This window comes from Paenibacillus aurantius, from assembly GCF_032268605.1.
GTDB lineage: Bacteria > Bacillota > Bacilli > Paenibacillales > NBRC-103111 > Paenibacillus_AO > Paenibacillus_AO aurantius.
The window spans coordinates 5895892-6303770 of the sequence record NZ_CP130318.1 but is presented as its reverse complement, the minus strand read 5'-3'; the positions used below and the strand labels follow the sequence as shown (position 1 = coordinate 6303770).

Annotated in this window: 375 protein-coding genes, 1 tRNA gene, 2 pseudogenes and 1 riboswitch; of the genes and pseudogenes, 246 read left to right on the top strand and 132 right to left on the bottom strand. The window is 56.9% G+C overall.

The features are described 5' to 3' along the window. Window positions 1-474: 474 nt before the first annotated feature. The 12 genes from rpmH (at window position 475) to MJA45_RS28535 (ending at window position 11937) form a co-directional block, all read left to right on the top strand. Entirely contained in the window at window positions 475-609 is a 135-nt protein-coding gene (rpmH, locus tag MJA45_RS28590) for a 50S ribosomal protein L34 (protein ID WP_315605281.1), read from the top strand. Window positions 610-725: 116 nt separating this feature from the next. Then, window positions 726-1088, top strand: a complete 363-nt coding sequence (rnpA, locus tag MJA45_RS28585; RefSeq protein ID WP_315605280.1) for a ribonuclease P protein component — start codon at window positions 726-728, stop codon at window positions 1086-1088. A 93-nt stretch (window positions 1089-1181) separates the two neighbouring features. Continuing rightward, window positions 1182-1916, top strand: coding sequence for a membrane protein insertase YidC (gene yidC, locus MJA45_RS28580; protein ID WP_315605279.1), 735 nt, complete (start codon window positions 1182-1184; stop codon window positions 1914-1916). A 16-nt stretch (window positions 1917-1932) separates the two neighbouring features. Continuing rightward, entirely contained in the window at window positions 1933-2550 is a 618-nt protein-coding gene (gene jag / locus MJA45_RS28575) for an RNA-binding cell elongation regulator Jag/EloR (RefSeq protein WP_315605278.1), read from the top strand. 135 nt (window positions 2551-2685) lie between these two features. Beyond that, on the top strand, window positions 2686-4062 hold the full coding sequence (gene mnmE, locus MJA45_RS28570; protein WP_315605277.1) for a tRNA uridine-5-carboxymethylaminomethyl(34) synthesis GTPase MnmE: 1377 nt from the start codon (window positions 2686-2688) through the stop codon (window positions 4060-4062). Window positions 4063-4083: 21 nt separating this feature from the next. Next, window positions 4084-5973: a tRNA uridine-5-carboxymethylaminomethyl(34) synthesis enzyme MnmG gene (gene mnmG, locus MJA45_RS28565; RefSeq protein WP_315605276.1), complete on the top strand. Its 1890-nt coding sequence runs from the start codon at window positions 4084-4086 to the stop codon at window positions 5971-5973. Between the two features lie 3 nt (window positions 5974-5976). Next, window positions 5977-6699 carry a 16S rRNA (guanine(527)-N(7))-methyltransferase RsmG gene (rsmG, locus tag MJA45_RS28560; protein ID WP_315605275.1) on the top strand — a complete coding sequence of 241 codons (723 nt, stop codon included), beginning with the start codon at window positions 5977-5979 and terminating at the stop codon, window positions 6697-6699. 593 nt (window positions 6700-7292) lie between these two features. Then, window positions 7293-8111, top strand: coding sequence for a nucleoid occlusion protein (gene noc, locus MJA45_RS28555; protein WP_315605274.1), 819 nt, complete (start codon window positions 7293-7295; stop codon window positions 8109-8111). Window positions 8112-8495: 384 nt separating this feature from the next. Further along, the gene (locus MJA45_RS28550; RefSeq protein ID WP_315605273.1) at window positions 8496-9257 is read left to right on the top strand and encodes a ParA family protein; all 762 of its coding nucleotides are present in this window, start codon (window positions 8496-8498) and stop codon (window positions 9255-9257) included. Beyond that, on the top strand, window positions 9250-10107 hold the full coding sequence (locus MJA45_RS28545; protein ID WP_315605272.1) for a ParB/RepB/Spo0J family partition protein: 858 nt from the start codon (window positions 9250-9252) through the stop codon (window positions 10105-10107). Before MJA45_RS28550 ends, MJA45_RS28545 begins: the two co-directional genes overlap by 8 nt. A 103-nt stretch (window positions 10108-10210) precedes the next feature. Further along, on the top strand, window positions 10211-11368 hold the full coding sequence (locus MJA45_RS28540) for an aminotransferase class V-fold PLP-dependent enzyme (protein ID WP_315605271.1): 1158 nt from the start codon (window positions 10211-10213) through the stop codon (window positions 11366-11368). 65 nt (window positions 11369-11433) lie between these two features. Next, entirely contained in the window at window positions 11434-11937 is a 504-nt protein-coding gene (locus tag MJA45_RS28535; protein ID WP_315605270.1) for a DUF4446 family protein, read from the top strand. Here the strand turns inward: MJA45_RS28535 and yyaC are convergent. After that, window positions 11906-12514 (bottom strand): spore protease YyaC, encoded by a 609-nt coding sequence (gene yyaC, locus MJA45_RS28530; RefSeq protein ID WP_315605269.1) that lies wholly within the window; start codon window positions 12512-12514, stop codon window positions 11906-11908. The two genes, MJA45_RS28535 and yyaC, sit on opposite strands and share 32 nt — an antisense overlap. Window positions 12515-12611: 97 nt before the next feature. Between yyaC and MJA45_RS28525 the strand changes: the two genes are divergently transcribed. From MJA45_RS28525 to MJA45_RS28510, 4 genes are all read left to right on the top strand, one after another. Next, window positions 12612-12866, top strand: coding sequence for a putative Se/S carrier protein (locus MJA45_RS28525; RefSeq protein ID WP_315605268.1), 255 nt, complete (start codon window positions 12612-12614; stop codon window positions 12864-12866). A gap of 61 nt (window positions 12867-12927) precedes the next feature. Further along, window positions 12928-13833 carry a mechanosensitive ion channel family protein gene (locus MJA45_RS28520; RefSeq protein WP_315605267.1) on the top strand — a complete coding sequence of 302 codons (906 nt, stop codon included), beginning with the start codon at window positions 12928-12930 and terminating at the stop codon, window positions 13831-13833. A gap of 4 nt (window positions 13834-13837) precedes the next feature. Next, entirely contained in the window at window positions 13838-14056 is a 219-nt protein-coding gene (locus MJA45_RS28515) for a DUF951 domain-containing protein (RefSeq protein WP_315605266.1), read from the top strand. An 80-nt stretch (window positions 14057-14136) separates the two neighbouring features. Next, a tRNA-Ser gene (locus MJA45_RS28510) sits at window positions 14137-14227 on the top strand. A 209-nt stretch (window positions 14228-14436) separates the two neighbouring features. On the opposite strand, the gene MJA45_RS28505 is transcribed toward MJA45_RS28510, so the two are convergent. Then, a complete protein-coding gene (locus tag MJA45_RS28505; protein ID WP_315605265.1) occupies window positions 14437-14691 on the bottom strand; it encodes a hypothetical protein in 255 nt (84 codons plus the stop codon). Between the two features lie 25 nt (window positions 14692-14716). Next, window positions 14717-14899 carry a YjzC family protein gene (locus MJA45_RS28500; protein ID WP_315605264.1) on the bottom strand — a complete coding sequence of 61 codons (183 nt, stop codon included), beginning with the start codon at window positions 14897-14899 and terminating at the stop codon, window positions 14717-14719. A gap of 348 nt (window positions 14900-15247) precedes the next feature. Between MJA45_RS28500 and rpsF the strand changes: the two genes are divergently transcribed. The 15 genes from rpsF to MJA45_RS28425 all read left to right on the top strand — a co-directional run bounded on the left by rpsF (window position 15248) and on the right by MJA45_RS28425 (window position 31472). Next, complete coding sequence (gene rpsF / locus MJA45_RS28495; protein ID WP_315608128.1) at window positions 15248-15538, top strand: 30S ribosomal protein S6; 291 nt, start codon at window positions 15248-15250, stop codon at window positions 15536-15538. A gap of 44 nt (window positions 15539-15582) precedes the next feature. Continuing rightward, the gene (gene ssb / locus MJA45_RS28490) at window positions 15583-16062 is read left to right on the top strand and encodes a single-stranded DNA-binding protein (protein ID WP_315605263.1); all 480 of its coding nucleotides are present in this window, start codon (window positions 15583-15585) and stop codon (window positions 16060-16062) included. A 19-nt stretch (window positions 16063-16081) separates the two neighbouring features. Next, window positions 16082-16363 carry a 30S ribosomal protein S18 gene (gene rpsR / locus MJA45_RS28485; protein ID WP_315605262.1) on the top strand — a complete coding sequence of 94 codons (282 nt, stop codon included), beginning with the start codon at window positions 16082-16084 and terminating at the stop codon, window positions 16361-16363. Between the two features lie 143 nt (window positions 16364-16506). Further along, on the top strand, window positions 16507-17436 hold the full coding sequence (locus MJA45_RS28480; RefSeq protein ID WP_315605261.1) for a DUF2232 domain-containing protein: 930 nt from the start codon (window positions 16507-16509) through the stop codon (window positions 17434-17436). A gap of 24 nt (window positions 17437-17460) precedes the next feature. Further along, window positions 17461-19422 carry a DHH family phosphoesterase gene (locus MJA45_RS28475; RefSeq protein ID WP_315605260.1) on the top strand — a complete coding sequence of 654 codons (1962 nt, stop codon included), beginning with the start codon at window positions 17461-17463 and terminating at the stop codon, window positions 19420-19422. After that, complete coding sequence (gene rplI, locus MJA45_RS28470; protein WP_315605259.1) at window positions 19419-19865, top strand: 50S ribosomal protein L9; 447 nt, start codon at window positions 19419-19421, stop codon at window positions 19863-19865. The genes MJA45_RS28475 and rplI overlap by 4 nt, the downstream gene beginning before the upstream one ends. A gap of 4 nt (window positions 19866-19869) precedes the next feature. Further along, window positions 19870-21231 carry a replicative DNA helicase gene (gene dnaB / locus MJA45_RS28465; RefSeq protein ID WP_315605258.1) on the top strand — a complete coding sequence of 454 codons (1362 nt, stop codon included), beginning with the start codon at window positions 19870-19872 and terminating at the stop codon, window positions 21229-21231. Between the two features lie 160 nt (window positions 21232-21391). Further along, the gene (locus MJA45_RS28460) at window positions 21392-22678 is read left to right on the top strand and encodes an adenylosuccinate synthase (protein ID WP_315605257.1); all 1287 of its coding nucleotides are present in this window, start codon (window positions 21392-21394) and stop codon (window positions 22676-22678) included. Window positions 22679-22951: 273 nt separating this feature from the next. Continuing rightward, on the top strand, window positions 22952-23569 hold the full coding sequence (locus tag MJA45_RS28455; protein WP_315605256.1) for a hypothetical protein: 618 nt from the start codon (window positions 22952-22954) through the stop codon (window positions 23567-23569). A 277-nt stretch (window positions 23570-23846) separates the two neighbouring features. Continuing rightward, entirely contained in the window at window positions 23847-25697 is a 1851-nt protein-coding gene (locus MJA45_RS28450; RefSeq protein WP_315605255.1) for a M23 family metallopeptidase, read from the top strand. A 156-nt stretch (window positions 25698-25853) separates the two neighbouring features. Next, window positions 25854-26567 (top strand): response regulator YycF, encoded by a 714-nt coding sequence (yycF, locus tag MJA45_RS28445; RefSeq protein ID WP_315605254.1) that lies wholly within the window; start codon window positions 25854-25856, stop codon window positions 26565-26567. After that, window positions 26568-28427 (top strand): cell wall metabolism sensor histidine kinase WalK, encoded by a 1860-nt coding sequence (gene walK / locus MJA45_RS28440; RefSeq protein ID WP_315605253.1) that lies wholly within the window; start codon window positions 26568-26570, stop codon window positions 28425-28427. It begins immediately after the preceding gene. Continuing rightward, the gene (locus MJA45_RS28435) at window positions 28424-29707 is read left to right on the top strand and encodes a YycH family regulatory protein (RefSeq protein ID WP_315605252.1); all 1284 of its coding nucleotides are present in this window, start codon (window positions 28424-28426) and stop codon (window positions 29705-29707) included. The genes walK and MJA45_RS28435 overlap by 4 nt, the downstream gene beginning before the upstream one ends. Before the next feature lie 27 nt (window positions 29708-29734). Further along, on the top strand, window positions 29735-30496 hold the full coding sequence (gene yycI / locus MJA45_RS28430) for a two-component system regulatory protein YycI (RefSeq protein ID WP_315605251.1): 762 nt from the start codon (window positions 29735-29737) through the stop codon (window positions 30494-30496). A 169-nt stretch (window positions 30497-30665) separates the two neighbouring features. Continuing rightward, window positions 30666-31472, top strand: coding sequence for an MBL fold metallo-hydrolase (locus tag MJA45_RS28425; protein ID WP_315605250.1), 807 nt, complete (start codon window positions 30666-30668; stop codon window positions 31470-31472). Between the two features lie 24 nt (window positions 31473-31496). Here MJA45_RS28425 and MJA45_RS28420 read toward each other — a convergent pair whose 3' ends face one another. Beyond that, window positions 31497-31688, bottom strand: a complete 192-nt coding sequence (locus tag MJA45_RS28420; RefSeq protein WP_315605249.1) for a hypothetical protein — start codon at window positions 31686-31688, stop codon at window positions 31497-31499. A 133-nt stretch (window positions 31689-31821) separates the two neighbouring features. Here MJA45_RS28420 and MJA45_RS28415 point away from each other — a divergent pair, with 133 nt between their 5' ends. The 6 genes from MJA45_RS28415 (at window position 31822) to MJA45_RS28395 (ending at window position 37622) form a co-directional block, all read left to right on the top strand. Beyond that, window positions 31822-33003, top strand: a complete 1182-nt coding sequence (locus MJA45_RS28415) for a S1C family serine protease (RefSeq protein WP_315605248.1) — start codon at window positions 31822-31824, stop codon at window positions 33001-33003. A gap of 16 nt (window positions 33004-33019) precedes the next feature. After that, window positions 33020-33187, top strand: coding sequence for a CxxH/CxxC protein (locus MJA45_RS28410; RefSeq protein ID WP_315605247.1), 168 nt, complete (start codon window positions 33020-33022; stop codon window positions 33185-33187). A gap of 88 nt (window positions 33188-33275) precedes the next feature. Continuing rightward, window positions 33276-33755: a 23S rRNA (pseudouridine(1915)-N(3))-methyltransferase RlmH gene (gene rlmH, locus MJA45_RS28405; RefSeq protein WP_315605246.1), complete on the top strand. Its 480-nt coding sequence runs from the start codon at window positions 33276-33278 to the stop codon at window positions 33753-33755. 69 nt (window positions 33756-33824) lie between these two features. Continuing rightward, window positions 33825-33977, top strand: a complete 153-nt coding sequence (locus MJA45_RS28700) for a helix-turn-helix domain-containing protein (protein ID WP_407083092.1) — start codon at window positions 33825-33827, stop codon at window positions 33975-33977. A 55-nt stretch (window positions 33978-34032) separates the two neighbouring features. Further along, on the top strand, window positions 34033-35025 hold the full coding sequence (locus tag MJA45_RS28400) for an AAA family ATPase (RefSeq protein WP_315605245.1): 993 nt from the start codon (window positions 34033-34035) through the stop codon (window positions 35023-35025). A 14-nt stretch (window positions 35026-35039) separates the two neighbouring features. Next, window positions 35040-37622, top strand: a complete 2583-nt coding sequence (locus MJA45_RS28395; protein WP_315605244.1) for a S8 family peptidase — start codon at window positions 35040-35042, stop codon at window positions 37620-37622. 149 nt (window positions 37623-37771) lie between these two features. Here the strand turns inward: MJA45_RS28395 and MJA45_RS28390 are convergent, their stop codons facing one another. Further along, on the bottom strand, window positions 37772-38878 hold the full coding sequence (locus MJA45_RS28390; protein WP_407083091.1) for a PRK06851 family protein: 1107 nt from the start codon (window positions 38876-38878) through the stop codon (window positions 37772-37774). A 247-nt stretch (window positions 38879-39125) separates the two neighbouring features. Between MJA45_RS28390 and MJA45_RS28385 the strand changes: the two genes are divergently transcribed. The 4 genes from MJA45_RS28385 to MJA45_RS28370 all read left to right on the top strand — a co-directional run bounded on the left by MJA45_RS28385 (window position 39126) and on the right by MJA45_RS28370 (window position 41310). Next, window positions 39126-39479 carry a nucleotide excision repair endonuclease gene (locus MJA45_RS28385; protein WP_315605243.1) on the top strand — a complete coding sequence of 118 codons (354 nt, stop codon included), beginning with the start codon at window positions 39126-39128 and terminating at the stop codon, window positions 39477-39479. Window positions 39480-39619: 140 nt separating this feature from the next. After that, window positions 39620-40132 carry a TetR/AcrR family transcriptional regulator gene (locus MJA45_RS28380; protein ID WP_315605242.1) on the top strand — a complete coding sequence of 171 codons (513 nt, stop codon included), beginning with the start codon at window positions 39620-39622 and terminating at the stop codon, window positions 40130-40132. Between the two features lie 72 nt (window positions 40133-40204). After that, window positions 40205-40726 carry a DUF4188 domain-containing protein gene (locus tag MJA45_RS28375; protein ID WP_315605241.1) on the top strand — a complete coding sequence of 174 codons (522 nt, stop codon included), beginning with the start codon at window positions 40205-40207 and terminating at the stop codon, window positions 40724-40726. Then, complete coding sequence (locus MJA45_RS28370; RefSeq protein ID WP_315605240.1) at window positions 40723-41310, top strand: NAD(P)H-dependent oxidoreductase; 588 nt, start codon at window positions 40723-40725, stop codon at window positions 41308-41310. Before MJA45_RS28375 ends, MJA45_RS28370 begins: the two co-directional genes overlap by 4 nt. A 124-nt stretch (window positions 41311-41434) precedes the next feature. Here the strand turns inward: MJA45_RS28370 and MJA45_RS28365 are convergent, their stop codons facing one another. Further along, entirely contained in the window at window positions 41435-42208 is a 774-nt protein-coding gene (locus MJA45_RS28365) for an SDR family NAD(P)-dependent oxidoreductase (RefSeq protein ID WP_315605239.1), read from the bottom strand. 29 nt (window positions 42209-42237) lie between these two features. Next, the gene (locus MJA45_RS28360) at window positions 42238-42975 is read right to left on the bottom strand and encodes an SDR family NAD(P)-dependent oxidoreductase (protein ID WP_315605238.1); all 738 of its coding nucleotides are present in this window, start codon (window positions 42973-42975) and stop codon (window positions 42238-42240) included. Between the two features lie 135 nt (window positions 42976-43110). On the opposite strand from MJA45_RS28360, the gene MJA45_RS28355 reads away from it, so the two are divergent. Then, complete coding sequence (locus MJA45_RS28355) at window positions 43111-43728, top strand: TetR/AcrR family transcriptional regulator (RefSeq protein WP_315605237.1); 618 nt, start codon at window positions 43111-43113, stop codon at window positions 43726-43728. A gap of 27 nt (window positions 43729-43755) precedes the next feature. Here the strand turns inward: MJA45_RS28355 and MJA45_RS28350 are convergent, their stop codons facing one another. After that, complete coding sequence (locus tag MJA45_RS28350; protein ID WP_407083090.1) at window positions 43756-44466, bottom strand: DUF421 domain-containing protein; 711 nt, start codon at window positions 44464-44466, stop codon at window positions 43756-43758. A gap of 135 nt (window positions 44467-44601) precedes the next feature. Further along, window positions 44602-45897: a hydroxylamine reductase gene (gene hcp / locus MJA45_RS28345; protein WP_315605235.1), complete on the bottom strand. Its 1296-nt coding sequence runs from the start codon at window positions 45895-45897 to the stop codon at window positions 44602-44604. Between the two features lie 216 nt (window positions 45898-46113). Between hcp and MJA45_RS28340 the strand changes: the two genes are divergently transcribed. Continuing rightward, window positions 46114-47412 carry an MFS transporter gene (locus tag MJA45_RS28340; protein WP_315605234.1) on the top strand — a complete coding sequence of 433 codons (1299 nt, stop codon included), beginning with the start codon at window positions 46114-46116 and terminating at the stop codon, window positions 47410-47412. Between the two features lie 46 nt (window positions 47413-47458). On the opposite strand, the gene MJA45_RS28335 is transcribed toward MJA45_RS28340, so the two are convergent. Further along, window positions 47459-49024: a catalase gene (locus tag MJA45_RS28335; RefSeq protein WP_315608126.1), complete on the bottom strand. Its 1566-nt coding sequence runs from the start codon at window positions 49022-49024 to the stop codon at window positions 47459-47461. 165 nt (window positions 49025-49189) lie between these two features. On the opposite strand from MJA45_RS28335, the gene MJA45_RS28330 reads away from it, so the two are divergent. The 3 genes from MJA45_RS28330 (at window position 49190) to MJA45_RS28320 (ending at window position 56075) form a co-directional block, all read left to right on the top strand. Beyond that, window positions 49190-50137: a helix-turn-helix transcriptional regulator gene (locus MJA45_RS28330; protein WP_315605233.1), complete on the top strand. Its 948-nt coding sequence runs from the start codon at window positions 49190-49192 to the stop codon at window positions 50135-50137. A 66-nt stretch (window positions 50138-50203) separates the two neighbouring features. After that, window positions 50204-50806, top strand: a complete 603-nt coding sequence (locus MJA45_RS28325) for a DinB family protein (protein ID WP_315605232.1) — start codon at window positions 50204-50206, stop codon at window positions 50804-50806. Between the two features lie 511 nt (window positions 50807-51317). Then, window positions 51318-56075 (top strand): metallophosphoesterase, encoded by a 4758-nt coding sequence (locus MJA45_RS28320; RefSeq protein WP_315605231.1) that lies wholly within the window; start codon window positions 51318-51320, stop codon window positions 56073-56075. 147 nt (window positions 56076-56222) lie between these two features. On the opposite strand, the gene MJA45_RS28315 is transcribed toward MJA45_RS28320, so the two are convergent. Continuing rightward, entirely contained in the window at window positions 56223-56729 is a 507-nt protein-coding gene (locus MJA45_RS28315; RefSeq protein ID WP_315605230.1) for an SRPBCC family protein, read from the bottom strand. Between the two features lie 182 nt (window positions 56730-56911). Here MJA45_RS28315 and mraY point away from each other — a divergent pair, with 182 nt between their 5' ends. Further along, window positions 56912-57862 (top strand): phospho-N-acetylmuramoyl-pentapeptide-transferase, encoded by a 951-nt coding sequence (gene mraY, locus MJA45_RS28310; RefSeq protein WP_315605229.1) that lies wholly within the window; start codon window positions 56912-56914, stop codon window positions 57860-57862. 47 nt (window positions 57863-57909) lie between these two features. Here the strand turns inward: mraY and bioB are convergent, their stop codons facing one another. The 3 genes from bioB to MJA45_RS28295 all read right to left on the bottom strand — a co-directional run bounded on the left by bioB (window position 57910) and on the right by MJA45_RS28295 (window position 60972). Then, window positions 57910-58917 carry a biotin synthase BioB gene (bioB, locus tag MJA45_RS28305; protein ID WP_315605228.1) on the bottom strand — a complete coding sequence of 336 codons (1008 nt, stop codon included), beginning with the start codon at window positions 58915-58917 and terminating at the stop codon, window positions 57910-57912. A 298-nt stretch (window positions 58918-59215) separates the two neighbouring features. Next, entirely contained in the window at window positions 59216-59953 is a 738-nt protein-coding gene (gene pyrH, locus MJA45_RS28300) for a UMP kinase (RefSeq protein WP_315605227.1), read from the bottom strand. A gap of 224 nt (window positions 59954-60177) precedes the next feature. Further along, the gene (locus tag MJA45_RS28295; RefSeq protein ID WP_315605226.1) at window positions 60178-60972 is read right to left on the bottom strand and encodes a hypothetical protein; all 795 of its coding nucleotides are present in this window, start codon (window positions 60970-60972) and stop codon (window positions 60178-60180) included. 596 nt (window positions 60973-61568) lie between these two features. On the opposite strand from MJA45_RS28295, the gene MJA45_RS28290 reads away from it, so the two are divergent. Next, on the top strand, window positions 61569-61934 hold the full coding sequence (locus MJA45_RS28290; RefSeq protein WP_315605225.1) for a hypothetical protein: 366 nt from the start codon (window positions 61569-61571) through the stop codon (window positions 61932-61934). A 157-nt stretch (window positions 61935-62091) separates the two neighbouring features. Here the strand turns inward: MJA45_RS28290 and MJA45_RS28285 are convergent, their stop codons facing one another. Beyond that, window positions 62092-63423: an MATE family efflux transporter gene (locus MJA45_RS28285; RefSeq protein ID WP_315605224.1), complete on the bottom strand. Its 1332-nt coding sequence runs from the start codon at window positions 63421-63423 to the stop codon at window positions 62092-62094. 161 nt (window positions 63424-63584) lie between these two features. Between MJA45_RS28285 and MJA45_RS28280 the strand changes: the two genes are divergently transcribed. After that, entirely contained in the window at window positions 63585-64223 is a 639-nt protein-coding gene (locus MJA45_RS28280) for a GNAT family N-acetyltransferase (protein WP_315605223.1), read from the top strand. 100 nt (window positions 64224-64323) lie between these two features. Here MJA45_RS28280 and MJA45_RS28275 read toward each other — a convergent pair whose 3' ends face one another. Continuing rightward, a complete protein-coding gene (locus MJA45_RS28275; protein WP_315605222.1) occupies window positions 64324-66759 on the bottom strand; it encodes a pectate lyase family protein in 2436 nt (811 codons plus the stop codon). A gap of 406 nt (window positions 66760-67165) precedes the next feature. Between MJA45_RS28275 and MJA45_RS28270 the strand changes: the two genes are divergently transcribed. Continuing rightward, on the top strand, window positions 67166-68104 hold the full coding sequence (locus tag MJA45_RS28270) for a cysteine peptidase family C39 domain-containing protein (RefSeq protein WP_315605221.1): 939 nt from the start codon (window positions 67166-67168) through the stop codon (window positions 68102-68104). A gap of 40 nt (window positions 68105-68144) precedes the next feature. On the opposite strand, the gene MJA45_RS28265 is transcribed toward MJA45_RS28270, so the two are convergent. From MJA45_RS28265 to MJA45_RS28255, 3 genes are all read right to left on the bottom strand, one after another. After that, the gene (locus tag MJA45_RS28265; protein WP_315608125.1) at window positions 68145-68462 is read right to left on the bottom strand and encodes a cupin domain-containing protein; all 318 of its coding nucleotides are present in this window, start codon (window positions 68460-68462) and stop codon (window positions 68145-68147) included. Window positions 68463-68817: 355 nt separating this feature from the next. Next, window positions 68818-69348: a hypothetical protein gene (locus MJA45_RS28260; protein ID WP_315605220.1), complete on the bottom strand. Its 531-nt coding sequence runs from the start codon at window positions 69346-69348 to the stop codon at window positions 68818-68820. Continuing rightward, window positions 69349-69885 (bottom strand): PadR family transcriptional regulator, encoded by a 537-nt coding sequence (locus MJA45_RS28255; protein WP_315605219.1) that lies wholly within the window; start codon window positions 69883-69885, stop codon window positions 69349-69351. 304 nt (window positions 69886-70189) lie between these two features. Here MJA45_RS28255 and MJA45_RS28250 point away from each other — a divergent pair, with 304 nt between their 5' ends. Further along, window positions 70190-70675, top strand: a complete 486-nt coding sequence (locus MJA45_RS28250) for a nucleoside deaminase (protein ID WP_315605218.1) — start codon at window positions 70190-70192, stop codon at window positions 70673-70675. Window positions 70676-70742: 67 nt separating this feature from the next. On the opposite strand, the gene MJA45_RS28245 is transcribed toward MJA45_RS28250, so the two are convergent. Continuing rightward, complete coding sequence (locus MJA45_RS28245) at window positions 70743-71933, bottom strand: MFS transporter (protein ID WP_315605217.1); 1191 nt, start codon at window positions 71931-71933, stop codon at window positions 70743-70745. A gap of 98 nt (window positions 71934-72031) precedes the next feature. Here MJA45_RS28245 and MJA45_RS28240 point away from each other — a divergent pair, with 98 nt between their 5' ends. Then, window positions 72032-72976: a helix-turn-helix transcriptional regulator gene (locus MJA45_RS28240; protein ID WP_315605216.1), complete on the top strand. Its 945-nt coding sequence runs from the start codon at window positions 72032-72034 to the stop codon at window positions 72974-72976. Here the strand turns inward: MJA45_RS28240 and MJA45_RS28235 are convergent. After that, on the bottom strand, window positions 72964-73494 hold the full coding sequence (locus MJA45_RS28235; protein ID WP_315605215.1) for a hypothetical protein: 531 nt from the start codon (window positions 73492-73494) through the stop codon (window positions 72964-72966). The two genes, MJA45_RS28240 and MJA45_RS28235, sit on opposite strands and share 13 nt — an antisense overlap. A 207-nt stretch (window positions 73495-73701) precedes the next feature. Here MJA45_RS28235 and MJA45_RS28230 point away from each other — a divergent pair, with 207 nt between their 5' ends. Then, a complete protein-coding gene (locus MJA45_RS28230; RefSeq protein WP_315605214.1) occupies window positions 73702-73947 on the top strand; it encodes a spore gernimation protein GerQ in 246 nt (81 codons plus the stop codon). 4 nt (window positions 73948-73951) lie between these two features. Further along, window positions 73952-74145: pseudogene (locus MJA45_RS28225) on the top strand (spore coat protein); the annotation flags it as partial. A gap of 732 nt (window positions 74146-74877) precedes the next feature. Here MJA45_RS28225 and MJA45_RS28220 read toward each other — a convergent pair. From MJA45_RS28220 to MJA45_RS28200, 5 genes are read right to left on the bottom strand one after another with little or no spacing between them, the layout of a single operon-like run. Beyond that, window positions 74878-75174: a spore coat protein gene (locus MJA45_RS28220; protein ID WP_315605213.1), complete on the bottom strand. Its 297-nt coding sequence runs from the start codon at window positions 75172-75174 to the stop codon at window positions 74878-74880. Between the two features lie 13 nt (window positions 75175-75187). Next, window positions 75188-75391, bottom strand: coding sequence for a hypothetical protein (locus MJA45_RS28215; RefSeq protein ID WP_315605212.1), 204 nt, complete (start codon window positions 75389-75391; stop codon window positions 75188-75190). Between the two features lie 31 nt (window positions 75392-75422). After that, complete coding sequence (locus MJA45_RS28210) at window positions 75423-76559, bottom strand: zinc-dependent alcohol dehydrogenase (RefSeq protein ID WP_315605211.1); 1137 nt, start codon at window positions 76557-76559, stop codon at window positions 75423-75425. Then, on the bottom strand, window positions 76556-76942 hold the full coding sequence (locus tag MJA45_RS28205; RefSeq protein ID WP_315605210.1) for a spore coat protein: 387 nt from the start codon (window positions 76940-76942) through the stop codon (window positions 76556-76558). Before MJA45_RS28205 ends, MJA45_RS28210 begins: the two co-directional genes overlap by 4 nt. Before the next feature lie 12 nt (window positions 76943-76954). Further along, complete coding sequence (locus MJA45_RS28200; protein WP_315605209.1) at window positions 76955-77197, bottom strand: spore gernimation protein GerQ; 243 nt, start codon at window positions 77195-77197, stop codon at window positions 76955-76957. Window positions 77198-77386: 189 nt separating this feature from the next. Here MJA45_RS28200 and MJA45_RS28195 point away from each other — a divergent pair, with 189 nt between their 5' ends. Continuing rightward, window positions 77387-77668 carry a hypothetical protein gene (locus tag MJA45_RS28195; protein ID WP_315605208.1) on the top strand — a complete coding sequence of 94 codons (282 nt, stop codon included), beginning with the start codon at window positions 77387-77389 and terminating at the stop codon, window positions 77666-77668. A 457-nt stretch (window positions 77669-78125) separates the two neighbouring features. Here MJA45_RS28195 and MJA45_RS28190 read toward each other — a convergent pair whose 3' ends face one another. Both MJA45_RS28190 and MJA45_RS28185 read right to left on the bottom strand, forming a co-directional pair. Then, window positions 78126-78644: a CBO0543 family protein gene (locus MJA45_RS28190; RefSeq protein ID WP_315605207.1), complete on the bottom strand. Its 519-nt coding sequence runs from the start codon at window positions 78642-78644 to the stop codon at window positions 78126-78128. Further along, on the bottom strand, window positions 78641-79132 hold the full coding sequence (locus MJA45_RS28185; protein ID WP_315605206.1) for a CBO0543 family protein: 492 nt from the start codon (window positions 79130-79132) through the stop codon (window positions 78641-78643). Before MJA45_RS28185 ends, MJA45_RS28190 begins: the two co-directional genes overlap by 4 nt. 237 nt (window positions 79133-79369) lie before the next feature. Between MJA45_RS28185 and MJA45_RS28180 the strand changes: the two genes are divergently transcribed. The 3 genes and pseudogenes from MJA45_RS28180 (at window position 79370) to MJA45_RS28170 (ending at window position 81386) form a co-directional block, all read left to right on the top strand. Next, window positions 79370-80455 carry an L-dopachrome tautomerase-related protein gene (locus tag MJA45_RS28180; protein ID WP_315608124.1) on the top strand — a complete coding sequence of 362 codons (1086 nt, stop codon included), beginning with the start codon at window positions 79370-79372 and terminating at the stop codon, window positions 80453-80455. 167 nt (window positions 80456-80622) lie between these two features. After that, window positions 80623-80793 (top strand): annotated as a pseudogene (locus MJA45_RS28175) (glutathione-dependent formaldehyde dehydrogenase); the annotation flags it as partial. A gap of 134 nt (window positions 80794-80927) precedes the next feature. Then, complete coding sequence (locus tag MJA45_RS28170; RefSeq protein WP_315605205.1) at window positions 80928-81386, top strand: hypothetical protein; 459 nt, start codon at window positions 80928-80930, stop codon at window positions 81384-81386. A gap of 86 nt (window positions 81387-81472) precedes the next feature. Here MJA45_RS28170 and MJA45_RS28165 read toward each other — a convergent pair whose 3' ends face one another. The 4 genes from MJA45_RS28165 to MJA45_RS28150 all read right to left on the bottom strand — a co-directional run bounded on the left by MJA45_RS28165 (window position 81473) and on the right by MJA45_RS28150 (window position 84927). Continuing rightward, a complete protein-coding gene (locus tag MJA45_RS28165) occupies window positions 81473-82594 on the bottom strand; it encodes a low temperature requirement protein A (protein ID WP_407083178.1) in 1122 nt (373 codons plus the stop codon). Window positions 82595-82781: 187 nt separating this feature from the next. After that, on the bottom strand, window positions 82782-82970 hold the full coding sequence (locus tag MJA45_RS28160) for a hypothetical protein (protein WP_315605203.1): 189 nt from the start codon (window positions 82968-82970) through the stop codon (window positions 82782-82784). Window positions 82971-83048: 78 nt separating this feature from the next. Further along, a complete protein-coding gene (locus MJA45_RS28155) occupies window positions 83049-84260 on the bottom strand; it encodes a rhamnogalacturonan acetylesterase (RefSeq protein WP_315605202.1) in 1212 nt (403 codons plus the stop codon). A gap of 238 nt (window positions 84261-84498) precedes the next feature. Continuing rightward, on the bottom strand, window positions 84499-84927 hold the full coding sequence (locus tag MJA45_RS28150; RefSeq protein ID WP_315605201.1) for an SgcJ/EcaC family oxidoreductase: 429 nt from the start codon (window positions 84925-84927) through the stop codon (window positions 84499-84501). A 150-nt stretch (window positions 84928-85077) separates the two neighbouring features. On the opposite strand from MJA45_RS28150, the gene MJA45_RS28145 reads away from it, so the two are divergent. The 3 genes from MJA45_RS28145 to MJA45_RS28135 are packed head-to-tail and all read left to right on the top strand — an operon-like array spanning window position 85078 to window position 87537. Then, window positions 85078-85581: a MarR family winged helix-turn-helix transcriptional regulator gene (locus tag MJA45_RS28145; RefSeq protein ID WP_315605200.1), complete on the top strand. Its 504-nt coding sequence runs from the start codon at window positions 85078-85080 to the stop codon at window positions 85579-85581. Then, window positions 85578-86690, top strand: a complete 1113-nt coding sequence (locus tag MJA45_RS28140; RefSeq protein WP_315605199.1) for a threonine aldolase family protein — start codon at window positions 85578-85580, stop codon at window positions 86688-86690. The genes MJA45_RS28145 and MJA45_RS28140 overlap by 4 nt, the downstream gene beginning before the upstream one ends. Before the next feature lie 16 nt (window positions 86691-86706). Then, window positions 86707-87537: a nucleotidyltransferase domain-containing protein gene (locus MJA45_RS28135; protein WP_315605198.1), complete on the top strand. Its 831-nt coding sequence runs from the start codon at window positions 86707-86709 to the stop codon at window positions 87535-87537. 231 nt (window positions 87538-87768) lie between these two features. Here the strand turns inward: MJA45_RS28135 and MJA45_RS28130 are convergent, their stop codons facing one another. Together MJA45_RS28130 and MJA45_RS28125 are read right to left on the bottom strand one after the other, a co-directional pair. Next, the gene (locus tag MJA45_RS28130; RefSeq protein ID WP_315608123.1) at window positions 87769-88608 is read right to left on the bottom strand and encodes an EamA family transporter; all 840 of its coding nucleotides are present in this window, start codon (window positions 88606-88608) and stop codon (window positions 87769-87771) included. 36 nt (window positions 88609-88644) lie between these two features. After that, on the bottom strand, window positions 88645-89586 hold the full coding sequence (locus MJA45_RS28125) for a metallophosphoesterase family protein (protein ID WP_315605197.1): 942 nt from the start codon (window positions 89584-89586) through the stop codon (window positions 88645-88647). Between the two features lie 179 nt (window positions 89587-89765). Here MJA45_RS28125 and MJA45_RS28120 point away from each other — a divergent pair, with 179 nt between their 5' ends. Beyond that, on the top strand, window positions 89766-90509 hold the full coding sequence (locus tag MJA45_RS28120) for a DeoR/GlpR family DNA-binding transcription regulator (protein WP_315605196.1): 744 nt from the start codon (window positions 89766-89768) through the stop codon (window positions 90507-90509). Window positions 90510-90556: 47 nt separating this feature from the next. Here the strand turns inward: MJA45_RS28120 and MJA45_RS28115 are convergent, their stop codons facing one another. After that, window positions 90557-91606: an AraC family transcriptional regulator gene (locus tag MJA45_RS28115; protein WP_315605195.1), complete on the bottom strand. Its 1050-nt coding sequence runs from the start codon at window positions 91604-91606 to the stop codon at window positions 90557-90559. 166 nt (window positions 91607-91772) lie between these two features. Here MJA45_RS28115 and MJA45_RS28110 point away from each other — a divergent pair, with 166 nt between their 5' ends. Further along, window positions 91773-93533 carry a glycoside hydrolase family 35 protein gene (locus MJA45_RS28110; RefSeq protein WP_315605194.1) on the top strand — a complete coding sequence of 587 codons (1761 nt, stop codon included), beginning with the start codon at window positions 91773-91775 and terminating at the stop codon, window positions 93531-93533. Between the two features lie 110 nt (window positions 93534-93643). Here MJA45_RS28110 and MJA45_RS28105 read toward each other — a convergent pair whose 3' ends face one another. Next, on the bottom strand, window positions 93644-94306 hold the full coding sequence (locus MJA45_RS28105) for a TetR/AcrR family transcriptional regulator (RefSeq protein WP_315605193.1): 663 nt from the start codon (window positions 94304-94306) through the stop codon (window positions 93644-93646). Between the two features lie 252 nt (window positions 94307-94558). On the opposite strand from MJA45_RS28105, the gene MJA45_RS28100 reads away from it, so the two are divergent. Beyond that, entirely contained in the window at window positions 94559-95197 is a 639-nt protein-coding gene (locus MJA45_RS28100) for a nitroreductase family protein (RefSeq protein WP_315605192.1), read from the top strand. A gap of 16 nt (window positions 95198-95213) precedes the next feature. Further along, entirely contained in the window at window positions 95214-95510 is a 297-nt protein-coding gene (locus tag MJA45_RS28095; RefSeq protein ID WP_315605191.1) for a putative quinol monooxygenase, read from the top strand. 91 nt (window positions 95511-95601) lie between these two features. On the opposite strand, the gene MJA45_RS28090 is transcribed toward MJA45_RS28095, so the two are convergent. The 6 genes from MJA45_RS28090 to MJA45_RS28065 form a co-directional block, all read right to left on the bottom strand. After that, window positions 95602-97185 carry an MFS transporter gene (locus tag MJA45_RS28090; RefSeq protein WP_315605190.1) on the bottom strand — a complete coding sequence of 528 codons (1584 nt, stop codon included), beginning with the start codon at window positions 97183-97185 and terminating at the stop codon, window positions 95602-95604. Continuing rightward, window positions 97182-97628: an SRPBCC family protein gene (locus MJA45_RS28085; protein ID WP_315605189.1), complete on the bottom strand. Its 447-nt coding sequence runs from the start codon at window positions 97626-97628 to the stop codon at window positions 97182-97184. The genes MJA45_RS28090 and MJA45_RS28085 overlap by 4 nt, the downstream gene beginning before the upstream one ends. Next, the gene (locus tag MJA45_RS28080) at window positions 97621-98130 is read right to left on the bottom strand and encodes a MerR family transcriptional regulator (RefSeq protein ID WP_315605188.1); all 510 of its coding nucleotides are present in this window, start codon (window positions 98128-98130) and stop codon (window positions 97621-97623) included. Before MJA45_RS28080 ends, MJA45_RS28085 begins: the two co-directional genes overlap by 8 nt. Window positions 98131-98295: 165 nt before the next feature. After that, the gene (locus MJA45_RS28075; RefSeq protein ID WP_315605187.1) at window positions 98296-99354 is read right to left on the bottom strand and encodes an ATP synthase beta subunit C-terminal domain-containing protein; all 1059 of its coding nucleotides are present in this window, start codon (window positions 99352-99354) and stop codon (window positions 98296-98298) included. 188 nt (window positions 99355-99542) lie between these two features. Beyond that, complete coding sequence (locus tag MJA45_RS28070) at window positions 99543-101237, bottom strand: M3 family oligoendopeptidase (protein ID WP_315605186.1); 1695 nt, start codon at window positions 101235-101237, stop codon at window positions 99543-99545. A 153-nt stretch (window positions 101238-101390) separates the two neighbouring features. Further along, window positions 101391-101987 (bottom strand): TetR/AcrR family transcriptional regulator, encoded by a 597-nt coding sequence (locus tag MJA45_RS28065; RefSeq protein WP_315605185.1) that lies wholly within the window; start codon window positions 101985-101987, stop codon window positions 101391-101393. Window positions 101988-102149: 162 nt separating this feature from the next. Here MJA45_RS28065 and MJA45_RS28060 point away from each other — a divergent pair, with 162 nt between their 5' ends. Together MJA45_RS28060 and MJA45_RS28055 are read left to right on the top strand one after the other, a co-directional pair. Next, window positions 102150-103037: an ABC transporter ATP-binding protein gene (locus tag MJA45_RS28060; RefSeq protein ID WP_315605184.1), complete on the top strand. Its 888-nt coding sequence runs from the start codon at window positions 102150-102152 to the stop codon at window positions 103035-103037. Next, a complete protein-coding gene (locus tag MJA45_RS28055) occupies window positions 103034-103840 on the top strand; it encodes an ABC transporter permease subunit (RefSeq protein WP_315605183.1) in 807 nt (268 codons plus the stop codon). Before MJA45_RS28060 ends, MJA45_RS28055 begins: the two co-directional genes overlap by 4 nt. A gap of 286 nt (window positions 103841-104126) precedes the next feature. Here the strand turns inward: MJA45_RS28055 and MJA45_RS28050 are convergent, their stop codons facing one another. Then, window positions 104127-105410: an MFS transporter gene (locus MJA45_RS28050; RefSeq protein WP_407083089.1), complete on the bottom strand. Its 1284-nt coding sequence runs from the start codon at window positions 105408-105410 to the stop codon at window positions 104127-104129. 178 nt (window positions 105411-105588) lie between these two features. Here MJA45_RS28050 and MJA45_RS28045 point away from each other — a divergent pair, with 178 nt between their 5' ends. From MJA45_RS28045 to MJA45_RS28015, 7 genes are all read left to right on the top strand, one after another. Next, a complete protein-coding gene (locus tag MJA45_RS28045; RefSeq protein WP_315605182.1) occupies window positions 105589-106074 on the top strand; it encodes a DinB family protein in 486 nt (161 codons plus the stop codon). 34 nt (window positions 106075-106108) lie between these two features. After that, window positions 106109-106789 (top strand): hypothetical protein, encoded by a 681-nt coding sequence (locus MJA45_RS28040; protein ID WP_315605181.1) that lies wholly within the window; start codon window positions 106109-106111, stop codon window positions 106787-106789. A 261-nt stretch (window positions 106790-107050) separates the two neighbouring features. Further along, on the top strand, window positions 107051-108160 hold the full coding sequence (locus MJA45_RS28035) for an alcohol dehydrogenase catalytic domain-containing protein (RefSeq protein WP_315605180.1): 1110 nt from the start codon (window positions 107051-107053) through the stop codon (window positions 108158-108160). Window positions 108161-108332: 172 nt separating this feature from the next. After that, window positions 108333-109211: a carbohydrate ABC transporter permease gene (locus MJA45_RS28030; RefSeq protein ID WP_315605179.1), complete on the top strand. Its 879-nt coding sequence runs from the start codon at window positions 108333-108335 to the stop codon at window positions 109209-109211. A gap of 105 nt (window positions 109212-109316) precedes the next feature. Next, window positions 109317-110057, top strand: a complete 741-nt coding sequence (locus MJA45_RS28025; RefSeq protein WP_315608121.1) for a carbohydrate ABC transporter permease — start codon at window positions 109317-109319, stop codon at window positions 110055-110057. A 57-nt stretch (window positions 110058-110114) separates the two neighbouring features. Continuing rightward, complete coding sequence (locus MJA45_RS28020) at window positions 110115-111446, top strand: ABC transporter substrate-binding protein (RefSeq protein WP_315605178.1); 1332 nt, start codon at window positions 110115-110117, stop codon at window positions 111444-111446. A 108-nt stretch (window positions 111447-111554) separates the two neighbouring features. Further along, a complete protein-coding gene (locus MJA45_RS28015) occupies window positions 111555-112316 on the top strand; it encodes a DeoR/GlpR family DNA-binding transcription regulator (RefSeq protein ID WP_315605177.1) in 762 nt (253 codons plus the stop codon). 55 nt (window positions 112317-112371) lie between these two features. On the opposite strand, the gene MJA45_RS28010 is transcribed toward MJA45_RS28015, so the two are convergent. From MJA45_RS28010 to MJA45_RS28000, 3 genes are read right to left on the bottom strand one after another with little or no spacing between them, the layout of a single operon-like run. Continuing rightward, the gene (locus tag MJA45_RS28010) at window positions 112372-113352 is read right to left on the bottom strand and encodes a 2,3-diaminopropionate biosynthesis protein SbnB (protein WP_315605176.1); all 981 of its coding nucleotides are present in this window, start codon (window positions 113350-113352) and stop codon (window positions 112372-112374) included. Window positions 113353-113364: 12 nt separating this feature from the next. Continuing rightward, entirely contained in the window at window positions 113365-114354 is a 990-nt protein-coding gene (gene sbnA, locus MJA45_RS28005; RefSeq protein ID WP_407083088.1) for a 2,3-diaminopropionate biosynthesis protein SbnA, read from the bottom strand. After that, a complete protein-coding gene (locus tag MJA45_RS28000) occupies window positions 114323-115576 on the bottom strand; it encodes a phenylacetate--CoA ligase family protein (protein ID WP_315605174.1) in 1254 nt (417 codons plus the stop codon). Before MJA45_RS28000 ends, sbnA begins: the two co-directional genes overlap by 32 nt. Before the next feature lie 177 nt (window positions 115577-115753). Here MJA45_RS28000 and MJA45_RS27995 point away from each other — a divergent pair, with 177 nt between their 5' ends. Continuing rightward, window positions 115754-116536, top strand: coding sequence for a YheC/YheD family protein (locus tag MJA45_RS27995; protein WP_315605173.1), 783 nt, complete (start codon window positions 115754-115756; stop codon window positions 116534-116536). 391 nt (window positions 116537-116927) lie between these two features. On the opposite strand, the gene MJA45_RS27990 is transcribed toward MJA45_RS27995, so the two are convergent. Further along, the gene (locus tag MJA45_RS27990) at window positions 116928-119168 is read right to left on the bottom strand and encodes a dockerin type I domain-containing protein (RefSeq protein ID WP_315605172.1); all 2241 of its coding nucleotides are present in this window, start codon (window positions 119166-119168) and stop codon (window positions 116928-116930) included. 569 nt (window positions 119169-119737) lie between these two features. Here MJA45_RS27990 and rlmN point away from each other — a divergent pair. Then, complete coding sequence (gene rlmN, locus MJA45_RS27985; RefSeq protein ID WP_315605171.1) at window positions 119738-120811, top strand: dual-specificity RNA methyltransferase RlmN; 1074 nt, start codon at window positions 119738-119740, stop codon at window positions 120809-120811. 183 nt (window positions 120812-120994) lie between these two features. On the opposite strand, the gene MJA45_RS27980 is transcribed toward rlmN, so the two are convergent. After that, window positions 120995-121918: a metallophosphoesterase family protein gene (locus MJA45_RS27980; protein ID WP_315605170.1), complete on the bottom strand. Its 924-nt coding sequence runs from the start codon at window positions 121916-121918 to the stop codon at window positions 120995-120997. A 135-nt stretch (window positions 121919-122053) separates the two neighbouring features. Between MJA45_RS27980 and MJA45_RS27975 the strand changes: the two genes are divergently transcribed. Further along, the gene (locus MJA45_RS27975; protein ID WP_315605169.1) at window positions 122054-122617 is read left to right on the top strand and encodes a hypothetical protein; all 564 of its coding nucleotides are present in this window, start codon (window positions 122054-122056) and stop codon (window positions 122615-122617) included. Between the two features lie 109 nt (window positions 122618-122726). Here the strand turns inward: MJA45_RS27975 and MJA45_RS27970 are convergent, their stop codons facing one another. The 6 genes from MJA45_RS27970 to MJA45_RS27945 all read right to left on the bottom strand — a co-directional run bounded on the left by MJA45_RS27970 (window position 122727) and on the right by MJA45_RS27945 (window position 127249). After that, a complete protein-coding gene (locus MJA45_RS27970; protein ID WP_315605168.1) occupies window positions 122727-123344 on the bottom strand; it encodes a DedA family protein in 618 nt (205 codons plus the stop codon). Between the two features lie 28 nt (window positions 123345-123372). Beyond that, a complete protein-coding gene (locus MJA45_RS27965; RefSeq protein ID WP_315605167.1) occupies window positions 123373-124020 on the bottom strand; it encodes a hypothetical protein in 648 nt (215 codons plus the stop codon). 13 nt (window positions 124021-124033) lie between these two features. Then, a complete protein-coding gene (locus MJA45_RS27960) occupies window positions 124034-124348 on the bottom strand; it encodes a PadR family transcriptional regulator (protein ID WP_315605166.1) in 315 nt (104 codons plus the stop codon). An 89-nt stretch (window positions 124349-124437) separates the two neighbouring features. Continuing rightward, a complete protein-coding gene (locus MJA45_RS27955) occupies window positions 124438-124983 on the bottom strand; it encodes an RDD family protein (protein ID WP_315605165.1) in 546 nt (181 codons plus the stop codon). A 69-nt stretch (window positions 124984-125052) separates the two neighbouring features. Continuing rightward, complete coding sequence (locus MJA45_RS27950) at window positions 125053-125877, bottom strand: hypothetical protein (protein WP_315605164.1); 825 nt, start codon at window positions 125875-125877, stop codon at window positions 125053-125055. 343 nt (window positions 125878-126220) lie between these two features. Next, a complete protein-coding gene (locus MJA45_RS27945; RefSeq protein ID WP_315605163.1) occupies window positions 126221-127249 on the bottom strand; it encodes an LLM class flavin-dependent oxidoreductase in 1029 nt (342 codons plus the stop codon). Window positions 127250-127491: 242 nt separating this feature from the next. On the opposite strand from MJA45_RS27945, the gene MJA45_RS27940 reads away from it, so the two are divergent. From MJA45_RS27940 to MJA45_RS27840, 21 genes are all read left to right on the top strand, one after another. After that, window positions 127492-127824 carry a winged helix-turn-helix transcriptional regulator gene (locus MJA45_RS27940; protein WP_315605162.1) on the top strand — a complete coding sequence of 111 codons (333 nt, stop codon included), beginning with the start codon at window positions 127492-127494 and terminating at the stop codon, window positions 127822-127824. Window positions 127825-127944: 120 nt separating this feature from the next. After that, window positions 127945-128577, top strand: a complete 633-nt coding sequence (gene hxlA, locus MJA45_RS27935; RefSeq protein WP_315605161.1) for a 3-hexulose-6-phosphate synthase — start codon at window positions 127945-127947, stop codon at window positions 128575-128577. 4 nt (window positions 128578-128581) lie between these two features. Then, on the top strand, window positions 128582-129139 hold the full coding sequence (gene hxlB / locus MJA45_RS27930; protein ID WP_315605160.1) for a 6-phospho-3-hexuloisomerase: 558 nt from the start codon (window positions 128582-128584) through the stop codon (window positions 129137-129139). A gap of 669 nt (window positions 129140-129808) precedes the next feature. Next, a complete protein-coding gene (locus MJA45_RS27925; RefSeq protein ID WP_315605159.1) occupies window positions 129809-130918 on the top strand; it encodes a BMP family lipoprotein in 1110 nt (369 codons plus the stop codon). Between the two features lie 131 nt (window positions 130919-131049). Beyond that, complete coding sequence (locus MJA45_RS27920; RefSeq protein ID WP_315605158.1) at window positions 131050-132576, top strand: ABC transporter ATP-binding protein; 1527 nt, start codon at window positions 131050-131052, stop codon at window positions 132574-132576. Beyond that, entirely contained in the window at window positions 132573-133652 is a 1080-nt protein-coding gene (locus MJA45_RS27915) for an ABC transporter permease (protein WP_315605157.1), read from the top strand. The genes MJA45_RS27920 and MJA45_RS27915 overlap by 4 nt, the downstream gene beginning before the upstream one ends. Then, window positions 133636-134589, top strand: a complete 954-nt coding sequence (locus tag MJA45_RS27910) for an ABC transporter permease (protein ID WP_315605156.1) — start codon at window positions 133636-133638, stop codon at window positions 134587-134589. Before MJA45_RS27915 ends, MJA45_RS27910 begins: the two co-directional genes overlap by 17 nt. Before the next feature lie 370 nt (window positions 134590-134959). Then, complete coding sequence (locus tag MJA45_RS27905; RefSeq protein WP_315605155.1) at window positions 134960-135790, top strand: ABC transporter permease; 831 nt, start codon at window positions 134960-134962, stop codon at window positions 135788-135790. A 15-nt stretch (window positions 135791-135805) separates the two neighbouring features. Further along, window positions 135806-136702 carry a carbohydrate ABC transporter permease gene (locus MJA45_RS27900; RefSeq protein WP_315605154.1) on the top strand — a complete coding sequence of 299 codons (897 nt, stop codon included), beginning with the start codon at window positions 135806-135808 and terminating at the stop codon, window positions 136700-136702. 59 nt (window positions 136703-136761) lie between these two features. After that, window positions 136762-138264, top strand: coding sequence for an ABC transporter substrate-binding protein (locus tag MJA45_RS27895; protein WP_315605153.1), 1503 nt, complete (start codon window positions 136762-136764; stop codon window positions 138262-138264). Window positions 138265-138361: 97 nt separating this feature from the next. Beyond that, window positions 138362-139348, top strand: a complete 987-nt coding sequence (locus MJA45_RS27890; RefSeq protein WP_315605152.1) for a hydroxyacid dehydrogenase — start codon at window positions 138362-138364, stop codon at window positions 139346-139348. Between the two features lie 37 nt (window positions 139349-139385). Further along, a complete protein-coding gene (locus MJA45_RS27885) occupies window positions 139386-140336 on the top strand; it encodes a carbon-nitrogen hydrolase family protein (protein ID WP_315605151.1) in 951 nt (316 codons plus the stop codon). A 27-nt stretch (window positions 140337-140363) separates the two neighbouring features. Further along, window positions 140364-141635 carry an enolase C-terminal domain-like protein gene (locus tag MJA45_RS27880; RefSeq protein WP_315605150.1) on the top strand — a complete coding sequence of 424 codons (1272 nt, stop codon included), beginning with the start codon at window positions 140364-140366 and terminating at the stop codon, window positions 141633-141635. Between the two features lie 54 nt (window positions 141636-141689). Beyond that, window positions 141690-145034, top strand: coding sequence for a discoidin domain-containing protein (locus MJA45_RS27875; protein ID WP_315605149.1), 3345 nt, complete (start codon window positions 141690-141692; stop codon window positions 145032-145034). A gap of 204 nt (window positions 145035-145238) precedes the next feature. Beyond that, window positions 145239-147599 (top strand): helix-turn-helix domain-containing protein, encoded by a 2361-nt coding sequence (locus MJA45_RS27870; protein ID WP_315605148.1) that lies wholly within the window; start codon window positions 145239-145241, stop codon window positions 147597-147599. A gap of 132 nt (window positions 147600-147731) precedes the next feature. Further along, a complete protein-coding gene (locus tag MJA45_RS27865; RefSeq protein ID WP_315605147.1) occupies window positions 147732-151871 on the top strand; it encodes an OmpL47-type beta-barrel domain-containing protein in 4140 nt (1379 codons plus the stop codon). 158 nt (window positions 151872-152029) lie between these two features. Then, a complete protein-coding gene (locus MJA45_RS27860) occupies window positions 152030-153694 on the top strand; it encodes a DUF4091 domain-containing protein (RefSeq protein ID WP_315605146.1) in 1665 nt (554 codons plus the stop codon). Window positions 153695-153704: 10 nt separating this feature from the next. Beyond that, window positions 153705-155024, top strand: a complete 1320-nt coding sequence (locus tag MJA45_RS27855; protein WP_315605145.1) for a Gfo/Idh/MocA family protein — start codon at window positions 153705-153707, stop codon at window positions 155022-155024. Between the two features lie 241 nt (window positions 155025-155265). Then, a complete protein-coding gene (locus MJA45_RS27850; RefSeq protein ID WP_315605144.1) occupies window positions 155266-155991 on the top strand; it encodes a Na-translocating system protein MpsC family protein in 726 nt (241 codons plus the stop codon). A 154-nt stretch (window positions 155992-156145) separates the two neighbouring features. Further along, window positions 156146-157342 (top strand): ParM/StbA family protein, encoded by a 1197-nt coding sequence (locus MJA45_RS27845; RefSeq protein ID WP_315605143.1) that lies wholly within the window; start codon window positions 156146-156148, stop codon window positions 157340-157342. Window positions 157343-157387: 45 nt separating this feature from the next. Beyond that, window positions 157388-157735: a hypothetical protein gene (locus tag MJA45_RS27840; protein ID WP_315605142.1), complete on the top strand. Its 348-nt coding sequence runs from the start codon at window positions 157388-157390 to the stop codon at window positions 157733-157735. An 87-nt stretch (window positions 157736-157822) separates the two neighbouring features. On the opposite strand, the gene MJA45_RS27835 is transcribed toward MJA45_RS27840, so the two are convergent. Then, a complete protein-coding gene (locus MJA45_RS27835) occupies window positions 157823-158080 on the bottom strand; it encodes a GlsB/YeaQ/YmgE family stress response membrane protein (protein ID WP_315605141.1) in 258 nt (85 codons plus the stop codon). A 132-nt stretch (window positions 158081-158212) separates the two neighbouring features. Between MJA45_RS27835 and MJA45_RS27830 the strand changes: the two genes are divergently transcribed. The 19 genes from MJA45_RS27830 to MJA45_RS27740 all read left to right on the top strand — a co-directional run bounded on the left by MJA45_RS27830 (window position 158213) and on the right by MJA45_RS27740 (window position 181136). Next, complete coding sequence (locus MJA45_RS27830; protein WP_315605140.1) at window positions 158213-159736, top strand: HD-GYP domain-containing protein; 1524 nt, start codon at window positions 158213-158215, stop codon at window positions 159734-159736. A 190-nt stretch (window positions 159737-159926) separates the two neighbouring features. After that, window positions 159927-160370, top strand: a complete 444-nt coding sequence (locus tag MJA45_RS27825) for a MarR family winged helix-turn-helix transcriptional regulator (RefSeq protein WP_315605139.1) — start codon at window positions 159927-159929, stop codon at window positions 160368-160370. Between the two features lie 53 nt (window positions 160371-160423). Beyond that, a complete protein-coding gene (locus MJA45_RS27820; RefSeq protein ID WP_315605138.1) occupies window positions 160424-163606 on the top strand; it encodes an MMPL family transporter in 3183 nt (1060 codons plus the stop codon). Window positions 163607-164022: 416 nt separating this feature from the next. Then, window positions 164023-165048: an ion channel gene (locus MJA45_RS27815; RefSeq protein WP_315605137.1), complete on the top strand. Its 1026-nt coding sequence runs from the start codon at window positions 164023-164025 to the stop codon at window positions 165046-165048. Window positions 165049-165264: 216 nt separating this feature from the next. Further along, window positions 165265-165669: a Fur family transcriptional regulator gene (locus MJA45_RS27810; RefSeq protein ID WP_315605136.1), complete on the top strand. Its 405-nt coding sequence runs from the start codon at window positions 165265-165267 to the stop codon at window positions 165667-165669. After that, a complete protein-coding gene (locus MJA45_RS27805) occupies window positions 165639-166376 on the top strand; it encodes a winged helix-turn-helix domain-containing protein (RefSeq protein WP_315605135.1) in 738 nt (245 codons plus the stop codon). Before MJA45_RS27810 ends, MJA45_RS27805 begins: the two co-directional genes overlap by 31 nt. A gap of 94 nt (window positions 166377-166470) precedes the next feature. After that, window positions 166471-166836, top strand: coding sequence for a phasin family protein (locus MJA45_RS27800; RefSeq protein ID WP_315605134.1), 366 nt, complete (start codon window positions 166471-166473; stop codon window positions 166834-166836). Between the two features lies 1 nt (window position 166837). Continuing rightward, window positions 166838-168511 (top strand): ABC1 kinase family protein, encoded by a 1674-nt coding sequence (locus tag MJA45_RS27795; protein ID WP_315605133.1) that lies wholly within the window; start codon window positions 166838-166840, stop codon window positions 168509-168511. A 203-nt stretch (window positions 168512-168714) separates the two neighbouring features. Beyond that, window positions 168715-169179 (top strand): hypothetical protein, encoded by a 465-nt coding sequence (locus tag MJA45_RS27790; RefSeq protein WP_315605132.1) that lies wholly within the window; start codon window positions 168715-168717, stop codon window positions 169177-169179. Between the two features lie 160 nt (window positions 169180-169339). Next, window positions 169340-170104, top strand: coding sequence for a delta-lactam-biosynthetic de-N-acetylase (pdaA, locus tag MJA45_RS27785; RefSeq protein WP_407083177.1), 765 nt, complete (start codon window positions 169340-169342; stop codon window positions 170102-170104). Between the two features lie 108 nt (window positions 170105-170212). Continuing rightward, window positions 170213-172240, top strand: coding sequence for a putative bifunctional diguanylate cyclase/phosphodiesterase (locus tag MJA45_RS27780; protein ID WP_315605130.1), 2028 nt, complete (start codon window positions 170213-170215; stop codon window positions 172238-172240). 182 nt (window positions 172241-172422) lie between these two features. Beyond that, window positions 172423-172683 carry a hypothetical protein gene (locus tag MJA45_RS27775; RefSeq protein WP_315605129.1) on the top strand — a complete coding sequence of 87 codons (261 nt, stop codon included), beginning with the start codon at window positions 172423-172425 and terminating at the stop codon, window positions 172681-172683. Between the two features lie 354 nt (window positions 172684-173037). Further along, window positions 173038-173208: a hypothetical protein gene (locus MJA45_RS27770; RefSeq protein WP_315605128.1), complete on the top strand. Its 171-nt coding sequence runs from the start codon at window positions 173038-173040 to the stop codon at window positions 173206-173208. Between the two features lie 311 nt (window positions 173209-173519). After that, the gene (gene qoxA / locus MJA45_RS27765; RefSeq protein WP_315605127.1) at window positions 173520-174494 is read left to right on the top strand and encodes a cytochrome aa3 quinol oxidase subunit II; all 975 of its coding nucleotides are present in this window, start codon (window positions 173520-173522) and stop codon (window positions 174492-174494) included. A 19-nt stretch (window positions 174495-174513) separates the two neighbouring features. Further along, complete coding sequence (locus MJA45_RS27760; protein ID WP_315605126.1) at window positions 174514-176475, top strand: cbb3-type cytochrome c oxidase subunit I; 1962 nt, start codon at window positions 174514-174516, stop codon at window positions 176473-176475. Further along, window positions 176476-177087: a cytochrome o ubiquinol oxidase subunit III gene (gene cyoC, locus MJA45_RS27755; RefSeq protein ID WP_315605125.1), complete on the top strand. Its 612-nt coding sequence runs from the start codon at window positions 176476-176478 to the stop codon at window positions 177085-177087. Window position 177088: 1 nt separating this feature from the next. Continuing rightward, window positions 177089-177421 carry a cytochrome o ubiquinol oxidase subunit IV gene (cyoD, locus tag MJA45_RS27750; RefSeq protein ID WP_315605124.1) on the top strand — a complete coding sequence of 111 codons (333 nt, stop codon included), beginning with the start codon at window positions 177089-177091 and terminating at the stop codon, window positions 177419-177421. Window positions 177422-177784: 363 nt separating this feature from the next. After that, window positions 177785-179332 carry an MDR family MFS transporter gene (locus MJA45_RS27745; RefSeq protein WP_315605123.1) on the top strand — a complete coding sequence of 516 codons (1548 nt, stop codon included), beginning with the start codon at window positions 177785-177787 and terminating at the stop codon, window positions 179330-179332. A gap of 445 nt (window positions 179333-179777) precedes the next feature. Beyond that, window positions 179778-181136: a dicarboxylate/amino acid:cation symporter gene (locus MJA45_RS27740; protein ID WP_315605122.1), complete on the top strand. Its 1359-nt coding sequence runs from the start codon at window positions 179778-179780 to the stop codon at window positions 181134-181136. A 124-nt stretch (window positions 181137-181260) separates the two neighbouring features. Here the strand turns inward: MJA45_RS27740 and MJA45_RS27735 are convergent, their stop codons facing one another. Further along, complete coding sequence (locus MJA45_RS27735) at window positions 181261-181986, bottom strand: DUF421 domain-containing protein (RefSeq protein WP_315605121.1); 726 nt, start codon at window positions 181984-181986, stop codon at window positions 181261-181263. Window positions 181987-182149: 163 nt separating this feature from the next. Here MJA45_RS27735 and MJA45_RS27730 point away from each other — a divergent pair, with 163 nt between their 5' ends. Both MJA45_RS27730 and MJA45_RS27725 read left to right on the top strand, forming a co-directional pair. Beyond that, on the top strand, window positions 182150-182326 hold the full coding sequence (locus MJA45_RS27730) for a hypothetical protein (RefSeq protein ID WP_315605120.1): 177 nt from the start codon (window positions 182150-182152) through the stop codon (window positions 182324-182326). Next, window positions 182319-182486, top strand: coding sequence for a hypothetical protein (locus MJA45_RS27725; RefSeq protein WP_315605119.1), 168 nt, complete (start codon window positions 182319-182321; stop codon window positions 182484-182486). The genes MJA45_RS27730 and MJA45_RS27725 overlap by 8 nt, the downstream gene beginning before the upstream one ends. 358 nt (window positions 182487-182844) lie before the next feature. Here MJA45_RS27725 and MJA45_RS27720 read toward each other — a convergent pair whose 3' ends face one another. The 4 genes from MJA45_RS27720 to MJA45_RS27705 form a co-directional block, all read right to left on the bottom strand. After that, window positions 182845-184293 carry a PstS family phosphate ABC transporter substrate-binding protein gene (locus tag MJA45_RS27720; RefSeq protein ID WP_315605118.1) on the bottom strand — a complete coding sequence of 483 codons (1449 nt, stop codon included), beginning with the start codon at window positions 184291-184293 and terminating at the stop codon, window positions 182845-182847. Between the two features lie 131 nt (window positions 184294-184424). Next, on the bottom strand, window positions 184425-186728 hold the full coding sequence (locus tag MJA45_RS27715) for a YcdB/YcdC domain-containing protein (protein ID WP_315605117.1): 2304 nt from the start codon (window positions 186726-186728) through the stop codon (window positions 184425-184427). Between the two features lie 353 nt (window positions 186729-187081). Continuing rightward, entirely contained in the window at window positions 187082-187252 is a 171-nt protein-coding gene (locus MJA45_RS27710; RefSeq protein ID WP_315605116.1) for a hypothetical protein, read from the bottom strand. 77 nt (window positions 187253-187329) lie between these two features. Then, window positions 187330-187482 carry a hypothetical protein gene (locus MJA45_RS27705; RefSeq protein WP_315605115.1) on the bottom strand — a complete coding sequence of 51 codons (153 nt, stop codon included), beginning with the start codon at window positions 187480-187482 and terminating at the stop codon, window positions 187330-187332. A 115-nt stretch (window positions 187483-187597) separates the two neighbouring features. On the opposite strand from MJA45_RS27705, the gene MJA45_RS27700 reads away from it, so the two are divergent. The 6 genes from MJA45_RS27700 to MJA45_RS27675 all read left to right on the top strand — a co-directional run bounded on the left by MJA45_RS27700 (window position 187598) and on the right by MJA45_RS27675 (window position 194713). Then, a complete protein-coding gene (locus MJA45_RS27700) occupies window positions 187598-188914 on the top strand; it encodes a deoxyguanosinetriphosphate triphosphohydrolase family protein (RefSeq protein ID WP_315605114.1) in 1317 nt (438 codons plus the stop codon). Window positions 188915-189139: 225 nt separating this feature from the next. Then, window positions 189140-189640: a TRAP transporter small permease gene (locus MJA45_RS27695; RefSeq protein ID WP_315605113.1), complete on the top strand. Its 501-nt coding sequence runs from the start codon at window positions 189140-189142 to the stop codon at window positions 189638-189640. After that, on the top strand, window positions 189637-190932 hold the full coding sequence (locus tag MJA45_RS27690; RefSeq protein WP_315605112.1) for a TRAP transporter large permease: 1296 nt from the start codon (window positions 189637-189639) through the stop codon (window positions 190930-190932). Before MJA45_RS27695 ends, MJA45_RS27690 begins: the two co-directional genes overlap by 4 nt. 49 nt (window positions 190933-190981) lie before the next feature. Beyond that, window positions 190982-192034, top strand: coding sequence for a TRAP transporter substrate-binding protein (locus tag MJA45_RS27685; RefSeq protein WP_315605111.1), 1053 nt, complete (start codon window positions 190982-190984; stop codon window positions 192032-192034). 96 nt (window positions 192035-192130) lie between these two features. Then, entirely contained in the window at window positions 192131-193954 is a 1824-nt protein-coding gene (locus MJA45_RS27680) for a sensor histidine kinase (RefSeq protein WP_315605110.1), read from the top strand. 18 nt (window positions 193955-193972) lie between these two features. After that, complete coding sequence (locus tag MJA45_RS27675; RefSeq protein ID WP_315605109.1) at window positions 193973-194713, top strand: response regulator transcription factor; 741 nt, start codon at window positions 193973-193975, stop codon at window positions 194711-194713. A gap of 34 nt (window positions 194714-194747) precedes the next feature. Here MJA45_RS27675 and MJA45_RS27670 read toward each other — a convergent pair whose 3' ends face one another. Further along, a complete protein-coding gene (locus MJA45_RS27670) occupies window positions 194748-195113 on the bottom strand; it encodes a winged helix-turn-helix transcriptional regulator (RefSeq protein ID WP_315605108.1) in 366 nt (121 codons plus the stop codon). Window positions 195114-195244: 131 nt separating this feature from the next. On the opposite strand from MJA45_RS27670, the gene MJA45_RS27665 reads away from it, so the two are divergent. Beyond that, the gene (locus MJA45_RS27665; RefSeq protein ID WP_315605107.1) at window positions 195245-195994 is read left to right on the top strand and encodes an NAD(P)-dependent oxidoreductase; all 750 of its coding nucleotides are present in this window, start codon (window positions 195245-195247) and stop codon (window positions 195992-195994) included. Next, window positions 195991-196446 carry a DUF2269 family protein gene (locus MJA45_RS27660; protein ID WP_315605106.1) on the top strand — a complete coding sequence of 152 codons (456 nt, stop codon included), beginning with the start codon at window positions 195991-195993 and terminating at the stop codon, window positions 196444-196446. Before MJA45_RS27665 ends, MJA45_RS27660 begins: the two co-directional genes overlap by 4 nt. Before the next feature lie 66 nt (window positions 196447-196512). On the opposite strand, the gene MJA45_RS27655 is transcribed toward MJA45_RS27660, so the two are convergent. The 3 genes from MJA45_RS27655 to MJA45_RS27645 all read right to left on the bottom strand — a co-directional run bounded on the left by MJA45_RS27655 (window position 196513) and on the right by MJA45_RS27645 (window position 198671). Beyond that, window positions 196513-197316, bottom strand: a complete 804-nt coding sequence (locus MJA45_RS27655) for a helix-turn-helix domain-containing protein (RefSeq protein ID WP_315605105.1) — start codon at window positions 197314-197316, stop codon at window positions 196513-196515. Window positions 197317-197518: 202 nt separating this feature from the next. Next, window positions 197519-197980 carry a staygreen family protein gene (locus tag MJA45_RS27650; protein WP_315605104.1) on the bottom strand — a complete coding sequence of 154 codons (462 nt, stop codon included), beginning with the start codon at window positions 197978-197980 and terminating at the stop codon, window positions 197519-197521. A gap of 64 nt (window positions 197981-198044) precedes the next feature. Beyond that, a complete protein-coding gene (locus MJA45_RS27645; protein ID WP_315605103.1) occupies window positions 198045-198671 on the bottom strand; it encodes a TetR/AcrR family transcriptional regulator in 627 nt (208 codons plus the stop codon). Window positions 198672-198854: 183 nt separating this feature from the next. Between MJA45_RS27645 and MJA45_RS27640 the strand changes: the two genes are divergently transcribed. After that, the gene (locus MJA45_RS27640) at window positions 198855-201095 is read left to right on the top strand and encodes an MMPL family transporter (protein WP_315605102.1); all 2241 of its coding nucleotides are present in this window, start codon (window positions 198855-198857) and stop codon (window positions 201093-201095) included. A 252-nt stretch (window positions 201096-201347) separates the two neighbouring features. Here MJA45_RS27640 and MJA45_RS27635 read toward each other — a convergent pair whose 3' ends face one another. Beyond that, window positions 201348-202235 (bottom strand): helix-turn-helix domain-containing protein, encoded by an 888-nt coding sequence (locus tag MJA45_RS27635; RefSeq protein ID WP_315605101.1) that lies wholly within the window; start codon window positions 202233-202235, stop codon window positions 201348-201350. A gap of 153 nt (window positions 202236-202388) precedes the next feature. Between MJA45_RS27635 and MJA45_RS27630 the strand changes: the two genes are divergently transcribed. From MJA45_RS27630 to MJA45_RS27600, 7 genes are all read left to right on the top strand, one after another. Next, on the top strand, window positions 202389-203339 hold the full coding sequence (locus tag MJA45_RS27630; RefSeq protein WP_315605100.1) for a dihydrodipicolinate synthase family protein: 951 nt from the start codon (window positions 202389-202391) through the stop codon (window positions 203337-203339). A 277-nt stretch (window positions 203340-203616) separates the two neighbouring features. After that, complete coding sequence (locus MJA45_RS27625; RefSeq protein WP_315605099.1) at window positions 203617-205932, top strand: helix-turn-helix domain-containing protein; 2316 nt, start codon at window positions 203617-203619, stop codon at window positions 205930-205932. Between the two features lie 199 nt (window positions 205933-206131). Further along, on the top strand, window positions 206132-207670 hold the full coding sequence (locus MJA45_RS27620; RefSeq protein ID WP_315605098.1) for an extracellular solute-binding protein: 1539 nt from the start codon (window positions 206132-206134) through the stop codon (window positions 207668-207670). Window positions 207671-207764: 94 nt separating this feature from the next. Beyond that, window positions 207765-208724, top strand: coding sequence for an ABC transporter permease (locus tag MJA45_RS27615; RefSeq protein WP_315608120.1), 960 nt, complete (start codon window positions 207765-207767; stop codon window positions 208722-208724). A 12-nt stretch (window positions 208725-208736) separates the two neighbouring features. After that, a complete protein-coding gene (locus MJA45_RS27610) occupies window positions 208737-209621 on the top strand; it encodes a carbohydrate ABC transporter permease (RefSeq protein ID WP_315605097.1) in 885 nt (294 codons plus the stop codon). Window positions 209622-209640: 19 nt separating this feature from the next. After that, window positions 209641-210657 carry a sialidase family protein gene (locus MJA45_RS27605; RefSeq protein ID WP_315605096.1) on the top strand — a complete coding sequence of 339 codons (1017 nt, stop codon included), beginning with the start codon at window positions 209641-209643 and terminating at the stop codon, window positions 210655-210657. Between the two features lie 42 nt (window positions 210658-210699). Continuing rightward, the gene (locus MJA45_RS27600) at window positions 210700-213426 is read left to right on the top strand and encodes an exo-alpha-sialidase (protein ID WP_315605095.1); all 2727 of its coding nucleotides are present in this window, start codon (window positions 210700-210702) and stop codon (window positions 213424-213426) included. Window positions 213427-213431: 5 nt separating this feature from the next. On the opposite strand, the gene MJA45_RS27595 is transcribed toward MJA45_RS27600, so the two are convergent. From MJA45_RS27595 to MJA45_RS27585, 3 genes are all read right to left on the bottom strand, one after another. Beyond that, on the bottom strand, window positions 213432-213932 hold the full coding sequence (locus MJA45_RS27595) for a TVP38/TMEM64 family protein (RefSeq protein ID WP_315605094.1): 501 nt from the start codon (window positions 213930-213932) through the stop codon (window positions 213432-213434). A 70-nt stretch (window positions 213933-214002) separates the two neighbouring features. Then, window positions 214003-214707, bottom strand: coding sequence for a phosphatase PAP2 family protein (locus MJA45_RS27590; protein WP_315605093.1), 705 nt, complete (start codon window positions 214705-214707; stop codon window positions 214003-214005). 1050 nt (window positions 214708-215757) lie between these two features. After that, window positions 215758-217233, bottom strand: coding sequence for a phospholipase D family protein (locus MJA45_RS27585; RefSeq protein WP_315605092.1), 1476 nt, complete (start codon window positions 217231-217233; stop codon window positions 215758-215760). 171 nt (window positions 217234-217404) lie between these two features. On the opposite strand from MJA45_RS27585, the gene MJA45_RS27580 reads away from it, so the two are divergent. Then, window positions 217405-218532, top strand: a complete 1128-nt coding sequence (locus tag MJA45_RS27580) for a glycerate kinase (RefSeq protein ID WP_315605091.1) — start codon at window positions 217405-217407, stop codon at window positions 218530-218532. Window positions 218533-218760: 228 nt separating this feature from the next. On the opposite strand, the gene MJA45_RS27575 is transcribed toward MJA45_RS27580, so the two are convergent. After that, a complete protein-coding gene (locus MJA45_RS27575; RefSeq protein WP_315605090.1) occupies window positions 218761-219657 on the bottom strand; it encodes an RCC1 domain-containing protein in 897 nt (298 codons plus the stop codon). A 158-nt stretch (window positions 219658-219815) separates the two neighbouring features. Beyond that, on the bottom strand, window positions 219816-220070 hold the full coding sequence (locus MJA45_RS27570) for a hypothetical protein (RefSeq protein WP_315605089.1): 255 nt from the start codon (window positions 220068-220070) through the stop codon (window positions 219816-219818). Between the two features lie 188 nt (window positions 220071-220258). Here MJA45_RS27570 and MJA45_RS27565 point away from each other — a divergent pair, with 188 nt between their 5' ends. Both MJA45_RS27565 and MJA45_RS27560 read left to right on the top strand, forming a co-directional pair. Further along, window positions 220259-220903: a GNAT family N-acetyltransferase gene (locus tag MJA45_RS27565; protein ID WP_315605088.1), complete on the top strand. Its 645-nt coding sequence runs from the start codon at window positions 220259-220261 to the stop codon at window positions 220901-220903. Window positions 220904-220905: 2 nt separating this feature from the next. Next, window positions 220906-221922, top strand: a complete 1017-nt coding sequence (locus tag MJA45_RS27560) for a phosphotransferase (protein WP_315605087.1) — start codon at window positions 220906-220908, stop codon at window positions 221920-221922. 508 nt (window positions 221923-222430) lie between these two features. Here the strand turns inward: MJA45_RS27560 and MJA45_RS27555 are convergent. The 3 genes from MJA45_RS27555 to MJA45_RS27545 are packed head-to-tail and all read right to left on the bottom strand — an operon-like array spanning window position 222431 to window position 225143. Then, entirely contained in the window at window positions 222431-223384 is a 954-nt protein-coding gene (locus tag MJA45_RS27555; RefSeq protein ID WP_315605086.1) for a DMT family transporter, read from the bottom strand. Continuing rightward, window positions 223381-223920 (bottom strand): DICT sensory domain-containing protein, encoded by a 540-nt coding sequence (locus tag MJA45_RS27550; protein WP_315605085.1) that lies wholly within the window; start codon window positions 223918-223920, stop codon window positions 223381-223383. The genes MJA45_RS27555 and MJA45_RS27550 overlap by 4 nt, the downstream gene beginning before the upstream one ends. A gap of 14 nt (window positions 223921-223934) precedes the next feature. Next, window positions 223935-225143 carry a methyl-accepting chemotaxis protein gene (locus MJA45_RS27545; protein ID WP_315605084.1) on the bottom strand — a complete coding sequence of 403 codons (1209 nt, stop codon included), beginning with the start codon at window positions 225141-225143 and terminating at the stop codon, window positions 223935-223937. 280 nt (window positions 225144-225423) lie between these two features. Here MJA45_RS27545 and MJA45_RS27540 point away from each other — a divergent pair, with 280 nt between their 5' ends. The 6 genes from MJA45_RS27540 to MJA45_RS27515 all read left to right on the top strand — a co-directional run bounded on the left by MJA45_RS27540 (window position 225424) and on the right by MJA45_RS27515 (window position 230563). Then, window positions 225424-226095 (top strand): response regulator transcription factor, encoded by a 672-nt coding sequence (locus MJA45_RS27540; protein ID WP_315605083.1) that lies wholly within the window; start codon window positions 225424-225426, stop codon window positions 226093-226095. Then, window positions 226092-227528, top strand: a complete 1437-nt coding sequence (locus tag MJA45_RS27535; protein WP_315605082.1) for a HAMP domain-containing sensor histidine kinase — start codon at window positions 226092-226094, stop codon at window positions 227526-227528. The genes MJA45_RS27540 and MJA45_RS27535 overlap by 4 nt, the downstream gene beginning before the upstream one ends. 80 nt (window positions 227529-227608) lie before the next feature. After that, window positions 227609-228523: an ABC transporter ATP-binding protein gene (locus MJA45_RS27530; RefSeq protein WP_315605081.1), complete on the top strand. Its 915-nt coding sequence runs from the start codon at window positions 227609-227611 to the stop codon at window positions 228521-228523. Further along, window positions 228520-229236, top strand: a complete 717-nt coding sequence (locus tag MJA45_RS27525) for an ABC transporter permease (RefSeq protein WP_315605080.1) — start codon at window positions 228520-228522, stop codon at window positions 229234-229236. Before MJA45_RS27530 ends, MJA45_RS27525 begins: the two co-directional genes overlap by 4 nt. A 1-nt stretch (window position 229237) precedes the next feature. Further along, window positions 229238-229972 (top strand): ABC transporter permease, encoded by a 735-nt coding sequence (locus MJA45_RS27520; RefSeq protein WP_315605079.1) that lies wholly within the window; start codon window positions 229238-229240, stop codon window positions 229970-229972. Between the two features lie 159 nt (window positions 229973-230131). Then, entirely contained in the window at window positions 230132-230563 is a 432-nt protein-coding gene (locus MJA45_RS27515) for a universal stress protein (protein WP_315605078.1), read from the top strand. 79 nt (window positions 230564-230642) lie between these two features. On the opposite strand, the gene MJA45_RS27510 is transcribed toward MJA45_RS27515, so the two are convergent. The 3 genes from MJA45_RS27510 to MJA45_RS27500 all read right to left on the bottom strand — a co-directional run bounded on the left by MJA45_RS27510 (window position 230643) and on the right by MJA45_RS27500 (window position 234256). After that, window positions 230643-232364 (bottom strand): SulP family inorganic anion transporter, encoded by a 1722-nt coding sequence (locus tag MJA45_RS27510; protein WP_315605077.1) that lies wholly within the window; start codon window positions 232362-232364, stop codon window positions 230643-230645. A 124-nt stretch (window positions 232365-232488) separates the two neighbouring features. Further along, the gene (locus MJA45_RS27505; protein ID WP_315605076.1) at window positions 232489-232821 is read right to left on the bottom strand and encodes an ArsR/SmtB family transcription factor; all 333 of its coding nucleotides are present in this window, start codon (window positions 232819-232821) and stop codon (window positions 232489-232491) included. A gap of 202 nt (window positions 232822-233023) precedes the next feature. After that, the gene (locus MJA45_RS27500; RefSeq protein WP_315608119.1) at window positions 233024-234256 is read right to left on the bottom strand and encodes an aminopeptidase; all 1233 of its coding nucleotides are present in this window, start codon (window positions 234254-234256) and stop codon (window positions 233024-233026) included. A gap of 400 nt (window positions 234257-234656) precedes the next feature. Between MJA45_RS27500 and MJA45_RS27495 the strand changes: the two genes are divergently transcribed. Continuing rightward, the gene (locus MJA45_RS27495) at window positions 234657-236015 is read left to right on the top strand and encodes a sensor histidine kinase (RefSeq protein WP_315605075.1); all 1359 of its coding nucleotides are present in this window, start codon (window positions 234657-234659) and stop codon (window positions 236013-236015) included. Beyond that, entirely contained in the window at window positions 236008-236682 is a 675-nt protein-coding gene (locus tag MJA45_RS27490; protein WP_315605074.1) for a response regulator transcription factor, read from the top strand. Before MJA45_RS27495 ends, MJA45_RS27490 begins: the two co-directional genes overlap by 8 nt. Before the next feature lie 139 nt (window positions 236683-236821). Here MJA45_RS27490 and MJA45_RS27485 read toward each other — a convergent pair whose 3' ends face one another. Then, entirely contained in the window at window positions 236822-238273 is a 1452-nt protein-coding gene (locus tag MJA45_RS27485) for a SulP family inorganic anion transporter (protein WP_315608118.1), read from the bottom strand. 357 nt (window positions 238274-238630) lie between these two features. On the opposite strand from MJA45_RS27485, the gene MJA45_RS27480 reads away from it, so the two are divergent. From MJA45_RS27480 to MJA45_RS27450, 7 genes are all read left to right on the top strand, one after another. After that, window positions 238631-239161, top strand: coding sequence for a GNAT family N-acetyltransferase (locus MJA45_RS27480; protein WP_315605073.1), 531 nt, complete (start codon window positions 238631-238633; stop codon window positions 239159-239161). Then, complete coding sequence (locus MJA45_RS27475; protein WP_315605072.1) at window positions 239158-239751, top strand: YdeI/OmpD-associated family protein; 594 nt, start codon at window positions 239158-239160, stop codon at window positions 239749-239751. Before MJA45_RS27480 ends, MJA45_RS27475 begins: the two co-directional genes overlap by 4 nt. Before the next feature lie 85 nt (window positions 239752-239836). Continuing rightward, on the top strand, window positions 239837-241021 hold the full coding sequence (locus tag MJA45_RS27470) for a cytochrome P450 (protein ID WP_315605071.1): 1185 nt from the start codon (window positions 239837-239839) through the stop codon (window positions 241019-241021). A 136-nt stretch (window positions 241022-241157) separates the two neighbouring features. Further along, complete coding sequence (locus MJA45_RS27465) at window positions 241158-241775, top strand: TetR/AcrR family transcriptional regulator (RefSeq protein WP_315605070.1); 618 nt, start codon at window positions 241158-241160, stop codon at window positions 241773-241775. Beyond that, window positions 241772-242233 (top strand): DUF2269 family protein, encoded by a 462-nt coding sequence (locus MJA45_RS27460; protein ID WP_315605069.1) that lies wholly within the window; start codon window positions 241772-241774, stop codon window positions 242231-242233. Before MJA45_RS27465 ends, MJA45_RS27460 begins: the two co-directional genes overlap by 4 nt. Before the next feature lie 92 nt (window positions 242234-242325). After that, a complete protein-coding gene (locus tag MJA45_RS27455; RefSeq protein WP_315605068.1) occupies window positions 242326-242862 on the top strand; it encodes an RNA polymerase sigma factor in 537 nt (178 codons plus the stop codon). Continuing rightward, on the top strand, window positions 242859-244628 hold the full coding sequence (locus MJA45_RS27450; protein ID WP_315605067.1) for a hypothetical protein: 1770 nt from the start codon (window positions 242859-242861) through the stop codon (window positions 244626-244628). Before MJA45_RS27455 ends, MJA45_RS27450 begins: the two co-directional genes overlap by 4 nt. Window positions 244629-244743: 115 nt before the next feature. On the opposite strand, the gene MJA45_RS27445 is transcribed toward MJA45_RS27450, so the two are convergent. Beyond that, window positions 244744-247470 carry a DUF6528 family protein gene (locus tag MJA45_RS27445; RefSeq protein ID WP_315605066.1) on the bottom strand — a complete coding sequence of 909 codons (2727 nt, stop codon included), beginning with the start codon at window positions 247468-247470 and terminating at the stop codon, window positions 244744-244746. 43 nt (window positions 247471-247513) lie between these two features. Further along, on the bottom strand, window positions 247514-248965 hold the full coding sequence (locus MJA45_RS27440) for a DUF6528 family protein (RefSeq protein WP_315605065.1): 1452 nt from the start codon (window positions 248963-248965) through the stop codon (window positions 247514-247516). 284 nt (window positions 248966-249249) lie between these two features. Between MJA45_RS27440 and MJA45_RS27435 the strand changes: the two genes are divergently transcribed. The 8 genes from MJA45_RS27435 to MJA45_RS27400 all read left to right on the top strand — a co-directional run bounded on the left by MJA45_RS27435 (window position 249250) and on the right by MJA45_RS27400 (window position 260920). Then, a complete protein-coding gene (locus MJA45_RS27435; protein ID WP_315605064.1) occupies window positions 249250-251016 on the top strand; it encodes a sensor histidine kinase in 1767 nt (588 codons plus the stop codon). Continuing rightward, window positions 250994-252673 carry a response regulator gene (locus tag MJA45_RS27430; RefSeq protein WP_315605063.1) on the top strand — a complete coding sequence of 560 codons (1680 nt, stop codon included), beginning with the start codon at window positions 250994-250996 and terminating at the stop codon, window positions 252671-252673. Before MJA45_RS27435 ends, MJA45_RS27430 begins: the two co-directional genes overlap by 23 nt. Window positions 252674-252888: 215 nt before the next feature. Next, window positions 252889-254556, top strand: coding sequence for an extracellular solute-binding protein (locus tag MJA45_RS27425; RefSeq protein WP_315605062.1), 1668 nt, complete (start codon window positions 252889-252891; stop codon window positions 254554-254556). A gap of 86 nt (window positions 254557-254642) precedes the next feature. Next, the gene (locus MJA45_RS27420; protein ID WP_315605061.1) at window positions 254643-255539 is read left to right on the top strand and encodes an ABC transporter permease; all 897 of its coding nucleotides are present in this window, start codon (window positions 254643-254645) and stop codon (window positions 255537-255539) included. Between the two features lie 12 nt (window positions 255540-255551). Next, on the top strand, window positions 255552-256436 hold the full coding sequence (locus MJA45_RS27415) for a carbohydrate ABC transporter permease (RefSeq protein WP_315605060.1): 885 nt from the start codon (window positions 255552-255554) through the stop codon (window positions 256434-256436). Between the two features lie 38 nt (window positions 256437-256474). Beyond that, window positions 256475-257287, top strand: coding sequence for a sugar phosphate isomerase/epimerase family protein (locus tag MJA45_RS27410; protein WP_315605059.1), 813 nt, complete (start codon window positions 256475-256477; stop codon window positions 257285-257287). A 33-nt stretch (window positions 257288-257320) separates the two neighbouring features. Then, entirely contained in the window at window positions 257321-258178 is an 858-nt protein-coding gene (locus tag MJA45_RS27405; protein ID WP_315605058.1) for a DUF6528 family protein, read from the top strand. A gap of 69 nt (window positions 258179-258247) precedes the next feature. After that, a complete protein-coding gene (locus MJA45_RS27400; protein ID WP_315605057.1) occupies window positions 258248-260920 on the top strand; it encodes a family 78 glycoside hydrolase catalytic domain in 2673 nt (890 codons plus the stop codon). 201 nt (window positions 260921-261121) lie between these two features. On the opposite strand, the gene MJA45_RS27395 is transcribed toward MJA45_RS27400, so the two are convergent. The 4 genes from MJA45_RS27395 to MJA45_RS27380 form a co-directional block, all read right to left on the bottom strand. Continuing rightward, a complete protein-coding gene (locus MJA45_RS27395) occupies window positions 261122-261985 on the bottom strand; it encodes an alpha/beta hydrolase (protein ID WP_315605056.1) in 864 nt (287 codons plus the stop codon). A 228-nt stretch (window positions 261986-262213) separates the two neighbouring features. After that, window positions 262214-263437, bottom strand: a complete 1224-nt coding sequence (locus MJA45_RS27390; RefSeq protein WP_315605055.1) for a YCF48-related protein — start codon at window positions 263435-263437, stop codon at window positions 262214-262216. 402 nt (window positions 263438-263839) lie between these two features. Continuing rightward, on the bottom strand, window positions 263840-264280 hold the full coding sequence (locus tag MJA45_RS27385; protein WP_315605054.1) for an SRPBCC family protein: 441 nt from the start codon (window positions 264278-264280) through the stop codon (window positions 263840-263842). 156 nt (window positions 264281-264436) lie between these two features. Then, entirely contained in the window at window positions 264437-265132 is a 696-nt protein-coding gene (locus tag MJA45_RS27380) for a hypothetical protein (RefSeq protein WP_315605053.1), read from the bottom strand. A 134-nt stretch (window positions 265133-265266) separates the two neighbouring features. Between MJA45_RS27380 and MJA45_RS27375 the strand changes: the two genes are divergently transcribed. From MJA45_RS27375 to MJA45_RS27355, 5 genes are all read left to right on the top strand, one after another. Beyond that, entirely contained in the window at window positions 265267-265479 is a 213-nt protein-coding gene (locus MJA45_RS27375) for a hypothetical protein (RefSeq protein ID WP_315605052.1), read from the top strand. Between the two features lie 19 nt (window positions 265480-265498). After that, the gene (locus MJA45_RS27370; protein WP_315605051.1) at window positions 265499-265819 is read left to right on the top strand and encodes a hypothetical protein; all 321 of its coding nucleotides are present in this window, start codon (window positions 265499-265501) and stop codon (window positions 265817-265819) included. Window positions 265820-265964: 145 nt separating this feature from the next. Further along, window positions 265965-267017, top strand: coding sequence for a DUF4362 domain-containing protein (locus MJA45_RS27365; protein WP_315605050.1), 1053 nt, complete (start codon window positions 265965-265967; stop codon window positions 267015-267017). 101 nt (window positions 267018-267118) lie between these two features. After that, window positions 267119-267676, top strand: a complete 558-nt coding sequence (locus MJA45_RS27360; protein ID WP_315605049.1) for a dihydrofolate reductase family protein — start codon at window positions 267119-267121, stop codon at window positions 267674-267676. A gap of 79 nt (window positions 267677-267755) precedes the next feature. After that, on the top strand, window positions 267756-268061 hold the full coding sequence (locus MJA45_RS27355; RefSeq protein WP_315605048.1) for a hypothetical protein: 306 nt from the start codon (window positions 267756-267758) through the stop codon (window positions 268059-268061). Window positions 268062-268145: 84 nt separating this feature from the next. Here the strand turns inward: MJA45_RS27355 and udk are convergent, their stop codons facing one another. Next, window positions 268146-268781: a uridine kinase gene (udk, locus tag MJA45_RS27350; protein WP_315605047.1), complete on the bottom strand. Its 636-nt coding sequence runs from the start codon at window positions 268779-268781 to the stop codon at window positions 268146-268148. 391 nt (window positions 268782-269172) lie between these two features. Here udk and MJA45_RS27345 point away from each other — a divergent pair, with 391 nt between their 5' ends. The 3 genes from MJA45_RS27345 (at window position 269173) to MJA45_RS27335 (ending at window position 270848) form a co-directional block, all read left to right on the top strand. Then, the gene (locus MJA45_RS27345; protein WP_315605046.1) at window positions 269173-270021 is read left to right on the top strand and encodes a hypothetical protein; all 849 of its coding nucleotides are present in this window, start codon (window positions 269173-269175) and stop codon (window positions 270019-270021) included. A gap of 185 nt (window positions 270022-270206) precedes the next feature. Continuing rightward, the gene (locus MJA45_RS27340) at window positions 270207-270458 is read left to right on the top strand and encodes a hypothetical protein (protein ID WP_315605045.1); all 252 of its coding nucleotides are present in this window, start codon (window positions 270207-270209) and stop codon (window positions 270456-270458) included. Window positions 270459-270671: 213 nt separating this feature from the next. Next, on the top strand, window positions 270672-270848 hold the full coding sequence (locus MJA45_RS27335) for a hypothetical protein (protein ID WP_315605044.1): 177 nt from the start codon (window positions 270672-270674) through the stop codon (window positions 270846-270848). Window positions 270849-271144: 296 nt separating this feature from the next. Here MJA45_RS27335 and MJA45_RS27330 read toward each other — a convergent pair whose 3' ends face one another. The 3 genes from MJA45_RS27330 to MJA45_RS27320 form a co-directional block, all read right to left on the bottom strand. Next, window positions 271145-272065: a cation diffusion facilitator family transporter gene (locus MJA45_RS27330; protein ID WP_315605043.1), complete on the bottom strand. Its 921-nt coding sequence runs from the start codon at window positions 272063-272065 to the stop codon at window positions 271145-271147. A 251-nt stretch (window positions 272066-272316) separates the two neighbouring features. Then, window positions 272317-272673 (bottom strand): outer membrane protein assembly factor BamD, encoded by a 357-nt coding sequence (locus MJA45_RS27325; protein ID WP_315605042.1) that lies wholly within the window; start codon window positions 272671-272673, stop codon window positions 272317-272319. A 3-nt stretch (window positions 272674-272676) separates the two neighbouring features. Next, on the bottom strand, window positions 272677-274176 hold the full coding sequence (locus MJA45_RS27320) for an FTR1 family iron permease (protein ID WP_315605041.1): 1500 nt from the start codon (window positions 274174-274176) through the stop codon (window positions 272677-272679). A 213-nt stretch (window positions 274177-274389) separates the two neighbouring features. On the opposite strand from MJA45_RS27320, the gene MJA45_RS27315 reads away from it, so the two are divergent. From MJA45_RS27315 to MJA45_RS27270, 10 genes are all read left to right on the top strand, one after another. After that, window positions 274390-274584 (top strand): hypothetical protein, encoded by a 195-nt coding sequence (locus tag MJA45_RS27315; protein WP_315605040.1) that lies wholly within the window; start codon window positions 274390-274392, stop codon window positions 274582-274584. A gap of 999 nt (window positions 274585-275583) precedes the next feature. Continuing rightward, window positions 275584-277197 (top strand): DUF2339 domain-containing protein, encoded by a 1614-nt coding sequence (locus tag MJA45_RS27310; RefSeq protein WP_315605039.1) that lies wholly within the window; start codon window positions 275584-275586, stop codon window positions 277195-277197. 1 nt (window position 277198) lies between these two features. Beyond that, window positions 277199-277624, top strand: coding sequence for a hypothetical protein (locus tag MJA45_RS27305; RefSeq protein ID WP_315605038.1), 426 nt, complete (start codon window positions 277199-277201; stop codon window positions 277622-277624). 487 nt (window positions 277625-278111) lie between these two features. Beyond that, a complete protein-coding gene (gene gnd / locus MJA45_RS27300) occupies window positions 278112-279014 on the top strand; it encodes a phosphogluconate dehydrogenase (NAD(+)-dependent, decarboxylating) (protein ID WP_315605037.1) in 903 nt (300 codons plus the stop codon). Between the two features lie 64 nt (window positions 279015-279078). Beyond that, a complete protein-coding gene (locus MJA45_RS27295) occupies window positions 279079-279750 on the top strand; it encodes a GntR family transcriptional regulator (RefSeq protein WP_315608117.1) in 672 nt (223 codons plus the stop codon). A gap of 160 nt (window positions 279751-279910) precedes the next feature. Further along, complete coding sequence (locus MJA45_RS27290; RefSeq protein ID WP_315605036.1) at window positions 279911-281272, top strand: GntT/GntP/DsdX family permease; 1362 nt, start codon at window positions 279911-279913, stop codon at window positions 281270-281272. Window positions 281273-281318: 46 nt separating this feature from the next. Further along, on the top strand, window positions 281319-282842 hold the full coding sequence (gene gntK, locus MJA45_RS27285) for a gluconokinase (RefSeq protein WP_315608116.1): 1524 nt from the start codon (window positions 281319-281321) through the stop codon (window positions 282840-282842). Window positions 282843-283456: 614 nt separating this feature from the next. Beyond that, a complete protein-coding gene (locus tag MJA45_RS27280; protein ID WP_315605035.1) occupies window positions 283457-284194 on the top strand; it encodes a 2OG-Fe(II) oxygenase in 738 nt (245 codons plus the stop codon). A 23-nt stretch (window positions 284195-284217) separates the two neighbouring features. Continuing rightward, on the top strand, window positions 284218-285078 hold the full coding sequence (locus tag MJA45_RS27275) for a hypothetical protein (RefSeq protein WP_315605034.1): 861 nt from the start codon (window positions 284218-284220) through the stop codon (window positions 285076-285078). 74 nt (window positions 285079-285152) lie between these two features. Further along, complete coding sequence (locus MJA45_RS27270) at window positions 285153-286538, top strand: hypothetical protein (protein ID WP_315605033.1); 1386 nt, start codon at window positions 285153-285155, stop codon at window positions 286536-286538. 188 nt (window positions 286539-286726) lie between these two features. Here the strand turns inward: MJA45_RS27270 and MJA45_RS27265 are convergent, their stop codons facing one another. Beyond that, window positions 286727-286915: a hypothetical protein gene (locus MJA45_RS27265; protein WP_315605032.1), complete on the bottom strand. Its 189-nt coding sequence runs from the start codon at window positions 286913-286915 to the stop codon at window positions 286727-286729. A 239-nt stretch (window positions 286916-287154) separates the two neighbouring features. On the opposite strand from MJA45_RS27265, the gene MJA45_RS27260 reads away from it, so the two are divergent. Continuing rightward, entirely contained in the window at window positions 287155-288018 is an 864-nt protein-coding gene (locus MJA45_RS27260) for a DUF72 domain-containing protein (RefSeq protein ID WP_315605031.1), read from the top strand. Between the two features lie 36 nt (window positions 288019-288054). Then, the gene (locus MJA45_RS27255; protein WP_315605030.1) at window positions 288055-288837 is read left to right on the top strand and encodes a DUF3891 family protein; all 783 of its coding nucleotides are present in this window, start codon (window positions 288055-288057) and stop codon (window positions 288835-288837) included. Window positions 288838-288930: 93 nt separating this feature from the next. Here MJA45_RS27255 and MJA45_RS27250 read toward each other — a convergent pair whose 3' ends face one another. Continuing rightward, window positions 288931-289623, bottom strand: a complete 693-nt coding sequence (locus tag MJA45_RS27250; RefSeq protein WP_315605029.1) for a hypothetical protein — start codon at window positions 289621-289623, stop codon at window positions 288931-288933. A gap of 850 nt (window positions 289624-290473) precedes the next feature. Between MJA45_RS27250 and MJA45_RS27245 the strand changes: the two genes are divergently transcribed. Together MJA45_RS27245 and MJA45_RS27240 are read left to right on the top strand one after the other, a co-directional pair. Then, window positions 290474-291397: an alpha/beta hydrolase gene (locus MJA45_RS27245; RefSeq protein WP_315605028.1), complete on the top strand. Its 924-nt coding sequence runs from the start codon at window positions 290474-290476 to the stop codon at window positions 291395-291397. A 243-nt stretch (window positions 291398-291640) separates the two neighbouring features. Next, complete coding sequence (locus tag MJA45_RS27240) at window positions 291641-292996, top strand: TrkH family potassium uptake protein (RefSeq protein WP_315605027.1); 1356 nt, start codon at window positions 291641-291643, stop codon at window positions 292994-292996. A 175-nt stretch (window positions 292997-293171) separates the two neighbouring features. Here the strand turns inward: MJA45_RS27240 and MJA45_RS27235 are convergent, their stop codons facing one another. Together MJA45_RS27235 and MJA45_RS27230 are read right to left on the bottom strand one after the other, a co-directional pair. Continuing rightward, a complete protein-coding gene (locus MJA45_RS27235; RefSeq protein WP_315608115.1) occupies window positions 293172-293978 on the bottom strand; it encodes a sugar phosphate isomerase/epimerase family protein in 807 nt (268 codons plus the stop codon). A gap of 185 nt (window positions 293979-294163) precedes the next feature. Further along, complete coding sequence (locus MJA45_RS27230; RefSeq protein ID WP_315605026.1) at window positions 294164-296203, bottom strand: choice-of-anchor J domain-containing protein; 2040 nt, start codon at window positions 296201-296203, stop codon at window positions 294164-294166. Between the two features lie 498 nt (window positions 296204-296701). Here MJA45_RS27230 and MJA45_RS27225 point away from each other — a divergent pair, with 498 nt between their 5' ends. From MJA45_RS27225 to MJA45_RS27210, 4 genes are all read left to right on the top strand, one after another. Further along, window positions 296702-297760 (top strand): family 43 glycosylhydrolase, encoded by a 1059-nt coding sequence (locus MJA45_RS27225; RefSeq protein WP_315605025.1) that lies wholly within the window; start codon window positions 296702-296704, stop codon window positions 297758-297760. Window positions 297761-298055: 295 nt separating this feature from the next. After that, entirely contained in the window at window positions 298056-298805 is a 750-nt protein-coding gene (locus MJA45_RS27220; RefSeq protein ID WP_315605024.1) for a glucosamine-6-phosphate deaminase, read from the top strand. A 113-nt stretch (window positions 298806-298918) separates the two neighbouring features. Then, a complete protein-coding gene (locus MJA45_RS27215; RefSeq protein ID WP_315605023.1) occupies window positions 298919-299422 on the top strand; it encodes a low temperature-induced protein in 504 nt (167 codons plus the stop codon). Window positions 299423-299667: 245 nt separating this feature from the next. Continuing rightward, entirely contained in the window at window positions 299668-299904 is a 237-nt protein-coding gene (locus MJA45_RS27210; protein WP_315605022.1) for a hypothetical protein, read from the top strand. Here the strand turns inward: MJA45_RS27210 and MJA45_RS27205 are convergent. From MJA45_RS27205 to MJA45_RS27190, 4 genes are all read right to left on the bottom strand, one after another. Continuing rightward, the gene (locus MJA45_RS27205; protein WP_315605021.1) at window positions 299901-300971 is read right to left on the bottom strand and encodes an acyltransferase family protein; all 1071 of its coding nucleotides are present in this window, start codon (window positions 300969-300971) and stop codon (window positions 299901-299903) included. The genes MJA45_RS27210 and MJA45_RS27205 overlap by 4 nt on opposite strands. A gap of 200 nt (window positions 300972-301171) precedes the next feature. After that, entirely contained in the window at window positions 301172-301354 is a 183-nt protein-coding gene (locus MJA45_RS27200; RefSeq protein WP_315605020.1) for a hypothetical protein, read from the bottom strand. A gap of 88 nt (window positions 301355-301442) precedes the next feature. After that, entirely contained in the window at window positions 301443-301955 is a 513-nt protein-coding gene (locus MJA45_RS27195; RefSeq protein ID WP_315605019.1) for a CcdC protein domain-containing protein, read from the bottom strand. 214 nt (window positions 301956-302169) lie between these two features. Continuing rightward, window positions 302170-302982: an AAC(3) family N-acetyltransferase gene (locus tag MJA45_RS27190; protein WP_315605018.1), complete on the bottom strand. Its 813-nt coding sequence runs from the start codon at window positions 302980-302982 to the stop codon at window positions 302170-302172. Window positions 302983-303171: 189 nt separating this feature from the next. On the opposite strand from MJA45_RS27190, the gene MJA45_RS27185 reads away from it, so the two are divergent. Beyond that, window positions 303172-303618, top strand: coding sequence for a hypothetical protein (locus tag MJA45_RS27185; protein WP_315605017.1), 447 nt, complete (start codon window positions 303172-303174; stop codon window positions 303616-303618). A 255-nt stretch (window positions 303619-303873) separates the two neighbouring features. Here the strand turns inward: MJA45_RS27185 and MJA45_RS27180 are convergent, their stop codons facing one another. The 3 genes from MJA45_RS27180 to MJA45_RS27170 form a co-directional block, all read right to left on the bottom strand. After that, the gene (locus tag MJA45_RS27180; RefSeq protein WP_315605016.1) at window positions 303874-305304 is read right to left on the bottom strand and encodes an NAD-dependent malic enzyme; all 1431 of its coding nucleotides are present in this window, start codon (window positions 305302-305304) and stop codon (window positions 303874-303876) included. A 15-nt stretch (window positions 305305-305319) separates the two neighbouring features. Continuing rightward, window positions 305320-306759, bottom strand: a complete 1440-nt coding sequence (aspA, locus tag MJA45_RS27175; RefSeq protein WP_315605015.1) for an aspartate ammonia-lyase — start codon at window positions 306757-306759, stop codon at window positions 305320-305322. 93 nt (window positions 306760-306852) lie between these two features. After that, window positions 306853-308139, bottom strand: a complete 1287-nt coding sequence (locus tag MJA45_RS27170) for a cation:dicarboxylate symporter family transporter (protein WP_315605014.1) — start codon at window positions 308137-308139, stop codon at window positions 306853-306855. A gap of 219 nt (window positions 308140-308358) precedes the next feature. On the opposite strand from MJA45_RS27170, the gene MJA45_RS27165 reads away from it, so the two are divergent. Continuing rightward, window positions 308359-309492, top strand: a complete 1134-nt coding sequence (locus MJA45_RS27165) for a DUF2167 domain-containing protein (protein WP_315605013.1) — start codon at window positions 308359-308361, stop codon at window positions 309490-309492. 144 nt (window positions 309493-309636) lie between these two features. Here the strand turns inward: MJA45_RS27165 and MJA45_RS27160 are convergent, their stop codons facing one another. Together MJA45_RS27160 and MJA45_RS27155 are read right to left on the bottom strand one after the other, a co-directional pair. Beyond that, window positions 309637-310593, bottom strand: a complete 957-nt coding sequence (locus MJA45_RS27160; RefSeq protein WP_315605012.1) for a DNA-binding domain-containing protein — start codon at window positions 310591-310593, stop codon at window positions 309637-309639. Then, complete coding sequence (locus MJA45_RS27155) at window positions 310571-311947, bottom strand: sensor histidine kinase (protein ID WP_315605011.1); 1377 nt, start codon at window positions 311945-311947, stop codon at window positions 310571-310573. The genes MJA45_RS27160 and MJA45_RS27155 overlap by 23 nt, the downstream gene beginning before the upstream one ends. Before the next feature lie 123 nt (window positions 311948-312070). Here MJA45_RS27155 and MJA45_RS27150 point away from each other — a divergent pair, with 123 nt between their 5' ends. The 11 genes from MJA45_RS27150 to nagA all read left to right on the top strand — a co-directional run bounded on the left by MJA45_RS27150 (window position 312071) and on the right by nagA (window position 324910). Then, complete coding sequence (locus MJA45_RS27150) at window positions 312071-312529, top strand: hypothetical protein (RefSeq protein WP_315605010.1); 459 nt, start codon at window positions 312071-312073, stop codon at window positions 312527-312529. A gap of 96 nt (window positions 312530-312625) precedes the next feature. Further along, window positions 312626-313060, top strand: coding sequence for an EamA family transporter (locus MJA45_RS27145; protein ID WP_315605009.1), 435 nt, complete (start codon window positions 312626-312628; stop codon window positions 313058-313060). A 149-nt stretch (window positions 313061-313209) separates the two neighbouring features. After that, window positions 313210-313662, top strand: coding sequence for a hypothetical protein (locus MJA45_RS27140; protein ID WP_315605008.1), 453 nt, complete (start codon window positions 313210-313212; stop codon window positions 313660-313662). Window positions 313663-313851: 189 nt separating this feature from the next. Continuing rightward, entirely contained in the window at window positions 313852-314388 is a 537-nt protein-coding gene (locus tag MJA45_RS27135; protein WP_315605007.1) for an RNA polymerase sigma factor, read from the top strand. After that, window positions 314375-315712 (top strand): DUF4179 domain-containing protein, encoded by a 1338-nt coding sequence (locus MJA45_RS27130; protein ID WP_315605006.1) that lies wholly within the window; start codon window positions 314375-314377, stop codon window positions 315710-315712. Before MJA45_RS27135 ends, MJA45_RS27130 begins: the two co-directional genes overlap by 14 nt. Window positions 315713-316573: 861 nt before the next feature. Beyond that, window positions 316574-318181, top strand: a complete 1608-nt coding sequence (locus MJA45_RS27125) for an extracellular solute-binding protein (RefSeq protein ID WP_315605005.1) — start codon at window positions 316574-316576, stop codon at window positions 318179-318181. 130 nt (window positions 318182-318311) lie between these two features. After that, a complete protein-coding gene (locus MJA45_RS27120; protein ID WP_315605004.1) occupies window positions 318312-319265 on the top strand; it encodes an ABC transporter permease in 954 nt (317 codons plus the stop codon). After that, window positions 319259-320134 carry a carbohydrate ABC transporter permease gene (locus tag MJA45_RS27115; protein ID WP_315605003.1) on the top strand — a complete coding sequence of 292 codons (876 nt, stop codon included), beginning with the start codon at window positions 319259-319261 and terminating at the stop codon, window positions 320132-320134. The genes MJA45_RS27120 and MJA45_RS27115 overlap by 7 nt, the downstream gene beginning before the upstream one ends. Before the next feature lie 75 nt (window positions 320135-320209). Then, on the top strand, window positions 320210-322474 hold the full coding sequence (locus MJA45_RS27110; protein ID WP_315605002.1) for a helix-turn-helix transcriptional regulator: 2265 nt from the start codon (window positions 320210-320212) through the stop codon (window positions 322472-322474). Continuing rightward, complete coding sequence (locus MJA45_RS27105) at window positions 322471-323466, top strand: zinc-dependent alcohol dehydrogenase (protein WP_315605001.1); 996 nt, start codon at window positions 322471-322473, stop codon at window positions 323464-323466. Before MJA45_RS27110 ends, MJA45_RS27105 begins: the two co-directional genes overlap by 4 nt. A 283-nt stretch (window positions 323467-323749) precedes the next feature. After that, window positions 323750-324910 carry an N-acetylglucosamine-6-phosphate deacetylase gene (gene nagA / locus MJA45_RS27100; RefSeq protein ID WP_315605000.1) on the top strand — a complete coding sequence of 387 codons (1161 nt, stop codon included), beginning with the start codon at window positions 323750-323752 and terminating at the stop codon, window positions 324908-324910. A 227-nt stretch (window positions 324911-325137) separates the two neighbouring features. On the opposite strand, the gene MJA45_RS27095 is transcribed toward nagA, so the two are convergent. From MJA45_RS27095 to MJA45_RS27075, 5 genes are all read right to left on the bottom strand, one after another. Beyond that, entirely contained in the window at window positions 325138-325944 is an 807-nt protein-coding gene (locus MJA45_RS27095) for an alpha/beta fold hydrolase (protein ID WP_315604999.1), read from the bottom strand. A 75-nt stretch (window positions 325945-326019) separates the two neighbouring features. Beyond that, window positions 326020-326814, bottom strand: a complete 795-nt coding sequence (locus MJA45_RS27090; RefSeq protein ID WP_315608114.1) for a lipid II flippase Amj family protein — start codon at window positions 326812-326814, stop codon at window positions 326020-326022. Window positions 326815-326850: 36 nt separating this feature from the next. Continuing rightward, on the bottom strand, window positions 326851-327120 hold the full coding sequence (locus tag MJA45_RS27085; protein WP_315604998.1) for a hypothetical protein: 270 nt from the start codon (window positions 327118-327120) through the stop codon (window positions 326851-326853). Then, window positions 327117-328538: a radical SAM protein gene (locus tag MJA45_RS27080; protein ID WP_315604997.1), complete on the bottom strand. Its 1422-nt coding sequence runs from the start codon at window positions 328536-328538 to the stop codon at window positions 327117-327119. Before MJA45_RS27080 ends, MJA45_RS27085 begins: the two co-directional genes overlap by 4 nt. Beyond that, window positions 328539-329312, bottom strand: a complete 774-nt coding sequence (locus MJA45_RS27075; protein ID WP_315604996.1) for a prolipoprotein diacylglyceryl transferase — start codon at window positions 329310-329312, stop codon at window positions 328539-328541. Window positions 329313-329529: 217 nt separating this feature from the next. Between MJA45_RS27075 and MJA45_RS27070 the strand changes: the two genes are divergently transcribed. The 3 genes from MJA45_RS27070 to MJA45_RS27060 all read left to right on the top strand — a co-directional run bounded on the left by MJA45_RS27070 (window position 329530) and on the right by MJA45_RS27060 (window position 331984). Then, on the top strand, window positions 329530-330117 hold the full coding sequence (locus tag MJA45_RS27070) for a TetR/AcrR family transcriptional regulator (RefSeq protein ID WP_315604995.1): 588 nt from the start codon (window positions 329530-329532) through the stop codon (window positions 330115-330117). A 61-nt stretch (window positions 330118-330178) separates the two neighbouring features. Continuing rightward, window positions 330179-331567, top strand: a complete 1389-nt coding sequence (locus tag MJA45_RS27065) for an MFS transporter (RefSeq protein WP_315604994.1) — start codon at window positions 330179-330181, stop codon at window positions 331565-331567. Window positions 331568-331648: 81 nt separating this feature from the next. Beyond that, a complete protein-coding gene (locus MJA45_RS27060; RefSeq protein ID WP_315604993.1) occupies window positions 331649-331984 on the top strand; it encodes a luciferase domain-containing protein in 336 nt (111 codons plus the stop codon). A 216-nt stretch (window positions 331985-332200) separates the two neighbouring features. Here MJA45_RS27060 and MJA45_RS27055 read toward each other — a convergent pair whose 3' ends face one another. Continuing rightward, a complete protein-coding gene (locus MJA45_RS27055; RefSeq protein ID WP_315604992.1) occupies window positions 332201-332758 on the bottom strand; it encodes a sterol desaturase family protein in 558 nt (185 codons plus the stop codon). 683 nt (window positions 332759-333441) lie between these two features. Here MJA45_RS27055 and MJA45_RS27050 point away from each other — a divergent pair. From MJA45_RS27050 to MJA45_RS27020, 7 genes are all read left to right on the top strand, one after another. Beyond that, window positions 333442-333612, top strand: a complete 171-nt coding sequence (locus MJA45_RS27050) for a hypothetical protein (protein WP_315604991.1) — start codon at window positions 333442-333444, stop codon at window positions 333610-333612. Window positions 333613-333893: 281 nt separating this feature from the next. After that, entirely contained in the window at window positions 333894-334838 is a 945-nt protein-coding gene (locus tag MJA45_RS27045; protein ID WP_407083087.1) for a carbohydrate ABC transporter permease, read from the top strand. A 6-nt stretch (window positions 334839-334844) separates the two neighbouring features. After that, window positions 334845-335684, top strand: a complete 840-nt coding sequence (locus MJA45_RS27040) for a carbohydrate ABC transporter permease (RefSeq protein ID WP_315604990.1) — start codon at window positions 334845-334847, stop codon at window positions 335682-335684. Window positions 335685-335843: 159 nt separating this feature from the next. Next, entirely contained in the window at window positions 335844-337643 is a 1800-nt protein-coding gene (locus MJA45_RS27035) for a cache domain-containing sensor histidine kinase (protein ID WP_315604989.1), read from the top strand. After that, a complete protein-coding gene (locus MJA45_RS27030; RefSeq protein ID WP_315604988.1) occupies window positions 337618-339237 on the top strand; it encodes a response regulator in 1620 nt (539 codons plus the stop codon). Before MJA45_RS27035 ends, MJA45_RS27030 begins: the two co-directional genes overlap by 26 nt. A 123-nt stretch (window positions 339238-339360) precedes the next feature. Next, a complete protein-coding gene (locus tag MJA45_RS27025; protein ID WP_315604987.1) occupies window positions 339361-340674 on the top strand; it encodes an ABC transporter substrate-binding protein in 1314 nt (437 codons plus the stop codon). A gap of 311 nt (window positions 340675-340985) precedes the next feature. Then, window positions 340986-342527 (top strand): stalk domain-containing protein, encoded by a 1542-nt coding sequence (locus MJA45_RS27020; RefSeq protein WP_315604986.1) that lies wholly within the window; start codon window positions 340986-340988, stop codon window positions 342525-342527. 130 nt (window positions 342528-342657) lie between these two features. Here MJA45_RS27020 and MJA45_RS27015 read toward each other — a convergent pair whose 3' ends face one another. Beyond that, on the bottom strand, window positions 342658-343086 hold the full coding sequence (locus MJA45_RS27015; protein WP_315604985.1) for a response regulator: 429 nt from the start codon (window positions 343084-343086) through the stop codon (window positions 342658-342660). Between the two features lie 219 nt (window positions 343087-343305). Here MJA45_RS27015 and MJA45_RS27010 point away from each other — a divergent pair, with 219 nt between their 5' ends. The 4 genes from MJA45_RS27010 (at window position 343306) to MJA45_RS26995 (ending at window position 346799) form a co-directional block, all read left to right on the top strand. Beyond that, a complete protein-coding gene (locus MJA45_RS27010) occupies window positions 343306-344085 on the top strand; it encodes an MBL fold metallo-hydrolase (protein WP_315604984.1) in 780 nt (259 codons plus the stop codon). 2 nt (window positions 344086-344087) lie between these two features. Then, window positions 344088-344945 carry a protein phosphatase 2C domain-containing protein gene (locus MJA45_RS27005; RefSeq protein ID WP_315604983.1) on the top strand — a complete coding sequence of 286 codons (858 nt, stop codon included), beginning with the start codon at window positions 344088-344090 and terminating at the stop codon, window positions 344943-344945. After that, entirely contained in the window at window positions 344939-346120 is a 1182-nt protein-coding gene (gene chrA, locus MJA45_RS27000) for a chromate efflux transporter (protein ID WP_315604982.1), read from the top strand. The genes MJA45_RS27005 and chrA overlap by 7 nt, the downstream gene beginning before the upstream one ends. A 193-nt stretch (window positions 346121-346313) precedes the next feature. Then, entirely contained in the window at window positions 346314-346799 is a 486-nt protein-coding gene (locus MJA45_RS26995) for a DUF3995 domain-containing protein (protein WP_315604981.1), read from the top strand. 82 nt (window positions 346800-346881) lie between these two features. Here MJA45_RS26995 and MJA45_RS26990 read toward each other — a convergent pair whose 3' ends face one another. Next, window positions 346882-347922: a YeiH family protein gene (locus tag MJA45_RS26990; protein ID WP_315604980.1), complete on the bottom strand. Its 1041-nt coding sequence runs from the start codon at window positions 347920-347922 to the stop codon at window positions 346882-346884. 129 nt (window positions 347923-348051) lie between these two features. On the opposite strand from MJA45_RS26990, the gene MJA45_RS26985 reads away from it, so the two are divergent. Continuing rightward, the gene (locus MJA45_RS26985) at window positions 348052-348939 is read left to right on the top strand and encodes a LysR family transcriptional regulator (RefSeq protein ID WP_315604979.1); all 888 of its coding nucleotides are present in this window, start codon (window positions 348052-348054) and stop codon (window positions 348937-348939) included. 74 nt (window positions 348940-349013) lie between these two features. On the opposite strand, the gene MJA45_RS26980 is transcribed toward MJA45_RS26985, so the two are convergent. Together MJA45_RS26980 and MJA45_RS26975 are read right to left on the bottom strand one after the other, a co-directional pair. Continuing rightward, window positions 349014-349796 carry a hypothetical protein gene (locus MJA45_RS26980; protein ID WP_315604978.1) on the bottom strand — a complete coding sequence of 261 codons (783 nt, stop codon included), beginning with the start codon at window positions 349794-349796 and terminating at the stop codon, window positions 349014-349016. A gap of 210 nt (window positions 349797-350006) precedes the next feature. Continuing rightward, window positions 350007-350615 carry a rhomboid family intramembrane serine protease gene (locus MJA45_RS26975; protein WP_315604977.1) on the bottom strand — a complete coding sequence of 203 codons (609 nt, stop codon included), beginning with the start codon at window positions 350613-350615 and terminating at the stop codon, window positions 350007-350009. Window positions 350616-350851: 236 nt separating this feature from the next. On the opposite strand from MJA45_RS26975, the gene MJA45_RS26970 reads away from it, so the two are divergent. The 12 genes from MJA45_RS26970 to MJA45_RS26915 all read left to right on the top strand — a co-directional run bounded on the left by MJA45_RS26970 (window position 350852) and on the right by MJA45_RS26915 (window position 361856). After that, the gene (locus MJA45_RS26970) at window positions 350852-351709 is read left to right on the top strand and encodes a carbon-nitrogen hydrolase family protein (RefSeq protein ID WP_315604976.1); all 858 of its coding nucleotides are present in this window, start codon (window positions 350852-350854) and stop codon (window positions 351707-351709) included. A 13-nt stretch (window positions 351710-351722) separates the two neighbouring features. Continuing rightward, the gene (locus MJA45_RS26965; protein WP_315604975.1) at window positions 351723-352391 is read left to right on the top strand and encodes a GNAT family N-acetyltransferase; all 669 of its coding nucleotides are present in this window, start codon (window positions 351723-351725) and stop codon (window positions 352389-352391) included. Window positions 352392-352416: 25 nt separating this feature from the next. After that, window positions 352417-353088: a GNAT family N-acetyltransferase gene (locus tag MJA45_RS26960; RefSeq protein WP_315604974.1), complete on the top strand. Its 672-nt coding sequence runs from the start codon at window positions 352417-352419 to the stop codon at window positions 353086-353088. A 310-nt stretch (window positions 353089-353398) separates the two neighbouring features. Beyond that, on the top strand, window positions 353399-354733 hold the full coding sequence (locus MJA45_RS26955) for a cytochrome ubiquinol oxidase subunit I (protein WP_315604973.1): 1335 nt from the start codon (window positions 353399-353401) through the stop codon (window positions 354731-354733). Further along, the gene (locus MJA45_RS26950; RefSeq protein WP_315604972.1) at window positions 354730-355755 is read left to right on the top strand and encodes a cytochrome d ubiquinol oxidase subunit II; all 1026 of its coding nucleotides are present in this window, start codon (window positions 354730-354732) and stop codon (window positions 355753-355755) included. Before MJA45_RS26955 ends, MJA45_RS26950 begins: the two co-directional genes overlap by 4 nt. A 335-nt stretch (window positions 355756-356090) precedes the next feature. Then, window positions 356091-356864, top strand: a complete 774-nt coding sequence (locus MJA45_RS26945) for a pirin family protein (protein WP_315604971.1) — start codon at window positions 356091-356093, stop codon at window positions 356862-356864. An 85-nt stretch (window positions 356865-356949) separates the two neighbouring features. Continuing rightward, on the top strand, window positions 356950-357351 hold the full coding sequence (locus MJA45_RS26940; RefSeq protein ID WP_315604970.1) for a DoxX family protein: 402 nt from the start codon (window positions 356950-356952) through the stop codon (window positions 357349-357351). 160 nt (window positions 357352-357511) lie between these two features. Further along, window positions 357512-357883, top strand: a complete 372-nt coding sequence (locus MJA45_RS26935) for a VOC family protein (protein ID WP_315604969.1) — start codon at window positions 357512-357514, stop codon at window positions 357881-357883. A gap of 134 nt (window positions 357884-358017) precedes the next feature. Further along, the gene (locus tag MJA45_RS26930; RefSeq protein WP_315604968.1) at window positions 358018-359337 is read left to right on the top strand and encodes a purine/pyrimidine permease; all 1320 of its coding nucleotides are present in this window, start codon (window positions 358018-358020) and stop codon (window positions 359335-359337) included. Between the two features lie 237 nt (window positions 359338-359574). Next, window positions 359575-360729: a GNAT family N-acetyltransferase gene (locus MJA45_RS26925; protein WP_315604967.1), complete on the top strand. Its 1155-nt coding sequence runs from the start codon at window positions 359575-359577 to the stop codon at window positions 360727-360729. Between the two features lie 26 nt (window positions 360730-360755). Next, on the top strand, window positions 360756-361073 hold the full coding sequence (locus MJA45_RS26920; RefSeq protein WP_315604966.1) for a cupin domain-containing protein: 318 nt from the start codon (window positions 360756-360758) through the stop codon (window positions 361071-361073). 24 nt (window positions 361074-361097) lie between these two features. Continuing rightward, window positions 361098-361856 (top strand): MOSC domain-containing protein, encoded by a 759-nt coding sequence (locus MJA45_RS26915; protein ID WP_315604965.1) that lies wholly within the window; start codon window positions 361098-361100, stop codon window positions 361854-361856. A gap of 90 nt (window positions 361857-361946) precedes the next feature. Here the strand turns inward: MJA45_RS26915 and MJA45_RS26910 are convergent, their stop codons facing one another. After that, entirely contained in the window at window positions 361947-363002 is a 1056-nt protein-coding gene (locus MJA45_RS26910) for a metallophosphoesterase family protein (protein ID WP_315604964.1), read from the bottom strand. Window positions 363003-363370: 368 nt separating this feature from the next. On the opposite strand from MJA45_RS26910, the gene MJA45_RS26905 reads away from it, so the two are divergent. Both MJA45_RS26905 and MJA45_RS26900 read left to right on the top strand, forming a co-directional pair. After that, entirely contained in the window at window positions 363371-365341 is a 1971-nt protein-coding gene (locus MJA45_RS26905; protein ID WP_315604963.1) for a methyl-accepting chemotaxis protein, read from the top strand. Between the two features lie 213 nt (window positions 365342-365554). Continuing rightward, a complete protein-coding gene (locus tag MJA45_RS26900; RefSeq protein ID WP_315604962.1) occupies window positions 365555-368323 on the top strand; it encodes a CHASE3 domain-containing protein in 2769 nt (922 codons plus the stop codon). 91 nt (window positions 368324-368414) lie between these two features. Here the strand turns inward: MJA45_RS26900 and MJA45_RS26895 are convergent, their stop codons facing one another. After that, window positions 368415-369020, bottom strand: coding sequence for a pentapeptide repeat-containing protein (locus MJA45_RS26895; RefSeq protein ID WP_315608112.1), 606 nt, complete (start codon window positions 369018-369020; stop codon window positions 368415-368417). 274 nt (window positions 369021-369294) lie between these two features. On the opposite strand from MJA45_RS26895, the gene MJA45_RS26890 reads away from it, so the two are divergent. The 5 genes from MJA45_RS26890 (at window position 369295) to MJA45_RS26870 (ending at window position 375048) form a co-directional block, all read left to right on the top strand. After that, entirely contained in the window at window positions 369295-370386 is a 1092-nt protein-coding gene (locus tag MJA45_RS26890) for a DUF4349 domain-containing protein (RefSeq protein ID WP_315604961.1), read from the top strand. Between the two features lie 511 nt (window positions 370387-370897). Further along, window positions 370898-371848 carry a carbohydrate ABC transporter permease gene (locus MJA45_RS26885; protein ID WP_315604960.1) on the top strand — a complete coding sequence of 317 codons (951 nt, stop codon included), beginning with the start codon at window positions 370898-370900 and terminating at the stop codon, window positions 371846-371848. Then, entirely contained in the window at window positions 371845-372666 is an 822-nt protein-coding gene (locus MJA45_RS26880) for a carbohydrate ABC transporter permease (protein WP_315604959.1), read from the top strand. Before MJA45_RS26885 ends, MJA45_RS26880 begins: the two co-directional genes overlap by 4 nt. Before the next feature lie 243 nt (window positions 372667-372909). Further along, window positions 372910-374274, top strand: a complete 1365-nt coding sequence (locus tag MJA45_RS26875) for an ABC transporter substrate-binding protein (RefSeq protein WP_315604958.1) — start codon at window positions 372910-372912, stop codon at window positions 374272-374274. A 441-nt stretch (window positions 374275-374715) separates the two neighbouring features. Next, window positions 374716-375048: a YmaF family protein gene (locus tag MJA45_RS26870; protein ID WP_315604957.1), complete on the top strand. Its 333-nt coding sequence runs from the start codon at window positions 374716-374718 to the stop codon at window positions 375046-375048. A 179-nt stretch (window positions 375049-375227) separates the two neighbouring features. Here the strand turns inward: MJA45_RS26870 and MJA45_RS26865 are convergent, their stop codons facing one another. Both MJA45_RS26865 and MJA45_RS26860 read right to left on the bottom strand, forming a co-directional pair. Then, on the bottom strand, window positions 375228-375992 hold the full coding sequence (locus tag MJA45_RS26865) for an SDR family oxidoreductase (RefSeq protein ID WP_315604956.1): 765 nt from the start codon (window positions 375990-375992) through the stop codon (window positions 375228-375230). 607 nt (window positions 375993-376599) lie between these two features. Next, a complete protein-coding gene (locus tag MJA45_RS26860) occupies window positions 376600-377265 on the bottom strand; it encodes a DNA-binding response regulator (RefSeq protein WP_315604955.1) in 666 nt (221 codons plus the stop codon). Between the two features lie 289 nt (window positions 377266-377554). On the opposite strand from MJA45_RS26860, the gene MJA45_RS26855 reads away from it, so the two are divergent. The 4 genes from MJA45_RS26855 to MJA45_RS26840 all read left to right on the top strand — a co-directional run bounded on the left by MJA45_RS26855 (window position 377555) and on the right by MJA45_RS26840 (window position 380546). Next, window positions 377555-378157 carry a TetR/AcrR family transcriptional regulator gene (locus MJA45_RS26855; protein WP_315604954.1) on the top strand — a complete coding sequence of 201 codons (603 nt, stop codon included), beginning with the start codon at window positions 377555-377557 and terminating at the stop codon, window positions 378155-378157. Window positions 378158-378830: 673 nt separating this feature from the next. Further along, window positions 378831-378995, top strand: a complete 165-nt coding sequence (locus MJA45_RS26850) for a hypothetical protein (protein WP_315604953.1) — start codon at window positions 378831-378833, stop codon at window positions 378993-378995. Then, window positions 378992-379870, top strand: coding sequence for an ATP-binding cassette domain-containing protein (locus MJA45_RS26845; protein ID WP_315604952.1), 879 nt, complete (start codon window positions 378992-378994; stop codon window positions 379868-379870). The genes MJA45_RS26850 and MJA45_RS26845 overlap by 4 nt, the downstream gene beginning before the upstream one ends. Beyond that, window positions 379863-380546, top strand: a complete 684-nt coding sequence (locus tag MJA45_RS26840) for a hypothetical protein (protein WP_315604951.1) — start codon at window positions 379863-379865, stop codon at window positions 380544-380546. The genes MJA45_RS26845 and MJA45_RS26840 overlap by 8 nt, the downstream gene beginning before the upstream one ends. A gap of 262 nt (window positions 380547-380808) precedes the next feature. On the opposite strand, the gene MJA45_RS26835 is transcribed toward MJA45_RS26840, so the two are convergent. Together MJA45_RS26835 and MJA45_RS26830 are read right to left on the bottom strand one after the other, a co-directional pair. Next, window positions 380809-381792 (bottom strand): aldo/keto reductase, encoded by a 984-nt coding sequence (locus tag MJA45_RS26835; protein WP_315604950.1) that lies wholly within the window; start codon window positions 381790-381792, stop codon window positions 380809-380811. Window positions 381793-381900: 108 nt separating this feature from the next. Continuing rightward, the gene (locus MJA45_RS26830) at window positions 381901-383592 is read right to left on the bottom strand and encodes a M3 family oligoendopeptidase (protein ID WP_315604949.1); all 1692 of its coding nucleotides are present in this window, start codon (window positions 383590-383592) and stop codon (window positions 381901-381903) included. Window positions 383593-383927: 335 nt separating this feature from the next. Continuing rightward, window positions 383928-384088: riboswitch (cyclic di-AMP (ydaO/yuaA leader) on the top strand. A gap of 133 nt (window positions 384089-384221) precedes the next feature. Here MJA45_RS26830 and MJA45_RS26825 point away from each other — a divergent pair. Beyond that, on the top strand, window positions 384222-386048 hold the full coding sequence (locus MJA45_RS26825) for an APC family permease (protein ID WP_315604948.1): 1827 nt from the start codon (window positions 384222-384224) through the stop codon (window positions 386046-386048). 132 nt (window positions 386049-386180) lie between these two features. On the opposite strand, the gene MJA45_RS26820 is transcribed toward MJA45_RS26825, so the two are convergent. The 9 genes from MJA45_RS26820 to MJA45_RS26780 form a co-directional block, all read right to left on the bottom strand. Further along, the gene (locus MJA45_RS26820; protein ID WP_315604947.1) at window positions 386181-387047 is read right to left on the bottom strand and encodes an ATP-binding cassette domain-containing protein; all 867 of its coding nucleotides are present in this window, start codon (window positions 387045-387047) and stop codon (window positions 386181-386183) included. After that, window positions 387044-387853 carry a hypothetical protein gene (locus MJA45_RS26815; RefSeq protein WP_315604946.1) on the bottom strand — a complete coding sequence of 270 codons (810 nt, stop codon included), beginning with the start codon at window positions 387851-387853 and terminating at the stop codon, window positions 387044-387046. Before MJA45_RS26815 ends, MJA45_RS26820 begins: the two co-directional genes overlap by 4 nt. Further along, a complete protein-coding gene (locus MJA45_RS26810; RefSeq protein WP_315604945.1) occupies window positions 387834-388427 on the bottom strand; it encodes an RNA polymerase sigma factor in 594 nt (197 codons plus the stop codon). Before MJA45_RS26810 ends, MJA45_RS26815 begins: the two co-directional genes overlap by 20 nt. Before the next feature lie 46 nt (window positions 388428-388473). Continuing rightward, a complete protein-coding gene (locus tag MJA45_RS26805; protein WP_315604944.1) occupies window positions 388474-389175 on the bottom strand; it encodes a hypothetical protein in 702 nt (233 codons plus the stop codon). Further along, a complete protein-coding gene (locus tag MJA45_RS26800) occupies window positions 389172-391367 on the bottom strand; it encodes a hypothetical protein (RefSeq protein ID WP_315604943.1) in 2196 nt (731 codons plus the stop codon). The genes MJA45_RS26805 and MJA45_RS26800 overlap by 4 nt, the downstream gene beginning before the upstream one ends. Further along, complete coding sequence (locus MJA45_RS26795) at window positions 391360-392229, bottom strand: ABC transporter ATP-binding protein (RefSeq protein ID WP_315604942.1); 870 nt, start codon at window positions 392227-392229, stop codon at window positions 391360-391362. The genes MJA45_RS26800 and MJA45_RS26795 overlap by 8 nt, the downstream gene beginning before the upstream one ends. Before the next feature lie 261 nt (window positions 392230-392490). Continuing rightward, complete coding sequence (locus tag MJA45_RS26790) at window positions 392491-393102, bottom strand: TetR/AcrR family transcriptional regulator (RefSeq protein WP_315604941.1); 612 nt, start codon at window positions 393100-393102, stop codon at window positions 392491-392493. Window positions 393103-393294: 192 nt separating this feature from the next. Then, the gene (locus MJA45_RS26785; protein WP_315604940.1) at window positions 393295-394122 is read right to left on the bottom strand and encodes a cupin domain-containing protein; all 828 of its coding nucleotides are present in this window, start codon (window positions 394120-394122) and stop codon (window positions 393295-393297) included. Between the two features lie 75 nt (window positions 394123-394197). Next, window positions 394198-395715 carry a DHA2 family efflux MFS transporter permease subunit gene (locus MJA45_RS26780; protein ID WP_315604939.1) on the bottom strand — a complete coding sequence of 506 codons (1518 nt, stop codon included), beginning with the start codon at window positions 395713-395715 and terminating at the stop codon, window positions 394198-394200. 181 nt (window positions 395716-395896) lie between these two features. Between MJA45_RS26780 and MJA45_RS26775 the strand changes: the two genes are divergently transcribed. The 4 genes from MJA45_RS26775 to MJA45_RS26760 all read left to right on the top strand — a co-directional run bounded on the left by MJA45_RS26775 (window position 395897) and on the right by MJA45_RS26760 (window position 400027). Beyond that, window positions 395897-396343: a hypothetical protein gene (locus tag MJA45_RS26775; protein WP_315604938.1), complete on the top strand. Its 447-nt coding sequence runs from the start codon at window positions 395897-395899 to the stop codon at window positions 396341-396343. A 62-nt stretch (window positions 396344-396405) separates the two neighbouring features. Continuing rightward, window positions 396406-398304 (top strand): DCC1-like thiol-disulfide oxidoreductase family protein, encoded by a 1899-nt coding sequence (locus MJA45_RS26770; RefSeq protein WP_315604937.1) that lies wholly within the window; start codon window positions 396406-396408, stop codon window positions 398302-398304. A 23-nt stretch (window positions 398305-398327) separates the two neighbouring features. Then, window positions 398328-399326 carry an aromatic ring-hydroxylating dioxygenase subunit alpha gene (locus tag MJA45_RS26765; RefSeq protein ID WP_315604936.1) on the top strand — a complete coding sequence of 333 codons (999 nt, stop codon included), beginning with the start codon at window positions 398328-398330 and terminating at the stop codon, window positions 399324-399326. A 200-nt stretch (window positions 399327-399526) separates the two neighbouring features. After that, the gene (locus MJA45_RS26760) at window positions 399527-400027 is read left to right on the top strand and encodes a hypothetical protein (RefSeq protein ID WP_315604935.1); all 501 of its coding nucleotides are present in this window, start codon (window positions 399527-399529) and stop codon (window positions 400025-400027) included. Window positions 400028-400147: 120 nt separating this feature from the next. Here the strand turns inward: MJA45_RS26760 and MJA45_RS26755 are convergent, their stop codons facing one another. The 6 genes from MJA45_RS26755 to MJA45_RS26730 form a co-directional block, all read right to left on the bottom strand. Then, a complete protein-coding gene (locus tag MJA45_RS26755) occupies window positions 400148-400348 on the bottom strand; it encodes a hypothetical protein (RefSeq protein ID WP_315604934.1) in 201 nt (66 codons plus the stop codon). Between the two features lie 188 nt (window positions 400349-400536). Next, a complete protein-coding gene (locus MJA45_RS26750) occupies window positions 400537-401535 on the bottom strand; it encodes a cation diffusion facilitator family transporter (RefSeq protein ID WP_315604933.1) in 999 nt (332 codons plus the stop codon). Between the two features lie 117 nt (window positions 401536-401652). Then, window positions 401653-401850, bottom strand: a complete 198-nt coding sequence (locus tag MJA45_RS26745) for a hypothetical protein (protein WP_315604932.1) — start codon at window positions 401848-401850, stop codon at window positions 401653-401655. Between the two features lie 178 nt (window positions 401851-402028). Beyond that, on the bottom strand, window positions 402029-402901 hold the full coding sequence (locus MJA45_RS26740) for an SDR family oxidoreductase (RefSeq protein WP_315604931.1): 873 nt from the start codon (window positions 402899-402901) through the stop codon (window positions 402029-402031). A 70-nt stretch (window positions 402902-402971) separates the two neighbouring features. Continuing rightward, entirely contained in the window at window positions 402972-403172 is a 201-nt protein-coding gene (locus tag MJA45_RS26735) for a DUF2188 domain-containing protein (RefSeq protein ID WP_315604930.1), read from the bottom strand. A gap of 204 nt (window positions 403173-403376) precedes the next feature. Continuing rightward, a complete protein-coding gene (locus MJA45_RS26730) occupies window positions 403377-403547 on the bottom strand; it encodes a DUF1328 domain-containing protein (RefSeq protein WP_315604929.1) in 171 nt (56 codons plus the stop codon). Window positions 403548-403754: 207 nt separating this feature from the next. Here MJA45_RS26730 and rluF point away from each other — a divergent pair, with 207 nt between their 5' ends. Beyond that, window positions 403755-404453, top strand: coding sequence for a 23S rRNA pseudouridine(2604) synthase RluF (gene rluF, locus MJA45_RS26725; RefSeq protein ID WP_315604928.1), 699 nt, complete (start codon window positions 403755-403757; stop codon window positions 404451-404453). 286 nt (window positions 404454-404739) lie between these two features. Here rluF and MJA45_RS26720 read toward each other — a convergent pair whose 3' ends face one another. Then, window positions 404740-405378: an FMN-dependent NADH-azoreductase gene (locus MJA45_RS26720; protein WP_315604927.1), complete on the bottom strand. Its 639-nt coding sequence runs from the start codon at window positions 405376-405378 to the stop codon at window positions 404740-404742. Window positions 405379-405588: 210 nt separating this feature from the next. Between MJA45_RS26720 and MJA45_RS26715 the strand changes: the two genes are divergently transcribed. After that, window positions 405589-406443, top strand: a complete 855-nt coding sequence (locus MJA45_RS26715; RefSeq protein ID WP_315604926.1) for a PPK2 family polyphosphate kinase — start codon at window positions 405589-405591, stop codon at window positions 406441-406443. Between the two features lie 54 nt (window positions 406444-406497). Continuing rightward, window positions 406498-407658, top strand: coding sequence for a hypothetical protein (locus MJA45_RS26710; RefSeq protein WP_315604925.1), 1161 nt, complete (start codon window positions 406498-406500; stop codon window positions 407656-407658). Window positions 407659-407879: the final 221 nt, after the last annotated feature.

Genomic DNA, 407879 nt, shown 5'->3' with positions numbered 1-407879 from the left:
TATAGATTTTCACTCCTTCAACAAATAAACAACGATAGGGCGCCGAATAAACAGACACGTCGAATTATAAAGGTTTTTGCCGATAAGCCTTGTTATCCACAATAATAAAAGAATTAGTGCGGCGTTTTGCACACTAATTTGGATTTGTTAACAATGTTATCCACAGACTGTTAATAAGTTAGTGGGTATTTTCATCTATCCACAACCGAAAACAATATTAATATATCAAAACGAAGGTAGGTTTTCAACGAGTTTATCGGTTTTATCCACACATTTCATTAAGCTGTTGGCTATTTTTATTCACAGGGGTCAGTATTGTTTATAATTTGTTCATATTTCGACAGATTTTTCACAGCCTGTGGAAAGCTATGCACAGGGCTTCGCGGGACCGGATCGGCGGTTGACTTTTGCCTGGGAAAATGATTTAATGGATGGAGGTATTTTTAGGTGGAATTCCTCGGGAGGTGCAAATAGATGAGACCAACATTTAAACCGAATGTTAGGAAGCGCAAGAAGGTTCACGGCTTCCGCAAGCGGATGAGCACGAAGAACGGACGCAAAGTCCTCCAAGCCCGCCGTTTGAAAGGCAGAAAAGTTCTATCCGCATAAAAAGAGACCACTGCAAAGTGGTCTTTTTTAACGTATGGACCCGGTTATTTTCTATTAGAAATGTCAACGCTGGTGATAGCCCTATTTAGGTTCATCTCGTTGAACGGAGAGGTACCGTGCATAAAGAAAATCGATTGGCCAAAAAAGAAGACTTCCAAAAAGTATACCGGTACGGCAAATCGATGGCCAACCGGCAGTTTGTACTTTATTATATGGCGCGTCCTCAGATCGAGGCCTTCCGGCTCGGCGTGTCGGTCAGCAAGAAGCTCGGCAACGCCGTCGTCCGCAACCGGCTTCGCCGGATGATGAAGGAAATCATCCGCTTGAACAAGGACCGGATCCCCTCCGGGTTCGATTTTATCCTCATTGCCCGGAAGCCCGCAGCGGATATCGATTACAGCGAAATGGAGAAGAACGTGCTCCACGTGCTCAAAAAAGCGACGATGCTGACGGCCAAAAGCTCCTCCCCAAAAGGGTGACCGACTTTCGGTTTCTTTGTGGGGGCGATTATGGTATATTTGGACATGTATACGATTTCCTAAATTTGTTTAGAACACGGGAGGAAACTGATTTTGATTCGGCGCTTACATAAATTGTGGCCTTTGGCCGTTCTCATGCTTGTGCTCGCAGGCTGCAGCAGCAATCCGGCATCTCATCCCATTAACCGGGAAAGCGGAATTTGGGACCGGTATTTTGTAGGACCTCTTTCGGATGTGTTGGACTGGTTCGCTAAAGTGTTCTGGGGGCAGTACGGCTTGTCGATTCTTGCCGTTACCCTGATTGTCCGCTTCCTCATTCTTCCGCTCACCTTGAAGCAGTACAAGAGCTCGAAGGCGATGCAGGCCCTGCAGCCGGAAATGAAGAAGCTTAAGGAGAAGTACAAGGACGACCCGAAGAAGCAGCAGGAAGAAACCATGAAGCTGTTCCAAACTCATGGGGTGAACCCGCTTGCCGGCTGTTTCCCGCTTATCGTCCAGATGCCCGTACTGATTGCTCTCTATAACTCCATTATGCGGAACCCGAACATTTCGGGTCACGATTTTCTGTGGCTGAAGCTTGGGGAGCCGGATCATTTCTATATCCTGCCGGCGCTGGCCGCCTTCACGACGTTCCTTCAGCAGAAGGTAATGATGGCGACGAATACCAACAATCAGATGCCGCAGATGAATTTCCTTCTGTTCGTGCTGCCTGTTCTGATTTTCGTCATGTCGATGAACTTTGCTTCCGCCCTTCCGCTCTACTGGGTATACACCAACTTGTTTACGGTCGTTCAAACCTACTTGATTTATCGTCCATCTAAAAAATAGGGGTGGTCAACGGGGTATGAAGAAGATTGTAGTCACGGCGAAGACGATTGAAGAAGCGGTCAAGAAGGGCTTGGCCCAGTGGAACACCACGGAGGACCGGGTGAAGGTTGAGGTGCTCGAGCAGCCGTCCAAAGGCTTGTTCGGTCTCATCGGAACCCGGGAAGCGAAGGTCGAGCTGGAGAAAATCCCGGATGCCGAAGAGACAGCGCTCGAGTTTCTGCAGGAGGTCATCGGAGCCATTCCGCTTGACGTCCAGGTGGACAAGCAGGTGACGAAGGATGAAATCCTGTATAACCTGACGGGTCCCGAGCTCGGCATTCTGATCGGACGCCGCGGGCAGACGCTCGACTCTTTGCAGTATCTCGTCAATATCGTGGCGAACCGTTACTCTTCCCGACCTGTCAAAATCGTGCTGGACGCGGAAAATTTCCGTGACCGCCGCCGTAAGACGTTAGAGGACCTGTCGTTGAGGCTTGCCTCCCGGGTGATCAAAACCAAGAAGGAAGTCATTCTGGAACCGATGCCCCCGCAGGAACGTAAAATCATTCATGCCCAGCTGCAAAACCATTCGACGGTGAAGACTTACAGCAAAGGGGACGAACCGAATCGAAGGGTAGTAATTGCATTACGTTGATCATATCACGCGCAATGACTTTCGGGTCATTGCGTTTTTTGAATGTAGCGAAAGAGTATCCTTGGGGCGGTACGGGGATATCCCGAATCCGAAACAGCTATACTGACTATAAAGGAAGAGAGTGGAGGGACAACCATGATAACGGACACGATAGCGGCGATTTCCACTCCGATGGGGGAAGGAGGCATCTCGATCATCCGGGTGAGCGGACCCGACGCGATCGAGGGGACGGACCGCATTTTTTCACCGAAGGGAAAGCTGACCCAAGCGGCCAGCCATACGGTCACCTACGGCTACATCCGCGACCCCGAAAATGGGGAAAGGCTGGAGGAGGTTCTCGTCACCGTGATGCGGGCGCCGCGGTCTTTTACCATGGAGGATGTGGTGGAGATCGGCTGCCATGGCGGCCTCGTCTCGGTCAAAAAAGTGCTCGATCTGCTGCTCACCACCGGGATCCGCCTCGCCGAACCCGGGGAATTCACGAAGAGGGCGTTCCTGAACGGACGGATCGATTTGTCGCAGGCGGAAGCGGTCATCGATTTGATTCGGGCGAAGTCGGACCGGGCCTTCAAGATTGCGTTGAAGCAGGTGGAAGGAGTTCTCTCGAAGCGGATCCAAGCCCTCCGGCATAAGCTTGTTGAGCTGATGGCCCATATTGAAGTGAACATTGATTACCCGGAGCATGACGTGGAGGAAATGACGAATTCCTTCATTAAAGAGAAATGCGACCTCGCGATCCGGGAGGTACAGGATTTGCTGAAATCGGCTAACCAGGGGAAGATAATCCGCGAAGGCATCGTGACGGCGATCGTCGGACGGCCGAACGTGGGGAAATCCTCTCTCCTTAATGCGCTGGCTCAGGACAACCGGGCGATCGTGACCGATATTCCGGGAACCACTAGAGATGTGATAGAGGAGTATGTTACGATTAACGGGATCCCCCTGAAACTGCTGGATACGGCAGGAATTAGGGAAACTGCCGATTTGGTGGAGCGGATAGGGGTCGAACGCTCCCGAAGCGCCGTAGGAGAGGCGGATTTGATTCTTCTCGTTCTCAACTATAACGAAGAGCTGCATCAAGATGAGTCCGAGCTTCTTGAGCAAATCAAAGACCGCCAGGTCATCGTCATTCTGAACAAAACAGATCTGCCGCAAAAGCTGGATCTGCAGCCAATATATGATGCCATGCCGATGGAACGGGTCGTGCCGATGTCGGTGCTGGAGAACGAAGGAATGGAATCCCTGGAAAAGGCCATTTCCCATATTTTCTTCAGCGGGAATTTGGAAACGAACGATTTTACTTATGTGAGCAACGCCCGGCATATTCACCTGCTGAAACGATCGCTGGCCTCGCTGGAAGAGGCGAGACAGGCTACGGAAGCCTATGTTCCGATCGACATGATTCAGATCGATATCCGCAACGCATGGGAAGACCTGGGCGAGATTATCGGGGATTCCGTGGGCGACTCGTTGATCGATCAAATTTTCAGCCAGTTCTGCTTGGGCAAGTAAGGCTTAATGGAGGGATTAATAATGGGATATGCTGCCGGTGACTACGACGTTATCGTCATTGGAGCGGGACATGCCGGATGCGAGTCGGCTCTGGCTTCGGCCCGGATGGGCTGCTCGACGCTGCTGCTTACGATTAACTTGGATATGGTGGCGTTTATGCCGTGCAACCCGTCGGTAGGGGGCCCGGCCAAAGGGCATGTCGTGAGGGAAATCGACGCGCTCGGCGGTGAAATGGGACGCAACATCGACAAAACCTATATCCAGATGCGCATGCTGAATACAGGAAAAGGGCCGGCGGTTCACGCGCTGCGAGCCCAAGCCGACAAGTTTCTGTACCAGCATACGATGAAGGAAACGATTGAGAGGACCGAGAACTTGACCCTTCGTCAAGGGATGGTCGAGGAGCTTATTGTCGAGGACGGCGTCTGCAAAGGAGTCGTCACGAAGACCGGCGCGCGCTATATGGCGAAAGCCGTCGTCCTGACAACGGGAACGTATTTGCGCGGGAAGGTCATCATGGGCGAGCTCATGTATGAGAGCGGCCCGAACAACCAGCAGCCTTCCGTCAAGCTGTCCGAGAACCTGCGCAGCTTGGGGCTTGAGCTCGTCCGTTTCAAAACGGGAACACCTCCCCGGGTGCATGGCGACACGATCGATTTCAGCAAAACGGAGATCCAGCCGGGCGACGAGGAGCCAAAGTTCTTCTCCTATGAAACCACCGAAGAAGTGCCGAACCAAATTCCTTGCTGGCTGACTTATACGTCCGAGAAGACGCATGAGATCATCAACAGCAATCTTCACCGGGCGCCCATGTTCTCAGGAGTGATTGAAGGAACGGGACCGCGCTATTGTCCGTCCATTGAGGACAAAATCGTGCGCTTCGCGGACAAGCCGAAGCATCAAATCTTTCTTGAGCCGGAAGGGCGCCACACGTCCGAGTACTACGTGCAGGGCCTTTCGACAAGCATGCCGGAGGACGTGCAGCTGAACATTCTCCGTTCCATTCCCGGCTTGGAGAAGGTGGAGATGATGCGGACGGGCTATGCCATTGAATACGACGCCGTCATTCCGACGCAGCTCAAGCCAACGCTAGAAACGAAGCTCATCGATTCCCTCTTCACGGCGGGCCAGATCAACGGAACATCCGGCTACGAGGAAGCCGCCGGTCAAGGCATCATGGCTGGAATCAATGCGGCCCGCAAGGTTCAGGAGAAGGAACCGGTCATTCTGGACCGGTCGGAGGGCTACATCGGCGTGCTGATCGACGACCTCGTGACCAAAGGAACGAATGAGCCTTACCGGCTTCTCACCTCCCGTGCGGAATACCGTCTGCTGCTCCGCCATGACAATGCCGACCTGAGGTTGACCCCAACGGGATATGAAATTGGCTTGATCAGCGAGGAGCGCTACCAGAAATTCCTCCACAAGAAAGCCATGGTCGAGCAGGAAATCGAACGGATGAAGACGACCAAGGTCCGTCCGGAGGCTAACGTCCAGCAAATGCTGACCGATGCGGGCAGTGTCGTGCTGAACAATGCCGTCGATCTGCTTTCTCTTCTTAGGAGACCGGAAATCACGTACGCTCATCTGGAATCCATCTTACCGTCCCCTAACGAGCTGTCGCCCGAGATGAAGGAGCAGGTTGAAATCCAGGTGAAGTATGCCGGTTATATCGAGAAGCAGCTTGCCCAAGTGGAGCGGCTGAAGAAGATGGAGCAGAAAAAAATTCCGGACGATATCGTCTACGAAGAGATTCATGGCATCGCCACCGAGGCCAAGCAGAAGCTCGCGAAGATTCGTCCGATCTCGATCGGGCAGGCTTCCCGGATTTCGGGGGTTTCCCCCGCGGATATTTCCATTCTCCTCGTGTACCTGGAGCATTATAACAAAGTAACGGCGTCGAGGGCATAAGCGATGAACAGCGCGGAACAATTGCTCGTTTCCCTGCTCGCCGATCATCAGATAACGGTTAACGACCGTCAATTGGAGCAGTTCGCGATCTATTATCGCGAGCTGGTCTCCTGGAATGAAAAAATGAATTTAACCGGGATAACGGAGCTCGAGCAGGTGTACCTCAAGCACTTCTTCGACTCGTTATCTCTATCTTTTTATGTGCCTCTTGGTGAGGTTTCACGTCTCGCGGATATCGGATCGGGGGCAGGATTTCCGAGCATCCCGCTCAAAATCATGTTCCCGCATCTGCAGGTGACCATCGTCGATTCCCTCAACAAGCGGATCGGATTCCTTACGCATCTGGTCAAGGAATTGGGACTGGAGAACGTCCAGTGCATTCACGGGAGAGCGGAGGAGGTAGCCCGCCAGCCCGAGCACCGGGACCGCTACGACCTGGTCACGGCAAGGGCGGTGGCCCGGCTGAATGTCCTCAATGAATTTTGCCTTCCTTTTGTCCGAAAAGGCGGCTTGTTTGCAGCCATGAAAGGATCGGATCCTACCGATGAAATTCAAGAAGCCCGGTTCAGTATGAAGGAGCTCAAGGGAGAATGGATGGGGGACCACCGGCTGACCCTTCCGGTAGAGCAAGCCGAACGGCATATTCTCTTAATCCGCAAAATAGCGGACACCCCCCGGAAATATCCAAGAAAACCGGGTACTCCATTGAAAACACCGCTCCTCTAGTCCCTTAACCGTGAATGTTGTTATGCTTTCCTATTAAGTCTCGTGTGCATATAGAGATTTTCTCGCCAAAAAAGTTACCGGATAAGCACTAGATGCCTAGTGGTCTGTTTCACGTGGAACAACTGTCACATTTTTCTTGAAATTTTGGGAGGGAAACGCGGAAGCGTTGTCGAAATTTAAAGAAGAGCGAATGGGGCTAGGTTGTGTTAAACTGATAGTACAGGCTAGCAGTGAGGACTTTGTCCGCAGCCTAGGTTCGCTGGATTTTATCTGCGTCAAAGGTGCGGCTGTATGTTGGGGGACCAACAGAATTCCGTGCATGCTGGGAACAGCGCGCCGTGCGAAATGGCTGTTGCTGCTTTGCCTATGCGAGAAGAGATCAACTAGCAAGCAGGGAATGGCCCGCTGCTTATCCAATGGTTCGCTGTTGGATTAGCGGCCGGGCGGAATTCCATCTGCTTCGGTTGAGTTTTCGCGTTTCTTGAGTATGGGGTCAACAAACCTATCGGGCAAACGCTAGATTAGTAGATGGTGTGAGGCAAAGTCTGTTCTATGCCATTCCTATGTAAACAGGTTAGGTGGTTATAGCTCATATGAAAGAACAATTTTCAAAACTGTTTGGGTTGTCGGAAAAGCCGGCGGCGGATGAGGTTAGAAATTTGCCAGTCCAGGAGATCACCCCTAGTCCTTACCAGCCCCGGACCATTTTCGATGAAGAGCGGATCGATGAGCTTCTGCAAACGATTAAAACCCATGGCGTGATCCAGCCGATTGTGGTTCGTATGCGCAACGGCCGTTATGAAATCATTGCAGGAGAACGGCGTTTTCGCGCTGTTAAAAAATTGGGAAATGAAACCATTCCCGCCATTATCCGCGACTTCAATGACGCCCAAGCGGCATCCATAGCCCTCATTGAAAATTTGCAGAGGGAGGGTCTTACCGCCGTCGAAGAAGCCATCGCTTACCAGAAGCTGATGGAACTTCATCAACTGACCCAGGAAAGCCTGGCCCAGAGGCTCGGCAAAAGCCAGTCGACAATCGCTAACAAAATCAGGCTGCTTCAGCTGAGCGAGCCCGTCAAAAACGCCTTGATGGAACGGCAGATCACGGAGCGTCATGCCCGCGCCTTACTTTCCCTGGATAATGAGGAGCTTCAAGTAAAGGTCTTGAACGATATCCTCACCAAAGAACTGAACGTGAAACAGACCGAAGCACGGGTGCAGTTCTACAAGGAGTCGGACAAGCTCAAGAAGCAGAAGAGGGTTTCCTTCTCCAAGGATGTGCGCCTTGCCTTGAATACCATACGTCAATCGGTTGATATGATCTCGAATTCCGGCATGTCCATTAAGACGAAGGAACAGGATTACGAGGATCATTACGAGATTGTCATTTCGATACCCAAAAGAAAATAACCATTGTGCCTTATCCGTAAGTGTTGTTCTGCTTTCCTTTTGTTTCCCGTGCGCAGAGGGAGGTTATCCCGCCAAGAAGGTTACCGGATAAGGCAATAGACGGTTGCGGCGACAGCCGCTTTTTTTGAAAACGTCATTCCGGTTTCGGATGAGGGCTTGACCTTCGGCTTGCCGTGGGGTAGAACCGAAAAAGCATTCCACCAGGATAGGTCGGTGGGGTAGTAGGGATTTTATTGCCTTTTCTGCAAATAAAGTTCTGCTTCCGTATGATTTTCGTGCCCATACAGCGGTTATCCCGCAGACAAAGTTACCGGATAAGGCATTATGTATATCCTTGGGCCGCTTACGAACCAGCGGAAGCTAAGGTGATTGAGGTGATTAGGCTTGGCTAAAACGATCGCGGTTACCAATCAGAAGGGTGGAGTAGGCAAAACCACCACCTCCGTAAACCTCGGGGCCTCTCTGAGCGCACTAGGCAAGAAGGTTCTTCTGGTGGATATTGATCCGCAGGGGAATACAACGAGCGGTGTCGGCATTAACAAAGCCGATGTGGCTTACTGCATTTATGATATTATCATCAATGATGTTCATCCCAAAGATGCCATTATGGACACGAACTTGCCCAACTTGAAAATCATCCCGGCTACCATCCAGCTGGCGGGGGCCGAAATCGAGCTGGTGCCGACCATTTCCCGGGAGGTACGACTCAAAAAGTCGCTTCAGCTGGTCAAAGACCGGTTCGACTACATACTGATTGATTGTCCGCCTTCTCTCGGGATGCTGACCGTCAATTCTTTGACAGCCGCCGATTCGGTGATCATTCCGATTCAATGCGAATATTACGCTTTGGAAGGGCTGAGCCAGCTGTTGAATACGGTTCGTCTCGTCCAGAAGCATTTAAACACCGGCCTTCAAATTGAAGGGGTTCTGCTGACGATGTTCGATGCGAGAACGAACCTGGGCATCCAGGTCATCGAGGAAGTCAAAAAGTATTTTCAGCAGAAGGTATACCAGACCATCATTCCCCGGAATGTACGGTTAAGCGAAGCACCGAGCCATGGTCAATCCATCATCACTTACGATCCCCGTTCCAAAGGGGCGGAAGTCTATATGGAGTTAGCTAAGGAAGTGGTGAGCTATGAATAAACGATTAGGCAGAGGATTGGATGCCTTAATTCCATCCTTAAGCATTAGCGAGGACGACAAAGTGATCGACATACCTTTAACTCAGCTGCGTCCTAACCCTTACCAGCCGAGAAAAACCTTCCATGAAGAAAGCATTCAGGAACTGGCTGCTTCCATTAAAGAACACGGGGTCATCCAGCCCATTATTGTCCGAAGCGTTCTAAAAGGCTACGAGATCATCGCCGGCGAGAGACGGTTTCGGGCATCCCAGCTGAGCGGTCTTGCTTCCATCCCGGCCGTGGTGAAGAAGTTCTCCGACCAGCAGGTGATGGAAATCGCCCTGATCGAGAATATTCAACGGGAAGACCTCAATGCCATTGAGCTGGCGATTGCCTACCAGTCCCTTGCGGATGAGCTTAAGCTGACCCAGGAGGAATTGTCTGTAAAAGTTGGAAAAAGCCGGTCCCATGTGGCTAACTTCCTTCGGCTGCTTCAGCTGCCGGAAGAAATCAAACAGCATGTTTCACGTGGAACATTATCGATGGGGCATGCGAGAGCCATTGTGGGCGTCAAGAACGATAAAGTCAAAAAGCAGCTGGCTGAAGCGGTGATCAGCGAGCAGTGGAGCGTTAGAGAACTCGAAGAGGCCATCAAGAAGCAGGACGGCCGGGAACTGAAAGCTCAGGACAAGAAGAAGGTCGACAAGAAGAAAAATCCGTTCATCAATCAGGCGGAGGAGAATCTGCGCGATCACTTCCAGACAACCGTGAAAATCAAGCACGGAAATAACAAAGGCAAAATCGAGCTGATGTATTTCTCCGAGGATGACCTGCAAAGGCTTCTGGAAATGCTGCAGGGCCGGATCTCATAAAACAGGATAGCGGGTAACTCAAGCATACGTCCGGTTCATGAAAGCGAGCCGGAAGTATGCTTTATTACATGATGGGTGCAAGAGCTGGATAGGAGAGATGAAGATGAAAACCTACTATTTGGATCATGCGGCCACTTCTTGGCCCAAGCCTCCGGAAGTGATGAAGGCCATGAACGAATGCATGGAGCTCTATGCCGCCAACCCGGGGAGAGGGGCCCATGGCATGGGCGTGAAGGCGAGCCGGGTGCTGTTCGAAACCCGCAAGGTGCTCGCCAAGCTGTTCCATGTCCGCAACCCGAATGATATATGCTTCGCGCTCAACACCACGATGGCCTTGAACCTGGCCATTAAGGGGTTTGTGAAAGAAGGCGACCATGTTATCGCGACCGGGGTGGAGCACAATTCCGTGCGCCGTCCGTTGGAGTTTCTGAAGAAGACCAAGGGCATAGCGGTGACCTACCTGGAGACCGACGAGGAGGGGCATCTGGATCTGCGGCAGGTGGAGAAGGCGTTTACTTCCAAAACGAGGTTGTTCGTCTGCAGCCACAGCTCCAATCTGCTCGGCTCCATTTTGCCGGTCGGAGAAATCGGTGCCCTGTGCCGGGCCAGAGGGGTTAAATTTCTGGTCGACGCCGCTCAATCGGCCGGTATTCTTCCCGTTGACGTGGAGGCCATGGGAATCGACATGCTGGCCTTTCCGGGCCATAAAGGTCTGTTGGGGCCGCTCGGTACCGGTGGCTTATACATCCATCCGGAGCTTGAGCTCGTTCCGCTGCTGCACGGAGGGACCGGAAGCCAGTCCGAGGCCGTGGACCAGCCGGATGTCCGTCCGGACCGGTACGAATCGGGAACCCAGAATGCGGTTGGGCTCGCCGGGTTGAAGGAAGGGGTAAGCCTTATTCTGAAGGAAGGCGTGGAATCCATTCACCGCCGGGAATGGGAACTGACCCAGGAAATGATGGAGGGACTGGCCGGCGTTCCGGGCGTGAGATGCCTGGGGCCGGCCAAGGGAGCCGATAAGACGGGAATCGTTTCGTTCGTCATGGAAGGGGCGGACCCGTCGGAGGTGGCCTTCATCCTGGACCAGTCGTTTCAAATTGCGGTCCGTGCCGGCTTTCATTGCACGCCGCTTGCCCATCAAAGCGCCGGAACGGCAGAGACGGGGGCGGTAAGAGCAAGCGTTGGCTATTACACGACACGCGAGGAAGTGCAGCATCTAATCGAAGCGGTTAAACAAATTGGCGGCCATTATGCCAAATAACCCCTATCCTTCATACCGGTAGGGGAAGCTCATAAGGATAGATAGAAGAACAGAAGACGGAAAGGATGACCACCTTGGGGAACGGAACGATACTGGACCCGGAAGTGTATTTCGCGGCCTCGCTGCTGCTGTTTGCGCTGACCCTCCTGCTGATCCTGATCGTATGGATCAAGCTGAGGAGAATGAAGAAGAGGTATAAGCAGCTTCTGAACGGAACGAGCTCGACGAACGTGGAGGAGCTGCTGATCGGAATGCAAGCGAGGCTGGACGGGTTTCAAGAGGGTGTATCGCATTACAGCAAGGCGATCGACGAGCTGCAGGAGCAGATGAAGACAAGCAAAACGAAGGTGGAGGTGCATCGGTACAATGCCTTTCACCATACGGGAAGCGACCTCAGCTTCTCCATTGCTATCGTCAATGAATACCAGGACGGTCTGGTGCTGACGGGGATCCACAGCCGGGAAGAGACCTATCTGTATGTTAAGCCGCTCGAAAAAGGACAGTCGAAATATGCCCTGTCCCCGGAGGAGAAACATGTTATTGGTTTAACCGCCTCAAAGAAGGAGTAGCGAAAACCGCCAGCCGGTTGGCATTAAGAAGGGAAATATAGATGGATTTGGAAATCTCTTCCGCCATGTTCATCACGAGGCTTAAACGGGTGTTCTGCAGGACAAAATACTCCATAAAGCCGCCGACATTCACGATTCCGGTAATGTGGATATCCCCGACCGGCGGGAGTTCCTTGTTAACCCCGGCGCCGGGCTTAAGCGGGCCGTCATGCACCTTGATGCTTCCCACACTCGACAGCTGCCCCAGGCAGGCATCGATCGCTACCACATAAGCATCGGCATAATCGCGGGAGACCGTATCCAGCGTTTCCCCGAGATTCATGGCGTGAACCGGATGATCGAGGGTGCCGTATAGATGAATGTCCGTAAAATTGTAGCGCTTGAGGCGGGTGCCGACCAAGGGCCCCAGGGCATCGCCTGTCGAGCGGTCTGTCCCCACACAGACGAACACGATCGGCTGCTCGGGAGGAATCCGGTTGAAACGCTCGGTCAGCTGGTCCGTAATGCGGGAAGAGGATGGAAAAGGGGTCGGGAAGGAAGGGACGGCTTGACTCTCGGTAGAAGATGATGGTTTCATAGATTCCTCCGGAGATCGTATTTTTACTAGTATACGAACGCCAAGCTAGTTTTATACGTAACCGGAGGAGGCCGACGAAAAAAAGAGGGAGACAGTCATGAACGAGCCGATGCTCATCGCTTTTGATTCGACCCAGCAGGCCCTGCGGGCCGAGATGCTGCTTGAATACGCGGATATCGAAATCGATCTTTTTCCTACTCCGAAGGAGATTACGGCAGGCTGTGCCATCTCGATCGAATTCGACGGAAGCCGTCTTCCGGAGGTGCAGGAGATTCTGCGGTCCGAGAAGGTGGAGATAAGGGGAATCTATTTCAAATCCGAAGGGGAATATGTTACGATCGATAGATCATAGAGACCAGGGAGCGGGGCTATTAATCCCGCATAAGCCGATAACATCACAGGAGGGAACAGCTTTGCTGCCTATTCTATCCGCCGCCGGATTGGCTTCCATGAACCAGCTGACAAATGCCAAGAACCAATTGAACTCCATATCCGACTATTTCACCGATCCGGTAAATTGGACGAATTGGGCGGGCGGGATCATCAAAGTGCTGGTCATCTGGATTGTCGGCCGGATTATTATCAAGATCGCCCAAAAAGCCATCACGCATATGATGGTGGAAAGGGAACGCAGCCCGCTGCGGTTTGACCCCCGCAGGACCCGGACAATCGGACGGCTCATAGAGAATACCGTCTCGTATGTGGTGAATTTTATTACCATTCTGCTCGTCGTCAGCCAGCTGGGCTTCAACCTCGGTCCGCTTCTGGCGGGGGCCGGGGTGCTGGGACTGGCAATCGGCTTCGGGGCCCAAAGCATGGTGAAGGACGTCATTACCGGCTTCTTCATTATCTTTGAAGACCAATTTGCGGTAGGGGATACGATTCAGACAGGGGCTTTCAAAGGAACAGTGGAAGCGATCGGCCTACGGGTTACCACGCTGAGAACGTGGACAGGAGAGGTTCATATCATCCCGAACGGAACGATTGCGGCGGTTACGAACTTTTCTGTCCATAACTCGCTTGCCGTGATCGACATTTCGTTCTCCTACGAAGATGATATGGAGAAGACGCAGCAGGTGCTGAAGGGAATTCTGCATAACCTTCACGAAGCTCATGAGAACATCGTAAAAGAGCCCGAGATACTTGGCATCCAAACGCTTGGGGACAGCAACTTTACGCTGCGGATTGCCGCGGAGTGTAAACCGAACACTCAAGGCACGGTTACGCGTGTTCTTAATGAAGGAATCAAGAAAGCCCTGCTTGAGAAGCAAATGGAAGTACCGAAGATCAACTATTCGCCAACGGAAAAAGGGGGATAATGCCATGGAGCGCAAAGCCTTCCAGCTGGGAGACATCGTCCAAATGAAAAAGCCGCACCCGTGCGGCACCAATGAAATGGAAGTGATCCGGATGGGGATGGATATCCGCATCCGCTGTGTAGGCTGCAAGCACAGTGTGCTCGTTCCGCGGGCCAAGTTCGAAAGCAAGCTCAAAAAAGTGCTGCGCTCCAATCCGTCCTTCCCAAAAGAGGGCCAGGAATAGGGCGGCGCAGCTTCTATTTTTTGGCGTTGCATAGATGCCTTGGGTTGTGGTACAATACATTTTGTTCGTGTTTCTCATACGGAGAGGTACCCAAGAGGCCCAAGGGGGCTGACTCGAAATCAGCTAGGCGTGTCAAAGCGTGCGTGGGTTCGAATCCCACTCTCTCCGCCATTCGATATTTTTGCATACATACGTTTACCCAATACCTTCTGCGTTAGCCGTCTCTAACGTGGGGGGTATTATTTATTTTGCCGGCTTAACGAGTCAAGTAGTAGCAGAGAAAGACCATGACGAGGAAAAGAAGCCATATGAATAGGCTGAGATAGAGAAAATGGTTCGTTCCTTCGTCGTATTTCGATTTGTTGAACATGTCCCTCACCTCAATACGTAGAGCTTCCGCGCCGGTAAACGAAGCGGTCGACGATATAGCCTATCACGGCCCAGGAAGCGACGGTAAGAAGATAGGCCGCTGCCGGGTTGATGTTACGGGAGCTGGTAAATAAGGGAATAAACCACAAGGGCACGCTGAAGGAGAACAGGATGATATTTTTAGGATCCCAGCCCTGGTAGTGAACGAAACACAGGAGCAGGCCGATCACGGCGAAGATAACGGTGAATGTAAAAGGTTTAAGCATGACGGTTCATCCTTCTTTCTTCAGGTTAACGGTGCTTGCGGATCCATTTGCGGTTGTGGTTGGTCGTTTCCGGAAAACGCTCGCCTGCCTCGAGGGTAATCACTTGAGGATCGTTAATGCCGGTATGAAAATCGTTCTCCCCGGTTTCGATATAATGCCCGCTGTTCGGGGCTTTGTCGCCCGGGTTAAATTGTGTTCTTTCTCCCATGGTTCCACCTCCCCGCCTGGGATGAATTCCCGAAATTCTGTCTGCCTTCCGCCGACAATATGACCGGATAAGGCACTAGGGGTAGTATCCGCCGCGTTCCCTCGGGCCATCCAGCCAATTTAAGGGTAAGCGAAGACGGTGAGAGGTGAGAGGGGAGACCAGCCGCTTAGGTCGCTTTCTGAAGACGGAAGCTCTGTGAAACTACATACGCTGGCTATATCTGTAAGCTTGTAATCCGTACCGCAATTTGTTATATTGATATGGTGCGAGTTTTGAGATACAGCTAATCCTCGCTCCTTGCTCCCCTTTGGAGGGAGCCGTACAGTCCATAAGGAGGTGAATAAATCCATGCGCAACTATGAAGTAATGTACATCATTCGTACGGACATTGAAGAAGAGAATGTTCAGTCCGCTATCGAGAAATTTCAGAACGTCATTACCAACGGCGGCGGCGAAATTACGAAGAGCAATGTAATGGGTAAGCGTCGCTTGGCGTATGAGATCGAGAAATTCCGTGACGGCCACTATGTGCTCGTCAACTTCCAGGCCGAACCGGCCGTAGTAGCGGAACTCGAGCGCGTAATGAAGATTTCCGATGAAGTCATTCGTTACCTGATCACTAACGACGTAGTCGCTTAATAGCCCCATTAGTTGCCCATTCGTACGCGGGGGAGGGAACCTTAATGTTAAATCGTATCATTCTAATCGGAAGATTGACTCGTGATCCGGAACTCCGGTATACGCCGGCGGGAGTGGCGGTAACCCAGTTCACCCTGGCGGTGGACCGGCCGTTCTCCAACCAGCAGAATGAGCGGGAAGCGGATTTCATCAATATCGTCACCTGGCGTCAGCTGGCGGAAACCTGTGCAAACTACTTGCGCAAGGGCCGTCTGGCCGCAGTGGAAGGACGGCTTCAAATCCGCAGCTACGACAATAACGAAGGCCGCAAGGTCTATGTTACTGAAGTGGTTGCCGATAACGTCCGTTTCCTCGAATCGGCTAACAGCCGGGAAGGCGGCGGTGGTGGAAACCGGGAAGAATACTCGGGCGGGGGCAGCGGAAGCGGCAACCGGTACGAGAAACCGCGGGATAACGGCAATAAGGATCCTTTCAGCGACGATGGCAAGCCGATCGACATATCGGATGATGATTTGCCATTTTAAGAGAAAGGGATGAATTCGAATGGCCTTCAAGCAAAGAGACAATGGCGGGGAAGAGCGCAGCGAGCGTAAGTTCAGCCGTAAAGGCGGACGCAACAAGCGCCGTAAAGTGTGCTACTTCACGGTTAACAAAATCACTCACATTGACTATAAAGATATCGATACGCTTAAGAAGTTCATCAGCGAGCGCGGGAAGATCCTTCCTCGCCGTGTAACGGGAACTTCGGCTAAGTATCAGCGTGCTTTGACGATCGCGATCAAGCGTTCCCGTCAAATCGCCCTGCTGCCTTACACAACCGAGTAAGAAGCATCTAAAAACAGAATGGACCTTCCATTCTGTTTTTTTATTTAGGGGGGGACCAGGGCCGGGGCGGGGCTGCACTTTTTGAGGCGGTTATGTGCTATAATTAAGGGTAAAGTCTAAGTAGGAGAGTAGCGTGAATCCGGGTGAACCGAATCCTTCCAAGCCTTCGGCTGCCGCTGTTGTGGGTGGCCGGGTACCTGATAATGCTCGTGTTGTTCCTTGTACCGGTCCTTAACCTGGTGACGATCAACTTCATTATGGTACCGGTTTTCTTTCTTTATATGGCCGTCAGCCGGACCAAATTCGCCTTGACGGCCGCAGCGGCACTGTTAGCCGCCTACCTGCTCGGGGGAACCCTCGGGCTCGTCTTGGGCGCTCTTCCGCTGTTCTTCCTGCCTTCCGTCATCGCCATGCAACGGATGTACCGCAAAAGGAACCTCGCCCGGCTCGCGATTCTGTCCGGGACGCTGACGCTGCTCGCGGAGCTTCTGGTTCTGCTTGTGGTCTCCAAGCTGTTCGGCTACAACCTGGTCGAATCGCTGCGCACCATGCTGACCGACAGCCTGGTGTCGTTACCCGAAGCGTGGAAGAGCATGGTGACCCCTGAGACGATCGACAACAGCGTGTATTACGTCATCCAATCGCTTCCGGTATTTATGATTGCCTTCTGTGTGTGGTATGTTTTTGTCTGCCATGCCGCAGGACGCTGGCTGCTCCGGAAAACGGGAGTGACCGTACCCGCTTTGTCGCCCGTCCGCAAATGGAAGCTTCCGAAGTCGCTGGTGTGGTACTACCTCGCGGTTATGATTCTGGACTTCATGGTCAAGCCCGACTCGGATCCGTTTCTGTTTACGGTCGTGTGGAACCTGCTTCCCCTGCTGACCTTTGCTTTTGCGGTGCAGGCCTTATCCTTTCTCAGCTATGTCACCTATCACAAACGCAAAGGAAGGTTCCTGCCGGCAGCCGCCGTATGCCTCACGATTCTCTTTCCCCCCTTTATCTATTTGTTCAGCATGGTGGGATTGTTCGATACGATGTTTGCCATTCGGGAGCGGTTTGCCGACAAATCCTAAGTACCGGAGGAGCGAATAGAGAAAATGCCCAAGTTTCTGCTAAAGCGGTGGCACGGCCTGCACATAGTCTGGACCTTCGTCCTCATCATCGGATTGATTGCCGCGCTCGCCGCTTATCACTGGGTACCGGCTTTCGTGGGGCTGGTTCTGACCGGAGCGCTCGCCTACTACATGCTGCAGGCCGAGAAGGCCTTCCGCAAGGATCTTAACGAATACATCGGCACGCTCTCCCACCGGGTCAAGAAGGCCGGAAGCAAAGTGATGCAGGAGATGCCCATCGGCATTCTCGTCTACAGCGAAAACAAGGTTATCGAGTGGCACAATCCCTACCTGGCCGACATTCTCGGCCGGGAATCGGCGATCGGGGAGCCCCTGCAGGACGTCCTGCCGGAGCTGAAACGTCGTAAGGACAAAGAGCCGACCGTGGATATTCCGCTCGGCGACAAGATGTTCCGGGTGCAGGTTAACGAGGAGGAGCGGCTGCTCTTCTTCCATGACATCACCTGGCCGGCTGACCTCGAGAAAAGATACCAGGAAGAGAAGCTCTCCCTGGGGGTGCTGATGATGGATAACCTCGAGGAAGCGACCCAGGGGATGGACGACCAGACGAGAAGCATCGTGATGGCCAAGATTACCGGAGAGATCAGCGAATGGGCGCAGAAGTACAATCTCTATCTGCGCCGGACGAATTCCGACCGGTATTTCATCGTCATGAACCAGAAGGCACTGCAGCGGCTGGAGCAGGACCGTTTCGAGATTCTCGACGAAGTGCGCGACCTGACGGGCGAGAACAAGGTTCCGTTCACGCTCAGCATCGGGATAGCCGCCGGCCCGGGAACCATTCCCGAGCTCGGCCAGGTGGCCCAATCCAGCCTCGATATGGCGCTCGGCCGCGGGGGAGACCAGGTCGCCGTCAAGGTCGGCTCCAAGACGACCTTCTACGGAGGCAAGACCAATGCCGTTGAGAAGCGGACCCGGGTGCGCGCAAGGGTCATCTCCCATGCACTTAGGGAACTGATCAAGGACAGCGACAAGGTCGTGATCATGGGACACCGTCTGCCCGACCTGGACTCCGTGGGGGCGGCCATCGGCGTCCTGAAGGCCGTTCAGGTGAGCGGCAAGGACGGGTATATCGTCTTGGAGGGGCCGAATCCGTCGATCCAGAAGCTGATGCTCGAGGTTGAGGATCACGAGAGGCTGGGCCGGTGGTTCATTACGCCGGACCAGGCGATGCAGATGATGACGCCGCGGACGCTGGCGGTGGTCGTGGACACCCACAAAGCATCCATGGTGGCGGAGCCGCGGCTCCTGCAGCAGACGGGCCGGATCGTCGTAATCGACCATCACCGGCGCGGCGAGGAGTTCATCCAGGAGGCGGTGCTCGTCTATCTCGAGCCCTATGCCTCGTCCACCTGCGAGCTCGTGACCGAGCTGCTGCAATATTTTCACGACAAGCTCAAGATGGATATGCTTGAGGCTACCTCGCTGCTTGCGGGGATTGCGATGGACACGAAGAACTTCAGCCTCCGCACCGGGGCTCGAACGTTCGATGCCGCATCCTTCCTTAGGCGTCACGGGGCCGACATGGCCCTGATCCAACGCATTCAGAAGGAAGATCTGCAGACGTATGTCGACAAGGCGGAAGTGATCAAGCACGCCGAAATCGTGTACGATCATATTGCCATAGCCGTTACGGAGCCGGGTCAGAAGTATTCCCAGCTGCTTATCGCGCAGGTGGCGGATACGCTGCTGAACATGACGGATGTGTACGCATCCTTCGTCGTCAGCGAACGGCCGGACGGCCTGATCGGGATCAGCGCCCGATCGCTCGGGGATATCAACGTACAGCTCATTATGGAGCGTCTCGGCGGAGGCGGCCATCTGACCAATGCGGCCACCCAGCTCGAAACCACGCTGGAGCAGGCCGAAAGCCTGCTGAAGCAGACGCTCGAAGAAATTGAAGCGGAAGAGGGGTTATTCGAATGAAGGTTATTTTGCTGAAGGATGTTAAAGGGCAAGGGAAAAAAGGCGAAATCAAAGAGGTATCCGAAGGCTACGCTCAGAACTTCCTGTTCAAGCAGGCGCTGGCCAAGCCGGCTACCGATTCCAATATCAAGGTCGTCGACAACCAGAAGGCGGCCGAGCTGAAGAAGAAGGAGCAGGAGAAGGCCAATGCCCAGAAGCTGGCGGAAACGCTGGGCGAGCTGACCCTGCAAATCAAGGGCAAGTCCGGGGAAGGCGGCCGCTTGTTCGGTTCCATCACGACGAAGCAAATCGCCGAGGAGCTGGAGAAAAAGCACAAAATCTCCCTCGACAAGCGCAAAATGGTGCTCGACGAGCCCATCCGCGTCCTGGGCGTAACGAACGTGCCGGTCAAGCTGTATCCGGAAGTAACGGCAGTCTTGAAGGTGCAAGTAACGGAGGAGTAAGCAAATGGAAGGGGAACTGCTGCTAGAACGGGTTCCGCCGCAGAATACGGAAGCCGAGCTTGCTGTGCTCGGGGCAATTCTATTGGACAGCGAAGCGCTGGTTACCGCTATGGAGCGGGTGTCCAGCGATGATTTTTACCGGGAGGCTCACCGGCATATTTACGAGAGCATGATTGAGCTGGCCGAAGCGAACGAACCGGTTGACCTCATCACCTTGACCGCCAAGCTGCAGGACAAGCAGCTATTGGAGTCGGTAGGAGGCGTCTCGTTCCTGTCGGAGCTTGCCAACGCAGTGCCGACAGCCGCCAACATCGATTACTACGCGCAGATCGTCGAAGAGAAATCGATGCTCCGGCGTCTGATCCGGGCGGCCACGACGATCGTGAGCAACGGCTACGCGAGCGCCGAGGACGTCGGCGGCTTGCTCAGCGAAGCCGAGCAGCGCATCCTCGAGATCTCGAACCGCCGCTCGGGAAGCGGCTTCGTGGCCATCCGCGATGTTCTGATGGAGGTATTCGAACGCGTCGAATTCCTCTTCCAGAACAAGGGCGGCGCCACGGGGGTCGCTTCCGGCTTCCGCGATCTCGACAAGATGACGTCCGGCTTCCAACGCTCGGACCTCATCATCGTCGCCGCCCGTCCTTCCGTCGGGAAGACGGCGTTCGCGCTGAACATCGCGCAGAACGTCGGCGTCCGCGAGCGCGAGACCGTCGCGATCTTCTCGCTCGAGATGGGCGCTTCGCAGCTCGTCCAGCGGATGATCTGCGCCGAGGCGAACGTCGACGCCGGACGGCTGCGGACGGGCTTCCTCGAAGGTGACGACTGGGAGAAGCTGACGATGGCGATCGGATCGCTCTCCGAGGCGAACATCTACATCGACGATTCGCCGTCGGTCACGGTGGCCGATATCCGGGCTAAGTGCCGGCGGCTGAAGAAGGAGAAGGGCCTCGGCATGATCCTGATCGACTACTTGCAGCTGATCCACGGCCGCGGCAAGGGCGACAACCGGCAGCAGGAGGTCTCCGAAATCTCGCGGACGCTGAAGCAGATCGCGAGGGAGCTCGAGGTGCCGGTTATCGCGCTGTCCCAGCTAAGCCGGGGCGTCGAGCAGCGGCAGGACAAGCGCCCGATGATGTCTGACCTGCGGGAATCGGGCTCGATCGAGCAGGACGCCGACATCGTCGCGTTCCTGTACCGGGACGATTACTACGACAAGGAATCCGAGAAGAAGAACATCATCGAGATTATCATTGCGAAGCAGCGTAACGGTCCCGTCGGAACGGTGGAGCTGGCCTTTTTGAAAAACTACAACAAGTTCGTCAACTTGGACCGGTCGCATCAGGAAGTGGCGGCGGCCCGCGCTTAACCCGATAGCATTGTCGAATATCCGAACAATTATACCTCTAGGGGTGTGATTGTTCGTTTTTGCATTTGACTTTGCCGGGGGGGACTGCTAAACTAGTTATGCTGTGCGTTCAGCACGCAAATACTGGTGCCGAAAATCGCACCGTACGGGGGTTATGTTCATGTCTACCGTAGTAGTAGTAGGAACCCAATGGGGAGACGAAGGGAAAGGGAAAATTACCGACTTTCTGGCCGAATCGGCCGAAGTGGTGGCCCGTTACCAAGGCGGCAACAACGCCGGTCATACCATCCTCATCAACGACAAGAAATACAAATTGACCATGATTCCTTCCGGAATTTTCTATAGCGATAAAGTGTGCGTCATTGGAAACGGAACGGTTCTCAACCCGGGCGCTTTGATAGAAGAGATCAACTATGTGAAAGAGAACGGCTTTACGACCGAGAACCTGCGCATCAGCGACCGGGCCCATGTGATCATGCCTTATCACCTCCTTCTCGATAAGCTTGAAGAAGAGCGCAAGGGCGACAACAAGATCGGAACGACCGGCAAGGGGATCGGGCCGTGCTACATGGACAAAGCCGCACGTAACGGCATCCGGGTGGCGGATCTGATGGACGGCGCCGAGTTCGAGCGCAAGCTGCGCCACATCGTGAAGGAGAAGAACTCCCTCATCGAGCAGGTGTATGGCGTGAAGGGGCTCGACGTGGAATCCATCCTGAAGGAGTACCAGGGCTACGCGGACATCCTGCGCCATTATGTTACGGATACTTCGGTCGTCCTGAACGACATGATCGATCAGGGCAAGCGGGTGCTCTTCGAAGGAGCGCAAGGCGTTATGCTCGATATCGACCAAGGAACCTATCCGTTCGTTACGTCGTCGAACCCTTCGGCGGGCGGCGTCTGCATCGGCTCGGGCGTGGGCCCGACCAAGATCCACCAGGTGATCGGGGTCGCCAAGGCGTACACGACCCGCGTGGGCGACGGTCCGTTCCCGACGGAGCTGAACAACGAGATCGGCGACCGTATCCGCGAAACGGGCCATGAGTACGGCACCGTAACCGGCCGCCCGCGCCGCGTGGGCTGGTTCGACAGCGTCGTGGTCCGGCATGCCCGCCGGGTGAGCGGCATCACCGGCCTGTCCCTGAACTCGCTGGACGTGCTGACGGGCCTGGACACGGTCAAGATCTGCACGGGCTACGAGTACCGCGGCAAACTGATCGACACCTACCCGGCCAACCTTAACATGCTGGCCGAGTGCGAGGCGGTGTACGAGGAGCTGCCGGGCTGGAGCGAGGACATCACCGGCGTTCGCTCGCTGGATGACCTGCCCGTCAACACGCGCCAATACTTGAACCGGGTGTCGGAGCTGACCGGCATTCCGATCTCCATCTTCTCCGTCGGCCGCAACCGCGAGCAGACGAACCAGGTTCGGCCTATCTATATCTAACACGAAAGCCCCGGAGAAACCCGGGGCTTTTTTTCTATGAACCAGGGAACGTACCGGATAGCCAATCGGAAAGAAGGGACACCGGAATAAGCCAGCACATGGTATTTCCCTTGACTTTACCTGGGTTTTTAGGGAAATAACCCTTTATATTATTTAGTATTACTTAGTAATATTCCTTAGATTTTTTTGGGTAAATTTTACACGTCGGCCCGATTGAGTCTCTCTTCTTTCGTCCATACTAGACGGTAGATGAAAGTGGAGGAGGCAACGGCTTTGACAAGATTCGTAACCTGGCTGGCCAAAAAAATCGCCGCGACTGTTCTGATTTCCGTTATGACCATCTACGTGACGTGGCTAACGGTGCACACGTATGTGGACCAGCTGCTGGCCAAGTATCATTTGGAGACGCCCGGTCAAAACATGCAATTTTCAGACTTTTTGGCAAATGTGTCGAGCGGGTTGAATATATTTAGACAGTCATCGGGAAAAGCGAAGGAGCAGGCGGTCGAAACGATGACGAACGGAAGGGACGGCGGCGGGACGGGAGCGGCCGACCAAAGCACGACAGCCAACCCGTCGGAGCCTCCTGTGCCAAGAGGCGAGGGAGCCGTTGAGGTGTGGGGACAGACGACAACCGGAAGCGGGCAGAATCTGGTGATGTCGGCGGAGGATTTTATCAAGAAGAAGGAGAAGCTGTCCGACGAGGACAAAATGAAGATCTTCACGACCTTGGCGGGGAGCCTGCCGGCGAGCGAGCTTCAGACGCTGTCGGCCATGGCGGAGGACGGCATTACAGGCGAGGAAATGGGCAAAATCCAGTCGATGATCGATAAGTATATCAAGCCGGAACAAGTGAAGGAGCTGACCGCGATTCTCAACAAATACAACTGATGCCGTACGATGGAAAGTCCTTGAAATAGGCGTGCAGCCTCTTGTTAAGTCTGGTTAAGTCTTGAACGGGAACAGCCTCATGTCTCCGATTCCAACCGGTAAATTCCGGGTAAAGAAGTGGGATTGGTTGATCGATTCGGGAGAAATGTGGTAACCTAGTAAAGGCTACGTTGGTGCGGGATGTCGAAATTTGACGTATTGAGGCCGGATGTGTAAATGAGCGGATCCCCCGGAGTCCTGTCCAACCACCAGGAAAAAAGACTAAGAGGAGACAATCATGACAGGAATCAAGAGTATAGATTGGGTCTTGAAGAAGCTGGCTTCGGCCAAGCAAACCTCCAAGGGCCAATGGCAAAGCTTGACTGGCAGGATGAATGCCGTCTTGGGCAAATCGGTTGGCAGTCCGATCGAGAAGATAGAAGAGAAGAACGAAACGCCCAATAGAGAAGGTCAAGCGCACGTAGAATCGCAGACAGAAGCCGTTCTTCAAGCGGTAACGGAGCAGCCGGTAATGACCTCCTCCGAAACGAAGGAAGCGGCGGCGGCCGTGCTGGCGGAACGGAACGAGGAGCAGCCCCTGGCAGCTGCAGAGAATCCGAACGAATCCCAACCACTGGTGATGGATTCGACGGAAACGAACGCGGCGGAACAACCGTCCCTGATTACAGCCGACGGCTCCAAAGAATCGGAGCAGCAGGCGGTCCGGATGGACTGGTTCTCCGTGCTGCGCGGTTACCGTATGCAGCTGGTGAAGGGCGCAGGAGCACTGGGGCTTATCGGGTGCATTACGTTCGGCGGCAATCATTATGTACAGGCGAATACGCACGAAGTGTATCATGTGCTCTTTAACGGCCAGGATATCGGAACGGTCAGTTCCCCGCAGCTCGTGGATGATTTCAAGATCGAGAAATACAAAGAGCTGGGGAAGAAATACCCCGACGTCCAAATGGTCCTGAACACGGATGAGGTTCTAATCCGAAGCGAAAAGGCTTTCAACCTCGAGTATGATAACGAGGCGGCCCTTAAAGCGTTGTCGGCCAAGCTGTCGGCTCACGCGGTGGGCGTCCAGCTGTCCATTGACGGGAAGGCCGTCGGTGTCTTGAAGGACCAGAAAACAGCCGACACTGTATTAGACACCATCAAAGGCAAATATGTTCCGCAAAAAGATAAAAATGTTGGAGAAGTCGCCGCCCTCTCCACCAAGAACCTGGCGCCGGGCGAAAGCGAGCTTCAGGAAGCGGGCTTCGTGCAGAAGGTGGAACTCACCCCGGTGAACGTTCAGCCGGAGGAGCTGGCCGATCCGCAGAAGGTTATCGAGAAGCTGCAGACAGGCGATGTGAAGCCTAACGTCTACACCGTGCAAGAAGGCGACTGCCTGGGCTGCATCGCGAAGAAATTCAATATTACGAAGCAGGCGATTTACCAGAACAATCCGGGCGTGACGGACGATTTTATCAAGGTTGGCCAGCAGCTGAACTTGACGATCCTGAAGCCGGCTCTGTCCGTTAAGACGGTAGAGAAGATGGTCGAGACCCAGGAAGTCCAGTATGATACGGAAGTTATCCAGGACCCCGCCATGAAAGCCGGAGAAGTCCAGCCGGTTCAAGACGGCAAGAACGGCGTGAAGAAGGTGGCCTTCAAGGTCACGAAGGTGGACGGTCTTATGGCCGATGAGGAGCTCGAGAGCGAAGAGGTCGTCACGCCTCCCGTGAAGGCGGTCGTCCGCAAGGGGACCAAGGTCGTGCTGGGCGAAGGATCCGGGAAGTTCGCTTACCCGGTCGTTTCCTTCACAATGACGAGCGGATTCGGCCAAAGATGGGGCAAGCTCCACAAGGGAGTGGACCTCGTCTCCGGCAATAAAAATATTCTCGCTGCCGATAACGGCAAAGTGGTCTTCGCCGGTTACCGCAACGATTACGGTAACTGCGTGATCATCGATCATGCCAACGGGTACCGCACGCTTTACGGCCACATGAGCCAGCTGTACACCACGGTGGGCAAAATCGTCGAGAAAGGCGAGAAGATCGGTTATATGGGAAGCACCGGCGACTCGACCGGCGTTCATCTGCATTTTGAAATTCAGCGCAATGGGAACGTAGAGAACCCTCTTAAGTACTTAAGCCGATAACAGCAAGTTGAATCACCGATTCCGAAATTAAAAGGAAACGGGATCAGGCAGCATCATACAGGGGAGACGGAAGCGACCGGATGGTTCGCGGCTGTCTCTCTTTTTTGTTAGAATAGAGGTATGGTGATAAGCAGTCCATAAGACAGGCGGTGCGGGATGTACGGAAAAATTCTTGTAGTGGACGATGAGCGTCCGATTGCCGATATATTGAAATTTAACCTGGAGAAGGAAGGGTACCAGGTCGTCTGCGCGTATGACGGCGGGGAAGCGGTGGAGCTGGCGTTCTCCGAGGACCCGGACCTGATTCTGCTCGACCTCATGCTTCCCGTCAAGGACGGGATGGACGTGTGCCGCGAAATCCGGGCGAAGCTGAATACGCCGATTATCATGCTGACGGCGAAGGATACCGAGCTCGACAAGGTGCTGGGGCTCGAGATGGGCGCCGACGATTACGTGACGAAGCCGTTCGGGACTCGAGAGCTTCTGGCAAGGGTGAAAGCCCATCTGAGAAGGCAGACGAAGGCGCAGGCGGCTCCAGAGCCGGAGGAGAACCAGGGACTACGGCTTCACAACCTGCTGATCGACAGCGACATGTACGTGGTCTACAAGGACGGCGAGCCGCTCGACCTGACCCACCGCGAATTCGAGCTCGTCCATTACATGGCGAAGAACTCGGGCAAGGTGATGACCCGGGAGCATCTGCTACAGGCGGTGTGGGGGTACGATTACTACGGCGACGTGCGGACCGTCGATGTGACCATCCGCCGGCTGCGGGAGAAGATCGAGGACGACCCGAGCCGTCCGGAATACATCACGACGCGGAGAGGCCTCGGCTACATGATGCGCAGCCCCAAAAACGGAGGGCTGTAAATGAAAGCCACCCGCTTCTTTCGCACCATTCAGATGAAGCTGATCATCATCTATGTTCTGCTGATTCTTTTTGCGATGCAGCTGATCGGGATCTACTTTATGAAGACGATGGAGAACTCGTTCATGACGACGTTCTCCGACTCCCTTAACATGCAGGCGGGCTTGCTTGCCGAGCGCGTGGCGGCCCAATACGCCGATTCGGAGCAAGAGCCTAAGACGGGAGACACCAAGGTCCCCGACAGCAAAAGGCTGAACGACAGCATCAGCGAGCTTGTCGTGGCGTGGAGCAAGTTCGGCAATGCCGACCTCGGCATTCAGGTGGTCGATGCGAACGGGACCGTCATCAGCACGAACCAGCCGGATTCAGCCAAAATCCTCAATACGAAGAACAACACCAGCATCGTCATGCGGGCTCTCCAGAACATCCGGGAGGAGCAGATCTTCATCGACACGGACGGCCAGCGCAAGAAAGCGGTGGCCATGCCGGTGACCAGCGGGGACAAGGTGGTCTATGCCGTCTACATCACGAAGCCGCTGAAGGATGTCTATTCCACGATCAACCGGGTCAACGGCATTTTCATCTCCGGTACCGTCATTGCACTCGCGCTGACCGCTCTTCTCGGCATCTTCCTCTCCCATACGATCACAAGCCCCATCAAGGAAATCACGAAGCAGGTCACCTCGGTAGCGGAGGGGAACTATGACCAGCGGGTGCGCTTGTACAGCCAGGACGAGATCGGGCAGCTCAGCAACGCGTTCAACTACATGACGGACCGGCTGAAGGAGGCGCTGTCCTCGAACGAGGAGGAGAAGGAGAAGCTCGAATCCGTTCTCGCCAACATGAGCGACGGTGTGATCGCAACCGACGACGTCGGCCGCATCATCCTGATCAACTACCGGGCCCGCAAGATTCTGGACGTCGAGGAGAAAAAGGCGTTCGGCCGCGACCTGGCCGATCTCCTGAACCTGCCGCCGGAGCTGAAGAACGCGCACGTGCACGACAAGGAGCAGGTCACGCTGCTCGAATTCGACCGGCCGGAGGAGGAGCCCCGCAAGGTGAGGGTGACCTTCACGCCGATCCACCGGCGGGACATCGGGACGACGGGCACGATCGTCGTGCTCCAGGACGTCACCGAGCAGGAGGAGCTGGAGCAGGCCCGCCGGGAGTTCGTGGCGAACGTGTCCCACGAGCTCCGGACGCCGCTCACGACGATCAAGAGCTACCTCGAGGCACTCGAGGACGGTGCCCTGGAGGAGCCGCAGCTAGCACAGCGGTTCATCGGCGTGACGCGCAACGAGACCGAGCGGATGATCCGCCTCGTGACCGACCTGCTGCATCTGTCGCGCTTCGATTCGAAGCAGGCGATGATGTCGCGGGAATGGACCGATCCGGCGGAGATGCTAGAAGAGGTGGCCGACCGGTTCGCCTTCCAGCTTCAGCAGCGGCATATCCGCATCCGCCAGAAGGTGGAGACCCGGCTGAAGCCGGTGCTCGTCGACCGCGACAAGATCGACCAGGTGCTCGACAACCTCGTTTCGAACTCCGTGAAGTATACCGGAGACGGGGGCTGGATCGAGCTGACGGCCCGGGTGAAGGACGAGAAGTGGCTGCAGGTCACGGTCGAGGACAACGGAGTGGGCATTCCGAAGAAGGACCTGGAGCGTATTTTTGAGCGGTTTTACCGGGTGGACAAGGCCCGTTCACGTAACATGGGCGGGACGGGCCTCGGTTTGTCCATTGCCCGGGAAATTATTAAAGCCCACGGGGGAACGATCTCCCTCGACTCCGAATACAACAAAGGCACCAAGGTCACCTTCACCCTCCCGTATTCCCCGCAGGAAGGAAGTGAGCCGGCATGAGGGAACGTCTGAAATCGGCCATTCTGTTCGTGCTCGTCGGCGCGAGTCTTATCCAGAGCTACGTGCTCGCCTATGGAACGCCGAAGTTCGAGCTGGTCAACCAGACCGACTATATTCCGACCGAGCTGACCGGAACTCAGGCGAATGTGGAGGATGTCGTGTACCCGGAGCAGATCGTGGTTCATTCGGGCAATAAGAAGCATACGGTGCTTCCGATTCAGATGCCGTTCTATCATATGATTTACAACGAATTTCTGCAGCAGCGGCGCTTCGAGGGCTTCCACCGGACAAACACGTTCGGGTCGTCGCTCAACATGGAGGCGATCCGCAACAATTCGCCGGGACTGGAGATCAAGTTCCGGGAAGCCGTGCCCCTCTCCGTGCTGCAGCGGGTGATGGAGATCAAGGAAGAAGCCCCGATCGAGAACGATTATATCGCCAAGATCTGGATCTACATTGACGAGAGCAAGGGCGAGGTCAAGGCCCTGTTCTTCAGTGAATCCAACCTGGTCGTTTACGAAGCGGTGAAGGCGGACCTGGACGCGGCCAAAATTCAGAACTTCGTCAATCTGGGCGAATACCAGCCTTCCTACCATACCGAAACGGGTGACTACTACCTGCCGGATGTGCCGGTGGAGGCCGTGCAATACAAGATGTCTTATACCGAGTTGACGGCGGATAAGCTGAAGCGGAGTCTTTTTGCCGATCCGGCCATGGTCAGCCTTCTACAGGAGAAGAACGGAACCCAGTTCTACACCGATGCGAAACGCGGCCTGCAGATGAAGAGCGCTCAGCATTGGCTCGCCTTCACGGATCCGGTATCGGCTCCCGTCAATTCGAAGAACGATGTGAAGGAGAATATGCTGTCGGCGATCTCTTTTATCAACCAGCATGAGGGGTGGAACGGCAACTACCTGTACAGCGAGCTGTCGCCAAAGCAGGGGACGGGGCCGCAGACGATCGTATTCCGCCAATATATCGACAACTACCCGATCATCAACACGAAGCAGGACCTGTTCGGCTACATCAAGGTGGTCCTGAACAAAGGCATCGTCTCCAACTACGAGCGGTCGACCATCCTGATGGACAAGCCGTCCTCCAAAACCCAGGTTACGCTGCCGGGAGGCAAGGAACTCGATGACCTGGTCAAAGCCTATCCCCGCCGGGCGCAGGTGGTGAATGTTTTCCCGGCTTACAAGGCGGGGATCACGGATAAGACGGTGGAGCTGACCCCCCGATGGGCGGTGGAGCTGAGGGATGGGACGTATGAGTTTCTGTAAAGGGCCGGAAGGGACAGGAGGGAAGCCATGGACTGGGGACGGGCCAAAACGGTATTGATCATCTCGTTTCTGATGCTGAATGTATTGCTCGGCTTCCAGCTGTGGAACAGCCGTTCGGATAAGGTCCATTCCCTGACGGATACGGCCATCGCCATGGAGGAGACGAACAAGCTGCTCGCGAGCAAGAACATTACGGTGCAGATGAAGGAAATTCCGAAGGAAACGCCGAAGCTGAAGGCGGTCAATTACAAGGAAACGTACAGCGACAAAACGACTATATCCCTGCCGGAGCCGGTAAGTACGGTGAACTTTTTCGGCCGGAGCCGGATGAAGTCCGTATTGGACAAAGCAGGCGTCAACCATGCCGAGCAGTACGAGTTAGATCCGGCGGCGAGCAAGGAAGGGCTGCAGGTGATGAACCAGATGTACGACAAGCTTCCCCTCTTCGACATCACGCTTCAGCTTTTGGAGCAGAAGGGGAAACTAACAGGTTACAAACAGACCTATGTTGAAGTACAATCAGGGGGAGACGCCAAGGAGCAGAAGGTCATTTCGGCCTATACCGCCCTCAAAAGTCTCGCGGACATTCACCTGAAGGACAACTCGGTCATTACCGACGTCCGGCTCGGCTATCATGGGCAGCGCTTCGATGCGGACACGCAGTACATGCTGCCGGTATGGCGCGTGGTGCTGAACAGCGGAGAGCTGTTCTACGTGGAAGCGTTCAGCGGCGCCGTAGAAGGCACGCAGGACGGCAAGGAGACGGCCGACGCCCGAATGGCAAGGTAGAGGTTAGGAAGGACGAGAGCAGGCTTGGGGAAGGCCGGAATGGCCTGGAAGAGCTAGAATGGATTTTAGGGAAGCTACCATGCTTTTCCTACACATAGAGGGGCAATCCTTAAGCCGGGAGGCGCAGGAAAGCTTCAGCGGAAGTCACAAGATAAGGAGCAAGAAAAACATGGGATTGAGGTTTACCGTATTGTCCAGCGGCTCGACGGGAAACGCGACGCTGGTGGCGAACGGGGAGAAGAAGGTGCTCATCGACGCGGGCTTCAGCGCGAAGAAGCTGGAGCAGCTGATGGAGGAACGCGACATTTCGGGGCACGACCTGGATGCGATTCTCGTCACTCACGAGCATTCCGACCACATCAAAGGCCTTGGGCCTATCGCGCGGAAATATAACCTGCCCGTCTACGCGAACGAGAAGACGTGGGAGGCGCTGGAGAAGCAGATCGGGGCCATCGCCGAGGAGAACAAGCGGGTGATGGAGACGGGCTCCTCGATGGACCTCGGAACGATGAAGATTGAGTCGTTCGGCATCTCGCACGATGCAGCGGAGCCGGTGGCGTACAACTTCTATGAAGGGGAACAGAAGCTGAGCGTGGCGACCGACCTTGGGTACTTGAGCCCAAAGGTGAAGGAGTCCGTCGCGGATGCCGACGTGCTCGTGCTGGAGTCGAATCACGACGTGGAGATGCTGAGGATGGGCCGGTACCCGTGGAACATCAAACGGCGGATTCTGAGCGACCTCGGGCACTTGTCCAACGATGCCGCAGGGGAAGGCTTATGCGAGCTTCTCGGGGGACGCACGAAGCGGGTCTATTTGGCCCACCTGAGCCGTAATCATAATATGACCGATTTGGCCCGTTTAACGGTGGGTAATATTCTGGAGGACAACCGGATCACCTGCCAGGACCATTCCTATAAGCTGATGGACACCTACTATGACCGTCCGACCGAATGGGATTCGCTGGACGAAGACTAGCGGAATCGGGCTTGGGGCCGGACGTCAGCCGTGGAAACGCTCGGGCAGAGCGTCGGCATCGAGCGAGGCGATGCGGGCTTGCAGCTCCGCCTGCGTGAGAAGGCCTTTCTCAATCAGCAGGTCGGTTAGGGCGCTCAACAGGAGCAGCGAGTCATACTGCTGGCTTTTCAGGTCGGCTAGCTTGCCGATCAGGTTCACTTGGTCCATCGGATTCATGAGCAGGTCTCCTTTTGGGCTCTTGGATACTATTAGTCTAGTCACGAATCAGCCGAAAGATTCCTATAAGCGATATAAAAGATAGAGCCGTCCCGGCAGGACCCCCCGCCGCGCCGGCGGAAAGGGGGTTCGGATGAGTTTCTGGAAGGATGATTTCTACAATACGCGGGTATCGCGGAGGGCAAGACGGGAGTGGGAGCCGCGCCGCCGCAATCCGAACCGCCTGGTGATCGTCTCGGCCGTGTCCGTGCTGGCCGGCATGCTGCTGATGCTGACGCTTGTCCAATGGTTCGGCGGAGGCGAGGAGCCGTTAGCGGCTGACGTTCATCCGAATGCGGCCAGCGTGCCGGTCTATGATATCAACGACCGGGTCGTGGCCGCCGGGGATAAGGTCCGGCCGGCCGTCGTCAGCATCATCAGCACGATGAAGGACGGGGACAAGGTCAAGGGCATCGGAATGGGCTCGGGCGTGATTTTCCAGAAGAGCGGCGACCGCGTGCGGATCGTGACGAACAATCACGTGGTCGATGGCGGCACCTCGGTCGAGGTGGTGCTGTCGGACAGCGAGCGGAAGAAGGCCGAGGTGATCGGCCGTGACATGTATACCGACCTGGCCGTGCTGGAGACGGACGCGGCGGGCGTGAAGGCGGTCGCGGAATTTGGCAATTCCGACGAGCTGAAGCCGGGGCAGGCGGCCATCGCCATCGGTAACCCGCTCGGGCTGAGCTTCTCCCAGACGACGACCGTCGGGGTCATCTCTTCGCCGCTCCGGACGATCCCCGTGTACCTGGGGGCGGACGGAGAAGTGGAATGGGAGATGGACGTTATCCAGACGGACGCGGCCATTAACCAGGGCAACAGCGGCGGGGCGCTCGTCAGCCTCGACGGCAAGGTGATCGGGATCAACAGCATGAAGATCTCGGACGCGGGCGTCGAGGGCCTCGGGTTCGCGATTCCGATCAACAGCGCCAAGCCGGTGCTTGACGCCCTCATCAAGGACCACAAAATCAAGCGTCCGAAGATGGGCATCACCTCGGAGGACGTGCAGTCGTTCAAAAGCGGGCTCGAAGTATTAAAACTGCCCGAGGATGTGAAAACTGGTATTATCGTAAACGATGTGACAGGACCGGCCAAGGATGCGGGACTCAAGACCCACGATGTGATCGTGGAGCTGGACGGCAAGCCCGTCGCGAGCACCATGCAGCTGCGCAAGTATCTGTTCACCCATAAAAAAATCGGAGACGAACTCATCGTCACCTACTACCGGGCCGGCAAGAAGGCCTCCGCCACCGTGAAGCTGGCGGAACTGGACTAAGTAACGGAGGACTTACATGTACGTCGTATGCAAGGATCATGTGGAATTGGCCATCGACCGGTTCGTCGATGAATACGAGGATGCCCCGGATGTGGTGGACCTGGACAAAACGCAGTTCGCCGCCTGGGACCCGCCTCCTCACTGCGAGGAATGCGAGAAGCACGCGCAATTTTTGGTGGTATAGGCGGGAAGGAGGGAGCTCGGGCTCCCTCTTTTTTGCATTTCCTGTCGGATTGTAGGTTAAGGCAAGGGCTATTAGGAGGGGACGAACGATGAATATACAAATTGTAGCGGTGGGCCGGCTGAAGGAGAAGTACCTGACGGACGGCATCGCCGAGTACTTGAAGCGGCTCGGGCCGTACGCGAAGGTGCAGATCACGGAGCTGCCGGACGAGAAGGCGCCCGACACGATGAGCGCGGCGGAGGAGGAGCAGGTGCGCACCCGCGAGGGCGAGCGGATCCTCGCCCAGCTCAAGGAAGACGCCCACGTGATCGCGCTCGCCATCGGCGGGCAGACGTGGTCGTCCGAGGAGCTGGCGGGCCAGCTCGAGCGGCTCGGCACGCACGGCCGCAGCCGCGTCGCGTTCGTGATCGGCGGCTCGCACGGGCTCTCCGCCGCCGTCCTGCGCCGCGCCGACCAGCAGCTGAGCTTCGGGCGGGTGACCTACCCGCACCAGCTCATGCGGCTGATCCTGGTGGAGCAGGTGTACCGGGCGTTTAAGATTAATCGGGGGGAGCCTTATCATAAGTGACGGCGAAATATTTTTACCCAGTAACGCCATAGCAAGTGCTATAATTTTATTAATTTTGGGGGTGATCTAATGGTTTTTTCAAAGGTCATCAAAGATTTAAGGAAAGAATTAAAATTAATTCAAGAACAATTAGCACGCGAACTCGATTTAAGTTTTTCAACAATAGATAGGTGGGAGAATGAAGACACCAACCAAGTAAACTTGCACAACGTTCAATATTAGCATTCTGTCGGAATAAAGGGGTTTTAGAAAACCTCTGGAAAGGAGTTCATTAACTATGGCTAGGGCAGATTTGCTTTTAGATATAATTAAATATGGGCTGCATGGCGATATGCCAAACTTACGAAGAGCTACAGAAGCAGTTTGTGCGGAGGAACGTGCAAAGCAACACAATGTCTTGGTTAATCGGATTGAGGAACTTTTAAACAGTTCCAGGTCAAATCCCAACAATTCGCAAATGGGACCTTCGGTTGGTAAGAATGGTTCAATCGAACAATCACTATTTACTGAAATAACGCCAAGAAAGAGATTAGAGCATCTAATCCTTCCTCAAAATGTCTATTCATTGTGTAGGGAACTCATTGAGGAACAAAATAGAGCTGATCTATTAAGATCTTACGGGTTGGAACCTCGAAACCGAATTTTACTTAACGGGCCTCCTGGCAATGGGAAAACTTCGGTAGCCGAAGCAATTGCAGAAGCGCTAATGATTCCGCTGTTAACCGTCAAATACGAGACAATAGTAGGTGCCTATCTAGGTGAAACAGCTAATCGGTTAGCGAAATTAATTGATCAAGCAAAAAGACGTCAATGTGTACTTTTTTTCGATGAATTTGAAACATTAGGTAAAGAGCGCGGAGACGTCCATGAAACCGGGGAAATAAAACGAGTTGTTAGTTCCTTGTTATTGCACATTGATTCCTTACCAAGTTATGTGATTGTGGTTGGGGCAACAAATCACGAGAACCTCTTAGATAAAGCCGCTTGGAGAAGATTTCAACTTCATTTAGAACTACCTACACCCTCAAGAGATAGTTTAGAAAAATGGTTCGTTGATTTTGAAAAAAGAACAGGATTTAAACTCGGATTAGCACCTAGTACTCTTGCGAAAAAATGCTTAGGCTACAGCTTTGCGGAAGCTGAGGAACTTGCAAGATCTATCCAAAGACAATACATTTTACAGTTACCTAATGAAAATATAGTCGAGGTTTCTACAAAAGTGGTAAAATTGTGGGAATCACAAAAGAGAGTTAACAATGGAGATATGTAGGGGGTACCTTTTGCATGGCCGAACGTCCACTAATTCTTTTTCCACGATTTGAAGAATCCGAAAGGGCCAATGGTAGTGGGAGAGGTCCTACATTTACTAGACCAACAATAGGCAGACAGATGGAGAAATTTGCTCCGAAGTTTGAACAATTACAACGTGCAATTGAGACAAAGCATGTTACTGTCCAAAGCACCGCCTCAGGAATGAATCCAGAGACCGCTCTTGTACTTGAAGTAGTTGGGGGTGTGGATAGTTTTTATTCAGCAGTGAGAAGAATTGACGGTTTGGAATGGATGTTCGATATATCAGTTGATGGAATTAGTGATGAGGATTTTTCACCAACCGATGCGGAGGGGAATATAGAGGACGGAGAATTATCTGGTAAAGTTTATTGCGTAATGACTAATAAACAAGCACTTGATCAACTTTTATCTTTATGGCGTCAGTATGTACAAGATCCAGACATGGTTTTCCAGCGTGGATATGCTGGATTTAGAGACGTTTTTAGGCAACTTAAAGATATTAGATACTGGAGTCCATTGGATAGGTTAGAAGAAACACATGTGCTGGACTACTGGAGAGAAAATCTTGAATTTGACGGAAGTGAAGTTGTAAATTTTGAAGTCGAACTATTCTTCCGAAATAATTTAATTCATAGAAGCAATTCGTCTTCTTTAATAAGAAGAGTAATTCAAGATATGGGTGGGGATGTACTGTCAGAATGTCAGATTTCGGAAATAACATTCCATTCCTTATTGGTTTCTTTACCAAGAAATCAAATTGAAAATCTGGTAAACAATTATGAGGAAGTCCAACTGACTAGGGTTGATGATATTATGTTTTTCAGACCCGTGGGTCAGATTGCTTTTCCAGTAAATTTAGGTGATGGGCCCTTAGAGGAGGTCGACGTCACTTTAGTAGATACCGAAATTAATTCTGAGCCTGTGGTTGCTCTTTTTGATGGATTACCAATGCAAAATCATTCTTTATTAAACGGACGATTGGTAGTGGATGATCCCAACGACTGGGCAAGACTCTATGTAGTAAAAAATAGGGTGCATGGGACAGCAATGTCATCATTGATATTGCACAATGATTTAAATAGCGAGGAATCTTCGTTAAACCGAAAGATATATGTAAGGCCGATTTTTTTACCAACAAGGGATTTCAATGACAACTTAACTGAAAAAGTCCCAAATGACGTTATTATAGTCGACTTAATTCATATGGCTGTCAGGCGTTTATTCGAAGGTGATTCTACAACAGATCCTGTTGCTCCTAAAGTGAAGATTATTAATCTATCGATGGGTGATCCCTCAAGACAGTTTGTGAATTCTATGAGTCCACTCGCAAGATTGCTTGATTGGTTAAGTTATAAATATAAGGTGCTGTTTATTGTAAGTGCAGGTAATCACAGTACGAATAATATTAGTTTGGGGATGCCTTTCTCGGATTTTGCGAGGCTATCGCCGGATGAGAGGGGGAAACTGGTACTCCGAGCAATAGAGCAGAATAGCAGAAATATGAGGTTGCTTTCACCAGCAGAGAGTATTAATAGTCTTTCTGTGGGTGCAATATTTTCGGATGCGAGTACTGTAGTTGAAAACGATAGGTTCATTTTTCCGTATACTAAAATGCTTCCTAGTCCAATTTCAGCTATAGGTTCTGGATATAATCGTTCAATAAAACCCGATATATTTTACCCCGGGGGCAGGAAGTTCCTAAAGGAATCACTGTTCAATGACAATATGAATTGGGTTACATCGCTTACACGTCCACCTGGCTGTTGTGTGGCATTTCCTGGAGACGACGAAACATCGTCCAGAGCATATACTTTCGGTACAAGCGATGCAACAGCCCTTATGACGCATTACGGGGGTAAATGTTTCGATGTATTGGAAGAGATCTTCTTATCCCAAACGGGGGATAGTGTACCGGATGAGTTTGCTGCAGTTATCATCAAATCGATGTTGGTCCACGGAGCAGAGTGGGATACTGATTCTGCTTCATTGATAGCGCAAGCACTAGAGGTTTCAGAGAAGAGGGTCTCTAAATGGTTAGGAAATGGTATTCCTGATGTCTCCAAGGTAATGGACTGCGCCAAAAATCGAGCGACATTAATCGGTTACGGGAGTTTGACTAAAAACAAAGCTCACGTCTATAAGCTGCCTATCCCTTTTGATTTTGTTACCGGAAGATATTATCGGAAACTTACTGTGACCTTAGCATATCTATCACCAACTGTCCCTTCAAAACAAAAATATCGATCTGCGCAGTTATGGTTTACTCTTAATAACAATCGTCTACTCGGCTTTCGGAAAAATACGGATGATAAGAGTGTCAAGAGAAGTACAGTCCAACATGAGATCTTCTTTGACGATAGAGCAGTATCGTGGGATCCTGACGACAGTATAGAGATAAAAGTTAATTGTAAAGATGATGCAGATACAAGGTTCGACCCAATCTCTTATGGTTTGCTTGCAACCTTTGAGTTAGCACAAGAAATATCCGATAGTTTAGACATTGATGTTTATTCAACTGTAGTGAATAGGATAAGAGAAGCCGTTACGATACAAACTAATAGAATCGTAGAATAACACTTATAAGGAACCGATAATTCGGTTCCTTATTTCGCGTTTCGCCTGGTACGGAGAACCTTATCATAAGTAGGACGGCAAGATGAAAGGGCACAGCCCTCATAAGAAGGCTATGCCCAGTCTGGGTAGAACACTTTTCGATTGTACCCTTATTTTAAAAGCTGCTTGGAGATCAGCTCATTAAATTCAGACTGCAATTGCCGTTGGAGTTCCTCCACGATCGAAAAATCGACAGCCGCAACATAATAGGCCTTAATTTGGGAATCGATGGCCTCGGCTTCCGCCAAAGAGGAGGTGGCCTCTTTCATTTTTGCCGAATAACGTTCTTTAATAGCGGCTAATTCGGCAGCATAGGCTTCATCGGTGCCAGGAGTCATCGTAAGGGTATACATATCTAGGATTTCATCCCCGTCCCGATCAGGATAGTATTCGTGCGGGGCGGTACTGTCGAAGATAGCTGTTCCCAGCTTCGGAAATATCAACATATCCAGGCTGTTTGGATCAAAGCCGCAATGAAAAACTTGGACTTCGACTCCTTTTTCTTCGGCAGCGGCGGCAAGCTTTTTGAGCAGGGTCGATTTTCCGGATCCCGGCCTTCCTTTGATGAAAATCCGTCTTTCCAATTGAGCGGTCAAGCTTCGAATAAAATCGAAGGCCCCCTTCGGAGTCGCAGCTCCGAAAAACAAGTGACGCCCAACGGTTGGTGTATCATTTTCATGACCAGCAAATAATTCTTGAATCAAACCCTGCGCAATCTGGTCAGCCTTCATGAAATCCATGCTTTCGATATAATATTTTTCCCATTCGTCATGAATCCGCAATGCGGTTAGGAACGTTTCGTATGCTTTGGAATAAGCACTTACCAGCTTATCTTTAAGGCCATCTATTGCCTCGGAATCTTCCGGGGAAATATGGCTGTACTCAAGAGCTCTCCCGAAATCCATATAGACGATTTCACCGGCTTCGTTCTGCGTAATCCCCTCGCAGACTCGCCCATCGACAATCCCAATCTTCCCTTCCGTTAGAATGAGGCCGTCCAGTTCGTCGGGGCGGAGGGGGGAATGGAAGCATTGCACATGCTGGCCTTTAGCCAGCAAACTATCCGCCAAGCTTCTAATAACCGTAGATTTCCCCGTACCCTGGGGACCCTTAAGGACGTATATCTTGTTCAGCCCATCAAAGGCGGATTTATACAAGAAATGGGCTCCGCGAGCCGTATTGCCGCGGGCAAAGTAGTGAGATGATTTGTCCACCAACTGGAACACTCCTTTTTGCCTATTCCGATTCCTATGATTTAGAGGTTCAAAGGGATCCATCAGAATAAGCATGCGTGGGATAAATGCCTATGCTTCTGTATATTCCGCAAGGTAACAAGAGGTGTTTGTCCTCCCCCTATTTGATGTTTTGTGGCGTCCGTTCTGGCGTATACTTTACTTTAAAGAGACGAATGACAAGCATCTATGGTAAGATGTAATTCTATATGTTAAGAGGACGTGGATAAACTTGATAACGATTACGATTCCAACGCCAGAAGTCACCATCCATAAGCAAGAGGCTCCAGAATTGAGCCATATTTATGGGTTTACGGATTTCCACCTAATCACCAGGGAAAAAGGCGGCATCTTCCTATTCTACAACGACAAGGACGAACTGCTCTTTGTGGGAAAGGCTCGAAAGCTGCGGCAGCGAATCAAGAAGCATTTTGAAGATACCGTCTCGCCGATCAAAAATCACAGAGATGAAGTCGTGAAAATAGAGGTGTCTATCGTAGAGGACCCCGTTGAGCGGGAAATTTATGAAACCTATATAGCGAACAAGCTCGGGGCAAAATACAACGTAGATAAATTGACTTCATAAATGCCGATAGCAAGAAGCAATGTGCTGAATCCCCAAGGGGAACAGGCCCATTGCTTTTTCGTTTTATGGGTGGCTATTGACAGTTACCAATATTTCGTGTATTTATTGATTAATAAATAAATACATAAGGGGTCTAAGAAGTGGCCAAAGATGACCGCAAACAGCAAATTGTCGAAGCCGCCATAGCCGTCTTTGCCAAACAAGGATATTACAAGACTACAACGACCCATATAGCTCAAGCCGTGGGGGTTACCCAGCCTTACGTGTTTCATTTTTTTAAGACGAAGGAAGAGCTGTTCCTTGCCGTTCTGGAGCAATCCGTTCAGCGTATTGCAGGCCTATTCACGGAGGTGGAAGCGTCGGCGGAGCACTTGGAGGACCGGATGGGCCAGGCGTTCTACGACCTGTTGGCAACACACCGGGACGAAACTTTGTTGTCCATGCAGGCTTTCACGACGGTTGAACCTGGGATCCGCGGGAAGGTGAGGGAAGGATTTTCCCATATTTATGAGGTAGTAAAGGAAAAATTCGAGCGGGCTCAAATTCCGCAGCCGGGCCTCCGGGCGTCTGCCTTTATTGGCATGGGTATGGCTACGGTATTGTCCGAGGTGCTGGAGATGCCAGAACTTTTACCATACTGTGAGAAGGACTAACCGCCTTCTCTTCCTTTTCGGCTTTTCATTTATTGATTAATAAATAAAATAGAAGAAGCGGGAGGAAACCAAATGGCAAAAGTAAAACCAGGTAGATACACTGCCCGTATAGAGGGCGACTTCGTCGTTTTCTTAATTGGCATGCGCGTCAATCGGCTGTGGGCTGTACACAAATGGCTGCCTGTGTTGCAGGCGATGGGGCCGATGCTGAAAGAACTTTATACCAATCGAAAGTTAGGCTTTCGGGGTACTGAGTTCATGGTGGGGTGGCGCAGCGTGCATCTGCTCCAATATTGGGATTCGTATGAGCAGCTTGAGGAGTATGCCCGCGGCGGACAGCATCTACATGCCTGGCGGAATTTTAATCGCAAGGTCGGAACCGATGGAACCGTCGGGATCTACCATGAAACCTACAAAGTCCGGGCCGGCGATTATGAGTGTGTTTATGGAAATATGCCGGTGTTTGGCCTTGCCAAGGTGACCGAGCATATTCCGGCGACTGGCCGAATGGAGACATCGCGCCGTCGTATGGGTGGGGAGAATGAGCCAGCCGTGCCGACGCCGGCAAATCCCCATAAAGGAGCGCACGGATGAACACGCTGGTTATTTACACGCATCCTAATCATCAGAGCTTAAGTTTTGCACTTTTTCAAGAGGTCCTTCGAGGATGCAAGGAGAATGCGAAGATCGATGAGGTAAGAGTGCTGGATTTATATGAGGAAGGGTTTAACCCGATTCTGATTTTTAACGAGAATAAACGCAGGAGAGATATGCATGCCGACCCGAATCTCGCTGTATACCGAGAGCAACTGATGTGGGCCGATAAAATCGTTTTTATATACCCGATCTGGTGGGGGCGTCCTCCGGCTATGCTACTGGGATATATAGACCAAATGTTTGCTTCAGGTTTTGCGTACAGAGAGAAGGGCGGGCTTTTGCCGGAAGGACTTTTAAAGGGGAAGTCGGTTGTCTGCATCTCCAGTATGAAGGGACCGGCTCTTTATCCTTTGCTGTGGCTGAATAACGCACACAAAATATTAATGCGTAAAGCGCTTTTTAGCTTCGTTGGCATCAAAAAAGTGAAGTTTTTTGAGTTTGGCAGCATGGAGAGTCCACGGGGCAGACAAAAGGAAAAACTAAATAAGATCTATCGCTATTTCAAAACGCTGAGAACATAACTTGCCGTTACAGACAATGCTTAGAACCGTATCCCAAGTGACGCGACCGAGATCTGCGCACAAAAATGCCCTCCCCGCTTCCTACTAGGAAGCGGAAAGGGCGGCAATGTTTGCTTTCACCGTGTTATTGGTTGATTTGGCCGCCATCCACCGTGTAAATGGATTGGGACACATAGGAAGCGTCATCGGATAGCAAGAAGACAGCTACATTAGCCACCTCTTCCGCTTCTCCGTATCTTCCCATGGGGACAGCAGCGCCAAATGCTTTTCTTGCTCCTTCGGCGTCCTCCGGAACCGTATTCTTCTCAATCTGACGCATCATGCGGGTATTGATAACCCCGGGCGCCACGGCATTCACTCTAACGCCAAACGGGGCGGCTTCCAATGCAACGACTTTGGTCATTCCGATGACAGCATGCTTCGAGCTATTGTAGCCCACAAAACCAGGTGATCCGATCAATCCAGCACCGGAGGAAGTATTTACGATGCTGCCGTACCCTTGTTTCTTCATCACAGGTACCACGTATTTCAAGCCCAGAAATGCACCCTTAACATTGACGTTCAGCACCAGTTCGAACGTCTCAGTGGGATAATCCTCAACGTTCGCCGTAATGCCTTCGATCCCTGCATTGTTGAAGAAACCATCGATTTTGCCGAATTTCTCAACGGTTGCCTTAACATAGGCTTTGACATCTTCTTCCTTTGCCACATTGGCTTGAATGGCAATCGAATTTGCCTCACTCAGTCCCAATTCGGATACAGCCTGTTGAACGGCTTCCAGGTTCAAATCCACCAAAGCCAGCTTGGCTCCTTGCTCTGCCAGCTTCTTGGCCGTCGCTTTCCCGATTCCGCCCGCCGCGCCTGTAATGATAATCACTTTACCCTCGAATTTTGCCATGATGAATACCTCCCCAGATGATGAAAGAATTATTGAGCCGTATACCCGCCATCGACCGTTAAGCTATTTCCGGTCATGAAGGAAGAGTCGTCAGAAGCCAGGAACAATACAGCTTTCGCCATTTCTTCTGCCTGGCCAAGACGTTTCATGGGAGTCATCTGGGCCAAGGCTTGTTTACTTTCTTCGGGAATAATCGGTGTATCAATAAAACCTGGGCATAATGAATTTATGCGAATGCTGCGTTCCGCGTATTCCAGCGCAAGGGAGCGGGTCAGGTTAATAACGCCGCCTTTGGCCGCGTTGTAGGCAGCCGAACCAGGGGATCCGACCCAACCGTACATCGAGGCCGTATTGACAATCGTGCCTCCGCCTTGCTTCAACATTTCACGGATAGCTTCGCGCGCTACCAAGAATACCCCATCCAAGTCGACATTTATCGTATTGCGCCACTCGGAATAGTCAAGATCATGCGAAGAATGAACACGCCCGATCCCGGCATTATTAAAGACGATATCCACTTTACCGAAAGCTTCAATAGCTCGTTTGAAAATATCAGCAACTTCTTCTTCGACTGTGATGTTGGCCTTTATAAATAAAGCATCGCCATGGAGCGCTTTTAGCTCCTTTTCGAATGCCAGCCCTTTTTCTTCATTTAAATCAACAAGAACCACTTTGGCTCCTTCTGATACAAACAGACGTGCTGTCGCGGCACCGATACCCGATGCCCCACCCGTAATCACGGCTACTTTGTTATGCAGTTTACCCATGGCTGATCCTCCTTGTATAATGAGTACAATTTAATTGTACTCCTCTGTTCCCCTATAACAATCATCAAGGTTCTGGCTGATGTTCATGCAGTAGACACCTTAGTATAAAATGTCTTTTTGGAAGGAGGTTTATTCATGAAGGATCAACAAAGAAATCGGACAAAGGAGCATTTGAAATCCGCTTTTATCAAACTCATTAAAGAGAAGGGCTATCATAACGTTTCCGTAAAAGACATCGTGGATGGCGCCGCCTATAATCGGAGCACTTTCTACGTCCACTATCAAGATAAAATCCAATTGGCTGAAGACTTGCTTGCTTCTAGGATCCAGGGTCTGGAGGATTCCGTTGGCAAACCTTATTACCCCGGACAGCAGGTAAAGGCGAATAAGTTAAACCCGCCTTCGTTTGCTATTATTGGTTACATTTATGAACACCGCGATTTCTTCGAGCTTATTAAATATGACGATACCTTACCGGGGCTGCATACCGAATTTCCCCAATCCATCTTGAAGATCTATAAGGAACAATTTATTTTTGAAACCTTAAACCACACTCCGGTCAATATGGACTATTTTAAACGCTATACGGCATTTGGTTTTTATGGACTGATTCTAATGTGGATCAGCAATGGCTTTAAGGAATCGTTGGACGAATTTATTAAAGAAGTCATCGACCTTACGAGGACGCATATCCATTCCATTAAGTATGTAGGAAAAAACGGTGACCGGCTTCCATTAGGAAGCGATCACTAGTCATTGTTTGATCATGAAATCATATCCCTATTCCGGGTCAGTAGGATTCTTGATCTTATCCTGATATAGATCGAAATATAAACCCCCGTTGGTTCCTTTCACGGCGTAACAAACTTCGTTTACGGCCAATCCTCTCTCGTTCAACTGTTGGAAAAGCCACTCCCGGCTAAGCCCGCCTTGATTAATATTTTCATCAATCACTTCTCCATCCATAATCAACTCAAGGGGAAAATGGGCTTTGTCCGGGCTCATGATGGATAAATCTTTTAGTGTAATTTGCCGGAATTCCGGCTTCTTTAATACGGACAGCTTTCCGTTCAGTTCAAGAACGGCATACTCCACTTCCTCGATATCAAAAATTTCTTTTTCCCTCAGTTCTTGATTTAAAGTATCGAGCGAAAACTTTAACTTTCGTAAATTCTGCTCCAGAATTTTGCCGTTTTCAATGACCATCGTCGGTTTCCCCGAAAAGAATTTCCTTAATTTCCGGCTTTTTATGGAAATGTAGGCGACGAGGAAGGCGATTCCGCTGAAAGTAATAAGGGCCGCTATAAGATTCCATGACTTTAACGATGTGTTGAAAGCTATATTGCCCGTAATGGCCCCTAACGTAATAGAAGAAACAAAGTCATGATACGTCATCTGCGTGATGGTATGTTTACCGATTACTTTCGTTATGATCATGATTAAGAGAAAAGCGGCGATGGTTCTCAAAATGATTTCCAGAAAAGTGCTCATGATAGTTGGATTCGCCTCATTTTCGTAGTGGAAAGTCTATCCATAGAATGGACAAGTCATCTAATCCTTATTCCAACGAAAAAGCGGCTGCTCCCGGCTCGTAAGCCGAGGACAACCGCTTTCTCTATTTTCCTATTAGTGCGGCAAGGCCAGCATGGTCTTCATATCCTCTTGGGCGTTGCCGATCAGTTTCAATCCGAATTTTTCGACCAATACGTTTAATACGCCTTGGCTTACGAATTCCGGCGGCTTGGGTCCGATGCGGATGTCTTGAATCCCCAAGCTGAACAAGCCGAGGAGGATCGCCACCGCTTTTTGCTCGAACCAGGACAGGACAATGCTCACCGGCAGTTCATTGACGCTGCAGCCGAAGGCATCCGCCAACGCCAGGGCGATTTTGACGGTTGATCCGGAATTGTTGCATTGGCCCAAGTCGATATAGCGAGGGATACCGGTTCCCGGAACGGTTCCGTAATCGACGTCGTTGAAACGGAATTTCCCGCAAGAGGTCGTCAGGATGACCGTTTCAGGGGGCAAGGAAGTAGCCAATTCCCTGTAGTATTCGCCTCCCGTGCCCGGCGCGTCGCAGCCCGCGATGACGAAGAAACGTTTGATTTTGCCGTCTTTGACCGCTTGAATGATTTCAGGTGCCAGCCCGATGACGGTTTCGTGGTGGAATCCGGTGGTCAGGACCTGGTCGGACTCCTCATTCGCTTCCGGCAAAGATAAAGCTTTCTCGATCAATGGGGAAAAATCTTCGCCCATGATCTTCGTGACGCCCTCGAGCCCAGCCACCTCGTAGGAGAAGAACCGGTCGGCATAGGTTCCTTTAATCGGCATGACGCAGTTCGTTGTCGCCAGAATAGCGCCGGGGAATTGCTCGAAAAGACGACGTTGGTCAAACCAGGCCTTGCCGATATTCCCCTTGAGATGGCTAAACTTCTTCAACTCCGGATAGCCGTGGGCAGGAAGCATTTCCGAGTGGGTGTATATATTAATGCCTTTGCCTTCCGTTTGCTTCAGCAATTCCTCAAGGGCGTATAGGTTATGACCGGTTACCACGATACATTTGCCTTCGATCCTATTCTGGGAAACGACGACAGGCTGGGGAATTCCGAAGTGAGTCGTATGGGCACGATCGAGAACATCCATAATTTTGACTGCAGCGGAGCCAACTTTCATGGCCATATCGAGATGTTCCTGCAGGTTGAAATTGGAGTTGGTCAAGGTCAGATAGAGGGCTTCGTGCGTAATTTTGTCTACTTCGGGATCGGTATAACCCAGCTGTCGTGCATGCGTGGCATAGGCGGCAATCCCTTTTAGCGCAAAGATAATCGTATCCTGAAGGCTGGCAATGGTCTCATCTTTTCCGCAAACCCCCACCACTTTACATCCGCCTGCAGGCGTTTGTTCACATTGATAACAGAACATATCCGTCTCATCTCCCGTATCGTGATGAACCTCATTATATAGGGCAGAAATCGGATAATATGTGAGTCTTATCACACCCGGGAAGGGTTTCTTATAACCTTTGGACAATTTGTTCTGATAATCGCCACACGCTTGGCATGGGAAGGATTTGGCATTCCACCTGCGCACTCCATTGTGACATAATAAAGGGATTGACCAACAAGGGAGCGGCATCAAGTGGAGAGACAGAATAGCAGCTACAGGTGGGTCGTACTGGCGTGCATCTTGCTGGACTACTTCCTGATCGTGATTCAGCGGACGGCGCCGGGACTCATCTCGGATAAATTAATGACGGACTTTCATGTGACGGCGGCGACAATCGGGGTCTTGGCCAGCATTCAATTTCTGGCTTATGCCGGGCTCCAGATTCCCGTCGGGATACTATCCGATCGCTATGGCCCGAATGGATTCCTTATCCTAGGGACCTTGTTGAACGGATTCGGCACGTTGTTGTACAGCTTAGCCGCACATGAATCGATCCTGCTGATCGCGCGGCTCCTGGTGGGGATTGGGGATGCGACGATCTGGATCAATGTGGTGCTGATTCTAGGCAACTGGTTCCGGGCTAAGGAATTTGTGAAGCTGATCGGGCTGGCCGGGGTGAGCGGCAGTCTCGGTTTCCTCGTCGCGACGGCTCCTTTCTCGGAGTGGATTGCGATGGCGGGCTGGCGGGTCCCCTTCCTCACATCGGGCATCGTCTTGATCCTGACCAGCGGATTGCTCTTCTATGTATTGGTATGGAACCTCAAGCGGCGGTTCCCGGAGATGTCGGGCAGCCATTCGGCAGCCGCGGCGGATGCCATGGTCAAGAAGAAGCGGGACAAGGTAATGACGGTGCTAAGGCGGATTCTGGGGAATCGGCAAAGCTGGGCGACGTTCCTGTGCCATTTCGGATTAGTCGGCACGTATGTCGGCTTCATCGGCTCATGGGCTGTCCCGTACGGGATGAACGTATACGGGATGTCCCGCTCGGGCGCGAGCGGGCTGGCCATGGCGGGCCTCATCGGCGCCCTCGTCGGCGGGCCGCTGGCCACCTTGCTGGCATCGCGCCTTCCTTCGATGAAGCGTCCTTACGCCATCGTCCATGCGGTCGTCTTCCTTAGCTGGATGGCGATCTATCTGTGGGGCGGGAAGCCGCCACTCGTCATGGCGACGCTGCTGTTTGTGCTTATCGGATTTGGCAACGGATCCAGTGCCTTGACGTTTGCGGTCGTGCGTGACTCGTTCGATATCCGGGAGGTGGGCGTCGCCTCGGGCTTCGCGAATACCGGCGGGTTCCTCAGTGCGATTCTGCTGCCGAGCCTGTTCGGGCGTGTGCTGGATCACTTAGCGGGCTCTGGGACGATTACAGGGTATCACCAAGGATTTCTCATTCCGGCTCTATTCGCCCTGGTAGGTTTGGCCGGCGCCTTGCTGCTGCGGGAGAAGGTGGACGAGAACGAGCGTGGGGAGGAAGGAACCGTTCCTTCCAAATAAACAAGGCCTTAAGAGCGGAATCTGCTCTTAAGGCCTCTTTTTTCATTCAGTAGCCATCCGTGCTTTTGCCGGAATGTTCGGCTTTTTCAGCACCATCCCTTGCCGCATCGGAACCCAGGTGGGTGGAATCCACCTGAGCCTGCTTCAGACCTTCCGCTACTCTTCGCCCGTACTCAGAATGGGCCTCGGTAAAATACCCGATCATTTTCTCCTGGATGACCGGTTGGCATATTTTCAGCGCGTCGACCAGGTTCGAGATCAGCTCCTCCCGCTCCCAATCTTCAAACTGGAGATAGGTTTCTCCGGCCTGTTTAAAGTCGTTGGGCCGGCTGATTTTTTCCCGTACGAGCTTGGCGGAATAGGCGGGTTGGTGTTCTTTGCCCGCCGGCTTGGCTTCTGTAAGGCCGCCTAGAGAGGAAGGCTCGTAGGTGACATGCGGATTCTGATCGGGGGCCCGGTCGACCATATAGGCCATTTGGCCGTCCCTTTGATTCGTAGCCACCCGCGTTTTCGGAGCATTGATCGGAAGCTGCAAGTAATTCGTTCCTACCCGGTATCGCTGGGTATCCGAATAGGAGAAGGTTCTTCCCTGCAGCAGCTTGTCATCGGAGAAATCCAGGCCGTCGACCAATACCCCCGTCCCAAAGGCAGCCTGCTCGACCTCGGCAAAGTAGTTTTCCGGGTTTTGGTCCAGCACCATTTTGCCTACCGGAAGGAAAGGAAACCGCTCGTGGTCCCAGAGCTTGGTCGGGTCCAGAGGGTCAAAATCCAATTCCGGATGCTCGTCGTCGCTCATGATCTGCACACAAAGCTCCCACTCGGGGTAATCGCCCCGCTCAATGGCTTCGTATAAGTCCTGGGTCGCATGGCTTATCGTTTTGGCTTGGATGGCGCTTGCCTCTTTCTGGGTGAGGTTCTTAATGCCCTGCTTCAGAGGCTCCCAATGATACTTGACCAAGACAGCCTCGCCTTCCTGGTTGACCCATTTGTAAGTATTGACCCCCGACCCCTGCATCTGCCGGTAATTGGCGGGAATCCCCCAGGGGGAGAAGACAAAGGTAATCATATGCGTAGCTTCGGGACTGTTGGAGACGAAGTCGAACATTCTTTCCGGATTCGGAAGGTTGGTGACCGGGTCCACCTTAAAGGCATGGACCATATCCGGAAATTTGAGCGGATCCCGTATGAAGAAGATTTTCAGGTTGTTCCCCACCAGGTCCCAGTTGCCGTCCTCCGTATAAAATTTAACGGCAAAGCCGCGCGGATCCCGGTCCGTTTCGGAGGAGTGGGTGCCTCCCACGACCGTAGAGAAGCGAACGAAAACAGGGGTGCGTTTCCCCGCCTCCTGAAAAAGCTTGGCACGGGTGTATTTCGAGATCGATTCCTGGCCTACCTTTCCGTAAGCCTCAAAATATCCATGCGCCCCGGCACCGCGGGCATGGACCACCCTTTCCGGAATGCGTTCGCGGTCGAAATGGGATATTTTCTCGATGAAGTGGTAGTTCTCCAGTGTGGACGGCCCGCGGTTTCCTATCGTTCGAATGTTTTGATTATCCGAAATCGGATGGCCTTGCCGATTCGTTAAAATCCTATTGGTATCGTTCTTCTCCATGGTTACCAGCACCCTTTTCAAGATATTTACCAGCTGTTAGGTTTTACCAGAAGGGATGGGCTTATTCTTGAAGCGGGTAAAGATTGGAGTTTGTATTGGACATCTAAGAGTATTAAAGGGAAAATAAATTTACAGTTAACGCACGTCGAGGAAAGGAAGAGAGCAGTGAACAAAACCGATCGGATGCTGGCTATCGTTATGGAGCTGCAGCGTAAGGGCGTGCTGCGCGCCGAGGATTTGGCTGCTCGATTCGAGACGAGTGTCCGCACCATTTACCGTGACATGCAAGCGCTTAGCGAGGCTGGGGTTCCGGTGGCGGGGGCAACCGGCGTAGGCTACTCCCTTATGGAGGGGTACTTCCTCCCCCCAATCAGCTTTACGGCGGAGGAAGCAGTGACGCTGCTCATCGGGGCTGACTTCGTGGAACGGAGGCTGGATGAGGAGTATGGCGCGAGGGCGCGAAGCTCCCAGGAGAAGATTGAGGCCATTTTGCCGGAGAACGTGCGCGAGGAGACGGCTCGGGTGCGGTCGGCCATCCGCTTGCTGAAAGAAAGGGAGGCGGGAACGCGCGGGCAGGAGAAAGAAACGTTCAAGCAGTTACGCCAGGCTATTCTGAAGAAGAGCAAGGTTCGTTTCCACTATTCCAAAAGCCTATCTGCACCAGACGGAATGCGGCACGGCGAACGTACGGCGGATCCTTACGGTCTGGTTTTTTCTCAGGGGGCGTGGGTGCTTGTCGCCTTCTGCCAACTAAGGGGCGACATTCGGCACTTTCGGCTCTCCCGTATGAAGGAGCTTCTCGTATTGAAAGAATCGTTCGAGGTCCTTCCCGGTTTTCGCCTTCAGGACCACCGGCCTTCGGACGATCGAGAAGTGGTCGTGCGGATGTGGGTCGACTCCTCCATTGTGGATTTGGTTCAGGAAGTGAACAGCTTTTATATGGAGTCCTTGGAATGGGGTATGGAAGGCTGGCTGGCGACGTTTCGCGTCCGGCGGATAGAGGAATTGCTTCAATGGACGCTTGGATGGGGGGCAGCGGTTCAGGTGCTGGAGCCGGAATCGCTGCGGGACCGAATGCGGGATGAAATTCTAAAAATGCAAAAGCGCTACTGACAGACAGATGTCAGTAGCGTTGCTGCATACTGGAACCAACTTAATCATAAGGAGTTGGGTTCAGCCATGAATACTAAGGAAATGCTGCTTCAGTTTGAGGAAACGGTCGACCAATATATTCGAGATTTGAAAGACTACAGCCTGGAGCAGCTGCTGTGGAAGCCCGCAGAAGACGAATGGTCGCTCGGTCAGATGTTTGGGCATTTGATCGGCTCCGCCCAGTTCCTGCATCTGCGGAATGTGGCCCTGTGCCTCGAGCCGGACGGAAGCCCCGCGGTCTCTACAATAGGGAAGACGCAGCCGGGCGAAGAAGTGTACAGCGCGGGAAGCTTTCCGCCGGTTCGCGTACAGGTTCCCCCCTCCCCTCAGTACACACCGCCACAACCGGAAAGCAAGGACCAGCTTGTGGATGGGCTTCGGAACGTGGTTCGTCGGATGGTGGAGATGGAACCCGCGGTAGCGGCGGCCTTCGATCCGGGCTCCCGAGAGCTATGGGAACCGGGTAAGGAGCCGGCAGTTGAGCTTGTCCCCCCTACCGTTGCCCACCCGAGATTTGGCGGATTGAACGCCCTCGAATGGTTTCAACTGATCGAGATGCACTATCGTCACCATTTCCTGCAGAAGAAGCGTCTGGAGGACGCTTGGAGGGAAATGCAAGTGAAAGCGTAAGACCGGAACGTCGGGATGATAGGGAAGGTGAAAAGCCGAGCTGTGCGTTCGCAACGCCATACCCCAGGTTACCCATAGGGCTGCCTCATAAGAGGCGGCCTTTTTCTGTGCGATAAATGACGGCGTATTTAGATAACAACTCTGCATGATCATGCATGCACTCTATTTCAACGAATTTATAGATTCTCTTTCAAACGACAGGAAACCTCGAGCTTATATAGAATACCAGAATAAACTTGATTATGACGGAGGGGATGTTTATACAGCATGCATTTTATTACAAAGAAAGACCCTGCTACACCAGCTGCACAGCAGTTGCGGCTTGGAAACCAAAGCCGGATCGTACCCTTAGGGCATAAAGTCAGATAGCAGCGGCAGGACCGCAGAAACCATACAAGAAACAGACAGCTGCTAATAAGGAAGCTTTAATTGCAAGGCCTGCACAAATCAAGCTGGAAGAAGGAGCTAGAGACAAATGGGCAAACGCTTTCATAAGTATCTTTCCTGTTTTTTGGCACTGGCAACTGTTTTTTCGCTGCTGCAGCCTATGGCGGCACTGGCTGCAGGAACGGATAGCGGTACGATAGCCCCGAAGATATGGCTTACCGAAATCTACCCTAACGACATAGCACGAAATGCCTCTTACACAGGGCTAAGCGGTGCCACCATCGACAGCATGGATTATATCGAAGTCTATAATGCTTCGGACTCAGAGATGGATTTCGGAGCGGACTACAACCTGGTCTATACCGATTCGGGTGACAAGATACTTACTTATAACGAAGCCGAGTTGAAAATCCCGGCCAAAACGCCTGCCGTGTTCTGGATCCGGCGTGTCGATTTGGAGGGGAAAGGGAAGACCATGCCGGACGAGGCGGCTTTCCGTGCAAGCCTGGGGATCCCGGACGGCGTGCCGGTCTTTTCGGTCAACAACCAGACGGCCCTGAAGAATTCAACGGCCAAGGTAACCATTGTGTCCAAGAGCAGCCATGCCATCGTCTCCACCTATACCTATACGACGGACGATGTGGGCTCGGCGGAGGGGACGAGCGTCCATCTTCAAGCAGTGGAAGGACAATCGGCCTGTCTGCCCCTGGGTACGCAGGCTCCCGCTTCCGCGGGCAAGGTGAGCGAGGAACAAAAGACGGTCAAGCCCCAGACGGTCAAGCCCAAGCCGGCCGTCACGCCGGGAACCGTCAGCCGCACGGGTAACAGCACGGCATCCGTAACGTTCACTACGTACGCCGCCGATGCCTACTACTATGAGGTTGTCGCTGATGGCGCCCCTGCTCCGGCCATCGATACCGTCAACGGAGTTGGCCATGCGGTCGGCGCGAATGGGGAGGTAACGCTCGCTTTGACGACGCTGTCCGAGGAGGCCCAGGATCTCTATCTGGTCGGGAAGAATTCGTCGAACCTGGTCAGCGATCCGCTGAAGATCGATATCCCGGCTTACACCGCCTCTGCCAGCCAGGGGCTCTATCTGACCGAGATCATGCCGAACGATCTTCCGCGCCATGACCAATACACCGGAATCAGCAGCGCCGGCGTTGACAGCATGGATTATATCGAAATCTACAATGCTTCGGACTCAGCGGTGAATTTTGGGGCTGCTTACAACCTCGTGTATACCGATTTGTCGGTTTCGCCCGCTAAGGACGTTACCTTTGCCTATAACGAAGCGGAGTTGAAAATCCCGGCCAAAACGCCTGCCGTGTTTTGGGTACGGCGCGTCGACCTGGAAGGGAAAGGGGGGACCATGCCGGACGAGGCGGACTTCCGTAGAAGCTTCGGGGTTCCGGACAACGTGCCGGTCTTTTCCGTCAACAACCAGGTGGCTCTCAAAAATACAACGGCCAAGGTAGCCATTGTGCCGAAAGGCAGCAGCGAACCGGTTTCCTACTACTCCTACGCGTCGGGCGATGCCGGCACCGTGGAGGGCGCAAGCGTTCAGCTTCAGGCGGCGGAGGGGCAGAGCAGGGCCTTGGCCATCGCCAAGAAAGCACCGCCTTCCGCAGGCCAGGTGAGCGAGGAGCAGAAGACGATTTTGGCCGATCCGGGGATTACGCCCGTGCTGACGCCTCTTTTTGAAACGGGCCAGTATGACACCATCCGGGAAGGAACGGATCTCAGCATCCCCTACTCTTATGTGGACCCAACGGGCGTTAAGAGCTTTGTCGTCTATTACCGGACGAATCAATCCGGGGAGTGGACGGCTCAAGAGGGGAACTCGTTTAATAAGCGGGTGCCCGGTAAATTTTATGTGGAAATTGGCGCCGACCGTTTTCTGAACAGCGGCTACATTGAATATTACCTGGAAGCCAAAAACATGTTCCGCACGGCGGTTACGCCCGTCCATCGGGTCACCGTCCTGCACGGCGATGATTTCTCCGGTCTGCGCTCGAACTTGGCGGATGGCCAAACGGTTTCCGGCCGCGTCTACGTTATCGGGAGATCCAGCGACAACGCGGCGGTAGACATCCGCCTGGACGGTGCTTTGGTGGACACTACCCGCCGGCTGGAGCAGGGAGCTTATTTTACCCTGGACATCGAGGGACTGGACGGGGCCAAGAACGCCATTACGGCCAACGGAAACCTGGTGCAGGTCTTCTCGCGCTGGTATGATGTGCTGCCTTCCCGTGCCGTGATGATCGACAACCGCCTGTTTGCGTATAAAGCGAACGGCGACGCCGAGGTGAGCGTCCGTATCGTGGCTGGTACCGAGATCGACGCCCTGGACACCACACCCGGTACGGACAGCGACAGCTTCTCGGTGACGAATTTCTCCCTGGTGCTGGCGGACGGCACGGTTATTCAACCGGACGGCGCCGTTAAGGCATCGAATACCGTGACGTTGGGCAGCAGCAAACGGGAGGTCGAGCTGCATTTTACCGTTCCGTATGCCTCCCTGAACGCCAACGGCACTGTCTGGGATACCCGGCAGGTGGAAGACGGCAGCCACCACGTCACCATTTCCACCGGAACCGGCAGCCAAACCATCTCCGTGAACGTGGACAATACCGGCCCGGTGATCAGCGCCGAGATTCCGGAGCAGATCGACGGCGAGTATACGTTTCAGCCACGCTATACGGATGCGTCGAATGTGGCGGAGGACACGCTTATGCTTAAGCTGGATGGAAAGCTCCTGAGCGGAACCAGCTTCAACGGCTCGGAGCTCAACCAGGGTCCCCATACGCTTACCGCTTCGGTGCAGGACACTTGGGGGAATACGGGAACCATGACATGGACCTTCTCGTCCAGCCGCAATTACCCGGTTATCTCCCATGTCTCCTCGTCGGACGTGGGGACGGATTCGGCCACCCTGTCGGCCGTTCTGAGCAAAGGGAAAGACGCCGAGGTCTCGTTCCATGAGGCGCAGGCGTTGACCGTGGGCGAAGGCATTACCGTGTACCAAGGCTCCGGCGACGGCACGGCCAACGCGCAAGCCGGTTCCCTTGGTGCGGTAACCAGCGGCAACGGCAGCCTGCCTTACCAGATGTATGCCTTTGATGTGAACGCCGCGGATACCTCCCTTCGGGTCTCGCTTGAGGCGGCAACGGATTATGGCAAAGACGTCCGTCTCTATGCGCGCAGCAGCGCCGGCGACCGGTGGATTCCGCTTCAAGCCGACTATGCGGACGGCAAAATCTCTGCGGTATTCGAGACCGGCGACTATCTCGCCGACGGAAAGGTTTATGTGCTGGTCCAAGGAAGAGGCATCGAGATGCTGCCTTCCACCAAAGCCGGTCATGCCAGCACGGTGGCCAATGATTATGTTTGGGATGGCAGCGGGGAACCGGCCCAGTATGATTTTTCAATCGCCTGGGAGACCGACACGCAGTATTACGCCCAAAGCTACCCGGAGAACTTCCGATTGCTCAACGACCATATTGCGGCCAATAAGGACCGCATGGACATCCGCTATGTCGTGCACACGGGCGATCTTATCGATGACATCGACGAAACCTATCAATGGGAGCGCGCCGACCAGTACATGAAAATCCTGGAGGATGCCCAATTACCATACGGCGTAGTGGCCGGGAACCATGACATTGCCAACCATAACGGCAAATATGTAAATTACCAGAAATACTTCGGGGAGGACCGTTTTAAGGACAACGGCGTCTTCGGCGGTTCCTTCCAGAACAACCTCGGCCACTACGATCTCGTCACCGCAGGCGGCCAGGACCTGATCTTTGTTTACATGAGCTACAATTTTGACCGGGAGGCGGTGGCCTGGGTTAACAAGGTTCTGGCGGAATATCCGGACCGTATGGCCGTTCTGGCTTTTCATAATTACGTAAAAGCGAATGCCGACCTGGACGAAGCCGGTCTCTACTACCAGAACGAAGTGGTCGCCAAGAACCCTAACGTCAAGCTGGTGCTAAGCGGCCATTATACCGGGGCCGCCTTCAACGTAGAAGGCTTTGATGATGACGGGGACGGAGTGAAAGAACGCAAGGTCTACCAGATCCTCCAGGATTACCAGGGAGGGGAGCAGGGCGGAAATGCCTATTACAAGACGCTGTATTTTGATCTGGCGAACGGCAAGCTCTACATGAATTCCTATTCGCCTAAGCTGAACGATTATAATTATTTCGATAAGCCCAAAGCGTCATCTTATGAAATCGGCACAAAAGAGGGCGACCAGGACATTTACGAGCTCAGCCTGGACTTCAATACGGCGCCCAAAACGCTGACCGTCACCGCGGTAGAAGCCGTGCTGTACCACAACACGGCCCTCGGGAGGGCAGCGGCCGAGCATTCGACGGCATCGGTTACCGTGGATAACCTTGCGCCTGGAGAACACACCTGGATGGCCATCGCGGCAAACTCCGCGGGAAGAGGGTACAGCCGGCTTTCTTCCTTCACCACCAAAAAAGCGGATGCCTCGGATGCCTCCGCTCCGGCTCTGACCGTCAGAACCGTTAGCCGTAACGGTGACAGCACCGCAACGGTAAGGTTCGCCGCCGATGAAGCTGGAACCTACTACTACGAGTTCGTAAATGATGGAGCCGGCGAGCCGGTGATCGACACGAACGGCAGAGGTACCGCCTACGAGGCTCACAGGGCCGTCGCGGTTTCGCTCGCCAACCTTACGCCAGGTGCGAAGGCTATGTACCTCGTCGTGAAGGACACGGCGGGCAACGTGAGCCCGGCTCTTAGGATTGACATCCCGGCTTATTCCAACCCGTCCGGAGGCCATAGGAGCGGGAACAACGGAGGAACCAATCGAGGAAAGCCGGAGGGATCGCTGGGCAGGACTTGAATGACGCCAAGCCGGTAATGCTTTCGCTCTCAACGAGCATCGGTTAGCAGCCGGGAGAAGAGGATTCCTGTTTCGAGCAGGAGTCCTCTTTTTTATCTCCTCGAAGCTTCACGCGAACGAAAAAGGCGTCCATGCGGACGCCTTCCCTTACTTTTTAAGCTCGGCCAAAAATTGCTCCAGCTGATCGAAGGTTCCTCCGAAGCCCTGCTGCATCGATTCGAACATTCCCTCGAAGAAGCTTTCCTCTTCCGCCGTGGCGTTAATCGGCCGGCTGCGCAACGTCAGGATGGTCCCGCCGTTATCTTCGCGGAAGGTGACCTCGTTGCGGATTTCCAGCGGGATCAGATCGCTAAAGGGAGCCCGGACAATATGGCCCGCCTCATCGGAGAAGCTGTTGACCCAGACGATCTTATCGAAGGCTTCGATTTCCTGATAGACGAATTTCCCCCACATTTGATTCCCATCCGGAGACTGCATGCTGTAGTGGAACACCCCTCCCGGACGGAAATCCAATTGCGATACCTTTATTTCGAAGCCTTTCGGCCCCCACCACTGCTTCAGATGGTCGACCTGCGACCAGGCCTGAAAGACAAGCTCGCGCGGTGCCTGGAATTCCCGGGTGATGACCAGTTCCTTACATTCCGAGTTGGACATTAGAATCCATTCCTCCCTATCGTAAATAACCTCTTGATTAAAGTATACGTCATTGGGAATATTCTTGTAAAGGAATATTTAGAAAGGATTATCGGAACCTATTCTTCCATCACGAAAAGGAATATTTGCCCACTAGATTGAAATATAATAATAAAAAAGAGATTTCGGAAAGCGGTGCTAGCATGTTAGGGATCTTAAGCGTGTCCGGTCTTTCGTTCTTATTGGTAGCATTCTGTACCCCACTGCTCATTAGGGCGCTGCGCGTTCTAAAGCTAACGCAGCCGATTCGATCAGAACTGCCGCTTGACCACCAAGCCAAACGGGGAACACCGCTGATGGCTGGACTGGTCTTGTTTATCGGGGTGGGGATGGCCCTCCAGTCTCATTCTACTCCCTTGATGAGCCTGCTAGGCGTTACGTTTCTTTTATTCAGCTCGATCGGCTTTATGGATGATTTCAAAAAGGCATTCTGGCAGGACCCATCGGGAATCTCCGGACGGACCAAGCTGGTGCTTCAATTCGCTTTTACGGGCTTGCTGCTCTTCACATTGTTTCGTTTCTTCTCTCTGACCAGTGACATCGCGTTGTTCCACGGCTTTCAGTTACATCTGCCGGTGTACGTCTACATCCTCATCATGCTTTTGTTTGTGGTAGGTTCCGCGAACGCCATTAATTTTACGGACGGATTGGACGGGCTGTTGATCAATGTAGCGATCCCCACCTACTTTTTCTTTTTTCTGATTTCGGACAAGCCGGAGGTGCAAGTCTTTTCGCTTGTCATGATTGGCTGTCTGCTCGGTTTGTTTCTCTACAATATTTATCCGGCCCGAGCCTTTATGGGGGATACCGGGTCGCTCGCCATCGGAGGTTCACTATCGTTTCTGGCCATCATCGAGAAGGTTGAAATTCTGATTCCTCTCCTGTTTTCCGTCTATCTGGCGGAACAATTTTCCGTCATTCTGCAAGTCTGGTATTACAAGCGAACGAAATTGCGGATCTTCCGGATGACTCCGATTCATTTTCATTTCAGCCTGAAGTACGGCTGGAGCGAGAATAAGATTGTTATGGTGTTTGGCTTCATTTCCTGGCTTTCCGTGCTCCTTTGCTGGCTGATTTGGAAATTCGTTCTCTGACAACTTCCAGCGGCACTCCTTTTTCACCCAATTCCTTATCAAACACCTTACAATGCGTTCAGCTCAATTTCGAAGCCTAAATCTTCAATGATTTGATGATCGGTGGAAACCGCTTGTCCTGCTGTAGTTAAATAATCGCCCACAAAGAGGGAGTTAGCTGCGTACAAAGACAGAGGCTGCAAGGTACGAAGGCTAACTTCGCGCCCGCCCGCTACGCGAATTTCTTTGGAAGGGCAAATAAATCGAAAAAGTGACAATACCTTTAAAGCCTTCATAGACGACGTGCGTCCCGCCTTCTCTAACGGAGTTCCTGGAATCGCATTAAGGAAATTAACGGGAATCGAATCTGCATCTAGTTCCCGTAGGGCAAAAGCCATTTCTACAATTTCTCGATTCGTCTCGCCCATTCCGATAATCACACCGGAGCAAGGCGACATGCCGCTCGTCTTTACATGTTCCACTGTTTCTACGCGCTGGTCGTAGGTGTGTGTTGTCGTAATAGACGCATAATTAGCTTTACTTGTGTTCAAGTTGTGATTGTATCGGTGAACGCCTGCTTCGACGAGACGTTTGGCTTGAGCATCTTTTAAAATCCCCAAACATGCACAAATTTTCAGCGGCAACGTTTCCCGAATTTCTTTGACGGCGGATATCACCTGATCCAACTCTTTCTCGGTCGGACCTTTCCCCGAAGCAACGATGCAATAGGTCCCTGCCTTTCGGGCCATGGCTTCACGTGCACCCGCAAGTAGCGAGTCTTTGTCCAGCAGGGTGTACTTCTCCACCGGAGCTGTCGAAACGATCGATTGTGAGCAGTAACCGCAGTCCTCGGGGCAATGTCCGCTCTTGGCGTTAATGATCATGTTCAGCTTCACTTTTTTTCCGTAAAAATGCTTTCTAACCTGAAACGCAGCTTGCATCAACGGAAGTACTTGATCATTATCGGCTTCAAGAACACTTAGTCCTTCTTCTAGTGTTAAAGAGTCCCCATTAAGCGCTTTATACGCGAGTGACTGCCACGTAAAATCGGTTTGTATCGTTTTAATTGTGATCATCCCTTATTTAAGTAAAATTTGAGATTGCCTGTTTAATAGACGATAGGTGAATTGTTAACCAATTTTATTTGTTTTGGGTTAACAATTAATCGGGAACAGTTTACCAGACTGCGATAGCCTAGTAAAGGTTTAATAAAGCAGCCTCCGCCCCTTTTGGGACGGAGGCTGCTATCCTTAATAGGCGCAGGCTGATTTCAATCCTTATCGAACAATTCGCGAAGATAATCACGGCGGCCATGCAAAATCCGATGAATCCCGAAAGCATGATCCACCATGCGATAAAAAACCCAATACGGTGTCATTCCCATTCAAAAACGGATTCCGCACTAATCGTGGTTCCATGATGGTTCCCTTCACAAATCTCCTTCATGGAGCCTGGCTTATCAAAATTAAACACATGAAGGGGAAGATTGTGGTCACGGGCTAGGATAAAAGCGGACTGATCCATTACCTTCAGGTTACGGGTTAAGACATCGTTGTAGTGAAGAGACCGGTATTTCCTTGCTTCTTTGTCGTACTTAGGGTCGGCATGGAACACCCCATCCACCCCTTGTTTGGCGACCAACAGAGCATCGCAGTTCACTTCGATGGCCCTTTGGACGGAAGGATAATCGGTCGTCACGTAGGGCTGCCCGTTTCCTCCTGCAAAAATAACAATGTGACCCTTTTCCAGATGGTGGATGGCCCTTAATCGGATGTAGGGTTCGGCAACGGAGGTGATCGGGATGGCCGTCATGACCCGAACTTCTTTGGGGGTTTTGGCTTTAAGGACCCCTCGGAGCATCAAGCTGTTAATCACCGTGGCGAGGGTGCCGATGTTGTCCGCTTCCGCTCTTTCGATGCCCCAGCTTTCCCCCATGTGGCCGCGGAAAATATTCCCACCGCCTATCACCAAGGATACCTCCACCCCTCGATTCACAACCGACATGATCTCGTTTGCGATATGGTCCAATTTCTCGGGCTCAAAGCCAAACTCCGTGCTTCCGGCTACCGCTCCACCGCTTAGTTTAATAAGAACCCTTTTGTACCTGGTCAATGATTTCACCTCCGCGCAAATAAAAAACACTAAAGCAACAAATGCTTTAGTGTTTCACTGGAATGGGGATAGGAAAGGGTAACCGTCGACGGATGATCAAGCCTCCGTTTCCCCCTCATATTCCCCACCCCTTTCCAGTAATTTTCCATCGATTTATTTTATACGGTGTGGAAGGAAAAGGCAACTGCCATAAGCGGTTTGATTACAAGTAATTTGCCTTAGCTTTATCTAGTACGCATGCGCTCGGCATATGTAGCATCTTCTAGGGAGGTAATCGTGATGGTGGCGGTGGAGTTGGGCCGCAGCGGCTTCGGGGTGATATCGGCATGCAGCACCGCCTGCTCCCGACCGCTTCTCCAGCTGACCGCCCGGGGCTGCTGCGGCCGGGTAGGGTTCCACGGGTTTCCGGTCCGTTCCAACCCCCCGCCCAGCAGTGTAACCACCGCGGCCTCCGGCACGGGGACGTGGAGGCCCGCCTGGATGGCCTCCGCCGCGGTCCGGGCCAGCGCGGCATACTCCCGATTGTCCACCCGCCGGGTGAGAAGGTCACCCACCACCAGCCAGGCGCATAAGGCGAGGAAGAGCGGCATGGCAACATTGCCCACGGCGTTGTCTGTCGTCATTCCGATGATGCCGACTGCCAGCACCGCGGCAATACCGCCCCACAGGATCAGCTTGTAGCGCCGCTCCCGCCACGGGTTTAGCCGTGACAGTGCGGGGATGGGGATGTCGACCGTGCCGAGCAGGCGGCCCTCCGGCTCCAGCGAAAATCCCGGGGAGGGGGAGAGGTCCAGGACCACAACGATGCCGGTATCCAGCTGCTCCCCCTCAATCCGCAGCTTGGCACCCGCGGAGAGATCAACCTCATCGACTAGCTCGGCGCGGCTGACAGGCAGGAACACCTGGACCTCCTCCGCCCGGGAAGTACGGACCCGGAAGATGATGCCTCTATCGCCTTCCAGATGGTACGGCTCGGTGAGGCTGGAGACGATGGCGTCGAACGTCGTTCTACCGGTCATGGGATGCTTCCTCCTAGTGTATATTCGAATCTATCGATGAGGTGCTTAACCGTGCAGTAAAGGGCCGGGGATGCTTTCCCTCGGCCCTTACCGTTCGGCACTTCTACAACGCCATTATACTAAACTCTTGGGGGAACATCTATCGATGGATAAAGAGGGTCTGAGGATCAGGCCTTTTTCAAGGATGAGTTAGTAACATTTTTTCATATTTTTTGTATGTATTTGGTGATTATTTGCTTCAAGTTTCATTTCTGACACCTAACCCATAAGATTGCCCCCGCGGCAAATAAAAGCCCTCAATCCCGCGAACTGCACTGGCTGCTGGACTTTATTATCGTACTTTTCCATACTTATCGAGCTGTTTAAGGAAAGAACTCGATCAGATAGGGTCATATTCCCACGTTAGTACCCAGATCGTTCTCATATTACCCTCCTTTCCAGTCTATTTTATGGTATGTCGGGACAAGAAAATGGTGTAGGGTTTGACCGTTCCTGCTGATCAAACACACATAATAAGGTAGTATTCCTAATGGTCCAATCGGGTTTGGCATTTTCACATATATTGGAATTATGCTGCAAAAAAGGGGGTGAACCAAATGCCAAGACTCGCTTTGTGGCAAGGTTTAAATTTTACTGTCCGCCGTATTCTCTTTAGCGGTGAAGATGGGGTTGCCGTACGTGACCTGCGGGCTTTTCGTTTTGATAACGTACTTTCGAGTTTCACTCTCAGCAACGCAGAGGATCCTAGAGAAGTCACTTTGGTATTGTTTTCCGGAATTAACTATAAAGGCAACTTCCGAGTATTCCGCGGAGCCCAGGCGGTACGTGATTTGCGCACCCGTGGGTTTAACGATGTTACATCCTCCTTTGTTCTCGTTGACGAAATATTAACGAATGCACAAATCCGCCGAATTCAACGTACAGGTGTTCTTCCGGAAGATGTTATCACCATTAGCCAGTAACGAACATTTCAAAAAGGGGCCGCCTCGATTTTCCTCTTATAAAGCAAAAGTTCGGGCTATTTGACGCTTACGGATAAAATGGAAATGAAAAGGAGCCTCCATTCGTGGGGGCTCCTTTGTTAATTCAAAACTCACGTGATCCTATTTGGTATCAAAACTAACTCGCAGGATTGTTCAATCCCAATGTAGACTTAGTGCGGTATCTCATAAATAAATAGGCTCTAAGTGCATTGTCAGCAGCAATACTTGCCCAAACGGCAGGGAGTCCCATTCCCAATTTCCATGCAAAGACGTAAACCCCAAGCGTACGAATGCCCCAGATCCCTATAGTTGTCACTATCATAGGATATTTACTATTACCACCAGCCTGAATGGCAGATGTGTCGACTAGGGAAGATGCCAAGAAGGGCTGTGAAAATATATCTATTGCAAGGACTATGAACAGCAAGTGAAGAACCGTGCTGTTATTGGTAAACAATTGTCCAATCCAAGGGGAAAAAATAAAAATCAGCGCTGTCACAATCGTCATCGAAATGGCTGATTGAATATAACTCCATCGTCTGTAAGAGTGTACTGCCTCCACATTTTTATTTCCGATTGCCTGTCCAATCGTTACACTGGCGGCTATAGCAAAACCTGTTCCAATGGTCGAAGCGAAAACGGTTAACGTGCCGGCTATATTATGCGCGGCATAGGATTCCGTGCCCATTCTAACAATCAAACCGAAATAAACGACTTGCCCGAGTCTCATGGATAGTCGTTCCACAGCTACAGGAACAGTGAATTTGAGCATACTTAAAAAAAATGACATTTGGAACTTTAACTCTTCTCCCACTAGCGAAATAGCTTTAACCTTCCGCGATTTCCTCCATAAACGTGCAGAAGCATACAGCCGCGCAAGTACCATAGCCCAAGCTGCTCCCACTAAACCTAAGCCTGGAATAAACCAAATTCCAAAAATCAGAATGTAGTCCAAAACAACGTGAACTATATTCATTTCTACCCCAACCTTAAGAGGCGTTTTGGTATCTCCCGTTGCTCGAAATGCGGCAGATTGGGCCGTAAATAAAGCGAGTAAGAGAGAAACACCCAATACAATCTGAAAGTAAGGTAAAGCCGTTTCTTGGAGTTCTCCATAGGCACCCATGATATGTAAGAGGGGAACGCCAAAAACAATGGACCCAAATGAGAATAACAAACCAATGGCAAAAGCGGCCAGAAATCCATGGAAGACGGTCGTACGTCCTTGCTTAAGGTCATTCGCACCGACTGCACGAGAAAGATAAACGGATAGTGCCGTTGAAACAGCTGCAAAGACACCAAGGTATGTCATACTATAAACATTTGTCACGCCAACCGCGTTTATAGCCACCAACCCTAGTCTTGCGATAAAAAAAGAATCTACCACGCCTAAAAGACTTTGCAGATAGGCTTCGCCGATCGCTGGTAAAGCAATAGCGAACACTCGTTTTGCCGGGGCTGGAATCAACTATTATCACCTCATTGGGTGTCTTGATGATTCAAGATTATCACTCCAGAAAATTGAAATGCAACATCAGTTTCCTTTTCGTCTTTGAATAGAAACGATAGTTCTATATTATAAGTTAGGAGAGTCACCAAGCTGGAAAGCAGAACAGGAGGCAGCAGCAGATGAACCAAGAAGAATCCGAATGGCCCATCCCGAAAATAGAAGGACTCCGCGTGGTGCCCGCCCATAAGGCGTCCTGGGAGGACCTCGAGGTTGTCCTGGGCCAGGCCAAGTGCCACGCGGTCCGGTGCTACTGCCAGCGGTTCAAAATTCCGAGCTCCCGCTGGAAACAGGTCGACGATGACGAACGCGCCTTCCTGCTGCGTGTCCAGACTGGGTGCGGGAACCCGGAGGCGGACACGACCAGCGGGCTCGTCGCCTACCTCGACCACGAGCCCGTCGGGTGGTGCGCGGTCGAGCCCCGGACGGCCTACCCCAAGCTGAAGAGCAGCCGGGTGCCGTGGCCAGGGCGGAACGAGGACAAGGACGACGACAGCGTCTGGGCCGTCACCTGCTTCTCGGTTCGCACCGGCTACCGCCGGCGCGGGATCACCTATGAGCTCGCGCGCGCTGCCGCCGCTTTCGCCCGGGAGCGGGGAGCCCGCGCGGTGGAGGGGTACCCGATGATCACCGTGCCGGGACAGGAGATTCCGTGGGGGGAGCTTCACGTCGGCAGCCGCAGCGCCTTCGCCGCGGCCGGCTTTCGCGAAGTGACCCGCCCCACCGAGCGGCGGGTTGTGGTGCGCCTAGAGTTCCATTAAACCGCCGTACTCGTGGGTGAGCCCGCCGGGTGACGCCTAAGCTAATAGCAAAAGCCCCGCCCCCAAATGGGGGTGGGGCTTTGCTTTGCCGTCCTAGCGATTATTGAACACCGGCATACTGTGAAACAAGGGAAGGAACATCTTGGGCCTGATCCGGCTCGTAAGCGTAAGGAGGATTTGTGAACGGTTCCACTGGGGTGTAGCCAGCAGGGGTAACGCCGCCCGTATCCGTGCTTCCCGTGGTGTTGTCATAGACATTGCCTACAGCCGTAATGTACGCCGGACGCCGGTCGGGGTACATGAATTGGTGCGGGTTTTTGACATTCTTGAAATAGTTATTCTCGATCAGCATTGAGGCGTAGACGCCCACTCCGATGGCATAGCTGTTGCCGCTTGCCGTGTAGTAATTGTTATAGGCATGCGCCTGGCCGAAGAGGACGCGAGGCATCCGCTGGTCGACATTGTTGGCATACCAATTGTGGTGGTAGGTCACTTTGTTCCGGCCGGTGTCGGTATCCTCGTGCTCCGCGCCGCCGCCGTTCAAGCTGGCCAGCCGGTGGGGATGACTTCTTTCGGTATAGAAGAACTTATTCCAGGAAACGGTTACGTAGTTGGTGCCTTGGGTGAGGTCCAGCAGACCGTCACTGGCATCCCAGATGGTCAAATGATCGAACCAGAGATGGTGCGAATACCGCACGGCAATCGTGTCGGCAGGACCATAAATCGGCCATACGCCTTCCATATTCAAGTTGCGGACGATGATGTTGCTTTCGTTGTCTATGGTGATGCCTCCGCGGATGGTCGCGTGCTTGTCCGCACCCTGGATCGTTTTGTTGCTTCCTACGTGGATGAAATCGGCTCCGGAGGTAATGGTTCCGGACACGATGATGACTCTCGGGACGTCGTCGCCGGCCAGGGCTTCCAGCTCAGCCAGGGTGGTCACCGTCTGAGGGGTGGCTTGGCCGCCGCCAGTCGTTCCGTTAACTCCTTCCGCATTGACGGAAGCCCATCCGTACAGGTCAGTAGAAGGGGCGGCAAGGGCCTGCCTACTCAAGGACATCGATAGAGTGGAAGCATCCCAGGCAACGGTCCATCCCAGGGCTTCGGCGATCTCCCGAAGGGGAAGCATGGTGGTTTCTTCCCAATAAAAAGGAGAGACTTCCGGGTTAAGCCCCAAGCCCTTTACAATCAGCTGGATCTCGGGCTGCTTGAGCCTTGCCTGGCCGGGCAGGGAATCGATCAGAACGGCCTGCTTCTCCTCATCCCAAGCCACTTCCACGCCCAGGTTTTCCTCGATGAAACTTTGGGAAACGACGACTTGGCCGTCCGCTCTAATGACCGGATCTTTCGATTTTACTTTCTCGCCCTGGATATGGACCGTGACGGGAGTGGTATCGATCGCAGGCATTGACAGCACCGGGCCAAGCTCTACGGGATCCACAGTGATGGGCGTGGTAAGCGCTTTGATGTCGATGTAGTTGATCTTGATGTTTTTGCCCGCGGAATCCTTCGGATCGAGCGTCAGCTTGCCGTCGGTCACCTCTACTTCTACCGTACTGGTAGCGTAGACTTGTCCATCGGGCTTGACATGCTTCCACACGCCGTCTACCTGCTGGTTCTCGAAGAGAACTTTCTCTTCGGCTGTGAGCAGCAATTTCCCTTTGATCTGGTTGGGATACAGAATATCCCCAATGCTGACCGTCACTTCATACTTGCCGTTCGGCACGGCGATCTCCCATAGATACCCTGCGCCGAACTGGTTCAAGGTGGCCAGTTTAAGATCGGGCTCCAGCAGGCTGTAATCCCGGGTTTCGCCGGTGTTAAGCCGGGACCAGCCATAGGTGAACCCGTTGCCGCGGCTTCCGTACAGTTCTCCAATATCGGCTACAAAGCCATCCGGGGTTTGGGAATACAGGGTTTGGTGGTTAATCTTGACCTCCTTCGTTTGAGAAGGCAGCGGTTTAACCACGATGTAATTGATTTGGATGTTTTTGGTAGCGGAGTCCTTCGAATCCAGCGTCAGTTTGCCGTCGGTTACGTCCACCTTGACGGTATTGGCAGCGTACGTTTGTCCATCCGGCTTGACGTGCTGCCAGTTGCCGCCTGCCTGTTCATTGGCGAACACTACGGTATCTTCCGCCGTCAGCAGCAATTTCCCCCGGATCTGATCGGGGTGCAGAATATCGCCGATGCTGACGGTCACTTCGTATGTACCGTTCGGGACCGCCATCTCCCACACATCGCCAGCACCCATTTGGTTCAAGGTGGCGAGCTTAAGATCAGGCTCAAACTTGCTGTGATCTCTGGCGTCCGTCACATGATTAGTGGACCAGCCATAGGTGAACCCGTTGCCGCGGTTCCCGTACTCCTTTCCGGTATCGGGCAAAAAGCCGTCAGGGGTTTGGGATTCTGCGGTCTGAAAGTTAACTTGGGCCGGGGAAACTTCTGCAGCGGCACGGCCGCCCTTGGTGAACAGCATACTCACGACAAGACAGAAGGCCAATACGACAGCTGAAATGGATTTCGCTTTTTTCATAGTCCCTCCTAATTTTGAATAAAAGGATTAGAAAACCAAATGCAGGTTACTCGCCGGCACCTTTCTCTGATCGCAAACTGCGAAAGGTAAACGGAATAAAGCGTTTTCAGAACTAGAGTTACCGATAAACCAAATGGGTATAGTCTATCCTTTCATAGTTTTCCTTCCTCCTTTGCCTCGATTGTTCGCAACAGGATAAATATACCATTTACACATTTCGCAATTCAATGAAACTATGGAATCATTTGCCAGTCTTTTTATAGTCTAAAAGTCTTTGTCGGAAAACGACGACAGCATCGCCAGTAGGAGCAAGTTTGTCGCAAGAACGGTCAAGAAATTCGGAAGGCCAAAGGTTATTCTGATTACGCAGCAAGGAAGGTCAACCGTTAAGAAAGGAGAAGGTTTCGTGTTTGCTTATGTCGGAAACGGTGCGTATTGTTACGCCAATTCCACCTCTATGCTGCTTGCTCCTATGGGGGAACCGATTTCCCCCAGCCTCATAGAAGTGTTGACGGGAGTAGGGTTAGGGGCGGTTTGGTTTGAAGAAGACAACATGATTTTCTTCTCCAACGGCATTCCTCATCAAGGGGTCAGCAAAGCACTGGACTTGTTAGGATTTACGTACAAGGAATGCTCAGGGAAGGAGGAAAGGGGATGGATAGAGCAGCTATCGGCGGAGCTTAGGGAACATCCGATCCTGATGGGGCCGCTGGATATGGGCTTTCTGAGCTATTTACCGAATCATCCGTATCTGCACGGCTGTGACCATTATGTGTTGGCTTTTGGGCTGGAGGATGGGTGGGTTCGGCTGCATGATCCGGCGGGTTATCCTTTTGCCGCGCTGCCTGTTCACGACTTGATCCGCGCAAGCAGGACAAGCCGATTGCAGTACCGGTTGTATCCAAACGATCTTACTTATCATTATTGGACAGCGCCTGTAAGGTTGCGGCAACGAACCTCTATAGAAATGTACCGGGAAGCCATCCCTTACTTCCAAGAAGTGTATACGAATGCGGATCGCCTCGCTTTGGAACACGGCTGGATAACGGGGACCGGTGCTTTTGCAGCCTTATCGCGGCATGTTCAAGGAGGAAAGATGGACCCGGGACTCCAAGGTCACTTAACCCATTTTGCCTTTCAAGTCGGTGCCAGGCGGGCATTGGACTTTAGTGAGTTTTTTCAATCGTATAACCGCCAGCTGTCCGAGTTAAAAGGGAGGCAGGCCGAATGGTTCGGCAGCTGCCATTCCCTTGCCGTTCGGGGGGATTGGCACGCAGTAGGGGAGGCGGTACGTTCTTTGGGAGAGCTGGAACAGGAATTCCGGGAGCTTCTATTTAGGGAGTAGACAAGAAAGGCTTACAAAGAGCATCCGCCAAGGATGGCCCTTAAGCTCCGTTTATATCATTAGAGGATTTCTCCATACAGAGATTAACCGTTCTTTCCTTAGACCAAGTGCGGTGCATTACACCGCGCGGAACCGTGAAGATCTCCCCAGGCTTTAGCGAGACCGTTTCGTCCTCCAAGTCTATATAAAGTTCCCCTTCCAGGACCAAGAACAGCTCATCGCAATCCTCATGTTTATGCCAATGAAAGGCGCCGTTCATAACCGCTATGCGTAAGGCATGGTCATTTACCTCGCTTACAATCCAGTTCTTATAGTCGGATATCCCCTTGGTTATCTCGAATAGATTGATTTTTTCCAGCTGCCCGCTCTTCATTATAGGGTCCTCCCGTATCCGTGATGTTCATCCCAATGATCTCACAACTATACCATGACGTTATACAGTCAGTGTATATCACGTCGTGATGCATGTAAAAGGATCGCGTCGCTTTGTGGGCGATAAAGAGGCTTAGGCTATCCAGTCCGCAGCAGCGGGCGTGTCATCGGGCCGGAACGGCAGGAGGAGTGGCTTCTCATCGTCCGGGAGTCCAAAGCATTTGTTAGGAGCCTGGGTGACAAATAGGAACGCTTCGGCTAACGGCAACGGAAATGCTGCATAGAGAAGAGGCCATCGACAGGGATGGCCTCTTCCTTTTGCCGTTAATGATCGCACGGGGTTAAGCTTTGGCGGCTGCCGGTTTCTCCTTTCTCTTTACCTTTCCCCAGGGCTTGAGCTTGGAAATAAAAATCATGCCGAGCAGCAAGGGGATGATGATACCGGAGGTCAGCAGAATCTTTTTGTGGATGAGCAGATACTCCGGATCGGTTAAGGCAGAGACTCCTTGATTGGAGGAAAGCTCCACCGCCCGCAGAACAAGGGGAGCCAACCACACTCCGCCAAGAGCGGCCAGGAAAAGGGTGGAGATTTCTTTTACAATGACCCAATAATATTTCTTGATCCCCCAGTGGGTCAGCAGGGACAGCACGACACCGGTCACGATGATGCCTATGGTTCCGGGGATGATCACAAGCAGATCGATGGCGTGCATAATCGAAGGAACGGCGAGCAGGACCGTTTGGCTGCCGGAATACAGGGAGAGGAGGGACAGCATAAGCAGGACAAAGGAAGACCCTACCCAAGCGGCTACAAAAATAAGATGAAGTCCGATCAACCAGGCTTTTTGGGTTGGATTTATTTTTTTGGCCATTTACTCGCCTTCAGCTTTCTTTAATTCATCCGTCAGCCACTCCAGCCATTCCCGCTCCATCTCATAATGCTTCCTAAGCAGGCGTATATTCGCTCTTCTTCCGAGGTAAGCCCGCGGATCCCCGTCCGCTTCCTCTGGCGGCAAATTCTTGAGGGTCTTCTCTACCATTTGTTTGCGTTTGGTGATTTGCTGAATGGACTCCTCCGGCGAGAGAACAAACAATCCTCCCAAGGGAACACTGTAATCAAACTTCACCAATTCCGGAGAGGCCAGCCCTTCCTTAATCATCTCCCGGTAGGCGTCTCTTCCCTCGTCCGTCAGGCTGTACACGGTTCTTTCCGGCATATTGCCTTCTTTCTCCACGGCGGTGTGGACCCAGCCTTTCTGCTCCATTCGTTTCAAGGCCTTGTAGATCGACACCCTCGTAATGTTGGCCCAGAAACGGAACTGCCTCTGCTCAATAATCTGATCGATCTCGTGGCCGTACCGAAACCCTTCCTGCAAAAGACCCAGAACGATACATTCTACATTGGACATTCCCGAATACCCCCTGACTCTGATTCTTTAGTATCCATTATATTAGTAAACAGTATACTAGTCAATGGTGACCTATCGGACAAAAAAACAAGGCCCCTGCCGCCCGGCGCACAAAAAAGACGTTATCCCTCGAAGGCCGGCCTACTTCTCATTGGGCCTAGTCGGGATAACCACTTGGAGAAGCTCGATAAATCCTATATGAAAAATAAACGGATCCCTTGAGTTTTATATAGTTCTCGTTCGGTTTTCTACATGGTACCATACGGGAAGAGGATGAACCCATAACGAACGAGGAGGATCGGTTATGATCAATGATAGAGATCAATTGCATCTGCAGCGGTGCATCGAACTGGCGAGGACGGCTCTGGAGGCGGGCGATGAGCCCTTCGGCTCCGTTCTCGTCTCCGCCAGCGGAGAGGTGCTGGCCGAGGATCACAACCGGGTGGCCGGCGGCGATCATACCCGGCACCCGGAGTTTGCGCTGGCCCGTTGGGCCGCCGCCAACCTGTCCGAGGAAGAGCGAAGCCGGGCGACGGTCTACACGTCAGGCGAGCACTGCCCGATGTGTGCAGCGGCCCATGGTTGGGTAGGGCTCGGGCGGATCGTCTACGCCAGCTCGTCCGGGCAGCTCGTCCAGTGGCTGGAGGAGTTGGGCGTGCCCGCGCCGCGCGTTCGCCCGCTTCCCATCCAGGACGTCATCCGCGATTCGGTCGTAGACGGTCCCGTGCCGGAGCTCGCGGAAGCCGTTCACGTGCTCCATCGGCTTTTTCATGCGAAGAAACGGCCCTGAAGGCACTAGAACAAAAGGACAGCCCCTCCCAGCGGTTGGGAGGGGCTATTCGTGAGGAAACGACGCTTCAGGAAGCCGCGGCCGCTTCTCTCTCGGCCCCGGTCTCCCTCTCGCGAAAGAGGCCGCCGAGCAGGAAGGTTCCGAGCGAAAGCGCCAGGCAGACGGCGGCGAAGAGGCCGATGGAGGCATAGCCGCCGAACCGGACGTAAAGCAGGCCCGCGGCCCAGGCGCCGACGGTGTTGGCGCCGTTCATGGTCGAGTTGGCCAGGCTGGAGATCGTCCCCCGGACCGAGGCGTTCAGCGACGTGAGAGCCTCCATCACGATCGGGAAGAGCACCCCGAGCACGGCGAAGATGAGAAGGTATCCGGCGGTCACGAGAGGCAGGCCCGGTCCATAAGGCAGAAGGGGATAGAGGACGATCAGGAGCCCCATCCCGGCGGCCATCGTGGGGATCCGGCCTAGTCTCCGGACCGCATAGGCCGGAAGCAGGCTGCCGAGCAGCGTGCCGATGCCGAGGACCATCAGGACGGTCCCGATCTGCCCGATGGGCAGGGCGAAGCGGTCGGCAAGCCATTTGCCGGCAAAGGCGAAGGCCGTTCCGCTCCCGAGATGAAGGAGCAGATAGCCGAGGAAGCCGCTGCGGGCCCGGCCGCTCGCGAGCAGCGTGCGGTACCGGCCGAGGATGGAGCCGGCTCCTCCTTTGCCTGCGGCCGGCTTCATATCCGGCAGCAGCGCGTAGGCGGCCGCGGCCAGGAGAAGCGAAGCCGCTCCTACGGCCCGGAACGGTACGGACCAACCCGCCGCCGCGAGCCAGCTCCCGATGGGCACGCCGAGCGCCTGGGAGGCGGCAAGTCCGGCGAAGGCGATCCCCATCGTCTTCGAGATGCGGGCCGGCGGCATGACCGAGGGGATGGAGGCCCATACCTGGGGAGCGGTGAAGGCCGCGCTGATGCCGGCCAGGAAGCGGAACAGGCACATCGTCCAGAAGCCTTCCGCCGAGCCGCACAGGAACGTCGACAGGGAGAAGCCGAGCAAGCCGCCGAGCAGAACGGTCCGGCGGTTCCACCCGTCGGACAGAGGGCCGGCGATCAGGGCGAATACGGCAGAGCCGAGCGTGTAGGCCCCAAGCATCCACCCGGCAGCCTCCGTGGAGACACCGAACTCGGCCTGCAGGGTAGGAAGCATCGGGGAAATGAGGAACGTGTCCGTTCCAATCATAAACATAATCAGGAAAAAGAGCGCGGTATAGCGGCGCATGGTCCATCCCTCCAACGGATTAGGTTTGCTTTCTGCCCCCAGTGTAAGCCATAATGGTGACATAAATTGTCATGGACTATTTTTTGGAGGAGAAAAAGATGCCCAAATCCAAAAGGCTGATGGAGCTCATGATGACCGTCAACCGGAAGCGGCGGTTCAAGGTGCAGGAGTTGGCCGACGAATTCGGCGTTTCGAAGCGGACGATTCTGAGGGACCTGCAGGAGCTTAGCGAGCTCGGGGTGCCCCTGTATTCGGAGCCAGGTCCCCACGGGGGCTACCAGGTGGTGAGGGAACGGGTGCTGCCACCCATCGCCTTCACGGAGGAGGAGGCGGTGGCCATGTTCTTCGCCGTGCACGCCCTGCGTCATTATTCCTCTCTTCCGTTCGAAACGGAATCCGCTTCGGCGCTTCAGAAGTTCTATCTCCATATGCCGGGCGATGTCCGGGACCGGATCGACAGCATGAAGAACCGGGTCGACTTCATCACCCCGACCCGGCGGAGCGAGGCGCCCTGCCTGGGCCTGATTCTCGAGGCGGCCGTGCGCCAGAAGGTGCTGGCGGTCGTCTACCAATCGAAGGAGGGGGAGGAGTGCCGCCGGATCCAGCCGGTCTGCCTCTACGCGCATAACGGCTTCTGGTACTGCAACGCCTACTGCTTCCTCCGCCAGGGCTACCGGGTGTTCCGCTGCGACCGGATCCGGGAGGCGGCCTACGACACGTCCGGCACGGAGCCGCTCGAGCTGGGCGACATCCGTCTCAGCCGGCGGGAGACGGCGGAGCCCCGGGAGCCGGTCCGCCTGCGCGCGGAGCTTACCCGCTTCGGCGTCCAGCGCTGCGAGGCCGAGCTGTGGCTCGCCCCGATGCTCGAAGTGCGCGGGGATGGAAGCGGAAGGATCGACCGGGACGTGCCGCGCGGGGAGATTCCTTTTTTGGCCGACTTCTTTATCGGACTCGGGAATGATGGGATGGTAGAGGAGCCGTCAGCGCTGAAGGAAACGATCCGCGCCCGGCTCTCCGAACTGCTGAACCGCTATTGTTCGTGAGGGGCCCGCCTGCGCGTTTTCTTGATTTTGCCGAAAGGTTTTAAATAGGTAATCACCACCATGAAAAGCAGACAGCCCAGGTTGAAGGAGGACGTGCGGATTACCGCGGACCAGGTCTGCTGGAATTCACGGCTTGCGAGGGCGGCATTCCCCCTGCTTTCCGTCAGGGAGGCCAGGGACGCCGTCCAATCGTTCAGAAAGAAAATGCCGATTAAGATCGTTGCCAGGGTCAGCACCAGCTTAAGGACGACCCAATAATGCTTAAGGAGCCCCCACTGCGTCCAGACGGACAGGAGAATACCGGTCAGCAGCGTTGCCAAAGCCGGGTATTTCAGCTGGTTCTCGTCGATGATTTCCATGCTGCCCAGCATGGAAGCGAGCTGTTCCCCGTTAGCCGCTGTCTGCAGGTAGACCCCCAGCAGCAGCATCCCCATGGTCCCGCCGATCCAGGAAGCGACCGCCATAACATGCAGAGCCACCACTATATTTTTTTTCTTTAATGAGAGCCGGTAAGCCATTGAATGTTCCTCCTCTTGATTGAACTTTCCCCAGCGTACCAAAAGCATGTGGTGATCCTGTGGTGAAGCGGTACGAATGTTGTGACCTCCCTCACCCGCGCCACCGAATGAAACGCTATCCAAATTTACCAGCCCGGTCTTCTGCATAGAGCTTCCCTCCCCTACAGGTAAAAATAGCCCCTTAGCCGCAATGGGAGGTGAAAAGAAGTGGTACCCTTGGCACCGCACGAAGCTCTGGAAATCCACGAATCGATTAATTTCAAGGCGTTGTGCCTGGCCAAATCCAAGCTGATGCAGGGCCTTGTCTTCGATCAGGAACTCAAGGATCTTATGCAGAAGGATGTCGAGCAAACCCAACAAGCGTTGGCTGATTTGCAGGCCCTCTATATCCGGGCGCCGTTCAGCGCCCCTGTACCGGACCGACCCACTCCTATTCTCAATGGAGGTGACTGATGGCATGAAGATGGATGAATTGGATCCGGCCAATGCGCTGAACATGCCGGAGATGGCGGACATGACATCCGCTATGGACTTTCTCGTCCGGGTCAAGGACGGTGTCCGCAATACGGCGTTCGCCCTTACCGAAGCAGCCTCGCCCGATGCCAGAGCCCTGCTGCGTACGCAGCTTTTCAAGACATTGCCCTGCATCAGTGTGACTTAACCTATAATCTTGCCGCCTCTTGAATCATAAGATTGCCGGGAAATGCCGGTAATCAGCCCGAAATATCATTAAAAATAGCTTTGAATTACCTATAGGTTTGCTGCCATAAGTTATATTTGGAATCAAAAGCTTGCCCTCAATCGGGTAAGCTTTTTTATATGTATTTTGTGGATCCGAAGGTTGTTTACCGAATCTCGCTAATTTAAGTAACGGGCAGGATAATTCTCAATTAATTCACGAATCAATAAAGGTATTTACACAAGAAAGAAACGATGGTGATTACTATTAAAATCCCTGAACTATAAGAGCTGGAATACTTATTTGAATGTGATACAAAGTTTTCTGAAGAAGGAATCCCTTGGCAATATACTACTGTTTCCTTCGAAATAACTCGTGGTATTCTAAGGGCTGAATTTGATTTTGAAGGTGCGTCTAAATGTGGACAATTGCGGATGTATTATAAGAATACCAATAGAGAAGGGTAGACGTGAGAAAAGAGATTCACAGAGTGCGTGCGATGACAATCAGAAGCAAACAAGCGAAGGAACGCTTGTTCAAGCGTGTTTGTGACGAATCCCAAATAAGTGCGGAGCGTGTCTGCCATTATTGTATTGTTGGATTCTTAACACGGGGAACATTTTATTCTCTAAAGTCTTCGGCTAAAATCAAAAAACGCGCCTGAACCATGGTGGTTTGCGCGTTTTGTCGTGACGAATACGGAGTCAGGACGGAATGTTCATAGCGGTCTGAATATTTTTCAGATCGAGCTGAATTTGCTCCGGAATATGGTAGGGATGGTAGAGCCCCCGCTGCATCATGTAGTTTGTTATCTTTTCATGGGAAACTATAGCTTCGTCGAGCTGTTTCATCAAAATTTGCTTGATTTCGGGGGTGGCACATTCGGTTACGGCCATGGCGTAGTTTCTGACTCCGCTCTTGGCGTTCATCAAAAAATCCATTGCGATCACGTCGTCGGTCAGCGTATGAAGCCCTGTCATGTGTTCTAATAGGGTGTTCATGTTTCTATCTCCTTTAGGTTAGGGTAACTTTAGACAGCACTCCACCGAGCTCCTGAAGCTGCTGCTGTGATAATTGCACGTCTTGCTGCAAAATTTGCCTGAGCTCCGGGTCGGTTACAAGAGCTTGCATGGTTTTGGATTTGGTTATGCAAACGGTCTTGAACGCAGCCATTTCATGAACCTCCAGCATCTCATGCAAAGCGTAACTGGTATTCATTCGGATTGTCCTCCCCTGTATTTACCCATATTCAGGGCTTTAAGATGACTTTGATGCAATCGTCCGTTTTCGTATCGAACACTTCATAGCCGCGCTTGGCCTCGCTGAGCGGAATGACGTGCGTAACAATGTCTCCAGGGTCCACTTTCCCCGACGTAACCAACTCGTACATATACGGCATATAATGAATGACCGGAGCTTGTCCGGAACGGATATTCACGTTGCGCTGCATGATGTCGCCAAGCGGGAATCCGTTATAGCGTCCGCCGTATACCCCCGTGACTTGGATGGTCCCGCCTTTGCGGACAGCCTGAGACGCAATGATAAGTGCGCTCATGGTGCCGCCTTGCAGTTTCAAACCGCTGGCTAGAAATTCGAGATCGCTCATCTTGCCGTCCATTCCTACCGCATCAATCACGACATCGGCGCCGCCTTTGGTCATTTCCTTGAGATTGTTGCCGATATTCTTATCCTGTTCGAAGTTTACGATTTCCACATTGTTCGTTCGCTTCGCATGCTGTAAGCGGTAATCGACATAGTCAACGGCTATGACCCGCTTTGCTCCCTTCAGCCAGCAGAATTTCTGGGCCAGAAGTCCGACCGGACCGCAGCCGAGCACGATGACCGTATCTCCATTCTTTACGCCGGCGTTATCTACACTCCAGAATGCCGTCGTCATGGCATCGGCGATCAAGCTTAGCTTTTCGTCCGGTTGTTCGCAGTTTTCGGGAATCTTGAAGTGGGTGAAATTAGCAAACGGAACTCGTAAATACTCGGCTTGCCCGCCAGGGTATCCGCCGGTCGTTCCGGAGTAGCCGAAATAGGCGCCCATATCCCCGTGTTCATTTGACTTGTCACATTGGCTTTCCAGCTGATTTTTGCAAAAAAAGCATTCTCCGCATGCGATGTTGAACGGGATGATCACACGGTCGCCTTTCTTTACCTTGGTTACTCCAGGGCCTACTTCTTCTACGATCCCCATCGGTTCATGCCCGATAACATAGTTTTCCTGAAGGTTAGGGATCATCCCGTGAATAAGGTGAAGGTCCGAACCGCAAATGGCGGAACTGGTGATTCTTACGATCATATCGTCCGGTTTCTCAATCTTCGGATCCGGCACCTCTTTGACCACGACATTTTTAATCCCTTGATACGTTACCGCCTTCATGCATTATGTCCTCCCATATGTTCATCTGGGGTCCGATCAAACATTCCTTTACGCGACGTATCATCCGGGAACAAATTCATCTGCCCGATCATCACCGTATTTTTCGCCGAAAGCTGGTCGAGTTGGTACTGTTCGTTAAGCTCGTAAGGATGGAACCATTTTTTGCGAATCATAAGCTCCGTGATTTCTTGGTGCAGGGCAATCCCCTGCATAAGATGATGGCGCAGCAGCGCTCTTACATCGGGAGAAGCCGTTTCCGTCAGGGCGATGGACAAATTTCGCACACCCTCCTTGGCACGAATAAGGAAGTCCATGGCAAATGTCATATCTGCCATCTCCGGCATATTTAACGAATTAATCGGGTCTAAATAATCGGTGTTCATAGGCGCTCCCCTTTACTGTGTGATAGGTGTCGGGCTATTCGGAACAGGCGCTTGGAATGGAGCTCTTGCGTAGAAGGCCTGGAGCTCGGCGATCTGTTGCGTGGATAGAATGACGTCCTTCTGCATTAACGCTTTCAGTTCCTGGTCAAAGACCAAGCCTTGCATAAGTTTTGACTTAGCGAGGCAGAGCGTTTTGAAGTTTAACGCTTCATGCAGTTCCATCGATTCGTGCGGCGCTAGCGTTGGCGTATTCATTGAGTAATTATCCCTCCTTCCTTTCATCAAAGTTAGACTTCCCTACCCATTGGATCCTATAATAAAATGGATTTCCAAAATCTGGGGTCCGAATATTCCCATGCAGTCGTAAGAATATAAACAAAATCTCAACCGCATACTTATTTCTGTTTAAGTTATTGATCTTTGCTCAAGGAAGGAGGACTCACCTTGCCCAATGAAAACAAAATTGATCTAGCCACCGAAAAGGCAAGAAAACCGGCAGAAGGTACACTTCACTCGAGCGGCAATACGCTGGAGCAGCATGCATCTAACGCGGTTTCTGAGGCGAAAACAGCTTTAAATCAGGCGATAAGCTCGATAAGTGAATCTAATGCGGCAACAAATTCACAAGCTTTGGAGACGGCCCGGCAGCAATTGACCCAAGCAGAGGAATTTATAGATCAAGCGCAAACTTCAGCAAACGCATTACGTCTGCCGGACCAACAATAAAACGGGTAGTTTTGATAGTGGCAGAGATTCTCCTTCTTTTTCGGATACAAGTGGAATCAAGCTTACTAATGTCGAGGTATGGTCGTCTGTCTATGTAGACGCTGCGATATGATGGGTCCCGAATTTACGCCGATACTCTCCGTATGGGCAAATGAGCTGCGTTGACGTTCGGAGGAACGTATTTGCCATAGACCCGGAGAGTCACCGACGAACGCGCTTGATTTGTTGGACCAGCGCAGCGAATCATGACCAGCGAGAGGGGCTGTCCCAAAAGTCATTTTTGGTTTTTATGCCCCCCACACTTTAAATGGTGAATCCTAACAGAAAGGAGCCTTCCATTCCACTATAATAGTGGTTTTGAAGGCTTCTTCAATATAATACTGGGACTGGCCCACTGCACAATACCCTTTTGGGACAGCCCACTTTTTTCTGCTTCCTAGGGGGCATAGCCCCACATTTAGGAACGTGTCGTACTGGCTGCGTTCTTTTGTTTTGCCGTTTCCACTCGTGTCATGGTTCCGAAGTAGATCACGCAGAACGCTCGAGTCATCAGGAATGTGAGGAAAATCGTAGCCCACGACCAAAACCAGTTCCAACGAACATACCGAATCAGATCGGTATAATGTACGAGCAGCTCCTCAACTATCGTCAGTACAGTGGTGAATAAAACGTAATAGCCGAATTGAATCCAGCCACTCCGATGGCTCGGATAATACGCGTTAAACACCGCGCATGTCATCGGATAGGCCATATATTCGTAGGTGAAGCTCGTCCGGCTAACGTCGGCAAGCTCCCTTACGGGATAGGCGAGAAGCTGGAGTTCGACCACGGCATGACCGAAAATACACGTAATATACTGTTTGAACAAAAAAGCAACCATCGCCAATCGACGTTTCTGCCGCGGGATGATGAGAATCAATAACAATGAAAGGATCCACACGGAAACGATAATGCCGTATTGCAGCAGCAAACTCATCGCTCGCTCGCTTCCTTCCTGAAAACTTTGCGGTCTCTAAAGAACCAGCTCGCTAGGCCGTGGACGGATAGGAATATAATCGATAACACGATCGCCATCAAACTCCAGTGAAAATGTACATAATCCACCAAGTCGGTATTTGCTGCTAGCAACCCGTCAATTAAGGTGAGCAGTGAAGTCCAGGCGGCAAAGTAAAAACAATTCGTCAACTTATTCGCATGAGGTCTGTAGATGTAATAAAGACCGCTCGCAACAGGCGTCCACACCACTTTGAACGTAATATTCAAATCCGAAGCTTTGGGAAATTCACGCAACGGGTAGGCCACCAAATCAAAGTGAACGAGCAGCATTTCTACCGTCCATACCACAGCCTGACACGCAAGAAAGCACAACACAAATTCATGAGCTTTTGCTCTTGGAACAAGAAAATAGATGGTGGTTATACACACAAACCAAACTAGCAGCAATAAATTTCGTTCGATGTCCATGGCCATATCTTGTACAAGGAAGGGGGCTCCTATGTATAGTGTACTTCTTTTTATTCATACTTTCGTGGGCGGTGATACTTAGGCAAAAACACAACACCGTTTACTCGTTGTCCGTCATAGATACGAACTTGCGGGGTTCCCGTAAAATTATTTTATTATCCAGGCACTTGACCCACATTCAGCCATATAAATAGGTGATAGCAGTTCGAACCTGTTGAGGAGGATTTTATACAAGTGATGTTACCGAGTGAAAAGTATTTTGGTAAGTTTGAGGCGGTTTTTTTATTTTACGGAGCCATGCCTACAGGCGTTACGGTTTCTGAAACCGGGCGTATTTTCATTTGCTTTCCGAAATGGGGAGACGATGTTAAATTTACGGTGGCTGAAATCGTTCGCGGTACCTTACAGCCTTATCCTAGTTTAGACACTAATGTAGTAAGCCCATCGAATATCACATCATCCTTCATTAGTGTCCAAAGTGTCGTTGCTGATGGAAATGGTACGCTTTGGGTACTGGATACGGGAGCTCCTAATTTCTCAGTACCCATCAAAGGGGGGGCGAAGTTAGCCGCTGTAGATTTAAATTCAAACACCATAAGAAGGGTATATACCTTTCCGGAAGATGTTGTCCTGCCGACCACTTATCTGAATGATGTCCGATTCGATTTTCGTGTTGGTAAAGCAGGTTATGCTTATATAACGGATTCGTCTTCCCGAGGACCAGGAGCCATTATTGTCGTTGATTTAGAAACCGGTTATGCCTGGAGACGGTTAAACGGGGCAAATTCAACTTCGCCCGATCGCTTTCTCTTACCGAAAGTTGAAGGTAAAATCCTGATGAATCGAAACAAAGACGGGTCTACTTCACCCTTTAGATTGGCATCTGATGGCATAGCGATTTCCCCGGACGGCAAGATGTTGTATTTTTGCCCTCTCTCCAGCCGTCATCTGTACTCGATTTCAACGGAAGCCCTAAGAAATCGAACGATACCGGATATGAATTTACAGGATCACGTGAAGTATTGGGGAGAAAAAGGTGCTTCAGATGGAATGATCACCGATGCAAAAGGAAACGTTTACGCTGGAGACTATGAAAACAATAGTATTCGAAAGATATTGCCGAATGGAATAATGGAAACCATCGCACATGATCCTAGGATTTTATGGCCGGATACTTTTTCTATTGGTCCAGATCAATACTTATATTTCATCGTGAACCAATTACATCGGCAGGCAAGATTTCATTATGGAAATGACCTGCGGCAGAAGCCCTATAGTTTACTCCGTATGAAAATAGACGAACCACCTGCCCCTACCTTTTAATAAATCTCAAGCTGTTCCGCAAGAAATGGTTCCATCCGCATGAGCTGCAGGAGCAGTTCCAGCTGGATATGCCCGGAGCCGGACAGACGGCCCAAATCAGCCAAATGAACCCGGCGCAAAGGCATGTTCGCCTGGACACCGGACGAGCATAAGGGAGGGCACGAGGCATGAAGGCGGTCACGTTCCAAGGCATCAAGAATGCGGTGGTGAAGGACGTCCCCGCTCCGAGAATTGAGAAGCGGGACGACATGATCATCCGGGTGACGTCGACGGCCATCTGCGGCTCGGACCTGCATTTGTTCCGCGGGATAATTCCGAATCTGCAGGAAGATTACATTTTTGCGGAAGTTTTCGCATAGGCAGGGGGAGAGGGCGGTCCGCCCCTCTCCTTCTTTTTTTCCACCCTTGTCCGGTTCGGGATGGCTGGTAGGAGCATCTACTATACCAAGATGACATAGGGAGGAATGCTAGAATGAAACGCCAGCGCAAGACGGTTCTGATTAAGGCGGGCGGTGCCAAGAAGCGTACCGGAGTAAAAGCCACCCTGGAAACGTTCACCGTCAGCGGGGATGTGGGAGGATCTCATTCCTTTGTGATCAATCCGGGCTTCCGCAACACACAGGATATCTTCGTGCCTGTGCCCGGCGGGCAAAGCCTGCATCTGGATTTGGCCCGGTTCTTCCTGCGGAGTTCGAACCTGCGGCTGCGGATTCGGGTGTCCGACGCGGAGAACCCGACCAAGCCGTCGTTCCGGCCGCGCCAGATTACGTCGCCGACCCGGGCCGGGCAGTTCGGCAACCGGGTGCTCCTCGTCAACAATTTCTCGGATTTCGCCGAGGTTCGCCTGACCGTCTCCGTGGTGGCCGTGGCCCGGGCAACGGTTCGGCCGTCGGACGGCTGGTCGCTCCTGTTCTCCATCCGGAAGCCGTAACAGCCAAAAAGTCTGCCGCCCGGGCGTAAGCGCGGGGGCAGACTTTTTGCTGTGCGTGGCGGCGGGCCGCTGTCCACGTATTAAAGTCAGCGGGAAAGGCTGGCGGGCTTCATCTTGGCCTGCCGGACCGCGATGAGGGCATACACAAGGAAGAAAACGGCCAGCGCCGCGTATACGGCGGTAAGCGAAGGAAGCAGCAGCAGGACGATCCCGCACAGAACAAGGAGAGTTAAAGGATAGCCCAGCCCAGCCCAAGAGAGCAGGCCTTTTGATGCTGCATAAGGGCGAAAGATAAGAACGGTGGAAAGCACATACAGGGCGAAGCCGCTCCAGGCCAGCCAAGCAAAGGAACGCAGAGCGAGCTCGTGATTAAGGGCGTACCGGATGACATTGGAGACGATCCCGAGCGACAGGAACGTAAACAGGTGGCCGTAAATGACCGGATGGCCCGGGCCGGCCCGGTTCTCATGGGCCTCCCTCTCCGAGGATTCGAAATAATGCCACCAGATCGCGACGGCGATCGAGAACCCGATCAGCACCGCCCAGCCCGACTGCAGCGTGAGCGAATGGTGCCGGATCGTGTCGACCATGACGAGAATGAGCTCCCCGAGCAGAATAATGGTCGCCAGCCCATAGCGCTCCATCAGGTGATGGTGATGCACCGGCATCCGCCGCAGGAGGCGGCGTCCGGCTAGCGGCAGGGCGATGTCGACCACAATGCCGAGATACAGCACGTAGAACTTCGCCACCCCCGGGAACAGCACCGAGCTGAAGCTGATGGCGGACCCGATGAGGAAGCTCAGGCAGAGGTAACTGGCGACCTGGCGCGGCAATCCGCGGTGCCGGTTCCACACTCTCGCGTACATATAAACCGTCGACAGGCGGATGCCCACATACCCGATCATAAAGAAGAGGTAATAGGCTTCGAAATCGACGTTGATGTTGGCCGCCATGATTATGACGAAGAGCATCTGGATGAAGTAGACGATGCGCTGGGCGGGGCTGTCCTCGCCGAAGCGGTTCACGTACAGGGTAAAGCCGGTCCAGGCCCACCACAGGGGAACGAAGATCAACGGGAATTTGAGCAGGGCATCGGTCGGGATATGCCCGTCGTGGGCTTCCGCCAGCACATGGGCGGCGATGGAGATGGCCACGACATAGATCAGATCGTAAAAGAGCTCGAGCCAGGTTACTTTTTTCGGATGAATGGGGGTTGTCCTCCCTTTGGGTTATTTCCGGACTTCCGGTTCCTAACCAAAGGGTACAAGGGAAGCGGTGACAAAGCAATGCCCATCTTGTCTTAATTTCCGTTCCGTGGTGCCGGGCACACAGTGGGCGGGGACTAGCGGCGGGTGACGTCCGACCGGAAAATCCCTTCCTGCCATCTTTCATAGATCACGAGACGACAAGATTTACGATCAGGTACAGCCAGAACCTCGGGTAGGTGAACGGGAAAATCAAGAGGATTCCGACGAAGAACACTCCATACACGAAGGAAATGTTCGTAATGATCCCCCACGGCACGATGCGGGTCAGCATGACCCACCAATGAAGGGAATATAAACGGATGCGGCAATCCGGCATGCAAAATGCCCTGTCCGGCGGATGTCAAAGGGAAATTCCCTTTGCCATCCGGCAGACAGGGCCTATCCGAATCCTTGCTTATTGAGGTCTGTTAGGCACGGCCGGGTCGGCCCCCGGCTTCCGTTCCCCGGTAAAGCCGTCGAGCCCCTGTCTCTTCAAATCCTCGGCTACGAGCCGGGCCAGCACTTCCGCCCCGGAGCGGTTCGGATGAAGGGTATCGCCCTTCATGTACAAGGCGAGCGTGGCCTCCGGCCCGATCTCCGTGAAATAAGCCGAGCTCAGCACATTCAGATCCACGAGCGGGACGTTCTCTTCCTGGGCTAACGCCAGGGTGGAGGCCCGGTACCACCGGTTCACGGACGAGTGAACGCCCTCGGCGTTGAAGTCGGTGGCCCGGCCCTGCGGGGTGACCAGCACGGGAGTGGCTCCCTTGCTCTTTACCTGCTGGACCATGTCGCGCATGTACTCCTTGAACTGGGCCTCGGTGGTGGTGTTCTTGGGGTTGGTGTCATTGATCCCCATTTCGAGCAGGAAGTAGTCGCCCGGCTTGATGTATTTCAGAATCGCTTCCAGCTGGCCGTCGTTACGGAAGCCTCTCGCGATCTGGCCCCCCGAAGCCATATTGCGCACAAGGAACGTACCGGAATCGACGAAGGATGGGAACAGCTGCCCCCAGCCGGCCTGGATGCTGCTGTCGAGCGGGTAATAGTTGCACACGGTCGAGTCGCCGCCAATATACACCGTACGATTCGTGACCGGATGACGGGACAGCTTGTTGATCTCCAGGGCGCTTAATGTAAAGTTCGTCCCCGCTTTCCCTTCGGTAACGAGAAGATTCAGCTGCCCGTCGGTAATGGGAATTTGGAACGAATCGACGGCGTTGTTGCCGGTCATGTTGATGATCTGGTAGACCCCTTCGGCCGCCACGCTTGCCCGCGTGGTATTACCTAGTGTTACCTTTACTTCATACAGCCCATTGGGCAGATCCACCTGAAAGGTATTGTCGCTCTTCGTCCCGTACGTCACGAACTGGACGGCATCACTCGCGACACCGGTTCCTGAAGCCGGTACGTTGATCATATGTTCCGGGGTGTTGAAGCCGTAACGCTGCTTCTCGGTATACCGGTCGGAAGCCTTGATGCCGATATATCCCTTCTCCACGTCCCCGTCTCCGAAATCAAACCGGTAATGGCTTGGCTCGGCCCCGGCCGGTTGGGCCGGGAAGCTTTCGGCCCAAGCGGCCAGAACTACCACGAAAACGACGGCCATCAGCCCGACATTTCTCTTCATTTCCTTCCTCCTCCAATCGATTGATCGTAGTGTTAGTCTGGGAAACGCGGTGCATTCCGATTCGTCCTTTCACCTCCTTGGGCCCTGATTATAGAAAGGGAGGGGCTTTCCTTCAATGGGATATTTTTGCAGACGGTCCGATCGGACTTGTCTATTCTTGGCCGGATTTGGACAGGGGAGGGAAGGCGCTAGAAGAGGGAGATCCTTGAAATTCCGATAGAAAGGAAAAACCGGCGCCTCAGCGCCGGCCTCCCGGTGTTTCTTGTATGCGGCAGTTATGAAAAGCCGTCAGCTTCCATTGCCCTTCCCTCTTCACGAGCACATTCGTATTGATCGAGCCCCGGTCCGGTTCCGCGGCTTCGGCTGCCCCGGCGAGCCGGGCTTCCCCGACGGCAATCACGATGGCCGTATCCGGGCCAAGAAAGCGGGGCTCCAACGAGTCCGATGAGCGGTATTCCAGAACGGAGCCGCGGAGAGGGCCGTCGAACAGCCATTGGTGGACCTCCCCGATCTGCTTGCTCCCTTTCAGATGCTGCCCGGAGAACGTAATGTAATCCGCATCCTCAGTAAAACAGCTTCCATAGGCGGCCCCATCCCCCCGGTTCCAGGCCTCGCTCAGCCTCTTAAACACCTCTTGAACCGCCTCCCGGTCTTGCACGATACTCATTTCCCTCATCCTTTCTTCGATTTAATGGTCCTGGCCGGGTTTTCTCCGGCATGCTATACTTACGGGAAAGCTTAATTAATGAATTTTCTTAATGAATCATATATCTTAATTAATTAAGACATATACGAATCTTACCTTGGAGGTTATGCGATGTCAAGGGAAACTTTCCCATCTTCATTCGAGCAGCTAAGCCCCCTCCGTCAGGAGCTGATCGGGGAGCTGCGGCAGAACAGCACGCGGGCCGTTATGTTTCACCAGCTGATCTCAGAGCAGCTCGGCCTTAACGCGACCGATCACAAGTGCCTGGATTTCCTGAACCGGACAGGTCCGGTCACGGCGGGGCAGCTCGCCCAATTAACCGGTTTGACCACGGGGGCGGTAACAAGCGTGATCGACCGGCTCGAGAAGGCCGGGTATGTGGTCCGGGATAAGGACCCGAACGACCGGCGGCGGGTCGTGGTCAAGACGGTAGCGGACAATACGGCCCGGATCGCCCCCTTGTTCGCCTCTGTTCTGGAGTCGACGATACGGCTATTGGAGGCTTACACGGAAGAGGAGACGGCCCTTATTCTGGATTTCGTCAAGCGGTCCAACGAGATGACGCTGGCGGAAATGACCAAGATCAAGAACGAACACGGGGAGGAAAAGGCATGACGAAGAACGGGGCGAAAAGTCTGATGGAGGCATTTCGGCAGGCTCCCTATCGGCTGACGGGACACGGGCCCAGAACGGTGGGGGTGCTGAAGGAGGCTCTGCAGGACATCGATGACGGGCGGGACAGCGATATGTACGGCAAGGGAGAGGTCATCGAAGCTTTCCAGCAGAAAATGGCGGCGGTTCTCGGGAAGGAAGCGGCCGTTTTCTTTCCGAGCGGGACGATGGCCCAGCAGATTGCGCTGCGGGTCTGGTGCGACCGAAAGGGCGTAAGGAAGGTTGCGTACCATCCCCTATGCCACCTTGAAATTCACGAGGAGGACGGGCTGAAGAGGCTTCATCACATCGAGCCGGTCCTGCTTGCCGACTCCGGCCGTTTGATCGGACTCGAGGACGTAACCGGCCTTAAGGAGGACATCGGCTGTCTCCTGCTCGAGCTTCCCCAGAGGGAGCTCGGAGGGGAGCTGCCGGCGTACGAGACGCTCAAAGCCATCTCCGCCTACTGTCGGGAGAAGGGCATTCCGCTGCACCTGGACGGCGCCCGGCTGTTCGAGATTCTGCCCTATTACGGGAAGACGGCGGCGGAGGTTAGTGAGCTTTTTGACAGTGTGTATCTCTCCTTCTACAAAGGCCTTGGAGGGGTGGCGGGAGCGATTCTGGCCGGCAGCCGGGACTTCATGGCGGAAACGGTCCCCTGGAAGCGCAGGTACGGAGGGGACCTCATCTCTCTGTATCCTTACATCCTGAGCGCGGATTATTATTACGAGCAGCGGAGCTCCTGCATGGAGCAGTATTACAGGGAAGCCCGGGAGCTGGCGGCCCTGTTCAACGAATGCCATCCTGCGGTTTCGACCCGTCCGCCGGTTCCCGTCAGCAACATGTTCCATGTTCACCTCCGGGCTCCGAAGGAGAAGCTCGAGGCTATGCTTGCCGGGCTCTATGAAGAGACCGGGATCGGGATGACCGGCTGGGTAGCGGAGAAGGACGGACACGTCTCATCCTTCGAGATCAGCGTCGGAGACCAGTATGGACGCATTCCGAAGGAGGAGCTGCGTGAAGCGTTCCGGAAGCTCGGCTTGCGGTTGTCGGCCCTGCAGCAGGCAGATTAGGGAGAGGAGAAAAGGGATGGACACAGAAGCTCTTATTCAGCAAATGACCACAAGGTTGAGCGGCGTGAAAGGGGTGCGCGCCATTGTGCTCGGCGGATCCCGGGCGGCGGGAACCCATACGGCCGCCTCCGATATCGACATCGGCCTTTACTATGAGGGTGAGGACTCACTCGATGTGACGGCCCTCCAAAAGGCCGCCGAAGAGCTGGATGATCACCCCCGAAAGGGACTGGTCACGCCAATCGGGGAGTGGGGCCCTTGGGTCAATGGCGGCGGCTGGCTGAAGGTGCAGGGCCAGGCGATCGACTGGCTGTACCGGGATGCCGCCCGGGTGGACGCTGTCCTGGAGGACGGCCTGGCCGGAACCATCACCATCGATTACTACCCGGGGCATCCTCATGGGTTCGTGAATTCCATATACCTCGCCGAGGTGGCTCTCTGCCGGGTGCTGTGGGACCCGGAAGGGCTGATCGCCGGCTGGAAGCGGAAGACGAGGGAGTATTCCGCCGTCTTCCAGCAGGCGACGATCCGCAAGTTTCAGTGGGAGGCCTCTTTCTCGCTTCTGCTGGCTGCCAAAGGGGTGGACAAAGGAGACCTGTCCTACGTGGCGGGCTGCTGCTTCCGGGCGGTGTCCTGCCTCAATCAGGTGCTTTTTGCCCTGAACAAGCGGTACTGTATGAATGAGAAGGGAGCCGTGCCCCTTGCGGATACGTTTTCAAGGAAGCCGGCGGACTACAGGAGGAGGGTGGAGAGCATCTACGTCCTGCTGTCCGAGGACGCGGGGGCGTGTAGGGAGGCGCTTGACCGGCTTGGCGGGCTCATTCGGGAGACAGAAGCCCTTGGCTAATGCCTTACCCGGTAACGGGGATGGAGAGTAAGCCTGGGCAGGCGCCGAAAGGTCATAAGGAAACGGAGCAGCATTCGCAGATAAGGCTCCGGATGGAAGCGGGGCTGGTGCCGCGGCGGGAGCAGCCGAGGGAGAACCGGCAGCGAAAAAAAAACAGGCCGAATAACCAAAAAACCAAGCAGAGGACGGTTTCCAGTCCTCTGCTTGGTTATACAGGTGGATAGAAAGGGCTTACCCCAGGAAGCCGATCAAGAGAAGGCCGGACAGAATGAGAGCCGAGCAGAGAATCCGCACGCGGCCTTGCTTTTCCTTTAGAACGACGATCCCCAGGATCGTCGCAAAGACGGTTCCGATCTCCCGGACGGGCGAGATGTGGGCCACAGGAGCCAGCTGCAGGGCGAAAAGAAAGAGCAGGTAGGAACCCGGGTTAAGCACGGAACCGAGGACGATAAGCTTGGCGTGGGCCTTCCACTCCTCCTTCAGCTGCTTCGAGCGAAGGGCGATCGGGGTCAAGGCGGCCGTGAACCCAAGGTTGGTGACCTCAAGGAGGGAAAGAGGCGAAAGGTACCCGAGGTTGATCCGGTCGACCAAGACGTAGCAGGTGGTGCAGACGCCGACACTGAGCGCCAGGAGGAACGGCTTGACGGCTCCAGGGGCTGGTGAACGGCCGGCGAACCCGCTTAGTCCCAGAAAGCCGGCGATCATGGCGGCGAGGCCGGTCCATCCGAACGGGGACAAAGATTCCTGCAGAAACAACACGCTGCAGAGAGGAATCAGAAGCGTGCTGGTTCCCCGCATAATCGGATACACCTGGGACAAGTCCCCCATCTGGTAAGTCCGGGCGAGCAGAAGGGCATATCCTCCCTGAAGGCAGGCTGACAGGAGAAGGAAGCCATACGCTTCGGGAGGAAGCGGGGTAACCCACAGCTCCCGGACCAGGACGGGGAGCAGCACGAGGGTGGCTACCGCCATGATCAACCAGAGAAAGACGCTCTTATTGCGGCTGACCTTGGCAAAGAGACTCCATACGGCATGAAGGAGGCCGGATGCGACGACAAGCAGCAAAGACACGGTCAACAAGGGGCACCCTCCAATGGGAATAAGGGATTAAGCACCGGGCGTATGCTCGGGCTGGTGATGGACCACAAGGCCGCCGGCAAGACGAAGCCAGGAATCAAAGGAACGCTCGCCTTCCCGGAGCCGGATCATCCGGGCTCCCCGGGGGAAGCCTTCCCGGCCGTAAGTGTTGTACCCAGTGGCCCGGCCGTAGCAGAGCCGGATTCCATGCAGCTCTCCCCAATAGTCGTTCACATGGTCGTGGCCGCAGAAGATTCCCCCGATCCCGCCTGTCTCCAGCATGGCGGCAAATAGACCGGAATTCACGGCCGGGCAGCAAACCTCCTCGTATTTATGGCCGTAGCAGGGGTTCTGCTCCCACACCTGCTTGAATTCGGGCAGCGGGATATGAAAGAACGCAAGAGAGGGACTCTCCGGGTTCATGCCCTGCCGGGCTTGCTCCCGGTACCAGTCGATCTGATCGGAGCGGATCCAATCGTAGCCTTTCACGGTATCGAGCGGAGAGTAGCTCCCGGAATCGAAGAAATACAGCTGGGCCGCCGCTTCTCCGTTTCCGCAGCTGCCGATGGTAAGCCGATAGTTGCCGACCCCGCTAAGCTTCTCCGGTCCCCGTTCCGTTACGGTATGCGGATGCTTTAGGACAACGGCCATCAGCTCGTCGCGGGTAATTCCCGATTCGGTGTCATGATTGCCGAAGACCACAGCCCACGGGATGCCCCGTTCCTCCGCCGGAAGAACGGCATCCCGGAAGGCCTGCAGGGGCTCCTCGCATACCGGATGGCCGGGAGTTACATAGCCGGTGTAGATGACATCGCCCGTAAACACGACAAGGTCCGGCTTCTCGGCGTCCAGCACCTCCTCCATCAGCCGGCGGGTCTGCTGGTCCTCCTTGCCTCCGTCCTTCCAATGCAGATCCGTAAACTGCGCAATGGTGAAGGTGCGGTCTTCGCGAAACTTAAGCTCTTTTGGCAAAGTAAGGTCCCCCTATCCATGGAATTGTTGTATAATTGTTGTGGATTTATGTAGTATTCTTGTTGTTTCGTGCAAATTGTAGCTCCGATGATCCATGGATGTCAATCATTTTTTGGAGTGGAGGATACACGGGATGAAAGGGAGAGGTTCTTATGTCCGTAACCTATGAAGATCGACGGATGACCATTCTGGGTCTTCTGGAAATGGAGGGAAAGGTCCAGGTTCCCCAGCTGGCCGAGCGGCTGGGCGTCTCGACGGAGACGGTACGGCGCGACCTGGACCGGCTCGAGAAGGAAGGCAAGCTGCGCAAAGTGTATGGGGGAGCCGTCAAGATGCGTATGGAGCTGCATGAGCCGCCATTCATGAAGCGAAGCCAGATGAACCCCGCCAAAAAATCGTCAATCGGCCGGCTCGCCGCCTCTCTCGTTCAGGACGGGGAGACCGTCATGGTCGATAACGGGACGACGACGCTTGAGATTTTACCCCACTTGAGGGACCGGAAGGACCTAACCTTGATCACCCATTCCGTACCCATTCTGAACTTGGCCATGGAGATCCTTCGGGGCCGGGTCATTTTCGCGGGAGGGGAAATCGATCCCGAATGCCAGGCGGCCGTCGGGTCGCTGACGGAACAAATGCTCGATGGGTTCAAGGTGAACAAGGCATTCCTCGCCGCGGGCGGCATCTCGGTGACGGATGGGGTGACCGACTACCATCTGGGGGAAGTCAACATCAAGCGGAAGATGATGCAGAGGGCGGAGGAAACGATTCTCGTGGCGGACCATTCCAAATTCGGGAGATCGACCTTCGCGCGCATAGCCCGGCTGGAGGAGTTCTCCATGCTGGTTACGGATTCCGATTGCCCGAAGGAATGGGTGGAGAAGCTGGAAGCGCTGGGAGTGGAACGGATGATCAGCGAATAAGAGGCGCGGGGAAAAGACGTAACGCTTATCCCATTCGAAGCCGCGGGTCAAAGCTTCCCGTCGGCTCCCTCATCCGCTACCGCTCCGGCAAGATGCTTGGGCCGGAACTCCGTGGGCGACAGGCCCGTCCAGCGCCGGAACTGCCGGGAGAAATGGGAAGCCGACTGGAAGCCGAGCCTCTCGGCGATGCGGGTCATCGGCAGGTTGGTGGTGACGAGCAGCTCCTTGGCGAGCTTCAGCTTCTGCCGGCTCACATACTGCTGGGGCGACAGGCCGTACACCTTGGCAAAAAGCTTGCTGCACTGGCTGCGGCTCAGGTTAAGCTCCTTCGCCACGCCGGCGACGGACGCTTCCCCGCTCATGACGAGCGCCAGCCTCTCCTCCACCTCGTGGGCGAGGTCCGCCGCGAAGAGCGACGGGGAGCCGCCTTGGTCGGGAGCGGAGGCGCCAGAGCCGGAAGCGGAGGCAGCGGAACGGCCGAGGGAACGGCCGGAGCCCCGCCCGGCTGCACGGCCGCCCCCCCGCCCGTAGGGCTGTACGGCTGCCGCCTGCGGGCGGGACGGCCGGTCCTCCCGAAGCAGGGCCAGCAGCTCGTGGAGGAGGAGCAGGGTGTACGCCTGCAGGAGCAGGAGGTCCCCGAACGGGAGAGGGGCCGTCTCGTCCGTCCCGCCGGCCTGCCCGGAAGACGGATCCTTCCGGCTGCGGTCGCGCACCTGCTCGAGTTCTTTTACATAGGAGGTCAGCTTGCTTCCCTCTGTTTCCTTCCTCATGAAGTGCCGGTAGGGCGCAGAGGCCAGCAGGCCGCGGATGCCGTCGTCGTCGAGGTCGAAATGCACGTTGAAGTAGCCGTATTCCGCCTCCGACCGGTTGGCCAGCTGGTGACGGACGCCGGCCTTGATCAGCAGCCAGTCTCCTTCCCGCAGAAGTAGGCGCTCCCGGCTGATTTCCTGCTCCACTTCGCCGCGGAAGCAGTAGACGAGTTCGAACAGGTGATGGTGATGCAGCGGATACGTCCATCCGGGCGGCTTCCGGCCGAAATGGCAGCCCGTCACCTGCAGCGTATGGGTGAAGCTGGGGAATTGGAACAGCTCTTCCACCGGTTTCCTTCCTTTCCGAATCTGGAATCCCTTTTGACTTCATCTTAGCATTCCATCGGCACATTTGGTATAGAACTGGCTCCATTTGGGGATGGAGCGGCCCGGCATCATCAGCGATGATGGAAGCAGGAAACGCATTCGCAGGAAGTCAACAGGAGGGGTTGCCATGGCCATTTTGGAAGCAGGAAAAGGACAGTTTACGCTGGACGGAGAGCCGGTTCAGCTCTTGTCGGGAGCGATTCATTATTTTCGCGTGGTGCCGGAGTATTGGGAGGACCGGCTGCGGAAGCTGAAGGCGTGCGGGTTCAACACAGTGGAGACCTATGTCCCCTGGAACCTGCATGAACCGCAGGAGGGCCGCTTCGTCTTCGAAGGGCTTGCGGACATCGAGGGCTTCATCCGGCTGGCCGGAGAGCTCGGGCTGCATGTCATCGTAAGGCCGAGTCCCTACATCTGCGCGGAATGGGAGTTCGGCGGGCTGCCGGCCTGGCTGCTGAAGGAGCCGGCCTTGAAGCTGCGCTGCATGGACGAGGCCTTCCTGCGGAAGGTCGACCGCTATTACGACGAGCTGATCGCCCGCCTCGTCCCGCTGCTGAGCACCCACGGCGGGCCGGTCATCGCCATGCAGATCGAGAACGAATACGGCAGCTACGGCAACGACAAGGCGTACCTGTCGTATTTGCGGGACGGGCTGGTCCGGCGCGGCGTGGATGTGCTGCTGTTCACCTCCGACGGACCGGAGGACAGCATGCTGCAGGGAGGCACCGTCCCGGGCACGCTTGCCACCGTAAATTTCGGCTCCAACCCGGAGGGGACCTTCGACAAATTCCGCCGGTACCGCGACGAGGACCCGCTCATGTGCATGGAGTACTGGAACGGCTGGTTCGACCACTGGCTGAAGCCGCACCACACGCGCGATGCGGCTGATGTGGCCGATGTCTTCGCGCGCATGCTCCGTGCGGGGGCTTCGGTGAACTTCTATATGTTCCACGGGGGAACGAACTTCGGCTTCTACAACGGGGCGAATTACCAGGAGAAGTACGAAGCGACGATCACAAGCTATGACTACGATTCACCGCTGTCCGAATGCGGGGACGTGACGGAGAAATTCCGCGAGGTCCGCCGCGTCATCGCGGAGCACCTCGGCAGGGACGAGCGGGAATTTCCGCCGCTTCCGGATCCGATCCGGAAGATGAGCTACGGCCGGATCGCCTTGACAGAGAAGGCGGACCTCCTGGAGCAGCTACCGAAGCTGTCCCAGCCGGTTAAGAGCGTCTCACCCGTTCCCATGGAAGAGCTCGGGCAGAGCTACGGTTTCCACGTGTATTCGACGCACGTGACCGGGCCGCGCACCGGGGAGCAGCTTCACCTGCAGGAGGTGCATGACCGGGCGCAGGTGTTCCTCGACGGCGCCTATGTGGGAACGGTGGAACGCTGGGAGCCGAAGCCGCTGTCCTTGGACATCCCGGCAGGGGGAGCCCGGCTTGAGCTTGTGGTGGAGAACATGGGGCGTGTCAATTACGGCCCGCGGCTTCGGGACCGCAAAGGGATCACCGAGGGCGTGCGCTTGAACAACCAGTTCCTATTCGACTGGAACCAGTACCCGCTTCCGCTCGATTCGGCGGACTCGATCCCGTTCGGCCCCCTCCCGGAAAGCGGTAACCGGGAAGACCGTCCGGCGTTCTACCGCGGGACCTTCACCGTTCAGGAGAAGGGCGACACCTTCATCCGTCTCGACGGCTGGACGAAGGGCGTCGTCTGGATCAACGGCTTTAATCTCGGCCGCTACTGGTCCCGGGGGCCGCAGCGTACGCTCTACCTCCCGGCCCCTCTGCTGCGGGAAGGGAATAACGAAATCATCGTGTTCGAGCTGCATCATGCCGAGGGGCCCGTCATCGAGCTGACCGATACTCCGGATTTGGGATAGGGAAGCTCAACCCAAAAAGCAATAAACGCCGGTTCCAGGGAATCGGGTTTATTGCTTTTTCTAGTGCGCATTAAGAGGTTTTCTCGCCAACAAAGCTACGTGATAAGGCCCTACGTCTCGGCAAGCTTCCGGAGAATGCGCTCGATCCCTTCGTGAAGGGAGGAATGGTCTTGGTCCGGCAGATGCTCCGGCCTCACGAGCTGGACTTTCTTCGCCTCGTAATAGTCGTACAGCGCCTGCTTCAGGGAAAGGCCTTCCTCCATCAGGAAGGAGGAGGAGAGCATTTTCCGGAGCACGACCTCGTCCTGCATAATGAGGATGGACGGGTTCAGCTCGTGGAAGATTCCTTTCTGCATGCCTCCCCGGTAGAACGAGTGAAGGGAAGCGAGCCGTTCCTTTTCGGAGGCTGTCTTGGTCTCAAAGAGGAGCGGGCAGCTCGTCTGCAGGTCGTGCAGGAAGACGTCGGATGCATAGATGGCGGAGAAGACGGCCTGCTCGAACACCTTCTGCAGCCGGATGGGGTACGGTAAGGCTTCGTTGGAGATCGTCTGGTCCGCTTCCCGGATATAGGCCATGCACACTTCCGCCGCCTCCGTGATGATGTCTTCCTTGGAGGAGAAATAGTTATAGAGGGAGGCCCGGCTCATGTTCATCAGATCGGCCAGATCTTGGATCGTAAGGGATTGGAACCCTTGGGTGCGGACCGCTTTAATGATTTTTTTGGCATAGGCCTGCCTCATGCGCTGTCTTTCTTCCGGCTCGATTTTGCGCAAATCACCACTTCCTTTATCCTACCAAGTATATCATAATCGAACTTTGCCGGATTTCCTTAACCGGATTTAACCGGTTTACAAAACGGGGAAAGAGGAGTATGGTAATAGACGCGCCTTTATTTTAGACATTTTATTATATATTTGTCTATAATGTATTAGAAGGGAATGGCAAAATTCCTATGATCTTTATAGGATTCGGTTAAACTAAGTAACCTAATCACAGGTTTCCACCGACCGAAAGGAGAAATCAGCATGACAACCAAACCGGTAACCAACGATTTTCGTGAGATAGTGGCCGGACGCCGGTCCATCAAGAACTATGACCCCTCGGTCAAAATCAGCCGGGAGGAGATGGAGGAAATCCTCACGCTCGCGACCCTGGCTCCTTCCTCCGTCAATATGCAGCCTTGGCGCTTCCTCGTCATCGAAAGCCCGGAGGCCAAAGCGATCCTGGCTCCGCTCGCCCGCTTCAACCGGAACCAGGTCGAAACGTCCTCCGCGGTCATCGGGGTCTTCGGAGACATGAACAACTACGTCCATGCCGAAGAGATCTACGGACAAGCCGTGGAACAGGGCTTCATGCCGCAGGAGGTCAAAGACAAGATCCTGTCCTCCTTCAAGGGGTATTACGAAACGATTTCCCGCGAGGACATGAGGGACGTCGTGCTCGTGGACGGCGGTCTCGTGTCCATGCAGCTGATGCTCGCGGCCCGGGCCTTCGGCTATGACACCAATCCGATCGGGGGCTACGAGAAGGACAAGATCGCGGAAGCGTTCGGGTACGACAAGGACCGCTATGTTCCGGTCATGCTCATCTCGATCGGCAAAGCCGCCGACAGCGGACACCCTTCCACCCGGCTTCCTCTCAACAAAGTCGCCCAATGGAAATAAAGAAAGGAGACCAGCTATGATTATTATTCATGCGCAGTTGACGATTGATCCCGCCAAACGCGAAATGTTTCTTCAAGCCGTCCAACCGCTGATCGCCGCGTCCCGCGCCGAGAGCGGGAACGTGTCGTACGATCTGTATCAGCCGGCGGACAATGCGAATGTCTATACGATGGTGGAGGTTTGGCAGGATGCCCAAGCGGTGGCGGACCATAACGCCAGCGAGTCCTTCACCTCGTTCGTAGGGCAAGCCAAGAACTTCCTAACCGCACCGCTCGGGGTAAAAGCCTACGAAGGGCAGCCTTTGCCGCAGTAACCAACTGCTTTTGGCGGGCGTGGACAGAGTATTTTTAACTGGAAAAAGGAGCCGTCCAAAGGGAATTTCCCTTCGTAACGGCTCCTTTTCTTTATGCTTCCCGTATGCTTCCACTCTCTTGAATCGCTAATTCCGCCCCGGCCGCTTCCGGCTGTCCGATCAGCGGCATCCGCTTGAACGCCATCCAGGCATATACGGCAATCCCGGCCATGAGCACGGTCATCATAACCGCCACCACCTTCATGCCACTGGAAAAAGCTTGCCCGGCCCCTTGCAGGAGAGCTTCGGCCTGGGAATCCGGCAGGCTGGCCGCAGCCGAGACCGCTCCCGCCAGGCTCTCCCGGGAGGCTTCGGCCGCTGCCGGATCCAGCCCGGCCGGAAGGAGCTCCTTGACCTGATGACGAAACAGGTAGGCTCCGATGCTGCCGAAGACGGCAATGCCAAGCGCGTAGGCGAATTCTCCACTCGTTTGCAGCAGGGAAGCGGCCGAGCCCGCTTTCTCCGGGGGAGCCGACCCGATGATTTGCCCGCTCAGCAGGCTGGGGACAGGAGAGGAGCCCGCGCTGAATAAGATATAGCCCGCGACCAGGTTAGCCAGACCGGACCCGGCTCCGGCTTGCGACAGAAGGACACAGCCCGCGGCCGCGATTACCAGCCCTGTCCCGATGAGGGGCGAAGGCCGAATATACCGGGCCAGAATCGGCGACAGGAGCATGCCGGCCATGGACGCTATCACGCCCGGAAGCATCCACATGGCGGCGGAAAGCGGAGTCATGCTCTGAACAAATTGAAGCTGCTGGGCAAGGAAGAGCATAATCGCACCCGTTAAGGTAACCCCGAACATGCAGCCGAGAGCGGAACGGAAGACTGGGCTGGCAAAAAGGCTTACCTCGAGCAAGGGATGGGAGAGGCTCCGCTGCCTTCTGACGAACACGGCCCCCAGAGCGATTCCCAACCCAAGAGCAAGGACAGGAACGAGTCCCGGGTTTCCCTTGGCAACCTCCTTCAGGCCGTAGATAAACGGAAGAATAGCGCCCAAGGATAACCCGACACTGGGAAGATCCAGGCGCCCGGCCTTCGGGTCCCGGTACTCGGGAAGCAGGAGAGGACCCGTAACAAGCAGCAGCGCCATGACCGGAACGCCGAGAAGGAAGACCGAGCCCCAGGAGAAATGCTCCAGCATCGCGCCTCCGACCACGGGGCCGAGGGCCATGCCTCCCATGGAGCAGGCAAACCAGATACCGTACCCAAGGGAACGCTGCTTGGGATCGCGGAAGAGGCTGCCGATTAAGGCCATGGCGGACGGGGCTATGGCGGCCCCGGCCACGCCAAGCACAGACCGCGCGGCAATCAGCATGCCGACGCTGCTGGAGAAGGCAGCCAGGACCGAGGCCAGGCCAAAGCACGCCGCGCCGAGGAGAAGCAGCTTGCGCCGGCCCATCCGGTCCCCGAGCGTCCCCATCGTGATCAGGAAGCCGGAAAGCATAAATCCGTAGATGTCCATGATCCACAGCTGCTGGATGCTATCCGCCCCGAGCCCGATGCCGATATGGGGCAGGGCGAGAATCATGACGGACACGTCGATCGAGACGAGCAGGGCGGGCAGAGCCAGCACCCCAAGCCCTATCCATTCCTTCAGCCCGGCCCGCTGCGTGGATTCCATGGCGGCCTTCATTCTTGGCCGTCGAGAACCTTGCCAAGCATGTCCAGCATCAGCTTCGTACCGTGTTCCCGTTGTTCGGGGGTATCCTGCCCATCCAGATAAACCCCTTGCTCCGTATAGATCAAACGGGTACCGCTTGGGTCCTGCAGGAATTCGACCGTCGTCACGGATACCGAGATCCGGGTTTCTCCCATGTCCAGCGTGTAGCTGTAAACAATCCGCTGGTCCGGAACGATGTCCTGGTAGCAGGCGTCAAAGGTGAAGACCGGGCCTCCGTCGGGACCTCCCCGGCTGAACTCCCGTCCTCCCACGCGGAACTCAAATTGGTCGGCGCCGGAGAACCAGCCGGCTTTGATTCCCTTATCCGCCCATGCCGAGAAGACCTTGGAAGGGGAATGGGGATAGCTTCGTTCGATAACAAAAGTGGAATGGTTCGAGGATGTGGTTTTATTCATTAGGATTTCCTCCTTGGCCGGGTTCTCCCGGATTGTTGTCTAAATAAGCGCCCAGCTGATCGAGATAGAGATTCCAGCCGGCTTTCTTCTCGTCCCAGTGCTTTTCCTGGCTGGATTTCATGGTCTGCATAAGGTTGGTGAAGGTCTCGACCGTCAACGGTTCGTTCCGGTGCATCAAGCCGGCTACATGCTCCAGCTCCCGCAGCAGCTTCTGCTGCGTCCGGATCGTTTCCCGGAGCCGGGCCATCTGAAGGGAGACAATATCCTGCAGCCCCATGCGTTTCCCTGTCATCACTTCTTTGATTTGCTCGAGGGACAAGCCTAATTCCTTCAAGGAAAGAATTTGCTGCAGGCGGGAGAAGTCCGACTCGGTATAAAGCCGGTAGCCGGAGACGGTATGACCGGACGGGGAGAACAAGCCGATCTGATCGTAATAACGCAGCGTGCGTATCGTGAGTCCCGTCATTTTCGCAAGCTGTCCAACCTTCCATTCTTTCTGCATGATCATTCCTTTCTTTGACGCTAGCTTTCTACCGGTAATTCGACTATACACGATGACGTTACGTAAGGGTCAAGGTCTAATGTTGTCCGGCGGGAAATAAAAAAAGGCCGGCGAACCGATCCATACAGACCGGCCCGCCAGCTTCCTTTTGTCGGAAACCACCAATCAGGGGGTAAGCGCCAGACGTCCTCTAAAAAACAGCTCCGAGGGCTCCGCCGTATCCATTTCCCCGTCCAGGATCCGCTTCACATCCTCCAAGGTCTCGTAAAGCGTCAGCCATTCCCCGGGCTTCTTCGTGTACGGCTCCGCCACATAAAACGGCTGGGCCAGGAAGGATTCCAGCCTCTCACCCCGCTTGTAAAGCTGGAGGTCGGCGTCGGTAATCTTGTCTACCCCTTGGGCCGTCACAAGGGATCTCATTTCCCGGTAGCGGCGGAGCAATTTCTTCGCCCGCTGCTGGGCGGCCAGGTGTACCGCATCAAGAAAGGCTCCTTCGAGCAGGGTGGAGGTGGAGGCAATCGGATCGACAGCGGGATAGATCGAACGGCTGATTAAGTCCGCGTCGAACCTCCAGAGGGTATCTAGCGGCCCGTACGCTCCTTCTTCATCGGCTGCCTCACATTTGGTGTCAACAAGCGCTATGGTAATGGGTCTAGCGCCATTTTCCTTCAGCTTTTCCCGCAAGGCCAATAATTCACCCGAAAGGACCTTGCTGCGATCCACGCCAAGCAGGATATCCTTCTCTTCCCGAAGGTCGGCAAGACATTGAAACAGTTCTTCCGGGGCGGAATGACGGAAATCGGATTGAGCTTGAACATGTTCGATTCCGGGAGTATCCCTAACGGGATCCCAGAAGACGGTGGCAAACCCTCGTTTCTTCATTCGCAGCATCAATTCCGCCAGCAGCACCAGCTGCCCCATGTTCGGCCTGGCAACAAACCCTACCGTTCCCCCTCGTGCTATCGGTGCCAGCAAATCCAAAGCCTTGATACCCGTTTCGATCATTCGCAGCCCACTCCCTCTTATAATGAGTTCATCCAGACTACATCCTGCTAAAGAAGCCAGGGCCACCAACGTACGGACTTCCGCCCGCCCAACCGGTATTTTTCCCGTGCATAAATTGGAAACCGTCGCTGCTCTAAGTCCGGCTTCCCGAGCTGCGGTGGTCAGGTTAGGAACCCGGCGGCGAAGCAAAGGAACGTTAAGCTGCAGCTCTTCATCCATTTTTTAACACCTCCTGTTACTTTATATAGTAATTATAATTACTTCAAAGCGCAATAATATTTGGCAAAAAATGTGATTATATTTTGAACAGGGGCAGCGATTCTTTATGGAGTGCAAAAAAACGCACGGTCCTATGGGAAGGCCATGCGTTTTTGTAGGATCCATGCGATAGGGAATGCCTTTTTCCCTTAAAACTGCCGGTCGTCCACGCTGTCCAGCCAGGAGGTGATGCCGCCGATCACGCTCGTGACGCTCCCGTTCTCGAACGGCGAAAGCAGGCCTGCGCTCTCGGCCAGCTTGGTGAACGATTGGCTGCCGCCCAGGCGGCAGAGGGCCAGATAGTCCTGCCAGGCGGCTTGGAAATCTTCCCGGGACCGCTTCCAGAACTGGAAAGCACAGAGCTGGGCGAGAGTGTAATCGATGTAATAGAAAGGCGTCTGGTAAATGTGGCTCTGCTTCTGCCAGAATCCGCCGCGCTCGAGGTAATCGTTGCCGTCGAAGCTTCTCCCCGGCTGATAAATCTCTTCGATTTCCCGCCATTTCCGTTTGCGCTCGGCCGGGGTGGCTTCCGGATGCTCGTAGACGAAATGCTGGAATTCATCCACCGCCACGCCGTAGGGAATAAAAGACAGGGAGGAGGCGAGGTGGTTGAAGCGGTATTTGTCCGTATCCTCCCGGAAGAACAGCTCCATCCACGGCCAAGCCAGGAACTCCATGCTCATGGAGTGGATCTCCGCCGCTTCCATCGTCGGCCACCAGTATTCCGGGATGTCGAAGCTCCGGCTCATGTACACCTGGAAGGCGTGGCCGGCTTCGTGGGTGAGCACGTCGATGTCATGCGAGGTGCCGTTGAAGTTGGCGAAGATAAAAGGAGACTCGTACTCGCTGATGTAAGTGCAGTAGCCCCCGCTTTCCTTTCCCTTCTTGCTCAACAGGTCCATGAGGCCGCGCTCGGTCATGAAGCGGTAGAAGGCGTCCAGCTCGGGGGCGAGCTCCCGGTACATCCGGCGGCCCTGCTCCAGAATCCAGTCCGGGCCGCCCTTCGGCACGGCGTTCCCGCCTTTGAAGCGGAAGTCTTCGTCGTAGTACTGAAGCGTGTCGACGCCGATCCGCTTCTTCTGGCGCTCCGCCAGCTTGACGCAGACCGGAACGATCTCTTCCCGCACCTGGCGGCGGAAGTTGGCCGCCATGGCCGCATCGTAATCGGTCCGCCCGAGCCGGTCGTAGCCGAGCTGGACGAAGTTCTCGTACCCCAGCTTGTGCGCGATGGCCGTTCGCAGCCGCACAAGCTCGTCGTACAGCCGGTCCAGCTCCGCCTCGTGCTCCGCCAGGAAGCCGAACCTCGCTTCGTTGGCCCGGCGCCGGACGTCCCGGTCGGTCGACTGCGCATAAGGAGCCAGCTGCGAGAGGGTGTACTCTTCCCCGTCGAACGGTATCCGGGCGGAGGCGATGAGCCGGGTGTATTCCGACTTCAGCTTGTTCTCCTGCTGCAGGTCCTCGATGATTTCCGGCCGGAAGGTCTTGAGGGCGAGCTCGGCCAAGCGGAGAAGCTGGGTCCCGTACTTCGCCTCCAGCTCCGCGCGGAAAGGGGACTCTGTCAGGGCGCGGTAATAATCGGTTATGTATTCCTGAATGACCGGTCCAAGCTCGTCGAAGTATTCCTGCTCGGTTTTGTAGTATTCCTGATTCGTATCGACCGAATGGCGGATGTAAACAAGCTGGCCCATCGAATCCACGACGCTGCGGATCCGGTTAACGGCTGCGATGGCCTCCGTCTGCCGCTCGAAGCTCTCCGCCGCCCGCACGTCGGCAATGGCGGCCCGCAGGGCTTCGGTAACGGCCTTACGCTCGGGCCTTTCATAGCGGTATTCGCTGAAATTCACTTCCCGCACCTCTTTCTCCCTAAAGATATACGCATCACTTGCTGTCTGAATCGATTATACCGGATGCCGCGAAAGCTGTAACCGGATCAAAGGTTCGATTAAGCACAAATCCCTGCAGGCGGCCGGCCATTAAGACGGAAGCGGGCGGAAGGCTTAAGGCTTGCCGCAAATGCCGTAGAAGAACATGTGGACGATGCCTTCGAGAAAGCCCTCCCGGTCCTCGCTCTGCGCGGCCATCCCCAGGACGAGTTCGTACTGGTTCATGTACAGCTGCATAAGGGCCATCACCTGCTCGGCGGACACCTTCTCCGAAATTTCCCCGCTTTCCTTGCCCTCCTGGACAATTCTCATGGTCAAGGGCAGCGTTTTCTCCTGGTACTGCTCGCGGAAGAAGCGGTCCAATTCCCGGTTCTCTTCCATCATCTCTTTAATCAGGCCGGGCGGGAGCTCCTTGTAGGAGGCTTTCTCCAGCGAAAGAATGTGCTCGATCTTCTCCTTCAGGGAATGGCCCTCGTTCAGGTACGCCTCAAAATCCCGGATGGATTTCTCCGCATAATCCTTGATGACCTCCGTCAAGAGGGCCTCCTTGCTTCCGAAATAGTTATAGATGGTCACCTGGGAGACCCGGGCTTCCTTGGCAATGTCGGCGATGCGCATTCCCTTCAGGTCCAGAGCGGTCTGCAGCATGGCGAACGTCGTTTGCTTGATCTTGTTTTTGATTCCTTGGGCTCTTTTCTCGAATCCGTTCACCCGTTTTCCTCCCAAATGGTCAGCTTATGCAGCATTTCGTGAAATGATGTCAACTAAATATTTCATAAAGTCATTGACGGCTTCAGTTGCCAGGTATAGTATAACATATGAAATCTGACGAATTGGATATTTCATTTTTTCTGAAACCCTTGGAGGTGCCGTATGCTGACGGTGGAACGGTTGACCAAACGTTTTTCGAACGGGAAGGGAATTTCCGAGGTGTCGTTCACGGTGGAGAAAGGAGAGGTCTTCGGGTTCCTGGGCCCGAATGGCGCGGGGAAATCGACCACCATCCGCCAGATCATGGGCTTTATCAAGCCGGACCGCGGGTCGGTGAAGATTAACGGGCTGGATACGTGGAAGGAGCAGGGGAAGGTGCAGGCGTATGTCGGATACCTGCCGGGGGAAATCGCTTTTATTGAAGGGATGACGGGAAAAAGCTTTCTCGACTTCATGGCCGCGATGCAGGGGGGGAAGGATTCTTCCCGGCGGGCCCGTCTGATCGAGAGGCTGCAGTTCGACGTGAACACGCCCATCCGCAAAATGTCCAAGGGCATGAAGCAGAAGGTCGGGATCGTCGCCGCCTTCATGCATGACCCGGAAGTGATCATCCTGGATGAGCCGACCTCGGGGTTGGATCCTTTGATGCAGAAGGTTTTCATCGAGCTGGTGCTGGAGGAGAAGGCGCGGGGGAAGACGTTCCTCCTGTCGTCCCACAGCTTTCCGGAGATCGAGAGAACGTGCGACCGGGCCGCGATCATCAAGGACGGCTTGATTGTGACCGTGAAGGATATTCATGAGCTGCAGTCGATGCAGCGGAAGCTGTTCGAGGTAACCTTCGCCGACGAGGCGGAGGCGGAAGCTTTCGCGAAGTCGGGGCTGCCGATTGAATCACGGGAAGGAACCCGGGTTCGGGCGGCCGTCCAAGGTGACTATAACCGGTTCGTGGAAGAAACGGCGAAATACCGTATCCGCAGCCTCGATACGTTCTCCCAGAACCTCGAGGATGTCTTTATGAATTACTATGACCGAAAGGAGGGGGAGCAATGAACGCCACCCTCTATAAGCAGATGCTCCAGGTCCATCTGAAGGGATTTCTGAATTACGCTTTCGGCTCCGCCTTCTACATTCTTCTTATGTTCTGGCTGTACCCGGGCATTGCCCGTAATGCGAAGGCCATCGACGACCTGGTCGCCTCCATGCCGGCAGGCGTGGGGAAGGCGTTCAGCCTGAACGGCTTCGGGAGCGCGGAGGCTTTCATCTCCGGTGAATATTACGGGCTCCTTCTCGTGCTGATTCTCGCCGTCGTTTCCGTCCAGGTCGCCACCCGGCTGATGGCCAAACTGGTGGACCAGGGCTCCATGGCCTATCTGCTCGCCACCCCGACAACAAGGGCCAAGGTCGCGTTTACCCAGGCGGGCGTGCTCGTCACCGGTCTTGCCCTGATCCTCGCGGTGACCACCGCGGCCGGGTTCCTGGGAAGCGCCTGGTTCCTGAACGGGGAAGAGGTCAACCCCGCCAAGTTTCTGCAGATGAATGCGGCGGCGTTTCTGCTCTTTTTTGCGGTGGGGGGTGTGGCCTTCCTCATTTCCTCCCTCTCCAACGACGAGAAAAAGGCGGCCGGCCTTTCGGGCGCCGTGACGTTCGGCTTCTTCAGTCTCGATCTCCTCGGCAAGCTGAGCGACAGCCTCGACTGGATGCGGGCGCTCTCCCCCTTCTCCCTCTACCGGCCCGGGGAAATCATCAACGGGCAGATGGCGCTGACGGGGCCGTTCCTCCTTCTGGCCGGCATCGGGCTGGCGGCTTTTGCTCTGGCTATTATCCTTTTCCGCAAGCGCGATCTGCCCTTGTAGCGGGGGAGCAGCGGGATGGGGAGTCCGGATGCCCATCCGAACGCGCAGAATCGTGACGCAGCCGCCAGCAAATCGAGGGCCTGCTTGTTCTCGATTCGTTAGCCGCTAAGGCATAGGGATTCGGACAAGAAGAGGCCATCCCGGTGCCTTATCCATAAGCGGACCGCGTGTTTCCGGCCATCATAAGCAGGCCAGCCCGAATTTCCGGCTGGCCTGATCCTGCGAGGCTGTCCCTCCGGCAGATTGCTCTGCCTTGGGGGACGGCCTTTTTATCGAGGGAAAAGGCTTAGCGGTCGAGGGGAAGCCGCTGGGCGGTCTGGCTGGGGGCCTCCGTTTCGGGCACGAGCTTCAGCACGACGATGCCGATTAGGAACAGGATCACCAGGCTGAACACGCCGAGATTGGAGCGTCCCGTAAGCTGGGCGGTGACCCCGACGAGCACCGGCCCGAGGATGGAGGCGAATTTGCCAAAAATGTTATAGAACCCGAAGAACTCATTCGCCTTCTCCTTGGGGACGAGCTTTGCGTAATAGGAGCGGCTCAGCGCTTGAATCCCGCCCTGGGACGAGGCGACCATCATCGCGAGAATCCAGAAATCCAGTGTGGTTTTGAGGAAATAGGCGTACACACAGACGGCCATGTAGATGATAATTCCGGCATAGAGCATCGTTTTGCCCGTAAATTTCTCCGCCAGCTTCCCGTAGAGCACCGCAAAAGGAGCGGCCACCACCTGGGTGACGAACAGAATAATAAGCAGATTGGTCGAGGAGATGCCGAGATCCGAGCCGTAGGCCGTAGACATGGTAATGACCGTCCCCACACCATCAATATAGAAGAAGTAGGCAAGCAGGAACAGAAATAAGGTCCGGTATCGGCGTATATCTTTCAGGGTCGTGCCCAGGCGCTGGAAGCTGGCCGCTACCGTGTTCGGGATCTTCTCCAAATAATAGACCTGACGTACGTTGCGCAGCAGAGGCAGGGTGAAGACGCCCCACCACACGGCGGTGATCAGGAAGGCGATCCGGCTCGCGGTGGCGGCCGACAGGGGAAGGATCCCTTTTTGAGCAAGAAGAATGATGATAATACTTACAATAAAAGGAATGGTGCTGCCGATATAGCCCATACCGAAGCCTCGGGCGGACACCCGGTTCATCCGGTGTTCGGGGGTGACATCCACGAGAAATGCGTCATAGAACACGTTCGACCCGGCGAAGCCGATGGCCGAAAGGGTATAGACGATCAAGAGGAGCAGCCACTGATCGGGAGGGACTAAGGCAAGCGCGGCGGTAGAGGCGATCCCAAGCACGAAGAAGAAACGGAAGAAGCGCTTCTTGAAGCCTTCGTAATCGGCAATGGTTCCGAGAATCGGGGACAGGATGGCGAGAATAAAGGTCGCGATGCCGATGGTATAGCCGAGGTAGGCGGTGGAGTTGGCGGCCGACACCCCCGCGTCCGTCGCAGCGGCCTTGTAAAAGAGCGGGAAGACAGCTGTCGTAATGATGATGGAATAAGCGGAATTCGCCCAATCGTAGAGCATCCAGCTTCGTTCCTCTTGCGAAAAATGTTTCACGTGGAAAATTCCCCCTTATTATGAAACCATTCCAGCTACTCTGATCATAAGGCATAATGGGGTTCCAGGGAAGGTTGAAAACGGTTTCGCCAATCCCGCAATCCAAAAGAAACGCCGCGGCGGGATGCTTGGTATAGTGGAAGTCAGCAGGGTCACCATTTGAAGGAGGCTGGAAAAGATGAACTCACTATTGGTCAATCAATACGAGCTGCTCAGCGGGTTGTTTATCGAGAATATTGCCAAGCACATACCGGAGGAGATTGCGGATCTTCAGCCGGAGGGCTTCTCCAATACGATCCGGTGGAACATCGGGCATGTGCTGTTTCTTACGGAGCAGCTGGTGAATTTCCCGGAGCGGTCCGCGGATCCCCTGCCGGCGGAGTATGAGAAGCTGTTCGCCAGAGGAACGAGGCCGTCCGAATGGGCATCGGAGCCGCCGTCCCTGGAGGAGCTGGCCGGTCATCTGAAGGAACAGCTGGAACGGTTTAAACGCATTCCTGAGGAGAGGCAGAGCCAGGTGCTGCAGGAGCCGGTGGAAGGGATGCGGACCTTTGAGGAGCTGGCGAGCTTGATTCTGGTTCATAACTCCATGCATGTAGGGATAATCTTCACCATGAAGCAGGTCATCGAGCATTCGCTTGAGAAGAGTGCTATGGAGGCGTAAGGGTTCATCTGCCTCTAAGGAAGGGGGTAGGTCCATGAGTAAGCTATTGGACGACGCGGTTCGTAACAATATCCTATGGTGCGGCTGGGTCAGCCGCGCTCACGGAGCGGCGCATGCCTACAGCGGGAACCTGTGGAGGCTCGAGTCGCAAGGGCCGCCGTACTATCCCGACGCGATTACAACGAACCGGCTTGCCACCATGGAGGAGATCAGGCAGTTGGCCGAAGCCCCTCGGCCCCCAGGCAGCCTTAAGGACAGCTATGCCCTTCTGGATCTGTCGGTGGCCGGCTGGAAGCTGCTGTTCGAGGCCCAATGGATTCATCACCCGGCGACGGACGCTGGTTCGTATCCTCCTACATGGCGGAAAGCGGAAACGCCGGAGGAGACACAGGCATGGATTGCGGAGAGCGGGCTGCAAGGCGTCCTGCCTCCGGAGCTGACCCGGCACCCGGACATTGCCCTGTTATGGAGCCGGCCGAGCGAATCTGCGACCGGTTTTGCGGGGAACCGGGGGGCAGGGGTCGTCGGCATCACCAATGTATTCGGAGGCGGGGGTGGCCATGAAGAGTTATGGTCGGCCATCCCGCGAATCGCCGCCGTTGATTTTCCGGGACTCCCGCTCGTCGGGTATGAACAGGGAGCATCACTTGCCGCCGCCCTCAAGTCTGGATGGACGGCCCTGGGACCGCTCCGGGTGTGGATCAAGCCTTCATAGGGAACAGAAACCGTCAGCCTGCGGGCCAACGGTTTCTTTTTCGTGCATGCAAATGAACAGTAATAAACAGAAGAAACGCCCTTATTTAACAAAGATAAACAAAAAGTGAAGGGATTCGAGAAAAAGCGTTGACAGGATTTGCAAGCCGGTAGTATACTTCATCTGAGCAATATTGAGCATAAATTAATTATTATCGAGTGTAAATGAACAGAAAGCGGAACACCCGATAGGATTTCTGCTAAAGAAAGAGGAGGAGAGAACTTGAAACAGGCTAATTTGCAGCAGAACGGCGTGAAATCGCGCGCTTACCGCTTGGTACAACCGCACGAAGTGGTGGAAACCGCTCTTGAGCATGAGCTTAGGGAGTGGGAGGTGGCCGTGGAGCCTACGCTTGGCAGCATCTGCCATGCCGACTTGCGGTATTTCAGCGGACAGCGGCGTCCCGAGGCGTTGAAGAAGAAGCTGCCGATGGCGCTTATTCATGAAGGAATCGGAACGATCGTTGAAAGCGGAACCAGCGACCGGGAAATCGGACAGCGTGTCGTCGTGGTTCCCAATATCCAAGGCTATCTGCTTAACGGAACGGCCCAAGAGGAATGCTGCCCATCCTGCCAGGATACCCGGAACAGCCAAGGGAGCAACTACTGCCAGAAAGGGCGTTTTCTCGGAAGCGGTTTCGACGGCATCGCCCAGAGCCGGCTTGTGGTGCCTTCTGCAAGCGCTATCCCGGTTCCCGACGAGGTTCCGGATGAAATTGCGGTCCTGACCGAACTGAGTTCGGTTTCGTACCAGGCGCTGCATCATGTGAAGGACCTGCTGCCCACGGCACGTGTCGTCGTGTTCGGAGACGGACCTGTCGGCTATCTGGCCGCTGCCATGCTTCACCATGTGTACGGCGTAAGCGAAGACCGTCTGACCGTGTTCGGAGCCGTTCCCGAGAAGCTCGGGCAGTTTGATTTTGCAACCCGCCATCTCGTTCAGGAGTATGATTTCTCGGCCGGCGGCCTGTACGACGTTGCTCTCGAATGCACCGGGGGACGGTTCTCCGAAAGCGCGATCAACCAGGCGATTGATGTGCTGAAGCCGGGTGGACACCTCATTCTGATGGGCGTTACGGAAGAGCGTGTGCCGATTAACACCAGGGATGTGCTCGAGAAGGGCCTTACCTTGAGAGGCAGCAGCCGGAGCTCGATCGAGGATTTCCTTCCCGTGCTGGAGGCGATGAAGGATCCGCGCTGCCAGGACACCCTGCGCAAGCTGCTTCCGTCTGAGAACACGGTTATCCGGTCGGCGGAAGACTTTGCCGAGGCGATGGAATATGCGGAGAACAACCGGGGCTGGAAGAAGGTTCTTCTGGACTTCGAATGGTAATATTTGCGCATAATCATTAAGATTATATAAATTTGAGCGCAAAGTAATGACAAAAACGAGCAAATGAAGTACACTTAATGAGCAAGGAAGAATGCGCTTTCACGAAGAAGTAAACATTTATACGCATTCTGCCGAACTTAATACTGGTTATAGGAAAGGAAGGAGGATGCGGATGTCCAGAAACAGGCTTTGGGGCAAGCTTCGCCCCTACGTCATGATCGGTCCCGCCATGGCCGGGATTATTCTGTTCGTCATCTACCCGGTGCTCTACCTGATCTACTTAAGCTTCTTCAAATACAACCTGCTGAACAAAGCCAAGAGCAAATTCATCGGACTGGACAATTACAGCCAGATCTTCTCACGCGCCGACTTCTATAAGACGCTCTGGAACACCTGCCTCTACACGGTAGGCGTGGTGGTGCTGACGATGGTTCTCTCCCTGCTGGTAGCCGTCTGGCTCAGCAACAGCACCAAGTTCAACTCCTTGATTCAGGTAGGGATCTTTACGCCGCATATCATCTCGATCGTCTCCATTTCCCTTGTGTGGCTGTGGATGATGGACCCGAATGTCGGCTACCTGAACTATATTCTGAAATCGCTCGGCCTGCCTCCGTCCCAATGGCTGCAGAGTTCCAAAACCGCCCTTGGTTCGATCATTCTGGTCTCGGTGTGGCACAGCATAGGCTATTACGCCTTGATTATGGTGGCCGCCATCAAAGGGATCTCGAAAGATATTTTTGAAGCGGCCGACATCGACGGGGCAAGCAAACTGCGCGTTCTGCTCCGCATCACGATTCCGATGATCTCGCCTCAGCTGTTCTTTATCCTCATCATCATGACCATCGGCTCCTTCAAAGTATTCGATACGGTGCGGATCATGACGGGAGGCGGACCGAACAAGGCTACCGAAACGCTTGTTTATTACATCTATGAATTCCGGACCACAAACATCGGGTACGCCTCGGCCACCGGGGTTGTGCTGATGGCGGCTATCGCCGTTCTCACGGTCGTTTATTTCCGGATGCTGTCCAAGAAAGTCCATTACTCTTAATGGCTCTGCACCGGTAGAGGAGGGTTACGCTTGAGCTTGAACCGCACGATCAGCAATGCTTTGAAATTGGTCCTGCTGCTTATCTTTGTCTTCCCGTTTCTGTGGATGATCTCGACTTCCTTGCAAACCTATGCCGAGACCTTACGATTCCCGCCCACTCTCGTTCCGGCGGTTCCGCAATGGGAGAACTTCGTCCGTGCGATGAGTGCCGGCCCGTTCATGACCTATGCGAGGAACTCGGTCATCATCACGCTTTCGATTCTGGTGATTCAGCTGCTTGTCATGATTCCGGCGGCTTATGCTTTTGCTAAATACCGGTTCCGGGGCAAAACGGTCATGTTCAGCATGATCCTGCTGGCCTTCATGATTCCCGGACAGGTGACGTTCATTCCGGTTTACCTCATGATGGCCGACTGGGGAGTGATCAAGACGCTGATTCCGCAGATCATTCCGTTCATGTCGAATGCGTTCGGGATTTTCCTGCTCCGCCAGTACTTCATGCAGACGCCGGAAGAAATCATCGAAGCGGCCCGGCTCGATAACGCGAGCGAGTTCCAGATTATTTGGAGAATCATGACTCCGATGGCCTTGCCCGCTCTCGCCACGGTTGTTCTCTTCAGCTTCGTCAGCCACTGGAACGATTACTTCTGGCCGCTGGTTATGACGGATTCCACAGGCGTGCGTCCGCTGCCGGTCGGGATCTCCATGCTTAAGGAGACGGAAGGAATCAGCAATTGGCATATTATCATGGCCGCCAACGTGGTGCTGGTTATCCCGATTTTGCTCGTCTACACGTTTTGCTCGAAGTATATCGTTCGTGCCTTCGTTTATTCAGGGATTAAATAACCGCCAGGTTTCCATCCCTTGGAATAATATGACCTATCAGATGGAGGGGTAAAGAAAATGAAAAAGAAACTTAGCGGAATGATGATGGCCGCCGTTATGCTCACAGGGGTAATGGCCGGCTGTTCGAACGGCTCCGGCACGGATAGTGCTTCCGGGTCTCCCGCTCCGGCCGCATCGGCCAACACGGGCGGAGACGCTGGTAAAGGCGGCAAGGTAACCATCCAATTCTGGCATTCCATCGGAGGAAAGACGGGAGAATACCTGCAGGCCATGCTGGACCGCTTCAACAAGTCTCATCCGAATATTGAAGTGGTGGGCACGTTCCAAGGCTCTTATGACGAAACGGCCACCAAGCTTCAGCAGTCGCTTGCCGCGAAGACGGCTCCTGACGTCTCCATGCTCGAGCGCGCTTATGTGCAGCAGTTTGCGGAAGCGGATGTTCTCGAGGACATGACGTCTTACATGAAGAAGTCCAACTTGAGCGCCGATGACTTTGTTCCCGGGCTTATGGGACACTCGACCTTCAACAAGAAGCTCGTTTCCCTGCCTTTGAACCGTTCGACCCCGATCTTCTACATCAACAAAGACCTGCTCGATGAGAAAGGCCTTGCCGTTCCGAACACCTGGGAAGAGCTGAAGAAAGTGGCGAACGCCCTGGTAGTTAAGGAAGGCAATGAATACAAGCGTTACGGAATGACGCTCGTCCACGATTCCTGGTACCCGATCGCGTTCATTACGCAGGCCGGCGGCAAGTTCTTCAATGACAAGGGAACCTCGCTTGGCTTTATCGACAGCGGCGAAGGCAAGAAAGTGTTCAGCTTCCTGAAGGATATGCAGAGCACGGGAGCCTTGTACTACCCGCCGTCCCAGAACTCCGGCAACGTGGCGATCCAAATGTTTACCGAGGGCAAAGTGGGCATGATGTTCCAGTCCACCGGCGTTATGGGGTCCCTGGGCTCGAACGTAAAGTTCAAGATGGTAACGGCCTTCCTTCCGAAGGATAAAGTCAACGCCGAGCCTACCGGGGGCGCGAACATTGTGATGACCTCCGACTCCAAGAACAAGCAAGCGGCTTGGGAATTCGTCAACTGGATCATGACCGATCCTGAAGGCGGCCTGCAGTTCGTTCTTGATTCCGGCTACCTGCCGTTTACGAAGAAGATGGTCGAGACCCAGCAGATCAAAGATCTGTGGGCCAAAGAGCCTAACCGCAAGGTGGCCTATGACCAGCTGCAGTACGCCGTGGATACGAACAAGAGCACCGTATGGCCGGAAGTCATGAAGGAATTCCATTCGATCATGCAGGCTATTATGTATGACAACAAGGACATTGACGCCAGCCTTCAGTCCTTCAAGAAGGAAGCCGAGCGGATTCTGAGCTCCAAATAATCGGCGGGTTGCTCCCGCATCTAATCGAATAATGTAGAACGGGGCCGGGCTGAACGGAGCGCGGCCCCTTTTGCGGAAGAAAGCTGGAAGAAGGAGGGGAAGGATACCTTGCTTGCGGCGGAACGGAAGTATCAGATCGCGGCTTATGTCAAGCAGCACCGGGTAGCGTCAGTTGCCGAGCTGGCCCAGCAGTTCAACGTTCATGAGGCCACCATCCGGCGGGATCTCGAGGCGATGGTTCAGACGGGGCAGGTGAAACGGACCCACGGCGGGGTAACGATTGATCAATGGACGCACAGCGAGCCCTCGTTCAGCGAAAGGGCGCTCCGGGAGCTCGATCAGAAGGTGCGCATCGGCCGCGCGGCGGCCGAGCTGGTGGAGGACGGGGATCATATCCTGATCGATTCCGGGACGACGACGCTCCATATGGCCAAATACCTTGTCCACCGCTCCAACATCACGGTGGTCACGAACGACATGAACATCGCCGGAGAGCTGAGGGAGGCTCCCGGCATCAAGGTCATCGTAACCGGCGGGGAGCTGTATCCTTCCAGCTATATGCTGAACGGCATGTTTACCGATCAGGTGCTGGATTCCCTGCATGTTCATAAGGCGTTTATCGGGATTCCCGTGATTCATCCCAAATACGGGCTGATGCATCCCGAGGCCAAGCTGGTTCCCGCCAAGCAGGCCATGCTCCGGGCGGCGGGAAGAATCATCGTGCTCGCCGACGACACGAAGATCGGCAAGATTTCGCTTCATACCGTCGCTCCCGTCGATGCGCTTCACACGCTGGTAACGGGAACCGAGGCGGGCGAGGCGGAGGTTAAGCCATTCCGCGACAGCGGGCTGGAAGTGATTCAAGTATAAGAAGAAGGGCCCTCGCTGCGCTAAGGAGGGCCCTTCTTTTTTGGTTGGCCGGCTCTTACGGAGCGGGCGGTTCCTCCAGCTCGATGCCGCGGCCCTGCCGGAGCGCTTCTTCATGGTAGAATCCGGCGATGGCCATGTCGAAGATGGCGAGCCCCATCGGATTGAAGAAGACGGGTTCCTCCGGCGCATAGCGGGAGAGCGCACTTCCCCAGAGGACATCCTCGAGAAGAAGGGCCCCCTCGGGCTGCAGGCCTTTCTCCAAATGGAGCCGCTCGATGTCGGTATTCTCCCGGCAAATTTCCTGCCAATCGTCCACGACGACGGCGCGGATCCCGGCCACACTCTCCGGCTGGTAGTCCCGCAAAGAAACATTAAGAAGCAGGGTTCCCCGCGGAGGCGGCTCGTCGATGTACCGGTCGGGAGATACGGTGCAGGTGGCGAAAATATCGGAGTTCCGGTAAACCGACCGCCAATCCTCGGCGATCTCCGTCTTGGCCCGGAGGGCCGGCGGGATGGTCTCGGGATCAATGGGCCTCCGGTCGTACAAGCGGACGCGTTCCAGCCGGTCTCCCAGGAGGGCGGCGGCCATGTCCAGGTGAGTGCGACCAATCGGGCCCCATCCGATGATGCCGAGGGAACAAGCGGCGGAAGGTCTAGCCGCACGGTAGGCGTTCAGCATGGCTCCGCTCACCGCTGCCGTCCGCAGGGCATTCAGCAGCCCGCAGTAGAAGAAGGCCGTGGGGCGTCCGGTGTCGGGATCGTTCAGGATAATGGTGTTATGCGCCCGGGGCAGCCCGTGCCGGTGATTGCCCGGGAAGCTGGCTATCCACTTGATCCCGGCCCGGCGGATGCTTCCCCCCGCATAGGCGGGCATGGCGATGATCCGGTTAACGGGATCCTGGAAGCGCAAGTACGGCTTTAGCGGAAAGGCGCAGTCGCCTTCCGCCTTGATCCGCACCGCTTCCTTCACGATGTCCGTCAGCTTGTGCCAGTCGACTCCCATGCCGCGGATGTGCCCGTCATGTAAATAAAGCATCGTTACGCCTCCTTAAGCGGAAGTCCAGGCGGGATCGAGCTCCTGCCGGACCCATTCGTCGTTATAGACGGTGGCCAGGTAACGGTCCCCGCGGTCGGGCAGGATGGCGGCGCAGACGGCTCCGGCCGGCAGGGTATCCGCGAGCCGGCGGATAGCGGAGATCACGCCTCCGGAGGAAGCGCCGGCCAGAATCGCCTCCCGGCGGACGAGATCCCGGCAGCCCTGGACGCAGTCCAGGTCCGACACATACACGACCTCGTCGGCCACATCGGGCCGGAACAGGCCGGGGGTCAGCCCGGCGCCCAGGCCGGGAAACCGGCGGGGGCCCTTCTGTCCCCCGAAGATGACGCTGCCCGCCGCATCGACGGCCACGATGCGCGTCGTCCATTGGCGGCTGCGGATGTATTCCATGCAGCCCCGGATCGTTCCGCAGGAGCTGACCCCGCAGAACAGGTAGTCCACGGGGCCGAGCTCCTCGCCGATTTCCCTCATGGTGGTGGCGGCATGGGCTCCGGAATTGTCCGGATTGCCGTACTGGTTGGTCCAGTACGTATGAGGATACTGCCGGAGCAGTTCCTGCACCCTCCGGATTCGGGCCGGAAGGAATTCCCCCGTTGCCGGGTCGGGCTCCGACACCAGATCGATTTCTCCCCGGTAGCTGCGGATGATCTGCTTGTGCTGCTCCGTGGTCCGGGGGTCCACCACGCAAATAAACCTCAGTCCCAAGTACCCGCACAGCTGCGCCAGGCTGATCGCGAGATTTCCCGAGCTCGATTCGATCACGACGGTTTCCGGGGTCACCTCACCCCGCCGGATCGCTTCCCGGAGCATGAACAGGGCCGGCCTGTCTTTGGCGCTTCCCCCGGGGTTCATTCCTTCCACCTTGGCATAGACCTGAAACGGCGCCCCTTCAAACAAGCGATTCAGTCTGATCAACGGAGTGCGACCGATTGTATCGGCTATCCCACCTTCAAGTTTCACTGGACTCCCCACTCTGCTCATAGAATAGTTTCTTGCCCTTGATAGAACCGCCCGAAGTGAGCTCCTCCGCTTTCACCCGGATTACCCGGATGCCGTCCAGAAGGCGGGCCTGGATCATCATGCCGATTTCGGGTATGAGGTGCTCAAGGTCATGGCGGATGGAATGCAGTACCTCATCGGTTGCCAAGGGACTCGCAATCGCGACCGTCAGGGCATTCCCCGTTACCTTTACCCGGAATCCCGCTTCGCTCAGATGGCGGTAGACCACCGTTTCCACGTCGTAAATGCTGATCTTCTCGCCATGCTTCAAGTCCGGGCCGATCCGCTTGACCAGACTGTGAAAGCTCGGCGTCCATCGGCCGTCCACCAGGATAGGGCGCAGGTCGCGCACCACATCATACGTGACGTAACGCAGCGCCGGAAAAGCCTCCCTTACGAGAGACGTCAGCACAAGCACCTTCTCCTGCGCGTCAGGCAGGGGCTCGAGCCCTTCCCCGAGCTCCTCCGAACCCATCCCTTCGGCCGACAGGCCTTCGGCCAGCACATAACGGCCGTGCTCGTGGGAGTAATAGGCGATGGTGCCGACCTCAATGGAGCCGTACGTGTCTGTGATCTGCTCCGGCTCCAGGCCGAGCTGCCGGGCGGTTTCGCGGATCCAGGCGCGGGAAGCGATTTCTCCGACGAGAACGACATGGCGGATGCCATAAGAGGAAGGATCCGGAGATTCCAGCACAATCCGGTTGAGAATCGACGGCATGGTATAAAGCACCTCGGGCCGGAAGCTTTCGAGCTTGGCCAGGTGCTCCTGGATCGGCAGCCGGAAGGAGATGGATTCCACCTCCATCCCGAGTCTCCGGAAGACCTCGACCGCCGTCGCCTCCGCGTGTCCCGTTCCCATATCGGCGAGAGCCGTCCGGTACCGGCCGGTTCCGAGAATAGCGCGGAAGATGTCTTCCTTGATGCGGACGTACTGCTCCTCGTCCCAATCCGAATAGTAAATCGCTTTGCGGATCCCGGAGGAGGTACCGGAGGTCCGGTAGCAGTTCAGTTCAGGCCGGTCGGCGAGCGGATTATTCTCCGCATAATAATAGGCTTCGAGGATAGATGCGGTAACGAGCGGCAGGTCCTGCAGCGAGCGGACCGGTCCTCCGCCTGCTCCGTTCCCGTTTATCCAGAGACGGTACCAGGGCAGATACGGCTCCATGCGGGCTAAAGCGGATTGAAGGTTATCTGGTTGGTCCATAGGCTTCCCCTCCCTCTAACATTTCAAGGTGACAGCATATCCGACTCTATACCATATTCACTCCCAAAGGGTTGGTTACTTGTTTGGACACCCAAGAAATCCGCGGCCTGCGGCCCACACCCCTGCTAGAACCGGCCTGTATGATATAGAAGCCTGAAGAGAAAGGGAGATATGAGGATGAGCCGAACGTCGATTTCCAGCAAGATGATCAAAACCCGGCTTCTTTTGCCTAACCCGAGGTTAGCCAAGCATGTTCCGGAAACCCGAATTCTGACCCGGCACCGTTTGCGCCTAATGCTGGAAAAGTACCGGATGGTCTATGTGAAGCCGGACAGCGGCTCGAGAGGAATCGGAGTGGTCCGGGTCCAGAAAGGGCGGCAATCCTACCGGTACAAAAGCGGAGAAAGAACGCAATCGTTTCGCAGCTTCGGAGACATGTACCGCTCGCTGCGCAGGCGGACCGGGGGCCGGCTTTATTTGGCCCAGAGAGGAATCCGCGTGTTGAAGTACAGAGGCCGTCCCTTCGATTTCCGGGTGATGATTCAGAGGGATCCGAACCGGGTGTGGCAAAACACCGGCACGGTCGGCCGCTTGGCCCATCCCCGCAAAGCGGTGACCAACGGAAGCCAAGGGGGCACGATCTACCCCTCGGAAACCTTGCTGAGACGGACGGTCGGACCGGTGAGAGCCCAGAGGATGATCAGGGGGATGAACCGGCTGGCCCGGTTAACGGCCGCTCAATTCGGCCGCCGCTACCCCGCCATGAACGAGCTGGGCCTGGACATTGCGATCGACCGCGATCTGTATCCCTGGATCCTTGAGGTGAACACCACCCCCGATCCTTGCCCGTTCGCCCTCCTGGAGGATAAGAATGCCATCCGCCGGATCGTGGCCTACGGCAAAGCTTACGGGCGCCATTACCGGCTGACGTGCACGAAAGCGAAAAAGGCACCGGGCTAAGGCGGACGAACTAGTGCCTCATCCGGTAGCTTAGTTGGCAGGAGAACCCCTTGATGCGCACGAAGACGGGTGAAAGAGGAACAACATTAACGGATAAGGCACGGGACTTCTTCTCTTGGAGGTTCCCTACCGTCCGGCCCTCTGGCCCGGGCGGTTTTTGGGCTGTGCGGATGACCGCCCACCTCCGCCATGTCCGCTCCCTACCTCCTGACGCTTTGGAGATCTATTAGCTGCGTCCGCTTACCGGAATGCCGGGACCAGACTGCCTGCCAACAGATGTTGGGCAACGCAAAACTACCCTTGGCCTGCTGGAGGCCAAGGGTAGAGGGGGGAAAGGCTTCGATCCGACTTGCTATTAATGCTCTGTTACTCGTTAAGCGTCACGCACGCTCTACGAGCCGCTGTTTTTCTTCGCGACCAGCTGTACATCCTGGGAGTTGATCCGGTTGTCGCGGTTCACATCAAGGCTCCGGTTGCTGTCGGTGACAGGCTTGCCGATCGACCGGGCGACGAGCGCCACGTCCGCCGCGTCCACCTTGCCGCTGCCATCCACATCTTCAGGGATGGTCACCTGGATCGTAATCCGGTTCATCAGGGTCCGGTTGTAGGAAGGCGAATAATACAGGTTGCCGTCAACGGCAAGGGTAAAGGCTTCGGTGTCACACAGGTACTTCGATTCAAACGTTACCGGATCGACTGCATACAGCTTACGGCCGAGGTTGGCGAAGAGGATGCCGTCCTTCGAGAATTGCAGCTGGAAGTTGCCCCAGCGGAAGCCGGTTCCGTTATCGGCCGGATTCAGGTTGAACGACTTGACGACCTTCATGGAATGAGGGTTCATGGCGAAGACATACCCGTTCGCTCCGCCCCACAGCAGGCCGTCCGGTCCGATCGTCAGTCCTCCGATAGCCGGAGGATTCGTCAGTCCGGGAAGCTCCAGCGAAACCTCGCGAAGCTTCTGCTTCGTGACGGGATCCCAGACGAACAGCTTGGCTTCCTCCGCAACCGGGTCGGAGGCAACTCCGCCGTTGATGCTGGTGGATCCGTACAAGAGCCCGTCATGGTACACGAGCGAGATTACGCTTTGATCCTGGACGACGTTGCGGAATACTTCGAAGTTGGAGCCGGCGTTGGGATCGTCCGGATCAAACGAGATGATCGCCCCGCCCAAGGCTCCGTAGGTGGCGATGGAGCCGAAATAAATTTTGCCGCCGCCGATGGCCTTGGCCCCGATGCGGTCCTGCTCGTTGCCCACGATGAACATTTTCTTCGGATTGGTGGAGTCGGCCGGCAGGGAGAGATCATATTCCCACACGTCTCCGCCCGGATAGACCCCGAAGTACAGCTTGTTGCCATAAGGAACCACGGCTCCCGCCTGCCCCATCGGGAAGAGCGTGGAGGTGTTGGTGGCGATGTCGTAGGCCGCGGCCTTGGAGGCCTGCATGCCGGTTACATAAATTTTGCCGTCGGGTCCGTTCTCCAGCTTGTTCGTAATGGTAGCGGAAGGGGGCAGGATGTTGGGGTACCGTTTAACCGTTTTGGTCTCGGGATTGAAGAAGACGATAATGCCCTGGAAATTCATCGTCACGATGCTTTTGCCGGGAAGGTCGGGATCGTCCACCTCCACCCAGTTCGCGCCGCGGAACGCCGTTTCGTATTCCATGCCGGAATCTTCCACTGCAAAAGTGTTGACGTCGAAGGTTTTGATCTTCTTGTCCGCCGGGAAATAAATCTTGCCGTTATAGGACTCCCTCGGCAGCTGCAGCCCCGAGGAGCTCTTCTCGATCACAAGGTCGAGCCATTTGCCCTGCTGGATGTCGTAAATATACCGTTTCTGGGAGGTATCGAAGCGGACGACCACGAACCGGTCATCGACGATATTCAGGTCATAGCAGTACCCCTTCTCGTTAAGCGAGGAGGCGAGCTCGACCTTCTCCCCTGTCTTTACGTTCAGGCGGTAAACGCGGCTGTTGGAGGTGCCGGCATACACGTAGCCGTTGCTGTAATCGATGGCGCGCACATACACCTGACCGGATTCGACCAGTCTGCCGTAGTCATAGCCGGTTTTGGTGGCGGGATCGTATTTGAGAATCTTTCCTCCCGGGCCCGTTCCGATATAGACTTTGCCGTCTTCATCAATGGCCAGGCACCAGAAGGTGCTTTCTCCCGCGTAAGTAAATACTTTCTCGGCGGTTTTCGTTACGGGGGAATAAGCCCATAGCTGTCCGGAGGAGGTGATGTACACGGTTCCGTCCGGCGCGATGGCGTGGTTCCACACTTCCCCGCCGCCTTCCATCGGAATGGTGCGGAGCACCTTATAGTCGTCGAGGTCCACCACGTTCAGCATAGGGGGAATGCCCTTGACCGTCGTGTACATGACATTGTGGCCGTCTTCCTTGCCGGCCTCACCGTCGAACAGGCCGACGACGCCCGAGATCGGAGCGGTCAGGTATTCGGGGTCGCCGAATTTCACCTGATCCAGACTTACGTTTGAAACCGCTTTCTTGCCAGGTGCGGCCTGAGGCTGGAGAGCTTCTTCGGCGGATGTGACAGATGGGACGGCCAGTAGAGTTGCCACCATGACGGAGGACAGCAGGGAGGCCATCGTTTGGCGTAGCTTTCGGATAAACAAATCAATCCCTCCTTGGATGGGGTATATGTATGAAGACAAGCCCTGGTTTCGGGCTGTCCACAGACCGGATAAGGCACTGGAATGGTGCAAAAATCGGGATAGGAGAAGGGCAGAGCTCCTGGAAAACCGGGATCCCAGCCGCAGGGAAAACGGCTTGGCGGACACCCGCGTAAACGGAGCAGGCGTGATGCAGGGCGGGTCCCTCGAGGAGAGGACGGCCGCCGAGCACCCGTCAGAGCGGGATGAAGGGCTTCCAGATGAAGTTGTGGTAACCACGTGGTTACCAATATCATCATAGGCCTGTCTCCCCTCCTCTGTCAACGGGACGTAAGACGGAGAAAACCATAGGGAGTAGGTCTTATCTCCCTGTCCTGGGCTCCGTCTGGGACCTTTTTTGTCGAAAAGGGATAGGTTTCAGGAAGCATTCGTCCCCTGGAGGTTCCTTGCATTCAAACCGGGCCGAATAAGTAGTATACTAGTCGGAGGGGAAGGGGCCACGGCAGGTTTAGCCGCGTTCCTTCTTTCGCACAATAGAAGCAAGGACCCGCTTCACGGAAAAGAGGAATCTCATGATGAAACCATCTATATATGGATTAACCCTGAATCAGCTGGGGGATTGGCTGGAGGGCCAGGGAGAGCGGAGATCCCGCGCGGTGCAAGTGTGGGAGCAGCTGTACCGAAAGAGAGTGACGGCCTTCTCCGATATGACGGACGTTAACGGGGACTGCCGGCAGCTTCTCGAGGAGCATTATTCGATCGGAACCCTGACGGAGCATACGAGGCAGGAATCGGCGGACGGAACGATTAAGTTCCTTCTCAAGCTGACCGACGGAAACCTGATCGAAACGGTTCTCATGAAGCACAAATACGGCTTGTCCGTCTGTGTGACGACCCAGGTGGGGTGCAACATCGGCTGCAGCTTCTGCGCCAGCGGCCTGCTGGCCAAAAGCCGGGACCTGACGGCGGGAGAGATCGTCGGGCAGATCATGAAGGTGCAGCTTCACCTCGACGGGCAGGGGAAGGGAGAGAAGGTGAGCCATATTGTGGTCATGGGCATCGGAGAGCCCTTCGACAACTATGCCCACCTGATGAATTTCCTGACCGTCGTTCAGGATCATAAGGGACTCGCCATCGGACCGCGGCATATTACCGTTTCGACAAGCGGACTAGCGGGAAAAATCCGCGAATTCGCCGACAGCTCCCAGCAGGTGAACCTGGCGATCTCGCTTCATGCGCCGAACAACGAGCTGCGCACCCGCATCATGAAGATCAACCGCGGGATCCCGATCGAGCAGCTGATGGAGGCGCTGGATTATTACTTGGACCGGACCCGACGCCGGGTGACGCTCGAGTATATTCTCCTGAAGGACGTGAACGACGCGAAGGAGCATGCGCTGGAGCTCGCGGAGCTGATCGGGAACCGGCGGCCGCTCGTCAACGTCAACCTAATCCCGTACAATCCGGTGGACGAGCACAGCCAGTACCAGCGGAGCACCCAGGAGGCCGTCCGAGCGTTCTATGACGTACTCAAGAAGCAGGGAGTGAGCTGCAGCGTACGGCTCGAGCACGGAACCGACATCGACGCCGCCTGCGGCCAGCTGAGAAGCAAGCAAATCCGCAAGCCCGAGGAGCAGCATTCTTGAGAAGCTTGTCCTTCGGCCGCCCCTACCGGCTTCTTCTCTGGGGCTGGGGCGAAGACCCCGGCTGAACGCTCGGCCCTTTATTCTGCACACAGCCAATAAAAAGCTTGCCGCGAGTCCAATCGGACCACGGCAAGCTTTTTTGTGTTGGAGAAACCGGTAATTCCCTGGCCCGTCGTTACCGGATCAGGCGGTAAAGCCCACCGGAACGATCCGCCGCTTCACGACCTTCCCGTTGCGGACGGTGAACTCGACGAAATGGAAGATCGGGGTAATCGTTCCCTTAAGGAAACCGGCCTTGACGAGAGGGGCTCCGGCGCCTCCCGAAAGCACATATCGGGTGCCTTGGAAGGAGAGCGTATCGAAGGCATGGACATGGCCGACCAGGGCGAGCGGAAGGCGGTCCTCGACAATTTTTAGAAAGCGGTTCAGCTGGCCGTTTTTGTTTCCGAAGGTGGAGGTCGGATCCTGGAAGTAGTTCGGGTTGGCCCACTTGCCGACTCTTGGCGGAACGTGCATCGAGAGAATGGCATTAGGCTGCGCGGCGGTAAGGGCGAGATCGAGGAAATTCAATTCTCCCGGCGGGAAGCCGTATACCTCCTGGCCCGGTCCTCCGAGATTGGTGATGTTGGAGACCCCGATCAGGGAGGTGCGGATTTTCGGGTAATGCAGGGCCCAATGGGTCGGCCCAATGTATTTGCGGAAATTGTCCAGCGGGCCGTTAATGCCGGTCTGGTCGTGGTTGCCGGGCACAATGAAGAACGGAATGTCGGGCACTCCCCGGGCGGGATCCTGGATCAGCTGGAGGATGCTGCTTACCTTAAGGCCCGAATACACGCCGCCCGTCTTGAACTCCTGAGCGGTTCCCGTGAACACCGAATCACCGCTGTGCAGGATGAACAGCGGCTTGCGCTTCAGACCACGGATGGCTTGGAGAACGAGCCGGAAAACCGTGTTGCTCGTCTGGCCGTCCCCGGCCCAGCTGTCCCCCATTCCGATGAAGGTGAACTCGTTCGGATTTTTGAGCTGGCGGACGAGGGTGTTGAGACGCCGGCGCGAGGTTTCGAAAAGAGTGGGGGTGGCGGAGAGCTTCTTTTTGATGGTGGGCATGGACACGTTCCTTTCCCAATAGGTTTACCCAATCAGGATATGGGAAAGGAAGCCCGGAGGAACGGCATGTGCCTGTTCAGCATCTCCTATAGAAGGAGAAATCCTAAAATAACTCGTAATGGAGGTCGGCAAGGGATGGCCATTCCCGCGGGAACCTGTGTCGGAGTGCTGTATTACAAGGAGAGGGGAGGATTATGGACGGTAGGCGTGCATAACGGACGAACCCGGAACACGGTGACCAACCCCTCGGTGCTGATTCTGGGCCATGTGAGCAATGAGAAGCAGTTCAACCAGCCTAAACCGGAGGCGCTGATCTTCTATCCGACGCTTGCCGCTTACCGGGCCGCTGTCAAGAACCCGCCGCCGATCAGCGTCGGCCGGCCGTTCGGGGTCCGTATCGCCACGAAGGTGACGGCACCCGGCTCCAAGCATGCCTGCGTGGCGTTTCTGCAAAGCCTTCCCTCCAAAGGAGGCACCCTCGTGACGAAGGCGCATAACGGCAAGTTTCGCTCCTACCTGTCCCCCCGGGGCAAGGTGTACAACAACGTAGCGGCCGCCATTCAAAGCATACGCGACGATCCCGGCGGCACGCTGTATTATGACCATTACAACCTCTTTCCCGGGGCGAGCGGAAGCTATGATCTTAAGCCGGAAACGACCTTCAAGACGAGTGTCACCGCCCTGCGGTTTCTGGTTTAACGAGAAGAGTCTGTCCTAAGTGTCTTATCCGGGAACTCTGTCGGTGAGAAAGCTTAATTATGCACGCGAGGGATCTTAGGTAAGCGGACCAACACTCCCGGATAAGCCGCTAGGTACGGGAGCGGAGGTACCGTTTCTTCAGGAACAGGAAACCGGCCAGGCCGGCAAGCACAACGATTCCCGCGTAGACGATGTTCGAGTAGACGTCCATGTAAGCGACGATGTCCTCCCAATTGCCTCCTACGGCGGCACCGACGCGGACCAGGACCAGGTTCCAAATCAAGGAGCCGACCGTCGTGAGGACGAGGAAGGCGGGCAGGTTCATCCGGGTGCTGCCCGCGGGGATGGAGATCAGGCTGCGGACGAGCGGAACGAGCCGGCAGAAGAGCACTGTCCACGCCCCGTACCGGGAGAACCAGGCATCCGCCTTCCGGATATCCTGCGGGGTAAGGCGAAGGATACGTCCGTAGCGGATCACGATCCGCTCAAGCCGGTTTACGTCCAGCAGCCGGCCGACGGCGTAAAGAAGAAGAGCGCCGACCACCGAGCCCAAGGTGGAGGCGATGACCACGCCGGTCACGGTAAGCGTAGAAGAAGTCGTCATGAACCCTCCGAAGGTGAGAATGACCTCGGAGGGAATGGGCGGAAAGAGATTCTCCAGCATGATGAGAAGAAAAATACCGGCATAGCCGAATTCGTCCATGATGGACGTGATCCAGTTTTCCATGATTACACTCCTTCTTGTTATAGTGAAATTAGTCGGACAGATGCTCCTTAAGCTTCCGGTACAGCAAAGCGTCGAGTGCCTTATAGAGCACAAACAGGAAGGCCATTCCAAAGCCGTAGGCGGCGAGGATCGTTTCGGCAAGGAGAAGTAGAAGCGAATGCGGAAACGTCATCCAGCCGATAAGGGCGAGTCCGGCAAAGGCCGCAACAGCCGTCAGGGACCAGCCAAGAAGATAGTAATGGGCATGCAGCTCGAAGAGCAGGGAGTTCTTGGACAGCGACAGCAGCTCCTGGACCCGGAACTGGGAGACGGCTTCCCGGGCAGCTTCCTCCTGGGTCCTTCCCTGGCTCCTTAAGTCCTCGGCGTAATCCTCAAGGTAGTTCTGCAGTTCCTGCTTGTCCTCCTCGCTCAACGCGAGCTGGGCGACATAAGCAGGAATATCCTCTCCCTTCCGGTACAGGCGGTTTAGGTGCATATGGGCGATATAATTGACGGCCCCCCAAAGAACGGCGATGCCAAAGGAGAGCCCATAAGCGGCGGAGAGCCAGAACTGGTCTTCGGGATCGATTACCCGGTCGGCGTAAAAGGTGGCTGCGCAGATGAAGATGGAGAGCGCGAGCAGCCATCCGTATTTCAGATCATGCAGGCTGAAGAGCTTGCGAATAAGCGGTCTCATGGTCCTTCCCTCCCTATAAGAACGGATCGACGATATCTACCGTCTGCTTCCATTCCTGTGTGTATTGGTCAAGCAGCTTCCTTCCCTCATCCGTCACGGAATAATACTTGCGCCGCCCCCCATGGCTTTCGCTACCCCAGTACGAAGTTACGGCCCCCTGCTTCTCGAGCCGCTTCAGCGAGAGGTACAGCGTCGCCTCCTGAATCTCAAAAACCCCTTTCGTACGTTCTTTGATCGTCCTTGAAATTTCGTATCCGTAATTCTCCTTCTTGTTCAGGACGGACAGAAGCAGCAGGTCAATGGTTCCTTTCAGCATTTCGGTATTCAAGGGCAGGACCTCCAAAGGACGATTACTTAATAACGTTAGGTACTAACCCATAGTAAATCATATTACTTAAAAATGCAAGGTACCAAATATCAAAAAGTATTCCTGCTGTCCGACGAACGGGCCGAACCCTCCATTCGGACAACGGAAGTCCGGGAGAGGATGTCGTACAAGGTTCTTTTGGTGGGGGACAGGGCTGTGCCGGCATAGAGAAGCACCAGGCCGTAGACACAGGCGCCCAGGAAGATGTCGGAGAAGGTCATGTCCTGTCCGTTCGAGGCGGCGAGCCGGTAGATCCATCCGTGAGCAAGCTCCCAAGGAAGAAATTTCAGGAAGGTTCGGAGAACGGAACGGGGAACCGAGACAGGCCTTCCGGAGCTGACGACGCGGAGGCCGAGCTTTTTTTTGCCGAAGGATTGGCCGACGAGCCGGGAATCGCTTATGACGTAGTACAGGCCGATGGGCAGGGTGACGAGAAGGAAGCCGGACAGCTGGGACCATACGAGGGAACGAGAAAAAAGCTTCTGAACGTCAGGATAAAGGTAGAGGCTGACCAGCGCGAGGACACCGAGATAAAGGGCGATCCCGGCATAATCATACAAAAAAGCGGCGAGGCGCCGCGCAAAACCGGCAGGCATACGCTTCCCCCTTCCTTCTCCCTTTACAGGCTATACGAAAGAAGGAGGGATAAGGTTGCAGACCGCTGCTTAAGAAGACCGGGGAGTGAGGAGGCGCCGGAAGGCTGTCAGCAGGAAGAGGGACGCGGCTTGAACGAGAGTGAGCCCCAGAAGATTCGTGACGAGGGGCGTACGGATCAGCCCGTACTTGAACAGCAGGAGGTTAACGGCCAGGAGAATTCCGGTAATGACGAAAAGGCCCATCCGCCTCACCCCCGCTGCGGCCGCCCCCGCAAACAGGAGGGAATCGGCGAGCACGCACAGGTTGATGAAAACGATATGGCCGCGTGACACGTCCGCAAACCAGGGGAGCCGGTAGTGGAGAGCGCCAAGAAGAGACGTATACAGGAAGACAAGGCTGAACTGGAGCGTCAGGTTAACAAAATACAGGATGAGAAAGCGGGGCAGAGCGCGGTCCATGCGGCAGCGGATGAGCCTCCAGATCCAGCGGGCGATTAGGAAGAAAACCGGCAGAGACAATCCCGTGTAGAGGACGTTCCACCAGTTATCAGCGTAAACGCCGAGGGACAGAAAGAGTATCTCAATGCCCATGAAGGCCAAGGCGGCCGCCGCCATCCCCGGCCAGCCGATCCGGTACACCGTGAGGAAGACGCCGGCGGCCGGAACAATAAAGCCGTCGGAAGCGATCCCTCCAAGGACGCCGTCAAACCAAGGATCCTTCACGAGGCGGGGGGTGTACCGGTAGCTGTCGAGCAGAACGAAGACGACGAAATCAAAAACAAACACAAGGCCGGACAAGCACAGGTGGAAGGGGAGGAACCGGAGGCTTCCCGTCTTCCTCCAGGAAAAGACCGTCAAAATCAGACTCAGGACAACCAGACCCAAGTAAGGCACGAACGATGGAATACCCGACCCCTCCCCTAGTGTCTTATCCGGTAACTTTGTTGGTGGGAAAGCCTCTGTATGTGCACGAAAATCAATAGAATAGCAGAACTTATTAGCGGATAAGGAACTAGCGCATGTGTAGTTATTCTCCCCGTTCGTTCCCTCTCTATACCGCCCCTGGAAGGAGGAGGAAGGGGAGGGGATGGGGCACGGGACGGAGCATTGTTCGCTCTTCCCGGTTCCCCTATACTAGGAGCAGATGGTAGGGGCGGAATCCCCGGAGGAGCAGGAACGGCAAAACCCCGGTTCCTAAGGAGCCGGGGTTTTGGATTACGTAGGGACTGGTAGAGCCTTAGCTCAGCACGGCTTCCGCCAGCAGCTCGTAGGAACGGAGCCGGGCGGAATGCTCGTAAATTTGGGCGGTTACGATGAGCTCGTCGGCTTGGGTCTCCTCCAGAATGGCCTGAAGCCGTTCCTTGACAAGGGCTTTGTCGCCGACTACCGAATAGCTGAGCTGCTTCTGGACGATCGACTTCTCGTACTCGCTCCATACGCCCTCCATGGTATCGACTGGCGGCTTCAGCATGCCGGGGGTCCCGCGGATCAGGTTCAGAAACTGCTGAAGCTGGGAAGTGGACAGTCGCCGGGCCTCCTCCACGGTGTCCGCCACCACAACATTCACGCCGACCATGGCATACGGCTCCTGGAGGGAGTCCGAGGGGCTGAACTGGCCGCGGTAAAGCTGGAGGGCGGGCAGCAGATAATCCGGAGCGAAGTGGCTCGCGAAGGAGAACGGCAGCCCGAGCTGACCGGCCAGCTGGGCGCTGAAGCCGCTGGAGCCGAGGAGCCAGACGGGAATGTCCAGCCCTTCTCCCGGTACGGCCCGCACTCCCGGTGCGGCGTTGCCGATCTCGGGATTAAAGTACGAGCGGAGCTCGCTCACGAGCTCGGGGAAGTCCTCCCCGTTGCTGCCGAGCCCCCGCCGGATGGCGCGGGCGGCGGGCTGGTCGGAGCCCGGCGCGCGGCCGAGGCCGAGGTCGATGCGGCCCGGATAAAGCGACTCAAGCGTGCCGAACTCCTCGGCGATCAAGAGAGGAGCATGGTTCGGCAGCATGATGCCGCCGGAGCCGACCCGGATGCGCTCGGTCCCGGCCGCTACGTGGCTGATCACGAGCGAGGTGGCCGAGCTGGCGATGCCGGTCATGTTGTGATGCTCGGCGAGCCAGTAGCGGTTATAGCCCCACTTGTCCGCATGGCGGGCGAGGTCGAGGGTGTTGGCGAGCGACTGGGCGGGCGTACTGCCCGCCACGACAGGGGCAAGATCCAAGACGGAGACCGGTACGCCAAGCGAACCGCGTGCTCCCGGTGAAGCTACAGTCATGATAAGGATTCCTCCTTCTGGACAAGTTATCCTTCCAACAGGGTTCCCCGTTCCGGCGGATCCTAGTGCCTTAGCCGGTAACTTGGTAGGGGGAAGCCTGCTTATGCGTAACAGATTGCTTGTCTACTATTATCGGCTGTTTGCCTATTAATTTCAAGCTGCGTTATTTTAGTAAGTGAGTGTCTGGGAGGGAATCCTGATCTTAACGAATGGAAAAGGGGATCTGGAAAGGAGAGGAGCTTATGGGGGATTTGCGCTTTAAACGCTCGGTGGAATTGACGCTGAAGGTGATCGGAGGCAAGTGGAAGCCCGTTATTCTGTGCCACCTGACGGACGGGGTGCACCGTTTCGGAGAATTGAAGCGGGAAATGCCGGACATTACCCAGAAAATGCTCACCCAGCAGCTGAGGGAGCTGGAGCAGGACGGCATTATCGATCGGACCGTCTACCAGCAGGTGCCGCCCAAGGTGGAATATTCCTTGACGGAATACGGCCAAACCTTGAAGGAGGTGCTCGTCGTGATGGCGGAGTGGGGGATCCGTCATGAGGAACGGACGGGCGTCGAGGAGGACTAGAGGGCTGTCCTTGGTACCCAAATGGGTACTAGGCCACCCGAAAGTGCGTACTGGTCAACCGGGAGAAGAGCGCCTATGATGAACCACGTAATCTAAATCCCGTTAAGGAGTGATGGAATCGTGGAGCTTCAGTTGGCATTGGATCTTGTCGATATTCCCGGAGCCAAGCAGGTGATTAAGGACGTGGAGCCTTATATAGATATCGTGGAAATCGGGACGCCCGTGGTCATCAACGAAGGCCTGCGCGCCGTGAAGGAAATCAAGGAGGCTTTCCCGAATCTCCGCGTGCTGGCGGATTTGAAAATCATGGACGCCGCGGGCTATGAAGTGATGAAGGCTTCGGAAGCGGGCGCGGATATCGTGACGATACTGGGAGCGTCCGAGGATGCCAGCATCCGAGGAGCGGTGGAGGAAGCCCGCAAGCAGGGGCGCCAGATCCTCGTGGACATGATCGCCGTCAAAAACCTGGAGCAGCGCGCCCGGGAGGTCGATGAGCTTGGCGTGGACTACATCTGCGTTCATACCGGCTACGATCTTCAGGCCGCGGGGCAAAATTCCTTCGAGGACCTGCGCACGATCAAGCGCGTGGTCAAGAACGCCAAAACCGCCGTCGCTGGCGGCATTAAGCTAGAGTCGCTGCCGGAGGTCATCCAGGCCGAGCCGGATCTCGTCATCGTCGGCGGCGGCATCACGGGGCAGGCCGATCAGAAGGCGGCGGCTTCCGAGATGCAGCGTCTGATCCGGCAGGCCTAAGCCGATGCGGACCGAACAGTACTTGGCTGCCATCCTCGACGAGCTGAACCGGGTGAGAGAAGCGGTAGCCGGGGAGCCCGCGGAGGAGTTGGCCGAGGCGATCCTGGAGGCCCGCAAAGTGTTCGTCGCCGGAGCGGGCCGCTCGGGCCTCATGGGCCGCGCCTTCGCCATGCGGCTTATGCACCTCGGCGTGGACGCCTATGTCCCCGGCGACACCGTGACGCCGGCTCTCGGCGCGGGCGATCTGCTCCTGGCGGGCTCCGGCTCCGGCGAGACGAAGAGCCTGACCGCCATGGCGCAGAAGGCGAAGAGCCTCTCCGCCCGCGTAGCGCTGGTGACGGTGGCCCGGGAGTCGACCCTGGGGCGGCTCGCGGACCTCACCGTCACGCTTCCGGGCGCGGCGAAGGAGGAGACGGGCCTCCAGCGGAGCACCGTCCAGCCGATGGGCTCGCTCTTCGAGCAGACGCTGCTCTTGTTCTACGATGCCCTGCTGCTCCGGCTGATGGAGAAGACAGGCGTCGATGGAGCCGCCATGATGAGCCGCCACGCCAATCTGGAGTGAGGCTAGGCTTTCGCGGGGGGCTAGGCTCTCTCCCCGAAAGCAGACCGAACTGTCCCGAATGCCTTATCCGCAAATAAAATTTTGCGGATAAGGCACCAGGTAGATTCTTCTACCGAAGGGGCAGTTTTTTCTTTGTCCTCAGCTCCGGGGCACTGTCGAATTTCATACCGGAAGGAGTCCGCGGAGGGGAAAGCCGATGCCTAACGAATCGAGAACACCCTATGAAGCGAAAAAAAGCCCTGGGACGAATCTAGCGAATCCTGATAGCGTTATTCGCTTAACGGGAGTCCTTTTTGGCCCGAAAGGGGGCGTATAGCGTGTTGTAGATTCGTTAGAAGGAGAGAAGGGTTTATTTGACGCGAATAAGCCTTGTACGGTTCGTAAGCCTGCTTGCTTGTCCGGAGGGAGGCGGCAAATCTCTCAAATGAAATGTAAGCGATTCCTACTATTTCAAGAATACGGAATCCGCTCCTCCCCTCCGGCAAGCCGTCCTTCGATCGCCAACGAAACCGGCGAAGCCGCGCCTTCATGGAAGAAATGCACTGACGCGTTGAAGAGGGAACTGGCTAAAATCGGCAACAATTCGGTTGAAATGGGCCCTGTTTGCCACTATAGTAGGAGGGTAGGTTACTACTATCCTTTAATAGAAATCAGGAGGGTTACTTCTTCATGAAAAAAGGGGTCATCGCATTAACCAGTCTGGTCCTCTCCTTCTCTCTCTTAGCCGGCTGCGGCAGCAGCAAGGGCTCGGAACCGGCGGCATCCGGAGACACAGGCACCAAGACGGCAGCCAAGCTCAAGGTAGGGATGGTCACCGACTCGGGAACGATCGACGACAAATCCTTCAACCAAGGGACTTGGGAAGGCATTCAGAAAGCCGCAAAGGAGCTCTCCATCGACAGCAAATACTTGAAGCCGGCGGGGACGACGGAAGCGGACTATACGAAGGAAATCGGCAACCTGTATGACGCCGGATACAAATTTATCGTGGCCCCTGGCTTTAAGTTCGAAACCTCCATCTTTAAATCGCAGGACAAATACAAGGACGCCAAGTTCGTTCTCATCGACGGAACCCCGCATAACGGCGACAATAAATCGGTCGTGAAGGAGAACACTGTGTCCATTTTCTTCGCCGAGCATGAATCCGGCTTCCTGGCCGGTGTGGCTATGGCGCTTCAGCTGAAGGAAGGCCAAGCCGGCTTCATCGGCGGAATGAACATTCCTCCCGTGCAGAAGTACAACTGGGGCTTCCAGCAGGGCGTGAAGTACGCCAACGAGAAACTCGGAACGAAGATCACGATCAAGGCCGAGAACGTCGTGTACCAAGGGTCCTTTGACAACGTGGCGGCAGGCGGCCAGTTAGCGGCCCAGATGTTCGACCGCGGCGTGAACGCCATCTTCTGTGCGGCAGGCGGCGTAGGCGTAGGAGCTATCAACGAAGCGAAGACGCGTGTGAAGGCCGGCAAGAAGGTTTGGATCGTCGGCGTGGACGTCGACCAATACAAGGACGGCGTATATGAGGGCGAGAAGTCGGTCATCCTGACCTCGGCCATGAAGAAGATCGACCAAGCGGCCTTTGATATGATCAAAGCCGAGAAGGATGGCAAGTTCCCGGGCGGCAAGACGATCACGTTCGACAGCAAGAATGACGGCGTGGGCATCCCCGACAAGAACCCGAACCTGACGGAAGACACCGTGAAGAAAGTAACGGAAACGCTGGGCAAAATCAAATCCGGAGAGATCAAAGTCGCCGCCGAGCAGGGCAGCCTGATCAAGTAACGGAAACTCGTGCAGTGCTTTATCGGCAAAGCAGAACAACACTCACGGATAAGGCACCAGGCTCTAAAGAAGACGGATCCCTCCGTCTTCTTTTGCCGTTCGGGGACCGGTTACCAAAAGGAGGGAAACGGATGGATTACGTTATCGAAATGCTCCACATCCGCAAGGAATTCCCGGGCGTCGTGGCAAACGACGACATTACGCTGCAGCTGAAGCGGGGAGAGATCCATGCGCTGCTCGGCGAGAACGGAGCCGGCAAGTCGACTCTCATGAGCATCCTCTTCGGCATGTACCTGCCCGACCGCGGAACGATCAAGGTGAACGGAAAAGAAACCGCTATCTCCAATCCGAATGTGGCGAACCGGCTCGGAATCGGGATGGTGCATCAGCATTTCAAGCTCGTCGAGCCCTTTACGGTGACGGAGAACATTATCCTCGGAGGCGAGACGCGCCGCGGGATGATGCTGGACATCGAGACCGCCGCCAAGCGGATCGAGGAGCTGTCGAAGCGGTACGGGCTTAATGTGGACCCCTATGCGAAGATCGAGGACATCTCGGTCGGCATGCAGCAGCGGGTGGAGATTGTCAAAATGCTGTACCGCGAAGCCGACGTGCTCATCTTCGACGAGCCAACGGCGGTTCTCACCCCTCAGGAGATCGAGGATCTGCAGAAGATCATGAAGAACCTCGTGCAGGAAGGCAAGTCCATCATCCTCATCACCCACAAACTAAAAGAAATCAAAGCCGTGGCCGACCGCTGTACGGTCATCCGGCGCGGCAGAACGATCGGCACCGTCGAGGTGGCTGAAACCGGAGAAGCGGCGATGGCCGAGATGATGGTCGGCCGGCAGGTGACTTTCAAGGTCGCCAAGACCCCGGGCTCCCCGCGTGAGACGGTTCTGTCCATCCAGGACTTGTCCATGGCGAACAACAAGAAGCCGGAAGCCTTGAAAAGGTTTACGCTGGACGTGCGGGCCGGGGAAATCGTCGGAATCGCCGGGGTCGAGGGCAACGGACAGGCCGAGCTCATCGAAGGAATCACGGGGCTTCGGCCGGTCAGCTCCGGCCGGATCGCCTTCCACGGGCGGGACATTACCGCCCTCAAGGTAAGGGACCGCATCCGCCAAGGCATCGGCCATATCCCGGAAGACCGGCAGAAGCGCGGCCTCGTGCTCGATTACACCATCGAGGAGAACATGATCCTCGAGGTGTACAGCCAGCCTCCCTACTCGAAGGGAGGCCTGCTGAACCGGCTGGCGATCCGCAAGCACGCGGAGCATATCATCAAGAGCTTCGACGTCCGCTCGGGGGAAGGGCCGGTCTCGGCCGTCCGTTCGCTCTCCGGAGGGAACCAGCAGAAGGCGATCATCGGCCGCGAAATCGAGCAGGACCCGGACCTGCTGATTGCCGTGCAGCCGACCCGTGGGCTCGACGTCGGTTCCATCGAATACATTCACAAGCGGCTCATCGAACACCGGGACAAGGGCAAGGCCGTCCTGCTCGTCTCGCTCGAGCTGGATGAGATTCTGAACGTCTCGGACCGGATCGCCGTTCTGAACAACGGGGAACTGGTCGGGATCGTCAACGCGGCGGAGACGAACGAAGGAGAGCTTGGCCTTATGCTGGCCGGCGTGAAGAAGGGAGAGGGCACCGCATGAAGAACAGCACCATATCTCTTCTCGCCGGGATTCTCGGCTTGATCGCCGGGGCCATCCTCATGGCGGTGACCGGCCATAACCCGGTAGAGGGCTACCGCTTCCTGATCGAAGGCGGCTTGAAGAACCCGGAAAGGATCGGCAATACGCTCGCAACGGCGACTCCGCTGATCTTCACAGGGCTTTCCGTGGCCTTCGCTTTCCGGACGGGCTTGTTTAATATCGGAGCAGCAGGCCAGCTCTTGTTCGGAGGCTTCTGTGCCACGGCGCTCGGGCTGACGCTGGACCTTCCGCAGCCGGTCCTGCTGCCGATTATGATCGTGGCCGGGTTCCTCGGAGGCGCCCTATGGGCCCTCGTGCCGGGCATCCTGAAGGCCCGCTTCAACGTGCATGAGGTCGTGTCCACGATCATGATGAACTGGGTCAGCTACTGGATCGTCTATTATGCCATCCCGGCGTATTTCAAGGCGGAATCGGTGGAAACGGAATCGAAGCAGCTTGCCGAATCGGCCCTCCTGCGGGTTCCGTTCCTGACCGAGCTGTTCGACGGCTCCTACTTGAACCTCGGGCTGTTCCTCGCCCTTGCAGCCGTACTCGTCACGGCCTTCCTCATTAACCGCACCACGCTCGGGTACGAGCTGAAGGCGGTCGGCTTCAACCGTCACGCGGCGGAATATGCGGGGATTGCGGTCAAGCGCAGCATTATCCTCTCCATGTTCCTGTCGGGCGGTTTGGCCGGACTTGGCGGCGTCGCCCTCTATGCGGGCAATGCGTCGAGTATTCAGATCGGCGTACTGCCGACCCAGGGCTTTGACGGCATCGCCGTCGCCCTTCTCGGGGCGAACTCGCCTATCGGCGTGCTGATCTCCGCTGTCTTCTTCGGGCTGTTGTACTCGGGCCGCGGCTTCATGAACGCCATGACGGAGATTCCGCCGGAAATCGCGGATTCCATCATCGCGATTATCATTTATTTTGCCGCAACGGGCGTTCTCATTGAACGCGTGGTGCGCCGATTAACGAAGCGCAGAGCCGCATCCAAAGGAAAGGGGGTGGAGGGAAAACATGTGGACCACCATTGAGCAGATTTTCCCCTACGCGATTGTCTTCACCATCCCCCTCTTGATAACCGCCCTCGGCGCGCTGTTCAGCGAACGGAGCGGGGTCGTCAATATCGGGCTCGACGGGCTGATGATCATCGGTTCCTTCAGCGGCGCGTTCGTGATCTTCAAGCTGCAGGAGGCTTACCCGAACCAGCCCTTCGTCCTGTGGATCGGACTGCTCGCGGCTATGGTCGCCGGGGCGCTGTTCTCGCTCCTGCATGCGTTCGCGAGCATCAATCTGAGCGCGAACCAGATCATCTCCGGGACGGCGATTAACCTGGTCGCGGGCTCGCTGACCGTCTTCCTCGCGCGGAACATGACGGGAAGCGGGAACATCCGGCTCTTGAGCGGCATGTCCCCGTTCGATGTTCCCCTCCTGTCCTCGATTCCCGTGCTCGGTCCGCTTCTCTTCACGAAGACGTACCTGACCACGTGGATCGTCCTGGCCATCGTTTTGGGCAGCGTGTTCATGCTGTACAAAACGCCCTTCGGGCTGAGGCTGCGGGCCTGCGGCGAGCATCCCCATGCCGCGGAGGCCGCCGGGGTCCGCGTCCAGCGGATGCGGTACATCGGCGTGCTCCTCTCGGGCGCCTTCTCCGGCCTCGGGGGAGCGATCATCCTGGTCACCTATGCCGGAGAGTTCACGGGCAGCGTCGCGGGACTCGGGTTTCTGGCGCTCGCGTCGCTCATCTTCGGGCAGTGGAAGCCGCTCGGCGTGCTGGGCGCCACCCTGTTCTTCGGCTTCGCGAGCACGGTCGCGAACGTCTCCCAGGTGGTGCCGTCGCTCGCGGTGTTCCCTCCGGTGATCTTGAAGGTATTCCCGTATGTGGTGACCTTAATCGCGCTCGTCGTGTTCTCGAAGTCGTCCAACGCGCCCAAGGCGGCGGGGGAGCCTTTTGCTTCGGATAAACGATAGAACGACGGAAAGGCCGAAAGACTTGATTCTCCTTATATAAGGAGAGTCAGGTCTTTTTTGCTTAAGTAATGAAAAAATCAGGTGAGTATGAGTAGTGGAGGGGAAAAGGAGGAGCCGCAAAGGTCTTTTGGAGCCAGTAGGTCAGAAAAATTCAAAAAGTACAGTCCAATTGGAGAGAAAAGTACAGTATTTGCACTTTTCGCCACAATAAAAACTGGTATGTTGAAGGTGTAGCAAGGTAAGCATGGACTTGAGGCCAACGGAGGAGGAGGAGATCGGCATAATGAGGCGTCCCCAATCGTTACGTTTTTTTGAAAGACACATCGAATTGTTCACTCTCTCATTACCCGCTGTCATTTACATCTTTATCATGGCGTACATCCCGATGTTCGGTGTTATTGTCGCCTTCAAAAATTACCGTTACGACAAAGGGATTCTGGGGAGTGACTGGATCGGCTTTAAAAATTTCGAGTTTCTGTTCAAAAGTGAAACCGCCTTCCGCATTACGCGCAACACCGTTTTGTACAACTTGGGTTACATGGCCGTAACCACCATCTGTGCACTCGCTGTTGCCATACTGCTTAATGAAATCTCAAAGAAGTGGCTTAAAATTTATCAAACTTCCATGATTCTGCCGTTCTTCTTGTCATGGGTTGTCGTAAGCTACATCACCAATGCGTTCCTTGACCACCAGAATGGATTTTTGAACGGGTGGCTGGCCGCTATGGGCTTTGAAAAGGTCCAATGGTATTTTAACGCCAAATATTGGCCCTTCATCCTGAACATCGTTCATCTATGGAAAGCCATCGGGTTCTCGGCTTTGGTCTATTACGCCGGTATTCTCGGAATCGATGCGGAATTGTACGAAGCGGCACGGATCGACGGGGCCAAGAGATGGCAGATGGTCACGAATATTACCATCCCCCAGCTCACTCCGCTGATCATTATTTTATTGATTCTTTCCATAGGAAATATGTTCCGCGGCGATTTCGGCCTGCACTTCTTTATCCCGAACAACAGCGGAATGACCTATAGCACAACGGATATTATCGATACGTACATTTACCGGGCGCTTAGTGAAGTGGGCGACATCAGCATGGCTTCCGCGGTAGGCCTGTATCAATCCTTCGTCGGCTTCGTCCTGGTGGTCACCGCCAACTATACCGTAAGAAAAATTAACGATGAAAACTCATTGTTCTAAAAGGAGGCTACCATTGTGCACGCCCAACGACAAAAGATAATGTGGTCTCCGCTGCTTATTCATTTGCTGTTCATCGGCATCACGCTTTCTATGCTCATTCCCTTCCTGATCGTTGTCATTATCTCCTTATCCGACGAACAATCGATCCTGCATCACGGATTCCGCATCATTCCGGATAAGTTCACCCTCCTGTCCTATACCTATTTCTTAAAGACCCCGGATACCATTCTCAATGCGTACGGCGTGACGATCACCGTCGCCATCGTAGGGACTCTTACCAGTCTGATCCTCACTTCAACGTTAGGCTATACGCTTTCGAGAAGGGATTACGGCCTGCAGCGGGTGACTTCGTTCTATGTCTTCTTCACCATGCTGTTTAACGGCGGACTGGTCCCGTTCTACATCCTGATGACCCAGGTGCTGCACCTGAAGGACACGATATGGGCGCTGATTGTTCCCGGCCTGCTGAGCCCGTTCTATGTCCTGATTATGAAGGGGTTCATGGCTAAGATTCCGATTGAAATCATCGAATCGGCCAAAATGGAAGGAGCGAGCGAATGGAGGATTTATGCTCAACTGATTCTCCCTTTGTCGAAGCCGGCGCTGGCCACTTTGGGATTGTTCATCTTGTTCAATTTCTGGAACGAATGGTTCAATGCGCTGCTGTTTATCAATAACGAGAAGCTCGTTCCCCTGCAGCTTCTGCTGGTTCGCGCCTTGAGTTCGCTGGATATTATTACGTCCCGCCCAGAATTTTTGCAGGCCGGGATCAACCTGGATATGTCGCAATTCCCGAAAACCTCGGCAAAATTCGCGGTCGTCGTCTTGTCGGCGGGACCGATGCTGCTGGTATTCCCTTTCTTTCAACGGTTTTTTGTGCAAGGCTTGACGATAGGAGCCATCAAAGGCTGATTATCATTTTATAAGGTTGTCCCACAAAAATCAGGGAGGGTTCTTCATTGAAAAAACCAATGGAAAAAAGATCACGTTATCATCTTACGATGGTCATCGCTTTGTGCTCCGTTTTCGCCGTTACGGGCTGTGGCAAAACGTCTTCGGGTGCTACCGCTACCGAAAGTCCTAACGCTTCTGCCGCACCCACGGATGCCGGAAAGAAGCTGGATCCCGTTGAATTGACCTGGTACTACCCTCAGAACAAAGCCAATCCTGATCTGAAGCTTGTCAACGATGAGGTAAACAAAATCACCAAAGAGAAAATCAACGCGACCATCAAGCTGCAGCCGGTTGATTTCGGAACCTACGAACAGAAGCTGAATACGGTGGTGGCAGCCAGCGAACCGGTTGACATTATCTGGACCTCCAACTGGCTCTTCAAGTTTGAAGAGAACCAGAAGAAAGGTGCCTTCCTAGCGCTGGATGATCTTCTGAAAACGGCCGGGGCGGACTTATACAAATCGCTGCAGAAGAAATTCTGGGACGATGCCTCGATCGGCGGAAAAGTCTATGCGGTGCCGAACTTCCAGTTCTCGGCAAGCCGTGCCGGTTTGGTTATTCAGAAGCGCTTCGTCGATAAATACAAGCTCGACATTAACTCGATTAAGAAAATCGAAGACATCGAACCGTTCCTGAAGCAAATCAAGGAAGGCGAGCCGGGCATCACCCCTTTCGGCACCACCAAAGGCTTCTATACCGGCATGCTGTACGGAATCGATCCGAAGGTGCCGGTGTATGAAAACGATCCGAACCACAAGGTTCTTCCGGACGTAACCAAGGAAATGAAGCAAAATTACGCACTGGCCCACTCCTGGTATACCAAAGGCTACATTAATCAGGACGCCGCTACGTTAAAGTCTGCGGCCGATGCTTACAACAAAGGAACCACGGCTGTCTGGTTTGACTGGACGGGAAAGCCGGGCTCGGAAGTGGAGTTTAAGGCGGCCAACGCCGGTAACGATGTCGTTCTGGTTCCCCTGTCCAAGGCCTACTTCACGGGAGCGGCAAGCACACTGAACGCCATCAGCCGAACCTCCAAAAATCCGGAGAGAGCCATGATGTTCCTGCAGCTCGTGAACACCGACAAGAAGCTGTATAACACGCTTGTTTACGGAATTGAAGGCAAACACTATACGAAAACAACGGGTGATTTTATTAAAATCAACCAGGAAGCGGGCTACTTTACGAACACGGACTGGGTTTTCGGCAATATCAGCAACGAATACCTGCCGGAAGGCGCACCTGCCGACAAGATTGCCCAAACGATTAAAATGAACAATGAAGCCCGTGTCTCTCCCTATAACGGATTTGTCTTCAACTCGGAGCCGGTTAAGACGGAGCTTGCGAATATGAAAGCCGTTCAGGACGAATACAGCGCGGCTCTCGGCAGCGGTACGCTGGATCCGGAGAAGAACCTCCCGATCTACGAACAGAAGCTGAAAGCGGCCGGCGCGGATAAGGTTGTTGCCGAGAAACAGAAGCAGCTGGATGAATGGCTGAAAACCCACCCCGCAAAATAAAGAAGGTTCCATAAAGATTGACCGGCTGAGAATAGATTGGGTTTTCCCCGTCTGTTCTCAGCTTGTTTCTAGACTACATTTAACGGGAGGGATTCCATTGAAAATTGCCCTGCTGCAGGGGAAGGATGTAAGGGAAAAAGTTTTTCAACAGGATCATTTGGAGCAGCTGCGCTCGATCGGGGAAGTCGTGCTCAATGAAGCAAGCGGCAATCCTTCCGAGGAGCAGACGTCCGAGCTGCTTAAAGGGGCGGACATCGCCATCACCTCCTGGGGCTGCGGCCCTATGACGGAGCGCGTCCTCAGCAGCGCCCCGAATTTGAAGCTTGTTCTTCATGCGGCGGGCACGGTTAAGCCGATTGTCACGCCTGAATTATGGGAGCGCGGGGTACGCGTCTCCAATGCAACGGAGGCATTAGGCAAAGGGGTCGCGGAAACGGCGCTCGGCTTCACCATTGTTTCCCTCAAGGATATGTGGAGATTGAGCAAGGAAACGAGAGAAGGAGGCTGGGGTTCGGTAACGAACGTGCGCGAGGTGTATGGACTCACGGTCGGCGTCGTCGGAGCAGGCCGCGCGGGTTCCCATTATATCAAGCTGATGAGTAATTTCGATGTCAACCTTGTCGTCTATGATCCGTTTGTCAGTGAAGAAAAGGCACAACATATGGGGGCGCAGAAGGTTACATTGGAAGAGCTGCTTGCGCAAAGCGACGTCATCTCGATTCATCTCCCCTCGATTCCGGAGACCCATCACATGTTCAACCGGGAACGCTTCGCCCTGATGAAGGATACCTGCGTCCTGATCAATACGGCCCGCGGTTCCGTCATAGACGAAGATGCTCTTGTCGCCGAGTTGGAAAAAGGAAGGTTCTTTGCCTGCCTTGATGTAACCGAGCCGGAGCCGCCGAGCCCGGACCACCCGTTCCGCCGCCTGCCCAATGTTGTGCTTACGCCTCATATTGCGGGAGCCGTCAATAACGGAATGCAGCGGATTGCGCAGGCCACCATCCATGATTTGCAGGCGTTTATCGGCGGGCGGTCCATGAGCGGGGAAGTTTTGGCGGAGCATATGCATTTGCTGGCTTAACGGACAGAATTCGTTTCCATGAAGGGGGAGGCGGCGAATGGCGAGATATGTAACGATAAGCTGCATAGGACCAAGACCGTTGGCGATCGATGCGGAAGTTCCGCCCCAGGAGGTGGTGGAGCGTATGATCGGGCATTGGCAGAGCCAGCTGGACCAGGTGCTCCCGGACCGCCCCGATCTGATCGTCCTGTCCGAAGTATGTGACAGGCCGGATCCGGGAAGGTTCCCGCTCAAGCAAAGATTGGCCTATTACCGTGCCCGGAACAACCAAATCCGCGATTTTCTGGCGGAAACTGCGAAGCGGCACCGCTGCTATATCACGTATCCGGCCCACACGGAAGCCGAGGACGGTACCTGGCGCAACGCCATGCAGCTGATCGACCGTGAAGGCCGGGTGATGGGAACCTACCATAAAAATTACCTCGTTCCGGATGAATATGATAAAGCGAATATTCTTTATGGGAAGGATACCCCCGTGTTCGAGTGCGATTTCGGGAGGGTCGTTTGTGCGATCTGCTTTGATCTGAATTTTGAAGAGCTGAGGCGGCAGTATGAGTTGGCTAAACCGGACCTGATTGTATTTCCTTCCAATTATCATGGCGGGCTTATGCAGAATTATTGGGCGTATTCCTGCCGGTCCTACTTTGCGGGTGCGGTTTCCGGCGCGCCCTGCACCATTGTTACCCCGCTTGGGGAGGTGGCGGCGCACAGCACGAATTACTATTCCTTTATAACCGCCACGGTTAATCTGGACTACGCCGTTATTCACATCGATGAGAACAGCGCCCATTTTCCAGGGATCAAACAAAAGTACGGGCCCAGCGTGAAAATTCATGATCCGGGGCTGCTTGGCTGCGTCCTGCTGACAAGTGAATCCGATGAATTTACGGTAAACGATGTCATAGAGGAGTTTGGATTGGAACGGATGGATGATTATTTCCGCCGCACGGAAGAAGACAGGCACAAACAAGGACGAATCGAGGCATAACCCATAGCGGCAGGAGAGGATGGCCGGATGATAACGATTGAGAAAACGAATCTTGTGGTGGAACGCGAAAAGCTGCTTGCGCCATTCGGGTTTAAAGGCGGCTATGTGGATGAACTGTGGCAATCCCTGGTAACGTTGGAGGATCAGGTAGGAAGGGAGGGATTAGGCTGCGGCGTTCAAAGCATCCTTTGGTCCGACCCTCAGGTTTATTCGGAGTGGGGGAACGAGCGGGGCAATGTCTTTATGAATGAGATTACCCGGTATGCGCTGACGTCGGTCAAAAGACGGCCGTTTGAAACGCCGATGGATCTTCTGGATCCGATGAAGGAGCAGGCGTATGAATTTGCTTCCCGCGTTTGGACGGGGAAGAATCCTCTCCGGGTAACCTTTGCGCTGAACGCGCTTGTCCCGGTGGACCAGGCGTCCTGGATGCTGCTGAGCCACACGAAACCGGGCGCCCGTTTCTTCGACCTGATTCCGGAGGAGTACCGATCCGGTCTTTCCTGGCGCCATGAACGGCTGGCTGCCACCCCGGTCGTCGGATATGGAATGACGATAGAGGAGATCACCGCTTTGCTGGATGACGGATATTTTGTCCTCAAGATCAAGCTCGGCTCCGACCCCAATCAGGATGGAGATCCCGATAAAATGATGGAATGGGATATCCGGAGGTTGAAGGAGATTCATCGGATGGCCGGGCACCGGAGCTGTTCTCATACCGCGAACGGGAAGATTGCCTATTACCTGGATATGAACGGCCGGTACGGGAATAAGGATCTGCTGTGGAGACTGGTCGAGGCCGCTGAGAGAATGGGGGCCCTTGAGCAGATCCTGTTGGTGGAGGAGCCTTTTCCGGAGCACCTCCATGTGGATGTCTCGGATTTTCCGGTCCGGGTGGCAGGGGATGAAAGGGTGCACAGCGAGAAGGACGCCTTGGCCCTCATCCAGATGGGCTATGGAGCGTTTGCCTTAAAGCCGGTAGCCAAAACGATGAGCATGAGCCTGCGTGTGGCTAAGCTTGCGAGTGAACACGGCATTCCCTGTTTCTGCGCCGACTTGACCGCAAGCCCTATCATGGTCGATTGGAACAAGAATCTGGCCGCGCTGTTACCGCCTGTTCCTGGCCTTTCGACAGGCTTGATCGAAGCCAATGGCGTACAAAATTATGCCCATTGGGAAGCCATGAAGAAATCCCATCCCATGCCGAACGGCAGCTGGACGGATACGAGAGAGGGGCAATTTTATTTACAGCCTGAGTTTTATGAACATAATGGGGGCGTATTTGGCCGGCGCCGTTAAGGTACGCCGTTGAGTGTGTGGTCCAATCTCTAACTAACGAGGAGGCGTTGATTTATGTCGGGTAGGTCGATTAAATCAGAGTTTGCTTTGGTTATGAAGATTTTCTGCGTTCTGGCACTCAGCTTTGGGCTTCTGCCCCCCCTCACCGCAAGCGCCGCAGGCATCACCTATTACGTAGCCGTGACGGGAAGCGACACCAACACGGGAACTTCCTCCACAAGCCCGTACCGAACCATTACCAAATGCGCTCAAGTCATGGCAGCGGGAGATACCTGCGTGATCTCATCCGGTACCTACAGGGAAACGGTCACCCCCGCCAACAGTGGAACGAGCAGCAGTGCAGCGATTACGTTTCAAGCGGCACCCGGCGCCACGGTCATTGTAAGCGGCACCGAAATCGTTAGCGGATGGAGCCCCTACTCCGGCAGTATTTATCAGGCTAATCTTTCGTGGGACATGGGCAAAGAAAATCAATTGTTTATCCGAAACGGCACCACCGTCACTCCACTATGGGAGGCGCGCTGGCCGAATATTGGCACCTATACCCTGCCTGGATTGAAAGCCGGTACGGCGGCGGCCGATTCCGGATCGGCTACGACTCTGGTGGATTCCGATCTGCCGGGCGGCGCCGATTTCTGGAAAGGCGCAACGGTTTGGGAGAGAGGCGGTTACGCCTATGTGGCCATGACGAGCAAGGTTACCGGGTATGACAACACCACCCACACCTTAACCTATAATCCCATTACCGGTAATTTTTCCGATTTGTATCCCAAATCAGGCAGCCCCTACTTCCTCAGCGGCGTGCTAGGCGCATTGGATGCCCCGAATGAATGGTATGTCGATGCGGCTGCCCAGAAGGTCTATCTGTGGGCGCCGGGCGGAGGATCTCCCACCAATGTGGAGGTAAAGAAACGCAAGACGGCGTTTAACTTAAACGGCAAAGACTATATCCATATCACAGGCATTCAGACCTTTGCTGCCAATATCACCATGAGCGGGTCCAACTATAACGTTCTGGACAGCATGGATGCCCAGTATATTTATTTCTCGAACTTCTCCCAGAGCACCAGTAACTTCGACCAGCTTAACGGCGGGATCAGCATAAGCGGACACGACAATGAAATCAAGAACAGCACGATCGCCTATTCTTCCGGTACTTTGGTCAATATCGACGGAAGCAACAACCGCATCGTGAATAACGTGATCCATGACGGCAGCTACATCGCCTCCTACGATCCGTTAGTCAAGCTTTCGAGCGGCACCGGAAACTTAATCAGCCGCAACGAGATCCGCGGGTCCGGCCGGTACAATATCTATTGGGGAAAGGGCAGCGGAGAAATCTCCTACAACGATATTTCCGACGGCATGTGGCTTTCCCGGGACGGGGCTTTGATTTACAGCTGGGGCATCGATACGGGAAACAGCAATATCCATCATAACCTGATTCATGACAGCAAGGGAGAGGACGCGAGCATCGGCCTTTATTTCGATAATTATACCGAAAATGCCGTGGTCCATCATAATGTTATCTATAACAACGACACCGGTATTCAATTGAATACGCCGGGGAATTTCAAATTGATCTATAACAACACGGTAGTAAATAACAAGGAAAGCATGGCTTATTGGGGCTCGGCGCCCTATAAAGAAGAATTGTATGGAACGAGGGTGTTCAATAATATCCTGACGGATAAGGTATCCCTAACGGAAGATACGGTAAGGGGATTTAATACGATAACGGCGGACGGCTTGAATTTTGTGAATGCTTCCGCTAATAACTATCGGTTGAGCTCGGGTTCCACCGCCATCAATACGGGTGCCATCCTTCCCGGGATTACGGACGGCTATAACGGCCTCGCCCCTGATGCGGGTGCTTATGAATTCGGCGGAACCGATTGGACGGCGGGCCCGAATCCGGCCATCATACCGGGACCCTACACCCAAGTGGATACCCCGTATATGAACCTCGTGAAGGATAGTGCCTTCGAGAACGGAACGGACGGTAATCTTAGCGACAAGTGGCTGGTGTGGTCGACCGTTAAAGACAATAACCGAACGGTGGATCTTGGGGCTACCAATTTATCCATCCCAGCCTGGCAGAAGAGAGGCTATACGAAGAAAGTACAGCTTGGGCTTGGGGGAGGCGTAGAGCAGTTGATTACCGGGCTGAAGCCGAATACCTCTTATAAATTTGTAGCTTGGGTTTATAACGAACAAGGGGCATCCGTGAATGTCGGGGTATTGAACTATGGAGGAGCCGCCATTGATGTAAATACAACGGAATACACGAAATATGTACGCCAAGAGGTAACCTTCACGACCGGAGCAACCAATACCTCGGCCAGAGTACGGATATGGAAAGATAACTCGACCACCCTTTACTCCTACGCGGACGATACCGGGTTGTTCGAAGTAACTCCATTCGATTCCGGGGTTTATAAGAATCAGGCCTTGAACAAAACCCAGATTACCGCGAGCGGTGCTCTCAGTTTCCCCGAGCGGTTAACCGATGGATCCACCTCGGCCTATTCCAATATGGACAATACCGGTCCCCAGTGGGTCCAAATCGACTTGGGCCAGAGCTACAGCTTGGATAAGATTAATGTATTGCATTACTACACGAGCTTCGATCAAAGAACCTATCACGATGTGATTGTCCAGGTATCGAACGATTCGGCGTTTGCGGCCAAGAGGACCGTTTTCAACAACGACACCGACAATTCGGCCGGTCAGGGAACGGGTACCGACGCGGAATACGTGGAAACCAGCACCGGCAAAGTGATCACCTTCAGTCCAGCCATTGCCCGCTATATAAGGCTGTGGACCAACGGAAACACGAAGTATCCAACCCAGCATTATACGGAAGTAGAGGCGTGGGGCATCCCGTCTTATACACCGACGTCTCCTCTGCAGGGGTATAAGAATCTGGCGCTCGGAATGAACGCTTCCAAAATAACCAGCAGCAGTACCGTGGGCAACGCCTACCGTATAACGGATGGATTGTTTAATGCCTTTGCCAATCAAGACGCTCTTTATGCCCAATGGATCCAGCTGGACCTGGGTATCTCTTACAGCCTCGATAAGATCAAGCTATGGCATTTTGTAGACAATGTAGATGCCATTCCGAGAAAATACCAGGATGTGATTATCCAGCTGTCGAACGATCCGACCTTTGCGACTTATACGACCGTTTTCAATAACGACACCGACAACTCGTCCGGTCAAGGAGCGGGATCAGACGCCGAATACTTTGAAACCACCGGCGGCAAAGAAATCTATTTCCCTACCACTAACGCCAGATATATAAGGTTATGGGCTTACGGGAACAACCGCAACACCGGCAAGCACTATGTGGAAGTAGAGGTGGATGGATCGCCTACGGCGGGAATGGGGACCTGATCGCGTGGCCTCAAACGATAGCCTGTAACCAAAGACCGCTAGCCGTTCTTGACGGGCAGCGGTCCCTTTTCTCCATTCGGCCGAATCCTATTTCTAAGGCTCCAATAGATCCATTTCATGGTAAAATAGTCGTAGAACACTCGAACTACCAGACCGTAAAGCCAAACCTGCCGATTTTTCTTACACTGTATATGAGAGGGTCCTATGATTAACTATCTGCGGAAATACAGAGAAAGAAAATACTTAATGCGCATTATTCTGTCGATCAATCTTTTGATTGTTTCGATCATGCTGGTTTCTTTGCTGGCGGCCTATTGGTATTCCCAAAAAATCAGTCTCGACGCTCAGGGCGAAGCGAACGAAAAAGTTCTCTCTCAGATCAATTATAATATTTCCTATATGAATGAAACGGTAAAGAACTTTGCCATTTCTTTGTTTTACGACAATGATATGGCCCATTTGCTGTTCAGCAGCGACCAAGACAAGTTCAATGACATTACGAGAATTACCAAATTGAATAAAACCCTCGCTTATAACTCGTATATTCATTCCATTATTATTTATAACAGCAAGCGAGGCTCCTATTTTCCTTCCGGGGATGATACGCTGCTGTCCGAAAACAGCAATTTAATGAAGATCGTGGACGGTTATTTAAGCGGCAGCAAGCCGATCTATAAGATGCAGCTTATGCCGGTTCAATTTATTCCGGATTCGAAGCATCCGGAAAGAACCCAGGAAGTCTTTTCGCTTTATATGTATGACTCCTTGGATGAGTATAAAAAGTCGGAAAGCGCCCTGATCATAAACATTAAACCCGAATGGCTGTTTGAAAAGATGGAGCTGATGAATCTCCATTCCCCGACCGGCGCCAATCGTATTTTTATACTCGACCAGAACAAAGAAATCTACAGCCCGACCGATCAAGCGGATCCGGACCTGACCCATTTGAAAAACGAGGTATACCGCCACATCGCTTCCTCGCCAAACCAGGTTTCTCAATTTACTTACTCCTATCATGATGAAAAACAGATCGTCAATTACATGGTGAACGCCTCGACCCATTGGGTCATAGTCAATTTCGAACCCTACACCGCCGTATTGGCTGCGGTAAACAAATTGAAAGTCGTCTTTATCACCGTTGCCGCGGTTTGTTTCATCCTGGCCCTGTTCGCTTCCTTCTTTGTTTCGACTAAACTGTACTCGCCGATCAATGGTTTACTGAAGCAGACGAAGCGGCTGCCGGGACATGAGCCGGAAAGCTTGAAAGACAAGGATGAAATCAGTTTGATTTCGAGCAGCTATAACCACTTGATCGAAAAACTCATGAGTGAGCAGAACAAGAAGGAAGGCAATGAAAGCATCATAAGATCCTATTATTTAAGGAAACTCGTCACCGACAGCTCCCTATTTTCGGCCAGCGAACTGCAGGAATGCATGGACAAGAAGTACTTGAAAGTGGATTTGCACAAAGAGCTCCTGATCGGGGTTCTCAAAATGGACCATTATGACAAAATTAGCGAAGAGATCACCGATTCGTCGACCGGCTTCGATTTGAAGCTTCTCCTCTTTGCCATCTGCAATATTTTTATGGAAATCGCTTCGGAAGAGATGACAGCCGACGTTGTCGATATCCGGGGGGAGCATCTTGTATTAATCATTGGTCTCCAAGAGGTTCATGATGAGATCCATTCCAAGCTAACGGAGGTAATCAACAGAGTCCAGCAGGTCGTTCATGATTACTACCATGTCACATTTACCGTCGCGCTCAGCGAGATCGTGCCCCACTATAACCAGATCACTTATTATTATGAGAAAGCACTTGATTACCTGATGTACCGAATGAATTTTGGTTTAAACACGGTGATTACTCCGCAAAGGGTGCAACCCAATCTGGAGAACGGAGAATCGCAAATTCCATTGGAAATGGAAAGAAAGCTGATGGAAGCGATCAAATCCAACCGTCAGGATAAGGTGTTCCAGGAGCTTGGCCATATCCGCGGGGTAATCGCCGGAATGAGCTCGGATGCCGTTATCCAATCCGTCATTAGTCTCGGAATCATCATCAAACAAACGATCCGCGAAATCAATCTCAACCGATTGTCACCCCTAATGGTGGATTTGCGTTCCATCGACAGACTTGTGTTTGAGAAGGAAACACTGGATGAAATCTTCTCCGAGTTCACGGCGGTTCTAAGCGCCATCTTCGTTAATCAAAAGCAGGTGGCCGAAAATAAAGATCATGTTATCGTGGATACCATCAAAGATGTCATCCAAGCAAACTATGCCGATGCCAACTTGAGCCTGCAGGATATCGCGGATATGTTAAAAATGTCTTCCGCCTATGTAGGCCGAATTTTCAAAAAGCATGAAACCATCTCCGTTGCCGACTATATCAATGAAATCCGGCTGCTTAAATCCGTCATGCTGCTGGAAACGAACAATCTGCCGATCAATGAAATTTCCGAAAAAGTCGGGTTCAGCTCGCAGAGCTACTTCTTCAAAATGTTCAAAAAACGCTTCGGCACCACTCCGAAAGAATACCGAATCAAAAAATCGCTGATGTAGGGACGGAAATTCCACAAAAATTCAAATAGTACAATTCCATAAAAGAGAAAAGTGCAGATTTTGCACTTTTTTTTGTTTGTATGGCTGGTAAGGTAGGGGTGTATTCAAAATCTAGTCTGGGAGGAAAGGTGGATGCGCTTGAAAGCAAGAAATGTTTTCAGCCTGATGATGTCGGCGGCGCTGGTCATGTCAGCGGGGCTGATCCCCGCTCCAGTCGCCAAAGCAGCAGGAAACACCTATTATGTAGCAACCGGGGGGGATGACTCCGGTCCCGGTACTTCCACGAGCAGCCCCTTTAAAACGATCGACAAGTGTGCTCAAGTGATGCAGCCGGGGGATACCTGCGTAATCGCGTCAGGTACTTATCGGGAGACGGTCACGCCGGCAAACAAGGGAACCGCCGCAGCTCCGATCACCTTCCAGGCTGCACCCGGCGCGACTGTCATTGTAAGCGGTACCGAAACGGTAAACGGCTGGAGCCCCTACAACGGAAACATTTATGCTGCGGATCTTCCCTGGGATTTAGGCAAAGAAAATCAATTGTTTGTCAGAACCGATACGTCCGTCACTCCACTATGGGAGGCGCGCTGGCCGAATATTTCCCAATACAGCCTGCCTGGATTGAGAGCCGGTACGGCGACGGCCGATTCCGGATCGGGGACGACTCTGGTGGATTCCGATCTGCCGGGCGGCGCCGATTTCTGGAAAGGCGGAACGATATGGGAAAGGGGCGGTTACGGCTATGTTGCCATGGGCAGCAAGATTACGGGTTACGACAATACCACCCACACCCTAACCTATAATCCGATTGCCGGTAATTTCTCGGATTTATATCCTATAAAGGGAAGCACTTACTTCGTCAGCGGCGTGTTGGGTGCACTGGATGCCCCGAACGAGTGGTATGTGGACGCAGATGCCCACAAGGTCTATTTGTGGGCCCCGGACAGCGGAGTTCCTACGAATGTCGAAGTGAAGAAACGCAAGACGGCCTTTAATTTAAACGGCAAAGATTATATCCATATTACGGGCATTCAGACCTTTGCCGCCAATATCACCATGAGCGGATCCAACTATAACGTTCTGGACAGCATTAACGCCCAGTATGTTTATTTCTCGAACTTCTCCCAGAGCACCAGCAATGCCGACCAGCTTAACGGCGGGATCAGCATAAGCGGACACGACAATGAAATCAAGAACAGCACGATTGCTTATTCTTCCGGTACTTTGGTCAATATCGACGGAAGCAACAACCGCATTGTGAATAACGTTATCCATGAAGGCAGCTACTTTGCCTCTTACGATCCGTTGGTCAAGCTGTCGAGCGGCAGCGGAAACTTAATCAGCCGCAATGAGATCCGCGGGTCCGGCCGATTCAATCTCTATTGGAGATCGGGCAGCGGCGAGATCTCCTATAATGATATTTCGGAAGGGATGTGGCTTTCCCGGGATGGCGCTATGATCTACAGCTGGGGAACCGACATGGGCAACAGCAATGTCCATCATAACCTGATCCACGACAGCAAGGGAACGGATATGAGCGTCGGCCTTTATTTTGATAATTACTCTCAAAATGTGGTAGCTCATCATAACGTCATTTACAACAACGATGTAGGGATTCAGGTGAATACCCCGGGCAATTACCGGCTCATCTATAACAATACCGTGGTGAATAACGGCCTGAGCAGCATCGGGTACTGGGGATCGGCTCCCTACGCCAATGAATTGTACGGATCGAGAGTCTACAACAACATCTTCACGAATGCGGTGGGCTTAACCGCGGATACGGCAAGCGGCTTCAACACGACTTCGGCAGCGGGCTTGAACTTTGTGAATGCCTCCGCAGGCAACTTCCGGCTGAAGGCTGGCTCTACCGCCATTAACACAGGTGCCGTGATTCCGGGGATAACGGACGGTTATGTCGGTCCCGCACCGGATACGGGCGCCTATGAATTCGGCGGAGCCGATTGGACGGCGGGACCGGATCTGACCCAAATTCCCGGTCCGTATGTACCGGTGGATACGCCCTATATGAACCTGCTGAAGAACAGCGGCTTCGGCTCCGATCTGCTGAATTGGCTCAAATGGACGACGGATGGAACAACGGTTTCCGTTCCGGTTGGCGCTACGAATGCGAATGTGCCTGCTTGGCAGAAGAGAGGATACTCGGACAAATTGAAGCTTGGTCCCAAAGGAGCCGGAGTGGAACAAAAAATAACCGGTCTTAAGCCCGATACCGAGTATAAATTTGTAGCGTGGGTCTATAATGAGCCCGGCGAAGCCATTAATCTTGGCGTGTTTAACTATGGAGGAACCGCCATCGATATCACTTCGAAAGATGAGCAATATGTGCGAAAAGAAATTACGTTTAAAACGGGCCCAACCAACACGGATGCAAGGGTTCGCATTTACAAGAATGGTTCGGCTGCCGGTATTTCTTACGCGGACGATGCCGGTGTATTCGAAATAACGCCTTTCAGTTCCGGAGTGAGCCAAACCCTCTTGAAAGATGTGAGTCTCTCGACGCCTTCCAACACTTATAAGGTTGGGGATCAGGGAACGCTCACTTTGAAGGGCACGCAGCAGGACGGCAAACCGGCCGATCTCACCAAAGCGGATGTTCAATTTACTTCGAGCGACCCGGCTGTTCTAAGGATTGACCAGGTAAGCAACGCGGCGGCAGCATTTACGGCTCTTTCGGCCGGTCAAGTCACCGTTACGGCTACGGCGTCGATGGACGGCATTTCCAAAGGGGTCACCCAGATGCTGACGGTATTCCCCACCAGTTCGGAGACCGGTACGGAGTGGACGGTGAGAAATTATGGTCCAGCCGGCAGAGGCTTTACGACCGCCAATAGCGACGGTACCGTTAATTTTATCGGCATGGGCTCCAATGTATGGGATAAGGCGGATGATTTCGCTTTCCTCAGCAAGGAAATCCAATTGGCGGATCCGAATACGAAGGTAACGATGACAGCGACCATCGATTCCCTCGGAGCCAATGATCCGGCATCGGTTGGTCTGATGTTCCGTGACAAGGATACGGTTGATTCCCACCATGTGCACTTCCGCGTGGACGGCAGTGGTAAGGTGCTTCGATATGTGTTTAGAAGTGATGAAAGTATACAGGACGCGCTCAAGCCGGTTGCCCAGCAAAAATATTGGGGTTCCCAAACCGGACTCTTGCTGGATTTCGGCGGCAAGAGCATAACGGCTCCCTTCCAAATGCAGCTGGTGAAAGAGGGTAACAAAGTAACCGGATATTATTTTAATGAAGGCCAGTGGGTCTCCATCGGCAGCACCACGGTCGAATTCAGCAGCAACACTTTCCTCGCGGGAATCGGCATGTACGCAGGAGCGGGAAAACCACCGGTGAAGGCGGTTATTTCCAAGCTTGAGGTGAAAGTGGACCGCGAACTGGCGAAAGTGGAAGCTTCCGCTGACCACACCTTACTCGGTGCTGCGGGAACCGCTGCTATTTCGGTAAGCGGCACCATGAGTGACGGCTCGCAAGCGGATTTAAGCCAAACCGCCATTACGTACACGAGTGATAATAACGGAGTGGTTACCGTCGATGGCAGCGGAAAGGTTACGGCCGTGGGGGAAGGGACAGCGAATGTTACCGCTTCTGTCACCGCCGGAGGTAAAACGTTCAGCAGCAGCGTAGGATTTACCGTTGACGCCACGGCTCCAACCACTATAGCAGCCGTTACAAGCCAGTCGGGCAAGAACGGATGGTACACTTCTGCCGCAACGGTTACCTTAAGCGCCTCTGACAATCTGTCCGGTGTCGCGGCAACGGAATACCGGGTCGGAGACAACGGCAGCTGGATCTCTTATACAGGGCCGGTAACCTTCTCGGACGAAGGCATTACCCGTGTTCAGTTCCGCTCGGTCGACAAAGCGGGCAATATCGAAGCGGCTCAAACCGTGGAGATCCCAATCGACAAAACGGCACCGGTGCTGAACGTCCAATTGGATAAAACATCGATTTGGCCGGCGAACCACAAAATGGTTACCGTAAATGCAGCCTGGAATGCCAGCGATTCCGCATCGGGTGTGGATTCCGTGATCTTGACCTCCATCACAAGCGACGATGCCGCCATGAAAGCGGAGGACATCCAAGCCGATATCGGTACAGCCGCGGCTTCCTTCAGCCTGCGGGCCGAAAAGGATCGGATCTATACGATCACCTATACGGTTACCGATAAAGCAGGAAACTCGACGACATCTTCCGTTACGGTCACGGTGCCTCATGATCAGTCCGGCAAATAAAATCGGGTGCCTTATCTGCAAATGATGTTCTTTAGCACACAAAAAATCAAATCTTGCTTTTCCTTTGTAGAGAAAAGTGCGGAAAACGCACTTTTCTTTACTTTCATGTCTGCTAATCTTTAGTCCTATAGAGAAATCCAAAGAAAGGGGTCTGCCGGATGCCGGAGCCAACCAAGCTTTTTGAAACGAGGGGCATCAGTTCCCTCGAAAAAGTTTTTGCCGACCAGGACTTGGATGCGGTGGCCTATAATCGGGCATCCGCTTTACAGGGCGAGGCCTATGCTTTTCAGGTTGCCTACTGGGCCGCTTCCACCATCGTGCCCATCTCGGTGAGTGTCGACTCGACTCTTGCGGATCGGATCACCCTTCGTTCCGTCGGCTTGGCACCATCGGATCTTCCCTGCCAGAGCGGCCATGACGAGAATATCCTCCGGGAAACACCCGGTCTTTATCCGGACCCGCTCTTGCCGATTAAGCCTACGGCAGGGGTAGCGGGCCTGCCTAAGCAATGGCGTTCCGTTTGGGTGACGATTGAATTGGACGAAAACACGGCGATCGGGAAGCATCTCATAACCGTACGTTTCTCAACGGAAACCGAAGGGCTTCTTGGGGGGGAAAGCTTTGAATTGGAAGTGATCGGGGCGCCGCTTCCCGAACAGACCCTGATCCATACGGAATGGTTCCATTGCGACTGCTTAGCCCAGTATTACGGGATAGAGGTATTCAGCGAAGCCCACTGGCAGATCATCGAGCAGTATGTGAAGACAGCGGTTAAGCATGGGATCAACATGCTGCTGACTCCGCTGTTCACCCCGCCACTTGACACGGCGGTAGGAGGCGAGCGATTAACCGTCCAGCTGGTGGAGGTGAAGAAGGACGGGAATGGGTATTCCTTCGGATTAAGCCGGCTTAAGCGGTGGATCGACATGTGCCATACGGCAGGGATCCGGTATTTCGAGTTTTCGCACTTTTTTACCCAGTGGGGAGCCAAGCATGCCCCGAAAATCATCGCGGAGGTGGACGGGGAGCAGAAGCGCATTTTTGGCTGGGACACGGATGCAGCCGGCGAAGCGTACAAAGATTTCCTCCACCAGTTCCTTCCCGTTCTCGTTGCCTTTCTTTATGAGCAGAAGCTGGAGAAGCACAGCTATTTCCATATTTCGGATGAACCTCTGCTCGAGCATAGGCCGTGGTACCGCAGCGCCAGCGAAGTCCTGACGGCGCATTTGAAGGGAATGCCGGTCATGGACGCCATTACCAATCTAGAGTATTACGAGGAAGGCTTGGTGAAACGGCCGGTACCCGCCAATAACCACATCGAGCCTTTCCTCGAGCGGGGGGTCCCCGAGCTTTGGACGTATTACTGCTGCGTTCAATACAAGGAGGTTTCCAACCGTTTCTTCAACATGCCGTCCGCACGCAACCGCATGATGGGCATCCAGCTGTATAAATTTCAAATGGCGGGCTTCCTGCACTGGGGCTACAATTTCTGGAATACCCGGTACTCTTTGAAAGCAATCGATCCCTACCGCATTACCGATGCCGGCTTCCATTTTCCATCCGGCGACGCTTTTCTGGTTTATCCGGGCGAGGACGGCAGACCCGTCGAATCGATAAGGATGGAAGTTTTCCAGGAAGGGCTTCAGGACTTGAGGGCGCTTCAGCTGCTGGAGAGCCTGATCGGGCGCGATCAGGTTCTGGAGATGATCGAAGAGGGCCTTCCCGAGCCTCTGACCTTCCGCAGCTATCCGAAAGAGGCGGCGTGGCTGCTGAATTTCCGAGAATCGGTCAATGCGGCGATTAAAGCCCATATCAATAATTGAGGTGATGGACATGACCAAAAGTCAACAAACGGGCAGCGCCGTCAGCGGTCCGGTGAAAGTGATTATTGTGGGAGCCGGAAGCCGCAGCATGAATTATGCAAGCTTCTCGAAGAAACATCCGGAGCTTATGCAGATAGTCGGAGTCGTGGATCCGGATTCTTTACGGCGGGATAATGCCGTCCGCCAGTATGATCTGCCCGATTCTATGGTCTTTACGAAGGTGGAGGAGCTTGCCGCGCAGCCGAAGCTGGCGGACGCGGTCATAAACGGGACGCTCGACGCGCAGCACGTCTCCACCAGTGTACCTCTGCTTCGCAAAGGCTATGACCTGCTGCTGGAGAAGCCGATCGGTATTTCGGAGCAGGAAGTTCTGGAGCTCTATGAAGTGGCGGAGGCTCACGGCCGCAAGGTCATGATCTGCCATGTGCTGCGGTATGCGCCTTTTTATGTGGAGCTTCAGAAGGCGCTCTCGGAGGGGGTTATCGGGGATATTATCCACATCCAGACCGAAGAGAATGTGGATTACCACCATATGGCCACCGCATTCGTCCGCGGCAAGTTCGCGAATAGGGAAAGAGGGGGCTCCTCCTTTCTGATGCAAAAATGCTGCCATGATCTGGACCTGATCACCTGGTTTAAAACGGGTGTGCGGCCGGTGAAGGTAAGCAGCTATGGCAATATCATCCAATTTCGCGAGGACCGTGCCCCTCAAGGCTCAGGTACCCGCTGCCTGACGGACTGCGGCATAGAAGAAAGCTGTCCTTATTCCGCCAAAAAGCTGTATGTGGACCATCCGCTCTGGGGCACCTATGTATGGCCGCGTTATTTGGAAGGGGTCCGGCTGAATACGGAAGAGAAGCTCCAGAGCCTTCGTACCGATAACCCTTTCGGGCGCTGCGTTTGGCGGTGTGACAATGATATTGTGGACCATCAGGCGGTCCTGTTCGAATTCGAGGACGGGAGCACGGCGGTCCACAATTTGGTGGGAGCGACCGCGAAAGCATGCCGAACCGTTCATATCACGGGAACGAAAGGCGAAATCCAGGGCTTGCTGGAGGACGGCGTCTTTGTCATTCGGCATCCGGATTTGGCCGAGGGACGCACTTACACGGAGAAGCGTGTTGAAATCCCCGTTAGCAACGATATGCACGGCGGCGGGGATCACCGGCTGGTCGAAGACTTTTTGCGTGTGGTCAAAGGGCAGGCGACTTCCCCGTCAACCGCTTCTCTGGAAAACTCGATCATCGGCCATTTGGCCGGGTTCCGTGCGGACGCTTCCATGCGTACGGGTCAGTCCGTCGTAATGGATTGGAAGGGGATGAAGGTATAGGGACTTCGATATTGCGCTTCCCTCCCCCGCCGAAATATGATAGAATCATGTTCGGTATCGCAATCGCATAACTTGGGTAAATGAGTGAATCTATCATTTGATATAAGTCACCTTCATGACCTGGCTTTTCCTTTGAACAAAGGGGGAGTTGGGTCATTTTTGTTTTCCAAGATATTCTACCGGCAGGGAGGCAGACGAGATTCGTCACTAGTAGAACGTAGACAGGGACGGATCGGCATACATGAAGCAACCAATCGCTAATTCACTTCAGCAGCACATAGCCAGCTATATCGGGAGGCAGCTCCGCGACATCTTTGGCAAGGGGCCGGAATCGGTGTTCGTCTCCATAGGAGGGAGTTACCTGACCGTTTATTTGCGAAGCTTCCTTACCCCATCAGAGAAGGCCCTCCTGGAGCATGGCCAGGAAAGGACCGTCCGCCGGACACGGGAGAAGCTGATGCCTCTGCTGATTTCCCCCTTGACGGAATGGTTGGAGCATACAACCGGGGTCAGGCCAAGCGAAGTTTATTATGACTGGAACCTGCCGGAAGGCACCGGCATGCTGGTGTTGAAAGGCTCATGTTCCTTTGAAGGCTTTCCGGAGCCGAATGGCTCCTTTAAGGGGCGGGATGGACTGGTGCGGGAAGTGGTCCGGGTGTCCCACCAGGTCGAGAAAGCACCCGATGGTCTTGAAACGTACGAGATGAACGGGCGTACGCTGCTGTTCGTCCGCAAGGGAGTGCTGGTTCAAGTGGAGAACGAGCTGATCCGGCTCGGCCAGGGCGAGTTCTTGAAGGACGTCAAGCGCAGCCTGGAGAAAAGACTGCTGGAGCGCTTGAAGGGCTATGATCCGGGGATGAACAAACGGATCGCCGAGGTGTTTGTCGACTGGAGCTTCGAATTGGACAAGAGTGTCATTCTGATGATTCTCCGCTCCCACTCGGAAACAGCCGGACCGGACCTGTAAAGGGCGCCTTACGATATTTTCCGCTTCAGGGAGGAAAAATGGTCCTTCCTCTCGAATCTTATAAGAGAACGGCCTTAAAGCCGGTTGCAAATCGACCCGAGGTGTGACAGAGTATTACCGTGCACTATTTCTACATAAGAGGAGGAAGGACTTCATGCAGTACCATTTTTTTGTAGGCAACGACAACGGAAACAGCGAGCATGACCTGATTATTGACGGACGGCTGATTCAGCAGCCCAATGTCAATTGTCCGGTGGACGAGCTTCCGTGGAGCGAAGAGCAGGCACCTGAGAGTTTCATCCGTAACCTGCAGGATCAGTTGGTCGTGACAGTCGATTCTCCGGCGGCCCGTCCGGGCATGTATTATGTCGGCAAATTCGCTCTGGAGAGCGGAGAAGTAATTGATAATCTTCAAATCGGCATCGACATGAAATGCGACATGGACCTGCCGGTCGTGAACACCCTTGCCCAGATCGCTGCGGCAGCCGTTCAGAAAGCCTATGACGAAGAGAAGAGAATTCCGGATCACATCGAAGTGCAGGCCGATATGGCTACCGCGCTTCCGGTGACCCAGCATACCGACGAGACGTCGGCCAAGTTCGAAAGACGCTTCATGGCGGGCACCCACCATGTTACCGTTCATCTGGGCATCCAGCGCGTAGCGGTCCGCATCATTTTCCAATTCACCAAAGTGGTTCCTGAAGCGACCCCGGTTATCTTCACCCTCCAGAAGGACGGCGAAGGAAACTGGCGCGAAGGCGACATCTTCGACGAATTCACGGATACGTACGGCATCGACAAGAAGTTCAACGGAAGCTTCTTCAAAGATAAGCGGATTCTGCATGTCGACATCGGCGACGGCTCGACCGAGTACCCGATTACCGAGGGCAACAAGTTCCTGCGCCAGTTCGTGCACGGAAGCCATCATGGAGCGGGTTATGCGATTGAGGAAGCGCTGAGCGAGTTCAACCGTCTCATCCATCTGCCGGACAGCCCTCGCCAGTTCTTCAGCGACGTGATCAAGAACCCGAAGCACAAGTACCACGCCCGGGCGATCAAAACGCTGAAGCGTCCGCTCGAAAGCCAGGCGAAGCAGATCATCCAGAACGTCAAGCGCCAGCTGACCAAAGCAAGAAACGAGATCGACGTGATCTGCGTGTATGGCGGCGGCAGCATCCTGATGCGTTCGATCCTGTATCCGCTTCTGAAGGAGCTTTGCGACGAGCGCGAAATGAAGCTTCTCTACGTGCCGAGCGATTACGCCGTTCGCCTTAATGCGATGGGCCTCGATGCGTTTGTCCGCGGCAAAATTTACGAAGCCCTCAAAACGAAAGCGGTCCAGCCTGCCTAAGGAGAGACGGCGGGTAATACCAGCCGTACCGGAAGGTGACCTTTTATGAAGAAATCGAAGCAGCCCGGTGACAACATCAGCCTGAAGACGAAGAAGAACGAAGACCCCGCCATCATGCAGTGGATCAACTCCCAGACGAACCTGATGGATTCCATCCGCTACCTGATTGAGAAAGAGGTTACCCATAACGGGGTGCGCAACCTGCAGGCCTTTATTCCGGCCGAGCGGGGCTTCACGTCCGAAGGAAAGAACGGACAAGCCGGCCCCTCCGGCGAAGTGGCGGCGGTTTCCCTCCGGGAGACGGCGGCCGCGGCCCAGCAAGAGGAAAAACGGCAGCCGGTTAAGGCGCCGGATGACGACATCGACGACGAAGATATCGAGTCTTGGACTTGATCCGTCAAGCCGGTCCACACAAAAAGACAGCCTCTCACGAGGCTGTCTTTTTTGTCGTTTTCCTCCAAGGGGAGGAAAGGGCGTTGGTTACGCCCGGTTGCGTCCCATCGAACGCATGATCAGGCTGACGATGAACACGAGGGCGACAGCCCCGATCAAAGCCGGCAGGATATAGAATCCGCCTACTTCCGGACCCCAGTCGCCAAGCAGCAGCCCGCCGAGCCAAGCCCCGATGAAACCGGCGATGATGTTACCAATCACACCGCCCGGAATGTCGCGGCCCATAACCAGGCCGGCCAGCCAACCGATAATACCGCCGATAATCAAAGACCAGAGAAAACTCATTGTGTCCCACTCCTTTTTCATTTGTGTTGGTTAGTGTACCTATTTTTAACCTAAGCTACGTAGGTTTAAACATTAAAGTTTTTCCTGCCGATAAAAGATAGGAGATCATTCCCAAAACGGGCCCGATGACTTATGATTAGAAGAAAAAACCAGTCGGCCGAAAAATGGAAAGCCCTGCGGCCGGGCGAAAAGGGGAAGGCCATAACGATGAAGCAGCGCAGTTGGATCGGCCCGGCGGCGGCCGTACTTATTCCTTATGGTGTGTTTGAGGGACTGAAGGCGGCGGGTTCCGCCGATCCCATGCTTATCATGCCAAGAGGGCATTTCTATATTGTCAGCGCGGTGGCGCTGCTCGCTTTGGCTCTGGCGGTGGCCGTCGGCATTGCAGGCAGGCGTCTTCGGAATGGAAAGGTCGGATTTCTCGCTCTTTCTTTCATTTCGCTTGCCTCCATCTTTGCCGTCCATGGACTCTCGACTCCTAACTTCATGATCCATGCGAGCCACCTGCCGGCGGTCTCGTCCCAGCTCAGCATCCTTCTGGCCTCCCTGTGGCTGTGGCTGTCTTCGCTACCGTCCGACGATCCGTTCGTTACCTTCATGTCCAGGCCCGGCCGCTGGCTTCTGCCGTTGTGGACCAGCGTGCTCCTGCTTCTCGGGGGCGCGGGTCTCCTGTTTCCCCACGCCGTCGATTTCATTCCCCTCGATATTCACCCGCTTAAGGGGGGAGTCGCCATGGTGACCATCCTGCTTAACGGCGTGACCATGTACCAATACTACCAGTCGTACCTCTATTCCCGGTTTCCTCTGCAAAAAGCGATCGTATACTCCTGCGGCTGGCTCATTACCGCCCAGGTTATCATCATCCGCGGCGAAGCATGGCGGGCTTCGTGGTGGTTGTATCACTTCCTGCTCTTGGGCTCCATGCTGGTGATGCTGGCCGGGCTGTACCGGCAGTACGCATCAAGGCAGTCCTTGTCAGGGGCGGTACGCGCTCTGTTCACGAACGACCCGATCGAACGGGTGACGAACTCCATCTCCCCGAGCGTTCAGACTTTGATGGCGTCCACGGAGCAGAGAGATCCGTACACGGCGGGGCACAACTTCCGGGTAACGCTGTATGCGCTGAAGCTTGCGGAGGAGCTGCAGCTGCGCCCCGATGAGCTTCGGGCCCTGGCCCAGGGAACCATCGTGCACGACATCGGCAAAATGGACATCCCCGACAGCATCCTCAACAAGCCGGGCAGGCTCAGCCCCTCGGAAAGGGCCATTATCGAAACCCATCCCGTGATCGGGTATGAGCGGTGCCGGCGGCTCGGGTTCCTTCCAGAGGAGCTGGGCATTATCCGCTCCCATCACGAGAAATGGAACGGCGGGGGCTACCCCGACCGCCTGACGGGAGAGGAAATCCCGCTGATGGCGCGCATCGTGGCCGTAGCGGACGTCTACGACGCCCTCACCTCCAGGAGAGCCTACCGGCAGGCGATGCCTCATGAGGAGGCGATGGCGTTCCTTGAGGCGAACCGGGGGAGTCATTTTGACCCGGCGTGCGTGGATGCCTGGAAGCAGGTGTGCGGACGGGATACGTCCATTTACGAATACCCCCTTAAGGTGCTCGGGGAGCGGGTGCCGGGTGCGGTTCTCAAGGGAGCGGGCTAGGCACGGGATGGAACGGGTTAAGCCATCGAGCCCTGCCAGCCGGCAGGGCTTTTGGCTGACTGGAGAAAAAGCCCTATTTCCGATTGACGGAAACGCAGCCCCTCTGATATAGTTCTACTGTGAAATCATTCGACAGTCGAACTAAAGGGACGACCCTCCCTTTTACCCCTAGAAGGAGAACGTGAACAACGTGGACAACGAATTTCTGAGGCAGCTTATCGAACGGTACGAGAGGGCGACCTTCGTCGTCAACCGCCGGCTGAACGCCATGATCAAGGAACGGATGGAGGAGGAGCTCACCCTCGATCAGTATTCCACCATTCGTTACATCCGGGGCCGGGGCTCCTGCACGTCCTCAGAGCTTGCGGACAGCTTCTGCGTAGGCAAAAGCTCCATCACGGCAATCGTCAACCGGCTGGCCGACAAAGACCTGATCCGGCGTCTGCCGGATGAGAAGGACCGCCGGGTCACCTATTTGACCCTCACGGAGGAGGGCGAGCGGCTCGCCCAGGCGGGCGAAGAGAAGATTCAGGAGCTGCTATCGGGGTATCTTCAGCATTTTGACGAAGAGGAAGCCCGCCAGTTTATTCAAACCTACGAGAAGCTGGCTAGGGTGCTCCTGTCTGATTCGTAAAGAGCTGGGCAGGCCGGAACAAAGAAAGAGAAAAGGGTAAGGGAGAAGAAAACATGAGAACAATTCTGAAGCTAAGATGGCTGGTGCTCGTTCTGTGGCTGGCGGCGGTGGCGGGGCTTGCCGTTACCGCCCCTTCGATGGAGGAGCTGGTCCGCGAGAAAGGGCAGATCAATGTGCCCGACGGGTATTCCTCCAGCCAGGCGAATAAGCTCATCAAAGAGATGAAGGCGGGCTCCGGCAAGGAAACCGGCGAAGCCTCGGCCGTGCTGGTGTTTCATAAGGAAGGAGGGCTCGGCGCCTCCGACAAGGAGGAGATCCGCCAGGGCCTCGACAAGCTCAAAAGCGAGAAGGCGGCTCACGGCATTACCTCCGTGACCTCTCCATATGATTCCAAGGACCTCGAGAAGCAGATGATCGCCGGGGACGGCCAGACGGTGCTGGCCCTCGTGAACGTCGATAACAAGGACCGGACCCCCGCGGAAATGCGGGACGGGCTTTACAAGGCCGCCGAGGGCATTAAGGTGGAGCATTACTATACCGGTGACTGGCTGATCGGCGAGGACGTCGTGGAGAGCTCCCAGGAGGGCTTGAAGAAGACGGAGTGGATCACCCTGATCTTCATCATGGCGATCCTGTTCCTCGTGTTCCGCTCGGCGGTCGCCCCGTTCATTCCGCTTGTGACCGTGGGCGTCAGCTATGTCGCTTCGCAGTCGGTCGTCGCCTTCCTGGTCAAGTACTGGGATTTCCCGCTGTCGAACTTTACGCAGATCTTCATGGTGGCGGTTATGTTCGGGATCGGGACGGACTATTGCATTCTGCTTATCAGCCGCTTCAAGGAAGAGCTCGCCCACCGGGGCGATACGACCGAAGCGATTGTCGCCACGTACCGCACGGCAGGACGGACGGTGTTCTACTCCGGTCTTGCGGTGCTGGTGGGCTTTGCCTCCATCGGCTTCTCGACCTTCGTGCTCTACCGCTCGGCGGTGGCCGTGGGAGTCGGGGTTGCCGTCCTGCTGATCGCCCTCGGCACGCTCGTGCCGTTCTTCCTGGCGGTGCTCGGCAAGGCGGTCTTCTGGCCCGCCAAAGGATCGCTCGAGCACAAGCCGAGCGGGCTGTGGGGCGCGATGGGGCGCTTCGCCCTGAAACGGTCCGTCTGGGCGCTGCTGCTGCTGGCGGTTCTGACGGTCCCGCTTCTGGCGGCTTACAAGGGCTCGATCTCCTTTAACTCCCTGGACGAAATCGGCAGCAAGTACAACTCGGTCAAAGCCTTCCAGGTCATCTCCGCCAGCTTCGGCCCCGGGGATTCCCTTCCTTCGACGCTTGTGCTGAAGAGCGACAAGGCGCTCGATACGCCGGAAGGACTGGCGGCCATGGAGCGGGTCAGCCGGGAGCTGGCCAAGGTGGAAGGCGTGAAGGCGGTCCGGAGCGCGACCCGGCCGACGGGCGATCCCCTGGAGGACTTCCAGGTGGCCAAACAGGTCGGCACCGTAGGCAGCGGCCTCGGGCAGGGCACCGAGGGCCTCGGTCAGATCGGCAAGGGGCTGACGGACGCCAGCAAGGCGCTTGGGGAGAACGCCCCCAAGCTGAATGAGGCCGAGGCGGGCGCCGCGAAGCTCGTGGACGGCACGAATGCGCTGAAGGCGGGCGTCGTCCAGCTGGGCGACGGCATCAAGCGCATTGAGCAGGGCCTGCGCGACGGCACCGCCGGGGCGGGCGAGCTCCAGGCCGGAGCGGCGCAGGCGAAGGCGAGCGCCGACCGGCTGGCGGCCGCGGCCAAGGAGCTGCTGGGAGGCTACCAGCAGATCGGCGGCGGCCTCGGCCAGCTGTCGCAGGCCTACGGCGACGCGGCCGCCAAGCAGGCGGAGCTCGCGAAGGGCTTAGGCGAGCTGAAGAGCGGTCTGAGCGGCCTGGCGCAGAAGTATCCGGAGCTGGCTAACGATCCGGATTATGTCAAGCTCCAGGGCGCCGCGGCGGGCCTGCAAAGCGGTGCCGAGCAGCTCGGCGCCGGGCTCGGGCAGCTGAACGGCCAGCTGGCCGGGCTGGAGCAGGGGCTCGCTCAAGCGAACGCCGGCTACGCGCAGGCCGTAAGCGGCCAGGCGGCGCTGGCGCAGGGCCTGCAGGGCCTGGCCGACGGCCTGGCGAAGCTGCAGACCGGCCTCGCGCAGGCGGCATCCGGCCAGGGCCAGCTGGCGGCGAACCTGCCCGAGGTGACGAAGGGCTTCGACGCCCTCGCGTCCGGGCAGAAGGAGCTGCAGGCCGGCTTCGCGCAGCTGAACGGCCAGCTGGGCGAGCTGACGGGCGGCCTGAGCCAGAGCGCGAACGGCCTCGCCCAAGTGACGGGTGGGCTGCAATCGGCCGAAACGTACTTGAACCAGCTGTCGTCCGCGCCGGATAAGCAGCTGACGGGCTGGTACATCCCCGATCAGGCCGTGAAGGACCCGGGCTTCCAGCAGGCGCTGGACACGTATCTGTCCAAGGACCGGAAGATCGCCAAGTTCGACGTCGTCTTCACGGGGAACCCGTATGAGATCGAGACGCTGAAGAAGACCGATGACCTGACCGCCGCCGCGGGACGCGCTTTGAAGGGAACCGGCTTCGAGAAGGCCGTGTATGCCGTCTCGGGGGTGTCCTCCACGAACAACGACCTGCGGCAGATTTCGGCGGACGATTATTCGAAGACGGCGCTTCTCATGCTGGTGGGCATCGGCTTGATCCTCATCCTCATGTTCCGCTCGGTGATCATGCCGGTCTACCTCCTGCTTTCGCTCATCTTGACGTACTACACGTCGATGGCGATCGCAGAGCTGATCTTCGTCCGGATGCTCGGCTATTCCGGCATTTCCTGGGCGGTGCCGTTCTTCGGCTTCGTCATGCTAATGGCGCTCGGCATCGACTACAGCATCTTCCTCATGGACCGCTTCAAGGAATACCGCGGCATGGACCCGCAGGAAGCCATCCTGCTTGCCATGAAGAAGATGGGAACGGTCATTCTGTCCGCGGCGGTCATCCTGGGCGGAACATTCGCCGCGATGCTTCCTTCCGGGGTCATGTCGCTCCTGCAGATTGCCACTATCGTGCTGTGCGGCCTTGCGTTGTATGCGCTCCTTATTCTGCCACTGTTCATACCGGTCATGGTGCGCATGTTCGGGCCGGCCAACTGGTGGCCGTTCATGAACCGGCAGGAGCCGGACGATGAAGATTATGCTCCGGCGGTCGGGCGTCCGGTCAGCCGGTAACAACATACGGGATCAGACACCAGTCTAGAAGAGGCCACCCTCCAGGGATGGCCTCTTTCTCGTCCCCCAATCCGGCCGAACCATCACGACGGAGGAGTTCCAGGGTGGGGTTCCTCCGGAATCGGGATGACTTGTGGCGGGGGCTTTGGATTCCCCGGGCGGGATGTGGTATTTTTAGAAGAAAAGGAACGGAGGGACCGAATGAACCCCAAACGGCAGGAAAAGCGCCTCGCGCTGCTGATGATGGTAGTGGCCGGTCTGCTGCTGCTGTCCATTCTGAGTAAATTCTGGAGGGGGTAAGCGGTCCGCTGGGAGAGCGCCCGGATTGGTGCCGGAAGGAATTCGGGTGATTCCGAAGGCCCGGCGGAACGAGACCAGGCGTAACGGCCTATTTTGTGAGCAGAGGGGATCGGGGAATGCACTTCTTTTTGCGGTATGCTTACCGGCTTTTCCGTTTGAATAACCGGCTGCTGGCCGTTATGACGGTCGGCTTCGTGCTGATCGGGTCCGCCGCGGCCTATGCGCTGGAGCCGGATACCTTCGGCCACTGGTTCAATAGCCTCTACTGGGTCATGACCACAATGTCGACGGTCGGGTACGGCGATTATTCCATGAAGACGATTCCCGGGAAGGCGCTGACGATGGTGCTGTACCTGTTCGGGATCGGGCTTCTCAGTCTCGTGATCGGCAAAATTCTGGAGGCGTTCGCCTCTATCAAGAAGAGAAGGGAGACGGGGCAATTGGCGTACCGGGGAAGCGGTCATGTGGTTATCATCTCCTGGAACAAAAAAGCTCAAGCCGCCGTCGAGGAGCTCCTGAGCTCCGATCCGGGGCTCGAGGTCCTAATCGTGGATGAGAACGAGCGGCTTCCGTATGACCACGAGCGCGTCCATTACGTAAGCGGCAGCCCCACCAGCGGCGATACCCTGGAGCGGGCGGGGGTGGGTACGGCGCGGGCGGCGATCGTTTTCGCGGATGAGCGGATGGACGACTACCAGCTGATCGACGGCAAAACGCTTCTGATTGCATCGAGCATCGAGGAATTCTCGCCTGACGTTCATACCACGGTGGAAATCATGTCGGAGAAGCATATCAAGAACTTCCGGCATGTGAAGGTCAATGATTTTATTCTTTCCCATGATGCGGTATCGAGCCTGGCCGTCCGGTCCGCCCTGAACGAGGGGACGATCGACCTGTACCGGCAGCTTATCTCACGGCAGGAGGGGGAGGATATTTACGAGGTGCCGCGCCGGTCCCACTGGCGAACGTACCGGGAAGCCTTTCAGGCTCTGCTGGAAGAAGGAGCGACCCTCCTGGCCGACCGGGGGGATCTCGGCATCAACCGCAAGCTCGACGAGCCCATCCCGGAGGGCGCGCGGCTGTATGCCGTCTGCCACCCGGACACCTTCCGGCGGCTTAAGGAAGCAAGGGAAAGCGGCTAGCGCCTTATCCGCAAAGGAAGCTTCCTATTCATTTTAATTGGCATACGGAGGCTTTCTCCTAACAAAGCTACCGGATAACGCGCAATAGCGTCCGGCAGCGGAGGCATAGGCCTTTCTACGAGTCAATTGTCACGGGATGGCAATTGACTTTTTTGTCATTTAAATTTAAACTAAGTCTAAATCTAAAATATTCTAACATAGAAGCAGGCGATCTCCATGACACGCAAAGGACAGCTGACCGTTCAGCGCAAAACCATATACGACCTCATTGCCGAAGCCCCGGATCACCCGACGGCGGGAGATATTCTGGAACGGCTGAAGGAACAGGGGCATGCCTTCGCTTATGCCACCGTCTATAATTCGCTCCGCTATTTGACGCAGGAAGGGCTGGTCCGCGAGCTGAAGCTCGAAGGAGACGCGAGCCGCTACGATGCCCGGGTGGAGGACCACCATCATATCGTATGCCAGTCGTGTGGCAAGGTGGATGAAGTGTTCGCCGAAGCTCCCGGTGACTGGATCCGGCGGATTGCCGAAGAAACGGGCTACGACGTTCAGGAGCAGCATTTTCTTTTTAAAGGGGTGTGTGCAGAATGCAGAACTACGAAGAAGCCGTCCCATTAAGCACCTTGGCGTACGGGCAAACGAGCCCCTATGGCGAAGCCGCGGAGACGGGCAGCTACTGCGGCACGACGCGGAGAATCGTCATTGTGAGCCCCCGGCCGGCGCTACTGTATCCCGTCGTGCTGGAGCTGACGGCCCGGTGCTACGACGTCATGCTGTTCCATCACGCGGATGAAGCGGTGCTCGGCCTCGCGAACGGGGCGATGCTTCTCGTCGACCGGACCCAGGGGGGACCGGAGGCGATTCGGCTTCCGGCCGGCGTCCGCCCCGCCCTGTCGCTGGTCGGCTCGGAAGCGCAGGCCGCCGAATGGGGAGAGCCCGGGCTGCTGTGGCCGGCTCCGCTCGCCGTTGTTCTCGAGCGGATTGAGCGGACCGCCCGGGAGGACGAGGTGCGGGAGCACACCGCCGGCACGCTGCAGCACAAGGACCTCACCGTGGACCTGCGGCGGATGACCGCACGCCGGGAAGGAGAGCGGGTGGAGCTGACGAAGACCGAATACGACCTGCTGACCGCCCTTCTCGCGGCGGACGGGGAAGTGCTGACGCGCGACGCCCTGATGGACCGGGTGTGGGGAGACACGTACTTCGGAGGAAGCAACACCGTCGACGCCCATATCAAGAGCCTGAGGCAGAAGCTCGGTGACGATCCCCGCCGGCCGCGCTATATTGCAACCGTGCGGGGAGCCGGTTACCGCCTTGCCGATTGATGGCCGGACGGGGACAGTTTTTGCCGGAAACCCGATAAATCGTTTGCCCGTCGGGGTAATATACTAGTGAGAAGCCAAAGGAGGCATGACGAGAATGAGTGATATTCTGAAGAAAGCGATAGCGTTGGGACTCGGCATCACGGCGGCCAGCCGCGACAAGGTGCAGCAGTTCGTCGATGAGCTGGTGGTCAAGGGCGAGCTGGGCCAGAGCGAATCGAGGGACGTCGTGAACCGGCTGATTGCCCGCGGGGAAGAGCACCGGAGCGAGATCAAGCGGATGGTCCAGGAGCAGGTGAGGAAGGTGCTGGCGGACCTCGACGTGGCGACGAAGCAGGATCTGGAAGACCTGGAGCGCCGCATGACCGCAGCGTCCACGGCCTCCACCGCGTCCACCGAGACCGTCGTCACACCGGAGACTCCGGCTCCGCCGGCCAAACCGACCGGGCCGCCGTCCTTCTGATATGGCGATCAAACTCCGGCATACGAGCCGCTATAAGGAGATCGTCGTGGCTCTGGTCCGGCATGGTTTTGGCTACATGGTAGAAGAGATGGGGCTGTTCCACGTCCTGTCTCTTCCCCGTAAATGGCTGCACCGGGGCGCGGAGAAGACCCCTCATACGTTTGCCGAGCGCATCCGCCTCGTTATAGAAGAGCTGGGCCCGACGTTCATCAAGCTGGGCCAGCTTTCCGCCACCCGGCAGGACCTGCTGGCCCCGGAGCTGGTCAAGGAGCTGCAGAAGCTCCAGGACCAGGTGCCGGCCTTCTCTATGGAGGAGGTCAAGGCGATTCTGGAGGAAGAATTACATACGCCGATGAACGAGATATTCAGCGAATTCCGGGAAACGCCCCTGGCGGCCGCTTCCATCGGCCAGGTTCATTATGCCCGGCTGCACTCGGGAGAGCGGGTGGCCGTCAAGGTGCAGCGTCCGCACGTGGACAAGATCATCGAGCTTGACCTGGACATTCTGCATGACCTGGCCGCACTCGCCGAGCGGCGCATCGGCTGGTTCGAGCGCTACCGGGTGAGAACGATCATCGAGGAGCTGTCCCGTTCCATGCGGGAAGAGCTCAACTATACCCGGGAAGGGAAGAACACGGACCGGATCGCCGCCCAGTTCCTCCAGCATCCCGGCGTTCGCATCCCGAAGATTTACTGGCCTTATACGACCTCCAAGGTGCTGACCATGGAGTATCTGGACGGCCTGATGCTCAATCAGGCGGACGAGCTGATCGAACGCGGCCATAACTTGAAGGTAACGGCCGAAAGGCTCGTCAACGCGATGTTTCACCAGGTGCTTATCGAAGGCTTCTTCCATGCGGACCCGCATCCCGGCAATGTGATGGTGCTGACCGACGGCAAGATCGCCTTCGTGGATTTCGGCCTGGTGGGCCGGCTGGACGAGACGATGAAGTTTCATCTCGGCTCGCTCATTATCGGCCTTATGCGCAAGGACAGCGACGCGATCATTCATGCCATCTCCCAGCTCGGCCTGCTGACGGACGATGTGGACATGGCGAGTCTCCGGCAGGACCTCGACGAGATGCGGGAACATTATTATGATATTCCCTTGTCCCAGGTAAGCCTGGGAGAAGCGATGAACGAGATGTTCGCCGTGGCCAACCGGCACCGGGTGCTCATCCCCACCGACCTTACGCTGCTTGGCAAGGCCATGATCACGGTGGAAGGAGTGGCGGTCCGGCTGTACCCCGAGCTCAGCCTCGTTGACCTGGCAGAACCGTATGGACGGCGGCTTTTCAAGGAGCGCTATCACCCGGACAAGGTGCGCCAGCGCTGGTGGCGGCAGGCGACCGAGTTCGTGGAGACGCTGGCCGGGTTTCCCCGGCAGGCGGCCCAGCTGACCAAGCTGCTGCGGACGGGTAAGCTGAAGGTGGAGATCGGGCTGCCCGAGATCGACCTGCTCCTCCGCAAGCTCGACCAGATCAGCAACCGGATCTCGGTCAGCATCGTGCTGCTCAGCTTCTCGATCATCATGGTCGGGCTGATCATCGCTTCTTCCGTCGGCAACGTCCCGGCCCTTATTCTCCATTTTCCCGTCATTGAAGTAGGCTCTACGGTAGCGGGCCTCATGTTTCTCTGGCTGCTTTATTCGATCTTCAAATCCGGCCGGTTCTGAACCGGCCGGGAGAACCCCTCCTTGCTGTTACGGCCAAGCACCCTTCGGGGTGCTTCTTTTGGTTTTGGCTGCAGGACCGGACGGCTGGTCCGTCTCTCTATGCGGACGGGCTGCCCTTTTTCCTCTATTGATAGAATAGTAGGAAATCGCACAAGCTGTTCTTCCTCTCCTCACATAAGCTGTGGGGGAAGGAGGTGAGGAACATGCCAATTTCAGCCAAGAAAGCCGTCACCAGCGCTCTCGCAAGCAAAGCAGCCGTCAAGAAGCCGGTTGTCCTTCGAACGCTGCCCCGGCTTACGCTCTGGGCCGACGCGAACTTCATGGGAACCCGGCTCCGCTTCCGGGGCAACCTGGGGGTACGCGACCTGCGGGTGCTGAGCTTCAACGACGTCCTTTCGAGCTTCAACCTCGAAGGCCGAAGGGAAACCACGCTCGTGCTCTTCCAGGATATCAACTACAAGGGAAGCCGGCGGGTGTTCAGAGGGGCCCAGGCCGTCGCTCTCCTGAGTGACTTCAACGATTTGACGTCTTCGTTCGTCGTGTCGCTCCGCCGTCTTTCGACGAGCCAGATCAACCGAATCCAACGCCTGGGGGCCGCCCCTTTCGGGTTTGCGGAGGTTCTCCCGGACGGTGTCGTCGCCCGCAAGGGCAAGAAAGTCAAGAAATAAGACGTATCCGCCGCCGCACCGCTCCTTTGGGGGCGGTGTTTTTGGCTTTTTCCCCGAGACTTGCCTGTTTATCGGCATAGGGTGAACCCTTTCTGCGCATATTATCCCTGTCCGTCTATTTGAAGAAAAGGAGAATCAGCCCGTGAAACGCATGGTTGTGATGAGCACCGTCCTCGCCCTCGTCCTTGTTCTCTTGAATGTTGCCTACGTTTCGGCGCAGGGAGACCGGCCTTATCATTTCGGCTTCAAAAAAAGCAAAAACGGCCAGCTCGCCTCGATCGACCAGGAAGGCTTCAAGGACATCCTGCAGAAGCATGAAGCTATTTTTATGGGAGACACGAAGCGCAAGGAGCTGTACCTGACCTTTGACAACGGGTACGAGAACGGGTACACGGTCAACATTCTGGATGTTCTGAAGGAGAAGGGCGTACCGGCCGCTTTCTTTATTACCGGTCACTATGTCAAGGACCAGCCCGAGCTTGTCAAACGGATGACGGCGGAAGGCCACCTGATCGGCAACCACTCCTGGAGCCATCCGGATATGACCCAGGTGCCGGACGGGAAGATGAAGGAGGAGCTAGACAAGGTCAAGACGGCCGTAGCCGAGCTGACCGGGCAGAAGGAGATGGCGTTTGTCCGCCCTCCGAGAGGGATTTTCAGCGACAGGGTGCTCGCGGTTTCCAAAGCCTCGGGCTATACGAACGTATTCTGGTCGGTCGCTTACAAGGACTGGGATACAAAGGTACAGCACGGCTCACAGTTTGCCTATGATCAAGTCATGGCGCAGCTTCACCCGGGGGCGGTCATTCTGCTGCATTCCGTCTCCAAGGACAATGCGGAAGCGTTAGGCCGGATCATCGACGAGGCCCGTAAGCAGGGCTACGAATTCAAAAGCTTGGACCGTCTCGAAACCCGCTCGTATTAATCGACAAAAAGTAGGCATTTTGCCCTAGCGAATAGGTCTTTCGTATATACAACATGGTATACTTTCCTTTATACTAGCGATATGGAAAATTAACGCAGGTATCGGAGAGTGGACCCTATCAATTCGCTGCAGGGGCAATATAACCTATGGATCGTGCTTCTGTCGTTCGTCATCGCCGTCGTGGCCTCGTATTTGGCCCTTAACCTTAACGCCAAGCTTTCCCAGGTACGCGGACGCCACCGGTTCGCCTGGCTGGCCGCGGGCTCCTGGGTCATGGGCTGCGGCATTTGGTCGATGCATTTTGTCGGCATGCTCGCCTACGAGCTCCCGGTTCCCATGGAATATGACATTACCATCACCTTCCTGTCGCTTCTCGCGGCCGTCGCTTCCTCCTACATTGCCTTCTCTATTACCATGCCGGAGAAAGTGGGCTGGGTGCGGTTCGGAGCGGGAGGCTTTTTTATGGGCGCGGGCATCACCGCTATGCATTATACCGGTATGGCGGCTATGCGCGTTCATGCCGACGTTCACTACATTCCCTCCTTGTGGGCGCTATCCGCGGGAATTGCCCTGGCGGCTTCTTACGCCGCCTTGTTCCTCTTCATCCGTTTCCGGCATAAGCCTTCCGCTTCCTGGTGGAAAGGCGGCTCCGCGGTGATCATGGGACTGGCCATCTGCGGGATGCATTACACGGGCATGAGGGCGGCTATGTACCATTCCATGGGCCCGATCGCCCATCAAGCCGGGATGGATATGTCGGGCAAGTTGTTTCTGCTGGCCGCGGTGACCGTGGCTACTTTTCTTATTCTCGCCGTCTCCTGGGGGGCCATGTATTTCGACCGGCATGTGCTGGAGAAGATGGCGTTTCAGGATGCCTTGACCGGCCTGCCGAACCGCCATGACTTGATCCGTTACTTCGACCGGCTGGAGCTGACCGGCGGGAAAGAGGCGGCGGTGCTGTTTCTCGATCTGGACCGGTTCAAAACGATTAACGATACGCTTGGCCATGATGTGGGCGACCTGTTGATTCAAGAGGTTGCGCTGCGGGTGTCGGCCGCTGCCGGGAAGGCCAACACGGTCTTTCGGTTGGGCGGGGACGAGTTCCTGATTGCCGCTCCTTCCGCCGGGCTCGTGCAGGCGGAGGAGCTCGCCCAGTCACTGCTCGCCGTGATCAAGCAGCCTTACCGGTTGGGCGGTCATGAGCTTTATGTGACCGGGAGCATCGGCATCAGCCTGGCTCCGGAGCACGGCTCCACGCGTGCGGCGCTGATGAAAACGGCGGACACCGCCATGTACCAGGCGAAGACCTCGGGAAAGAACCGGCACCGCGTGTTCAACGAAGAGATGGACCGCCGGCTTGTCCGGAAGCTCGGCCTGGAGAAGGACATGCGCCGGGCGCTGGTGCGGGGGGAATTCTTCGTGCTGTACCAGCCCAAATGGGATGCCCGGCACCAGCAGCCCGCCGGGGTCGAGGCTCTGGTCCGGTGGAAACATCCGGACATCGGGACGATCTCCCCCGCCGAATTTATTCCCATTGCGGAGGAAACGGGACTGATCGTGCCTCTCACCCGCTGGGTGCTGCAGGAGGCCTGCCTCCAGAACCGCCGCTGGCAGGAGGAGGGGCTGCCGTCCCAGAAGGTGGCCGTCAATCTGTCGATCCGGGTCTTCGAGAGCCAGAACTTGGGCGAAATGGTCGGCGAGGCTCTTCAGCTCTCATCCCTGGCGCCGGAATACTTGGAGCTTGAAATAACGGAGTCCCTGCTGCTCTACGACATCGAAGACATCGTCCGTCAGCTGGAGGAGCTTCGCGGGCTTGGGGTGACGGTGGCGATGGATGATTTCGGATCGGGGTATTCCGCGCTTGGTTCTCTAGACAAGATGCCGATCGATACGCTCAAGATCGACCAGCTGTTCATCCGGGAGAGCAACCTGGAATCGAAGCAGGCTATCATTCTGGCTATCATTATGATGGCCCGCCAGCTGAACCTGCGGCTGGTGGCGGAGGGAGTCGAGACGGAAGCCCAGATGGCCTTCCTCCGCTCCTCGGGCTGCGATGTCATGCAGGGGTATTATTACGGCAAGCCGATGACGGAGCAAGAGATTCAAAGCTGGATGGAGCGAAGCCTCCCGGCATAGCGGCGTAAGTGTAGTGGGAAGGCCTGTCTTTATCCGGTGAGCCGGGAGGGCGGGCCTTCACGTTTACGGGCCTCCCGGGAGATTTGTCTAAATCTTGATAAATAATTGAACAAAGTTTGAACGAAACGTGTCTTTTGTGTTACAATAAAGCCATCACTATTCAACGGAATGGAGTGTTGAAGATGGCACTTAGACAATATCCGGCCAAAACCATAGAGATCTCGAAGGAAAGCGGCGCTAAAGTAAACACGGCGATGACAGCGATTGCATGGGGTGTTCTGGCCGTAGGCGTGCTGCTCTGCCTGATGACGATCAGCGACTTCCGCGATACGAACCTGGGCCTTATGGTGGGCATCGGCTTCCTAATTGCGAGCGTGCAGATTTTTACGATCGGAACGATGATCCGCTGGGTCCATAACCGCAAGGTAGACGAGAAGGAATAACCGGATCTCCCCCATACGACCTTAACGGCCGGCCGTTCTAATGAACGGGCCGGTTTTTTGCCTTCTAAAGGAGAATGGATCGGAAAGGGCCGGAGAGGGGCCATCTTCCCTGCGGAAAGCCTATAGACTGGCTAATCGGGAATAGACCGGCGGCGGTCGGACCGAAGGGATACGCAGAGGAGGGGCCGCACAGAGGTAGCCCATCCAAGGGACGTATCGTTTTGTGCTTCGGGTGCATCCTAACGGAAGAGCCTGCAGAGCAGGAGCGGTGGTCTGGTCACGACAAGACCGGCCGGTCTGCCCGGGGCTAACCGATAAATAAGCCTCTAGAGCCGAGGCAGGATGGAGGGTCCCATGAAGCATCAGCTGGTCGAGCTCGTTCAGCAGCAAACCGGCATGTCCGCCGAGCAGTGCGAGGACGCCGTGAACATCATCATCAGCTATTTCCGCAACCGCCTGCCGGCCGAAACGGCCGAAGAGATCAACAACCTGGCGCGCGGTCACAACGACGGCGCTCTTTCGTAAGCCTAGAGCGTCAAGCCCCCTTAAGCCTGGCACCGGGAAACCGGCTGCCGGGTTTTTTTGTGTCCTAATTCCTTGTTGCGCGTGTGAGAAAGGTCATAGCGCAAAGGCCGTCCGGACGCTTTCCCGGCGGCTCCACGCCTTGTTTTTCCGGGACTTTGTGAAATTTAGAACATTTGTTGAACACTTTTCGTCGAAAAAGGAACAGAATGTTGACGTATTTGTTAACCGGGGTTCCCGCGCGAGCCGCATCTGGTATGCTGAATAAGAAATTAGACGATACGTTTCTAGAGGTTTATAGAGAGGGTGGAATTATGGGCAAAACCAAATGGCTGAGCCGCCTTAAAGTGCTCTTGACCGCCGCCATGACCATGGTGCTGCTGTCCGGCTGCTCTGACAAATTCATCGTCCTCGACCCGAAGGGGCCGGTGGCCGAGACGCAGCAAAAGCTTATTATCATCTCCGTCATTCTCTGCGCGATTGTCGTGATCCCGGTTCTGGCGCTTCTCGCCTTTATCGTATACCGGTACCGGGATACGCCGGACAACAAGTCTCCTTACAAGCCGGACTGGCACGACAGCAAGCTGTTGGAGACGATCTGGTGGGGCATTCCCATCATCATTATCGGGATTCTCGGCGCCTACACGGTGCGGGATACGTACGCACTCGCGAAGCCCAAGGTAGCGGCGGACACGAAGCCACTGGTCATCCAGGTGACGTCTCTCGACTGGAAATGGCTGTTTACCTATCCCGACCAGAAGATCGCAACCGTCAACTACGTGCAGATTCCAGCAGGTGTTCCGGTGCACTTCCAGATGACGTCCGATGCTCCGATGAACTCCTTCTGGGTTCCTCAGCTCGGCGGTCAGGCGTACACGATGCCGGGCATGGCCATGCAGCTGTGGCTGCAGGCGGACCAGCCGGGTGAATACTACGGCACCGGCGCGAACTTCAGCGGCAAGGAATTCGCCCACATGAGGTTCCAGGTGGAAGCGAAGCCGCAGGCCGAGTTCAACGAATGGGCCAAGGGAATCGCCAGCGGTCCGAACGCCGCTCTGACGAAGGAAGGCTACCAGGAGCTGGCCAAGCCGGGCTCGGTCGAGAAGCCGGTCTTCTACTCTTCCTATCCTCCGGAGCTATTTGATGAGATCGTCGACAAGAACGGTGGCTCGTACATGGAGCATGGAGGAAACCCGCATAAAGCCGGGGAGCCGGAAGCCGGGAAATCCGAAGGAACAACCGGTGGCGGCAGCAATCACGATATGTCCCATATGAATATGGGCAAGTAGAAAGGAAGGGAGGAATCCCATGCTGGATAAAATCAAAGATTTCGCCTCCACGTTCTTCGTGACCGGCGACCCGCTCATCTACGGCGCGGACGTTTCCATTGCGCTGACGATGATTGCCATTCTCTTTGTTCTTACCTATTACAAGAAATGGGGCTGGCTCTGGAAAGAGTGGCTGACCACCGTTGACCATAAAAAGATCGGGATCATGTACCTGATCTCCTCTCTTCTCATGCTGTTCCGCGGCGGGGTGGACGCGCTGCTCATGCGCGCCCAGCTGGCGCTGCCGAACGTGGAATTCCTGAACGCCGAGCACTACAACGCGGTCTTCACGACGCACGGCACGATCATGATTCTCTTCATGGCGATGCCGATGATGTTCGCGCTCTTCAACATGGTCGTGCCGCTTCAGCTTGGCGCGCGTGACGTTGCCTATCCGTTTCTTAACGCACTCAGCTTCTGGCTCTTCTTCATGGGTGCGATGCTGTTCAATCTGTCCTTCGTCATCGGCGGCTCGCCGGATGCCGGCTGGCTCAGCTATCCGCCTCTTTCCGAAATGTCGAGCTCGCCCGGCGTAGGCCAGAACTTCTATATCTGGGGCATCCAGATCTCCGGGATCGGGTCGCTGGCGACAGGAATCAACTTCATGGTGACCATCCTCAAGATGCGCGCACCGGGCATGAAAATGATGAAAATGCCGCTGTTCTCCTGGTCGGTTCTGTCGAGCTGCGTCATGATCATCTTCGCGTTCCCGATCCTGACCGTTACCCTGGCGCTTCTGTTCCTCGACCGGTTCCTGGGCGCCCACTTCTTTACGCTTGACGGCGGCGGCAACCCGATGATGTACGTCAACCTCATCTGGATGTGGGGTCACCCTGAGGTGTACATCGTCGTCATTCCGGCCTTCGGGATCTTCTCCGAGATCGTCAGCGTCTTCTCTAAGAAGAAAGTATTCGGCTACAAATCCATGGTGTTCTCCATGATGCTCATATCGGTTCTGTCGTTCTTTACCTGGGTCCATCACTTCTTTACGATGGGCGCCGGCGCGGACGTCAACGCGTTCTTCGCCATCTCGACGATGGCCATCGGGATCCCGACCGGGGTCAAGGTGTTCAACTGGCTGTTTACAATGTTCCGTGGACGGATACAGATGAAGCAGCCGATGCTTTGGACGCTTGCTTTTATCCCGTGCTTCGTCGTGGGCGGGGCGACCGGGGTCATGCTGGCCGTGGCTCCGGCGGATTACCAGTACCACAACAGCTACTTCCTGATCGCTCACTTCCACCAGGTGCTGATCGGCGGCGTTGTGTTCGGCTACCTGGCAGGGATTTACTACTGGTGGCCTAAGCTGTTCGGCTTCAAGCTCGACGAGCGTCTCGGTAAATGGGCGTTCTGGCTGTGGAACATCGGCTTCTACCTGTGCTTCATGCCGCAGTATGCTCTCGGCTTCATGGGAATGACCCGCCGCGTGTACACCTACGGGTGGGACATGGGCTGGGCCCCTTACAACATCGTCTCCACCGTGGGGGCGTTTATGATGGGGATCGGGTTCATCTTCCAGGTATGGCAGATCAGCTACAGCATCAAGAAGGGCGACCGCGACCTGACGGGCGATACGTGGGGCGGCCGCACGCTCGAATGGTCGATTCCTTCGCCTCCTCCGGTGTACAACTTCGCCGTTGTGCCGGAAGTGAAGGAGCAGGACGCTTGGTGGGATATGAAGGAGAAGGGCTTGGATAAAATCCGTCCGGATCACTATGAACCGATTCATATGCCCAAAAACTCGTCCATTCCGTTCATCATGTCCGTCTTCTGGTTCGTGGCCGGCTTCGGCTTCGTCTTCGGCTGGATGTGGATGGCCGTGCCCGGCATGATCGGCGTCTTCGGATGCCTCATCGCCCGCTCCTTCTCGTACGACACCGACTACTATATCCCGGCCGAAGAGGTCCGTGAGACCGAATTGGCGCTAAGGGGGAATGTATAAATGGCACAAACAGCCGCAGCGGGACATGCCGATCATGGGCATGACCACCACGAGGACCACGAAGGCCTGAAGGTATTGGGCTTCTGGATCTTCCTCGTCACCGACTGTATTCTGTTCGGAACCCTGTTCGCGACCTATATGGTTCTCCGTACGCATTATGACGGCGGACCGACAGGCGCTGAGCTCTTCGAAATGCCCGGGGTCATCGCCGAGACGTTCATTCTGCTCACGAGCTCGTTCACAAGCGGGCTCGCGACACTCGCGATGCACCAAGGCAAAGTCAAAAGCCTGATCAACTGGCTCATCGTGACCGCCGTGCTCGGCGCCGCCTTTATCGGGCTTGAGGTGAACGAGTTCATCAACCTGGCGCACGAAGGCGCCACGATTTCCCGCAGTGCCTTCCTGTCGGCCTTCTTCACGCTGGTCGGCACGCACGGGCTTCACGTCTCGATCGGCCTCGGCTGGATGGTCGGCCTCATGTTTCAGCTGAAGCGCCGCGGCATTACGGCCGTGACGAAGCGCAAGGTCACCACCGTTTCCTTGTACTGGCACTTCCTGGACGTCATCTGGATCTTCCTGCTGACCGTCGTTTACTTGATGGGGGTGATGTAGCATGGCACAGCCAACCCAGGGGCATGACGCCCACGGCCACGAGGCCCACGGCTCGCTCAAGCAGTATGTGATCGGGTTTCTGCTATCGATCGTCCTGACGATCATTCCTATCGTGCTCGTCATGAACCATGTGTTCGAGAAAACGGCGACTATCGTCATCATCATGGTGCTGGCGGTTATGCAGTTCCTCATTCAGCTGGTCTTCTTCATGCACTTGAGGGAAGGGGAGAAGCCGCGGTACAACGTCATGGCCCTCATCCTTGGGGTCTTCATCGTCTTCGTTATCGTGGCGGGCTCCATGTGGATCATGGGCTTCAATTCGATGGTTCAGTAACCCCGGAGCCTATCCGGTTGAAATAAAAAAGATTCCGAATCCCCTGACAGGGTCTGTCAGGGGATTTTTTATATACTGGGTCATGGGATAAGGAGAACAAGATCCTCACGATTAGGGCTTTCGGGTCCGAAGAAAAGAAGAGAGCGGAGGAAAGGATGGAGGATAGGAAAGAATGATTCTTTACAGTGTAACAATGTTATGTTACACTCATTTTTATCAGTTACTACAATGGATGGAGAGAGTAACCGATTATTACCTGAATCCGTTTATAAGGCGAAGCGCCTTACCCGAATATAGTCAGGAATCCGCATCATGGCAGGGACGGCTAAACAGGGAACACCACACAATAGGAGGTTTGAAAGCATGGCTTATGCCGCAGCCGCAACCAAAACAAACAAAATGGGCATCGTCCTAGCCGGACTGTTGCTCGGCATTCTGATGGCGTCCATGGACAATACGATTGTCGCCACCGCGATGGGGACGATCGTAGGAGAGCTGGGAGGACTGGATAAGTTCGTCTGGGTGACCTCGGCTTATATGGTCGCCGAAATGGCCGGCATGCCGATCTTCGGCAAGCTGTCGGATATGTATGGAAGGAAAAGGTTTTACGTTTTCGGGATTATTCTCTTTATGCTGGGCTCCGCACTTTGCGGGACCGCTAACTCTATCGTCGAGCTGAGCCTGTACCGCGCCATTCAAGGGATCGGAGCCGGGGCGCTCGTTCCGGTTGCTTTTACGATTATGTTCGACGTGGTGCCCGTAGAACAGCGGGGCAAGCTGGGCGGCTTGTTCGGAGCGGTCTTCGGGATGTCCAGTATTTTTGGACCGCTGCTCGGCGCTTATATCACGGATTACATCAACTGGAAGTGGGTTTTCTACATCAACCTGCCGCTTGGGATCATCGCTTTCTTCATGATCGCCTTCTTCTACACGGAATCTCATGAGCATTCCAAGCAGAGAATCGACTGGTGGGGCGCCGTTACGCTTGTCGGGGCTGTCGTCTGCCTCATGTTCGCGCTGGAGCTCGGCGGCAAGACCTATGCTTGGGACTCCGGTCAAATTATCGGATTGTTCGCCGGGTTTGCCGTGCTCGTCTTCGCTTTCATTTTCGCGGAGCGGCGGGCGGAGGAGCCGATCATCACGTTCGGAATGTTCCGCAACCGTCTGTTCTCCTCGAGCACCTTGGTAGGGATGTTCGGGGGAGCGGCCTTTGTCACCGCTTCGGTCTATATCCCTATCTATATCCAGGGGGTGCTGGGCGGCAGTGCGACCAACTCCGGACTGGTGCTGCTTCCCATGATGCTTGGCTCCGTCGTATCGGCCACGGGCGGCGGGTTCCTGCTGAACAAGTTCTCCTTCCGTTCGATCATGATTCCGTTCACGGCCGTTTTCGTCATCGGGACCCTGCTCCTGACTACGCTCACGACGGATACGAGCCGCTTCACGGTAACCCTCTATATGATCATTGTCGGGGTGGGCATCGGGGCGTCTTTCTCCGTTCTTAGCAACGCCGCCATCCATACGTTCAGCGCTTACCAACGCGGTTCGGCGAGCGCCACCTTGAACTTCGTCCGCTCGCTCGGCATGACGCTCGGCATTACGATCTTCGGCATTCTGCAAAGCCACGTCTTTACCCGCAAAATGACCGAGGCCATGGCCGGCCTGGGCCAAGGCCAAGGCGCCCCGGGGGGCCTCGAATCGCTCGACCCCCGGGCCCTCCTGACCGAAAAGGCGCGTGCGACTATTCCCGGGCCGGTGCTGGAGAAGATCACGGCTGCGCTGTCGTCGTCCATCTCGTACACGTTCCTGTGGGCGCTTGTTCCGGCCGTACTGGCTCTGCTGTTTACCTTTACGATGGGCAAGGCGAAGCTCGATCCCAGTGCCGAGCATAGCGGGGCGGTCGGCCACTAACAAGGGCTGTTCCGCTTAGCCAGCCCCAAGCAAGGCCTCCTGCCGGATTACGGCGGGAGGCTTTTTTTTGTAAGGGGAAGCCGTTACTCTTGGTTGAAGGGCCTGCCCGGGTTCCTACTCATGGAGGCGCCGGTTAGCGTTTCCCCTGTTGCTTGTTCTGTGCGGCGGGAGTGCCACATACGTTGTAGTAAAGCTGGCAAAAGACCCTGTCCCGGCAAGGGAAAGCGGTTAAACGGCGAGGGGAAGGGGTTATCCGCCAAAGGGGAGGTGGACGGCTGTTGCGCAACATAATCCTTAGGTAATCAGATCAACACCCGCGGATAAGGTACTAGCCAATACTTGCATGCTTCGACATTTTCAGAAAAGCATTGACATCGGATGTTAGCCGCAGTATATTCTCTTATATAAAATCCTACTAAACGGGTGGGGAAAGAAGGGGAATAGCTTGAAAGAAAACAATTTGTTAACGGCGATTCAGACCAACTGGGTCAGCCTGCTGGTGTCCCTGGTCGTCATCGGCTTCTTATACTTCCTGGCGAGGAAGCGGGTCAATTTCGGCTACCGGGTGCTGCTGGCGCTGGGCCTTGGCCTGGTGGCGGGCATCATCTTCAACTCCTTTAAGCTCAATGCCACGAGCGTAAGCACCATCGGCTCCATTTACGTCAACCTGATCAAAATGCTCGTGATGCCGCTGGTGGCGGTTCTCGTCATCAGCAGCATTACCTCGATCTCGAGCCTTGGCCATCTGCGCAAAATCGGCGCCAAGACGATCGCGCTGTTCCTGATCACGACCGGAATCGCGGCTCTGATCGGGCTGCTCGTCGCCGTCGCCATCGATCCGGGAAGCGGCATCTCGCAGTCGGTTCCGAAGGATTTTAAAGCGCGGGCCATTCCGACATTCTCGCAGGTTATTCTCGATCTCGTTCCGACCAACCCGATCGGCGATATGGCCGCGGGCAAGGTGGTTCCGGTTCTCATCTTTGCGATTTTCATTGGGGTGGCCATCGTTCACTTGGGCTCGAGAAAGCCTGATGCCGTCCAGCCGGTGAAGAACTTCATCGATTCCTTCTCCCAGGTCATGCACCAGGTGACGAAGTACATCATCCGGTTGACCCCTTATGGCGTCTATGCCCTGATTGCGGCCATGGCGGCCAAGTACGGGCTGGAAACGCTGAAGCCGCTGCTCAGCATCATCGTGGCAACATATGTCGCGCTGCTGATTCATTTCATCGTGACGTTCGGCGGGCTGGTTACCTTCGTCGCCCGCGTCAACCCGATCAAGTTCTTCCGCAAGGCGTACCCGACGATTGCCGTCGCGTTCACGACGCGTTCGAGCTATGCGACGCTTCCGGTTAACTTGGAGGTCATCACGAAGCGCATCCGGGTATCCCCGCGGATCGCTAGCTTCGTCGCTCCGCTTGGCGCAACCATGAACATGAACGGATGCGGAGGGGTGTGGCCGGCGATCGTGGCCGTCTTCGTGGCCCGGGTCTACAACATTCCGCTCGGCATTTCCGAGTACATCCTTATCGTTCTCGTGAGCATGATCTCGTCCATCGGGGTAGCCGGCGTACCGGGGCCCGCTTCCATCTCAACCACCGTCGTGCTGACGGCGCTCGGGCTTCCGCTCGAAGGGCTCGGCCTGGTGCTCGCCATTGACGCGGTCGTCGATATGGGACGGACCGCCGTTAACGCCACGGGCACGACCGTCTGCTCCCTGCTCGTCGCCGATTCCGAAGGCGAATTCGACCGCGAAGCTTTCAACCGCGACGAAGAAGATGCGCTGGAGCTCGATGCCGCTTAATCGGGTCGAACCGAAGCGAGTGCATCAAGCTTGGAATTGATAAGCATAAGAAAGAGGCTGGAGTGATTCATTTCCAGCCTCTTTCTCATGGTACGCCAGCTTGTCCCTGCCCGATGACAAGGCGTTAGATCCGGTTCGCCTGCTCCGGGTTCTCTCCGCGGAGCTCCCGGAACAGGCGGCCGCTCGAATCCCCAGCCTCCGACGGTTCGGCCGGCTGCGGGGAGCTGGGGGAGCCCTTCTTCTCCTGCAGGGAGGAGGAATTCGCCGCCGCGGCGTGAGGCCGGGGAGCCGCAGAAGTCAGGGGCCCGTTCTGCCCGGCGAGGCTTCCCCCGAAACGTTCCCCGAGCAGGGACGTGAGATACTCGCGCTCCGCCTCCAGGAGCTTTTCGAGCTCCTCGACGGTGACCGGCCTCGCTTGGCGGTACAGCTCGTACCCGAGCTGGCCGTTGATTTCGATGGCCGCGGTCCGGACGTCTGCGATAGAGGCGATGCTTTTCTCCCGAAGCTTGGCTTCGAGCTGGTCCACGGAGAGGCGCAGCCGCTTCAGGTTGCCTTTCAGCAGCCGGCCGTCTCGGATGACGAGGGTGGAGCGGCCGATGAGCCATTTTTCCACAAGGTTGAGCTTAAGGGCCAAGTATTGGATCGCCATCAGCAGGACGACGAAGAGGACCAGCGTGATGGTGATTTTCCAAAAGCCGTGAGCCGACACCGCTTCCCCGATCACCGAGGCGATGGCGAGAAGGGTGATGATTTCCAGACCGGTCATTTCGGAAACCGTCTTCTTCCCCGATAAGCGCTGCAGCACGAACCCGATGAACAGAATAAGCAGCGCCTGCCAAATATAAGCCATTCCCGTTACCTCCCACCGGCCAAGTTTCCTTAGTTTGGATTGCCGGATGGCCGCTTATACCTTTCTTTAGTTATATAGCCCTTATGGACAAGGCGAGGGCAGGAATAACTTCCTTCTTTCCGGTAAAAAGTAAAAGGCAGACCAATGCCAAAGGAGGAACGACATGGACGCGGACAAGCGGAGCAAGCCCATAACGAAGGATTCCACTCCGATGGAAGCCGAGAACCAGGACATGGCCTTCGTGGAGCAGACCATGGCCAAAGCCGAGGAGAAGAACCTCATCCGGGGCCCTTACCGGAATGACCACCCAAGCGGGAAGGGAGAGGACGCCGATGAGTAACAGCCACGAGCCAAAAGCCCCCCGGCCGGCCGAGGAGCCGGAAGACCGCATCTCCACCGAGCATCCGTTTCGGCTGAAGAAAGAGCCGCAGGTCGTACTGGACGGCGACACGGCGGTAAATGCGGCGAACAGCGAGATGATGGAGGAGAAGGAGTTCTAACCTAATGAATCGTCTTATTGCTAATCGCGCCATCCTGGGCGGATTTGGAATCTAACGAACCCTGGTATTGCTATTAGGCCGGTTGGAAGGAAAAAGGGCGACCCTTTTCCGGAATAGCATCTCTAGGGTTCGTTAGCAACGGGCAACTGCCTAAAAAGACCCAATAACGACCGGAGGATTCGTTAGACGGCGGTTGGGCCTGCTAGACATTTTGCATATGTATTGATGGAAGTTCATCCTATGGAGGATGAACTTTTTTCAATTCAACTCTTGGTTGAGAATGGACTGTCACAACTCAACAAAGAAGACATAGTCCTATGGATCGGGATAGTCGACCACCATCACGACTCTGGGGCCATCACGGCCCCTCCGTCTCCACCGGAACATAGCCGCCTCGCTCTACCGTACGCCGGCCCTCCGGGGTTTGCAGCCATTCCAGCACCCGGGATACCGGGGATTCGGCGGGCTCTCCTTCCCGGGTGACGGCATAGAGCACGGCCGTGAAGGGATAACGGCCGGACGCGATACTGGCCGGGTTCGGCTCCACGCCGTCCACGGCCAGAAGCTTGATGCTCTCCTGCTTATGCATCTGGGTGGCGTAATAGTAGAACGAGTAGCCGAGGGAGCCCAGGGAATTGCGGTAATCGGCGACGGCATCGATCAAGCCTCCCATGCCGTCGATCTTCCTCGCAGAGAGAGGAGTCGCCAGGGGCGTATCCTTCATGACGTTCTGCACCATGAAGGTTTGGCTTCCCGAATTCTCTTTCCGCTGGTACGCGATGATGCGTTCCTCCTCTCCCCCGACCTCTTTCCAATTCAACGTTTTCTCCGAATAGATGGCCCGGATTTGATCGGAAGTCAGCCCGTTAACCGGATTGTCCTCATGCACGAGGAAGACGAAGGCATCCCTCCCGACGGGCGTCAGCTTGAGCTTGACGCCGGCGCTTTCCGCCTGCCTCTGTTCCTGCTCCGACGGGCCGGCTGCGAAGATCAGGTCGGCCTTTCCTTCGATCAGCCGGACATACGCCTCGTGCGTCGTGTGGAACTGGACGCGCTTGGCGGCCCCCGGCCGGTGAAGGCCGGTCAGCTTATGAAGAAGCTCCCGCCCGAAAGGAATGGCCGCCGTAGCCCCGTCTACGCGCGGGTAGTCCGACAGGGCGAAGGGGCTGTTCCGGGGCAGGGCCAAGGAAGCCAGGAAGCCGATGGCGAGCAGCGCCGGCAGGATGGCGGCGACCGCGGAGGCTTGCCCGCGGCTGACCCTGCGGCGTATGGCGGGGGAGAGGACCAGGCCCGCATAGGCGGCCAGGAAGGGAACGCTGGCCAGGAGCAGGGCCAGCTCGTTCATGTGAGTGGAATCCGGATAGTAGACAGGGAGGGCCTCATACAGAGGCAGGGCCCAAGCCGTCAGGCCCTTGAACCAGATCCACCTTAGGCCTGCCATTACGGATCCCGGCTCACTGTCCCCCCGGGACCCGAGCCACCAGCTTGCCAGGACGAGCAGAACGGGCGGGAGAACGACCAGCCAGGCAAGCCGCCGATCAACCGGGGAACGGTGGGAGGAGACGGCCGCTCCCCCCAGAAAGAAGGCCGAACCCGCCAGAGCCAGCAGCAGCAGCAGCGCAAGCAGGATCGAGAGATCGCCGGCGTTCACCTCCGTGATCAAAGGGGCCAGATTCAACCCGAGCACGCCAAAAACAAGCATAAAGCCTCCATAAAGGAGGCTGAACGTAACCGATTTGGCCAGCGCCTGGGAAACGAGGGACGGTTCCCCGGAGGTAGGGGACTCCAAGACAGGATGATCCTTCATTGTCGATACTCCTTGTATTATCTCCCCTATCAGGACCACTAAGGGCTTGCGAACGGAATCGTTCAGCAAGCCCTGCTTAATGGCCGATACGGGGGCATTGACGGTTGTTCCCGCCTGGAAGAAGGAGCAGTTTACCGGAGAGGAGAACGGTCCGTCAGGCCGGCCCGCTTCTCCAGGTAGCGGTGGAACGCCACGGCCGCCTGGGCCCGCGTGACTTCCCGTCCCGGCTCGAAGCTGCCGTCGTCCCCCGGGCTCATGATCCCCAGGCTCGTGACGATCGCCACTTGGCCCTTATGGGTAATGGCTCCGGCGTCGCTGACCTTCAGGTTGAAGAGGTCCGGCTGATCCGCCAGGTTGTTGTACCCGAGAGCGCGGACGAGCAGCACGGCCAGATCCTCGCGGCTGATTCGGCTTTCCGGGTCGAAGGTGCCGGTTCCCCGGTCGATCAGCTTGGCCTCGAGCGCCGCCTCGACATAAGGGTAGAAGGTGGAGCCGTTCGCCACATCCTTGAAGCTCGCCGAGCGGGCGGTGTCATACATGCCGGCGTACGTATCTCCGCCGCGGATGGCGATCATAAGCATTTTGATCATTTCCCCGCGGGTGATGCTCTGGTCGGGCGTCACCTTGCCGTCTTCCGTGTCAATGGCGTCGTAATCGAGCATCAGCCGAAGCTCCCGCTCCGCCCAGTGGCCGTCGATGTCCGAGGCGGCGGGCTTGCCCGGAGTGGTGACTTGGCCGCTCTCCCGCTTCTTCCATTCGCCCGTCACGGCATCCAAGAAGAGGTTCGGGCTGGCGTCCGTCGGCACGAGACGGTAGACGAGCCGCGCGGAGGGAGCCGGGTCCGGCTTGCCTCCTTCCTTCAGGATGATATATTCGGTGGCCGGAACGAAATACTGCAGCTCCAGCCGATAGCGGGACAAGAGCCGCTCCTCAGCCTTCTCCTCTCCCATGACCTTCGGAATGTCCGACGGATAGGCGATGGTGGAGAAGTTGCTCCAGAAGCCCGCCAGCCCGCCGGTTTGACCGTCAAACTGGACGCTGGCGCCTTCGGATTCGGTCGCCACCCCGTTAACCACCCGCTTGAACGGAACGTAGGCGTAAGGGGTTCCTTTGGGGGAAGGCTCATAAGAGAAGACGGCTTCATCGACAGCCAGCTGGTCCGCGTAATGAGGCAGAACCTTTTTCACAAAATCGATGGCTGCGGCGCGAAGGGAATCCTTGTCGGGAAGCTTGGCTTCCTCCGGCTTGGCCGCCTCGCTGTCCAACGGGCGAATGCCGTTGTTGTAATTCATGAGATCCCCGTTCGACGCGTTCACGGAGGCAGACAGGTAAGCTCCGCCCTTGGCATCACTGCCTGACTTCCAGGAGAAATTCCACGTCGGTACGCTTGACCCGTTCTTGGTCCGGAAGTTTTCGGAGAACGACGCGTTCTGAAGCTCGGCATCGGCCGGAATCGGCACCAAGGCCTTCACCCGGTCAATGGCTTGCTCCTTGGTCAGCATCTGGCCTTCCGCCGGCTTCTCCGCCAGAGGCTTGTCGGAAATCGTCTTCAAAGCGGCGGCTTGGACGGGGGCGCCTTTTTCCCCGATGAGCTCCCCGGTCTTGGCATCCAGCAGGTTATAGGGATTGAACGTATAGGCCAAATAAGGAGGCCGGTCGTCCTCGTCTTTATAGGGGATGGGGGACAAATATTGGAGCAGCGGCTTCATCCCTTTGCGGTAAGCTTCATCCGCGTTCTTCTGGGAAATAGCGGGAGGAAGCGCCTGGAAGGAAACCGACGGGTTCCACCGTCTCTCGTAGCCCACCAGCTGGCCGTTGCCGTTGATCTGGAACGTCAGGCTGTCATGAGGAAAGGGAATGCCGTTTACCTGACGGTCAAAGCGGATCGGGTAGCGGATTTCTCCATTCAGAGGGGGTCTGTAATCTCTCTCGAAGTCCCCATTGTAGACCACCTGATCCTTTTCTTCGGGATTCAGCTTGGCCAGAAATCCCTCCGCCAGCTCCTTGGCCTGCTGCAGATTGACTTTAGGAGGGTAGGTTCGGGCCTCCCACTCGCTTCCCCCTTTGTTGAAGGAGATCAGGCGCCCGTTATCCGCATTCAAGGTGACGGAGATGCTTCCCATCATTTGCTCGCCGGACCGCTTCTCGTAATAAAGGTTCCACACGCCGGTTTCGGTTTGAACGAGATAGGATTGGGACTCGTACCGGATGTTCTGCAGCTTGAAGCCTTCTTCCATGGTCACGGCCTGGGAAGCGAGCCGGATGGCCTCCTCTTTGGTAATTTTCGCTTGGGAGGGATCGCCTGCCGGTTCCCCCGCTTTGCTGCTCACGGTTGAGGCCGAATTGGCGGCATCATTCGCATAGACGGACGGGAGGGAAGAGAGCAGAAAGGCGGTAGACAGCACGAATACAGCCGAGGTTTTCTTAAACGACATCAAACAGCCTCCTAGTCACCATAAGGATTAGGGTTACAACCATTGAAACGAGCTTAGGAGGAAAAAGGTTGCAGATTAAGGAAGCGGATGGTAAAAAAGTTTTGGCCCCCCCCGGACCGCAGGGACACAAAAAAACCGCCGAGGCGGTTCGGCGGGCGCGGGTGGTGCCGGCATAGGATATAGCAGCGAATATGTAGGGTACGGCAGAGGACGGCTGAGCGTCAAACGTTCCACGGGAAACATTTTTCCGGCGCGGCTACAGCCCTTATCCCTTGGTCGGGCCTTCTCCGTCCGTGTTGTTACAGATCCCCTTATGATTTTCGTGGGCATTCAAAGGTTTCCCGCCAACCAAGTTAGGTGGCCTGCTTCTCCAGAACGGAGTTCTTAAGCCGCTGAAGCTCTTCCCGGCGGGTTTTGGCATTGAGGCGTCCGCTTACATTGTTGGTCTTCTTATACTGATCCTCCAGCGACCTCAATTCCTCGATCCGGCGGTTGATTTGTTCCATGGAAACCATAGGCTCCATCCTTCCATCTCCTCTCTCTGATCCTATATTTATAAGACGGCATGAAACGGAAAAAAGTTACAAAAATGCACTAAAATTTAAACGGCAAAAATTGGAGTTGGCCAGCATGAAGCATGGAGAAAGAAGAGGGTGCCGTTTTCTTTTTCTATAGACGAAGGGAAGGCGGGTTCCCCCTGCACGACCGGTAAAATCTTTTCTTTTTCCGTAAAGAGAAAAGGCTTGACCGCCATGCGGCTTGCCGTGATGAAACGGGCTTTTCGGGGGTAAGCTTCTTATGGTACAATTTTCGAACTATCTCCTCATGTGAGTAAAGGTAACGTAGATAGAGAAGGGCAGGAAATCATCATGGATTTGCGCAAAATGAGGCTGGATGAACCGAACAGTGTCACCTTCAGCGAAGAGAGGGAAGAGTATGAGCGGGACTACGCCCGGCTCATCCAGTCTCCGGCCTTCCGGCGGCTGCAGGGGAAATCGCAGGTGTTCGGGGCGGGATCCGGCGACTATTACCGCACACGGCTCACCCACTCCCTCGAGGTATCGCAAATTGCCCGGGAGGCGGCCCGGCGCCTGGGGAAGCAGTATCCCTTCCTGAGCCGGCGGACCCACCCCGGCCTGGTGATCCATCCGGAGGTGGTCGAGTGCGCTTCGCTTGCCCATGACCTCGGCCATCCGCCGTTTGGGCACCGCGGGGAAGAGGTGTTGAACCGCCTCCTGATGGAGCAGTACGGAATGAAATACGAGGGCAACGCCCAGAATTACCGGATTCTGATGTTTCTCGAGAAGCGGGCTGGAAGCGACAGCGGCCTGGACCTGACCGCCGCGGTTCTGCTCGCGATCAACAAGTATCCCTTCTCGCTCGAGGAGCCGGACCGGCTGAAGGGAGTGTACGGGCCGGAGTGGGAAGAGATCGGGGAGCTGCGCCGGCTCTGGAAGATGCCGGAGGGCTGCTCGACGCTGGAGGCCCAGCTGATGGACCTGTGCGACGATATCGCCTATTCCACGCACGACATTGAGGACGGCATCCGAGCCGGCAAGATTCAGATGAACCGCACTTTCTTCGAGGATGACTGGCTGGCCGACCATCTCGTGCTGGAGATCGTGAACGATCAAGGCAACTCCGAGGTGGGCTGGGACCAAGTGGACATCAAGGAGAGGGTCTGGACCGTGCTCGCCGCTTATCTCAAGCAGTGGGAGGAAATCTATGCCCTGTGCGGCAACGAGACCTCCCGCGCCCGCCGGGAGATGAAGGCACGCTGGGTCAGCATGTTCGCGGCCCGCGTGGGAATCATCGACGACCCCGTGAAGGGGTGGAAGAAGGTCACCTTCGTCCGGGACGGCCAGCAGGACTACGACCTGCTGCGGACGATGGAAATCTTGAAGAAGCTGGCTTGGGTGACGCTTATCAAGGATTTTCGCGTCCAGCGCCTCCAGCTGCGCAGCGAGATCATGATCCGCCGGCTGTGGGACAGCTTCATTGTGCCGGAAACGGGACGGCTCATTCTGCCGCCCGACTGGCTGCAGAATTACGAGCGCCACAGCGGCGAATGGCCGTGGCCCCGCTTTGTGGCGGACTACCTGTCCGGAATGACGGACGCCTACGCCGAGAAGGTATACGCCGAGCTGTTCGCGAGCAAATCCGGCTCCATCTATGAGATGGATTGAGGAGAACCGGATAAGGCACAAGGTCGAGGGCTGCCCTGGGGGCAGTCCTTTTTGAGTTGGACGGTACCGGATTCGTGCGGCCATCCATCAGGGTGATTAGGGGGAAGGGACCTAAAAAAAAGACAAAAAAACCTAAAACGACCTCCATTATCAAATGGGTTGAAAGCCTTTACACTAAGAAATGTAAGCGTTACCCACTATAAAAATAGGAGGGGCATAGAGGCAGTGAAGTCATTAAAACAAGTCGCTCTTTGGATCGACAGCTTCTTTGAGAACCTGGCCTTGGTCGCTCTCGCATCCATGACGGTCATTGTCACGATTCAAGTTCTGACCCGAAAGCTGTTCAACCACGTTTTCTTCTGGTCGGAGGAGGTGACGCTCCTGCTGATGGTCTGGTTTACGTTCATGGGGATCGCCATCGGGTTCCGCGAGAAGCTGCACATGGCGATGGACAGCGTCACGAAATTTTTCCCGGCCGGCGTCAATAAGGTGCTGGATAAGGTCATCAACGTGTGCATCTTCCTGTTCGGGCTGTATCTGCTGAAGAACGGATGGGATTTCACGGTGTTGATGGCGGACTCGAAGCTGCCCGCGACCCAGCTCTCGAACAGCGTTCAATATGCCGTCATGCCGCTGACCGGCTTCATGATCTGCGTGTACTCCCTGCTGCAGTTCCTGGGCATCAATACCGTCCGGCACGAAGGAATGGAGGAGGGAAGCGAATGATCAACACAGCCGCCATTGTCATTCTCGTCGTCACGTTCGTGGTTCTTCTCATCCTGCGGTTCCCTATCTCCATCACGCTGGCGGGCTCCGCGCTCATTACCCTGATGTATTTGCAGGTCCCTTGGGTGGTCGTCGGACAGCGGATGATTCAGGGTATCAACTCGTACTCGCTTCTGACGATCCCGTTCTTCATTCTCGCCGGCCAAATCATGAGCGCGGGCGGAATGGCGCTTCGCATCGTCAATTTCGCCCAGCTGTTCGTAGGAGCGGTCCGGGGCGGGCTCGCCCTCGTCAACTGCGTCGCCTGCATGTTCTTCGGGAACATCTCGGGCTCGGCGGTGGCCGACGTTTCGTCCATCGGCTCCGTGCTTATCCCGGCGATGAAAAAGAAAGGCTATGACGCCGATTACGCCGTCGCCGTCACCACCTCCGCTTCCATCCAGGGGGTAATCGTCCCGCCGAGCCATAACCTCGTGCTGTATTCCATCGCGGCGGGCGGGGTCTCGATCTCCTCCCTGTTTCTCGGCGGCATTGTCCCGGGACTATGCCTGCTCGTCACCCTGATGATCGTCTCTTACCTGATCGCCGTGAAGCGCGGCTATGCCAAGGGAGATCCAATCAAATGGTCGGATGTCCCGAAGATTGTCCGGGACGGCTTCCTGTCGCTGATGACCGGCGTCATCATTCTCGGAGGGATTCTGACCGGCTGGTTCACCGCGACGGAATCCGGAGCGATGGCCTGTGCGTATGCGTTCATCCTGACGTTCTTCGTTTACCGGGACGTTCCGCTGAGCGGCTTCTACCTGATCCTGAAACGCACGCTGCGCACGGTGGCTATGGTTTTGTTCCTGATCGCCGCGTCGGATGCCTTCGGCTGGGTGCTCGCGTATCTCCAGATTCCCGCTCTCGTTACGGATTTATTCCTGAGCATTTCGGATAATCCTTATATTATCATGCTTCTCATTAACGTCCTGCTGCTCCTTCTCGGATTCCCTATGGATATGGCCCCCATGATTCTGATCATGACGCCGATCCTGCTGCCGGTCGTCACCTCGATGGGCATCGACCCGGTTCATTTCGGCATCATCATGATCCTGAACTGCGGGATCGGCTTGATCACTCCGCCGGTCGGCACCGTGCTGTTCGTCGGCTGCGCCATCGGACGGGTGACGGTCGATCAGGCAACCAAGGCCTCCTGGCCGTTTTTCCTCGCGATGTGCGGCGTTCTGCTGCTCTTGACCTACATGCCGGGAATCACGCTCTGGCTGCCGCATCTGTTCGCTGGCAAATAGCGGGCTTTACGCCTGCTGCCTATAAACCAAAGCAAAGGAGACAAGAACGATGGTAAAAAAATGGTGGTTGGGCACGACGACAGCCGTCCTGCTGGCGGGATTGACGCTGACGGGATGCGGGCTTGGCAATGGCAATGTACAGAAGCAGGGAGGAGCCGCGAGCCCGGCCGGCACCGGCCAGCCGGAGACGAAGAAAGCGAGCTTGACCTTCCGTCTCGCGGATACGCATCCTCCGGATTACCCGACCGTGCTCGGCGACAAGAAATTTGCGGAGCTCGTTAACCAGAAATCGAACGGCCGCATCAAGATCGACGTCTTTCCTTCCTCCCAGCTCGGAGAGGAGAAAGCGGTAGTCGAACAGGTTCAGCTCGGCGCCATTGAATTCACCCGGGTGAGCACCGGGGTGGTCGCCGACTTCAGCAAGCCGATGGGGGTCTTCTCCCTTCCTTATATCTTTGAGAACGAGGAGCATGAGTGGAAGTTCCTGACGAGCGCGGAAGGGACCAAGCTTCTGGACGGCTTGACTGCCTCCAAGTTCGTAGGTCTCGCGTACTTCGATTCGGGGGCGAGAAACTTCTACAGCCGCAAGCCGATGAAAGGACCGGAAGACATCAAGGGCCAGAAGATCCGTGTCATCCAGAACAAAATCAACATTGACCTGATCGGCGCCCTGGGCGGAAGCGCCACCCCGATGCCGTACGGCGACGTCTTCTCCTCTCTGCAGACCGGGGTCATCGATGCGGCGGAGAACAACTGGCCGAGCTACGATACGTCCAATCACTACACCGTGGCCAAGAACTATATTCTGGACGGCCACCAGCGGGTGCCGGAGGTGCTCATGATGAGCAAAGCCGCGTTCGACAAGCTGTCGGACGACGACAAGAAGATCATCAAGGAAGCCGCTCAGGAAGCCATCCCGTACCAGCGCGAGGAATGGAAGAAGTTCGAGAAGAAGTCCGAGGAGAAGGTTCGGGCGGCCGGGGTCACCATCACCGAAGTGAAGGATGTAAAGCCTTGGCAGGAGGCGGTCAAGCCGGTCATTGATAAATACCGGGCCGAGTACAAGGATGTGCTCGACGCTATCGACAAATACCGCAAATAAGCCTACTATGGAACCAAGGGGAGCCCGACAGCTCCCCTTTTTGCTAACGGCACCGTGTAAAAGCGCATTCCGAAGAAAGAGAAGGGAGGGAGGGCCATGAGGCAGGCTTGGAGGAAGCGGATTCGAGCCGTCCTGCGGATCATTCTGCTGCGGGATTGTACCATGCGGACCAAGCTGCTGGTGTTCTCCGCCCTGCTGATTGTCGTGCCGCTCTGCGTCACGGGGCTGCTCTCCTACCTCCGGTCGGCCGAGGTGCTGGAGAAGGAAGCCCAGCAGTACAGCTGGCAAATTATCGAACAGGTCAATACCCATGTCGGGTATTATGTAAACGATTTCGAAATCAGCCTCCTGAAGATCGTCAATGACCCCGTCATTAACGGCTTCACCAAGATGGGCTCCCGGGACGAGCTGGAGGGGAGCGGCATGACCCCGGCCATCAAGCAGGTGCTCCGCAATGCGGCTTACTCCCGGTCGGATATTTCGAATATCACGGTAGTGCTGGAGGGAATCCGTACGATTGATGCGCTGACCAACGAAGCCGCCGATCCATCCAACGATCCCCACGAGGAGGATTGGTATTCCCGGGTCGGAAGCAACTATGAGCCCAAAATCTTCCCCCGGGTCGTCCGCTTCAACGACCGGGAGGAGCAGGTGATCACCATCGCCCGGCGGCTGGTCAGTCCGCTTACCCTGCAGCCGATCGGGATGATCATCATCGACGTCAACTTCAAGCGGTTCCAGGAAATCGCCGAGAGGGTCGTGGTGGGACGCACCGGCTATCTCTATATTCTCGATGCGGAGGGCCGGTATGTGTATCACCCGAATGGGGCGGAGATCGGCGTGAAGGCGGGCTTCGAGAACCTGGACCTCATGCTGCTCGGCGGCAGCGGGTCGCTCGTCACCGCCTCCGCACCGAAGCGATTGCTAACGTATGCGCACTCTCCCTTCCTCGGCTGGACGCTCGTGACGTCGATCCCTTACGCGGAACTGCTCCAAGGCAATGCTTATATCCGCCGTACGATCGTGACCACCATCGTCATTACGCTCGCCGTGGCCGCGGTGTTCGGCATCGGGTTCGCCAACAGCCTGGTGCGCCCTTTGAAGCGGCTGTACGGGTACATGAGGCGGGTCGAGTCGGGGGATTTCACCGGCCATCTGGTCGTGGAATCGAAGGACGAGATCGGCCTTTTGACCCATGGCTTCAATAAAATGGTCGTAAGGCTGCGAAACCTTCTGGATGAGGTCTACTTCTCGAAGCTTCGTGAAACCGAAATGCAGCTCCGGCAGCGGGAGATCGAATTAAAAGCGCTCCAGGCGCAGATCAATCCGCATTTTCTGTACAATTCCTTGGATACCATCCGGGGAATGGCGCTCGAGGCCTCCCAGGATCCCATATCGGAAATCGCCTCCTCGCTCGCGAGGCTGCTGCGCTACAACCTTCGTCACTCGTCCCCGAAGGTGACGCTCGAGGAGGAAGCGTATTACGCCGACGTCTACTTGAAGATTCAGAAATACCGCTTTGAGGAGAAGCTGGATTATGTGATCGATCTTCCGGAATGGGCCGGCAAACAGGCCATGGCCAAGTTCTCGCTTCAGCCGCTGGTGGAGAATAGCATCGTTCACGGCTTCGAGCCGGCCTTTGGCCGTACCCGCCTGACCATTACGGCTTACCGGGAATCGGAGCAGGCCTTCGTGGTACAGATCGAGGACACCGGCATGGGCATCCCCGAGGAGAGGCTGGCGGACATCCGGGCCCAAATGAAAGAGAAGGATGTCATCGCCGACGGGACGCATATCGGCCTCACCAATGTTCACCGGCGTATCCAGTATTTGTTCGGGGAAGAATATGGCGTGACCATCGACAGCACGCTGGAGAAAGGAACCGTGGTGCGGCTCCGGCTGCCCTGGACGGAAACTTGAAGAAGGAGGAGAGGAGCCATGCATTCCATTCTAGTCGTGGAGGATGAGCGCTGGGTGCGGGCCGCGATCAAGCGGACGATAGAACGGACCAGGCTGCCCTTCACCGTTGCCGGAGAATGCGGGAATGGATTGGAGGCGCTGGACTGGCTGGAGAAGAATCGCGTGGATCTCGTGCTGACGGATATCCGCATGCCCGTTATGGACGGGCTCACTTTCCTCGACCAGCTGAGGGAGCGGAACCGGAGCTTGCCGGTCATTATCCTGACGGGTCACGAAAGCTTCTCCTTCGTTCAGCAGGCGCTGCGTGCCGGTGCGATGGATTATTTGCTTAAGCCGGTGGAAGTGGACGAGATTCGGCCTTGTCTGGAGAAATGGCTGAAGGAACGGACATTGGCGGTGGAGCCGTCCGGGCCTCCCCCGGAGAAAGAGGCAGGCGAGCGGTCTCCCGTCGAGCAGGTGATCGACTTGATCCGCAAACGGCTGCCCGGCGACATTACGCTCACCGAAGCCGCCGCGGCGGTGCATCTAAACGCCAGCTACTTGAGCCAGCTGTTCAAGCAGCGGATGAACCGGACCTTCGTGGACTATGTCCTGCAGGTCCGCATGGACGAGGCGGAGCGGCTGCTCCGGCATACGTCGCTCCGCATTTCCGAGATCGCCGAGCGGCTCGGTTATTCCGATATTTCGGGCTTCAGTCACACATTCAAGCGGCTGAAGGGCCGCTCCCCGTCGGAATTCCGCAAGACGCTGGGGGAATGAAGAAACGGACCAGACCCGGTCCGTTTCTTTGCGTTTATTGATTCGCCGCCGGCTGGACTTGGTGCTTGGCAGCCGGCCGTTTATGATTTTCTCCCCAGTCGCACATCGTTTGCAGAACGGGAATCAAGGTTTCGCCATACTCGCTTAGAGCATATTCGACTTTAGGCGGGACCGAAGGGTAGATGGTACGGGTAATGAGCCGGTCACTCTCCAGCTCCCGTAAATGCTGCGTCAGCATCTTCTGGGTAATGCCGGGGATTCGCTTCTCTAACTCGCTGAATCGTTTGACAGAATCCAGCAAAAGCCAAAGAATGGTGGGCTTCCACTTGCCGCCTAATACGTGAATGACCGTTTCGATCGGGCATCTTCTTTCTTCCGTAAGCTCCTTATCGGCATTCATGGGAGTCCTCCTCCGTCTTGCTTACTAATAAGTAAGTATCCTACTTTAAAGTCGGTTCTTACCCTGATTGTAGAGCCGTGATATTCTGAAGTCAATCCAAATCCTGACAACAGAAAGTAGGAGAACTAACCATGAAAATCATTGTATTCGGCGCTACGGGAAATATGGGAAGACGTGTGCTGGCGTCCGCCGTGAGAACGGGGCATGACGTGACCGCCTTTGTGCGCAATCCCGAAAAACTGATGGAGCAGCAGGGCGAACCGATCGCGGGGCAAGTGAACATTGTGGCGGAGAACATCCTGGATCCGCAGAGCGTTTATCAAGCGCTTAGCCATCAGGATGCCGCCATTATCGCAGCGGGCAGCGTTGCTAACGGCGAAGAGTTCATCCGGATTGTGGACAACATCGTGACCTCATGCGAAGATCACCCTCAGTTTGCCGGGCGGGTATGGGTTATGGGAGGGGCGGGACTGCTGGAGATTCCCCATACCTCCAAAATAGGAAACGATCTGCCCGGCATCCCGCCCATGTTCCGCTACCATAACGAGAATTGGGACCGGCTGCGCCGCACGAAGCTGGATTGGTCCTTCCTGTGTCCGGGAACGATGGTGGACGGCACCGAAGAGGAGAGGCCTGGCTTTGTACACGTTTCAGCCGATCTATTGCCAATCGCGTTCCCCGAATCGACGCAGGAGCTGTCCGAGGCTGAGCTATCCGGTCTCCTGTTCAGCCGGCTATCCGAACTGGATGTGGCTTATGAAGATGCAGCGGAAGTCATGCTGAGCCACCTGGAGTTGTCGGGGCCGTTTAAGGGCAGAAGAGTAGGCGTGGCTTACCGGAACGGAGAGGTAGTCTCGAATCAAGCAGAGGTTGGGAGATGAATAGTTTATACGGATGGTTCGTCGTCCTGCACGTAATAGCCGCCGTTGTAGGGATGGGGAGCCTCTTCGCCTTTCCCCTCATTAGGAAATCCGCCACAACCGGCAGCCAGCTCCGCTTCGCCCTTGGATTGATTCACAAGCTCGATCCCTTTCCTACTATTGGGGGAGTCGTGCTCGTTGTTACAGGGATTATGGTAATGATCCTGGGGAAAACGGGTCTCTCCCTCCTGTGGCTGAACGTCTCCATCGTTTTGTTGATCGTCATGGTCGTCCTTCTGATCGGATTTCTCGGACCGAGGATGAAAAAAGCCACCGAATTGGTGTTGTCGAGCCAAGGCGAACAAATTCCAGCCGGGTACAGCCAAGCCATGAAAGCCATTCTGCCGCTCGAGAAGGCGGTACTGGCGATCATCCTGGCCGTCATCGTTCTGATGGTCCTAAAGCCGTTCTAACGGTGCCAAAAGCTCTGGACATGCCCGTGCCTGCAGGCTGGTGTCATTGCAACGCCAGCCTGGGTACTACGGGGAGCCTTCGTAGGCGGTCTGCCGGAGGAAGCGGTCCATGAGCACGGGCAGCGAGATGAGAATAGGAGGATCGTCGGGCCGCGGCGGGTACAGCTTAACCTCCTGGTAGGGAACCGGGATCGGGGGCTGGACGACAAGCGGTTCCTTGGACCGGGTGCGAAGCGTGTTGTGCGGCAGCAGGAAATCCATCGCCTGCATTCCCCAGGAGACGGAGGTAGCCATCAGGTAATAGGTGCCGGGCCGGACGTTCGGCAGGCAAAACTCCCGCCGGGCGGATGAGATCAGCGTCCCGTACAGGGGAAGCCCTTCCGGGATCGGCTTCGCGAACAAGCCGATCAGGACGATGCCGCTGAAGGGCGCCTCGGACCAGACGGTCCCGGTAATCCGGGCGTAGGAAGGGGAGACGAGGGAGCCATCCGGCCCCCAATCCCGAAGCTCGCGCAGGGACTGGAACGAGTTCTCCGCTCGATGCCGGGAGTGGCGGAAGTCCGAGGGGGTCATGCCGACCCGCTCGGTAAAACGGGTCGTGAACGTCCCGAGGCTCTGCTGTCCGATCTCGAGTCCGACGTCCCGTATGCTTAGATGAGTGCGGAGCAGCAAATCCTTGGCCTTCTGCAGCCTAAGGGCGGAGACATAATATAAGGGAGGAAGGCCCGTCCTCTCCTTGAATATACGCGTGAAATGATAGGGACTGTAGGCGGCATAGGCGGCGAGCCGGGAAAGCGGAAGCGGTTCGTAGATGTTCTGATGGATATAGGCGATAACCTCGTCTATTTCGGAATATCGTTCGGTGACCATTTCAGCACCTCTCTTCAGCTGCACGATAAGGAACAAATGTTCCTGTTCAGATTACCAAATTTTCGGGCAAAAGGGAAGGTCCTTTCCGCTATAAAGTGGGAAGCGCAGGAACGAGAAAAGGCCGGGGAAGGTTCCCCGGCCTTTTGCCGTTTAATCGTTATAAGACTCGTCTCCTCCGCCAACAAAGTTACCGGTTAAGGCACTAGCTGGTGACGGGGGTTTTGAAGCGCTTGACCGGTCCGAAGGACTCCGTTCTTCCGGCAAGCGGAGGGTCCGCCTGGAAGTGAACCATGACTTCCGTATTGTCCAGGGCCGGATGGGCTTCGAAGAAGATGCGGTCGCCGTACCGGATGGCCTCGAGGGCGAGCGGAAGCTCCCGCTTGAAGATTTCATAGCGCTTCTTGGCAAGAGCGGGGTTATCCGGCCCGCCCAAATAAACATACACCTCGAAGCGGTAGAGGCCGCCGGCATAGCGCCATTCCGCCAGCACCTCGTCGCGCTTTCCGGTGATTTTATCAAAAGCATACTCCGGGCCGAGCGTAAGGAAGAGCTCCCCGGTTTCATCGGAATGGGTAAGGGTATATTTCCGGTTCATTTGCGGCTGGGTGGGGTACATCCCGGGACGAAATTCCACGATCAGCCGGTCTGGGTTAAAAGGGGTCAAGCCCCATCGCCTCCTCAGTCTGAAGCTTTCGAGCTAGTCAGGTAGGGTATTCTAACTTATCCTATTACCCATTATGGGGGGAAATGACCCCATTCCAAAACAAATCCACGATGTCCTCGGCGGCTTTGTCCTTGGCCAGAAACAGATCGCCGGCCTCCACCCGGTTGCCGAGCATCATCAAAGAGGCAAAAGCATGCGCGGCGAGCAAAGGATTCGCCTTCCGGATCTCACCCTGTTCCATCGCTTTGGCGAATTCCGCCGCCATCTCGCGGTGGACCGCATTCTCCGCCTCCCGCATCTCCTTCAGCTGCTCCTGGCTGAGGGAAGTCCCCGCTTCGCGCATCAGCGTGTCGAATTCCACATGAGACTGCCTCAAATACGCCGAGGCGATCCGCTGCAGGCGTTCCTTCAAACTTCCTTCCTGCTGCAGGATCAGAAGGGTGTACCGGCGGATATTCGCCATCATTTGAACGACCGAAGTCGTAAACAGGGTCGGTTTGTTCGTGTAGTAGTAATAGACGGAAGCTTTGGTCACGCCGCATTGGTTCGCAATTTGCTCCAAGGAGACATTATCGTAGCCGTGTTCCATGAATAGAGTAGAGGCCGTTTGGAGGATCAGCTCCTTGACGGTGGCGTCCTCCTGTCCGGTAGCCTTGGGACGGCCGGGTGAGCGTTTTCCGCTTGGTTTCATGAGCCGGGTCTCCTTTTTCGAATGCTGTACATAACTTGTAAAAGGTTTGTATAAAAAATACATTGCAAAATTAACTCTGGGGTATATAATAAATTTAGCTCTACCGTTATTATAAATCCATTGCCATGGAATACGAAAGAAATAAGGATTAGCACTAAATTATTTACCGTTAGGAGGATCCTCATGAAGGAATCATCGCTGTACCGTTTTGGCGGCTGGGTAGCCGGCCGCCGCAGCAAGTGGGTAACGCTTCTGGTCTGGATTGCCGTAACCGTGATTCTGACCATGGTCTGGCCGTCGGTCAACAGTGTGGAGAACAACGCGGCGGCTAACTTGACCGCGGACCGGCCGTCGGTTCAAGCCGAGCAGGTGACGCAGGAGCAGTTTGCAAGCTCCGCCGGGGCACCGGCGCTGATCGTCTGGCAGCGGGAGGGAGGCTTGACCGATGCCGATCTTGAGCACATCCGCAAGCTCACCGAGACGCTGGATAAGCAGCCGCTGCCGGATCAGACGGCCGTGGCGCCGTTCTACAAGCTGCCGCCTCCCGTTCTGAAGAGCCAGGCGTCCAAGGACGGCAGTACGCTCGTGCTTCCGGTCACGTTCAGCAAGGAAGCCGATGCCGAGCGGCTGAAGGAAAGCATCAACCTATTTATGGAGAAGGCCAAGGAGGAAACGGGAGGAGATCCGTTTAAGGCGGACCAGAAGTCGAAGGAGCTCAGCGCCCGGGTAACCGGGCCGGTCGGCATCCAGATCGACGCTACGGGGCTTTTTGCCAGTGCGGACTTTAAGCTGCTGATGGCCACGGTCGCGCTTGTGCTCGTGTTCCTGCTGCTCATCTACCGCTCGCCGATTCTCGCGCTTATACCGCTAGTTGCCGTGGGCTTCGCTTACGGGGTAATCAGCCCGATTCTGGGCATTCTCGGGGAAAAAGGCTGGATTACCGTCGATGCCCAGGGAATTTCGATCATGACGGTGCTCCTGTTCGGGGCGGGGACGGATTACTGCCTCTTCCTGATCGCCCGCTTCCGGCAAATCCTGACCGAGGAGAAGGATAAGGGAAGGGCCTTGTTCCGTTCCATCCAGGATTCCACCGGGGCTATCGCGATGAGCGGGTTTACGGTCGTGCTGTCCCTGCTCGCACTGCTCGTCGCGGAATACGGCTCGAACCACCGGTTCGCCATTCCGTTCAGCATCTCGATTCTCATCATGGGTCTCGCCTCGCTGACCCTCGTTCCGGCGCTGCTGGCCATTATCGGCCGGGCTTCGTTCTTCCCGTTCATTCCGCGTACGCCGGAGATGCTCAAGGAACGGGCCGAGAAGAAAGGCAAGCCGGTTCCGAAGCCGAAGGAGACGGACCGGTTCGGCAAGAAGCTCGGAAGCTTCGTTGTGCGCCGTCCGAAATGGATCGTGGCGGTGACCCTTATTCTCCTGGGGGGCTTCGCGGCTTTCTCGACCCAGATCAAGCTGACTTACGACATTCTTTCCTCTTTCCCGGAAGATATGCCTTCCCGGGAAGGGTTCGCGGCGATCGGAGAGAAATTCTCTCCGGGCGAGCTGGCTCCGGTCAAGGTTATCGTGAACACGGAAGGGAAGACTCTCCCGGTCGGGGACCGTCTGGCGGAGCTGCCTTATGTAAGCCAGGTGGGTAAACCGGTGCCTGGTCAGCAGAATCCGCAGATTGTTGCTTACGACCTGCAGTTTAACCTGAATCCGTATTCCAACGAAGCGATGGACAAAATCCCGGACATCCGCCGCGTCGTAGAGGATTCGGTGAAGGCGGCCGGCTTGTCCGCCGAAGATCACGTGTGGATCGGTGGCCAAACGGCTACCCAGCACGATACCCAGGTGGTTAACGCCCGCGATACCAAGCTGATCATTCCGATCGTCATCGGCCTGATCACCCTGCTTCTGCTGGTGTATCTGCGTTCCGTGGTCGCCACACTGTATCTGGTGCTGACCGTCATCCTTTCGTACTTCTCGGCCCTCGGGCTCGGCTGGCTCATTCTGCATTACGGCATGGGAGCAGAGGCCATCCAAGGCTCGATTCCACTCTATGCCTTCGTCTTCCTGGTCGCCCTGGGGGAAGACTATAACATCTTTATGATCTCGAGCATCTGGCAGAAGAGCAAGGTGATGCCGCTGCGCCAGGCCATCCGGGAAGGCGTCGGCCAGACGAGCGCCGTCATCACCTCGGCGGGGCTCATTCTGGCGGGAACGTTCGCCGTGCTGGCGACGCTGCCGATCCAGGTGCTGGTGCAGTTCGGCCTGATTACGGCCCTCGGCGTCATCCTCGACACCTTCATCGTGCGGCCGTACCTGGTGCCGGCCATTACCGTGCTGCTCGGCCGCGCGGCCTTCTGGCCGGGCAAGGTGGCTGCCCCGGACAGCGGCGAGCCGGCCAGCGCCCATAAGGGCTTGGCGTAAAGCGTCGGGGGCGCTTAGCCCCGCCGGCAGCGAAGCCGGCTGGGGAACCTCCGCGTTGCGCAACTTTAAAAAGGAAGCCATCCTCGAACGAGGAAGGCTTCCTTTTTTCATGGCGTATCGGTACTCTTTTGCCGAGTTGGGGTGTTTTCTAAAGTAATGGGAATATTTGGATTTATCGTAGTAGGCGGATCATGACAATAAAAGGGTACCTGGCGATGCTGGCCGTTCTGTGTGAAGATCAACGAGATGATATTATAACCCGGCTCCCGTTCTGTCCCGTCCCTGCTTCTCCCGGTACAGGCGCGGCGTGGTCCCTTTGATGCGGAGAAACACGCGGGAAAAGGTCGGATAAGACGAGAAACCGGATTCGAAAGCAATCTGAGAGATAGGAAGCGTGGTAGAGAGGAGCAGGGAGCAGGCATGGCGAATCCTCAGCTCATGAAGAAAATCGACAAAATGCATCCCGAACGCCGCGCCAAACTGCTTGCTTACTTGAGTCGGGTGGAGATGAAACCGTTCGGACAACGAGGTGAGGGTAAGAGGCTCGAGGAAATGCTCGTAGACATATTGAACGACAGGCCAGATATTCTTGGCTGAAGGCCGCGGATCTTCCTGACGGGAGGGGCGGGGGACGGGAGGCCGCTCCCCTTGACGGACGAATTGGGCCAGCGCTTCCATGAGGTAGGCCCGGATCATGATGGGCTTCCAGGCGCGGGAAGCGTTGTACTCGTCGTAAAGCTTGTCCCAGAGCCGAACGGTTTCCCGGAGGGCTTCCTCCGGCAGTCCGATATAGGAAGGCTGGGCAGGGTCCCGTCCCAGCAGCAGCTCATGAAGACCCCAGGCCGATTCCGGCCCCGCCGTGAGCAGGGTCATATCGAAATTGCACACGTACATCTGAAGCTTATCGTCACCGGCAGACCGGTATTCGTGGATCTGATAGGGAAGCAGGAGCACCAGGGTGCCGGGCGCCATCTCGTGAGAGGCTCCGTTAATCCACTCCTTGCCCTGTCCTTCCAAGACCAAGGAAAACTCAATAAAATCATGACGATGGGAGGGCACGGAAGTGTACCTCTTTTTCTTCATGAAGAAGGGAAAATCCGAGTCTAGGTTGGGATACTCAAACAGGTACTGCGGGTACATCCGGCGCCCCCCTTTCCTGGTAAGCTACATTATACACGGGCCGATTTGGTAAAGAAATGAAAGGTTTCATAAAGAAATGAGAAAACTCCTCCCGTTCCTTCCTTTATAATGCGGGTATAAATACCGCGGAGAGCGGCGGAGAGGATGAGAGGCATGACAAATGACAAGCTGGCCGCATTTCGCGGCATCTTCACGGCATTGGTAACCCCGATGCATCCGGGGGGAGACATTGACCATGATTCTTTGGCCCGTCTGGTGGAGCACCAAATCCGGCAGGGCATCAAAGGGTTCTATGTGGGAGGAAGCACCGGGGAAGGGTTTCTTCTGACGAGCGAGGAGCGGTGCCGGGTGCTGGAAACGGTCGTCGGGGCGGCGGCGGGACGGGTGACGATTATTTCGCACGTAGGCTGCATCGGCACGAGGGAAACCATCCGGCTCGCCAAGCATGCCGAAGGCCAAGGCGTGGATGCGGTTTCGGCGGTGGTGCCGTTCTATTACAAGGTATCGGTGAACGAGATCCGGGAGCATTACGAAGCCGTCATGGAAGCCGTATCGCTGCCCATGCTCGTCTACCATTACCCGGGAGCGACGGGGGTTAGCCTGTCCCTGGATTTCTACGAGCAGCTGAGCCGCCATCCCCGGTGCCTCGGCGTTAAATTTACTTCCCTTAATTTGTTCGAGATGCAGCAGATCCGGGCGAGATGCGGGAGGTCCTTCCTCCTCTACAACGGCCATGACGAGGTGTACCTCGGGGGCGCGTATGCCGGTTCCGACGGTGCCATCGGCAGCACCTTCAACATGATGCCTAACCTGTTCACATCCATGTATGAAACCGTTTCGTCGGAGGAGCGCCCGGTGATGGCGGCTCTGCAGGACAGGCAGGCGGAAGCGAACGGCGTCATTGCCCACATGCTCCGGTACGACGTGATTCCCTACGAGAAATACATGCTGTATCTGCAAGGGGTCATAGCCGCCCCTGCCGTTAGAGGGCCCTTGAAGTCCTTCACCGCCGAAGAACGGAAGGAGCTCGAAGCCTTCTACGAGGCGAGTGACGTGCTGCGCCGTCACCGGTATGAGCCGAACCGGGAGGCGGCGGCTTTATAAGCCGCGGCACCTTTCGCCCAGGGAGAAGATAGACGGCCGGGAGATGTTTCTCATGAAACAATTCCCGGTCCTCATCCGCTTGAGGCCGTGGTTCAAGGTTACCGATTTATGAAAGCGCTATCCTTCATTCCGGCAGGGATCGGATGCCTTCGTATCGTTCCTAATGGGCGGGGCGGATCGACCGCCGGCGGGATAGCGAAAGGAGGGATATCCCGACATGCTTAAACCGAGCCCTACCGCTGCTTTTCTGAGACGGGTGCTCCAAAACGGTTTTTTTATGAAGTTGATCATGACCACGGCCCTTATTGCCATCATTCCGGGCCTGATCTCCAACTGCATTGCCTATTACAAAGTTTCCCAATCTTTCCGTGAGGAAACGGGAACGAACAAGCTCCAATACTTAAACCAGACGATTAACGCTATCGAAATGGTTTTGAACCGGATCAAGGACAACTCCAACCAGCTTGCCCTGAACCGGTCGTTTCAAAATTTCGAGCGTTTTCCGGGAGGAAGCTATTATGAGGAGCTTCAGGGAGAGATCTCCCCGGAAAATTTGTCCTCGCTCTATGCTTACCTGGAGGCCAAGAAGAATTCCCTCGACACGATCAACATGTTCCGGATGTCCAACGAGTTCGTGGACTCGGTGTATTTTTATGACGCGGGCAAGCAGCTTGTTCTTACGTCCGAGAATGACGGATCCAACCTGCAGTTTCCGTTCGGGGCTTTCTATGACTTGGGCTGGTACGAAGCCGGAAAGAAAAGTGCGGAAATTGCCACCCTGATGGATACCCGGATCGCCAAGCAGCGCCGTGGTCCGGATAAGCACCTGCTTTCGGTGATCTATAAAACCGGCAAAGGGGATAACGCTCTAATCATAAACCTCAACGCCTCGGCCATTTACGAGAAGATTATTAACAAATTGGCCCGTACGGATGAGATCTATGTGGTCTCCCGGGAAGGAAACCTCCTGTTTCACAGCAATCCGGCTTACCTGCATCAGCCGGTTAACCGGATTTTACCGGATAAGCAAGAGATCGCCGGTCATGCCGGTTTCTTCACGGACCGGATTCAGGACGAGCAGGAGCTGGTTTGCTTTTCCGCTTCTTCTTTGCTGAGCTGGACCTTCGTCAGTGTGTCGGATATGAAGGCCCTCGCCAAAGGCACCACCTCCATCAAGCAAACCATTGTTCTTTCCGCTCTGCTCCTCGTGGTTCTCTCCGTCGTTCTGGCTTATTTGTCCTCCCTGCGGTTATACAAGCCGGTCACCCGACTGAAAGCCTTGATCGGATGGGAGGCCGGACACCGCGCGGAAGACGGGGACGAATTCGGCACCATCGGCCATTATATGAGATCGGCCCTGCACGAGCGCGATTATTACAAGGGGAAATTGGAAGAGAGCATGCCCATCCAGCGCGAGCAATTCAAGGCGGTCCTTCTGCGGCGGCACCACATGAGCCTGGAGGAGATCGAGGCCAAAATCCATTATCTCCATCTGGGGATCGATACCCGGGATCTGGTGGTGATGGCGCTCTCGGTGGATGCTCAAGGCGAGCGGAACACGGCGCGGGAGGAGGACGCGAACCTGACGGAGGATTTGCTTAAGCTGCAAGTCCAGGATCTTCTGAGCCGAAATCCGGTGCTGAGCACGCCCTATTATGTTGTGGAGGCGGAAGAGAATCTGCTTGCCCTTGTCCTGGCCCGGCGGGGAATGGATGAGGAGCAGGTCTTGACGCTCGCGCGGCAGCTGCTTAAACAAATCAACGGGGAGCTGAACCACTCCTATTCGATCGGGATCGGCAGTGCCTGCGCCACGGTGAAGGAGCTGCCCCAGTCGTATGAAGAGGCCCTCGAGGCTCTCAAGTACCGCATTCTGTACGGCAGCGGCGATGTTCTGTCCTTTGGGGAGATTCAGTTCGATCAGACGAGCCGGTTTCATTATCCCAAGCTTAAAGAAGAGCAGCTGCTCGGGTATCTCAAAACGGCCCGGGTGGAGGAGGCCATCCAAGCGTTTGACGAGTTCGTCTCCGACATCAATGCACAGAAAAACAATCTGCACTATAAGCAAATCCAACCGGTTTTTGTGCAGCTGCTGACCGTCATCATCTATTCGTTGAACCAGCTTGGGGTCAACTGGAGAACCGTTTGGCAGAAGGAGGCCAATCCGTACCAGGAGCTGCTGGACCAGGAGTCCCTTTCCCAGATTGTCCGCTGGTTCCATCAGCTCATCCGGCTCACGGCGGCTTACCTCGAAGGGGAGTGGAACGCCAAAGGAAACCAGCATATCACGCGGGTGATCGAAATTCTGGAGCGGGATTACAGCCAACCCCTGTCCCTTAGCTCGGTTGCGGAGCAGGTCAACTTGAATCCGGCTTACATCAGCCGGCTGTTCAAGCAAATCAAGGGAGAGCCCTTCGTGGATTATTTGAAGAAGGTCCGCATTGAGAAAAGCAAGGAGCTGCTGCTGCAGAGCAGCATGAAAATCGGCGAAGCGGGCAAAGAGGTCGGATACAGCCATTCGTACTATTTCATCAAGGTCTTTAAGGAAGAGGTTGGGCTGACACCCGGCGAGTTCAAGAGGCTGTACGGCAGCTGACGGCTGTGGCGGCGGGATCCTGCGCGTCTATTCCTTGTCCGGGAATCCTAAGGGGTGGAAAGGCATGATAACCTTTTGACATGTCAAAATCATCATACAAAGGTAGAAATGTTATGATTTGAAACGCTTTCACGTCTTGCTATGATGGGTTCCGAACAAGGCGGTGCCTTGGGATTTACAAGCAAAGGGAGGAGAAGCCATGAACAGAAAGGTTGCCGGCGCTTCGGTTACCGTTGTCATGAGCGTAAGCCTGCTAGCGGCATGCTCAGGCAATAGCGGGACCCCGGAAGGGGACAAGGCAGCGGGGGAAGCGGGGAAGACGAAGGCCGTTCCGAAGATCTACATTTACCAGAACACGGGGCAGCTGAACCAGAAGCCGGAAGGCAGCGTACCCGCCAAGCTGGAAGAAATGAAAAAGATGTATGTCGACAAGCTCGGCATCGAGCCGGTCGCCATTGTGCCGCCCCAAGGAGGAGACGCCTCCTCGCAGAAACTGAACCTGCTCCTGGGAAGCTCGAGCGATGAAGTGGATACCTTCCAGGCGAACTGGGACGACCTCGCTCCGAAAGGAGCCATTATCCCGCTTAACGACCTGCTCGACAAATACGGGCAGGACATCAAGAAGGCCTGGAACGATAAAGCATGGGAATACATGAAGGATAAGGACGGCAAAATCTGGGGCATCCCGCGGGGGGAGCCGGCGGTTCACTACCCGATCTGGGTCCGGACGGACTGGCTCCAGAAGCTGAATCTGAAGATGCCGCAAACGCTGGATGAACTTGAAGCTGTTTTGAAAGCGTTTAAGGAGCAAGACCCCGACGGTAACGGCAAGGACGACACGATTCCGATGATGACGGACCTGAACGGCATCAAGAACGCGCTGATGGGAGGCTTCACGGAGTTCGGCAACAGCAACTGGATCGACCCGGCGGATAAGAAGATGAAGCCGCCGGAGCTGGCTCCGGGATTCAAGGACTATGTCGCGAAGCTGGCGGACTGGTACCAGAAGGGCTATCTCTACAAAGAATCGTTCAGCAAATTCGATCCGACGGAGCTGCTGAAGACGAACCGGGTCGGCATGTCCTCCATGTGGTACTCGCGCATCACGCTCTTGTTCCCGCAGATTAAGCCGAATTTGCCGGCGGACGCCAATTATGAAATCATCCGGGGCATTCAGGGTCCGAAAGGCAAGCTGATGACGGCGACAGCCGGAAACACCGCCTCCATGGTCATCACGAAGAAGGCCAAACATCCGGAGGCCGTGATGAAGTTTATCAACTACCAGTACCAGGACATTCCGACCAATCACCTGACGGCGGCCTTCGGTACGAACTGGGGCTATGTTGGGGACAGCAAGTTCGACGTGGAGCTGAAGAGCAAGGACATCGAGTATGCGGGTGAATTTATGGTCTCCCTGGGGACGGCTACCGAGCTTAAATATGCGTTCAAGGACCCGGTCAAGAAAATGCATGCCGATTATTTGACCAAGGAAGCGCTGAATACGAGCGTCGCCAAAATGCCGGTCGATGCGAACATCCTCTACGACAAGCAGAAGCTCGACGAGAACATCCCGACGCTTGGGGACATCAACCGTCTTCGCAGCGAGGAGCTGGTTAAGTTCGTGACGGGCGCGAGACCTCTGTCCGATTTCGATAAATACATCGATCAGCTGTATAAGGCGGGGCTCGATAAATGGATCGCGGAATACACACGCCAGTATAACGAGAAGAAGAAGTAGGCGGCGGGAGATCCGGTCCACGGCGGCTCTGGGCGGGGCTTTCCCGTCCGGGCTGCCATACAAGCGGGAAGAAGGAGGAGCGCACTTGGCATCGATGAATACGGCGGTTTCCGAATCCCCGGGCAGCCGGCTCGCGACCGGGCGGCGGCTGTGGACGGCCGTTAAGGTCCACCGGTTTTATTATTACTTGATTCTGCCCGGCATCCTTTATTTTGTGATCTTTGACTATATCCCCATGTTCGGCGTTATTATCGCGTTTAAGGACATCTCCCCGTTCGAGGGAGTCGATGCGATTTTCACGAGCGACTGGGTAGGGTTTAAGCATTTCAGCAAATTCATTCATTCGTATTATTTTTGGAATGTGATGCGCAATACGCTGCTGCTCAGCTGCTATAAGCTGTTTTTCGGCTTTCCGGCCTCGCTGCTGCTGGCGCTCTTGCTTAATGAGTTGAGATCGGCCGTGTACAAACGGGTCGTTCAGACGATTTCGTATCTGCCTCATTTCATCTCCACCGTCGTGGTGGCCGGCTTGGCCATGATGATTTTGTCCACCGATGGGGGCTTGATTAATGCGGCGGTGGTGTTCTTAGGCGGGGAACCGGTCCATTTCCTGGGCTCGCCCGGCTATTTCCGAAGCATTCTGGTGATAGCCCATGTGTGGCAGTCCATCGGATGGGGAAGCATTCTGTATCTGGCGGCCATGACGGGGATCGACCCCGGGCTGTATGAAGCGGCGAGAATGGATGGGGCGAGCCGCCTGCGGCAGGCTTGGCATATTACCCTGCCGGGTATTGCTCCGGTTATCGTGATCCTGCTCATTCTCTCCATCGGTGGGCTGCTGAACGCCGGCTTCGAACAGGTGCTGCTGCTCTATTCCCCGTCGGTTTACGAGGTGGCGGACATTATCGACACCTATGTGTACCGGGAAGGGCTGACGAAGCTCAATTATTCCTTCGCCACGGCGGTCGGCTTGTTCAAAAATATTATCGCCATGCTGCTGATTCTGGGCTCCAACTATATCGCCAAAAAAATGAACCATACGGGAATCTGGTAGGAGGACGGGGAGATGAGTGCCATTAAACCAACCGCATCCGAGCGTGTCTTCGACGCGTTCAATATCATTCTACTGGCCGTCTTGTCCCTGCTGTTTCTAATTCCCTTTCTGGCGGTGCTGTCCACCTCGTTCATAAGCGCCGAAGAATCGATGAGAAGAGGGGCGTTCATCCTCATCCCCCATAAAATCGATTTCGGGGCCTACGAGATGCTGCTGAAGCGCGGCATGATCATTTACAACGCCTATAAGGTCACGCTGTTTCGGGTCACCGTCGGAACGTTTCTCAACCTCCTGTTCACGGCGACCCTCGCATACGGGCTGGCGAGACGAACGCTGCCCGGCCGCAACGGGATCGTGCTGTTTATTTTTCTTACGATGATCTTTCACGGCGGGCTGATTCCCTCCTACATGCTGATCGACAAGCTGGGCTTAAAGAACACGCTGTGGGTGCTGGTCATTCCCGGCCTGATCAGTGCGTGGAACCTGTTCATCATGCGGAATTTCTTTCTGTCGCTGCCGGAGGAGCTGGAGGAATCGGGCATTATCGACGGGGCCACCCCGGCGGTCATTCTGTGGAAGATTATTATCCCGCTGTCCATGCCGGCGATCGCCACCATCGGCCTCTTCTATGCCGTTCACCACTGGAACGACTGGTTCGGAGCCTCCATCTACATCAACGACCAGAGCAAGATGCCGATCCAGGTGGTGATGCGCAATATTCTGCTGTCGGGTATTCTGCAGGACGAATCGCAGGTGGAATACATCCGGAATCCCCCGCCGGCCGCGACCTTGAAGTCCGCCGTTGTCGTCATCAGCACGCTTCCGATCTTGTTCGTGTATCCCTTCATTCAAAAATTTTTCGTCAAAGGCATGATGGTCGGTTCCATCAAAGGCTGACCGGAGAGGAGAAAGAAAGATGGACAACCAAATTCTGTTCGCCGCGGGAGACCTCGGCTATCATACTTACCGCATTCCGTCCCTGCTCGTGACGAAGGAGGGAACGGTGCTCGCTTTCTGCGAGGCCCGGAAGAACGGGGCCGGGGATGCCGGCGATATCGATGTCGTGCTCAAGCGGAGCTTGGACCACGGAAAGACATGGGAGCCGGTCCGGGTGATCGCCGATGAGGGTGCGAATACGATCGGGAACCCGTGTCCGGTCCAGGACCGGGAAACGGGAACGATCTGGCTGCTGCTCTGCCGCAACGCGGAGGATGGCCATGAGAAGGACATCCTGGCGGGAAAAGCCGCACGGGATGTCCTGGTGATGAAAAGCGACGACGACGGCCTCACGTGGTCGGAGCCTCGCGACATTACGGCCGACGTCAAGCGGCCGGGGTGGACCTGGTATGCGGCCGGTCCGTGCCATGCGGTCCAGCTGCAGAGCGGCCGCCTGCTCGTGCCGTGCAACCATGCGGTCTTGAACCCCGAGACCGGCACGTCGGGCCCGTATACGGCCCATGTCATTTACAGTGACGATCATGGGGAGACGTGGCGGATCGGCGGCATCGCGGGAGAGTACACGAATGAATGCGCGCTCGCGGAGCTGCCTGACGGCTCGGTTTATTTGAATATGCGGAGCTATCACGGGAAGAATCGGCGCGCTGTCTCCTGGAGCCGGGACGGCGGGCTCACCTGGTCGGATCTGATTCTCGACGAAGCGCTGATCGAGCCGGTCTGCCAGGGCAGCCTGATTGAGGACGGGAGCGGGGGCGTGCTCTTCTCCAATCCGGCCGGCACGAAGCGGGAGAACCTGACGGTCCGAAGAAGCTCTGACGGGGGCCGGACCTGGACCGTGCTGAAGGAGCTTCACAAGGGGCCTGCCGCCTATTCCGATCTCGCCGTCGCGGCGGACGGAACGATCCTATGCCTTTACGAATGCGGCGAGGAGCGGCCTTACGAGCGGCTGGTGCTGGCACGGTTTGACGGTCAGTAAGTTCTCAAATCCTTATACGGAAACGGAAAGGAGCTTAATGAGATGCGGAGAAGAAAGGCGATCCTCCTATGCTTCCTTGCCTTTATGCTGGTCCCGATTTCCTTTGCGCCAATTGGCAGCGGACCTTTATCGGCGGCAGCGGCCGCGCAGGGAGAGGAGCCGTATTTCACGAACCTGGATCTATTCAAAGGGGGAACGGAAGGCTACCATACGTTCCGGATTCCTTCCCTGCTGACTACGAAATCCGGGACGGTGCTGGCTTTTGCGGAGGGACGCAAAAACAGCGCCGCCGATAACGGAGATATCGACCTGGTGCTCAGGCGCAGTCTAGACCAGGGTCGGACCTGGCAGCCGTTGCAGGTCGTTTGCGATGCGGGTCCCGACACGTGCGGCAACCCGACGCCGGTTCAGGATGAAAGCACGGGCCGGATATGGCTTTTTGTTACTCAAAATTACGGTCCGGATACATACGGAGCCATTGTGAACGGCACGAGCCGCGGGGTCCGGACGATCTGGAGCGTCTACAGCGATGACGAGGGAGCGACCTGGTCGGAGCCGGTCAACCGCTTCAGCGAGGTTCAGGACCCCGGAACTCGATGGGACGGAACCGGTCCGGGAATCGGCATCCAGCTTCAGCAGGGGCCGGCCAAAGGGCGGCTCCTGATCCCGGCGATTGACCGGAATATCCAGAGCGACGATCATGGCGCGACCTGGTACCAGAGCGGCAGGCTGCCGGCGGGCCTGGGAGAGCCGACCGTGGCGGAGCTGTCGGACGGCACGCTGATGCGCAATGACCGGCTGTCCAGCCACCAGGAAATAAGGCGGCGCGGCATATCGACCAGTCGGGACCAAGGCGCGACCTGGTCCCCGATCTCCTATGATCCCGTCCTCCTCGACCCGATCTGCGAAGCTAGCCTTATCCGGTATGAGCCCGCCGATCCCAGCAGCCGCATCGTGCTGTTCTCCAACCCGGCCGACACGATGGTCCGGGAAAACATGACGGTGCGGGTCAGCTATGACGACTCGCAAACCTGGCCGACGGCCAAAACCGTCTATAAGGGCCCTTCCGCCTATTCCTCGCTATCGGTGCTTCCGGACGGGAAGGCGGCCCTACTCTTCGAGGGCGGCGAATATACGCCCTATGACAAGATCATGTTCGCGGTGTTTAACTTCGCCTGGTTCCAGACGCCGGAGGCGGACTTGGATGACGTTCAGTTTTCCGACGGCAGCTTGACCCCCATGTTTCGGGGGGATATCACCGACTACCAGCTGGCCCTGTACAGCGGAACCGAACAATTGTCGGTGACACCGGTTACGGACAACGACGCCATCTCCATAGAGGTAAACGGCGAGCCGGCGGAGGCTGGAAAGCCGAAGACGATCACGCTGGGCGGTTCGGAGGCGATTGCCATCAAGGCGCGGCTGGGCGAGAGAACCAGGAGCTACACCATTCATCTGGAGCGGAACCGGCCGGTGCCGGAGCTGCTGCTTCATTGGACCTTCGATCAGACGGAGGCGGACGGGATTCCAGATACGAGCGGGAAGGGGCATACCGGGCTCATGAGCAGCGGCGCGGATCTGCGTCCGGGGCTGGACGGAAATGCGCTGTACTTGAACGGCGCCCGGGCTAACGTGCAGATGACCAACGTGGAGGACCTGCATCCGGAGGCGGACAACTTTACGTTCTCGGTATGGGTCAACCCGGAAGCGCTCGTACAACAGCGGCACATTATTTATTGGTACGGGCTGGCCGGGAAATACCCGCAGTGGTGGTGTGCCGTGGAGAAGAACGGGGCGGTCCGCATGAACCTGTTCGGGATGCCGGCCGGGAAGGAAGTGGGGGTGGCCACAGCCGGGGGGCTCGTCAAAACGGGCGTCTGGACCCACCTTACCTTTGTCCGGGACGGCTCCGTCAATAAAATCTACGTCAATGGCGAATGGGCGGCGACCTCCGTCCAGTACGACGGGCCTTCCATGAATGTTACGAACCGCAGCACCCCGCCTCTTCTAGGCTACGATAAAGGGACCGCGGCCAATCGGGACTGGCTGGGCTCCATGGATGAGCTGCGGATGTACCGGTACGCGTTGAACGATGCGGACATTCGCAGGCTTTTTGGGAGCCTAGATGAGACGAAGCCGGTCACCGAGGCCGTAACGGAGCCGAGGGAACCGAACGGGACGAACGGCTGGTATACCTCGGACGTCACGGTCACGCTGTCCGCCACGGATAATCTTTCCGGAGTAGCCCGTACGGAATACCGGCTGAACGGCGGGGAGTGGAAGGCTTACCGAGGTCCTTTTGCCGTAACCTCGGAGGGAGAGAACAAGTTGGACTACCGGAGTATGGACCGGGCGGGCCAACTCGAAGAGACGAGGAGCCTGACGCTCCGGATAGATAAAACCGCCCCCAGCCTCACCATAGAGCCCGATCCGGCCGGGATGTGGCCGCCTAACGGCAAGTGGGTGCCGGTCCGCGCTGCCGTCGATGCGGCAGATGGCGTCTCGGGAGTGGCTTCCGTCACGCTCGTTTCGATCATGAGCAGCGAAGCGGAGGGGAGAATGCCGGAGGAAGATATCCGGGAAGCGGACTTCGGAACCGACGACCGGGAATTCCTCTTGCGGGCGGTACGGAACGGAGAAGGAACGGGGCGGGTGTATACGATCGAATACAAGGCAGCGGACTTGGCCGGCAACACCGCAAGCGGAACGGCAGCCGTGACGGTTCGTCACGACGCGTCCCCGCCGCCGGCCGAGCTGCCTGGCCGCTAGGCTAGTCAGAGCCATCCCCGCAGAACGGCAAACAAGCTGTGCCCGGCCCAGATCTCTGCGGCCACCGAAGGGGCCTTTCCGGCTACGGTGGCCAGCATGAAGCTCGTCACGTTCATCCGCGTCCACGCAGCGGCGAAGGTGATGAGGCCGGAGGGCAGGAAGGGTGCGACCCGGGCCGCCAGCAGCAGCCAAAACTGCCGGACAGGAGAGGCTTCCGCAAAAGCCCGGCTCCATCGGCCGTCGAGAGAGTCGGTGCGGCGAAGGGCCCGGATGCCCTTCCGGTACAGCCAGTAGGAGACATACGCGCCGAGTGCTTCCCCTGCCAGCGAGACGGCAAAGCCAAGCGGAAGGCCGAACACGAGGGCATTGGCCGCGGACAGAAAAAAAGAAGGAATCACCGCCGTCAGGCTGATTCCCACACTAAGGAGCAGGCTGGCCAGAATCGCCCATACGCCGAAGCTCTTCAGCCATTGGGCGGTTTCCTCCGCTTGAAATAGGGTTTCCACGGTCTAATCCTCCGGTTATCGACAAGTTAAGAAGAGAGGGGAGTCCCTTGATAAAGGACTCCTGCTTGATCTAGCCTTTGGCCGCCGTAGAGGCGGTCTTTTTGCGCGGCAGGCGGAGTCCCGCCAGGGCAGGGAGCACCCACCCGGCCAAGGCAAAGGTCAGCTCGGCCGTCAGGATGGCCCCCGCCGCATCAGCGAGGACGTGCTGCCGCACGAGCACGGTTGACACGATCACGGCCGCCGCCAAGGCCGCCACGAGCAGCCGGGCTTTCCATCCAAAGACGCGGGCGCCTTTGATCATCAAGTAGCTGGTCAACACGTGGATGCTCGGAAAGCAGTTAAAGGGCCGGTCGGTGGCGTAGACGAAGCCGAGCAGGCGGTTGAAGAAGCCGGTCTCCGGCAGGTCGGGCCGGGCGACGGTCGTTTGGAACACGGCGTAGACGCCGTAGCAGACGACAAGCCCCAAGCAGAGGCCGAGCAGCGTCCGGTAGTAGGCGGCGGGACTTCGGCGCAGAATGGCGAACAGCGTAATGAAAATAAACGGATACCAGATGAGGTAAGGGATGGCGAATACGGGAAGAAAGGGCAGGCGCTCATCCCACGCGGTGACCAGTGAATAAACCTCGGCCCCGGGTCGGTTCAGCAGACCGTAGCAGATATTCAGTACAGGAATGGCGAGAAGCCATAACAGGGGCAGATAGGGAGCCCAGCGGCCGGAGGCCCGTCGGGAGGAATTCAGGCTGCCGGTGTGACCAGCCTGTAAAGAAACTTTCATGGTTTTCATCTCCAGGTCAATCAAATTTTTCGTCAAGCGATTATAAATTCTCTGCTAACCCGTCTATATTCCTTCATACTATGCCGTTCTCCTGCACAGGATTGGGAGAGCGAGTCTCTTTTTGTGCCGCTCCTGCTACTGGGGGACGTTATCGCTCCTTGCGCTGGCACCCAATGTCGGCGTGTGACGTTACCTAACGGTGGTCCATGGTAACGGTCGGCTTGCCACGTACTCATCTTATCCGAAACATCTTAGTTTCCAAGTAGGGAAAACCTGAAGAAATTCTAAAGAAACGGCGGGTTCCCTTTTGCCAACACGGGGATGGCCGTTGGGCTGCTTGGAGGTCTTTCGCTGCTGAGCGGGGTGCTGGTTTCGTTCTTAATCCGCCGCCGCCGGAAAGGAGCCGTGCTGCTCTCTATGGCTATAGTATTTCTCATTCTCTTCTCTATTAATCTGGTGAATTCAAACTTTAGATGAATAGTCCTAGGGATGCCCGGCATTCATTGCGGAAAAGGCTCTGGTGCGTTATCCGGCACCATTCTAGCAGGATTATGAGGCTGGAGCCCCGGCAAGCCGCTAAACTTTAACGGTTTGGCGGCCAACGTAAACCAAGATCGTTCCCCCGTTTGGCTAACGAACTCCAGTATCGTTAAGGATGTTTGATACGGCCACATCCGGTAACGGAACGAATCCTGGTATCGTTATTTCGGCGGAAGACCCCGCTTTTGCCCGTGATGGGACCGAATAACGATAGGGCGGTTCGTCAGAATGGAAAACCAGCCCAAAACCGGCCAATAGGGTTATGACGATTCGTTAGCTGGACGGAGGCGTACAGACGGGACCGGCCTGTCGAGGGAGACGGTCCGTACCTGGAACGCCCGGGAGCAGCACCGAAGAACCCTCCGGGATATCCGGAGGGTTTTTTAACAGGGAAGCCGGCTCAGCAGCCGTTACAGCCTGGGGCCTTATGCGTCCGCTAGGTTAGTTGGAGAAGCAGCGTAGAGGCGATAACGACCGCGGGAAGGCGTAATTTCTTCTACCCACAAGGCGTTAGAAGGTCGTAAAGCCGAGGAACGTCTGCACGGCGTAGGCGGCCTTTTTGAGGGGCACGGTTTTGTCCCGGTAGGCCTCGTAATCCAGGGTGAATTCCGCCCCCTCGTTGTTCCACAGCCGGTCAAAGTACCGGCGGACTTCCCCGGCCACCTCGCTGTCCTTTGGCGCGGTTACGCCGAGGTTGGTTTCGAGATTAAGGTCGTCCAGGTTGCGCTTCGTGAAATTGGCCGATCCGTTGTGGATGACCACCCCGCCGGGTTTATCGATGAACAGGAGCTTGGTGTGGTACTGCTCCTTCCCGGTGTTGTACCAGCGGACGTGGATGTTCCCGCCGGACTTGTCCAGAAGCTCGGAGGCGACGGGCCGGTTGGGGATTCCGATTTTGTCGCGGCCAAAGGCGTTCTGGTTCGGGTCGAGGATCAGGTTGACCTCGGCCCCCCTTTTGGAGGCTTCCAGCAGGCCGTCGATGATTTCGCGGTCGGCCAGGTAGAACATGCCCATCCACACCTTATCCCCCGCTCCGGCCTCGTCGAGCGAACGCAGTACCTGCCGGTAAATGCCGCCCTCCGTCAGCAGCTGGACCCGGATGTCGCCTTCTTCCTTTCCTTCGGCGGTGTAAGCCGGCACCTTGGGGCCGCCTCCCAGGTTAATCGCGGCCTGCTCGCTTGCGAGCACATCGGCGATGAGAGGGCCGCTCACCTGCAGGGCGGCGTTGGAATGATTGGCGCTTGCGTCATGGGCGTTGGCGGACGGGATGATGACCGTTTTGTCGGTGGCGATGACTTTGCGGTGATTGGCTTTGACATTGAACAGCTTCATATAGGATCTAACCGTAATTTTTGGGGCGGTATCCGCCATCGGGTTCTTGAGCCAGCCGTCCCCCGCTTGGCCGAACCATTGCAGGAACGTGCGCCATACGCCTGAATAGAGAGGGGTGGAATCCCTCAGCGGATCGACGTCCGTGATGACCGTATCGATGCCGTTCGCCTTCAGCTGCTCCAGATTCGCGGCGGCGTGGGAGCCGTAGGTCGTGTTTACTTCATCGGTGATGAAGACGATTTGGAGGCCGGGCACGGCTTTTTTGCGGGCAATGAGCTTCTCGGTCAAGGTTTGGCTTAAGGGCGGGAAGGACTGGTCATGGTCGTAATATTCGTTGAATAGAAAAATGTCGAGAACAATAAACTTCTCCGCCTCGTCCACCGCTTGAAAAACTCGATTATAAATGCTCTGCTCCTGTTTCTCGGTACCTCCCTGCTTATACGTAAGATCGTAAAGGAAGTCGATATCCTTCACGCGGTGAACGGGCCCCTCCACGGACAAACCGGCCGGAAGCGGCTTATGGGTGTTATAGTAAATGACTCCGCTCAATAGCAAAATCAAGGCAAGAAGCGGAAGAAGGACGCGCGCGACTTTTCGTCGGGGGCGCCCGGCCCTCTTGACGGGAACTCGGGTTTGCGGTTTGCTGACGGCCATAGCGATCCTTCCTCTCCTAGTGACTGCCGGACTTGGACGAAGCTTTTTTCGTAAAAAGCTCCGTAACTGACTTAAGGTTATGTACCGCTTCCGGGGGAGGGCTGAAACAGGAAGAGAATGGCGGTATAATAAAAGGAAGACTTTCAACTTACCCAAAGGTGGCGGAAAACTATGAAAATTGTCATTGCCCCGGATTCCTTCAAAGGCAGCCTGTCCGCCCGGGAAGCGGGACTTGCCATCGAGCGCGGCGTTCGCCGGGCCATTCCCGACTGCGAGACCATCATCGTTCCGATGGCCGACGGGGGCGAAGGGACGGTCTCCTGCCTGGTGGAGGCCACGGACGGCCGTCTCGTGCAGACGACCGTGAAGGATCCGCTCGGCCGGGAGGTTCAGGCGGAGTTCGGCATCCTGGGCGGCGGAGAAACCTGCGTGATTGAAATGGCCGCTTCCTCCGGCCTTTACCTGATCGGCGCGGAAGAACGGAATCCTCTGCTCACCACGACGTACGGCTTCGGCCAGTTGATCAAGGCGGGGCTCGACGAGGGCTGCCGGCAGTTCATCCTTGGGCTCGGGGGGAGCGCGACGAACGACGGCGGGGCCGGGATGCTCCAGGCGCTGGGCGCCGATCTGCTTGATAAGGACGGCCACAACGTCGGCTTGGGCGGGGCGGAGCTCGCCCACGTTACCGACATCCGCACGGAGCTGATGGACCCGCGGCTCATAGAGAGCACGTTCATCGTGGCCTGCGACGTGGGCAACCCCTTCTGCGGCCCGAACGGCGCCTCCTATGTGTTCGGGCCGCAGAAGGGCGCCACGCCCGAGATGGCGGCGCAGCTCGACGAAAGCCTCGGGCGTTTTGCTGACGTGATCGAGCGGACGAGGGGCTACGCCATCCATGACATCCCGGGCACGGGAGCGGCCGGCGGCCTGGCGGGAGGCATCCTCGCCTTCCTGAACGCGGGCCTCGACTCCGGCATCGACATCGTCATGGAGGTGACGGGCCTCGAGCGCCGGCTCGTGGACGCCGATCTGCTCATCACGGGCGAGGGCCGCATCGACAGCCAGACGGCGGAGGGCAAAACCCCGTGCGGCGTCGCGCGCCTCGCGAAGAAGCACCTCGTGCCGGCGATCGGGCTCGCGGGCTCGGTCGGCGGCGGCATCGAGGCGCTGTACGAGGAAGGCCTCGCCGCCGTCCTCAGCATCGTGAACGGCCCGATGACGCTCGAGGAGGCGATGAGCCGCACCGCCGAGCTGCTGGAGCAGGCTTCCGAGCAGGCGGTTAGGGTATATAACTGCTGACCGGGCTTGAGCCGGTCAAGGCCGGCTCAGCTGAAAGCGGAGGCACCCTGTGCTCTATGGAGCAGGCGGGTGCCTTTTTGCCGTTAAAAGACAGGAGGATGATTTCTTGAGATACTATAACCATTTATGCATCCCTTAACGGGACGGAAGAGATAGACGGCTTGTTGTGTCGCATAAGCGATGCAGCCCTTTTATCCGTTTGGAAAGTTTTGGGTATCCATAGTAAATCTATTTACCCGGAAGCCGGATGCCGCGCCAGGCGCTTACCTCGCATTGACCGTATTGATTATCCCCTACAGCCATCATCGTGCCGTCCGATTTAAGACCAACGGTATGGACACAACCCGCCGCAATCGCCACCATATCGCGCCAATCCGTTACCTTACATTGGCTATGCTCATTCCAACCCACCGCTACCACCGTACCGTCCGATTTAAGGCCGATGGTATGGCTGCTGCCTGCCGCAATCGCAACTATCCCGCGCCAGGCACTCACATCGCACTGGCCGTATTGATTATTCCCCACCGCCACCACTGTACCGTCCGATTTAAGCCCGACGGTATGAAGGTAACCCGCAGCGACCACCCTTATGTCGCGCCAGCCCTTTACCTCGCATTGGCGGTACCGATTGTTACCGACAGCCGTCACCGTGCCGTCCCCTTTAAGACCGATGGTATGCCAGTCACCCGCCGAGACAGCCACAATAGTATGCCAGCCGGTTACCTCGCATTCCCCTTCCTTATTTCGGCCTGCGGCTACCACCGTGCCATCCGATTTAAGCCCAATGGTACGACGCCAACCGGCCGCAACCGCTACAATATGTTGCCAGTCGGCTACCTCGCATTGGCCATGCTGATTCCAGCCCACAGCCACAGCGGTACCGTCCGATTTTAGACCAATGGTATGGGCATTTCCCGTGTTCGCCGCCATATGAACATTACCAGCCGCGACCGCCACAACATCACGCCAAGCACTTACATCACACTGGCTATATTTATTATCACCCGCAGCCACCACCGTACCGTCCGATTTTAGACCGACGGTATGGCGACGACCTGCCGCTATGGTGTTTCTAGAGTACGGGTTCGCCTTTACCAACGATTCAATCGGTGTTGGGTAATCCATGTCTTACCTCCTTGAAACCTAGTTTATTGTTAAACCGACTCTACTCCGGGCAGATGCCGGACCCAGCTCACGCGCAGCTTTAAGTTATGCTCTTTGTGACAGTCGGGACAGGACAAAGCTCTCCCTCCCCAGGATGTTATTGTGCGTCATTCCACTCCTTATGTATAAAATACCATCATAAATATCACCATGCTTCCTATAAAACAAATGCCACTAGTTGCAAATGATGAGACCACACCTGGTTGTTCTTGAGCTTTTAACTCAGCAGCCTTGGCGAATCCATATAAACCCTGAAAGAGAGTCATAAACCCCAAGTAAACACTCAGATTGCCACCGGCAAAGAAAACAAATGCTACAGACACTAGCGTAGCTAATGCAAACAAAATCTTAAAAAAAGAAACGGCTCGCTTCATGTGACCTCCCTGGTTACATTATTTTCCATCACCATAAGTATACAAAAGGGATTCCAATATATGTATATTTCATTTTAATAGAGAGGAAGCCGTCTCCGAAGGGAAGCTTGGGCATAACGAAGCTCTCCCTATTTTTTCCTGAACCATCATGCTACGATCCGTTTTAAAGAAAGGCGGGAGGAACGGAGATGAGCAGGGAAACAGACCGAGGCGGTGCGGCCGGAGGCTTGGTGATCGAGTGCAGGGACATTCTTTTGCGAGGGTTTAGGGCGGAGGACCTCGAGGCCTTTCATGCCCTTACCTGGCAGCCCGAAATTCATAGATGGCTGCCGGGCTGGAATGTTCCTCTTGAAACGAGAAGAGATTGGCTCCTAAACTATGAGATCAAGGAAAACCAAGAGGTGGAACGGTCGCTTGCCACAACGGGCCGCATTCAGGATCTTCGCCTGCGTCTTGGGATCTGCACGAAGGATACCGGAGAGTTTATTGGATGGTGCTGCTCAGGAATCAAAGAGGAGCTCCCTCCTCCTAACCGGGAGATCGTCTATGCCATTTCAAGAGACTACCGGGGAAAAGGATACACCACTCAAGCAGCCGAAGGCCTTATCCGCTTTCTTTTTACCAGGACGGAAGTGGAATGGCTTGCCGCCGTTGCCCTGCTTACGAACACTCCCTCCAACCGGGTGATTGGGAAATGCGGGTTCACCCTGGTCGGGCAGATGGAGATTAACGATGAGGGTTATAATCATTACCTGCTGTGTCGAAGCGAGTGGGAGGGGAGGCAGCCTGGAGGCAAAGGGGAGAGAGGGATATCTCGGAACGAAGGAGGCTGAAAATGGAGAACGAGAAGCCTTGGGCTAAGCTGTGTTCAGACCTTCAGCTGGGCGAACCAACCGGCGTACCGGAGGCCGTTTCGGGTGGCCTCCTGCACCGGTTGGTTGCCCTGGATACCACGCGCGGAAAGTACGCGGTAAAAAGGCTGAACCCGGGGATCATGGCCAGGCCGGAGGCCAAAGGGAATTTTGTCCGGTCGGAGCGGGTCGCTTGTTTGGCTTTCCACGCTGTGCCGGCTCTACCTGCCCTGTTGAAGAAAGGAACGGCTCTACAGGAAATCGGGGGACACTTCTATCTGGTCTATCAATGGGTAGATGGCCGGGCCTTGAAGCCGGATCAGCTCACGGAAGCGCATGCGGAGAAAATGGGGACGATTCTGGCCCGGCTGCATGAAACGGATTTTACGGAGCTGGACCTTCCGCCGGAGGCCCCCCCGGGCGTCCTGTCGTTTCCTTGGGAGACTTACCTTAAAAAGGGGATCGAGGCCAAGGCCGAATGGGCGAAACCGCTGTTGACTGTTATCGGCTGCCTGTACGATTGGCAGGATCAAGCGAATGGGGCAGCCAATCGTCTAGACGGGGAGAGGGTGATCAGCCATCGGGATCTGGACCCCAAAAATGTTCTTTGGCAAGGGAACCAGCCGACAGTCATCGATTGGGAGTCCGCCGGCTGGATTCACCCGTTATGCGATTTGGCGGAAACGGCGGTTTACTGGTCGCAGGACGGAGCCAGATACACGAACGATGCCCGATTCCGGGCGTTCCTAAAGGGCTACGGAGCCATCAAAACCGGAGGGGAGGCCGATTGGAGAACGGTCCTGGAAGACGGCTTCGCGGGACCGCTGGCTTGGCTGGACTATAACCTGAAGCGTTCTTTACGAATGGAAGGCTCGGATGAAGAGGAACAGCAGCTGGGCACGCGTCAGGCGGTCCAGACCTTGGATACCCTCCAACGCTATGCCAACAGCCTCCCGCGGTTAGAGAGCCTTCTTCATGGGGGTGTGGACCGGAACGGTTGACGATGGACTCATTAGCGATAACCGGGTTCGTTAGAGAGGACAGCGGCCCAACTTCAACCATAAATCGGCTGGAAAGAATTTTAACCTGAGAGCCGGTCTGAAACGGGCAACTGGGGGTTAGTGGTAAAACCGTGACGGACCTCCATCTGAAACTGTCATAATAAGCAAAGACAGCAAAAGGACAGGAGGAAACGGGATCGAAAAGCTTAAGGGAGTTCTGCCCCTTATTATCCTTGGTATTCTAACCTACCTATGCTATAACGTGCTGGGACCGATGACCGGCAGCCTGGATGGTGCCTATCTGCTCACGGTATCTTCCATCTCGGCTTATGTGCTAGGTTTGCTTATGGGCCAGATTAGACCGAAAAAGAACGAATAACCGGAAGGCCGCCAACGCGTAGGTACGCGAAGGCGGCCTTCCAAGTATTGGGGTGATACTGAGAGAGGAAGAGCTGCCGTAGCGCGAGCCAAGGGTAACCTGGCGCGGAGCTGGCACCCGCGCTGCCCGCTAAGCCGCGGCCGTCGAGCCGGCAGCCACCGGAGCGGTGCTCCGGTCCACGCGCTTCCGCCCGAGCGGCAGAGCGGCCACCACCGCGCACACCAGGCCGGCCCCGAGCCCCTGGGTCCAGGTGAGGCCCTGGCCGAGGAACGCGGCGTTCAGCAGGAGCGCCGAAGCGGGGAAGCACAGCTCGGCGAGGGTCGCGTACGAGGCGGGGGAGTCGCGCAGCCCGCGGTAGTACAGCAGCATGCCGAGGGCTCCGGGCACAAGGGCCAGCAGTGCCAGCGCGAGCCAGAGCGGCAAGGCTGCGGGGAGCGCCGGCACGGCGGAGCCGGACTGCGCGGCGAGCAGCACGGCCAGGAACGGCACCGCGAGCACGAAGCGGGCCGCGGCCAGGTCGGCGAAGCTCAGCCGGCCGAGCAGCCGGCGGCCGAACGCCGTGCCGCCGCCCCACAGGAGCGCCGCTCCGAGGGCCAGCAGCGAGCCGCGCCACTCCTCCGGGGAGGCCGCTCCGAAGGGAGCCTTTCCGCCGAAGGAGAGGAGGTAAGCTCCCACTAGCGCCGTCCCGAGGTAGAGGGGGAAGAAGCGCGGCAGCCGCTCCTCAAGCAGGAGGCGGGCGGTGACCACGGCGAACAGCGGCTGGAGCTTCTGCAGGAGGAGCACCACGCTCGGGTTGCCGTGGCGGAAGGCCTCCGTGAAGAGCCACGTGGCGAGCCCCGAGCTGCCCCACGAAACGAGGAGAAGCAGCGCCCACTCGCGTCCGGTCAAGGTCAGTAGGGCGGTCCGCCCTTGCGCCCGGAGCAGGAAGAGTCCGGCGGGAAGGAGCAGGATTACGTGCTCTAGCAGCACTATCTCCGCGGAGGTCAAGGTGCCAAGCAGCGGGGTGCGCAGGAGGGCGTCCGTTCCCCACAGAGCAGCGCCCATGGCTACATAGAGAAGCCCGAAGGAAGGCCGGCTGTTCATGCGGGGACACAGCCTTCCAGCAGCGCGGCGGCCTGGTCGACGAGCTTTGGCTGGATGGACTTGATGCCTCGGAAGTTCCGCCCTTCCTCCACCTCATGGGTGCCGAAGCCGTCCAGGTCGTAGGCGGTCATCATCATTTTCATGGTAGGGGCGTGAATGACCAGAAACCATTCGCGGATCAGCGGATGCCCTTCCGGCAGCGCTATGTATTCGATGTTGGGGTGGGCCGGCATGTCCTTGTCGTTCTCCCCGAAGATATAGACCTTCTCGGCCGATTCAGCCATGGCCATGAACCGCTCCAGCACCGGCTCCACGCACCGTGAAAGCTTCTGGAAGCCGGCGTAAATGAGCGCCTTGGGCTTCTTCGTGATCACCATATTCTCCATGATGAGGCACATGTACTCGAGCTGCGGCACCTTCGTTTCGTACTTCAGCGACGGGCTGTCGAGCTCGGCGCGGCTCAGCATGCCGGTTACCCGCTGGGCCTCCCCCTCCACCTGTCCAAAAAGATCCCGGTACAACGAAACGTTCTTCATTCTTTCTTCCTCCTCTAAGTTAGGTTCATTTGATAAGCCCGAGTCCACTTCATTTGGGACAGGTCCCGGTTGGCCTGAGCGAATTCCGTGTGAAATTGCCCGGTCAGCTGGCGGATCACCTCGAGAGAGGCGGTCATTTCCATCAGGGAAATCAGCTGGATTTGGGAGGCATCGGCCGAGCCTTCCACCGCTTCGGCGGCCTCCCGGGCCTGCTCGTTCAGCTCGCCCAAACGGGTGCCGAGCAGCCGGTAAAGGCGCTCGAGCTCGCCGGCTTCCCGTTCGACGCTTTCCTCGGCCGCGACCACCTCCCGGGCGGCCTCGCCCAGGTGGGCGAGGAGGCTCCGGATCTCCCCGGTCCGCTCGGCCTGCTCGTCGATGCCCTGAAGCTGCCTGCCGAGCACCCCGGAGGTCCGGTCCGCCTGCTGCAGCATGTCCTGCACGGTGCGGCTCATGCCGGCGGAGAGGCCCTTGGCCTGCTCCGCTAGCTTGCGGACCTCACCCGCCACCACCTGGAAGCCCGCTCCCGCCTGGCCCGCATGGGCCGCTTCTATCGCGGCGTTAAGCGCGAGCAGTTGGGTCTGGTCGGAAATGTCCTTCATTTCCCGGAGCATGCGGCCCATTCCCTGCAGAACTTCTTGGAATCCGCTGTACTTCTCCTGGGTGTCGCGGGAGGCCTTCTGAATGTCCATCATTCCTTCGAGCATAAGGTCGATCTGCAGCCGGCCTTCCTCCAGGCGGGAGGTCCATTGCTCCGATCTCACGCGCGTTTCCTGAACCGAAGCCCGGGTGAGCTGGAAGTGATCCAGCACCTGCAGGGAGTCGCTCCACGATTCCCCGGCCCGTTGCCGGTGCTCCTCCAGGCTGCCGGTTACGGTTAAGGACAGCTGGGCGATCTGCTCCGCCCGTTCCTCCACGTCGGCGGCATTGGCGGTCATGGAGGCGGCGGCCGTTTCGATGTGCCGGATCAGGGCCGCCAGACGGGGATACAGGTCAGCCGGCCGGCCTTCCGCCGGCTCATCCGCAGTTTTTTCCAACGCTGGAGCATGGGGCGACTGCCTAGTTCTCTCTCCAGCTTTTGTATAACCTTTGTCCAGCAGAACCAGCAGCCCGGCGGCAACGGCCAGGTAAACCAACAGGGAGCCAAGCTTGCCGGTGAGAGGAATCACCGTTAGTCCGGCCGCAATAAGCAGCAGCGGATAACGGCGGGTCTGAAACCAATCCAATCGGTACCCCTCCTTTCCATATACAAACATTGTACAATCATAGTACAGCCTTTAGAACCATTTGGCAAGCATTTCCTTCGAAAATATAGTTCTTTAGGTCCGTATTCAACGTCTTGTTAGATGGAGGGGATGGATAATTATAGGTGAAAACCCTAAATGTCCAAGGCAAAGCACTTTTCGACCGGATGAAAGGGGAAGGGGCTTTTAAACCAAATTTAACTTTTCATTCTCCTTCGGTTTGTCTATTCTGAAGGGATACGGCAGCGAAAGGAGATCGCTTATGAAGCGGATTTTATATATTGAAGATGACTCGGATATCGGGACCTGGGTGAAGGAGGACTTGGAAAAGCGGGGGTATGCGGTCGACTGGCTGCTTTCCGGGGAAGGGGCGGCCGAACGGGTGAAGGATTCGGATGCGGTGGTGCTCGATGTGATGCTGCCTGGGCTGGATGGTTTCTCTGTCGGCCGCCGGCTCAAAAGGGAAATGCCCGGGGTGCCGGTGCTTATGCTCTCGGCGCGCTCGGCGGTCGAGGACAAGGTGGAAGGGCTTCAGTTTGCCGACGACTATTTGACGAAGCCCTTTCACCCGGATGAGCTGGCCGCCCGGCTCGAGGTGCTGCTCCGCCGGTTCGACAAGGGAGAGGACGGGGAACTCCGGCTCGGCCACCTGCTTGTCCACCTGGGCCGTCCCTCGGTGATCGATACGCGTACCCAGGAGGAAATCGGGCTGACGGCGAAGCAGCTGCAAATTCTGCAGTGCTTTCTTCGGCATCCGAACCAGATTCTGACCAAGGAACAGCTGTATGAGTCCGTATGGGGGGAGCCCTATATGGAAGGGGACAAAACGGTCAACGTCCACATCCGCTACCTTCGGGAAAAGCTGGAGATCGATCCCGGGGCTCCCGCCATTATTGAAACGGTCCGTGGACTCGGGTACCGGGTGAGGGTATGATACGGCTCCGAAATTCCCTCCTCGCCAAATATTTGCTTATCGTTCTATGCGCCCTCGTGCTGATTCCTTTAATGTTTCCGCTTATTTCCATTCTTCTCTATGTCCCCTTTCTGTCCTCGGAGGGGGAAACAGGCTTGTACCAGGACGGCACGAAGCTGAAGAACATGTGGCATGCGGAAGCGCAGAAGCTAAAGGGAGCGGATGCCGAAGCCGTGGATGCGGCCCTCCGCCGCCTACAGGCCCGCTACGACAAAGCCTTCATGTTCTGGGTGGACGGTGCGGGCAGGACCCGCCTTCAGCTGCCGGAGAAGACGTCGCTTCCGGAGGTCTGGACGTCCGCCTATACGGTAAAATTCATGAAGGAAAGCTACGACGGCGATCCTTTTACGGTCGTGGCTTTTATCGGCGGGGAGGAAGGGGCCGGGGAGGCGGAAGGGACAGCCGGCGCCTCTTCTACAGGCGGGAAGGAGGAGAGATCCGCTGCCGTCCAGGCGGCCTCTTCTGGCTTCATGGTGCTCGAGGTGCCCCGCTCCGAGATGAAACCGGAAGGCCAGAAGGTGAGGGACAACTACAGCATGGTCTTCGTCGGAGGGACCCTGCTCATTCTCTCGCTCTTCCTGTTCGTCTCCCTGCTTTTCTTTTACCGGATCCGGCGCCGGCTGGTGCGGCTTCAGGCCGCCATGACCACGCCGTCGGGTAACGGAATCCCGCAGCCGACTACCGTTGAGAACGGGGACGAGATCGGCAAGCTCGAAAGTGCCTTCAACGACATGGTCGGCAAGCTCGAGACCAGCCGCCTGCGCGAAGCCGAGGAAGAGGCCCTGCGCCGCGACTTGATCGCGAAGCTGTCCCATGACCTGCGGACTCCGCTTACGACGATACGCGGGCTGGCCTTCCGGCTGAAGGAAGAGCCGCTCAGCCCGAAGGGGGCGGAAGCGGTCGGCCTGATTGAGCGTAAAATCGGGTACCTGGCCCAGCTCATCGAGAACCTGTTCTCGTATTCGCTGCTCTCCGCGGGCAAGTACCCGTACCGGCCGAAGCCGGTCGAGATCGTCCGCATGACCCGGACGCTGCTTGCCCACTGGTACCCGGTATTCGAGAAGGAGGGCTTCGTTCTTGAGCCTGATTTTCCTGAAACCCCGGTCTACTGGGAGATCGATCCCGAATGGCTCGAGCGGGTGCTCGACAATTATTTTCAGAATGTGCTCCGCCATGCCAAAACCGGCCGGTACCTCGGGGTGAAAGTGTATGCAGAGCAAGGCGGACGAATGGAGATTGCTGACCGCGGGCCCGGCATGAACGGCGATTCGGCGGATAAGGGAGCGGGCATCGGGTTGTCCATCGCTTCCCTCATGCTAAAGGAAATGAACCTGCGGAGCCGGATCGAAAGCGGACCGGAGGGAACGGTCATTGTGATTGGCCCCCGCCGGTGAGTTTTTTAAACGGAATTTAACCCCGGGTGGTCTGGCGGTTTAACCTTCGTGCCTTATTGTTAAGCATGAGGTGATCAGCCATGAACGAATGGATTCTGGAGACGAACCGTCTCTCCAAAAAACTGGGAGGGCGCATGGTCGTCAGCGATGTCAATGTACAAATAGCGAAAGGGGATATATACGGCTTTCTCGGACCGAACGGAGCGGGCAAAACCACCACGATCCGCATGCTGCTCGGCCTGGCCAAGCCGTCAATGGGGAGCATCCGCCTCTTCGGGAGGGACATGAGGCGCGAACGGCTCGCGGTGCTGCGCAAGATCGGGTCGCTGGTCGAGTACCCGTCGTACTACGGCCACCTGAGCGGGTACGAGAACCTGGAGGCGGTCCGGCTCCTTCTCGACGTGCCCAAGAGCCGCATCGAGGAGGTGCTCGCCATCGTCCGCCTGACGAAGGACGCGAAGCGCCCGGTGAAGGGCTACTCGCTCGGCATGAAGCAGCGGCTCGGCATCGCCACCGCGCTGCTCGGCCAGCCGGAGCTGCTCGTCCTCGACGAGCCGACGAACGGGCTCGACCCGGCCGGGATACTCGAGATCCGCGAGCTGATCAAAAGCCTGCCGAAGGAGCAGGGGGTCACGGTGATGATCTCCTCTCATCTGCTGTCGGAGATCGACCAGATGGCGAACCGGGTCGGAATCATCACGAAAGGGCAGATGATCTTCCAGGACTCCATCACCGCCCTCCGCCGGCAGGCGAAGAACCGCATCCGGCTCGGCGTCAGCCGGCCGGAGGAAGCGTGGAAGCTGCTGCTTGCGAGCGGCCACGCCGCTGAATGGGAGCAGGGCCGGCTGTCGGTGGAGCCGGAGAATGACGGCAAGGTGGCGGCGATGGTGTCGACGCTGGTCCGCCATGACTTTGAGGTGTACCGCGTGGAGGAGGAGACGGCGTCGCTCGAAAGCATCTTCCTCGACATCACCGGAGGGGAGGGGAGCCTGTGATCCTTCGCCTTCTTTCCGTCGAACTGCTTAAGATCCGCCGCAAAATGATCTGGTTCCTGATCGTTCTCGGCCCTCTCGGGGTGATCGGCCTTCAGGCCGTCAACTTCGGGGTCCGCTACGATTACCTGGTGGGCAAGGTGTATGCGGACGACCTGTGGGGCGGCCTGATTAACAACGTGTCCAACCTGATGGTTCCGACGCTGTTTATCGGCATCGCCATTATCGCCTCCATGGCTGCGGGAATCGAGCACCAGACGAACGCGTGGAAGCAGACGCTGGCGCTGCCCGTCACCCGCGGCCAGGTGTTCACCGCGAAGTTCCTGCTCTCGGCCGTCCTGCTTCTGGTCTCGTCCGTGTTAACGGCGCTTGGGACCGTGCTGCTGGGCCGGATCCTGGGCTTTGTCAGCCCGGTGCCGTATGGAGACATCGCGATAGCGGCCTTCTATCCGTATCTCGCGGTTATGCCGTTCCTGGCGCTTCAGACCTGGCTGTCGGTCATCATGGCGAACCAGGCTCTGCCGCTGACCGCTGGGATCCTCGGCATGATCTTCTCGATGTTCTCGTACCGCTTTGAGGATTGGATTCCCTGGAAGTGGCCGCTTCTAATCAACGCAGCCGGAGAGCCGCTCTATTCCGTTGCGGCCGGGCTCGCGCTCGGCGCCATTGTCTGGCTGCTCGGATGCTTCCACTTTACCCGAAAGGACGTGAGGTAGCATGATCCGGCTGATTCGCTCCGAATGGCTCAAAATCCGCCGCTCCGTGCTCTGGCTGCTTCTGGTCATCAGCCCTGTGCTGGCCGGCTTCATCGGCTACGCCGAAACAAGAGGGCTGGACCGGACCCGGGACTTTCCCTGGATAGAGGCGCTCGTGATCATGACCACGCTGCATGCGATGCTGTTCCTGCCGCTGCTGACCGGCGTCTATTCCGCTCTACTCTGCCGGTATGAGCATGCCGGAGGCGGGTGGAAGCAGCTCTTGACGCTGCCCGTGACCCGCACCCAGGTCTACCTCGTGAAGTTTGTCTTTGTCATGGGGCTTCTTGCCGCAACCCAGGTTCTTTTTCTCGTCGTGCTGCTTCTTGTGGGATGGATCCAAGGAGGAGGCGGGACAATCCCGTGGGAGGAGCTGCTATTATCCATCGGCCTGGGCTGGCTCGCCTGCCTTCCGCTTGCCGCTCTTCAGCTGGCGGTCTCCACGGCGTGGTCAAGCTTTGCGGCGCCGTTAGCGGTTAACGTGATCTTTACGATCCCGAACCTGCTCGTGGCTAACTCCAAGGACTATGCCCCTTTCTACCCGTGGGCCCAGCCCCTGCTCGCCATGATGCCGCGGAGCGGCTTCGATTTCGGAGCCTTTACCCTGTCGTCCGCTACCTTGTTCACGGTCATCGGGGTAAGCTTCGCCGTGTTCTTCGCCGGAGGCTGGGCGTATTTCTCCCGCAAGGCGGTCTGACGGAGAAGGCTGGGCAAGGACTGCCACCTGATGGTTAGATCGGGCATGGCCTTCATCCGCGGTAGCAGCCGCTCCCGCAAAGTGTGATTTTTCTCCTATTCCTTCGCTCCTGCAGGGTTTACAATGAAAGTAAATCCTATAGGAAGCAGGTGCAGGTCTATGTTTTACGAGAGGATTTTGGTTGCTTTTGACGGCTCGGAGTTATCCGAGAAGGCGCTTGGGAAAGCCGTGCAAATGGCTGAATCCAACAAGAGCATTGCTTTAGATGTCGTTATGGTGCTTAATAATAATCCGGCTATTCCTGGGGTTTATCCCATGACTACACCAAATTTCTATGATTCCGATTTACAATACGGGGAAGAAACCATAAAGAGATTGAAAAAAGAGCTGTCCGGCTTGGAAAACCCTCATACGGTTTCGCTGTTGGAGGGAAAACCGGAGAGTAAAATTCTTGAATTCGCGAAGGGAAGGGGAACAGATCTCATTATCATGGGCAGCCGGGGGCTCAACGGATTGAAAGAGCTGTTTCTCGGCAGTGTCAGCCATTATGTCGTACAGCATTCCAAGGTTCCGGTTTTAATCGTAAAGTAGAGGGGCGGACAGGCTGACGAGTAAAAAAGAGACTGCCGGCGCAGCCTCTTTTTTACTATCAACACGTCCATCCTGCCCGCTAATGGTTTGCCGGGAGCGAAGGAACCGGCTTTGTGTCCAGCGGCTTCGGTGAGCAAGAAGATAGCGCTGTACATTCCCGATAAGCCAAGTGTTTACAAGCCCGGCATTTCGGCTGATCCAATCTTTCCAGTGCCGCGCTAATGGCCTCGCCGGTATGCTCGAAAAATTGACTTTCCCCAATCCGTTCGCTTAATCCGGTTTTCTTAAGATATTCTCTGGGCTGGGGCTGAATATCCGAGATCAGAACCGTTCCACCCGATTTGTTAAAATGGTTTACGATACTGGCGAGGTTGGATTCCCCTGTAGAATCCATGAAAGGCATCTTGCCCATACGGAGCAGCAAAATCCGCGGGTGCAGAGGAATCGTGTCCATGATGGACTTTTCGAACCGATGGGCCGTGCCAAAGAACAAAGGTCCCTCAATGGTATAAATATGGATCTGGGGACAATCATGGCCGTGGCTATCGGGAAGGACTTTGGTTACAACAAGATTATCGCTCATCCGCTTAACAAAGAGAATGACCGCCAACCCTAACCCCGCTTCAACGGCTGTCGTCAAATTCGTAAACACCGTCAGCAGGAATGTGATGACCAAGACTAGGGAATCACTGGTTCGCGTTTTCAATACGTGGGCGAAGTCTCTCCTTTCACTCATATTCCAGGCCACAACCATCAGGATCGGCGCCATACTCGCTAAAGGAATAAGAGAAGCCCAAGGAGCGAGCAATAGCAGCACAAGCAGCACCACTAGGCCATGCACCATGCCGGAAACAGGGGAGACGGCGCCGTTCTTAATATTGGTTGCCGTCCGGGCGATGGCGCCGGTCGCGGGAATTCCTCCGAATAAGGGTGTTATCAGATTAGCGATTCCTTGTCCGATGAGCTCACGGTTGCTGTTATGTCTTGTGCCTGTCATGCCGTCTGCCACAACAGCAGACAGCAGCGATTCGATTCCCCCGAGCATGGCGATAACCAAAGCAGCGGGAAGAAGCTCCAGTATGTTATCTATCGTAATCGTGGGCAGGGTCAAGGACGGAAGCGAGCTGGGGATCGCCCCAAAAGTCGAACCGATCGTCGCCACCTTTCCGCCGAAAAACAGGGAAGCCATGAGGCTTGAAACAAGGAGTCCTATCAACGATGCGGGTATTTTGGGTAGAAACCTCGGCAGAATAAGAATAACGGCAAGGCTGAGCAGGGCAGTAAGGATACTGTAAAGGTTGACCGCGTAAAGATGCATGCCGATTTCTTTCATGTTGTCCCAGAAGGACTCATGGCTTTGTAGACCGCGAAGTCCCAGAAAGTTGGAGATTTGGCCTGAGAAAATGATGACCGCGATGCCTGATGTAAAACCGATGGTAACAGGACGGGGAATGTATTGAATCAGTACCCCCAGCTTGAAAACCCCCATCAAAACAAGGATAAGCCCCGCCAGCATACCGGCGATAAGCAGTTTTTCGTATCCGAATTGAATCACGATCCCTAACAAAACGGGGATGAAGGCGCCTGTCGGACCGCCGATCTGGAATCGGGAGCCGCCCAGCAGGGAAATGAGAAATCCGGCGATAATAGTCGAGTAGATCCCATATTGGGGCTTTACTCCCGAGGCAATGGCGAAAGCCATAGCGAGCGGTATCGCAACAACGCCGACCACCAGTCCAGCCGTTAGATCATGACGTAAAGTTTGGACATGGACTCGCTGAAATCTTCCCGTCCCCTTCATAGCAACCCTTCTTTTCATATATTTGATTATTTGAATATATAGAAAAATGATAATCCTATGCATAAAAAAAATCAATGTCTCTTTGGAAACATTAATTTTCTTATCCTGCCTTATAGAGATGAATTCACAAATCTTTGGCTCGTATGTTCTCCAGTAGAGATATCGTACCAGCCAGGTGATTATCAAAAATCTGCTTGGCTACGCTCAGCAAGTCTTTGACCAAGGGATCACGAAGGCTGTATACCACTGTGGTGCCGTCTTTACTGCCAACCACTACGTTCTTATTCCGGAGGATGGCAAGCTGCTGGGAAACCGCCGAACCCTCGCTGCCAATAAGGGATTGGATTTCATTGACCGACTTATCGCCTTCCGACAATAGTTCAAGTATGCGGATCCGAAGGGGATGTGCCAATGCTTTGAAAAATTCCGCTTTAAATTGTTGAAGCTCCAAATTCATCTTCCTGTTCTCCTTCAGTTCTTCAAATATTTAAATATATCATAACAAAAAAGAATGCAGATTCAATGGATGGAAAAAAGCGAAAAGAAAACCGGAGGCGATTCGTGAAGAATCAGCGTCCGGTTTTTTGTTTGAAATCCAATGTTTACGATAACTTGGATAGATGGCCGTTTATTGGGATCCCATACCCGCTGCTTATGCTCTACAGCGCCCAGTTCCCCTGGCGGAACACCGGCACGGTCTTCCCGTCGCGGGTAATTCCGTCAATGTCGAGCTCGGCCGAGCCGATCATGAAGTCGATGTGAATCAGGCTGTTGTTCAGGCCGAGCTCCGCCAGCTCACCGGGATTCAGCGTCGTGCCGTTCTCGATGCAGAAGGGCAGGGCGGCTCCCAGGGCCAGGTGACAGGAGGCGTTCTCGTCGTACAGCGTGTTGTAGAAGAGAATGCCGCTCTCGGAGATCGGGGACTTCACCGGCACCAGCGCCACCTCTCCGAGGAAGGAGGCCCCTTCGTCGGTCTGCAGCACCTTGCGGAGCACTTCTTCCCCCCGGGCCGCTTTCACGTCGGTTACCCGGCCGTTCTCGAACGTCAGGGTGAAGTCTTCGATCAGGTTGCCGGCGTAATTCAGCGGCTTCGTGCTGCGGACCGTTCCCTGCGTGCCCTGCTTGAGAGGGACGGTGAAGACCTCCTCGGTCGGCAGATTCGGAACGAAAAACACCCCTTTCTCGTTCTTCATGCCGCCGCCCGACCAGAGATGGGTCTCGGGGAGCTCGATCGTCAGGTTCGTGCCGGGCCCCCGGTACACCAGCTTCTGCAGCTGCCGGTCGTTCAGCACCTTCCTCTTCTCTTCCAGCTTGCGGATATGATCCTGCCAAGCCTGAACCGGATCCTCGGCCCCCAGCCGGGTAGCGTGAAAGATTGCTTCCCACAGCTTGGCTACGCTCTCTTCATCGGTAACACCTGGGAATACTTTGTGAGACCAAGCCTTTCCTGGAACGGAAATGATAGCCCAGCTGACCCGTCCCGTCCGCGTATAAGCGCTGAACTCCTTCATGGCGGAGGCGGCGGTTTTGCCCGCGGTCGCAATTCTCTCCGGGTCGATGCCCTGCAGCAGGTCCGGATTGGTGGCCGAAACGTAGAGGAAGGCCGCCCCCTTCTTTGCCATTTCCGTGAAGCCTTGGGCACGCCAATGGGTATACTCGGCCAGCGTTTCTTGCGGCGCGCCTTCATATTTGATGCGGGTAAGCTCGTCGTCGATCCATTCCACGTGCACTTCGCGGGCACCGGCTTCATACGCTTGACGCGCGGCGGCCCGGACGAAATCGGCGGACTCCACCGGAGCGTTGATGACGAGATACTGCCCGGGCTGAAGGTTCACCCCGACCCGAAGCGCCAGCTCGGCGTATTGATTCAGCCGCTGTTGAAAAGCATCCATCTGCATTTGCCACCTTCTCCTCTCTTTATGACGGATCTGACGGCCGGAGAGCCGGGCCCCGTACGGGAGCCCCAATCGTTCTCAGGGAAGTGTCCCTGCAGCACCCGACCCGCCAGCTGTTCCGGGAACGCGCCCAACCAAGCGGGCACCCGATTCCTCTTCCTATCCCTTTAAGTTTATCATGCCTCCGCCCGGTTCCCCAAACGATCATCCACCCGTCTCAAGCGGAGCCAACCATCGACGGACATCTCCAGTAGAAGCTGTAAGATTTTGGGCATAAAGCCTGAACAAAAAATACCCGGCTCTATGGTATAATGTCCCTGCTGAGAAACGATTCGGAATTTGGCCGAACCACCCGTCATGGCAGGCCACGAAAAGGGAAAGAGGGGACTTCTCGACCATGCTGTTCGTGTTCCTCGGCCTGTGGGCCATTGGGGGAATTTTGCTGCTGTCCGACGGGCGGAGCCCGGCGACGCGGTGGCTGAGCGGAGTGGCTTTTTGCGGGGGCTGCGGGGCGCTGGCCGCTCTCATGGGCGACTACGTGATGCCTTACGCGGTGAGCCGGAACGCCGGCGAGGCGGGGCTACGGCTGCTGACCATTGTGCAGAACAGCCTGTCCGTCACCCAGTATTATGGGCTGCCCTACTGCTTCGTGCTGTTCGCCGTCCACTACCGGACCCCGGCTCTGCTGCGCGGGCGCGAACAGGCGCTGGCCGTCCTTCTTCTTCTGCCGATTGGGGCGACCCTGCTGTCCGTCACGCCGGTCTATCCGATCCCTTACCGGATCGCTCTTTTGTGGGTGCTGCCGTACCTGGCGTTCGGAACGTATCTCGTCCTGACGAGAAGGGAACAGAGCCTTTCGCTGCGGCGGAATCATTTCTATACGACGCTGGCGGTGCTGCCGGCCGTTCTTCTGTGCTCCGTCATGAATTATATTCTCCCGAGCCTCGGGTACGCGGAAATGTGGAGGTACAACACCTGGTTCATCCTCATAGCCGTTATCTTGTTCCTGATCGCGATTCTGAACTTCGGCTTCCTGGGGATCCGGGTGCTCATCGAGACGCGGAAGCTGGATTATACGATCCGCGCGATTACTTCGGGAACGGCGATCCTGAACCATTCGATCAAGAACGACGTCGGCAAAATGAAGCTCTTCGGCGACAAAATCCGCGCCTACGCGGAGGAAACCGGCCAGGAGGAGCTGGCGGAGGACATCCGGGTGATCCTCGATTCCTCCCGCCATATCCAGGAAATGATCAACCGCGTGCAGGACCAGACCCAGGATCTGCTCCTTCGCAAAGGCCTGCACCAGCCGGCGGAGCTGCTGGACCTGCTGCTCGAGCAGCTTGCTCCAAGGCTGAACGGCGTAACGGTCATCCGCCGCTACGAGGAAGACGCCGAGATCGAGTGCGACCGGGAGCAGGTGCTCGAAGCGCTGAACAACCTGCTGACCAACGCGCTCGAGGCCATGCCCCTCGGAGGAGAGCTGGAGATCCGGCTGCAGGGAGACAAGAAGCAGGTGCGCATCGAGGTGAAGGATACGGGAACGGGCATCTCGAAAGCGAATATGAAGCGCGTGATGGAGCCGTTTTTTACGACGAAGGGCAGTCATCGCCATAATTTCGGTCTCGGTCTCGCCTACTGCTACCAGGTGATGCGCAAGCACGGGGGGCGCTTCGACATTGCGAGCGAGCCGGGGCAGGGAACAAGAGTAACCATGGGATTTCCGCGGAAGGCGGAGGGGAGAAAGCATGGATAACATACGCGTATTGATCGTAGAGGATGACCGGGACTGGCGAAGGGGATTAGCAGCCTACCTGGCCAAAGAGCCGGATATTGAGGTAAAGGGGCAGGCGGAAACGCCGGAGGAAGCGCTGAAGGCTATCCGCGAGGAGGACTTCGACGTCGTGCTCATGGACATTATGCTCGCCAGCCAGGCGGAGGGCATCTGGCTGACCGCCGAGGTGTGCCAATCGTGCACGGCCCGGGTGCTGATGCTGACCTCCATGCAGGACAAGGAGCTTATCTTCGACGCCTTCCGGGCGGGAGCAGCGGATTATCTCGTGAAATCCGATTTCGAGAAGATTCCTGACGCCGTGAGGGCGGCTTATGCGAAGGAATCACCCATCAGCGCAAGCGTGGCCGAGCAGATGAGGGAGGAGTTCCGCCGGCTGAAGCAGGTCGAGCAGGAGTACAAGACCAAGGAGCTGCGCTCGCAGATCACCCCGGCGGAGCTGACGGTGCTCGAGATGATCGACAGCGGCCACACACAGACGGAGATTGCCGACCGGCTCGTCGTCTCGATCCGCACGATCAAGGTTCACGTCGGCAACATTCTGAAGAAGCTCGGGGGCGGAAGCAGCAAGGAGGCCGCCCGCAAGGCGCGGGAGATGGGGCTGTTTCAAGGCGAGCAGGAGCGGAAGTAAGTTGGCTGCGGAGGTTTTATTCATATCTGTAGATCAAATCAAAAAGGGATAGAACCCAGAGCCTCTCTGGATTCTATCCCTTTTGCTGCGGTAACGCGAACGGCAGCGGGCCGACGCGGAGCTATGCCGCTTTTACAGCTTAATGTCCCGAAGGAACGGCCAGTCCAACTCGATCCACGAGCCGCTGGCTCTCCTCGTTAAGCCCGACAATCGTTACCTTCTTGCCAAGATGCTCGTACTTCGCCATCACCTTGGCGATCGCCGTGATGGCGGAGTGGTCCCATACATGAGATGCGCTGAAGTCGATCCGGATGGAATCGGGGTCTTCCTTGTAAGGGAATAGGTCGGCAAAATGCAGCATCGTTCCAAAGAAGAGCTGTCCCGTGATCCGGTAGACCTTTGTTCCCGTAGGGTCAACGGAGGATTGGGCATGGATCCGGGCGGACCGCCATCCGAAGATAAGGGCGCTGAGGGCCACTCCGGACAGAACGCCGATGGCCAGATTATGAGTGGCCACCACAATCACCACGGTGAGGACCATGACGAGCGCATCGCTGCGGGGGATCCGGTTCAGCGTCCGGATGGAGCCCCAATCGAAGGTGCTGGCGGATACCATGATCATGACGCCGACGAGTGCGGCCATGGGTATCTGCCTCACGACATCCCCAAGCGCGAGGATCAGGATGAGCAGGAACGTTCCGGCGACGAACGTGGACAGCCGGGAACGGCCTCCCGATTTCACGTTGATGACGGTCTGGCCGATCATGGCGCACCCCGCCATTCCGCCGAAGAACCCGGATACGATGTTCGCCAGTCCCTGGCCCCTCACTTCTTTGTTCTTGTCACTCTTGGTCTCCGTCATTTCATCGACGATCGTGGCGGTCATAAGCGACTCGGTTATCCCGACGATCGCCAGAGCAATCGAGAACGGAAGAAGATTCAGCAGCGTCTGAAAGGACAAGCCGATATCGGGAATGTGGAGGAAGGGAAGGGCCTGGGTGATGGTCCCCATATCACCGACGGTCCGCAAATCAAGGTGAAAGGTGACGGCAACAATGGTCATCACAATAATGGCCACGAGAGCGGAAGGAACGGCTTTGGTCAGCAGCGGAAGTCCGTAGACCACCAGGAGCGTGCCCGCCACCATGGCGTACATCACCCATCCGGCTCCCTCGAAATTCGGAAGCTGGGCCATGAAAATAATGATGGCCAGAGCGTTGACGAAGCCGGTGACGACCGAGTGGGGGATGAAGCTGATGAACCGGCCGAACTTGAGAACCCCCATCAGGTACTGGATGATTCCGGTCAGAATGGAGGCGGCGAATAGATATTCCAAGCCGTAGCTGGCGATAATGGGTCCCATCAAGGAAGCCATGGCGCCGGTGGCGGCGGAGATCATCCCCATGCGGCCGCCGACGAAGGAGATAGTGACCGCAATACAGAAGGAAGCGTACAAGCCGACCATCGGATCTACTCCGGCCAGAATGGAGAAGGCGATGGCTTCCGGAATAAGGGCGAAGGCCACCGTCATCCCGGCAAGCACGTCCTTGCGGATGTTGAAGAACCAGTGGTTTTTCATTTTTGAGTACAGCAAAAAAAGGTTCACTCCTTATATCGCTCCGACAAGGTCAACCTGACCGTCAGCGCAAATCGAAAATAGCTCTCCCTTGGAGAGCGGGTCCGTTTCCAGTCAATCCGTTCACTGCAAGGCTTTCCTCTTCCAGGTCAGCCGGGCCCGTTTAATCACTAGTCCCCATTATACAAGGACTGTCGGCCGGTGACGAGGACCTCCCCTGGCGATGAAAGCGCAGCCAACCTTGTTTTTCTTCCGTTTTCTTTTGTTTTTTGATTATCTTGGACCTGACAGTCCCGAATCTGCCGGCTGCTGAAATTTATGATATTGTAGGGGAAGGAAAGCAAGTGAAATTTGGTAAAGGCAGGCGCAGGTATGAAGCTTATGATTACCCATGTGACTACGGCTGAGGAAATCGCAGAAGTTGCCCGATTAGCGGCAGACATATGGCTGGAATACTACGTATCCATTCTTACGACTGAGCAGATCGAGTATATGATAGGCAAGTATCAATCGGTTTCCGCGATTACCGAGCAGATCCTCCATCAAGGCTACGAATATTATTTAATCCAGCACGATGGCTCCTCCACGGTCGGATATATGGCGGTCAAACAAGAAGAGGGGAAGCTCTTCCTCAGCAAATTTTATATAGGCAAGGAGCACCGGGGGCGCGGCTATGGCAGCCAAGCGCTGGCCTTCCTGGAGCAGCTGGGCAAAGACCGAAACTTAAGCGCTATTTGGCTTACGGTCAATCGGCATAACGAATCCAGCATTGCGGTATATGAGAGGAAAGGTTTTACGATCGTACGGGAACAAATCGCGGATATCGGGAACGGACACGTTATGGATGATTATGTTATGGAAAAGAAACTGCCGGTTTCAACCGAAAAGGGGGGCCCTCAATGACAAAAGGGGAAAGGAATCCAAAGATTGATCCCTTTTTTAGAAAGGCTAAAAAGTGGAAGGAAGAATTTGAGCTGTTAAGAGAGATCGTGCTCGACTGCGGCTTGACCGAGGATTTTAAGTGGATGCATCCTTGTTATACGCATCAGGATAAAAACATCGTATTGATCCATGGCTTTAAAGATTACTGTGCGCTTTTGTTTCACAAAGGGGCCTTGTTAAAGGATCCCCATGGCATTCTCGTCCAGCAAACGGAAAATGTACAGGCAGCGCGCCAAATCCGGTTCACCAGTGTTTCCAAAATAGAGGAAATGCAGCTTATTCTCGGAGCCTATATCGATGAAGCCGTGGAAGTGGAAAAAGCCGGCCTGCAGGTAACCTATAAAAAGAACACCGAGTACGACATTCCGGAAGAGCTGCAAAATAAATTCGTGGAAATCCCCGACTTGAAAACAGCTTTTGAAGCCTTGACGCCGGGACGGCAAAGGGCGTACCTGCTTCATTTTTCTAAGGCCAAGCAATCCAAAACCCGGGAAGCAAGGATTGAAAAATATTTGCCGTACATTCTCGATGGCAAGGGAATGGATGATTAGAAATCCGCCCTTTTGAAAAGGGAAAAGGAAAGCGCTAAACTAAGCCTAAAGGGGGGATCACCATCTGGAACAAGGAGCTGATCCCATGCAAAAGTACGCCAATCTGCTCGCCATGCCGGAGCTGGATTCGGTGGAGAAGCGGCTGAATCCGTTCGGGGTTCTGTCGAAGCTGGCGCAAGAAACGCCCATCCGTTACGATTCCTCCCGGGGATGCTGGGATGTTTTCCGGTATGAGGACGTCCAGCGGATTCTGAAGGACCCGCAAGCCTTCTCTTCCGTACGGAGTGGCGCGGGAGGAGAGAACCTGCTGTTCATGGACCCGCCGAAGCATACCCAGATGCGCGAGCTGGTGAACAAGGCGTTCACGCCGAGGGCCGTCCAAGCGCTTGCCCTGCGGATTCAGGCCATCGCGGATGAGCTGCTGGACGCGGGAAGCGGAGAGGAGCTGGACGTGGTGGCCGGCTACGCCACCCCTCTGCCCGTGATCGTTATCGCCGAGCTCTTGGGAGCGCCGGCCGAGGACCGCGCGGACTTCAAGCGGTGGTCCGATGCTCTGGTCGAGAGCGCGGAGGACTTGACCGACGAAGCGTTCGAGCGGATCAACCGCAAGCGGGCGGCCGTTCTCGAGGAGCTGATGCATTACTTCCGGGCCCTGCTGGAGCTTCGTGCCCGTCAGCCTAAGGACGACCTGATTTCAGCGCTGCTCGCCGCACGGGTGGAAGGCGAGAGGCTGACCGAACGGGAGCTGATCAGCTTCTGTATCCTGCTCCTGGCCGCCGGGAATGAAACGACGACCAACCTGATCACGAACGCCGTCCGGGTTCTGACGGAGCAGCCCCGGCTGCAGGAGGAGCTCACCGCATCCCCGGAGGGGGTGGCGGGCTTCATCGAGGAGGTGCTGCGCTACTATCCTCCGATCGTTTCGGTCGGACGCGTGGCGGCCCGGGATGTTCCGCTGGGAGACCATACGATCCGGGCAGGCCAGCAGGTCATCTCCTGGATCGGGACGGCCAACCGGGACGAGGCTAAATTCACCGAGCCGGACCGGTTCGACCTCCATCGCAAGCCTAACGTACATATGTCCTTCGGCTTCGGCATTCACTTCTGTCTGGGCGCTCCGCTTGCCCGCCTGGAAGGGAAGATCGCCGTGCAGACGTTGCTCGAACGGTACCGGGAGCTGAGGCTCCTGCCGGATCAAGCCATCGTGCCGATTCCCAGCACCTTCGTCTACGGGGTCAAAAATTATCCGGTCGCCGGCCGTCGGCGGTAATGAATACTTTTTGGGGCTTTCGCGGCTTTTTCCCAGCCTGCGGAAGCTTTTTTTGTACCTCCATTTACAAACCGACGGTCTGTATTTATAATGGTTTATATAAGAAATACAAAACCTTCCAAAGGAGGAGCGGCATATGAAGCAGGAAGAGCGCCGGCAGCAGACGACAAGGGCTTTGCTGGAGGCTGCCCGGGAGCTCATCGTCGAGAAAGGCTGCCACGCGGTAACCATGAACGACATCATGGAGCGGTCGGGCTTGTCAAAGGGGGCGATTTTTCATTATGTAAAGAGCAAGGACGAAATTTTCGCCTGGGTGCTTCAGCAGCAGCTAGAAGCCACCAACGATCGTTTTCAGCAAGAGGTACAGTCGGGGAATCACACGTTTGAAGGGCCGATGCAGCGGATTGCCGAAGGCCTGTCGGAGCTGGAGGAGCCGCAGAGTGTCACCAACAAGGCTCTGATGTATTTGCTCGGAAGAGAGGATCAGCCGCTTGTAGCGGAGGTGCTGGCGGCCTTCTATGAGCGCTCGTTAAGCTTGTCCAAGCATTGGATTGTAACGGGGCAGGAGCACGGGGTGATTCCCGTCTCTGTGGACGCGGAACGGACATCGGAGCTGTTCGTGCTGATGGCGCTGGGGGTAAGGGTGCGGTCGTCCCTGCCGGTTGGTCAGGGCGAGAGGCGTAAGGGAGATTTCGCCCGGTTCATCACGGATATGCTTCAGGCGGGCGCTAAAGAAGGGAGAGAAGGCCAATGAGCGGGTGGCTGGCGGTTCATTTGATCGGGGTGGTTCTTTTCGTGGGGAATATTATCACGGCGGCGTTCTGGAAGGTGCGGGCGGACCTCGGCCAAGACCCGGTGATTGTGCACGGTACCGCGAAGAATGTCATGCTTGCGGATTATGTGTTCACGCTTCCGGGTCTTGCGCTTCTGGTGGCCTCGGGGGTCACGATGGCGGTCCAAGGGGGATGGCCGATGTCAGGGCTCAGCTGGCTGAGTGTTTCGCTCATTCTGTTCGCCGTAACCGGCGTCATCTGGCTGGCTATTTTGATTCCCCTCCAGCGGAGGATGATCCGTTACAGCGCCGAGTCGGTCACGGCGGGAGCCTTAACGGACGCCTACCGGAGAGCTTCCCGTTATTGGGCCGTCTTCGGCATCGCCGCTACCCTGCTTCCGGTGGTTATTCTGTATTTGATGGTGGCCAAAAGCTTCTGAGGAAGGCTTAATAGACACCTTTCAAAAAAGTTTGTCCCGCCGGGAACTTTCGGTAAGGCAGTCGTGTCTGTTTAGGCAGGGGGGAATGGACCGTGAGCTATGAGTACTTGATCTATACCGCCAACATGGATTCCGGCACCCTCGATGGCCTGATGAAGGACTACGGCAAGGACATCTGGAACTATGCGTATTTTCTGACGGGAGACCGGCATGCCGCGGATGACCTTTCCCAAGAGGTGTTTCTGCGGGCTTACCGCAGCATCGGGAATTTTCGGGGGGAGGCGACGGTGAAGACCTGGCTGCTTCGCATTACCCGCAATCTGGCGCTGAATCACCGGAGGTCCGCTTTTATCCGGCGGGTAACGCTGCTGGACAGGATCCAGAGACAAGGCAGCGTCCGGTCGGCGGAGGAGGCATTCCTGGATGCGGAGGTGGCCGATGGAATTTGGCGTGCCGTGCTGAGGCTTCCGGTTCCTTTTCGCGAGGTTTTGTTATTGGACATGCAGCATGGGATGTCGATGGAGGAGATCGCCGGGATGCTGCACGTCTCGGTGGGCACCGTTAAGTCCAGGCTGCATCGGGCGCGGGCTAAGGTGACGAAGGCTTTGCAGGAGGAGGAGGGGCAATGAACGATAACCGACCGGAATGGTATGGCCGTGCGGCGAAGGACCCTTTTCGCAGCGGCGGGTTTACCCCGAAAATGGCTGATTCGGTGAGGCAGTCCATCCACCGGCCCCACTCGAGGCCGAAGGGGATATTTCGGATAGCGGGGGGAGCGGCTGCTGTTCTCGCCGGGATACTTCTGTTTGGGGTGTATGAGAAGGTAAATATCTCGCCGGTGGAGCCGGCCGAATGGTCCCCTTCCTCGCTGGAAGAGAGGGGGCCTTCGGGGGAAGAGGTCCCGGACACCCCGAAAACCGAAATCGAAACGCTGGCCCCTCCTTTTGCTGTTAATCGTATCCGGGGGATGATGAGACCCGGCCTGGGACCGGAGGAGATTAAGAGGCTGTTAGGGGGACAGTTCGTAACATTAACGGGCGGCGATTTAGGCAAAGAGTCCGCCTGGAGGTATGATTATGGGGTGAAGCCGGGTCACGAGCTGCCGGCGCAAGCGGGATTGACGGCCTGGGCCGATTCCAAAGGCCTGGAAGCGGGACAGGTGTACGGACAGCTGCTCATCCGCTGGCAGGAAGGGAAAGCCGCGGAATGGACGCTGGCGTATAAGGGCCTGGATGGCAAAACCCGCTATGAAGAGCTGAAGAACACCCAGTGGCGGTTATCTGTTCCAGCTGAGGAGGCAGGGGAGCTCCCGGATTCCCTCCAGCAAGACAAGGAAGCCCGTCTCCTCCTCAAGCAGTCGGGAAACAAGGGAATCTGGGCCGTGGGCAGCCGGTTATGGCAATCCGTAAACGGGGGGAAGGATTGGCTGGACCGCTCTCCTTCAGGCTTTACCTCTCAAGCGTTCCATTTTGCTTATGCCTTGGATGGCGAGCATGCCTGGCTGGTCGAGCGGCCGCAAGCGGCGTCAGCGGAAGAGGAGAAGGACGCGTTAAGCCGCTGGAGCCTCCTCCATACGTCGGACGGCGGGAGGTCCTGGGAGCGGCGGGCTTTCCCGGCTCCAGCCCAATGGCCGGATGCGGGGGTAAATACGGCGTCTGACTTCTATTTTATAGATGACCGGACGGGATACGCCCTGATCAGCTCGGATCCTGCCGGCGGGCCTGTCCACATGGTCCTGCTCGCCACGGAAGACGGCGGCCGGACTTGGACGACCCGAACGGCCATGGAAAGAGGCCAGGATCAAGGAAATCCCTCCTCCTTGGTCTTCCGCAATGCCAAGGAAGGTTGGATCAGCTTTCATAACGCTTCAGGAAGAGAGCCTGTTCTCTACCGGACGCAGGATGGGGGAGTCACTTGGAGGCCTGTAAAGTGGGAGTTGCCCCCGGAAGGGGACGATGTCCTCTACACGGCCGAAACAACCCCTCAATTCTTTGGCAAGGACGGACGGGAAGGAATCCTTTCCATCACCTACCGGAAGAAAGACAACTCGGTGACGGGCACCGTATGGTACCGCAGCTCGGATGGAGGGGAATCGTGGAGCCGGATTCCTTCCGACGCCCCGGTCGGCTACTCGGACGGGCCGGCCATAACCGGGCCGACCCTCCCGATCCTAGGCGATCCGGATCATCCATGGCTGCTGGACGGGGAGCAGGGCCGGCTTTACCGGTCTGTGGATGGGGGCAAGCGGTGGGAGAGGATCCAGGATTCGCCGGCCCTGCAGCTGGCTTCGGTGATCTTCTCCGATGCCCGGAACGGACTACTCGTCTCGGCGGGGCAGGTCATGCAAACCTCGGACGGAGGGCGGACGTGGAAGGCAGTCGCTCCTTCTAAATAAAGCATAGCTCATTAAGCCAGCTGCGCATGACAGCGAAGAGCCCCAGGATACGTTCCTGGGGCTTCTTTCAGCATGAGATCGACACCGCAACAGAAGGACTATTCGCCGGTCCCCACTAAGGTATTCCCGGGCCTGATTCGAAACGGATTCGCGACACCGTGGCAGCTGTATAGAGCTCGGATTCTTCCGAGAATACCGCCATCCCCGCTTTAATCGCCTTACCCATATTAACCGTTATGCCCGAGTGGCCGGGATTCCCGCTTACCGGCATCCAAGTCCCTTCCTTTTTGTAGAATCCGGTGAACCGGTTTCCGGTTTTGACCAGCTTCAGTTCAACAGGGAACACGGTATAAGGTCCTTTCAGCTCCTGAACCGTTCCGGCTTCGGTACGGGCCGTCATCATAAGGCGTCCTTGCGGATTAACCGTTAAGGAGACAAACGATCCCGAGGCATCCGCCTCGCTGCCGTTCCGGAACATGATTCCGGCGCTGCCGTCCTGGCCGGTCGCGGTTCGGTAGACCGAATCGATCACGCTCGTCACGGTGACGGGATTCTCGGTCGTAAAGTCTTGGTACAGGTACACGAGATCGTCTTCCTCTGGCCCATGGCCAAGTCCATTTGCCCGTATCGTGAACCCATCCTCGACCGGGTTGATTAACCCGTACGCTTTCCCGTAGAAATCGGCTTTCCAAGGGGAAGGCAAGCTTTCAACCATAAGCTCGTATTCGCCTTTGTCCACGGTTCCATCCCTTTTCGTAACCTCCGCGGTAAGAACCGCCTTTCCTTCCGCCTTAGCGGTTACCGTCCCTTTATCGTCCACGCCAGCCACAGCCGGATTACTGCTCGAGAAACGCACGACAGCTCCGTCCAAAGGGTCGATTTCCCCTTCAGGGGTCCAGCCGAACACGTGGAGTTCTCCGGTTTTCCCAACCAGCAGCTTGGAAGGCTTCAGCTCTAGGGTAAGATGGCTTTCCGTACGGGAATAAATTTCGATCTCGGCAAACTGCATGTGATAGTTGCCGAAAGGATCCCCTGTCAACTGAGTGCCTTCGATCTTCACATAACGGGCCGAGGTCATAGGGAACGTATATTCCATCATGCCGGTTGGCCTTACCTCCTGATGTCCGCTTGCGGCAACCGACCAATGGACGTTGTCATCGGAAACTTGAATGGTGAAATCCTGCGGGTACCCCAATCCCGTATTTTTACCATCCGCTCTTGGGTATAAGTCGACCGTGTTGATTTTGTAGCTGGCCCCCATGTCCACGGTGATCCATTCCGTATGATTCTTCTTGATGTCGTTATAGCTGGTCCAGCCCATGGAGCTTGCGGTAGAGGTTCGCTGTCCGTCCGTTACCGCACGTGCGTACCAGCCTGACCGGCCGTAGTCACTGGAGGCGGTGACCGTTTTATGCAGGGCCAGATTCGTATAGGGGCCGATCGCCGGAGGCTCTGGCGGAAGCTGCTGGGGAATTTGATAGCGGAATCCGGCCGGCAGGGCATACAGCTTCATCTCGCCTGGTAACAGGGTGCTTGCAAGCTTACCGGTTTGGCTGTCATAGCTTGTGTCCATCTCTTCTCCGGTTGCCGCCGACACTTCCTTAACCTGTTTAATGTCACGCTCCGGATCGAATTGGATAGCCGGCATTTGGGTCTGGGAGAGGGAAGGGTTGCCCACCGCCAAATAGCTTCGTTCGTTGACGGGATTGACGAATCGGGTGAGGATGAGATTGTCCTGATCACCAGCATGAACGAAGTAATAGTCCGGCAGCTTCAGCCCTCCGTCCGGCACCGTGTCGGTATAGAAAGTTTCCACAGCCGTCAGGCCATTCAGAACGGATAGCCGCTCCTCCGGTGGGCCGTCCCAGATGCGGGCCTTGTAGAACGCGGCGCCGTTCACGGTCCTGGTCATATCAGGCGCATAGAAATCAACGGTATCGGTGCACCACCCGTTGGCCGTACAGCCTCCCGGGGGTGTTTTGACATTGTCCGGTCTGGCTTCGACGATCTGGCCGGATGGAAGATTGCCGACCGATTTCACAAAGCTGCGGTTCGCTGCTTCCGGCGCCGGAGTAAACGACTTGGCGGGAATGTCATACACATACACGGCCGCATTAGTGCTGACCCAAAGCTTGCTGCTGTCGCCGGCATACGGGGTAATATCGTGTCCCCAAGGACTCGGCAGAAGGCTTCTTCGGCTCGTATCCTCCGTCAAGGTCGGCTTGGCATCCGTACCGCCTACCCGAAGGCCGGTCATAATGTGCTGCTTGGCCACGTTATCGTATCCAATCACCCAAAGCAGCTCATTCTCTCCGTCCCAATGAGCCGCATGGGCGAAGTCGAGATTGAACTGGGCATACGACACACTGCTAGGGCCCTGAGAGGAAGTATAGACGCGTATCCACTTGCCGTCACTGGCCGCCACGGCAAGGTTGCCGTTCGGCAGCAGCTCGGCGGAGTGCGGATTGCTGCCTATGCCTACGTCCGCCGCCCAGATCCGGGTGCCGGAAGGATAAGCGGCGATGGTGGCCAATTGGCCGGCTGTGGCGACCAGAACGCTTCCCTTCCGCTTGGCCTCCGAGGGGCCGCCCCACAGCCTTACCTCCGCGGACGAGTAGCCCAGCGCCGTGCTGGGCTTCCAAGACCATTTCAGAGCATCCGGGCTGTTCCAGTCGTCGACAGCCGGATCATACAGATCAATGGTGTTGTTGGCTTGATTCGTTGTGGCGATTTCGCAGCAGGCTGGAACGGCGGCTTCTGCCCTTTGGTCCGTTTGGAACCCGGTAAGTGTTCCGGCCATCATCAAGAAGGCACAGGCGATAAGTCTTACTTTGTTTAACAAAACGAAATCCTCCTCCTATTCATGGGCGTCCGGGAAACTTGAATTATTGATTCAGCACCTCTACCTCGGCAAACTGCATAAGATAATCGGTTGGTCCGACCTTAGGGAGATTGGTGGCATAGATTCGAATGGCGGTTGCCCAATCGGTTGTTCCTAACGAGAAGGTTTGGGGAGCACTTCCCGGATTGGGGTAGCCGGTGACGGTTACCCGGTCTAACCAGGCGGAGCCGTTCCAAACTTGAATCTTGAAATCAATAGGGAATCCGGCGCCGGCATTCCCGCTGTCGCTTCTCGGATGGATCACGACAGTGTTAAAGTTTTGGGGATTGGGAAAGCCGGTGGCATACCATTCCGTATGATTGGTTGTTTTGCCAATCCCGCTTGAGTAACCATATGACCCGGCTACCGAGCCGGTCTGGCCATCCACGGCTTTGGCCTTACCCCAAACCGCCGTTTCATAGGAGCTTGAGGTGGAGGGGGAAGAGTTCAGTGCCAGATTATCTTGAGCCATTCCCGTTGTTCCGTCATAGCCCGGTATCCAGGGACGGGCTTTGTAGATGGCCGCACCGGTGATAGGGCGGGTGGCGGTAGGGTTGGTGAAGCTGACGGTATGGGTTACCCAGCTCGTTTCGGGGAACGTATAGACCACCTGCCCGCTGGGAACGTTCCCCACAGACTTGATCATCTTACCGGAATTGTGCAGAACATCGGAACCGGCATAAGAGCTCTCCCAGCTGTCAGCCCCTATGTTGTACTGCCAGACACGCCAATTGACCGCCACCCACAACCGGTTCGTATCTCCATAAACCGGCCATAGATCATGACCATAGGGGATCTGTCCATCGGAAAGCGGGATGGTTACTGTTCTATAAACGCTATAAGTAGGGGCAGCTGCGGTTCCTTCTATCTTTATCCCGACCAGGGTGGTATCGCCGATCGCCCACAGGACACCGCGGGTGTTGTCCCAATGAACACCATGAGCGCCCGGTAAATCAGCCAGCACAATAGAATTGGTATTTCCCTGGGAAGAGGTGTACAGACGCACCTTGCCTTCGACGGAGCCGACCGTGACGCAGTTTCCGTTGGGCAGCACTTCAATGGAGTGTAAATTGACCGTACCGCTCCCTCCCTGTACCACAGACCATAACTCTTTACCGCTTGGATAGGAGACAATCGTTGCAAGTCCCGATCCGCTGACGGTTGCCATAATTTGTCCGCCCCAGAAGCTGCTTTCCCGCAGCTTGGCATCGCTCCCGCCGCCCCAAGCGGCAATTTCCGCTGAACTGTAGCCAGCGTTTGAATTCGGGGTCCATTCCCATTTTTGTGCGGCCCGGGTGTCCCAATTGTAAACTACCGGATCATACACTTTGATTTTTTTGCTGGAGCCTTCCGTCACCGCTACCCAGGTGTTGGCGTCTGCTTTGGCCGGTTGGGTTGCAAATAGAGAGGAAGAAAGCACCGATACCATTGCGGCGGTTAAAAGGGCGGCTTTCACCAGGTTCCCAGGCTTAAAGGAGCCTGCTCTCCCACGGGCACGGGTCCCAGCCCAAGCGGCTGCACCATGTTCCTTCATCACTCGTCCTCCAATCGTAAGGCAAGATTAGATTGCGCTTTCAGTTTATATGGCGCCTCTCTTCCCTCGATATAGGAATATTTCGATATTCGTTGCCCGAATTATACGGTTTTCGTAAAACGGCGGATCTTCCATTTCTTACGCAGGCGGGGAATGGTACAATTTCCGTTAACAGGGATGGATAAGAGCGAGGAGAAGAGATCCGAGTGTTCAAGCGACCCCAATCCAACATTTATGTAAAGCTTGTCTTTACACTCCTGCTTATTGTGGTTCCTCTTTATACCGTCAGTCTTACGTTAAATCAATCCGGTGAGGAAGCGGTCAAGAGTGAAATTTCCAATTCAATGCAAGCCAACGTTCATTTTTATTTGGGACTTCTGGAGCTGGATATCAGCAAAATCGTCAAGCTCGGAAGAGAATACATGGCGGATGAGGATGTCGGCAAATTAAGCGTCGTCGCCCCCGTCATGCCCGATTTTGAGAAAACGGCGGCTTTGCTGCGCATCCAGAATCGGCTGCTCCTGCTCAAGGCATCCAGCAGCTATGTTACCAACGCGAGCATCCATATCTCGATGCTGGACCGTACGATCTCCGCCAACAATATGGTCAATCCCATTCCGAGGGATGAATTTCGTGTTCTGTCCGCTCCGGCCCGTCAGCAAAACTCCCCCTTTATTACATGGCACAACCGGTTATTCATCAGCTATCCCTACCCCGAATATGCCTTATCCAACCGGGATCCTGTTTTTTTGCTGGATATCGAAATGGATCAGAAAGAGATCGAACATGTTCTGCGTCAAATCATCGACAACAAAGAGGGCGGGTCCCTGCTTGTCGATCATGATCTTCAATGGAAGATTTCCAGCGGGGAGAACGAGGAAACGGATCACGCCTTATGGGAATGGGTATCCGATAAAGTCAACAGCGGGCATTCGAAGGGAGTCGAAACCGTCCGAATCAGCGAGGAGGATTATGTGGTCAGCTTCGAGCATTCCAACTTTCTGGGGGCTACGCTGGTCAAATATATACCGGAGAGAAACGTCACGGGGCCGCTGGATAAGCATCGGCTGTGGTTCTGGCTGCTTTCCCTGATCTCGGCGGTTATCATTGCCTTCTTCTCCTACGTCATTTACCGGGTGATCCACCGCCCTTTACGGACTCTGGTCCGGGCCTTTAGAGCCGTAGAGCAGGGGGATTTTAATCAAACGGTTCAGTATCGCTTCAAGGATGAATTCTCCTATCTGTACGGTCAGTTCAATGGGATGGTGGAGCGGCTGCGCGTTCTGATCCATGAGGTGTATGAGCAGCAGTACCGGGCTCAAGTATCCGAATTCCGGCAGCTTCAATCGCAGATTAATCCTCATTTTCTCTACAACAGCTTCTTTACGCTCTCAAGGATGGCCAAGAACGAGGACTATGAGAATGTGACCCGGTTTACCCGTTACTTGGGCGAGTATTTCCAGTTTATAACACGGGATGGAACAGGAGAGGTGACCTTGGAGGCGGAGTGCCAATTCGCGCGTACGTTTATGGACATTCAAGCGTACCGTTTCTCCAGCCGAATTAACGTGAGTTTCGGAGACCTTCCGCCAGGATGCCGGAAACGGATGGTTCCCCGGCTGATTCTCCAGCCGATCATCGAGAATGCCTATAATCATGGCTTGGCGAACAAAAAGAAGGAGGGACGGATCGAAGTCGTGTTTCAGGAACAGGCGGAATCCTTGACGATGGCCGTTGAGGATAACGGGGAAGAGCTTTCGGATGAGCGGCTGAACGAGCTGCAAGCCAAGCTCCGTTACACCCAGTCGGAGCCCGAGACGACGGGGCTCGTGAATGTGCACCGAAGAATTCAAATCCGGTTCGGAGACCGGTTCGGCCTGCGTGTAAGCAGAGGCAGCCTTGGAGGCTTGAGAGTCGAGATCCGAATCCCTGCAGAGGAGAAGACGGACCATGTACCGATTGCTGGTCGTTGATGACGAGCCCATTATTGTTGACGGAATCTATCGGCTTCTTCAAGAAGAAGAAGGGCTTGAGCTGGACCTTTACCGGGCCTATTCGGGTGACGAAGCCTTGGAGAAATTAAGCTGGATGCGCTTCGATATTGTATTGTCCGATATCCGGATGCCGGGCATGTCCGGGCTTGAGCTTCAAGGGCATATTACCGACCGTTGGCCGGCCTGCAAAGTCATTTTTTTGACGGGCCATCCCGATTTCGAGTATGTTCAGGCCGCTCTGCGCGGCAAAAGCATCGATTACATCCTCAAGACGGAAAGCGATGAAGAAGTGGTGGCCAGCGTACGAAAAGCGATGGATGCGCTGAAGGCCGAAAGTCAGAATGCCCGATTTCTGGACAAGGCGGCGGAACAGCTCCAATTAGCTATCCCTACCTTGCAGAGGGATTATTTGCAAGGATTATGTGAAGGCACCAAGACGTGGTCTTCTCTAAAGCCTGAGCTTCTTAAGGAGCTGCATATCCCGCTTCGGTTTCAGGAACCGCTGCTCGTGGTCATTGGGCGCGTGGACCGGTGGCCGGACTCCATCTCCAAAGCATCGGATAAAGCGCTGATGATGTTCGCTATCCACAACATTGCCAAGGAATATTTCATGCCGTGCTCGATTCAAGCGGTCAATACGGATTATAACCGTTTTATTTGGCTCCTTCAGCCGGAAGCATCTCCCGTATCTCCATTGCCGGCTGCCGATCCTTCGTGGATCAGAACGATCCGGTTCGTTCACGGTACCTTGGAAAGAATACAGGCGGCCAGCCTTCAGCTTCTAAAGGTGCCTATTTCGGTAGCAGCGGGGAAATCGGCTGTGGAATGGAAGGACCTCTCTTCCTGCTATGACAAGCTGCGCAAAGGGCTTAGCCGGGGATTGGGAATCGGTCAGGGAACGATGATCATCGAGGATCAGCAGACGGAGGAGTCCGCTCGGGAAAACGAAATGCAGAAACAAACGATCCGCCATCTGGTCAAAAAATTGACCGCATCCGATTTCCATTTCGAGAACGTGGACAAGGAAGAGTTTATGAAGTTGATCCTCGATATTTCCGTGCGTTTGGAGCCCTTTTATGAGGAAACGGATTTTTTTCTTGAGCTGTATTACGCCGTTGCGGCCCACCTGCTTTCGCAAGTAAACCGTTGGGGAGACCGGGGAACACAACTGAAGGAAGTGCATTTGGACAAAATCGCCAATTACCAGCTCCATGCGACCCGGAGGGAAGCGTTTCAATATCTGATTCAAGCCGCCCTTCAGCTGTTTGAATCCCGTGACAGCGAGAAGACCGAGCACACCCGGCAGGTGGTCGAGACCATCAACCGCTATGTGGAGGAGCATCTGGATAAGGACCTGTCGCTTACCACTCTTTCCGAAATCATCTACCTAAACCCTTATTACATGTCGCGGCTTTATAAACAAATTACCGGAATCAATTTATCCGAATATATAACCGAGGCCCGTCTTAAGAAGGCCAAGAAGCTCGTGACCGAGTCTCAAATGAAAATGCATGAAATCGCCCGGCAGGTCGGATTCGAATCGCCGGCCTATTTTACCAGGATCTTCAAGAAGAATATGGGCCGGACTCCCCAAGAATACAGGGAGCTGAGCCGAACGAGACGCTCCGGCATGTGAAAGCCGGATCCACTGAATTCAACCCCGAAGGATAGAGGCAAGGAAGGCTTGCCGGCTGTTTTTCGGGGTTTTTGTGCGGCCACTCCCGGGTGAAGGGAAAGTCTGTGCAAATGGAGCAAGAACCTGCAAATTTTAGTATAGGAAGGGAATGGGGCCTTATCTATAATTAGGATTGTTAACGGGGATATCGCTTACAAAAAAAAGGGAGGCTACCCATGAAATCAGTAAAAGCAACGTTAAGTTTACTCGCCATTGGCTCTACGCTTGCCGTTTCGGCTTGCAGCTCTTCTTCTCCCTCCTCCTCACCAAGCGGGACATCCAAGCCCGATGCAGCTGCATCGGCGGCTCCGGCTGGACCATTGTCCAAGTATCCGTCTCCGGTTGAGGTGACGACGGTCCGAAGCGTGGATGCTTCCATTAAATTCAAGGGCAGCGATACGATTGACAACAACGAATGGACACGGGCTTATCTGGATGAATTGGGAATCAAGCTGAAATATAACTGGATTGCGACAAGCGGAGAAGACGCGACACAGAAGATGAACGTGATGATCGCCTCGGGGGAGCTTCCGGACATTATACCGGTCAGTGCCATCCAGTTGAAACAGCTGGTGGAGGCCGGCTTGGTGGAGGATTTATCCGATGTATACGCCAAGTACGCGTCTCCTTTAGCCAAGAAGTTTATGGAGGGAGACAATACGGCGCAGCTGGATTCCGCCAAGTTTAACGGAAAGCTGATGGCGATTCCGAACACGAACTCTTCCATCGACGGGGCCTCCATTCTCTGGGTGCGGGCGGATTGGCTCAAGAAGCTGAATCTGCCGGAGCCGAAGACGATGGACGATGTTTACAAGATAGCGGAGGCCTTTACCAAAATGGATCCGGACGGAAACGGCAAGAACGATACCTTCGGACTCGGCATCAACAAAGGCATCGGCGGCGGCGGCATTATGGGCCTGGGCGGCTATTTCAACGGCTTCCATGCTTATATGGGATCATGGGTAAAGGATGCCTCCGGTAATCTGGCCTATGGTTCGATCCTTCCTGAAATGAAGCCGGCCCTGCTAAAGCTGCAGGAAATGTATAAAGCGGGCTTGCTGGATAAAGAGTTCGGGGTGAAGGACGGTAACAAGACAGGCGAAGATGCGGTCGCCGGTAAAATCGGGCTGTATTACGGAGCCATGTGGAATCCGATTAATCCGCTGCAGAAGGGGAAAGACCTGGATCCCAAAATGGAATGGGGAGCGTATCCCATCGTCTCCGTGGACGGCAGCCCGGCTAAGCCGCAGGTAGGGAATCCTGTCTTCGCCTATTATGCGGTCAAGAAAGGATCCAAGCATCCGGAAGCTGTCATGAAGATGGTCAACTTGTTCATCGAAAAGGGCTGGGGGGAGAAGCAGGATTTCGACAATTTCTTTTCTTCCAAGGAAGGGATCGAATTGTTTAAGCATGCGCCGTTCAACGCATGGTCCCCTCAAAAAAACCTGGATGTCCATCTGGCCGTCGTCAACAGCTTAAAGACGGGCGATGTTTCCAAGTTAAATGGAGAACAAAAGGCGACCTACGACAAGATTAAACAATTCGAGGCAGGCGACAACAAAACATGGAATCAGGCCCGGGTGTTCGGAGAGCCCAGCTCGTTCACGGTCATCAATCAATACCAGAAGAACAAATTGCCGCTCATGAGTGAGTTCTTTGGGGCACCGACCAAGACGATGGGCGAGAAGAAAGCGACCCTCGATAAGATGGAACTCGAAACGTTTACCAAGATCATTATGGGGGAGCCGATTGCCGCCTTCGATAAGTTTGTTGAGGATTGGAAGAAGCTGGGCGGAAACGATATGACCAAAGAAGTTAACGAGTGGGCGAAATCCATCAAATAAAGACGGGAAAGCAGGGGAGTGGGCGGCAGAGGAGAGATTCTCTCCCTGCCGTTCTATTCTTACTCGAAAGAAAGGAGAGCCGTGAAATGCCGATCAAAAAATGGAGGCATGAACTTCCGCTTCATCTTATGCTCTTGCCTGCGCTTGTCATCCTGATTGTCTTCAGCTACTGGCCGATGATCGGAATCGTGATCGCCTTTCAGAAGTTTATTCCGGCCAAGGGCTTCTTCGGTTCGAATTGGGTGGGCTTTCAAAATTTCCTGTACGTGTATAATCTGCCGGATACCTTTCAAATCGTCTATAACACGATCTTTATCGCCGTGATGAAGATAGCCGCGGGGCTCCTCGTTCCCATCACCATTGCGCTTCTGCTCAATGAGATGATGAAAGAGAGGATCAAGCGGACCGTTCAAACCCTGATCTATCTGCCTCACTTTCTGTCGTGGGTCATCTTGGGGGGGATCCTGATCGATGTTCTGTCGTTGAAGGGAATCATCAATCAGTTTGTCAGTCTGCTGGGGATAGAGCCGATCTATTTTCTTGGGAGTAATCACTGGTTTCCCTATGTTCTGGTCGCGACCGATACCTGGAAGGATTTTGGCTTCGGAACCATCGTTTATTTAGCGGCGCTGACCGGAATCAATCAGAGTCTGTATGAGGCGGCGGTCATTGACGGTGCGAACCGCTGGAAGCAGACCCTCCACATTACGCTTCCGGGCATTATGCCGGTCGTCATTCTGATGACGACCCTCAGCTTGGGAAATGTGCTGAATGCCGGCTTCGATCAAGTGTTTAATCTCTACAGTCCGCAGGTCTATGAGAGCGGAGATATTATCGATACCTTCGTATACCGGATCGGACTGATCGATGCCCAATATAGTGTGGCTACCGCCGTCGGATTGTTTAAGTCGGTCGTATCCCTCCTGCTCATCTCCGGGTCGTACCTGCTCGCTTACCGGTTCGCCGGATACCGGATCTTTTAAGGAGGGGAAGAAATGGTCCAGAAGCCCGGAATCGGCCGCCTGGTGTTTGTTGTGCTCAACTATACGTTTCTAATCGGTCTCGCGCTCCTTTGTTTACTGCCGCTCATTCATGTACTCGCGGTTTCCTTCAGCTCAAGCGCGGCGGCTATGGGAGGCTTAGTGGTTCTATGGCCGGTCGATTTCACGGCCAGCGCTTATAAATTCGCGTTACAAAAGCCGGAATTTCTGACCGCTCTGCTCGTAACGATCAAGCGGGTCCTGCTCGGTACGGCGCTCAGTATGTTTCTAACCATTCTTACCGCCTATCCGCTAGCCAAGGAAAAAACGAAGTTCCGGTGGAGAACCGTGTATGCCTGGGTATTTGTCCTGACGATGCTTTTTCACGGAGGCTTGATTCCCTGGTACATGACGATCAAATCACTGGGCATGCTCAACTCGATTTGGGCGCTGGTGCTTCCCGGAGCCGTTCCGGTCTTTAATGTGATCCTCTTGTTAAACTTCTACCGGGGATTGCCCAAGGAACTGGAGGAATCGGCCTTTATGGACGGCGCGGGCCATTGGACCACGCTGTGGCGCATCTACGTGCCGCTCTCCTTGCCCGCGCTGGCGACCATCGGGTTATTCACCATAGTAGGGCATTGGAACAGCTGGTTTGACGGGCTGATTCTGATGAATTCTCCGGAGAATTATCCGCTTCAGAGCTACTTGCGTACGATCATCGTAGGCCAGGATTTGACGATGCTGACGACCACCGACTTATCTCTGCTTAACGAATTGTCGGAACGTACCGTCAAAACCTCTCAAATTTTTCTGGGGGCTTTGCCCATTCTGTTAGTTTATCCGCTGCTTCAACGTTTCTTTATTAAGGGAATTGTAATGGGCAGTGTGAAAGGATGAGGCTGGAATCATTCGTCAGCGAAGAGGAGGTGTCTAGTATGAAAACGGCCAAGGATAAGAACAGCCAGAATTCCTGGAAGATCGGTACTTCTTACAGCCTGGCTAATCCCATCGACCTGAATGCGGTGAAGGAAGCCGGGCAGGAGTGCATGGAGCTGACGTGGCAGCCCCTGGACATTATGGATCCGGAGGTCAAAAGCGCCTGTGACCAGGTCGTCCGCCAGGCAGCCGAGCTGGGAATCGAAATCTGGTCCCTGCATATCCCGTTCGGAACGGAATGGGATCCGTCTCAGGAGGATCCCTCCATCCGCGAACGAGTGGTGAGTAAGGTACATACCGTATTGTCTTATGCTCAAGAATGGGGAATCCGCACAGCCGTCTTTCATCCGAGCTGGGAGCCTATCGCTCCGGACGAAAGGGCGAAGCGGTTGGAAGCGGCCCGAATCACGCTTGGTCTACTGTCCCGGGATGCGGCCGGCTTAGGTGTCCGCTTGGCAGCGGAGTGCCTTCCCCGTACTTGTCTCGGCCATTCGGCAGACGAGATGGAATATTTGGTTTCCGGTAATCCCGAGCTTGGCGTTTGCTGCGACGTCAATCATTTGTTTAAAGAATCCCCCCAGCAATTCATTGAACGGTTGGGCCATCGGATCGTTACGACCCATATTTCGGATAACGACGGTACGGATGAGAAGCATTGGCTGCCCGGGGACGGAATCATTCAATGGGATGCTGTGCTGGAAGCCTTGAGGAAGGTAGGGTACGGGGGACCGATCATGCACGAGGTTAGAAGGCCGAATCCCCATGAACTCATGGACAATTGGAAGAATCGGATCGAAGCAAAAGTCAGATAGAAGCAAAAATCAGATAAGCGGGGGTTCACGCTCATGGCGGCAGACTATCCGATCGCGGTTACCGACCAGGCATCCAAGAGGATCATCGTCCTGGATTCGGATACAACGAACATTCTATGGGAGTGGTCTCCTGAAGGGGAGGATGGCTCCGAAACTCCCGGTTGGGGACTGCCTTCCGATGTCAAGCTTCGGGATCACGAAAGCTACGGCGGTCTCTGCCTGGTCGTAACGGATTCCTATGGACTGGCGGCGATTGTTCCCTACTCATCCAGGAAAACGATGAGTTGGTCCCTGGTGGTGGGGGGAAACCCGCACGCGGCTGAATTGCTGCCGGATGGGAATCTGGCCGTCGCGGCGAGCGATGGAGGGTGGGTTAGGGTCTATACGTCCTCTCAGGGATCGAATTCCACAGCTTATGCGGAATTCCCGCTGCCCGGGGCGCATGGCGTGCTTTGGGATCCGGAGAGGAAGCTTTTATGGGCGGTGGGGGACGACCGGTTGGCAGCCTTCTCGGTTGGAGGGGCCCCGCACGCTCCTGTGTTGAGCCGGGTTCAGGAGAAGAAGCTTCCGACCCTTTGGGGGCACGACCTGTCACCCGTGTTCGGGGATACGGATCTCCTATGGGTAACAACCAACAGTGGAGTGTACCAGTATAAGAAGTCGACCGGTACATGGTCATCCCGATATCCCGGTTCCGAGCAGGCAAACCGCGGCTTCGTCAAAAGTATGGGGAATCAGCCTACCGGAGCGATCATTCAGACCGTTCCCAAGGAAGGGGCTCTATACGCTTGGGGGACGGATACCGCAGACCTCTTCTTACCGGATCGAAAGCTTGTTCTGCCCGAGACTTCGGTTTACAAGGCGCGTATTTGGAGTCCGCATTATCAGTAAATCGGCCGGAGTAAGGAAGCTGGGAACCCAAAGGCTGCAGGAAGATACTTCAAGCATAAGGAGCTTATTATGAATCCACACGCACCCAATAACGTGGCAGGGAAGCAAGCCCCTTTCCAGGTGGACACCCTGCGAGTGAATGATGGGGATCGGCCCCTTGGGTTGGACCGCGAGCGGCCGCGCTTCTCCTGGCAGCTGAAGAGTGAAGCGGGAGGAATGGACAGCGGGGCGTCCCAGATATGGGTAGCGACAGACCGGGAGCTCCTGGAGAAGGGACAGGCGGATGTCTGGGACAGCGGCAAGTGCGAGAACCGGTCTACTCACGCCTATTATGAGGGGCCCCGCCTGAAAAGCGCATCGCGATACTGGTGGAAGGCGGCAGTCTGGAGCTCCTCGGGCAGGCGATGCGACTCTGAGCCGGCCCCTTTTGATACAGGCTTGTATCCGGAGGATTGGAAGGCCCATTGGATTTGGAGCTCGGGGCAGGTTCAGACCAACGATTATGCCTATTTCCGCAAAGAAATCGTGGTGAACAAGCGGGCGGCTTACGCCAAGCTTTTTGTGTCAGCCCACAATACCGCACAGGTTTTTGTAAACGGCAAGAGGGTAGGGGGCTTCGGTTCCCCGGCCCCAACGAATCCGCAGAAGCGCAAATACTATCTGTCCTATGACGTGACCGATCTGCTGACGGATGGTCCCAACTGCTTAAGCGCTATTGCCCATTACCTGGGCGGATCCGGACAAAATTATGTCAACGGGCTTCCCGGATTCCGTCTGCAGCTGGAGCTCGTGGAGGAAAACGGCGCCCGGCAAACCTGGATAACCGATCCTTCCTGGGAGACGCTTAAGGAAATTCCGCATGCCGCGAACATGCCCTATCAGCAAAACCGCCGGATGTCCTCCATTGAGGCTTATGATGCGCGCAAGCTCCAGCCGGGCTGGCAGCTTCCCGGTTTCGACGAGGGGCTGTGCCGGAAAGCTGTGATGGCCGGCATTCCCGGGCCGGACTGGCCCATGCAATGGCAGGAGATCCCGGAGGGTACGGTGGAGGAGATCCTAACCCCTCGGGAGGTTACGCCACCCGGCACCCCGGTTGGACGACAGGTGTTCGATACCGGCCTCATCGTCTCGGGCTGGCCCCGAATCCGGCTCCCCGGCCTTCCCGGCATTACGGTACAATTGAGGTATTCCGAGGATTTGGACGAAGAGGGTTTCGTTAAGCATAATGTCTGCAACGAGAAGCAGGACCGCTATTATGATCAATATACGATGCAGGGCGGAGGACAGGAGAACTGGCAGCCCAACCTTTCCTACAAGGCTTTCCGGTATGTGGAGGTCACCGGTTATCCGGAACCGCTCGCTGCGGGGGAACATGTGCAGATCGTTTTTGCCCATACGGATATCGACTTGGTGGGCAGCTTCCGCTGCTCCAACGAGCTGTTGAATGAGTTCTATGAGGCAGCCATCCAGACGCAGAAAAACAACGTGCTGGGACAGGTCGTCGATTGTCCGCACCGGGAGCAGGCGCAGTACCTGGCGGATTCCGACCTGCAGGCGGAGGTCCTGCTCTACAATTTCGACTCCCGTTCCGTACTGGAGAAGGTACTCAGCGATTTTGCCGATTCCCAGCTGGAAGATGGAACGTTCCCATTCGTATACCCTACCAATTACGACCATCCGGACTTTCATCTGCAAATTCCGGAGTGGGACCTGCATTTCGGTACGCTGCTATGGAAGCTGTACTGGCATAGCGGGGATAGTCGAGTGCTCGAACGATACTATGAAACGGCCAAGCGAATGGTTGACTACTATCTCGGGACGGCCGACCCGGAGACGGGATTGGCGCCCATCGGCAAAGGCTGGCATATCAGCGATTGGCCTTATCCGACCGTCGATCACAGCCCGGAATTTCTGACGGTGCAGAACATCAAGCTGCTTCAGGCGGTTCGAATCGTCGCCGCCGCGGCGGAACAAACCGGACATCCGGATGACTTCTCGGCCTATAACAGCCTTTCCATCAAGCTGGGCCGCAGCATAGTGGAGCATCTGTATGACGCTGGGAAAAAATGTTACGTGGATGGCCTCGGCTCATCAGCCGCGCACCAGGGGGTTAATGGTCTGGCTCTCTATGCCGGACTGGTCCCGGAGGCGGATGTGCCGGTAGTCGCCGATTATATCGCCCGTTCGGACTGGGAGGCGAGAACCGTGCTGTCGCTGCCCCTGCTGCGGGCCATGTTCGAGAACGGAAAGGGAGAGGAAGCTTTCCGGCTTATCGCACGCGAAGAGTATCCCGGGTGGGGGTATATGATCCGGCAGGGAGCCAAAACGCTATGGGAAGGCTGGAACGATATCGAGTCGCACTGCCATGCCTGGAACGGCTATCCTGTTCGGCTGCTGCAGGAATATGTGACCGGAATCCACGCGAGTTCCCCCGGCTTTGCCGAGGTAACGATCCGTCCCTTCGTTCCGGAAGGGCTTCACTTCGCGGAGGCGAGCGTACCCACCAGCCGCGGTATGCTTCGGGTCAGGTGGGAGCGCATTCCACAAGCGCCCGATCCTGTCTTTCGGCTGGAGCTGGATATTCCCGCCGCCATGACAGCCCGGCTGAGCTTGGATTTAATGCCCATTGCCGGTAGTTTGACTCTGACCGAAGCGGAAGGAGCCGAAATCCCGCCGGTTGCCAGCCGGGAATACGAACTGGCGCCCGGGCGGTATACCCTTCTTGTGTCCCGGCTTGGCTAGGAATGGAAGCCGTTTAAAAGCTCATCCGCTCCGATAACGGCCGGCAAGTTCAGCTAAGTCAGCGGAAGCCGAACACGTGCCTTGGAGATTCGCGCGGTACCTCGGTCGGAGGGCGGACTTGGAAGGCGGGCCCTCCCTATAAGCCAAGCACCGGCTCTAAGGTTTTATCGTTGAAGAATCCCTTGCAGAATAAGCCGATGCTTACTTGGCCGCCTCTCCGGAGAAGGCCTCCAGGCGGTTGCGCAGCCAGCCGCGCATGACGGCGAAGACCTCCTCGCGCTTAAGCTCGTTCTGAAGCTCATGCCGGAAGCCCGGCCATTCCAGAAACTCGCAGAGAGGCCCCGCCTTCTCCGCAAACTGCCGGCTCGCATGGATGGACGTGACCTTGTCGCTCCCTCCATGCATGAGCAATAGAGGCAACTGGAGCTCCCCGGCATGCTGAAGAGCCCAGCTTCCGGCCCGCTGAACGCCGAAGAAGAAGCCCGCCGTAATATCCCCGTGGCCGAGCTCGTCCTCGACATAGCGCTTCATCAGCTCGGGGTCGGTGGTCAGGTGCTCGGCGTTCATCGGACGGGAGTTCGTGAATTTCGGGTAGAGGCGCTCGAGCACCTTACCCACCGCCGCCTGCAGCACCGGCGGCTGGAAGGCGAGCTTGAGCCAGGGTCCCGTCACGATCGCCCCGGCCAGGGCGGGCTTGCGGCGGAGCAGGTAATTCAGGGTGACGTTGCCGCCCATGCTGTGACCATACAGGAAGACGGGAAGCCCGGGATACCGGTCCGCGGCTTCTTTCCGCATGAGGTCGATTCCGCTCAGAAGGGCGTCATAGGAAGGGGCATGTCCACGTTTGCCGGGTGTCTTCCCGTGGCCGTAGTTGTCGAAGCCAAGGACGGCATAGCCTTCTTCCGTAAGCATCGCCGCCACGTGGCGGTACCGGCCCATATGCTCGCCCATGCCGTGGACGAGACCGACTACCGCCTTGACCTCTCCGCGTCCGGACGGGGTCCATTCGCAGGCGAACAACGGTGTTCCGTCCGCGCTTCTCCATTCGTTCTCGACATAATTCATCGTCGGGTCCCCCTTGCTTTCGGTGTCTTTGCTTCACATGATATAAGCTTGCCGGGGCTTTGGCAACCGCAAGCGGTTGTTTCACGTATAGGCACCTATAACGAAGCTCAAAAAGCCTGCCGCAACCGGCAGGCTTTTTGGGTTAAGGCATGACCTTGCTGAACATCCAGCGACACTGAGGAAGCCGTAAGTAAGCTCCCAGATAGCGGAACACGCCTTCTCCCGTCCTCAGGACGCTTTCTTGGCCGGAGGGAAGGAGGACACCTTCGTCCAATGGGAGCCCCCATCCGTCGTCGTATAGAAGACGGATGGCTGGGACGCGTCGTTCGTGATCAACCAGCCTTTGGAGGCGTCGGCCATGGCCAGCAGAGCCCCGGAGGTGCCGGGTACGCTGTCCTTGCCGTTGACCCAGGTGGCTCCGCCGTCGGTCGTCTTGCCGACCGAGTTCGGGTTGTCACAGGCCGGGCAGTAGCCGCCCATGAAAGCCGCCGTGCGGTTCACGACGTACAGCATGCCGGGCTTCGAACCGTTGTTCTTAGGCCCGTCATTGTAGTTCAGAGGGAAGCCGGGGGCCGGGCCGCCTCCAGCCGTGGAGTTGGCCAGAACCGTTTTCCAGGCCTTGCCTCCGTCCGTCGTGTGGAAGAGGGAATAGGAGGTCTGGGTCATACCCGATTGCCCGATTAACTCGACCCACGCGTCGTCCTCTCCGGCGGAGCGGATCACGGTTCCGGTAATGGCGGCCGCCAGCTTAAGCTCCTTGACCGGCTTCCAGGCGGCCCCGCCGTCCGTTGTCCGCTGAATGATCGCCTTGTCGGGGGAGGCGGTGACCGCCCAGCCGTTGGCTTTGTCGTGGAAGTAAGCATCGCCGACGATACCGGCCGGAGCCTTCAGCGTGGTCCACGTTTTGCCGCCGTCGGTGCTACGGGCATTGCCCGCAAAGGCCTCCGTATCCGAAACAAAATGGAGGAAACCCTGATTGGGCACCTGGCCCGCGGCCTTCCAAGAGGCTCCGCCGTCCGTCGTGGCGAGCAGCTGGCCTTTGTCAGTCACGGCCCAGGCCTTCTGCCCGTTAAGCGCAAACAGCTGCGTAACCTTCCCGTCGCCCGTGTATTGGCTTTCCCAATGCTGGCCGCCGTCCGCCGTATGGGCGATCCAGCCGTTACCGGCCGTCCAGCCGGACTGGGGATCCGCCAAGCGGACCGCGGTGACTTCCCCGGCCGCTTGAAGGGGCTGCCCAACACCGGTCGGCTTGGGAGCAGGCGAGCCGGGAGCGGTCGTGGGAGCGGCCGTAGGGGCCGCAGCCGATGGGGAAGGCGCCGCGGTTACGGCCGGAGCGGACGGCGAGGCCGACGGGGAGCCGCCGGCCGGCTTCTCCCCTCCCTGGCAGCCTGCAAGAGACAGTGCCAGGACGAGACCTGGCACGAGAGCTAACGATTTGAAGCGAAAGGTCATGTTGGGTTACCTCCTGTTGGTCATAGCGGGTTTTAGCCCGCTTGCATGAGAGTGAGTGGTCAGAAAGAAGCGGAAAAGAATCGCTTCTTACCCTACTAGACCACCTCTTCCCTCAAAAGGTTGCCGTTTTAAGAAAACTTTAAGAAGAAAGGGCAGATGCCTTCTTCTTAACCATTTTTAACACTTTTACCGGTTTGTTACTCATCCAGGGTCGAAAAGGCCGAACACCCGCGAGTTCCTCCCGCGTAAAGGCGGCTCCTCCTACGGGCTTGCGCTACCCCAGCAGGCATGCAAAAAGACGGCCGATTCCGCCTAATGGCGGAGATTCACAGCCGTCTTTTGGGGGTGCTTTCATCTGTCAACCGTATGTCCGTTTCGCACCACTTGGAATAAACGAAACTGTTATCCTCCGGCGGCCGGGGCGGCCAAGGCGGCAAGCGCCTCTTCCCAGTGCCGCTTCATCGCTTCCCGGGCTTCGGCGTCGGCCAGCTTCTCCTGATGGAAGCTGATCGTCGTCTTCTCCGGGTGGGAAGAGAGCAGCCGGATCTGCACCGTGGACGGGGAGGCCCAGTGCTTCGGCTGCCAGGTGAGGCGAAGCTGCTGCCCGGGCTTCACGATGCGGAACTCGCCGCTATGGCCTTCCCGCGTCTCGTACCGGACACCGGCCGCCACCTGGGGCTCCGGCCAGTCCCCCAGCCAGAGACGCAGCCCTTCCCGCGAGGTGAGGCTTGTCCATGCCTTCTCCGGAGAGAGCGGCAGCGTCCGCCTGACGCCGATCTGGTAGCCGGCGGATGCGGTAAGGCCGACCGGCTTGCCTGAAGATTGTGGTGCAGGAGGAGTCACTCGAGTCACGTCCTTTTTATTATAGGATGCTTAAATTATAGGATGCGGCTTCCATCCCGTGCAACCTTTTCCTGCCCGGTGCTGTCTAGTAATTAGAGAAGAAGTAGTCTTGCCTTACAAGTAAAAAACCGCCCGAAGGCGGCTCTACGGCCAGCATCAAGCAAGCGCCTGGCGCCCGGAGCGGACGGCTCCATCCCCGTGGCGGTCCACATGTCGAACCGTGGCCCAGAGGGAAACGATCAGAACAAGCTCGAAAATATTTGTAAGAGCGGAGCTCTCAAAAGGCAGCGGAAGGCCCTGCGAGACGAAGAGCAGCCCGACTCCAAGCGCCATCCAGATCCAGCGCTGTTTGATGAACAGAACGATCCCGGCGGCAAGAAGCACAATAGAGGTCACGATAACCATCAGCGGCCCGCCGGCCGATTCGGAAGAGACATAGCGCAGGACGCCGGCTTTTTCCTCGGGAACGAGGCGGGAGACTTCCTTAAGGGTACCGAAAGCGATCTGGTAGACCACCAGGATCAGGGTCAGGACCCAGCTTCCTGTCCGGGCGGCCGGCGTCCCTGCCCAGCTTACCCCCGTACGGCGCAGGAGGTCCCAAGCTACGAGAACAAGGGCGGGCGTGAAAAAGGCATGAGTCCAGAAGCGCAGGGTGCTCAATGCGTAGAGGGTGCCGCCTTCCCCGATGGTTCGGCCGAGCGCGATGATGCCGTTGTCGTAAACCAGCCCGAGGGCGATCAGCAGTACCAGGTTCGAGTACGAGAGAACCCCGGTTTCCCGTACGCGGCGGAAGCCAAACACCAGAAGGCCGGCATAGGCAAGCGCCAGAAGCGAATAAAGGTAGAAATCCACGAAGCTTCACCGCCTGTTTCTTTTGAATAGTCATTCTTAATCCTATTGGCCTTTGCGGGCTGATGTGAAACGGTAACGGGGCGGAGGGTTGACGTGCTCTTGCTATCCGGCCCTACGAATGGAAGGGGGATAACATGTTCTGGAATTGGGTTGCAGAAGCGTTATGGCGGGGAATGCTGCTTAATTTCCTGCTGCTGTCCGGTTTCAGCTTTTTGCTTGTCCGCCTGCTGAGCCTATGGTCGCGTACCACCTGGAGCCGGGACCTCCGGTTTGCCATCGTGTTCGGACTGCTCGTTACGTCGTTTATCACGCTAACCTCAATAAATACTTTGGTGCAGCATACCTAAAGGGGAAGGATGAGTCGTCATGCCATGGAAATCGGCCGGCCGCCGGCTGGCGGAGGCTTTAAACGTTGGGGCCTTTGGGCTTTGCTTGCTGGGACTTGCGGCTTTTCTCGCCACGTTCAGTTCCCATGCGGACCTGCTGGTGCAGAGGCTAGTGGATGAGCCGGCCAGCCTGACGGCCTTCGGGCTGTTTCTTCTTGCTTTTGTGGCCGGCGTTCCCGGTGTACTGGGCGTCCGGAATCGGGCGGGCAGCCTGCGGTACGTCTTCACCATGCTCGTCAGCCTGGGGATGATCGCGGTCACCCTGTTTATGGCCGTCCGGGAGCTTATCCCGCTGGACTAGTGCCTTATCCGCAAATGAAGTTCTGCTTTCCTTATGATTTTCGTGTGCAAACAGAGGCTTTCCAGCCAATAAAGTTACCGGATAAGGCACCAGATAGCGGCAGAGGAAGCCGGACAAAGCATTAGTACATATAGGAGGAAACTTCATGAAGAAAATGATTCTCGGCCTCGTCATAGGAGGCTTGCTGGGAACGGCGGCCACGGTTTCGGCCACGAGCGGTATAGAAGCGTTTGTCTATCCCGTGAAGCTGCTCATTAACGGAAAGGCGCAGCAGGTTTCCGCGGAAACCCCGATCTTGAACGTGAACGGCCATGCTTACCTGCCTGCGCGCTTTCTGGCGGAAGCCTCCGGGAATAAGATCGATTATAACCACGAGGAGAAAAGCATCAACCTAAGCGAGGCGTCCTCGCTCCTCCTTCCCGACAGCTATTCCGTAGAGGAGGCCTTGCGGAACGGAGACGTCGTTTCCAGTGGAACGGGAACTTACAACCTGAAGCGGTTGAATGCCTTTCTCGACAGTAGGAACAACGGACAGCGGGACTGGGTTCGGGTCACGCAGTTCACGATAGAAGGCGATCCGGTCCTGCACAGCTTCTATTATGACGGCACTGCCTTGCGGTATGAAAAGGATTCCCGTGACGGCTACGGAGTCAAGGGCATGGGGGGCGGCTACTGCCAGTCGGCCGCTCTGGTCCGGAGTCCGGAGCCGGGCCACCTTTCCTTGGAGCTCAAGGGCTGCTCGCCCGGGGACCCAACGGTCTCTCTCCAGCTTACGGTGAAGGAAACCGGACTCGCTCCGAAGCTCACGCTGGATCAAGCCTTTCTCGCCGAAGCGGCCGAGGGCAGGCTGAAGGGCTCGGCTTTTGGCCTGGGAGCCGGCCGCAAGGAGATGCTGGATGCCTGGGGAGAGCCCCATAAGACGGGGACCGACCAGACGGAATACTCCATGTGGAACGAGTATGCTTACTTCTACTGGGAGCCGGAAGATACGGTAGGGGCTATCAAGGTATACGGCGAGCCGGTCCGGTTCAAGGTGAGCGAGGTGAAGCAGGTTCTGGGTGCTCCTCTCTCCGAAGAGGAGAACGCTTCTTATGCGAATACGTGGACCTTGTACTACGAGGCCGGAGACTACCAGCTGTTCTTCAACGCGGACAGCAAGGACGGCACGGTAAAGTCGCTTCTGTACAAGAAAAAGTGAGGTGCGGACAAACCCGCAATTGAGGAGAATCCGGCCTTCCTCCGCTCTGCTAGACTGAAGACGTAATATTCCCTAAGGGGCAGAAAGGGAGGCCGAACAGAATGAGAAAGCTGATCCTGCAAATGATGCTAACAGTGGACGGTCTATATGAAGGGGAGGGCGGAGACATCGGCTGGCACCACGTGGACGAGGAGTTTAACGTGTACGCTGCTGATTTTCTCCGGTCCGTGGACGGGCTGGTGTTTGGCCGGATTACCTACGAGGGGATGGCGGCCTATTGGCCGACCGCCTACGCAATGGAGCGTGACCCGGTTGTAGCGGAGAGGATGAACAAGCTGCCCAAGTATGTCGCGACTAGAACCTTGACGGAGGCGGAATGGGAGAACACGACGCTGCTTAGGGGGAACGCGGCCGAAGAGATCGCGCGGCTGAAAGAGTCCCCGGGGAAAGCTCTCGCCCTATTCGGAAGCTCGCGCCTTGCCGTCTCTTTGGTGCAGCAGGGGCTGATCGACGAATACCGGATTTTTGTGAATCCCCTTCTGCTTGGAAGGGGAAGCCGATTTCTGCAAGGGCTGCCGGTTCCCCGGAAGCTGGAGCTGCTGGAGGCCAAAGCATACCGGTCCGGCTGCGTTCTTCTGAGCTACCGGCCTGCCGGGTGACAGTGGTGCGGCAGCCACCGCCTTATGAGCCGAGGCCCGAAGACAGCCGACGTCTGGAGGAAAGGAAGGAGGAAACCCCATGCTGCTGATAAGATTTCTGCTGGAGCTGCTGCGGATCGCGGTGCTTTTTCTGCTGCTTGGCGCGCTGATGAGCTCCGCGGCCCGATGGGGTTACGCCTCACTCGGCGTGGATTTGGAGCAAAGCGGGTCTGCTTGGCTGGTTTGGCTCGCCATCGGCCTGCTGATCCTGGGGCTTTACCGCAGCCGGCTGCTGGCTTCCGGATGGTATCCGGTCAAGGGCACGGATAGGCTTTCCCCAGCCCGAACCAGGATACTGGCCGCGGCGGCGGCAGGCTTGCTGGTAGCGGCCTTTTGGTTGGGGTAGGGTAACGCTGTGATAGCGGAAGCAGGTTTGCTTCAAGCGTTTCGATGCTGGAGGGAGGCCCCCAAAACAAAAATAGGGAGCTTCTCAGCTCCCGGACCACGTGCGGTCTCCGAACAAATATTTTTCCGTCAGGATGGATAGAAGCTGGATGCCCACTTCGTTGTGTCCTCCTTCGGGGATAATCAGGTCGGCGTACTTCTTGGATGGCTCGATAAAAGCCTCGTGCATCGGCTTCACCGTGTTGATGTACTGGTCGTGAATGGACTGAATGGACCGGCCGCGCTCCTCGATATCCCTCAACACCCGGCGAAGAATCCGCACATCGGGGTCCGTGTCCACGAACACCTTGATGTCGAGCATCTCGCGAAGGTTCTCGTCGGACAGCACATGCAGCCCTTCGATGATGACGATGTTGTTCGGCTTCAAGCCGAGCGTATCGGAGACGGAGCGGGCATGAAGCGAGAAGTCGTAGACCGGAGCATGGACGGGCCGCCCGGCCGCCAATTCTTTCAAGTGCTCGATCAGCAGTCCGTTGTCGAAGGCAAGCGGATGGTCGTAATTGATTTTTTCCCTTTCCGCAAGAGGAAGGTGAGGGTTGTCTTTATAGTAATTGTCCTGGGACACAAACGTTACGCGGTCCGATCCCAACCGGTCGATGACCGAGCGGGCTACCGTTGTTTTACCGGACCCGGTGCCTCCGGCAATTCCGATGATCAGCATGATGAATAGGCTACCTCCCTGGGTATGATGCGGGTACAACCCTCGTATTGTACCATAAAAGGTTGCCCTCTTTCACGGTGTAATCATACCCAGGCGGGAGACCGTTGGGCTGGTTGGTCATGCGTGGCGGATGGTCCGTACCTAGAGGAACTTTAATTCGCTATGGGCCGATTTTGCGAGACCACCTGAACAGTAGAGGAACTCTGTTCCTTTATTTGTGGGAGGAGCTCTCCAAAAAGCCCAAAAGGAGAGGTTTTGGGCCAAATTTGCTGATCAGAGTTCCTCTATTCGGCGGGGCCCTTCCCCAATCATGCTGAGGCAGGGGAGCAGACGGGAAGACTTGCCGAGAAGGCACCAGGGATGACACAGCGGGAGGAGGAAAAGAGAGCCAATGAGCAGGGAAGAATGGCAAAGCCTCTATGGGAAATATTCCATACCGGAGGAGATCTTGCGGCTGCTTCAGCTGCAGGAGGAGCTGGAGCGGGAAGGCTTGTCCATGGGCTGCATCGGCTTCCTGCCCGTAACGTTTTATTATGCCCATTCCATTACCCCTCCCGATCTGATTCCGTTTGCCTCGACAGGAGGGAACGGGATTCATTTCGGGTTTCTGACGGATTTTGGCATGACCCGGGTTCTGGATGAGGCTCCCATCGTTTGTGTCTCTCCAACGAATGATCCACCTATCCGCCTTGTCGCCGGCAAGCTGCGGGATTTTCTGGATCTGGTTAGCTCGGTTTCCTACGGGGAGCTTCTGGATACCTTCTGGCCTTTCTCGGATAAAGATTCCGACCGGATGCTCCAGGAAGAAAGCCGCTGTGGGAGAGAGACACCGCCGGATTGGAGAGAGCATCAGAGCAAAGTACTCCGCCGGCTTGCCGCGGCCATGGGCAGCTCCCGCCGGGAGGTGGCTCCTTATGTTCAGAAGGTGCTTCGGGAGAGGAGAAGCCGGATAGCGCTCCCGACGCTGGATGGCCTGGGAGTGATGGGAAGTGGCGGGTCCGGGAAGGGACAACCTTACCAGTTTGTTTATCCGGTTGGCGGCCAGGTAGTGGAGGAAGAGGAGATAGGACGGATGCGCTCCTTTCTCTCCGGCTCGTCCCGAGAGGGGAAGCTCGGTTTTATCCGCGACGCGAATTACATCTATTCGCTGGAGGATGATTACATGGTTTGCGACCTGATTCGTGAGCTGCTGGAGGAGCTGGAGCTTGCGGATGAAACATTCCGTTTGTTCGAGTGCTAGACGTCGGCGTGCAACCGAAAGAAGAGGTGGCGGCGGTCGTTGATTAAGACCATGGCCGCCGGACGAGGGTCTTGGAAATCCGTTCATTTGCCCTGCCAAACCGGGCGAATGAACAAGCACAGTTACCTACAAGGGCATAGAGTAGATCATGACCCAAATCCAATAACCCAAAGGAGTGGCTTCTCATGCATTGCTCACCCTGCCCATCCAGTGCGATTGTTGATCCGCCTCGTGTCGTCTACCGGGATTACTTCCATCCGCAGCTCGTTCAGGTTATCCATCCGGTGGAAGTGGTGAACCGTCATCACTGCGTTCCGGTCTATGAGCACTGCACCGTCGTTTCGTACCGCGACGAGTTCTGCCCGTCTCCCATAGGCGTCCCCTATGCCGGAGTCCGCAGCACCCGCAGCCAGCCGCGCCGCCAGCCCCGCCGTTAAGCGGGAGGGGCCGGTTGGCCCGACCGCCGAAAGCAGCGGCCCTCATCCGGCCGGCGGCTTTCGGCTTTTACGCTTCTAGCCTTTTGCAACTTTTTTAGGGTGTTTTGGCCGGAGGCGGGGGCTCTTACCTATTTTTCTGCATAAATTTTTCAATCGGAAAAGGGATCGCCTGTTTAACCTGGAGTGGAGTAGGGTAATTATTCTTACTACACTATGATCAAGAAAGCGGGTTATCCCATGGACACGATTATGACGCTCACCCGGAATCATTGGCACCAGCTCATGTCCAACTGCTACCTGACCATTCATGAGTACTGCCGGGACCGGGACCTGAAGGCGGCCATGATGAAAAAGGCCTACTTCCACGAGCTCCAAATTCATCACGAGTAGCCGATTTATTCGAACCTTTCACCCGGTTTCCGAGACGCTTAAAGCTTAAGCGTCTCGGAAACCGGGTTTTTTAGCGTGGAAGCAGGAAAACCATGATGGCTCTAGGCAGGAAGGTACTGGCGACTTATCTGGTGCTATTGCCTTATCCGTGTGTTGGTCGGCTTCTCTATAGATGCTCGCACGCATGCATGGGGACCGAGTGGCCCGAAACTGCCCGGAAGGCCCCATCCGCCGAATGTCCGGAATGAAAGCCTGCCCGTCTTTGGCTTGGGGCGGGTCCTCTCCACGTGCAGGCTTTATTTGGCGGCTTTTTTGCCGTACCAGGGATTCAGGTGAACCAGCACTTCCCCTACATTGGAATACCGGTCCTGGATCGTGTTTTTGATTTGGCGGGAGATGTCATGGCCTTCCTGGATGCTGAGCTCCGCGGGCACGCTTACCCGGAGGTCGATGATGACATAATGCCCGTGCTCCCGCGCCCGGATCCGGTCAATCCGCTTCACGCTCGGGATCGACAGGGTCAGCTCCGAGTAGCTCCGGATCTGATCGAGGTCAATGGTTTTCTCCATGAGCACATCCACCGCTTCCCGGCCCATGTGCACGGCGAGCTTCAGAATCAGGATGGCGACGATGATTCCGGCCACTGGATCCCCGTAAGCGAGAAAAGAGATGTTCAGGTAATCCCCGACAAGCGCCAGCCCGATTCCGACGACCGCGGCCAGGGAGGCATAGACGTCGGCCAAATGGTCATAGGCGGTAGCCTGAAGCCCTTTGCTGTTCGTGGCTTTGCCGATTCGCATCGTATACACATAAAGCCCTTGCTTCCAGACGAGGGAGACGAAGGCAGCGATAAGGGCGGTAACCGAGGCGGCGTGGGGAGGCTCAAAAAGCACAAGCACCGAGTGGTAGCCCATGTATAGAGCGGCCAGGCCCAGGATAATGGCGACGACGCCGGCTCCGACGTTCTCGGCCTTGCCATGGCCGTAGGGATGATCCTCATCGGGAGGGATTTTGGAGACGCGCATGGAACTGAGGGCGGCTCCCGTTGCAATAACGTCCCCCGCATTATGAATGCCGTCGGCGATGAGCACCTGGCTCTTGAATAGAACGCCTACGGCGAGCTTGATCACCGTGAGGGCAACGTTGCTGATGAGGCTGATCCAAATCGCGGCAGCGGATTGCCGGCTGCTCGCGGCCTCTGTGTTTTCTGTGGTCACTTTTTCTTCCTCCCGCCATGTTTTTTGCTTAGGGGAAACAAAAAAACCTCGACCGGGTAAGGTCGAGATTCTGGTTTTTTATTAAGTGAGTATGGGTCTGCTAGATTCATAACAATCACATCCAAAAAGGGCTGGCGCCCGTCTGTCCCGTCGGCCGGGCCGGAATGAGCGGCTGCTTCTATTCTACCACAGAAGAGTCTATCACAAAAATGGGCGGACGCCAAATCGGGTCCGGGCGTTACCAGAAGGCATTACTTAACCAGCTTCAAGGCCTCGTTCAGCTTCGTGATCTGATCCTTCATGACAGCGGGATCCGGCTTGCTCTGCTTGGCTCCCGTCTGGATAGCCCCGAGTGGATCCTCGACTTTACCGTAGACATCGGCCTGATTCTTCTTCACGTCGTCCTCAAAGCCTTCCCACGTTTCTTCCAGCTCCTCGGCGTTCTTCTTGATTTGGGCCGTATCGCCGGCGTCTACGTTTTTCTGCATTTGCACCAGGGTATCCTGCATTTTCTTCGCTCCGTCTTTCGTGGAGCCGGATTTGGACGAGCAGGCGGCCAGAACGAGAACGACCGCCATCAGGGATAGGAATACTTTTGCCAGTTTCATAGATTAAAGACCTCCGTTTGGTGGGTAATGGGTATTTATGGCTATCTGCTGGCGTTGCCCCAGAATCCTTTGCCAGATCACGACTCCGGCCGCGGCGAGCAGAAGAAGAGCTTGCGGGATCAGATTCTCCCAAGTGGAGTACAAGCCCAGGAACTCAACCGTAGGCACCGCCTCCGTATGGCTGGCCGGCAGCACCTCCGCGAGCTGAAGCCCGTGGATGCCCATGCCGAGAAACTTGAAGCACAGGTAGAACACCAGCACGCTCGACACGAGAAAAAAAGGACGCATCGGAATCCGCACGCCGGCCTTCAGGATGAGGGCGGCAATCACGCTGAGCAGGGCGGCGCCGATCGCAATTCCTCCGAGCAGGCTCGCCGTGCTGATGGAGGAAGCCATCCCGATGAAGAAGAGGACGGTCTCGGTCCCTTCGCGAAATACCGCCAGAAAAGCGAGAATGGCGATGGACCATAGGCTGCCGGCCGCCAAGGCATTCGTTCCTTTGCTGTGGATATACTGTTTCCAGCTGGCGAGGCTTGCTTTGCTGTGGAGCCAGTAGCTCATGTAAATGAGCATGACCGCGGCGAAAAGACCGGTATAGCCGCCGATCATGAAGTTGTTGTCGCCGAAGGTACCGGAGGCAAAAAGAAGCTGAACGGCCACGCCGATGACGATGCTGACGAGCACCCCGGCTCCGAGGCCGGACCAGAGCCACTTGCGCTTATCCGCGTGACCGGATTTGGTCAGGAAGCCGAGAAGCGCCACAATGACAAGCAGAGCCTCGAGCCCTTCCCGCAGCAGAATCGTCACGACATCAAGCATCGTGTAGCTGGATTTGGCGGCAAGCGGCGCCAGGTAATCCCGCATGGTTTCGATGGTCTTTTTGGCCTGGTCGACCTTCGGCGGGTTGGCGGTGAGCATGGCGTAGGAGGAAACCATATCCCGTTCGGCGTCGGCATACACTTTGGAGGATTGCGTCAGCACCATGCCTTCGATATCGAGCCAAGAGCTCCGGAAAGCTTGAACGGATTCTTTGGCGGCCGCTATATCTCCTTGATCCAGTGCGTCCCGGGCTTGATCCAGTCGTTTGACCAGATCCTCGATGGTCGTCTTTCCGCCGGATTCGGCCGGATCTTGAAAGGATGAGAAATCCCCGGACAGAAAGGTGCGGTTGGTTTCGGCCAGCTTGGTCAGGGCGGCCACGGCCGTTTCCTTCACGACGGGGCTCTGGGCGTAAGCATACTGGACCTCGCCCATGGTTTCTTCGATCGATCGGTAGGCGCCCTTGGACTTGGCTTTGATGCCTTCCTCGAACGTGTACCAATCCTGGTTAAACAGGTCGTACTGCTCCTTCGAACGTGTAAAATCGCCTGCCTCGGCAAACTGCACCGCCTTCTCCACATAGCCGTTGGCCTTCTTCAAATTATCTGAAGCCGAATCCGCCCACACCTGCGCCGGAAGCAGCAGGAGGAGGAGCATCAGCAGCGCGGTAAGCTTTATTTTCATGAAAACACCTCTTGATAGTGATAATCGTTATCAATTGATCTGGTCTTAATAGTAAGCTACGGAGGAGTGCAGGTCAACGATTGCCGGGCATTCTTTGTTGTGAAGATTTGTTGAATGATTATACTAATTCTTAGGTAAGAAAAGATTGGAAAAAGACCGGGTCCCCGCCAAGCAGGGGGAACGGCTCAAGTATAGAGACAAAGGAGACCGACCATGAGAACCGAGCTACAAATCAAACGCAAACGCAACGAACTGCTTCAGCAGACCAAGGACCTGCAGACCCGGTTGGCAGACGTAATGGAGGACGGCGAAGCCGAGCGGCTGAAGCGCCGGTTGGAGGAGACGGAAGGGATGATTCTTCTGCTCGATTGGGTGCTGAACGAGCCCATCGGCAGCTATCATGCGTAGAGCAGCTGAGTTTACCGAACGGTGGGAAGCTGCCGTACGTGCGTGGTGGGGCTGAGCGTACATACCTGGTCGGAGGCTAATAAGTATGGCTGCTGCCCGGAAGGGGCCTCCCATGCGTAAAGAGCATGTCCATGCCGAGCTGGCGAAACTTGCCATGCGGGGGATACCCGCACACCCCCGTCGGGGGCTGTCATGCCGTGAAGCGCATGTCCGTACGCGATGTAGGAAGCCATCATGGGGAGAGCCGGCTTACATACTTGCAGGAGATCATGGCTGGTGGCCCGTACCTGCCTGGTCGGAAGCCATCATTTCCTCGACGCTGAACACCGCGCATGGGGAGTTATGCGCTGACCGTTGGCCTTAAATGGGCGTTTCTTAAGGAATAAGGGGCAAGGAACAAGGAGCAAGGAACAAAAGGACAAAGGATAAAGGATAAAGGATAAAGGAGTGGACAAGGGAGAAAGAGCAAGGGGAACGGCCTTCCCTTTCTGTCGGCCTTACATCTTCTGTCTAACCCTTCCTTTTCCAGCTAACCTTCCATCCTTCCCCTTTCCGTCTAACCTTGTCCACTTCCGGTTAACCCTTCTCCTTGCGGCTAACCTGACACCCCCTCATACCGGGGGTACTAGAAAAAGATAGTACTATTCAAACGGGGAGAACCCTTTACAATGGTAAATAAGACCTGGTCCTAAAAAGAGGCGGCAGAAGCCCATCTCGGCGCCAGGCCGGTCAGGTCGGAACGGGCGGAACGAAGCGACTCCTCACGAATGGGCGCCACAACGAACTCCACTTAACGAAGCTGTGCTTAACAAAGCACCGCCTTAAGGCAAGGCCGGGCTCAACGAAGCCCCGCCAATGTAGCTGCACTCAAGGATTTCCGCCCCACGAAGCGGCACTAATCACAGCTCCGTGACAACGCGGAAGCCGGAAGCCGAGTGGCCCGCCTGGCCGAAGGAAAGAAACTGGAAACAACCTAACTGCTATTGGAGGGACTCAGCCATGAACGATTTGGTCAAAAGGCATTGGACATCGTTTCTCGGGGCATTGCTGATCGTTTGCGCTTTTGTTTATTTGTTCAAATACACGGTGGATCAAGGCTGGATTACCCAGCAGATGAAAATCGGGATCGGGCTCCTCGTGGGGGCCGGGCTCGCAGTGGGCGGCATCCGGCTCATTCTGTCCGGGCGGCGGATCATCGGGGAAATCACCAGCGGCATGGGGGCCGCGGTGCTGTACACGACGGTTTCCTTCTCCGGCATCTACTTTGCGCTCTGGGATTCCATGATCGTCCTGCTCTGCATGACGGCCATCACCGTGGGGCTGTCGCTGCTTGCTTACCGCGAGAATCTGCGGATTCTCATGAACCTGGCGCTGATCGGCGCCCTCGTCTCTCCGCTTGTGCTTCGGCCGGAGAACGACCAGGTGTTTACGCTTTTTGTGTACCTGCTCGTCATTAACATCGTGTATTTCGTCCTCAGCCTTCGGAAGAGCTGGACGGAGCTGAGGGTGGTGGCTTTTGCCGGGACCTGGATTCTGTACATGGTGTACTTCTTCCATTTTGATCCGGTGGTCACCGAGGTGTGGAGCCTTCCTTACCGGTATGCTACGGCGGCCTTCCTGTTCTATGTGCTCGGGCTGGTCATCTCCTCCTGGAAAAACAACTTGACCTTCGACGGCCTCAACCTGTACTTAAACGTCGCGAATGCGGTGCTGTTCGGGCTCTGGTCGGTCATCCTGCTGGACGGTCTGACTTCCGTGGCGTACCCGATGGCATTCACGGGCGTGCTGTACCTCGCCCTCTCTTACGGGGTGTACCGGCTCATGGAGAGGCGCACGGGCACCCCGGTGCTCACCTTCTTCCTGGGTGGGGTCTTCCTCCTTATGCTGGCTGCTTCCCAAGCGGGCAAAGGGCTCGACATCAAGCCGCTCATCAGCGTCTACCTGTGGACGATCGTCGCCGGGTTCCTGCTCCTGGCCGGCCAGGCCCGCAAAATCGACGGCCTCAAGGCGATCTCGCTTTTCGTCTGGTTCGTCGTGGTGCTGTACTGGTTCGTGGCCACATGGAGCACCCCGCGCGGCATCTGGTTCGGCGTGTACCTGCCTTTCCTGAACTGGGGGGCCGTATCCTGGATGGTGCTGGCGGCCTTCGGCTTCTACTATGCGGCCAAGGTTAAGCTCGAAGCCCTGATTGAATCCGGCAACCGGGCGCTGGCACGAATGGTCGCGGTCGTCGGCCATCTGATCGTCGGCGGGCTGCTGTCGGTACAGGTGAACGGGGTGTTCGACGAATACGGCCTGGACAAAACCATCGACCGGGGCCTGACGCTCTCCGTCACCTGGGGCCTTTACGCGCTGCTCTTGTTCCTGTGGGGCGCCTACAGCCGGCAGCGGGCCTTCCGCTGGTTCGGTTCGGCGGTTCTGATTATCGTGGCGGTTAAAGCGCTGCTGCTTGATCTGGCCGGAGAAGACACCATCTTCAAGGTGATCGTGCTTCTGGTGCTGGGCGTCATCTCGCTAAGCATCTCCTACATCAACAACAAATGGAGAAACGATGGCGGGCAGCCTCCGCATCCCCCTGTGGAATCCGGCCCAACCAGCCGGCAGGTGGAGTAGAATGGCACCCGGCGCTGAAAAGAAAGGGGATCTCCCCGGTGGAGGCAGCCAGGAGCGGCAAGAGCACCAGGAACACCAGAAGCGGCAGGAGCGGCGCAGCCCGCAAAGCCAGCGGAAGCGAAGCTGGAGGCTGTTCTGGAGGAGGGGGATATCGTTCAGCGGCTACTTCGGCACGACGGTCGTGTGCCTGCTGGCGGCAGTGGTGCTGTATCTGACGCCCCTGAGCCGGAGCCTGTCCGGCAAGACGTCGGGGCTGCTGCTCGGCGGTCTCGCTCTTGTCTCGCTGGTGCACATAGGGATCGGGCTTCCCGGGGTGCTGCGCCGGTCGGAGACGTCGGCGGGCTGGATCGCCCTGCTCCTCGTGCATGGCCTGATCGTTCTCGTTTATCTGCTTCTTCTTCTGCTCCGCTTGAATTTTGCCCCTTGATTCTGTTAGAGGGAAGGGAAGGCAGAGAGCCAACGAGAGGATGGCAAAGGAAGAGGACGGCGGAGAAGGACAGGGAAAGGGGCCCTACCAACGGCAGGCGCATTGAAAAAGGAAACCGGAGAGCCTCAGGCTCGCCGGTTTTTTGATTTGATGGGGAATCAACCTCCAGCGAGCCCCCCAGCATGGCGTGTCATTTGCGCGTCGGGAACAGGTACCGAAGCTCCCACTCCGGTTAGCAGCAGCGTTCCTCTACACGGGAAGCGCGGAATTCCCTTGAGGCGGACGGGGGACGCTAGAAGAGATATTCCTTCGGCGGATTCTACAGGAAGGCAGCGGAGAGGGAGGGGGCCATCCCGCTGGATCGGCATGGGGCGAAAGGGTGCGGCTTGCTGGCAGCATCTTCTGAGTTTACAGAGCAAAAAGAAAGCGTTACTATAGGAAGGTAGCTTGTATACAAGTAGACATGAATGCAAAGGAGACATAGAGTATGCAGCTAGGCATGATCGGACTGGGCAAAATGGGGTTCAACCTCGTACAAAATTTGCTCGGTCATCATCACGAGGTCGTCGTCTATGACGTCAACCCGGAGCCGGTTCAAGCGTTGGCCGGACAGGGGGCGGTTCCTTCCGCTTCGCTGGAGGAGCTGGTCTCGAAGCTTCCGGCACCAAGAACCGTCTGGGTCATGGTTCCCGCCGGGAAGCTCGTCGACAGCGTTCTGGACGAGGTTCTTCCTTATCTGGAAGAAGGGGACATCGTCATCGACGGAGGAAATTCCCATTACCGGGATTCGGTGCGGCGCGGCGAGAAATGCGGGGCCAAGGGCGTCTATTTCTTCGACGCGGGCACATCCGGCGGAACGGAAGGAGCCGCGCAGGGCGGATGCTTTATGATCGGAGGAGACCGGCAGGCTTTTGCCCGGATTGAGCCGATCTTCCGCGATATGGCGGTGGAGAAAGGCTATCTGTACGCCGGGCCGGTCGGCAGCGGTCACTTCCTGAAGATGGTCCACAACGGGATCGAATATGGCATGATGCAGGCCATAGGGGAAGGCTTTGAGCTTCTGTCCAAAAGCGGCTTCGATTACAATTTCGAAGACGTGGCCCGGGTCTGGTCCAACGGCTCGGTCATTAGAGGCTGGCTCATGGAGCTGACCGAGAACGCCTTCCGCAAGGATCCGAAGCTCGAGGGCATCCGCGGCGTCATGCAGAGCTCGGGCGAAGGCAAATGGACCGTGGAGACGGCACTTGACCTTCAGGTCAGCACCCCGGTCATCGCTCTGTCCCAGCTCATGCGCTACCGCTCGCTCGAAACGGACGCCTTCCACGGCAAGGTCGTGGCGGCTCTTCGCAACGAGTTCGGCGGCCACAGCGTGGTCAAGCAGGAGGAGTAGGCGTCACCCTGGCGTCATCCGCCGCCGGGCCAACTAAAGCGAGTATAGGAGAGGATTAAGCATGATCAGCTATCCTGCCGCCTGGCTTCAGGGAACTTCCCGTGGAGAGGCGGTTGCTTGCGCGCTGAGGCTTCAGATTATCCAGGGAGCCATCCGGCCGGGTGACGTTCTGTCGGAGAACCGGCTGGCCGCTGACTTTGAGACCAGCCGGTCTCCCGTCAGGGAAGCGCTGAAAACGTTATCAGGCGAAGGCCTCGTCCGGCTGGAGCGGATGGGGGCCGTGGTGGCCGGGCTGAGCGCGGAGGAAGTGGAGGAATTGTATGACGTCCGCTTCCTTATCGAGAGCTTTGCCCAGCACCGGCTGGCCCAGGGCGATACGACGGCTCTCTTCGGGGAGCTTAACCGGACCATCGACAAGATGGAGCTCGCCGTCCGGCACCGGGACGCTGTCGAGTTTGCCGGGCTGGATTTCGGCTTCCACGAGGCGATCATCTCGGCCGCTCAGCATAAGCGAATCCTCCATCTATGGAATTCCATCCGGCAGATCGTTCTGACCGTCATGCTCATTACGACGGACGAGATTTTCTCCGAGGGGACGGACAAGCTGGAGGCTGTTATCGAGAAGCACCGCGCTATTATCCGGGGGCTTGAATCGAAGGATCCGGAGCGGATCCTGGCCGGGGTAAGGGAGTATTTTGCCGACTCCAAGAAAACGCTTCACTTGAGTCTCCCCTAAAGAGTCTTCCCGTATGGAAAAGAGAAGAAAAGCGAACACTACATCCTTGAATGCCTTATGCCTTAATGGCCAGAACAACCAAAACACAACACGAACCTGTTCCGCGGCTCACGATTCCATAAGCTGACGGACAGAACCTACATTTCGGAGGAGGAACAACATGAACAGCATCTTTGGCCTCAGCCATTCCGCTACGCTGCTTGTATGGGCACTGGTTGCCATTGTATTTCTCGTTATTCTGATCGCCCGCTACAAGTGGAATCCATTCGTCACCCTGCTGCTTTCGTCTCTCTTGCTCGGCTTCCTCGCCGGCATGAAACCGGCCGACCTGATCAAGGCGGTCACGGGAGGCTTGGGCGGAACCCTTGGAACGATCGCCATCGTTATCGGCCTCGGTACCATGCTCGGCAAAATGATGGCCGAATCCGGCGGAGCCGAGCAGATCGCTACGACACTCGTCGACCGCTTCGGGGTGAAACGCGTCCACTGGGCGATGATGATCGTCGGCTTTATCGTGGGCATTCCCGTCTTCTTCGAGGTGGGGCTCATCCTCTTGATTCCGATTGTCTTCGTCGTCGCCCGCAAGACGAAAATGTCGCTCCTGCAGATCGGGATTCCCGTTCTGGCCGGGCTTTCGACCGTCCACGGTCTGGTCCCGCCGCATCCGGCTCCCATGATTGCCATTGATGCTTTCGGCGCCAACCTGGGTAAAACGATTCTATACTCCCTCATCATCGGACTGCCGACGGCCATTCTGGCCGGTCCGGTCTTCGGTAAATATATCGGCCGCCGCATTCTCGTGGAGCCGCCGGAGGAGCTGGCCAACCAGTTTATCCGCAAGGATACCCGGGAGCTGCCGGGCTTCGGCATCACCCTGTTCACCATCCTGCTTCCGGTTCTGCTCATGCTGGTCGGATCGGTCGCAAGCATTATCGATCCCAAGCTGACAAGCGGGCTCGCTCAATTCAGCGGGTTCATCGGACACGAAGTTATCGCGCTTCTGATCGCCGTCGTCTTCTCCTTCTTCTCGCTCGGGTTTGCCCGAGGCTTCAAGAAGGAGGAAATCTCGAAGTTTGCTAACGAATGCCTGGCTCCAACGGCCTCCATCATTCTGATCATCGGGGGAGGGGGGGCGTTCAAGCAGGTTCTGATCAACAGCGGCGTCGGCAAAGCGATCGCGGAGCTCGCCACTCAGTCGCACTTCAACGTCATCCTGTTCGCCTGGCTGGCTGCCGCGCTGATCCGCGTCGCCACCGGTTCGGCCACCGTCGCCATGACCACCGCTGCCGGGATCGTCGCTCCGGTGCTCGCCCAGAGCCCGGGAGCCAATGTTGAGCTGGTCGTGCTGGCCACCGGAGCCGGTTCGCTAGTCCTGTCCCACGTGAACGACGCCGGCTTCTGGATGGTCAAAGAATTCTTCAACATGACCGTTCCGCAGACTTTGAAATCCTGGACGGTCATGGAGACCCTTTTATCGGTTATCGGCCTCGTCTTTATTCTTCTCCTTAGCCTCGTGGTATAAGGGGGATAATTCAACAAGGAAGAAGGGAAATCCCTTGAGTAACTATATGATCGGCATCGACATGGGCACCACCTCCACCAAAGCCGTTCTCTTCGAGGAGAACGGCCGGATGGTGGCCAAGGCCGATGAGGAATATCCGTTGTATACCCCTACCGCAGCCATCGCGGAGCAGGATCCCGACCGTATCTTTCAGGCGGTCGTTCATACGCTGAAGCGGGTCGTGCAGGAAGGCGGCGTGGCCCCGCAGCAGGTGCTTTTCGTCTCTTTCAGTTCGGCCATGCACAGCCTGATTGCCATCGACGGGGACGGACGTCCTCTTACCCGCTGCATCACCTGGGCGGATAACCGCAGCGCCGCCTGGTCCGACAAGCTGAAGCGTGAATGGAACGGGGACGCGGTGTACCAGCGGACGGGAACGCCCGTGCATCCGATGTCTCCGCTGACAAAGCTCATCTGGCTCCGCGAGGAGGAGCCGGAGCTTTTTGCCCGGGCCCGCAAATTCATCTCCATCAAAGAATACGTTCACGAGAAGCTGTTCGGGGAGTATGTGGTGGACCATTCCATCGCCTCCGCGACGGGCTTGATGAACCTCGAGAAGCTGGATTGGGATGAAGAAGCGCTTCGGTTGGCGGGGATTACGCCGGACCGGCTGTCCCGGCTCGTGCCGACGACGTATGCGCTGAAGGGACTGAACGCGGTGTACGCTGAGGAGATGGGGCTGCCGGAGGGGGTTCCCTTCATTGTCGGCGCAAGCGACGGCGTACTCTCGAACCTGGGCGTGAACGCGATCCAGCCGGGAGTAGTCGCCGCCACCATCGGAACGAGCGGAGCGATCCGCACGGTCATCGACCGGCCGGAAACCGATCCGAAGGGCCGGATCTTCTGTTATGCGCTTACGGAGAAACAGTGGGTCATCGGCGGCCCCGTCAACAACGGGGGCATCCTCTTCCGCTGGGCGCGCGATGAGTTCGCCGCTTCGGAGGTGGAGACGGCGCGCCGGCTCGGCATCAGCTCCTATGACCTGCTCACCCAGATGGCCTCGCGCGTGCGTCCCGGCTCCGACGGGCTGCTGTTCCATCCGTTCCTGACCGGTGAGCGGGCTCCCCTGTGGAACCCGAGCGCCCGCGGGTCTTTCTTCGGTCTGACGATGCACCACGGCAAGGAGCATATGATCCGCGCTGTGCTCGAAGGGGTTATCTTCAACTTGTACACCGTGCTGCTCGCCATGGAGGAGCGCATGGGGCGGCCGCACAAGATTCATGCGACCGGAGGCTTCGCCCGTTCCCCGCTTTGGCGCCAGATGATGGCGGACATTTTCGACCAGGAAGTGATCGTGCCCGAAAGCTACGAAAGCTCGTGTCTCGGGGCGGCCGTGCTCGGCCTGTATGCCATCGGGGCCGTGGATTCCCTGGACGTCGTCTCAGGCATGGTAGGAGCGACCCATCGTCACACGCCGGACAAGCGCAACGCCGAGGTCTATCATAAGCTGCTTCCTATCTTCATTTCCCTGTCCCGCAAGCTTGAGGAAGAGTACGCGGCGATCGCCCAGTTCCAGCAGGAGCTGAGCTGACGCCTTGCCCGGCCGGTTGGGCGCAGCAAGCACTAGCAGGAGGCCGTTTAGCGGAGACCTTCTTGTATAAATTAAGGGGGGCGAGAGTCCCAGAAAAACCGTCTGCTTCTGCCTTTTGGCAGGGGGGCGGTTTTTTGTCGTAGGCCGACCTGACGCCTTATCCGGGAGCTTTGTTGGCGGGAAACCCTGCACCTACGCACCAAAATCCATAGGAAGGCCGACCAACCCTCACGGCTTGGCACCAGGAGAGCCGATGGATGGATTTGGTTCTTTTCACCCATTTAACCATTCCTGTTATTTCCTATAAAATGTAAGGGAATGGAAGATTCCGTTCCTTCCCCACCTGATTTTTCCCTCTTCCCCCTTCATCATGAGCCTTCGAAGCATTATTCCTTGTCGTCCTTCTGTCGCAGCACTATGGCGAAACTTGTCGAAAAAGTATGGATTTCTGAAGAAGCGGATGGACCTCAGCCCTCCAAGGCGAACGTCTTCCACGATGCAAAGGCGTCATCCTGTGTACGATCCACCACCATGTGACGCCGACACCGCGCGTTGGGAGAACCGCGCGGTGCAAACGGCTGGCCGCCGCTCTGCCGCGAAAGGGGGTGATGGATATGAAGGAGATGAAAGAGTATACGGTGGAACGGCCTTACCTGTGGGCAGCCGGTGAAGAAGGGATCCGGGAGGCGGAGCTCCACTTTCGGAGCAGGCAGTATGTCCATATTCCGGACATTCTGTCCTCCGAAGAAGCCCTGGAGGTCGGGGCGAGTCTGGAAGAGGTTCGGGAGGAATTTAAGCTGCGGTTTCACAACGGGGTGTGCAGCGCTTCCGTGGAGAAGCTGACTCCCGCGGTCCGCGGCCTGTTGGAGGACCAGCTTCAGCTGGCCCGGGACCGCCAAATCTTTACATACCTGTATGACCAATGGACCCCGCACCGCAGCTGCGGGAAGCATGCGGTCTGCCGGCTGTCGGCCGCGCTAAGCTCACCGGAATGGTTCGGCTTCATCGAGAGGGTAACCGGCATTCATCCGGTCAGCGCGGATATTGTCGGTGTCACCCGTTACGGCCCCGGGCATTACCTCGGCCCCCATTCGGACCGGAGCCGGAAGAAGGACGGAACGCGGCGCCGGCTGGCTTTTATCTTCAACTGGACCCCGGATTGGAACCCGGAGTGGGGAGGGGTTCTGACGATGGTGAACCGGCAGGGGGCCGAGACACCCGTTCCGCCTAAGTTCAACCAGTTGACGCTGCTCGACGTGGAGGAAAGCGCCGACCATTACAAGCATTTCGTAACGCCGGTGGTAACGGCGGAGAGAGAGCGCCTGGCGCTCTGTGGTTTCTTTTATACCTAATACCCGGAAGGAGACTTTCCCTTATGCCAGAACCCGTAGAACCGTATGAGCCCGTAGACCCGAATGAGCCTGTTGACCCCGAGCCGGACGATCCGGATGACCCGAGCGATCCAAGTGATCCCGACGATCCCAGTGATCCGGATGATCCGAGCGATCCCGACGATCCCAGTGATCCGGACGATCCGAGCGATCCCGACGATCCCAGTGACCCGGATGACCCAAGCGACCCCAGTGATCCGAGTGATCCGAGTGATTCCGATGACGAAAGCCTCTCTTCCGAAGAAGACGACGTGTATGACGATGAGAGCGGCGGCGAAGAAGTCGACGACGACAACGACGAGGTGGACCTGCGGCTGACCCGGCTGGAAGCCCGGATGGAGCGGCTGTCCCAGGAAGCCCGGCAGGCTCCCGACAAAACCGATACCTATACCAAGCTGATGACGGGGATTATGGCCTTCGGGGCGGTGGGAGTACCGTTCATTATCTACATCCTGAACAAATACAACAAGGAGAACCCGAACAAGAACTCCAGCCTGACCCCCCAGCAGAAGAGCGATATCGACCAGAAGCTGACGAACTGGATTGGCATTTCGGATGCGAAGGCGTGGGAGAAGCTCGGGGACCTCGTCAAGTCCGACAAGCTGACCTTCCCGCAGCAGCTGCTGGCGCTGCAGTTCATCGCGGCCACCCGTCCCTCTTCGGAGCCGTTCAAATGGCCGGCTACGGCCAAGATGGCCCTGATCGACGAGCTGTCCAAGGTGTTCAACGATTATGACATTTACCACCGCATAGCCGCTTACAAGTACAAAAACCAGCCGCTGCCCTTCCCGGTTGCCGCCGAGGTGGTAAAGCTGGCGCTGACCCAAAAATACAAAGAAGCCTAGTCAGTAATCTACAAGCGGCAGCACATCCGTTAAAGGAAGGGTGCTGCCGCTTTATCTTGGTTAGGAGGACTTTTATGACGACCATTCGCTTTGTTCTGGAATCCATTGCCCCCTCCCTCGATTCGGCCGGTTACCTCCGGCGGAAGCTGGCCGGCCAGTTGGCCGCCGCGGCGGCACAGGGAGGCGTCGAGTGGGAGGGAGGGGACGAAAGCCCCCAGGTTCAGGCTGCCGCGGATTCCGTTTGGGCGAACCGCAGCACGGGAGTGCCGGTTACCCCGGCTTCCGGGTTTCCGCCGCTTTCTCCCGCCGAGGAGAAGCTCCTCTCGATCCGGAAGGCGTGCGCTTCCGGGGAAGTCACGCGGTTCAGCCCTCTTCTGGAGGGCGAGGTCCCGCTCGAGGAACAGTTCAGCTACCTGCAGGAGGACTACGGGGCCATCCCGAAGAATACCGCCCTCCTGCGAAGGACGACAAACCAGTCCGTCATGATCTATTTTCTGACCCATGCCTCCGTGCAGGAGACAACCGTCCAGCTCTCGTATCCCGAGCCGGTGCGGACGCCGCTTCCCCAAGTTCTGGCCGCATCGGATACCCCGGATTGGGAAACGCTGATCAAGTTCGGCGAGGGCCTCGTTTGGCTTCTTCCCGAGCCCTTCAACATTATTGGAGCGGCCATCCTGCCGGTTATCTTCCCGGGCAACAAAACGGACTGGCAGGCCATCTTCAAGTCCCTAGCGGACATGATCAAGCAGGACATCGTTCACCTCGACATCGAGAGCCTGGACGGCAAGGTGAAGGGAGTGCTTCTCGATCTTGACAGCAATTACCGGGGGATCTCGAAGCCGGTTAACGAGAAGCAGGCCCAGCTTGACGACTACATCTCCCGCGTGACCGAGGTGGTGGGAACCTTGCAGGAGAAAGATTTCCGCAAGCCCGGACTGGCCGTCTTCGTCTCCGCCGCTTCCCTCCATCTAAGCCTGCTGGAGGAGAAGGCAATGCTCGAGAACCACCAGGCACCCCAGAACTCCCAATACAGCCAGAAGGTCAAGGAGCAGGCGGGCAATTACATCAGCTATGTGACCGATCCGGACAGCGGGCCTTACCCGCTCGTCAAGGCCGATCTGAAAACACAGCGGGCCGCTCATCTCGTGAGTATCTCCGAGCCGAAGAGCCACACCGACTCCTACTGCCACGGAGGAGCGGCTGCCAGCTGCACCAGCTTCACGTACTGGTACTTCGAAGACCCTTACGCCAAGTATACGAGCCAGAAGTATGAGGATTACCGGAAGGACAAGGACCACTACCACTCTGGCAAGGACGATTGCCAGCCGGCCCGGGACAGCTATTACCGCGGCATCGTATCGAGCTACCAAGCCAAGCTGGACAGCCTGGAGAAGCTGATGACGCCGGTGAACAAGCACTGGAAGCAGCTGGCGGCATCCGGCATCCCGAAGAGGCCTTAGTCCTTATCCGGTAACTTTGTTGGCGGGAAATCCGGAGGCAGGGGAGAGGATAAAAATTTCCGGGCAAATCCCGTAAGCGCAGGACGGAGAATGAAAAAAAGCCCCAAACCGGGCAAGCGGAAGAGGAGATTCCTGACATCCGCTTGTTCGGCTTAGGGGTTTTTGTCTGGTTCGGACACCCGTCGGAGCTATTTCCCGGCGTCTTCCGGCAGCCGGTTGTTCAGATCGGCAAGCTGCGCCTTCAACCCTTGAATCTCCTGCTCCTGCCGGGTTACCCGGCGGAAGAGGCCCGGCAGCTTAAGGATCAGGACGATCACAAGCACAAATAGGAGCACCGAGAAGAGCTGGATCAAAAAGCTGGACCACATGAAGTGCATGAAACGACTCCCCTTTTCTGGAAAACTTGTAAGTAAGATTATACCATACCCCGCACAGCCGGTCTTCCTTCCCCGGTAAATCCGTGCCTGACAGCTGGCTTTGCGTCCGGAAGCCCCCATCCGGCCGGCACCCCCAGGACTATACGGATCGGGTAAGGACGACCGGGCCGTTCTTTGTTTCGGCAGGGGGCTTTTTTTGGTAAGGTAAGGGTACAAGAGAACAGGAGGGAGGAAGCGGGATGATCCGGATCGGACTGACGGGATGGGGGGATCATGATGACCTGTACCCGGATGCGGAGGCGAGACGTCACAAGCTTTCGGCCTATGCCAAGCATTTTTCGGTCGTGGAGGTGGACAGCTCGTTCTATGCCGTGCAATCGCTGCGTAATTATACCAAATGGGTGGACGAGACCCCTCCCGGCTTCGGGTTCCTCGTCAAGGCTTATCAAGGCATGACCGGCCACCTGCGCGGGCCGAATCCTTTTGAGAGCCGGGACGAGATGTTCCGGGCCTTCCGGGAGTCGATTCAGCCGGTGGTGGAGGCCGGCAAGCTGACGGCGGTGCTGTTCCAGTACCCGCCCTGGTTCGACTGCACGCGCGAGAATGTCGGGCTGCTGCGGCTGACGAAGGAGCTGATGCACGGCCTGCCGGTGGCGCTCGAATTCCGCCATCAGAGCTGGTTCGAGGGAGAGATGAGGGAGCGGACGCTCGACTTCATGCGCCGGGAGGGCTGGATCCACAGCGTCTGCGACGAACCGCAGGCGGGGCCGGGGTCCATCCCGGCGGTGCTCGCCGCCACCCACCCGGAGCTTACCGTCGTGCGCTTCCACGGTCGCAACGCGGCCGGCTGGAACCAGGGAGGCTCACCGAATTGGCGGGAGGTGCGCTACCTGTACCGGTACAGCCGGGACGAGCTCGAGGAGTGGAAGGACAAGCTCCTGCAGCTGGAGCAGGAGTGCGCCGGGCTGTGCGTCGTGTTCAATAACAATTCTGGTGGGGATGCGGCGGCCAACGCCAAGCAGATGATGGAGCTCCTCGGCATGGAGGTGCCGGACCCCGCGAGGGATCAGCCGGAGCAGCTGGATTTGTTCGAAGGGGGTTAGGTTCGGCCAGGAAACAAATAAGGGGAGGAACCGCTTATGATCGTATATGAGCTCGACGATGTATGGGTCATGACCGCGCAGGATGACCACGCCCGCTTCTCGGGAGCGGCCGCAGGGTTCTGGAAGGATGAGAGCCTGACCGGCTCGGTGCTCTATGAGGACGTACGGCTTGCCATCCAGGAGCACGACCGGGGCTGGATCCCGCTGGACGTTCATCCGATGTGGAACGACAGGGAGCAGCGGCCGTACAGCTTCCGGGATCTGCCCGTCGGACTGAAGCTGCCGTATTACCGGCAGGGGGTGGATGAGGTTCAGGAGCGCAATGAATACGCCGCCCTGCTGAACTCCCTGCACTACGCTTCGTTCTTCCACGAAGACCGGATAGGCGGGCTGGGAGACATCGAGAAGGACGGCGTGGACCGGTTCCTCGCTTGGGAGCAGCAGCGCCGGGGCGCCATCAAGGCCGGGAACGGCTGGACGGGGGAAGAAGCGGGGAAGGATATCGCCTACCACCTTGAGGTGCTGCAGTTCTGCGACACCCTGTCGCTTTTTGTCAGCCTGCAGGAGCCCGGAGAGCCTCTCCGCTTCTATGCCGGGGGCTTCGCCGAGACGTTTCATTTTCTCGGGAGGCAGAAGATCCGCGCCAGTTGGGAGGACAGGGAAACCGTCCGGCTTACCCCGAGTCCGCTGGTCGAGGGAGCGTCGGGTTCCTTCCGGTTCAAGGAAGTGCCCAAGGCCTCCGCGCGGGAGAAGGGCATTGGCGCGGCCTACCGGGAGACTCCGTGGCGGGAGCGGATGATCCGCTTTACCGGGGCATGATCCGTTCTCGCGGCAAAGCCTGAAGAGGGGCGGCCAGCGCTGCGCCCTTCCATCAGACCGAACGCAAGCCGCGACATTGACCCGTTCGGCCGGCTACCGGAGGCTTCGCCGCCACAAGGCTGCGCCAAGCGAAAAGATCCAAAGCTGCACAAGGGAAACCAGCAGGCCGAAGATGAGAACGCCGGGAATGAAATCCGGGTAGAGGAACTGGATCAGACACAGGACGAAGGTCAGGGCGCTCACAATCGACCCCGACCAGAACAGCCAGGAGCGGTATCCTTCCAGCCGACTCACCCGGGCGAGCAGCAACACGGCCAGCGCCCAGAGCATGCTGATGCCGACCAGTGCCGGACCATGGAGGGCGACAAAGATGGTTCCGGCCGAATGCTCGATACCCGCTTGCTCCGCGACGGAAGCCGCTTCCCAAGTATGGGCGAGCGTTTCCCCGGCATGGCCGTCGATGGAATGCTCCATAATGTGGACGGCCGCCCCAACCGAAGCAATGGAGGCGCTCAGCCAGCCAACGAGCCGGGCGGAGCCGTTCTTCAAAGTACCGACGAAGGAAACCAACCCCAGTACGGTCACCATGACCCCGACCACCGCACCCAAGTGAACCCCTTTGTAGAAGGGATGATGGGCGATGAAGCCCATCGCGGCGTGCGCATCCCCGGCCGGAAGATCCCCATGCATCCCCCGAAAGATCAGAACGAGCAAGCTTCCCGCCATCAGCCCCAAAGCTGTCATCCGGTAAAACCTTTTCTCCTTGCTTACCTGCTGTCCATCCATTCGCTCCCAGCTCCTTTGTTCACTTTAGTGATTAACGCTTCGCGTCTTTACTAATAGAATAAGGTCCGTTTCTTTCCAAACCGTAAACGAAGGATTAAGAAAGGATAAAAGGTTCAGCCGCGGGCAGGAATAGCCCGGCTCCCTTGGCGAATTAAGGAACTCGGTTCCTTTATTCTCCCTTTTGGAGAGGGGTCAGAAACGGTAGAGGAACTCCGTTCCTCTATTTTTGAAAAATTTTTCCCCAGCCGCTCTTTTTGACCGGATTGGCCGGATATAACGAACCTGAGTTCCTCTATCTTTTGAGCAACTAGGCAAAAGGGGGGGGTAGCGCACCGGAGTTCCGCTATCTTCGAGCGGTTGCCCGCGGCAGGCCGGCGGGCGATTCCGCTATCCCGGCCGCAGCGGGATGGCGGGGCGGGACAGCAGAGCTCGCGGAAGGCGTTCAAGATCGGAAAGCTGGAACGATAAAATCAGCCGCTAGGGCCTTATCCGCCAATAAGGCTCTGCTTGCCTATGGATTTTCGCGCGCCTACAGAGGTTTTCTCCGCCTACAGAGTTACCGGATAAGGCACTAGGGCTCTTTTGCCTGAAAGCCAGGCCCAAAGTCCCGGTTACCACGGCACGAAGACCCAAAAATCGTGTAATATTTTGTAATACAAAAGTAATGGCCCTTTAACCCGTTCGTCCCTCTAAAAGGTTACAATATAACTAAGTTAGAATTTTCCGAAAATTCATATTCTAGTGTGATCACAACCGAGAGGATCGATGCTTCATGAGTATTCCCGCTTCCCGTTCGCCGATCTTATATAATGAAAGCGTTATCATAAAGAAGCCGCGCTTTAGCAGACGCATGAAGGTCTGGTTCATCTCCTTGTTCCTGATTTTGTTCACCATGAGCTCGATTGTCAGCTTCTACGCCTATATCGCCTATACGCTGGAGAGCCCGAAGGTACCTCCGCTCCTGTCGAATCCGAAGAAAGCCGCGGGCCTCGATTATAAGGAAGTCGAGTTCCCGAGCTCGAACGCCATGAGGATGATCGACGGCTGGTACATCCCTGGCTTGTCGAAGAATACCGTTATTCTGTCGCACGGCTATGGAGCGAACCGCGAGGAGCCGTGGGTCCCGATGTACGAGCTGGCGAAGGAGCTTCACGCCAACCGGTTCAACATCCTGATGTTCGACTACGCCTTTGCCCGCGGGGCGAAGGTGACGGGCGGCATTCTTGAGTCGAAGGACCTGCTCGGCGCCATTCAGTACGTCAAGAAACGCGGGGACGAGCAGGTGTACATCTGGGGCTTCTCCATGGGGGCGGGCACCGCTCTCCAGGCGGCCCTGCACAGCACCGATATCAACGGAATGATCCTCGACAGCACGTTCATTCTCGACAAGGATACGATGTTCTTCAATATGAAGCAGAAGCTGGACATCCTGCCGCGTTTCCCGTCCGTGTTTCTAGTGAACCTCATGCTGCCATTCATCAGCGGCTTCAACCTGCAGCAGGTTCCTTCCCACACGGTCAAGACGACGGAGTACAGCATCCCGCTGTTCCTTATTCATGGTCAGAAGGATGACAAGGCCCCTTACCAGGGAATCGTGAATTTCTTCCAAACCCAGAAGGCGAATCCCGCCAGCCGCCTGTGGCTGCTTCCGGACGGCCGGCATGAGCTGATCTATAATTCCTCCCACAAGAAGGAGTACATCAAGCGGACGATGAACTTTCTGTTCGAGAATGTCCGCAAGAACCAGCCGAAGCCGAAGTTAATCGACGCGTAAGCTAGTGCCTTATCCGGTAACTTTGCTGGCGGGAAAACCTCCGTATGCGCACGAGGATCAAGGGGAAAGCAGAACAACACTAACGGATAAGGCATCCGACGGCGATCAGAACCGGGAATTAAAAGGACGGCCGCTAACCGCTCCCCTGCACCGGCAGGGAGGGGACAGCGGCCGTCCCTCTTTACTTGCGGACTCCCAAAGCTTAAAATAGTCGCAAACGTCATATACTACGGAGTTCTCCTTATGGTCAAGCGTTCCCGCAAAAAATTGATACTTAGCCCTCCGCAGGTGCTGGCCCTCGGGTTTATCGTCCTCATCCTGGTGGGATCGGTGCTGCTGTCTCTTCCCCAGGCCTATGCCGGGGAAGGCCGGCTGTCCTATTTGGACGCGTTGTTCACCGCCACGTCGGCTACCTGTGTGACGGGCTTGTCCGTATTCAACACGGGGGCTGACCTCACCGTCTTCGGGGAGCTCGTGATCCTCGTGCTCGTCCAGATCGGGGGCCTGGGCTTCATGACCATGTCCACCCTGATCGCTTTCGTGCTCCGGCGCCGCATTTCCTACCAGGAACGGCTTATTCTGCAGGAGGCGATGAATCACCATTCGGCCGAAGGGGTCGTCCGGCTGGTTCGCAAGGTGCTTCTCTATGCCCTGATGATCGAGCTGACGGGGGCCGTGCTGCTTACCTCCCGCTGGTCTCTGGAAATGCCGTTCGGACAAGCCGTCTACTTCGGCATCTTTCACAGCGTGTCCATCTTCAACAATGCCGGCTTCGATCTGTTCGGCAGCTTTTCCGGAAGACCCGGAAGCTTTATCCATTATGTGGGGGACCCGTTCATCAACGTGGTGGCCATGATCTTGATTTTCCTCGGGGGGATCGGCTTTATCGTCATCTCCGACCTGCTCACGTACCCCCGGAACCGGAAGCTGACCCTGCACAGCCAGGTGGTGCTGAGTGCTTCGGCTGTTCTCATTGTGGTGGGCACGCTCGTTATCCTTGTGTTCGAGTATACGAATCCCCATACCCTGCAGCCGCTGTCGCCTATGGGCAAAACCTTCGGAGCCATGCTGCAGTCCGTCTCGTCGCGTTCGGCGGGGGTAACGACGCTCGATCTGTCCTCGATGCGCCAGGCTACGCAGTTTTTTGTCATGATCCTTATGTTCATCGGGGCGGCGCCTGGATCGTCCGGCGGAGGAATCAAGGTGACGACCTTCGTCATTCTGATCGGAGCCACCCTGGCGATGGTGCGGGGCAAGGAGGACATCGTCCTGTTCGAGCGGCGAATCGCGAAAGACCGGATCTACAAAGCGATTACGTTCACCCTGCTTTCGTTCATTCTCGTCGTGCTGTCGGCCATGGTGCTTTCCATTACGGAGGAGTACAGCTTCCTCGGCGTCCTGTTCGAAACGGTATCGGCTTACGCTACGGCGGGCATGTCCCTGGGCTTGACGGCCCAGCTTACCGACGCGGGAAAAATGTTCCTCATTCTCCTTATGTTTGTCGGACGCCTCGGCCCCGTTTCGCTTGCGTACTCCCTGACCCCCCAGCAGAAGAAGGAACGCTTCCGCTACCCGGAGGGCAAAATCACGATAGGCTGAGCAGGCAGGCGCCGGACCCTGTACAGCATGCACCCCCTTATCCAGCAAAAAGGCATCTTGGGCGGCCCTGCCGCCAAGATGCCTTTTTGGGGTTAATCCGCCCGGGGGGAGAGGCGCTAAGCTAAGAACGGTTCTGCCGCCCGGGAAGGGAGGACCGGTAGAGCTTCCAGCGCCGCTACAAAATGAGCTTCCGCATGTAGTCCACCGTAAAACGGATGCCCTTCCGGCCGAGCTCCCCGTTCCACACCGAGGAGTGCGGCTCGATGCTCAGGCCGCCCTCGTAGCGATGGGCGTACAGGACGGACAGGAGGGAGGGCCAGTCCGTCTGGTCCAGGCCGGCGGGCGGGTCGTCGAACCGCTCCCCGTCTATGATCAGGGAGCCTTTCAGATGGACATGGCCGAAGCGTCCGCCCCAGTCCCGGGCTTCCTTCAAATAATCCCGCCCGGCATACCGGGAATGGGAGGGATCGAACTTGATGCCAAGCTCCGGAATCTCCCCAAGAACGGCTTCCCAGGCCCCTGCCTGGTCCACGAAGTTGGTCCAGTGGCAGTTATAGACCGAGACCCGGACTCCTTTCGGGGAGGCGTAGTCGACGAGCCGGGAAAAGAATTCGACGGCGTGGCGGCCGTTCTCCTCGAAGGAGAGGCCTTCGATTTCGTTGCAGCCGACGACGAAGTTAGGGCATTCGAGCTCACTTGCCGCGTCGATCATCTCCAAGCACTTGGCGAGCTCCTGCTCCACCAGCTTGCCGTTCCCCTCCCAGCGCTGCTGTCCCCAGCGGCCCACCGACTGCAGGCCGACCCCGTAGGAGCGGATCCAGCCCTTGATCCGGGGAACGTTCCCCAGAAACTCCTCTGTGTCCGGGTAAGTTTTCTCCACTTCCCGTCCGTCGCTAAACGCATATTCCACAAAATCCAGCTCGAATTCCGCGGCTGTCTTGAACCCTTGCTCGGTCCTTGGGGTAATGATCCCCAGCTTCATTCCCACAGCAGCTCGTCTCCTTAGGTTGGTTTGGTGTCAATCTGCGGTGCCCATCCAGTCTAGGTGTCAGGATACCATACCTTCCGGGAGAGGACAATGCTTATAGGTACCACATGGGAACCACTCCATGCACGCTTGCCGGCAAAATAAAACCGCCGCCGGTGAGGCCCGGCGGCGGAGATGGCTTACTTTTTCTTGTCGGATTTCATGACGACGCTGTAATCATAGCTTACGCTGCCGTTCTTGCCTTCCGGTGCGGCGTAGGTGGTCATCATAACGATCCGGCTGTACTGGGAGCTGTGCAGCATATCCCGCAGGTCGAGGACATCCTTCTCGGACATGTTCAGCAGGTCGTCAAAGCGGATGACCTTGGCATGGTTGTCCGTTCCGTTTGCGAGACCTTTCTTCTCGCCGATGAACTGGATCTGGTAGTTCACATATTCCTTCGTCGCCTGCTCCAGGCTCAGGAAGCCGGAGGTCGAGGTCATCGGATCGATCACGGCGCCGTTCAGCTTAAGGTTGGACAGGTACCAGCCGGCTTCGTTGTAGCCCCAGTCGGTCATGTAGCGGAAGCCGACGAGAACCTTCTTGCCCGCGTAGGCGCTCAGGTCGAACGTTTCCGTTACCCAGCCGTTCGAGCTTCCGGTGAAGCCGGGAAGGTTCGCTTTGATTCTCGGATAGCCGTCCTCCACCAAGTCGCTGCGGGTATGCGCGTTGGACAGGGAGGTCCAGGTTTTGCCGTTATCCGTGGATACTTGAACCGCGCCGAAATCCCACTGCTCTTCGATATCATACTTCGTATCGAAGGACAGGGACGGCTTCGTCTCTCCGGTAAGATCCAGCTCCTTAATCAGGAAGTTGTCCGCCTGATCGCCGCTGTTGCCCCACAGAACCGGTCCTCTCGCGGGATCCTGGGCTGTGGTCCATTTCGTGCCGAGGAAGTCGAGCCCCTTGAAATACAGATGGTCGATCTTCTGGTTCGGGGTGATCACCTTGAAATCCGTTCCCCAGGCGGGAGCCAGCTTGTCCGGCAGCTGCGAGGCCTGCAGGTTCGGCTTCAGGTCGATGGAGGAGAAGGAGTAGGTGCTCCGGTCCCCCTGGTAGCTCCCGTCAAGCATGATGGCGGTCATGTAATCGGCATAGACCTGCTCGAACGTTTTGTTCGCGCCGACCTTGGCCAGTGCCTCGTTGACGCTCGCGATCCCTTTCAGCGGGCTCTTGAATTCATCCTGGATGAAGGCTTCGCCGTACTGGTCATACAGGTAGAGCTGGAACAGGTACGCGTTGCCGTAATCCCCGAGAATCTGAAGATCGGACTGGTCGCCCCACAGCGTGAGCGAGTTGCGCAGGTGATTCATGAAGAAATCCACGTGCCCCTGGGAATGGCCGTAGCCGACAAGGAACTGCGCGAAGTCCGACAGGCCTTCGTTAATGAAATTCTCTTCCCCGGCATCCGAATCGCGGTGGAGCAGATGCTGGAACTCATGGGCAAAGGTACCCTCGTACAGATAAGGCTTGGCCGCCGTCGGACCGGTCCGGTTAACCCAGTCGAGGCAGTCGACGGTCATGATGTTGCGGTCGGCAAAATCGCTGATCGTCGGGGAGAAGTACCCGGCGATATAGCTCGGATAATTGGACTGATAATAGCTTTGGTCCTTGATGTTGTCGATCAGGATAACGGTGCGGCCGGAGTCGTCCTTGTACCAGCCGTTGTAGCCGTCTTCCCCTTTGCGTTCCTTCGGCGCACCGAAGAACTCGACCTCCTTCTCGTACATCCGGTTGTCGAATTCATCGAGCAGGTACTTCACCTGGGCGTCGGTGATGGTAACCAGGCCGTTGCGCGGGTCCCCGGCCGGATAGCTCAAGTTATTGGCCACCCAGACTTCCCCGTATTTGCCGACGGCGCGGAGGGTGAAATCGGTAAGGGCGTATTTGCCCGTGTAGTCGTTATTGGTCAGCCATTTCTTCACGAGTCCCACATCCTGGGGGGATACGCTTGCACCCGCGCCGGATGCCTGGGGAGCTTGCGCTTCGCTGCCGCTTAAATCCAGCCGGTTCTCCGCCTTCACATCAGCCAGCGTTTCGGAGCGGAGCTTCGACCCGATATCCTGCACGGAGGGATTAGGATTATAGCCGGCAGGCTGGGCCAGCAGAGAAGAGGGGGCGAGAAGGCTTCCAGTCAAAACCAGAGAAGAGAAAAGGCTCAGCATTTTGCGGGTGTTCATCTAACAATACTCCTCCTCTTAATGATGAGTTGACCCGTTGTCAATACCTAGTGACCAAAAGGGCCATCCGGTCACCGCAGAGGCGGCAAGGCCGAACGGCCCTATGGTTCTTACGGCTTGTCACAGGGTGTTCCCCCATCATAGCACGGTGGATGGATATGGAAAGGGTCTGCATACCCGGTCTTAAAGTCCCTTGGGAACGGGCGCGTTCGACAAAAAACCGGAAAGCTGCTGGCCCTGCCAGGAGCGGGCATCAGCATCTCCATCATGAGTATAAGGAGGTTCCGCAGATGAGGGATGGTGAACGGTTTATCTGACAATCATTCGAAACCACCCGAAAATATTGGAGTTACATATTGCTTTGTGTGGGGTTGTAGGAGAAAATGAGAAGAAACCGCATACAGGCCATATAAATACGTTTTCTCTACAATCCTCTCCAGGGACGGTTGGAGGAAACGGTCGAGCCTTTAGCCATTTATCGAAACCAGGGAGGATAGGATGAAACAACTATTAAGGAAAATAGCCATCGCGGCCGTTACGGCTGCCGTCATAGCGGCCGGATTGATTCAGGATAAACAGAGCCGTCCCGTGGCGCTGACGTACGAGAACCCCGTTTTTGAGCCGGTTCTAGCCGATCCGTCCGTGATCCGGGCCCAGGATGGATTCTTCTATGCCTATGGAACCGAGGATGATTGGGGAGACGGCCAAGGGGACCGCACGGTTCCCGTCATCCAATCGAAGGATCTCGTTCACTGGAAAGCGATCGGCAACGCTTTTGCCGAGAAGCCGGCATGGCATGGTTACGGGGGCGTGTGGGCCCCGGATATCTCTTATTTCAACGGGCGCTACTACCTGTATTACGCGATGTCCGCCTGGGGGGACAGCAATCCCGGGATCGGCGTGGCGGTGTCGGATAAGCCGGAAGGGCCGTTCGAGGACCGGGGAAAGCTTTTTGACAGTGCCGATGTAGGGGTAGCCAATTCCATCGACCCTATGCATTACGTGGAGGAGGACGGCAAGTCCTATCTGATTTGGGGGAGCTTTCACGGCATATACGGCATCGCCCTGTCGGCCGACGGGTTGAAGACGGAGGGAGAGCCGTTCCCGATCGCCGGGCCCGCCTTTGAGGCGGCCTATTTGATCAAGCGGGACGGATACTACTATTTCTTCGGCTCAAGAGGCTCCTGTTGCGAAGGCGCGGCAAGCGGATACAGCGTATCCGTCGGACGTTCTTCCTCGCTTAAGGGACCGTATGTGGACAAGGAGGGGAGCGACCTGAAGGTTTCGGACGGGACGCTTCTGCTGACGGGACATTTTGAGTCACAGAAGGTGGCGAAGCCGTTCACGGGCCCGGGCCACAATGCCGTCATCCGCGATGACGCGGGCACCGACTGGCTCGTCTACCATGCGGTGGATAAAGCCGATCCGCTCCTTCCGAACGGTGCGACCCGCCGGCCCCTTATGATCGATCCGCTTGTGTGGAAAGACGGATGGCCGACGGTAGAGGCTCTGACACCCGGGGCGGGCTCCCGTCCCGGGCCGGTGTGGAGAAAGTAGGACGCTATTTGACAGGAGGCCGGCTATGCGAACGTCAACCCGTTGACGTTTCGTCGGGTCTTCCTCATGGTCGAGGGAATGAATTCGGGAGAGCTTCGTTCGGTCTTCATCGGGGGATTCGCAGCCTAGGAGGGGCGGATTCCTGGGCCGGAGAAGCTTTTTCCTGCTTAGGGGGAGGAGCTTCTTCTATGGTTGCCGGCTGCTTCGAAAGAAGAAAAAGACCATGACAGAGGAATGGGCATATGCTAAACTAAATTAGTAATCGATTACTATATCAATCCTTGGAGGTTGGAGCATGAAGATTCATGTGGCCCAAACAGCGGAGGGGCTCGGTCGGGAGGCGGCCGGACGGGCGGAGGAAATCCTTAACGCCTGCATCGGCAAGCAGGGCTATGCCCGGATCGTTCTTTCGACCGGGGCGTCGCAGTTCACTTTTTTGCAAGCGCTGCAGGAGAAAGCCATTGATTGGAGCAAGGTGGAGATGTTCCATCTCGACGAATACGTCGGACTTTCGGAATCGCATCCGGCAAGCTTCCGCAAATATTTGAAGGAACGCTTTCTATCCTTCGCCCCCGTTTCGCAGGCTCATTTTGTTAACGGGGAAGGAGATGTGCAGGCTAACCTGAAGAGACTCGGGGAAGAGCTCACCCGGCTCCCTATCGATTTGGCACTGATCGGCATTGGGGAGAATGCCCACATTGCCTTCAATGACCCGCCCGCCGATTTTCAGACCACCGTCCCTTATAAGATCGTGGACCTGGATCAGGACTGCAAGGCCCAACAGGTGCGTGAGGGCTGGTTCCCTTCCGTCGACGAGGTGCCCAAGCAGGCCATCACCATGACCGTCCAGCAAATGATGAAGAGCCGCGTTATTCTTTCCTGCGTTCCTAACCAGGTGAAGGCGAAAGCCGTCTACGAGACGCTGAAGGGCGACCGTGTAAGCGAGCATGTCCCCGCCACCATTCTGAAGACCCATCCGGATTGGACGCTTTATCTGGACCGGCAGTCCGCTTCTCTATTGGAGGACAGCGTCGCTTCCAAGTAATCGATTACCACGTTCTGTCCCACTTTCCGGCATAAAACCACTCCCGAACAGGCAAAATAGGGAAAACGGCCGCGGCTTTCGCGAGGAGCCCGGCCGGAAAACGGAGGACAAGAATGGACAAGAAGCTGGTGGCTATTTTCAAGGAGGAGCCGGAGGCCGTTCAGGCGATCGAGCGTCTAACGGACGAAGGAATCCCGGCCCATAATCTTTCTTTCCTCGTCAGGGAACGGGAGGAAGCGGCTGATATCCGTATATTGACGGGTGTACAGGAAATGGATCAGGTCCCGCCTGCCGCGCATAAGAATGGGGCGGTAACCGGAGTGAGCGGCTTCCTCACCGGGCTTGGGGCGCTGGCCGTGCCCGGCTTGGGCCGTCTGCTGGCGGCCGGGCCGTTCGCGGATGCGCTGAACGAGGCCGCCATAGCGGACGGAACGAGCCCGCTGGTGACCGCGCTCATCGAGCACGGCTTTCAGGAGGATGAGGCCCGTATCTATGAAGCCTACGTGAAGGACGGCCATGTGGTGCTGATCGTTCAGGCTCCCGTGGACGAGGCCGGCAAGGTGCTGAATGTATTCCGGCGGAGCGGTGCGGTGGCGATGGAACGGGAGACGGTTTAGCGCTGGACCTAGAACCAGTCCTTTGGTTTAGGGAGCATGGGATGCCCTGAGGCGGGACCATTTAGGAGGGGCTTTGGTGAAAGACGACCAAGAACGGCGGGGCGGAGGCCCGGCCGTTTTCTGCTGTCTTCCCATGTGGGGAGGTAACCTTATTAGGCTAAGCTCCCGTGGCTCCCATGCCTTCCGTGGGGAAACCCGGTCCGGGACGGGTAAGAGAAGGATAAACGGACCGGGAGGGGATGACCATGGAAACCCGACAGGGCTGGGTGCTGAAGCACAAGGAGACAGGCTGGTACTGGAGCCGGATGGCCGTTCCTTCGCGACGTCTGTTCGAGGCCATGCGGTTCCAAGACGAGGAGCAGGCCGCCGTTTGGCTGGAGGCGAGCATTTATGCGCCTCCGGAGCCGGAGGCCTTCGAGCTGGTTCCCGTCAGGATGACCATCGAAGAAGTGGCGGAATCCGATGGGGAATCGGACGGCTAGGCGGCCTGCTCGGCTTGGACCGGCGAAACGCCGGGACGTTTGTCCATCGCTTTATAAAGGACTTTTAAAATTTTCTGAATGGGGAAGGAAACCGCGGTGCAAAGAGCAATCAACCAGAGGAAAATCAGAACCGGATGCTTAGGGAAGAAGGTCAATTCGACAAAGATCGTCTGGTAGAAGAACATATGGGTTAACCAGATGTTGGTGGAATGGTGGCCGAGAAAATCCAGCACCTTCACTATCCCCTTGGATTTGTTCATAAGCAGGAACAGACATATAAAGGCGATTCCGTTGATCGGAGCGATGATAGCCGATTCTATTATCGAGTGGAACACGACCAGTAAACAAATCCCAAACACACAGAGTGTGTTCTTGAACCGAATGCTGCCCAATTGGGCGTAAAGACGGGAGTAAAGAGAATACTTGGCGAAGACCGCACCCACGAAAAAGGAAAGCTGAGTGATTCCCAACAGGGCGACCAGCAGAAGAACATGATCCGCTTCGCCGCCAATCTGGATGATCCCTTTTACTTTCTGAAGATAGCTTACGAAATAAACAGCTCCCGATAGGAGAAGAAGGACAACGGGATGGATTTTCTTCACAAGCTTGATCAGGAAGGGAGAAGCCAGGACGATGATGACGTATACCCGAAGGAACCACCAAGCGCCGTTGTAGGAATTATTCCAGCCTATAAAATCCAGGAAAAACCTTGCCATCCCCCCTGTAAACGGCTCACCGTAACCAAAGAGAAACCCCAGCGGGACGAAAATGGCCATAATGACCCAATAATTGAGATAAAGCTTAAAGATCCGGGTAAGGTTCTGTCTGGTCATGCCTTTCGGCGCTTTATCCATTATAAGATAGAACGCATAGCCGGTCACAAACATGTAGATTGGCGGGCAGGCATCTCCCAGCAATCCGAGATAATAGACGAACGGTACCCCATGGATGGTGGGAAAGGTTACATAAAGTCCGTCAACCTCTTTACGTGCAAAAAGATGAAGCATAACCATAAACATAATCGCAATGCCCTTCAAAATCTTCGTGTCGTTCCGTGTTAATTCCATGAATATCCCCCTAACCGTCTGTCGCCGAGATTCTAAAAATCGATTAGCCAGTCTGTCCCTCAGGCTTACCAGATGTTCTATATAACGAACAAGTTTGATTTATTGTAACACCTTTTTCCGGAAGGGGGAAGGGGGAAGGGAAAACCGGGATAACCTTAAAAAGCCCGGCTGCTTAGCAGCCGGGCTCGGGGTCCTGGACGTCATTTGCGTAAATTTTGCTTGTCGATCATCTTGTTCTGCTGGTCGATCAGACGCTGAGTGCCTCTGAAGTGCTGCTGGGAGTTACCGGTAGACGGGCCGACGGTGTCACGAATAAATTCCTTGAACTGTTGGCTTTGAATGTCCTGTCTGCGGTTCGGCATGTCCTTGTTACGGAAATCCATAGGGAAAGCCCTCCTCCAAAAGATGAGACATCAAGATCTACTTACCCGTCCATACCGCCCTTGAAACGCTGTTCATGAAATCTTACGATTACCGGACGGCGGTCGGGCCCGGCCCCTCGATGGTGAGCCCCTTGCCCCGTTTCAGCACGTACCCGTAGAACCCGACATAGTAGACCACCAGAATGAAGAAAACGCCGGCGGTCAAAGGATCCTGCCAGTAGCTCTCCCACTTGGCGGGGTCCGGCGGCTGCTGAGCCGCGGAAGGTCCGGCCGAGACCAAGGCAATCAACCGGTAGGCGAGGCGGCCAAGGAACAGCGCCACCACCGTCATCTCCACCCACAGGTGCGTCCGGTAAAACCATCCGCTCTCCCGCTTCTCAAAAACGGTGTGCCGGACGGCATACAGGAGCAGCACGCCGCCGAGAACGAGTCCCGCCGCATCGGCCACAAAAGACACCGGATGCTGGAAGCTCGCCTCCAGAATCAGCAGCCCGATTAGGCCGAAAATCACCATCCGGACCTTGAGCCGGCGGGGCCGGTAAAGCTGGAAGCCGACCGTCCGGCGGACGCGGCGGTAAAGCACCAAGGCGATAATAGCCATAGTTATTCCGTATTGAGCTAGAAAATGCAAAGTAGTTCTCCCCCATCACCCATTTGTTATACCGTCAGTTTAGCAAAGGAGCGAACATCCTAATAGAGGAGAAACCTCATGACTTTCTCCCGAGAAAGGTAGGCAAGCAGGAGATTTCTCACGGCGGGAGTGGCGGGCCTGGAAGCAAGGGACGGCTATCCTATAAAGCCCCTGAACGGCCGGCTCACCCCTGCCCGCGACGGCGTTCCATCCAACCCACTCCGAAGTCGACCAGGTCACGCTGGGGCATAAGCCGCAGGATGGCGTCTCCCGCGGTCCCCCTCCGGACAAGCCCGGTCTCTTCTTCGAAGGCTTGGCCCAAAGCCCCGAAGTCATCGGAATCGTAAGCGAGGTCCTCGTAGGTGACCCATTCCCTCTTCCCGCCGACGAGACAGGGGGCTCCTTGCGCCACCTTCTTCTTCCCGGGATACACCGTCCGGTGCTCGGACAGGTGCAGGGAGGTGTTGTTCTCGTGGCCGACCCCGAGCAGCAGGACCCAGCCCTCGGCTTCGTACAGGCGGGCGAGCGGGGAGCGCTCCCCCAAGCCGTCCGGCAGGGAGTGGTCACCCGTCAGGAAAGCGGCCTTCGGGCCGCGGGCGGCGAAGGAAACCTGCGGATGGCTGCTGCGGAGGGTACCGTTCTGCTTGCGGAAGCATTCGACCACGGCACCCATGGCCCGTGTGGGGGTCAGGTCCGGCTCGAAGGGCGGCATTTCCTCCCGGATCGGGCTCCACCAGGACTCGGGAACGGGAGGATTCTGCCAGTGGGCGGGATCGGAGAGGTCGGAGCTGTGGGTCGGCATAACCAGCGTTCCGCCGGGACCGAGGGCCTCCTCCAAAGCGAGGACAACGGCATGGGGGCCGCCAATGACCCACCGGTTAAGCGATTTAAGGGAGGAATGGACGAGCAGGGTCATGCCGGCGGCAACGCCCAGACGGCGGAGGTCGGAGGCCAGCGAAGAGACGGTAACGGGCCAAGAGGATTCATTTATTTTCATGCGGAGCTCCTTATGTTTTTTTGCTTGTGGACGTGGTATACTTTCCCAGAGTATGCTAATTATTCCCACAACCCTTTACCACTAAAGAAATAGGGACTTCCTTCAGCATAGCAGCAGAATGCCGGCCCCGTCGAGGCCGCAAACCGCTATAACCAAAAACCCCTTAGGGAGAGCCAGGAGGAGAGTAACTTGAGAACGAGACGGGCTGCTGCCCTAACGGCCGTCGTAATGTGGGCGGCGGTCCTTCTGGTTATCGCTTACGGCTTGTCCAGCTTTGGGGGAGAAAAAACCTTCGGAGACGCGGGGCTGCCGGCGGCTTATGACCTTTCCTTCGGCTACCGGCTGAACGATACCAACCTGCGCTTTACCGACGAGGATACGAGCTTTTCACGCAAGACGGGATTGAAGGTACTGGTCGGCTATCCGGATGCCCCGGAGGACGGACAAGCCCGCCTGCTCATCACCAAGCGGACCGGCTCCCGTATGGTGACGGTCGACGAGAATTGGCAGCTCGAGCCGGGCGTCACCGGTCATCTGTTCGAGCTTAAGGCCGAGGAATGGGCGGCGGGGGAGTACCTCTGCACGTTTACGATCAACGGTGTCATGGTGGCGAGCGTCCCTCTTGAGATTACGTAGTGTCTTGTATGGTTGACTTTTCCAGCGGGTAAATCGTCTGGATACACACGAGAATCATAAGGAAGCAGAACAATCCTCACGGAAAAAAATCGGAACATAAAAGCCCCTCTCTTGTATCTTCATACAGGAGAGGGGCTTTTCATCGTTAAAAGTAAGGCGAGGGTTCAGCTGCGGCAGAGGCAGCTATGGCCGATAGACGGCGATTCGCATCTAATTCATCAAGTCAGGCCAGCCGGCCTCCGCCTGCTGCGCCGCTTAAACCTCGGCTTTGATCTCGCCCGGGTCTTTGCGGGCCACGCCGGTTTCGATGGCGGCCTGGATGACGGCGTCGCGCACCTTGCGGACCACGTTCTGGTTGAACACGCTCGGAATGATATACGTCTCGCTCAGCTCGTCATCCGTTACAACGGAAGCGATCGCCCGCGCGGCCGCCAGCTTCATCGCTTCGTTGACTTCCTTCGCGCGGCAGTCGAGGGCGCCGCGGAAGATGCCGGGGAAGCAGAGCACGTTGTTGATCTGGTTCGGGTGGTCGGACCGCCCGGTTGCGATCACGCGCACATGCGGAGCGGCGAGATCCGGGTCGATCTCCGGCACGGGATTGGCCATCGCGAAGACGATCGGGTCGGCGGCCATGCGGCGGACATCGTCCACCTTCAGAATGCCGGGGGCCGATACGCCGATGAAGACATCCGCACCGGCGATGACCTCGCTGAGCGGGCCGGACAGGTTGTCCGGGTTCGTGAACTCGGCATAGCGCGTCCACTGCGGGTTATCGTAATTCTCTCCGCGGTGGATGGCGCCGGCACGGTCCACCCCGACCACGTTGCGGGCGCCGGCCGCGAGCAGTATCTTCGTGCAGGCGATGCCGGCGGCGCCGATGCCGTTCACGATGATCTTGATGTCCTCGAGCTTCTTGCCGGTCAGGCGCAGGGAGTTGAACAGCCCGGCCAGCATGACCACGGCGGTTCCGTGCTGGTCGTCATGGAAGACGGGAATGTCGAGCTCCTGCTTCAGCCGTTCTTCGATTTCGAAGCAGCGGGGGGACGAGATGTCCTCCAGGTTGATGCCCCCGAATGCAGGAGCCATCGCTTTTACGATGCGGACGATCTCGTCCGGGTCCTTCGTGTCGAGGCAGATCGGGAAAGCATCGACGCCGGCCATCTGCTTGAACAGCATAGCCTTTCCTTCCATGACCGGCATGGCCGCGGAAGGGCCGATGTCGCCAAGCCCGAGGACCGCCGTTCCGTCGGAGACAACGGCTACCGTATTGCGCTTGATCGTCAGCGTATACGCCTTCGACGGCTCCTCGGCAATGGCGGTGCACACCTGGGCCACGCCCGGCGTATAGACGCGGGAGAGGTCGTCGCGCGTCTTGATCGGCACCTTGGGCTGGATCTCGATTTTTCCGCCCAGGTGAACGAGGAACGTGCGGTCGGAGATGTGAATGATCGACACGCCGTCGAGCTTCTTGAGGCGGGCTGCGATAAGCTCGCTGTCGGCCTGGTCCCCGACATTGACGGTAATGTCGCGGATGGTGGACGTTTTGCCGGTGGAGATGATGTCAATCCCGACGATGTCCCCTCCCGCCTGTCCGATGGAGGTGGCGATTTCCCCGAAGGAGACGGTCTCCGTCTCCAGCTTCAAACGGTAGACGATGCTGATGCTAGCTTTTTTCAAGATGGCCATGGATGCAAAACTCCTCTATTGGTTTTCGAGCAGGGACTTGCCGGCGATCCCGGGGTCCGTCATTTCGTAAGGGTTAAGAATGATGTCGAGCTCTTCCTCGGTCAGCACGTTGTTCTCCAGGCACAGCTCCCGGACGGAGCGCCCCGTCTCGATGGCCGTCCGCGCGATGCGCGCCGCCGCTTCGTAGCCCAGGTGCGGGTTAAGCGCGGTAATGATGCCGACGCTGTTGTCCACGTAGGCCTTGCAGCGGGCGGCATTCGCCTGAATGCCCTCGAGGCAGTACGTGCGGAACACGCGGAATGCCTGGTTCATCATGCTGAGCGACTGAAGCAGGTTGAAGAACAGGACCGGCTCCATCACGTTCAGCTCGAGCTGTCCCGCTTCGGAGGCGAGGCAGATCGTGTTGTCGTTGCCGATGACCTGGAACGCCACCTGGTTGATCAGCTCGGCCATGACCGGATTAACCTTGCCCGGCATGATGGAGGAACCGGGCTGGCGGGCGGGCAGGGTAATCTCTCCGAAGCCGGCGCGCGGCCCGGAAGCCATCAGGCGAAGGTCGTTCGCCACCTTCGACATGTTCATCATGCACACCTTCAGCGCGGCCGAAACCTCCGTATACACGTCGGTATTCTGGGTCGCGTCGACGAGGTGCTCGGCGCTCACAATCGGGTGTGCGCTCTCTTCCGCAAGCAGCTGCACGATGCGCTTGATGTAGCCGGGATCGGCGTTCAGGCCGGTTCCGACGGCCGTGGCGCCCATGTTGACCTCGTAGAGGTGCTCCTTCGTGCGGGCGATGCGGGCCTTGTCGCGGGCCACTACACGGGCGTAGGCCTCGAATTCTTGGCCTAGCCGGATGGGCACCGCGTCCTGAAGGTGGGTGCGGCCCATTTTGATAATGGGACCGAATTCCTCCGCCTTCGCATGAAAGGCCGCATGCAGCTCGTCCATGGTGGCGAGCAGCTTGTCGAGCAGGGTCAGGGTAGCAATATGCATGGCCGTCGGGAAAGCGTCGTTCGTCGACTGGCCTTTGTTAACATGAGAGTTCGGGCTGAGCGCGAAATAGTCGCCTTTCTCCTCGCCGAGCAGTTCCAGGGCGCGGTTAGCGATGACTTCGTTCGCGTTCATGTTAATGGACGTGCCGGCGCCGCCCTGAATGGGATCCACGATGAACTGGTCGTGCCAGCGGCCGCCGATGATTTCATCCGCCGCCTTGACGATGGCCTCGGCCAGGTTCGGGGGCAGCTGACGGATTTCTTCGTTGGCTTTCGCGGCGCATTTCTTGACAATGGCCAGCGCCCGGATCAATTCGGAGTGCACGCGGTACCCGGTAATCGGGAAATTCTCCGCCGCTCTCATCGTTTGAATGCCGAAATACGCTTCCTTGGGAATTTCCTTCGTTCCTAGAAAATCTCGTTCAATCCGGGAATCGTCCTTGTATTCCACTCGGTTTGCCATGGTCGGATAGCTCCTTTGTCCTAGATACTGGTTTAGGGTGCACATTCTGCCCGGCTTCTAAGCTTACCTGCCGAGCTAAGGCTTCTTCGCCGCTTAAACGGCGATCTCCTTCTCCTTGGCCGCAAGGCGGACATCCTCCTTGTACTGCTCGGCCTGGGTCGAATCGTATTTGCCTTCCCACTTAGACATTACCACAGCGGCAAGGGAATTGCCCAATACATTGACGACCGTACGCGCCATATCGAGCAGACGGTCGATGCCGACGATGAACATGAGGCCTTCCACCGGAAGCCCGACCGAGCCGAGGGTGGCGAGCAGCACGACGAACGATACGCCCGGCACGCCGGCGATTCCTTTCGAGGTGACCATCAGGACGAGCATAAGCGTGATCTGTGCCGAGATCGGCATGTGAATGCCGTACATCTGGGCGATAAACAGAGCCGCCAACGCCTGATACAGCGTCGAGCCGTCCAGATTGAACGAGTAACCGGAAGGAATGACGAACGACGTGATGGAGCGCGGACAGCCGAATTTCTCCATTTTCTCCATCAGCTTAGGCAGAACGGCTTCGGAGCTCGCGGTCGAGTAGGCGAGGATCAGCTCGTCCTTCAGGATGCGGGCCAGGGTGAAGATACTCGTTCCCGCCATCTTGGCGATGACCCCGAGGACCACAAGGATGAAGAACAGCATGGCTCCGTAGACGGACAGCACGAGCTTGCCAAGCGGGATGAGGGAAGAAACCCCGAACTTCGACACCGTGACCCCGATCAAGGCAAAAACCCCGAACGGAGCCAGCTTCATGACCTGGTTCGTTACCCAGAACATGCCGTCGGACACGCCCTGGAAGAAATTCAACACCGGCTTGCCCCGTTCCCCGATTACAGCAATGCCCAGGCCGAACAGGACAGAGAAGAAGATGATGGCGAGCATATCGCCTTTGACAATGGCGTCAAATACATTGGTAGGCACAATATGAACGAACGTATCGACGATGCCGTGGCCTTTGGTGGTCGCGGTCGTTTCCACGTACTTGGAAATGTCGGATTTGGCCAGATGGGAGGTATCGACTCCGGCTCCGGGCTTGATCACATTGGCAAAAAGCAATCCGATGAGAATCGCAACCGTTGTGACAACCTCAAAATAGAGCAGGGTTTTGCCTCCGAGCCTTCCGAGCTTCTTGACGTCGCCTACCCCGGCCACTCCGACAATCAGGGTGGAGATGACGATGGGAACGACGATCATTTTGATAAGACGCATAAAAATATCGCCAATCGGCTGCAGATAAGTGGAAACAGCCGGATTTCCATAGAACACCGCCCCGACCGCTATCCCGAGCGCCAGGCCGATGATGATTTGCCAAGCCAAGCTAATTTTTCTCATATCGGTTCCTCCTCTTCTGAAAACGCTTTACTACTGGTTTGCAAACCGAATCTATTGACCGGCAGATTATCATGATAGAGGCGGAACTAGACCATCCTACATAAACCTACAAAAGCCCCAAAAGAAAGATAGGGAAATAGGTTGGTTCTTGACGGGAGAAACTGGGTAATAGTACCCTGCTATTTATTGCCAAATTAAAGAGAGAGAGGAACATGCAGCTTGAAGAACAGACGGTGGAGAACCAAACTGGGTACGGGGCTATTGGCCCTCCTGCTAGCGGCAGGGATTCCGGCAGGGGCCTACGCGGCGCCGGCCGACTTGAATTGGGTGGAAGGAACGGGGCAGACGGTTCCGGTCGGAGATAATCTGGCGGAGCTTAAGCTCGGCTCGGATTATGTATTCCTGAATGGAAAAGACAGCCAAACCTTCCAGAAAGAGAACGGAGGCACTCCTTCCGGCACGGAAATCGGCTCCGTCTTCCCGAAGGCCGAGGACCAGGCCTGGGCCTTATTCTTCGAATATGAGGAGCCCGGACATATTGCGGACGATGAAAAAGATGAGATCGACGCCAAGGCGCTTCTGAAGAGCTACAAGGACGGCACGAAGGAAGCGAATGAAGGCAAGACGGAGGAAAACAAGCTGTACGTGGACGGCTGGGAAAGCGAGCCCAAGTATGACGACAAGCTGCACAACCTGACCTGGTCGATTCTCGGCCATTCGGGCAGCAACGAGAAGCTGGTCAATTACAACGTGCGCCTGCTGACGCGCGAAGGATACATATCGGCCGTGCTCGTCTCGGATCCGGAGCATTTGGCGACATCCCGCCAGGAGATGGAGGCCAAGGTGCTGAACAACTTCTCGGTGAAGGCGGGACAGCGCTACGAGGATTTCGACAAGTCCACGGACAAAATGTCCAAGTTCGGCCTCACCGGCCTGATACTGGGCGGTGCGGGGCTGGCCGTCGCCAAGAAGGTCGGGCTGCTGGCCCTGCTTCTGGTCGGCCTGAAGAAGTTCGGCGTGCTGATCGTGGTGGCGGTTGGCTGGGCGTGGCGCTTTATCCGCGGCAAGAAGAAGAAGCCGGCGGAGCAGCCCGCGGGGCTGTCGCCCGAGCAGCTGCAGCAGGCGCGCCCGGTGGACGAGTCCCCGCTGGCGGAGCCGGTTCAGCGAGCGGAGAATGGAGGCGCGGAGGCTGGATCCTTGCAGCGGATGGAGCAGACGGAGCAGACGGAGCAGGCGGAGGGGATGGAGCAGCGGTTGGAGAAGCAGGAAGGTCCTGCGGCTTCCGATGGGCAGCCGGGCGGCACCACGCTGCCGGGAAGCCGGTCGACGACCCCTCCGGGCTCTGGAGCTTAGCGGCAGGGGGTAGGGGTTGTCACACCCTGCTAAGGGTGGGGCTCCCTGAAGCCGCTGCTTGGAGATAAAGACAAGAAGAAGACGTTCCCCCTGGAAATTCAGGCGGGGGAACGTCTTTTTTTGGCGGGCCATTTGCCAATGAAATTAAGGAGAAGAGGGCTTGCTCTCGTAATACAGCACCTGCAGAAACTTTTTGATGTTCAGCTTCGGGGAAGAGGGCGGCGCCTCCTGCTCGAGCTCGAGCATCTTCTTCCGGACTTCCGTGAAGTCAAAATATTTCGCGGCGTACGCCTCGAAAACGGGACTTCCGAAGTCCGTCAGGCCGAGCGAGGCGAGATGCGCCAGCGCCTGCTGCAGTGCCCGGCGGACGCGCTGCTCCGCGGCCTTGACCTCCTTCTGGACCGCGGCGGGCTCCGCCTCCGGTCCGAGCCGGGTCACGGCCGCCCGCTCGAAGATGTCCTTCAGCGCCGGGAAGTCCCGGCCGAAGGACGTCTCGCGGTCGAGCTCCGCCGCCGCCCGGAGCATGTCCAGCAGGTCGGCGCTGCCGGCTTCGCCGATAAGGCCGAGCTCCGCGAGATGCGCGCGCCCGGCCGCGAGCAGGCGGTCCGCCGCGGGCGGGCCGGACCGTCCGGCGGGGCCGGCCGATCCGCCAGCCGACGCGCTGTCCGCGTAGCCCGGCCCGTTCCCGGGCAGCCCGGAGAGCGACCGGCGGATCGCGTGGATCGAGCGCTCGAGCTGAAGCCGCTCGGCGACCTTGCGGATCACGGAGACGACCTCGACCCGGTTGATCGGCTTCGTGATGTAGTAGTCAAGGCCGAGGGAATAAGCTTCGGCGATCATGTCCTTGGATTCGACCTGCGAGAGCATAATGATTTTGCCCGTGTAGGCTCCGCCAAGGGAGCGGACGGTTTCGATCCCGTCCCTTCCCGGCATGAGCAGGTCGATGAGAAGCACGTCGGCCTTCTTGAGGGCGAGCATGTCCGCCTCGACCGCCGATCCGTCCGCGGCCTTGCCGGCTACGGTACCGAGCTCCTCGTCCTCGATCAGCTCGGCCAGCATATGCCGGACGGCCGGATCGTCATCCACGATGTAGAAGCGCATGGGGTTCCTCCTCGGGTGAAATTCGTTCCAGCGGCAGTTCCAGGCGGAATACTGTTCCCGGGCGCTCGCCGGGGCCGGAGCCGGCTTCGAGCCGCACCGAACCGCCCAGCTCTTGGACCGTCTGCCTGACATAGGACAGGCCGATGCCGGTGGAAGCCTCGCCGGCGGAATCGTACTTGGTCGTAAAGCCCGGCTCGAAGACGACCTCCCGGCTTCGCTCCGGAATCCCGGGACCGTTGTCCTCCACACGAAGGATCAGCCGGTCGCCTTCGCGAAAGGCCTCGGCCCGGATGTGCCCTTCCCCTTTTCCTTCGAGGGCCTCCACGGCATTGGCGACCAGGTTGTTCAGCAGAGACAGCACCGTGTACGCATGGACCGGCAGGCTGTCCGGAGCGTGGAAGGTGAACGTTACCGTTTTGCCCAGGAGAGCGGCGTAATTGCGGTTCGCTTGGAGGAGAATCTCCCCCAACTCCTTCAGCGGGAGATAATCTCCCGAGCCTTCCCGGGTGATGAGCCGGGACAGTCCGGCATAGATGCGCTGGTTGTCCTTCTTGATGTCGTGCACCTCACCGGCCAGCCGAAGCAGGCGGGGCGCCAGGCTTTTGGCGGATTCTGTCCCGTTGTCCGTCTGGTTCAGCCGGCGGTACAGGTCATATCCGTCCCGGGTGATCCTTTCCGCGGCGGTTAACGTTTTCTTAAGATGAAAGGCATCCTGGTACAGGTCCGACACGAGCAGGAGCATCCGCTCCTTCTGCCGGCGCTGAAGCTCCGCTTCCTGCTCGGATTGGCGGAGCAGGACGATCGTATAGAAGCCGAGCGCGAAGAAGCTCCGGATGACGGCGAGCAGCACGATTTCCCCGAAGTCGAGAGGAGTGATCGGGAAATCCCGCGGGATGGTGCGGAAAGCGAGCTCGACGAGATTGGCGGCGGTTTCGGCCGCCACGGCAATGCCTCCGACCACGGCCGGACGATAACGATAGCGCGAAAGGCCGAGTATTGCGGCGACGCCGGCATAAGTCAGGTAGAACGAGAAGGCCGGATAATGGCCAACAAGAGAATCCCAGAAGCTCACCGAGGCTCCGGGGACGAGTCCCGCGGTTCGGGCTGCGATCCCATCCTCCACCATGCGAAAGAGCATCACTGCCGCCCCGGCCCCCAGTCCGCAGAGCAGCGGGGAGAAGCGGTCGAGCCAAAGCAGGAAGAAGAGAAAGACCGAGGTGCCGAGGCTGACCCGGAAGTCCAGCGGGAAAGGGAAGAATTTCAGCTCGCCGGCCAGCGGTACGGCAAGCAGCATAAGCAGGTAGAGCTTTCCTTGGGAGGACGGGTAAGAAGCCGGCCGGTCCGGTACAGGCAAGGCGGGTCCCCTCCTTCGTATGATGCTGTCCCCACGGAAAAGGACGGGGATGGCTTTCGTTGCCGGTTTCTTTTAGTATAAGCCAGGGAAGGGCATTTCATCTAATGGGAAGGAGCTGGCGGCATGAAAACCTATTTCTGGCGGGGAGGCGGGATTCCCGGCTTGGCGGCCGGCCTGATTCTGGGCTGTTTCTTCAAAGGGATCCAGGCCTGGTCGGGCGAGCCGGTCTACGTCCTTCTGCTGACAATCGATTATCTTCCCGTGGTAGGCGGGGCGGACCTGCCGGAAGGGGCAGCCTTTCTCCTTCATCTTCTGATTTCCTGTCTCGCGGCCTGGGTGATTCATCGGATCATTCTGCGAAGGAGATGGACAGGCAAGCGGCGGTGGGCCGCGCTCATGGGAGCGGGCATCGGGATCGGGGTGCTGCTTTACCCGACTTCGTTTCTGTCCGCTTATACCCCGCATGACTTCGCTCCGGTCTTTCTCACCTGGTGGCTCGCCGGCCATTTGCTGTACGGAATCACGCTTGGCTTGATGGGAACAGGCATTCATCCCCGGGTTTCTGCCGAAAGGCTTCCTTAATGCCCGGGCTGGCCTAAGAGACGGCCTGCCGATGAATGGAAACCTCCGAAATGACGCATACCAGGAGAAACGGAAACAGGACAAAGGATGGTTCTCATGGGAAATGCGCTTTGGCTGGTTTATGCCCTTCTGGCGGCGGTGACGGGGGCCTTGGTCGCCCTTTTCGGCAAAATGGGCCTGCAGGGCGTCGATTCCAATGTGGCCACCGCGGTACGGAGCGTGATCATGGCGGTCTTCCTGCTGGGAGTCATTGCGGTGCAGGGCAAGCTGAGCCTGATCCCGGTCATCACCGGCAATCGCAGAGCTCTCTGCTTCATCGCTTTAAGCGGAGTGGCGGGTGCGTTATCCTGGCTGTTCTATTTTCTTGCTCTCCGCTTGGGAAAGGTGGGTCAAGTGGCCCCGGTTGACCGGCTGAGCGTCGTGTTCGCGATCGTCCTCGCTTACTTTTTTCTGGGCGAGAAGATCAGTCTGCAGGGCGGGATGGGCGTGGGCCTTATGGTGGTGGGTGCGATCCTCGTTGCCTTGGCTTGAAGGCGGCGAGCCGGCGCGGTGTCCTTCTTGGACGGCCCTTCCCCAGAGCTCTAACGGTCCTGTGCTAAAAATTCCTGCCGTCTCCGTAACCTTTAAGCGGCTCGGGCTGTCTACCCTGTAGAGAGGGATGGAGAAAGGCAGGGAAGACGATGACCCGTATCCAGAAGCTCGTTTCGCTGTCCGCACTGGCCGCAATGGTGCTTGGGATGCTTCTGGTCGCGGCCGTATTCATGAGCCAGCCAACGGAAGCCAATGAGAACGAAATGGACGCGAGGCTTGCTTTGCTGTTCCATCAGCTGGAGAAAGAAGTTCAGGCGAAACCGGCCAAGGGTTTAAGCTCGAACCCCTATGATTACCTAAAAGAAAGCACGGCTTGGGAGCAGATCGTCGGGCTTGGAGAGGAAGCGCTCCCGTCGCTGGAGAGAAGGCTCCAGGATTCCTCCAACGGATTGGTAGGATATTGGACCGCTCTAGCCATGGAGCGGATTGCCGGAGTGGACCTGAAGAAGCAGGGGAGTACCGGCTGGGAGACGGTGGAGGAGTTCAAGACCGTCTGGGAGGGGTATCGGCAAAAGAAGACCGGGGCAGCTGATCCTCGGTAATCGGACGATTGGTTCGTTAGACATTATGGCCGCGTAAACCGTCCCCGGGACGGTTTTTTTGCGCTGCCGCCAAAAAAGTTTCGGCCGCAGGTGAACCGGATCCCCTCTTCCTTTATCTAATTGTTATAATGCTTCCGGAAGCATACATAAGGCGGTCCTACGGGAACCGCCGCAAGGAGGAGAACGTGCTTGTCACCGTCGCTATCCGATATCAAGCTTGCCCGCCGAGGGGACAAGGAGGCGTTTGCCCGCCTGATCCGGACCCTGGAGCTCAGTCTCTATGGCGTAGCCCGGTCGATGCTTCGCCGGGACGAGGACTGCGCCGATGCCATTCAGGAAACGATCCTGAAGGCGTGGAACGCCCTGCCCTCGCTGAAAGAGCCCGCCTATTTCAAAACCTGGCTGTGCCGGATCCTGATCAACGAATGCCGGCGGCTGATGCGCCGGGACAGCCGCACCGTGGCGGTTGATGAGATTCCCGCCGAGGCCTTCTCAACGGACGCTTATGAGAACATAGACCTGCGAAAAGCCGTGGACCGGCTGGAGGAAACCCTGAGGCTCGTGGTGACGCTTCATTATTATGAGGACATGCCGCTTAAAGAGATTGCGGAATTGCTCGAAGCCCCCGAAGGCACGATAAAATCCCGTCTTCATCGGGCGCGTCAGCTGCTGGCCGAATGGCTGGAAGGACCGGAGGAAAGGAAGATGACCTATGAGCCGTGCTAATCTGGATGCCCGCTTGGAACACCTGCTGGAGGACAAGCCGAAGGAGCTGCCGGACGCGGTTCGTTCCCGGATCGAGCTTACCCTTGCCCGTCTGCCGGACCGCCGGCCAGCCTGGCGTCCTTGGCGGCCGTGGGCTTTCGCTACGGCCGCCGCAGCTGTAACGGCTCTCGCGGTTCTCGGCTCGGCCTTCGTCTCTCCTGCGGCCGCCGCCCAGCTCCGCCACATGCCCGGCGCAGCGTCCGTGTTTCGGCTAGCCGGGGACTTCGGGCTCAAAGCTGCGGACGAGAAGGGGCTGGTGACCACGGTGAACCAGCACGCCGACGACCAGGGAATCGAGCTGCAGATCTCCGAAGCCCTGTACGACGGGACCCGGCTGTCCATTGGGTACCTTCAGACGGCTTCGGGCCAGCCCGGGGAGCTGGAAAGCATACGGTATGCCATTGACGGCAAGCCCGTGTCTTTTGCAGGCAGCCAATCCGGGAGCCGAATGGACGAGCATACGTATGCCGGGGTCATCAACCTAACCCCGGAGGCGGAGCTGCCGAAGCAATTTGAAGTGACCATGACCGTCTCCCGAATAGGAGGGAAGGAAGGAAAATGGGCCTTTACCTTCCCGGTCCGCAGGATGACCTCCACGAACACAGTCGTGATGCCCATGAAAACCCAATCTTCCGGAGACCTGACGCTGACCGTTCGGAAAATCGTCTTCACGCCGAGCTCCACCGAGTTGGATGTTCAAATCAAGCAGCCGAAGTCGTTCGACCGCTTTATCAACTACGATTTGGTGGATGACCAAGGAGTGGTGTTCGAGCGGCGAAGCGGAGGAGGCGGAGGACGAACCGAAGGAGATTTTGAAATCGCGGATTTCAAGCAGCTTTTCGGCCCTGCTCAGAAGATCCCTCAATCCGTAACCGTCCGTCCCGTCATCGAAGGCGGCCTCGAAGCCTCGGTTCCTCTAAAAGAAACCCGGGTCCCTATGGAGTCCGCCCCGGATGAGGAGCATCCCCTTGTTCTATCCCAAGGGGAGACGGGACAGCTCAAGATTACCCGAGTGGAGTTTCTGAAGGACAAAACGCTTGTCCATTACCAGACCGAAGGCAGCCAGCCCTTCCTTCAGTCAACCCAGTTGTGGATTGAGGACGAGACGGGACGCAAGTATCTGCTGCTCGACAGACGGACCGAGACGGTCGACCCCGGCCGCCATATGTTCCTTAGGGAATTTCCTCCGTTCCGTCCGGACCAGAAGCTGACCTTTGTCACCCGGGAGCTGCCCGAGCCGAACTATGCCGAGGGGCTGGAGATGACCATTCCGATTCAAAAGTAATTCCAGGAGTTATTTAGTAATACTTTGCATTACTTAATTGCAATTTATCATGAGAAGGCGGCCAAAATCCTTACTCCACAAGGGTTTTGGCCTTTTTATATAAGGAAGGAAGTTCGCGGTGACTTCTGATTTCATGCTGCAATCCCGCCTTTTCTTCAGTTGAAATCTGCTGCTCAAGACTTTCCCGGGAAATATTTATCTCTAGGATTTTACAATATTTTCCTGAACAATACATAAGAAAAAACGTGGCCAAAAGGCCCTTCCCATACCGTCGGAGCCCGATACGATTTCGCTGAAAGGAGGGACACGACATTATATAGTACAGGACTTCCGGCTCCCTAAGGCATGGCCGTTCACGCGGGGACCATCGGAAGCCTGCCAGAGGGCCTGCTCGTTCGATAACGTTTATCCGAATAGCATCGCCCCAGCGTCTCATGGAACGAAAGAATGGGACTTGCGTTATCGAACCAGGATACCCGCTAGGGCGGAAATTTGGCGGTTTCCCCCTGCCTGGGGCTGCTTTTGGCGCTTGCAAGAGAGATAATTATAAGCCTTCCAGCCCGGTTTTACCTCACTGACCGGCCATCCTTTTTCCTTTCCGGCAAGCCCAGTTTTCTAACCGTAATTTGCTTATTTTCTATCATTTGTTTATTTTCCACACGTCCAAAACCTAGGAAAGACAAGGGGTTAGGTCACGGCGAACGAAACAACCGCGGAAATTCCCCAACCTTATGAAAACCCTTACTTTACGATATCCCCTGCCTCTTCCTATAATCAGACCTAAGCCAAAGGGCGCAGAAAGCCGGTGACGGCTCGGGCTCGGGGGCAAACAAGCGTGACCTTTTATAAGGAGGAGTCAAGATGGTAACGAAAAAGAGAATGTCCGTGGTGCTAACCTTGTCGGCCATGGCAACCGTATTTGCGGGATGCGGAGGCGGTAAGGATAGTGCCTCAGGACAGAGCCCATCCCCGGCGGCAAGTGCGCCGGCAGCAACGTCGAATTATGGGGACACGGGAGGAGTCAAGCTTCCGATCGTTGACAAGCCCACCACTCTTACTTGGATGCTCGTTAGCGATAAAAATCCGAACCTGGCGGATTCCATGGTCATCAAGGAAATCGAGAAACGCACCGGAATCAAGCTGGAGATTCAAGCGTATTCCTCTCAAACCTATAAAGACAAGCTGAAGGTCGTTGTGGCTTCCGGCAAGCTTCCGGATATTTTCCATGGGCAAACCCAGACCGAAATTAACAAGATGGGTGCGCAAGGAGCCCTGACCCCGATCAACGAATACTTGAAAGACCTTCCTAACTTCAAAAAGCTATATGTAGATGATAAAGAAAACAACTGGGTCATGAAATCGTGGTCCGATGACAAGAACAACATGTACACCTGGCCGATCTACGGGCTGAACCGTGACGTGAACCACGGCTTCCTGTACCGCAAGGATATCTTCGATAAAGTGGGCATTAAAGAATGGACGAACACGGATGAGTTCTACAATGCCCTTAAGAAGCTGAAGGAAGCTTACCCGCAGTCTTATCCGTACGCCTCCAAGACCAAGGAAAACATTTTCCGTGACTGGGCTTACGGCTGGGGCGTGGGCGGGAATGATTTCCCTGCTTACTATGACGAGAAGGACAAGACGTGGAAGAGCGCTTATACGGCGGCTGAATTCAAGGCTGAGCTTGACTTCATGAAGAAGCTGTACAACGAGGGGCTGATGGATCCGGAGTTCCTGACCGATACCGACGCTTCCTGGACGGCCAAAATGACGACCAACAACAAGTCGTTCGTAACCTTCGACTGGATCGGGCGCCTGGATTCGTTTGCGAACCAAGTCAAGTCCCAGAATCCGGAGTACAACCTTCGCTACGGCAACCCGGTAGGACCGACCGGCCATGTCCGCAGCCTGCCTAAGATCAGCAACTTCGGTATCGTCGTGCCGAACGGCAAGAACAAGGAAATCGCCCTGAAGCTGCTCGACTACTTGACGAGCCCGTCGGGTTCCTCGCTGGTTACGATGGGAATCGAGGGCGAAACCTACAAGATGGAGAACGGCAAGCCGGTTTATCCTGAGCTGAAGGACGTTCCGCTCGTAGACATCGCGGCGCTGGAGAAGCAGTACGGCATGTGGCTCGAAGGCATGTATCTCCGTCCTAACAAGCAGAGCGTCTACTTCAACTTTACGGAGAAAGAAAAAGAAGCTCAAGACAAGATCAACAACGGCAAGAAATATGAGCCACTGGATCCGGTCCTTAAGTTCAACGACGATGAGTCGAAGACGATCGCCGACATCCGCACTTCCCTTGACAAAGCGGCTAACGAGTTTGCCGCTAAGTACATCATGAAGAAAGAATTCGGCGACGCTCAATGGACCGAGTGGACGCAGAACGCCGAGAAACTGGGCGCTAAGAAGATGGTGGATGCGTACAACTCCGCCCAGAAGCGCTTTGACGAAGGCAAGTAAGTATCATTCTCTAGTGTGAGTAAGCAAGCTATTTGACCGTAACAACAAGCAATCCCAAGAAAAAAGGACACCGATACCCTGGGGAGACTTCTCTCCGGGGTCCCGGTCCTAAAGAGTAGGAGGAGGGGCCATGCAGTTGACACAAGCGGAGCTGACGAGGCAGAAGAACCCGTCCCGCCTTTCGTCAGTTTGGCGCCATATTAAACAAGACCGTCAGCTTCTTATCCTTTTTCTTCCCTGTATCGTGTTCTTTATCCTTTTCCGGTACGGCCCGATCTACGGCTTGATCATCGCGTTCAAGGATTACAATGTATATCAGGGAATTCTGGACAGCCCGTGGGTCGGTCTGGAGCATTTCCGTCGGTTTTTTGACAGCCCGGATTTCTGGATTCTCTTCCGGAACACCTTGCAGCTCGGCCTTTTTACGCTCCTGTGGGCGTTTCCGTTTCCGATTCTGTTCGCCGTTATGCTTAACGAAGTCCGGTTTATCCGGTTCAAGAAATGGGTTCAGACGTTCAGTTACCTGCCCTCGTTTCTTTCCGTAGTTATCGTCAGCAGTATGATTATCGACTTCCTGTCGCCGACGCACGGCTTAATTAACGAGCTGTTGAAAGCATTCGGGTTCACCCCGACCTATTTCCTGGCGGCACCGGAATGGTTCCGGACCATCTACATTTCCACCGACATCTGGCAGCATATGGGCTACGATGCGATCATCTACCTGGCGGCCATCGCCGCGATTGATCCTTCGCTCTATGAAGCGGCCAAGGTGGACGGAGCGAGCCGGTTTCATATGATGCGCTACATTACCATTCCGAGCATCATGCCGACCATTGTCATTATGTTCATCCTGAAGAGCGGTGCCATGTTCCGGATCGGCTATGAGAAGGTTCTCCTTCTGTACAGCCCGATGACCTATGAGGTGGCCGACGTCTTCTCCACATATGTGTACCGCAAAGGGCTGTTGGAAACAAACTACAGCTATGCTTCAGCCGTCGGGCTGTTCGAGTCCATGATCGCCCTGGTCATGCTGCTCCTAACGAATTTTGTCAGCAAACGCGCAGGGGGGAAAGGATTATGGTAAGCATTAGGGCCACACGATCGCGTTATACGCTTCTCGACTGGGTGCTTGTGCTCATCCTCGGTCTGGTAGGCGTGGTCACCCTCTATCCGGTCATCTATATCGTAGCCATCTCCTTCAGCGATACGGCTTATATCGTGCAGAACAAGGTCTTCCTGTGGCCGAAGGGCTTCACCCTGGAAGCCTACCAGAAGATTTTCAACGATCCCAAAATTCCGCGGGCGTACCTGAATACCATCATTTATACCACGCTCGGCACGGGGATTAACCTGCTCATGACGGCAGTTGCGGCTTATCCGCTGTCGCGTCCGAACTTTTTTGGCCGCAAGTACTTTATGATTGCGATTGTCCTGACGATGTTCCTGAACGGCGGAATTATTCCGACTTATCTCATCGTGCAGAAGCTGCACATGATCGACTCGATCTGGGCCATCGTTATCCCGAACGCCATCTGGACGATGGAGCTTCTTATTCTGAAAAGCTTCTATGAGAACATGTCCGGCTCCCTGCGGGAATCGGCCTTGATTGACGGGGCGTCCGAATACCGGATTCTCTTCAGCATCATCCTGCCGCTTTCGAAGCCGGCGCTTGCTTCCATCGGCTTGTTCTATTTCATGGGCCACTGGAACAGCTTCTTTATTCCTATGATCTACTTGAATGACACGAAGCTTTATCCGCTGCAGGTCGTGCTTAGGGATATGCTGTTCTTCGATTCGACCCAGCAGAACAGCCTGGTCGACCAGTCGGCCATAACCCCTCAGGCGATGAAGAACGCGACTATTTTCGTGTCCATGGTTCCGGTTCTGCTCGTTTACCCGTTTGCCCAGAAATATTTTGCAAAAGGAATCATGCTCGGCTCCGAGAAGGGATAATGGCTCTTTTTGTCGAATAAGGTCTCTATGCGAAACCGTTCCGGTTTCCCTGCTAACCACAAAGGGGGCTCGGAGATGCTTAGATTCCGTATGACTGCGAACCAAGGCCTGCTGCGCATCTTCTTCGCTCTGCTGCTGGTGGCCATCATCATGTTTACGTCGAACTATATGGTGTTCCGCAACTCCATCTCGGGCATCTATAACGAGGTCAAAGAGAACAACCAGCTCGTCGTAAAGAACATCATCCGCTCGTTTGATGAAAGCTTCAAGGATGTTAACGACATCATCTTCTCCATCAACGTGCTGCCTTATCGCGCCATCGACGGCTCGGGAAACCTGGACATGCACAGCGTGTATATGCTTCAGAAGCAGATCGGGACGGTCATCTCCGCCAATAACTACATCGAGGATGTGGTGCTGTTCTACAAAGGGGCGGATTTGGCCATAACGTCCACGGGAACCATCGATCTTAGTGAGCTGATCGGACAGAAGTACAACAACCGGACCTACTCGGCGGCGTACTGGAAATCCACGGCATTGAACAAGCATCCGCAGAAAATTTACCCGGCCGATTATTATTCGGCACGGAACGGGCCATCCCGCAAGCTGCTTGTAGTGCTCAGCAACAATCAAGTGGCCGACCAGAACATTATGGTTTTCATGGATGCGGATAAGCTTCTCCGGCAGGCCAATCAGGAAGCCATGATGGAGGGGACCTCGCTTCTCGTGCTGGACGAAGAGCGGAATGCGGTGCTCAACACGGAGGACAGCTGGGATCTGGTTCAGCTTCTGAATGACATGAACAGGGGAGTCGGCCCCGACGGAACGGTTCAGCGTAAAGATTACGAATACACCTTCTACCGCTCTGACTTCAACGGGTTCCTTTACATCAACAAGGCCCCGTACCAGTTCGCCAATCTGCAGTCGGTCGCTTCGGCGAACCGGACGATTATGGGAATTGCCATCGGAATCGCTATTCTGCTGTCCATCCTGCTCAGCCGGTATCTGTATAAGCCGGTTTCCCAAATCGTCAAGCTGGTAGGCGGCCGGGAAAGGGGGACAGCCGATTTTGGGACGATTCTGGCCGGCGTCGGCCGTCTGCAGAAGGAGAACGAACGGCTGAAGGAACAGCTCGAGCTCGACCGGGCGGACATGCGGCGGGACGCCTTCCTGCAGGCGCTCGACGGAGTGCCGCTGTCACGGACGAAGGAGCTGAGAACGCAGCAGTCCTTCTCCGAGTTCTTCCAGGAGAAGGGCTTCGTGCTGGCGTCCTTCCAGCTGCGTCCCGAGCCCGGGGGGGAAGGTCCTCTGGATTCGGTGGAAGAGCTCTCCGAAGCAATCCAAGCCGGGCTCGGAAGCCGGCTGACGACCCGGGTGTTCGTGTTTCATGCATCCCGGTTGTCCTTCCTTGCCCTGATCGGGGTCAAGCGTTCCACGGAACGGGAAGAGACCGTCCGGCAGATCCGCTCCTTCCTGGAGCGGGCCGAGGAGGGGGCTTGGCAGGGCTTCTCAGCTACGGCGGCGGTCAGCCGGTTCTACGAATCGAAGATCGGGAACTGCCCGGCCGCTTACCGTGATCTGTTGGACTGCCGGCTCTACCGGCAGGCGGATTCCCGGGATGCCGTCACCGATTACGGGGCCATCCGCTTTACCTGGAAAGCCCATTTTCCCCTCGATGAAATCGAGAAGGCGGCGAATACGCTTGCCGGGGGCAATGTGGCGGACTGCCAGGTCGCGGTGGATGCCGTCCTAACGGAGAACGTCCGGCGGCATGTTCACCATCACCAGCTGGATGCGGTGGCGCGAACCTTGTTCTACTGCCTGCTGCGCCCGCTCGAGATGAGCGATGCCGACGGGGAGGACATTCTTGCTCTGGAGTCGGCTTTTCTTCGGAAACTCGAGGTCTCTTTAAGCGTCGAGGAAATCCGGGAGGCGCTGTTTGAGGCGGTAGAGATTATTGCGGCCAAGGGAGCCTCCAGCCGGAAAACGAAGCTGAATCCGGCGGCCATTGCGCATCATCTCAAGAGCAGCTACCGGGAGAACCTTCACCTCGATGCGATGGCCGAGGCTTATGGAACGACGCCAAAATATTTCTCTAATTATTTCAAGAAGACGTTCGGCGTCAATTTCGTGGATTACCTGAACCGGGTACGGCTCTCCCATGCGAAAGAGCTCCTGAAGACGACCGACAAGAGCGTCTCGGAGATCGGGGAGCTGACCGGGTATTTGAATTCCTCAACCTTCACCAATACGTTCAAAAAATATTACGGATTATCGCCAAGTGATTACCGCCGAAACGAAGCGGCAGACCAATCGGCTAACCGGAGGAGAAAATTATGAGAGCGGCAGCCGCCCAAAACGGAAAGATTGTCATGATAACGATGCCGGAGCCGGAGCTACCGGCCGGTCACGTGCTTATCCGCACGGAATATTCCGCCGTCAGCCCGGGAACGGAGCTGACGATGACCAAGCGCTCGGGCGAGGTGCCCGTGGGCCTCGGCTACAGTGCCGTAGGGATTGTCGAGAAGCTGGGTGAGGGCGTGACAGGCTTGGAGCCCGGCCAACGGGTAGCCTGCTACGGCGCCCCGTACGTCAAGCACGCCGAGCTGCTCGCCGTTCCGTCGAACCTGACGGCCCTTGTTCCGGCTCACGTAAAGCCGGAGGAAGCGGCCTTTGCGGGGCTTGGAGCCATTGCGATCCATGCCCTGCGGACGGCGGACCTCCGCTTCGGCGAATCCGCCGTCGTCGTCGGGCTTGGCATCCTGGGCAACCTGATCGCCCAGATCGCCGATGCCTCGGCCGTGGTCACGCTCGGCCTCGACTTGTCCGCCGAGCGGGCCGCGAAGCTGGGCGAGGTCGCCCGCGTGGCGGCCTTCGCCTCGCAGGACGAGCTGGAGGCGGCCCTTCCCGCCGCCACCGGCGGATTCGGCGCCGACAGCATCCTGCTGTGCGCGGGAGGCCCGGGGATGGAGCTCATCAACCGCTCCTTCCAGTGGATCCGCGACCGCGGCAAAGTGGTCATCGTCGGAGACTTGACCACGGAATACACCCGCTCCGCGATGTTCGGGAAGGAAGCGCAGGTGCTCATCTCCCGGGCAGGCGGACCCGGCCGGTACGATGCCGGCTATGAGCGGGAGAACCGGGACTACCCGATCGGCTACGTCCGCTGGACGGAAGGCCGGAATACCCGCGAATACATCCGGCTGCTCGCCGAGGGCCGCATTAACGTGGCTCCGCTCGTGAGCGGGATTTACCGGATCGAGGAAGCGGAAGCCGCTTACGAAGGCTACCGCCAGCCGACTACGATGGGGACGCTGTTCCGGTACTCGTAAGAGGATGGCCGCTTTCCCGGCAGATACCGAAGGGAAAGCATAAGACCAAACGCAAGACCCTAACCCCACCGTCAGGCGCAAGCCTTTCGGCGGGGTTTTTAGCGTTTGCGACGAGATGGTCTTGGAGACGAAGGGCTAGGCCAAGCGGCCTCCGGATTGCCCAATTCCGCCTGCCGCGGTACACTGAGGGAAACGGACTTGTCCGAACCGCGCTGAGCCGGCAATCGCCGCCAGCCAGTTCACGGATAAGCAAGCCAGCAGCATGGAGAGGAGCTACTGCACCATGACCAGCCAAATCATTCGCCATGTGCGTATAGCCGACGGCCAAGAGCCCCAGGAAGGGGCCGTTCTAATCCGGAACGGCCGGATCGAGCAAGTGTGGAAGAACGAGCCCGTCCCGGATGGAACGATGGCGGATACAGAGATCGACGGGGGAGGACGTCTGCTTATCCCGGGGATGATCGACGTCCATATCCACGGAGCCGAGGGACACGACATGATGGACGGAACGCTGGAGAGCGTGGAGGTCGTCTCCCGGGTTTGTGCCCGTACCGGCTGTACGTCGTTTCTCGCCACCTCCGTCTCGTCTACGCTGGAAGACCTGCTCGAGATGATTGCGAGTGTTTCGCGGTCGGTCGGCCGGGAGCCCGGTGCCCGGATCGCCGGAATGCATATCGAAGGGCCTTACCTGAACGTGAAGAGAAAGGGGATGCAGAACGAGCGCTTCCTCCGTCACCCGGATCAGGAGGAGATGACCCGGATCCTGGAGGCGGCAGGCTCCTTGATCCGCATGGTCACCCTGGCTCCCGAGATCCCCGGCGGCCTGGAGATGATCGCCTTCCTGAAGGATAGAGACATTGTCGCGGCTGCGGCCCACTCGGATGCGACTTACGAACAGGCCAAGGAAGCGTTCCGGTGCGGCGTCAGCCATATCACGCACTGCTTCAACGGCATGAGGCCGATTCATCACCGGGATCCGGGGATGGTCGTAGCCGCCTTCGAGGAGAAGCAGGTCAGCGTGCAAGCCATCGTCGACGACGTTCACCTGCATCCGGCCATCGTGAGGCTCATGTACCGCGAGAAGGGGCCGGCCGGTATGGTGCTCATCACCGACGCGCTGCAGGCCATGGGCATGGGGGACGGAACCTACCGGTTCGGCGGCCATGACGTGACGGTAGCGGAGGGCGTCGCCACCCTCGCGGACGGCACCCTCGCCTCGAGCACCGTGACGATGAACGAGGCGCTGGCCAAGGCGGTCCACGCCGGCATTCCGCTGGCCGATGCCGTCACCATGGCGACCCGGACACCGGCCGACGTGCTTGGCCTGCCGGCCAAAGGCCGAATCGCCCCCGGCGCCGATGCCGATCTCGTCCTGCTGGACGACGGCTTCGAGGTGCTGTGGACGATGGTCGAAGGGGAGAAGGTATACGAGCGGAAGGGATAACCGGACTCCGAAGCTAAGGCCCGTGTGGGGGTCGGAACGGGGACGGGGATCCACCCGGACCGGGCCTGCTGCCGCTTCGTCAAGAACAAAAGCCAGGACGAAAGGGTCGCTTGACCCCAGTCCTGGCTTTTGTAGTTCCTGGTTAGAGGAGGGCGTCTTCCTGGGATCGGCCCGTCTTCCGCGGAGCCGTCTCTAGTCCGTTCAGACTGCCGGGGAGCCCAACCGGCTCACTGGAGAAAAGCCAGCAGCGTCGCGTTAAAGGCCTCCATCTCGTCGATCACGACGCCGTGTCCGCTGTTGGCAAAAGGGTACAGCCGCGAGCCGGGAATCTCCTTATGAAGCACCTGAGCGCTCGGGAACGGCACAATCCGGTCATGCACCCCGTGGAAAATCCCGGTCGGCACCCGGATCTTCTCCAGATCTGGCCTTAGGTCCTCGTCCCGCAGCGAAACCAGGCACTGGATCGTGGCGTAGGAGGCAGCCTCCAGCCCCAGTCCCTGAAACCACCCGAGAAGCTCCGGGCCCAGGTTGCGGTTGAAGAACATCCCTCCGAATTCGGCCAGCATCCGCGGGCGGTTGTGATAGGTTTCCCGGATCAGGTCGTTCACCTGACTCACCGGCAGGCCGAACGGATAATCCGGCCGCTTGACGAAGACAGGCGCCGCCGCGTCCACCAAGGCGAGGCGGCCGATCCGGAGTCCGTTATGCCGGGCCATATAGCGGATCGAGATGGCCCCGCCGATCGAGAACCCGACCAAGGCGGCATTCTCCACCTGAAGCGTTTCGAGAACGGCGGCCAAGTCGTCCGCCAGCCGGTCATACGAATACCCGTGCCACGGCTTATCGGACTGGCCGAACCCGCGCAGGTCGAGGGCGATGCAGCGGTACCCCCGCTGCGGGAAAACGTTCAGCTGGTACTCGAACATCCGGTGATTGGCCGGCCAGCCGTGGACCCAGACCACCGGGCGGCTTCCGGCACCGGGGTTCAGGTCCTGAACGAAAAGGCGGACACCTTTTTCCACCTCTAAGAACACAGGGCATTCCACCTTTCGGATTCGGCGAACGGGAACCGAAGATGGAATATGTATATTCAGGGGACGGCCCCGCTATTAAAAAAATCGGACGATCCAGGCGATCCAGTGGGCGGCAGGAAGCAGCAGCAGCTGGGCCAGCAAGGTTCCGCACAGGCGGGAAACCATGAGGATGCCGAACATTTTGCTCATGGCCGAAGGGGATTTCTCTCCGCGCAGCACCTTGTCCGTTAGCAGCGCAACTTGTGGATCAATCAGCATCGCCAGCAGGACGGTGGCCACCCCGTTGATCAAGCCGGAAGCCTGGGAGGCGGCATCCCGGTAATCGGGATAGAGGTAAGAGGCGACCAGGGCGGAGAGCACCCCGATCGTATAGATGGCGGTGACAACGACATTGGTGAGGAGCAGCCGTTTTGGAATGCCTCCGATCCGCAGCCTGGCGAGCATTTGACGAGTGGGAGGGCGCAGGTGGCCTCCAGCCCGGCGCAGGCGGTCCAGAGTGACGGAGGTGCGCATCATTTGCGGGAAGGAGCCCGCTTCCTCCAGGTGGGCCAGCACCCGGGTCGAGAGGGAAACGACGGTCGGAAGCAGCAGCATCGCCAGAAGCGTACCGGCCGAAGCTCCGGCAATAATGATCCGAAAATGGCCCAGCAGGTCATACTCCGCATGGGACCGGGCGTATTGCACGACGGTAGCCGTCATCGGCCCCTGGATCATGTTGGAGGTACGCGCCAGAAGCAGCACAATGCCGGTGAGCGACAGCGCCGCCGCCAGCTTGCCCGTGCGAATGCCGGCCAGCCGGATTCCATAGGCGAGCGTCTCGGCCATATGAATGAGCAGGGTGAAGAGGGCGACTAGCAGAACTTTTTCCAGCACAAGGGTTCCTCCGCTTCTTGAATAAAAAAGGGTCTACCCCATAGAGCCGAGTCCGCCCGTGAGGACATACCCGAAGCAGGCGATGTTCAGCAGGAGCGTAATGCCCGCCCCGATCAGAACCCCCTGCATCATGCCCTGGTTTCGGCGGAGCAGGATCAGAGCCGGGATCACGTACACCAGCTGGGCGATTCCGATCATGAAGAATCCGACAGGGAACACGAACAGCAGCAGATGAAGAAGCGCCAGAAGGCCGATGCCTTTCCACACTTCCTTCTTTGACCAGATCTTCGGTTCTTTGCTCATTCGCGTCTCCCCCCGGCGGGTACGATTTCATCGCGGAGCTTCTGAAGCTTGGCTTCCTGGTCCCCGCGGTAGAACAGATTGTACGTGTCAAAAGGAATAATCCGTCCGTCCGGATGCGCGATGTGGACGCAGGACTTTTTGACCGAGCGGACGTCGAAATTATACGGATCGAGAAACTGCATGATCAGCACACGAAACACGTTATCGTACCCGACATGCTCGGGCACCGACACGAGCGGAAGGCAGCACAGGAGGCTCTTCAGCGAAAGCGCCTGGGAAGCGGGCGAGTGATTCGTCGAGAACAGCTCGAAAATCTTCGACCGCAAGGAGGCATCCTGCTCGAACACGATCGTGTTGCGGCCGCCCTCGAGAAGCACGTCGGGGTCGATCAGGCCGGTGAGAGGCACGGCTTCTCCGCCGAGCTTCAAGGCATAGCCCATCGCGAGCGAATCCGGGTGGCACGGTACCGGGATCATGTCCTCGGCGCGGAACACGCCGGACTGGTCGATGATCATCTGCCGCACCTCGGACAGCGTCAGCCGGTCCACGGCCGGGTCGAAATCCTCAAGCCGCCCCGCGGCCTGGATCGGCTGGAACGTGACGCCGCGGACGCAGCGCTGCTCGAGGCCGAATTGGATGATTTTCCCGACCTCGCTGTCGTTCAGGCCCTTCTTCAAGGTCACGACTAGGGTGGTGGAAACGTTGAACTCATTCAGGTGCTCGAGCGCCTTCATCCGGATGCTGCGCAGGTCCGCGCCCCGCAGCTCCTTAAGCGCTTCCGCCTCGAAGCTGTCGAACTGCAAATACAGCTCGAAGCCGGGCAGGTACTCCGCCAGCCGGCGGGCGAATTCGCGGTCCTGGGCGATGCGGATGCCGTTCGTGTTCACCATGAGGTGCTTGATCGGCTTGGTTTTGGCGAGATCGAGAATCTCCCAGAACTGCGGATGGATCGTAGGCTCCCCGCCGCTGATCTGCACGACATCCGGCTCGCCCTCGTTGCGGACAACCGCATCGAGCATCGCCTCGATCTGCTCCAGCGTCCGGAACGTCTCCCGTTCCGGGGACGATTCCGCATAGCAGATCGGGCACTGCAGGTTGCAGCGTTCCGTCACCTCGATGAGCGTCAGGCAGCTGTGCTGCTCATGATCCGGGCACAGGCCGCAGTCGTACGGACAGCCGTATCGGATCGGCGTATTCCACACCTGGGGCATTTCGGCTGGCTTGATGAACTCCCTGCACCTTTTGTAATAGTCGATGTCGGTGGAGATCAGCACCTTCTCGGGGCCGTGCACCATGCAGTATTTCTGCAGATAGACCCGGTCGTTCTCGAAGATAACCTTGGCCTCGGCCTTGCGGAGGCATTGGGAGCAGATGCTGTTCGTCAATTCGTAGAAGAGATAAGGGCGGTTTTTGGGCAACTAGATCATTCCTTTCGCTTGCACGGGAGGGGTTCTCCAACGTCGGATGAGGAAGGCGTAATAGACGAGTCCGGCCAGGCAGGCCAGCTGAACGTTGTTGAGGCCGGTGAACGGATGGGGCGTCGGCTTGATGAAATCGACGAGAAAGCGGAACAGCAGGTAGCCGGTCATGAACAGCTGAAAAAGCGCCCCCGAAGGAAGTCGCGCCTCGCCCCGGCGGATGCTACCCTTGATGTAGGCGAGGACCGCCGCAAGGCCGAGCAGGAAGGCGATCTCGTACAGCTGGGTCGGATGCCGCGGGATACCGTCCCCGAAATCAACGCCGGTCCACCAGCCGGTAGGTGTCCCGTACGTATGGTCGGACAGCCCCGTCAGGAAGCAGCCCATCCGGCCGATGGCCATTCCGGTGATGAGGGGGAAAACGAAGTCATCCCCGGTCGACTGCGTCACGCCGATCCGCTTCTTCGTCCATTCTACGCCGATGAGGCCGCCTAACAGACCACCCACGATCGTTTTGCCCATCATCAGGTAGGTGAGATCGTTCCAGTGAGCGGCTGTCGAGGCCGGATCCTCGAACCAGTACAGCATTTTGGAGCCCAGAGCGGCCCCCAGCGTGGCCCCGACCACCACCCACATCGCCTTCCGGCCATCGAGCCTTTCCTTGCTTCGCGTGTAGAGGTACACCCGAAATCCGATAAAATACGCGAGAAATTCCAGCACGGCATGGGGGTGAAGCGTGAGGGACCCCAGGTGCAGGTAAACGGGAAACGTCATGATCCGATAAATCCTCTCTATGCAGGCTGGCCCCCTGGCCGCAGGCGGCCTTTTCAAAAGGGAAGAAGCCGGTTCGTTATATGGGGAATTATAGCATATCGTTCCGGGGGATGGGCAGGGAGGCTGGCAGCCCTTTCTTTTTTCCTGATGTTGACAAGAGGGAGAGATGGAATTATGATGGGAATGTAAGTGATCACTTGCATATAAGGAGTTAGCCATGACCACCCACACCGACACGTCCGACAAGCTTCTGCAGGCGGCCATTGAGCTGATGGCGGAGAAAGGCTACGACGGAACGACAACGAAGGAAATCGCAGCGGCGGCCGGGGTTAACGAGGTCACGCTGTTCCGCCGCTTCGGAACGAAGCAGGGACTGCTCGAAGCGGCCTTTCACCGGTTTCATTATGCCGGGGAGATGACGAAGCTGTTCGAGGAAGAGCTGACCGGGAGCCTGCAGGAGGACTTGGTCACGGTCAGCCGGATGTACCACCGGCTCATGCACCGCAACCGCAAGCTCCTCTCCATCGCCCAGAAGGGGAGCGGCAGCCTGCCGGAGGAGGTTTACCGGGAGGCGGCACGCCATCCGGTGCAGCTGAAGAAGCTGATGGCCGACTATTTGGCCGCTATGGCGGAGAAAAAGAAGGTGACGGTCGCCGACCCGGAACTAAGCGCGCTGTCCTTCATGTGGATGAATTACGGAGCCTTCGCCAGCGGGCTCGGTCCGGATACCCCGAAGCATGGGGCTTCGCTGGAGGCGTTTATCGAGGAGAGCTGCGCACTGTTTGCTAGGGCCATGACCCCCTAGCCTTTTTATTCCGCATAATGAAAGTATGCACTTGCATACATTTGAGAAGGAGTGTGTCTGTATGAATTCAACGTCCACCCTGGCCTCCCCAAACCCGGAGACCAAAGGACCCATCCTCATGCGGCTGATGATGCTTACCGTGATGATGTCTTCCATGAGCGCTTTGCTGTTCCATGCCGTGCTTCCGCAAATCAGCCGGGAGTTCGGGCTCAGCCTGGCCGAGGCAAGCTGGCTTTCCTCCTCCTATGCGCTGATCTACGCCTTCGGTACGGTGACGTACGGGAAGCTGGCGGACCGGTTCCAGCTCCGAAGCCTCCTGACCTTCGGGCTGCTGCTGTTCGCTGCAGGCTCCTTCGTCGGCCTGGTCTCCCATTCCTTCCCGGCCGCCCTGCTCGGACGATGCCTGCAGTCGGCGGGAGCCGCGGCCATCCCGGCCGCCGCTCTCCTCATTCCGGTCAAGTACTTCCCACCGGAGCGAAGAGGCCGGGCCTTTGGCATGACGGCCGTCGGCTTGGCGATCGGCGGCGCGCTCGGGCCCGTCGTCTCGGCGCTCATCATCAGCGTGGCCCACTGGCGGTGGCTGTTTATGCCCTCCCTGCTCCTGCTTCTGCTGCTTCCGCTGTATCGGAAGCATCTCGACTTGGAGGCCAAAGACACCCGCCCCTCCTTCGACTGGCTGGGCGGGGCCCTGCTGGCCGCAGGGACGGCCAGTCTGCTCCTCGGCGTCACCAGCCTGCACGGGGCCTACCTGCTGGCAGCCGGGGGACTCCTCCTTCTGTTTGCCATTCGGATCCGGTATGCCAAAGAGCCGTTTATCGATCCGGCGCTGTTCCAGAACGGCAAGTACACCGCCGCCCTGGCGGCCGCCTTTCTCGTCAGCGGAATCGGGGTCTCGCTTTATTTCTTGTCCCCGGTTCTGCTCGCCGATGTTCATCACCTGAGCTCCACGTGGATCGGCTTTGCCATGGTTCCCGCCGCGGCGGCCTCCGCCCTATTAGGGAGGAAGGCCGGGAGACTGGCCGACCGCAAAGGGAACGCCTATCTGATCACGATCGCCGCCGGCCTGCTCAACGCCTGCTTCCTGCTCCTGTCCACTTTTGCCGGAAGCCCTCCCTGGGTCGTGTCTCTTGTGCTGGCACTGGGCAACGTGGGCCAGTCCTTTTACCAGATTGCGATGTCCCATCTCGTCTCGCAGTCGCTGCCGAAGGACCGGACCGGAGTGGGGATGGGGCTGTTCTCGATGACGGGCTTCCTGGCCCAGGGGATGGCGTCAGGAATCTACGGGATTATGGCTTTGCAGGGGGCTTCCGTCGGATGGAACCCGTTCCAAGGGAACGATAGCGCGATAGGGTTCAGCAACCTGTATCTCGCTCTGGCTTTGCTGCACGGGTTGATGTGGTGTGCCTACCGGATGGCGGCCGCAGGAGAGAAGGGAGCCTGGGAGGGGTAAAAGCCGGAAAACAGGATGAACGATTCGCCCGAGATTCAAGGAAAGGATCAGCAGAAACCAATCATTAGGAGGAATGGGAGAATGGAAGGAAGAGCAAGGGAAATCATTAGCGAAGAGCTGTCCGGATGGCCGGGAGTGACCGAGGGTCCTCACCGGTTCGGAGGGATCGAGTTTCAGTTCGAGGGGAAGGAGATCGGGCACCTGCACGGCGACACCCTGCTCGATCTGCCGATGAGAAAGGCCGTGCGTGATGAGCTTGTCGGCAGCGGCCGGGCGAAGCCTCATCACATCTATCCCGATTCCGGGTGGGTTTCCTTCTACTTGACGTCAGAGGGGGACGCGGCGGCAGCCATCGGGCTGCTCCGGCTAAAGTACGAAGAGCTGGTCTCGGCCGCGAAGAAACGGGAAGAAGGCTAGGCAGGCGGAGTCCAAAGGTCTTGGCCCACAAGCGGTAACCAGCACGGACGTCGCAAGCCGTAACTCACAAGCCGTAACCCACAAGCAAAAGCTTGGAACCCACAAGCCGAAGCTCCCAACCGTTGCCCCAGCGGTACCAGGAAAGGAGCCGAACCCGGCTTCGGCCCGTTTTTGGGCATCAAGAGACTTTCCCGCCAACAAAGCTACCGGATGGCACTAGGACTCCAGATTACGCACCGTCGGGCTTTTTCCAGCCTCCCGGGGAGGAGGCAGCGTGCCGAGCATCCGGTCATAGACCGTATTCGTCACCCCGAACCAATGATGCTCGTTCTGGTAATGATGCAGAAGGTGGAGCTTCTTCATCCGGCGGCCCCAGGGCGTCCACGGAATCAGGGGACGGTGGGCGGCGTAATGCGTCCATTCGTAATACAGCAGGTAGGTGGAGGTCCCTGTGAAAAAAGCCGCCGTGACCGAAGGGTCGCCCGTCAGCCCATACACCAGCCCCGTAACGCCCGCCATAAGCGGCAGACTGTACCAAACGGGCAGCAGGATGAAGGCCAGATCGTCAGGCTCCGCGTGGTGCTGGTAATGCAGACGGCGGAGAAGGGCATGGAGCCGGGGATGGCGGGGCGGCTTCAAGTGAAAAAGATACCGGTGAAACCCGTATTCGCTTACGGTATAGGTAAGGGCCCCGGCGGCGAGCGCCGCCCAGATGCCGGCCCGCAGAAGCTGCCCTCCCGTAAGGATCCAGCCCAGCGCGGCAAGCACGGACATAATCTGGACATCCCGGTGTCCGAAAAATTCTTTAACGTATCGGATGGGAACCGCTCCTTTCCTGGCCCATAAGGGCAGGGTTCTTTCTCCATTCGACAAAAGCCCCCGGAAATCCTTTTGAAGAGCGCAGCGGATGATCTGTTGGAAGGGATAGAGAACTATCGAGGAAATAGAGGAACTAGAATTCTCTATTCCCTCTCCTGGAGCGGCTTCCTGGTTAGGAGAGGAACTCTGTTCCTCTATTAGGGGGAAAACAGGCCTTTAAAGCCCGTTTACCGGTGGAATAGCGAACTGGGGTTCCTCTATGTCCGGGGAAACGCTTCTTTTTTGGGCAATAAGATACTGGAGTTCCTCTATTTCTCGGGAAACGTTCCTTTGCCGGGCTATAAGGTACCGGGGAGCTCTATGCCCGGGGCACGTTCCTTTTCTGAGCTATGCGCTCCCTGGGTTCCTCTATTCTCAGGCTCCCTTTTCATTTTTGTACGCTTACGAAACCTCTCCCACCGACAAAGTTGCCGGATAAGCACTAGCAAACGCACAAGCAGACCGGCGATAGAGACATAGAATAGAGCAAGGCCAAGCGGCCGCCGTCCTTCGCTCCCCTTTGCCTGCATTCCACGAAGCGGGGGCGAACCACGGACGGACAGCACCGGCTTGGCCGCGACAGAAGGGAGGGAAAGGGAATGATTCCTTATCTGCTGTTTCAAATTGCTCTCGTCGTGATTACCGTTCGCGCCGTCTATACGACCATTACAGGAGTGACGGCACCGGCCAAAAACTGGCTCGACATTCTTTATAACGCTTCTATTGCGATAGCGGCGCTCGCGTTTCTTTTGGGAGGCTGGAACTCGTGACGAAAGCGGACCGGTCCGGATCCTCCGGGCTGTCCGTTTGACCGGAGTTCGGCGTCACCCCTAACGGGGATCCACCATATGGCGGACCCCTGCTTCCTAGCCGCTGCGGCCGTCACGACGGCCGTCAGCGCGTCCGCGAACCAGAGGCCCTGCCCCGTCAGGGCTTCTTTTTATGCCGGGAGAATTCTCGTAAAATATTGAAAGAAATCGTGCATCCTTCTTATACAAGCGCTTACATAACCCCTCTATACTGGAAGTAATCCAGCATACGAGGTGATCGCATGGAAGCTCAAATGGATAGAACGGCCGCCCGGGCGCAGGAACGGACACGATCGGGCAAACTACTGAAGCGCTGGAATGCGCCGCTTGCGGGCTACTTGTTTATCGCCCCCTGGCTGCTCGGCTTCCTGGTGCTCCAGCTGTGGCCCATGATTCAGTCGATGTACCTGTCGTTCACGGATTATTCCCTTCTTGAAGCACCGCGGTGGATCGGGGGCAAGAACTTCTCGGCGATCGCGCATGACCGGCTCTTTTACAACTCGCTGAAAGTCACCTTCCTGTACGTGCTCACGTCCGTGCCGCTGAAGCTCGCGGTGGCCTTGTTCGTCGCCATGCTGCTGAACCGCAAAATCCGCGGGATCTCGTTCTACCGGACGCTCGTCTACCTGCCTTCCCTCATTGGAGGAAGCTTGGCGGTGGCCGTGCTGTGGAAGAACATCTTCGGGATCGACGGCTTCATCAACCAGGTGGTGACGGTGTTCGGCATCACCCCGAAAAACTGGATCGGGACGCCTTCAACGGCTCTCGGCACGCTCGTTCTGCTTAGCGCGTGGCAGTTCGGCTCGGCGATGATTATTTTTCTCGCGGGGCTGAAGCAGATTCCTTCCGAGATGTACGAGGCGGCCTCCGTCGACGGAGCCAGCAAGACCCGCCAATTCCTGAGCATCACGCTTCCCATGCTGTCCCCGGTGATTTTGTTCAACCTGGTGATGGGGATCATCAACTCGTTCCAGATGTTCACCTCGGCCTTCATTGTCACGAACGGGGGCCCGATGAACTCGACGGAAATTTATGCGCTCTACCTGTACAACAAGGCGTTCGGTACGCTGGAAATGGGGTATGCCTCCGCGCTTGCCTGGATCCTGCTCGTGCTGGTAGCCGTCGCCACGTCGATCAATTTCGTGGTTTCGAAATACTGGGTCTTCTACGAATCGGAAAGGGGCTGACGGGCCATGAACAAGGAACTGACGTGGAAAGGAAAGCTGCTCACCCATGCCGTGCTTCTGGCCTTCAGCCTGCTCATGTTCTATCCGGTGCTGTGGTGGATCGGGGCTTCGTTCAAGACGACGCCGGAGCTCGCGCTGCCGACCCTTTTCCCGAAGAAATGGATGTGGGAGAACTACACGCTGGGCTGGAACGCCCTTCCGAAGTATACGTTCACGTATTTCTACCTGAATTCGCTCAAGCTTAACCTGACGACAACGGTGCTGCATGTTATTTCGGCCAGTCTCGTAGCGTTCGGGTTCGCCCGGCTGACCTTCCCGCTCAAAAATTTCTGGTTCTCGGTGCTGCTGCTCACGCTCATGCTGCCCGCCCAGGTAACGCTCATTCCGCAGTACTCGATGTTCTATTCCTTCAACTGGATCAACACGTACCTGCCGTTCATCGTCCCTTCGGCGATGGGGGGAGCGTTCTTCATCTTCCTGCTCGTGCAGTTCATCCGGGGCATTCCGCGGGAGCTCGACGAGTCGGCCAAAATGGACGGCTGCACCTGGTTCGGCATTTACTGGCGCATCGTGCTGCCGCTGACGAAACCCGCCCTTATCACCGTCATGATCTTCTCGTTCATCTGGGGCTGGGACGAATATTTCGGACCGCTCATATACTTGAACACGATGGACAAATACACGCTTCCGCTCGCGGTCCGAATGTTCATGGACACCCAGTCGGCGGTCGCGTGGGGCCAGCTGCTTGCCATGGCGCTTCTCTCGGTTCTGCCGCCGGTGATTATCTTCTTCCTGGCGCAGAAGCACTTTGTCGAAGGGATTGCCACCACCGGCCTGAAAGGATAAGATTTAGATAGCGGGCGATCAAGGCCCGGATACCGGTTATTCCCAGCTGCGGCTTCCGCAGCTTTTTCCATATTCGGGAAACCTATACGGGATGGCCGTAGAGGCCGGCGATAGAGGGCTTTTCGCGGCCAAAGATCCCTGGCAGAAAGGAGAGAGGGCATGGGCAGCATCTTGTACCGCTACCGGATCGATTATGTGTTCTTTATCTCCTTCGGGGTCTTCATCACGGTGCTGCTGGCCTTGATCACCTGGATCAGCTACACCCTTTCGGCCCGGGAGCAGGCGACCAGCACGTCCTATTACCAGCAGGGCATGCTGCTCGAGCTCAACAAGCAGCTGACCGCGCAGATGCGCAACGTGGAACAGTCGTCCCTTGCTGTCTCGCTCAACTCGGCCTTCGTGGATTATTTGACGCTGAAGGGTGATTACTATACTAGAAACAAGGCGAGGGATACGCTGGCCAAGGATTACCTCACGCCGCTTGTGAACAGCTCTCCTTCTATCCAATCCCTTCAGGTGTATGTGGATTCTCCTACGCTTACCGACCGGCAGGCCGATGTCCAGTTTCTCCCCCTGGCCTCCATAAGGGAGGAGCCCTGGTATGCCGCCGCGGAGAGAGCCGATTCCGTCTGGATCGGGGAGAGGGAGGTCTCCTCCGCGCAGGGATATGACCAGGCGCTCGGTTTTGTCCGCCGCATCAATTCGAAGGACGGCGTTAACATCGGAGTGCTCGTCATCAACCTGAAGGCGAAGGTGCTGGAAGACATCTTGAACGGAAACCAGGCGAACCCGAGCCGGCTTCTCTTCGATACGGGAGGGCGGCTGATGCTCCGTACGGGCCGGACCGCGGTGCCGCCCGGCGTTTATGAGCAGGCGGAAGGCGGTGCCGGCGGTCCCGCTTCGGATGCCGGTCACCGGAGAATCTCGCTGCCGGACCACAGCTCTCCCGCCACAGACGCGCTGATGGTCTGGTCCCGCTCCTTCCCTGACGGGTGGACGCTTGTGGAGCTTACCCCGTGGCGGGAGATCACCAGCGCAAGCCGCAAGCTCGCGAAGACGCTCGCTATCGTGGGCGGGACCGCCGGGCTTCTCGCTCTCGGGTTCACGCTCGTGCTCTCGCGCCGGTTTACCCGCCCGATCCGGGAGCTTCTGCAGCTGATGAGCGGCTATGCGCTGAACCGCAGCGTCCAGACGTACCCGACCCGCTACCACAATGAGTTCGGCAGCCTGTTCGGCGGGTACCGCAAGCTGGTCGAGCGCATAGAGGAACTCTACGCTTCCCTCGAGCTTCAGTACAAGGCCCAGCGCGAAGCGGAGATCCGCGCCCTTCAGGCGATGATCAACCCGCATTTTCTGTACAATACGCTCGATCAGCTGAACTGGATGGCGATCGAGGCGGGCCAGGACCGCATCTCCCACGTGCTCGAGCTCATGGGCCGCATGTTCCGCATCGGGCTGTCGAACGGGGAAAGCTTCATTCCCCTGGAGGACGAGCTGATGCACACGGAATGCTACCTGCAGATCCAGCAGCTGAAGTGGGGAGAAGGGCTTCATTATTCAATCGACTGCCCTTCGGAGCTCCGAGCTCTCCTCGTGCCCAAGCTGACCATTCAGCCGTTCGTGGAGAATGCCGTCATTCACGGCTTTCACGGCCGCCGCACCGGCACGGTGGCGATCCGGGTGCAAGAGCACCCCGAAGGCGTCCGGCTAACCGTCACGGACGACGGACGGGGGCTGCCGGACGGCTGGGAGACGAAGCCGCGGCGTAAGACCGGGGGCTACGGCATACGCAACGTGAAGGACCGGGTGAAGGCCATGTTCGGTCCGCCCTACGGGGTGGAGCTCACGGCAAGGGAGAACGGGGACGGAACGGAAGCCCGCATTCTTCTGCCCCGGCTGACCCGCAAACCTGATGAAGGAGGAGGAGACGGCCATGTGGAAAATCGTTCTCGTCGATGACGACCGGCAGGCCCTTCAAGGCATGCAACGCATGATTCCGTGGCGGGAGCTTAACCTCGAGCCGGTGGGCGAGGCGATGGACGGGGAGGAAGGCCTCCGGCTCATCCGCGAGCATGCCCCCGATATCGTCATCACGGATATTTACATGCCCGTCATGAACGGGCTCGACATGATCGAGCAGCTGCGCCGGGAGGACTTCGCCGGGCGGATCGTCATCCTGAGCGGCTACGCCGACTTCGAGTACGCCCGCCAGGCGCTGCGGCTCAGCGTGGACGACTATTTGTCGAAGCCGGTGACCCTGCAGACGATCCGCGAGGTGCTGGAGAAGGCCATAGCCGAGCTCGAGGCTGCAAGCCGGCAAAGGCTGGAGGAGCATGAGCTGAGGCAGAAGCTCATGCTCTATGAGCCGTTCGTGGCGAACGAATGGCTGAAGGCGGTCGTGACCGGCTGCGGGAAAGGCCCAGAGGCCGGAGAACCGCCTCCGGGCGAGGGACCGGACTGGGGCGCGTCGCGGTTCCTCGTGCTCGCGGTCGAGATGATCCGCGGCGACCGCATGGAGGGCTGGTCGGCCCGCGACTGGAATCTGGTGCGGTTCGCCATCGGCAACATCAGCCGGGAGCTCGCCCGGGAGCTCGGCGTCGGGGCCCATTTTCTGGAGCTGCACAGCCATCACATGGCCCTGCTGCTCGATGTGTCCCGGGCGGTATCCGACGAGCGCTTCCGGGAGCTCGCCCTGCGGCTGGCAGAGAGGCTGATCGCCTCGGCGGAAACCTATCTCCGCATCCGGCTGCAGATCGGGGCCGGGCTCGGGAAGCATGACTGGCGGCGCATCGCGGATTCGACGGAGGAGGCCTTTCTGGCGCTTGAGGACAAGCGGTGCGCCCCGGACACCACGCTTCGCGTCTACTGCGCCAAGCAGCGGGAGGACCGGGAGGAGGCGGAGACCGGCTTTCGCCCCGTCCGCTTCTACCAGGAGATGGCGGAGGCCGTCCGCCAGCTGTCGGAGGTGCAGGCGGAAGCCGCTCTGGACCGCTTCTTCTCCGAGCTCAGTGCCCGCAAGGCCGTATCCGCCGCCGAGCTCCGGCATATCGGAGAGGAGCTCTTGGCCATTCTGAAGTACACGCTCTACGACTCCGGCCTCGGGCTAGACGAAGCGTTTGCCGATCCGGACGTTCTGCGCGAGCTTCAGGAGGTCTCCCTGGCGGAGGAGCTGAAGGCCTGGGTGCTTACGAAGGTGAAGGACGTCTGCGACCGGTTCTCACGCACGGACAACCTGAAGCACAAGCAGGCGGTCGATTTCATGGTCCGGTACATCCACGAGCATTATGCGGAGGACATCCGGCTGTCCGACCTGGCGGAGAAGGTATATCTGTCGCGAAACTACTTAAGCAACATTTTCCGGGACGCGACGGGGGAGACCTTCAACGATTACCTGACCCGGGTGCGCATGGAGAAGGCGAAGAGCCTTATCCTCGAGCGGAAGCTGCTCGTGTTCGAGATAGCCGAGAAGGTCGGCTACAAGAACGTGCCTTATTTCACCACCCTGTTTAAGAAGCATACCGGCCGCAGCCCGTCCGACTTCAGCAAGGGCTGACGGGGGGCTTTCGTTTTTTGCGTAAAATAGTGAAAGGAATTGTGCATCTCTCTCCTATGCAAGCGCTTTCCATCCCGGTACGATTAAGACAGATTAAGGCACATCAGAAAGGGGTTATCGGGTATGAATCGATCGACCAAACGCGGCAGTCTCGCATTGATGGCTCTGGCGCTTTCCCTTACGACGGCAGCCTGCGGAGTCAAGAAGGAAGAAGGAGCGGCAGCCGGAAGCGGCAGCTCGGCCGCACCGGGCGGAAACGCAGGGACGCCGGTCAAGCTCCGGATCATGTGGTGGGGTTCCCAATCCCGGCATGACGCCACGCAGAAGGCGCTTGATCTCTATACGAAGAAGCACCCCAATGTGACCTTCGAACCGGCTTACCAAAGCTTCGACGGCTACCAGGATAAGCTTTCCACGCAATCGGCCGCGAAGAATACGCCGGACATTTTCCAGATGGATGCCGCCTGGTTCAACGATTGGGCCAGCTCCAACCGGCTCGCGGATCTGTCCTCCGTCAATGTGAAGGACGTTGATCCCACTCTTCTCGAGACAGGCAAATACAAAGACAAGCTCTACGCGGTTCCGCTCGGAAACAACGCGTGGGGCATGGTATACAACAAAGCGGTGTTCGACAAGCTGGGCATCCAGCCTCCGCAAACCTTCGAGGAGCTCTTCCAGATGGCCAAGGAGGTCAAGCCGAAGCTCGCGAAGGATCAGTACCTGATCAAGGACATGACGGCGGACAACGCCTGGTACGATTCCTACCAGCTCAGCAAGGGCAAGGGCAACGCCCGCACGAAGGAAGGCAAGTTCAATTACGACAAGGATACGTGGATGGAATGGATGAACCAGTGGAAGGAGCTTCGCAAGGGAGGCTTTACGACTCCGGCGGACGTCACGACCTCCGATAAAGGGCAGGATGCCAAGATGGACCTGCTCGGGCAGGAAAAGATTCTGATCAAAGGCTCCCACGCCGCCGAGTTCCCGGGCTTCGACGCGCTGAAGCCGGGCAATCTGGCACTCGCTCCTATGCCGAAGGGCTCCAAGCCGGGCGGTTGGCTGAAGGCTTCCATGTACTGGAGCGTAAGCCCGGACAGCAAAAACCTGGAGGAAGCGAAGAAGTTCGTCGACTGGTTCATCAACGATCCGGAAGCTGCGGATGTTCTCGGAACCTCGCGGGGAACGCCGGTTTCCAAAACGGTGCTGAAAGGGCTGGAGCCGAAATTCAACGCCACCGACAAGGCGGGAATCGAGCTGATCAACAAGGTTTCGAAGGAAGGCAATGTCTTTGACCCGGGTCCCGGCAACAAGGGCGGCTGGGCCAAGTTCGCCAAGGAATACGACAACATCGTCCAGCAGATCATGTTTGACAAGATGACCCCCGAGAAGGGCTGGGAGGAAGTCGTCAAGCTGAGCAAGGACGTGGAGCAGAAGTAAGCCGCGGCGAAAGCCGGGCGGGATCAAGCAGGAGAGGGAATAATGCCAAAAGAAAACCGGAGCCGCCGTGTGGGCGGACTCCGGTTTTTTGGTTTCCGGACGCGGAAATCGGCTTTTGGGATAGAGAAGAGGGCCGTCCTTCCCGACCGGGAACCGTCCCGGTAAATCACCCGCACAAATAGGTCTTGAAACCTATAAAGGAGCGGGCTTATAATCATCTGGAAACAATAGACAGCGGAGGAGAAGGTCTCCATCCGCATTTTTCATGGGAGAAGGAGAAGGGGGTTTTTATGCGCTGGTTTACCAGGCTCATGGCATTGGCCATGGCGGCGGTTTTGTTTATCCCTTCGGGGCGCGTTTCGGCGGAAGGGGCAGTTCGGGTCACTTTTGACAACGTTCCGATGGTTTTTGAAGTCAATCCGGTTATTGTGGAAGGGACCACCCTGGTTCCGTTCCGCTCGATCTTCGAACGAATGGGCATGAAGGTGACCTGGAACAACGAATACCGGACGGTCACGGGGGTCCGGGACGGGCTGATCCTTACGATTCCGATCGACAGCCGGACCGTCTACGTGAACGGTTCTCCGCTCACCCTGGAGGTGCCGGCAAAGATCGTAAGCGACGTGACGATGGTGCCGGTCCGGTTCGTGGGGGAGTCGAGCGGCTACAGCATTGCGTGGGACCAAGGGACCCGCACGGTCATTATCCAAAGCCCTCCCGATAACGGAACCCGGCCGCCGGCATCGGTGCCGCCTCCGGGGATGAAGTCGGTGGAGGACATTGCCGAACTCTCGGACCGTGTGGTCTATCTCGAGCTATACGATGAGGACGGGGAGATGATCTCGGCGGGAAGCGGGGTGGTTCTATCACGTGACGGAAAAATCGTGACGAATTACCACGTCATTGAGGGTGCGGTCCAAGGTAAGGTCATTCTTAGCGACGACCGGGAGCTCGAGGTGAAGACGGTGCTTAATCATGACCGGGACCGCGATCTCGCGCTGCTCCAAACCGAGCCGCTGCCGGTGGCTCCCGTCGCGCTTGGCCGCTCCTCCGCCCTGAAGGAGGGGGAGCAGGTCGTGGCCATTGGGTCTCCGCTCGGCTTGAAGAATACCGTTTCAACGGGGATTGTCTCCGCCCGGAACCGGATGGTCGACGGGTATCCCTACATCCAGATTTCCGTCCCGATTGATCATGGCAGCAGCGGCGGAGCCCTGTTCAACCTGAAAGGGGAGCTCGTGGGCATCACGAGCGCGGGCTATGAGAGCTCGGCGAACCTTAACCTCGCGATTCCGGTCAGTGCCGTAGAGGACCTGCTGAAGAAGCCGGCCGAGCCGCTGACCCTGGCGGCCCTTTCCGAACGGTACCCCGACCCCGACCGGATCCTCGAAGAGAATGCCGAAGCCATGACGACCTACCTTCAGAAAAAATTCGGGGAGGTGCGGGGATACCAGGGGAAGCACGATTTCGATTTCACCGTCATGGTGTTTCCCTTTGGGGAGGAGTTCGGGACCGATTTCATGATCAGCCTTGTTACCGAGACGCTGGAAGAGGGCGGCCGCCTAATGGCCTTGGATCAGCAGGATCCTGATCTTCTTCCGGGGCTTCTGCAGGCGGTGTCCAAGGAGGCTCACAAGGAATTCGGGTTCTGTTATACCGTAGCCAGCTTTATCCGGGTGGAATCGGACGTTTCCCCCAAGGGGTATCCGGACGGATCCGTACAGAAACAGGACGACGGCACCTACCTGGTGGTCCACGGCGTATGCATGGGAATCTTTGATTACACGAACGGAGAGGCGCGTATTGTGCGCAAACCTGGAGATAAGGAGATTAGCTATCCGGTTCCCTTGGAATAGCGGGAGCCTATTGCCGAAAATATCAAAAAAGCCGAAGCGGCCGCATGGGCGGAAGCTTCGGCTTTTGATTGTAAGGTTCGGGAGCCCCGTTAGGTTGCGAAGGCCCGGATTCTGAAGGGAGGAAGGCTGGTCAAGCCTCCACGGCAGGAAAATACTTACCGATGACTTCCCGGACGGAATCGACCCGAAACGGCTTGCCGATGAACTCGTCCATCCCGGCAGCCTGACAGGCTTCCTTGTCCTCCGGCATGACGCTGGCGGAAATGGCCACGAGAACCGGCCGTTCGCCGTTCTCTCCCGGAGCCACACCCCGGGCGACCTCCAGACCGGACATAACCGGCATGTTCAGGTCCAGGAAGACCAGATCGTAGGCGTCGTTCTCAAGGGCCAGCCGGGCCTGTTCTCCGTCTTGAACATATTGGGCCTCGTGACCGAGCCGTGTGAGAACGAGCTCGATCACCCGGCGGTTTATATCGTGATCCTCGGCTACGAGGATTCTAGGAAAAGTGTGGGTATGGGAGCGGTTAGCGGTCTTGCCATCTGGCGTACCATGGATCATGTAGGCTCCTGACTGGTTTCCACACGCGATTTAAAAACCAAAAATCACAAGAATAGCGCCTATCTTAAGGCGGTTCCGCGGGGATTGCCCTGGGCAACCTTTAATTTTTAGCATGGAAACACTTCTTTAGTATACTACAAATAAGGCGCCCGTGGAGGAAGATTCTCGAAATAGTTCCGGTGTGATACTCTTAATACAAAAAAGGAAGAAGGGCTCGGGATGGACAGGTTGACCTTTTGGGGGACAGGGGACTCTATGGGAGTTCCTCGCGTTTATTGTGAATGCGGAGTGTGCCGGGAGGCCCGGACGTCGGGACGCAACCGGAGGCTGCGCTCCTCGGTGGAGCTTACGACCGGGGACGGTCCGCTTCTGATCGACTGCGGGCCGGATTGGAAAGCCCAGATGGAACGGTTCGGCCGGCGCGAGATGAAGCGGGTGCTCATGACCCACGCCCACTTCGACCACATGGCGGGCCTTCCCGAATGGGCCGATTCCTGCCGCTGGACGAAGAACACGGGAAGGCTCTTCGGCCCGGAGGAGGTGCTCGCGACGGTGCGGGAGCGGTACCCGTGGCTGGAGAGCAGCCTCACGTTTCATGAGGCGGATCAAGGGCTTTCCTTCGGCGGATGGACGATTGAGCCGTTCAAGGTACCCCACGGGAAGAACGGGTTCTCCTACGCTTACCGCTTTGCGAAGAACGGCTACCGCTGGGTCTACTGCCCCGATTCGATTAACCTGTCGGAGGAGGCCAAGGCTTTCTTCTCGGGCGTGGACCTGCTGGTGCTCGGCACCTCCTTCTACAAGGAGGAGTTTCCTTACCACACCCGCTCCGTTTACGACATGATCGAAGGACAGGAGCTCGTCCGGGAGCTGGGGGCGGGACAGGCCGTTTTTACCCATATGTCGCATGATGTGGACCTGGGGCGGACGTACCTCCTGCCGCCGAATATCCGGCTGGCCGAAACGGGATTAAGCTTAGAACTGGGATGGGAGGCCTAAAGATGCGGATCGACAAAATCAGCCTGCAGGGGAGCAATCCGTGGAATGAGGATGCGCTCGTAGTAAACGAATCCCTGCAGCTGTACGGCGTGCTGGACGGAGCGACTTCGCTGCTTCCTTACCGCGGGGCGGGCGGGGAAACGGGCGGGTACCTCGCTTCCCGTCTGGCGGCGGACTACTGGAACGGCCTTCCGTCGGCCGAGGCGGTTCCAGGCGGCTTCTCCCTCCGGGAGGCGGTGCTTGCGGCAAACGCCCGGCTGCGGGCCCGCATGGAGGAGTGCGGGATTGATGTCACCCGCAAGGACCAGCTGTGGAGCACAGGGCTGGCGCTGGTAAGGATCCTGCCGGGAGGCATCGAATACGCCCAGGCCGGGGACTGCATGCTGGCCGCGGTGTATGCCGACGGGGCTGTGCGAGTCGTGACGCGCGACCATGTGGAGCACCTCGACCGGGTGTCCAAGGCGAAGTGGCGGGAGGGTCTGGCCCGGGGGCTGGCCTCCAAGGCGGAGCTGTGGGAGTATGTAAGGCCCGTGATTACGGCCAACCGCATGAAGGTCAACACGCCGGAGGGTTACTCCGTGATGAACGGGGAGCCGGAGCTCGCGGAGACGCTGGAGTACGGGCGAATCAACCGGATCGGGCTGCGGGCGCTCCTGCTCGTCACCGACGGCTTGTTTCCGCCAGCCGTGGAAGGAAGAGAGTCCGGGGGAATGGAGAAGCTAGCGGCCCGGGTGCAGGAGCAAGGGCTCGAGGGCTATGCCCGGTCGCTCGTGGAGATCGAGGAGGCGGACCCGGAGTGCCGGACGTACATAAGGCTGAAGAAATCCGATGACAAAACAGGGATGTGGCTCCAATGGTGAATGGCAGCCTCTCCCGCTGGCTCGAGATTCTGAAGGTGTCCGCCAAGCTCGGGCTCACCTCCTTCGGGGGCCCGGCGGCGCATCTGGGTTACTTCTACAACGAATACGTGCTGCGGCGCAAATGGCTGGATGAACGGACCTATACCGATCTCGTCGCCCTCGGCCAGTTCCTGCCCGGACCGGCAAGCAGCCAGGTCGGCATCGGCATCGGCATCCTGAGAGGCGGCCTCATCGGAGGGCTCGTCTCCTGGATCGGCTTCACGCTTCCTTCCGTCGTGCTGCTCGTCCTGTTTGCCCTGGCGCTTCAGACCTTCCCCGCCGGGAACGCCGGCTGGCTTCACGGCCTCAAGCTGGTGGCCGTCGCCATCGTGGCCCAGGCCGTCGCCGACATGGGCCGCAAGCTCGCGCCCGACAAGACCCGCGCCGGCGTGGTCGTCGCCTCGGCCGGCCTCACGCTGCTGCTGCCGGGCACCTTCGTCCAGGTCGGCGTGCTTCTCGCCGCGGGCCTGCTCGGGCTCAAGCTCTACCGCAGCCGGGCGGAGAAGGCGGCTCCCGCGCCCCGGGTCCCCGTCAGCCGGCGGGCCGGCGCCGCCTTCCTCGGGCTTTTCCTTGCGCTGCTCGTCCTGCTGCCGATCGCCCGGGCCAGCTTCAGCCAGCCTTCGCTCGCGGCGGCGGACAGCTTCTACCGGGCGGGCTCGCTCGTCTTCGGCGGGGGGCACGTCGTGCTCCCGCTTCTCGAACGCGAGGTGGTCCCGCCCGGCTGGGTGAGCCGCGAGGACTTCATGGCGGGCTACGGAGCCGCCCAGGCCGTTCCCGGCCCGCTGTTCACCTTCGCCGCCTACCTGGGCGCGCGCATGAGCGGAATCCCCGGGGCGGCCCTCGCCACCGCGGCGATCTTCCTGCCGGCCTTCCTGCTTATCGCCGGGGCGCTGCCGTTCTGGGACACGCTTCGGAAGCGGCCGGGCGTGAGGGGCGCCTTGGCCGGGATCAACGCCGCGGTGGTGGGCCTGCTTCTCGCCGCGCTGTATAACCCGCTCTGGATCACGGCCGTCACCTCACCCGGCGACTTCGTGCTGGCCGCTCTGCTCTTCGTGATGCTGACGGTGTGGAAGCTTCCGCCGTGGACGGCGGTTCTCGCCGGAGCGGCCGGCGGCGTACTGATCGGGTGGGGTTAACGCCAATGAGCCTGTCCGAAGGCTGGAGGAGCTTCGCCAAGCGGTCGCCGATTGGTATCCGGTTTTGGAAGACCGCGGCCCTGGAATGACCGGCTGCACCGTCTGCATCCGAATAGGAAATTAAACAAAGCTTAACCTTGAGGTCACCTTAAAGCCAATCTAAGGATGGTAGAGTGGTGATGAGGTGATGAGGATGAACGTCCAAAAAAGAAAATGGGCCGGGTACATGGCATGCGCATGCGGATTGTTATACGCCCTTCCGCACTTTTGGTGGGGCTTAGGAGTGTCACTCGGCTTCCCGGGGGATTTTGCAAAGGTGCCGGACGAAGTGTTGTCCCGGTTAATCGGTTATTGGTTTATGGGAGCGGCGGCCGTCCTTGCTGCCCTATTCGGCTTGTCTTTTGTCTACAAGTGGGGAGAAAAGCTGCCGATCCGGTTGAAGATCATCCCTGCTTGGATCGGATGTGTGGGATTATCCGTATGGGGTTTTAGCTTCTTTGTTCTACAGTTTCAATTCGCGATCGGACGCGTCGTGTCCGCACCCGCTTTTGCAGAACAGGATGCAAGCCCAATGGCAGCATGGGGGTATGTCTGGTATGCCTTGTTCCTAGGTTGGGGCATCTCGCTGGGCTTTGCCGCTTTTTTCGAAACAAAAGGGCGGACCCCTATAAGGAAATAAGGGGTTTCGAAAAAATAGAGCAGCACCTTCTCGAATAGGGGAGAGGTGCTGTTTTGCTGTTCCCTATAGGATTGGTCCTCCGTTAGATCGTGAAATAGGTGAGGAAAGCAAGAAGAACGGAGGTAATCGACATAGCCAGCAGCGGCCGTACCATTTTCGTGCGAAGATCCTTCAGACTAACATTCAAACCTAGTCCAACCATAGCCATCGTCAAGATAAAGGAAGTAAAGAGGGAGATGCCATTCAAGACACCGGGTGAAAGGATAAGGGCATGACCAAGTACGTAGCTTCCCAGGAAGCTCGTGATAAGGAATCCTATAAGAAACCAGGGAAATTCGACTTTTGGATGGGAATCCGATTCGGTTCTTCCTTTGCGCTTCATCCCGTACATAAGAATAAAGCTGAGGGGAACGAGTAAGAAGACCCTGCCCAGTTTGGCTAACAAAGCAATGGCGAGGGCATCGGGTCCGGCAGGTGTGCCGGCAAGGGCTACGTGGGCGATCTCATGTAAACTTACACCGGCCCAAATACCGTATTGCAACGCCGTTAAAGGAAGGAACGGTCTTATTAGGGAGTAGGCAAGTGCAAAAAGGGTTCCCACCAAGGCGATTAGGCCCGCACCCATGGCGGTGTCTTCCTCTCTTGCTTTCAAAATCGGGGAGACGGCGGCAATCGCCGCTGCTCCGCATACGCCTGTTCCAATTCCCAGTAAGAAGGATAAGGAAGCATCCGCTTTGAATAATTTGGCAAGGAACATGGTAAGGAAGATAGAGAAAACAATGGTTCCCGCATCTCTGACAAGTAACCCCAACCCTTGATGGAAAACAACATCGAGATTCAGTTTTAAGCCGAAAAGAACAATGGCAAGCCTCAACAGCCTTTTGGAAGAAAATTGGATCCCGGTACGCCATGCCTCCGGGTAACCCCTTACTTGCCGGTAAACCACCGCGATAAGGATGGCACAGGCCAGCTGCCCGACACGATCCAATCCGGGTAGTTGGGATAATCCCAAACCAGCCAAGGCAATAACAAAAGTAAAGCCGATTCCTTGGAGCCAACGTTTTATGGAAGTGGCTTTCAGCTGCTTTTCTATAGCATGAGGGTTAGCTAAAGAATTTGTCATAGTAAGATCTCCTGCCCCAGGTTGATTTCTTTTGTCCAGCATAAGCCTCTTATTATGATAAGTAAAATAAATTATAATGATTATAACGATATACAAATGCTTATCATTCCTTCTAAAGGTGGAGTCGAAATGGACCAAGCATTGCATGTTTTTGTTACGGTGGCCGAACAACAAAATTTCACACGTGCCGCTGAACTTCTACATATGACGCAGCCGGCGGTCAGCAGCTACATACAGAACCTGGAGCGGTCGATGGACATTAAATTATTAGAAAGAACCAATAAGTTTGTCAGGCTTACAAAGGCGGGAGAAATGGTTTATCATCATGCCAAGGAAATTTTGGGTCTCTATACCCGAATGGAAAATCTTTTGGATGATCTAAAACATACGGCAAGCGGTAACCTGTCTATTGGCTCCAGCTATACCTACGGGGAATACATTCTCCCCCATAGAATGGCAGCGCTGCTTAAGTCTTATCCGCAATTGAATCCAAGTATCACGATAAGGAATTCAAATGAAATTATGGATTTGGTCCTGCATCATCAAATCGATGTGGGGATCATAGAGGGGGAAGTTAAAAATGAGAAGATTAAGATTATGCCCTTTGCCTGTGATCATTTATCCATCCTGGCCGCATCGGATCATCGTTTATTCCATACACAAAACATAAGCCCTTTGGATTTAAGCGAGGAGACATGGTTAATTCGCGAGGAGGGTTCCGGAACAAGGGGAATGCAGGAAAAGGGGTTTCAGCAATTGGGGTTCTATCCCAATAAAAGGATGACCTTGGGAAGCACCCAAGTGATCAAGGAATCCATTGAAGCGGGGTTAGGCATTTCCTTGCTTTCTCAATCGGCTATACAAAAAGAGTTGGAGCTGGGAAAGTTAAAATTACTAGATATCGAGGGGTTTCCGATCAAAAGAAATTTTTCGCTTATCACCCCAAACGTCCCATTCCAAACAAAAGCAGCGGAGGTTTTTATCAAATTATTGGTTGAAGAAGGTTCTACTGGTTGAAAAATACCGCAAAAAAAACGGCTTGCTCTGCTCCTTCTCAAGAAGGACGGGACAAGCCGCTTTTCAATACTTAATCAGCGGAGCAGTGTGATCATCTGGTACACTTCCCGGTGGTCTCCCGGAAGCAGGGCCTTGGCCACCCGCAGCTGGGACGACCCGTCGCCGTCGAGGAAGATGCCGTCCACGAGCCGGTCTTCTCCAATCCGCTCCCGGAGAGCGTTCCGGAATTCGGCGCCGGTGCAGGGGGTCGGAGCGACGACGAGATAGACGTTGTTCGCGGTGTCATAGGCAATGCCCGACCGCATCCGGCGCTCGTCAATGACGGGCATTTCCTCGGAGACGGCTTGAGCCGCCCAGCGGGCCTCGTTGCGCAGGCCCATGCTGACGCCGCCCTGTGCCCAATACCGGGTCCGGTCGGCCACGATCAGCTCCTCCGCCGATTCGACGACCTGGATGGAGAACACCTTGCGCGCCTCATCCCAGACGAGCGTTCCCCTCGGACGGTCAATGTTATACCAGCCGGAGCCGTACTCGCCCTGATTGCCGCGTACGGGCCGGTCATTGATCACCGCCAGGCTGAGGAGCTGCCCCTCCCAGAAGAACCCTCCATTGATGCCGTAATCGGGGAGCCGGCTTAAGTTGGAGGAGACCGCCTTCAAGCCGATATTGTCCGGCCGGGTCACGATCGTATGGAGCTTGACCCCGTTGGAGGCTTGATCGGCCGAGTACGTGTACTGCTTGGGCTTGTCCGGCAGACGGGTGAGGAGAAGAATGGTCAGCATGAAGCTGACGAAAATAAGAACCAGGTGCACGAACATTCGGTTGGGGTTGAGCCGGATGGTGCGGATCAGCGGCATAGACGGACACTCCTGTCTAGGAAACTATAATCTGGCCTTATCCGGCTGCGTTTTACGGGCAGCGATGCTTGGGCAGGCGAAAGGATGGGAATCACCCTAAGGGGGCATCCTTCGCCGGATAAGGCTACTATCAGTCTATGGAAATCCCCCTTGGAATATTCCATGCCGCTTAACCGGATTTCATAGAGTAAGAGACACGGCCGGCTCCCGCTATTTCAAGCGGCGAATTCCCACCGAGAATACGGCCGCGAGAAGGAAGCCCGCCACCGCGCCGCCGAGATGGGCATAAAGATCGACCCGTGGCACGACGAACGAATAAATGACGCCCAGAACGAGAATGAGCACCACCGTCTGGCTGGAGCTCTTGTCCTGAAGGTCGCGGCGGAACAGGCCGAAGAACAGGTAAGCGGCATAGATGCCGTAAATCGCTCCGGAGGCTCCCGCCCCGAGGTAGGTGGTGCCCTGAAAGCCGTAGCTGACCGCGCTGCCCGCCACGCCGGACAGCAGGTAGAACACCGCATAGCGGAAATGCCCGATCAGGCGCTCGAGAGGCGGGGCGAATACGAACAGAGCAAACATATTGAACAGCAGGTGCTCGAACCCGATGTGAAGGAACATGGCCGTGACGTACCGCCACCATTCGGGGGCAAATCCGGGCGCGCTGAACATGGCCCCGAACTTGAGCAGGGTTTCGGGATCCCGGGAGGAGCCGTAGCCTTCCATGATCAGGAACATCACCAGATTGATGAGGATGATCAGCGATGTGACCGGATAGAACCGGAGGTACTGACGCAAGCTTTCGTAGCGAACAAACTGCATAAACCGTCCCCCTGTACATTGATCTTCCCATTATATCCGATAACCCCTGTCCGCCAAAAGAAGAAAGGGCCTCCCCGGCGTAAGCGCCTGGCCTGCAAGGCCCTTTCACTCGGGGCGGCGGTCCCCTTTTATCCCGCCTTCTCCGGGTCCAGCGGCATTTCTCCTCGGTCCGGCGGATGGTATAATGGAGGGGAAGGATCCACGCCTTATTTCCGTGGCACGTGAAGGAGGCTGTTATGAAGCTGAGAGTATCGACTGTTCAATATCATCTCCATACGATTAAAGAGTTTGCCGAGTTTGAGGCCCAGGTGGAGCATTACGTCCGCACGGCTGCTGAATTCGAAGCGGATTTCGTACTGTTCCCGGAGCTGTTTACCACCCAGCTGATGTCCATTGGAGACGGACAAGGCCAAGCCTTGGGCATCGAGGAGCTCCCGTCGTTCACGGAGCCGTATGAGGAGCTGTTCCAAAGGCTCGCGCAGCAGTACGGCATGCACCTCATCGGCGGAACGCACATTATCCGGGAGAACGACCGCCTGTACAATGCCGCCTATCTTTTCTATCCGGACGGACGGTTCGTCACCCAGCGGAAGCTTCACATCACCCCTACCGAGGTGAACGAATGGAACATGGGGGCGGGCGACGGCCTGCAGGTGTTCGAAACGGACAAGGGCACCGTAGCCCTTCTGATCTGCTACGACATCGAATTTCCGGAGATTGTGCGGATGGCAAAAGCCCGCGGGGCGGACGTAATCTTCTGTCCGTCCTGCACGGACGACAAGCATGGTTATTACCGGGTCCGGTACACGAGCCATGCCCGCGCAGTGGAGAACCAGGTGTACGTCGTCACCGCCGGAACGGTGGGGTCCCTGCCGACCGTCGATTTCATGCGCCTGAACTTCGGACAGTCGGCCGTCATCACGCCGAACGATATCCCGTTCCCGCCGCATGGCATCCTGGCCGAAGGCGAGATGAACCATGACATGATCGTCACCGCCGATCTCGACCTGGAGCTTCTCTACAAGGTCCGGGAGAAAGGATCCGTTACGACCTGGCGCGACCGCCGCACCGATCTGTATCCTGACTGGAGCTGAAGGAGGGGGCATGGTGTACCGCAAAGAATGGTTTACGTTTGATGGGGACCGGCCGGTCCCGACGGAGATCCGCCGGTACGCGAAGGAGGACTTTGCGGAGCTGATCCGCATTCAGCAGGAAGCCTTCCCGCCCCCTTTTCCGGAGGACCACCTGTGGAACGCGGAGCAGCTGACGAATCACGTCACGCTTTTTCCCGAAGGGGCGTTGTGCGTTGAGGTGGACGGGGTGCTGGCCGGGTCCGTTACGGGCCTCCGGGTGGACACCGAGCCGGGCGGGCCCGACCACACATGGGCGGAGATGACCGACGAAGGCTATATCCGTAATCACCGGCCTGGGGGTAATACCCTTTATATTGTGGATATTTGCGTCCGGCCCGCCTACCGTCGGCACAAGCTCGGCTACTGGATGCTTCAGTCCCTGTACGAAACGGCCGTCGCCCTCGGCATTTCCCGGGTAATGGGCGGCGGGCGGATGCCGGGCTACCGCGCCCAGTCGGAGCGGATGAGCGCCCAGGAGTATGTGGATAATGTGGTCGCAGGGGAGCTCAAGGACCCGGTAATCACGTTCCTTCTGAAGAGCGGCCGGACCCCGGTGAAGGCCGTGGCGGGCTACCTCGAGGACGATTACGACTCGTGCGGCTACGGCGCGCTTATGGAGTGGAAGAACCCTTTTAAGGGATAACGGAGTGGGAAGGAGAGGGGCCAACATGGACTATATTCGCATCATCAGCATTGACCAGCCGCTGTTCAAGAAAATGCACGAGCTTATGCAGAAGGTGTTTCCTCCGGAGGAGGTTCTCGAAGCGGCGCTCTGGAAGGAGCCCCTGGCCGACCCCGGCATCCGGGTCTATGCCGCCGTTCACCAGGGCGAGGTGGTCGGTACGACGGAATACCGCTACCTGGAGGACCTGAACGTGGCGATGACCGACTTCACGATTATCGGCCGCGAAGGGCTCGGGGTCGGGGCGTTCCTCGCGAGCAAGCGGATGGAGGACCTCACCTCCCTCGCCGCCCGCAACGGCAAGCCGATTCTCGGCATGTTCGCCGAAATCTACGACCCGTACCGGGCCGAGGATCACTCGTTCGGCGGCATCAAGCCGATGGACCCGTTCGTGCGCCGCGAGGTGCTGTCGCATCTCGGCTACAAGAAGCTGAACTTCCCGTACGTCCATCCGTCCTGGAAGAACGACGGGGAAGCCGTATCGGAGCTCGACCTGTGCTTCCTGCCGTTTGACGGCAAGACAAGCTCCCTGCCGGCCTCGCTGGTCGTGACCTTCCTCAAGCGCTACTACAGCGTCCTGCCCAACAAGCCGGAGGCTTGGCAGAAGATGATCCAGGAGCTGGAGGGACGCGAGAGCGTCGAGCTTCTGCCGATCTAGCGGCATATCCTGCTTCACGATCCCCCTTTCCCACAGGGGAAGAGGATGGATTACGTATGATCCCTTTCCCCACAGGGGAAGAGGATGGACTGCATATGATCCCCTTCCCCTATGGAGTGGGGATTTTTTATGGGCTCGCCGCCGCCCAGATCGGACCCAAGGTCCGTGCATAGGGCAGGGGCGCGTTCCCTGCCGGCTTGGCACCGTTTTGTACGATTGGCCTCTTCCGCTTATGCATACTCCCGCCTCCTAATGTCCATATTACTCATGGAAAGCTTTAGCAAAGCACGGGGTAGAAAGGGGCTTCAGCATGGATACGGTCGTACTGTCCAGGGCGCTGTTCGGGTCGTCCATGGCGTTTCATATTATTTTTGCCACGCTCGGGGTGGGGGTGCCCGTCATGATTCTGTTCGCGGAAATCCTCTATCATGTTCGGAAAGACGCCGATTACGCCCTCATGGCCAAACGGTGGACGAGAGGCTTCGCCATCCTGCTTGGCGTGGCCATTCCGTCCGGCACCATCGTCGGCGTGATGCTCGCGCTCCTGTGGCCCGGCTTCATGGAGATCGTCGGGCAAGTCATCGCGCTTCCCTTCCAGATCGAGATCTGGGCGTTCTTCCTCGAAGCCCTGTTCATGTCGATCTACGTGTACGCCGCCGACCGGCTGACGCCCTTGCAGCGCATCACGAGCGTTTTCTTCGTCGCACTAGGGGCGGTCGGCTCCGCTGTTCTGATCACCGACGCCCAGGCGTGGATGAACACGCCGACCGGCTTTACCTACAAGGACGGCGTCATCTCCGATGTGCATCCGTGGCAGGCCTTCTTCAACCCCAACTTCGCCACCTCGGCCACCCATGTCGCGGTCTCGGCCTTCATGACCGGGGCCTTCGCCATCGCTTCGGTCGCGGCCTTCAAGCTGCTGAGAAGAGGGAGGACGGAGCGGGAGTACACCTATCACCGCAAAAGTCTCTTCATCGCCCTCCTCTTGGGAGGCGTAATGTCGATTCTGACGGCGGTCAACGGGCACGCCACCGCCCAGAAGCTGCACAAGCACAACCCGGAGAAGCTGGCCGCGGCGGAAAGCCTGTTCGAGACCCGGTCCTATGCGCCGCTTGCCATCGGCGGCAGCCCGGATCCCGAAACGGGAGAAGTGAAGGGAGCCATCGAAATTCCGTGGCTGCTGAGCTTCCTCGCCACCAACTCCTTCAGCGGGGTGGTCAAAGGGCTGAACGAGTTTCCGCGGGAGGACTGGCCGCCGCTCTATACCCACACGCTGTTCAACGCCATGGTTGGCATCGGGTCCGTTCTGATCCTGATCGCGATCGTGGGGGCGTGGTGGTACTACCGCAGGCGGAGCTATGCGCGCTGGCTCCTGTGGGTTCTCGCGGCCACCGGGCCGCTTTCGATGCTCGGCATCGAGCTCGGCTGGGTGTTCTCCTGCTCGGGCCGGCAGCCCTGGACGATCTACCACATCCAGCGGACAACCGAAGCGGCGACGAAGACGGCTGAGGTAGGACCACTTCTCGTCCTGTTCGTCTCGATCTACGTCTTCCTGCTGATCGTGACGGCGCTCGTCATGTCTTTCTATTTCAAACGCCACCCGGTCGCCCGGGAATGGCAGACCGCAAAGGAGCCGGGACGATGAGCGATTCGGTGCTTGCGATTACGATCATCTGGGTGTTTCTGTTCATCTACTCGATCGCCGGGTCGATCGATTTCGGCGCGGGCTTCTGGGCGATGGCCTCCATGCGCCGCCGTGACAACCACGCCGCCTCCATCGCCAACTTGTATCTGTCCCCTTCGTGGAAGGTAACGAATGTCTTCCTCGTGCTTCTTGTGGTGGCGCTGGTCGGCTTCTTCCCGCATGCCGTTTATGTGCTGGGCTCCGTGCTCCTGCTGCCGGCCGGGCTCATGCTCGTGCTGCTCATCATCCGAAGCACCTTCATGGTGTACGCCTATTCCGTTCGCCGGTATGTCCGTCTGCTGACGGTCGTGTCGGGAGTGACCGGGCTTCTGATCCCGGGCCTTCTCATCAGCGTGCTGCCGGTTTCGCTCGGCGGGTTCGTCACCATGGAGAGCGGGTACCCGCAGCTTCTGTTCGGCAAGCTCCTCGGCAGCGTCACGGAGTACGCCCATCTTGCCTTCGGCATCTCCACGGAGCTGTTCCTGTCGGCTCTGTTTCTGGCCGATTACGCCCGGGAGGCCGACGACGAGGACACGTACCGCTATTACCGCGTCCGCGCGATCCTTCTAGGGCCGCTGACGCTGATCACGGCCATTCTCGTGACCGTCACGTTCGCTCCCGAGGCCCAGTGGATCCTGCCTAATCTGCAGCGGGTCGAGGGGTGGTTCGCCCTATCCGTCACGGCCTTTCTGATCGGGTACAGCGCTCTGTTTTGGCGCTCCGGCCGGGAGAATCCGGGCAAGCCGAGGGCGGCGGTGATCGCCATCGTGCTTCAGTACGGGCTTGCCGTGTTTGCCTACGGCAAGGCCCATCTTCCTTACATCGTCTACCCGAGCCAGACGATCGACCAGTCGGTAACGAATCATTCCATGTTCGTTTCGCTGCTGACCGGCTACATCGTGTTCAGCGCCATCCTGGCTCCGGTGTTCGTCTGGTTCTGGAGGCTGTTCTTCAAGGATAAAGGATACCTGCGCCAGGAGTAACGGCAGAACCGGCCTACTCTCACCGGGTAGAGGAGGCAGCGGCCGTACCAAGACCAGGCGGATGCATCCTCCGTAAACCGTACGCAGCAGAAAAGGATAGCTGGGAGGAGCAGCCCCCTGGAGGCTTGGAAGGCGGGGAGCGTCTCCGCCCTTTTGCATGGGCTTCGGAGGGGAAAATTTTTTTGGTGAAGATCAGTTGACAGGAGCAGAAAGAGGGAGTATATTTATCTTAAATTAAAGACAATTGAATTAAAGATAACGGTGAGACGCCGGTCATGAAGATTCATAATGACATGGAGAGTTTACGACTCACCCAACCAAAGGAGGAGAGACATATGCAAGTGAGAATTTATCCCCCCGTCATGCAGGCTACCGGAGAATTTGACGGTGGCAAAATAACGGAGCAGAAGCCGATCGGATTCCCGGGCGAGGGCTCGGTGGTCAAACGGGTAGGCCCGTTGTTCTACTGGGCATGGGGCGTCTCCAGCGAAGAGGCGCGGATCGGGCTGCACCCTCACAAAGGGTTTGAGATCATGACCTATGTGGTGGAGGGCGATGCTTATCATGGTGACACGCTCGGCACGGACAGCCGGGTAGGAGCCGGCGGGGCCCAGGTGATGCAGACCGGATCGGGCGTAAGCCATGAGGAAAGGCTCGCCGGCGGTACGGAGCTGTTCCAGATCTGGTTCGAGCCGGACTTTATGGAAGCGATCCGCCGGGAGCCGACCTACCGCCAATACGAACATGAGGAGTTTCCCTTGGAAAACACCGGTGCGTATACGGTCAAAACGGTCATCGGACCGGGAGCGCCGATTGAGCTCGTGGCGGATGCGGAAGTGTACGATGTCGAAATCCAGCCGGGAGCGGTCTACACCCATCCTGTGCCGGCAGGCTACACCTTAACGGCGTTGGCCATCCGCGGGCAGGGCACCTGGGCAGAAGCGGACTCCGACCGGGAGCCGACCGTTTTCAGGACGCGGGATTTCTTGACCTCCCCGGCGGCATCGGAGACCGCGGCAAGCTTTACGAATACGGAAGAAGAGCCTTTGCGGCTGGCCCTTATACTCGTTCCTACAACCGTTCCTTATGCGCTTTTTCCTAAGCGCTGATTTTCTCCACTGAGCTTGAATCAAAAAACCGGTCATAAATCTTGAAATAAAGAATATTAAATTAAAATAAAAGGAGTCGATAAAAATGATGGCATGGGGTTTGTTGATTATTCGTTTGGTTATTGGGGTACTGTTTATCGGGCACGGGGCGCAGAAGCTGTTCGGTTGGTTCGGAGGGTATGGTCCGAAAGGAACGGGCGGGTGGATGGAATCCATCGGCGTCAAGCCGGGTGTGCTCATGGCCGTTCTGGCGGGGCTAATGGAGCTTTTGGGCGGAGCGCTGTTCGCGGCCGGCCTGTTTACTCCGGTTGCCGCTGCTCTGATCGTGCTGACCATGCTCGGCGCCATCAAGACGGTGCACGGCCAAAACGGCTTGTGGGCGACGGCGAACGGCTATGAATACAACCTGGTGCTGATCGCGGCTGCGGTGGGGATTGCCCTCACAGGTGCGGGAGCCTATTCGCTCGATGCTCTGCTCGCCGGATAACCGATCCACCAGGCTTCCACCATGGCCGTCCGGCTGCCTTCCAGTGAGGGCAGCCCGGACGGTTTTTGTGCTTTACGAGAAGAAGGAAGAGGCATACAATGAGATCATCTTATAATGAAACATGATTTCATCCAGTGAAACAAATGAGGAGGGAATAAGCATGGAGTTTTCTTATCGCGGTATCCATCATGTGCAGCTGGCCGGACCGCCGGGGTGCGAAGAGCAGGCAAGGGCCTTCTATTCCGTAGTTCTCGGCATGAAGGAGATCCCTAAGCCCGAGGAGCTGAGGAAAAGGGGAGGGGTCTGGTTCGAGTGCCCCGGCTTTCAGGTTCATATCGGCATTCAGGAGGATTTCGTTCCCGCGGCAAAGGCCCACCCGGCCTTCCAGGTCCAGGGGTTGGAGGCTCTGAAGGAACGGCTTGCCCTTCATGGCTGCTCCATCCGGGAGGACGCTCCCATCGGCACCCTTTACCGCCTGCATACGGACGACCCCTTCGGCAACCGGCTGGAGTTTATGGAAGAACGGCTGTAAGACAACGATCTCTGTGGGCTGGGGTTGAAATGAGAAGGATTTGGCCTATACTTAACTTCTATGGAAGTCAAGATGGAAGTCAGATGTTAGCCAAGATGCTCCCTTATTCTATTGTTACAGGAGATCGTGATCCTATGAATACCAAAACACTCGCTGCCGATACGGCAGGTTCTCTTCAATGGCTGGTCTTTCTGCTCGCCAACGCGCTTGCTCTCCCTATCGTCATCGGGGACATCTATCAGTTATCGCCGGTGGAAGTGGCCGGCCTCATGCAGCGCACGTTCTTCGTCGTCGGCCTGGCCTCGCTCCTGCAGGGCTTGGTCGGGCACCGGCTTCCCGTGGTGGACGGTCCCGCCGGAATCTGGCTCGGCGTTTTCGTTATTCTGGGCGGCCTCGCCCGCTCCCACGGAACGGATCCGTATGAAACGCTTCGCAGCCTGGAGGGCAGCATGCTGCTGGCCGGCGCTCTGCTTATTGCCGTCAGTGCGGCCGGTTTGTTCGGGCGGTTTCTTTTTCTGTTCACGCCCCTTGTCACGGGGGCTTTTCTCATGCTCTTGTCTCTGCAGTTGAGCGGGGTATTCCTGAAGGGGACGCTCGGGGTGTCCGATGACGGGACCGGGCTGCAGGCGGGACCTGCCGCTGCTGGGCTCGGCATCTTCCTGCTCGTGCTTTCCTTCTCGCTCTGGGGAAAGGGCTGGTGGAAAAGCTACGCCGTGCTCATCGGCATCCTGGCCGGCTGGGCGGTCTTCGCTGTCTTCGGCTGGGTGGGAGAGCCGCTGCCGCTGACGGGCCTGTTCCGCCTGCCGGAAGGGTTAGCCTGGGGGATGCCCCGACTTGACGCTGGCACGGCCGTGTCCTCCGTCCTCGTCGCTCTCGTGCTGCTGTCCAATCTCGTGGCCAGCTTCGAGGCGGTCAAGCAGGCCATGCCCGAACGCGGCACGGAAGACGACCTCCGGAAGCTGAACCGGGGCGGTTTGATGGCGGGTGTGAACACCGCCCTGTCCGCCCTGATCTCTACGGTCGGGATGGTGCCGCTGTCCGTTTCAGCAGGCTTTATCCGCATGACGGGTCAGAAGCGGATGGGCCCCTTCCTTGCGGCCAGCGCCGGCCTGTGCGTCCTTTCGCTCTTTCCGGTGATCACATCCGGCTTGGCGCGGCTTCCGGGCCCCGTCGCTTACGCGGCGCTGCTGTCGACCTTCGCCCAGATGTTCGGCCTCGGCCTCTCGACGGTGCTTCGCGACCGGCTGGACCAGCGCCGGCTGTCCATCCTCGGTCTGACGCTGTCGCTCGGCGCGGCTGTGCTGTTCCTGCCACCTCAGACGTTCCAGGCGCTGCCCCCGGTGCTGCAGCCGATTCTCGGCAACGGGCTCCTGGTCAGCATGCTTCTGTCGATGCTGCTCGAGCAGCTGTGGCGGCCGGCCGCAGCAGAAGGCAACGGCGGGAGCGCTGCTTAAAGAGCGCCGTTCGATTGGAGGCCGATGTGCGGTCAAGTTCACCCCGGACCGCTTCTGCCTTCCGGTCGGGCTTCAAGCAGTTCCAGCGGCTGCGGATAGCCGGTCCGGCTTGACGGGCTTCCGGTTTTTGCCTACACTGAAAGCGATTTAGGCGCCTGCTTTCAGGCGGCGGGCAGCAAGCCCGCCCCGGTTGATTGGCCGTTGCCATCTATGAACTTATGAAGGAGCCGTGAATTCATGACTGACTTTCGCCTGGTAAAGCCGGAGGAGCTTCAGGAGGCCGTCCGGCTGTCGGACGCCACCTTCCGCGATGAGGAACAGAAATCGATGGGCGAGGGCTTTCCGAATGTCTTTTCCCCTTCCCTTCAACAGTCGTACGGGGCTTTTACGGACGGTAAGCTCGTGGCCTTTATGGGCCTCGTGCCGGCCGTCCTCCGGGTTGGTGCGGCCCGGCTCGACGTCTTTCAGCTCGGGTCCGTCTGCACGGATCCCGCTTATCGCGGCCAAGGCCTGGCCAGCGGAATGCTCCAGGAGGTCATCGGCCATGCCGGCCGTTCCGGCGCCTCGCTGCTGCTGGTCTCGGGCGGCCGCTCGCTGTACACGAATGCGGCCTGCTGTGGCTACGGGAGCGTGGCACGGTACACGCTCACGCCGGCCTCGCTCCAGAACGCCGAAGCGGCTGTCCTTGCATCGGAAGGGACCGTCTTCCGCGAGCTCGAGCCGACGGACCTCCTCGCGCTGCACGCCCTGGCCGAGGCACGGCCGGTCCGCTATGACCAGAGTGCCGCCGATTTGGCGCAGCTTCTGCAGGCTGAGGCGTACGGCAGCTGCGTCAAGCTCCGCCACCGCGTGCTCCTGGCCGAGCGGGACGGCCGTTTGACAGCCTTCGCCGTCATCGGCGTGCCGTACCGGGAAGGGCTGAAGAACCCGCCGCGCGTCATCGAGTGGGCGGGGGATGCGCAGGCGGCCGCCGCCTTGTTCGCCGATGCGACCGGTACCTTCGGGCTGGAGCGGCTCGTGGTGCCCGTTCCGTGGCACGAGCGCGGCCTGGCCGCGGCTGTTGCCCCGCTTGCGGAGAACCAGGAGCCGGAGCCGAGCTACCACACGCTCAAAATCCTGAGCGCGGAGCGGCTTTTCTTGCAGCTCGCCCCCTTCTTCGAAGAGCGTGGCGCGGGAGCGGAGGCCGGTCCCCCGGCAGCGCGGGACCTCGAAGACGGCCGCTTCGAGCTCCGTCTGAGCGGCGGGGAAGCCCGCACCCTGGCGCCGGAAGAGCTCATCTCGCTGCTGTTCGATCCGGAGCCGAAGCCCGGCGCTGCGGCTGAGATCCGCGAGGCCTATCCGGCTCTGCTCCCGGTTCCGCTTCCTTATAACCAGGGACTCAATTACGTGTAAGGCATTATTTCGAAGGAGGCCGCAGCATGGAGTTTAACAAAGAATGGCAGCCGGCGGAGCCGGGAGTGCGCCGCCGGATTGTGACAGTAGGGCGTCAGATGATGAGCATGATCGTGGAGTTTGAGGCGGGAGCGGAAGGATACGTGCACAGCCATCCCCACGAGCAGACCACCTATGTCATCCGCGGGGAATTCGCTTTTACCATCGACGGGACGGTCCATCAGGTCCGCGAAGGCGACACCCTGTACATCCCAAGCGATGCCAAGCATGGGGTTACGGCGGTAACGGCCGGGGCGCTTTTTGACACGTTTACCCCCATTCGGGAGGATTTGCTGAAGCGCTGACCGGAGGTAAGGGGAAGAGAGGGGATGGCAATGAAGGCGATGGGCACGCTTCGGGAGCTCTTCCGGTACCCTGTCAAATCCTTGGCGGGCGAACGGCTGGAGGCCGCGGACGTCGAAGAGCAGGGCTTGGCGGGTGACCGCGTCTGTGCGTTCTATGACGATTCCCGTGAGGGGTGGAGCCGCTATTTTACCGCACGGAACCTTCCCGAGATGCTGGCTTACCGGGCAAGTCTGGACGGAGAGGGACAGGTCCGGGTCACGACGCCGGAGGGACAGGTCTATGGCTGGGACGAGAAGCTGCTGGCCGAGCTGCAGAAGCGAACGCCGGTAAAGCTGTCCCTGTCGGCCTGCCGGGCCCCGCATCCGGAGGTCCCCGGCCTCCTGTCCGTCGATGAAGCCAGCCTGCTTATCGTAACCGACGCCGCCTTGAGCAGGCTGGAGAGCGGGTGGGGACGGAGGCTGGATCCCCGCCGGTTCCGGCCCAACCTGATCCTGGCCCTGACCGGGGATGCCCCGGAGGAGGAAAGCTGGATCGGGAAAAGGCTGGCGATAGGCGGAGCCCTCCTCCGGGTGGACGGGCCCTGCACACGCTGTCCGGTTATCGCGATCGATCCCGATACGTTCTCGAAGGACCCGTCCCTGACGCGGAAGCTCCGGGAAGACTTGGATATGCAGTTCGGCCTGTACGCCTCGGTGGTAAGACCAGGGCCCGTGCAGGCGGGCGATGAGGTTAGGCTCTTGGACGGCCCGGACCTGACGGATTCGCCGGCAAGTTCTTCTTAACGCGAAAGAGGCCCTCTCTGTCACTCTTGGTGACGGAGGGGCCTCTTTCGTCTTCCCCAAGCGGCCCCGGTCTTCCTTTCCCCCATCACACTAGACCTCGAACTTCACCTGCCACTGGGCTCCATCGATCCATTCCCGGGTCGAGAACTCCCGTCCGCGTACGGCGATCTCCTTCTCATAGACTTGGATATACATGCCTTGCGAAACGTTGGAGTTGGGCGCGGCGGAGCGGGTGCGCCCGACGGAGGCATTGTTGAACCAATGCAGGTTCTCGTGGCGGTTGTAATGGTTCTCCCCGTTGAAGCTCCGGTGCGTATGGCCGGAGAAAACGAAGACGTTCTTGTAAGGCTTCAGAATGGCCCGGAACTCGTTGGCCCGGATCAGCTGGTGGGTCCTTCCGTCGGAGCCGACGGCGGGAAACGGCTGGTGAATGAACACGAGCGCCGGCTTGCCGTCCTTGTGCTCCTCCATCGTCCGCCGCAGCCACTCCAGCTGCTCGTCGGAGTACCAAGCGCCTTCTCCCACGTCGCTTCGTTCCTGGACATACGCCTCTTGGGAGACGAGGATGAGATGAACCCCGTTCACCCAAGCATCCCCGTAGGCTTTGTCCATGCCGAGGAATTTCTGGAACCGCTGCCTGGCCATGGCGTCCGTCTTGCCGTTCGGCATCGTTTCGGTCGAGAACTGGCCGTCCTTGGTGAGCCAGATGTCGTAATAATCGTGATTGCCCATGTTGCCGTACAGCTTGGGCAGCTTGTAGCGGTCGAGAATGGAGCGCAGAACGCGATAGTCGCTGTCCCGCCCGAAATCCGTCAAATCTCCGCCGAACACGATCGCCTCCACCGGGCTCTCGAAGCCCGTCACATCGTCCAGGGCCAGCTTCAGCTTATCCGACATGGACGCCTCGCCCGCCGATATATGCATATCGCTGAACAGGAAAAAGGAAGCGAGAAGCTCCCCGGGTCCCTGGGGAACAGGGGAAGGAGACGGAGAGGGTGCCGGAGCCGTTTCGCCAGGCGCCGCCTCAGCTAAGGCTTCCTCGGCCGCCGGTCCCGGAGTCCCGGGCTTCTGCCCCAGCCAAAGCCAGCCGCCGCCAAGCAGGACGGAGGCCCCGGCCAGCCATTTGATAAATTCTCTTCTTGTCATGCCCATGATTTGCCCCCGCGGCTGAAGATCAGCCCGATAATGGATTTTTTCTCCAGCATATCATAAGAACCAGGCCTTTTGGAGCGGGGAGGAAGTCGCGGAAGGAAATATTTTTCCGGTAGAAACCGGGACCTGGTCTAAGAGAGAGGGACCGGTTGGGGAAGGGGAAGAACAGGCGGAAAAGATAGAGAGAAGCTACGGTTTGAGCGGGGGAGCGTGCCGCATCGGATAGGGTGGCCGACCGTTGTCGGATGGCCGGCAGAGGCGCGAAATGACCTTTTTGTCTGTAAATTGTGAAAAATGTCCTAGTTCCTTTATACTACTTGTATCATACTATTGGAAAATCTTAGACGGACAGAGGTGTACAGGTGAGAATCCATTCATTGGCTAACAAGTTTGCCTTGGTGATGAGTGCGGCCCTGGTGGCGGTTATTGGCGGAATGCTTGTTTACGAGTGGGGAAAAATCCGCAAGGATGCGGAGCAGCAGCTGCTGGACAAGGGCTACGACCTGGCCGTGTCCCTGTCGGGAACGCTTGCCCGGGTAGCGGAGAGCGATATGCGCAGCGGAGTCACGTTAGCCGACGGGACCCGGCTGAGCGGGGAGGAGCTGCGGAGCCGCTTGTTTGACGACCGGCTCGCCGTTCTGCCGGAGAGTGAGGCGGAAGCCAAGAAGAGGGGAAGCGACTACCTGGCGAAGACGACGGAGCTGTACAATGGGGAGAAAGTGCCGCTTTCCCGGTATGAGCTGAAGTACAGCAGCGCTTATGATGCCTATACCGATGAACGCTGGCAGGGCATCATCGATTCCTTTCTGACGGGTCCGGATGTGGTTTTTGCCATTCCGGCCGCTTATTCGGCTAACCCGGAATTTAACGGCTTCGTCGCCACCCACAACCGCACCTACAGCCCGGTGGGGGAAGGGTCCAAGGACGAATGGGGAGCGGTGGGGCTCCTCAGCCAGAAATACCGGGCGAACCGCGTGTTCAATGACCGTACGGGGTTCGCGGCGGCTTCCTATACCGATACATCCGCCGTGCTCAAGCAGGAGTATGACCGGGTGATCGAGGGGAAGATCGTCAAGACATGGGACATCTCCTATCCCCTTATGATCGACGGGAAGCATTGGGGAGGGGTTCGCATAGCCCTGTCCAAGGCAAGCTCCGATGCATTCATCGCCTCTCAGCGGATGCGCAAAACAGCGGAGCTGCTCGGCATTATGGCCACCGCGCTGACCGTCCTGTTCCTGCTTACCCGGAGGGTGGTCGGACGCCGGCTCCGGGAGCTTGCCGCCGCGGCCGTCCTGCTTAACTCCGGGGAAGCCGACCTGCGCTACCGGATCGCCGTGAAAGGCAGAGACGAGCTGTCTCTGCTCGGAACGGAGATCAACCGGTTCATGGAAACGATGCAGGGCATCGTGACGGCCGTCCGCACCCGCGCCGAACGGCTCGAAGCAAGCGCCGGGGAGCTGGCGGACAAGGCTGAGCGCAGCCGGGAGCTCACCGGCCAGTCGGCGGCGGCTATGGACCGCCTTGCGGCGGGAGCCGACCTTCAGGCGACGGGCTCCGGGGACAGCGCATCGGCCATGCTCCAAATGGCCGAAGGTATTCAGCGCATTGCCGGGGCCTCGGGGCTGGTGGCGGAGCGGTCGCAGGATATGCTGCGGATTTCGGAGGAGGGAAGCTTGCGGGCGGAAGACGCCGCAAGCAAGATGAACGCGCTCGGAAGCTCGATGTCCGCCATCGAGGAGGCGGTCGGCCGGCTGGAGAAGCAGTCGGCGGCCATCGGGGAAGCGGCGTCCGTCGTCACCCAGATGGCGAAGCAGACCAATCTGCTTTCCTTGAACGCCGCGATCGAAGCGGCCCGCGCGGGGGAACAGGGACGCGGCTTCGCCGTTGTGGCGGGAGAGGTCCGCAAGCTGGCCGAGCAGTCCTCGGAAGCGGCGGAGCGCATCGGAGACATGATTGCCGAAGTTCAAACGGTGACCTCTTCGGCGGTTGACGCCATGCAGGCCGGAGGACGGGATGCGGCGGCTGGCCTTGCCGCTGTGGGGGCCCTTACGGGAGATTTCGACCGGATCTTAAGAGCTTCCCGGGAGGTGGCGCTGGAGATTGGGGAGATTTCGGCCGCTTCCGAGGAGATGTCCGCCGGAACCGAGGAAGTCACCGCCTCCATCGAATCCATGGCCCAGATCGCCCGGGAAGCATCGGCGGGAACGCGGGAGGCGGCGGCGGATGCCCGGACCCAGCTGCAGCTCGCGGATGAAACGACCGGCCTGTCCGGTACCGTGGACGGCCTGTCTAAGGAACTCAGGCATACTATCGGGCAATTTCTTGTATAAAGCTCTATTCTTAGGGAGGACCGGCATAACGCTTCGGCTGACACATAATTTCCTTTTGTCTTTTATGGATGTGAGGGTCGGAACATGGTACAATGGTAGGACAAGGTTCTCTGGCAGCCGTTCATGCAAACCGGCGGTGGAAGGGAGCCGTTCTTTTTTGCCACCATATATAACCATTCCAGATAGAAGGGCAGGCTGTGCGGTTAGATGAGAATGACGCTGCGGACTAAGATTGCTTCCGGGTATCTGCTTATTATTCTGTTTCTTGGGATTGCGGTGTGGCTCATTACGGGCCGGATCACCGATCTTCAGCGGGAGATGGACTTTGTAACGGGTCATGATTTCGAAGTTCATAATTTAACGAATCAGCTGGAGAAGCGCCTCGTTACGATGGAAACGGGGATGCGGGGCTTCGTCATCACCGGCAACTCCTCCTACCTGGATCCCTACAATACCGCGATGAGCGGCTGGGAGCAGGATTACGAGAGGCTGTACAATCTGGTGAAGGACAACCCCCCGCAGAAGGCAAGCCTGGAGCAGATAAAAGAAACGATTGACAGCTGGATGAAGGAAGCCGCTTTTCCCCTCGTCCAGTATAAGAAAGATAACAATACGGCTAAGATCAACGAATACTTCCAAGCCAATGTAGGCAAAACCATTTCCGACCGGTTCCGGTCCCAGGTCGACTCCTTCCGGACCGTAGAGCGGCAGCTCACCCAGACCCGGACGGAGGAGCTGCACAGCCGCAATACGGTGCTTCGCCGAGAGCTGTATTGGTTCGTCGGGCTGGTGGCCGCTGCCGCCATCGCCGCGGCGCTGGTTATTTCCCGTTCGATTCTCGGGACCGTCAAACAGGTTACCCGGGCGATTCAAGCTATCACTGCAGGCAGCCGGTCCGGCCAGCGGATTTCGGTAAGAACCCGGGATGAGATCAACGACCTCGGGGAAGCCACCAACCGGATGCTGGACCGGTTCGAGGAAGAGAACTGGATGCAGACGCAGATCGCCGAAACGGCAACCGCCTTCCAAAGCATCACCCAGTCAGAGGAATTGACCCGGCTCTTCCTGGAGAAGGTCGCGAGCCTGATGCAGGCGCCTTACGCGGTTCTGTATTTGCGCAAATTCGAGCGCGGGGAGGACTCCCTCGTGCTGTCAGCCTCTTACGCGGCGGATGGCCGGAAGGTCGGAGAAGAGCGTTTCCGGATAGGCGAAGGACTTGTCGGGCAGTGCGCCGCGGACAATCGCCGCATGATCCTGACCACGCTGCCGGCGGACTATGTCAAGGTGCGTTCCGGCCTGGGCACGGCGTCGCCTTCTTCCATTATGGTGTCTCCTGTCACGCTCGAAGGTCAGGTGCTGGCCGTCATAGAGCTGGCCTCCATGGAAGGCTTCACTCCGCAGCAGGAGCAGCTTCTCACGCAAATTCTGGAAACCTTTGGCATCACCCTCGACCGCGTCATGACCCGGATGGAAATCGAGCGGCTTCTGGCGGAATCGCAGGCGATGACCGAGGAGCTGCAGGCCCAATCCGAGGAGCTGCAAGCCCAGTCGGAAGAGCTCCAGACGCAAACAGAAGAACTGCGAGTCATCAACGAGCAGCTCGAGGAGCAGAACGTATTCGCCGAGCTTAAGGCAAAAGAGCTGGAGGAAGCGAAGGAAGAGCTCGAAACGAACGCCGAACGGCTGGAGCTCAGCTCCCGCTACAAGTCGGAGTTTCTGGCGAACATGTCCCACGAGCTGCGGACTCCGCTTAACAGCATGCTTATTCTTTCCCAGATGCTGGCCGACAATCCGAAGGGAACCCTTACCCCCGAGGAGCAGGAGTATGCCCTCATTATTAACAATGCGGGGAACGACCTGCTGCTCTTGATCAACGACATTCTGGATCTGTCCAAGGTGGAATCCGGTAAGCTCGAAATCGAGGCCGAGCCGGTCAACCTGACGGAGCTTCCGGTCGCCCTGGAGGCCATCTTCACCCCGATCGCCACCCAGAAAGGGATCGAATTCCGTATCGTGATGGAGGAATCTCTGCCGTCCATCTTCTACTCCGACGGGCAGAGGCTCCAGCAGATTCTGAAGAACCTGCTCTCCAATGCCTTTAAATTTACGGAGCAGGGCGCCGTTACCTTCTCCGTTGGATATTCCTCCGGTACGAAAGAGGGAGAAGGCCAGGATGGGATGTCCTATCTGGTCTTCTCGGTCTCGGATACGGGGATTGGGATTCCGGAGGACAAACAGCTTCAAGTCTTCGAAGCGTTCCAGCAGGTAGACGGCGCCACAAGCCGCAAATATGGAGGAACCGGCCTCGGGCTCTCCATTTCGCGTGAGTTCGCCAAGCTGCTGGGCGGCACCCTGACGCTCGAAAGCCGGGAAGGGGAGGGAAGCACCTTTGCCATGTACCTTCCTCACACCGCGCACGGGGAAGAAGCCGGGGAGAGGCTGCTCCCGGCAGCCTCCGAGGTGGCCGCCGGGATTTCGGTGGCCACCTCGGAGGCTCTGCCCGCCTACCCGGAGCAAGAACCGCGGAGCACGGCGGTTACGCAGGCGGGAGAAGGCCCGTCGGCGAACCGGGCACCGGCCGGCGCCGCTCCAAAGGATGCGGCTCCTTTTGCCGGCAGACGGGTGCTGGTGGTTGACGACGATTCGCGCAATGTGTTTGCCCTCAGCACCGCCCTCCGGGATAAAAAAATCGAGGTGCTCACCGCCGCGAACGGCAAGGAATGCCTCCAGATCTTGGAGAGCGAACCGGCTGTCGACCTGGTGCTGATGGATATCATGATGCCGGAGATGGATGGCTACGAAACGATGCGGGCCATCCGGGCGAAGGAGAACTGGCTGCGGCTGCCGATTATCGCCCTTACCGCGAAGGCCATGAAGCCCGACCGGGACAAATGCCTGGAAGCGGGGGCATCGGATTACATCTCCAAACCGCTTAAGATGGACCAGCTGTTCTCGCTGATGCGGGTATGGATGAACCGCTGACCGTGAATGATAGAAAAATCGCCTTCCCCGGCCGTCAGGCCAAGGGAAGGCGATTTTTTTTGGGGAGCGGGGGGCGCCTCCGTCGGGCCGTTTAATCCACCTTGGCCCCGTGGGAGCGGGCGAAGGCGACCGCCTGATCGGCGTCGATGCGGGCGCCCTTCAGGTTCAGGGCCTTCAGGTCGACGCCGGAGACATCGGCTCCCCTCAGGTCGGTGGAGAGCAGCGTCGCTTCATTCAGCACCGCCCGGGCGAGCTTGGCGTGGCGCAGGGAGCTTTTGTCGAGCCGGCAGCCATACAGGTCGGCCTCTTCGAAGCTGACTCCGCTAAGGTCTAGGCCCGTCAGGGACTGGTGACGGAGGTTTGTGTACGACCAGTCCCCGCCCTGAATGACAATTCCGGTCAGGTCAGCCTCCTCGAAGGCCGAGCCGGTCATTTTGCAGCTGTCGAACCGCGAGGCGAACAGGCGGGCTCCCGCCATCCGGCAGTTGGAGAAGGCCGAGTGGGTGTGCCGGGACCCGTTCAGCTGCGCGTCCGTGAAATCGCAGTGCTCGAAGACACAGCCCTGCGTAACCAACTCGCGAAGCGAAGCTCCCCGAAACGTACACCGGAGGAAGGTCACGTTCCTCCACTCCGCTTCCTCCAACTCCCGATAGTCAAACGATTCCTCGGTGTATTCCCGGTCTTTCCATACCGTCATGGCTTGTCCTCTTTTCCGTTCGCCTTCTTTAGGGGGAGAGGCCTCCTTCGCCTCGATCCGCGGCCCGTTACAGCGGAGGAGGATGGCGTTGTAGAGAGCGTCCCCGGATAAGACGAGATTTCCGTTCATCATAGCACAGGACGGGGAAGGAGGGCACGCTTATCCGAAAAACCCGGAAGGAAAAATGTTCTGGGAAATTTTCCATTTCTTGAAACTTAGCGGATGGTTTCTTCGTCAGGAGGGTGCAGGACTATACAAAAAGGGGGTCCCATCCATGAACCATCCATCGTTACAAAAGCGCCGGAACCATCCGGCCGGGCTGCCAACGCTGCCGATTCTCGGCAAGCGCTTTCCTGCCTGGCTCGGCGCGCTGCTCTTGGCGGCGGGCATCGTCTCCGCAGCAGGCTGCTCGTCAGCCGATAAGGACACCGGCGCGACAAACGCGAGCTCCGCCCAAAGCGCCCCGGCCAAGAATGAAGCGAAACCGGCTGCCGGTTCCGGAGCCGCCGCCGGGAGTGCGGCCGATCAAGCGGGCGGGAAAGGGACGGAGACGGCTGACTCCAAAGGAGGAACCGCCCCAGTCGCCTCCTCCGCACCCCAGCCGTCTGGAAACGCCCAGGCCGGAGGGATGACCCAGGCGGACACGTCCGATGGCCTGAACCGCAAGCTCATCTACAAAGCCAACCTGGTCATGGAAGTGGGGGATTACAACCAGGCCCAGTCCCAGATCCGGGACCTCGTTCAGCTGAGAGGCGCCTATATCCTTCAATTTGCCGAAAACCAGAATTCGGGGGAGAAGGGAGGGAACTTGACCATCAAGGTGCCGGCTTCCGGCTTTTCCTCCCTGCTCAGCGATCTGGAGAAGGTCGAGAGCCTCAAGCTGCAGAAAAGCATGCAGGGACAGGACGTGACGGAGGAGTACGTGGACCTGGATTCCCGGTTGAAGGCGCGCCAGACGGCGGAAGCCCGTCTGCTCGCTTTTATGGAGAAAGCCTCGAAGGCCGATGAGCTGGTGGCGTTCTCCAATGAGCTTGGGAAAGTGCAGGAGGAAATCGAGAAAATCAAAGGACGCATGCGCTACCTTGATCAGAACGTGGCCATGTCCACGATTGAGCTCAGGCTGTACGAGAAGGTAGGCCTGGCCGCGTCCAACAAAACCGGATCGACCGTCCCGGTGCTGAAGCAGGCCAGCCAGGCGCTCTCCGGCAGTCTTAACGTGATGGGCATCGTCTTCACCAAGCTGTTCGTGTTCCTGGCCGGGGCTCTTCCGGTGCTGATCGCCCTGGCGGCCGTTGTCGTCCCGGCTGTCCTGGTCAACCGCCGCCGGAGCAAGGCAGCCGCCAAGCCTCCGGAGCTGACGGACTAGCGCAAGGCCGTCTTTTCGCACCGCGCAAATTTCCCAATGGCGCGGTGTTCGGCGTCCCATGACGGTGGTCAACCCCATGCAACGGGCGGGCTCTTTTGTGGGGGGGTACGAGGAGCGCCACTCGGCCCGGTTTTCGCTTGGGCAGTAAGCCCGACGGCGGCTAGGGTTGGCCAGCCTGCCCCCTGCTTCCTTCTCAGAACCTTCCGACCGTATAACGCGGGACGGAAGGTTTTTTTGTGGGCGAGAGGACCTTCATTCATGACGAAGCTGCAGCGGTGGCCTTCTCGGCAGCAGAGGAGGGAGAAGAGGACGTCGGAGCTTTAAGGTTTCGTGAAGGCGTGGAAGAGATTAATCCTATCTTAATCTGAAGCTAACGCGGCTCGTACAAAGGTCCCGTACAATGAACCTTGCCGGTCGTTCTATCCCTACGAAACGGCGTATACCATAGAGTAGGAAAGTGCTTACAGGCACATTTCCAAGTTAATTTTCGAATAAGGGGGGACTCGCTTTTATGAAAGCCATGGGCCGATCCGTGGAGCTGTCCGGTGTCCGCACCGCTCTCAAGCCTCGGATTCGCCGATGGAGCAAGGAGAAGGCAGGGGAAAACGCCATCGGGTACCTGTTCCTCGCTCCCTCGCTTCTGCTGTTCGGGGTGTTTCTGTTTTATCCGTTTGTCCGCTCCTTGTACTTGAGTCTGCAGGTGACGAACCCCCGGGGCAAGGTTGTGGACTTTGCCGGGTGGGACAATTTCCGGGAGCTGTTCGCTTCCGAGGGCTTCTACCGGAGTCTGCTCGTGACCGCCAAGTTTACGCTGCTCACCGTTCCGCCCGGAATTGTGATCGCGCTGGTGCTGGCGGGGCTCACCCATCAAGCCCTGAGGGGGATGAAGGTGTTCAACTGGGTGTTCTCCATGCCGGTCGCCATCTCGGTGGGGACGGGAGCGGTTATCTGGATGCAGCTGTATCACCAGACGACCGGGATGTTCAACCGGTTTCTGCAGCTGGCCGGGCTGCCCGCCGTTTCCTGGCTGTCCGATCCCAATTACGCCCTGTATTCCGTTTCGGCCGTCACGATTTGGATGGGGCTCGGCTTCCATTACATTCTTCTACTAGGCGGCATCCGTTCGATACCTTCGGAGATTTACGAAAGCGCCCGGATCGACGGGGCCGGAGCCTTCGTCGCCTTCCGTCGCATCACGCTTCCGCTGCTGTCGCCTACTTTGTTTTTTGTCGGGATTGTCTCGGTAATCGGCTCGTTCCAGGCGTTCGGGGAAGTCCGTATCCTGACAGGGGGAGGCCCCATTCACACGACAGAGGTGCTCGTATACTCCATCTACCGGGAGGCCTTCGTTAATTACCGGTTCGGACCGGGAAGCGCCCAGGCACTGGTGCTGTTCGCCATCATTCTCGTCCTGACGCTCATCCAATACAAAGCGCTCGAAAAGAAGGTGCATTACCAATGAGCCGCAAGCTGATCCTTACCGTTCAATATCTGTTTCTGACCGCCGCCTCCCTGGCGATTCTGTACCCGATTCTGTATACCTTCTCGTCTGCACTCATGACACCGGCCGAGGCGCGTACCTTCCCCACCCCACTGCTGCCCATGAGCTTCTACCTGGGCAATTTCCTGGAGGTGCTGCACTCGGTTCCGATTATGAGGTTCATGGGCAACTCCCTGGCCGTGTCCGTTATCATTACGGCGGGTCATCTCGTTCTCGCCAGCATGGCGGCTTATGCTTTTGCCAATGTGCGTTTTGCGGGGAAGGCTTTCTGGTTCGCCCTCTTCCTCTCCACCATGATGATTCCGTGGGAAGTCACCATCATCCCGAACTACCTCACGATCAAAAGCTGGGGGTGGCTGGACTCCTACGAAGGCCTCACGATTCCGTTCCTCGCGACGGCTTTCGGGACGTTCCTGCTCCGCCAGTTCTTCCTTCAGCTGCCGAAGGAGCTGTATGAGGCGGCCCGCATGGACGGCTGCGGACACCTCCGCACGTTCCTGCGCATCGTGCTCCCGCTGTCGCGCCCGGCGCTCGCTACGCTTGCCGTGTACTCTTTTCTGAATGCGTGGAATATGTACCTGTGGCCGCTGCTCGTGACGAACAGCCCGGACATGCGGACCGTCCAGATCGGCATCAGCATGCTTCAGACAGAGGAGCAGACCTCGTGGAATCTGGTGCTCGCCGGTGTTGCCTGGATTCTGCTGCCCTCGTTGTTACTCCTGCTGGTCGGCTTGAAGCAGCTGGTCCGCGGCATGACCGCCGGGGCTCTGAAGGGTTGAGGCAGAAGGACGAAGGGATCGCCTTCCACCGCTCCGATTTGAAAGGCGGGCTGAGTCCCGGGCCCTTCTCGACCAGAAAGTCCGGGGAAGTCCCAAGTCTCTTCCCAGTCTCTTCCCCTCCGCGGCTTGCCCACGCTAAGTTTCATGGGGCCACCTCGATTAATCCAGTGGATTAAGTGAAAAGCGAGGAGGGAGGACTTGGGGGCACCCCCTTTACCACAAACCAAAAGGAGAGAATCTTGAATGAAAACCCGTTCCCGCCTCAACCGTACGAACCTGACGGCCGCTTTGCTTGCGGCCCCCATGCTCCTGCTTGCCGCCTGCGGCAAAGAGGGAGCCTCTACCGAGAAGGCCGCCGATGCGGCCTCGTCCAAGGATCTGGTGAAAGTCGTTTACTGGCATTCCATGGGCGGCGAGATGGCCAAGACCGTGGACAAGCTTGTCTCGGACTTCAACAGCTCGCACAAGGACATTCAGGTGGAAGCCGTCTACCAGGGCAGCTACGACGAGAGCCTGAACAAAATGAAGGCCTCCATGGATTCCAAGTCCGGCCCGTCTATGATCCAGGTGTACGAGATCGGCTCCCGGTTCATGATCGACTCGAAGGCGATCACCCCGGTTCAGAAATTCATCGACATGGAGAAATACGATGTGTCACAGCTCGAAGAGAACATTGCCGGTTACTATATGGTGGACGGGAAGCTGAACTCGATGCCGTTCAATACGTCCAACCCGATTCTGTATTACAACAAGGACATGTTCAAAGCAGCCGGCCTTGATCCAGAGAAACCGCCTGCCACCTTCGAGGACGTGGCAAAAGCCGCCAAAGCCCTGACCAAGGACGGCCAAGCCGGAGCTTCCTTCGCCATCTACGGCTGGTTCATGGAGCAGCTGTTCGCAAACCAGGGGGCGGAGCTGCTGAACAACGGCAACGGCCGCACGTCCCTTGCCACTGAGTCCCAGCTGAACAGCGAAGCGGGCGTGAAGGCCTTGACCTGGTGGAAGGAGCTCGTGGACAGCAAGGTCGCCCTTAACCTCGGCCGCAAAACGGACGACACCAAGAAAGCCTTCGCCGCCGGCCAAATCGGCATGATGCTCGATTCCACCGCTTCCTTGCGCGGGATCGTCAACTCGGCCGAAGGGAAGTTCAAGGTCGGCACCGGCTTCCTGCCCAAGCCGTCGGACGCAAAGGAAGGCGGTGTGATCGTAGGCGGGGCGAGCAACTACATCCTGAACAACAAGAGCGAAGCTGAGCAGAAGGCCGCCTGGGAGTTCATCAAGTACTTGACGGCGCCGGAGCAGCAGGCCCTCTGGCACATCAACACGGGCTATTTCCCCATCACCAAAAAAGCCTACGAGCAGCCCAGCGTGAAAGAGAACCTGGCCAAGTTCCCGCAGTTCCAGACGGCCATCGACCAGCTGCACGCCACCAAGCTGAACAAGGCAACCCAGGGCGCTGTGATGGGCGTGTTCCCGGAAGCCCGTCAAATCACCGAGAATGCGATCGAAGAAGCCTTGAACGGCAAAAAGTCCCCGAAGGAAGCGCTGGATGCCGCCCAGAAGGAAATCACGGCCAAAATCCAGCAGTACAACAAGACGGTTAAGTAACCAGGACCCAAACGTCAGCCGCCCGATTTTCTGGCCGGGCGGCTTGGTGTTGGAGCCTGGGAAGAAGGTGGGCGCTATGCGGCTTATTGGCAGTAGCCTGACGAATGGCTGGCGGTAAGACAGCTGGACGCTTCCCGGTTGGACGGGGGAGCCTGGACAATAATAATGGGCTGCCAAGCCATTCCCCCCGGCTAGCATCCAACATGCGTCCAATCCAAGAAGGCGATCTCCTGAAAGAGGCAACCCCGGCCGTTCATGAGCTTGTCAGGTTGCAGAACTCTAAAGGTAATCCCGGCAAGTTTAAACCGCCATACCCCTTTGTGGGGCTTTGGCGGTTTTCTGTTTTGCCTTCCATAGAGGTTACCCCAGGCAGATGCCCGAACCGAAAGCGGGCGTCTGTATACACTGATGGTGTAGACAACAGCGGAAGGAGAGAAAGGTATGGTATCCAAAGACGATGCCGTGAACGGCTTCGTTCCCCAGCACACCCACGGGTCCGTAGATTACACCTCCGTAAGCCAAGGGCACGTTCACCAGTGCCTGGACGTGACGTCTCCCGCCATTCCCACGGCAGACGGAGGCCATGTGCATTATACGGAAGGGTATGTCGTCTTCGAGAATGGTCACGTTCACCGGTATCAGGCTTATTCCGGGCCGGCCATTCCGGTTGGGGAAGGGCGGCACGTCCACTATTACGACTTCTATACCACCGTCGAGAACGGGCACCGCCACCGGGTTCGGGGCGTGGATATGCCTGCGCCGGGATCTCGGTAGTGAAGCAGAGAGTGATTCCATAAGGGCCTTCTGTCCAGCTATGAGGCAGACAGGGGGCCTTTTGCTGCGGATGAGACGACCGGGCGTTCCCGCCTCAGTCAGGGGGGAGGAGTCCTCCCCGCTATTCCCCTTCCTTCCGGGGACCCTTAAGGCTCAAGCGATGCAGCTCAGCCGCGCTTTTACAGGTTCGTTCCCCCGCTCACTTCGAGGAGCTGGCCGGTAACCCAGCGGCTGTCCGCCGAGGATAGAAAAAAGGCAGCATCCGCGATATCCTCCGGCTGGGCCCAGCCTCCCAATGCCGACAAGCCGGCGGCAAAAGCCCGGCCATCCGGATTGCCGAAAACAGCCGCATTCATGTCGGTTTCCGTCATGCCGGGCTGGATTGCGTTGACGGTGATTTGGCGGGGGCCTAAAGCCTTGGCGAGCGTCAGCGTTATGGTGTTCACGGCGCCCTTCGTCAAACTGTAGCCGATGAGATCCGGAAAGGCGATCCGGGTGACCGCGGAGGACAGGTTGAGAATGCGTCCTCCGTCCCGGAGCCGGGGAAGAGCCTGCTGAATGACAAAAAGCATTCCCTTCACATTAACGGCGATCGCCTCGTCGAGGGCCTGCTCCGTAAGCTCTTCTAACGGGGAGATCAAGGGAACCCCGGCATTATTGACGAGAATGTCGAATCGGGCCTCCCCGGTCCGCTCCGCCCATTCCCGGTCCAGAGCCTCGAACATTTGACGGATCCCTGTCATGCTCCCCAGGTCGGCCTGCACGGCAAACGCCTCTCCGCCTTCCTCCCGGATATGCTCCACCGCTTCATCGGCGGCTTCCCGATTTCGGGCGTAATGCACAGCCACCAAGGCTCCTTCTTGGGCCAGCCGTTCCGCGATAGCCCGCCCGATTCCCCGGCTCGCTCCCGTGACGAGGGCTGTTTTGTTTTTCAATTGCAGCATGCTTCCCACTCTCCTTATTCGTTGTTCCTTGCTCTTTTGTTGTACCATGGAGAGGATATCGAAAGGTTGCTGTCCTATTTTTCGGCTTTGGAAGAAGCGACGGTTCGTCGGAAGAAGGGGGGCGCGGCGGATAGGCGAGGGAAGAGTCGTGTCTCCAGTCCCGGAACCGACGCGGGCGGCTGCTATGCTCTAGCTGGAGCCACTCCCTGAATTGGCAGAACACGTTCCCTTTCCTCTAGCTGAAGCCATTTTGGCCGCTTCCTCCCTCTCGGGTGCCGAAAAATAGCGGAACTCTAAGTACCTTAATGCCTCATTTGTCGGCAATCTTCAAAAATTAGAGGAACGCAGGTTCGCTATTTTTCACGCCAACCATCAAAAACGGCCTATTCTCGCCCCTTTGCCGAATAATAGAGGATTATAGTTCCTCTAACCAAAACGTTGGCACTCGAATTCGGACGAATAAGGTATCTCCGTTCCGCTAAATTTCCGACTGCCCAGCGACTGCCCGGTTTTCTGTCACGTTTTTTCCGGTTTCCTGCACTTTCCGTCCGGCTTTCATCGCGTCGGGTTTACGGGTTTACCCCGGCTTAGACCTGTGGCCGGCAGCCTACAGGAAGTACCCTCGGCCCTGCGGAGCAAGCCGGAAGGACCGCACCCTCTCGTTACCGGTGGCGGGGAGCAGTATCCCTTGGTCCACCAGCTTGTGCAGGAGTGCCCTGGCGTACCGGGTCGTAATGCTTAAGCGCTGGCTGACATCCCGTGGGGTAATGGCCCCTTGCTTATGGACGGCCAGCCGGACGATTTCCTTGTCCCGGTAATTCAAGTCCGGAGGGGAAGCCTCATCCCCAAACCAGCGGCCCATCAGCTGCTGGATCATCTGCTGGCACCGGCGGGGCTTCTCGGTAATATCGTCATAGGAGAAGCGCAGAACGGTCCAGTGATCCATCACCAGATGATTCTGGCGCAAGAGGTTATCTGCGAACTGCCACCGGCTGAGGTCCCGGGCATGCGGCCCGAAGCCGTCGATCTCGAAGCAAATCCGGTACGGGGGACGTAGATAAGCGTAGTCCAGGTACCGGATTCCATCCTTAAAATCCTGAACTTCATATTCGACATGAAGGTGTTCGAAATGCCCGAAGGCGGGCCACCAAACCTCCTTCAGGAAGGCTTTTTCGGCGTGCCCCTGACCTAAACGGAGTCTCTCCCGTCGGGAGCCGGCCGCCTGTTTTTTCTCTTTTTCGATGAATGCTTCGTAGGCTTTGTCGAATTCCATTGCCTTTACCCCCTTCCTCCGAATACCAAGATCCGCCTTATGAATGCAAAAAACCGCTCATCCTGCCTAAGCAGGACAAGCGGCGTGTGCTTCACGACCATGACGGAAAGGCGGTAAGAACGGCCCGATGGGCTTCGGTTCTTTTTACCAGTATAGCGGGTCCAAGCCGTTCCATGCCCCTATAAAATGCCCTTATGAATGGCCGGCATTGAAAGAACCCGCCAAACGGGGTATCGTAAAGGTAGCTTTTAAACCAGGGGACCATGACGACCGAAACGAGGTGCCGAACGTGCCGTTAAACGAAGATCAGCTGACGCAGATCCGGGACGAACGCAAGGAACAGATTATGGCGGCCGGGCTCCGCGTTTTTGCCAAGCGCGGGCTCGCCCATACGAAGATGAGCATGATTGCGGCGGAAGCGGGCATCAGCCACGGCCTGCTGTATCATTACTTCAAATCCAAGGACGAGCTGTTCCTTCAGCTGCTTCAGTCCGCCATGGAGGAATCGATAGCAGGCGTGCAGGAGCTCTACCGGCTTCCCGGCTCGCCTCTAGACAAGCTGCGCAGCCTGACGGAGCTTATTCTCCTGCCGGAAAATGCCGCTCACTTTATGCTGATTCATCACGCCCGTACCGCGGAAGACATGCCGGACAAGGCCAGACAGATTCTCCAGGATTATTCTATGAAGACCTACATCGACCAGCTGCTTCCTCTGTTCGAGGAGGGGCAGAAGATGGGCGAGCTGGTGGAGGATGAGCCCCGCCGCCTTATCACGACCTACTTGACGGTACTGACGGCCCTGATGGTGCTCAATACACATGAGCATGAGGATTTCCGCCAAATGGAGCCGGCCGTGCTTCTTCGCATGATCGCCAAGCCGGGGGCGCTATAAGCCGGCTCCGGTTCAGTCTCCCGAACCGGGCTTGAATACCGGTCCCTTCCGCACACCAATGAGGTCGGGTCCGAGAGGAACTCGGGCTCGGGGAGGAACCCGGGCTATTCAACCGCGCAGCTTTCAGCCTGCGGTGGTCGACGTTGCATGTCCGTGGGCAACCTCACGGCCGATCCGAGCCCTGACCCGGAAACCTCTCCCGTAGGAGACAGCTGCCAGAGTGCTGATGGAACCCTCCGCTTCCTGACGATCAGAAAGCGGGCTTCCGGAGGCGATTCTAACGCTCGTTTCTTGGCCGGGGAGGCATTCAGCCTCCCTTCAAAGTTAAATTTTCCGAAACGGATACCCGCCCCCGAAGCCTTCCCAAAGAAGGTTTCTTTTTTGGTTTTTTTAGATTGACTTAATCAGTCAACGGTGTTACGGTAAGCTACAAGACCAACATACCGATAGGGTGATCGCCTGGTGGGGAGCTTTACCGACAGCCGCCCGATCTTCCAGCAGCTCGCCGCTAGGATCGAGGACGATATCTTGAACGGCACGTATGGGGAGGGAGAGCCGATTCTATCCATCGGGCAGCTCTCGGGGACGTTCGGGATCAACCCCGCCACCGCCGTCAAAGGAGTCGCCGTGCTCGTGGAGGAGGGGGATTCTGTACAAAAGGCGCGGGCTCGGCATGTATGTGGCATCCGGCGCGGCCGGGATCGTCCGGCAGAGAAGGCGGAGCCGGTTCCGGACCGAACGGGTGCGGGAGCTGCTGGAGGAGGCGGAGAAGCTGGGAATGACCATCGATGAGGTTTGGGAGGACATTCAACGGGAGAAGAGGAGTGGAGAACGATGAGGCCCATAGTGGCATGCTCCAACGTGACCAAAAGCTACGGCCGCCATGAGGCGGTCCGCGGGCTGGACCTGATGCTGGAGGAGAGAACGATTTACGGCCTGCTTGGCCGAAACGGAGCCGGCAAAACCACCCTGCTCAACATGATCGTGGGAAGCCTGTTTCCCGACAGCGGTGTGATTGAAGTGGGCGGCATCCGTCTGAGAGCGGGAGAGACGCCCGCCCAAGTCTGCTATATCCGGGAAAAGAACCTTTATCCCGGCAGCGCCAAGGTCATCGACGTTCTGCAGATGGCTTCGGCTTTTCACCCCAACTGGGACTGGGATTACGCAAGAGAGCTCCTGCAAGCCTTCCGGCTGAACCCCGCGAAGAAGATCCGCCAGCTCTCCAGAGGAATGGAATCGCTTGTGGGCAATATCGTCGGTCTCGCGAGCCGGGCCCCCTTGACCATTTTCGATGAGCCGGTGCTCGGCTTGGATGTGTTGATGCGGGAACGGTTTTACCGGGCCTTGGTGGAGGATTGGGCGGACCATCCCCGGACTATCCTGTTCTCCACTCATTTGATCGATGAAATCGCGAAGGTGGTGGAGAAGGTATATATCTTGGAGGCGGGGACCATGCTGCTGCACGACGAGGTGGACCGCCTGCACACCCAGGCTCACCTGTTTAGGGGGACCAAGGAGAGCGTGAGCGCGGCGGCGGCCAACAAGCGGATTCTATACAAGGAAACCTACGGCGGCGGAATGCTGGCGGCGGTGTATGACTCGATCGGGGAGAGGGAGCGGGCCACGGCCGCCAAGCTCGGGGTGTCCATCGAGGGACTGCCGCTGCAGAAATTTTTCACTTATTTGATCGAAGGGGGCGAATCGGGTGTATAGGAGTAAGAACAGGGCCATCCTCACGGCTTCTTTCCTGCAGCTGAAGCCTTATCTGCTCGGGGTCGCGGCTTTGGTAGGCGTCAGCATCATCACGAACCTGATCATCAGCTTGAATGTGGACAGAAACACCCATTTGTCCTTGGCCAACATGCTCAGCCTCTTCCTGCTTTTCGCAGCCAGTGTGCTGCCTTCCGCCTTCTTCCGCCGGATGCTTAACCTTGGCGCCTCGCGCGGGGAATACTACCGGGGGCTGGTGACGGTATACGTCCTCTGCTCGGCGGGCTTCGCTCTTCTGAACGTCCTCTGGTTTGCAGTGGAAGTAGGGATCATCCGCAAAGTCGAGGACACCATCAACATTCTGGAGGTTTTTCACTGGAACCGGTTCGGGTGGGCGGGCATGTTTCTTTACCAGTTCGGAGCGTATCTTCTGCTGCTCTCGCTCTTGAACCTGCTGTTCTCGGGCATTTGGCACTGGAGCGGCTGGCTTCTGTGGGCGGTGCTTATCGCAGCCATTCCGCTTGGCACGGCGCTGGATGTTTTCCGGCCCAAGGTAGCCGGGGGCTTGGGCGCGCTTCTGTTCAATGACTCCTTGATGGCGGGACTCGGGTGGACCCTGCTGGGCAGTCTGTTACTGCTGGCGGCCGGCTGGCTGTTTACGCGGAGAAGAACGATTTGAGGCGTCCTTTTTTTGACTGATTTGATCAATCATAAAAGAAACGGACGAAGGAAGGACGTTTCCCCTGGCCGCAAGCACAAAAAGACCTGCTCCAAAGCCATCCGATGCCAGGTCGTACAACAGACGAAATCGGGCAGAACCCACTCACAGGAGCCGAACTTCCATGAGCCCAGGCATAAAAAAGCCGGCCCGCCGGCAGAAGAATCTGCCTGGGGCCAGCCTCTGCTGGGGTGAATTCGGATCGCTGCCCTTCGCCTGGAGCCTAGTTCAGCCCGCCCAGCACTGGATGCGGCACATACGGCTCCTCGAGCCGCGCGGCTTCTTCATCCGTCAGCGTCAGCGAGAGGGCGGCCACGGCATCCTCCAGGTGGTGCGGCTTGGTCGCTCCGATGATGGGTGCCGTTACCGTCTCCTGCCGGAGCACCCAGGCGAGCGCCACCTGCGCCCGGGGCACGCCCCGCTCGGCGGCGAGCTCGGCCACGCGCTCCACCACCCGGCGGTCGGCCTCCTCCGTGGCGGAGTAGAGCTTCTTCTGGACCTCGTCCGTCTCGGAGCGGTAGCTCGTCTCGTCCCAGGCCCGCGTCAGCCGGCCGCGCGCCATCGGGCTCCACGGGATGACGCCGATGCCTTCGGCCCGGCAGAGGGGAAGCATCTCCCTCTCCTCCTCGCGGTAGAGGAGGTTCAAGTAGTTCTGCATGCTGACGAACCGGGTCCAGCCGTTCTTCTCGGCGGTATGGAGCGCCTTCAGGAACTGCCAGGCGAACATCGAGGAAGCCCCGATGTAACGGGCTTTGCCGGCCTTCACGACATCGTGGAGCGCCTCCATCGTTTCCTCGATGGGCGTCGCGGGGTCCCAGCGGTGGATCTGGTACAGGTCCACATAGTCCGTGCCGAGCCGTTTCAGGCTGTGGTCGATCTCGCTTAGAATCGCCTTGCGGGACAGCCCGCCGCCGTTCGGCCCTTTGCGCATGCGGCCGTGCACCTTCGTGGCGATGACAACCTCGTCGCGGGTCGCGAAATCCTTCAGCGCCCGGCCCACGATCTCTTCGCTGGTCCCGTCGGAGTAGACATTCGCCGTATCGAAGAAGTTGATGCCGAGCTCGAGCGCCCGGCGGATAAACGGCCGGCTTTGCTCCTCATCGAGCGACCAGGGATGAGGCCCCCGGTCCGGGACCCCGTAGCTCATGCAGCCGAGACAGAGCCTCGAGACCTCGAGACCGGTTTTGCCCAATTTGACGTATTCCATAGGGATCACTCCTCTAAATTTAGAATGGATGGACCAAGGAACTTGCGCAAGAATGGCGTTTGCCCACCCGCAGGCGAAGGATCGGACTACGGCCTCGTATCCCAAGGGTTACAGCTTCGTATCGTCCACGCCGTTCAGCCAGCTTCGGATTCCTCCGATGATGGAGGACACGGAGCCTTCCTCGAATGGAGAGCGCAGGCCGGCAAGCTTCACCAGCGCATCGAACGAATCGCTGCCGCCGGCCCGGCACAGGGTGAGGTAGCTCGACCAGGCCGCGGCCCGGTCCTCGTTCGCCCGGGTCCAGTACTGGAGGGCGCAGAGCTGGGCGAGCGTATAGTCAATGTAGTAGAACGGGCTTTTGAAAATGTGCTGCTGCTGGTGCCAGAACCCGCCGCGCTCGAGGAACGGCATGTCGTCGTACTGCCGGCCCGGGAGGTATTTGCGCTCCGTGTCGCGCCAGGCTTGCTTGCGCTCGGCCGGCGTCATGTCGGGGTTCTCGTAGACGAGGTGCTGGAATTCATCCACGGCCACTCCGTAAGGGATGAACGTCACCGCCTTGCTCAGGTGGGAGAACTTGTATTTGTCCGTATCCTCTTGGAAGAAGGACTCCATCCACGGCCACGCGAAGAATTCCATGCTCATGGAATGGATCTCACAGGCGTCGAGGGTCGGGTGAACATACTCCGGAACGGCAAAATCCCGGCTCATGTAAGCCTGAAAAGCATGCCCCGCCTCGTGGGTCAGCACATCGACATCATGGGCCGTGCCGTTAAAATTCGAGAAAATGAACGGCTCCTTCGTCGACCCGATAAACGTACAGTAGCCGCCGACCCGCTTGCCGGGCTTGCTCTCGAGGTCCATTAGACCCTTGTCGAGCATGAGCCGGAAGAACTCGTCCGTCTCCGGGGACAGCTCCGCGTACATCCGGCGGGCCTTCTCGACGATCCAGGCCGGCTCGCCCTTCGGCGTCGGGTTGCCGTTCAGGAAGGAGAGGCCGTCGTAATAGCGCAGCCGGTCGAGCCCGAGCCGCTTGCGGCGGCGTTCGCTGAGCTCACTGGCCACCGGAACAAGATGCTCGAGCACCTGAGCCCGGAAGGCGGCCACCTGCTCCGGGCCGTAATCCGTCCGGCTCATGCGGGCGTACCCGAGCTCGATAAAATTCCGGTAGCCGAGCTTCCGGGCCATCTCCGTCCGCATCTGGACGAGGTCGTCGTAGATGCCGTCCACCGTTTCCTCGTTCGCTTCATAGAAGGAATAGCGGGCATCGGTGGCGCGCTTGCGCATCTCCCGGTCCGTCGATTCCATATACGGGGCGAGCTGGGACAGTGTTAGCTCCTGGCCGTCAAACTCAATCCGCGCGGAGGCAACGAGTTTTATGTATTCGCTCGATTTGCGGTTCTCGGCCTTCAGATCCTCCACGATGACCAGGGAGAACGTTTTCTGAGCCAATTCGGCGGTGGCAAACAGCTGACGGCCCCACTTGGCTTCGAGCTGCTCCCGAAACGGCGATTCGGCAAGCGCTTTATAGAAATCGTTGATCAGGCCTTGGTAAACAGGGCTGTTCTCGTCCATAAAATCCTGCTCCGCCTTGTAAAAAGGATCCTGAGTGTTGATGGTATGACGGATGCGGGCAATGGTGAACATGGAAGAGACGCGCGTTCGGGCCGCGTTGACCGCCTCCATGGCCGCGCTCTGTTCCTCGAACGATTCCGCTTGGCGGAACTGCTCCAGGAGGGCTTGGAATTCCTCGCGGAACGCCTCCATGTCGGGACGGGTGTAGGAGTAATCCGGAAACTTCATAAGAACCCTTCTTTCCATGTGGATTCGGTTTCTTTTTCAGTATACAGGATTTGGGCGGCTGGAGCATAAGGAGACGGCAGGCCAACGCCTGGACCCGTTATGACAAGTCCGGCTGGACGACTTCGCTGTACTCGTCAACCAAACGTTCGGCGGCATGTATGGGGCGTGATCGGGATGATAACGGGCGATTTCGGAATATTTACCTTGCTATGCCCACGAACTATCTCATTGTAACCGCATTCCTATCGGAATAGTAACGTTTTCAAGGATTTTTCCGTTTATAGGCGGTTTTACAAAGTTTGATCCGAGCCGTATGATCATTTCATTACTTCATATACCAACACTCGCTTAATTTCCATTGGAAAACGGGGGACCCAACTGCGGCGAATAAGTACACTCGCTGCACGGGGTGAATCAGTGATGATCCGTCACTGTAGGGCGACTCTAACCGCCCGAATCCGTCAGCTAACTCCGTAAGCGTTGATAGAGAGGGTGAAACAACTTCGGTGAATTTCCGGCCGCAGGGGATACCTCTGCGGTCTTTTTTCGTGCTGATAAAAGTGTTATTGGAAATAATAGAGGGTAAACCCCAAGTCCCATTATCCTTTAGTTCTGGTGGTGAATGATTCATGGTATCTACTTTAAAACGGTGGTTAATCGGGCGGCCTCTTAAATCAACGGAATTAGGGGAGCAAAGACTGAATAAGAAAAAGGCATTGGCCATTCTTTCCTCGGATGCCTTATCCTCCGTTGCCTACGGTCCGGAACAAATTCTGTTGGTTTTAATCACCATAAGTGCCGCAGCATTTTGGTATTCGATCCCGATTGGAATGGGTGTGTTGGTCTTGTTACTGGCACTCATTTTATCCTATCGGCAAATCATCTTTGCTTATCCGCATGGCGGGGGAGCATATGTGGTATCCAAGCAAAATTTGGGTACCTACCCTGGACTTATTGCCGGAGGTTCCTTGCTTGTGGACTATATCCTAACGGTAGCCGTCAGTGTGTCTGCCGGAACGGATGCGATCACTTCCGCTTTTCCAGCTCTACATGCGCATACGGTGAGCATTGCCGTCGTGTTTGTGATTTTAATAACCATTTTGAACTTAAGGGGTCTGACGGAATCGGCTTCGATTTTAGCGTATCCGGTTTATTTATTTGTTCTAGCCTTATTTATTTTAATTGGCGCAGGCCTCTACAACATTCTAACAGGTGGTGTTTCACCGGGTTTACATGCACCGATTGGGACACCGGTAGCAGGCATCAGCTTATTTCTTCTCCTAAGAGCCTTCGCTTCGGGGAGTTCGGCTTTAACCGGGGTTGAAGCCATTTCGAACGCCATTCCGAATTTTAAAGATCCCGCCCCTAATAACGCTGCCAAAACCTTAATGGCCATGGGGGCAATACTTGCCTTGTTATTTTCAGGCATCGTGTTTTTAGCTTATTATTACGGAATTGTACCTAAAGCAGAGGTAACCGTAGTTTCGCAAATCGCGGAACAGACGTTTGGACGGAATTTCATGTATTTCTTCATTCAGGGGACAACGGCATTGATCTTGATTCTTGCGGCTAACACAGGCTATTCGGCTTTTCCGCTGCTTGCTGTGAATCTCGCGAAGGATAAGTTCATACCGAGAATGTTTACCGTACGGGGAGACCGCCTTGGGTACTCCAATGGGATTATCATTCTGGGCTTTTTATCGATCCTGCTGATCCTTGCGTCTAAAGGACAAACCGAAGAATTGATCCCCCTGTATGCCGTAGGCGTGTTCATTCCCTTTACCTTGTCCCAAACCGGGATGATGATCAAGTGGATTCGTCAAAAGCCGGAAGGATGGGTTCTCAAACTCATTATTAACACGACCGGGGCGCTAATCAGTTTCACCGTCACGATGATGTTCTTTTTAACCAAATTGGCGCAGGTTTGGCCCGTATTCGTATTTTTACCGCTCATCGTTTACCTTTTCAACCGGATCAAGAAGCATTACGAAGCGGTAAGCGAACAGTTACGACTTACCACTTGTGAACCGGCGGTACCCATTGAGGGAAATGTCGTCATCTTGCCTGTGGCTGGCCTTACGCATGTGGTGGAACATTCCTTGAACTATGCCAAATCTTTGTCGGCTGATCAGATTATTGCCGTTTTCGTTCCTTTTGAACGAGAAGCTGGAGCGCAGTTTGAAGAAAAATGGAGCAAGTGGCAGCCGGATGTGAGGCTGGTTACGCTGCATTCCCCTTATCGGAGTATCATTCAGCCGCTCAGCAAATTTATTGATGTTGTGCAGCGCAAAGCGAGTGAGTCCCACTATCAGGTTACGGTGATTATTCCGCAGTTCATTCCTAAGAAAGGTTGGCACAACATTCTGCATAATCAAACAAGCTTCATGATCCGCGCCCATTTGCTCTATCGCAAAGACGTGATCGTCACAACGGTTCCGTACCACTTAAAGAAATAGAAATCGGGATGGCAAAATAGCTCCTGCAGCCCGTCTTGGCCTGGAATCGAAACCGAGCCGACGCCAAGTATCGAGTAGAAAATACAAAAAGACGACTCTTGTTCAAAAGAACAGGCAGTCGTTTTTTTGCCGTTATTCGCCTTTCGTCCGGCTCTCCCTTAGCACATACCGGCGGATGAAGTACGCATCCTCCCGAGTCGGATCGGCAGGCACGAACCCGGAAGCCGGGGGTTCCGGGGCCATCACGCGAACCTCCCGGCCGCCAGGCACCTGCCTCCACCCCATGACAAGTTCCTGGGATAGGTCGGCCCACTCCGACTCATTTACGGTGCCGGTCCATACCGACAGAGGAAGGTCCCGGCCCCATTCCTCCGCAGGCCCATGAAAAAGAACGCCGCCTTCGTTCAGCCACAGGATGGACTCGGCCGGCTCCCATTCATTCAGCTCGTGGGACGACACGACCACATGCCGCCGGAGGGCATACCGGCCGAGCCAGCTGACGACTTGGCGGCGTTCCCCGCTGTCGAGGAAGGTCAGCGGCTCGTCCAGAAAGAGATACGCCGGCTGGCCCAGCAGAGCCTGGGCCAGGGCAAGCTTCTGCCGCTGCCCTTGGGAGAGCTCGCGGATCCGCCTCCTTCTTAGGGAAGTCAGGTCCATCTCCTCCAGCAGGGTCCGGGCCGGCTCCTGGTCGTAAATGCCTTTCAGCTCGCCCATGTAGCGGAGGAATTTCTCCGCCGTCATGTCTTCGTGGAGCTCCAGTCCCGAGGGAAGGAATCCGATGCGGCTGCGAAGGATCGGCCGGCTTTCCGCCAAGGACAAGCCGTCGTAGTCGATCCCGCCGCGGTCCGGCAGCCAAGCGGTGGAGAGGATATTCAGCAGCGTGGATTTGCCTGATCCGTTGCGCCCCGTCAGCAGGGTCAGGCCGCGGCCGATGGCAAGCTCCGGAACGTGGAGCCGGAACGGCCCCCGGGCGGCCTCCAGCGCGCGGATCGTGATCATCGCGCTCCTCCGGGGGCGGAAGGAGGCTGCAGCCGGGTTGCCTTTACAAGCGCCGCCGCTGCCAGAAGGAGTCCGGCGGCGAGGAAGCTCCCCTGCAGAGCCATCCCGTCCAAGCCCCAGGACGGGATTCCCGCCGTCCAAGCCTTCGCTGCCGTCATCTGAACGGCCCAGCCGACAATCGATACCGTTAGGGCGGTCGTACTTCCTCTCCACAGCAGAAGCCAGCCCAACAATCCCCCTGCAAAGACGAGGGGAGTGAGCCACCCCAGCAGAAACTCGAGCGCAGGCACCGGCGCCTCCTCGAAGGAAACGGCCAGGCTTCCGGCTGCGCCCAAGAGCACGGTCAAGCCGAGCACAATCACCCAGCGGCCGAGAAGCAGGAGAACCGGCGGATAGGGCGTGATGCTCTCCAAGAGGCGCATGGCCCCGTTAGAAGCGCGGAGGCTGTAAGCCATTCCGCTGAACAGGAGGACGGGCAGCAGCAGGGAATAGAGGCCTCCAGGACCGAGGAACCTCCCGGAGGATCCCGACGTGAGGAGCAGGACCAGCAGGAGCAGGCCGGCGAGCCAGAACGACCACGAATAGAGGAGCAGCTGGGAACGCACCAGCCGGTACAAGGACGGAGCGACGGCTGAGGCGGCAGGTAAGGCGGAAGGCTCCTCCTTCAAGGTGTTGAATTCCTCCTGCAGGGACAGAAGCAGGCTTTGCGTCTCCCCGGGACGGGGGGAGCGGGCCAAGTAATCCGGCATGGCTCGGCGCAGTTCTTTTTCCAGCTCGTTCAGCTGGTCATCGGTCGGTTCTCGCATGAGGGGGCTCCTTCCTTTCCTTAAGAGATTCCTTAGGCCTCCCGAGGAGGCGTTTCTGAAGCTTCTTCAGTCCCGTATACAGATGGGTCTTTATGGAGCTGAGGGGAATCTCGAGCGCGGCGGCGATCTCCTGAAGCTTCAGCTCCTGGTAGAAGCGCAGCACGATAATGTGCCGCTGCACCTCGGGCAGCTCGTCCAGCGTTTCCAGCAGCTCCTTACGGGTCTCCTGCCGCTCATAAATTTCCGAAACCGACGGCTCGGAATCCATGCGCTCGGGCGGCTCTTCGACGAGATGGCTCCCGGTACGGTAACCCGGGCTTTTCCAATAGTCACGGCACAGATTCAAAGCGACCTTATACAGCCAGGGACGGACCGGATCGGGCGGCCGGCCGTTCCTTAGCTGGCGGATCAGACGGAGGAACACCTCCTGAACCAGATCCTCGGCCTTCCGGGCATCCTGGAGAGTACGCTCCAAATAGCCGAGCAGGGGGCCGTGATAGCGGTGAACGAAGGCTTCGAACGCCGCCTGGTCGCCCCGGGCCATGGCCTGGACCAGCTGTTCATCCGTCAGCATATTGTGCTTCCTCTCCTTTCCTTTCCCATGAATGTCCCGTTGTCCTTTATTCCGTCTCTCCTTCCACCACCCAGCGGCTTCGCCGGTTAAGGATCACGGCCGCCGCTGCCGCCGCCGCCATGCTCGCACCTATAAGCCAGAGCCGGTTAACCGGGAAGGACATGTTCTCCGAAAGGCCCGCTGTCAACAGGACGAAAGGGCCGAGAGTCCCGGGCGGCGCGAGTACGCTTAGCATCCACAGCCCGAACCCGGCGGCGAGTCCCCCGTACAGCTTCCGGGACAGAGTCATGCCGAGCATGGTCAACGCTGCGAGGAGCAGGTAAGCGGGCAGGGCTTGCAGCAGAAGAGGCAGCCAGCCCGCATCGGCCGCACCGGGGGACGCTCCATTATACGGGTAATACAGGGCCTCCAGCGTATGAAACCGGAGCCGGTAAGCCCCCATAAGGCCGGCATGCAGCAGCACGGCGGAGGCCAGGGCAGCGGCCATCTTGCGGAGCAGCAGCCTGGTATAGGAGAGAGGGTAGGTGGAGATAATCTCCATCGTTCTTCCTCCGAATTCCACCCTTCCCATAAGAATCGTGAGCATAACCACAAAGGGAAGGAAGGCCAATTCATTATAATTATACAGATTCCGGGGGCGGCCGGGGTCCGACAGCGCGATAGAGACGAGCAGCAGGATATAATATACGGCCGGGACGAGAACAAGAGGCGTCCGCAGGTTCTTCATTTCGATCAGCCAGCGGCTCATGGTCCCACCACCCGCTTCCAGTCCCGGTTCCACTGCTCGGCGGTAATGACCGGATAGGCGGGCTCCCCGTCGGCAGAGGATTCTCGAATCCCGAGCCCTTTCTCATAGTAGTTCCGCAGGAGCTCCTTGACCTTGTCCGCCTTGCCTTCGGCCACCGCCCGGTTAATGCCCTCCGTGATATAACGCGTATTCCCGTTCTTCGGGTCCGTCCCGAGCGGCTCGGGAAGATAGAGCATGGCCGCCAGGCCGTCCGATTGAGCCACCTGTTCCGGCGTCAGCCCCTTGCCGTCGAGCAGGTACAGGTACCGGATCGCTTTGCGGACCTCGGCCGCCCAGGAAACGGGCCCCCCGCCCGGCGGCCTCTCGCCGCTTCCTGTAAAGGAAGAGTGAATATCCACGTCTCCAAACAGCACGGCCTGGACGGTCGCGGTCTTCTGGACGTCATCCAGATTGTGGTTCTTCGTCTCGCCGATCACGGTGCTTTTTCCCGTCAGCTCCTGTTTGGCATAGTTCCCTTCGCCCCAGTGGGCGGTAGGAAAATAGAAGATCTGCTGAAGCGTATCCTCGGCTAGGGGGAGCCAGGTGCGGTAATACCGCTTCTCGGCGGCGATGTCGTCGAGAAAACGCTGGGCTTCCTTCCGGTTGCCTGGCGAGGTAATGACCTGGAGCGGTTCACCCGGAGTGGTCACCTCGATGAGCTGGCCGCCGTAGAGAGAAAGCCCGTCGGCGTTCCGGCCCTGGTAGACCTGCCGGCCGGCCGGCTGTTCCTTCCCTGGCAGGGTTCCATATACCCGCCCCTTGAAGCCTTCCAGCGTCACGTTGAAATCGGAGGAACCCTTTTTCCTGCCTCCGCCTACTTGAATAAGCTCCCGGCCGTTCCGCACATGCAGAGGCTCGTCTCCGGGAAGAGGATACCAGGCCTCGGAGGAGGGGAGCAGCACATATTCGTCCTTGACGAAGGAACCCATAACCTCCGTCTCCCCTTGGTAGTACCAATCTGGGGTTCCTCCTTCGTATTCCACGGCCAGGGTCTGCTCCGCGAGAGCGGGATCGAGCCGGGAAGGCTCAATCACCAGGAGGTCGTGCCGGCGCGAGACGGGGATCTCCTTCCCGTTCCATTTGACCTGCTTGACGGTGTAGGCCTGATTCAGCGTAAAAGGCAGGGGGCCCTGGGTGGGGAGCCCTTCCGTCGGCAGGCGCAGCAAGGCCATGAACCGTACGGTTCCGCTGTCCGTCTGCCGGGCCTGAATCTGATACTCCTTCACCCCAAAGGTCGTGAAGGAACGGGTCCCGTTATCGGCGGCATAATCGAGAGCCGCCTCCAGCTTAGCTGCCTGCGCCTTGTATCGCGCAGCCCATAGCTGGCCATACGGGACGAAGGCCGCGGCGGAGGCCAGCAGCAGGACGAGGCTTCCGGCCGCCCAGGCCCGTGCCGAGCGGCTCGGACGCGCCCTCTGCAGCAGGACGATGCCGACCGCCGCGAGCAGAAGCAGGAAGACGAGCACGAACAAGCGGGAGGCGGTCCGTTCGCCGGCTTGGATCCAAGGCCCCCACACTTCACTCTCATAGAAGGTATTCAGCTGCAGCTGGCTCAAGTGAAAGGTTCTCAGAACGAATAGCCGCTGGCGGCTGATGACGAAAACATCGAGAAAATAAGTGCCGAACACCCAGGCACAGAAGCCGATCAGGTAAGCGGTCCGGCCGGGAATGCCGGCGGCTAGGACCATGGCGAGCAGAAGGGTAACGGCATAGGACCATTCGTACTGGCCCGTATAAAATAGCAGCTCCCGAACCAGATAGCCGGCGGGATAGTCGAGCCGCCAGGCGAACCAGGCGTATACGGCATCCATGGCCAAGGTAAACAGGCTCAAGTAGAGGAAGCCGGCGGCGAATTTGGCACCGAATGGGATGAAGCTCGAGACGGGAAAGCTCCCCGTCCATTCGTACGCCGGGCTTCGGAGATCCCGCTTCACCAGGACGATGCCGAGGAGCATGGCCGCTCCGAGACTGAGCGTGTGCTGGAGTTTGTGAAACTCATAGGCGTACAGGTACAGGTCTTGGGAGACCGGGGGAGCGGGCTTGCTCAAGGAAAAAGCCATCCACACGCCAAAGAGAAGCGGAAGCCACGGCCAGAAGCGGCTGCGGGCCAGGAGCCGGAGCTCCAGCCGGAATTGGGCCAGCCCTTTACTCATGACGGTTCCCCCCGATCAGAGCGAGGTAGCCGTCCTCCAGCGTCGGAGGGACCGTGACGGCGTCCGCCGCAGGAGCCTCGGAGCTGATGATCCGGCAATGGATTCCGCTTCCGGTGCGGCGGCTGGCGACAATGGGCAGCGGAGACAGCCCGGCGAATTCCCGCTCGCTCACCGTCACCTCCCAGACGCGGTTCTCCCCGTGGGCCTGCAGCTCCTCCAGGCTGCCGCAGAAGCGGAGGGAGCCGCGGGAGAGGACCGCGGCCTGCTGGCAGGAGCTCTCGATGTCCGCCACGATATGCGTGGAGAGAATCACGATGCGCTGCAGGCTCAGCTCGCCGAGGAGGTGACGGAAGCGGACCCGCTCCTCCGGATCGAGACCGGCGGTCGGCTCGTCCACGATGATCACCTCGGGGCTTCCGAGCAGGGCCTGGGCGATGCCGAGCCGCTGCTTCATGCCGCCGGAATACGATTTGATTTTGCGATGCGCCTTGTCGGTCAGGTTCACCTTGTCGAGCAGCTCGGCGATCTGCCGCTTCCGCTCCCTGCGGTCTTCGATCCCTTTCATCACGGCGGCATACTCGAGAAACTCCCGTCCGGTCAGCTGCGGGTAGATCTGAAAGAACTGCGGGAGATAGCCTACAATCTCGCGGATCTCCTCCGGCTTCGTCAGGGGACGGCCGTTGACCGTTCCCGTTCCTTCCGTGGGGCGCAGCAGGGTGGCCAGAATGCGCATCAGAGTAGTTTTGCCCGCCCCGTTCGGTCCGAGGAGGCCGAACATGCCTTTGCCAATGGTGAGGTCGAGCTTGCGCAAGGCCCATTCGTTCGTTTTGTAGCTTTTGGATAATTGGTTGAGCTGAATCATAAGCGTCTCTTCCTTTATGGGTTATCACACATGTATGTACTCTTGTCACGAGGCAGGCGGCCATAAAGTTTGGAACTGGCGCGAAAAAAAGGGAGAGGGCCGAGAGAATGTTCGAGAAGAGGAGTGCCTGGGGAGGAGAAGGGGCTGGAGAAGAAGAGAAAGGGAGAGGAGGGAGCCTGCGGAAATCCAAAGCAAACAAGCCGGGAAGGGAAGCCTCTCCCGGCTTGCTGCCGTTTTCGTCCTTTTAGGGGCCGGATAAAACTAGCGGAGACGGGAGCCGAGAGGGGCTTCCTCCATAGCCCCAAGCAGCCGGTCGATGACCTCGAGGAAATCTTCCCCCGGGTGCTGGGCGGAGTATTGGTGGGCCGAGAGAATAACGCCGATCAGGGCTCCCGCTGAAGCGAGAACATAAGGCTCCCCTGCTCCCTTGCCCTCCCGTTCGGCGATCAGCCGGGCGATGAAATCCAGCATGGACACGGTATGGCTCAAGGCGGCCGCTTTCAATTCCGGCACGCTCATCGAGAGGTCCATCCGTTCCCGGATGCTTAGGCGTTCTTCCTCCGGAACGAGGGAGGCGACCTGCCGGATGGTTTCCCGGAGGGCCTGAACCGCAGTAAGCTCCTGTGGCTGGGAGCGGAAGGCCTCGATTAGATAGGGATCGAAGTCATCCTCGAGCACGAGGGCTTCCTTGGTCGGGAAATAACGGAACAAGGTGCTCGGGGAAACCTCCGCCGCCTCGGCGATTTGTTCGGTGGTCGTCTGCTGGTAGCCCTGCTCTTTAAAAAGCCTCAGGGCATGATGCTGGATAGCCGCTTTCGTTTTCTGCTTCTTGCGTTCGCGGAGTCCGGCCTTGGGCGTGTCGTCTGCCTTCACTTGCTCTCCTCCGATGCTGTCGGTGTTTTCTTCAGTGTACCGTTTTTGGAGGCGGGGGACAACGCCGGGCACGGTCCGCGTACCGGAGGTCATTTTCGGCAAGGGAGGCCGGGTATTCTAGTGCTGTATGCGCGAGAAAATCCATAGGAAAGCAGAATTTCAGGTGCGGATAAGGCACCCGGCGTTCCTCTGTTACTCGATTGGCTCCATGTTGGTTAAAGGGACCGTGGACCACCAGCCGGCTCCTTGGAGAATCATTAAATTCTCATCCGGGCACACACAGACGTCTTTGCGGCCGGTAGGAGAGGTGAAGGCTTCGATGTCCAGCACCACCACCGGCTCGTTCTGATCCGCAAGGATTTGACTGGTTAAGTCCGGTCCGCTGGGCTTGGCAATGAGCGATCCCGGTCCGACGGGGATGCGGTGAGAGGCCATACGCAAGGTGCCGCGGCCGCTCAGAACCAAATAGTACTCGTCCAGGGTGCTGTGGCTGTGAAGCTCAACCGAAGCGGTCCCGGGGTTAACGACCTGCACCTTCATGTCCACCCGGCCCACCCCGAGGGCTGGCATAAGGTACCGGTCCTCGCCCTGCCCGCTCTTCTCAGCCGCTTTGTCCCAGACGGATCCCTCCTCCGGCTTCGCATAGACATCCTGTACGGGAGGCAGCCAGCGGTTCTCGTATCCGGAAAAGTCCGTGCAGGGCGCATCGCCCTCAGGTACCCAGTAGACCTCCGCACTCCAGAAGGAGAGCAGCCGAGTCAGAAGCTCGCGGGCGGACGGCTCGCAGGGCGGGGCCAAAACCCATACGGTCTCGGCGGAGCCGGTGCGCAGAAAGCCGGTTACGCGGCCGAGTGACTCCCACAGCCAACGGGACAAGGGCATGAAGGCATGGCCTCCGCCTTTCGGAAGCGACCCTGCGGGCGTCTCCGGCCAAAAGAGAGCCCAGGCCAGATCCGCCCGGATCAAGGGTGACGGTAAATCGATCGGCGAGGCCGCTTCCACCATAGCGATTCTTGACATGACCCAATTCCTCCTCGATCCGCTCCCTGCCTGATGTATCATTCGTTTCGGTTAGCAGGGAGGGGATGTTTTTTTTCAGTTTACTGGTTTTGGGGGAGGGGGACAAGCAGGCTGTGCTGCGGCGCGGGGCAGGAAGACCAGCGTCAGCAGCATGCCGAGGGCGGCTATCCCCGCTCCGATCCAGAGCGTCACATCCATGCCATGGACGAAAGAGCCCCGGACGGAGGCGAGCAGCGTGTCGGAGGAGAGGCGCTCGGCGGTCCTGACGCCGGCGGCCGCGCTCTGGCGCACGGCTTCGGCTGCCGGAGCGGGCAGGCCGGACGTGTCCAGCCGGGCGCGGTAGCCGGCATTAAGCGCCGCTCCGAGCAGCGCTACGCCGAACGAGCCGCCGACCTGGCGCAGGGCCATGATGAGCGCCGAGCCGACTCCGCTTCGTTCGGCGGTCAGCTGCCCGAGCGCCGCGTCCATCGAGGTCGGCAGCGCGAGGCCGAGCCCGGCTCCGGCGGCTGTCATCCAGGCGGCCGTGAAGGCGTAGCCGGTATCCGGCGTCGTGAAGGCCCCGGCGGCGAGAGAAGCGGCGAGCACCGCGAAGCCGGCGGCCGCCACCGCCTTCGCGCCGGCTCCGGGCATCAGGCGCTGGGCGGCCTTGGCGCCGACGAGGAGCCCGAGGATGAGCGGAAGGAGCCGCAGCCCCGTGCCGAGCGTATCGGCGCCAATCACCGCCTGAAGGAACTGCGGGATGGAGAAGAGCAGGCCGAACAGGGCGAAGGATACGAGCGTGGCGAGCACGGTGCCCCAGGTGAAGCTGGCCGAGCGGAACAGCGGGAGGTCGATCAGGCTGTAGGAGATGCGGCGCTGCCACAGGACGAAGACGAGAAGGAGGGCGGCTCCCCCGGCAAGAGCTGCCCAGGCGGCCGGATCGGACCACCCGTGCTCGCCCCCGCGGATCACCCCGTAGGTCATCACCGTTAACCCGAGGCTGGAGAGCGCAAGGCCGGGAAGGTCAAACCGGCGGTGGACCGAGGAGCGGGATTCGGGCATGAGGAACGTTACGGCGATGACGGCCGCCGCCGCAAGAGGCACGTTGATGAGGAAGACAGAGCCCCAGGCGTAATGCTTCAATAGCCAGCCGCCGAGAAGGGGGCCGAGCGGAATCCCGAGCATGTTGACCGTCGCCCAGACCATCATGGCCTTCGTCCGTTCGGCGCCTTCGAACAGAACGGGCAGAACGGACATGGAGAGCGGAATGAGGAAAGCCGAACCTATCCCGAGGAAGACCCTCATGACAATGAGGGCCTCCGGAGTGCTGGCATAGGCGCACGCTCCGGAGGCTGCTCCGAACAGTACCAAGGCCGCGAGCAGCAGCTTCTTGCGGCCGAACCGGTCGCCCAGCATACCGGCGGGAAGAAGAACGGCCGCCAGTGCCAAATTGTACGAGTCGACCATCCACTGAAGCTGGCCCGTGGAAGCCGATAATTCCGCGGCCAGGGTGGGCAGGGCCACATTCAGGATCGTCGTATCCAATCCAACGGCAAAGAGACCCAGGCTTAAAGCACCGAGCACCCACCACTTGCGGGATGCGGAGGTTGACATAGAAGGTTCCACCTTTCGCAGCCGGTAACCGGCTTGATAATGGAAGTTTATATAAAATGATAGTTACTGTCAATTGATTGTTATAATCAAAAATATAATTGATTTTTAATGCGGGTTTGTCCGGTGCATGCTCTAACGTAAAATAGAAACAGGAAAAGACTGGATGGCAGGGAGGGTATTCATGAAGGGTTACACCCATCGGGTTGTCTGGCATTCTGCCATGTCCATCGAGGCCAAGCGTCTTCTGGCGGACCAACTGCTAGGCCGTTTTGTTCCGGCCAGCCGGCTTCTCAAGCTTACATACTGGCCGGGCGATTACGCCTACGAGGGGAATCCGTATTGTGCAGCCAGCACGTACGGGGTGAGGAGGCTTGAACGGTTTGCCTGCTCGCGAAAAAGCCTGGACCCCGGCATGGAGCAGCTGGTATGCCCGGTAACCGAGGAAACCGCGAGGGTAATGATGGCTTATGAACATGACCATCACGGCCATATTTTGCCGTACTTCCACCTGGAGCTGTATGGACCCAAAGGAGAGAGAATGCTGTATTCGGGAGACTTCGGGGACGATCTTCTTGTTCATGCGGGGAGTGCAGATCTTCCGGAGTTGCAATGTATAAAGTTTGGTTAATGTTTGTAGCGGGTAAAGACAAGGTAAACGATGCCCTCATCCGGCATGAGGAGGGATTTCCCGTGAACCGTTGGTTAGCCCGCTTGTTGGACACCCGGGTGCCCGCTCTTCCGCTGGCCCTTTTTCGAATAGGATTCTCGGTGGTCATGATTATAGAGATCGAGCAGATGTACCGGTTCCGGCGCCTGCTGTTCGACCCGATGCCTTACGTGATCGAAAGCACAATACCGTCCGGCCCGCTTCTTCTGATCTGGCTCGCGGCGGTGCTGTTCCTGCTGGCCGGCTACCGCACCCGCCTGGCGGCTGTCGTCCACTATGTCATGGCGGTCATCGTGCTCGGCTTCGGAGCGCTGCCGCACGGAGAGGACTGGCAGGGCGATTCCCTCATTCTAACCCTGTCGCTGCTGCTGCTCTTTATGCCCTCTGACCGGGTGCTGTCCGTGGAACGGCTGATGGAGCGGCGCAGACGAGCCCGGGAAAAAGTAAAGGACCCGGGGCCGGTGGACGTCCGGCTAATCCATACCGTCTTTCTCTATTTGACGATCGGCCTCATGTATCTCGATTCGGCCTTTTTCAAGCTGTCCTCCCCCATGTACCTGTCTGGGCTCGGCGTCTGGGCGCCTTCTACGCTGCCGATTAACGCGTATCATAACGTATCCTGGCTGATGTCCCAGGAGTGGCTCGTGAGGCCGCTCGGGTATGCGCTGCTTGCTTTCGAAAGCCTGTTTCTTTTCCTGTATCCGGTTCGCCGGCTCCGGCTGCCGCTGCTTGCGGTGGGGGCACTCTTTCACCTCGGCGTGATGTTCGTCTTCCCGATCCCGGTCATCTCGCTCCTGGTTCTCGCCCTGTACCTCGGCCTCGTGCCGGCGGGCGCCTACGAGCGGTTCACCCGGCTGTGGCGCGCGCGGGCGGTCTCGCTCACCGTGTACTACGACCGTCTCTGCCCGCTGTGCCGGCAGACGGTCGCCGTCCTTGATGCGCTCGACCTGCGCGGCGCCGTCGCCTGGAAGCCGCTGCAGGACCACGCGGCCGAGGAGCCGCAGCTCGCCGCCATCCCCGAGGAGGAGCTCCTGCACGACATCTACGCCGTCGACCGCCAGGGCCGTATCCACAAAGGAGTGGATACGTATGCGGCGGTCCTGCGGACGTCGGGCTGGCTCGCTCCTCTCGGTTGGCTGCTCGGCGTCTGGCCGGTGCACCCGGTCGCGCAGCGCATCTACGGCGCCGTGGCCGAGAAGCGCGCCCGCGAGGGCGGCTGCCGCGACGGCGTGTGCAGCTTGGCGCGGCCCGGCGCCCCGGCGGCGGAGCCGGCCCCGCACCGGGGGCCGGGCCGCCTCGCCCGCCCGGCGGCTGGCGTTCTGCTCACCGCCTGGCTGCTCTCGTTCGTGCTCATCGTGCCGGCCGGTCCGCTGCTGCGAACCTATGTCACCGGGGACGGGGCCTTGGCCAACCGGCTGGAGAACACAGCCGAGTATTACAAGTCCCGCGTGTACCCCTGGACGGGCTGGACCAGCCACGGCGTATTCATGGATGAGCACTTTGTGAACTACCGGGTGCAGACCATGCTCGTCTTCGAACGGGAGGGCCGGGAGCCCCTGAGGCTGCCGACGATCCGTCCGGACGGGTACACCGGCTCTTACAACAGCGGCCGGCTGTGGGAGCTCTGGACGTTCGAAACGGTAAAGCCGGAGCTCCCCTTGGATCAGGTAGAACGGAACATGAGCCGGTTCGTCACCTACTGGGCGGTAAGGAACGGCATTCCTCTGGAGGAGGGCCGGATCCTCATCCTGCAGCGGCCGATGGACGTCACCCTTGACCGCTTCCGCCGGGACCGGCTTGCGGATAACCTGAGCCAGCCGTGGAAGGAGGTTGGCGCGATAACCGGTTCACCGGGGCAACTGAAGGTAAGCTTTACCGGGGAGCCGGGTAACCAATCCGGGTTGTACGGCCCCCGATCCTAACCCATGCGAAGGAGGCTATGCGAATGAGCCGCAAGCATGATTTTCGAGAGAGCCGCGAAGAAGACCATGAAGTCTTCCCCTCCGCCTGGTACGCGGTAGCCTGGGCGAAAGAGGTAACGGGCCGCAAGCCGGTGCGCAGGAGGCTGGCCGGCCGGGAGCTGGTGCTGTATCGCTCACAGTCGGGCCAGGTTCACGCGCTTCATGCGTTTTGCCCGCACCGGGGGGCGGATTTGTCGCTCGGACACGGGGAGGGGGAGAATCTGCGCTGCGCCTATCACGCCTGGTGCTTCGCGGGAGATGGCGAATGCCTGGACATCCCCGCCCACCCGGACCGGGCCATTCCGGAATTTGCCCATACCAAGGGCTATCCCGTCACGGAGAAGGCGGACCTGATCTGGGTTTATCCGGAGGACCGGAGCACCCTCACCGCCGATCCGGCTCCGCTTGAGCTGTACCCTGAGGTAGAGGATTCTCAATACACGATGGCGGGGTACGATGCCGTCTGGAACGCCCATCTGACGCGAGTCGTCGAAAGTGTCCTCGACACGGCCCATGTGCCGATCGTCCACCGGAAGACGATAGGCCGCAACTCGAGCAAAGCCATTCATATCGACTTCCAGGCGGAAGGGGATGACATCACGATCTGGAACGGGGCCGGCCGGCTCGATTACCGCTTTCCCCAGCAGTGGCTGCTTTCCCCCTCGAAGCCGGGGGCCAAGCGCTTTATCAATTTTGTGACGTTTACGCCCGTGGACAAAGAGATGACGGCCATCTTCGGGCTGGCCGGGCGCAATTTTGCCCGTCTCCCGGGGGTGGGCCGCCTCTTTTCCCGGTACAGCAGCCGGGTGCTGGAGGAGGACCGGGCGGTGGTGGAGAGCCAGCACCCCCGTCCTATTCCCGATGCCCTCCGCCTGGAGGCTCACGTGCCGGCCGACGGGCCGCAGGTGAGGTTCCGTCAGCGCTGGTATGACTTTCTGGAGAGCGAAGAGCCCCGGGTGTTCGTGAACGCTCCTCCTTTCTAGGCATTGAAAGGAAACTTTGCCCCGTAAGAGCGCGCTCCGGCAAGGTTCGATGATTTGCGACATGACGGAGGAAGGGGGGCTCCGCCTTAAGACGGGGGAGTTCCCCTTCTTTTGTCCGTGGTCCTTTTTACATCCAGCCTATATGATAAAGAAACCAACAGCGGAAACAGACGGACCATCAGCCGAAAGGAAGGAAAACGATGAAGAAGATAGGGGGACTTATCGTTCTAGTGGCAGCTCTATGGGGAGGAACCGGTTCGGCCGGTGCCGAAGAAGGCGGGTATACTCCCGTGCCGAAGAGCCCGGATACTCATCCGTCCTACATCCGGCAGCTCTTTACCAAGCAGGGCCATACCTATATCACGGCGGATTACATTCAATGGTTCGAAGGGGAGGAGGCCGACCAAGCCTTCCGCGTGGACGAGCCGGACGCCGGGCTCGATTATGCTCCGAGCGGCTATTATATCCGCAACGTGAATCCGAAGCTCCGGACGCTGGAGGTGGCGGCGAACGTACAGGTATGGATGCAGACCTATGACCGCAGCGGAAAATGGACCGATGACCTCCACTGGAACACGCGGCAGCCGCTTTCCGTCTTCCGGACTTTGCTTGGGGAGGACCCCCTGGCCAAGGAGTATCCTTATCACCTTACCGTTAAGAACGGGAAGGTCGTCCGCATCGTGCAGCAGTACATCCCCTGACGCGCTAACCGTTATAGTTCGAGCGGAGAAACCTCAAGTGCCTTACATAGCAAAAAGGCGTTCCCGCTTGAAGCAGGCACGCCTCTTTCTCCGGTAACAGGGAGTTTCCCGGTCGGAAGCTTACTCGCCTTTTTCTTTTCTCCGCGAGGCGGATAGAAGCAGATATTGAAGAGCGGCGACCACGGCTGTGTCGACAGCGGTAGCCAACAAGGTCACGGTAAGCCAATTGGCCGTTCCGAGGTAATAATATAACAGTCCATGAAATCCGAATAAGAGGACGAACACCCAGATTAGATTGATCCGTCTGATCCAGTCGAGCATTCTTCTCCACCACCTTTCCTGGCCTTACTTAGTTTTTACCCAGCCTGGAGCAACTATACTCAGCCCGCCCCAAGAAAAAGTCCCTCCGGCCGCCAGCAGGCGGCGGGGAGGGACTTTTGTACGCTCGGCGAAAGCCGGGTCTTTGGGTAAGGCCGGCGGGAAGAAAAGGCCGGATACCGTTCCACCGGTTAATCGGGCAATTCTTCCAGCCTCTCCGGGGTCCAGTCGGGGACGCCGTTGTCTTCGATAATGCCCAAGGTGACATCGGTAATATCCGGATCGGAGAGGAGCTTGTCCCGCACGCGGAACTTGATGTCGTCCGCCAGGGCAAGCGTCAAGCCTTTGCGCAGCTCGATCAGGCCGTCGATATGGTAGTAACGGCCCTCCTGGGTGATGCGGATCTGGTTAATGTCCGTGACGTCCGGATCGGACAGAATGAGCTCTCCCACTTTCTCCTCAATAACACGGGGAGCGGCGACTCCGATCAGCCCGACCATGTTGTCGAAGCCGACGCGAAAGGCCACGCCTACCATGAGGAAGCCGATCAGGATGGTCATCACCCCGTCCAGGGCTTTAAATGCCGTGAAGGACGTGACCACGACGGCAATCAGAGCAAGGGTGGAGCCCAAAGTAGCCACGATATCCTCATAGAACACCAGGCGGGTGGCGGGAGCCGCCCGGCCGACGTGGCTAACTGCGGCGGGGATGATCCCAAAGCCTTGGGCGGAAACGCGGGTTTCCTCCAGAATGCCTTTCATCGCCTTGATGAGGACGAAGCCGTCCACGGCGATGGAGAACAGAAGAACGATGGAATTCAGCCAGAAACCGTGGGCTTCCGCCGGGTGCTGCAGCAGGTTCCAGCCTTCCTTGACCGTTTCATAGGCCATAATGGCCACTACCATGACGGCCACCATGCAAAATATGTTCACGACCCGGCCGAAGCCGGTCGGAAACCGCCGGGTCGGCTGCTTCTCGGCCAGCACGCTTCCTCCGAAAACGAAGCCCTGGTTAACGGCATCGGCAATCGAATGCATAGTCGAAGCGAACATCGCTCCGCTTCCGCTCAACGCCGCGGCGACGCCTTTGACGATGGCGATGATCAGGTTCCCGACCATAGCTGCCGCTGAGGCTTTGTTTCCTTTCTTAAGTAGAGATAGAAATGAGTCCTGCCTGGGTTCCGGTTCCATGTGACCTCCTGAATAGTTTGTCCGTTATTATACGAGCTTTCCGTATCCTCCTTAACAGGTACGACAAACGGGCCGTCTTGGTTTCAAAAAGGGTGGCCTGCCGCCCGGCCGGGCGCATTAGGGGCGGGTGCCCCCGGTCCCGCCTTGGGTAGAGGAGAGGCTTTGCATATATGCCTCTCGCGCCTCTTCCCTCTCCGCACACGCCTTGAGGTAGTCCTCCGAAGTGCTTCCGTACCGGTTGCGCAAATGGACACAACGGGCGGCCAGGGAGTAAAGACGGATTCTCAGCTGCTCTTGATGCTCGGTTTCTTTCATAGAGAGACCTCCTATCCAGGTAGTTCCTTGTGCTTAGTTCATAATACCCATCTCTCTATGGTTATACGCAAGAACCCTCTCCCTGGTTTACTTTTTGCTAAGAAAAAACACCCCCGGTCGAAGCCGAAGGTGCCCTTGGTGCCTTATCCGCAACTAATGTTCAGCTAGAGCCGGGCGATTACCCGTTCACGACTTCGCCGCCGTTGATGTGCAGAATCTGGCCGGACATGTAGGAAGAGTCGTCGGACGCCAGGAAGACATACGCCGGACCCAGCTCCTCGGGCTGGCCGGGCCGCTTCATCGGAGCCGACGCCCCGTGCTGGGAGGTTTTCTCCGCATCGAAGGTCGACGGGATGAGCGGGGTCCAGATCGGACCGGGGGCTACGCCGTTGACGCGGATGCCTTTGTCCACCAGGTTCCCGGACAGGGAACGGGTGAAGGCCACGATGGCTCCTTTGGTCGACGAATAGTCCAGAAGCTCGGGGCTCCCGCGATAAGCGGTGATCGACGTGGTGTTGATGATCGCCGAGCCTTCCTTCAGATGCGGCACCGCCGCTTTGGTCAGGTAGAACATGGAGAAGATGTTCGTGCGGAACGTTTTCTCGAGCTGCTCCTGGGAGATGTCCTCGATCGATTTCTGTGGATGCTGCTCGGCTGCGTTGTTGACAAGAATGTCCAGCTTGCCGAACTTGTCTACCGTCTGCTTGACGACATCCTGGCAGAATTTCTCGTCTCCGATGTCTCCGGCGATGAGCAGGCATTCGCCGCCTTCGGCTTCCACGAGCCGTTTGGCCTCCTGGGCATCCTTGTCCTCGCTCAAGTAGACGATGACGACCTTGGCGCCTTCCGCGGCATAACAAACGGCGGCCGCCCGGCCGATCCCGCTGTCTCCTCCTGTAATGATGGCTACCTTGCCCTGCAGCTTCCCGCTGCCTTTATATTTGCGATCGACGGCCTTCGGCTTAGGCGTCATTTCGCTTTCAATCCCCGGCTGCTGATTCTGGTGCTGGGGTGGCATCGTTTGTTTGTCCGACGTGCTGCTCGATCCCATTCTTTAATCGCTCCCTTCCCAAGTTACGGTTAGTATGGCAGGTTTTCGTTAAATTATGCGGCAGCGGCGGTTATTTCTTCTTGTGGCTTCCCGAATGATCGGCCGGATGATGATCATCCCATTCCTCCGCTTTTGCGGTACCGATGGCGATGGCCCGGCCCTCCTCATAGCCTTCCTCAAGCAGGGCATTGGCGATCTCCACGGCCTTTCGGCGAACGCGGGGCTCCAGGTTCTTCATGGAAGGAGGGTAATCCCCGTCTTTCCAAGGCATGTCCATTCCTCCCTTCGCGGGTTAACTAGGTCACACGTATACCTTATCCCTTACCGGTCCGTATGAAACAGATGCAAGACAGGCCGTTAGACTCGATTTATTTCCCGGTTTTCCCGTCTTCCTTGCCCAAAGCGGCGAGAACGGCAAAAAAGGAAGCCGGGTAGGCTTCCCTTCAAGATCGCTGAGCTTTCGTCAGCAGTCCGGCTATACGTTCGATTTGCTTCCTCGGCCCATGAAGAACGAGACGATGAACAGAACGATGAAGATAAAGAACAGCACTTTCGCAATTCCTGCGGCCGCACTCACAATTCCCGCAAATCCGAAAATCCCTGCGATGATCGCAATGACCAGAAACAGCAGTGGGTATTTCAACATGATGTTGACCACCTTTCGCGCTTAGCGCCTAGTTTGTTGTGATGATGGTATAAGCTTACCCTGTGCTTTTCGGAATGAAACAAAGCCATTAACGTGAGTTTCTGGAAACCCCGCTCCCCAAGCCCGGAAGAATTTGGCCTGCGGCCCGGGTTCATGCTATGGTAAAAGAGCAACGGAATATGGCAGGCAAGCGGAGGAATCAGCGTCATGCGGATCAACAAATACATTAGCGAAACGGGCGTCTGTTCCCGGCGGGAAGCGGACAAATGGATTGAGGATAAGCGGGTGACCATCAACGGCGAGGTGGCGACACTCGGGAGCAAGGTGGAGGAGGGCGACGAGGTAAAGGTGGACGGCAGGCCGATCCGGGCGAAGCGTCCTCCCGTGTACATCGCCTTGAACAAGCCGGTGGGCATTACGTGTACAACCGAGCGTCATATCAAAGGCAACATCGTCGACTTCGTCAACCACAAAGAGCGGATTTTTCCGATCGGGCGGCTGGACAAGGATTCGGAAGGCCTGATTCTGCTGACGAATGACGGAGACATCGTGAACAAGATTCTTCGGGTGGAGAACCGGCACGAGAAGGAGTATATCGTAACCGTGGACAAGCCGGTGACCCCGGAATTTCTGGAGGGCATGGAACGCGGCGTTCCGATCCTGGATACGGTAACCCTGCCCTGCAAAACCAGCCGGATGGGCGAGCGGGTGTTCCGCATTGTCCTGACACAGGGGCTGAACCGGCAAATCCGGCGCATGTGCCAAGCCTTCGGCTATGAGGTGCGGCGGCTGCAGCGCGTGCGGATTATCAACATCCGGCTGGGAAACCTGAAGACCGGACAATGGCGACCGCTTACCGACGAAGAAGTACGGAAGCTGGTGCCCGGCCATCAGGCTAACCGCTGACAGGAAACAAAGAAGGACGGACCTCCTTTTGGAGGGACGTCCTTCTTTGTTTACGGGAAGGTCAGAATTCCTCGCTTAGCCGAAAAAACCGCCCGGTTGGGCGGCGATAGGCTGTAGGGGAAACGAAACCCGTTAGGCGCTCGCACTAGTCTCTTCGAAGGTCTGCTTCCCTTGGGGGCGGGCTTTTTGGGTTTGGTAAGGTTTTTGCAAATGTTTTTGGTTCCCGGGGGCTCCCCCGAAAGTAATCGGCGTAAGCTTCAGAGGATCCGCTTCACTTTTGGGGGCTCTAATACGTTTTCGCGGCCTGCTTGGCACGCTCGATGGCGTTCGCCTTGATCGTTTCCGCTTGCGCGGGAGCGGCCGCATGGCCTTCCACGAAAATCCCCTCCAGCGCCGGAATACCGATGAAGCCCATGATGATCTTCAAATACCGGTGGCCGGACTCGATCTCAGTAGCCGGACCTTCCGAGTAGACGCCGCCGCTCGCCTGAATGTGCAGCGCCTTTTTGCTGGTGAGTAGGCCTTCCGGCTGTCCCTGCTCGTTGTAGCGGAACGTTTTGCCGGCGACGCAGATGGAGTCGATGTACGCCTTCAGAATGGGCGGGAAGGAGAAGTTCCACATGGGGCTTACGAAAACATACTTGTCGGCGGCAATGAACTGATCGGCCAGCTCGTTCAACCGGCTGACCTTACGCTTCTCTTCGGCGGACAGTTGGTCAAGCGCCGTACCGGAACGCAGCTTGCCCCAGCCGCTGAATACATCCGCATCAATGTGAGGGATGTCGGCCCGGTACAGGTCCAGGTGGGTGATTTCGTCGTTAGGATTGGTTTCCTTGTACGACTGGAGAAAAGCACTTCCGACCGCCATGCTGTAGGAAGCGGATTCGTCGTGGGGGTGGGCGGTGATGTAAAGAAGCTTCGTCATAAGATCACGATCCTTCGCTAAGATTTGGACAGAGTATGCCGACCGCAGGGTTCTCCCGTGCGGTACCTAATCGTTAATATGGCCGGCTCCTTCTTCGGCTATCCCATTTCCAGATTGGTCAAAAAAGGGCGGGCCTCACCGAAACGAGCAGGAATTCGTCCTTTTGGGTAAAGAAAGTTACAGGCTTTTAACGACAAAGGAGGAATTTCCATGGCTCATCCCTTCCGGCTCCCGCCGGGCAAAGAAGTCAAGCTCCGCAAAATATCCGCCGAGGCGGGGGAGAATCTGGACAAAGACAAGCTGAAGCAAGAAGCCGAAGAGCTCAAAGAGAAGCTGGAGAAGCTGCAGGAGAAGCTTTACGCCGGGAGGGAGAAGGCCATTCTGTTCCTCTTTCAGGGGATGGACACGAGCGGCAAGGACGGGGTGATCCGCAAGGCCTTTGCCGGAGTCAATCCGCAAGGGTTCCGGGTCCACAGCTTTAAAGCCCCGACCGCCGAGGAAGCGGCTCATGATTTTCTTTGGAGGGCCCATCAGCTTATCCCGGCGCGCGGCTACATGGCGGCTTTCAACCGTTCGTATTACGAGGATGTGCTCATAACCCGGGTTCACGGGCAGGTTTCCGATGCCGAAGCCAAACGAAGGCTCAAGCACATCCGGCATTTTGAAGAGCTACTCGCGGACAGCGGAGTCGTTTTGGTGAAAATTTTTCTGCACATCTCGAAGGAATTTCAGCTGGAGAAGCTGAAGGACCGGATCGTCAACCCGGATAAGAATTGGAAATTCGACCCGAACGACCTCGTGGAGCGAAAGTCGTGGGAAGCTTACCAGCGTTGCTATGAGGAAGTTTTTGAGAACAGCGGCACGCCGGATGCCCCTTGGCATCTCGTTCCCGCGGACAACCGGAAATACCGGGATTGGGCCGTGCTGCGGATTGCGGTCGAGACGCTGGAAGGAATGAAGTTGAACTTCCCGGCTCCCCATCCCGAGCTCCAAAAGTTTCTTCCGGAAATCGAACAGGAGCAGAAGACCCCCCAAAAAATCTCCACCACCTCCGAAACGTTGTAGTAGCCCGGTCACGTGACGAAAATATCGGGGTACACACCAGGAGGAGAACACGAAATGAAAAAGAAGCTTGCCTATGTACTGGCCTGCTGCCTGACCTTTGTTATGCTGGGTTACGGCGTTCTGGCCTATGCCAATCCAACGGGAGCCGCGCCTTCCAAAGAGGCTTCCGGTGTCGTGAACAGCTTGTCCGACGGCAAATTGGTGGTAACGACGGACGAAGGGCAGTCGGAATACCCGCTGGCCGATTCCGTTTGGGTTTACCGCGATAACAAGAAAGCATCGATCGAAGACCTGAAACCGGGGGACAAGATCGAAATCATTTTCAATACCAAGAAACAAGCCGCTTACCTGAAGGTAACGTCCGAGGACGTTCAGCCGGCTCCGAGCGCATCCCCTTCGCCTTCGGCCACGCCAACGGCAAGCCCGTCGGCTTCCCCATCGGCCGAGCCGTCTGCGACACCGGCTCCGACCGCTTCGACGGCACCAACGGCTACTCCGGCTCCATCGGCGGCTCCGGAAGAGGGAGATGACGACCAAGACGGACAGGCCTGGAACCATCTGGACATCCGTGTTGAGGGCGATTCCTTCAAGCTGACGATCATGCAGAACCCCGGCAAGGGAAAAGGCGGATCGCAGGTTAAGCTTCATGGGAACAAACAGGGCAACCTGAACATCATGGGCGATTCGGCCCGCGACCTCATCGCTGTGCTGCTCGAAGGCATTGACCTGAAAGCGGCGGATGCCCAGCAGCAGGTGATGAAACGTCTGGCGGAACAGTTTGACCTCAACGCCGGCAGCCTTGAAGTGAAGATCAGCGTCAAGTGGAACGAAGAGAAGGCGGAAGAGAGCGCCAAGCCAACAGCCAGCCCGTCTGCAAGTCCTTCTGCCAGTCCTTCCGCAGCTCCGACGGCGGCACCAACGGAAGCACCGGCGGCAAGCGCCCAGCCGACTCCGGCACCAACTGCCGAGACGAAGCCTGAGGTGAAAGCTCCTGTTTCCGGCAAGCCGGCTGAGAACGCGGCCAAGCAGGAGGAGAAGCGCGAAGAGCAGAAAGCGAAGCACGAGGAAATCGAGCGCAAGCAGGAAGCGAAGCGTCAAGAAATTCAGCAGAAGCTCGCAGATAAGCGTCAAGAACAGCAGCAGAAGCAGGAAGAGAAGAAGGAAGCCGGGAAAGCTCATGCCGAGAATGGCAAGGGCAAAGGCAAGGAAGAGTAATCGTTCCAGCCTCATGGGTTCCAATCGCATAGACAGGCCGGCCCAGTTGAAGGGGATCGGCCGAAGCAGAAGGCCGCACGGGAGTGCGGCTTTTTGGCGTATGGAGGCCCGGGATTGGGGTTTCGTTTTAGGTAGCGAATTTTGTCGCAGGCAGGGGGATTTCCGTCGAAAAAGGGATTGTCAAACGGTAGGGAAAAGCGTAATATATGGAGTGCAGCTGT

Coding starts and splice junctions, on each gene's coding strand:
- MJA45_RS27045 (WP_407083087.1), top strand. CDS start 333,894: ATGGAAGCTCAAATGGATAGAACGGCCGCCCGGGCGCAGGAACGGACA.
- MJA45_RS28055 (WP_315605183.1), top strand. CDS start 103,034: ATGAACGCCACCCTCTATAAGCAGATGCTCCAGGTCCATCTGAAGGGA.
- MJA45_RS27305 (WP_315605038.1), top strand. CDS start 277,199: ATGGCACCCGGCGCTGAAAAGAAAGGGGATCTCCCCGGTGGAGGCAGC.
- MJA45_RS27905 (WP_315605155.1), top strand. CDS start 134,960: ATGGCGTACATCCCGATGTTCGGTGTTATTGTCGCCTTCAAAAATTAC.
- MJA45_RS28190 (WP_315605207.1), bottom strand. CDS start 78,644: ATGAGTTTGCTGCTGCAATACGGCATTATCGTTTCCGTGTGGATCCTT.
- MJA45_RS26970 (WP_315604976.1), top strand. CDS start 350,852: ATGAAGCTGAGAGTATCGACTGTTCAATATCATCTCCATACGATTAAA.
- MJA45_RS27940 (WP_315605162.1), top strand. CDS start 127,492: ATGGGGGATTTGCGCTTTAAACGCTCGGTGGAATTGACGCTGAAGGTG.
- MJA45_RS27540 (WP_315605083.1), top strand. CDS start 225,424: ATGAAGCGGATTTTATATATTGAAGATGACTCGGATATCGGGACCTGG.
- MJA45_RS27220 (WP_315605024.1), top strand. CDS start 298,056: ATGAAGATTCATGTGGCCCAAACAGCGGAGGGGCTCGGTCGGGAGGCG.
- MJA45_RS28700 (WP_407083092.1), top strand. CDS start 33,825: ATGGTTTTTTCAAAGGTCATCAAAGATTTAAGGAAAGAATTAAAATTA.
- MJA45_RS26815 (WP_315604946.1), bottom strand. CDS start 387,853: ATGCGAGAACCGACCGATGACCAGCTGAACGAGCTGGAAAAAGAACTG.
- MJA45_RS28410 (WP_315605247.1), top strand. CDS start 33,020: ATGTACGTCGTATGCAAGGATCATGTGGAATTGGCCATCGACCGGTTC.
- MJA45_RS26890 (WP_315604961.1), top strand. CDS start 369,295: ATGAACCATCCATCGTTACAAAAGCGCCGGAACCATCCGGCCGGGCTG.
- hxlB (WP_315605160.1), top strand. CDS start 128,582: ATGCGGACCGAACAGTACTTGGCTGCCATCCTCGACGAGCTGAACCGG.
- MJA45_RS28415 (WP_315605248.1), top strand. CDS start 31,822: ATGAGTTTCTGGAAGGATGATTTCTACAATACGCGGGTATCGCGGAGG.
- MJA45_RS26870 (WP_315604957.1), top strand. CDS start 374,716: ATGGTATCCAAAGACGATGCCGTGAACGGCTTCGTTCCCCAGCACACC.
- MJA45_RS28365 (WP_315605239.1), bottom strand. CDS start 42,208: ATGGCAAAATTCGAGGGTAAAGTGATTATCATTACAGGCGCGGCGGGC.
- MJA45_RS27865 (WP_315605147.1), top strand. CDS start 147,732: ATGCGCTTGAAAGCAAGAAATGTTTTCAGCCTGATGATGTCGGCGGCG.
- MJA45_RS27855 (WP_315605145.1), top strand. CDS start 153,705: ATGACCAAAAGTCAACAAACGGGCAGCGCCGTCAGCGGTCCGGTGAAA.
- MJA45_RS28140 (WP_315605199.1), top strand. CDS start 85,578: ATGACGAAGAACGGGGCGAAAAGTCTGATGGAGGCATTTCGGCAGGCT.
- MJA45_RS27775 (WP_315605129.1), top strand. CDS start 172,423: ATGGCACTTAGACAATATCCGGCCAAAACCATAGAGATCTCGAAGGAA.
- MJA45_RS28235 (WP_315605215.1), bottom strand. CDS start 73,494: ATGGCTTACCGGCTCTCATTAAAGAAAAAAAATATAGTGGTGGCTCTG.
- MJA45_RS26800 (WP_315604943.1), bottom strand. CDS start 391,367: ATGAGTAAAGGGCTGGCCCAATTCCGGCTGGAGCTCCGGCTCCTGGCC.
- MJA45_RS27995 (WP_315605173.1), top strand. CDS start 115,754: ATGAGCCGAACGTCGATTTCCAGCAAGATGATCAAAACCCGGCTTCTT.
- MJA45_RS26765 (WP_315604936.1), top strand. CDS start 398,328: ATGAGCCGCAAGCATGATTTTCGAGAGAGCCGCGAAGAAGACCATGAA.
- MJA45_RS27520 (WP_315605079.1), top strand. CDS start 229,238: ATGATCCGGCTGATTCGCTCCGAATGGCTCAAAATCCGCCGCTCCGTG.
- MJA45_RS28325 (WP_315605232.1), top strand. CDS start 50,204: ATGAATACTAAGGAAATGCTGCTTCAGTTTGAGGAAACGGTCGACCAA.
- MJA45_RS28360 (WP_315605238.1), bottom strand. CDS start 42,975: ATGGGTAAACTGCATAACAAAGTAGCCGTGATTACGGGTGGGGCATCG.
- MJA45_RS26920 (WP_315604966.1), top strand. CDS start 360,756: ATGGAGTTTAACAAAGAATGGCAGCCGGCGGAGCCGGGAGTGCGCCGC.
- MJA45_RS27965 (WP_315605167.1), bottom strand. CDS start 124,020: ATGAGACCGCTTATTCGCAAGCTCTTCAGCCTGCATGATCTGAAATAC.
- cyoD (WP_315605124.1), top strand. CDS start 177,089: ATGGCACAGCCAACCCAGGGGCATGACGCCCACGGCCACGAGGCCCAC.
- MJA45_RS27280 (WP_315605035.1), top strand. CDS start 283,457: ATGAAGGAGATGAAAGAGTATACGGTGGAACGGCCTTACCTGTGGGCA.
- MJA45_RS27640 (WP_315605102.1), top strand. CDS start 198,855: ATGAAGGAATCATCGCTGTACCGTTTTGGCGGCTGGGTAGCCGGCCGC.
- MJA45_RS27170 (WP_315605014.1), bottom strand. CDS start 308,139: ATGAGAAAAATTAGCTTGGCTTGGCAAATCATCATCGGCCTGGCGCTC.
- rlmH (WP_315605246.1), top strand. CDS start 33,276: ATGAATATACAAATTGTAGCGGTGGGCCGGCTGAAGGAGAAGTACCTG.
- MJA45_RS27025 (WP_315604987.1), top strand. CDS start 339,361: ATGAATCGATCGACCAAACGCGGCAGTCTCGCATTGATGGCTCTGGCG.
- rpmH (WP_315605281.1), top strand. CDS start 475: ATGAGACCAACATTTAAACCGAATGTTAGGAAGCGCAAGAAGGTTCAC.
- MJA45_RS26975 (WP_315604977.1), bottom strand. CDS start 350,615: ATGCAGTTTGTTCGCTACGAAAGCTTGCGTCAGTACCTCCGGTTCTAT.
- MJA45_RS26980 (WP_315604978.1), bottom strand. CDS start 349,796: ATGCCGCTGATCCGCACCATCCGGCTCAACCCCAACCGAATGTTCGTG.
- MJA45_RS27790 (WP_315605132.1), top strand. CDS start 168,715: ATGCCAATTTCAGCCAAGAAAGCCGTCACCAGCGCTCTCGCAAGCAAA.
- MJA45_RS27035 (WP_315604989.1), top strand. CDS start 335,844: ATGGGCAGCATCTTGTACCGCTACCGGATCGATTATGTGTTCTTTATC.
- MJA45_RS27735 (WP_315605121.1), bottom strand. CDS start 181,986: ATGGCTTATATTTGGCAGGCGCTGCTTATTCTGTTCATCGGGTTCGTG.
- MJA45_RS27620 (WP_315605098.1), top strand. CDS start 206,132: ATGAACAGAAAGGTTGCCGGCGCTTCGGTTACCGTTGTCATGAGCGTA.
- MJA45_RS27290 (WP_315605036.1), top strand. CDS start 279,911: ATGAACAGCATCTTTGGCCTCAGCCATTCCGCTACGCTGCTTGTATGG.
- MJA45_RS27575 (WP_315605090.1), bottom strand. CDS start 219,657: ATGGATTACCCAACACCGATTGAATCGTTGGTAAAGGCGAACCCGTAC.
- MJA45_RS28375 (WP_315605241.1), top strand. CDS start 40,205: ATGGCAAAAGTAAAACCAGGTAGATACACTGCCCGTATAGAGGGCGAC.
- MJA45_RS28295 (WP_315605226.1), bottom strand. CDS start 60,972: ATGACCGGTAGAACGACGTTCGACGCCATCGTCTCCAGCCTCACCGAG.
- MJA45_RS28395 (WP_315605244.1), top strand. CDS start 35,040: ATGGCCGAACGTCCACTAATTCTTTTTCCACGATTTGAAGAATCCGAA.
- MJA45_RS27625 (WP_315605099.1), top strand. CDS start 203,617: ATGAAGTTGATCATGACCACGGCCCTTATTGCCATCATTCCGGGCCTG.
- MJA45_RS28505 (WP_315605265.1), bottom strand. CDS start 14,691: ATGCTTAAACCTTTTACATTCACCGTTATCTTCGCCGTGATCGGCCTG.
- MJA45_RS27370 (WP_315605051.1), top strand. CDS start 265,499: ATGCCATGGAAATCGGCCGGCCGCCGGCTGGCGGAGGCTTTAAACGTT.
- MJA45_RS27700 (WP_315605114.1), top strand. CDS start 187,598: ATGGATTTGCGCAAAATGAGGCTGGATGAACCGAACAGTGTCACCTTC.
- jag (WP_315605278.1), top strand. CDS start 1,933: ATGAAGAAGATTGTAGTCACGGCGAAGACGATTGAAGAAGCGGTCAAG.
- MJA45_RS28090 (WP_315605190.1), bottom strand. CDS start 97,185: ATGAAGGCCGCCATGGAATCCACGCAGCGGGCCGGGCTGAAGGAATGG.
- MJA45_RS28545 (WP_315605272.1), top strand. CDS start 9,250: ATGAATAAACGATTAGGCAGAGGATTGGATGCCTTAATTCCATCCTTA.
- pdaA (WP_407083177.1), top strand. CDS start 169,340: ATGAGCACCGTCCTCGCCCTCGTCCTTGTTCTCTTGAATGTTGCCTAC.
- MJA45_RS28525 (WP_315605268.1), top strand. CDS start 12,612: ATGAACGAGCCGATGCTCATCGCTTTTGATTCGACCCAGCAGGCCCTG.
- MJA45_RS26935 (WP_315604969.1), top strand. CDS start 357,512: ATGGAGTTTTCTTATCGCGGTATCCATCATGTGCAGCTGGCCGGACCG.
- MJA45_RS27315 (WP_315605040.1), top strand. CDS start 274,390: ATGAGAACCGAGCTACAAATCAAACGCAAACGCAACGAACTGCTTCAG.
- MJA45_RS27555 (WP_315605086.1), bottom strand. CDS start 223,384: ATGAACAGCCGGCCTTCCTTCGGGCTTCTCTATGTAGCCATGGGCGCT.
- cyoC (WP_315605125.1), top strand. CDS start 176,476: ATGGCACAAACAGCCGCAGCGGGACATGCCGATCATGGGCATGACCAC.
- MJA45_RS28000 (WP_315605174.1), bottom strand. CDS start 115,576: ATGGACCAACCAGATAACCTTCAATCCGCTTTAGCCCGCATGGAGCCG.
- MJA45_RS27600 (WP_315605095.1), top strand. CDS start 210,700: ATGCGGAGAAGAAAGGCGATCCTCCTATGCTTCCTTGCCTTTATGCTG.
- MJA45_RS28040 (WP_315605181.1), top strand. CDS start 106,109: ATGAGTAAGCTATTGGACGACGCGGTTCGTAACAATATCCTATGGTGC.
- MJA45_RS27335 (WP_315605044.1), top strand. CDS start 270,672: ATGATCAAGAAAGCGGGTTATCCCATGGACACGATTATGACGCTCACC.
- MJA45_RS28145 (WP_315605200.1), top strand. CDS start 85,078: ATGTCAAGGGAAACTTTCCCATCTTCATTCGAGCAGCTAAGCCCCCTC.
- MJA45_RS26850 (WP_315604953.1), top strand. CDS start 378,831: ATGTATGTGGCATCCGGCGCGGCCGGGATCGTCCGGCAGAGAAGGCGG.
- ssb (WP_315605263.1), top strand. CDS start 15,583: ATGTTAAATCGTATCATTCTAATCGGAAGATTGACTCGTGATCCGGAA.
- MJA45_RS27320 (WP_315605041.1), bottom strand. CDS start 274,176: ATGAAAATAAAGCTTACCGCGCTGCTGATGCTCCTCCTCCTGCTGCTT.
- MJA45_RS27505 (WP_315605076.1), bottom strand. CDS start 232,821: ATGAATTTGGAGCTTCAACAATTTAAAGCGGAATTTTTCAAAGCATTG.
- MJA45_RS27150 (WP_315605010.1), top strand. CDS start 312,071: ATGAAAACCTATTTCTGGCGGGGAGGCGGGATTCCCGGCTTGGCGGCC.
- MJA45_RS27215 (WP_315605023.1), top strand. CDS start 298,919: ATGGACAAGAAGCTGGTGGCTATTTTCAAGGAGGAGCCGGAGGCCGTT.
- MJA45_RS28450 (WP_315605255.1), top strand. CDS start 23,847: ATGACAGGAATCAAGAGTATAGATTGGGTCTTGAAGAAGCTGGCTTCG.
- MJA45_RS26835 (WP_315604950.1), bottom strand. CDS start 381,792: ATGGAATACGTCAAATTGGGCAAAACCGGTCTCGAGGTCTCGAGGCTC.
- MJA45_RS27515 (WP_315605078.1), top strand. CDS start 230,132: ATGTTTTACGAGAGGATTTTGGTTGCTTTTGACGGCTCGGAGTTATCC.
- MJA45_RS27550 (WP_315605085.1), bottom strand. CDS start 223,920: ATGAAGAACGTTTCGTTGTACCGGGATCTTTTTGGACAGGTGGAGGGG.
- MJA45_RS27005 (WP_315604983.1), top strand. CDS start 344,088: ATGCGGATCGACAAAATCAGCCTGCAGGGGAGCAATCCGTGGAATGAG.
- MJA45_RS28280 (WP_315605223.1), top strand. CDS start 63,585: ATGAACCAAGAAGAATCCGAATGGCCCATCCCGAAAATAGAAGGACTC.
- MJA45_RS28460 (WP_315605257.1), top strand. CDS start 21,392: ATGTCTACCGTAGTAGTAGTAGGAACCCAATGGGGAGACGAAGGGAAA.
- MJA45_RS27530 (WP_315605081.1), top strand. CDS start 227,609: ATGAACGAATGGATTCTGGAGACGAACCGTCTCTCCAAAAAACTGGGA.
- MJA45_RS28260 (WP_315605220.1), bottom strand. CDS start 69,348: ATGGCCAAAAAAATAAATCCAACCCAAAAAGCCTGGTTGATCGGACTT.
- MJA45_RS27065 (WP_315604994.1), top strand. CDS start 330,179: ATGAATTCAACGTCCACCCTGGCCTCCCCAAACCCGGAGACCAAAGGA.
- MJA45_RS26810 (WP_315604945.1), bottom strand. CDS start 388,427: ATGCTGACGGATGAACAGCTGGTCCAGGCCATGGCCCGGGGCGACCAG.
- MJA45_RS28100 (WP_315605192.1), top strand. CDS start 94,559: ATGACAACCAAACCGGTAACCAACGATTTTCGTGAGATAGTGGCCGGA.
- MJA45_RS27730 (WP_315605120.1), top strand. CDS start 182,150: ATGGACGCGGACAAGCGGAGCAAGCCCATAACGAAGGATTCCACTCCG.
- MJA45_RS27340 (WP_315605045.1), top strand. CDS start 270,207: ATGCATTGCTCACCCTGCCCATCCAGTGCGATTGTTGATCCGCCTCGT.
- MJA45_RS27365 (WP_315605050.1), top strand. CDS start 265,965: ATGAAGAAAATGATTCTCGGCCTCGTCATAGGAGGCTTGCTGGGAACG.
- MJA45_RS27205 (WP_315605021.1), bottom strand. CDS start 300,971: ATGGAATTAACACGGAACGACACGAAGATTTTGAAGGGCATTGCGATT.
- MJA45_RS27570 (WP_315605089.1), bottom strand. CDS start 220,070: ATGAAGCGAGCCGTTTCTTTTTTTAAGATTTTGTTTGCATTAGCTACG.
- MJA45_RS28110 (WP_315605194.1), top strand. CDS start 91,773: ATGGCCATTTTGGAAGCAGGAAAAGGACAGTTTACGCTGGACGGAGAG.
- MJA45_RS27925 (WP_315605159.1), top strand. CDS start 129,809: ATGAAAAAAGGGGTCATCGCATTAACCAGTCTGGTCCTCTCCTTCTCT.
- MJA45_RS27720 (WP_315605118.1), bottom strand. CDS start 184,293: ATGAAGGATCATCCTGTCTTGGAGTCCCCTACCTCCGGGGAACCGTCC.
- MJA45_RS27270 (WP_315605033.1), top strand. CDS start 285,153: ATGACGACCATTCGCTTTGTTCTGGAATCCATTGCCCCCTCCCTCGAT.
- rplI (WP_315605259.1), top strand. CDS start 19,419: ATGAAGGTTATTTTGCTGAAGGATGTTAAAGGGCAAGGGAAAAAAGGC.
- MJA45_RS27200 (WP_315605020.1), bottom strand. CDS start 301,354: ATGGATTTCCGTAACAAGGACATGCCGAACCGCAGACAGGACATTCAA.
- MJA45_RS28045 (WP_315605182.1), top strand. CDS start 105,589: ATGAACTCACTATTGGTCAATCAATACGAGCTGCTCAGCGGGTTGTTT.
- MJA45_RS27795 (WP_315605133.1), top strand. CDS start 166,838: ATGGCGATCAAACTCCGGCATACGAGCCGCTATAAGGAGATCGTCGTG.
- MJA45_RS26875 (WP_315604958.1), top strand. CDS start 372,910: ATGAAAACCCGTTCCCGCCTCAACCGTACGAACCTGACGGCCGCTTTG.
- MJA45_RS27715 (WP_315605117.1), bottom strand. CDS start 186,728: ATGTCGTTTAAGAAAACCTCGGCTGTATTCGTGCTGTCTACCGCCTTT.
- MJA45_RS26735 (WP_315604930.1), bottom strand. CDS start 403,172: ATGCCTTGGAAAGACGGGGATTACCCTCCTTCCATGAAGAACCTGGAG.
- MJA45_RS27680 (WP_315605110.1), top strand. CDS start 192,131: ATGAGGCAGGCTTGGAGGAAGCGGATTCGAGCCGTCCTGCGGATCATT.
- MJA45_RS28535 (WP_315605270.1), top strand. CDS start 11,434: ATGACCACCTTGGGGAACGGAACGATACTGGACCCGGAAGTGTATTTC.
- MJA45_RS26720 (WP_315604927.1), bottom strand. CDS start 405,378: ATGACGAAGCTTCTTTACATCACCGCCCACCCCCACGACGAATCCGCT.
- MJA45_RS27480 (WP_315605073.1), top strand. CDS start 238,631: ATGAAGCTTATGATTACCCATGTGACTACGGCTGAGGAAATCGCAGAA.
- MJA45_RS27390 (WP_315605055.1), bottom strand. CDS start 263,437: ATGACCTTTCGCTTCAAATCGTTAGCTCTCGTGCCAGGTCTCGTCCTG.
- MJA45_RS26885 (WP_315604960.1), top strand. CDS start 370,898: ATGAAAGCCATGGGCCGATCCGTGGAGCTGTCCGGTGTCCGCACCGCT.
- MJA45_RS26715 (WP_315604926.1), top strand. CDS start 405,589: ATGGCTCATCCCTTCCGGCTCCCGCCGGGCAAAGAAGTCAAGCTCCGC.
- MJA45_RS28315 (WP_315605230.1), bottom strand. CDS start 56,729: ATGTCCAACTCGGAATGTAAGGAACTGGTCATCACCCGGGAATTCCAG.
- MJA45_RS27770 (WP_315605128.1), top strand. CDS start 173,038: ATGAAGCATCAGCTGGTCGAGCTCGTTCAGCAGCAAACCGGCATGTCC.
- MJA45_RS28435 (WP_315605252.1), top strand. CDS start 28,424: ATGAGGGAACGTCTGAAATCGGCCATTCTGTTCGTGCTCGTCGGCGCG.
- MJA45_RS28245 (WP_315605217.1), bottom strand. CDS start 71,933: ATGCGCCGCTATACCGCGCTCTTTTTCCTGATTATGTTTATGATTGGA.
- MJA45_RS26945 (WP_315604971.1), top strand. CDS start 356,091: ATGCAAGTGAGAATTTATCCCCCCGTCATGCAGGCTACCGGAGAATTT.
- MJA45_RS27130 (WP_315605006.1), top strand. CDS start 314,375: ATGAGCCGTGCTAATCTGGATGCCCGCTTGGAACACCTGCTGGAGGAC.
- MJA45_RS28135 (WP_315605198.1), top strand. CDS start 86,707: ATGGACACAGAAGCTCTTATTCAGCAAATGACCACAAGGTTGAGCGGC.
- MJA45_RS27190 (WP_315605018.1), bottom strand. CDS start 302,982: ATGAAAATAAATGAATCCTCTTGGCCCGTTACCGTCTCTTCGCTGGCC.
- MJA45_RS27535 (WP_315605082.1), top strand. CDS start 226,092: ATGATACGGCTCCGAAATTCCCTCCTCGCCAAATATTTGCTTATCGTT.
- MJA45_RS27085 (WP_315604998.1), bottom strand. CDS start 327,120: ATGAGCAAAGAACCGAAGATCTGGTCAAAGAAGGAAGTGTGGAAAGGC.
- MJA45_RS26860 (WP_315604955.1), bottom strand. CDS start 377,265: ATGGAATTCGACAAAGCCTACGAAGCATTCATCGAAAAAGAGAAAAAA.
- MJA45_RS28500 (WP_315605264.1), bottom strand. CDS start 14,899: ATGGGAGAAAGAACACAATTTAACCCGGGCGACAAAGCCCCGAACAGC.
- MJA45_RS27610 (WP_315605097.1), top strand. CDS start 208,737: ATGAGTGCCATTAAACCAACCGCATCCGAGCGTGTCTTCGACGCGTTC.
- MJA45_RS28200 (WP_315605209.1), bottom strand. CDS start 77,197: ATGAATACGCCAACGCTAGCGCCGCACGAATCGATGGAACTGCATGAA.
- MJA45_RS27675 (WP_315605109.1), top strand. CDS start 193,973: ATGCATTCCATTCTAGTCGTGGAGGATGAGCGCTGGGTGCGGGCCGCG.
- noc (WP_315605274.1), top strand. CDS start 7,293: ATGAAAGAACAATTTTCAAAACTGTTTGGGTTGTCGGAAAAGCCGGCG.
- MJA45_RS27410 (WP_315605059.1), top strand. CDS start 256,475: ATGAAAACGGCCAAGGATAAGAACAGCCAGAATTCCTGGAAGATCGGT.
- hcp (WP_315605235.1), bottom strand. CDS start 45,897: ATGTTCTGTTATCAATGTGAACAAACGCCTGCAGGCGGATGTAAAGTG.
- MJA45_RS26740 (WP_315604931.1), bottom strand. CDS start 402,901: ATGGGATCGAGCAGCACGTCGGACAAACAAACGATGCCACCCCAGCAC.
- MJA45_RS28220 (WP_315605213.1), bottom strand. CDS start 75,174: ATGAACACCCTATTAGAACACATGACAGGGCTTCATACGCTGACCGAC.
- MJA45_RS27460 (WP_315605069.1), top strand. CDS start 241,772: ATGAGCGGGTGGCTGGCGGTTCATTTGATCGGGGTGGTTCTTTTCGTG.
- MJA45_RS26915 (WP_315604965.1), top strand. CDS start 361,098: ATGGCAATGAAGGCGATGGGCACGCTTCGGGAGCTCTTCCGGTACCCT.
- MJA45_RS27355 (WP_315605048.1), top strand. CDS start 267,756: ATGCTGCTGATAAGATTTCTGCTGGAGCTGCTGCGGATCGCGGTGCTT.
- MJA45_RS28290 (WP_315605225.1), top strand. CDS start 61,569: ATGCCAAGACTCGCTTTGTGGCAAGGTTTAAATTTTACTGTCCGCCGT.
- MJA45_RS27055 (WP_315604992.1), bottom strand. CDS start 332,758: ATGTCCGTGCTTGCCGCGCTGGGCTGGATCCTTACGGGAGGGCAGCTT.
- MJA45_RS26865 (WP_315604956.1), bottom strand. CDS start 375,992: ATGCTGCAATTGAAAAACAAAACAGCCCTCGTCACGGGAGCGAGCCGG.
- MJA45_RS27870 (WP_315605148.1), top strand. CDS start 145,239: ATGATTAACTATCTGCGGAAATACAGAGAAAGAAAATACTTAATGCGC.
- MJA45_RS27690 (WP_315605112.1), top strand. CDS start 189,637: ATGATCAACACAGCCGCCATTGTCATTCTCGTCGTCACGTTCGTGGTT.
- MJA45_RS26710 (WP_315604925.1), top strand. CDS start 406,498: ATGAAAAAGAAGCTTGCCTATGTACTGGCCTGCTGCCTGACCTTTGTT.
- MJA45_RS27565 (WP_315605088.1), top strand. CDS start 220,259: ATGAGCAGGGAAACAGACCGAGGCGGTGCGGCCGGAGGCTTGGTGATC.
- MJA45_RS27725 (WP_315605119.1), top strand. CDS start 182,319: ATGAGTAACAGCCACGAGCCAAAAGCCCCCCGGCCGGCCGAGGAGCCG.
- MJA45_RS26930 (WP_315604968.1), top strand. CDS start 358,018: ATGAATACCAAAACACTCGCTGCCGATACGGCAGGTTCTCTTCAATGG.
- gntK (WP_315608116.1), top strand. CDS start 281,319: ATGATCGGCATCGACATGGGCACCACCTCCACCAAAGCCGTTCTCTTC.
- MJA45_RS28210 (WP_315605211.1), bottom strand. CDS start 76,559: ATGAAGGCGGTAACGTATCAAGGGATTAAAAATGTCGTGGTCAAAGAG.
- MJA45_RS26880 (WP_315604959.1), top strand. CDS start 371,845: ATGAGCCGCAAGCTGATCCTTACCGTTCAATATCTGTTTCTGACCGCC.
- mnmE (WP_315605277.1), top strand. CDS start 2,686: ATGATAACGGACACGATAGCGGCGATTTCCACTCCGATGGGGGAAGGA.
- MJA45_RS28350 (WP_407083090.1), bottom strand. CDS start 44,466: ATGAGCACTTTTCTGGAAATCATTTTGAGAACCATCGCCGCTTTTCTC.
- MJA45_RS27615 (WP_315608120.1), top strand. CDS start 207,765: ATGAATACGGCGGTTTCCGAATCCCCGGGCAGCCGGCTCGCGACCGGG.
- MJA45_RS28425 (WP_315605250.1), top strand. CDS start 30,666: ATGGGATTGAGGTTTACCGTATTGTCCAGCGGCTCGACGGGAAACGCG.
- MJA45_RS28060 (WP_315605184.1), top strand. CDS start 102,150: ATGCTGACGGTGGAACGGTTGACCAAACGTTTTTCGAACGGGAAGGGA.
- MJA45_RS27835 (WP_315605141.1), bottom strand. CDS start 158,080: ATGAGTTTTCTCTGGTCTTTGATTATCGGCGGTATTATCGGTTGGCTG.
- MJA45_RS28010 (WP_315605176.1), bottom strand. CDS start 113,352: ATGCTTTATTTACATGACGGGCACATCCGCGGCATGGGAGTCGACTGG.
- chrA (WP_315604982.1), top strand. CDS start 344,939: ATGGTGAATGGCAGCCTCTCCCGCTGGCTCGAGATTCTGAAGGTGTCC.
- rluF (WP_315604928.1), top strand. CDS start 403,755: ATGCGGATCAACAAATACATTAGCGAAACGGGCGTCTGTTCCCGGCGG.
- MJA45_RS26845 (WP_315604952.1), top strand. CDS start 378,992: ATGAGGCCCATAGTGGCATGCTCCAACGTGACCAAAAGCTACGGCCGC.
- MJA45_RS27745 (WP_315605123.1), top strand. CDS start 177,785: ATGGCTTATGCCGCAGCCGCAACCAAAACAAACAAAATGGGCATCGTC.
- MJA45_RS28080 (WP_315605188.1), bottom strand. CDS start 98,130: ATGCAGAAAGAATGGAAGGTTGGACAGCTTGCGAAAATGACGGGACTC.
- MJA45_RS26985 (WP_315604979.1), top strand. CDS start 348,052: ATGGACCAAGCATTGCATGTTTTTGTTACGGTGGCCGAACAACAAAAT.
- MJA45_RS27910 (WP_315605156.1), top strand. CDS start 133,636: ATGTGGACCACCATTGAGCAGATTTTCCCCTACGCGATTGTCTTCACC.
- MJA45_RS27645 (WP_315605103.1), bottom strand. CDS start 198,671: ATGAAACCAAGCGGAAAACGCTCACCCGGCCGTCCCAAGGCTACCGGA.
- MJA45_RS28170 (WP_315605205.1), top strand. CDS start 80,928: ATGAAACGCCAGCGCAAGACGGTTCTGATTAAGGCGGGCGGTGCCAAG.
- MJA45_RS27815 (WP_315605137.1), top strand. CDS start 164,023: ATGCACTTCTTTTTGCGGTATGCTTACCGGCTTTTCCGTTTGAATAAC.
- rlmN (WP_315605171.1), top strand. CDS start 119,738: ATGATGAAACCATCTATATATGGATTAACCCTGAATCAGCTGGGGGAT.
- MJA45_RS27860 (WP_315605146.1), top strand. CDS start 152,030: ATGCCGGAGCCAACCAAGCTTTTTGAAACGAGGGGCATCAGTTCCCTC.
- MJA45_RS26950 (WP_315604972.1), top strand. CDS start 354,730: ATGAGCGATTCGGTGCTTGCGATTACGATCATCTGGGTGTTTCTGTTC.
- MJA45_RS28355 (WP_315605237.1), top strand. CDS start 43,111: ATGAAGGATCAACAAAGAAATCGGACAAAGGAGCATTTGAAATCCGCT.
- MJA45_RS26785 (WP_315604940.1), bottom strand. CDS start 394,122: ATGTCAAGAATCGCTATGGTGGAAGCGGCCTCGCCGATCGATTTACCG.
- MJA45_RS27605 (WP_315605096.1), top strand. CDS start 209,641: ATGGACAACCAAATTCTGTTCGCCGCGGGAGACCTCGGCTATCATACT.
- MJA45_RS27820 (WP_315605138.1), top strand. CDS start 160,424: ATGAGAACAATTCTGAAGCTAAGATGGCTGGTGCTCGTTCTGTGGCTG.
- MJA45_RS26960 (WP_315604974.1), top strand. CDS start 352,417: ATGGACTATATTCGCATCATCAGCATTGACCAGCCGCTGTTCAAGAAA.
- MJA45_RS28185 (WP_315605206.1), bottom strand. CDS start 79,132: ATGGACATCGAACGAAATTTATTGCTGCTAGTTTGGTTTGTGTGTATA.
- MJA45_RS26895 (WP_315608112.1), bottom strand. CDS start 369,020: ATGACGGTATGGAAAGACCGGGAATACACCGAGGAATCGTTTGACTAT.
- MJA45_RS27845 (WP_315605143.1), top strand. CDS start 156,146: ATGCAGTACCATTTTTTTGTAGGCAACGACAACGGAAACAGCGAGCAT.
- MJA45_RS28250 (WP_315605218.1), top strand. CDS start 70,190: ATGATCAATGATAGAGATCAATTGCATCTGCAGCGGTGCATCGAACTG.
- MJA45_RS27360 (WP_315605049.1), top strand. CDS start 267,119: ATGAGAAAGCTGATCCTGCAAATGATGCTAACAGTGGACGGTCTATAT.
- MJA45_RS27180 (WP_315605016.1), bottom strand. CDS start 305,304: ATGGCCATCTTGAAAAAAGCTAGCATCAGCATCGTCTACCGTTTGAAG.
- MJA45_RS27060 (WP_315604993.1), top strand. CDS start 331,649: ATGGAAGGAAGAGCAAGGGAAATCATTAGCGAAGAGCTGTCCGGATGG.
- MJA45_RS27070 (WP_315604995.1), top strand. CDS start 329,530: ATGACCACCCACACCGACACGTCCGACAAGCTTCTGCAGGCGGCCATT.
- MJA45_RS27490 (WP_315605074.1), top strand. CDS start 236,008: ATGGATAACATACGCGTATTGATCGTAGAGGATGACCGGGACTGGCGA.
- rpsR (WP_315605262.1), top strand. CDS start 16,082: ATGGCCTTCAAGCAAAGAGACAATGGCGGGGAAGAGCGCAGCGAGCGT.
- MJA45_RS26730 (WP_315604929.1), bottom strand. CDS start 403,547: ATGTTGAAATACCCACTGCTGTTTCTGGTCATTGCGATCATCGCAGGG.
- MJA45_RS27265 (WP_315605032.1), bottom strand. CDS start 286,915: ATGCACTTCATGTGGTCCAGCTTTTTGATCCAGCTCTTCTCGGTGCTC.
- MJA45_RS28240 (WP_315605216.1), top strand. CDS start 72,032: ATGCCCAAATCCAAAAGGCTGATGGAGCTCATGATGACCGTCAACCGG.
- MJA45_RS27590 (WP_315605093.1), bottom strand. CDS start 214,707: ATGAAAGTTTCTTTACAGGCTGGTCACACCGGCAGCCTGAATTCCTCC.
- MJA45_RS28180 (WP_315608124.1), top strand. CDS start 79,370: ATGTTACCGAGTGAAAAGTATTTTGGTAAGTTTGAGGCGGTTTTTTTA.
- MJA45_RS27160 (WP_315605012.1), bottom strand. CDS start 310,593: ATGCGCTTCTACATCGTGGATGACGATCCGGCCGTCCGGCATATGCTG.
- MJA45_RS26795 (WP_315604942.1), bottom strand. CDS start 392,229: ATGATTCAGCTCAACCAATTATCCAAAAGCTACAAAACGAACGAATGG.
- MJA45_RS27800 (WP_315605134.1), top strand. CDS start 166,471: ATGAGTGATATTCTGAAGAAAGCGATAGCGTTGGGACTCGGCATCACG.
- MJA45_RS27850 (WP_315605144.1), top strand. CDS start 155,266: ATGAAGCAACCAATCGCTAATTCACTTCAGCAGCACATAGCCAGCTAT.
- MJA45_RS27840 (WP_315605142.1), top strand. CDS start 157,388: ATGAAGAAATCGAAGCAGCCCGGTGACAACATCAGCCTGAAGACGAAG.
- MJA45_RS26925 (WP_315604967.1), top strand. CDS start 359,575: ATGACTGACTTTCGCCTGGTAAAGCCGGAGGAGCTTCAGGAGGCCGTC.
- MJA45_RS27470 (WP_315605071.1), top strand. CDS start 239,837: ATGCAAAAGTACGCCAATCTGCTCGCCATGCCGGAGCTGGATTCGGTG.
- MJA45_RS28475 (WP_315605260.1), top strand. CDS start 17,461: ATGCCCAAGTTTCTGCTAAAGCGGTGGCACGGCCTGCACATAGTCTGG.
- MJA45_RS27240 (WP_315605027.1), top strand. CDS start 291,641: ATGGTCAAGCGTTCCCGCAAAAAATTGATACTTAGCCCTCCGCAGGTG.
- MJA45_RS28215 (WP_315605212.1), bottom strand. CDS start 75,391: ATGAATACCAGTTACGCTTTGCATGAGATGCTGGAGGTTCATGAAATG.
- MJA45_RS27015 (WP_315604985.1), bottom strand. CDS start 343,086: ATGATCCATGGTACGCCAGATGGCAAGACCGCTAACCGCTCCCATACC.
- MJA45_RS27230 (WP_315605026.1), bottom strand. CDS start 296,203: ATGAACACCCGCAAAATGCTGAGCCTTTTCTCTTCTCTGGTTTTGACT.
- MJA45_RS28515 (WP_315605266.1), top strand. CDS start 13,838: ATGGAGCGCAAAGCCTTCCAGCTGGGAGACATCGTCCAAATGAAAAAG.
- MJA45_RS27195 (WP_315605019.1), bottom strand. CDS start 301,955: ATGGCTATTATCGCCTTGGTGCTTTACCGCCGCGTCCGCCGGACGGTC.
- MJA45_RS28205 (WP_315605210.1), bottom strand. CDS start 76,942: ATGAACACCGATTATTTAGACCCGATTAATTCGTTAAATATGCCGGAG.
- MJA45_RS26830 (WP_315604949.1), bottom strand. CDS start 383,592: ATGAAGTTTCCGGATTACTCCTACACCCGTCCCGACATGGAGGCGTTC.
- MJA45_RS27415 (WP_315605060.1), top strand. CDS start 255,552: ATGGTCCAGAAGCCCGGAATCGGCCGCCTGGTGTTTGTTGTGCTCAAC.
- MJA45_RS27895 (WP_315605153.1), top strand. CDS start 136,762: ATGGAAAAAAGATCACGTTATCATCTTACGATGGTCATCGCTTTGTGC.
- MJA45_RS27145 (WP_315605009.1), top strand. CDS start 312,626: ATGGGAAATGCGCTTTGGCTGGTTTATGCCCTTCTGGCGGCGGTGACG.
- MJA45_RS27310 (WP_315605039.1), top strand. CDS start 275,584: ATGAACGATTTGGTCAAAAGGCATTGGACATCGTTTCTCGGGGCATTG.
- MJA45_RS27880 (WP_315605150.1), top strand. CDS start 140,364: ATGATAACGATTGAGAAAACGAATCTTGTGGTGGAACGCGAAAAGCTG.
- MJA45_RS27920 (WP_315605158.1), top strand. CDS start 131,050: ATGGATTACGTTATCGAAATGCTCCACATCCGCAAGGAATTCCCGGGC.
- MJA45_RS27075 (WP_315604996.1), bottom strand. CDS start 329,312: ATGACGTTTCCCGTTTACCTGCACCTGGGGTCCCTCACGCTTCACCCC.
- MJA45_RS28075 (WP_315605187.1), bottom strand. CDS start 99,354: ATGGATGAAGAGCTGCAGCTTAACGTTCCTTTGCTTCGCCGCCGGGTT.
- MJA45_RS27810 (WP_315605136.1), top strand. CDS start 165,265: ATGACACGCAAAGGACAGCTGACCGTTCAGCGCAAAACCATATACGAC.
- MJA45_RS27250 (WP_315605029.1), bottom strand. CDS start 289,623: ATGGATGGACAGCAGGTAAGCAAGGAGAAAAGGTTTTACCGGATGACA.
- rsmG (WP_315605275.1), top strand. CDS start 5,977: ATGAACAGCGCGGAACAATTGCTCGTTTCCCTGCTCGCCGATCATCAG.
- MJA45_RS26955 (WP_315604973.1), top strand. CDS start 353,399: ATGGATACGGTCGTACTGTCCAGGGCGCTGTTCGGGTCGTCCATGGCG.
- MJA45_RS28335 (WP_315608126.1), bottom strand. CDS start 49,024: ATGGAGAAGAACGATACCAATAGGATTTTAACGAATCGGCAAGGCCAT.
- dnaB (WP_315605258.1), top strand. CDS start 19,870: ATGGAAGGGGAACTGCTGCTAGAACGGGTTCCGCCGCAGAATACGGAA.
- MJA45_RS27050 (WP_315604991.1), top strand. CDS start 333,442: ATGATTCCTTATCTGCTGTTTCAAATTGCTCTCGTCGTGATTACCGTT.
- MJA45_RS27375 (WP_315605052.1), top strand. CDS start 265,267: ATGTTCTGGAATTGGGTTGCAGAAGCGTTATGGCGGGGAATGCTGCTT.
- MJA45_RS27030 (WP_315604988.1), top strand. CDS start 337,618: ATGTGGAAAATCGTTCTCGTCGATGACGACCGGCAGGCCCTTCAAGGC.
- MJA45_RS27125 (WP_315605005.1), top strand. CDS start 316,574: ATGGTAACGAAAAAGAGAATGTCCGTGGTGCTAACCTTGTCGGCCATG.
- mraY (WP_315605229.1), top strand. CDS start 56,912: ATGTTAGGGATCTTAAGCGTGTCCGGTCTTTCGTTCTTATTGGTAGCA.
- walK (WP_315605253.1), top strand. CDS start 26,568: ATGAAAGCCACCCGCTTCTTTCGCACCATTCAGATGAAGCTGATCATC.
- MJA45_RS26825 (WP_315604948.1), top strand. CDS start 384,222: ATGGTATCTACTTTAAAACGGTGGTTAATCGGGCGGCCTCTTAAATCA.
- MJA45_RS26940 (WP_315604970.1), top strand. CDS start 356,950: ATGATGGCATGGGGTTTGTTGATTATTCGTTTGGTTATTGGGGTACTG.
- MJA45_RS27655 (WP_315605105.1), bottom strand. CDS start 197,316: ATGGTCACCGAACGATATTCCGAAATAGACGAGGTTATCGCCTATATC.
- qoxA (WP_315605127.1), top strand. CDS start 173,520: ATGGGCAAAACCAAATGGCTGAGCCGCCTTAAAGTGCTCTTGACCGCC.
- MJA45_RS27225 (WP_315605025.1), top strand. CDS start 296,702: ATGAAACAACTATTAAGGAAAATAGCCATCGCGGCCGTTACGGCTGCC.
- MJA45_RS27710 (WP_315605116.1), bottom strand. CDS start 187,252: ATGGAGCCTATGGTTTCCATGGAACAAATCAACCGCCGGATCGAGGAA.
- yyaC (WP_315605269.1), bottom strand. CDS start 12,514: ATGAAACCATCATCTTCTACCGAGAGTCAAGCCGTCCCTTCCTTCCCG.
- MJA45_RS27120 (WP_315605004.1), top strand. CDS start 318,312: ATGCAGTTGACACAAGCGGAGCTGACGAGGCAGAAGAACCCGTCCCGC.
- MJA45_RS27660 (WP_315605106.1), top strand. CDS start 195,991: ATGAATAGTTTATACGGATGGTTCGTCGTCCTGCACGTAATAGCCGCC.
- mnmG (WP_315605276.1), top strand. CDS start 4,084: ATGGGATATGCTGCCGGTGACTACGACGTTATCGTCATTGGAGCGGGA.
- MJA45_RS27140 (WP_315605008.1), top strand. CDS start 313,210: ATGACCCGTATCCAGAAGCTCGTTTCGCTGTCCGCACTGGCCGCAATG.
- nagA (WP_315605000.1), top strand. CDS start 323,750: ATGACCAGCCAAATCATTCGCCATGTGCGTATAGCCGACGGCCAAGAG.
- MJA45_RS27945 (WP_315605163.1), bottom strand. CDS start 127,249: ATGACTGTAGCTTCACCGGGAGCACGCGGTTCGCTTGGCGTACCGGTC.
- udk (WP_315605047.1), bottom strand. CDS start 268,781: ATGCTGATCATCGGAATTGCCGGAGGCACCGGGTCCGGTAAAACAACG.
- MJA45_RS26780 (WP_315604939.1), bottom strand. CDS start 395,715: ATGTCAACCTCCGCATCCCGCAAGTGGTGGGTGCTCGGTGCTTTAAGC.
- MJA45_RS27010 (WP_315604984.1), top strand. CDS start 343,306: ATGGACAGGTTGACCTTTTGGGGGACAGGGGACTCTATGGGAGTTCCT.
- MJA45_RS27670 (WP_315605108.1), bottom strand. CDS start 195,113: ATGAATGCCGATAAGGAGCTTACGGAAGAAAGAAGATGCCCGATCGAA.
- MJA45_RS27630 (WP_315605100.1), top strand. CDS start 202,389: ATGACAAATGACAAGCTGGCCGCATTTCGCGGCATCTTCACGGCATTG.
- MJA45_RS27560 (WP_315605087.1), top strand. CDS start 220,906: ATGGAGAACGAGAAGCCTTGGGCTAAGCTGTGTTCAGACCTTCAGCTG.
- MJA45_RS28025 (WP_315608121.1), top strand. CDS start 109,317: ATGATCTCGACTTCCTTGCAAACCTATGCCGAGACCTTACGATTCCCG.
- MJA45_RS28160 (WP_315605203.1), bottom strand. CDS start 82,970: ATGCCGGATTGCCGCATCCGTTTATATTCCCTTCATTGGTGGGTCATG.
- MJA45_RS26745 (WP_315604932.1), bottom strand. CDS start 401,850: ATGAAAGAAACCGAGCATCAAGAGCAGCTGAGAATCCGTCTTTACTCC.
- MJA45_RS26910 (WP_315604964.1), bottom strand. CDS start 363,002: ATGACAAGAAGAGAATTTATCAAATGGCTGGCCGGGGCCTCCGTCCTG.
- MJA45_RS27760 (WP_315605126.1), top strand. CDS start 174,514: ATGCTGGATAAAATCAAAGATTTCGCCTCCACGTTCTTCGTGACCGGC.
- MJA45_RS27975 (WP_315605169.1), top strand. CDS start 122,054: ATGGCCATTCCCGCGGGAACCTGTGTCGGAGTGCTGTATTACAAGGAG.
- sbnA (WP_407083088.1), bottom strand. CDS start 114,354: ATGAGCAGAGTGGGGAGTCCAGTGAAACTTGAAGGTGGGATAGCCGAT.
- MJA45_RS27580 (WP_315605091.1), top strand. CDS start 217,405: ATGAAAATTGTCATTGCCCCGGATTCCTTCAAAGGCAGCCTGTCCGCC.
- MJA45_RS27980 (WP_315605170.1), bottom strand. CDS start 121,918: ATGCCCACCATCAAAAAGAAGCTCTCCGCCACCCCCACTCTTTTCGAA.
- MJA45_RS27400 (WP_315605057.1), top strand. CDS start 258,248: ATGAATCCACACGCACCCAATAACGTGGCAGGGAAGCAAGCCCCTTTC.
- MJA45_RS28370 (WP_315605240.1), top strand. CDS start 40,723: ATGAACACGCTGGTTATTTACACGCATCCTAATCATCAGAGCTTAAGT.
- gnd (WP_315605037.1), top strand. CDS start 278,112: ATGCAGCTAGGCATGATCGGACTGGGCAAAATGGGGTTCAACCTCGTA.
- MJA45_RS27685 (WP_315605111.1), top strand. CDS start 190,982: ATGGTAAAAAAATGGTGGTTGGGCACGACGACAGCCGTCCTGCTGGCG.
- MJA45_RS27475 (WP_315605072.1), top strand. CDS start 239,158: ATGACAAAAGGGGAAAGGAATCCAAAGATTGATCCCTTTTTTAGAAAG.
- MJA45_RS27500 (WP_315608119.1), bottom strand. CDS start 234,256: ATGGATGCTTTTCAACAGCGGCTGAATCAATACGCCGAGCTGGCGCTT.
- MJA45_RS27110 (WP_315605002.1), top strand. CDS start 320,210: ATGCTTAGATTCCGTATGACTGCGAACCAAGGCCTGCTGCGCATCTTC.
- MJA45_RS27275 (WP_315605034.1), top strand. CDS start 284,218: ATGCCAGAACCCGTAGAACCGTATGAGCCCGTAGACCCGAATGAGCCT.
- MJA45_RS27970 (WP_315605168.1), bottom strand. CDS start 123,344: ATGGAAAACTGGATCACGTCCATCATGGACGAATTCGGCTATGCCGGT.
- MJA45_RS27345 (WP_315605046.1), top strand. CDS start 269,173: ATGAGCAGGGAAGAATGGCAAAGCCTCTATGGGAAATATTCCATACCG.
- yycF (WP_315605254.1), top strand. CDS start 25,854: ATGTACGGAAAAATTCTTGTAGTGGACGATGAGCGTCCGATTGCCGAT.
- MJA45_RS27115 (WP_315605003.1), top strand. CDS start 319,259: ATGGTAAGCATTAGGGCCACACGATCGCGTTATACGCTTCTCGACTGG.
- MJA45_RS28255 (WP_315605219.1), bottom strand. CDS start 69,885: ATGTCCAATGTAGAATGTATCGTTCTGGGTCTTTTGCAGGAAGGGTTT.
- MJA45_RS26755 (WP_315604934.1), bottom strand. CDS start 400,348: ATGCTCGACTGGATCAGACGGATCAATCTAATCTGGGTGTTCGTCCTC.
- MJA45_RS27885 (WP_315605151.1), top strand. CDS start 139,386: ATGGCGAGATATGTAACGATAAGCTGCATAGGACCAAGACCGTTGGCG.
- MJA45_RS28030 (WP_315605179.1), top strand. CDS start 108,333: ATGTCCAGAAACAGGCTTTGGGGCAAGCTTCGCCCCTACGTCATGATC.
- MJA45_RS28540 (WP_315605271.1), top strand. CDS start 10,211: ATGAAAACCTACTATTTGGATCATGCGGCCACTTCTTGGCCCAAGCCT.
- MJA45_RS27585 (WP_315605092.1), bottom strand. CDS start 217,233: ATGGCCGTCAGCAAACCGCAAACCCGAGTTCCCGTCAAGAGGGCCGGG.
- MJA45_RS27235 (WP_315608115.1), bottom strand. CDS start 293,978: ATGAAGCTGGGGATCATTACCCCAAGGACCGAGCAAGGGTTCAAGACA.
- MJA45_RS27020 (WP_315604986.1), top strand. CDS start 340,986: ATGGCATTGGCCATGGCGGCGGTTTTGTTTATCCCTTCGGGGCGCGTT.
- MJA45_RS27425 (WP_315605062.1), top strand. CDS start 252,889: ATGAAATCAGTAAAAGCAACGTTAAGTTTACTCGCCATTGGCTCTACG.
- MJA45_RS27830 (WP_315605140.1), top strand. CDS start 158,213: ATGATTAGAAGAAAAAACCAGTCGGCCGAAAAATGGAAAGCCCTGCGG.
- MJA45_RS27420 (WP_315605061.1), top strand. CDS start 254,643: ATGCCGATCAAAAAATGGAGGCATGAACTTCCGCTTCATCTTATGCTC.
- MJA45_RS27495 (WP_315605075.1), top strand. CDS start 234,657: ATGCTGTTCGTGTTCCTCGGCCTGTGGGCCATTGGGGGAATTTTGCTG.
- MJA45_RS26900 (WP_315604962.1), top strand. CDS start 365,555: ATGACGCTGCGGACTAAGATTGCTTCCGGGTATCTGCTTATTATTCTG.
- MJA45_RS26820 (WP_315604947.1), bottom strand. CDS start 387,047: ATGATCACGATCCGCGCGCTGGAGGCCGCCCGGGGGCCGTTCCGGCTC.
- MJA45_RS27245 (WP_315605028.1), top strand. CDS start 290,474: ATGAAGGTCTGGTTCATCTCCTTGTTCCTGATTTTGTTCACCATGAGC.
- MJA45_RS26775 (WP_315604938.1), top strand. CDS start 395,897: ATGAAGGGTTACACCCATCGGGTTGTCTGGCATTCTGCCATGTCCATC.
- rpsF (WP_315608128.1), top strand. CDS start 15,248: ATGCGCAACTATGAAGTAATGTACATCATTCGTACGGACATTGAAGAA.
- MJA45_RS28095 (WP_315605191.1), top strand. CDS start 95,214: ATGATTATTATTCATGCGCAGTTGACGATTGATCCCGCCAAACGCGAA.
- MJA45_RS27465 (WP_315605070.1), top strand. CDS start 241,158: ATGAAGCAGGAAGAGCGCCGGCAGCAGACGACAAGGGCTTTGCTGGAG.
- MJA45_RS27255 (WP_315605030.1), top strand. CDS start 288,055: ATGATCGTATATGAGCTCGACGATGTATGGGTCATGACCGCGCAGGAT.
- MJA45_RS27260 (WP_315605031.1), top strand. CDS start 287,155: ATGATCCGGATCGGACTGACGGGATGGGGGGATCATGATGACCTGTAC.
- MJA45_RS28085 (WP_315605189.1), bottom strand. CDS start 97,628: ATGAATAAAACCACATCCTCGAACCATTCCACTTTTGTTATCGAACGA.
- MJA45_RS27665 (WP_315605107.1), top strand. CDS start 195,245: ATGAAAATCATTGTATTCGGCGCTACGGGAAATATGGGAAGACGTGTG.
- MJA45_RS28120 (WP_315605196.1), top strand. CDS start 89,766: ATGACCATTCTGGGTCTTCTGGAAATGGAGGGAAAGGTCCAGGTTCCC.
- MJA45_RS28155 (WP_315605202.1), bottom strand. CDS start 84,260: ATGAAGAGAAATGTCGGGCTGATGGCCGTCGTTTTCGTGGTAGTTCTG.
- MJA45_RS28275 (WP_315605222.1), bottom strand. CDS start 66,759: ATGAAAAAAGCGAAATCCATTTCAGCTGTCGTATTGGCCTTCTGTCTT.
- MJA45_RS26805 (WP_315604944.1), bottom strand. CDS start 389,175: ATGAGCCGCTGGCTGATCGAAATGAAGAACCTGCGGACGCCTCTTGTT.
- MJA45_RS27325 (WP_315605042.1), bottom strand. CDS start 272,673: ATGAAACTGGCAAAAGTATTCCTATCCCTGATGGCGGTCGTTCTCGTT.
- MJA45_RS26990 (WP_315604980.1), bottom strand. CDS start 347,922: ATGACAAATTCTTTAGCTAACCCTCATGCTATAGAAAAGCAGCTGAAA.
- MJA45_RS27510 (WP_315605077.1), bottom strand. CDS start 232,364: ATGAAGGGGACGGGAAGATTTCAGCGAGTCCATGTCCAAACTTTACGT.
- MJA45_RS27805 (WP_315605135.1), top strand. CDS start 165,639: ATGCAGAACTACGAAGAAGCCGTCCCATTAAGCACCTTGGCGTACGGG.
- MJA45_RS26995 (WP_315604981.1), top strand. CDS start 346,314: ATGAACGTCCAAAAAAGAAAATGGGCCGGGTACATGGCATGCGCATGC.
- MJA45_RS27430 (WP_315605063.1), top strand. CDS start 250,994: ATGTACCGATTGCTGGTCGTTGATGACGAGCCCATTATTGTTGACGGA.
- MJA45_RS27955 (WP_315605165.1), bottom strand. CDS start 124,983: ATGCCTGCCGGTTTTGCGCGGCGCCTCGCCGCTTTTTTGTATGATTAT.
- MJA45_RS27635 (WP_315605101.1), bottom strand. CDS start 202,235: ATGTACCCGCAGTACCTGTTTGAGTATCCCAACCTAGACTCGGATTTT.
- MJA45_RS27040 (WP_315604990.1), top strand. CDS start 334,845: ATGAACAAGGAACTGACGTGGAAAGGAAAGCTGCTCACCCATGCCGTG.
- bioB (WP_315605228.1), bottom strand. CDS start 58,917: ATGATCACAATTAAAACGATACAAACCGATTTTACGTGGCAGTCACTC.
- MJA45_RS27395 (WP_315605056.1), bottom strand. CDS start 261,985: ATGAATTATGTCGAGAACGAATGGAGAAGCGCGGACGGAACACCGTTG.
- MJA45_RS26760 (WP_315604935.1), top strand. CDS start 399,527: ATGAAGAAGATAGGGGGACTTATCGTTCTAGTGGCAGCTCTATGGGGA.
- MJA45_RS28400 (WP_315605245.1), top strand. CDS start 34,033: ATGGCTAGGGCAGATTTGCTTTTAGATATAATTAAATATGGGCTGCAT.
- MJA45_RS27450 (WP_315605067.1), top strand. CDS start 242,859: ATGAACGATAACCGACCGGAATGGTATGGCCGTGCGGCGAAGGACCCT.
- MJA45_RS28020 (WP_315605178.1), top strand. CDS start 110,115: ATGAAAAAGAAACTTAGCGGAATGATGATGGCCGCCGTTATGCTCACA.
- MJA45_RS27915 (WP_315605157.1), top strand. CDS start 132,573: ATGAAGAACAGCACCATATCTCTTCTCGCCGGGATTCTCGGCTTGATC.
- MJA45_RS27705 (WP_315605115.1), bottom strand. CDS start 187,482: ATGGCGGTCAAGCCTTTTCTCTTTACGGAAAAAGAAAAGATTTTACCG.
- yycI (WP_315605251.1), top strand. CDS start 29,735: ATGGACTGGGGACGGGCCAAAACGGTATTGATCATCTCGTTTCTGATG.
- MJA45_RS28420 (WP_315605249.1), bottom strand. CDS start 31,688: ATGAATCCGATGGACCAAGTGAACCTGATCGGCAAGCTAGCCGACCTG.
- MJA45_RS28150 (WP_315605201.1), bottom strand. CDS start 84,927: ATGAGTATCGTGCAAGACCGGGAGGCGGTTCAAGAGGTGTTTAAGAGG.
- MJA45_RS27875 (WP_315605149.1), top strand. CDS start 141,690: ATGTCGGGTAGGTCGATTAAATCAGAGTTTGCTTTGGTTATGAAGATT.
- MJA45_RS27405 (WP_315605058.1), top strand. CDS start 257,321: ATGGCGGCAGACTATCCGATCGCGGTTACCGACCAGGCATCCAAGAGG.
- MJA45_RS27210 (WP_315605022.1), top strand. CDS start 299,668: ATGGAAACCCGACAGGGCTGGGTGCTGAAGCACAAGGAGACAGGCTGG.
- MJA45_RS26750 (WP_315604933.1), bottom strand. CDS start 401,535: ATGGAACCGGAACCCAGGCAGGACTCATTTCTATCTCTACTTAAGAAA.
- MJA45_RS27105 (WP_315605001.1), top strand. CDS start 322,471: ATGAGAGCGGCAGCCGCCCAAAACGGAAAGATTGTCATGATAACGATG.
- aspA (WP_315605015.1), bottom strand. CDS start 306,759: ATGGCAAACCGAGTGGAATACAAGGACGATTCCCGGATTGAACGAGAT.